Here is a 461,373-nt window from a genome sequence, read left to right as displayed (position 1 = left end):
CTTACATGGGCTGGCCTGTATCAACCACTCACTCAATCATTGGTGCGATCATCGGTTTCGCTTGTGTGTCTGTGGGTACTGAAGCGGTTGACTGGGGGTCAGTGAAAGGCATCGTAGGTAGCTGGGTTATCACGCCAGTGATTTCAGGCTTCTTCGCTTACGTAATCTTCGTCAGCGCACAGCGCCTGATTTTCGATACCGAGAAGCCACTGTTTAACGCTAAGCGCTTTGTTCCAGTCTACATGTTCATCACAACCATGGTGATCGCTCTAGTAACCATCAAGAAAGGCCTGAAACACGTAGGTCTGCACCTTGAAGGTATGGAAGCGTGGCTATGGGCAGCAGGCGTTTCGTCTCTGGTTATGATTGGCGGTTACATCTACATCCAACGTAAGTTTGCAGACCGTGAAGAAGACCATGGCTTTAGTGGCGTAGAAGGTATCTTCAGCGTACTCATGGTTATCACTGCCTGTGCGATGGCGTTTGCACACGGTTCAAACGACGTAGCGAACGCGATTGGTCCACTGTCTGCTGTTGTTTCAACGGTTGAGCACATGGGCGAAATCACCGCGAAGAGCACTATCGCATGGTGGATCTTGCCACTAGGTGGTATCGGTATCGTTGTCGGCCTTGCGACTATGGGTCACAAAGTAATGGCAACCGTGGGTACTGGTATTACTGAGCTAACACCTAGCCGCGGCTTCGCTGCGCAGTTAGCAACAGCTTGTACCGTTGTTCTAGCGTCGGGTACTGGCCTTCCTATCTCAACCACACAGACACTCGTTGGTGCGGTATTGGGGGTTGGTTTTGCTCGTGGTATCGCAGCACTTAACCTAGGTGTTGTCCGTAATATCGTCGCTTCTTGGGTAGTCACTCTACCTGCTGGTGCACTCCTTGCAGTCGTATTCTACTACATGATGCAAGCGGTATTTGGTGCATAAGCGAAGGCTTAGATAAAGTCAGGGAGATGTGAAGCTCACGTCATATTTGGCTCAAATTCAAATAAAGGGAGGCTTTGCCTCCCTTCTTTGTTGCACCCGATTAAGAAACTTCATACTATTTGCCCATTCTTAAAAGTTTACAATTTGAGAGTACGCATCAGCCCTAGCTGTAAGAGCGACTTTCTCCATCATTCCCCATTGATACACTTAAGGGACTTACTGTGAAAAAACTGATCTGCATGATCATGGTGTCGTTACTCGCTGCTCCTGCAGCGCTGGCTCAAGATCGATATATTGCTGACAAGCTATTTACCTACTTGCACTCAGGGCCAAGCGCTCAGTATCGCATCATCGGCAGCATTAACGCTGGTGACAAAGTGCAACTCCTATCCTCTAACCGTGAAACGGGCTACTCGCAAGTTCAAGACAGCCGCGGCCGTAAAGGCTGGGTAGAGTCGAAGTTCGTTACCACACAGGAAAGCATGGCGGTACGCCTACCTCGCCTTGAGAAAGAACTGACGCAAGTTAAAGCTCAGCTATCGACTGCACGCGAAACAGCGGACAGCGAAAAAGGCGGCCTAGTCAGCTCACTAGAAGCACGTAACAAGCAAATTGCTGAACTGGAGCAAAACTACTCTGATATCAGCACACAGCTAACGTCTTCTCAAACTGAAATCCGTGAGCTTCGCGCCAAGCTGGATACGCAAAAAGAAGACCTACTACTTCGCTACTTTATGTACGGTGGTGGTGTTGCGGGTATCGGCCTTATCTTTGGCTTGATCCTTCCGCATGTTATCCCACGTCGTAAGAAGAGCCCTAACGGCTGGGCGTAATACTGCCAAGTATGACTCGAATATAAAAAAACCGCCTTTCGGCGGTTTTTTTGCAATTTGAAAGGCGATTTAGTCGTCATCAAAGTTAAACAGAGATTCCATGTTCAACCCTTGCTTCACTAAAATATCGCGTAATCTACGAAGCCCTTCTACCTGGATTTGACGAACACGCTCACGAGTCAGATTAATTTCTCGACCCACCTCTTCCAATGTTGAAGGCTCATAGCCGAGCAAGCCAAAGCGGCGTGCCAATACTTCTTTCTGTTTCGGATTCAGTTCATCAAGCCAGTGGATAAGTGATGATTTAATATCGTCATCTTGGGTTGAGACCTCTGGGTCTGAGTGTGTGGAGTCTGGAATGATATCCAGTAGTGCCTTCTCACCGTCGCCACCAATAGGCGTATCGACTGAGCTAATACGCTCGTTAAGGCGCAGCATCTTAGACACGTCACTCACCGGTTTATCCAGCTTCTGTGCGATCTCTTCTGCTGTTGGCTCATGGTCGAGCTTCTGAGACAGCTCACGTGCGGTGCGCAGGTAAATATTAAGCTCTTTTACTACGTGAATCGGCAGACGGATCGTGCGCGTTTGGTTCATCAGTGCACGCTCAATGGTTTGACGGATCCACCACGTCGCGTAAGTAGAGAAGCGGAAACCACGCTCAGGGTCAAATTTCTCTACGGCGCGGATCAGACCAAGGTTACCTTCTTCGATCAAATCTAGAAGCGCCAGGCCACGATTACTGTAGCGTCGAGAGATCTTAACCACTAATCGCAAGTTACTTTCAATCATGCGCTTGCGAGCAGCTTCGTCGCCCTTGAGCGCGCGTCGTGCGTACAGTACTTCTTCTTCTGCGGTCAAAAGTGGAGAGAAACCGATTTCGCCAAGATAGAGCTGAGTGGCATCTAAACTTTTCGCGGAAGCGTCATACAAGTCCTTGTCTTCAGCTTCTGCTCTGGCGTCGTCGTTAGTCAGTGTGGGTTCAACAACATCAACGGTTTGACTATTGACGTCGAAGTTTTCGTTCTTGGTTACTGCATTGCTGATACTCATAGCGCCTCCCCCTGGCGAGCTAGCAAGACATGACAACTCAACTATGTCGCTAACTTTCTCTGATTAAGTCAATCAAATTGCAAGTAGCTTTTCGTATGTTGTATTCGTTATACGGCAGTTACGGCAAGTAGCGTTTTGGGTTTACTGATTTTCCTTGGTATCGGATTTCAAAGTGCAGTCTTACGCTGTTGGTTCCGGAGCTTCCCATCGTAGCGATTTTTTGTCCGGCTTTAACACTTTGTCCTTCTGAAACCAATAGTCTGTCGTTGTGAGCGTAAGCACTTAGGTAATTGTCGTTATGTTTAACAATAACGAGGTTTCCATAACCACGCAGTGCGTTGCCCGAGTAAACCACAGTTCCTTTTGCAGTGGCGACGATATCTTGGCCTCGACGGCCAGCAATATCGATTCCTTTATTCCCTTGGTCCCCTGCAGAAAAGTTCTTTATTACACGACCCTTGGTCGGCCAGACCCAACTCGATACTTTTGCCGCTGTGCTTGGCGCTGGTTTCGGTGCTGGTTTCGCCTTCGCGACGGGTTGCTTCGCTGGCGGCTGGGTAGTCTGTTTTACCGTCTGGGGTTTAGTGTTGTTAACATTTTGTTTACCTTTAGCCCCACCATACTCCTTTGTTTGAGTTTGATCAACCTTCTTTGCGGCGGTTTTTTGACTATTTTGCGTTGATGAGCTACTCAGTTTTGAAGGCGGTTTTGTCGCTGCTTTTGCGGTGCTGGTACTCGCTGCAGCCGTTGCCACAGAAGCGGTTGCCACCTCACCAGAACCTGAGCCAGCAAATGCCGGAGGGGAATAGACCGGACGCCACAAGTTCAAACGTTGGCCTGGGTGAATCGTGTAGGGTTTCTTGAGATTATTGAGTCTTATCAGATCTTTAACATCTTTGTCAGTGACGTATGAGATGAAATATAAGGTGTCACCTTTCTGCACCTCATAGTAACTGCCACGATAACTGCCACGGGAAACACTATCGTACTTGCCTCCCAGATTTGAGACAGGCGCAGGCGAATGCCCAGCACACCCAACCAGTGCACTGGACAAAAAAACAACGGAAACCACTGCTTTTAGCCGCTTTTGCATTTACGCTAATTCACCTGCTACGAGAGGAACAAACCTCACTAATTCAACAACTTCGGTAGTAAAACTATCACCTTTGCGGGTGATTTTTAATAGTTGTTGCTCATTATCACCGACAGGGATCACTAAACGTCCACCATCATTGAGCTGGGTCAACAGTGCTTGAGGGACTTCGGAAGCCGCAGCTGTCACGATGATGGCATCAAATGGTCCTTTAGCTTGCCAGCCTTGCCAACCATCACCGTGCTTAGTGGAGATGTTGTAAATATCAAGACGCTTGAGCCTGCGCTTGGCTTCCCATTGCAGTGCCTTTATTCGTTCGACCGAGTAGACATGCTCCACCAGTTGCGACAACACAGCGGTTTGATAGCCAGAGCCTGTGCCAATTTCCAATACGCGTGTATCGTGAGTTAGCTCAAGCAGCTCAGTCATTCTCGCCACAATGTAAGGTTGAGAGATGGTCTGCCCTGCACCAATCGGCAACGCATTGTTGTCGTAGGCTTGGTGAATCATCGCTTGTGAGACGAATTGCTCACGCGGTACCGAAAAAATAGCATCCAACACACGGGGATCAGTCACACCGTGCGCTCGAATAAACTCCACTAATTTCGCTGCTTGTGGGTTCATTAATTACTCTCTCCCTGATACCCAACGTTCCATCGCACCGATAGACTCATGCGCGGTCAGATCCACTTGTAGTGGGGTAATGGAAATACGCCCATGTTCAACCGCGTAAAAATCAGTGCCCTCTCCGGCGTCCTGCTCTTTCCCTGGAGGCCCTAACCAATAGATATCGTGTCCTCTTGGATCTTGCTGCTTAATCATCGCCTCTGCATGGTGACGCGCACCCAATCGAGTCACTGCAACATCGCCAAGCTCAGCCAGCGGCTTGTCTGGTATATTAATATTCAACAGTCGATTGGTCGGCACACGAGTGGCTAAATGACGTTCTACAAATTGACGAGCAATGATCGCTGCTGCAGCAAAGTGCTGTTTACCGACCAAACTAAAGGCGATGGACTGAACCCCTAAAAAGTGTCCCTCCATGGCCGCAGCCACCGTACCGGAATACAGCACGTCATCACCTAAGTTTGCCCCATGGTTAATACCCGACAAAACCAGATCCGGAAGATCGTCTTTCATCAATTCATTGAGAGCAAAGTGCACACAATCTGTTGGTGTTCCTTGCACCGAGAAAACGCCAGGCTCGATTTCATTAACACGTAGCGGCTGCTCAAGCGTCAATGAGTTCGATGCGCCGGAGCGATTTCGATCCGGTGCAACGATAGTGACATCGGCAATATTTGCCAGCTCAGCTGCCAATGTGCGAATTCCTTCGGCGTGCACCCCATCATCATTGCTGATGAGAACTTTGATTCTCTGTTTGTTTATTTCCATGAATCCTAGAATTGCCTTTCTACTTCTTCTACGTTTGCCAGCTCTCTGAGAATCGAGGTCGCAAAGCTCCCTGAATCCAAGAAAAAGCTCAGTGTTACAGAATCGTCATCCCACTGAGCGTTCAATGACTCAGGCTTTAACACGATACCGCGTCTGTCATGACGCATACGATTACCACGGATCAGTGCCATCAAGTCTGGCTCTTGATCTAAGATGCTCTGCTCAAGTAACTGAGCATCATCCGTGGTTGGCAGTGCATTATCACCTGCCAGTGCCGCAGTGATCATCCCAGTTTTGTCAACAATGTCACCATTAAGCTGAGTGCTAAAACAGTCTTGCTGCAGACGTAGCGACACGATTTGATTGAAAATCCATGAGCGCGCTGCCGATAAATACAAACTGCGTTTGTTCTGATTGCGCGTTCGTACATTGTCACGGCCCCAGCGTCGAGCTTCCGTCACGTTATTGCCTTCGTGGCCAAAACGCTGCTGACCAAAATAATTCGGCACACCAGATTCAGTGATTAGCGCAACCCGCGCTTGCAACGCTTCGGTGTCAGACACGTCCGTCAAGCGAATCGCAAACTCGTTGCCAGCCAAGTCACCGGGACGCAGTTTCTTGTTGTGCCAGTCAGTCGCCACTATTTCTATACTAGGATACTGCGCCAAGAAAGCGCTAAAGTCAGGAACGTTCTTCTTAGGCAAGTGTACACTCAACCACTGCTCCGTCACGGCATGACGATCTTTTAGACCCGCCCAGCCGATATCTTTCGATTTTACGCCACATACTTTAGCCAATTCGTTGGCAACAAAACTGGTGTTTTCACCATTTTTTCGTATGCGGAGCATCAAATGCTCCCCTTCTCCTGCAAACTCAAACCCTAGGACTTCATTCACAACGAAGTCTTGGTTGCTGGCTTTAAACTTTGCGCTAACCGCCGGTTTGCCGTGAAGATAATTCAGGTTGTCTAACACATCAGTCATGATATCTGCCTTTTAGGACGTTACTTTGTTGATCAGTACCACAGCTTCTGTGGCGATGCCTTCTTTACGTCCTGTAAAACCGAGTCTTTCCGTCGTGGTTGCTTTTACGTTGATGTTGCCAATGTCTGTTTCCAGATCCGCAGCGATGGTTTGGCACATGGCTTCAATGTGCGGAGCCATCTTTGGAGCCTGTGCCATGATGGTCACATCCGCATTGACCAGCTCATAGCCTTGCGATTTAACCTTACTATAAACATCACGAAGTAACGCACGGCTATCCGCCCCTTTCCACTCATCGTCAGTGTCTGGGAAATGTCGGCCAATGTCGCCCGCCGCAATAGCACCTAACAATGCATCACATAACGCGTGCAACGCCACGTCACCGTCAGAATGGGCAATCAACCCTTGCTCATAAGGAATGGCAACACCACCAATGATGACAGGCCCTTCACCGCCAAATTTATGTACATCAAAGCCATGACCTATTCTCATTGTTCTAATTCCTTATTTTTGAGATAAAACTCTGCCAGAGCGAGATCCTCTGGGCGAGTAATTTTAATGTTGTCGCTACGCCCTTCTACCAATAATGGTGACAAGCCCGCCCACTCGACGGCTGATGCTTCATCAGTGATAGTGACCCCTTCAGATAAGGCGTCGCTGAGTGCGCTGTGCAGCAATTCCACTTTAAACATCTGTGGAGTAAGCGCATGCCAAAGGCCGGCTCTGTCTACGGTATGATCGATACCCTGTGCATCGTTGGCGCGCTTCATCGTATCTTTAACCGGAGCCGCCAGTATCCCACCAACAGGGTGAGTGCTCACTTCGTAAATCAGCTTGGTAATGTCGCTTTGCGTAATGCATGGCCGTGCTGCATCATGAACCAAACACCAAGCATTTGGGATGCGTTGTTTTACGTATTCAACCGCCGATAGAACAGAGTCTGCTCGCTCCCCACCACCGGATACGCGCACCACTGGTTTATCAGATAGAAAAGATAACCCTTCAAAATAAGGGTCACCGTCACTGATCGCGACGATAACACTATCAATACTTTGATGTGCTAATAGCCGCTCGATGGTGTGCTCAAGAATGGTTTGTTCATGGATTTTCAGATATTGCTTGGGAATATCTGCTTGCATGCGGCTACCCACACCTGCTGCAGGCACGATAGCAATAATGGGATGATGCTCAGGGATCATTGGTTGTCCTCACCTATGATTCGGTAGAAAGTTTCTCCTTGCTGGATCATGCCGAGCTCATGTCGTGCTCGCTCTTCGATGGCATCCAATCCTTGTCTAAGGTCATCAATCTCGGCAAACATTTCGTCGTTGCGAGTTTGTAAGTTACCATTCACTTGTTGCTGTACTTGGATTTCTGCATCGACTTGTTGGAAATCAACAATGCCATTTTTTCCAAACCAAAGGGTGTATTGCAGCCAAGAAAATACCATTAGCAGCACAAGTGTGAAGATACGCATAAGTCGGAACATTCCATTGAGAAATTCTGCTCTTTATATAGCACAGTTTACACCTTGAAATAAGCGAAGAAAAAGCATTGTTGTATCGTAGGCACAAAAGTGAGCACCCACTAGCTTAATCATAGACAGTGCAAACCTGTCACCCTAAGCGTTGCGATTATTTCTGTATGACATCTTTACTTGCTGAGGTTCGAGCTGGGTTAAGAAGGTGCAAGTGATAACTCTGCCAAAGTCATTTTTAACCGATTGGACATTAGCACTTGTTGGTTAAATTGAATGCCAAGCAAACTGCCTCGACCTTGTTTTCTTACGGTAACCAAGGCGTATACCATCCCCGCTGGTAGAAATTGATTCAGTGCAGACTCCACTTTCACTTCTAGCCCCTTACAAAAATCATGCTCTTCCTCAAGGTAGATACCACACCCCGCCAGCGAGAAGTCGACCATTTTTCCTTCGACACAAGTTTGACCAAATGAAATCGTACAAGGCAAAGAGAGCTTATAGCGAGAATGCTCACGAATTGGCTTCGACACGAACTCGCTAGGTGGCGATAAATAGAGCTGACTACAGGGGGTATCGACGCGAGATAGGTAGTCGGAACGAAATGCAATGACATGTCCAAAGCTGGAATCGGAGAGTCCGCGCACTACAAATTCGCCCTCATTGAGCTGCTTTTGTGCTGTGGTGTCGAGCCCTGAGGTGTCCACAATGAGAAATGCATCGACCTTGTAGCCAATTAAGGTGACCGTCATCCCTTTGAATTGTGAATTATCAACCGAGGATAGAGTCAACTTCATACCAGGCTTTAAGAAACTGTAACCTTGCCTTTGTTGTTCTCGTACCCATTCCATTGATAAACCTCCTTTAGTGACAACAAGATAATTACACAATATTTACGTGGACTATGCAATCAATCCCTTGTACCTACAAAAGATACAAATGCTTACAATTATATTAATTGCAAATAATAATAAATCGCATTAGCATTCATTCCGCAGTTCAATCGTAGACCTATCTCAGGTTCACTCTGCTAATAACAAAAACAATTGTCTCGGATAATCGAGCTAGGAAAGCCCCAATGAATTTCAAAGTGACCACACTTTGCAGTGCAGTGGTACTTGCACTCAATACTTCTCCAGTATTTGCCCAATCAGAACCAACACAAACTGACGAAACCTTGGTAATACACGCCCAAAGCTTCGACGACTATAAAGTTGATAGTGCAAGCGGTGCCATGCGTACCGACACCACCATGTTAGAAACCCCACAGTCGGTAAACGTTATTCCTGAGATTGTGCTCGATGAGCAGCTGGCCACCACATTAGGTGAAGCACTGCAAAACGATGCTAGCGTGAATGCTGGCTCTCAAAAGTGGAATCGCGAAGTATTTTATCTGCGCGGCTTTGAGCTTTCGTCGACCAATGGCTACCTAAGGAACGGTCACTCACTCTTTACCCACTATATGTTGCCAATTGAGACCTTAGATCGCATCGAGGTCATTAAAGGACCATCGAGCCTTCTTTATGGAAACTCGGCGCCTGGTGGCATGATCAACATGGTGTCTAAAAAGCCAACCGCGACACCACAAGTCAATGTTGGTACCGATATCGACCACCTTGGCAGCACTCGCTATCACATTGATGCTTCAGGTGCGCTTAATGAATCTGGCACATTGAGAGGTCGCACTGTGCTGGTTAAACAAGACTCCGTGGAGTCTCGTCGCTACGCTAATGGAGCACAGCGCGAGCGTGATCGCTTCCTAGGTTATGGTGTGATTGAAGCGGATCTGTCTGACTGGGGCCTGTTGTCTGTTAACTATGAAAAGACCAACGACAACGCGCCGCTGGATACGGGTTCTTGGCTAGATATGCAAGGCAACCGAATTGGTGATCGCGATATGATCCGCGATGCCTCTTGGTCATTCATCAACAACGATGTGGAAAACTGGGGTGCTGATCTTGATGTTTACATCAACTCACAGTGGCGCGCAAACTTCAGCTATAACTCACAGCACATGAAGCGTCACCGCTATGACTCTAGTCCAAAGCCGACGGATCAAACCCTCGTTGATGGCAGCTACACAATGAGTCCGTTTGACCGTCATGACACATGGAAAACCCAAGCATTCCATGCTGACTTACATGGTGATTTCACTGCACTAAGTGCTGATCACCAAGTACTGTTTGGCGTTAACGGTCAGTTCTATGACTACACTCAGCTGCGAGTTAAAGGTAACCCTATCAATGTCAAACCAGGCGAATCTCCTAAGAATCCAGGTCTAGACTATCACAATGACGATACTGCCTACGAAAGTAGCAACCACTTCTACGGCATCTATGCGCAAGATCTGATTACTTTCAACGATCAGTGGCAGGCGCTTGTGGGTGGCCGCTACGATCAGTACTTCAAAGATGGCACTAATAGTAACGGTGAAACTGTAAAAGGCGCGAACGACAGCCAAGCTTTCTCACCGAAATTTGGTGTGATTTATCACCCAAACTATTCAGGCAGCATCTATGCTAACTACTCGGAAAGCTTCAACCCAGTCGACAATGTTGTTAATGATGATGGTTCAATCACTGAGCGTACGCCAGAAAAGAGCCGCCAGTACGAACTGGGGACAAAGTGGGAGCTATTGGATAACCGATTGCTGCTAACCGGTGCGCTATTTGATATCGAAAAACGTAACATCAGTATCGAAGAGAATGGCATCACTACCCAAAATGGTAACCAACACCATCGCGGCGCTGAAGCTGGCGCTCAAGGTCAGCTATCCGATAGCTGGTTTGTGATGACATCTGCCATGTACCTAGATGCCAAGTACGATAAGCACAACTTGTATCAAGATAAGACACCAGCAAACGTACCTGAATGGTCTGGCTCAGTTTGGACACGCTACGCATTTACTGAGGCAACCGCATTCAATATCGGCTTGTTCTATCAAGGTGAGCGCTGGGCAGATAACGCCAACACCGTCACTCTTGATGGTTACACCCGCGTGGATACCGGTGCATCGCACAAAATCAGCAGCGACTATGTGACTTGGGATTTCCGTTTCAACATCGAAAACCTGTTTGATACCGAATACGTATCAGGTACCGGTGGCAGCACCAGCCACGGTGTGGTTACGGACGTGCACTATGGCAATGAGCGCCGCTTCAAACTGTCGGTCAACGCCTCATTCTAATTGTCCCTCCCCCTATTGTAAAAAGAGCGCTGCGGCGCTCTTTTTCATTGCCTATTGTTCAGCTTGTCACCGGTTTGACATCAATACGTCATCCATCTTCCATCTAGACTACGCAATTCTGACATATAGACGTCATACCCTCTTAACGACATTCAATGGAATTTGTTTAGAGGTTGCTATGGACACCACCAGCCCGTTTCGCTTACCGAGAAAGACCCCATTAGGCATTGCGGAAAACGTTGCCGAATGGGCCACTGGTTTGTCGGTATTGGATAACTTATATGCCCAGCGTCCGGCAGGCTGTGATACCGAGAGCTTTCTTCGCTTTGCCTTAGAGATATTAGGCATTGATTATCACGTCATCTCCGGTAGCCGGGACACAATTCCTCAGGCTGGTGCCACACTGATCGTTGCCAATCACCCATTGGGCTGCGTAGAAGGTGTGATCCTCGCAGAACTGCTGCTGCAACGCCGTAAAGATGTAAAAATCCTTGCCAACGAGTTTCTAAAATTAGTTCCTGAGCTCGAGCCGCTGTTCATCGGCGTCGATGTCTTTGATGGGGTGAACGCACATAAGTCCAATACTCGAGCGCTGCGTGCGGCCAATCACCACCTCGAACGAGGCGGCGCGCTGCTGGTCTTCCCTGCCGGTGAAGTGTCGCAACTGGTCGATAGCAAAGCTCTGCGCTTAGAAGATAAGGAGTGGAGCCGCTCGGTCAGTACGCTTATTAAGAGAAACAAAGCATTGACCGTACCGGTTCATATTGGTGGCCTCAACTCAAAACGCTTTTACCTCGCTGGCAAAGTACACCCTATGCTACGAACTGTGATGCTCGGTCGTGAACTACTGAATAAGAAGGACCGACCGATTGGTATCTCGATCGGACAAGCCATCAAGTTCAAAGAGGTCAACACCCTCGACAGCCGTCAGTTAGTCAATTATCTGCGCCTCAACACTTACTTGTTAGCAAAGCAACAAAGCCAGCCTCCCGTCGCGACGAAAGAGAATACGCCTGCTCAAACAAGCAATGACGCGCTCTTTGACCAGTACGAAGCGATTGCTCCAGCCATACCGTTAAGTGATCTACTGGCCGATATCGAGCAGCTACCAATGGAGCACCATCTACTCTCTAGTGGTGAATTTGATGTCTATTGCACGACCATGGACCATATCCCCGCCATCATGCATGAAATCGGCCGTATGCGAGAGCACAACTTTCGTTTAGTAGGAGAAGGAACTGGCCAGGCGTTAGATATCGATCACTTCGATAAGGACTACCACCACCTGTTTGTTTGGGATAGAGCAAATGAAAAATTGGTAGGCGCGTATCGACTCGGCTTGGTTGATCAGCTAATGGCGAAGCATGGCATACAAGGGCTATATTCGCGTACCTTGTTTAACTATGACCAGCCTTTTTTGGCAGCCATGGGTAAATCGATTGAAATGGGACGCAGTGTCATCGCCGAAGAATATCAAAAAAGCATGAGCGCCTTATTGCTGCTTTGGAAAGGCATCTCTGAGTTTGTCTATCAGAACCCTGACTATACTCATTTGTTTGGCCCGGTAAGCATCAGCAACGACTACAGCGATGTTGCTCGACAACTGCTGACCGACACGATGACTTTGCATCACTACGACCAAAACTGCGCTCAACATGTAATTGCCCCCAATCCACCCAAGCTTGCCAGCCAACCCAATTGGAACCCGCAGCTGTTATCCGCTCTGGCTGATATGCAGCTGTTATCGAGAGTCATAGCACGCCTAGAGCAAGGTAAAGGAGTGCCTGTTTTACTTAGGCAGTATTTAAGCCTCAACGGCAAACTCGTCAGCTTCAATGTCGACCCTGATTTTAATAATGCCCTTGATGGACTGATTGTGGTTGACCTGAGACAGGTTCCTCATCGCTCACTCGCTCGCTATATGGGCAGTGAAAATGCAGCTCTCTACCTTAAGCGTCACGCAAACACCTGACGTTAGCTCCCTGCGCTTCAATCGAAAAGAAAAGCAGCAAAAGCTGCTCAGATTGCTGACGAACCCCGCTTTTTCAAGCGGGGTTCTTTTTTCGGAGCGGCCGTAGGCCGCGATCGCGATATTTTTTGTTAGATAGCGTTCTGAAGTGAGTAAGGCTTAAATCGGCATACAGAGACTAGTATTTGACTTATTTCTGCCTTATTTAGGCCCATTTTTCGCAGATAGCTCACCACCAACGCTATCTTCTTGATGTTTTGAGCGGCAGCGGCTAACCAACATTGCATTTGCACTTTTGCGAGACCGCGGTAGCGCGCGTAACGGTGGCCATGGTGTTGTTTTGCATCGGCGAAGCTTCGTTCTACTGTTTCACTTCGCCTCCGATACGTCTTCTTTCCGTAGCTAGAGAGTCGCATTTGATTGGCTCGCTCCACCGTCTCACTATAAAGGTGACGCGTTATGACCTTCTGCATATTTTCACTCTTAGTACAGTCGTCCCGAACGGGGCAAAACGCACATTGTTTCGGGTCTGAAGCGTATGAGCGATAGCCTGCGCGTGTTGTGGTTTTATAGATAAGTTCTTGCCCTTCTGGACAGCGATAGGTATCGGTCTCTTTTTGGTATTTGAAGTCTTTCTTCTTAAATTTGTTCTTAGTTCTTGATGGGCGGCGATACCCGAACACACCTAATATACTGCGGCGCTCGAGTGATTCAGCAACAGGCGCAGTGAAGTAACCTGCATCGATACCAACTGCGATAGGATTGAGGTTGAACTGCTCTAGTGTGTGATCGAGACGACGGATATAGGGCTGTGAGTCATTCACATTCCCCGGTGTTGCGTATGTGTCTACGATGATACCGTGCTTACCATCCACGGTTCGGTGGTCAAGATAGAAGAAGCCTTGAGGCTTATTGTCTCGTGTCATAAAGCCACTTTCAGGGTCGGTGGTGCTGACTTTAGTGTTTTTGACGTCTGTCTTTGGTGGCGTCTCTTTGAATGGATTTTTACCTTCAGATTCTCGGTCTGCAGCCACATCTTCATTCAGCATATCAAGATAAGCGCCTGCACTAACTGGACGCAGACGATTCATGTGCTTGTTCTTGTTAGCATTGGCTTTAAGGTGTGTACTGTCAGTGAAGAGCTCCTGTCCTGCGACTAAGCCTTTCTCCATCGCTTGAAGCACTATGTTGTTGAAGATGCGCTCAAAGACGTCAGTACCATTGAAGCGTCGAATTCGGTTCTGGCTTAACGTCGAAGCATGGATAACTTTTTCGGTCAGTGACATTCGTAAGAACCAACGATAAGCGACGTTCACTTCAATTTCTTTGACCAGTTGGCGCTCACTTTTGATGCCGAATAGGTAGCCAAGCAGAATGATTTTGAATAAACGCACAGGGTCTACGGGTGGGCGGCCATTATCTTTGCAGTATAGATGTGCCACTTCGTCTCTGATGAACTCGAAGTCGATGGCATTATCAATTTTACGAACGAGATGATTCTGTGGAACGAGCTGTTCCATGGTTACCATTTCGAGTTCGTATTGCTGAGGAGAAGGTTTTTGAAGCATATCGGAGTATCCATATTTCGATACTCCTATTAGATCAAAGGTCTAGCTTGAAAGCTAGACCTTTGTCAGCAGTCTGAGCAGCAAAAGCTGCTTCAGATTGCTGACGAACCCCGCTTTTTCAAGCGGGGTTCTTTTTTCGGAGCGGCCGTAGGCCGCGATCGCGATATTTTTTGTTAGATAGCGTTCTGAAGTGAGTAAGGCTTAAATCGGCATACAGAGGCTAGTATTTGACTTATTTCTGCCTTATTTAGGCCCATTTTTCGCAGATAGCTCACCACCAACGCTATCTTCTTGATGTTTTGAGCGGCAGCGGCTAACCAACATTGCATTTGCACTTTTGCGAGACCGCGGTAGCGCGCGTAACGGTGGCCATGGTGTTGTTTTGCATCGGCGAAGCTTCGTTCTACTGTTTCACTTCGCCTCCGATACGTCTTCTTTCCGTAGCTAGAGAGTCGCATTTGATTGGCTCGCTCCACCGTCTCACTATAAAGGTGACGCGTTATGACCTTCTGCATATTTTCACTCTTAGTACAGTCGTCCCGAACGGGGCAAAACGCACATTGTTTCGGGTCTGAAGCGTATGAGCGATAGCCTGCGCGTGTTGTGGTTTTATAGATAAGTTCTTGCCCTTCTGGACAGCGATAGGTATCGGTCTCTTTTTGGTATTTGAAGTCTTTCTTCTTAAATTTGTTCTTAGTTCTTGATGGGCGGCGATACCCGAACACACCTAATATACTGCGGCGCTCGAGTGATTCAGCAACAGGCGCAGTGAAGTAACCTGCATCGATACCAACTGCGATAGGATTGAGGTTGAACTGCTCTAGTGTGTGATCGAGACGACGGATATAGGGCTGTGAGTCATTCACATTCCCCGGTGTTGCGTATGTGTCTACGATGATACCGTGCTTACCATCCACGGTTCGGTGGTCAAGATAGAAGAAGCCTTGAGGCTTATTGTCTCGTGTCATAAAGCCACTTTCAGGGTCGGTGGTGCTGACTTTAGTGTTTTTGACGTCTGTCTTTGGTGGCGTCTCTTTGAATGGATTTTTACCTTCAGATTCTCGGTCTGCAGCCACATCTTCATTCAGCATATCAAGATAAGCGCCTGCACTAACTGGACGCAGACGATTCATGTGCTTGTTCTTGTTAGCATTGGCTTTAAGGTGTGTACTGTCAGTGAAGAGCTCCTGTCCTGCGACTAAGCCTTTCTCCATCGCTTGAAGCACTATGTTGTTGAAGATGCGCTCAAAGACGTCAGTACCATTGAAGCGTCGAATTCGGTTCTGGCTTAACGTCGAAGCATGGATAACTTTTTCGGTCAGTGACATTCGTAAGAACCAACGATAAGCGACGTTCACTTCAATTTCTTTGACCAGTTGGCGCTCACTTTTGATGCCGAATAGGTAGCCAAGCAGAATGATTTTGAATAAACGCACAGGGTCTACGGGTGGGCGGCCATTATCTTTGCAGTATAGATGTGCCACTTCGTCTCTGATGAACTCGAAGTCGATGGCATTATCAATTTTACGAACGAGATGATTCTGTGGAACGAGCTGTTCCATGGTTACCATTTCGAGTTCGTATTGCTGAGGAGAAGGTTTTTGAAGCATATCGGAGTATCCATATTTCGATACTCCTATTAGATCAAAGGTCTAGCTTGAAAGCTAGACCTTTGTCAGCAGTCTGAAGCAGCAAAAGCTGCTTTTTTCATACTCATCTCGTCTCATAAATGAGAATGACCATGATCTTTGTCAGCAACTGGTGACAAGGTGATAAGCATCACAGTTCCTATGAAAAGGCCGTGCTAGAAAGCAAACAAAAAACAATAACTATCTCAATCACTTCCGTTAGCTAAGCGCTTATCTGATGTTGAGAGAAACAATGAGACTTTGCAGTGACAGATTTGACGTACCAACAGGCTCTGGCGCTATTTCGCCATTTCCCTGGCTTTCTTTCGATTCGCAATGCGCAGCACCAATACGTTTATCTAAACGATCGCTTCACTGCGTGGCTTCGGCAATATTCGGATGCAGATCCCATTGGTCTTACTGCCAGCCAAGTCGCTGACATCGTACCTAGCAATGTTGGCGATATGCTCAATGAATGCCATGATGCAAGCTTGGAATATCTCGATGCTGGACAGTGTGCCCCAAAGATCCTCAAGTTTCATGGTTTAGACTCCACCTCTTATTTTAATGTACTGAAGTTTAAGGTTTATATTGATGGTGAACCTTATATCTATACCACCAGCTTCGATGTTTCTGACCTACATCATGAGGTGAAGTTTTTTGAAAAGAAGGCTTATACGGACCCACTCACCAAGCTACATAATCTGGCGTACCTAAGTTCCGTAAATTGGCAGGCTGGTTTTTGTGTGGTCATTGACCTTGATAACTTCAAACACGTCAATGACAGTGCGGGCCACAGTGAAGGGGATATTGTATTGATGCGCTTCGCTCGCTGTTTACGCCAAGCCTTTTCAGGGCAAGATGTCTTGGTTCGCTACGGCGGGGATGAGTTTGTGGTTTTAACTCACGACCAAGATGAACAACGGCTGCACCAAGCGTTAGAGAAGCTTGCGGTGCTGTTTCGTGACAATTTTGTACAGTACCCGATGCTCTGTCATAGCATCGGCTATGCCCCATACCAAACGAGCTTGCGCGTCACCTTAAAAAAAGCCGATCTCGCCATGTATCGCACCAAACATCACAAACGAACAATAAGCTGACTAAAAGCAAAAAAATGGAGCGCATATCGCGCTCCATTTTAGTCATCAAAAGGTTTTGATTATACGGTGTAGCGAGACTTCATCTTTAAAGTGAAGTTCACCAACGCAATCAGTACAGGGACTTCAATTAGCGGTCCAATAACACCCGCGAACGCTTCTGGTGAGTTCAATCCGAAGACTGCAATCGCCACCGCGATAGCCAACTCAAAGTTATTACCTGTTGCGGTATAAGCGATAGACGCATTCTTATCAAAAGGAACGCCCATTTTTTTCGCGATAAAGAAGCTCACAAAGAACATCAAGAAGAAGTAGATGGTCAATGGAATGGCAACACGAACCACTTGCATTGGCAGCTCAACAATCATCTCCCCCTTGAGGCTGAACATCAGCACGATAGTGGCTAGCAATGCGATAAGCGTAATTGGTGAAATCGCAGGGATAAAGGTGTCGTTGTACCACTGCTCGCCTTTTTTAGCGACTAAGAGCTTGCGACTTAAAAAGCCAGCTAGAAACGGGATACCAAGATAAATCATCACGCTCTCGGCAATCTCACCCATCGAGATGTCGACCACTTGACCTTGGAAACCAAATTTAGGTGGCAGCACAGTAATGAATAGCCACGCCAAGAAGCTATAGGTGATAATTTGGAATACGCTGTTAAGGGCCACTAATGCCGCGCCATATTCTTTATTGCCGCCACCAATATCATTCCACACCAACACCATGGCGATGCAGCGCGCTAGACCAATTAAGATAACTCCCGTCATCAGACTCGGCTCATCACCAAGGAAGATCAGTGCTAACACAAACATCAAAATCGGGCCGACCAACCAGTTCATCACCAATGAGAGAGTAACAGCCTGCTTATCTTGCAGCACCTTGCCCATCAAGCCATAGTTCACTTTGGCAAGCGGTGGGTACATCATCAAAATAAGACCAATAGCAAGCGGCAGGTTAGTGCTGCCAACGGTCATTGATTCATTCAAGCTCTCAATTTGGCTTGGAAAAGCGACACCCAATAGCACGCCGAACCCCATAGCTAAAAAGATCCACAAAGTTAGGAATCTATCCAGAAACCCCAATTGTTTTGGCTGCTCAATGGCTAGCTGAGACATGTTAACTCTCCAACATCGTTAATCGTCGAATAACGATAGATTAGTAGTAATAAAAGTCGGCAATGCCGACTCACTGATATTCTTGATGCGAATTGGCCTAATCAAATGTTGATAAGGTCAACGCAGAAAACTCGTTCAACGCATCACGCTGAATGCGATAGCACACTTTCGGTGGTGTCGATTCTGCACTAATAAACCCCGCTACTTTGAGTATCCGTAAATGTTCAGAAACCGTTGATTGGGCAAGCCCCAACTGCGATACGAGGTCACTATTCAAGCAGCCACCAGCACGCTCTAAATCAGATAAAATACGGATAATTCGGATACGCGCCGGGTGTGACAACGCCTTCGCTTGGGCCGCTAGCTTCTTTTCTGTCGCTAACTGCTGCTCGCTGGCGATAAACATGTCTGGGTTCTCAACGCTACAACTGGTCAAAGTGCATCCTCTATCGTCTTTTAACGATAAACATACGCCTGAAACCAAAAAGAGTCAATCGTCTTTTAACGATTGACTCTTTTATTTATTCAATTCCGTTATCCGGCAACCGCTTTTGGCGCACCGGGCAAGCGAATGGAGATAATCGTGGTCAGCACCAAGAAAGCAAACGACACCCACATGCAAGCCGCGAGACCCGCAATTTGGAATACCCAACCGGACAACACGGTACCGATTAAGCGTCCCATCGCGTTGGCCATGTAGTAAAAGCCAACGTCCATCGACACGCCATCGCCTTTTGCATAGCTCACAATCAGATAACTATGAAGCGATGAGTTGATCGCAAAGATGGCACCAAAGATCAAAAGCCCCACAACAATGACCATTTGTGGATACCACTGCATCTGAACACAATACGCAATAACACCTGTGACCACGGCTAATGCCAGCGCCCACCACATGGCAGCACTGCCATCTGGCACTCTACCCTGCGCTTTGCCGGTAATTTTAGGTGCTACGCCTTGCACAAAACCATAAGCGATGACCCATAGCGCTAGAAATCCACCGACTAGGGTATGATCCCAACCAAAGATAGAACCAAGATAAATTGGTAAAGCGACAACAAACCAAACATCACGAGCGCCAAACAAGAACATACGCGCAGCCGATAAGATATTAATGCTCTCTGATTTCGAGAAGATCTGTTTAAATTTTGGCTTCGCTTTTGCCTTACCCATATCGCTTTCTAAGCTGATAACGCTGCCAATAAACACCAGTGTCAGCACTGCCGCCATTGCTGCAACCGCATACTGGAAACCAAGGACAGACAACAATAAACCACCGATAAAGAAGCCTGCACCTTTCAGTGCATTCTTAGAACCGGTCAAGATGGCCACCCATTTATAAAGCGCGCCTTGCTGCTCATCCGGAACCAAGGTCTTGATAGCACTTTTGGCACTCATCTTATTCAAGTCCTTAGCAATACCTGAAAGCGCTTGAGCCGCCATCACCCATGGAATGGTTAACCAAGCACTCGGAACAGCCAGCATTAACAAAGCAAAGATCTGCATCCCAAGCCCAATATTCATGGTGCGATTAAGGCCTAAACGTGCCCCTAACCAGCCACCAATAAGATTGGTGACCACACCAAAGAACTCATAGAAGAGAAACAGTGAAGCAATGGCGAGTGAACTGTAGCCAAGATCGTGGAAGTAGAGCACCACCAGCATTCGCAAAGCACCATCGGTAATGGTGAAATTCCAGTAGTTGAAGGTCACCAGCATATACTGGCGAACGCTTTTGCTAAGGTTAGACAACATAATTCTTCTGCCTAGTAACAGGGATAAGGGTTCAGAAATAAAAGCCCTCATCAGAGGGCTTTTATTTGCTGAGTTTTCTAACTGAATTGACTCTCTAAAGAGATTCCGATTAGAAAGTCGCAGCCAGCTTCTCTACGTAGTCAATTTGAGGCTGCTTTGTGAAAGCGCCAGGGCGTAATGCCTGAACCTCACGGCGAATCGTCTCAAGCTCCCACCCTTTCTCAAGCAGCAGGTTTGCCGCAAGAAGACCGGTACGACCTGAACCCCCCATGCAGTGCATCGCAATTTTCTCGCCCGCTTCCACCGCTTGATGCAGTTCTGGAGAGATCGCTTTCCAACCATCAGCGAAGTCGCTGCCTGGTGCGCGGTCATCTTCAATCGGCGTTTGGAACCACTTAATGCCTAGCGCCTGTGCTTTTTCTCCAAGCTCAGCCACGCCAGCTTCCGCCATCTCGCGATTATCCAAAGCAGTGACGATAACCGTGACACCTTGCTCTTTAAGTTGAGCTAGTGAGTCATCTAATGACGCCTCTTTGGTACCTGGACAAGGCGTTAATACCAAGGCTGCGTTATCTACGTTTAGTTCCCATGTTGGATGCATCATCATTACCCCGCTAGACCGACTTTACGAACCAATTCTGCTGTGCGTGTTGCGTAGCCCATTTCATTGTCGTACCACGCGTAGATTTTCACCATACGAGAGCCAACCACCATAGTCGATTGCGCATCAACGATGGTTGAACGTTGGTCGCCGCGGTAATCGATAGAAACAAGCGGACGCTCTTCAAAACCAAGGATACCTTTTAGCTCGCCTTGTGATGCTTCTTTCAGTAGTGCGTTAACTTCTTCAGCCGTGGTATCGCGTTTCACGTCAAAGATGATGTCAGTGAGTGATGCATTCGCTAGTGGTACACGTACTGCATGGCCATTAATCTTGCCTTTTAGCTCAGGGAAGATTTCAACGATCGCCGTTGCGCTGCCTGTTGTGGTTGGGATAAGGCTCATGCCGCATGCGCGAGCACGACGCAAATCTTTGTGCGGCGCATCAAGGATAGTTTGCGTGTTGGTTAGGTCGTGAATCGTTGTAAACGATGATTGCTCGATACCCAGTTTCTCGTGAATCACTTTCACTACAGGCGCAATGCAGTTCGTGGTACAAGATGCTGCTGTCACGATGCGGTGAGCCTCTGCATCAAAGATTTCGTCATTCACACCGACAACGATGTTGGCAATGCCTTCTTCTTTCACTGGCGCAGACACCACGACACGCTTAACACCTTGGTCTAGGTATTTGTTTAGGAATTCAGTTTTACGGTGCACACCGGTTGCTTCAATCACAACATCACAGCCAGACCAATCAATCGCATCGATATCGCGCTCTTGAGTCGTTTTAATACGCTGGCCGTTCACCACTAGCTCGTCACCTTCAACCGCTACGCCGTGATGCCAAGTACCTTGTACTGAATCAAACTCCAATAGGTGACCGAGTGTGGTGGCATCACCTGCAACGTCATTAATCAACACGAACTCTAGCTCGTCCCAATCAAATGCTGCGCGAAGCGCCAAACGGCCAATTCGACCAAATCCGTTAATACCTACTTTAATTGCCATAACTTAATCTCTTAATTACGTAAAATATTCGGTTGTACCGTCAAGCTCTAAGCATCGTTTGATGATGACGCAAGCTCGTTAAAGTTTAGTTGATAGGCACTTTGCAAGCAGTTCGATTGCTCAAGCCCTTTCAATGTTCGATAGAGCCAACCTGGCAATCCTTCAGCTAAGCTGTAAAAGACATGCTGCCCTTGCCTGGTGTCCTTGAGCACGCCTGCTTGTCGTAGCATAGCAAGGTGCCTCGATACCTTAGGTTGACTCTCTCCCAACGCCTCCACCAGATCGTTGACACAGACTGAGCCGTTGGCCGATACCCAAAGTAGGGTTCGAATACGGGTTTCATCGGACATCAATTTGAAGAACTCATGTGGAAGCATCTTTAAATACTCATATATGGATATGCGTATATATTAAAACCTCATCAAAAGCAGTCAAGGATCTTTTTTAATTGTCACAAAACTTTCATCTACGACATAAAGTCATTGGCGCTTTCTTTGATACGCGATCCCCATCATAATATTTACAGCTAACATTCATCTTTCCTACCACTTAGAGGAAACCATGACCAAAAGAATTCTCTTTGTTTGCCGTGGAAATTCTGCGCGCTCGCAACTGGCAGAAGCCATTGTTAACAGAGATTATGCGCCGCTCTATCAAGCGTCTAGCGCTGGCAGTAGCCCAAGTCAGGTCGACAATCGAACCATCGAAACTTTACAACAAGCCGAATTTGCTATCGATGGTCTGCGCTCTAAATCTATTGAAGAGTTCCAAGGCGAGCATTTTGATTATGTCATTACCTTATGCTCATCAGCACAGCGTGAGTGTGGGGTATTTGAAAATAGTAACGAGAGTCTATTTTGGGACCTCCCTAGCCCAACGTCGATATCTGAGACCTCCTTCGAAGCCTCTTTATTTGATCTGAAAAAGCGCATTGACCTGTTTATGGCAGTTCACAGCGACACACACGATCTCGACTTTGATCCTTTGGTGGTACATAAATGCTTGAGCGATCCAACTCGCCTTTTGATCACGCTAATGATCTTTACCGAAGTCGAACTGAGCGTGGGCGAGTTGTGCGAGGCGCTTCAAGAGTCTCAGCCGAAGGTATCGCGCGCGCTTGCAGTGTTGAGAAACTGCGGCATCGTCACTGACAGACGAAAAGGCCAATGGGCTTTTTATTCTATTTCAAACAAACTGCCGCTTTGGGGTATCGATATTCTTGATGCCTCGGTCAAAAGTATGTCTCGTCAGATTTTGGCTGCAAACCAACTGCTTAACCAGTCCAGTAACCGGCCAGAGCGCCACCGTTAACGCCACTTCATGACAAGCCGCTTACCAGCACCACCTTGAGGTAAGCGGCCATCTCCTTAGACTCGCAACCTTGTTCAAATTGCTGACTCCTATCGCAATGTGATGGCAAATCACACCCAATGCGCAGAGATTATCGACAAAAGATAAACGCAATCGTTTTACACCTTGTTTTACCGCACATCTGTCAGTTTTGAAAAAAAGTTACCAAATGGTGGTGATTCATCCGGTTTATTTATTTTGATCCAAAAATTAAATCTTAAGGGCCGAAACCTTGCTCTAAAACAACTTCTGCACGGTGAAATCCGATCAATTCGGTGGTAGAATTCGTGCCCGAAAAGAAAAAAAATTACAGAATTAGCGGTTATTTTTTTGCAATCTTACTGAATTAACCTAGTAAGCGCCCAAAAAAGTGGCCTAGAAAGTGCCTCATTTAGTCATAAAATGACTAAACTTGATGAAAGACTTTCACTCCTAGAAGAAGCGAAACTAGAGAAAGACATTGATAGCTCACGTGAATTATTTGTGGGCATCCCTAGCCTTCTAGAGAGACTAATACTAACTTTCAAATTGTAATAATATTTACCGGAGAGTATCTTCCATGAAAAAGACCAAAATCGTTTGTACGATTGGCCCTAAAACTGAATCAGTAGAGAAGCTAACTGAGCTTGTAAACGCAGGCATGAACGTTATGCGTCTAAACTTCTCTCACGGTGACTACGAAGAGCACGGCACTCGTATTGCTAACTTCCGTGAAGTAATGGCAAACGTAGGTAAGCAACTTGCAATTCTTCTAGACACTAAAGGTCCAGAAATTCGTACTATCAAGCTAGAAGGCGGCAACGACGTTGATCTAGTAGCTGGTCAAGAATTCACTTTCACAACTGACATCGCTGTTGTAGGTAACAAAGACACTGTTGCTGTTACTTACGCAGGTTTCGCAAAAGATCTTTCTGCTGGTAACACTATCCTAGTAGACGACGGTCTAATCGAAATGGAAGTTATCTCTACAACTGACACTGAAGTTAAGTGTAAAGTTCTGAACAACGGCGCACTTGGCGAAAACAAAGGTGTTAACCTTCCAGGCGTTTCTGTTCAACTTCCAGCTCTATCTGAAAAAGATAAGAACGACCTTAAGTTTGGTTGTGAGCAAGGCGTTGATTTCGTAGCGGCATCTTTCATCCGTAAAGCAGCAGACGTTAAAGAAATCCGTGAAGTGCTAAACGCAAACGGCGGCGAGAACATCCACATCATCTCTAAGATTGAGAACCAAGAAGGTGTAGATAACTTCGACGAGATCCTTGAGCTGTCTGACGGCATCATGGTTGCACGTGGTGACCTAGGTGTTGAAATCCCAGCTGAAGAAGTAATCTTCGCTCAGAAGATGATGATCGAGAAGTGTAACCGTGCTCGCAAGACTGTTATCACTGCAACTCAAATGCTTGATTCTATGATCAACAACCCACGTCCAACTCGTGCAGAAGCGGGTGACGTTGCGAACGCAATCATGGACGGTACAGATGCAGTAATGCTTTCTGGTGAAACAGCGAAAGGTAAGTACCCTGTTGAAGCGGTAACTATCATGGCTCAAATCGCTAACCGTACTGACGGCGCACTAAAAGCTGAACTAGGTTCTCGCCTAGACAGCCCACGCCTACGTATCACAGAAGCAGTATGTAAAGGTGCAGTAGACACAGCTGAGAAGCTAGCTGCTCCTCTAATCATCGTTGCTACTGAAGGTGGTAAGTCTGCACGTTCTGTACGTAAGTACTTCCCAACGGCAAGCATCGTTGCTCTAACGACTAACGCTAAAACAGCTGCACAGCTAGTTCTTACTAAAGGTGTTCGTCCAGTTCTTGTTGATTCAATCGACAGCACTGACGAGTTCTACAAAAACGGTAAAGAGTACGCTCTAGAATCTGGTTTTGGTAAGAAAGGCGACATCGTAGTTATGGTTTCTGGTGCACTAGTAGCATCTGGTACTACGAACACAGCGTCTGTTCACGTACTATAATTCCGAAGATATATACAAAATATCTATAAAAAGAGGGCTTAGGCCCTCTTTTTTTTATAATTTTCTTGCCCAAAATTTCAACACGCTGTACTATCAGACATGCTTTACAACACGGCATACCGCCGTGCGTTTCCAGATTTTATTTTCTGAGTTAAGAGGTGTAACGTGTCAAGCCCAACATTGACAGACAAAGTCGCTAAAATGATCTGTCAGGATATTCTTTCGGGGGAGCTCAAGCCTAACCAAAAACTGGTGGTTGCTGAGCTTAAGGAAAAGTACAACGTAGGAGCCTCTCCTATTCGAGAAGCGCTGATTCAACTTTCGTGGATTAAATACGTCAAACTTGAACCACAAAAAGGCTGCTGGGTAGCGCCAATTTCAAAGTTAGAACTGTATGATTTGTATGAAAGCCTGAAGGTTGTTTCTTCAGTCTTACTAGAAAAGTCCATCCAGCAAGGCAGTGAAAGTTGGGAACTCGAAATCCTAACGGAATTTCATAAACTGTCTCGCTTTAAGTTCCAGGGAGACAATTTTAACTGGCAGGAATGGGAAGATCGCCAAGAGGCTTTCTATAGCTCATTACTCAGTGGCTGCTTCTCAAAGAACATGCTCGACTTCTTTAATGACATCATCAGGCAAGTCAAACGCTATCGACGCGTATCACTCAGCCACTCTCCTAAAGCATTCGCAGAGCTGTTTAATCTCGAAGAGCACGAGAAAATGATGAAACTGACCCTCGACAAGGATATTGACGGTGCTCGTGTGCAGCTAGCCCAATACCTCAACGATATGATGAAAGATATCGAACCCACGGTCAGCGAAATTGAAATGAACTAAACAAAAATCGGGGCTAGCCCCGATTTTTACCATCCAAAGAATTCTTTGTGATGTGTGTTGAGCAGAAGCACCATAGGCAAAAAGTATAATGCGCTCAACTTAATGCCCAATACGACCAATGTACCGATCGTGAGCCTTACCAAAAAGTGATTGTACATAACGAACCTCTATCACCTAACTCATTGACATCCAAGTGAATACTGTCCAATCAATAGCAAATTCCGTTCTTGAGAAAGGAGAAAATGTAAACTTAAAAGTGTGACCTTACTCCAAGAGCGCCTAGTTTACTGACTCCACTTAACAGGTCAAGTTTTAATCAGCCTTAGACTAAAGTCTAATATAGTGGCACGTATTTTACACGTCTCAAAAGCAAGAAGAGGCCGTCTGTTGGTGCAGCGTTAGGGGAAAAGTAACCTGATAGAGGAACAAAAAAGCCGCATAGTAATGCGGCTTCAGATTGCTGACGAACCCCGCTTTTTCAAGCGGGGTTCTTTTTTCGGAGCGGCCGTAGGCCGCGATCGCGATATTTTTTGTTAGATAGCGTTCTGAAGTGAGTAAGGCTTAAATCGGCATACAGAGGCTAGTATTTGACTTATTTCTGCCTTATTTAGGCCCATTTTTCGCAGATAGCTCACCACCAACGCTATCTTCTTGATGTTTTGAGCGGCAGCGGCTAACCAACATTGCATTTGCACTTTTGCGAGACCGCGGTAGCGCGCGTAACGGTGGCCATGGTGTTGTTTTGCATCGGCGAAGCTTCGTTCTACTGTTTCACTTCGCCTCCGATACGTCTTCTTTCCGTAGCTAGAGAGTCGCATTTGATTGGCTCGCTCCACCGTCTCACTATAAAGGTGACGCGTTATGACCTTCTGCATATTTTCACTCTTAGTACAGTCGTCCCGAACGGGGCAAAACGCACATTGTTTCGGGTCTGAAGCGTATGAGCGATAGCCTGCGCGTGTTGTGGTTTTATAGATAAGTTCTTGCCCTTCTGGACAGCGATAGGTATCGGTCTCTTTTTGGTATTTGAAGTCTTTCTTCTTAAATTTGTTCTTAGTTCTTGATGGGCGGCGATACCCGAACACACCTAATATACTGCGGCGCTCGAGTGATTCAGCAACAGGCGCAGTGAAGTAACCTGCATCGATACCAACTGCGATAGGATTGAGGTTGAACTGCTCTAGTGTGTGATCGAGACGACGGATATAGGGCTGTGAGTCATTCACATTCCCCGGTGTTGCGTATGTGTCTACGATGATACCGTGCTTACCATCCACGGTTCGGTGGTCAAGATAGAAGAAGCCTTGAGGCTTATTGTCTCGTGTCATAAAGCCACTTTCAGGGTCGGTGGTGCTGACTTTAGTGTTTTTGACGTCTGTCTTTGGTGGCGTCTCTTTGAATGGATTTTTACCTTCAGATTCTCGGTCTGCAGCCACATCTTCATTCAGCATATCAAGATAAGCGCCTGCACTAACTGGACGCAGACGATTCATGTGCTTGTTCTTGTTAGCATTGGCTTTAAGGTGTGTACTGTCAGTGAAGAGCTCCTGTCCTGCGACTAAGCCTTTCTCCATCGCTTGAAGCACTATGTTGTTGAAGATGCGCTCAAAGACGTCAGTACCATTGAAGCGTCGAATTCGGTTCTGGCTTAACGTCGAAGCATGGATAACTTTTTCGGTCAGTGACATTCGTAAGAACCAACGATAAGCGACGTTCACTTCAATTTCTTTGACCAGTTGGCGCTCACTTTTGATGCCGAATAGGTAGCCAAGCAGAATGATTTTGAATAAACGCACAGGGTCTACGGGTGGGCGGCCATTATCTTTGCAGTATAGATGTGCCACTTCGTCTCTGATGAACTCGAAGTCGATGGCATTATCAATTTTACGAACGAGATGATTCTGTGGAACGAGCTGTTCCATGGTTACCATTTCGAGTTCGTATTGCTGAGGAGAAGGTTTTTGAAGCATATCGGAGTATCCATATTTCGATACTCCTATTAGATCAAAGGTCTAGCTTGAAAGCTAGACCTTTGTCAGCAGTCTGAAGCCGCATAGTAATGCGGCTTTTTGTTATTTGACTACGCGAAGACTCGGTCGCCCTTTTGGCTTAGGCGGCTCATCATCTCCGTTAGGCGCGTCATTGCTTTGCTCTGGCTGCTCAGTTTCTGCTGCCACCGACAAACCGGTCACCACTTCTGGCTCTGAGATGTCTTCTTCTTCAATAGAAAGATAGGCATCTTCAGGTTCGAACATAGTGCCTGCACCGTTTTCACGAGCATAAATAGCTTGTACAGAGTAAAGTGGAGCTATCACCGAGTGAGGCTTACCACCGAATCGAGCATGAAACGTAATTGCTTCATTACCCAACTCAAGCTGGCCAACCGCCCTTGGAGCAATGTTAAGAATGATCTGACCGTCTTGCACGAACTCCAAAGGCACTCGCACACCCGGCATGTTTGCATCAACAACAATATGCGGGGTTAAATCATTCTCAACTAGCCAATCATAAAATGCACGTAGCATATATGGTCGGCGAGGTGTCATTTTTTCAATATCCATTGTCTCGAGAGAAACCTTTAAGGACTAGCGAACCAAACGCATCTCACGCTCAGCTTCTGTTAGAGAAGCTAGGAACGAATCACGTTCAAATACACGGTTCATGTACACTTTGATTTCTTTTGAGCCAGGACCAACAAGTTCGATACCCATCTCAGGTAGACGCCACAATAGCGGAGCTAGGTAGCAATCAATCAAGCTGAACTCTTCGCTCATGAAATACTCGTACTCAGCAAAGATAGGCGCTAGAGTCAGTAGGTCGTTACGAAGTTTGTTACGTGCCGCTTCTGATTCTTCAGCAGAACCTTTCATTACTTTCTCAGCTAGCGAGTACCAGTTACGCTCAATGCGATAGATCATTAGGCGGCTGTTACCACGAGCAACAGGGTATACTGGCATTAGCGGTGGATGAGGGAAACGCTCATCAAGGTATTCCATGATGATCTTTGAGTCGTATAGGGCTAGCTCACGATCGACCAAAGTTGGAACAGTCTTGTATGGGTTTAGTTCAGCAAGCTCAGCTGGGATGTTTACATCATCCACTAACTCGACTTCAACACTAACCCCTTTTTCCGCTAGAACGATTCGAACCTGGTGGCTATATAAATCAGTAGCACTGGAAAAAAGAGTCATCACAGAACGTTTATTGGCAGCTACAGCCATGGAGCCCTCCGGGATACTTACAAAAAACAATGGAGGCTGTGCCTCCATTGTGAACAAATTGGAATTAACGCGCTATGATAGCACAATTAGTGAACATCGCGCCAATACTCTTTCTTAAGCAGCACAACGACGATAGTGAAGATGACTAGGAACGCCATCACCCACCAACCTAGTGCGTGACGCTCGAGTTTCACAGGGTCACCTGAGTACTCAAGGAAATTAACTAGGTCACGTACCGCGTCGTCATACTCACTAGAGCTCAACTCACCACGGCCGTCGGTTTCAGTGCCAACAATCACCTGAACTTCTTCACCATCAACCACTTTAGTTTCGAAGATCGGCATTGGAATACCTTGCAGCTCTTCAAGAACGTGCGGCATACCAACATTCGGGAATGTGGTGTTGTTAACGCCAAATGGACGGCTTGGATCAACGTAGAACGTACGCAGATACGTATACAGCCAGTCCACACCGCGAACACGAGCCACCAAGGTTAGATCCGGTGGCGCAGCACCAAACCAAGCTGCTGCTTGTTTCTGCGGCATCGCGTTGACCATCAGGTCACCAATCTTTGCCTCAGGGTCGAAAACTAGGTTTTCTTTCGCAAGATCAACAGGGATACCTAAATCAGTCGCGACACGCTCATAGCGCTGATACTGCGTCGAGTGACAAGCAAAGCAGTAGTTCATAAACAGTTTGGCACCGTTTTGAAGTGACGCTTTGTCCGTCAAGTCGTTATTTGCTTTATCTAGATGTACATTACCACCAGCCGCTAGTGCTAGAGATGGCAGCAATGCGAAAAGTACTACAATCCACTTTTTCATTTGAATGTCACCCTCTCTGGCAATGGCTTGGTGTTTTCATTCTTACTGTAGAAGAACAGCAGAACGAAGAACATGAAGTAACCTAAACTGAAGATCTGAGCCAGTAGCGTATATGTTGGTGTCGCTGGTAGCGCACCAAGAATACCCAAAGCAATAAAGCTAATGGTGAACTGGATGATGTTGATTAGGTGAATCTTACTTCTATAGCGATAAGAGCGAACTTTACAACGGTCGAACCAAGGAAGTAGGAATAGGAATACAATTGACAGTCCCATCGCTACTACACCCAGAAGCTTATCTGGTACCGCACGCAAAATCGCGTAGAACGGAGTGAAGTACCATACTGGCGCAATGTGCTCAGGTGTCTTCAGCGGGTTCGCAGCTTCAAAGTTAGGTGGCTCAAGGAAGTAACCGCCCATCTCTGGGTTGAAGAACAACACATAACAGAACAGGAAGAAGAAGCCTGCTACACCAACCAAATCTTTTACCGTACCGTAAGGGTGGAAAGGAATCGAATCGATGATGTCGTATTTCTTGCTGTAGTAATCGTGGAACTTGAACTGCGTTTTGTAATCGTCGCCCATGCTGCCTTTTGGAAGCTTAGTCTCGATACCGTCAGGGTTGTTTGAACCCACTTCGTGTAGCGCGAGTACGTGCAGGACAACCAACAGCAGCAGTACGATTGGCAGAGCAATCACGTGCAGTGCGAAGAAGCGGTTTAGCGTTGCACCAGAGATGATGTAGTCACCACGGATCCAAAGCGTTAGGTCATCACCAATAACAGGGATAGCACCAAACAACGAGATAATTACCTGAGCGCCCCAGTAAGACATTTGTCCCCAAGGTAGTAGGTAACCCATAAACGCTTCTGCCATCAACACAAGGAAGATAAGCATGCCGAATACCCAAAGCAGCTCACGCGGCTTTTGATATGAGCCGTAGATAAGACCACGGAACATATGCAGGTAAACAACAACAAAGAAAGCTGAAGCACCGGTGGAGTGCATATAGCGGAGTAGCCAACCGTATTCCACATCACGCATGATGTATTCAACAGAGGCAAACGCACCTTCGCCAGAAGGAACATAGTTCATCGTCAACCAAATACCCGTTAGGATTTGGTTAACCAATACCAACATTGCCAATGAACCAAACAGATACCAAAAGTTGAAGTTTTTTGGCATTGGGTATTCAGATAAATGCTTTTTATAAGCATTCATCGCAGGTAGACGTTTTTCTACCCAATCAAGTAACGCTTGCATTATGCATCCCCCTCATCAACACCAATTAGGATCTTGGTATCGCTCAAGTACATGTGCTTAGGAATGACTAGGTTGAGTGGTGCTGGGACGTTTTGGAAAACGCGACCAGCCATATCAAACTTAGAGCCATGACATGGGCAGAAGAAGCCCGATTTCACACCCTGAACTTGTTCACTAAAGGAATCAGCAAGATAGGTAGGTGAACACCCTAGGTGAGTACAGAATCCAACCGCAACGAAATACTCAGGCTTAATTGAGCGATACACATTCTGTGCATACTCAGGCTGCTGTTCTTCCGCTGAGTCAGGATCACGTAACTGAGCAGCAAGGTTGCTTAAGTTATCCAATACAGACTGTGCACGACGCACAACCCAAACTGGCTTACCTTGCCATTCGACACGAACCATTTGACCTTCTTCAAGCTTACTGACGTCCACTTCAACAGGGGCACCAGCGGCTTTCGCTTTGGCACTTGGGTTCCAAGATTTTATAAAAGGAACGGCGACTGCAGCTGCTCCCAAACCACCGACAACCGCAGTTGTCGCAGTAAGGAAACGCCTGCGACCGTTATTTAAAGGCGCATTGCTCATCCAACATTTCTCCCATTTGCTCCTTTGGGTCAACACCGAGCGAATCCAAGTTGCTCTTTCACGTTAAATAACCTGACGGGGAACCATTCCTTGGGCTATTTTCCTTGAAATTGAACGAGCCAAGAATACTGAATTATTTGGCTACTTGAGTCTGCTCAGACATCGATTCCGACCAGTAGAGCATGGCTAACAAAATACGAGTTTTAGTTCTATTTATTTGATAGCAAATGATAAAGAAAACCCTACTTTTTGACAAGATAAAGCTACCTTTTCGTAACATCTATAGCAGGAAATCGCTTGCTAGTTCACAAAAGGAGGGAAAAGCGCACAATGCAGATCAGAGTTTCTGAATTAATGGGGATTATAAAGCGTATAAAAACAAAAAAGCCCAGCAGAAGCTGAGCTTTTTGATACCACATTCCAACACAAAGTTGGAAAGCATAATCTTCTCGGTAAGGAGAAAATTAACGCTTAGAGAACTGTGGACGACGACGTGCTTTACGTAGACCAACTTTCTTACGTTCAACGCAACGAGCGTCGCGAGTAACGTAGCCAGCTGCACGTAGAGCAGGACGTAGAGATTCATCGTATTCCATTAGCGCGCGAGTGATACCGTGACGGATAGCACCTGCTTGACCAGAAATACCGCCACCTTTTACAGTAACGAATAGGTCTAGCTTCTCAGTTAGTTCAGTTAGCTCTAGAGGCTGACGAACTACCATGCAAGAAGTTTCGCGACCGAAGTAAGTTTCTAGTTCACGCTTGTTAACTACGATGTTGCCAGTGCCTGGTTTGATGAAAACACGAGCAGCTGAGCTTTTGCGACGGCCAGTGCCGTAGTATTGATTCTCTGCCATTTTCGAAATCCCCGATTAGATGTCTAGTACTTGTGGTTGTTGAGCAACATGGTTGTGCTCAGCGCCAGCGTAAACTTTAAGCTTACGGTACATAGCACGGCCTAGAGGACCACGTGGTAGCATACCTTTAACCGCTAGCTCAAGAGCCATTTCAGGCTTACGATCAATCAGCTTTTCAAAAGTGATTGATTTTAGGCCGCCTGGGAACTCAGAGTGACGGTAGTAAACTTTGTTCTTAGCCTTGTTACCAGTTACAGTAACTTTCTCAGCGTTAACAACGATGATGTAATCACCAGTGTCAGTGTGAGGAGTGTATTCAGCTTTGTGTTTGCCACGTAGGCGAGATGCAATTTCACTTGCTAGACGGCCAAGAGTTTTACCTTCAGCGTCTACAACGTACCAGTCGCGTTTTACAGTTTCTGGTTTAGCAACGAAAGTTTTCATGCTAATAATAACCCGTTAATTAAATTTACACTTAAGGAGCTTTCGCTCCCACTGTCTAAGAGCCCATACATCACCCCTTCGAGTGTTGAAACTCTCGGCATCGTTCCTCAAAAAGTTTGAAGAAACTCGCCTGCAGTAACGGTGGGTCGCAGGATTATAGAGAAGCTCGAGGAAAAAATCATCTATTTTTTGGACAAAATTGCCAAAAACATCAAGGTAAATGCTCTGAAGCCAAGTAGTCGTGACTTTGCATCTCCGTTAAACGCGAAATACAGCGCTTAAACTCAAACTCTAACTGACCTTGCGTGTACAGTTCCTCTAACGGCACTTCGGCTGAAATAATCAACTTTACTCGTCTTTCATAGAATTCATCAACCAAAGCGATAAACCGCCTTGCCGCGTCGTCCAACTTGGCGTCCATCTGCTTCACATCGGCGAGCAGCACGGTATGGTAGATACGAGACATCTCTATATAGTCGTTTTGACTGCGCATGGTTTGGCAAAGCTGCGCAAAACTTGCAAATAGCACATCATCAGCGGCGGCAAACACGTCAATATCACGATGATTAATATCTATCGTCGCCTCATGAACGCGATCATCCATCACCAGTTGTTCAAAGTAACGCTCAAGGTTTTGATTTGCGGCTTCATCTAGAGGGAAATGGTAGATTTCAGCTTGTTCAAGCGTGCGCAGTCGATAATCAATGCCACTGTCGACATTCAGTACCACACACTGACTCTGAATCAAGGTGATAGCAGGCATAAAACGGGCGCGCTGCAAACCATTACGATATAAGTCTTCAGGCGGAATATTAGAGGTCGCAACAAGTACCACACCACGTTTAAACAGAGCTTGTAATAACGTAGCCAAAATCATGGCGTCGGTAATGTCGGAGACAAAAAACTCATCGAAGCAGATGATCTTAGCTTCGGATTCGAAAATATCCGCCACTCTCTCCAGCGGGTTCTCAACATCCCCTAATCGCTTGAGTTCATCGTGCACTCGGTACATAAAGCGGTGGAAATGCACACGCATTTTCTTCGATGTCGGTAAACTATCAAAAAACGCATCCATCAAGTAGGTTTTACCACGCCCTACTCCACCCCAAAAATAGAGGCCTTGCGGCGGCACCGCTTGTTCGGGTTGTTTCCCTAGCAGCTTTTGCATCATTGAAAGCGGAGGTGCTTCAAATCTCAGATAATCGTTAAACTGATGGTGTAATTTGTCTAATGCTTCCACTGCAGTACGTTGGGCTGGGTCTACCTGGAAACCATTTGTTTTTATATCGTGTTCGTATCTTTCTATTGGCGTCATGGATTACTCGCAACACTCATCCAAGGGCTAAAGAGCGCGTATTTTTGCTTTATTGGCTCGAAGTCTCATAGTAACATGGCTATACGACGTGTGTAACCACTTGGTAACGCACATGTTAATAATCATTATAAAGGAGCTGTTATGCCTTGGATATATGCCATTGTCGGCTTGCTAGTTGGTGCTATTCTAGGAATTGTGATTTCCCGACTGACTACTCCGCAATACAAGAAACAAAAGACGCTACAAAAAGATCTCGAATCCGCTAAGTTCGCGCTTGAACAACAAAGGCAAGAGCTGTCGGATCACTTTGCACAAACAGCTGAAATGCTCGACACGCTGGGCAAAGATTACACCAAGCTCTATCAGCATATGGCAAAAACCTCCACGGAGCTGATGCCAAACCTTCCAGAACAAGATAATCCTTTTGTGAAGAAAATTGCTGAACACAACGTAGAAGTCATAGACGCTAGCGATTCTGTAGAGCATCCACCAAAAGATTACGTTAATGGTGCGACGGGTCTCTTAAGAGAAGAGAAAAAAGAAGTGGTTGAATCCCCCGCTGCAGTCGGCCAAGAGCCCGTAACGACAGCCAAAGCTTCTTAATACAGAACCCCCAAACCGGCCAGCGATTGAATCAATTGCTGGCCGTTTTTATATTAAGGATGAACTTTACAACAATCGTTGAGTCATAAACCTTACTGATCCTATGAGGAGTTTTATGATGAAAAAACCAGTACTTGCGTTAACTGTTCTTTCGTTAAGCCTAAGTGCAATCATCGCCCCACTACCTGCTACGGCCGCTCTGCCTTTATCTGTCAATGGAGAGCAACTGCCAAGCCTTGCGCCAATGTTAGAAAAAGTCACACCTGCGGTGGTCAGTATTGCCGTAGAGGGGACACAAGTTTCTCGACAGCAACTGCCTGAGCAGTTCCGCTTTTTCTTTGGTCCTGACTTCCCTACTGAACAGCTTCAAGAGCGCCCATTCCGCGGGCTAGGTTCCGGTGTCGTTATTGACGCCAAGAAAGGCTATATCGTGACTAACTATCACGTCATCAATGGCGCTGAGGAAATTCGCATCAAGCTCGGTGACGGACGCGAGTTTGATGCCGAGCTGGTTGGCGGCGATCAAATGTCTGATGTAGCCTTATTGAAAGTTGACGGTGCCAAGAACCTCACGGAAATCAAGGTTGCCGATTCAGACGAGCTGCGCGTGGGTGATTTCACCGTCGCGATTGGTAACCCATTTGGTCTAGGGCAAACCGTGACCTCTGGTATCGTATCCGCACTGGGTCGAAGTGGCCTCAACATCGAGAACTTTGAAAACTTCATTCAAACCGATGCGGCCATCAACAGCGGTAACTCTGGTGGTGCCTTAGTGAACCTCAATGGTGAGCTGATCGGTATCAACACCGCTATCTTAGGGCCTAATGGTGGCAATGTCGGTATTGGCTTTGCCATTCCATCCAACATGATGACCAACCTTACCGAACAAATCATCGAGTTTGGTGAAGTTAAACGCGGCATGCTGGGCGTTCAGGGTGGTGAAGTCACCTCAGAGCTTGCCGAAGCACTTGGCTATGATTCCAGCAAGGGCGCGTTTGTCAGCCAAGTCGTGCCAGATAGTGCGGCCGACAAAGCGGGCCTGGAAGCCGGTGACATCATCATTTCAGTGAACGGTAAGAAGATTTCTACCTTCAGTGAATTACGCGCTAAGGTCGCTACATTAGGCGCTGGTAAAACCGTCACCCTAGGGGTAGTTCGAGACGGTAAAGAAAAATCGTTCAAAGCAACACTTACCGAGTCAACACAATCTTCGACAAAAGCGGATAAGCTGCATGAAGGTCTAACGGGGGCTGAGTTTGCTAATACCACCAGCAGCGATGCGATTGAAGGCGTCAAAGTCACGTCGGTGGAAGAAGGTTCACCTGCGGCTCAATACGAGCTACAAAAAGATGACATCATCATCGGAGTGAACCGCACTCGAGTGAAAAACGTGGCCCAGCTTCGTAAACTGCTTGAGAAAAAACCGGGCGTATTGGCACTGAACATCCAGCGCGGTGATAGAACCATCTACCTGGTCGTACGATAATCACGACTCAACTTGGTTAATTTTGTGTCATAGAGCAGCCCTAAAGAGGCTGCTCTTTTATTATCAGCGGCAGAAATGATATCCTCTGTTTCTCTGCTGTGCGTCTTTTGGTTTTTCGGTTAATTTCAGAAATTTGTCTCGTTTTGCGAGTTAGATAATACTAACTTAACAAAGTAACCGTTTGCGAAGTCTGACATTGCGGCTATATTTTTGACTCTACTTGAGGGAACAATGCTGAACTTTCTAATCCGCTCTGTATCAATGGGTCTAATCACAGCGCTCCTTGTGCTACTAGCGGTGCCTTCCCTTCGACAAAACGTCATACCGAATAATATCGTCTCTCAACCCGAATACGACAATACACAACAGGTTTCTTTCAATCAGGCTGTACGTAAAGCGGCACCAGCGGTCGTCAATATCTATAGTCGCCAATACAAAGAGAGCGATCGCACCACTCTCTCGACTCAGGGTCTAGGCTCTGGCGTCATCGTTAGTGATAAAGGCTACATCATTACCAACTATCACGTGGTGGCGAATGCGGATCAAATCATTGTTGCACTGCAAGATGGTCGCGTAGCAGCCGCTCAGCTGGTAGGTAAAGACCAGCGCACCGACATTGCGGTACTGCGTATTGAAGGCGGCAATCTACCTGTTATTCCACTCAATCCAGATTATGCTCCAAAAGTTGGCGATGTTGTGCTGGCAATTGGTAACCCGTATAACCTTGGACAAACCACTACCTTTGGTATTATCTCGGCAACCGGACGTTCATCAATTAGTGCCGGCGGCATTCAAGCGTTCATCCAAACCGATGCTGCAATCAACCAAGGTAACTCGGGCGGCGCACTAGTTAACACGCTTGGAGAGTTAGTTGGGATCAATACCGCATCCTTCCAGCAAGCTACCGATCTTGAAACTTATGGTATCTCGTTTGCTATTCCTTATCCTCTGGCAAGCAAGATCATGGAAAAAATCATTGCCGATGGACGAGTGATACGCGGCTACATAGGCATTGATGGTCAAGACATTAACTCCGTCACTTCTCGCCTCTTAGGCAACGAGCACATTGGCGGTATCATCGTGCTTGGATTGGATCCAGAGGGACCAGCGGCCAAAGCGGGAATCGAAGTGCAAGACATCATCTTGATGATCGATGGCAATAAACTGAATGGTCGACAGGGTGTGCTTGACTTAGTTACAGACTTAAGGCCTGGCACCACCGTCGATGTGAAATTACTTCGTGATGGCAAAGAGCTTACCTTGCCTGTGACCGTTGGCGAAGATAGCCGAGAGTAGTACAACTCCCCTATCTCCTCAGCCAGTAACTATCAGCCTGATAATAAAAAACCTCCGACGAGTCGGAGGTTTTTTTGTTTGGTTAACTTACTCTTCGATCACACTGTCAGGCGTGTTGCCAGAGTCAATCTCAATACGAGTCACGCGCTGCAGGCCTCGCGGTAGCAGCCCGCCTCGACGCCCTCGCTCACCGCGGAAGTTATCCAAATCGCTCGCTTTCAGCCCAAGCTTACGCTTACCCGCATACAGGGTGATGGATACACCTTGAGGCAACGCCATCAAGTGAGAGACAAACTCCTCACGCGCCTTCGCCTTAGCCGATGGAATGTTGATGATCTTATTCCCTTTACCTTTGCCTAGCTGTGGCAAGTCTTTAATCGGGAACAACAACATACGGCCTTGGTTGGTGATCGCTAAGATTTCGTCTGACTCAAGATCGCCAACCGTTGCTGGCGTCATCACTTCAGAAGCTTGTGGCAGAGTCACCAACGCTTTACCGCTGCGGTTCTTCGATAGCAGATCACTACCTTTACACACAAAGCCATAACCTGCATCAGAGCCAATCAACCATAGCTGATCTTCTTCACCCATCACCACTTGGCGCACTGTCGAGCCAGCACTAATGTTGAGTCGACCAGTAATCGGCTCACCTTGGCTACGAGCCGATGGCAACGAGTGCGACTCTAACGAGTAACTGCGTCCATCACTGCCAAGGAACACCGCCGGCTGATTGCTCTTACCTCTGGCGGAGGCTAGGAATTTATCACCGGCTTTGTAATTGAGTCCGCTCGCATCGACATCGTGGCCTTTCGCATGACGGATCCAACCTTTCTCTGACAGCACAACCGTGATTGGTTCGCTTGGTACCAAGTCACGCTCAGTCATTGCTTTCGCTTCTGCGCGTTCAACGATTGGTGAGCGGCGATCGTCACCGTACTTCTCTGCGTCAGCTTGGATCTCTTTCTTCAGTAGCGTGTTCATACGACGCTCAGAGCCAAGTAGCTTTTCAAGCTTCTCGCGCTCTTTCTCAAGCTCGTCTTGCTCGCCGCGGATCTTCATTTCTTCCAGCTTCGCAAGGTGGCGAAGTTTGGTGTCTAAGATCGCATCTGCTTGAATGTCCGTGATACCAAAGCGCGCCATCAGCACCGCTTTTGGGTCGTCTTCAGTACGGATGATCTCAATCACTTCATCAAGGTTGAGGTAAGCCACCAACAAACCTTCAAGGATGTGTAAACGAGCAAGGATCTTATCTAGGCGATACTGAAGACGCTTACGTACGGTCTCACGGCGATACTCGATCCACTCCGTTAAGATCTGAACCAGACCTTTTACTTGCGGACGGTTATCGAGACCGATCATGTTGAGGTTGACACGGAAGTTCTTCTCAAGATCGGTCGATGCGAACAAGTGATTCATCAGCTGGTCGCAATCAATGCGGTTTGAGCGCGGTACAACAACGATACGCGTTGGGTTTTCGTGATCCGACTCATCGCGCAAGTCATCTACCATTGGCAGTTTTTTGGCGCGCATTTGGTTCGCAATTTGCTCAAGCAGCTTAGCACCAGACACCTGGTGCGGCAGCGCGGTGATGACAATCTCCGAGCCTTCTTTGTGCCATACTGCACGCATCTTCACACTACCACGGCCGGTACGATAGATTTTCTCTAAGTCAGCTTGCGGTGAGATGATTTCAGCTTCGGTCGGGTAATCTGGGCCTTTAACAAACTCCATTACCTCAGCAAGCTCAGATTTTGGCTTATCGATAAGGTGAATCGTTGCGTCAGCAATCTCACGCACGTTGTGCGGCGGAATGTCCGTTGCCATACCAACTGCGATACCCGTGATGCCGTTAAGCAAAATGTGCGGCAATCTCGCAGGGAGGATCTTCGGCTCTTTCATGGTGCCGTCGAAGTTTGGCTGCCACTCAACGGTGCCTTGACCGAGCTCACCAAGCAGCACTTCAGCAAACTTAGACAGTTTGGCTTCGGTGTAACGCATCGCAGCGAACGATTTAGGATCGTCTGGGGCACCCCAGTTACCTTGACCGTCCACCAATGGATAGCGATAAGAGAATGGCTGCGCCATCAATACCATGGCTTCATAACACGCTGAGTCGCCGTGTGGGTGATATTTACCCAACACGTCACCAACAGTACGTGCCGATTTTTTGTATTTCGCCGATGCGGACAGGCCCAGCTCAGACATCGCATAGATAATGCGGCGCTGTACGGGTTTCAATCCGTCACCAATGTAAGGCAATGCACGATCCATGATGACGTACATTGAGTAGTTCAGATAGGCGTCTTCAGTGAACTTTCGCAGAGGCAGTTGTTCTACGCCATCAAAAGACATTTCAGTCGACATTGTTATACCTCAGCCATGTCACCGTTGTTTTGTAGCCAGCTACGACGATCATCAGCACGCTTCTTACCGAGTAACATATCCATCATCTCATTGGTGGCTTCGTCATCATCAATGGTCAACTGCACCAAGCGACGGGTATTAGGATCCATCGTAGTTTCACGCAGCTGCAGTGGGTTCATTTCACCCAGACCTTTGAATCGCTGGACGTTGATCTTCGCTTTCTTCTTGCTCAGACGCTCAAGTACGCCATCTTTTTCATCGTCATCAAGGGCGTAGAACACCTCTTTACCACAGTCGATACGATACAGTGGCGGCATGGCAACATAAACGTGTCCGGCAGCAACTAATGAGCGGAAGTGTTTGGTAAATAGCGCACATAGAAGTGTCGCAATGTGCAGACCATCCGAGTCCGCATCGGCAAGGATACACACCTTACCGTAACGAAGACCATCAAGGTTCTCGGTATCTGGGTCGATACCCAAAGCCACGGAAATGTCGTGCACTTCTTGTGACGCCAGAACTTGGTCTGCAGACACTTCCCAAGTGTTGAGGATTTTACCGCGCAGCGGCATCACGGCTTGGAACTCACGATCGCGAGCCTGTTTGGCACTACCACCCGCCGAGTCACCCTCCACGAAGAAGATTTCGGTGCGGTTTAAGTCTTGTTGCGAACAGTCTGTGAGCTTGCCTGGTAGCGCAGGGCCAGAAGCCACTTTCTTACGCACCACTTTTTTGCTTGCGCGCATACGGCGGTGAGCATTGGCAATACACACTTCCGCTAACTGCTCAGCAAGCTGCGGCTTCTCATTCAGCCACAAGCTAAAGGCATCTTTAACCACACCTGAGACAAACGCTGCACACTGACGAGAAGAGAGGCGTTCTTTGGTTTGTCCAGCAAACTGCGGGTCTTGCATCTTAATGGACAGTACGTATGAGCAGCGCTCAAACACATCATCACCGGTTAGCTTAACGCCGCGAGGTAGCAAGTTACGGAATTCACAGAACTCACGCATCGCATCCAGCAAGCCTTGGCGCAGGCCATTAACATGCGTACCGCCTTGAGCGGTTGGGATCAAGTTCACGTAGCTTTCGGTGATCATCTCACCGCCTTCTGGCTGCCAAATCACAGCCCAGGTTGCCGCTTCGGTTTCTGCAGTAAATTCGCCAGTAAATGGTGCTTCAGGTAGGACTGCGTAGCCTTTTACCCCTTCTGCGAGATAGTCTTTTAGACCATCTTCGTAATACCATTTGTAATCTTTGCCGTTCACCTTATCGGTGAAGGTAATTTCCAGACCCGGACACAACACCGCCTTCGCTCGTAGGTTGTTCACCAAACGAGTTACTGAGAAGTTCGCCGAATCAAAATAGCTCGCATCAGGCCAGAAGTGTACACTGGTGCCGCGATTGCGGCGGCCACAAGTGCCAGTTACCGTCAGTTCTTGAACTTTATTGCCATGCTCAAAGGCCATTTCATACACTTGACCATCGCGACGCACTGCAACTTCGACGCGTTTCGAAAGCGCGTTAACCACAGAGATACCAACCCCGTGCAAACCGCCGGAGAATTGATAGTTTTTGTTCGAGAACTTACCACCCGCGTGGAGCTTACAGAAAATAAGCTCAACACCTGAAATTTTCTCTTCAGGGTGGATATCGACTGGCATACCACGACCATCATCAATCACTTCTAGTGATTGGTCGGCATGCAGAATGACTTGTACCTTAGAGGCATGTCCGGCTAGCGCTTCATCGACACTGTTATCGATAACTTCTTGACCCAAGTGGTTTGGACGCGCTGTATCCGTATACATCCCTGGTCGGCGACGTACTGGCTCAAGACCATTGAGAACCTCAATGGCTCCAGCATTATATTGTTCTGTCATAATACGGAAATTTTACTCAAATAATGATTGATACTTAGCAGCAAAAATAGAGATTGCGACCAAAGGTCGCTTGCCCGCAGTTGAGCCGTGCATCATTGAATTGTGCATCGCTCAGGGCTTACGCGTAAGTACAGACACATCATAGTCTGGCTCTACGCAAGTGTTGTCAAGTTTCACGCAGAAGTTGGAGGGAAAATTATGACTGTCTCCTCAAGGGGAGACGAAAAAAGCGACGATTATAGGTCTAAGAAGCGGATAATCTGTTCAGGGAATCGTTCAAAACCGACAAAGCTATGATCGCCATTTTCCTCGACGGTTTGCTTGCATTGACGATACTTGTCGACCGCCTGGCGATAATCTAGAACTTCATCGCCCTCTTGCTGCAACAGCCAAAAATCGTCAGGTGAGTGAATGGTTTCCACATCAAGCGCTTTTAGCTCATCAATGTGTTTTGCTTCAAGCACATAACGTTCGTGAGTATACGGGTTTTGCTGTTCACCTAAAAAGTCGAGCAGTAGCTCGTAAGGTTTAACCGCTGGGTTTATCAATACCGCTTTAAAGCCATAATGATGGTTAAGCCAGGTTGATAGGTAACCGCCCAATGAGCTTCCCACGAGCGCAATCTGATAGTCCGCTTGATATTGCGCGACAATTTGCTGTAGATACAACGCTGCCTGCTCAGGAAAACACGGCATTTGCGGCACGACGACCTTGATATCTGGCCTCGCCTGTTGACAGTACGCCACCATCGCTTGCGCTTTAAACGACTCTGGCGAACTGTTGAAGCCATGAATATAAAGCAGTAGTGGACGCTTAGCGCTCATTAGTAACCTTCCGCGTTAAAATCAGGTCGAAATGCACCGTGTGGCAACCTATTGACGGTCGTTTTCACCTCTCCATCGGCACAAAGCTCTAGCTCACGCCAACCCGGTGAGCGGGTATCAAGCGCAAACTCATTGGAGTTTGGTTTAAACTGCACACAAGTCGATGGCGTTGCAAGCACTCGAACATCATGACGAAGGTGGTCCAGCTCTTGGTGGATATGACCACACAGTACCGCGCGAACATTACTATGCTTCTCAACCACCTGCCAGAACTCGTGAGCATCCTTTAAACAATGTTGATCTAGCCAAGCGCTGTTCACCAGCATCGGGTGATGATGCAGCAACACCAATGTATGCCTATCACTGTGCTCAGCCAACTTGCGATCTAAAAAGTCCAATTGACTGTCACTCAGGCGTCCATGAGGTACTCCTACGACTTGAGAATCAAGCAACAGCACTTGCCAATGCTCACCAAGCAATGCGTGAGTCACATCTTGGATAAGTGGCGCGCTTACCACGCTGTTCATGCACGGTTTATAGTCATGATTGCCTGGTAGCCAATAACACGGCAGTCCTAACGGCTCGATACCATCGACAAATTTTTGATACGACGCTTCGGTATGATCCTGAGAAATATCGCCGGTCGCGAGCAAAGCATCAAATTGTGTGCCTTGCTGCATGACTTCCGCTACCACGGCGTGAAAGCTATCTTGGGTATTAACACTCAGTAAGCAACCATCATCAGGCGCAAACAGATGCGTGTCCGTTAATTGCAGCAACCTAACGCTACTTAACTGAGATTCATCACTGGGTGTTGTGTTCAAAATAATAAAAACCTGAAATTATAATTCTTGTTAGCTGCGATACATGATCGGAGCTCGACTAATGCCATTTTTTAAACAGAACGTCAGCCAATCACTTAAAAACTGATTGAACTGAAACTTTTCGTCCTTTTGATGCATCTTTGCATTGGGGTAATCGTACCTTGCTTGGACGCGAGACGCGTTTTCGCAATCACTTACCTCTGCCACTTTTGCATCGTGATAGAGCCTAACGGTCATTTTAGGCAATGGGAAAACAGGAAGCTCATCATCTTGGAAAATTTCAACCAATGTTGTGTACTTCGTCACTTCTCTCACTTCTAACTGGTAAGTCAGTGAACCCGCTTGATAACAACGTACATCCCCAACTTCTGGCTGTGTTGGGATCAAGCGATTGAGCTTAGCGTAGTTAGTTTCATAAACACGCATTAACTCTGCAAGATCAACATGATACGTATTAGTATCGACAACACGAGCCATAATTAATTCCCTCTACCATTGCTGTTTAAGCTTATGGTGATTCAGTTGCAGCCACTGCAGAGCAATAATGGAGGCGCCGTTTTCTATCTCGCCACTTTCCACCATTTGATATGCGCGCTCACGAGAAACCACGCTTACACGTATGTCCTCGCCTTCACTTTCCAGACCATGTACACCGGACGCTTGCGCCGCATCAACATGACCAACAAAAACAGATATGCGCTCATTGCAGCCGCCAGAAGACGGATAGTAGCGCGTGATCGGCACTAACTGTTTCACATCGACACCCGCTTCTTCCACGGCTTCACGGCATACCAGCTGTTCGATACTCTCTTCTTTATCCACGATGCCGGCGACAATTTCGATCTGCCATGGGTGCTGATGCTCTAGCGCACCAACGCGGATTTGCTCAATGAGTACCACTTGGTCACGAACCGGATCATAAGGCAGCATGGCGGCAGCATCACCGCGAACAAACATTTCTCGGTCGATAATGGCACTCCATCCCCCTTCAAACCGTTTATGTTTGAAGCGAAACTGTACCATCTCAAAAAAACCTTTAAATACGGTTTGTTTTGACACAAGCTCTACGTCCTGCGGAGTATAATGCTCGTTTGGCTGTAACCCGTCTTTCATCATCGACCTCTGGCTTCCGTGAACCTTATAGTTTACTCAAGGAATAGAGTGACTACCAAGGACGCGGTTCAATTTTTCACGTAAAAATTCAAAATTAATTTGATTCTGGTTAATTAATTGTCTCAATTTTTGATGAGCCAACGTAAAAAAGTGCAAAGTTTCGAGTGAATTACAGCCAATTTAAGTTAAACTGTGAATCATACCTTTATTAGTATTACTAGGCAGGATTAGGACAAATGAAAAAACTGCTTCCACTCTTTATTACAGCTGCATTAGGAAGCGTAAGTGCAGCGACATGGGCCGACTCCCTAACTGAGATCTACGATCAAGCAAAACAAAACGATCCTCAGTTGCTACGTGCAGCTGCACAACGCGATCGTGCTTTTGAAGCGATCAATTCTGCTCGTGCGACACTTCTACCACAGATTAATCTGACTGCAGGCTTAGACTTTACCTCTTCAGACTTTGATCCTCAGGACAGTACAAATCTAACGGCAGGTGTTGGCTTCTCCCAAGAGCTATACAACCGTGCAAGTTGGATCACGCTAGACACCGCTGAGAAAACGGCGCGTCAAGCAGACTCTCAATATGCAGCGGCGCAACAATCCCTAATCCTTCGTACCGCGCAAGCATACTTCGAAGTGCTACGTTCTAAAGATAACCTAGAATCTGTTCGTGCCAACAAAGCCGCGGTTGCTCGTCAGCTAGAGCAGACGAAACAACGTTTTGAAGTGGGTCTATCAGCGATTACCGACGTACACGATGCGCAAGCGCAGTATGACCGCGTACTGGCTGACGAAGTGGTTGCAGAAAACAATCTTCTAAACCAATACGAAGCACTACGTGAGATCACAGGTCAAGAGCACAATAATATCGACGTCCTTGATACAGATCGTTTCGCTGCGGCTCGCCCAGAGCAAAACGTTAACTTCTTCCTAGAAGAAGCACAGTCGAAGAACTTAGACCTACTGTCTGCACGTATCGGTCAAGATATCGCGAAAGACAAAATCACATTGGCAAGCTCTGGTCACCTACCTAAGCTTACCCTTGATGGTGGCTACGGCTACGACAACGAAAGAAACAGCAGCAACAGTCGCTATGGTACGCCTTCTGAAACAGTAAATGCGTTTAACGCTGGCATCAACCTATCTGTACCACTATACACAGGTGGTAACATTACCTCGCAAACCCGCCAAGCAGAGTTTGCATACGTTGAAGCGAGCGAGCAGCTAGAGCAAACTTACCGTTCAGTAGTTCGTAACGTTCGTGCTAATAACAACAACATCAACTCTTCTATTGGTGCTATCCGTGCATTTGAGCAGACGGTAATTTCTGCTGAATCGGCACTAGAAGCGACCAAAGCAGGTTTCGATGTGGGTACGCGTACTATCGTTGACGTTCTTGAAGCTACTCAGGCGCTATACGATGCAGAGAGCAACCTATCTGATGCTCGTTACGACTACATTGTGAGCGTGCTGAACCTACGTCAATCTGTAGGTACGTTGAGTGAGCAAGATATCATTGATATCAACGCTGGCCTTAAGAAAGCGAAATAACTCATAATGAGTAAACACTAAAAAGGGACGCCTCGGCGTCCCTTTTGTTTATCTTGGTATCAAAAAGCTTGTTAGCCTCTGCCACCTTTGATCGCTTCAATAATTTCTGTCGTTGAGCAGCCATCTTCGAAGTTAAGCACTTTCACTTCACCGCCCGCAGCAATCACCTCTTTACCACCCGCAATCTCTTCTGGTTTGTAATCGCCGCCTTTAACCAGCAGTGATGGCAATACTTCAGAAATCAAACGACGAGGGGTTTCTTCCGAAAACGGCACCACCCAATCCACAGCGCCCAAACCTGCAAGTACCGCCATACGGCGATCCGTTGGGTTCACTGGACGACCAGGGCCTTTGAGCTCACGTACCGACTCATCCGTATTAACCGCGACAATAAGGCGATCACCGAGTTCAGCGGCATGGTTTAGATAAGACACATGACCGGCATGTAAGATATCAAAGCAGCCATTAGTCATGACAACCTTCTCGCCTTTCGCGCGCGCTTTCGCAACCGCTTCGATCAATGCTTGTTCACTGATCACGCCAAAGTCGGTATCTTGGCTGCCGTGAACGGCTTCAGCAAGTTCGATGGTCGATAGCGTTGACGTTCCCAGTTTACCAACAACCACACCCGCCGCGGCATTCGCTAGCGCACATGCTTCATCAAGCGGTTTCCCCGCCGCAACGGATGCCGCCAATACTGAGATCACCGTATCGCCCGCACCTGTCACATCAAACACTTCTTTCGCTTGCGTTGGCAGGTGGAAAGGTTCTTTGCCACTGCGCAACAAGGTCATACCGTGCTCGCTTCGCGTGACCAACAGTGCATCAAAGTCGAACTGTTCGATAAGTGCATTGCCTTTCTCAATCAGCTCTTGTTCATTCTTTACTTTGCCCACAACATGCTCAAACTCTGCCATGTTTGGTGTCAGCAAGGTTGCGCCACGATAGCGTTCAAAATCCGCGCCTTTCGGGTCAATAAATACTGGAACGCCAGCTGCTTTGGCTTTTTGAATATAGCGCTGAACGTGCTCTAATGCGCCTTTAGCATAATCCGATAAGATCACCGCACGAACGTTTGGTAGCGCTTGTTCCATTTTTGCCAATACTAGCTCTGGATCGGTGTCTTCGAATTTATCTTCAAAGTCTAAACGGATCAGTTGCTGACCGCGGCTTAGTACACGCAGTTTAGTAATCGTCGGGTAATCGGGTAACGCAACAAAGTCACATTTTACTTTTAACGACGTAAGAGTTTCAGTCAGTACTTTTGCTGGCTCATCCATACCCACCAGTCCAATGGTGTGTGCGTGGCCACCAAGAGACGCGATGTTCATTGCCACGTTCGCAGCACCGCCTGGACGCTCTTCGTTGTTTTCTACTTTCACTACAGGCACTGGCGCTTCTGGAGAGATGCGACCTGTTGGACCGTACCAATAGCGATCAAGCATGACATCGCCAACAATTAATACGCCAGAATCGCTGTAATTCGGTAGGATGGGTTTCATTTCTGTACTCCACATAGTGACAAAGAAGATGCCATAGCACCTTCTTATCATAATTTATTTTGGCTATATCTCAGTAAGCCTTTGATGGGATAGTAGCACAACTCTCTGCTGCACTACTAAAACAAGCCACGCTTTTCGCTAGCGGGTTCCAAGCCAGGCATTCCATGCTTCAACCACAATGGCTTTTTCCGTTCCAAACTTATCGTCGGCCACATCTGCGTCTAAATTGAGCAGGTTTCGATGATGAATTTCATCACGCAATGTGGTGTAAGCATGGGTCAATGCCATCGCCTGCTCCTCTTCCATGACACCTTGTGCCATCATCGACTCAAAGATGCGAACATTGTCAGACCAGCGGGTGAGTTTTGGCTTCTCGTGGCTGTATTGCAGCACCAAGTACTGAGCTAAAAACTCGATATCAGTAATACCGCCTGGATCTTGTTTCAGCATGAAGCGGCCCGCTTTTTTGCCGCCAAGATGATCACGCATTTTTTCGCGCATCCCAACCACCTGTTCAGTCAGCTTGGCTTGGTCGCGAGATTTACACAAGATAGTATGACGGGTATGACTAAACGCTTGCTCCAACGGCACATCACCAAAGATAATTCTCGCTCTGACCAATGCTTGATGCTCCCAAGTCCAGGCATCATTGTGTTGGTACTCATCAAACGCATCGGTTGGACTGACTAAAAGTCCAGAAGCGCCTGATGGACGCAGGCGGGTATCCACTTCATACAAGATGCCCGACGCAGTACGTGTAGAAAATATATGAATAATCCGCTGCGCTAAACGTAGGTAGAACTGGCGGCCATCAATCTCTTTTTTCCCATCGGTATACACGTTTACTGGGCAATCGTGCATAAACACAATATCCAAATCAGAATTATAGCCCAGCTCCCAACCGCCGACTTTGCCATAACCAATGACGGCAAACCCTTTACTACCGCGATCTTTTAAGTGCGTTGGCTCGCCATATTTAGCCGCCATTTGCTGCCAAGCCTGATTGATACCGGCTTCAACAATTGCCTCAGCCAAATAGGTCAAGTGATCGCTCACCTTCATGACTGGCAACACACCCGCAATATCGGCGGCGGCTATACGCAGAATGCACGTCTGCTTAAACTGCCTCAACGCCTCCATTTGCTGCTCCATATCCTCTTCAGGAATTCGAGCCAAATAGTCGCGAAGCTCCGTTTTATAGGACTCTAACGGCACCGGATTATAGAGGTGCGCAGGATCCAATAGCTCATCAAGCAAGATCGGGTAGCGCCCCAACTGCTCAGAAATCATCGGGCTGGCAGTACACAAGCGTACCAACTGAGTCAGCGCCGCAGGGTGCTCATCAAGCAGTTCCAAATACGTCGTACGTGTTACGATGCGGTGCAAGACATGCAGCACGCGCGGCAATCCAAACTCAGCATCTTTATGGCTGTATATCGCACTAAAGATCTTCGGCATCAGCCTATTGAGCACCTCACGGCCACGAGGCCCTAAAGTCTTCTTGGCAAGATCGGTTTTAAACTGCTGAATCACCGCCCGCTTATCTTGCGCGTTTTCAACGTTCAGGTCGTGCTCCAAAATATGCTGAATCACCTCACCACGGCCCGCCATGTCCCAAAGCTCATGGAAGTGCTTGGCGATTGGGTTAGCCTCTTCGTCCTCTTCCTCTTCACCGATTAAGTTGGCGAACACATTATGGACATTAAGCATGTGCTGCTCAGTGGCCTTCAACATGCTCTGCCAGTTATCAAAGCCCATCGCAAAAGCAAGCTTACTCTGCTCTGCTGTGCTGTCTGGTAGGGTTTGGGTTTGCTTGTCAGCCATCGCTTGTAGCAAGTTTTCCTGACGACGTAAGAATCGATAGCCGTCTCTTAGCTGATTGACCTCATCTACTTCAAGCAGTTTTAACGTCTCAATCGCTTCTAATGTTTCTAATAAGCCTCGACCACGCAAACTTGGCTCGCGTCCACCACGAATCAACTGGAATACTTGAGCAATAAATTCCACTTCACGGATGCCGCCTGCGCCAAGCTTGATGTTGTTGCCCAAACCGCGACGCCTAACTTCACTGCTGATCATCGACTTCATTCGGCGTAACGATTGAATTGCACTAAAGTCAATGTAGCGACGAAACACAAATGGGCGCAGCATCTGTCTTAGCTCTTGGTATTCTGGGTACATTTCTCGTCCCATCACCCTTGCTTTGACCATGGCATAGCGCTCCCAATCACGCCCTTGCTCTTGGTAGTAGTCTTCCAGCGCAGCGTAACTCATGACCAATGGGCCACTTTCACCAAAGGGTCTTAAGCGCATATCAACGCGATAACAAAAGCCATCAAAGGTTTGCTGATCGAGCGCTTTAATGATGCGCTGACCAAGGCGCGTAAAGAACTGAGCGTTTGCAATCGAACGTCGCGCCCCTTGCGTTTCACCATTCTCTGGATAGGTAAAAATCAAATCGATATCGGACGAGAAGTTCAGCTCACCACCGCCAAGCTTACCCATCCCAATAATAAGCATCGGTTGCGCTTCACCCTCCGCATTGCATGGCGTACCCCACTCTTTGCAACACGCTTGATATTGCCACTGATAAGTCTCAAAGATCATCGCTTCGGCGAGCATAGACAAATGGCTAAGGCTCTCTTCAAGACTCCAGTCGTTAATGAAGTCTCGCCAAGCGATGTAGACCATTTCACGATTCCGGAATCGACGCAGCACACGGTGGCCGTCGGCTTCTTGATCGCATGACGCCAATTGCGCCGCCAAGCGCTCTCGATAGTGATCCTCACGGCTGGATTCACTGAGCATGTCTGGCAACTGCTCAAACAGCGCATCATCTTTTTGCAGCGCTTCGGTAACAAATTGGCTCATCGCCGTCACGTGCTGCAACTGAGTCAATCGCTCGGCAGGCCAATGAGAAAAATCAGAATAAGTGTCTTTGAGTTGCGTCAGCGCCTTGTCGGCATCATGTTGTAATTCGGGAGGCAGTTGCATTTGTCGTCCTTGTCTCGACTCATAACAAAAGTGGTGACCGAGGCCACCACTTATTTCATTCGCTTGTCGCTGTGATTATTTGGAGTTCACTCAAAAAGCCTTAGCTTCTTAAGCCAATTCCCTTGGTCACTAAATGATGGGCTACACCATAAAGTACCACGATAAACGCCAAGAGTACGCCAAAAGATGTCACAATCCCTACATCGGACACGCCTAAAAAACCATAGCGGAAAGCATTAACCATATAGACGATTGGATTGATTTTTGACACTCCCTGCCAAAACTCAGGCAGCAAGCTGATCGAATAGAACACCCCGCCAAGGTAAGTCAGTGGCGTGAGCACAAACGTTGGGATGATGGAGATATCATCAAACGTCTTAGCAAACACGGCGTTGATGAGACCGCCCAGGGAAAAGACCACCGAGGTTAAAAACACCGTTGCAATAATAATGCCCCAATGCTCTACGCGCAGATCGACAAACAGCAGCGATACAATCGTCACTATGGTCCCTACGAGTAATCCGCGCACCACACCGCCCATCACAAAGCCTGCAATAATGATGTAGTTTGGCACTGGCGCAACGAGCAACTCTTCAATATTGCGCTGAAACTTAGCGCTAAAGAATGACGATGCCACGTTAGAGTATGAGTTAGTAATTACCGACATCATGATAAGACCCGGCACAATGTACTCCATGTAACTAAAGCCGTTCATCTCGCCGATGCGCGAACCAATTAAACTACCAAAGATGATGAAATACAGCGTCATCGTGATCGCGGGCGGTACTAGAGTTTGCACCCAAATACGCGTGAAGCGATTGATCTCTTTAGTCAGCAGGCTTTTAAATGCTGTCCAATACAAGCCATACATATTCATTATTTTGCCTCCGTCTGTTCGCGAACAATGGAGACAAACAGCTCTTCAAGACGGTTCGCTTTGTTTCGCATTGATAGTACTTTAATCCCTGCCGCTGATAGTTGAGTGAAGATGTGATTAAGCCCCTGGGTTTTCTCAATCTCAATTTCCAACGAACCGTTGACCAGATGCTGGGCATTCACACCCTCAAGCTCAGGAACTTCAACCTCACCTTCAATATCTAGAATAAAGGTCTCGACATGCAGCTTATTGAGCAGCGCCTTCATCGAGGTGTTCTCAATCAATTCGCCACGCTGAATAATGCCGATGTTACGGCACAGCAGTTCGGCTTCTTCAAGGTAGTGCGTGGTCAGAATGATAGTGATACCTTGGCGATTGATCTCCTTAAGGAAATCCCACATTGAGCGGCGCAGTTCAATATCAACGCCCGCCGTCGGCTCATCCAAGATCAATAACTTTGGCTCATGCATCAGGGCGCGAGCAATCATCAATCGGCGCTTCATCCCTCCCGACAAGTTACGAGCACGTTCACCACGTTTTTCCCACAGGTCGAGCTGAGACAAGTACTTCTGTGCTCGTTGTTTCGCGACCTCTTTCGGTACTCCGTAGTAACCCGCTTGCTGAAGTACAATTTGCTCCACCGTTTCAAACTGGTTGAAATTGAATTCTTGCGGCACCAACCCCAACTGCTGCTTAGCCAGTTCGAGCTCTTTATCAATGTCATGGCCAAAGACACGTACCTTGCCAGAGCTTTTGTTCACCAACGAAGTGATGATGCCGATGGTGGTCGACTTTCCTGCTCCGTTGGGGCCAAGCAAGGCGTAGAAGTCGCCCTGCTCAACGGTCAGGCTCACGCCTTTAAGAGCTTCAAAACCACCTGTATATGTTTTTCTAAGCTGTTCTATTTCTAATGCGACCATAGCTTGCTTCCAAAATCTGCGTTGATGGACGGTTTAATATTTCCACCAATATCGAAAAGTTGTCTGATGGTACTACACATGATGATCGATCCACCAATTTTCAAGTCAATTAGCAAAAATGAATATAACAAAAAGCGAGTGTGACCACTCACACTCGCTTTCTGTTTGAATTCGCAGAGATTAAGCCGTCGCGATATGCGCAGCTTCCAGCGCAGCTTCACGCTCAATGAAGATATTGTCATCCGGCACCAAATCAATGACGTGGAATTTATCCAATTGCGCGCGGATCTTCTCATGTGGACAAAGTAGATACACATAGCAGTTGGCATCTTGCGCATCTTTAATGGCATTTTCCAATGCCAAGCCAACCGTCACATCGATCATTGGAACATCGGTTAAGTCGAGGATCATCGCTTGGTAATCAGAAATACTTGAGTGCTGTCTCGAAATAGCCTTCGAGACACTGAAGATCATCGGCCCTGACAGGTAGAAGAACAACACCTTGCCTTGAGAGTTATCAAGCAATGCTCTTTCTGTTTCGGTTAATGGTACATCGTCATCATCGGCATCACTGATGGCCTTTACTTGTCTCGCCTGCTCGCGGCTCAATCGCTCGATAATAATGATGTTGGAGATGAACACTCCAAGGCCAACCGCCACAATCAAGTCTACAAATACAGTCAGCAGCATCACACCATACATGATGGCCATACCTGGAATGCTCACCTTGTGAGCACGCTGAATAAAACTCCAGTCGAGAATGTTAAAACCCACATACACGGCAATACCCGCCAGTACCGCCATCGGGATAGGCTCCGTTAAACCACTGGCCACCAGTACGACCAACATCAGTACTAATGCACGCACCACACCAGATAGCGGCGAACGAGCGCCCACTTGAATGTTCGTCACGGTACCCATAGTCGCACCAGCACCAGGAAGAGCACCAAACAAACCCGCTAGTAAGTTTGCTAGCCCTTGGCCTCGTAGCTCTTTATCCGAGTCGTGCTCTTTACGCGTGAGTGAGTCACCGATAACTGCGGTCAGCAAGGTATCAATACAACCCAATGTGCCAAGTACTAGGGCATCAATCACCATTTCAGTGAACATCTCGGCATTGAAATGCGGCATGACAAGTGACGGCAGTCCCGCTGGGATTTCGCCAATACGACGGATCGATTCACTATCAAATATCAAAACAGAGAGTAACGTCACCACGACCAACGCCACCAACTGAGGCGGCACATGTTGGCGATACTTTTTCGGTAGTAGGAACAAAATCGCCAGAGTTAACGCCCCTAAAAATAGTTCCGCAAGGTCAATGTTGGCGATCATTTCAGGGAGGGCCGTCAAGGTGCCAATGACACCACCCGATGGCGCAGCTTGCCCCAATAACGGCGCAAGCTGGAGTATAATAAGAATAACGCCAATGCCTGACATGAAACCAGAAACAACGCTATAAGGCATTAAGGTGACGTATTTACCAAGCTTGAGTGTCCCAAGTAATATCTGAAACACACCTGCCATCATGACCACGGTAAAGGTCATGGCTAATCCGGTTTCAGGGTACTTAGCCATCATGCTGGTGAGTACCGCGGTCATAATGACCGTCATCGGGCCCGTCGGCTCAGAGATTAAGGTAGAGGAACCACCAAATAGCGCTGCAAATAGGCCGACCATGATCGCGCCCCACAAACCAGCTTCAGCACCCGCTCCTGAGGCTACACCAAACGCCAGCGCGAGTGGCAAAGAGATGATCGCCGTGGTGACACCACCAAACACATCTCCTTTTAGGTTAATATCTTCAAATCGACGTCCTAACTTCATTACTATCCCTGAAAAATAACCAAAAAATTGATTCAGGTTAACAAATGTGACGGTGAGTTAATATTTATTAAATACAGCTCATTCGACATAAGTTATGACAATTTATCACGCAATCGCTAAATGACTGATTTTACGTGCAAGAACACGTCAGATGAGTGAATTTGAGACACTTTTTAACGAGATTCAATTTGTAACATTGTGTATAGTGTGGCGAATAATTGAAGGGAAGTACCATGCCGGAAATCAAACAACTTTTTGACAACAACTCAAAATGGTCGCAAGAGATCACCTCCCAGCGTCCAGAGTATTTCGCCAAGCTTGAAGAAGGCCAAAGCCCTGGCTTTCTATGGATCGGTTGTTCCGATAGCCGAGTACCTGCCGAGCGACTAACCGGGCTGTATTCAGGTGAGCTTTTCGTTCACCGAAACGTTGCCAACCAAGTCATTCATACCGACTTAAACTGCTTGTCTGTGGTTCAGTACGCAGTAGATGTACTTAAAGTGAAGCACATCATCGTTTGCGGTCACTACGGATGTGGTGGTGTTAATGCCGCAATCGACAACCCTCAACTGGGCCTAATCAATAATTGGCTTTTACATATTCGCGATCTTTACCTTAAGCACCGTAATTTCTTAAATGAACTGCCACGTGAAGCATGGGGAGATAAGCTGTGTGAGATCAACGTCGCCGAGCAGGTGTACAACCTGGGCAACTCAACGATCTTACAAAATGCTTGGGAACGCGGCCAGGATGTTGAAGTACATGGTGTGGTTTATGGTATCGGCGATGGCAAACTGGAAGATTTAGGTGTTCGCTGCTCAAGCCGTGAGACCCTGGAAGCTAACTATCAAAGTGCGATGAAGCAAATTCTGAACGCTGAGTAAAACCACTCAGCTGTCATTAAAAAAAAGCCCACTTGTGGGCTTTTTTTGTGCGTTAGTGATTACTCCTGAGGTACCACTTTGCCGATGTATGGCAAGTGACGGTACTTCTGAGCGTAATCAATACCCACGCCAACAACAAACTCGTCAGGGATCTCAAAACCAATCCACTTCACGTCTACGTTAACTTCACGGCGAGACGGCTTATCCAATAGCGTACAGATCTCAATGGATTTTGGCTCACGCAGCGACAAGATCTCTTTCACTTTGTTAAGGGTATTACCTGTATCGATAATATCTTCAACAAGCAGTACGTCTTTGCCTTTGATGTCGTCATCTAGGTCTTTAAGAATGCGCACATCGCGAGAGCTTTCCATAGTGTTGCCGTAGCTAGAAGCGGTCATAAAATCAACGCAGTGAGTCAAATCAATCGCGCGTGCCAAATCCGCCATAAACACAAAAGAGCCACGAAGCAAACCAACCATCACTAGGTCTTCGCTGCCTTTATAATGTTCGGTGATGGCTTTGCCTAACACTTGTACGCGCTCATGAACTTCTTGCTCAGAAATCATGACTTCTACAGTATGTTTCATATCTATCTCGATGTTGGTATGTGGGTAGAACTAACACGGCCGAAACCGCACGCCTTCATACAGTATAAAACATCAATATGAAGCCGTTCGCTCTGGCGTGTCTGCCAATTTTGCGCGCAATAGTATCACTTTATATCGTTCGATAAAAACCCGCCTGATACCGATAAGGTAAATGTAGTAAGCCGATACGGCTTCGACTGTTAACGACTTCTGTTGAAATAGTTGGCCAATTTCACAACAAAATGTGATACGCAGATAAATTACTCTTAATTATCATAATTATCAGTGTATGACTATTGACCATTAACATATGCACCATTACACTTATTTAGAATTAGAAAAATAGGAGCAGTTAATTTCCATTTTGGAAATAACCCTACAAAGATTGGTATAACGTCACCTATCGAAGGGTTAATGTGGTTTTCCGTCATGTGAAATAGCTGACTCATAATAAAACGAGGAATAAGGCGACTAATAAAAAGTCACCACCTCGACAATCGTTGGCAAGGAAAACAATATGGACTCTATAGTAAAAAGACCTAGGACGCGTTTGTCTCCACAAAAGCGCAAATTGCAGCTTATGGAGATAGCGCTAGAAGTATTTGCAAAGCGCGGGATCGGACGCGGGGGACATGCCGATATTGCAGATATCGCACAAGTCTCTGTGGCAACTGTATTCAACTATTTCCCAACACGCGAAGACCTAGTGGATGAAGTACTTAACCACGTCGTGTGTCAGTACTCTAACTTTCTTTCGAATACCATCGATCTTGATGTCAACATCAAAGAGAACCTGGTTCACATTCTAGATGGTGTCGTGGATATGGTGGTCGAAGATTGTCACTGGAACAAAGTTTGGTTTGAGTGGAGTACTTCTACCCGTGATGAAGTTTGGCCACTCTTCGTAAGCTCAAACAAAACCAGTCAGGCCTTGATTGAAAACATGTTCATTAAAGCCATTGAACGCGGTGAAGTTTGTCCACACCACAACCCTAAGCACCTCACTAGCCTCTTCCACGGCTTGTGCTACTCACTGTTTGTCGAAGCGATGCGCACAAACGACAGTGATACGGTGAAGTCGCTCACTGATTGCTACTTGGATATGGTGTGCATCTACAACAATGAAGAAGCGCACTAATCGCGATTCAATAAACAAAAAAAACGGCCAGTAGTCATACTGGCCGTTTTTCTTTATTCAGAACTTACTTCTTTTTCTTCGCTTTTGCATTTGGAAGGTCAGTGATCGTACCTTCAAATACTTCTGCTGCAAGACCAACAGATTCGTGAAGCGTTGGGTGAGCATGGATAGTCAGAGCGATATCTTCTGCATCACAACCCATTTCGATCGCCAGACCGATTTCACCAAGCAGTTCACCACCGTTAGTACCAACGATAGCACCACCAATAACACGGTGAGTATCTTTGTCGAAGATAAGCTTCGTCATACCATCAGCACAGTCAGATGCGATTGCACGACCTGATGCAGCCCATGGGAATGTTGCTGTCTCGTAATTGATACCTTCTGCTTTCGCTTCTTTCTCAGTCTTACCAACCCAAGCAACTTCTGGCTCAGTGTAGGCAATAGAAGGAATCACTTTCGGGTCAAAGTAGTGTTTCTTACCAGAGATAACCTCTGCCGCTACGTGACCTTCATGCACACCTTTGTGAGCAAGCATTGGCTGACCAACGATGTCACCGATAGCGTGGATATGCGGAACGTTAGTACGCATTTGCTTATCAACGTTGATAAAGCCGCGCTCGTCCACTTCAATACCTGCTTTTTCTGCATCAATAAGTTGACCATTTGGTACTCGACCAATCGCAACAAGAACTGCATCGTAACGCTCAGCTTCAGCAGGGGCTTTCTTGCCTTCCATTGAAACGTAGATACCGTCTTCTTTCGCTTCAACTGCCGTTACTTTGGTCTCTAGCATCAAGTTAAACTTGTTCTTAATGCGCTTGGTGTAGACTTTAACCATGTCTTTATCCGCTGCTGGGATAAGTTGGTCAAACATCTCTACAACATCAATCTGAGAACCTAGAGAGTGGTATACCGTTGCCATTTCTAGACCGATGATACCACCGCCCATGATAAGCAGTTTTCCTGGTACTTCTTTTAGCTCAAGTGCATCCGTTGAATCCCAGATACGTGGGTCTTCATGAGGAATGAACGGCAGTTTAATTGGGCGAGAACCTGCTGCAACAATAGCGTTATCGAAGTTAACAACAGTTTTACCGTCTTCACCTTCAACTTCAATTGAGTTAGGGCCAGTGAACTTACCAAAGCCGTTAACCACTGTCACTTTACGCATCTTAGCCATTCCGCCAAGACCGCCTGTTAGTTGGTTAATTACTTTTTCTTTCCATAGACGAATCTTGTCGATATCAGTCTGAGGCTCACCGAATACAATGCCGTGATCTGCAAGCGCTTTGGCTTCTTCGATAACTTTAGCTACGTGAAGCAGTGCTTTAGATGGGATACAACCCACGTTTAGACAAACACCACCAAGCGTGCTGTAGCGCTCGATAAGAACAGTTTCTAGGCCTAAATCGGCACAACGGAATGCAGCGGAGTAACCAGCAGGACCGGCACCAAGTACTACCACCTGGGCTTTAATTTCTTTGCTCATTTTGACCTCTTGTAGTCATTATCCCTAACAGGCTGAGTGGGTATTGATTTTCTTTTTTGTAAACTTCACTTAAACGTCTTAATGCCACGTTTTTAAAGCAATGAGTTTAAACATTTATGATTTCAGACCGCCAACATTTTACAGAGATGTTAATGGTGTGAAAAGTAAATCAATTTAGCCTGTGAGCTAGACGACAATTCACGGGGAATTGTTGTATGAATTTGGTTTTTTTACCCCCTTCTAGCCTCCCCTTATGAAGGGGAGGAACTCAGGCTCGCTGCACATCGCTTGTTTGAAAAGGCGATACAACTCAAGGAGCGAGCCGTCTGTTCTCCCCCTAACTAACGCGACGCGCAGCTGGGGGGAAGCTAGAGGGAGTCAGTCTTTAAAGTACCAAGCGACGAATATCGCTCAAGCAGCTATTTAGATAAGTAATGAAACGTGCACCTTCCGCACCGTCAATCACACGGTGATCGTACGATAGTGAAAGTGGCAGCTGTAGGCGCGGTTCAAATTCTTTACCGTTCCATACTGGCTTCATTTCAGACTTAGACACACCAAGGATACCAACTTCAGGAGCATTTACGATAGGAGTAAATGCAGTACCACCGATGCCGCCTAGGCTTGAGATAGTGAAACAGCCACCTTGCATATCTGCAGCAGTTAGCTTGCCGGCACGTGCTTTCTTAGAGATAACCATTAGCTCTTCAGATAGCTCGTAGATGCCTTTCTTGTTTACGTCCTTGAATACAGGAACAACCAGGCCGTTTGGCGTATCAACTGCAATACCAACGTTCACGTACTTCTTAAGAATGATGCTCTCGCCGTCTTCTGATAGAGAAGAGTTAAATGCAGGGAAGGCTTCAAGTGCTTTCGCAACAGCTTTCATGATGAACACAAGTGGCGTGATCTTCATGCCTGAATCTTTCTTCGCTTCGATAGCGTTTTGCTCTTTACGGAACGCTTCTAGAGCAGTGATATCCGCGTTATCCCACTGTGTAACATGAGGGATCATTACCCAGTTACGGTGTAGGTTAGCACCAGAGATCTTCTTGATCTTAGAAAGCTTCTGAACTTCAGTCTCACCAAACTTGCTGAAGTCAACCTTCGGCCAAGGTAGTAGACCAAGAGCAGAGCCATCGCCGCCTTTACCAGCTGCCGCAGCACCAGACTCAAGACGCTTAAGTGCATCTTTAACGTATGCTTGAACGTCTTCTTTCAATACGCGGCTCTTACGACCCGTACCTTTTACTTTCGCTAGGTTAACGCCAAACTCGCGAGCAAGACGACGAACCACTGGAGACGCGTGTGCGTACTCGTTGTTCTCTTGGAAATCGTTAGCTTGCGGTGCTGCATCCGCTTTCGCTGTAGGAGCAGCTGGAGCCGTTGCAGGTGCCGGAGCCGCTGTTGCAGCTGGAGCTGCAGGAGCTGCAGGAGCTGAACCAGCCACCGGAGTGCCGGCCACCTCAAATACCATGATTAGAGAGCCAGTTGTTACTGAATCACCTTCAGCAATTTTGATCTCTTTCACTGTACCTGCGAATGGTGCTGGTACTTCCATAGAAGCTTTGTCGCCTTCTACAGTAATTAGAGATTGCTCTTCTTCTACTGTATCGCCAACTTTAACCATGATCTCAGTAACTTCTACTTCGTCACCGCCGATATCTGGAACGTTAACTTCTTTTTCAGCAGACGCCGCAGGAGCTGCTGGAGCCGCTTCAACTGCAGGAGCAGCTGCTGGCGCACCAGAACCTGCTACCGGAGCTCCGGACAGTTCGAATACCATCACAAGAGAACCAGTCGTTACTGAATCACCTTCAGCAATCTTGATCTCTTTAACCGTACCTGCAAATGGAGCTGGTACTTCCATAGAAGCTTTGTCGCCTTCTACAGTTAGAAGAGATTGCTCTTCTTCTACTGAATCGCCAACTTTAACCATGATTTCAGTAACTTCTACTTCGTCGCCACCGATATCTGGAACGTGAACTTCTTTAAGTTCAGCCGCTGCTGCTGGAGCTGGAGCCGCTGCTGGAGCCGCTTCAGCCGCAGGAGCAGGTGCAGCGTCAGCTGCACCCGGAGCGCCGGCCGCATCTGCAGGGGAGCCTGCCTCTTCGAAAATCATAATTAGAGAACCAGTAGTAACAGAATCGCCTTCCGCTACTTTGATTTCTTTAACGATACCTGCTTGAGACGCTGGAACTTCCATAGAAGCTTTGTCGCCTTCAACAGTGATTAGAGACTGCTCTTCTTCCACCTTGTCGCCAACGCTTACAAGAATCTCAGTAACTTCAACCTCATCCGCCCCGATGTCAGGTACATTAATTTCGATTGCCATTGCTTATTTACCTTCTAATTAAGCGCTGTATTAAGCGTAAAGTGGGTTAGTTTTTTCAGTGTCGATGTTGAACTTAGCAATTGCTTCAGTCACAACAGACTTCTCAACATCACCGCGCTTCGCTAGTTCAGTTAGCGCAGCAACTACCACGTAGCCTGCGTTAACTTCGAAGTGACGACGTAGGTTTTCACGGCTGTCTGAACGGCCGTAACCATCGGTACCAAGTACTTTGTAAGACTCAGTAGGCATGAATGCACGTACTTGCTCAGCGTAGTTCTTCATGTAGTCAGTCGCAGCGATTGCTGGCTCGTTACCTAGAACTGTTGTGATGTAAGGTACTTTCGCCTCTGCTTCTGGGTGAAGCATGTTGTAACGCTCTACGTTTTGACCATCACGAGTTAGCTCGTTGAACGATGTTACAGAGAACACGTCAGAGGCCACACCGTATTCTTCGCTTAGGATAGTCGCGGCTTTACGTACTTCGTTCATGATAGTACCAGAGCTCATTAGCTGAACTTTACCCTTAGCACCTTCGTGAGACTCAAGCTTGTAGATACCTTTACGGATACCTTCTTCAGCGCCTTCTGGCATTGCTGGCATCGCGTAGTTTTCATTCATTACTGTTAGGTAGTAGTAAATGTTTTCTTGCTCAGGACCGTACATACGACGAATACCGTCTTGCATGATTACTGCTAGCTCGTAAGCAAATGTTGGGTCGTAAGAGATACAGTTAGGGATAGTGTTCGCTTGGATGTGCGAGTGACCATCTTCGTGCTGTAGACCTTCACCGTTCAGTGTTGTACGACCAGCTGTAGCACCTAGTAGGAAGCCACGAGCTTGTTGGTCACCTGCTAGCCATGCCATGTCACCAATACGTTGGAAACCGAACATTGAGTAGTAGATGTAGAACGGAATCATTGGCAGATCGTTTGTGCTGTATGAAGTAGCAGCAGCAACCCAAGATGCCATTGAACCTAGTTCGTTGATACCTTCTTGAAGAACTTGGCCTGATGTTGCCTCTTTGTAGTAAGAAACGATGCCTTTATCTTCAGGTGTATATTCTTGACCGTCTGGGTTGTAGATACCAACCTGACGGAATAGACCTTCCATACCGAACGTACGCGCTTCATCACAGATGATAGGAACGATGTTCTTACCGATGTTCTTGTCTTTAAGGAGAATGTTCAACGTACGTACATAAGCCATAGTCGTTGAAATTTCACGCTTCTGAGCACCTAGTAGAGGAGCAAACTCTTCTAGCTCTGGCACTTTGAACTCTTGTGTGAATTTAGGCAGACGCTGTGGCGTGTAACCTTTCAGTGCTTTACGACGAGCATGCAGGTATTCGTACTCTGCGCTGCCTTCTTCCAGTTTTAGGTAAGGCAGTTCAGCGACTTTCTCATCAGAAAGAAGGTCTTGCAGGCCTAGACGATCACGCAGGTATTGTACGTGCGTCATATCCATCTTCTTAACACCGTGAGCAATGTTCTTACCTTCAGCCGCTTCACCCATGCCGTAACCTTTAACAGTCTTAGCTAGGATTACCGTTGGCTTGCCATTGGTTTCTTTTGCATTGTTGAACGCAGCAAACAGTTTAGAAGAATCGTGACCACCACGCTTCAATTCGAAGATTTGGTCGTCAGTCATATCTGCTACAAGTGCAGCAGTCTCAGGGTACTTACCAAAGAAGTGCTCACGTACGTATGCGCCATCTTTAGATTTGAATGTTTGGTAGTCGCCATCGATCGTTTCGTTCATAAGCTGTAGAAGCTTACCCGTCGTATCTTTAGCCAGTAGTGCGTCCCAGTTGTTACCCCAGATAACTTTCACTACGTTCCAGCCAGCACCTTTGAATAGACCTTCAAGCTCTTGAATGATCTTACCGTTACCCATTACAGGGCCGTCTAGACGCTGTAGGTTACAGTTGATTAGGAAACATAAGTTGTCTAGCTTCTCACGCGCAGCGAAAGAAATTGCACCACGTGATTCTGGCTCATCCATCTCACCATCACCTAGGAAGGCGTATACACGTTGAGCAGATGTATCTTTAAGGCCACGACCATTTAGGTACTTAAGGAAGCGCGCTTGATAGATAGCAGAAATTGGACCAAGACCCATAGATACTGTTGGGAATTGCCAGAATTCAGGCATCAGTTTAGGGTGTGGGTATGAAGGAACACCTTTACCGTCGACTTCTTGACGGAAGTTGTCTAGCTGCTCTTCAGTTAGACGGCCTTCAACGAACGCACGAGAGTAGATACCTGGAGAGATGTGACCTTGGTAGTAAACCAGATCGCCGCCGTCTGTTTCGTTTGGAGCACGGAAGAAGTGGTTGAAACACACTTCGTAGAATGCTGCTGCAGACTGGTAAGAAGCCATGTGACCACCAAGGTCTAGGTCTTTCTTAGAAGCACGCAATACGATCATGATTGCGTTCCAGCGAATAATCGAACGAATACGACGCTCAAGTGTAGTGTCACCAGGGTATGCTGGTTCTTGAGCTGCTGGAATGGTGTTGATGTAGTTAGTGTTGATGCCTGTTGGCATATCAACGCCATCTAAACGAGCTTTCTCTAGAACAGTTTCTAGTAGAAATTGTGCACGTTCTACACCTTCTTCACGAACAACGGATTCAAGTGCTTGAAGCCAATCTTGAGTTTCCAGTGCATCTACGTCATGCTTCATGTCAGACATGGCGATCTATCCTTCTGTTGGTTGGATCTACTTAATTAAAGTAAGCGTTTCTAGTTTTTAAGAATCACTATCTTGATGAATTCGTCTTAAAGAGCGCTCGCGACGCGACGCTTCTCTGGTCAAATCCAACAATGTTTCTTCGATATAAGCTAAGTGCGAATGCGACATCTCACGCGCCTTTTCTGGCTGACCAGCGACGATCGCTTCAACGATATTAGCTCGGTGTTTACTGACTTTCTCCACCACCTCAGAGCGGCGGTGTAATAGCTCTAAATTCTGTAAAACATTTTGCTCTAGCAGCGGTGCTAAACTTCTCACGATATGCAGCAACACAACGTTGTGTGCCGCTTCCGTCAATGCCACCAAAAATGCCATAACGGCAGAGGCTTCAGCTTCGATATCCCCCTCTTCCTGAGCGATACGAATGTTGCTTAGACAAGTTTCGATTTGAGCAAAATCTTCATCAGTGCCACGCAAAGCGGCAAAGTAAGCAGAAATACCTTCCATAGCATGACGAGCCTCAAGCAAATCTAGCTGAGTCTCGTTATGAGAAGATAGGAGGTCTAACAAAGGATCAGAGAAGCTTTTCCAGATGTTCTCGCTAACGAACGTGCCCCCGCCCTGACGTCGAGTCAGAAGCTTCTTGGCTTCAAGACGTTGAATCGCTTCTCGAATAGAAGGACGAGAAACATCAAACTGCTTTGCCAGCTCGCGCTCAGGTGGAAGCTGCTGCCCTGCTGAAAGTGTCCCCTCAACAATCAAGCGCTCCAATTCTTGCTCGATAACATCCGAAAGTTTCGGCTGACGGATCCTTTGATAAGCCATAACTATTATTCTTTTTTTCTTTTACTTTCTTGAGCTGTTAATTGGTATTACCAATTTATAAGTTAGGGTAAAAATTAACACATTTAAAACACCAATGTCTAGTTAAAAATTGATTCACATCATAGAACCGGCCTTGCGTTAACCGTTATGAAACATTTATAGATTAAAACATCAACACCCATGGTCAGACCAATTACATACAAGAAACTTATCGGGTGTTTTACGTGCTATAAAAATCCTTATAAATCAACAACAAAAACCAGAAAAATGAGTCCGTGGAAAATTGACCAATATCAATAAAGAAAGGCATAACAACCACAATGGTTATTAATAATTTGAATAACCAAATCTTTCGTGGCGCGGTGGATTGGCCACGAAATCAGCAACACGAGAAAGGAGTGAATCTTTTATGACAGAGAAGTTTTGAAACGGCGCCAATCAAAAACGAGACCAGGGTCACTTTTTCTCAGTGGCGCAATATATTGATGCCCAGTGATCCGTTCACGAGTCATTTCAGGATAGCGCGCTAGCAGCGCTAACGTTAAATGCTGCAGACTCTGATATTGCTCCTCGGTATAAGCCACATAATCAGTACCCTCAAGCTCAATGCCAACGGAATAATCATTGCACCTTGCTCGGCCAGCAAAACTCGACATCCCCGCATGCCACGCTCTGGATCCAAAAGGCACAAACTGCACCACTTCACCATCCCGCCTTATTAAACAGTGCGCCGAAACACGCATATCTTTGATGACATTAAAAAAAGGATGGATTGAAGCATCAAGCTTACCAAGGAAAAAGTCTTCAATATAAGCCCCGCCAAACTGCCCTGGTGGAAGGCTAATATTATGCACCACCAGCAGCGACACATCTTCTTCAAAGGGTCTATCATCAAAATGTGGAGACGGCACTCGCCTTGCCAGCGGATACCAACCTTTTTCATCAATTGTCGGGGTGGACATGTCCATGTTTACAGCTTGGCCAATAATAGGTCTATCTGGGTTTTGCATATATTTTGAGCTCATCTACATCGCTATCGCTTTGATTTTATCCGACGGCCAATAAAATGCGAGATTTGATGCTGAAATTCCGCACAAGCAGGAGTATCATGCCCACTTCGTTCCCCCACTAAACACGTTAAGCGATGAAAAACACACATAACAGCCAAGAACGTCTTGAATATCTAAAGCAGCAACTTCCTTCAGAAATCACACGTGCCGTGGCCGACACGCTTCGTGAAGATCTGGGTGGAACACTGGATGTCAACGCAGATATCACGGCAAGTCTTATCCCTGCAGACACTCAAAACGTAGCCACGATCATTACTCGTGAACACGGCGTATTCTGCGGACAAATGTGGGCGGATGAAGTGTTCAAACAGCTTGGCGGCGAAGTGACTATTGATTGGCACGTACAAGATGGCGATAAAGTCGAGCCAAACCAAGTACTATGTACGCTAACAGGCCCTGCGCGCATCCTACTCACTGGTGAGCGCAATGCGATGAACTTCATCCAAACCTTATCGGGCTGCGCAACGCTAACAGCTGTCTATGCTGAGAAAATCGCTCATACCGAATGTCGCCTACTAGACACACGCAAAACCATTCCAGGTCTTCGCAGTGCGCTTAAATACGCGGTTGCTTGTGGCGGCGGCTTCAACCACCGTATTGGCGTGTTTGATGCTTACCTAATTAAAGAAAACCACATCATCGCGTGTGGCGGCATCACGAAAGCCATCGAAACCGCTAAGCAGCTAAACCCAGGTAAGCCTGTAGAAGTGGAAACCGAATCACTGGAAGAGCTGCAACAAGCGATCGATGCGGGTGCCGACATCATCATGCTCGACAACTTCACCACTGACATGATGCGCGAAGCGGTTAAAATCAACGCTGGCCGCGCGGCGCTTGAAAACTCTGGCAACGTTACCCTAGATACCATCGCTGAGTTTGCTGAAACAGGCGTCGATTATATTTCTGTTGGTGCTCTGACTAAGCATCTTAAAGCGATGGATTTGTCGATGAGGTTTAAGGACTAAAGAGATCGGTCCTAGGTTCCCCTAGGAATCAAGAACCAAAAGACCTTAACAAAAGCGAAGCAAACAGCTTCGCTTTTTTGATCTCATTACTCTGTGAGCCACTGTTTTGCTGACTATTTATCAACCAGTGCTAGTCCTTCCCTTTCAATATCACTCGCAATCAAACTGCAATCCACTGCAACGCGACCACATTTTTTAGAACCGTCTCTAGTGCGCTAAGTCATTAACTTTATTGGGTTAAACCTCGAGAGTATGTTCATTTTGTGCAACTAATTTATTAAGGATAAAAAATGAAAAAAGCAACAAAGCAGCAAGGTTTTACCTTGATTGAGTTGATGATTGTCGTGGCTGTGATTGGGGTGTTGGCGGCAGTGGCGTTGCCGCAGTATCAAAACTATGTAGCAAAGAGTGAACTGTCTTCAGCTCTTGCTACTTTATCAGGACTCAAGACCAACACCGAGACTTTAACACTCGAAAACGGCACTTTTCCTCCGCAATCCCAATCTGCTGCAGTAGGGATACCTAAAACAACAATGGGTGATATAGAGCTAGAACCTGACGCTGGTGTCTCAGGTGCCGGTGCCATTACCTTTACGTTCGCAGCTGGAAAAGTAAGCCCAGATCTAGCAAACAAAGCTATCCAACTATCGAGGGATCAAAATGGTAACTGGGAGTGTAAGACAACCTCATCAATACCGGACGGCTTGAAGTCGAAAGGTTGCAAAAACAATATTTAGATCACCAATATGGGTTCTAACCTTGCGTTTATTCTGAGAAATGCTGGAGTATTAACAACAGCGCAATCGGAACAACTTTGCAATAGAGCACATCTCTCTGTGTGCTCTATTGCGGAGGAAATAATAAAAAATAGGTGGCTTGAATCTACGAGCTTAGCGCAGCATATTGGAAGAGTTTTTGGTCTAGAAATTAGGAACATCCAAAACAGCGACTACAAAAGTATTTGTAAGCGTCTTGGTTTGAGAGAATCCATGCTCAAATATCATGCTCTACCTATTGATATTGATGAACGCACACTAGTTGTTGCTGTAATGGATCCGAGCATCCTAGAAATTGAGAATGATTTTCGGTTTGCAACTGGACTACAAATTGAACTTGTAGTTGCCAACTGTCTTGATATTCGAGCGGCATTAAATAGGCTCTATGGCGAGAACAACAACGAATGGCAATCAGACACCAAACAACTCACCTCCGACGATCTCGCCAACCTAGTCCAAGTCAGTGACGCTGAGATCGACAACATCGAAGATCTCTCCCAAGATGACTCCCCAGTCAGTCGCTTTATCCATCAAGTTCTCATGGATGCGGTACGCAAAAAGGCTTCTGATATCCATTTTGAGCCCTATGAGCATCTATACCGAATACGCCTGCGCTGTGATGGGATCTTGATTGAAACCCACCAGCCTGCCACGCAGCTGAGTCGGCGCTTGGCGGCGAGGATCAAAATCCTTGCCAAGCTGGACATCGCCGAGCGCCGATTACCACAAGATGGCCGTTTAAAACTGAGACTATCAGAAAACGCTTCCATTGATATGCGGGTATCAACACTACCCACTATGTGGGGCGAGAAGATCGTATTGCGATTATTGGATGGCGACTCTGCTAATCTCGATATTGATCAGCTTGGTTATAACGAACTGCAAAAGTCTCTGTACCTTTCGGCGTTAAAGAAGCCTCAGGGTATGATATTAATGACGGGGCCAACGGGAAGCGGCAAAACCGTTTCTTTGTATACCGGACTCAATATCCTTAATACCGCTGAACGCAATATCTCTACGGCCGAAGATCCGGTAGAGATCCACCTTGATGGGATCAATCAGGTGCAGATCAACCCAAAGATCGGCTTTGATTTTTCGACTGCGCTGCGATCGTTTCTACGTCAAGATCCGGACGTGGTAATGCTTGGGGAGATCCGTGATATTGAAACGGCGGAGATTGCGGTTAAAGCGGCACAAACTGGTCACCTAGTGCTTTCCACCTTGCACACTAACTCTGCCGCAGAGACCGTAATACGACTTAAAAACATGGGCGTTGAGAGCGTCAACCTCGCGTCCTCACTGTCACTGATCATTGCCCAGCGGTTAGCTCGTAAGCTTTGTCAGCATTGTAAGGTTGTCGATCCCATGTCCCCGGCGTTGCGTCAGTCTCTCGCTATTAAAGATTGCGAGCTCATCTACCAAGCTAGTGAGCAAGGCTGTAATCACTGCAACTATGGCTATTTAGGGCGTACTGGCATTTATGAAGTGATGGAGTGTACCCACGAACTCGCCAATGCTTTGCTTACCGGCCCGAGCATGCAAGAGATTGAAGCATTGGCACAATCTCAAGGGATGACCACTCTCAAACAATCGGGCATTGAAAAGCTTCGAGGTGGCGTGACCAGCTATCAAGAGTTGCAGCGCGTGCTCTATTTCTAATCATGGGTTAGTAGTATGGTTAAAAAGCTCGAACCAACGCTCAAAGCGTTTCACTGGAAAGGTGTGAACAGCCAGGGTAAGAAAGTCTCAGGTCAAACCTTAGCGCTGACCGAACCTGAGGCGCGCGAAACCCTCAAACAGCAACATATCCAAGTTCGTAAGCTTAAAAAACGCAGTATCTCAACTTGGACTAAGCTGACTCAACGTATCAAAAGCAAAGACATCACCATCCTGACCCGTCAACTCGCCACCATGCTTAGTACCGGTATTCCCATTGTTCATGCAATCAAGCTGATTGCCGACAATCAGGCCAAAGCGGAAATGAAATCGATATTGTCGCAAATTAGCAAAGGGCTGGAAGCGGGTACGCCGATTTCACGGGTGATGCAGGTAGCCAGTCGTCATTTTGATAGCTTTTATGTCGATATGGTCGCCACTGGAGAAAACTCTGGTAACTTAGCGGGTGTGTTTGAGCGCTTAGCGGACTATCGCGAGAAGCAAGAGATGCTGCGCTCTAAAGTGGTCAAAGCGCTGATTTATCCCGTGATGATCTTACTCGTCTCACTTGGGGTCACCTACCTCATGCTCACTACTGTTGTCCCAGAATTTGAGTCAATGTTTCGCGGCTTTAATGCCGACCTCCCTTGGTTTACTCAGCAAGTGCTCAGTCTTTCAGCGTGGTTTCAACAAAATGGCTTTTTGAGTATTAACCTGTTTATTCTTGCCACTTTTGGCCTAAAGGTTGCTCGCCAGCGCAGCTACAGCGTGCGACTTTACACCAGCCGCCTAGTGTTGCGGATACCTATCATAGGGCAAGTGATCACTAAGGCCTCCATTGCCAAATTCAGTCGTACCCTATCCACCAGCTTTAGCGCTGGAATACCGATATTGTCGAGCATACAAGCCAGCGCAAAAACCGCCGACAATCTCTATTACCAACAAGTAATTCAATCCATCCACTCCGATATTGTCGCCGGAACGCCAATCCATCTAGCCATGCGTCAAGCAGATGCCTTCCCTGAAATGGTGCTGCAAATGGTGATGATTGGTGAAGAGTCCGGCACCCTTGATGATATGCTTAATCGGGTGGCGGCTATTTATGAAGCGGAAGTCGATAATACCGTGGATAACCTAGGCAAGATCCTCGAGCCATTTATCATTGTTTTCCTCGGCACTCTCGTCGGTGGGCTTGTGGTCGCAATGTACCTTCCTATCTTTAACTTAATGACCGTAATAGGCTAACATAGACATTAACTTATTGATTTATTTCCTGTGTAGCCGCAAATGGACGTGTTGATTTATTACCCTTGGTTGTTTGTTGTATTCGCAGCCATTCTTGGCTTAATTGTCGGAAGCTTTCTCAATGTGGTGATCCACCGATTGCCAATTATGATGGAGCGAAGCTGGCGTGAAGAGTGCGCCGAGGCCTTCCCAGAATACAAGATCACGCCACCAGAGGGGCGCTTTGATCTCAGCATGCCCAGTAGCCGCTGCCCGTCATGCCACACACCAATCCGCATCATTGACAATATCCCACTGCTCAGTTGGCTGATACTCAGGGGTCGCTGTCGCCAGTGCGACAGTAAAGTCAGCATCCGCTACCCACTGGTTGAACTACTCACTGCACTGCTTAGCGCCACTGTCGCTTGGCAACTTGGCTTTAGCTTTTATAGCGTAGCGGTGATCGCCCTGACCTTTGCGCTTATCGCAGCGACCTTTATCGACCTTGATACTATGCTGCTCCCCGATCAAATCACCTTACCTTTACTTTGGGCTGGTATTGCTCTCGCCTTAGTGGGCATTTCTCCGATTACACTGCAAGAGTCGGTGATTGGCGCTATGGTTGGTTACCTCTGTTTATGGTCCGTCTATTGGCTGTTTAAATTACTGACAGGCAAGGAAGGCATGGGTTACGGTGATTTTAAGCTGTTGGCTGCCTTAGGAGCTTGGCTTGGTTGGACACAACTACCGCTGATTGTCTTACTTTCCTCCGTTGTTGGCGTTGTGTTTGGTTTGATTCAGCTTAGAATGCAAAAAAAAGGTTTGGATGTAGCGTTCCCGTTTGGCCCTTACTTAGCGATTGCTGGTTGGGTCAGTGTGTTATGGGGCGATAAAATCACTCACCTCTACTTAACGACAGTCATGGGAGTATATTAGTGGGATTTGTAGTCGGCTTAACGGGTGGCATTGCGAGCGGGAAAACTACCGTCGCCGATCTGTTTCATCATCAATTTGGTATTGAGCTCGTCGATGCAGACGTCGTAGCGCGTGAGGTGGTGGAAATCGGCTCAGAGGGCTTAAACGCATTGGCACAGCACTTTGGTCGCGAGATACTGCAAGCGGATGGCGCGCTGGATCGCGCTGCACTGAGAGCGCGTATTTTTGCCAATGATGAGGAAAAGCAGTGGGTGAACAACTTACTGCACCCGATGATCCGCAAACAAATGCAGCAGCGCTTAGACGCTTCAACCAGTCCTTATACGCTCCTCGTAGTACCACTACTCATCGAAAATGGTTTGCAGAGTATGGCAGACCGCGTACTGGTGGTCGATGTGACCGCTGAAACACAAATTTACCGAACAATGACACGTGACGGGGTGCCCGAGCAACAGGTGCGTTCTATACTCAAAGCACAAGTCGATAGAGATAGCCGACTAATGCATGCAGATGATGTGATTGATAATAATACTGACAACGCTCAACTTTTGCCCCAAGTCACACAATTGCACCAAAAGTACCTAGCATTATGCGGTAAAAATCGGTGAAAATAGCAAGGAAGCGTCTAAAGGCTAGCACATGATCACAAATAGATTCGAACACCCTCTTAACGAAAAAACCAGAATATACCTAAGAGTTGAATCTCTACTGAGACAGCTACAGCATTCCTCGTCTTTTTCAGATAACTACCAGCACCAGATCTTCTTTAAATCTCTGTTTGATTTACTAGAGATTTTTGAGCAGATCCAGCTTAAGAGCGAGCTGGCTAAAGATCTTGAAAAGCAGCGACAAACCTATCGAGCTTGGCTCAACATCGACGATGTCGATCAAGAGATGCTTGGGTCGATCCTAGGCGATCTCGACAGCGTGCACCGTGAACTGATGGGCGCAGAGCGTTTCGGTCAGTCCTTCAAAGAAGATCGATTCTTAAGCGCGATCCGCCAGCGTTTTGGTCTGCCAGGTGGCGCCTGCTGTTTTGATTTACCAACACTGCACCATTGGCTGCACTTGCCGATTGATAAGCGTATGCATGATGCTGAAATGTGGCTGACGTCACTCAAGCCTCTGATGAACGCGCTGCACTTATGGTTAAAACTCACCCGTGAAACTGGCCGCTTTAAACCGCAAATTGCGCGTTCAGGCCTGCTTCAAAGTGAGGCTGAAGAGGCGAATATCATCAGACTCAATATTCCAATGCATTACGGCGTCTACCCTATGGTATCAGGCCATAAGAGCCGCTTTACGGTGAAGTTTATTGCTTTTGAGTCAGGGCAAGCCTACCCTAACGATGTTGAATTTGAATTAGCGATTTGCAGTTAACTTCCAACTTAGTTAACTGCAAACTCAGTGAACTGTCACACTCAGGAATTATTATGAGTAAACCAACTGTTGTCCCGTGCCCACAATGTCAAAAAGACGTGGTGTGGGGTGAAGAGAGCCCATTTCGTCCATTCTGCTCTAAGCAGTGCCAAATGATTGATTTTGGTGAGTGGGCGGATGAAGAGAACACCATTCCGGGCGCACCAGATATGTCGGACAGCGATGGCTGGTCGGAAGATAATTACTAACACGTAGAGCCTCCGTTGGAGGCTCTTTTTTTATCTACAATTCGCAGACATAAAAAAAGCGGAGTCCGAGGACTCCGCTTAATCTTTGAGAACGCTAGTAAAATAGCATTACTTCTTAGCAAGTTTCTCTTTGATACGAGCAGACTTACCAGAACGCTCACGTAGGTAGTACAACTTGGCACGACGTACTGCACCACGGCGTTTAACTTCGATGCTATCAACCATTGGAGAGTGAGTTTGGAACGTACGCTCAACACCTTCGCCGTTCGAGATCTTACGAACAGTGAAAGCAGAGTGAAGACCACGGTTACGGATAGCGATTACAACGCCTTCGTAAGCCTGTAGACGCTCACGGTCACCTTCTTTTACTTTAACCTGAACTACAACAGTGTCACCTGGTGCAAATTTAGGTAGGCCTGATTTCATTTGCTCTTCTTCAAGAGCCTTGATGATGTTACTCATGTTCTTAAATTCCTAGAATAAACTGATACTAAATTAAATAGGTTACTTGCTGTTATTTCGAGTCTCTTTAATGAACTCGGCAAGTAATTGTTCCTGTTCGTCAGTCAGAGCTAGGTTTTCCAGGAGCTCCGGTCTTCTTAGCCAAGTACGGCCTAACGACTGTTTTAGTCGCCAGCGACGAATATCCTTATGGTTACCAGACTTGAGGACACTCGGTACCTCTAAATCTTCTAACACCTCAGGGCGCGTATAGTGCGGGCAATCGAGTAAGCCATTTGCAAAAGAATCTTCTTCTGCTGAAGCAAAATCGCCTAGTACTCCCGGAACAAACCGTGAGACTGAGTCGATTAGCGTCATGGCTGGGATTTCCCCACCTGTCATCACAAAATCTCCGATTGACCATTCTTCGTCAACCTCAGTTTGGATGATGCGCTCATCTACCCCTTCGTAGCGTCCACAAATCAACACAAGGTTGTCGTTTTTCGCTAGTTCTTCTACCCCAGTTTGGTCGAGCTTACGACCTTGAGGAGAAAGGTAAATGACTTTCGTCTTACCCGGTGATGCCTGTTTGGCTGCGTGAATGGCATCGCGCAATGGCTGAACCATCATCAACATGCCAGGACCACCACCGTAAGGTCTATCATCGACAGTGCGATGTTTGTCGTGAGTGAAATCACGAGGATTCCATGTCTCAATCGACAGTAGACCTTTTTTAACCGCTTGACCTGTTACTCCATAATCAGTAACGCTGCGGAACATGTCTGGAAAAAGGCTAATTACGCCAACCCACATCTGTTCTCTCGCTCTATTGAGTTACTAAAAATGAATTAGAATCCAGGATCCCAGTCAACTTCGATCCGTTGAGCTTCGCGATCAACATTCTTGATCACTTGCTCTTCAAGGTACGGTACCAACCGTTCCTTTTGCCCAAAAGCATCTTTCAGATTTGCCTTCACAACCAAAACATCGTTCGAGCCGGTTTCCATGATGTCAGTTACTTCACCAAGGTCGTAACCTTTCGTGGTCACCACTTTCATACCGAACAATTCGCGCCAGTAGAATTCATCTTCTGACAGCTCTGGTAGCACAGCTGGGTCGATTGCAATTTCAAAGTTGGTTAGCAGGTGAGCTTCTTCACGAACCTCAAGACCTTCTAATTTACACACCATACCTTTGTTATGGCGCTTCCAACTTTCAACTTTGTACTCTACCCACTCGCCCTTTTGGTTAATGTACCAAGGGCTGTAATCAAAAATACTTTCAGGATTGTCTGTGTAGGTAAACACCTTAAGCCATCCGCGAATGCCGTAAGTAGAACCAAATTTACCTACAACAATTCTTTCGTCTTGATTGCTCATTGTGTCTTTACCTTTCATCGACGACATACTGCTTACTTAACTAGAATTAAGCCGCTTTTTGAGCGTCTTTAACTAGCTTAGCAACGCGGTCAGAAACTGTTGCGCCTTGACCAACCCAGTGGTTAACGCGCTCAAGGTCTAGACGTAGACCTTCTTCTTGACCTTTAGCAGTTGGGTTAAAGAAACCCACTTTCTCGATGAAACGGCCAGTTGCTGCATTGCGGCTGTCCGCTACTACGATTTGATAGAATGGACGCTTCTTAGCGCCGTGACGTGCCAAACGAATGGTAACCATATCGTCCTCTTTGCTTTCTCAATAATAAAAATGACCTCAGAAATGTTTCTCTAATGAGCAACCTGAGGTCTCGTGCCAAAATAAAGCCTCGGAATTTTACTCTTATTCCGAGGCATTGCAAGGGGTTTAGCTATTTTTTCACCAGTTTTTGAACAGTGGTGAAGATGTGAGCTGGGTAACAGTTTGAAAGATCAATGAGTTGCTTTCAGCTGCTTCATTACCCTGTGCTCATCGTATGATTAACGACCAAACGGATTGAAACCGCCGCCACCGCCGCCCATACCACCCATCATGCCTTGCATGTTACGCATCATGCCGCGCATGCCACCTTTCTGCATCTTCTTCATCATCTTCTGCATTTGGGTGAACTGCTTAAGCAGACGGTTCACATCTTGTACCTGAGTACCAGAACCTGCCGCGATACGTTTTTTGCGAGAGCCTTTGATAAGCTCAGGACGCTGACGCTCTTTCATGGTCATTGAGTTGATGATGGCTTCCATCTGCTTGAACATCTTGTCGTCTACTTTGTCTTTGACGTTGTCTGGCAGGTTTGACATGCCTGGAAGCTTATCCATCATGCCCATCATACCGCCCATGTTCTGCATTTGACCAAGCTGCTCACGGAAGTCCTCAAGGTCGAAACCTTTCTTCTCCTTGAACTTCTTCGCCATTTTCTCGGCTTTCTCAGTATCGACATTACGCTGAAGGTCTTCGATAAGAGAAAGAACGTCACCCATACCAAGGATACGTGAAGCCACGCGATCTGGGTGGAACGGTTCTAGTGCGTCGGTCTTCTCACCCACACCCAAGAACTTAATTGGTTTGCCTGTGATATGACGAACGGATAGCGCCGCACCACCACGTGCATCACCATCCACCTTAGTCAGGATCACACCAGTTAGTGGCAGTGCATCACCGAAGGCTTTTGCCGTGTTCGCCGCATCTTGACCTGTCATGGCATCAACCACGAACAAGGTTTCAACTGGGTTAATAGCAGTATGAAGCTGTTGGATTTCATCCATCATTTCATGGTCAACCGCTAAGCGACCCGCAGTATCGACAATCAGTACGTCGTAGAATTTCTTCTTAGCATGATCGATTGCAGCATTAGCAATATCGATAGGCTTTTGATCAGCTGTCGATGGGAAGAAGTCCACACCCACGTCACCGGCCAATGTTTCAAGCTGCTTGATTGCCGCTGGACGATATACGTCGGCAGACACAACCAATACTTTCTTTTTCTCACGCTCGTTTAGAAGCTTAGAGAGCTTACCCACACTAGTGGTTTTACCGGCACCTTGTAGACCTGCCATAAGAATGACGGCTGGCGGCTGCGCTGCAAGGTCAAGCGCTTCATTCGATTCACCCATGACGTGTTCAAGTTCAGTTTGAACAATCTTGATGAACTCTTGGCCCGGTGTGAGTGATTTAGACACCTCAACACCAACAGCGCGCTCTTTAACGCCTTTAATAAATTCTCGAACAACTGGCAGCGCAACGTCCGCCTCAAGCAACGCCATACGAACTTCGCGTAGCGTGTCTTTGATGTTGTCTTCGGTCAGACGACCTTTACCGCTGATGTTCTTCAGCGTTTTGGATAGACGATCCGTTAAATTCTCAAACATTTCTTTCTCTTCGCTTCAAACTGGCGATCAATTGCAGTGAGTATACCTTAGCCAGCAGTGAGAGTCATATCTAACAAGATCAAATACGAGTCAATAGTTTTTACATCTGACGTAGCCCAACAGGACGATGCAGGGTATAATTCGAGCTCTAAGCAATCGATTTTTTAGGAAAAATGGACAGTTTAATCGCAATTGCGGCCGCCATACTTTATGGGCTGGCCATCGCAACTATCATCCCAGGCTTGGTTCAACAGGTCGGGATCCGTACGAAAACTGTTCTGGTTAGTGCTGTTCTCGCGCTGACGTTTCATGCAGTGCTGCTCAGTGACTTAATCTTCAGCGGCAATGGTCAGAACTTAAGTATTCTCAATGTCGCCTCTTTGATCAGCTTCATTATTTCGCTGTTCATGAGCGTTGCGATGGTGAAGACCCGAATTTGGTTCTTACTTCCTGTCGTCTACAGCTTCGCAGCCATCAACCTTACTGCAGCCACATTTGTGCCAACCGCCTTTATTACTCATCTCGAGCACAACCCGAAACTGTTGATTCATATTTCACTGGCGCTGTTTTCTTACTCGACGCTGTCGATTGGCGCACTGTATGCGCTGCAACTGGCGTGGCTCGATCACAAACTAAAAAACAAAAAAGCGCTAACGATTAACCCTAACCTTCCTCCATTAATGATGGTGGAAAGGCAGCTTTTCAATATCATTCTCATCGGTACAGGCTTATTAACCGCTACCTTGATCACAGGTTTTGTATTTGTCCAAGACATGTTTGCTCAAGGGAAAGCGCACAAAGGTATTTTGTCCTTCTTCGCATGGATCATTTATTCAGTGCTGCTGTGGGGCCATTATCAAAAAGGCTGGCGCGGCAAAAAAGTGACTTGGTTTGCCGTGGCAGGAGCCACTCTTCTCACTCTCGCTTATTTTGGCAGCCGCTTCGTAAGAGAGATCATTTTGAACTAAGCGACCCTCAACGCACTACGACCAAAGGCGCGTTGACAATAGGGATTAAGTAGTTCATAAATTAACCAGCTATTAACTAAAGGAATTCTAGGGCATTGGACGACATTTCGACCGGTATTTTATTTGCAATCCTTGCAGGTCTAATTGTAATTTCCGGCTATTTCTCGGGTTCAGAGACAGGGATGATGTCTTTGAACCGATACAGACTTAAGCATTTATCTAAAACAGGCCACAAAGGTGCAAAGCGCGTTGAGAAACTGCTTAGCCGCCCTGACCGACTCATCGGCCTGATCCTAATCGGCAACAACCTAGTTAATATACTGGCATCTGCAATCGCTACGGTACTTGGCCTGCGTTTATTCGGTGACTTAGGTGTCGCTATCGCAACCGGTGCACTGACGATGATTATCTTGGTGTTTGCGGAAGTAACACCAAAAACGCTTGCCGCTCTCTACCCTGAGCGAGTGTCGTTTATGAGTAGTATCGTACTCACGATCCTAATGAAGCTGCTCTCGCCTCTGGTTATCCTGGTTAACTTCATTACTAACGGCTTTATCCGCCTACTTGGACTTCGAGTCGCTCATAACGATGAAGACCATTTGAGCTCGGAAGAGCTGCGCACCGTGGTCAATGAGGCGGGATCGCTTATCCCGCGTCGTCACCAAGACATGCTGATTTCGATCCTCGACCTTGAACACGTGACCGTGAATGACATCATGATCCCACGTAACGAGATCACTGGCATCAACATTAATGATGACTGGAAATCGATTGTTCGCCAGTTAACCCACTCTCCTCATGGCCGAGTGGTGCTGTATCGCGATCAAATTGATGAAGTGGTAGGAATGATCAGGCTGCGTGAGTCGTATCGTTTGATGTTAGAGAAAAACGAGTTCACGAAAGAGACCCTACTTCGCAGCGCTGATGAGGTGTACTTCATTCCTGAAGGTACGCCATTGAATGTGCAAATGCTCAAGTTCCAACGCAACAAAGAGCGTATCGGCCTCATTGTGGATGAGTATGGCGATATCAATGGACTGGTTACACTTGAAGATATTCTGGAAGAGATTGTCGGTGAGTTCACTACGTCCATGGCACCCACGCTCTCAGATGAAATCACCCCGCAGGGCGATGGCAGTTTCCTTATTGAAGGCAGTGCCAATATCCGGGATATCAACAAAGGGTTGAAGTGGACCCTGCCTACCGATGGCCCTCGCACATTGAACGGCCTTATCCTCGAGTACTTAGAAGATATTCCAGAAAGTCATTTAAGTGTTCAAGTCGCCGGCCATCAGATGGAAATTGTTGAATTGGAAGAAAACCGCATCAAGATGGTGAAAGTATTTCCAAAAGCCAAACACTAAGTGGTTAAGTACAAATACTGCTTGTACTAATCGAACCATAAACAAAAAACGGCACCTTTCGGTGCCGTTTTGCTTTATAAGCTCTCAACGCTAGTTGATGTTAGGACCAAGCCACTTCTCAGCTTCTTCTAAGCTCCAACCCTTACGGTCAGCGTAGCTATCTACTTGGTCTTGCTGAATTTGCGCAATCGCAAAGTAGCGAGAATCAGGGTGTGAGAAGTACCAACCGGAGACTGAAGCACCTGGCCACATCGCATAGCTTGTGGTGAGTGACATGCCAATAGTTTCCTCTACATTCAGCATTTCCCAAAGCGACCCCTTCTCTGTGTGCTCTGGACACGCAGGGTAACCTGGTGCCGGACGAATACCTTGGTATTTCTCGCGAATAAGGTCGTCATTCGACAACGCTTCATCCGCAGAGTAGCCCCAGATCTCTTTACGCACTTTCTCGTGCAGGTACTCAGCAAAAGCTTCCGCCAATCGATCAGCTACCGCTTGGATCATGATGGCATTGTAGTCATCACCTTGCGCCTTGTATTCATCGGCAAGTTCACGCTCGCCAATGCCGCCGGTTACCGCAAAGGCGCCAATCCAATCTTGCTTGCCACTCTCTTTTGGCGCAATGTAATCCGATAGACAGTAGTTGAAACCTTTTGGCTTCTCAGTCTGCTGACGAAGGTTATGAAGCACAGTGCGAACTTCACTGCGTGTTTCATCGGTATAAACTTCGATGTCGTCACCCACAGACGCTGCAGGGAACAGTGCGCACATGCCCGCTGCTTTTAACAACCCTTCACGCTCAACACGATCGAGTAGGTCGTTAGCGTCTTTGTACAAACGCTTCGCCTCTTCACCCACTTCTTCATGTTCTAGAATGGCTGGGTACTTGCCCACCAGCGACCAAGTCATGAAGAATGGTGTCCAGTCGATGTAATTACGCAGTATCGCCACATCAAAGTTTTCAAACACGTGCACGCCCGGTTTAGCCGGTTTTGGCGGTGTGTAGTTCTGCCAATCGATGTCGACCTTGTTTGCACGCGCTTTTTCCAACGTCACTGGCTTAGTACGTGGCTTCTTGCGGTTATGCTGGTCACGAACGCGTTCATAATCGAGATCTAGCTTCTCAACAAACGCAGGTTTTAGTTCGTTAGAAAGTAGCGAAGTACATACGCCAACTGCTCGTGATGCGTTATTCACGTATACCACTGGCTCACTGTAGTTCTGCTCAATCTTAACCGCAGTATGCGCTTTGGATGTCGTCGCGCCGCCAATCAAGAGTGGCAAGTCGAAGCCTTGACGCTCCATCTCTTTAGCAACGTGAACCATTTCATCAAGCGATGGTGTGATGAGACCAGACAGACCAATGATGTCGACGTTTTCTTCTTTGGCGACTTTAAGGATCTTCTCACAAGGCACCATGACACCAAGATCGATGATCTCGTAGTTGTTACACTGCAAAACCACGCCAACGATGTTCTTACCGATATCGTGAACATCACCCTTAACGGTCGCCAGAAGGATCTTACCGTTACTCGAACCCGCTTGTTTGGAGGCGTTAATAAATGGCTCAAGGTGCGCTACGGCCTGCTTCATAACACGAGCCGATTTTACTACCTGAGGAAGGAACATCTTACCTTCACCAAATAGGTCACCGACCACGTTCATACCATCCATTAGTGGGCCTTCAATTACCTCGAGAGGTTTTGAGGCATTGACGCGCGCTTCTTCGGTATCTTCGACGATGAACTCAGTGATGCCTTTAACCAGAGCATGCTCTAGGCGCTTTTCTACTGGCCATGTGCGCCACTCTAGTGCACTGGCATCATCTTCTTTACCAACGCCTTTATTGGCGTATTCAGCAGCAATATCAAGCAGGCGCTCAGTACCATCATCACGACGGTTGAGTACGACATCTTCTACCGCTTCACGCAGTTTGTCAGGAACGTTATCGTAGATCTCGAGCTGACCGGCATTAACGATACCCATATCCATACCGTTCTTGAAACAGTGGTACAGGAACACGGCATGGATCGCTTCACGTACATAGTTGTTACCACGGAATGAGAAGGAAACGTTGGAGACACCACCGGAGATCATTGCGTGTGGCAGGTCACGTTTGATGTCTGCTACCGCTTCGATAAAGTCGACTGCGTAGTTATTGTGCTCTTCAATACCTGTCGCCACCGCGAAGATATTCGGGTCAAAGATGATGTCTTCTGGTGGGAAGCCGACTTCATCTACAAGAATACGATAGGCATTGGTACAGATTTCTAGCTTGCGCTCGCGAGTTTCCGCCTGACCCACTTCGTCAAACGCCATCACGATAACCGCCGCGCCATAACGGCGGATCAGCTTCGCTTGCTCAACAAACTTCTCTTTGCCTTCTTTTAGCGAGATGGAGTTAACAATGCCTTTACCTTGGATACACTTAAGACCCGCCTCGATGACTTCCCACTTAGAAGAATCAACCATGATAGGCACTTTGGAGATCTCTGGCTCAGAAGCACAAAGATTGAGGAATCGAACCATACAGGCTTCGGCATCAAGCATGCCTTCATCCATGTTGATATCGATGATCTGCGCGCCATTCTCAACTTGCTGACGAGCCACTTCTAACGCTTCATCATACAGCTCTTCTTTGATAAGACGCTTAAAGCGAGCAGAACCTGTCACGTTGGTACGTTCACCAACGTTGATGAATAGGGATTCTTTTTCAATGGTTAGCGGCTCTAGACCGGATAGTCGACAAGCGACAGGCAGTTCAGGTAGTGGACGTGGCGTCACTCCCTCAACGGCCTTTGCCATCTGACGAATATGCTCAGGCGTGGTACCACAACAGCCACCCACTAGGTTTAGGAAGCCACTTCGTGCCCATTCGCCGATATGCTCTGCCATGTCTTCAGGGGACAGGTCGTATTCACCAAAGGCATTCGGTAGACCAGCATTCGGGTGCGCAGAGACGAAACCTTCAGAGATGCGTGACATCTCTTCAACATACTGTCTTAGCTCATCAGGGCCAAGTGCACAGTTAAGACCGAAAGAGAGTGGCTGCACGTGGCGCAGTGCGTTGTAGAAAGCCTCAGTGGTTTGCCCTGAAAGCGTACGACCAGACGCATCGGTGATGGTACCTGAGATCATCACTGGAAGCTCAATGCCTAGCTCTTCAAATACCGATTCAACCGCAAACGAACAGGCTTTTGCATTTAGGGTATCGAAGATGGTTTCAATAAGAATTAAGTCACTGCCACCGCGAATCAGCGCGCGAGTGGATTCAGAATACGCTTCCACCAGCTCATCAAAACTAACATTACGGTAGCCTGGATCATTTACATCAGGAGAGATTGAACAGGTACGGTTGGTTGGGCCAAGTACACCGGCGACATAACGAGGGCGTTCTGGCGTTTTGGCTGTCCACTCATCGGCAGCGATTCTGGCAAGTCTGGCCGCTTCGTAGTTGATTTCCTCACTCAGCGATTCCATCTCATAATCGGCCATAGCGATTGTAGTGGCGTTGAAAGTGTTGGTTTCAAGAATATCCGCACCCGCTTCTAGGTAACCGCTATGGATCTCTTTAATAAGATCTGGCTGAGTTAAAACTAAAAGATCATTGTTACCTTTAAGATCACACTGCCACTCTGCAAAACGCTCACCGCGATAGTCCTCTTCTTCAAGCTTGTATCCTTGGATCATGGTGCCCATACCACCATCGATCAAAAGAATTCGCTGCTTGAGCTGATTTTCTATCTGCGATTTCTTACCTTGAGCATGACTGCTTTCAACGTACTTACTACTTCCCACGATACTGCCTCATTCCTTGCTAATGCTGTCATCGTATCACAGATTTTTTAGAAATCTAGACGTCTAAAAAATCTTTACTGACTTGTTATCCCTTCAAACTATCGGACTCTCGAAGCAGAAACAAGTCGTTCGTCGTCGAGTTAGTCAACGGAACGAATAAAAAGCAACGACCCCGCTCAAGCCACATCAAAATATAGATTTGACAAATAAATTAGCAAATAGAGATTGATATTCATGAGTGAGAAGAACAAAATCCCATTAACATTTATTTACATATCTAGGTGAAGTGATGTCCGTCTATCAGACTTTGTGCTTTTTATCCGCGGCAGCCATGCTAATTGCTCTAATAAACAGCAAGATAGGTAAAATGCAAACCACCATCGCAATAACTGCTGGGGCAATGATGCTATCACTGCTCATCTTAGTCGCAGGTCAAAATGATTGGTTTCATTTAACCGAGCTCGCGACAGAAACCGTCGCTGACATCGATTTTGAAGACTTTCTACTGCAGGGCATTCTTGGCTTTCTATTGTTTGCCGGTGGTTTAGGTATCAAACTTCCTTACCTGAAAGATCAGAAATGGGAAATCACAGTTCTTGCGTTGGCTGCGACTTTATTCTCTACGTTCTTCATCGGTTTTGTTCTGTATGGGTTCTGCTTACTGATCGGGATTGATTTTGGTCTTATCTACTGTCTGTTGTTTGGTGCACTGATTTCACCTACCGACCCCATTGCCGTGCTCGCTATCGTTAAGAAGCTGGATGCGCCTCAGCGCATTTCTACCCAAGTAGAGGGTGAGTCTCTGTTCAATGACGGCTTTGGGTTGGTGATCTTTGTTACCCTATTTACCATTGCTTTCGGCACGGAAGCACCAACTGTAGGCAGCGTTACTGCATTATTCTTACAAGAAGCCATTGGTGGCATTGTTTATGGCTTTGCGCTCGGTCTGGTGTTCCATTACCTCATAAGCTCAACCGACGATCACTCGATGGAGTTGCTACTCACCATAGGTATCCCAACTGCAGGGTATGCTTTTGCCGAGTTCCTTCACGTATCCGGCCCTCTCTCCATGGTGGTGTCTGGCATCATGATTGGCAACTGGACCCGCTACATTGGATTCTCGAAAGAATCAGAGGAGCACCTTGACCACTTTTGGGAGCTTGTTGATGAGTTCTTAAATGGCGTGCTATTTCTGCTTATTGGTATGTCGATGCTGCTGTTCCAATTCCACCAAGAAGACTGGATCATGATGGCCATCTCTGTACCTCTTGTGCTTTGCGCGCGCTATTTAAGCGTCGCGTTAGCCTACGTTGGTTTTAAGCGCTATCGTCGCTACAACCCTTGGTCAGTGCGAATTCTCACTTGGGGAGGCTTACGCGGAGGTCTGGCACTGGCGATGGCACTGTCTATCCCATCAGGAATCTGGGTGATCGAAGATAAGCTTATCGATGTGAAAGAAATCATCATGGTCATGACCTACTCCGTGGTGGTGTTCTCTATCTTGATTCAAGGCTCAACCATCACACCTATGATTGAGAAGGCCAAATTAGCTGAGAAAGAGATGCAGAAAGAAACGCAACCTGAGGGCGAGATAAAAACTCAGCAGGATTAGCAACCAGTTGACTCAAATTGGCCTCGCAGAATTTGCGGGGCTTTTTTATTGCTTTACGGAATGGACAAAAAAGTTTGGGAATTAAAAATGCAAAAAAGCCGCATCTTTCGATACGGCCTTCTTTAAAGTGGCTCCCCCTACAGGACTCGTACGGGGCCGCCTAGGTCTGCGACATCAAGCTTGCAAAGCTTGGGAGCATCAAATGCAAAAAAGCCGTATCTTTCGATACGGCCCAGATTGCTGACGAACCCCGCTTTTTCAAGCGGGGTTCTTTTTTCGGAGCGGCCGTAGGCCGCGATCGCGATATCTTTTGTTAGATAGCGTTCTGAAGTGAGTAAGGCTTAAATCGGCATACAGAGGCTAGTATTTGACTTATTTCTGCCTTATTTAGGCCCATTTTTCGCAGATAGCTCACCACCAACGCTATCTTCTTGATGTTTTGAGCGGCAGCGGCTAACCAACATTGCATTTGCACTTTTGCGAGACCGCGGTAGCGCGCGTAACGGTGGCCATGGTGTTGTTTTGCATCGGCGAAGCTTCGTTCTACTGTTTCACTTCGCCTCCGATACGTCTTCTTTCCGTAGCTAGAGAGTCGCATTTGATTGGCTCGCTCCACCGTCTCACTATAAAGGTGACGCGTTATGACCTTCTGCATATTTTCACTCTTAGTACAGTCGTCCCGAACGGGGCAAAACGCACATTGTTTCGGGTCTGAAGCGTATGAGCGATAGCCTGCGCGTGTTGTGGTTTTATAGATAAGTTCTTGCCCTTCTGGACAGCGATAGGTATCGGTCTCTTTTTGGTATTTGAAGTCTTTCTTCTTAAATTTGTTCTTAGTTCTTGATGGGCGGCGATACCCGAACACACCTAATATACTGCGGCGCTCGAGTGATTCAGCAACAGGCGCAGTGAAGTAACCTGCATCGATACCAACTGCGATAGGATTGAGGTTGAACTGCTCTAGTGTGTGATCGAGACGACGGATATAGGGCTGTGAGTCATTCACATTCCCCGGTGTTGCGTATGTGTCTACGATGATACCGTGCTTACCATCCACGGTTCGGTGGTCAAGATAGAAGAAGCCTTGAGGCTTATTGTCTCGTGTCATAAAGCCACTTTCAGGGTCGGTGGTGCTGACTTTAGTGTTTTTGACGTCTGTCTTTGGTGGCGTCTCTTTGAATGGATTTTTACCTTCAGATTCTCGGTCTGCAGCCACATCTTCATTCAGCATATCAAGATAAGCGCCTGCACTAACTGGACGCAGACGATTCATGTGCTTGTTCTTGTTAGCATTGGCTTTAAGGTGTGTACTGTCAGTGAAGAGCTCCTGTCCTGCGACTAAGCCTTTCTCCATCGCTTGAAGCACTATGTTGTTGAAGATGCGCTCAAAGACGTCAGTACCATTGAAGCGTCGAATTCGGTTCTGGCTTAACGTCGAAGCATGGATAACTTTTTCGGTCAGTGACATTCGTAAGAACCAACGATAAGCGACGTTCACTTCAATTTCTTTGACCAGTTGGCGCTCACTTTTGATGCCGAATAGGTAGCCAAGCAGAATGATTTTGAATAAACGCACAGGGTCTACGGGTGGGCGGCCATTATCTTTGCAGTATAGATGTGCCACTTCGTCTCTGATGAACTCGAAGTCGATGGCATTATCAATTTTACGAACGAGATGATTCTGTGGAACGAGCTGTTCCATGGTTACCATTTCGAGTTCGTATTGCTGAGGAGAAGGTTTTTGAAGCATATCGGAGTATCCATATTTCGATACTCCTATTAGATCAAAGGTCTAGCTTGAAAGCTAGACCTTTGTCAGCAGTCTGAGCCGTATCTTTCGATACGGCCTTTTTTAAAGTGGCTCCCCCTGCGGGACTCGTACGGGGCCGCCCAGGTCTGCGACATCAAGCTTGCAAAGCTTGGGAGCATCAAATGCAAAAAGGCCGTATCTTTCGATACGGCCTTTTTTAAAGTGGCTCCCCCTGCGGGACTCGTACGGGGCCGCCTAGGTCTGCGACATCAAGCTTGCAAAGCTTGGGAGCATCAAATGCAAAAAAGCCGCATCTTTCGATGCGGCTTTCTTTAAGGTGGCTCCCCCTGCGGGACTCGAACCTGCGACATACGGATTAACAGTCCGCCGTTCTACCAACTGAACTAAGGGGGAATTATTTGTGCAAGCTAGGTCGTAAGACCATTATCAGCTTAACACCAAATAATGGTGCCTCGAGGCGGAGTCGAACCACCGACACGCGGATTTTCAATCCGCTGCTCTACCAACTGAGCTATCGAGGCAAATAAATGGTGCCGACTACCGGAATCGAACTGGTGACCTACTGATTACAAGTCAGTTGCTCTACCTACTGAGCTAAGTCGGCGACACTTTATTTGTTATTGCTCGTGCTTCTGTTAACAGCACCAACAATCTAAATTGTGGTGCCCGGAGGCGGAATCGAACCACCGACACGAGGATTTTCAATCCTCTGCTCTACCGACTGAGCTATCCGGGCAACGGGGCGCTATTAAACGGATTTTCGGTCCTCCCGTCAACGCTTTTTTGAAAAAAACTTTAAAAAAGCGTTCAAGCGCTGCATTTTTCAGCGAATCGTATTTGTTTTAGGCAAATTTGGCAAAATTAGCCTTTTCCAGCATTAAAATCTTTTTTGAATTTAGTTACTTTCTCTAAATAACGACGTGCTTCTGCATTTGGGTGCTTTTTGGTCAGCGCCCAGTAAACCTGACTCGGCTGCAAAGAGTTCAGATCGTTCATCGCCCGCTTTCTGTCTGTTCGGTGGAAGGTGTTCAATACGCCACCCGTACCACCGTTGTATGCCGATATCATACTGTACTCCAGCGACAGAGGATGACGCACAGCACGAAGGTAGCGATTCTTCAGAATATAGAAATACGCAGTACCGGTATCAATGTTCTGCTCTGGATTGAACAGGTACTCCGGTGTGGGTTGTCCGGGCTTGTTCTTTACCAGCTTGAATACATCTCGCCCTGCGGTCTTCGGCACCACCTGCATCAAGCCATAGGCATTGGCCCAGCTCACCGCATAGGGATTAAAACTACTTTCGGTCTTGATGATGGCGTAAATCAAGTCTTCAGGAATGTCATAGCGTTGAGATGCACGACGAACAATATCCGAATACTGGTAACTACGCTGTTTGAAGTGATCCGCCACCATAGGGATCTCAACGTAGTACGCCTTCTTGTAATCTACATTCTTGGTTTTGAGCTTGTTGGCAATCAGGTAGTCAGCAAAACGATTCGCGCGCCAAGTCCATTGAATGGGCTTTTTCTCTTGATCCACGACCTGATTGTACAAAAACGGCTGACCTTCCAAGGTAATGCCTTTTGACGAGAACAAGTCAACGCTGGACGGATCGTCTGGGGTAAGCAGCGTGGTCACAATGGCCGTTTTAAGGTGCTTTTCAGGTTCCGTTGGGGAAACCGTCTCTATAGTGATCAAACCTTTGCTAAAGTTAACCTCAGCTCGGCTCAAATAGTTATCTATGTATTTAACGTAGTTGCTTTTACCCGCGACTTTAATTTCACTGCTACCCCATCGCTTCTCAATGTTGCCATTAAAGCTGCTGATGAGCGCATCAAGCGCGGCAACATCTTTGACATACTGGCCAGGCAGTTGAGCCAAGTTCTTAGCAAAACGGTTGGTTGGTTCGTAGTTCACATCGTAGATTTTTTCGATGAACTCACGACTGCAACCGAGCAATAGCAACGGCGTTAAAAAATAGATTAGCTTCTTCATAGATACCATTTAAAAACACCACCCGTGAGGTGGTGCTTGCTTCATTCCTTTGTCAATTACTCAGATGGCGGTGTATAGCCGTCGATAACGACATCTTTGCCTTCAAATAGAAAGCTTACCATCTCAGCTTCAAGCAGTTTACGATGCTCAGGATCCATCATATTCAGCTTCTTTTCATTGATCAGCATCGTCTGCTTAGATTGCCACTCCGCCCACGCTTGTTTAGAGATGTTATCGAAGATACGCTTCCCTAGTTCACCTGGGTACAGTTGAAAGTCTAGGCCTTCAGCATCTTTCTGTAGACGAGCACAAAAAACCATACGGCTCATAATGTTATCCTCAATTAATATCGTTGTAAGGTGTCAATAAGCTGCTTTACTGGCGCAGCTAGCCCCACCTTTTCTGGTTGGGTAATGTTATACCAAAGACCTTTAGTCGGTTCCATCATCATTGTCGGAAGCTGGTTCAGCGTCACGACGATGGGAGTGATATCAAGGTGGTAATGGCTAAAGGTATGTCTAAACGCTATCTCAACGTCCGTAGAGGCTATCATGGCCTCATGAATGCCTAACCCTTCAAGTACCGGCTCAATATCGGCTGTAGGACTTTCAGGGAAACAAAATAGCCCTCCCCATATGCCTGTTTGCGGACGCTGAGCAAGCCAGAGTTCTTGGTTGTGCTTAACAATCACAAACCAAGTTTCTTTCTCTGGCTTCTGTTTCTTAGGCTTTTTACCTGGATAATCAAGCGGATTACCCTGTTTATTCGACGCACAAAGAGACTCGATTGGGCACAGTGTGCATTTCGGCTTACTGCGCGTACACACCATGGCTCCCATATCCATCATGGCTTGGTTGTACTTATCGGTATCAATATCCGGCGTATGCTGCTCAGCAATGTCCCATAATTGATTTTCTACTTTCTTCTGCCCAGGCCACCCCTCGACAGCAAAACTGCGAGCCAGCGTTCGCTTTACGTTCCCATCGAGAATCGCATGCGGCAATTTATGAACCGAAGACAACACTGCAGCAGCGGTTGAGCGACCAACACCCGGCAATGCGTTCATTTCTTCTAGCGTTAACGGAAACTCGCCTCCGTGTTGCTCTACAACCACTTTGGCGGCTTTATGCAGGTTGCGAGCTCTGGCGTAGTAACCGAGCCCCGTCCAAAGGTGCAGCACTTCATCTTGCGGCGCATTGGCTAAAGACTCGACTGTTGGGAAGTGCTCTAGAAATCGCTCGTAGTATGGAATAACGGTCGCCACTTGGGTTTGCTGCAGCATGATCTCAGACAGCCACACTTTATAGGCGGTTTTGTCTTGCTGCCACGGCAACTGCTTACGACCAAATTTGTCGTACCAGTCTAATATTGAGCGTGCAAAAGGCGTCACAATGTTTCTCTTCTCTCTTATAATTTGCCGGAAATTGCACCACACTTAGTAACAGAAGTAAAACCGCGTGAATTTCTGATCCGATAATGCTTGCTTGATAGCAAATTCTTTGGATAATTCCCGCTCTGATTATTGAATGAACAGGCTAAACCAATGAGTGAAGTGACTACTAACGAATACACTGAAGATGGCAAACTGATTCGCAAAGTTCGCAGTTTTGTTCGTCGCGAAGGACGTCTAACAAAAGGCCAAGAAGCGGCGATGGAAGCGTGCTGGCCAACGATGGGTATTGATTATCAAGAGTCACTACTCGACTGGGAACAGGTATTTGGCAACAACAACCCTGTGGTTCTAGAGATTGGTTTCGGTATGGGCGCTTCGCTCGTTGAAATGGCAAAGAACGCACCAGAGAAGAACTTTATCGGTATTGAAGTACACAGCCCAGGCGTTGGTGCTTGCCTTTCTTCTGCGCGTGATGCTGGCGTGACTAACCTACGTGTAATGTGTCACGATGCGGTCGAAGTGTTTGCGAATATGATCCCAGAAGGCAGCCTGAGCACACTGCAACTGTTCTTCCCTGACCCATGGCACAAAAAGCGCCACCACAAGCGCCGCATTGTTCAGCTAGACTTTGCTGAAATGGTGAGAACTAAGCTTATCCCTGAATCTGGTATTTTCCACATGGCCACTGACTGGGAAAACTACGCTGAGCACATGGTAGAAGTGATGAACGAAGCACCAGGCTTTGAAAACATTGCTACTGATGGTGATTTCGTACCGCGTCCAGAAGAACGTCCACTGACGAAGTTTGAAGCTCGTGGTCACCGTCTAGGTCATGGTGTTTGGGATATCAAATATCGTCGCACTGCGTAAGCAAGCTGCGAAATTTAATTGACGAAAAGCCAACCTAACGTTGGCTTTTTTTAGCGCTCATGTTGGGAGAACAATAACCATGAAACCAACAAAACAGATCCTTTCAACCATTTTAAGCGAAGTTAAACCGCTAATTGGCCAAGGCAAAGTCGCCGATTACATTCCAGCGCTTGCTAATGTGCCGAATAACAAATTGGGGATCGCGGTCTACACCAATGAAGGTGAAGTGATCACGGCAGGTGATGCAGAAGAAAACTTCTCTATTCAGTCAATTTCGAAAGCTTTGAGTCTAACGCTCGCCATGATGCTCTATAAGCCAGAAGAAATCTGGCAGCGCGTTGGCAAAGAGCCATCGGGACAAGCTTTTAACTCGCTGATCCAGCTTGAAATGGAGCAAGGTATCCCTCGCAACCCATTTATCAACGCGGGTGCTATCGTGGTTGCTGACTTACTACAAAGTCGCTTATCAGCCCCGAGACAGCGCTTATTGGAGTTTGTGCGTGTATTGTCGGGGGACAGCCATATTGTCTACGATAAAGTTGTTGCCGCCTCGGAGATGATGCACAGCGACCGTAACGCGGCCATCGCCTATCTGATGCGCTCATTTGGCAACTTCAACAATGATGTGATCCCGGTACTCAATAACTATTTTCACGCGTGCGCGCTGAAGATGAACTGTGTCGATCTTGCGAAAACCTTCAGCTACCTTGCCAACCAAGGGCAGTCGGTCAACACCAAAAAGCAGATCATCACACCAACACAAACCAAGCAACTCAATGCGTTGCTGGCGACCTGTGGTCTGTATGATGGTGCTGGTGAGTTTGCCTACCGCGTAGGTATGCCTGGTAAGTCAGGGGTTGGCGGCGGCATTATCGCCATAGTACCGGGTGAGATGACCATTGCAGTATGGTCACCTGAACTTGATAAGTCTGGCAACTCTCTCGCTGGCACTCGCGCATTAGAAATGCTTTCTGAGCGAATCGGTCGCTCAATTTTCTGATTCCGTTTTCAACGGTTGAAAACAAAAGAAGCTGGTCTCCACCAGCTTCTTTTTTATCTATAGCAACCAAGCACTAGTAGCGTGCAGTACTGCCATCAAACAAGTGCTGCTGACTGTAGAGCAGGTAATTGAGACCACTTTCATACATGGCTTTGGTGCGTTTCGACTCACTACAATCAAATGATTTCAAACTGATGCTATCGCTACCTACACGATAACACGCCTCTTTTTGGCCGCTTTCGGCATTAATTCGGATCATTTTGTCATTGGCTAACCAGTAGAACTGGTTATTCACTGTAAAATCTGCACCCTCTTGGTAGTTTTTCGCCAAGAGACTTTGTCCAGAGAACCAACCGACTTGCCCTCCTAACAGTTCGACCACAGTTGGCGCGACATCTTTGTGAGATGCAGAGAACGGTAACGTACCTGTCGGGATGTCCATATTGATACCATGGATCAAAAACGGAATTGAAACGTGTCTAAGATCGTTTTTCGCCCCCACCATGGTGTGGTCAGCCACCAGCACTAAGAGCGTTGGTCGCTTAGTTTGCGCTTTCAAACGTTCAACAAAACGTCCCAGAGACTGATCCGCATGGTGCAATACACTGCGGCGTGTTTGATCTTCTGTTGCATCTCCAAACACATAATCGGATTCATTCGGGAGGTAGCTATCGTGTGTGGTACCTGTGTTAATCGCGACAAACTGAGGGGCGTCACCTGCTTGCGCTAATTTATCCAACGCGAAGTCGTAAATCCCATCATCCATATAGCCCCAATAGTTTTGATCTTGCCCTTTATCTGGGTAGTCAAACTTACCGTAAGAGTCGCTAAATCCTAGCGATTGGGCAAATGCGCCTACCATGCCCTGACCACTACCTTGAACAAAAGATGTTTCCCAGCCGCGCTCTTTCAGTAATTGCGGTAAACAGCGGTATGGCATGCTCTCTAGGCGAGTTCCTGCCACACTACCGCCAACCGGGTTGGGCTGCGAACACATGGTAGCAAACACACCTTCCACAGTTCGAAAACCATTGGAGTAAAACGCCTCTGTCGATAACGACTTATCTCGTAATGCGTCAAAGTTCGGGGTGGCATTGACATCAGAGCCATAGCTTTGCATGTCGTAGGCAGTCCAGCTTTCCAATAGGACTAGCACCACATCATGCTGCTTAAGTCGATTAACCCGAGTTTTCGGTTTAGGGTTCACTTTCGTTTTAAGCTCAGCCATTTGATTCGCGTTTTGCTCTGGCGTCCAGCGATGACCTGATTTATCTTCTCCCACCAGCGAGTAGTAGGTAATCGCATAAGGCGCACTCCAGGCAATACGAGCCTGGTTGATATCACCAATTTTATAGGCATACATAGGTGTTTGTGGTTTGTCACTAAAACCGCCGCGCACTGCTGCTACAACGGCAACAACAAACATCAGTGCAACAGAGGCTGATTGATACCAACGTGGGCTGAACGTTATCTTTTGAGGGAACTTACGTAGCAGCACAGCAAAAACAATTAACATCGTTAATGCGATGATGATGAGACCTGAAAACTGAGTAGCGACGGTTGATAGCAGCTCAAATTCCATTCCCTTACCGAGGTGCAAATCAACCGTAACATGACGGTTTGCTTGGCTAAGGTATATAGTATCGCCCATGGTTGAGAAAATGATCCATGCACCACAAACGAGTAGCCACGTGTGAAACAAACCTTGATACAATCGCTTAAAGTGGGCAAATGGAGTGAGCAGAAGTAAACTCAAGCCAGTCAGAAGGAGAGAGACCGTCAGGTCGAATCGTACGCCCCAAATAACGGCGTTCAGAAACTCTAACAATAATGTATCTGAATAGTTGATTTCATACCAACCAAGAAAAGTAACTTTAGAAACAACCGACAATAGTGCCAGCATCACGACAATTTTTGCTAAAGAAAGGATCATATTGTGCCCAGTAATTTCAACAGGTTACTGCTTCCTTACAGTAAAATATCGTCCTGGGCGCGAATTGTAGTCAAACTGCTACGTCAGCAGAAGTAAGTTACGGTAAGCGTTGGTCATCAGTCCAATTCAAATTGCTCTAATACATCGTTTAGAAACAGCTTACCTTTCTCGGTCACTATCCAGTCATCACCTAAATCATCAATATAGCCATTATCGATGCAGTGCGTCATCGGAGCCTCAATAGCGCTCAAACTCAATCCGGTACGCTCGGTAAACTCCGTCTTAGGACAAGCTTCCAACAGGCGTAGACGATTAATGAAGAACTCAAACGGCCTATCTTGAGCGTCGACTTCGGTCTCTGTATCCAAGTAAGGTTTAAGCATATTGAGGTAGCCTCTGGGGTGCTTAACCTTAGTGGTTCGCACAATACGACCATCTGAAAAACTCAACTTGCCATGTGCACCGCACCCAATTCCGAGGTAGTCACCAAATCGCCAGTAGTTCAGATTATGCTGACATTGATAACCTGGCTTACTGTAGCCGGAGACTTCATATTGCTGATAGCCTGCTTCTTCGAGCATCTTATGGCCTTGCTCATAGATATCCCAAAGATCGTCATCATCAGGCAAAGTCGGCGGTTTCGAATAGAACAAGGTGTTCGGTTCAATGGTTAGCTGATACCAAGAGAGATGCGGCGGAGCAAGGTCAATGGCTTGCTGCAAGTCGCTAAGCGCATCGGCTACCGATTGATCTGGCAGTCCGTGCATCAAATCTAGGTTAAAGCTGTTTAAACCTATGGTATGAGCCAGCTTGGCCGCATTGATCGCTTCACTCTCACCATGAATACGACCTAAGCGCTCAAGCTTTTGCTGCTGGAAGCTTTGAACGCCAATAGAGATGCGAGTCACGCCGCCAGTTTGATAGCGTTTGAACCTCGAGGCCTCAATCGTCCCTGGATTGGCTTCCATGGTGATTTCGATGTCATCACGAAATGGGATACGCTGTCTTACTCCATCCAACAGCTCCTTAATAAGCTCTGGGGCGATCAGGCTTGGCGTACCACCACCAATGAAGATCGAGTGCAGCGGACGCTCATCATCAGCAAGTTGATAACGAGTGATATCAGCATCGAGATCCTCAAGAAGTGCCGTAATATATGCCTGCTGTGGTATCTCTCCTTTCTGTGCATGAGAGTTAAAGTCACAGTACGGGCATTTTTGCACACACCATGGGATATGAATGTACAGGCTCAGTGGTGGCGGTGTAATGGCAGATAGAGTGGACATCGCTTATAGACCTTGAGCCTTGATCGTCGCGAAAAGCGCCTTCAACGCTTTTCCACGGTGAGAAAGCTGCTTCTTACGCACTGGTTCAAGCTCTGCCGATGCACACCCCTCTTCAGGAACAAAGAAGATAGGATCGTAGCCAAAGCCATTCTCTCCCGAAGCTTCAGTCAAAATACGGCCTTCCCATTTACCGTGACAAACCAATGGTGTCGGGTCATTCTCATGGCGCATCAATACTAGAACGCAATGAAAACGCGCCGTTCTTTGCTCTTCTGGCACACCTTGCATTTCACTGAGTACTTTTTCTAGATTGAGTTTATCTGTCGCCCCTTCACCGTAGTATCGCGCAGAGTAGATACCCGGAGCACCTTTTAGGTAATCAATTTCTAGACCAGAGTCATCAGCAATCGCAGCAAAACCCGTTTCTTTTGCCGCATGCCTTGCTTTGATGATGGCATTTTCAATGAACGTCGTACCGGTTTCGGCTACCTCAGACACATTAAACTCACTTTGAGCGTGAACCTCAAAGCCAAAATCAGACAGCAAGTCTGCCATCTCTTTAACTTTCCCTTGGTTACCTGTTGCTAGGACGATTTTTTTGTTCATGAGTGTGTCTCGAGGTTAAGGTTCTACATAAAGCTTTTGACTAAAGGAAACAGGCCCTCGGCCTTTGTTTCCCGCATCGATATCAATCGTGAATTTATACATTTCTTCATTCACGATCGGAAATTGAGCGAGGTAGTATATCGCATCTCCCTCTTTAATTTGCTTAAACTCTAGGGTTTTCGTTTGACCAATAAGGTTCTTAGCGACACCTTTAATGCTGACTTCCATCGCAGGTTTGCCGGCACTCGCTCGATCGAGCACGCTTACATTGACGGTAGCGATGTGCTCATTACGCTTTAACCCGTAACTGCGAGCAACCTTTGGCGTGACAAACGTAGAGTTAAACACCACGTAATGTACTTCCGCATCTTTGATCGTTTTGAACTGACCAGCAGCAGCGACGCTGCTCATGAGTATGGCAAAGATGAATAACAACGACTTTTTCATCCTCTATCTCCTTGTAAAAAGCCCTCATAAGAGGGCTTGGAATTCCTTAGGTATTTGTATCGGTGACACGATCCTAAGCTGTTTATGACGACCGAGCTCACCTTTCTCTATCAGCACTTGGCTTTTCGCAACTTTAAACTGTTTGGCCAAGTATTTACTAAGGTGAGCATTGGCTTTGCCATCAACGGGAGGCGCGGTTATTGCAACTTTAAATTCGTCACCGTGCTCTCCCACCAATTTATCGCGACTTGCCTTAGGTTGTACGTAAATACGCAGAACTAGGTCATCGCCCACCTGAGTAACAGCTGACATTACAATCGGAACCAAATTGGGCCGATAATATCGCCTATCAACATGTTGGCAAATTGCAACACGATAAACAAAACTAACACGCTAAGATCAAAACCGCCCATAGCAGGAATGATGCGGCGAATTGGTGCTAGCATTGGCTCTGTGAGTTGATGGAACACGTATTCAATCGGGCTGCGACCTTGGCTGACCCAGCTAAGAATAGCTCGGATAAGCAGTACCCAAAACAGTAGCCCACCAGCGGCCTTAAGTAACGACAACGCGCCCCAAATAAAGAAACCAGCGTCTAAACTGATACCACCACCAGAAGACACCATCACTAACGCAACGAATTTACCGACGCTTAGCACATAGGCAAATAACAAGGTCGCCATATCGATACTACCAATCGATGGAATAATACGGCGCAGCGGTGCAACAACAGGTTGAGTCGCTTTGACGATAAACTGGGAGAACGGGTTGTAGAAGTCCGCTCGCGCAGCTTGAAGCCAGATACGCAAAATAACGACCATGATGTAAAGATCAAACAAGGTCGAAACCAAAAAACTCATTGAATTCATATAAAGCCCTTACGAATAATCATTAGTGGGGTTAGAACAGTTTTTCCATTTCTTCTGCACGCGCCACTGCCGCCTGCATCGCTTTGGCTACAATGCCACGAATATCACTTTCTTCAAAGGTGCGTACAGCTTCTGCTGTGGTTCCACCTTTTGAAGTCACTTGCTGGCGCAGTGTCGCCAAATCAATATCTGGGTTCTCAGTCACCATAGTGGCTGCGCCTAGCGCCGTTTGCTGCACTAACAAACGAGCGCTGTCGCTGTCAAAGCCACTGGCGATTGCTTGTTGTTGAATTGCTTCCATAAACAAGAAGAAATAGGCGGGAGCGCTACCTGCTGCTGCAATCACATCGTTGATGCCCGACTCTTGTTCGACCCAGCACACCTTTCCTACCGCTTGCATCAACTGCCCTGCAAACTGTTTATCCGCATCTGGGGTAACAGGAGAGGCAAATAGGCCACTCATGCCTTTACCGACCAGTGAAGGCGTGTTTGGCATCACGCGGATCAAATTCAACTCACACGCGAACATTTGCTGCATTCGAGCGACATTGATTCCTGCCGCAATTGAAATCACGAGTTTATTGCTAAAGTCGACAGACTGAAGCGGTTTGGCTACCTCTTCCATCAACTGAGGCTTAACCGCCATAACAATAACGTCAGCTTGCTTCGCTGCTTCAACATTGTCTGTCGTAACCTGAACGCCATAGTCTTGTTGCAATGCCGTCAGTTTCGCCTCGCTTCGGTTCGTTGCAGTGATACAGTTTGGTTCGTATCCACTTGCCACTAAACCAGCAACAATCGAGCGCGTCATATTGCCCGCTCCAATAAAGGCGACTTTTCTTTGTTCCATGAAACTTATCCTAAAATGAAAGCTTAACAGTGACACTATCTAAGCTTTGTTACTGTAATCCCTTGCGCCGAAGATTGCGGTACCGATACGTACTATGGTGCTGCCCGCTTCAATCGCAGCCTCCATATCTCCGCTCATCCCCATCGATAGCGTATCGACTTGCGGGTATTGCTTAGCGAGCGAATTTTTTACCTCGGCAAGGGCTTTGAATGCCACCAGTTGAGATTGATAGTCACTGACGTTCTCGGGAATGGACATCACTCCTCTTAACGTGAGGTTAGGAAGCTCGGATATCAACTGGGCAAGCTCAAACACTTGCGTATCATCAACTCCAGACTTACTCGCTTCGCCACTAGTATTAATTTGAATTAGCACCTGAAGCGGCGGCATGTCCGCCGGTCTTTGGTCATTGAGACGCTGAGCAATCTTATCTCTATTGATGGTATGCACCCAATCAAAATGCTCTGCTACTGGTCGCGTTTTGTTGGACTGAATTGGGCCAATAAAGTGCCACTCAATATCCAGCTCAGGGTGCTGCTCTTTGAACAGCGTTACCTTGGTAACACCTTCTTGCACGTAGTTTTCACCAAACATACGATGCCCTGCGTTACAGGCTTCTAGAATCGCTTCCACAGGCTTGGTTTTACTCACCGCGAGCAGTTGCACCTCACCTTGCACTCTCCCGCACTTTTGCTCTGTTGCCGCAATTTGCGAGTTAATAAGTTGTATATTGTTCTGAATGCTAGTCATAGATTTAAAGTCAAAAGGAAAATGAATGGATATCACCGAGTTACTAGACTTCAGTGTAAAACATAATGCGTCAGATCTACACCTTTCTGCTGGGGTTTCACCTATGGTACGCATTGATGGTGAAGTAAGGAAACTGGGCATCCCCGCATTGGAACATTCAGATGTACACAAGCTCATCTTTGACATCATGAATGACAAGCAGCGCAACGAATACCAAGAGCACTTAGAAATCGACTTTTCCTTTGAGTTGCCTAACATTGGCCGCTTTCGTGCCAACGCGTTTAATCAGTCTCGCGGCTGTTCAGCCGTATTTCGAACCATCCCAACGGATATTCCAACCCTTGAGAGCATTGGGGCTCCGAGCAAATTTGCAGATCTTGCCAACCTAGAAAATGGACTCGTGTTAGTCACGGGTCCCACTGGCTCAGGAAAATCCACCACGCTTGCCGCTATGGTCAATCATATTAATGAGCATCAAAACAAACACATCTTAACCATCGAAGATCCCATCGAATTTATTCACAGCAATAAGAAGTGCCTCGTTAATCAGCGCGAAGTCCACAGAGATACCCATAGCTTTAAATCTGCACTCAGGTCCGCACTTAGGGAAGATCCCGATATCATCCTAGTCGGAGAGCTTCGTGACCAAGAGACAATTAGCCTTGCGTTAACGGCGGCTGAAACCGGTCACTTGGTTTTTGCGACCATGCACACCAACTCGGCTGCTAAATCAGTCGACAGGATTGTTGATGTATTTTCTGGGCAAGATAAAGACATGGTTCGTTCCATGCTCTCAGAATCACTACGCGCCGTCATTGCACAAACGCTGCTTAAACGCTTAGGCGGTGGGCGTATTGCTTGTCATGAGATCATGGTCGGCACCCCTGCTATTCGCAACTTAATTAGAGAAGATAAGGTGGCTCAAATGTTTTCGGTTATCCAAACCGGAGCGGCAAATGGGATGCAAACTATGGAGCAACATGCCAGGCAACTTCTTTCGCAAGGCTTAATCGATATCGAAGAAGTCAGCAAGAAAGTCGTTCAAAATGACACCTTATTTCAGTGAGGAATTAGCATGCCAATCATTGATGATGTTCTTAATCATATGCTGGAGCTTAAAGCCTCAGATCTCTATTTAACTGTCGGAGCACCTGTACTCTATCGTGTCGATGGTGACTTAAAGTCTAGAGGGGAAGTACTTACTGAGCAGGCCATTCATGAATTACTGCAAGCAGTGATGGATATCGAGCTGCAACGTGAATACCATTCGAGTAAAGAAGCCAACTTTGCCATTGTAAAACCCATTGGCCGTTTTCGTGTCAGTGCCTTTTTCCAGCGAGAGCTACCTGGCGCTGTCATTCGGCGTATTGAAACGAACATTCCTAGCTTTGAAGAGCTGTCACTCCCCGACGTACTGCAAGACTTAGCGATTGCAAAACGGGGGCTGGTACTCATTGTTGGTGCAACCGGATCTGGTAAATCAACCACCATGGCAGCAATGACTGGCTACCGTAACCACAACCGCTGTGGACATATCCTTACGGTTGAAGACCCTATTGAATTTGTTCATGAGCACCAGAAGTGCATTGTAACGCAAAGAGAAGTAGGCCTAGATACGGAAAGCTACGACGTGGCGTTAAAAAACTCCCTAAGGCAAGCACCCGATATGATCCTTATTGGTGAAATCCGTACTCGCTCAACAATGGAGTATGCTATGGCCTTTGCAGAAACTGGGCACCTTTGCATGGCAACCTTACACGCTAACAATGCAAACCAAGCGCTAGAAAGAATACTCCACTTAGTACCAAAGGAACGTAAAGAGCAATTTCTCTTCGATCTCTCCACCAACCTAAGAGGCATCATCGCCCAACAATTAATAAGGGACAAAAACGGCCGTGGTCGACACGGTGTATTTGAAGTGTTGCTGAATAGCCCAAGAATTGCCGAGTTAATACGTAAAGGCAGTCTTCATGAGATAAAAGCGGCAATGAGTAAAAGCAAAGAGGTAGGGATGCAGACCTTTGACCAAGCCCTCTATGACCTAGTCCTAGCGGACAAAATCAATCAAAGCGATGCATTGCACAGTGCCGATTCACCGAATGATCTAAGACTGATGCTCAAGCTTCAAAGTAATGACGCTAAACAGCAAGGTGGTTTGACTGGCATTAAAATAGACATGAGTTAAACGCAAAAAGGCCGTATCTTTCGATACGGCCTTCTTTAAAGTGGCTCCCCCTGCGGGACTCGAACCTGCGACATACGGATTAACAGTCCGCCGTTCTACCAACTGAACTAAGGGGGAATTGCTTTTCGCAATAAAGTGGTGCCGACTACCGGAATCGAACTGGTGACCTACTGATTACAAGTCAGTTGCTCTACCTACTGAGCTAAGTCGGCACTTAAAGCAAGCGTTCGCTTACTTTTGAAAGTGGCTCCCCCTGCGGGACTCGAACCTGCGACATACGGATTAACAGTCCGCCGTTCTACCAACTGAACTAAGGGGGAATTACTTTACGTAAATAAATGGTGCCGACTACCGGAATCGAACTGGTGACCTACTGATTACAAGTCAGTTGCTCTACCTACTGAGCTAAGTCGGCGACACTTTATTTGTTATTGCTCGTACTAATTGTCTTAGCACCAACAATCTAAATTGTGGTGCCCGGAGGCGGAATCGAACCACCGACACGAGGATTTTCAATCCTCTGCTCTACCGACTGAGCTATCCGGGCGACGAGGTGTATTAAACGGTTTTTCGGCCTTTAGGTCAACACTAAATTGCAAAAAAAATATCGTTTGTTGGTTTTATATACTTAGCGTTCTATTTTTATTCGTTTGGTGCTCAAAAACAAGCCCTAGCAGTGGGTCAGCCAATTGCAGACCACGTTATTGCTGGGCTTGAGATAGTTCCCAAGCACCAAAAAAGTATCAATTTTAACGCCTACAGCCAACTATAATTTTGCATTAAGCCACTTCAAAGCGGGCCACTTTAGAAGTTAGGTCTTCAGAAAGCTGATTTAGAGTTTGCGTAGCGCGCTTAGTTTCGTCTACAACACCTCTCAATTCGCTGCCGCTATGCTCGATCATGTTAATACGTTGAGAGATATCATCACTGACTTCCGTTTGCTCGGCAGCCGCTGTCGCGATCTGTTGGCTTTTTTCCGTGATAGCTTCAAGGCTGAGTACCACCTCTTGCAATGCCTGCGAAGCAGTTTGAGACTCAGATACTGTTGCTTGGCTCGTCTCTGCGCACAATAAGATACTTTGAATGGCATTCTGCGACCCCGACTGCAAGTTGCCAATCATTTCTTGGATCTCTTTCGTGCTCTGTTGAGTTCGACCTGCTAGATTACGAACCTCATCGGCCACAACAGCAAAACCTCTGCCCTGCTCTCCCGCTCGAGCAGCTTCAATTGCAGCATTCAACGCAAGCAGATTGGTTTGCTCAGCAATGTCACCGATTACGTCCAGGACACGAGCAATGTTGTTAACATCACTATCTAGATCGGATACTGCCGCACTTGCCCCTTCTAGTTGAGTCGCAAGCCCTTCAATATTCGAAACGGTTGCCAAAATAAGCCCGCTAACTTGCTGGCTCTGCTTGTCAGCTTCATCAGTACTTTGCGCAGCGTCCGTTGCCGATTGAGCGACGTGAGAGGCGGAAGAGGCCATTTCAGTCATTGCCGTTGCAATCATCTCAGTACTTTGTTGCTGAGTAGACGTCAGAGTGGCAATCACGGAAGAGCGAGAGTCCGCATCTGACAGTTGAGAAGTAATAGATGCAGTCACCTTTTCAATGCTAGACAGCAATGATGCAAGTGATAGGTTCATTGCTTGGACTGAGTGGTAAATACTTCCATCAATCGCTTTGTGTTCAAAGCTTGTCTTTAATTTACCGTCTGCTACGTCCTTAACCGCCTTAAGCACGTCAGAAGGCTCTCCACCAAGAATAGACGTCATTCTATTGAGAGAGGTTAACAGCAAGCCCACAATGACAACTATAATGGCAAGGCAGAAGGTGAGCTGCCATTTTGCCGTTGACCAAAAACGCTCATTGACTTCATTAAAGCCAATACCGGTACCAACAACCCAATTCCAGTGTGGAGTACGTTCAGCGATAGAAAGTTTGTCTTCGACGGAACCATCTGGGAGGGCTTGTGACCAATGATATTCAATCAGGGACCCCGTGGTGTTACCTAGCTTGCTGAGAATGATATCGCCCACACTACGACCATTACTATCTTTAAAGTCATGGAAACTCGTGCCGTGCAATTGAGGATCTAACGGTGCAGCAACAAAGATCATCTCTTCATCTGCGACATACACATACTCATTGTCTTTATAGACATTGTTCCTAAGTATACGGGTTGCAATGGCTTTAGCTTCGGACTCAGATAGTACCCCTTCGATAGATAGCTTTTCCAACTCAACAATCGTTGAGTAGGTACTAGTAAAGATCTCCGTTACTCGAGATTTGTTGTCACTATCGCTCGCGACGCGAAGCGACCAAAGGCCTGACATAGAGACAGCAACAACGGCAACAAGAATAATTAGCGATAATAAATATGTCTGATTTTTTAACTTCATTTTTTTGCTCAGATACTGATAACGTACGAAATATGGCATTTTAATGAAGAATACATGACACCGTTATCATTAAAAGAGGGGATATTGAAAATTATGATAGCGATTAAATTTGCGAAATAAATTAAGTTTTAGACTTAAAGAATCGTGGTAAATGGTCGAGGACTAGAGTTTATTGACTAGGTCAAGATTAGTTATTGGATGTCTCTTGCTAAGTAACATAGCTCCAGTTTTTCGACAGGAAGGCCTAATACAGAACTGAATGTACATGGTGAGTTGGACAGGCAGATCTTCAGTCAAGACTCATCCGAAAGCAACACGAAGAGTTCTGATGAACTTAAGAAGCCCTACTCCTTGGACGGGAACACCTAGCCAAAGACTTAGTATATTGCAGATAGCAAAAAGCCTCGTCTTTCGACGCAATGTAGATCAGATAAGGATCGGTTGACCGATCCTTCTGATGAGAGACAATCGGAAACCTGTTTATAGGTTTCCGATTTTTTTATGTCTATTCAAAACTTCTTTGCCGACTTCCTCGAAGAAAACCCTGTCGATGTAGCTCAGCTCACCACATTCTCTGAACATATTCCTGATGAGTGGGTCGCTAAAGCAGCCTCTCTGTCTGATAAAGCGACAATCCGTCGACGCCGACTACCGAGTGATATGGTTTTGTGGTTAATTGTTGGTATGGCTTTTTTCCGTAATGAACCCATTGCCGAAGTCGCACGGAGAATGAACGTCTGTGCTGATGGCCTTGCTGATGAAGAACTGTTGGCAAAGAGCGCTTTAACCCAAGCAAGACAGCGCTTAGGTAAAGCAGCACCAGAATGGCTGTTTAAGCAATGCGGAAAAACATGGGGGCTTGAGCGATACCCTGATGATACTTGGCAAGGCCTACAGGTTTTTGCTGTAGATGGTGCTCTTTTTAGAACAGCTGACACACCCGAATTAAGAGAACATTTTGGCTCTGGTAATACGTCTAGCAACAGGCAAACACCTCATCCAGTATTGAGGGTTGTGACAATGATGAATGTTCGCTCTCATGTCATCGTTGATGCAGCGATAAGCCCGTATCGCCGAGGTGAAATCCCTCTAGCGATGCCCTTCATCAACGCTTTACCAGACAACTCTGTGACATTACTGGATAAAGGGTTTTATGGAGCAGATTTACTACTTTCTCTTCACAACAGTGGAATAAATAGACATTGGCTTCTCCCTGCAAAGAAAGGAGTCAAATATACCCTACTGGACGATAAAGAAAGCAGTGACATGCTAGTAGAGATGAAGACCTCTCCACAGGCTCGTAAGAAGAACCCTAATCTTCCTGAGAAATGGACAGTCAGGGCGGTCACTTACGAGGTCCAAGGTAAATCCAAGACGGTGTTTACCTCTCTTCCTAGAGACAAGTATGACGCTCAATCCGTGGCAGAGCTTTATCATGAAAGGTGGGAGATAGAATTAGGTTATCGTGATATCAAGAGTTCGATGCAACATAACGCTTTAGTGTTGAGAAGCAAAACAGTCGATCTCGTCTATCAAGAGCTATGGGGACTGCTACTTGGTTATAACTTGGTGAGACGAGAAGCTAGTCAAGCCGCAGTTGAACACGGGCGCTTACCTAATGAAATAAGTTTTAAGTATGCTTGCCAATTTATAGCCAGCCAGCTCAAAGTGATGAGTAAAGCGGTATCCTTAGGTAACACGCCGAAACGCTTAAAGAGCCTTCGAGGCGACCTATCCATCCTCTTTATAGACAAACGCCCTAAGCCAAACCGGCCTAGGGCGGTAAAAATATCAAAAACCCGATACCCTGTTAATCGCAACGCTGCTCCTCTTAAATGAACTACGTTGCGTCTTTCGACGAGGCTTCATAATAAGTGGCGGAATGGCGGGGGCGCCTAGCCTTGGGTTGCATCCAACCGGGACTCGACTCCCTTGAAAAGGGAGCTACCAAATTTTAGATAATAAAAAACCCGACGCTTTCGCATCGGGTTCTCTAATAAGTGGCGGAGTGGACGGGACTCGAACCCGCGACCCCCGGCGTGACAGGCCGGTATTCTAACCAACTGAACTACCACTCCGCAGTGGTCTATTTAAAGTCTTATCTCAATCGTGCTTTAAACAGATTATGTTCAAAGCCTGGCGATGTCCTACTCTCACATGGGGAAGCCCCACACTACCATCGGCGCTATTGCGTTTCACTTCTGAGTTCGGCATGGAATCAGGTGGGTCCACAACGCTATGGTCGCCAAGCAAATTCTTAATTCGGAAAACTGATTTAAAAGTCTAAATACACATTCAAAGTTCTTGCTTTGAGTCCATCAAAACCCTTTGGGTGTTGTATGGTTAAGCCTCACGGGCAATTAGTACAGGTTAGCTCAACGCCTCACAACGCTTACACACCCTGCCTATCAACGTTCTAGTCTCGAACAACCCTTTAGGACGCTTAAAGCGCCAGGGAAGACTCATCTCAGGGCTCGCTTCCCGCTTAGATGCTTTCAGCGGTTATCGATTCCGAACTTAGCTACCGGGCAATGCGTCTGGCGACACAACCCGAACACCAGAGGTTCGTCCACTCCGGTCCTCTCGTACTAGGAGCAGCCCCCTTCAATCTTCCAACGCCCACGGCAGATAGGGACCGAACTGTCTCACGACGTTCTAAACCCAGCTCGCGTACCACTTTAAATGGCGAACAGCCATACCCTTGGGACCGACTTCAGCCCCAGGATGTGATGAGCCGACATCGAGGTGCCAAACACCGCCGTCGATATGAACTCTTGGGCGGTATCAGCCTGTTATCCCCGGAGTACCTTTTATCCGTTGAGCGATGGCCCTTCCATTCAGAACCACCGGATCACTATGACCTGCTTTCGCACCTGCTCGAATTGTCATTCTCGCAGTCAAGCGGGCTTATGCCATTGCACTAACCTCACGATGTCCAACCGTGATTAGCCCACCTTCGTGCTCCTCCGTTACTCTTTGGGAGGAGACCGCCCCAGTCAAACTACCCACCAGGCACTGTCCTCATCCCCGATTAGGGGACCAAGTTAGAACATCAACACTACAAGGGTGGTATTTCAAGGACGGCTCCACTAATACTGGCGTACTAGTTTCAAAGCCTCCCACCTATCCTACACATGTAGGGTCAATGTTCAGTGCCAAGCTGTAGTAAAGGTTCACGGGGTCTTTCCGTCTAGCCGCGGGTACACTGCATCTTCACAGCGATTTCAATTTCACTGAGTCTCGGGTGGAGACAGCGTGGCCATCATTACGCCATTCGTGCAGGTCGGAACTTACCCGACAAGGAATTTCGCTACCTTAGGACCGTTATAGTTACGGCCGCCGTTTACCGGGGCTTCGATCAAGAGCTTCGACCTAAGTCTAACCCCATCAATTAACCTTCCGGCACCGGGCAGGCGTCACACCGTATACGTCATCTTACGATTTTGCACAGTGCTGTGTTTTTAATAAACAGTTGCAGCCACCTGGTATCTGCGACTCCCCATAGCTCCATCCGCAAGGGACTTCACCGCGAGGAGCGTACCTTCTCCCGAAGTTACGGTACCATTTTGCCTAGTTCCTTCACCCGAGTTCTCTCAAGCGCCTTGGTATTCTCTACCCGACCACCTGTGTCGGTTTGGGGTACGATTCCTTACAATCTGAAGCTTAGAGGCTTTTCCTGGAAGCATGGCATCAATGACTTCACTACCGTAGTAGCTCGACATCGTGTCTCAGCCTTAAAAAGAGCCGGATTTACCTAACTCTTAAGCCTACGCACTTGAACCTGGACAACCGTCGCCAGGCCCACCTAGCCTTCTCCGTCCCCCCATCGCAATTGTAAGAAGTACGGGAATATTAACCCGTTTCCCATCGACTACGCCTTTCGGCCTCGCCTTAGGGGTCGACTCACCCTGCCCCGATTAACGTTGGACAGGAACCCTTGGTCTTCCGGCGAGGAGGTTTTTCACCCCCTTTATCGTTACTCATGTCAGCATTCGCACTTCTGATACCTCCAGCAGACCTTACAGTCCACCTTCAACGGCTTACAGAACGCTCCCCTACCCAATATACAAAGTATATTGCCGCAGCTTCGGTGTATAGCTTAGCCCCGTTACATCTTCCGCGCAGGCCGACTCGACTAGTGAGCTATTACGCTTTCTTTAAATGATGGCTGCTTCTAAGCCAACATCCTAGCTGTCTAAGCCTTCCCACATCGTTTCCCACTTAGCTATACTTTGGGACCTTAGCTGGCGGTCTGGGTTGTTTCCCTCTCCACGACGGACGTTAGCACCCGCCGTGTGTCTCCCGGATAGTACTTACTGGTATTCGGAGTTTGCAAAGGGTTGGTAAGTCGGGATGACCCCCTAGCCTTAACAGTGCTCTACCCCCAGTAGTATTCGTCCGAGGCTCTACCTAAATAGATTTCGGGGAGAACCAGCTATCTCCAGGTTTGATTGGCCTTTCACCCCTAGCCACAAGTCATCCGCTAATTTTTCAACATTAGTCGGTTCGGTCCTCCAGTTGATGTTACTCAACCTTCAACCTGCCCATGGCTAGATCACCTGGTTTCGGGTCTATATCCAGAGACTGAACGCCCAGTTAAGACTCGGTTTCCCTACGGCTCCCCTAAACGGTTAACCTTGCCACTGAATATAAGTCGCTGACCCATTATACAAAAGGTACGCAGTCACACCACGAAGGTGCTCCTACTGCTTGTACGTACACGGTTTCAGGTTCTATTTCACTCCCCTCACAGGGGTTCTTTTCGCCTTTCCCTCACGGTACTGGTTCACTATCGGTCAGTCAGTAGTATTTAGCCTTGGAGGATGGTCCCCCCATATTCAGACAGGATATCACGTGTCCCGCCCTACTCGATTTCACTGATGATGAGATGTCGGTTACGGGGCTATCACCCTGTATCGCGGCACTTTCCAGAGCCTTCACCTGTCTCATTAAAAGCTTAAGGGCTAATCCAATTTCGCTCGCCGCTACTTTCGGAATCTCGGTTGATTTCTCTTCCTCGGGGTACTTAGATGTTTCAGTTCCCCCGGTTCGCCTCGCTGAGCTATGTATTCACTCAGCGATACCTACTTATGTAGGTGGGTTTCCCCATTCAGGAATCTCAGACTCAAAGGTTATTACTACCTAATCTGAGCTTATCGCAAGTTATTACGCCTTTCATCGCCTCTGACTGCCAAGGCATCCACCGTGTACGCTTAGTCACTTAACCATACAACCCCAAAGAGTTTCAGATGAAATCTTGAGATTGTGCATTTGCTTTCACTTTTGAAAAGTGAAGACAAACTGGTAAACAACCAAAGTTGTCTGCAATTTTTATACATGATGCAGACTCGATTTTGCCGGACTCAAATATGAATCACTTTCGTGATTCCCAAGAACACTTGAATGTGTGTTGGTACCTACATCTTTAGATATAGGATTTGAGAACTTTTAATTGAATAACATTAATCAAATGTTATTCGTCAGCTTTCCAAATTTTTAAAGAGCTAATCACTTCAAATGAAGTAACCATTTCTAAATATTCTCGAGTGAAAACACTTAAAGATGGTGGAGCTATGCGGGATCGAACCGCAGACCTCTTCGCTGCCAGCGAAGCGCTCTCCCAGCTGAGCTATAGCCCCATCTGGAAAAGGTTTCCTTACTCTTAACTTACAAACCTAATCAATCTGTGTGAACACTCATCGCAATAATCTATTCGTATAAGGAGGTGATCCAGCCCCAGGTTCCCCTAGGGCTACCTTGTTACGACTTCACCCCAGTCATGAACCACAAAGTGGTGAGCGTCCTCCCGAAGGTTAAACTACCCACTTCTTTTGCAGCCCACTCCCATGGTGTGACGGGCGGTGTGTACAAGGCCCGGGAACGTATTCACCGTGGCATTCTGATCCACGATTACTAGCGATTCCGACTTCATGGAGTCGAGTTGCAGACTCCAATCCGGACTACGACGCACTTTTTGGGATTCGCTCACTTTCGCAAGTTGGCCGCCCTCTGTATGCGCCATTGTAGCACGTGTGTAGCCCTACTCGTAAGGGCCATGATGACTTGACGTCGTCCCCACCTTCCTCCGGTTTATCACCGGCAGTCTCCCTGGAGTTCCCGACATTACTCGCTGGCAAACAAGGATAAGGGTTGCGCTCGTTGCGGGACTTAACCCAACATTTCACAACACGAGCTGACGACAGCCATGCAGCACCTGTCTCAGAGTTCCCGAAGGCACCAAAGCATCTCTGCTAAGTTCTCTGGATGTCAAGAGTAGGTAAGGTTCTTCGCGTTGCATCGAATTAAACCACATGCTCCACCGCTTGTGCGGGCCCCCGTCAATTCATTTGAGTTTTAATCTTGCGACCGTACTCCCCAGGCGGTCTACTTAACGCGTTAGCTCCGAAAGCCACGGCTCAAGGCCACAACCTCCAAGTAGACATCGTTTACGGCGTGGACTACCAGGGTATCTAATCCTGTTTGCTCCCCACGCTTTCGCATCTGAGTGTCAGTATCTGTCCAGGGGGCCGCCTTCGCCACCGGTATTCCTTCAGATCTCTACGCATTTCACCGCTACACCTGAAATTCTACCCCCCTCTACAGTACTCTAGTCAGCCAGTTTCAAATGCAGTTCCGAGGTTGAGCCCCGGGCTTTCACATCTGACTTAACTAACCACCTGCATGCGCTTTACGCCCAGTAATTCCGATTAACGCTCGCACCCTCCGTATTACCGCGGCTGCTGGCACGGAGTTAGCCGGTGCTTCTTCTGCAGCTAACGTCAAATGATGCCGCTATTAACGACACCACCTTCCTCACTGCTGAAAGTGCTTTACAACCCGAAGGCCTTCTTCACACACGCGGCATGGCTGCATCAGGCTTGCGCCCATTGTGCAATATTCCCCACTGCTGCCTCCCGTAGGAGTCTGGACCGTGTCTCAGTTCCAGTGTGGCTGATCATCCTCTCAGACCAGCTAGGGATCGTCGCCTTGGTGAGCCATTACCTCACCAACTAGCTAATCCCACCTGGGCATATCCTGACGCGAGAGGCCCGAAGGTCCCCCTCTTTGGCCCGAAGGCATTATGCGGTATTAGCCATCGTTTCCAATGGTTATCCCCCACATCAGGGCAATTTCCCAGGCATTACTCACCCGTCCGCCGCTCGACGCCGTTAACGTCACCCGAAGGTTCAGTTAACTCGTTTCCGCTCGACTTGCATGTGTTAGGCCTGCCGCCAGCGTTCAATCTGAGCCATGATCAAACTCTTCAATTTAAGATTTTGTTCGGCTCAATGAATACTGAACATTACATAAAGTAATGTTTGAATTGACTGTGCTGAATCTTTCGATTCAATGGTCACTTCGTTTCATTGAAACCTAATTTGAAGCCGAAGCTTCTAATTGGATTATCATCAACGAGTGCCCACACAGATTGATAGGTTTATATTGTTAAAGAGCAATTCTCTAAAAAGAGAGAGCTTTCAGCACCTTAAGTGCCTCAGCGAGGTGCGTATAATACGCTTCCCACTTTGAAAGTCAACATAAAACTCTAAGAAAACTTAAAGATTTATGGTGACTTGCTTAGAGACTAAGCAAGTGCGAACTTTTTGTCTTCACTTTTCAAAAAAGTGAAAATAAATAGGAGCCTGGCGATGTCCTACTCTCACATGGGGAAGCCCCACACTACCATCGGCGCTATTGCGTTTCACTTCTGAGTTCGGCATGGAGTCAGGTGGGTCCACAACGCTATGGTCGCCAAGCAAATTCTTAATTCGGAAAACTGATTTAAAAGTCTAAATACACATTCAAAGTTCTTGCTTTGAGTCCATCAAAACCCTTTGGGTGTTGTATGGTTAAGCCTCACGGGCAATTAGTACAGGTTAGCTCAACGCCTCACAACGCTTACACACCCTGCCTATCAACGTTCTAGTCTCGAACAACCCTTTAGGACGCTTAAAGCGCCAGGGAAGACTCATCTCAGGGCTCGCTTCCCGCTTAGATGCTTTCAGCGGTTATCGATTCCGAACTTAGCTACCGGGCAATGCGTCTGGCGACACAACCCGAACACCAGAGGTTCGTCCACTCCGGTCCTCTCGTACTAGGAGCAGCCCCCTTCAATCTTCCAACGCCCACGGCAGATAGGGACCGAACTGTCTCACGACGTTCTAAACCCAGCTCGCGTACCACTTTAAATGGCGAACAGCCATACCCTTGGGACCGACTTCAGCCCCAGGATGTGATGAGCCGACATCGAGGTGCCAAACACCGCCGTCGATATGAACTCTTGGGCGGTATCAGCCTGTTATCCCCGGAGTACCTTTTATCCGTTGAGCGATGGCCCTTCCATTCAGAACCACCGGATCACTATGACCTGCTTTCGCACCTGCTCGAATTGTCATTCTCGCAGTCAAGCGGGCTTATGCCATTGCACTAACCTCACGATGTCCAACCGTGATTAGCCCACCTTCGTGCTCCTCCGTTACTCTTTGGGAGGAGACCGCCCCAGTCAAACTACCCACCAGGCACTGTCCTCATCCCCGATTAGGGGACCAAGTTAGAACATCAACACTACAAGGGTGGTATTTCAAGGACGGCTCCACTAATACTGGCGTACTAGTTTCAAAGCCTCCCACCTATCCTACACATGTAGGGTCAATGTTCAGTGCCAAGCTGTAGTAAAGGTTCACGGGGTCTTTCCGTCTAGCCGCGGGTACACTGCATCTTCACAGCGATTTCAATTTCACTGAGTCTCGGGTGGAGACAGCGTGGCCATCATTACGCCATTCGTGCAGGTCGGAACTTACCCGACAAGGAATTTCGCTACCTTAGGACCGTTATAGTTACGGCCGCCGTTTACCGGGGCTTCGATCAAGAGCTTCGACCTAAGTCTAACCCCATCAATTAACCTTCCGGCACCGGGCAGGCGTCACACCGTATACGTCATCTTACGATTTTGCACAGTGCTGTGTTTTTAATAAACAGTTGCAGCCACCTGGTATCTGCGACTCCCCATAGCTCCATCCGCAAGGGACTTCACCGCGAGGAGCGTACCTTCTCCCGAAGTTACGGTACCATTTTGCCTAGTTCCTTCACCCGAGTTCTCTCAAGCGCCTTGGTATTCTCTACCCGACCACCTGTGTCGGTTTGGGGTACGATTCCTTACAATCTGAAGCTTAGAGGCTTTTCCTGGAAGCATGGCATCAATGACTTCACTACCGTAGTAGCTCGACATCGTGTCTCAGCCTTAAAAAGAGCCGGATTTACCTAACTCTTAAGCCTACGCACTTGAACCTGGACAACCGTCGCCAGGCCCACCTAGCCTTCTCCGTCCCCCCATCGCAATTGTAAGAAGTACGGGAATATTAACCCGTTTCCCATCGACTACGCCTTTCGGCCTCGCCTTAGGGGTCGACTCACCCTGCCCCGATTAACGTTGGACAGGAACCCTTGGTCTTCCGGCGAGGAGGTTTTTCACCCCCTTTATCGTTACTCATGTCAGCATTCGCACTTCTGATACCTCCAGCAGACCTTACAATCCACCTTCAACGGCTTACAGAACGCTCCCCTACCCAATACATAAATGCATTGCCGCAGCTTCGGTGTATAGCTTAGCCCCGTTACATCTTCCGCGCAGGCCGACTCGACTAGTGAGCTATTACGCTTTCTTTAAATGATGGCTGCTTCTAAGCCAACATCCTAGCTGTCTAAGCCTTCCCACATCGTTTCCCACTTAGCTATACTTTGGGACCTTAGCTGGCGGTCTGGGTTGTTTCCCTCTCCACGACGGACGTTAGCACCCGCCGTGTGTCTCCCGGATAGTACTTACTGGTATTCGGAGTTTGCAAAGGGTTGGTAAGTCGGGATGACCCCCTAGCCTTAACAGTGCTCTACCCCCAGTAGTATTCGTCCGAGGCTCTACCTAAATAGATTTCGGGGAGAACCAGCTATCTCCAGGTTTGATTGGCCTTTCACCCCTAGCCACAAGTCATCCGCTAATTTTTCAACATTAGTCGGTTCGGTCCTCCAGTTGATGTTACTCAACCTTCAACCTGCCCATGGCTAGATCACCTGGTTTCGGGTCTATATCCAGAGACTGAACGCCCAGTTAAGACTCGGTTTCCCTACGGCTCCCCTAAACGGTTAACCTTGCCACTGAATATAAGTCGCTGACCCATTATACAAAAGGTACGCAGTCACACCACGAAGGTGCTCCTACTGCTTGTACGTACACGGTTTCAGGTTCTATTTCACTCCCCTCACAGGGGTTCTTTTCGCCTTTCCCTCACGGTACTGGTTCACTATCGGTCAGTCAGTAGTATTTAGCCTTGGAGGATGGTCCCCCCATATTCAGACAGGATATCACGTGTCCCGCCCTACTCGATTTCACTGATGATGAGATGTCGGTTACGGGGCTATCACCCTGTATCGCGGCACTTTCCAGAGCCTTCACCTGTCTCATTAAAAGCTTAAGGGCTAATCCAATTTCGCTCGCCGCTACTTTCGGAATCTCGGTTGATTTCTCTTCCTCGGGGTACTTAGATGTTTCAGTTCCCCCGGTTCGCCTCGCTGAGCTATGTATTCACTCAGCGATACCTACTTATGTAGGTGGGTTTCCCCATTCAGGAATCTCAGACTCAAAGGTTATTACTACCTAATCTGAGCTTATCGCAAGTTATTACGCCTTTCATCGCCTCTGACTGCCAAGGCATCCACCGTGTACGCTTAGTCACTTAACCATACAACCCCAAAGGGTCTTTCTATTTGTCTTCACTTTTGAAAAGTGAAGGCAAACGGTCAAACAACCAAAGTTGTCTGCAATTTTTATACATGATGCAGACTCGATTTTGCCGGACTCAAATATGAATCACTTTCGTGATTCCCAAGAACACTTGAATGTGTGTTGGTACCTAAATGATTAAATCATCTAGGATTTGAGAACTTTTAATTGAATAACATTAATCAAATGTTATTCGTCAGCTTTCCAAATTGTTAAAGAACGAGATTTGCTTTCTATTTAAAGAAAGAAACCATTTTTAAATATTCTCAAAGAGAAAACACTTAAAGATGGTGGAGCTATGCGGGATCGAACCGCAGACCTCCTGCGTGCAAGGCAGGCGCTCTCCCAGCTGAGCTATAGCCCCATCAGTGTGATGCTTATCACCAATCATCTGGGAGGAAGATTGGTGGGTCTGAGTGGACTTGAACCACCGACCTCTCGCTTATCAGGCGAACGCTCTAACCACCTGAGCTACAGACCCAAGCATCGTCTTTAATTCATAAACCGTATCAATCTGTGTGAACACTCATCGCAATAATCTTTCGTATAAGGAGGTGATCCAGCCCCAGGTTCCCCTAGGGCTACCTTGTTACGACTTCACCCCAGTCATGAACCACAAAGTGGTGAGCGTCCTCCCGAAGGTTAAACTACCCACTTCTTTTGCAGCCCACTCCCATGGTGTGACGGGCGGTGTGTACAAGGCCCGGGAACGTATTCACCGTGGCATTCTGATCCACGATTACTAGCGATTCCGACTTCATGGAGTCGAGTTGCAGACTCCAATCCGGACTACGACGCACTTTTTGGGATTCGCTCACTTTCGCAAGTTGGCCGCCCTCTGTATGCGCCATTGTAGCACGTGTGTAGCCCTACTCGTAAGGGCCATGATGACTTGACGTCGTCCCCACCTTCCTCCGGTTTATCACCGGCAGTCTCCCTGGAGTTCCCGACATTACTCGCTGGCAAACAAGGATAAGGGTTGCGCTCGTTGCGGGACTTAACCCAACATTTCACAACACGAGCTGACGACAGCCATGCAGCACCTGTCTCAGAGTTCCCGAAGGCACCAAAGCATCTCTGCTAAGTTCTCTGGATGTCAAGAGTAGGTAAGGTTCTTCGCGTTGCATCGAATTAAACCACATGCTCCACCGCTTGTGCGGGCCCCCGTCAATTCATTTGAGTTTTAATCTTGCGACCGTACTCCCCAGGCGGTCTACTTAACGCGTTAGCTCCGAAAGCCACGGCTCAAGGCCACAACCTCCAAGTAGACATCGTTTACGGCGTGGACTACCAGGGTATCTAATCCTGTTTGCTCCCCACGCTTTCGCATCTGAGTGTCAGTATCTGTCCAGGGGGCCGCCTTCGCCACCGGTATTCCTTCAGATCTCTACGCATTTCACCGCTACACCTGAAATTCTACCCCCCTCTACAGTACTCTAGTCAGCCAGTTTCAAATGCAGTTCCGAGGTTGAGCCCCGGGCTTTCACATCTGACTTAACTAACCACCTGCATGCGCTTTACGCCCAGTAATTCCGATTAACGCTCGCACCCTCCGTATTACCGCGGCTGCTGGCACGGAGTTAGCCGGTGCTTCTTCTGCAGCTAACGTCAAATGATGCCGCTATTAACGACACCACCTTCCTCACTGCTGAAAGTGCTTTACAACCCGAAGGCCTTCTTCACACACGCGGCATGGCTGCATCAGGCTTGCGCCCATTGTGCAATATTCCCCACTGCTGCCTCCCGTAGGAGTCTGGACCGTGTCTCAGTTCCAGTGTGGCTGATCATCCTCTCAGACCAGCTAGGGATCGTCGCCTTGGTGAGCCATTACCTCACCAACTAGCTAATCCCACCTGGGCATATCCTGACGCGAGAGGCCCGAAGGTCCCCCTCTTTGAGCCGAAGCTATTATGCGGTATTAGCCATCGTTTCCAATGGTTATCCCCCACATCAGGGCAATTTCCCAGGCATTACTCACCCGTCCGCCGCTCGACGCCGTTAACGTCCCCCGAAGGTTCAGTTAACTCGTTTCCGCTCGACTTGCATGTGTTAGGCCTGCCGCCAGCGTTCAATCTGAGCCATGATCAAACTCTTCAATTTAAGATTTTTGATGTTCCGAAGAACGGGCTCAATGAATACTGACTTCAAAACTACTTATGTAATTTTAAAGCTATTATCGTTCCAACAGAACGATAATGAATTGACTGTGCCAAGTCTTTCGACTTGATTGGTCACTCAGTTCATTGAAAACCTAATTTGATACCGAAGTATCTAATTTGATTATCATCAACGAGTGCCCACACAGATTGATAGGTTTATATTGTTAAAGAGCTTTGCTTTCAGCACCTTAAGTGCCTCAGCGAGGTGCGTATGATACGCTTCCCACTTTGAAAGTCAACATAAAACTCTAAGAAAACTTAAAGATTTATGGTGACTTGCTTAGATACTAAGCAAGTGCGAAATTAAAGCCTGGCGATGTCCTACTCTCACATGGGGAAGCCCCACACTACCATCGGCGCTATTGCGTTTCACTTCTGAGTTCGGCATGGGATCAGGTGGGTCCACAACGCTATGGTCGCCAAGCAAATTCTGCTTTGGTTTTCAGCTTTTCAAAAAAGCTAAAAGCCAAAATATCTGGAAAACTGATTTTAAAGTTCTGAACTCACATTCAATGTTCTTACTTTGAGTCCATCAAAACCCTTTGGGTGTTGTATGGTTAAGCCTCACGGGCAATTAGTACAGGTTAGCTCAACGCCTCACAACGCTTACACACCCTGCCTATCAACGTTCTAGTCTCGAACAACCCTTTAGGACGCTTAAAGCGCCAGGGAAGACTCATCTCAGGGCTCGCTTCCCGCTTAGATGCTTTCAGCGGTTATCGATTCCGAACTTAGCTACCGGGCAATGCGTCTGGCGACACAACCCGAACACCAGAGGTTCGTCCACTCCGGTCCTCTCGTACTAGGAGCAGCCCCCTTCAATCTTCCAACGCCCACGGCAGATAGGGACCGAACTGTCTCACGACGTTCTAAACCCAGCTCGCGTACCACTTTAAATGGCGAACAGCCATACCCTTGGGACCGACTTCAGCCCCAGGATGTGATGAGCCGACATCGAGGTGCCAAACACCGCCGTCGATATGAACTCTTGGGCGGTATCAGCCTGTTATCCCCGGAGTACCTTTTATCCGTTGAGCGATGGCCCTTCCATTCAGAACCACCGGATCACTATGACCTGCTTTCGCACCTGCTCGAATTGTCATTCTCGCAGTCAAGCGGGCTTATGCCATTGCACTAACCTCACGATGTCCAACCGTGATTAGCCCACCTTCGTGCTCCTCCGTTACTCTTTGGGAGGAGACCGCCCCAGTCAAACTACCCACCAGGCACTGTCCTCATCCCCGATTAGGGGACCAAGTTAGAACATCAACACTACAAGGGTGGTATTTCAAGGACGGCTCCACTAATACTGGCGTACTAGTTTCAAAGCCTCCCACCTATCCTACACATGTAGGGTCAATGTTCAGTGCCAAGCTGTAGTAAAGGTTCACGGGGTCTTTCCGTCTAGCCGCGGGTACACTGCATCTTCACAGCGATTTCAATTTCACTGAGTCTCGGGTGGAGACAGCGTGGCCATCATTACGCCATTCGTGCAGGTCGGAACTTACCCGACAAGGAATTTCGCTACCTTAGGACCGTTATAGTTACGGCCGCCGTTTACCGGGGCTTCGATCAAGAGCTTCGACCTAAGTCTAACCCCATCAATTAACCTTCCGGCACCGGGCAGGCGTCACACCGTATACGTCATCTTACGATTTTGCACAGTGCTGTGTTTTTAATAAACAGTTGCAGCCACCTGGTATCTGCGACTCCCCATAGCTCCATCCGCAAGGGACTTCACCGCGAGGAGCGTACCTTCTCCCGAAGTTACGGTACCATTTTGCCTAGTTCCTTCACCCGAGTTCTCTCAAGCGCCTTGGTATTCTCTACCCGACCACCTGTGTCGGTTTGGGGTACGATTCCTTACAATCTGAAGCTTAGAGGCTTTTCCTGGAAGCATGGCATCAATGACTTCACTACCGTAGTAGCTCGACATCGTGTCTCAGCCTTAAAAAGAGCCGGATTTACCTAACTCTTAAGCCTACGCACTTGAACCTGGACAACCGTCGCCAGGCCCACCTAGCCTTCTCCGTCCCCCCATCGCAATTGTAAGAAGTACGGGAATATTAACCCGTTTCCCATCGACTACGCCTTTCGGCCTCGCCTTAGGGGTCGACTCACCCTGCCCCGATTAACGTTGGACAGGAACCCTTGGTCTTCCGGCGAGGAGGTTTTTCACCCCCTTTATCGTTACTCATGTCAGCATTCGCACTTCTGATACCTCCAGCAAACCTTACAGTTCACCTTCAACGGCTTACAGAACGCTCCCCTACCCAATACAGTAAACTGTATTGCCGCAGCTTCGGTGTATAGCTTAGCCCCGTTACATCTTCCGCGCAGGCCGACTCGACTAGTGAGCTATTACGCTTTCTTTAAATGATGGCTGCTTCTAAGCCAACATCCTAGCTGTCTAAGCCTTCCCACATCGTTTCCCACTTAGCTATACTTTGGGACCTTAGCTGGCGGTCTGGGTTGTTTCCCTCTCCACGACGGACGTTAGCACCCGCCGTGTGTCTCCCGGATAGTACTTACTGGTATTCGGAGTTTGCAAAGGGTTGGTAAGTCGGGATGACCCCCTAGCCTTAACAGTGCTCTACCCCCAGTAGTATTCGTCCGAGGCTCTACCTAAATAGATTTCGGGGAGAACCAGCTATCTCCAGGTTTGATTGGCCTTTCACCCCTAGCCACAAGTCATCCGCTAATTTTTCAACATTAGTCGGTTCGGTCCTCCAGTTGATGTTACTCAACCTTCAACCTGCCCATGGCTAGATCACCTGGTTTCGGGTCTATATCCAGAGACTGAACGCCCAGTTAAGACTCGGTTTCCCTACGGCTCCCCTAAACGGTTAACCTTGCCACTGAATATAAGTCGCTGACCCATTATACAAAAGGTACGCAGTCACACCACGAAGGTGCTCCTACTGCTTGTACGTACACGGTTTCAGGTTCTATTTCACTCCCCTCACAGGGGTTCTTTTCGCCTTTCCCTCACGGTACTGGTTCACTATCGGTCAGTCAGTAGTATTTAGCCTTGGAGGATGGTCCCCCCATATTCAGACAGGATATCACGTGTCCCGCCCTACTCGATTTCACTGATGATGAGATGTCGGTTACGGGGCTATCACCCTGTATCGCGGCACTTTCCAGAGCCTTCACCTGTCTCATTAAAAGCTTAAGGGCTAATCCAATTTCGCTCGCCGCTACTTTCGGAATCTCGGTTGATTTCTCTTCCTCGGGGTACTTAGATGTTTCAGTTCCCCCGGTTCGCCTCGCTGAGCTATGTATTCACTCAGCGATACCTGCTTATGCAGGTGGGTTTCCCCATTCAGGAATCCCAGACTCACAGGTTATTACTACCTAATCTGGGCTTATCGCAAGTTATTACGCCTTTCATCGCCTCTGACTGCCAAGGCATCCACCGTGTACGCTTAGTCACTTAACCATACAACCCCAAAGAGTTTCAAAGAAACCTCGAGATTGTCGTTAAACAACCAAAGTTGTCTGCATTTTTATACATGTGCAGACTCGATTTTACCGGACTCAAATATGAATCACTTTCGTGATTCCCAAGAACACTTGAATGTGTGTTGGTACCTAAATGATTAAATCATCTAGGATTTGAGAACTTTTAATTGAATAACATTAATCAAATGTTATTCGTCAGCTTTCCAAATTTTTAAAGAGCAATAATAGCTAGAGGCTTATGCCTCAAAACCATCAATCTGTGTGAACACTCATCGCAATAATCTTTCGTATAAGGAGGTGATCCAGCCCCAGGTTCCCCTAGGGCTACCTTGTTACGACTTCACCCCAGTCATGAACCACAAAGTGGTGAGCGTCCTCCCGAAGGTTAAACTACCCACTTCTTTTGCAGCCCACTCCCATGGTGTGACGGGCGGTGTGTACAAGGCCCGGGAACGTATTCACCGTGGCATTCTGATCCACGATTACTAGCGATTCCGACTTCATGGAGTCGAGTTGCAGACTCCAATCCGGACTACGACGCACTTTTTGGGATTCGCTCACTTTCGCAAGTTGGCCGCCCTCTGTATGCGCCATTGTAGCACGTGTGTAGCCCTACTCGTAAGGGCCATGATGACTTGACGTCGTCCCCACCTTCCTCCGGTTTATCACCGGCAGTCTCCCTGGAGTTCCCGACATTACTCGCTGGCAAACAAGGATAAGGGTTGCGCTCGTTGCGGGACTTAACCCAACATTTCACAACACGAGCTGACGACAGCCATGCAGCACCTGTCTCAGAGTTCCCGAAGGCACCAAAGCATCTCTGCTAAGTTCTCTGGATGTCAAGAGTAGGTAAGGTTCTTCGCGTTGCATCGAATTAAACCACATGCTCCACCGCTTGTGCGGGCCCCCGTCAATTCATTTGAGTTTTAATCTTGCGACCGTACTCCCCAGGCGGTCTACTTAACGCGTTAGCTCCGAAAGCCACGGCTCAAGGCCACAACCTCCAAGTAGACATCGTTTACGGCGTGGACTACCAGGGTATCTAATCCTGTTTGCTCCCCACGCTTTCGCATCTGAGTGTCAGTATCTGTCCAGGGGGCCGCCTTCGCCACCGGTATTCCTTCAGATCTCTACGCATTTCACCGCTACACCTGAAATTCTACCCCCCTCTACAGTACTCTAGTCAGCCAGTTTCAAATGCAGTTCCGAGGTTGAGCCCCGGGCTTTCACATCTGACTTAACTAACCACCTGCATGCGCTTTACGCCCAGTAATTCCGATTAACGCTCGCACCCTCCGTATTACCGCGGCTGCTGGCACGGAGTTAGCCGGTGCTTCTTCTGCAGCTAACGTCAAATGATGCCGCTATTAACGACACCACCTTCCTCACTGCTGAAAGTGCTTTACAACCCGAAGGCCTTCTTCACACACGCGGCATGGCTGCATCAGGCTTGCGCCCATTGTGCAATATTCCCCACTGCTGCCTCCCGTAGGAGTCTGGACCGTGTCTCAGTTCCAGTGTGGCTGATCATCCTCTCAGACCAGCTAGGGATCGTCGCCTTGGTGAGCCATTACCTCACCAACTAGCTAATCCCACCTGGGCATATCCTGACGCGAGAGGCCCGAAGGTCCCCCTCTTTGGCCCGAAGGCATTATGCGGTATTAGCCATCGTTTCCAATGGTTATCCCCCACATCAGGGCAATTTCCCAGGCATTACTCACCCGTCCGCCGCTCGACGCCGTTAACGTCACCCGAAGGTTCAGTTAACTCGTTTCCGCTCGACTTGCATGTGTTAGGCCTGCCGCCAGCGTTCAATCTGAGCCATGATCAAACTCTTCAATTTAAGATTTTGTTCGGCTCAATGAATACTGAACATTACATAAAGTAATGTTTGAATTGACTGTGCTGAATCTTTCGATTCAATGGTCACTTCGTTCCATTGAAACCTAATTTGATACCGCTCTTTATTAAGAGAAATATCTAATTTGATTATCATCAACGAGTGCCCACACAGATTGATAGGTTTTAATTTTTAAAGAACATTCTCTTCAGAACTCTGCGCTTCGCTTTCCGTTTGAAGAGGCGGCTATTCTAGCGAGATAATTCTCAGTGTCAAACACTTTTTTCTAATTATTTTTGATTTTTTCAAATCTAATTAGAAGACCATCTTGTAAGCTGAATGCCTTACTGACTATCGCCTCGAACCCTTGTGGGCTCTGCCGTGTCAGTGGAAGCGCATTATAGAGATACCGATCACATTAGCAAGCCTTTTTTTAGAAAAAATACAAAAATAACGTCTATCCGCGTCTTTTTCATCCAAAGGCTTATTTATTCAACTTTATCCTAGTAATGACTACAAGTTATCCACAGAGTTATTAAAAAAAGGAGGGCTAAGCCCTCCTTTTTGTGATGATGTGAACAAAGGTTAAATACCAGAACCGTCTGTCTCACCATCGTCTTCATGCAAACCACACTCACGTTTTAAACCGTTAAAGCGAGTTTCTTCTTCTTTCATGCCTGGCTCCCACTTCACAGTAGAGTGAGTGTCACCTAAAGAAAGGTAGCCCGCGTCTTTAAGAGGGTGGTAACTCAAACCGTGCTCTTCTATATAGCTATCTACTTGTTCGTTACTCCAATCGATGAGTGGCAGAAACTTAAAGCGGCCATTTTGAATCGCGAGTACTGGCAAGTTGGCTCGACTCTCTGACTGTTCACGTCTTAGGCCGGAAAACCAAGTGTGAACGTCTAACTCTTCGAGTGCCCTTTTCATTGGCTCTACTTTATTAAGCTGGTTGTATTGCTTAAGGCCATCGAGCCCCTTTTCCCATAACTTACCGTAGCGAGCCTCTTGCCATGCTGGTGAGATGTTCGCTTTATAGATATGTAGATTCAGATCTAACTGCTTCTGAAGCTTATCTATGAACTGATACGTTTCTGGAAATAGATAACCGGTATCCGTGAGCACTACAGGAACGTCTGCTTTTACGCTTGTGACTAAATGGAGCATCACCGCCGCTTGAACTCCGAAGCTTGAGCTTAGGATATGTCCGCTAGGTAAATTCTCTAGTGCCCATTCCACTCTTTGTTTCGCAGTCAAAAGCTCCAACTGACCATTTAATTCTGCTAGCTTTAGAATCTGTTCAGTTTTAGTTAGTGACAACAGTTCTTGAAGCTCTACCGCTTTTGACTGACCTTGCACTACTTCACTAACTGAACCTTCTTTGGATAATGTGTCTCTAGGCATAGAAGTCCCTTTTCGATACTTTGACCTCTTCTATAATCCCAGCGCGGATAACGAAGTCACCAAATGCTTCACCTTCATTACGTTGCTCTGCCCATTGACCTACTAAAGCATCAATCTCTTCTAGGATTTGCGCATCCGTAATGTTCTCTTTGTACATCTTAGGTACACGAGTACCAGCTTTGTTGCCGCCTAAGTGCAGGTTGTATCGGCCTGGCGCTTTACCAACCAAACCAATTTCAGCCAACATTGCTCGACCACAACCATTTGGACAGCCAGTAATCCTTAAGATGATGCTCTCATCACTTGGGATCTGGTGTTTATCCAGAATGTTCTCTACATCAGTAACAAAGCTTGGTAGGAAACGTTCCGCTTCAGCCATTGCAAGAGGACAGGTTGGGAAAGCCACACACGCCATCGAGTTTTTACGCTGCTCAGATACCGCATCATCCATCAGACCATGTTCACGAGCGATCTTCTCAATCTTGGCCTTGTTTGACTTAGATACCTTAGCAACAATCAGGTTTTGGTTTGCCGTCATCCTAAAGTCGCCTTTGTGGATCTTAGCAATCTCAGCCACACCAGTTTTAAGAGGCTTACCTGGGAAGTCGAGAAGTCGACCATTCTCAATAAATAGCGCTAAGTGGTATTTACCATCGATACCTTCAACCCAACCAATTCTGTCGCCACGCTCGGTAAACTCGTATGGACGGCTTTGTTCGAAACTAATGCCCGCACGTTTTTCAACTTCTGCTTTAAATACATCAATACCAACGCGGTCTAGTGTGTACTTAGTCTTGGCATTCTTACGATTTGAACGGTTACCCCAGTCACGCTGAGTTGTCACAACCGCAGCTGCTACATCTAGTGTTTTCTCCAGAGGAACAAAACCAAAGTCATCGGCACGTCTTGGGTACGTCGACGTATCACCGTGAGTCATGGCAAGGCCACCGCCAACAAGAACATTGAAACCCACCAGCTTTCCGTTATCAGCAATCGCGACAAAGTTCAGATCATTGGCGTGCACGTCCACATCATTTTGCGGTGGGATCACGACTGTCGTTTTGAACTTACGTGGTAAGTAGTGTTTACCCAGAATAGGTTCGTCTTCTTCCGTACCTTCTGATGCAGTAGATTCTACTTTTTCACCATCAAGCCAAATCTCTGCATACGCTCTGGTTTTCGGAAGCAAATGCTCACTGATCTTTTTCGCCCACTCATAGGCTTCTTGATGTAGTTCTGATTCCACAGGGTTAGTCGTACATAGCACGTTACGGTTCACGTCACCGGCTGTCGCAATTGAATCAATACCGATAGAGTTCAGCGTTTGGTGCATTAGCTTGATGTTTGGCTTCAGAACACCATGAAACTGGAACGTTTGACGCGTCGTTAAACGAATACTTCCATACAACGAATGATCAGTCGCAAACTTGTCGATAGCTAACCATTGTTTAGGCGTGATAATACCGCCCGGCATACGTGCACGAAGCATCACGTTATGAAGAGGCTCAAGTTTCTGCTTAGCTCGCTCGTTACGGATATCACGGTCATCTTGCTGATACATACCGTGGAAACGAATGAGCTGGAAATTGTCCGCGGTAAACCCACCTGTGATGCGATCTTGCAGATCGTTCTCAATAGTTCCGCGCAGTAGGTTACTCTGCCCTTTTAGACGCTCGTTATCAGACAACGGCCCCAACTCTTCACCCAACACTTCTTGAATAGTGGCTGATTGCTTGCTCATTAGTACACATCCTTCTGATAACGTTTTGCTTTTCTTAGTTCGTTGACAAATTCTTCTGCCTGGTCAGCTTCTTTTCCACCATGCACCTTAACGATCTCGATCAGGGCATTGTGAACATCTTTGGCCATATGGTTAGCATCGCCACATACATAAACGTGGGCACCTTCCTGTAGCCATTGCCATACTTGCTCACCTTGTTCTAGCAATCGATGCTGAACATACACTTTCTCGTGTTGGTCACGGCTAAAGGCCACATCCAATCGGTTTAGCACACCTGACTTCAAATACTTTTGCCATTCCACTTGATATAGGAAATCTTGAGTAAACGTGCGGTCACCGAAGAACAACCAGTTCTTGCCAGTGTCGCCTTGGTTATCACGCTCTTGGATGAAGCTTCTAAATGGCGCAATACCCGTACCAGGACCGACCATAATCACTGGCGTGTCACCATTTTCTGGTAGCTTGAAGTTATTGTTGTGCTCAACGAATACTTTGACCTCGCCACCTTCTTCCAATCCACGAGATAGGAAGTAAGATGCACCGCCAAATCGGCTTTCCTCGCCCGCTTGATATTCAACAAGCCCAACCGTTAGATGAACTTCTTCATCTACTTCTTCTTGGCTAGATGCAATTGAATAGAGACGTGGGGTTAAACGGCGTAGTAGACCCAATAGTTGCTCAGCCTCTAGTTTTGCTTTCTTCTCTTTAAAGACGTCAATCACTTGGGTGTTCGAGGCATACTCGCGAAGTTTGTCTTTATCAGTCGCCAGCTTCTCAAGCTTCTTGCTGCCTGAAATTTCCGCGTATTGTGCTACTTGCTGTGGGTTTGCCGCGGTGATCTCATAGTGCTTAATCAGCGCAGAGCGCAATGATAGGCTCTCCCCATCGACATCCACACTTTCAATGCCCGATAAACCAACCTGCGCAAGTAGAGCATCCACCAGCTCACTGCTGTTTTCGAACCATACGCCCAAGGCGTCACCAGGCTGGTAAGTGATACCAGAGCCTTCAAGATCAATCTCGATATGGCGCACATCTTTACCAGAATCACGACCCGTGATCTTTTGGCTTGTAAGTAGTGTTGCGGTATATGGATTTTTCTTGGTGTAATTAACCGTGGCGGCTGCAGCAACAGGCAGTGTCACAACATCTGCTGGTTGAGAGGCAAGATCTTCTTTGATGACCTCTAGCGCTTTCGCTCGCCACTCACCCGCTGGCGCGTCGTAATCAACGTCACAGTCGATACGATCAATAAACGAGGTAGCACCTAACTTACCAAGATACTCATCAAAATCTTTACCGGTTTGGCAGAAAAACTCATAACTAGAATCACCTAAGCCAATAACACCATACTTAAGGTTTGGAAGTTTCGGCGCTTTCTTAGATTGCAGGAACTCATGCAGTTCAATCGCATTATCAGGCGCTTCGCCCTCACCATTTGTAGAGGCAACCACAATAACGTGGGTTTCTTTAGCGAGATTTTTACCTTTGTAATCACTCGCATCGAAAAGCTCAACATCAATACCCAGGGTTGATGCTTCATCTTTTAGCTCCTCAGCAACGCCTTTCGCGTTACCTGTTTGAGAAGCAAAGATGATGGTTAGCTTACCTGCTGGCACAGCCGCCGCTGCAGTATTGACTGCGCTAGCCACTGGTGTAAGAGCCGATGATGCACCCGCCTGACTTAGCCCCCAAAAATAACCGCTCACCCATGCAAGCTGGTTTGAAGATAAGTTAGTTGATGCTTGTTGTAGTTGTGATAGCTGCTGATCGTTAAGTGGAGCAGCTAGGCTTGGTAATTCGTTACCGTTCGGCGACTGTTTTACGTTTGAAGACATTGTCACGACATCCCTAATCATTGCGTGACGATAGATTAACCAACCACCTTAATAACAAGAAAGAATAGATATGAATGTTTTATAACTTTTTGGAAGAAGAGGTTCGTTTAGATAGCTTGGTTATTTGGCTTCAATACGAACCTCGGTAAAGCCGACAGCAAGGGCAGATTTAGATGCTTTATCCAGATCACTGTATTCGCACTCCGCGCCATGTATATCGGTTAACATGACAAAGCCGCCCTGTTTATGGCGAAACTCGACGATCCACCCCCCTTCCGATTCAGCGGGCTCGATGATCGCCTCTGCCAACAAATCCTGATGGAATAAATACTTCAATTCCGTAATTGTCATGGCTCCCTCCAGAAATACTATATTGACCGACGCCCATGGTCATATAGATAACTATAGCAATTGTGCTTATCCCTGCGGGGTTATTTGTAACCAGTTTGTTAATTTGCGGGCGCTACTACCTTTTTATAAATCCAAATCGCGATCAGAAACGCGATGATATAAGGCAATAGATTTAACACCACACCTACCATACCCAGTAGAAACATCACACCAAACGATACGACGATTGCCAAAGTCACCGTCACAAAGGTGACACCTGTCATCACTAGCGTTGCAAGAAATACCAAAACGAAAATTAGTTCAAACATAACCTCTCCCATTTCGTTGTTTGTTTAAATCTGCTGAATTGCTTAAATGGATTGCAGGAAGCGTTCCAACTTTCATAACCCTTAAAAATCAGTTAGATACACAAAAACAAAAACTCCGACTTGCTTACGCATAGTCGGAGTTGGTATTTATCGCCAAGTGTTTGGTAAATTACACATCCAGCTCGGACGGTATTTTAGCCAGTGCAGTCTCCAGCACTTCGATACCAGCCCCTTTCTTATGAGCATTCTCACTAATGTAACGGCGCCATTGTCTTGCACCTGGCATTGCTTGGAACAAACCAATCATATGACGTGAGATATGACCAAGGTAAGATCCATTAGCAAGCTGACGTTCGATGTATGGGTACATCTCTTCGACTACCTGCTTACGCTTTTTCACTGGTGCGTCTGAACCGAAGATAAGCTGGTCAACCTGAGCGAGGATGTATGGGTTCTGATAAGCCTCACGACCGATCATCACGCCATCAAGGTGCTGCAAGTGCTCCAGAGATTCCTCAAGTGTTTTTACGCCGCCGTTCACCGCTACATTAAGATGTGGGAAATCTTTCTTAATTTGGTAAGCGCGAGGGTAATCCAACGGTGGGATCTCTCGGTTCTCTTTCGGGCTCAGGCCACTTAGCCAAGCTTTACGCGCGTGAATGGTAAACTGATCCACACCGCCTTTCTCAGAAACCGTTGAAACAAACTTGGTCAAAAACTCATACGAGTCTTGATCGTCGATACCAATACGGGTTTTTACCGTCACCGGAATATCAACCACTTCACGCATCGCTGCCACACACTCAGCCACCAAATCTGGTTCAGCCATCAAGCAAGCACCGAAGCGGCCGTTCTGCACACGATCCGATGGGCAACCTACGTTTAGGTTTACTTCATCATAACCACGCTCAGCCGCGAGCTTTGCACAGGTTGCCAAATCAGCAGGGTTTGAACCACCTAACTGAAGCGCTACAGGGTGCTCTTCTTCGTTGTATGCTAGAAAATCACCTTTACCGTGAATGATCGCACCTGTTGTCACCATCTCGGTGTACAGCAAAGTTTGTGATGACAGCAGACGGTGGAAGTAGCGGCAGTGTCTGTCTGTCCAATCGAGCATCGGTGCCACGGATAAGCGGTTTGATTGGAAATTGCTTGTGTTATCTGGCTTGGTCATTGTTTTACCTAATAATTTTACCCATCAAATCCGCTTTGAATATCGTGGAATTTTCCCAAATTTCGTCCTATAGTACCCCTTATAGTACCCCTCAAAGAGTAGGACGACGGAATGGCTTCACTCTCAATCGAAAAGCGGCAACTTAAAAACGGTGAATTCCGCTATAAAGCAACAATCATCGTCAAGAAAAAGCAGGCAATCATACACAGAGAGTCAAAGACTTTCAAAAAGAAAGAACACGCTCGTACCTACGGCAAGAAACGCCTATCCGACATTGAATTGAACGGTGTAAATAGTACCAAAACAGTCCCCCTTTCGGTACTCCTCGATAAGTTCATGGCAGATAAGGATTTATGGAACAACACGGGGCGAACCAAGCGCTACGTGATAGAAATGCTCAGAGATTGCGATATAGCGCAAATAGACACCAATGAGCTAAAAACTAGCGATCTAATACAGCACTGCAAAAATCGCCGTGGTGCAGGTGCCAAACCCGCGACCATTTACCATGATATTGCCTATCTTCGCTCTGTGATGAAAAAAGCGAATCCCGTGTTCGACATAGAAGCCAACTATAAGATTTTTGATGAAGCAGTACCGGTACTAACAGACATGCAGCTTATCGGTAAAAGTGATAAGCGTACCCGCCGCCCTACAGGTGACGAACTCGAAGCGCTAAAGAAAGGATTAATTGAGCGCCAAAACGCCAGAGCCAATGGACAAGCTCGCATCCCGTTTGTTGATATCCTTGAGTTTAGTATTTTGACTTGCATGAGGATTGGTGAGGTTTGCTCTCTGCGTTGGGAGGATATCAACGAAGAACACAAAACTGTGGTTGTGCGTGACCGTAAAGACCCACGCAAAAAACAGGGGAATCACATGATTGTTCCTTTGTTGGCGGAGTCGTTTGATATTGCTATGCGCCAGCCAAAAGAGAGTGAGTTGATTTTTCCTTTTAACTCTCGAAGTGTGACTGCTGGATTTCAGCGTGTTAGGAACAAGCTAGGTATTGAGGATTTGCGCTATCATGACTTACGTCGTGAAGGGGCTAGCCGTTTATTTGAAAAAGGCTACTCCATTGAAGAAGTAGCCCAAGTAACAGGGCATAGGAACTTGAATATTCTTTGGCAAGTATACACCCAGCTTTTCCCTCATAAACTGCACTCTAGAGAAAATAAGACTATGTGACATTAAATTCATCATCTAACTTATGCCACTTCTTGCCAAGCTCGAAGGGTTTTCCAAAGCCTATTGCTATGCGCTCCTGTTCGAGGCGAGGTTGCAGCTGAACTGCTTGCCTTATTTCCTCTATAGCACTAGAAATATAACGTCTATTTAGATATGTGGAGTGCGAGATTTTAAGGTTTTTCAACAGCTGAACGTTACTAAAAAGCTCGACGAGTGCACGAGACATATCCTTTTCTGCCTCTATTAGTTCTTTCGCAAACCTATCTTCGTCGCTGTAGTATGTATCTAGATTGGCGTTTTCCCCATGCTCCTCTTGTAGAAGCCTCATAGTTGAGTCTATATACGCTAGGCGCGCCTGCAATCTGAACACAAGATAACAACTATCTCTAACATCTTGATAACTCAACATCAGTTGCTCATGATATTTCGACTTCCAGTGATTTCTCGCTTGATAATAACCACGTATTGCAAAGATAACGGCCACTACTGTCGCAATGTTAGCGAACGTACTGCTGTGGAAAAGTATTAGATGCAGAAAGTCTTCAAACGTCATACAACAACCTCATGTGTCTTCTCTTTAGGAGATCATAACAAACCCTAAAACAGAAGAAAAAATCCTGTTCTAGCCTCTCTGTTGACTCTCTAATTTGTTTACTTTCAAAACCAACTTATCGAGCAATACCCTTGTATTTCTGACATTTTGCCAAAGCATAGCAAGTATCAAAACTTCTGTAGGTTTAAAGCCAAGCTCTGAGAGTAAACTAACTATTGGGACTTCCAACATTAAGCCCCCTTAAACTCATCCCGCACTGCTTCCCACAACCCAACCAAAATCGGTGCAGCCACACCAATTAAGCCACCCACTTGCAAACCTTCAGGCGTCACGCTTGCCGTTAATAGTTCAGGATGCCCCGTTGCCAACGCTACACCCGCACCAATAAGCGCAAGCCCCTTCTTTGTCGATGCCTGTTTCAAATCTATTTTCATTGCTGTTACTCCTAGCCGTTGATGCGCTTCCAGATATAAGCGCTGATTAAAGCGGTCAAGATGCCAACCGCTAGACGTTGCATTACTTCGTTTTTGGTCATGCCAGTGCTACCCCTTGCGCTGCATCTTCTAATGAGTAGTAACGCCCGACTTCCATAATCGACATGGAATGCACTAGGCGAGTCATAAACTCATCATCAAAGAGGTTGAGCGGCGTAGTGGCGCCCACATTGAGGCGACCCGCCACGAACTGCACATAGTTATCCGTGTCGTTGCTGTCACTCTTAGGCGCAAAGCGGCTGATAATTCCTTGAAGGGTGTTGAGCCCATAAAGGTTTTGGTAGTTGCGAATGAGCTTGGTTGCCGCTCGAAAGCCGTATTTCGAGTGCGAGAAGGTTTCAAACGCTTTATCTTTGGAGGGCGTTACTTTGCCTGTCCAAGCATTGTTACTTATGCGAATGTTGAGCGGGTTGTTGTTACGAATCCCGCGATTGAGTTGTGATTTCACGATGTTTACCCCTTTGGGTGCGCCAATCATCAGCGCACCAACTATCAGAACAATGATGATTAGACGCATGGTGATTACTCTGGCATTGGTGGAGGCGCAATGACTTCAGAGCCGACGAGTCGCAACGTTCCCGCATCTTCAAATAAGATATTCGCTGCGTTGAATTTGGTATCTGCTCCATCCAAGTCACCGTGCATTTTGATGCCAATTTCAATGGGAAACCCTTCGAAATATCGGTCGAATATTTCCACGATGTCACTAACAAAAACCGTCACGACACACTCGCCTAGAAAGGAGAAAAAGCTTTGACCTGTTGAACCCTCACCAGTCCTAACTAGATGGATTTTTTCATCAAAGATATATATCTCTGACTCCATGATGTAAGAGCTCATCGAACCACGCACAAAACGACTGAGTGACACCTTTTCGGCATCGGTTAAATCGGTTCCACCGTTTGCCCAATCTATGCGAAATGGAATATTCAAACTGAACGTGAGTGCAACCATCGCAGCGGGGTCTTCATCTTTAAACTGCTCAACCAAGCCATTCACCATCACCTTTGTTTCTGGGTCATTCTGGTACTGGTAAAACGCTTTATCTCCCGCCGTATTGGTGCTCGGCATGAGTTGTTTTAACGCAAATTTCTTCTCGTTAAAGCCTGCGCTCATTGATGTGCTGGGGATTGGGGTAACCATAGTTTGTATTAACTCGCTGCTACCGCCGCCAAGTTCAAGACCGCTCAACAAATCATAAAGAAACTCAATTTTGTTGCGGCTGCTGCCCGTGGGTAACGCTGGAAAGTTAGACATGATTAATACTCCAATACCTGCGCTTTATCGGGCGCGGTTCCTGTTAATGTGAATGTGGCGGCAGTTTCAACCGTAAGCTTTTCGCCTGCCGTAAGCTCAAAGCCGTTAAGACTGATTAGCCCTGCGTTGGTACTGCTGGCTTTGATGATGACGCCTTTACGGGCGGGGTTAGCGGGCACCTCTAACGGCATTTCTCCGCTGTGTACTGAAAGCGCACTACCTGAGAGCACCTTGATTGTTTGCCCTGCTGCCAGTTCAACGCTTGGCATGGTGCCAACATTCACCGACTGACCGCTTTTGAGTTGAACGTCAGGCAGGGTTTTGATGTCAACTTGCTGACCATCTTCAATCTGCACTTTTGGCAGAGAGGACACGCCCACGCTTTGACCCGCTTCAATTTCTACTTTGGGTAATTCGGTTACCCCTACCGTTTGACCTGGCAAGAAACTGACTGACGGCATAGTTTGAATATCGAGTTTTTGCCCTTCCACTGGCGGGGTGAAATCACCCACGCCATGCTCAAGAGACAGCGCCCCTTCACCAGAGAGAAGGATTCGACCCAAGGGCTTGCCATAGCGAAACACCGAGCGATTGGGTAGCGAGAAGCTTTCCCCTGTCGCATCAATTTGCACCGATAACTTGCCCGAAATCGACTCAACAAAGAGCCATGTAGAATCAATGGTTAGGGGAATGGTTTGCCCCTTGGTGAGATTTAGGTTCATTTGCCTACCGCCTTAACCAGCACAAAGCCCAGTACCAACACAATCACTGCCATGAGTATCAATTGCTGTTTGTTGAGTGCGCTTTGCCCGTTGTCTTGTTTGAACTTCGCAAGCTCGGTGAGCTTGGCAAGGTTCTCGGTGTTTTGAGCCGCTTGGTTACCTGCAAGCCCTGCCATCATTTGCAGGTTTTCGCTGTTGGTCGAACTGAACTCGTTGAGGGCGCCCGCAGCGAACTGCAAGCTGTTTTCTGTGTTTCGGTCTACCAGCGCCAAGGATTCGCTCATTGCACCACTGGCAAATTCAAATGACTCATCAAGCGCGTCACCCGCAAAATCAAGCGAGTGCTGACCTAAATCAAATGCTTTTTCAACACTGCCGTGGTCGGTGACCGTGGCGTTAATCGTTGAGCCTTCAACCCCACTTAGTGCAATACCAAGGTTGTCGCCGCTAATGGCATTTTGACTACTGGTGTTTTTTGTACTGGTGCTATTGCTTGAACTGGAACTGCCGCCCATGCGCTACACCTCCCATCGTAAAAACTGGTGGTCGCCGTGCTCATTGGTTGTCACCTTTCCGAGCCGTTTTAGAAGCCGAGCCACCAACGGAAAATAAGTTTTTGTGGTAATCGCTTTTAATCCGCTGCCTTTCACGTAAGTCGCAAGTTCTCGCGTCGCTTGTACTGCGCCAGTACCCACCACTGCCCAAACGAAATAAGAGTCACCAACGACCTCACCCGCTACCGTCAGGTAATAATCTTCACCTTTAATCAAATAAAGACTTACCGTGTCGTTTGCGATGGCGCGTTGCATCAATTCAAAATCGTCAGGGCAAGCGCGAAATGCCTCACGCAATCGCTCTTGCACACTTTCAGAATGCGTTACCACTTGAATCATTTGAGAACCTTTAAGCCAATTACCGCCAGCACGATAACCGCGACGATGAGCCAAGGACTGACACCCCCGCCCATGTTGATACCGCCAATAGATTGCCCCGATTGGTTACTGCTGGTTGCGGTAGACGGGCCAGCACTGCCACCCGTTAAGCCACCGCCACCCGTTAAGCTGGTCATAGCTCCAAACATATCAACCCATCTTCATCCAGATAATCAGCGCTAAAATGACCACGATAAGCCACGCCGATTTGTTAATTTCCTTGGCGGTGAGGTAACCCAATGTCACCCCCGCCAAGCCTAAGTACGCTAACGGCATCATTTGCCCCCTTTGAGCGCAAAAGCGAAACCACCGATTAGCACTAGCGCAATGAGCACGATGATTGCCACGGTTTGCCACTGCATGCCGCCAGAGGTGGTATGTACGGGTTGCCCGTTGGGTTGCTGGTAGTCGTTATTGTTGGCGCGATTCTCGTCAGGGCTGGCAGATTTAGCGCGGTCTAGCTCGTTATCCATCTTGATACCAAGCCAATCCTCACCAAAGCCACCGACCACATCGACGGCACCACCCACAAGTTCACCCGCACCTTCTAAGATGCCATCGAACCAGCCGCCACCACTTGTGGCGGTTTGCGTCACACTAGGGTTTTCCATCGGTCACCCCCTTACTTTGGTTGTGCGATAACGCCCACTTGCTCAATCGCTTCAATCAGCACGGGCACACTGCCGTGTTGTGATTTATCAAGCTCGAATTGCAATTGCTTCATTGCATTAGTTGGCAAGCGACCCTCAACGCCGAAACCAGTACGAACAAAATCAAGGCTGAACCAACCTGCGTTTTGCTCTAGACCTGAAATCGCCAAGTCAAAAGCGTTATCCGCTTTGGTGACGTTGATTTCTTCCACGCTGTCACGCAGGACACGAACACGGTCAATAGACGAGTCTTTGAAGTGCACACGCTTGAGTGAAAACAGGGGTGAACGCTCGGCAAAGTCGAACGGGGTGCGACCTGTCGCGCTGGCGAACCAAGTCAGTGAATAGATACGTGGTAGGTAAACACGCTTTGATTGTGCGGCTGTCGTATGAGAGCGAGCACGGATACTTGGCGCAGGCGTACCACCCGCTTTTGAGGCAAGCTGGATGTACACAAACCAGATTTCGCCTTGCAGCGTGACCAGTTCACCAGTACGAACGCCGCCTTTAGTGCGAAGGGTTAAATCCGCAAATGGGATAACGTAGCGACCTTCTTGAGTAAATTGCTTACGATGTTCTTGAAGGTCAACCAAGTCTTGACCTGTCAGGTTATACACTTCCTTACCATTAAGCGTAATGCGTACACGCTCAACATCGGCAGGGTCAGTAATGTCAGTGACCAGTTCGATGGATTGGTAAGTTGGACCACTCACCAAGCGCAGAGTGGCTTGGTTGCCCCAATTCACACCCTCAACAGGGTCTAAATCGAGTGGGCGCGGGTTAAATGGCGTGTTTAGTAGTTCCATAGCTTAAAACCACCCTGAGTTACCATTGATTTGCTCTTTGATAGGCTTGAGCGCGCCTACATTGTTAATGACTGCCAATGCAATCAACATGACCACGATGGTCATTAGCATTGTTTTGTGCGTTGCTTTCATGTGTTTCCCCTGCTTCACAGCGTTGGAACGGTTAAAGGAGTCATTATCAAATCAGGTGGCGGGGAGTTCGTCACTAAGGTTCAACCTATAGGTATAACTTTTAACCTATAGGTTGAAATGAGAGGTTAGCGGTAGTTTCGTGAGAGCCTTTTGCCTGTTTCGCAGTTCAGCGCGCCGCGCTCTAGGTTGCCAATGCCGTCACGAATAATCAGGTATTCAGCAATCGCTTTGCCGATACACTGCTTATTGACCTTGGCACTTTTGAGATCGGCCACTTCGTTAGAATGCACCCCTTTTTGCTTGGCTACCCAATCAGCATCAACACCAGAGTTCACCGCACCGAGCCACCACACGCTTGATTGGTTGGTGACGGTTTTGGGTACCTCTTGCCCTCGCTGAAAGATGGTGTGAACCACATGACCGAACTGGCGACCACCACGAAGTAATTCACCTGTTTTGCCTTCGAGCTTGCCTGACGTTTCCGCGCAGCTTGCCAGCTCCTCAATCACCACATGCAGTTTGGGTTTATGACCATCGCCAAGCGCCCAAGCAATCGCACTGAAGGTTTCAAGCTCCGACATACACGCGCCCTTTGGGGGAATATAGGCAAGCTTGAACGAACACCCCGCACGGCGCCCTTGCACCGCCGCCTTGATAAACTTGGCGGGGTCAGTAAAGCCGTGGCACATTTGCCCGTGAAACTTTTGACCTGCGTAGTTGCGGTACGGGTCAAAGAACAGGGCTTGTGACTTCTTAGGTACGAGCCCCATGTATTTCACTGCACTGGTTTTGCCGCTACCCGTGCCGCCAAGGTACACGGTGTGCTCGGCGTCATGGGATGGGTTGGAGTTAATCGGGTTTACGATGAGAGTCACGCTCGGCCTCCTGCTGCTTTTTCAGTTCAAGGGCGATGATTTGCTTTTTCGATGCCCACCACAAACCAAGGATTGCCAAGGCAAGGGTCATGATATTCATGTAGTCGCCGCATTGGTCGAGCAGTGCCCCGCCGTATTGCTTGGCTACAGGGCGAGCCGCATTCACCACGCTTTGCTTAGCGCGCTCATCAAACTCAAAATCAATATCCTTGAGAATCGACACGGCTTGCTCAACCACCACAAGCCCCGTGGTGACCAGTGCATCAAACGCCTCACTGGTATCAACCTCTGGCTGACTTTCAGTTGAAGCTAACGCGCCTTCTTGTGCTGACGGCTCATTGTTGAGGTTGGCAATGTACGCATCCAACTCATCAAGGTTGTCAGCGCTTGTTTCAACGGTTGGGTTACTCATGGCTATCGCCCTCCTCACTCGGTTGTGGTTTGGCTAACATGCGTTTAATGGCAAACAGCAACACGACAATGACGCCAAGACAGGCGGCAACCTTGAAAATTTGCGGTTTAAAGCTTGTCTCTGGCGGCGTTGGCTCAGTGGTTTCAGTGGTACTTGGCTCGGTTGGTGGCAGCACTTCGGCGGGAGGGGTTACCGTAGGCGAAAAACTCTCAACGCTTTCAACACTCGGTTCAACCGTTGATTCAACCGACTCCGTAACCGTTGGCTCAACCTTGTCAGATAAGGCTTGGAGCGCATCGGCGGTTTCGGTCATGTTATCAGTGCAATAGCCGCTCACGGTTTTGCTCATTGAACTGTTGCCGCAGTTAGGGCACTTGTAATAGAGCAAACCAAGGTTGCGACCGTTCTTGACCGTTTCCCCGCTATCTATCAAGCGACCTTCCCCCACCATGTGAACGGTTGCAGAGCTGCTGCAAACAGGGCACGGCACATAGCCGCGCACTGGATTAGGCGTTTTACTCATCGGTGGTCGCCTCCTCAATCACTGCATTCAACTGCTTTTCAAGCGCTTGTTTGCGCTGCGCTCGAATAACTCGGTTTGATTTGGCGACAAGTTTTGCTTTTTCGATGAGCTTTGGGTCTAAGCCAAGCATGGAAAGCGGGTCAGCGCCGCCCATAAGGACTTTGGGCGCCAGTGATAAAAGCTCACTCGGTGACAGGTCTTTGACGGTATCAAACGCCGTTTCTAACTCCGCTTCCAGTGCGTCAATGGTGTTTAGGCGCGCAAGCTCGGCTTGGCACTCATCTTTGGTCATGGTTTTCATGGTGTTCCCCTGTCTCTCGACGTTGGTTAAATTGTTGGTAAGGTTGCCCCTGATTCACATCGTTGGCAGTAAGCTAGGTGCCACCTCTGGCGGCGAACTCCTCCCACTCTGGCGAGCCAAACCTATCTAGCTCGTTGAACAGGAAAAAGTTATCAATGATTTGTTGTTGTCTTGGTGGCGAAATTTTCTGCGTACAATTATTGCCACTAGACCAAGGCGCAAGCTCCCGCTTGCTTGAAGAAGCCTCCGACAAGTCGGAAGGCTTTTTGATAAGCTTCCACTCTATCTCATGGGTAAGCACTTCTAGACCGCTTCCACGTAGCCCGATAACACGCGCTGTCATTTCGCCGTATTTGTTCTCTTTGGCTTCTTTCTTGGTGGTAATTGGGCGCATGGATTGAGGCAGTCGGTGACCGCCCATGTAATCGAAAAAGGCAGAGAAAAAACCTGCATCAGCCGCACGGCGCGCCTTCTCAAAGGTGCAATATTCTTGCTCGTCGCTAATGCGTCTTAGCTCGCGCCAAACGGTGACAGACGGTGTTTTTTGAAATTGGAACTGACGAAAACAGAAGGTACGCGACCATGAAGTGACGTTTTTCACCGTGTCTTGCAGCTTGGCTTTCTTGTTGTCGAGATCCGATAAATCCTCAAGCCCAAAGCCGTCAACGTTTTTAGAAATGTACTTGGCAAGATAAGCCACGGCGCCGCCTTCGGTGCCATCCAGCATCTTAGCTTCAAAGCGCGCTTTCATAGCTCGGTGTTTTGGGTCGCCGTTCTTGAAATAAAGCTCATCGCTGTCACGCTGAAACTGGTATTCCTGAAGCATTCTGATAAACACGGGCATTTGCTCAAGCGGCATGAAAAACACGCCGTGCCAATGCGGTGTGCCGTCTTGGTGTGGCTCCACAACTCGCATTCCGTAATAGGTTAAGTCATGGCGCCCTGCCCATGCTCGAAAACGATTCCAAGACACTGACAACCATGCGTGAGCACCTTTCGGTGTGCCACCGTCCCAATGGGTGTTTTCAATCCAGTATTCACCGCGCTTGGTGAGTCGGTGAAAACGACTTGGTGCCGTCATGGTGATAAAAATGGCGGCGTGGTTGTTTGAGTCGGCATACTCCTGACAGCCAGCAATACGGGTCATGAGTTCATGACGACGATTAACAGGGTTGGACTGTGACGACTCATGCACCTGTGACATTTCAACCACATCACCCTCAACGGATTCAATTGCCATGAGTTCTAACCACTCACGCTGTCGCTCTTGGCGAATCTTGAGCCACTCACACGCCGAAATCGACGCATAAGGGGAAATGTGTGGCGATACCATCCCCGCCGCCCTGCGCGCATTCTCAAACGCTGCAATAGTCTGTTTGTCGATAGCTCGACGCCATACGCCCTCATCAAGCAAACGGGCAAGGATGGAATAAGCCTCATCTTCATCGTTGGCGACTTCAAATTGAGGCATCCAAAGGCAAGCCCCAACATATTCATGAATGCGTTTAATCGCATCAAACGCCGTGCCGCCTGTTTTGGCGACGAGTTCAAAGTGAAAACTTGCGCGCCCTGATAACTCAGTAGCAAGGCGAGCACGTTTTAACTCTGTGTTGATTGTCCAATATGGCTCTGGCAATACGCCAAGTGCAGACGATGCCGCCGCGCTGCGTGACTCAATGAATTGCAATGCGCGCTTAAAGCCGTACTTACGAAAACGAACTGCTGACGCTTTATCAAGGTAGTTGCGAATATCATTAGGTAGCTTGAACTTGTTAGCGACTTGGTGAGCGAACTCAAACACGCGCTCTTTGGGCGTAGCACCACATAGCGGTTGATGCTTTTCCGCTACCATCGCCAAGTGAGGCGCCGTGGCTTGGTTTTTCATGACATACGTTGCAAGCTCCTGACGCAAATTGGTCGGGAGCTTAGTCAACGGGTTATTGGTGGTCTTGCCGATTTTCTGCATTGATTAACGCTTAGTCCAAGTCAGAGGGTTAACGTTGAGTTTGCGAGCGCGTGGGCGGTTCAAGCCAAGTTCAGAGCGTAGCTTTTCAACCATACGCGCTGACTTTTCACTCTTGTCGGGGTCGAAGTTAGCGCACCCCGCCATATCGGGGCACGGCAGATGAATGGGGTCAGATACTTTCATGTTAAGCCTCGACGCTTTCCATGAGTTCAATTGCCTCCTCAAGCTGAATAAGCACACCCGTGAGATAATTATCTTGGTCAGTGCTGTTGCTAGGCTTCATTTGATTTTCAATAACCTTATACAAAAGCTTGGCTTCGCTTGAGTGAGTGAAATCTAGGTTGATGCCGTGTAATGGAGTGCTCATCGGACACCTCCGTTTACTGACTGCCAATCATTCATGGCTTCAGCGTGGCGTTGGTCGATGTACGCAGCGAGATCTTCAATTTTGATTAGTGATGGGCTGCGCTCAGAATCGCGCAACTTAAAGGTAGGAACAGGGAAATCACAAGCCTTAGCTCGCTGCTCGGCTGTCTTGGGAGTAATGCCGAAAAACTCTTGGCATACCTGCTTTAGTTCAACTGTAGGGCTTTCAAATCGCGCCAATAGTGCAAAATTTGTGTTCATATTTCCTCCATGTTGTACACTTGAGGTAACTAAAGTTAATTCGCAACTCCTCAAGTTTCCTCAAAAACGATTTGAGTTAATTATGAGGAATTATTTCTACATTTCAACCCACTTTTGAAGAATTGAGATAATTATGAGTGATTTTGAGTTAAGTTTGAGGAAACTTAAAGAAGTTACGAATACCTCTACAAACGCAGAGCTGGCAAAGGTTTTAGAGATATCACCCAAGACAATTTACACGTGGCGAGAGCGCCAAAACATACCTGAAAAAATCTTTCTGAAAGCTAGACAGTTATCACAGAAAGCAACCACATTGCCTATGGGTTACCTAGAACTTAAGTTCTTTGATATAGAGGTTAGTGCTGGGCATGGTGCGCTTGTTGAGAAAGAAGAAGAATCCACCGCAATGGTGTTTAGTGAAAAGTTCTTGAGGCAAGACTTGGGTTATAACCCTGCAAATGTGTTCTTGATGCCTGTCCGTGGTGACAGTATGAGCCCTACTTTGAAAAATCAAAGCATCGTCATGGTAAACCGCGTTGATGGTTTTTCTACAGATGGTATCTACGTCTTTAGATTTGACGGTCGATTGATGGTTAAGCGGCTCCAGTTCTTACCTAACGGTATTAAGGTAGTAAGTGATAATACCGCTTATGAACCTTGGGAGCTTGGAAAGGAAGATATCAAGAGTGCTGACTTTGAGATTATTGGAGAAGTAGTTTGGTCAGGGCAGAGAATGTAAAAAAGGAGCCATAGGCTCCCTTTTTTAACGTGCTGTGAGTAACAAATAAATTAGTGGTCTATCTATTGTACCCGACTTTTTGGCTACATAAGCATTGACACACTTTTCATTTAAAAGCTCTCTTAGTGAACTACACAACCAACGGTTTACATAACCAATTTTCTGACCTCCTGCACTTACTGCAAGTGCGTTACAATCATGTTGGTTATCATCCTCACACACCAATTCAACCTTCATTCCCAGAGGTAACTCACATACATCATCAAAATTAAGATGATAGCGAGTACCTGCCACTTCGGTTAAGTAATCGAAAGGAACTTCTGCTTCAGATAAATTTGGCACTAAGTCAAAACCATCGCTCGGGAGTTTTATTCCGGTATGGCTAATAAGCTGAAAGTCACTACCATAGAAATCTTCCGGCAAAAGGTACTGAGCAAGAAATTTTTTAAAGTCCCTGCGTGAGCTAGGAGGAAGCCTTTTCTTAAACGTCTCCAACACTTGATTCGTATAAGTCTCTGCAGAGATTTTAAAAGCAGGATAGCCTTTAAAGCCCTCACCCAAGGCTTCTTCAAAGTCATCAGAATCAGTTAAGTAAGTAAAGCTAACTACATCACCTGTTTTAGCTAAAGTACCGACGCGATATCTTTTATTGCGGTCGTTGCTAGACTGCCAAGTTAAAAACAACGTTTTGATATCTAATAAGTATTCTATGCTATTCATGTCGTAATCGCTTCTTTGATAAGTTTATATCTTGTTCTTACTATTCGCTCAATCCAATCAAACCTTTCCTTGCTGAGTGGTGTCACATTATCGACCTTTGTGAGTTGCTCTATCTCAGAGAGCATACATTCTAAGTCTAGACCATCTAATTTAAGGTTCATCCTTTGTTTTGAAGGCTCTCTACGAGCAACAATAGTGACCAGTTCAATCAGAGGTATTCTTTTTTTCGTATCATCTTTCGTAAAACGAAGATGATGCATGCCTTTATTGATGTATCGAAGCAGAGCTTCATCATTCCAACCAGCAATTTTATCTAGAAACCTCTCGTGCCCCAAGCTAGTTCCATTGTCGTACAATGGACTTAAGGTAACTTTGGATTCCTTTGTTTCAAAATCTAGTTCAAAAATAAGCCCCCAATTTTCTTGGTGGCGGTCAGTATTGCCAATAAGCGCATCAAACAACGCCATGTCTGCTAGCCAGTTGTGAATGTCGCTTACTAACTCTGTTCTGGCCGAAAATACTCTCAAAAGAAACAGCATATCTTTCAAGTTATGCTGTTTCCCAGAGTCAGTATCAAAATCAGGAATGGTTTGCTTTAAGAAGTCTCCAGCGTGAACCAAGCTACATACTTCAGGTTCATACATCCATTCTATAAGAGCCCCTCCAACAAGTTCACCATCAATTTCCTTAACACCGGGATACGCTGCGGGCACATCTACACCTAAGTGCTTCGATATGATGAACGCAATAATCTCAGTCCAAAACTGATCAGGATATGCTCTGATTGACTCTTTAAATAAGTATGGCCAGTGAGGTCTTAAAGGTGCAGGTACACCTTCTGGTGCCCAAAGCATTTGCTTATCTCTGGCACCAATAGGGAAAATACCACTACGCTCATCCTGATTCCATTCAGTAACGTCTATAGTTTTCATAACCCCAATATAATTCAGCTTTACAGTTGAAACTAGTCTTTTCGACTATGGTACCCCTATAGTACCCCTCAGCATCAGCAACTCAATATGTAGCAATGAAATCCATCCAATCGAGCATGGGCGCAACGGATAAGCGGTTCGCAGTGTATTTACTAGTTTCTTCAGGCTTCATATGGTGTTACTCGAAATCTTGATGCTGCATATATACATGAACTTGCTAGAATTGCCCCCAAATGCCCCCTTCATAATCATGTGGAAGAAGTAGGACAAATGACATCATTCAGCAGTGCAACGCATACCACAAAGCGCCAAAACGCTTCATTGTAGACGTCGTCTTCAAAAATAGGTCGGAGATTATACACAGAGATTCGAAAACATTCAGAAAAAAAGCACTGCACTCTATTGTTAACTGACGTATTGGACTCTAGTAGACATTCAATTGTTCAGCGACAACCAAAACACTGAAGACAGAAATCTGCTCGCTGATTAGCTCAATTTGTCGGTAGTCCAAATCTTCAATGTCGTTTTTATCGGGTTCATCAAGCCTAAGCGCTGAACCAAACATCTTTTCCAACTCTTGAATATCTTGTTTCGAGTATGTCTGCTTTATCCTACTTGCCTCCCCGAGCGTACATTGGTACATCTTGAGCTCAGACAAATACAAAACGACCCGCCTCTTATCATCTTTAGTCAAAGATTCAAACCAAGGTGTTATTGGAAACGTGTCAGCATTGTTGCTTCGGAGATCAAAGCACTCCGCGTGTCTATTGTTCCACTCGACCAATAAATCAAAGCGGTCTGAAGTTGTTTCAACAGCGCACGCCGAGAGTGGTAGAAGAAACAGAATCCTATTAAAGTGCAGCTTCACTTATGCACCTCCAAAACTTTTGTTCCGAACCACTTGTTGTCCATGTAAGAGGTTCTGCTATTTGTAAAACCCTGTCTTTTGAAATTTTGGAAACACTCGACATTGCCTCGCCAAAGATCTCCCAATCGTATTCGCGAATTGTAATCATGGTTTCAGCCGGCTTCCCTGTCACACTTGGACTAAAAAATATCTGATAGAGCGGTGTTGAAGCAATCGCAAAGCCCAACATTCCCCCCCGATTAATAATATCGTGAACTTGTGATACTGCTGTTCTGCTTGATGGACTAAGTTGCAGGTCGTTAACTTCACAATATCCCACTCTCAACATACCGCCTCCTTTCTACAATGCCATATTATTATGCTGGTCATCGCGCCGAAAAAAGACTGATTTAAGTTGACGCCGGTCGTAAAAATCTCACTCAATCCGCACTCTAGAATTGTGAACTGTGGCTGCTCTTATGTCGTCTACTCTGCTTTGCAAAATACAACTAGACACGCTGCCAACAATTCTATAATCGAGACTAACGACCTACCGAAGGAATTAGTATAAAATGAACAGAATTCGCAAACATAGGTGGACATGTGGATCAGAAGCTAATCAAACAACTAGAAAAAACGTGCTCAGCGAGAGGGGTTCGTTTAACGCCTCAGCGTAAGCGTGTATATGAGCTGATTTGTGACAGTAATAAGGCCTCGAGTGCCTATGAACTCCTTGACCAGCTTAAGGTCACCGAGCCGCAAGCTAAGCCGCCGACTGTATACCGAGCACTGGACTTTCTTTTAGAGCAAGGGTTTATCCATCGTGTTGAGTCTACTAACAGTTTTGTCTCTTGCTGTTCATTTGGTGAGCATAAACACTACTCGCATCTGCTGATTTGTGACAAGTGCGGTAATGTCGTTGAACTACAAGATGATATTCTGATAGCCTTGCTTAATAGCAACGTTGAAAAACATGGCTTCCAGTTTTCAAATCACGTCATAGAAACTCATGGCACATGTCAGACGTGTTCATCATTGGAAGAGTCGAATAAATAGAAGAAGTTATGCGCGCTGAATTTGTAAATCCGTTTTTAGCCTCATTAATGAATGTGCTAAAAACGATGGCTTCAATGGAGATCAAGCCACTTAAGCCAAGAATTAAAAAAGACGAAATCGCTCGTGGCGATGTGTCTGGCCTTATCGGCATGGTGGGGACTCAAACCCGCGGCTCGATGTCGATTACGTTTGAAGAAGGCCTTGCTCTTGAGATCATGCAAAACATGCTGGGTGAGAAACCGCATGGATTGAATGAAGAAGTCACCGATATGGTCGGCGAGATCACCAATATGGTGACGGGGGGTGCGAAACGTATCCTGGCAGAAAACGGCTTTGATTTTGATATGGCGACACCGGTTGTGGTATCAGGCAAAGGTCACACCATCCGACACAAATGCGATGGCGCAATCATCATCATGCCATTTACCTCCGACTGGGGTAATGCGTTTATTGAAATTTGTTTTGAATAAAAACCCAAAGGACACCGAACAATTTCGATGTCCTTTCATCATGTGATTGACGCAAATAAATAAATAAACCCCAGAATACCTAAAATTCCTACCCCTCTCTTAAACAAAGTCACAGCTCGTCCCCAAAAGAAAATCGGAAAATATAGCCACGCTAAAGGAACCGCCAGCCATATCAAAAGTAGCAGAGGTGAACTCGAAAGCTCGTTATCAGCGACAGCTGTTATAGAGCGTACATAAAACAATAACGTAATAAACTGAAGCGTCGTAACAAACGCATAAAGTCGTTTAACTGCCGATTGACATCGATATTCTGAAACACAAAAAGTAATCACACTAGGTAATAAACACCAACCACTGATGAACATCGCCACCCAAAGCCAATCATCGGATAGAAATGGATTCGATGCCTTGACGGAGAGAGCTCGAGCAATAAAAGTAGATGCAACTGCAAGAAACACAACGCACGTAGCGTGAAATGCCCGAAGAGCCGCCTCAAGAAATACTAACGGTAAGCTGGGTTTTGGACTTTGCAAGGCTGACACACTCTCGTGAAATACATACTATTGATACGAACATCATGGCCAGCATCCGCGCCAGCGAAATCACCGAATTTGCGTCCATCGCTATCGGGAAGGTGTGCAGGTATCACATCTAAAATCGAATTCGTCCAACTATTACTATTTTTACCAAGCCATGGTGGTGGATAGCTAATTGGCTGACTGCCTTCGTTAACCACAAAAAAGTCGATGGCTTTCAATAAAGCCTTAGCCAGCTCTTTTTCACTGCGTCCTTTTAAGGGGTAGACTCGCTTTCCTTGTGCAGATTTGTAGGCAAACTGTGTGGAAAGCGTCGAAGGTTTGCCAGTAAAGAACTCTCGTGCACACGATAGATCTGAAGCATCAAATGGGACGAACTGGAGTCGATTGAAAGAACTTTTTAATACTTTTTTATTTTGTGCTCCTAGCACAAGACCATACCGGTTACCTATCTTGCGGCTTGTTAAAGTAACTCCCGCTTGAGGCAATCGATATGTTTGAGGTGAGTGTCCGGACAACAATACGAAAAACTGATGGCGCCCCAAAGGGACTCCCTTTAAGTCTCGTACTAATAAATGCATTTCCAAAATCAGACGCTCCCTTTGTGTAAGTCGAAACGAAACGGTATCAAGCTCACACAAAGAAAACGCTACTGAAGTGCTTGATAACCGAACAACACTTCAATATTTCTTCACCTACTAACATATCAATTTCATTGAATTGATTACTCGCCTCGGTTGCACTTGGAGGAAAGCTTGCTCTTATTCCCCAGCCACCTTCATCGACTCTAACAAAATCGAACCGGTTTGGATTTGTGAACGAGTCTCCACGTCATTACCTACCGCAACGATTTGTTGGAACATTTGTGCCAAATTACCCGCAACCGTAATTTCAGACACAGGGAATTGGATTTCACCGTTCTCAACCCAAAAACCTGCCGCGCCGCGCGAGTAGTCGCCGGTTACGATATTCACGCCTTGTCCCATCACTTCAGTCACCAGCAAACCAGTACCGAGTTGCTTGAGCATGGCCTCAAAGTCTTGGCCTGTCGATTTCACGTACCAGTTGTGAATACCGCCAGCATGACCTGTTGGAGTCATGTTCATTTTACGAGCCGCGTAACTGGTTAGTAGGTAGGTGGCCAATTTACCGTCGGTAATGATGTCCATATCGCGAGTCGCGACACCTTCATTATCAAATGGGCTCGATGCCAGTCCGCGTAACACGTGTGGCTTTTCTTGTACCGAGAACCAATCTGGCAAGATTTGCTCGCCCAGCTTGTCCAATAAGAACGAAGACTTGCGATACAAGTTACCACCGCTGATACCCATCACAAGGTGACCAATCAATCCGGTCGCGACATCGTTAGCAAACAGCACTGGGTATTGGCCTGTTTGTATTTTTCTTGCGTCGAGGCGTTCAATCGTTTTCTTCGCCGCCTTCTCACCGACTGATTCTGGTGTCCAAAGGTCGTCGCGATGGCGAGCGAGTGTGTAGCTATAGTCTCGCTCCATATCTCCGTTTTGACCTTGGCCAATCACACTGCAGCTTATGCTGTGGCGGCTTGATGCGTAGCCCGCAAGCAGACCGTGTGAGTTACCATAAACCTTAACACCGTAGTGACTGTCGTAGCTCGCACCATCACTTTGTTTGATTTTGTCGCTGTACTCCAGTGCCGCTTGCTCCGCTGCAATGGCTTTTTGTGCCGCCATGTCTGGGTTTGGCTCATCAGGGTGGAAGAGATCAAGATCGGGAATATCAGTGACCATAAGCTCTTTTGGCGCAGGACCTGCGTATGGATCTTCTGAAGTGTATTGAGCAATATCCAGCGCAGCTGCTACCGTTTGAGCAATTGCTTTTTCGCTCAGGTCAGACGTTGAGGCGCTGCCTTTTTTCTGTCCTCGGTAAACCGTAATACCTAAAGCACCGTCGCTATTGAATTCAACGTTTTCCACCTCGCACATGCGAGTAGAGACACTAAGACCCGTGCTCTTGGTGATCGCAACCTCGGCCGCATCTGCACTTACCGAAGCCATGTCTAACGCTTTCGCAACTGCCGCTTCTAGCTCAGCTTTTTGCTGAGCAACTTGCTCTCTTACGTCCATATTTATCTAATTCTTTGCTAATAACTGAGTCTAGAATAACAAGGTTTTCGCATTCTCCCCAGATTTCTTGCTAAAATAGCGGATATTCGTAATGAGATAGTGATATAGGCAGACATCATGGCCCGCAAAAATCAGAAAGCGCCTTGGGAAGAGGAAGAAGAGATCATTTGGGTGAGCAGAACCGAAATGAAAAACGACATGGAAGAGTTGCAAAAACTCGGTGAAGAGCTCGTTGAGCTAAAACCTGCTGTGTTGGATAAATTCCCACTAAGCGAAGATCTGAGAGAAGCGATCGCAGACGCGCAGCGCTTTAAGAACGAAGCTAAGCGTCGTCAGCTGCAATACATTGGTAAGCTAATGCGCACCGAAGATCCTGAGCCAATTCAAGCCGCTCTTGATCGTGTACGTAACAAGCACTCACAATCTACCGCAGCTCTGCATAAGCTTGAGCAGTTGCGCGACCGTATCATTGCAGAAGGTGATGAAGCAATTGCAGCCGCAATGGCACTTTACCCTGAGCTTGATCGCCAGCGCTTACGTCAGCTTGCTCGCCAAGCAAACAAAGAGAAGAAAGCGGGGAAGCCAGCGAAAGCATTCCGTGAAATCTTCCAAATGCTTAAGCACGAAGAAGAGCAAGAGTTCTAATACTTGCTAGGCTAAAACCGCGAAAGGCAACTGAACATTCAGTTGCCTTTTTGTTTATGGGCGCTAGTGCGCCGCGTGCACAAACTCCGCCAATGCTGCGTTAGGGTGTGCATCCGTCAACTCATCAACCTCACCTTGCGCTTCAATGCAGCCGTTAGCTAAATAGGCAAAGCGATTCGCTATCGCGCGAGCATCACTTAAATGGTGCGTTACCATAATCACTGTCACTTGTTTTTCGCTCGCTAGCTGTTTCACCACACTGAGCATTTCTTTGCGAAGGATAGGATCAAGGGCAGAGAACGGCTCATCGAGTAGCCATATTGGATGTGGTTGCACAAAGCAGCGCGCAAGCGCCACCCGCTGTTTTTGACCACCGGAGAGCTCAGCAGGGAGTCGCGTTAACATCTCCCCTAGCCCAACTTTTTCCGCAGCATTACGCACAGTCTTTCGATCTGCTTCACTGAGCTTGAGGGCTGGATTTAGCCCCAAACCAATATTGTCAAACACTGATAGATGATCAAAAAGATTGTGCTCTTGAAATAGCATCGACAGCGGCCTTTGATGAGGCTCAAGCCTATCGATGCTAGACCCAGCTACTTGAATCGTCCCAGATTCGGGCTGACAAAAACCAGAGACCAGTGCCAGCAATGTCGATTTCCCTGCGCCACTTGGACCAATTAAGGAGACGATATCGCCTTGCCTGACCTCTAGTTCAAAATGGAACCAATCACTATGGTAGCGATAGGCGACGTTATTTAGGTGCAACATGACGAGAGCCTTCCTGAGAGTGAGCTTTAGATGAGCGAGCTTTTGATGAATGAGTGTTTGCCGGTGTCCGGTTGAGTGTATCGGTCAGTGAAAATATACCGATACTCAAGGCAAACAGCACCAGCGATACCACGGCAGCCGATTCGAGCTGATAACTGCCCATTAGCTGATAAAGATAGAGTGGCAGGGTATTAAAATCTTGGCTGCCAAATAAGGCAATCACGGTAAGGTCACCCATAGACAAAATGAAACTGATCGAGAAAGCATGAAGTATCGGTGCGCGAATCGCTCGCCATTCCATCAACCAAAATCGGCGCAGCCCGTGCATACCGAGACTTTGCCATAGTGGATAGTATTGAGTGGCAAGGCGCTGCATCGGCTGGTTTAAGGTCTTAATTACATAAGGCAGCGCCATTAGGGCATTCACCATCACCACAATGCCAAACGCTAGGCTAAACACATTGGCCATGCCTCGCAGCATCAAAAAGGTCGCTGTGCTAAGGACTAACGCTGGTGTCACCAGAATAACGGTACCGACAAGCTCAAGGCTGTCCGCTTGGCGTGCTTGGGACTTAAGTCTGAAAACCCGCGTTGTTGATAGCAATACAATCCCCACCAGTAGAGCAATACTCCCCGCCAATACAGCCACTTGCAGCGAAGTGCTCACAGCACTCCAAAAGCGTGAATCCGTAAACACGTCAAACAGTTTCGAGTTCAAACCACTCAGCAAAATGGCCAGTATCGGAGGTATAACGAGCATTAGGGTTGCCATGATCCAAATGCTATCCCAGCCTTTTTTAAGCATGGTATCTTTGGGTTGTAAGCTAGGCGCCCCGTGGAAGTTACTCTTGCCAGAGACCGGTTGACTAAACCGCCCGACAAACATCACCAGAGCAGCACAGATTGCCATTTGCCAAAGTGCTAGCACGGCACCCGTAGGCAAATCAAAGTCGAACTTAATCGCTTGATAGATAGCCAGCTCGATAGTGGTCGCTTGTGGCCCTCCCCCAAGCGCCATGACAGTCGCAAAGCTGGTAAAGCAAAGCATAAACACCAAACCTATCACGTGAGGAAGATGTGACTTAAGCCTTGGCCATTCGACTAACCGAAAACATTGCCAACTGTTCATGCCAAGGTGAAGCGCCAACTTACGCTGCTCGTCAGGCACGCCCTCTATGGTTACCAATAACAGTCGAGTGGCAAAAGGCAGATTGAAGAACACGTGAGCGAGCAAAATACCATTGAGCCCATAGATGGAAAAAAGCGCGGAGCCACCAGCGAACCAATGGGCAATCACCCCTTGATTGCCATAGATAGCTACAATGCCAAACACACCAACGAGCACAGGCATGACCAAGGTTGTGGCAAACAGTTTAAGTAACCACTCTCGCCCCCAGAAACGGCGACGTGAAAGGGCATGAGCGACCGGTACGGCCAATCCAACACTCAATAGCGTCGAAAGGCTTGCTTGCCAGAAACTGAACTTAGCTACGTGCTGGTAGTAAGGTTCGCTAAACAGCAGCCCAATATCATCAATGGAAGAATAGGAAAGCAGTGTCCACAATGACGCGGCGACATACAGGCCAATGAGCAGCGCAACAAGTACGCCAGCTTTGGGAATTCGAATCACAATGACCTCAAAGGAAAAAATCTCCTACGATGTGCCATTCTCAAGCAAGAGTGACACATCGTCGGGTATATAGCGTTACTTAATCAACGCAGATTGCCATTCACGAATCCAAGCTTTACGATTATTCGCCACTTCATCAGGAGTGAAGGACAACGCCTTGGCCGGAATGGTTAAGCTTTCAAACCCTGCTGGCAGTTTGCTATCCACCACTGGGTACATCCAGTTGCCGGTTGGGATGTTTGATTGAAAGCCGTCAGAAACAATAAACTGCATAAACTCATCAGCAAGCTTCTGGTTGTTACTGCCAGCAACCTTAGCAGCAACCTCTACTTGAGTGTAGTGACCTTCTGCAAAATCAGCCGCAGCGAAGCGCTCATCCTGCTCAGCAATAATGTGGTAAGCCGGAGACGTCGTGTAAGACAACACGAGATCCGACTCGCCTTCTAGAAACATAGAGTACGCTTCCGACCAGCCTTTGGTCACCGTGACAGTTTTGTTTGCAAGCTGCTGCCATGCAGCACTTGAGTCATCCCCATACACAGACTTCATCCACAACAGTAAACCCTGCCCCGGCGTCGACGTTCGTGGATCTTGGTAAATAACCTTCAAGTCATCGCGCAGCTCAACCAGCTCTTTAAGGCTTTTGGGTGGATTCTTTACCTTCTCTTTGTTGTATACAAAGGCAAAATAACCGTAATCAAACGGAACAAACACCTCGTCGCTCCAGCCATTTGGCAGAACAACAGATGACAAATCTGCGCTATGTTTAGCAAGCAAGCCCGATTTCTTCGCTTCGCTCATGAGATTGTTATCAAGACCAAGCACCACATCCGCTTGAGAGCTGCTGCCTTCTAAACGAAGGCGATTCAGGATAGAAACGCCATCATCCAAAGCCACGTAATTAAGATCACAACCACACTGCGCCTCAAACGCTTTTTCAATCGCAGGACCTGGTCCCCAATCAGAGGCAAATGAGCTGTATGTGTAGACGGTCAACGACTGTGCCGATGCCATAAGTGGAGAAGAAATAAATGCGGTCGCTAACGCGATTTTGCTGATTGAAAGGTTTTTCACTGGTTCTGTCCTTAGTTATCGTTTTAGGATCCAGAGAAAACGCGCGAGTTGGAAGGCGATCCAACAAATTGGAATAAGAGTGTCTACTAAGCTGAATAATAGCAAAGGAGCCTCATCCCTACGCCAGCATTATCTGGATCAGGGCTGTTACTTAACGTACGCGGGTATCAGGCTTGACCTTCTCTCAGCACCACTGCTAGTGCACCCCGTGAGTTACAACCTTTGAGGGCGAATTGTAACCTTTTCATCACAGATTCGCCAAATCTATCCTTAATATTCGTTTATTAATGCCAAACTATCGCTGGTCGTAACCCCAGCGTGGCACCAGGTTTTGCTCCAGCCCCATGTGGTCAAGCACGCGTGCCACAATAAAGTCGACGAGATCCTCTATCGATTGAGGCTGGTGATAAAAACCAGGTGCAGCAGGCATGATGGTGACCCCCATTTGGGAGAGCTTGTGCATGTTCTCGAGATGAATGGTTGAGAATGGCGTTTCACGCACCACTAACAGCAGTTGTCCTTTCTCTTTAATCACGACATCCGCAGCACGCTCAATGAGGTTGTCCGACATACCATGAGCAATCGCCGCAACACTGCCCGCTGAACATGGACAAACAATCATCTGCTTGGGTGCCGCTGAGCCAGAAGCCACTGGCGAGAACCAGTCTTCCTTGCCACACACCACCAACTTCTCTGGCTGACAGTTCAAGCGTTCAACCAAAGCTTTGTGAGCCGCATCCGGCCCACTTGGTAGCTTGATATCATGCTCGGTGGCAAGTACCACACGCGCGGCCGACGAGATCAAAAGGTAAACGGTGTAGTCTTGAGCCAGTAAACACTCTAGCAAACGCATACCATAAGGCGCACCAGAGGCTCCCGTAAATGCGAGGGTAATGGCTTTCTCTGCCGGTTTCATTAGGCTAGCGCCTCCAATAATTTTTGGTGAATACCACCAAAGCCGCCATTGCTCATCACCAAAATCTGATCGCCCGGCTTGGCTTGTGCTGCAATCGCAGCCACCAGCGCATCAATGTCGCTGGCCACTTGGGCTGACTGGTGGCAAGCGTCTGCAATGTCTTGTACTGACCATTCGATATTATCTGGCTGGAATAGAAACACTTGATCGGCTTTGGTTAACGATTGTGCGAGCGTTTCTTTATGCACACCACGTTTCATGGTTGCGCTGCGCGGTTCTAACACCGCAAGAATACGTTTATCGCCGACCTTGTTACGCAAACCATCTAATGTCAGTTCAATCGCTGTTGGATGATGAGCAAAATCATCATAAACCGTTACCTGATTCACCTCGCCCTTAAGCTCAAGGCGTCGTTTAGTATTGATAAACTTACCCAGCGCTTCACAGGCTAGATCGGGGGTCACGCCCACATGCCTTGCACCTGCAATCGCCATCAATGCGTTATCGACATTGTGGTCACCCACCAAGTCCCAATTGACTTCCCCTACTTTGGCGCCGTGCAATAGAACTTCAAAGTGCGAACCATCGGCAATCAGCTTATTGGCATGCCAATCTGCGCCTTCCCCCGTATGCTCCACCTCGCTCCAACACCCTCTACCGAGAACATCACTGAGCGCCTTGTCACTTTTCGGCGTCATAATGCGCCCATTACCTGGAACCGTTCGCACCAGATGATGGAACTGACGTTTTATCGCTTCAAGATCATCGAAGATGTCGGCATGATCAAACTCTAAGTTATTCATGATCAGTGTGCGTGGGTGGTAATGCACAAACTTAGAACGCTTATCGAAGAAAGCACTGTCATATTCGTCGGCTTCGACCACAAAGAACATCGACTCGCCAAGTCTTGCCGACTGACCGAAGTTGCCCAATACGCCCCCCACCAAAAAGCCAGGTTTATAACCGCATTCTTCCAAGATCCAACTGAGCATGCTAGAAGTCGTGGTTTTGCCATGAGTGCCCGAAACCGCCAGCACCCAACGATCGTGCAGCAAGAACTCTTGCAACCATTGAGGCCCTGAGGTGTATTTGAGATTGTGATTGAGTACATATTCGACACAAGGGTTACCGCGACTCATCGCATTTCCAATCACCACCAGATCAGGAGCAGGATTGAGCTGAGATGGGTCAAAACCTTCGATGATTTCTATCCCTTCTGATTCCAACAAGGTGCTCATTGGTGGGTAGACATTCGCGTCACTGCCCGTAACTCGGTGTCCAAGTTGCTGGGCTAATACAGCAGCGCCACCCATGAAGGTTCCGCAGATGCCAAGGATATGAATATGCATAACTTGCTCTCTTAAATTCCGTTGCGTCTTAGTTTACGCCATTGTCGCTATATATACCCAAAGCGTGTGTTAAAAGCGAGAAAGTTAGTGGTTAGACAGATAAATGTGACATTTATCACGTCAGGGCCACGCTAGCACGGTTACTTCATTACCATTAAAAAGTTCTGCCCCCTACAATATCCATGTGTGTTGATGAATACCCCCAAGTCGCGCAATCGTTTGAATTCGCGTAATTCCACACATATACCCCCAAGAAAATAAGTAAAAAAGTTAAGGATATAACATGTCTGATATGCGCACCCTTGGCGAATTCATTGTTGAGAAGCAACATGATTTCCCCCACGCTAGCGGTGATCTCTCCTCTCTTTTGTCCTCGATTCGACTTGCTGCAAAAATTGTAAACCGAGAAATCAACAAAGCCGGTCTTGTTGATATCACAGGTGCTGTTGGTACAGACAATGTTCAAGGTGAAGCTCAGCAAAAGCTCGACGTCTATGCGAACGATAAGTTCAAAGCTGCGCTAGAAGCACGTGACCAAGTTTGTGGTGTCGCGAGTGAAGAAGAAGATGAAGCAGTCGCGTTCAATAAAGAGCTCAATAAGAACGCCAAATATGTCGTGTTGATGGACCCATTGGATGGTTCGTCAAACATCGATGTTAACGTATCGGTTGGTACTATCTTCTCGATTTACCGCCGTATCTCGCCAGTAGGCACGCCTCCAACTCAAGAGGACTTCCTACAACCTGGTAATAAGCAAGTCGCTGCGGGTTATGTGGTCTACGGCTCGTCAACCATGTTGGTCTACACAACGGGTAAAGGCGTGAACGGCTTCACTTACGATCCTTCTATCGGTAGCTTCTGTCTTTCACACGAAAACATGATGATTCCTGATGATGGAACTATCTATTCCATCAACGAAGGTAACTACATCCGTTTCCCTATGGGTGTGAAGAAGTACATCAAGTACTGCCAAGAAAATGTGCCTGAAGAAAAGCGTCCATACACTTCACGCTACATCGGTTCATTAGTATCGGACTTCCACCGTAACCTGCTAAAAGGCGGTATTTATTTATACCCAAGCACGCAGAGTCACCCAAGCGGTAAACTGCGTCTTCTGTATGAATGCAACCCGATGGCGTTCATCATGGAGCAAGCTGGCGGGGTTGCCTCCGATGGCACACAGCGCATTATGGATATAAAACCAACGGAGCTGCATCAACGCGTGCCATTCTTTGTTGGTTCCAAGAACATGGTGAAAAAGGTCGAATCCTTCCTCGAAGAGTACCAAGACCAATAACTTCGAAGTGCCTCTCAACGAGGCACTTTTTGTTTTAAAAGTAACCAAGTATACTGACTGTAAACGATTCGTGTTTCAGCCCTGTGTTCCTTGCGCCTAAAGGAATATCGAACAAAGAAAAGGAAAGTCAAAAATGAGCTTAAACAATGTGCCTGCGGGTAAGTCACTCCCAGATGACATCTATGTCGTGATTGAAATCCCAGCAAACGCCGATCCCATCAAGTACGAAGTCGATAAAGACTCTGGCGCCGTATTCGTTGACCGTTTTATGTCAGCCCCAATGTTCTACCCATGTAACTATGGTTATGTAAATCACACCCTATCACTTGACGGGGATCCAGTGGATGTACTGGTTCCAACACCGTATCCATTGATGCCAGGCTCTGTGATCCGTTGCCGCCCAGTTGGCGTGCTAAAAATGACCGATGAATCTGGCGAAGATGCCAAGGTCTTCGCTGTTCCGCACAGCAAGCTGAGCAAAGAGTACGACCACATCCAAAACGTCGATGACATTCCTGAGCTTCTCAAAGCACAGATCACTCAATTCTTTGAGCGTTATAAAGAGTTAGAAGCGGGCAAATGGGTGAAAGTCGACGGCTGGGCAGACGCACAAGCCGCACGTGACGAGATCCAATCTTCGTATGAGCGAGCTCAAGGTAAGTAAGCCGTACAGCTATCAAAAAGGGCTCGCCAAACAAGTGTTGGCGAGCCCTTTTGTTTTCTCTCAAGACTGATGCAGAAGCCCCTAGCCGGGTTAGTAACTACTGCGTGACGCCTTGCCATTGTTGTACCACGTTCGAAAGGTTGGGCGGATGTCATCACAAATGCCACGATACATCTCCCCTTTCTTGCCCAAAATTCTCGGATCTTGTTGACAGTACTCACTGCGACCTTGTTGGTACCCTTCTGAATACGCTTGATAAAGCTCCGCGCTGACCGTAACTTGCGATGCCTGTTTGAGCTCAGTATCGCTTTGCTTCTCGTATCCGACGAGTGCTTGCTGCTCGCCGAATTGAAACCAGTCTTGTTGTGACTGATTGTTTGGCCCACTGTTTTGAGCGCACGCCACCAGTGTTACAGCAACCAATGAAACCCATACTATTTTCATTGTACCTCCTCACCGCTTACGTCCCCAACCACCCGCAGTTGAATTCGCTTTCACTAATTGCGATTGCGAGCATTCTTACCGCGCCAATACTCTTCATTAAAGCGGCGGTCGACATCATTACAAATCCCATAATAGATCTTGCGATCATAGCCAAGCACAAACGGCTCTTGCAGACAGTACTCTGATTTGCCTGTCGCATAGCCCACTTGATACTGAGCGAACTGATCAGCAGATAGCTTGGGGGATTTTTTGACTAAATCCGACTGGCTCTCAATAATGTAGCCTTTCATCGCCCATTGATAACCAAAATCTTGCCAACTTTGAGCACTCTCATCCGTTGGTGGAGTGAGTTGCACGCACCCCGACAATGCAACGAACGCGCTGGCTATAAGCACTCTTTTAAACATAGATTCTCCTTGTTATCTAGAGGTTGTACGAGCGACATACCTGACTGCATCACTATTTATCAGTCCACTTCAAACTGATACAGGAAGGTCACTGAGCTATAAAGACCAGAAACCGCTTCAACATAGAAATCCTCAATAATACGATAGCGCACGGTAAATTCGCCCAGTGAGTTAAAGATACCCACACCGTATTTAACTTGCAGACCAGGTAACACGTACCCACTCACCGTCACTTGTGAGTCATTTCCAGAGCCTGCTGTATCAAGCTGCAGATCTTGGACACCAAAGGCTTGACCAATATCGCCTACGACTTTACCGCTTCGGGCAAGACTCAATCCAATCAGAGTGGTCGTCAGTGCATTGCCACCGGTTTCACCATCAATATCTTGGCCTCGCAATAGGTAAGAAAGCGCATTTGCCTGAGGCATGGTCGGATCGGAGAAAATATCTATCTTAGGCTCTGTCGCAAGCCCGGAGACTTTCACCCCAGCCTTGACATCATCCGCTGTGGTATCAGGATTACGGATCGCGGTGATGTTGACATACGGCTGATCAACCGGCCCTGTCATCAAGATCTTACCTTCTTCAATCAACAAGTCCTGACCAAATGAGCTGTATGAGCCGTCAACGATATTAATTTCACCCTGAACAAATGGACCTTGGTCTTTTTGAGACACGTGCAGTTTACCGCGCAGCCCGCCTTTAAGGCCAAATGCCGAAATCGTAAAGTCGTTACCAATAGAGATCGACACATCAGTCTCAACGTTAAATGGCACAGCCGTCTCTTCGTCGACGGGCGTCATGTCTGGATTCAGCAGCACTTGATCGCTCGAGACCGCGACCGCACTTTGTGGCAATTCCTCAACTAATATCCGCCCCCAAGGCAAACCGATGGAGCCGGTGATCTTCGCCAATGTCGGGTTGGCTTCAATGGTCATATCCGGTACCACCTTGACTTTCACCATCGGTGGCACATCCACATTTAACTCATCGGCGAACACCCGTAGCTTCGTTCGCCATGCTTTGAGATCTTGCCAATTGCCGTCACCAGCCAGTTTGAGTTCGCCATCGTTAGTTTGGATGTTCGCATCAAGGATCGCATCGTAACCGTTAAACGAGATATCCACATCACCCGACTTAACCTGGATCGGTGAGATATCCCCTTGCAAGGACAGATCCGCCACTGAGAATTGGCCATAGAGCTCAGGATGCATTGCATCCCCTTTGATCTTGATACCGGCCTCTAAATTGGCTTTTAGCTGATTGAACTCCCCCACCAGCGGTTGCAAGAAGTCCAGATTAAACGTCGACAGATTAAGCTCTCCTTCAATCGTCTTTTGTTCAGCCAGCACATCCGGCAGCGTCACTTGACCAGAAAGATCACCATTGTCCGTCACATCCACCAACCAGCTGGCATCGAGCTTATCATCGGCAAGGTTTGCTTTGACACTCACTGATTCCCAGCCAACGACTAAAGGAGTTTCTAGGTTCTGAGTCACCGTCCCTTTTGGCAGTGCTACATCTAACCTCACTTGCGGCGACGTCTCAGGGGCCCATTTCGCCCAAGCCGTAATATTCGCACTGCCCTCTAGTACCATGCTCTCTGGGATATAAGCTTTAACCTGCTCAAAATTGAAGTTCTTCACCGTCACCAGCGCTTCGCCTGACTGTCCCGCTTCAATGTCCTTTTCTAAACACAATCGAGAATCTGCCTGCGCCCAACAGTGCGCAGCGACGTTGGCTACCTGCTTATCGATGTCCACTTTGATAGCCACTGGTTCAGTGAGATCCAACGGCCCTTGCTCAGTCTCAAGGTGCACCTTTTTCAGCTCACCATTCCAAATGAGATTCGGTTTATCGATAAGCTCACCACTAATCGCTAAATTTAGCGATGCGAGTTTGGACACCACATCCAAGGCCAAGGTATGCTCAGCTTGAGTGCCTGACAGGGTGACCGCTGCGGAATCAACCGTTTGATCTTGATACTGAATACCAAGCGCATTTAATCGCAGATCGGCCTGAGCACTTTCAATCGGTATCGGTTTCGCCGTACCGACTAAGGTTAGTGATTCAAGACTGGCTTCTTGTTTCCACTGTACCTTTTCAATGCGCAGATCGGTCGCAATATCAGGCTGCTGCATTGCGCCCTTCAGATCCAATTTCCCGCGCAAAGCGCCCGATAGATCCGGTACCGATTTCGCCAATTCTGGGAAATTGATATCCACCGTCATGTCCCAGTTTTGGTCAAGCTCACCTTTCGCATTAAGTTGGTTGGGACCATGGGCAACCGAAAGCCCTTGGGTATCGACCTTAAACTCGCCTTTACCGCTCACATCGGAAGCATCGAGCTGACCTTTAACATCAATCGGATAGTTTCTTAATATGCCGACAATATCCAATGTCGGCACTGAAACTTGCCAACCACCGGCATCCGTCAACGAACCCGAAGTCACAATCCGGCCACTGATATCCCCCTCTGCCTCTGGCCACTGCAAACCCGGCTGAATATGGGTGAGATTAATATCCCCTTGCCAGTTCACTGGCGCAGACCAATTTGCCATCACTTGACCAGCCACATTGCCGCCCAAGGTATCGATAGACAGCTTGCTCAGTGCGATTTGTTCGAGGTCTCCACTGCCCTCCAAATCCACGGCAACGTCTGGGATGTCCTTGCCGGACGCTGATGCCAACAGGTCGACTTGATACCCTTCCAACGACCCCTTCGCGCCCAACGTTTCTATCAATAACTGATAATCTGACTCACCACTAAGCGGCCAATTCGCTTTAGCATCACTGATGGTGGCATCAAATGGAATGTTAGGATCTAACGGCTGAACTTGTCCTTTAAGCAACCCGCTAATCAATCCCGAAAATTCACTATCTAGATCCAGTGATTGCACGCTCCCCGAAGCATGAAGCTTAAGCTTTTGTCCGGCAAAATCGGTTTGTTTTAAATGCGCCCCCAAATCAAGATCGAGCGGGTAGCCCCCTTGCAGCGTCACCTTACCGCTAAGGTTGGCATCCACCATCGGCATTTCCAACTCCAATGTCGACACATCGACGTCATGCTTACCTGCTTTGCCGACTAACTTTAGTCTATCGACAATCACAGGCTCCGCCTGGTCGAGTTTAAAGTCGAGGATCTCAATACCCGTAATATTGACAAATAACGGGATCAACACCTCCGGAAGCTCGATGGCTGTCGCAGGCTCATTGCTTTCTGGCGGTGCTGTTTCAATCTCAGGCTCGGCCGACTCCGTAGCCGATGGCAGCGCAACCAAAGGCGATGTCAACATCGTCTCGCCCACCGTCAGGTTAGAGCCTGTCATGGAAAGTGAGGTAGAAAATCGCTCCCAGCTTACCTTCGTCCCTAAAATATCAAGTTGGATATCGTCAAAGTTGACATGACCAATTGCCACTGGAATAGGCAGCGTTATTTTTGTCAGTGGCTCACTTGGCTCTGGAGAAGGCTCACTGGGCGCCACCTCCGGCATACGAAAGTCCAGTCCTTGAATCGCCAGCTCGTTTACGCACACTCTTGGGTCAGACAGGCAATTGAGATCGACTGCGAGCGTCAGTGACTGCGCCTTTAAATCAATAAACAAGCTTTCATCTTGAAAGCTCACATCGTTAATCGTGAACCTGGGAAACAGCGCCCCTTGCGTCTCACCCGACTCAAATTGAGGTAAGGCTTTATTCACTCCCCACAAAATGCTGTTAAGACCTGCATTGGTAAACAAAGCAAACGCCAGCGTGGAGAGGATCAATAAAATCAGAGTAATTAGGCCAATAGAGCACCATTTGGTGACTTGCCAAACTTTCGACATCATAGTTCAGGCCCTAAGCTAAAGTGAATGCGCCATTCGGCTTGCGGTTTAGTATCTAATCCTTTCGCATAATCGAATTTCACCGGTCCAACTGGAGAGACCCAGCGAATCCCAAAGCCGGCACCGCGTTTCCACTCAGGGTCGTCATCAAACGCGTCACCAACATCAAAAAAGGTCGCCGCCCACCAGTTTCCTGTGAGGCGATATTGATACTCAAGGGAGCTGGTCGCGAGGTATTGACCACCGGTTTTATTGTTCGCATCATCGACAGGAGAGATGCTTTCGTAGTCGTAACCACGGACGCTGTTATCACCACCCGCATAGAATCGTAGTGATGGTGATAGCTTAGATGGGTCACTCGCAATGTTGGCGCCCACATCGACTTTGAATAGACCACGATGATTCTCGCCGATACTGGAAATCCATGTTGAGGTGCCGCGCAGTCTAAATACTGACGTTTCGGACATGGCTCGTTCATCGCCCACTTCAAACATGATGGTTTGCTTATTGCCACTCATCGGCAGCACACCGCCTCGCGACACCACTCGTGAATACGAAATGCCTGGAAGCACAAACTGTCCGAGCTCCCCTTGAGCATTAAACTCGTAGTTCTCGACCAAATAACGCAGATAAGCGGTTCGATGCCAGCCACTCTCTAAGACCCAGTGACGCTCAAACGCCAGGTTCGATTCCAACGTCTTTTTATCGCTTCGATTAACGTTTTTCAGACCATACTGAATCACGTAATAATCTTTAAGTACGTCATCGAGGGGGATTTTATAACTCGCGGTAACCTGCTGCTCAGGCAGTGATAAATCCAAACTGGTTTTAAAACTGTGCCCATGTTCATTGAGCCAAGGTTTTTTCCAGCCAAATTTCACTTTTGCACCCACATCGGTGGAGTAGCCCAAACCCGTTTCAAACTGATTTCGTACCTGAGGCGCCAACGACACTTTCATTGGTAACTCACGCCCCTTGCCGACCTCGGATAAGTCCGGCTCAACAAACACTGAGGAGAACCATTCCGTATTCGACAGATTTTGGTTGTGCTCACCCACCTTCGCTACTCGATAGTCATCGCCTATCTTATAAGGCTGTAAAGATTGCACTTTCTGAATATCAATTTGGCTACCAGTGATCGTCGCCTTGCCAAACTGATAGCGAATACCACTGTCATAATGGAGCCGGACAATCGCTTCATTGCGTTCGGGAATAACTTCAAGGCGACTCATGGTGTAAGTGCCATCAAAGTAGCCCTTTTGCAGCGCTAGGTTACGGATGCCCGACTTCAAGCTGTCATATTGATTGTGGTTGAGCGTGTCACCTTCTTTGAGCGGTGAAATACGAATAAGGCGCATGAAATCCTCATCCTGTTTAGCTTCTCCACTCAGTTCGACATCAACCAACTTAATCCGCGTTGGCGGTCCTGGTGTTACCTGAACAATCAATTCATCACCTTGCTCATTGACCACAAAGTCGATGTCCGCGTTGTAATAACCGAGCGCGTTCAACGCTTCATTGATTTCTTTAGTGAGCCGAGATTGAAAGCGCAGTGAGGTTGAATATTCGTTCTCAGAAATCGCGGAAACGTAAGCATCAACGTTATCTTGAAGTGCACCACTTAACCCCTGAATATCCAAAGACACACTCTCCTCAGCAAAGACGAGTGCTGGCGATAAGGTCAAGAATAGCGGTGGTAAAAGTCTCTTTATCATGCTTTATTGTGAGGCTGTGAGCGTTTATTTTTGTTGTTACGTAGAATGATAACTCTGATTGATTAAGAAGTCTTCAGACAAGCGTTAAACAGATGAATGACCACGGAATATTTTATTTTTCAGACGCTGTGCATTTGAAATATTAGTCTAAAAAAGGAACTGATGATGCGTAAACAAGAAATGATTTCCCCCGACCAAGCGCTCCCCGGCCGAGATACGGCCATTGCGACGATGGAGCCACACTTTGTTAACCAGTCAGATCTTTACGCCGCTCCCGAGACGCATCAAGACAGTATTGTTTTGGGTTTAGGCTGTTTTTGGGGCGCTGAACGCCTGTTTTGGACATTGCCGGGGGTGATATCGACGTCGGTAGGATATTCTGGTGGTTTTACTCCCAATCCTACCTATGAAGAAGTTTGCAGCGGCCTAACCGGGCACACCGAAGTGGTGCGTGTGGTATTCGATACCACCCAGATATCACTGACGTCTGTTTTGCGAGCCTTCTGGGAAAAACATGACCCGACACAAGGGATGCGCCAAGGCAATGATATTGGCACACAATATCGCTCAGCCATTTATACCGCCAATGACCATCAAGCCGAGGTAGCCAAGCAAACGCAGCAGCAATACCAGCAAGCACTAGGCACGCCGGGGATCACCACCGAAATTGCACCGCTCGGTGAGTATTATTTTGCCGAGGTTTATCACCAGCAATACCTTGCTAAAAATCCAAATGGCTATTGCGGTATTGGCGGCACCGGCGTGTGCTTTCCACCAGAGTTAAACTAACGCTAACAAAAATGCCCTCGCAATTGCGAGGGCATTTCACATTCGTAATTTGGTATTCGTTACAGCGCTAATGCTGCAATCTCTCCGTTTATCTCTCTAAACGCCACCAGCTTTTGCTTATCCTCAACCTCTGGCAACAACACTTTGCCGTTGTCAAAACGAAACAACCCAATTCCTGCAATAAAGAACTGGCCTTTAAACAGCGTCTTTACAAACTTTGCAATTTGACGCGGACGATAAACCGTAAACTTACGCAGCATAACCTAACCTCAATATCCGTTTGAGTACATCTAATGGCGCCCACATTTCTGCGAGCCATTTCGCAATATAGTTTGCGTTCGAATGAAATTATACGCGAAATTTTTTGAGAGACAAACAAAAGTTAACAACTTTGCAACAAACTATAAATTGCTGTTATGCTTGAAATGATTTTATTGAGAGACAGACAATTCTTGGTCAAATCATCACTATTTACATTGTGGCTAACCTTGAGTTCGCCTAAGGTAGCCGCCCAAAACAAAGTAACGGAAACTATTACAATGAAACTAAAGCCTCTCCTAACTCTCGCGATGCTGCTTGTGCCAGCATTTGCTATGGCAACCAACCTACAAGTCGGTGGAAACGCTCGCTCTGTATCGGTCAGTGATCACGGTGAACTGATCCTAAACAACGACGCGATCGACTACCAAGCATGGAGCACTAATGACATGCTAGGTAAAGTGCGTGTCATCCAAGCTATCGCTGGCCGCAGCAGCTCAAAAGAAATGAATGCACCACTGATGGCGGCAATTACTGCTGCAGATTTTCCAAAAGAGAGCTATCAAACCACGACAGTGATCAACCAAGACGATGCGATGTGGGGCACCAGCTCTTTTGTTAAGTCTTCCGCTGAAGACAGTAAAAAAGAGTTCCCTTGGTCTTCAATGGTACTAGACAAACATGGCTTGGTGGCCAACGCTTGGCAACTAAAAGAAGACAGCTCAGCGATTATCGTTCAGGATAAACAAGGTAAGATCTTGTATGTAAAAGAAGGTGCACTTAGCGATGCTGACATTCAACAAGTACTCAGCCTAGTCACTGACAACATGTGATCCGTCACTCTATGTTCTGAAAAGGAGCCCTAGCGGCTCCTTTTTTGTTGTTTTCCGGTCAGAACGCTCAGGCTGAATGTTGTTTCCTCTGGAAAATATATTTGTTTGTTATAACATAACAAACAACAGTTAAACGAGAACAGATCGCATCGTTCTCACAGGAGACCTCTGCACTCGGCTATTTCAACCGCATCGTTACCCGCATTGGTACTCAGTACTTTTACTCGCTATTAAGGATTAATCATGAAACTGAAGATGACACTCTTAGCTGGTCTTGTTGTATCGCAGTTCGCTGTCGCTGAAGACCAATTTCGTCAACACGATGCCCATGTTCACGGCCACGTCGAATTTAACATTGCTCAAGACGGTCAAGATCTTTTAGTGGAAATCACAGCGCCAGGTGCTGATGTCGTTGGCTTTGAGCATGCTCCTAAAACCGATGCAGAAAAAACAGCCATCGCCAACGCCAAAACCAAGCTCAAAGATGTAAACAGTATTCTTACCATCCCAGCTGCAGCGAACTGTAAACTGGTTGAGGCTCATATCGAAAATACGCTAGAGTCCGGCGATCATGACGAACATGATCACCATGATGAGCATAAAGATCATGATGATCACAAAGGTCACGACCATCACGATGAGCATAAAGACCATGATGATCACAAAGGCCACGACCATCACGATGAACATAAAGACCATGATGATCACAAAGGTCACGACCATCATGATGAGCATAAAGACCATGATGATCACAAAGGTCACGACCATGACCATGACCATGACCATGACAAACATGGTGGCCATGGCGAATTCTCAGCGCAATACCAATTCTCATGCGAAGACGTGTCTAAAGTCTCTCAAATTGAAACACAGTGGTTTACACACTTCCCTGCAACTGAGAAAGTATCAGTTAACCTGCTAACGGATAGTGCACAATCAGCAACGGAACTGACTTCAGGTAACACAACCATTAAATTCTAAACGTCCAACCCTCAGGCCTCGCCAGAGGCTTGAGGGAGATATCCAGAGGACACTATGGCTAGCGTAATCCAACTCACAGACGTCACGTTCAAGTGGCAACCTGACCAATCTCCGACACTTGATATACCCTCTCTCACCATCGAACAAGGTGAACATCTCTTTCTCAAAGGGCCAAGCGGCTGCGGTAAATCCACGTTACTGGGTCTACTGACGGGCATAAATACTGCGACAAGCGGTGATATCGTCGCTCTCAACCAAAACTTAGCATCTCTGTCTGCTTCAAGACGCGATCGCTTCCGCGCAGATCACATTGGGTATATTTTCCAGCAATTTAACCTTATCCCCTATTTATCGGTTATCGATAATGTCACTCTGCCATGCCAGTTTTCCCAATTGCGTAAAGATAAGGTCGCAGGCTCTCTCTCAGACGAAGCAAAACGACTGCTTGACCATCTGCGTTTGCCATCAAACTTGCTGCAAAAGCCCGTGATAGAACTGAGTATCGGTCAGCAACAACGGGTGGCGGCCGCAAGAGCGCTCATCGGCCAGCCGGAATTTTTGATTGCAGATGAACCCACATCAGCCTTAGATCACGACAACCGCGAAGCCTTTATCGAGCTACTCATGGAGCAAGCGAACCGAGCACAGTCGACGCTCATTTTTGTCAGTCACGATCCCACACTTGAACCTTTATTCAAGCGAACCGAGAACCTTCAAGACATTAATCAAGTGAGGCCGCAATGAGCATCACATTAAAGCTGGCGTGGAAAAGCCTACTGAATCGTAAAACCACGGCACTACTCACCATTCTGACGGTGGCGATTTCCGTTATTTTGCTAATGGGCGTAGAGCGAATTCGAACTCAAGCCAAAAGCAGCTTTGCTAACACGATCTCTGGCACAGACTTAATTGTGGGTGGACGCTCCGGTCAAGTGAACTTATTGCTCTACTCAGTATTTCGTATTGGTAATGCAACCAACAACATCGACTGGAAGAGTTTTGAGGAATTTAGTAATCATCGTGCGGTGAAATGGGCGATCCCTATCTCTCTCGGCGATTCTCATCGCGGCTTTCGAGTGATGGGCACCAATCATAGCTACTTTGAGCACTATCAATATGGTCAAAAGCAGCATCTATCTCTAAGCAAAGGAGAAGAGTTCGATAGCTTATTTGAAGCGGTTATTGGCTCAGAAGTCGCTAAGAAGCTTGGCTATGACATCGGTACAGAGATCGTTATTGCTCATGGCATCAGTGACGTAGGTTTTAGTCGCCATGAAAATACACCATTTAAAGTGGTCGGTATCTTAGCACCTACGGGCACACCAGTAGATAAAACGGTTCACGTGTCACTCGAAGCCATCGAAGCGATTCACGTTGGCTGGGAGTCTGGCGCAAACCTTGGCAACAATCCAAGTAAAGAGCAACTGCTCGAAATGGATTTCCATCCCAAGCAAATTACGGCGATGATGATTGGACTGAAAAGTAAAATCCAAACCTTCGCCTTACAACGCCAAATAAACACCTATAAGCAAGAGCCACTCAGCGCAATCCTCCCTGGTGTTGCCTTGCATGAGCTTTGGGGAATGATGAGCGTAGCAGAGCAAGCGCTGTTGATTGTCTCGGTGTTTGTAGTTGTCGCCGGCCTTATGGGGATGTTGTCGAGTTTATTGACCAGCCTTCAAGAGCGTCGTCGAGAGATGGCGATACTCAGAGCCATGGGCGCAAGACCGCGCCATGTCTTTGTATTACTGATTAGTGAGGCCACGGTTCTAACCACCATAGGTATCATTTGCGGTGTGGGTGGCATGTATGCGATGCTTGCAGTCGCAGCACCAGTGATTACCGCAAACTATGGAATAAACATCGCCTTGTCTGGGATCAGTTCACACGAATGGATGTTACTTGGGTTTGTGCAGCTAGCCGGTATTATCATTGGCTTTTTCCCTGCGCTGCGTGCGTACAGACAATCATTAAGTGATGGCATGACCATCCGTATTTAGTGGGACTTCGATGAAAATCTTTAAAACGCTACTTTGTGGCTTATTGCTATCCCTAAGCGTACTGGTAGCGCCATTGGCACAGGCCGAAGCGGACTCAGACGTATTAACACTCGATTGGATTGACCTTATTCCAGAGAAAGAGCGCAATCAGTTTGATGCGATGGGGATGCCTTCCGTTGACCACTCAGGTGGCGTAATGGAGCAATCGAAAGTCGGCACCGTTCGCCAAGAGCTCAACGGCAGTCAGGTCAAAATCCCTGGCTTTGTGATCCCGCTCGAAGGCGATGAAAATGCCGTGACTGAGTTTTTGTTAGTGCCATACTTCGGTGCGTGTATCCATGTGCCACCACCGCCACCTAATCAAATCATCTATGTGAAGTTCAAAGAGGGTGCGCCTGTACACCGCTTGTGGGATGTCATCTATGTGGTGGGAACGATTAAAACCGAAACCATCGATTCTGAGCTGGCGCAAACCGGATACTTAATCGATGGCACTGAAATTGAAGATTATGATGATGGTTACGACGAAGCTGAATGGTAAGTAAGTACTAAATCACAAAAGCGTGCTAGGCGGCTAACCTATTAAGGTTGAAAGGTAGCCTAGTACGCCAATATAAACACACAGCAGCAAAGCAACCGATACCTGCTTTTTCATTTTTCCCTGTGACGTATGACTCTCAACTGAGTGGTTATTTCTTGAGTACCCCATAACGCCCTCCTCTATCCTGAAGCACAACGTTAACAAAATTTTAGCATTTATCCTAGAGATTTTACAACTGCTTCTCTCAGCCACCAATTTCGGACATTAGCTCACATAAATTACGCTGGTTTTTGCACGAAATTCCCGCTAAATTGAAGACTTATTGCACATTATTGCTTCGTTTTTGCTTCATATTGAGTCTGAGTAATGAGTCATCATCCCGTTGAGAGCAAGCCTGCTAAAGTAGAATCCAACTCATCCACCGAGTCCGGGCAAAAAAAAGCCCACCACATGAAAGACAGTGCCAGCCGTCTACGTGCCATTGCCGAATCTCACTACCTTGATGCGCTTATTCGAGAGGAGAGCCCAAGCCAATCTTTATTTGAACGTGCCATGCTGCGCGAAAAGCAAGGTAAAGAGCAACGTCAAAAAAACCTCGAGCAGATCGTCAAAGCAGCGATGGCAGCATGCAAAAACGAGGTAGCAGGTGAGCCTGATTTTGATTGGCTGGTACGCTATTTTGATATGGCAAAGGAGATCCACAACTCCTCTATGCAAAAGCTATGGGCACAGGTACTGAAAAGAGAGATCACCAATCCTGGTGCCACTTCTATGAAGGCATTAAAAACACTTCGTGATATGACCCCGAAAGAAGCACAAACCTTACAAAGGGCGGCCTCTTTGGCTTGCAGCTTCGGAACGGACAGCAGTCGTAAGTTGCTATTGGGCATTAAACATCACGCAGGGCTATTCAGTTTTTCTCGCCGAGAAAGTGTTGATGAACTCAGTTTGGGTGAATACCAATTACCTTACTCTAGTATTCTCCTCTTGGTTGAACTGGGAATACTGCTGGCAACGGAGCTTGAATCGGGAGAAATCAGTAAAGAAGCGCCATTGAAGCTTAGTTATCAAGGTCAGGATATGACGCTCATTGCCAAGAACAAAGGTCTGGCATTAACCTACTATCGCTTTACGCCAACAGGTAATGAGTTATGCCAGCTACTTGGCCATCGCAACAACGCTCAGTATCAAGAGCAGTTAGTGGCACTGCTCAATAGAAAATTTGTAGTGAAAGGCGAGCTGCCGACCTCTTTTCATCACAAGGTCTAGCAGCCACATACATTAACCAATCACCTGCTTGTCGGTCAATACTGCCAAGCATTGCTCCACCAGCTGTGCGACAGCGAAATCACCAGCTTTGAGGTGGATCTCGGGGTTAAGCGGTGCTTCATACTCAGAGTCGATGCCAGTAAAATTGGGGATCTCGCCTGCACGAGCTTTCTTATATAGACCCTTTGGATCTCGAGATTCACACACGGCCAAACTCGCATCGACAAACACTTCCATAAACTCGCCTTCCGGCAATAAGTCACGCACCAACGCACGTTCCTCACGGTGCGGTGAAATAAACGCAGATAGCACGATAAGACCTGCGTCAGCCATCAGTTTGGCCAACTCTCCCACTCGGCGGATATTTTCACGGCGATCCTGCTCAGAGAAACCTAGGTCTCGACATAACCCATGTCTCACATTATCACCATCCAACAAATACGTATGGTAACCACGACTGACCAATTCAGTTTCCAACGCGCCAGCGACCGTAGATTTTCCTGCACCAGATAAACCCGTAAACCACAGAACCACAGGCTGCTGCTTTTTCAGTTCAGCACGCTCAGACTTGGTCACCACGTGTTGATGCCAAATCACATTTTCGTCTTTTTCGATGGTGTCAGAGGCTTGTACAGTATTCGACATAACTCGTCCTTAGGTAACGCTGTTAAAACGGAAAAAAGTAAGGGATAAGTGCAAGCACCAACACCGAATAGACGATGGAGATGGGGATACCTATCCGCATGTAATCTTTAAGTTGATAGTTACCAACGCTGTAAACCAAGAGGTTAGTTTGGTAACCATAGGGAGAAACAAAGCTGGCACTCGCTCCAAACAGTACCGCCATAATGAACGGCATAGGATCGACGCCATAGGCCACCGACATGCTGTAACCAATCGGGAAGGCCAGCGCTGCAGCGGCATTATTCGTCACTAATTCGGTAAGCAATAGTGTCACGATGTAAGTGGCCACTAACGCACCAAACACGCCCCAACCGTTAAACATCTCAATGAACATCCCGCCCATACGCTCTGAAAGGCCTGTCGATATCATCAACTGAGCAATCGACAACGCCGAGCCCACGATCACCACGATATCTGTTGGGAAGCGGCGACGCAGTTCACCTAGATTAACAATACCGAATGCCAATACCGCAATCAGATACAACGCCAAACCTTTAATGATAGGGAGTATGTTAGTAAGCGCTAACGCAATTACAGCCACAAAACCAAAAAGAACATAGCTAGACTTAACCAAATCAAGCTTGGCACTCGAGTCCAAATCATTTACCAATACAAACTCTTTTCTATGCTGACGGCGCAGCGATTCAAAGCGTTTGCCCGGAGCAAGTACTAACGTATCACCCGCTTGCAAGGTAATGTTGCCAAGGCCCCCTTCCAATCGTTCATGACCACGACGGATAGCGACAACAACCGCATCGAAACGATCGCGAAACTGACTCGATTTGAGGGTTTTATTACAAAAAGTCGCCGAGGAGCTCACCACAACCTCCAGCAGATTTTGTCCGTTGAGGTGATGCTGACCAAAAAAGGTTAAGCCGGTAATTTCTTGCAGCGTCGCGACACTTTCTACGTCACCACAAAATAACAATCTGTCCTTTGCATTGAGTACAAAGTCAGGGCCAACCGAGGCCAAGGTTTCACCGTCTCGAACCACTTCGGCAAGGAACAATTTACGAAGTGCTCTTAGGTTATTCTCAGCAATGCTACGTCCGACTAGAGGCGAGCCCGATTCAACCCGCGCTTCCAAGAAATACGGCAAATCATCTTGGCTAGTATCATCGTAATTTGGCAACAGGTAACTGAGTGGGATCAACACTAACACGCCACCAAACAAGACACTCAAGCCAATCCAAGTCGGAGCAAAAAAGCCGAGACTTGGTAAACCCACATCTTCAACAAAACTGTTGATGATCAGGTTGGTTGACGTACCAATTAAAGTCAGCGTACCACCCAATATAGCGGCGTAAGAAAGTGGGATCAGCAGTTTAGAGGGAGCATGGCGTTGATTGCGTTTTATCGCCCCAATCAGTGAGACCACAACCGCGGTGTTGTTGGTAAACGAGGATAACAGTGCCGTTGAAATACCAAGTTTGGCAACCACCGCTCCTAAGCGCCCAGTCGCAATAGAACGACTGACCCAACTGATAAGACGCGTTTTCTCTAACGCGGCTGATGAGAGAATCAGTAGCACTAAGGTCAGCAGCGATGAGTTGGTAAAATTACTGGCAACGGCATTGATATCTATCATGCCAGCAATGAATGCCAAAAACGCGGCGCCAGCAAAGATAAGACTTGGCTTAATTTGGGTTGCTATCAAGCAAGTGATAATAGACATCAGCAAAGCTAGCACCACTCCTTGTTCCCACATAACCTTATTCCTTATCCGCTGCGTCGCTTTGCCATTACAGGTTCTGGCATTCACCAAAGCCTATTGTCGCAATTATATGTTTGCATCCCACTCAGGGAAGTGCTTCATGATCAGAGCCTTAAGCTCTTTTTCAAAGGCCCCCATACGCTCTTGCGGTGAACGCTGCTCTTCCGCCAACGCTTCTCGAACTAGGCCCGCACCTACCGTGACATTGGTTAAGCGATCAATCACAATGAATCCGCCCGTGTCTTGAACCGAATCGTAGCTATCTACCGCTACAGCTTCCGTTAGTGACCACTCACATAGGCCAATACCATTCAGCGGCAGAGAGTCTGACTCGAACGACTTCAGAGAATTGATGTCGTATTGATGACGAATCGCATCCAGTTGCCCTTGGGTTTTCTTACCTGCGATCTTAATGTCGTAGCTGCGACCCGCTGCTAACGGCTCATCGGTCATCCACACAACATCTGCGAGTAGACGATTCGACGATGCCACTCGAGCATCTTGCTTAACAATTAGGTCGCCACGGCTGATATCGATCTCATCGCTGAGCGTTAACGTCACTGCTTGACCTGCAAAAGCTTTTGGTAAGTCACCATCAAATGTCACAATGCGCTCAACTTTTGAGGTTTTACCCGATGGCAATGCTTTGATTTCATCACCAACGCGGATTTCACCAGAGCCGATCGTGCCTGCAAAACCGCGGAAATCGAGGTTCGGTCGGTTAACGTATTGTACTGGGAAACGGAATTCGCCTTGCTGCTTACCTTGGTCGATGTCTACTTTCTCGAGCAGATCAAGCAAAGGCTCTCCTTGGTACCAACTCATCTTGTCACTCAGATCCACCACGTTGTCGCCTTCAAGCGCTGAGATTGGGATCATTTGAATATCGATGTCTTTACCAAGATTCTCAGAAAACGCTAGGTACTCATCACGGATCGCTTCATAGCGCTCTTGTGAGTAGTCGACCAAGTCCATCTTGTTGACCGCCACGATAAAGTGCTTCAGACCAAGCAGGCTAGAAATGAATGAGTGACGGCGCGTTTGATCCAGAACCCCTTTACGTGCATCAATCAAGATCACAGCAAGATCACAGGTCGATGCGCCCGTTGCCATGTTTCGCGTGTACTGCTCATGCCCCGGAGTATCGGCAATGATGAACTTACGTTTTTGGGTCGAGAAGTAGCGGTATGCGACATCAATGGTGATTCCCTGCTCACGCTCAGCTTGTAATCCGTCGACAAGCAATGCCAAGTCCGGCTTTTCACCCGTTGTGCCAACACGCTGACTGTCTGAGTGAACTGCTGCTAGCTGATCTTCATAAATTTGCTTTGAGTCATGGAGCAAGCGACCAATTAAGGTACTTTTACCGTCATCGACTGAGCCACACGTTAGGAATCGAAGTAACGATTTGTACTGGTGCTGACTCAGGTAACCTTCAATACCGAGTTCGGCAAGTTGTGCTTCTACTGCGCTGTTCATAATCTGTTCCTTCGATCCTTAAAAGTATCCTTGACGTTTCTTAAGCTCCATCGATCCTGACTGATCGTGGTCGATCGCTCGTCCTTGTCTCTCACTAGACGTCGCAACAAGCATCTCTTCTATAATTCCAGTGAGCGTAGTCGCTTCTGACTCGATAGCACCGGTCAATGGGTAACAGCCGAGCGTTCTAAAACGCACGCTCTTGTGTTCAACCGTCTCATCGGGGCCTATCTCCATACGATCGTCATCCACCATAATCAACATGCCATCGCGTTCTACGACTGGGCGTGGTGCAGCAAGGTACAGTGGCACAATTTCAATGCCTTCTAGCAATATGTATTGCCAGATATCCAATTCCGTCCAGTTAGAAAGTGGGAACACACGGATACTCTCACCTTTGTTGATTTGGCCGTTGTAGGTTTTCCACAGCTCTGGACGCTGGTTCTTCGGATCCCACGTGTGATTCTTGTCGCGGAATGAATAGACTCGCTCTTTAGCACGAGATTTCTCTTCATCGCGGCGTGCTCCACCGAATGCCGCATCAAAACCGTACTTGTTCAACGCCTGTTTCAGACCTTGAGTTTTCATAATGTCGGTATGCTTCGATGAACCATGCACAAACGGGCTACAGCCCATGGCTAGACCTTCTGGGTTCTTGTGCACCAAAAGCTCGAACCCATAGTTCTTTGCTGTACGGTCGCGAAATTCAATCATCTCTTTGAATTTCCAATCGGTATCAACGTGCAGCAATGGGAACGGGATCTTTCCTGGGTAAAATGCCTTGCGCGCTAAGTGCAGCATCACCGACGAGTCTTTACCGATGGAGTACATCATGACGGGATTATCAAATTCCGCCGCGACTTCGCGGATAATGTGGATACTTTCCGCTTCCAACTGTTTAAGGTGTGTGAGTCTTTCTTGGTCCATGAGTTGTGCTTCCTTTGTTCATGTTGACGTGACTTGGCCAACACACGACTGATTTAGAATATGAGCGAGCTATCCTCTGAGGGCTAAGCTCTAATACTTTGTAGTGTTTCGACTTGGTTTGGCTGTGCACTGTCTTCACCAAACCAAGAGAGTTCATCGGCTAACGACACCACCTCACCGACAACAATCAGTGATGGCGACTGCGCTTGTTTAGCCATCTCAGGTAATGTGGCAAGCGTGCCACGTGAGACTTTTTGGGTTGCCTGTGTCCCGCGCTCAATGATGGCGACAGGCACGCTTGAGCTACGTCCATGTTCAATAAGTTGCGATTGAATATAGTCAGATTTCATGAGTCCCATGTAGATAACCAGAGTTTGATTACCACGTGCTAAGGTAGACCAATCCATATCATCGCTATCCGGTTTTAGATGCCCGGTGACAAACAGCGCCGATTGCGCATAGTCTCGATGAGTCAAAGGAATACCCGCGTAAGCAGTCGCACCTGCGGCTGCCGTAATACCCGGTACAACTTGGAATCGAATGCCTGCCGAGGCAAGAACTTGTAACTCTTCACCACCGCGACCAAATACAAACGGATCGCCACCTTTAATACGAACGACTTTATGACCGCTTTGGGCGAATTCAACCAACAGTTGATTGGTTTTTTCTTGAGGAACGCTGTGATGACCGGCTCTTTTGCCCACACAAACTAAAATAGTACTATCTGGTACCAGCGCCATAATTTCTTCAGAAACAAGGTAGTCATAGAGCACAACGTCAGCTTGTTGTAACAGGTTTAATGCTTTTATGGTCAGCAGTTCAGGATCACCAGGACCGGCACCGATCAAAGCCACCTCGCCTTTGTTGAGCTGTGATTTGGCTAGCCTTGGCTTATCTTGGCTGCTAACCAAAGTAGGTGTACTTCCTTTGCCCGGCTGGTTAGTAAAAGTTGGGTTCATACTGGCAATCCTTCGCATATCGAATGATGGCATTATGACCACTCGCCTATATTACTTGAAATTCTAAAATTTCATTTTTTATTCCAAAAGTCACTATAGGACCTATTCACAGCAAAAATATGGTCAAAATTCGAGCTATCTCGCCATTTAGAATACCAATCGGTTGTAGTCTTAATTTTTAAGGTGAGAGATTGCTATCAGAATCCCATCAATCAACACACTTAGATCACACTTTTATAGACATAGAAACATTTATTACATAACAAATTGATACACTAACCGAGTTTTTGAATCACCCTCGAATTAGAAGGATATGAAGATGAAAGTGGCAGTGACCCCTATTTCTATCGCTGTACTGGGCGGAATGCTTGCAATGGCAGGCTCGGCAATGGCGGATGAGATCAAGCTGAGAATTATCGAAACAACAGATATTCATACGAATGTGATGGATTATGACTACTACAAGGATAAACCGTCTCAAAAAATCGGCCTGACTCGCGCTGCTACTTTAGTGAAAGAAGCTCGTGGTGAAGTGACCAACAGCGTATTGGTGGACAACGGTGACCTACTTCAAGGTAGCCCAATGGGTGACTACATGGCATCGAAAGGCATTAAACCAGGTGAAATCCACCCGGTATATAAAGCCATGAACCAGCTTAACTACGATGTCGGTAACATTGGTAACCATGAGTTTAACTATGGTCTTGAGTTCCTTAAAACCTCATTGGAAGGTGCTAACTTCCCGTACATCAGTGCCAACGTATTTGACAAAAAAACTGGTGACCACTACTTCAAGCCTTACCTAATCAAAACCCATACCTTCAAAGACAGCGATGGCAATGCACACGACGTTAAGGTGGGTTATATCGGCTTTGTACCACCACAAATCATGGTGTGGGATAAGAAAAACCTTGAAGGCAAAGTATTTGCCGAAGACATAAAAGCTTCCGCTGAAAAGTTGGTACCACAGATGAAGCAAGAAGGTGCGGACATTATCGTTGCTATCCCGCATTCGGGCGTTTCAAGCGATCCATATAAAGCGGGCGCAGAAAACTCGACGTACTACCTTTCTGAGGTAGAGGGCATCGACGCGATTGCGTTTGGTCACTCTCACGCCGTCTTCCCAGGTAAAGGCTTTGACAATATCCAAGGCGTCGACAACGAGAAAGGCACCATTAATGGCGTTGCTGCCGTGATGCCAGGACGTTGGGGTAGCCACGTAGGTGTCATGGATCTTGTACTTGAGCAAGACGGTGATAGCTGGAAAGTGGCTGACGCGCAAACAGAAGCTCGTCCAATTTTCGATGCAGCCAACAAAAAGCCAATTGCAAAAGCCGACCAAGGTATTGTCGACGCAGTTAAAGGCGATCACAGCGCGACACGTGATTTCGTTAACCAACCGATTGGTAAAGCTAACGACGTGATGTACAGCTTCTTGGCATTGGTGCAAGACGATCCTACGGTACAGATCGTCAACCTAGCGCAGAAAGATTACGTTGAAACCATGATCCAAGGCGATCCAGACCTTGATGGCCTACCAGTGCTATCAGCGGCAGCACCATTTAAAGCTGGTGGCCGTAAAAATGATCCAGCTAACTTTACTGAAGTAGAATCAGGCCAGCTTACTTTCCGTAACGCGGCCGACCTATATTTATACCCAAATACTCTCGTTGCACTGAAAGTAACGGGTAAAGAAGTAAAAGAATGGTTAGAGTGCTCTGCCGGTCAGTTCAAGCAAATCGATGCGAACTCTAACAAGCCACAATCACTGATCGATTGGGACGGTTTCCGCACCTACAACTTTGATGTGATGGATGGTGTTGAATACCAAATCGATGTGACTAAACCAGCTCGTTACGATGGCAACTGTAAACTGCTGGATGAAAGCAGCGAGCGTATCGTTGGCCTGACTTATAACGGCAAGCCAATCGACATGAAGCAAACCTTCATCATTGCAACCAACAACTACCGTGCATACAGCAACAAGTTCCCTGGTACAGGTAGCGAGTTTATCGCATTTGATTCTCCAGATGAGAACCGCTCTATCGTTGCTAACTACATCTCAAAAGTAAGCAAAGCCAAAGGTGAAGTAACACCAAGCGCGGACAACAACTGGTCATTTGCACCGATTAGCAGCAGCGCGAAACTGGATGTACGTTTTGAAACCTCTCCATCAGAGAAGGCGGCGCAGTTTATCAGCGACAAAGGCCAGTACCCAATGAAGAAAGTGGCTACTGACGACGTTGGTTTCGCGGTCTACCAAATCGACTTGCAGAAATAAGGTGTCCTCACTTTAGGTACCGCTTTGATGATACGAGCCACGCATAATGCGTGGCTTTTTTTTTGAGCTCGGTTTAGTCTAGAGCTAGAAAAACGATCCGCTGTTGATAGTAAGAAAGAGAAGTAAATCATGATTATCTGGAAGACAAAAACGTTCCCTGAACTCAGTACCAATGAACTCTATGAGTTACTTAAACTGCGCGTCGATGTCTTTGTGGTTGAACAAACCTGCCCTTATCCCGAACTGGATAACAAAGATCGAGTCGAAGGTGTACACCATTTGCTGGGCTACAAAGGTGACGAGCTTGTCGCTTGTGCGCGGCTGTTACCGAAAGGGACAACGTACGAACAAGTGAGTATTGGACGTGTTGCGACCAAGCAGACACACAGAGGGGGCGGTTTGGGTCATGACTTACTGGTACAGGCAAAACTCGAATGCGAGCGTCTGTGGCCAAATGAAAGCATCCAAATCGGAGCGCAATCTCACTTACAAGGCTACTACGCGAAACATGGCTTTAGTGCTTGTTCCGATGAATACCTAGAAGACGATATCCCTCATATTGACATGAAGCTGCTCAAATAGCCGTTTACTGATATTCAGTAACTTGAACTAAAAAAGGGGCTTGTGAGCCCCTTTTCTTTCCATTTATTTACTGCGACCAAACCCGCCATCAGACAAACGGAAGAACATGATCGACTGATCGCCACGTTCAATCTGCAAGATATCCAAACTGCCTTCTTCATTGAACTTAAATCGTATGAGCTGCCCTTGCTTTATTCGGCTCAATGGTTTGTCACTGCCTTCAATCCGTGCCAGTGCATTCAAGTCTGCCATAGATAGTTGATTAGTGCGGAACACACGTGCGAGTGTGTCACCCTTTTTCACCGTGTACTCTCGCCAATCGGTCTCAACTCGCTCTTCCACACTAACCTGCGACGACTGCTCGCTCAATGGTGCGGTATTCACACTGACCGCGACTCGTTGATTAGTCGGCGTTACCTGAGGTGTCTCCGCCTTTTTACCTGGTAGTAGTAGCAATACAATAACAACAGGAATGAGAACACTCAAAATCCTTCTGTGTAAGCGAGGTAAGCGTTGCCACAACGCTGCAGCCTTATCGCGTATCCCAGACAAACGAGATAGGTCGATTTGCTTTAGACGCGATAGATCCAGCGCTTGCCACTTATCTTTCAGCACTTGAACGTGGTCAACTTTCTGCTTTTTACGGTGACGACGATTCATTCCCATTGTTCTCCTACTACACAACCGTCTCAGTTTAAGAAAACCTGCGTTCAGAGTATAGAAAAATCGCAGGTCTGCTAATTTATAACCGCCTAATGTCACAAGTTTAACAACCAAACCGAATTAATTGGTAAAAGTTGGTTAGAGCGTTTCGGTTTAAAGTCAGAACTGGTATGCTTTCGTCTTCATTCGAATAGCAAGAGAGACCGTCATGTCTGACGTGAAATTAGAAACTGTAGAACAGAAAGCAAGCTATGGTATTGGTCTACAAATGGGCCAACAACTAGCAGGTAGCGGCCTAGAAGGTCTAAACGTAGATGCAATCGCTAAAGGTATTGCAACTGCACTAACTGGTGACATGCCAGAAATCGAAATTGACGAGATCAACAACGCACTGCAAGAGCTACACACTCGCGCAGAAGCACTACGTCAAGAAGCAGCGAAAGCAGCTGCAGCTGACGGCGAAGCGTTCCTAAAAGACAACGCACTTCGTTCAGAAGTAACGGTTCTTGAGTCTGGTCTTCAATACGAAGTGATCACTGAAGGTACTGGCGAAATCCCATCTGCAGACAAAACTGTACGTGTTCACTACCACGGCGAGCTAACAGACGGTACTGTATTCGACAGCTCTGTATCTCGCGGTCAACCAGCTGAGTTCCCAGTAACTGGCGTAATCAAAGGCTGGGTTGAAGCACTTCAACTAATGCCTGTAGGTTCTAAGTGGAAACTGTACATTCCTCAAGACCTAGCATACGGTGAGCGCGGCGCAGGTGCAGCGATTCCTCCGTTTGCAGCACTAGTATTCGAAGTTGAGCTACTAGACATCATCGCTTAATTTCAGCTCTGATGCTCAATTTTTAAAAGCAGTGATTCGTCACTGCTTTTTTATTGTCTAATCTTAGTGGGGAGACAATAAAATGGACGGTATCATGAGAACACTTCTAGCCCTTTCTACGGCACTACTCATTTCAGCCCCAACTCACGCTTCGCTTGAGCTTTCTGGTGTATCCACTGACGATGCAAACAGTCTACTTTCTAGCGCTAGTTCAATGATGAACGTGAAAGAGTCACCGGTCGTTAATAACTTAGTGAACAACCTTTCTGTTTCCCCCGAGCAAGCGACGACAGGAGTGGGCGCGCTACTTTCTCTTGCACAAAGCTCGCTAGGCTCAGACCAGCAGAGTGAACTCGGTTCGCTCATTCCTGGAATGGACTCACTGACGAACAGCGGACTTCTTTCTTCAATACAAGATATGGACAGTGTTAAAAGTGCTTTCTCATCAGTAGGTCTTGACCCTGCTATGATTTCCCAGTTCGCACCAGTGGTATTGGATTACCTGAGTTCACAAGGGGCAAGCACAGGATTGATGGAATCGCTAACATCACTATGGCAGTGATTGGGGTAGGTAATGGTACTGACAATAGATTTCACAAATCGCAGATAGCAAAAAGCCGAGCATAAATGCTCGGCTTTTTTAGTTCTACGAACTTTACTGATTACTCAGCAGCAGCTTCTTCAGATGCTTCTGGGCGATCAACTAGCTCAATGTAAGCCATTGGAGCTTTATCGCCAGCACGGAAGCCAGCTTTTAGGATACGAGTGTAACCGCCCTGACGAGCAGCAAAACGTGGACCTAGTTCGTTGAATAGTTTCGCAACTACTTCGTTATCACGAGTACGTGCAAATGCTAGACGACGGTTAGCAACACTGTCAGTCTTAGCTAGTGTAATCAAAGGCTCAACTACGCGGCGTAGCTCTTTTGCTTTAGGCAATGTAGTCTTGATTACTTCATGACGTACAAGAGAGCTAGCCATATTGCTGAACATCGCTTTGCGATGGCTGCTGTTGCGGTTGAGTTGACGACCACTCTTACGATGGCGCATGACCTAATCCTTCTAACTAGTATCGATTAATCTTCAGCGATAGACGCTGGTGGCCAGTTTTCTAGGCGCATGCCCAGAGACAGACCACGTGATGCAAGTACGTCTTTAATCTCAGTAAGAGATTTTTTACCAAGGTTTGGCGTTTTAAGTAGCTCAACCTCAGTACGCTGTACAAGATCACCGATGTAGTGAATCGCTTCTGCTTTTAGACAGTTAGCAGAGCGAACTGTTAGTTCAAGATCGTCTACAGGACGCAGTAGAATAGGATCGAACTCCGGCTTCTCTTCCTTCTCCTCAGGAACACGTACATCACGAAGATCTACGAATGCATCCAACTGCTCAGCTAGGATAGTAGCTGCGCGACGGATAGCTTCCTCAGGTTCTAGAGTACCGTTCGTTTCCATATCGATAACGAGCTTGTCTAGGTCAGTACGTTGCTCAACACGTGCCGCTTCTACAGCGTAGGCAATTTTGTCTACTGGGCTGTAAGTCGCGTCAACAAGCAAACGACCGATTGGACGCTCATCTTCTTCAGTATGGATACGAGCTGAAGCTGGAACATAACCACGACCACGTTCAACTTTGATTCGCATAGAAATCTCAGCGTTGTCATCCGTTAGGTGACAAATAACGTGTTCTGGGTTAGCGATCTCTACATCACCATCATGGGTGATGTCACCTGCAACAACAGGGCCTGAGCCTGATTTGTTCAGTGTAATAAACACTTCATCTTTGCCTTCAGCAACGCGAACAGCTAGGCCTTTCAAGTTAAGAAGGATCTCTAGGATATCTTCTTGAACGCCCTCTTTAGTGCTGTACTCGTGCAGAACGCCTTCGATTTCAACTTCAGTCACTGCACAACCTGGCATTGACGAAAGCAAAATACGGCGAAGCGCATTACCTAGAGTGTGACCAAAGCCACGCTCTAATGGCTCAAGAGTTACTTTTGCGTGTGTCGTGCTAACTTGTTCGATGTCAACAAGACGTGGCTTAAGAAATTCTGTTACAGAACCCTGCATTGTGTCCTCTCTTTAGTTTAAACCTTACTTAGAGTAAAGCTCGACGATCAAGTGTTCGTTAATGTCAGCAGATAGATCTGAACGCTCAGGCATACGCTTGAATGTACCTTCCATCTTGCCAGCATCTACTTCAATCCAAGTTGGTTTTTCGCGTTGTTCAGCAACTTCTAGAGCCGCTTTAATACGAGCTTGCTGTTTAGCCTTCTCGCGGATAGAAACAACGTCGTTAGCCGTAATTTTGAATGAAGGAACGTTTACAACATTACCGTTAACTAGGATAGCTTTGTGGCTAACTAGCTGACGTGCTTCTGCGCGAGTTGCACCAAAGCCCATGCGGTAAACTACGTTATCTAGACGACCTTCAAGAAGCTGAAGTAGGTTTTCACCCGTGTTGCCTTTAAGGCGAGCTGCTTCTTTGTAGTAGTTACGGAATTGTTTTTCTAGAACGCCGTAGATACGACGAACTTTTTGCTTCTCACGAAGCTGAACGCCATACTCAGATAGACGACCGCGACGAGCGCCGTGTACACCTGGTGCGTTATCGATTTTACACTTGGTATCGATCGCGCGTACGCCTGACTTAAGGAATAAGTCTGTACCTTCGCGACGGCTAAGCTTCAGCTTAGGACCCAAATATCTTGCCATGATTCTTCTCCAATTATCCTAGAAACGTTATACGCGACGTTTCTTAGGTGGACGACAACCGTTATGAGGGATTGGTGTCGCGTCAACGATGTTCGTGATGCGGAAACCAGCAGCGTTCAGTGCACGAACAGTAGATTCGCGACCTGGACCTGGACCCTTAACCATAACTTCCAAGTTCTTTAGACCGTATTCTTTAGCCATTTCAGCACAACGCTCAGCAGCAACCTGTGCAGCGAACGGAGTAGACTTACGAGAACCACGGAAACCTGAACCACCTGCAGTTGCCCATGCAAGAGCGTTACCTTGACGGTCAGTAATGGTTACGATTGTGTTATTGAAAGAAGCATGGATGTGCGCAACGCCATCTGCAACTTGCTTGCGTACGCGCTTACGAGCGCGAGTTGGTTGTTTAGCCATTGTACTCTACCTTCCCGATTATTTCTTGATCGGCTTACGCGGACCCTTACGGGTGCGAGCGTTGGTTTTAGTACGCTGTCCACGTAGTGGTAGACTGCGACGATGACGAAGACCACGGTAACAGCCAAGGTCCATAAGACGCTTGATGTTCATTGATACTTCACGACGTAGATCACCTTCTACAGTGTACTTAGCTACACCATCACGCAGTTGATCGATCTGCTCTTCAGTTAGTTCACTGATCTTAACATCTTCAGCAATACCCACTTCAGCTAGGATAGCTTGAGAGCGAGTTTTACCGATGCCGTAGATCGCAGTTAGTGCGATTACAGCGTGTTTTTGATCAGGAATGTTAATGCCTGCTATACGGGCCATTATTCACTCCTAGTGTTTCTTAAAAAGAATAGCCGCAGCAAAGCCCGTTATGGATACGCTGCGGAGTGCTACTTCTTTTGCACGCAAAAGGTAGGCCGAGGAATATACTCGACCATACCTTATATTTCAAGTAAAAATTTCTGCTTAATTAGCCTTGGCGCTGTTTGTGCTTTGGCTCACTGCTACAGATAACACGCACAACACCGTTGCGCTTGATAACTTTACAGTTACGGCAGATTTTTTTAACGGAAGCACGAACTTTCATTGCTAAACTCCGTAGATGAAATCTGAGACAATCGCCGAATTAACGGCCAACGCCTTTCAGATTTGCTTTCTTCAACACAGAATCATACTGTTGTGACATCAGATGAGTCTGTACCTGTGCCATAAAGTCCATAATTACTACCACTACGATAAGTAGTGAAGTACCGCCGAAGTAGAAACGTACGTTCCACGCGACCATCATGAACTCGGGAATCAGACAGATAAAGGTAATATATAGAGCACCTGCAAGGGTAAGTCTAGTCATTACTTTATCAATATATTTCGCTGTCTGCTCACCTGGGCGGATGCCGGGTACGAATGCACCAGACTTCTTCAAGTTATCTGCTGTTTCACGCGGATTGAAAACAAGAGCCGTGTAGAAGAAACAGAAGAAAATAATCGCTGCTGCATAAAGCATTACATACAACGGTTGACCTGGGCTAAGAGCCAATGACACGTCAGTTAACCAACCGAACGCGCTGCTCTCACCATTCTGACCAAACCACTGAGCCAGTGTTCCTGGGAACAGGATAATGCTTGAAGCAAAGATTGCTGGAATAACACCTGCCATGTTGATTTTCAACGGTAGGTGTGTGCTTTGTGCAGCGAAAACCTTACGGCCTTGTTGACGTTTAGCGTAGTTAACAACGATGCGACGTTGACCACGTTCCATAAACACAACAAAGTAAATCACTGCGAAAGCAAGTACAGCAATCAACAACAGAAGAAGTACGTGCAGTTCACCTTGACGCGCTTGCTCGATTGTTTGACCGATTGCAGAAGGCAATCCAGCAACAATACCTGCAAAAATTAGAATGGAAATACCATTACCAATTCCACGCTCTGTAATTTGTTCACCTAACCACATTAGGAACATGGTACCAGTTACTAAACTTACGGTTGCAATTAGCGTAAACATGGTTTGGTTGATAACAACCAGATTATTGACCATGTTTGGAAGGCCAGTTGCGATACCTATTGCCTGGAATGTTGCAAGTACAAGCGTACCATAACGCGTATATTGGCTAATCTTACGACGCCCTGCCTCACCCTCTTTCTTGAGTTCGGCTAACGCTGGATGAACTACCGTTAGCAACTGGACAACAATCGACGCCGAAATATACGGCATGATGCCCAGTGCTAAAATAGATGCACGCTCTAATGCACCACCGGAGAACATGTTAAACATTTCTACGATGGTACCTTTTTGCTGTTCGAACAAATCGGCAAGTACAGCTGCGTCAATACCAGGGATCGGCACAAAAGAGCCGGCACGGAACACTAAAAGTGCGCCTATAACGAATAAAAGTCTAGACTTAAGTTCGTTTAAGCCATTCTTTGCACTACTAAAATCTTGTCCTGGTTTCTTAGCCATCTGTACCTCATCCCTCGAGATTATTCCTCGATTTTACCGCCTGCAGCTTCGATTGCAGCTTTAGCGCCTTTAGTCACGCGTAGACCTTTAACAGTCACAGCTTTGTCGATTTCACCTGAAAGAACAACTTTAACAAATTCGATGTTCTTAGTGATAACGTTAGCTGCTTTAAGGCTGTTTAGGTCAACAACGTCACCAGTTACTTTCGCTAGCTCAGCTAGACGAACTTCAGCAGACACTAGGCTCTTACGAGAAGTGAAACCGAATTTTGGTAGACGCTGTTTCAAAGGCATTTGACCGCCTTCAAAACCTGGACGAACACTGCCGCCAGAACGTGATTTTTGACCTTTGTGACCACGGCCACCAGTTTTACCTAGGCCAGAACCGATACCACGACCTACGCGCTTCTTAGAAGGCTTAGAACCCGCAGCCGGTGATAGAGTATTCAAACGCATTCTGATTACTCCTCAACTTTAACCATGTAGTAAACCTTGTTGATCATACCGCGAACGCACGGAGTATCTTCAAGTTCTACTGTGTGGTTGATTTTACGAAGGCCAAGACCTTTAAGACACGCTTTGTGCTTAGGTAGGCGACCAATTGAGCTCTTAGTTTGAGTTACTTTGATAGTTGCCATGGTGTTCTTACTCCGAAATAGATTCAACAGTTAGACCACGTTTAGCAGCAACCATTTCTGGTGACTTCATGCTACCTAGAGCGTCGATCGTTGCACGAACGATGTTGATAGGGTTCGTAGAACCGTATGCTTTAGATAGTACGTTGTGTACACCTGCAACTTCTAGTACTGCACGCATCGCACCACCTGCGATAACACCCGTACCTTCTGCTGCTGGCTGCATGTAAACTTTAGAGCCAGAGTGGCGACCTTTCACCGGGTGGTGAAGAGTGCCTTCGTTAAGCGCGATCGTAGTCATGTTACGACGTGCTTTTTCCATTGCTTTTTGAATCGCAGCAGGTACTTCACGAGCTTTGCCGTAACCGAAACCTACGCGACCATTACCGTCACCAACTACTGTTAGTGCAGTGAAGCTCATGATTCGACCACCTTTAACCGTCTTAGAAACACGGTTAACGGCGATTAGCTTTTCTTGCAAATCACTAGCTTGTTGTTGTTCTTTAGCCATCTTCCAACCCTACCTTAGAATTTCAGACCAGCTTCGCGAGCAGATTCTGCTAGCGCCGCTACTCGACCGTGGTATTGGAAACCAGAACGATCGAATGCAACAGCAGATACGCCTTTTTCAAGAGCGCGCTCAGCAACAGCTTTACCAACTGCTTTAGCTGCATCGATGTTACCAGTACTCTTAACTTCTTCACGAATCGCTTTTTCAACAGTTGAAGCGGCTGCGATAACTTCAGAGCCGTTCGCTGCGATTACTTGAGCGTAAACGTGACGAGGAGTACGGTGTACTACTAGGCGAGTTGCACCCAGTTCTGCAATCTTACGACGTGCACGTGTAGCACGACGGATGCGAGATGCTTTCTTATCCATAGTGTTACCTTACTTCTTCTTAGCTTCTTTAGTACGCACATTTTCATCTGCGTAACGAACACCTTTGCCTTTGTATGGCTCAGGCTCACGGTAAGAACGAATGTCAGCTGCAACTTGACCAACTAGTTGCTTATCACAACCAGTAATGATGATCTCAGTTTGGCTAGGACACTCAGCTTTAATACCCGCTGGCAACTCGTGCTCAACTGGGTGAGAGAAGCCAAGTGTTAGGCCTACAGCGTTGCCTTTGATAGCAGCACGGTAACCAACACCTTTAAGAGTTAGCTTCTTAGTAAAGCCTTCAGTAACACCAACAACCATGTTGTTAACTAGTGCACGTGCAGTACCTGCTTGTGCCCATGCGTTAGCAACACCGTCGCGAGGACCGAATGTAAGGTTGCTCTCTTCTTGAGCGATAACTACTGCGTTGTTTAGAACGCGAGTAAGTTCACCTTTAGCGCCTTTAACAGTAACTTCTTGGCCGTTTAGTTTCACCTCTACGCCAGCTGGAATAGCGACAGGTGCTTTAGCAACACGAGACATAATCTACTCCTATTAAGCTACGTAACAGATGATTTCACCGCCAAGACCTGCTTTACGTGCAGCGCGGTCTGACATCAGACCCTTGGAAGTAGAAACAACAGCAATACCCAAACCGCCCATCACAGTTGGTAGCGAGTCTTTGTTTTTGTAGACACGCAGACCAGGACGTGAAACACGTTTGATTTGCTCAATTACTGGTTTTGCTTGGAAGTACTTAAGTGTAACTTCTAGCACTGGTTTTGCTTCGCCTTCAACAGCGAAGTCAACGATGTAACCTTCAGCTTTCAGTAGTGCAGCGATTGCAACTTTAAGCTTTGAAGAAGGCATTTTTACAGCAACTTTGTTTGCTGCCTGACCGTTACGAACGCGGGTCAGCATATCCGAAATCGGATCTTGCATGCTCATAAGATTTACTCCAAATGATTAAGTGGCAATTACCAGCTAGCCTTACGAAGTCCAGGAATCTCGCCTTTCATGCAAGCTTCGCGAACTTTGATACGGCTTAGACCGAACTTACGTAGGTAACCGTGTGGGCGACCAGTTTGGTTGCAACGGTTGCGCTGACGTGAAGCACTTGAATCACGTGGAAGAGCTTGCAGTTTAAGTACTGCGTTCCAACGATCTTCTTCAGATGCGTTTACATCGCTGATGATAGCTTTTAGAGCTGAGCGCTTTTCAGCAAACTTAGCTACTAGCTTCGCGCGTTTAGTTTCGCGCGCTTTCATTGATTGTTTAGCCATAACAGTAACCCTTCACCTTACTTACGGAATGGGAAGTTAAAGGCAGCCAGCAGAGCTCGGCCTTCCTCATCGTTTGCAGCAGACGTCGTAATAGTGATGTCTAGGCCACGAACACGGTCTACTTTATCGTAGTCGATTTCCGGGAAGATGATTTGCTCGCGAACGCCCATGCTGTAGTTACCGCGTCCGTCAAAAGACTTAGCGCTAACGCCACGGAAGTCACGTACACGTGGAAGTGCGATAGAGATTAAACGCTCTAAAAATTCCCACATACGTTCGCCACGCAAGGTTACTTTACAACCAATTGGGTAGCCTTCACGAATTTTGAAACCTGCAACAGATTTACGCGCTTTAGTGATAAGAGGCTTTTGACCAGAGATCGTTGCCATATCAGCTGCTGCGTTTTCTAGCAGTTTCTTATCGTTGATTGCTTCACCAACGCCCATGTTTAGGGTGATTTTCTCAATCCTAGGGACTTGCATGACGCTTGAGTAGTTGAATTGTTTGGTCAATTCAGCAACTACAGACGACTTGTAGTAATCATGCAGTTTCGCCATAGTAGAACTCCAAATTACTTTCTATTAGTTAGAAACAGTTTCGCCGTTAGACTTGAAGAAACGAACTTTCTTGCCATCTTCGATACGGAAACCGATGCGGTCAGCTTTACCAGTAGCCGCGTTAAAGATTGCAACGTTAGAAGCGTCAATTGCTGCTTCTTGCTCAACGATGCCACCTTGTTGACCTAGAGCCGGTTGAGGCTTTTGGTGCTTCTTAACAAGGTTGATACCTTCAACGATAACTTTACCAGTTGCTAGAACCTTAGTTACTTTACCTTTCTTGCCTTTATCTTTACCAGCAAGAACGATTACTTCGTCATTACGACGGATTTTAGCTGCCATTTTATAGCTCCTTACAGTACTTCAGGTGCTAGTGAAACAATTTTCATGAATTTCGCGTTACGAAGTTCACGAGTCACTGGACCAAAGATACGTGTGCCGACTGGTTGCTCAGTAGTGTCGTTCAACAATACACAAGCATTACGGTCGAAGCGAATGACAGAACCGTCTGGACGACGTACGCCTTTACGGGTGCGAACTACTACCGCCTTCAGAACATCACCTTTTTTAACTTTACCGCGAGGAATTGCTTCTTTCACAGTAACTTTGATGATGTCGCCGATGTGTGCGTAACGACGGTGTGAGCCACCCAGAACCTTAATACACATTACCTTGCGCGCGCCAGAGTTATCTGCTGCGTCAAGTGTACTTTGCATTTGGATCATTGTTAGTGCTCCGCTAAATATTAAAAACTAGACCCTCTCGGGTCGGGCTGCCTCTTTAAAGGGACGCGAATTGTACCACCCTTTTTTGTGATTGGGTAGACAAAAAATAAGCGGCCCCAAAAATAATTTGGAGCCGCTTGATTTCGCTAGAGAAAAACGATTAAATTTTCGCTTTTTCTACGATGCTTACCAAAGTCCAAGACTTAGTCTTAGACAGTGGACGGCACTCACGAACTTCAACAGTGTCGCCAATGCCACACTCGTTGTTTTCGTCATGTGCGTGTAGTTTAGTCGTACGCTTTACGAATTTACCGTAAATTGGGTGTTTAACCATGCGTTCGATTGCAACAACAATAGACTTGTCGCCTTTGTTGCTAATTACACGACCTAGTTGAGTACGGATTTGTTCGCTCATTATGCGCCTGCCTTCTCAGTCAAAACAGTTTTCACACGTGCGATATCACGGCGTACAGCTTTTAGAGTATGAGTTTGCTGAAGCTGACCAGTTGCAGCTTGCATGCGCAAGTTGAACTGTTCACGTAGCAAATTCAAAAGCTCAGCGTTAAGCTCTTCAACGTTTTTTTCGCGTAGATCTTGTGCTTTCATCACATCACCTGCTTAGTTACAAATGTAGTTTTGAACGGCAGTTTGCGAGCCGCTAGGCGGAACGCTTCACGTGCCAACTCTTCAGGTACACCGTCCATTTCGTACATAACCTTACCAGGTTGGATTTGGGCTACCCAGTACTCAACGTTACCTTTACCCTTACCTTGACGAACTTCTAGTGGTTTTTCTGTGATAGGCTTGTCTGGGAATACACGAATCCAGATTTTACCTTGACGCTTAACGTGACGCGTCATTGCACGACGAGCCGCTTCGATCTGACGAGCAGTAAGACGACCACGACCAACAGCCTTAAGACCGAATGTGCCGAAGCTTACGTCTGTACCTTTAGCTAGACCACGGTTGCGACCAGTCTGAACCTTACGGAACTTAGTACGTTTAGGTTGTAGCATCTGTCGACTCCTTACTTACGGCCTTTGCGCTGCTTCTTAGGCTTGTCGCCTTTTGGCTCTACAGCGTTAGCTGCTGGCATACCGCCTAGAATCTCACCTTTGAAGATCCAAACTTTAATGCCGATCACACCGTATTGAGTGTGAGCCGAAGAAGTTGCGTAATCAATGTCAGCACGTAGAGTGTGTAGAGGCACACGGCCTTCACGGTACCACTCAGAACGTGCGATTTCAGCGCCGCCTAGACGACCACTTACTTCCACTTTGATACCTTTAGCGCCAAGACGCATAGCATTTTGTACCGCACGCTTCATAGCACGACGGAACATAACACGACGCTCAAGTTGAGACGCGATGCTATCAGCCACAAGTTGGCCGTCTAGCTCAGGCTTACGTACTTCAGCGATGTTAATTTGCGCTGGTACACCTGCGATTTTAGCTACAGCTGCGCGTAGCTTCTCAACGTCTTCGCCTTTCTTACCGATAACAACGCCAGGACGAGCAGTGTGAATAGTCACACGGATGCTCTTAGCTGGACGCTCGATAACGATACGTGAAAGAGACGCTTTTGCTAGTTCCTTAGTAAGGAACTGACGTACCTTGAAGTCGCCGTCTAGGTTGTCAGCGAAATCTTTGGTGTTAGCAAACCATGTAGCATTCCAAGGCTTAACGATGCCAAGACGAATACCATTAGGATGTACTTTCTGACCCATTGCTTATCTCCTAGTCTTAAGCGTCTGCAACAACAACAGTGATGTGGCAAGAACGCTTCAAGATACGGTCGGCACGGCCTTTAGCACGAGGCATAATACGCTTCATGATAGGGCCTTCATCTACGAAGATTTTTGCGACTGAAAGATCGTCGATATCTGCACCTTCGTTGTGTTCCGCATTCGCGATTGCTGATTCAAGAACTTTCTTAACTAGTTCAGCAGCTTTTTTGTTGCTGAAAGTTAGTAGTTCAAGAGCTTGATCCACGCTTTTACCGCGGATTTGGTCTGCAACTAAGCGAGCTTTCTGAGGAGAAATACGAGCAAAGTTATGTTTAGCGATAGCTTCCATCATCTACTCCTTATTTCTTCTTAGCTTTCTTATCCGCAGCGTGGCCGCGGTAAGTGCGAGTTGGTGCAAATTCACCCAGTTTGTGACCGATCATTTCTTCGGTAACGAAAACTGGTACGTGCTGACGACCATTATGGACAGCGATGGTCAAACCAATCATTGATGGGATGATCATTGAACGACGGGACCAAGTCTTAACAGGCTTTTTGTCTCCGCTTTCCACCGCTTTCTCTACCTTCTTCAGCAAGTGTAGGTCAATAAAAGGACCTTTCTTGAGAGAACGTGGCATGGCGATTCCTCTTTATAGATTACTTGTTACGACGACGTACGATGTACTTGTCAGTGCGCTTGTTCTTACGAGTCTTAAAGCCTTTAGTTGGCTGACCCCAAGGAGATACTGGGTGACGACCACCAGAAGTACGGCCTTCACCACCACCGTGTGGGTGGTCTACCGGGTTCATTACCACACCGCGAACGGTTGGACGAACACCGCGCCAGCGGCTAGCACCAGCTTTACCTAGTTCACGTAGCATGTGCTCAGCATTACCAACTTCACCGATTGTTGCACGGCCTTCTGATAGTACTTTGCGCATTTCGCCAGAACGTAGGCGTAGAGTTACATATGCACCATCGCGAGCGATGATTTGTGCGTATGCACCTGCAGAACGAGCAATTTGTGCACCTTTACCAGGCTTAAGTTCAACACAGTGTACTGTAGAACCTACTGGGATGTTGCGCATCGGCAGAGTGTTACCTGCTTTGATAGGCGCATCAACACCAGACTGGATAGAGTCACCCGCTTGGATGCCTTTTGGTGCAATGATGTAGCGGCGCTCACCGTCTGCGTACAGAACTAGAGCGATGTTTGCGCTACGGTTTGGATCGTATTCTAGGCGCTCAACTTTCGCTGGGATGCCATCTTTAGTACGTTTGAAGTCAACCAAACGGTAGTGATGTTTGTGACCACCACCAATGTGACGTACTGTGATACGACCGTTGTTGTTACGACCACCGTTCTTAGAGTTTTTCTCTAGAAGTGGAGCGTAAGGCTTACCTTTGTGAAGGTCAGCGTTAACAACTTTAACTACGTGACGACGACCAGGGGAAGTCGGCTTACATTTAACAATAGCCATTGTTTAACTCTCCTGTTATTCCGCACCGCCAACGAAGTCAAGATCTTGACCTTCCGCCAGAGTCACATACGCCTTCTTAACGTCGCTGCGGCGACCTTGACGTAGACCTTGACGTTTAGTCTTACCCTTAAGAACAAGAGTATTTACAGACTTAACTTCAACTTCAAATAGCTTTTCTACAGCTGCTTTGATCTCTTTCTTAGTTGCATCTTTAGCTACTTTGAAAACGATAGTGTTCGCTTTCTCAGCTGCCATAGTTGCTTTTTCAGAGATGTGCGGAGCACGTAGAACTTTTAGGATACGCTCTTCAGTGATCATGCTAGCATCTCCTCAACTTGTTTAACTGCAGCAGCAGTAATAACAACTTTGTCGAACGCGATTAGAGAAACTGGGTCAATACCAGCTACGTCACGTGCGTCAACTTTGTATAGGTTACGAGCAGCTAGGAATAGATTCTCATCTACTTCGCTAGTCACGATTAGCGCATCTGTTAGCTCAAGCTCTTTAAGCTTAGCTACAAGCTCTTTCGTTTTTGGAGCTTCTACAGAGAAGTTATCAACAACGATTAGACGCTCTTGACGAACTAGCTCAGAAAGAATGCTCTTCATAGCACCGCGGTACATTTTCTTGTTAACTTTTTGGCTGTGATCTTGTGGTTTCGCAGCAAAAGTAACACCACCTGTACGCCAGATTGGGCTACGAATTGTACCAGCACGTGCACGGCCAGTACCTTTTTGACGCCATGGCTTAGCGCCACCGCCAGATACTTCAGAACGAGTCTTTTGAGCGCGAGTACCTTGACGAGCACCTGCTGCATAAGCAACAACTACTTGGTGTACTAGAGCTTCGTTGAAGTCACGTCCGAAAGTAGTCTCGGAAACAGTTAGTGCATCAGCACCTTTAACCATCAATTCCATTACTTACTCCTAGACGTTAAGCTTTAATAGCTGGTTTAACGATCACGTTGCCGCCTGTTGAGCCTGGTACTGCACCTTTGATAAGAAGCAGATTGCGCTCAGCGTCAACACGTACGATCTCTAGGTTTTGAGTCGTTACACGCTCAGCACCCATGTGACCTGCCATTTTTTTGCCTTTAAATACGCGACCTGGAGTTTGGCACTGACCAATTGAACCCGGAGCACGGTGAGACAAAGAGTTACCGTGAGTAGCATCTTGAGTAGAGAAGTTCCAACGCTTAACTGCGCCTTGGAAACCTTTACCTTTAGAAGTACCAGTAACGTCTACTTTTTTAACGTCGTTGAATAGTTCTACGTTTAGCTCAGCGCCAACTTCGAACTCTTCGCCGTTTTCCAAACGGAATTCCCAAAGACCGCGACCTGCTTCAACACCTGCTTTCGCAAAGTGGCCAGCTTCTGGCTTAGAAACACGGCTAGCTTTCTTAGCACCTGCAGTTACCTGGATTGCTGCATAACCGTCAGTATCAAGTGTACGTACTTGAGTTACACGGTTCGCTTCAACCTCAACAACTGTTACAGGGATAGAAACGCCTTCTTCGGTAAAAATGCGGGTCATACCCACTTTACGTCCGACTAGACCAATCATTCTTCTAATCTCCCTTAACCTAGGCTGATTTGAACATCAACGCCAGCAGCAAGATCAAGACGCATTAGAGCGTCAACAGTTTTGTCTGTTGGCTCAACGATGTCGATCAAACGCTTGTGAGTACGGATTTCGTACTGGTCACGTGCATCTTTGTTGACGTGTGGAGAGATAAGAACAGTGAAACGCTCTTTACGAGTAGGTAGTGGAATTGGACCACGAACCTGTGCGCCGGTACGCTTAGCTGTTTCAACGATTTCCGCAGTCGACTGGTCGATTAGTTTATAATCGAAAGCCTTTAGGCGGATACGAATACGTTGGTTCTGCATGAGACAGAGCTCCAATAATTAATTATTACACAAACAATATCGCCACTCATACTCGCGAAGGCGAGAGAATGCCGATTGATTTATGTGAAACCGTAGCACTCTAATTGAGCGCATTGTCAGCTAATTTTCGATTAGCCTACTATCAAAGATAGCGGGTTAATTGTATTAACTGCGAACATAAGCTGAGTCTACGTTACTAAGTATTTTGCCGAGGCAAATTACTTACTCCTCTTTGCTCATTGGTTCACAACTGAACTAAGTCAGTGGGCGGTATTATACAGATCACAAAACGGGATGCAATAGGTGGGGGAAAAATATACGAATTTACTTTTAGGGTCTAGTTAAGGGTAACTAGACCCTCGATTATGGTGCCCTACTCTTCGTCGACAAACTGGGCTTGAAGATAGTTTTCTATCCCCACTTTCTCGATGAGTCCAAGCTGGGTTTCGAGCCAATCAACATGCTCTTCTTCATCTTCAAGAATATCTTGGAACAGATCTCGGGAGACGAAGTCACGACTGTCTTCCGCGTAAGCGATCGCATCTTTAAGATCAGGTATTGCCATCATTTCCAATTTCAAATCGCACTCTAGCATCTCTTTGGTGTCTTCACCCACCATGAGCTTACCTAAATCTTGCAAATTCGGGATGCCCTCAAGGAATAGAATCCGCTCAATCAAATGATCAGCGTGTTTCATTTCATCGATAGATTCGTGGTATTCCTTATCAGCTAGGTGCTTTAAGCCCCAGTCTTTGTACATTCTTGCGTGTAGGAAATATTGATTGATGGCAACCAGTTCGTTACCCAGAATTTTGTTGAGATGTTGAATGATGATTGGATCGCCTTTCATGACAAAGCCCTCCTCTTTGGCTCAGTATTAACTGTAGAACCAATTGGGGAGGTGTCAAAGTCACCTAGCGAAGGTTTAGGGTTAGCTTACTTTTGCAAACTGCATCGCCTGTGTTTCGCTTAAGATTTCTTTTGCTTGTTTAACGCACTTGCCACATTGAGAGCCAAGTGACGTGCACTTTCTGATGGTACGCATATCGGTGATGCCTTCTTCGATAGCGAGCTTACGCAATTTTTTATCAGAGATGCCATGGCATAAACAAACAAACATAATACAACCTTTCACAATTCACGCAGAAGAATATAAACGAGAATTGTTAGCGTTACCAGTGCTATTTATCTCTAAATTGACCTAACTAAGGTAAGTCCCTGAAGCGACATTAAATTTATTTTTCATATAAAAAAAGAGGAGCCTAAGCTCCTCTTTTCGCGTTTATTGCGATTATCAACTAAATATTAGTCGAAGATCTTAGCAACAACACCAGCACCTACTGTACGGCCACCTTCACGGATAGCGAAACGTAGACCTTCATCCATTGCGATTGGAGCGATTAGCTCAACTTTCATTTGGATGTTGTCGCCTGGCATTACCATTTCTACGCCTTCAGGTAGAGAGATGTCACCAGTTACGTCAGTTGTACGGAAGTAGAACTGTGGACGGTAGCCTTTGAAGAACGGAGTATGACGGCCGCCTTCGTCTTTAGAAAGTACGTATACTTCAGACTCGAACTTAGTGTGTGGGTTGATTGAGCCAGGAGCTGCAAGAACTTGACCACGTTCAACTTCGTCACGCTTAGTACCACGTAGAAGTGCACCAACGTTCTCACCAGCACGACCTTCGTCAAGAAGCTTACGGAACATCTCAACACCAGTACAAGTAGTAGTTGTAGTATCTTTGATACCAACGATTTCTACTTCGTCACCTACGCGTAGGATACCACGCTCGATACGACCAGTTACAACAGTACCACGACCTTGGATCGAGAATACGTCTTCGATTGGTAGTAGGAACGGTTGGTCTACTGCACGCTCTGGCTCTGGGATGTAAGAGTCTAGTGCTTCAGCAAGCTCAACGATTTTGTCTTCCCACTGCTTCTCGCCGTTTAGAGCGCCTAGTGCAGAACCTTGGATAACTGGTAGGTCATCACCTGGGAATTCGTACTCAGATAGAAGTTCACGAACTTCCATTTCTACTAGCTCTAGAAGCTCTTCATCGTCAACCATGTCACATTTGTTCATGAATACGATGATGTATGGGATACCAACCTGACGGCCTAGTAGGATGTGCTCACGAGTCTGAGGCATTGGGCCGTCAGTTGCAGCAACAACTAGGATACCACCGTCCATCTGTGCAGCACCAGTGATCATGTTCTTAACATAATCCGCGTGTCCTGGACAGTCTACGTGTGCGTAGTGACGAGTTGGAGTGTCGTACTCAACGTGAGAAGTTGCGATTGTGATACCGCGCTCACGCTCTTCTGGAGCGTTATCGATAGATGCGAAGTCTTTCGCTTCACCGCCGTACACTTTAGCTAGAGTAGTACAGATTGCAGCAGTTAGAGTTGTTTTACCGTGGTCAACGTGGCCGATAGTACCAACGTTAACGTGCGGTTTAGTACGTTCAAATTTTTCTTTAGACACGATCGTGTTCCTTCCTAGTTATGATTCGCCCCGAGAACGAATTTTGTCGGGGCGCGCCAGAATTTGCTATTTTATGCGTCAATTTTACTCAACGCAACAGATTCATTACTAAACAATAGCTGATTAGCTGCGCTGTGCAATAATCGCATCAGCCACATTCTTTGGAGTCTCAGCGTATTCGCTAAATTCCATCGAGTATGACGCACGACCTTGGGTCGCACTACGCAAGTCAGTTGCGTAACCAAACATCTCAGAGAGCGGTACTTGTGCACGGATGATCTTAAGGCCTGCGTGGCCGTCATCCATACCTTCGATCATGCCGCGGCGACGGTTAAGGTCACCAACAACATCACCCATCCAATCTTCTGGAGTCGTTACTTCAACTTTCATCATTGGCTCAAGCAGAACAGGTTGTGCTTCAAGCGCACCTTTTCTGAAGGCCATCGAGCCGGCGATCTTAAACGCCATCTCGCTAGAGTCGACATCATGGTAAGAGCCGTCATACAGTGTTGCTTTGACATCCAGTACAGGATAGCCAGCAAGCACACCGTTGTTCATCTGCTCTTCGATACCTTTCGATACCGAGCTGATGTATTCCTTAGGAACCACACCACCCACGATCTCGTCAACGAACACAAACCCTTCACCCGCTTCAGATGGCTCAAGCTTAAGCCATACGTGACCATATTGACCACGACCACCTGATTGGCGAACAAATTTGCCTTCAACTTCTGTGCTGCCGCGAATCGTTTCGCGGTAAGCAACCTGAGGTTTACCCACGTTACAATCAACACTGAATTCACGCTTCATACGGTCAACGATGATGTCTAGGTGAAGCTCACCCATACCTGAAATTAGCGTTTGGCCAGTTTCGTCATCGGTTTCCACACGGAACGACGGGTCTTCTGCAGCTAGTTTACCTAGCGCAATACCCATTTTCTCTTGGTCAGCTTGAGAGCGAGGCTCTACCGCGATCTGAATAACTGGTTCAGGGAATTCCATGCGTTCTAGAATCACTTTGTGGTTCTGGTCACACAGGGTATCACCTGTCGTTACGTCTTTCAGACCAATCGCTGCTGCGATGTCACCCGCACGAACTTCTTTTACTTCTTCGCGCTTGTTCGAGTGCATCTGAACGATACGGCCAAAGCGTTCACGCTTTTGCTTCACTGAGTTATAAACGGCATCACCCGAGTTTACGACACCTGAGTAAACGCGCATAAACGCAAGGGTGCCTACAAACGGGTCGGTTGCAATCTTAAATGCAAGTGCAGCGAACGGTTCGTTGTCGTCAGCATGACGCTCTACTTCGTTCTCATCGTCGTCGATACCTTTAATCGCAGGTACGTCTACTGGAGAAGGAAGATATTCGATAACCGCGTCTAGTACCGCTTGCACACCTTTGTTCTTAAATGCACTACCACATGTTGCGAGTACAATTTCGTTATTTAGTGTACGAGTACGCAGACCCGCCTTGATTTCAGCTTCCGTTAGTTCGCCTTCTTCAAGGTATTTATCCATCAACTCTTCGCTTGCTTCCGCAGCGGCTTCAACCATGTTGTTGCGCCACTCTTCAGCTTCATCTTGCAGTTCTGCTGGAATCTCTTCGTATGTGAAGGTCATGCCTTGATCGGCATCGTTCCAGTTGATTGCTTTCATCTTGATAAGGTCGATGACACCTTTGAACTCATCTTCTGCACCAATGTTCAATTGGATTGGAACTGGGTTCGCACCAAGACGATTTTTAATTTGGTCCACAACGCGTAGGAAGTCTGCGCCTGCACGGTCCATCTTGTTCACAAATACCATACGTGGAACGTGATATTTATCAGCTTGACGCCATACAGTTTCAGACTGAGGTTCAACACCTGATGAGCCACAGAATACAACCACTGCACCATCAAGCACACGCAAAGAACGCTCTACTTCGATAGTAAAGTCAACGTGTCCAGGGGTATCAATGATGTTTACGCGATGATCTTGGAATTGTGCTTCCATACCACGCCAGAAGGTAGTAGTCGCAGCAGATGTGATAGTGATACCACGCTCTTGCTCCTGCTCCATCCAGTCCATGGTTGCAGCACCATCGTGAACTTCGCCGATTTTGTGAGAAAGGCCAGTGTAGAACAGAATACGCTCACTTGTGGTTGTTTTACCTGCATCTACGTGAGCAACGATACCGATATTACGATAGCGCTCAATAGGAGTTTTACGAGCCACGATTGTATCCTCTTACTAAGGTTAACCTTAGAGTATAGAAAAGTGCTGCGAGAGAACCTCGCAGCACTGAAAAGGTATTACCAGCGGTAATGAGCAAACGCTTTGTTAGCGTCAGCCATGCGGTGAACGTCTTCACGTTTCTTAACCGCAGTACCTTTGTTCTCAGACGCGTCTAGCATTTCAGCAGCTAGGCGTTGAGCCATAGATTTTTCACCACGCTTACGCGCAGCTTCAACCAACCAACGCATAGCAAGTGCGTTACGGCGAACCGGACGAACTTCTACAGGTACTTGGTAAGTTGAACCACCTACACGGCGAGATTTAACCTCTACCGCTGGGCGAACATTTTCAAGAGCTTCTTCAAATACAGCTAAGTGGTCTTTGCCAGACTTCTCAGCCATAGTTTCTAGTGCACCGTAAACGATTTTTTCAGCAGTTGATTTCTTACCGTCAACCATTACGATGTTTACAAATTTTGCCAGCAGCTCAGATTTGAACTTTGGATCTGGAAGGATCTTACGCTGACCAATTACGCGACGACGTGGCATGGAATTTCTCCGTTGTCTTATTCTTCAGGTTATCCAAAACTTTACAGTTTCTTCAAAAATTAAAATTTTAATTTTAGTGTTTGGCCTTACTTAACGCTTCTCTTTATAAAAAGAAGGGCATTAAGACTTAGGACGCTTCACACCGTACTTAGAACGACCTTGTTTACGGTCATTTACGCCAGCACAGTCAAGTGCGCCGCGAACAGTGTGGTAACGTACACCCGGAAGGTCTTTAACACGACCGCCACGGATTAGAACAACACTGTGCTCTTGAAGGTTGTGACCTTCACCACCGATGTACGAAGTTACTTCGAAGCCGTTCGTTAGACGAACACGACATACTTTACGAAGTGCTGAGTTAGGTTTTTTTGGTGTAGTAGTGTAAACACGAGTACATACACCACGTTTTTGTGGGCACGCTTCTAGTGCAGGCACGTTGCTTTTAACAACTTGCTTTGCACGAGGCTTACGTACCAACTGGTTAATAGTTGCCATTAACTAGCTCCTGATTTACTTGAAAGTAAGCTTTGTGAAAAATCTAGCCCCAATCACCAATGGCAATTAGGGACGCAAAATTCTATGCAGCAGTGAGAGGTGTGTCAAGAAATATACAGATCTTTTTTGGAATATGCGTATCTCAGTATCGATGACTAAGACATAAGAAAGAGGATTAGTCCCAAGTTGTGCTGGCGATGTGATGTTCAGTTAGCTCTACAAAGCCTTTAAAATCGGTCACTTGCAAAGACTCCTTACCCTCTTTCACTAAGCCACGCGCGTCCATATCTTGTTCTAGAAAGTAGCACTGCCACTCTTGAGTCGTATCAACACTCATTGCCAGGTAACACGCACTCTCGACAAAAAGGACGTCATCCCCTTTTTTTAGGTATGCCTTGGCCTGTTGGAAGCCTACTTCGCTTTTAATAATGTGCAGCATGGTAATCCTAGAAGGTTAATACTTTATGACACTGGTTGAGTTCATCGGCAATAGCCGCCGCTGGAAGAGTTTGAGCAGAGATGAGCAGCTCTTCTTCCGTTAAGTGATAACGCTGCAGGCTTTGCTCACAGATAAACACTTGCTCTATGTCGTAAAGGTCCATCAGTTTGAATGCACTGATGTAGTCTCTCGATAGAATCGACTGAGTCTGTTGCCCTTTGCGCAGCTGATTTACACCATCGCCGACAAAGAACACTTTGATGTCCTCAGTGAACGCTGACGTGGCAAGCAGCGCATCGAGTCCTTCTCGACCTGCTGCACTCGCATGCGGTAGTGAGTTAAATACAAAGGCTAACGTTGTCAAAACTGCACCACCCTATCTTGTGTAAGCATCGCGCTCGCTAGGCTACCCAGACCGGCTTGCTCAAAGCCTGCACCAAGGTTGTCAGCATCGCGCTGATGTTGCGATGCCTCATCGCTTCCCAATACGCCACGGCGCAAAGAAGCCGCGACACACGTTTCAAGACGAACACTATGCTCAACCGCAAGAGATTGCCATGCAGCAACCAGATCAAATTCATCGTTGGCTGGCACGGTCAAACGAGAGGCGTTGTGGACGCCGTCTTGATAGAAGAACACGCTGACCAGTTTGTGTCCTTTTGCTATCAGCGCATTGGCAAACTGGTATGCATTGCGCGCGGACTGGCTACCATATACTGAGCCGTTGACGACTAGGCTATAGGTCAGTGCAGACAATTACTCGTCCTCAGTCTTACGCTGGCGAATATAGAGGTAGACCGTATGCTTAGAGATATTCAGTCTATCGGCTACGCGGTTGATCGCGTCTTTGATATCAAAGATACCTTTGTCGTAAAGCTCCATCACAATCTGACGGTTCTTGGTGTTGTTCGACACAGACTTGTCGGCATTGATGTCTTCGATTGTACGCTCAACGGTTTGGTCGACTAGCTCTTCCACATCACTTGCAAAGTTAACCGATGAAGCGGCATCTTTTGCCTCTTGCGTAGGCATGAAAGATTGTAAGATCTGAGAGAACGGTGCATCAAGGTTCACGTTGATACACAGCAGACCAATCACGCGATTGTCACCATTGCGAATAGCAATAGTGATCGACTTCATCAACACGCCACCTTTGGCACGGGTAAAGTAAGAGCGAGAGAAGTTACGCTCAGAGCCTTCGATGTCTTTCAACATTTTCAGCGCTAAATCCGTGATAGGTGAGCCTACCTGACGGCCGGTGTTTTCACCGTTAGCAATTTTCACTGCCGAGGTGTTTAGCGACTCTAGTGAGTGCAATACGATTTCACAAAACGGTCCGATCAAGCTCGCAAGCCCATCTACTACCGCTTCATAGGATTGTAAGATGATTTTATCGTGCTCACTGAATGGCGCCACATCGACGGACTCCATTTCGAGCAGCTCATCTGGGTTGGTAATTTCAGTCACAGTCATTGGACCCTAAAGAGAAAAAATACTTTAAAAAAATTAACGTAAGTTTATCAGAAAATTTGAGGGCTACCCTATGTATGTCACGAACTAGTGATTTAGGGCAAAAAAAGGGCGTTATTTTGTCATCCCAAACTCCTATCACCATAAAAAAAGCTCACCGAAGTGAGCTTTTTTCGTGACTAATCAAGCATTACTGAGTGGCTTGAGTGTCATCACCTTCAATTTTCAGTAGCTCAACTTCGAATACCAATGTTGAGTTTGCTGGAATGGTTGGAGTGTCTTGCTCACCGTATGCTAGCTCTGGCGGGATCACAAACTTGTACTTAGAACCCACTTTCATTAGCTGAACACCTTCAGTCCAACCTGGAATAACACGATTCAGTGGGAACGTCGCTGGTTCACCACGATCGTAAGAGCTGTCGAACTGAGTACCGTCGATTAACGTACCCTTGTAGTGAACTTGAACAGTGTCAGTGTCTTTTGGTTGTGCGCCAGTACCTTCAGTCTCAACTTGGTAAAGAAGACCAGATTCTGTTGCAGTGACACCTTCTTGCTTAGCAAACTCTGTACGGAACTCTTCACCCGCCTTCATAGCTGCCGCCGCTTTTTCAGCCGCTTGCTTTTGCATGGTTTCAGCAACGCGCTTGTCTAGACCCTCAAGCGCCGCACGGATCTCTTCTTCGCTTAGCTCTGCATTACCCGCAAACGCTTGTTCGATACCTTTTAGTACCAACTCTTTTTTAAGTTCGATACCGAACTCAGCTGGCTTCTCGATGCTTGTGCTTAGGTAGTTCGCGAAAGAGACACCAATCGCGTAAGCTGCTTTGTCATCTTCTGTTTTAAAGTGAACCGCTTTGCCTGTCTCAGCTTGAACTTGCTCTTGCGCTGCTGGCTCTACTTTTGGTTCTTCTTCTTTTTGACAACCGACTGCCAACATAACTGTCGCAGCAAGCAGCGACACTTTAAATAGTGATTTCATTTATTTCTCCAATGATGGACTTCTTGTAGACTTAATCGCTAGCCATGCTTTGAAGATCTGTTTTATCAGCATGTGTAACTAACTAAATCTAGTAACTATTTTCTACTAGCTCAAACTATAAATATACTAGCTTAAACTCAATACTCAACGTGGAATAACAGTAATGATGCGAATAATATCTCATTCTGGGCTGTGGCTAATTGTCATCGGCTTGTTAAATGGCTGCTTATTCTCCACCGAGTCTGAGCAGCGCTGGGAACTTGCTCTTGAGGGCACAACCGCCATAGCGCTTAGCCGTGACGCCCGATTTGCTTTGCTTTATTCCAAGCAGCAACACCTTCAGCTTTGGGATCTCGAGCAAAATAAAATCCTATCTCGCTTGGGTATTCAAGATCCCGACGAGAACATCATTTCCCTTATCCGCTTTAGCGATAATGGCCGCTTCGCCATCACCGCAACCCAAACCAACTTTGCGATTTGGGATTTGGCTTGGTCACAATCAACCGGTCTTTGGTCTGTCGCTGACGGGCTTATCCAAGATATTGCCCTAGGTAACAGCGGAGACGAAGTATTAATCGGCCTTAGCAACGGTAAAGCAATATTCATCGATTTAGTCACTGGAAGGCGGCTAGAGTTCCTTGCTCACGTTGAAAAAGTTAATTCTGTTGCTTTATCCCCAAATGGGAAATACGCCCTTTCAGGAGGAAATGATCATAATGGCTATTTTTGGAGTACCGAGTCTGGACAAATCTTGCAAAGGTTTGAGCATTTACAACGAGTCGGTACCGTTGAGCTGCAGCGCGATGGCCGCTATGCCCTAACTTCGGATACCGGCAATGATGCCATCATTTGGGATTTACAAACCGGCGATAAAGTCAGTGAGTTAAGTACCTGGACCCGTCAGCTTATTTTCTCTTCAGCACGATTTTCTGATGATGGTAAGCTACTCGTCACCGGCTCCCCTTCCTCTCGACTCATGGTGTGGAACACCGAAACGGGTAAGCGATTGGAAGGCTACGAAGTGGAACTACTAAAAGATGTTCGCCCACCACGGGGAGTAGTGTATGATGCCGCCTTTGAGAGCAACCAGCGCGTGCTTTCTGCCTCGTCAGCTGGCGTCATCCAAGCTTGGAAAATTAGTGAGTGACATTATGAGTAATAAAGAGATTCAAGCTCTCGAAGAGAGAATTAATGATATGGAGTGCAAAATGGCATTCCAAGAGCAGACCATCGAAGAGCTTAATGATGCGCTGACTCAACAACAGCTGCTTATCAGCAAGATGCAAGATCAGATGAAATATGTAGTTGGCAAAGTGAAAAACATGGATACCTCAAACTTGGCGGATCCATCGGAAGAGACACCGCCTCCCCACTATTAAGGCACTCTGCATCGAGCGATTTAATCGCTTAGCGAGTTACAGATAAAACAAAGCCCCAGTCTTATGCTGCAACGTAGTTCATTTAAGAGGAGCTGCGTTGCGATTAACAGGGTATCGGGTTTTTGATATTTTTACCGCCCTAGGCCGATTTGGCTTAGGGCGTTTGTCTATAAAGAGGATGGATAGGTCGCCTCGAAGGCTCTTTAAGCGTTTCGGCGTGTTACCTAAGGATACCGCTTTACTCATCACTTTGAGCTGGCTGGCTATAAATTGGCAAGCATACTTAAAACTTATTTCATTAGGTAAGCGCCCGTGTTCAACTGCGGCTTGACTAGCTTCTCGTCTCACCAAGTTATAACCAAGTAGCAGTCCCCATAGCTCTTGATAGACGAGATCGACTGTTTTGCTTCTCAACACTAAAGCGTTATGTTGCATCGAACTCTTGATATCACGATAACCTAATTCTATCTCCCACCTTTCATGATAAAGCTCTGCCACGGATTGAGCGTCATACTTGTCTCTAGGAAGAGAGGTAAACACCGTCTTGGATTTACCTTGGACCTCGTAAGTGACCGCCCTGACTGTCCATTTCTCAGGAAGATTAGGGTTCTTCTTACGAGCCTGTGGAGAGGTCTTCATCTCTACTAGCATGTCACTGCTTTCTTTATCGTCCAGTAGGGTATATTTGACTCCTTTCTTTGCAGGGAGAAGCCAATGTCTATTTATTCCACTGTTGTGAAGAGAAAGTAGTAAATCTGCTCCATAAAACCCTTTATCCAGTAATGTCACAGAGTTGTCTGGTAAAGCGTTGATGAAGGGCATCGCTAGAGGGATTTCACCTCGGCGATACGGGCTTATCGCTGCATCAACGATGACATGAGAGCGAACATTCATCATTGTCACAACCCTCAATACTGGATGAGGTGTTTGCCTGTTGCTAGACGTATTACCAGAGCCAAAATGTTCTCTTAATTCGGGTGTGTCAGCTGTTCTAAAAAGAGCACCATCTACAGCAAAAACCTGTAGGCCTTGCCAAGTATCATCAGGGTATCGCTCAAGCCCCCATGTTTTTCCGCATTGCTTAAACAGCCATTCTGGTGCTGCTTTACCTAAGCGCTGTCTTGCTTGGGTTAAAGCGCTCTTTGCCAACAGTTCTTCATCAGCAAGGCCATCAGCACAGACGTTCATTCTCCGTGCGACTTCGGCAATGGGTTCATTACGGAAAAAAGCCATACCAACAATTAACCACAAAACCATATCACTCGGTAGTCGGCGTCGACGGATTGTCGCTTTATCAGACAGAGAGGCTGCTTTAGCGACCCACTCATCAGGAATATGTTCAGAGAATGTGGTGAGCTGAGCTACATCGACAGGGTTTTCTTCGAGGAAGTCGGCAAAGAAGTTTTGAATAGACATAAAAAAATCGGAAACCTATAAACAGGTTTCCGATTGTCTCTCATCAGAAGGATCGGTCAACCGATCCTTATCTGATCTACATTGCAGTCTTATGCTGGGGCTTTGTCGTTATTAGAATGCGAATTAAAGCGCGCGTTGACGAACCGCTTCAAATAGGCAGATACCCGATGCCACTGACACATTCAGGCTCGATACCGCACCCGCCATTGGGATCTTGATTAGGTCATCACAGGTTTCACGCGTTAGACGACGCATACCGTCACCTTCTGCCCCCATGACTACCGCAAGAGAGCCAGACAGCTTCGCTTGATAGATATCGTGCGTCGCTTCACCTGCTGTACCTACAATCCAGATGCCCTTCTCTTGCAGCGCACGCATGGTACGCGCCAAGTTGGTCACACGGATAAGGGGCACTGTCTCTGCTGCTCCACACGCTACCTTACTTACCGTTGCAGTCATTGGTGCAGAGCGATCTTTAGGTACGATAACCGCCGCCACACCCGCCGCATCTGCATTACGCAAGCAAGCGCCAAGGTTATGCGGATCGGTAACACCATCAAGAATAAGCAGTAGCGGCTGTTCATGCTGCGCTAGTACATCATCAAGATCGTTTTCATTAAGCTGCTTGGCCGGTTTTACCTTAGCGATGATGCCTTGGTGGTTAGCGCCGCTGGCTTTGTCATCTAGTGTTTTGCGGTTCATCTGCTGAATCGACACACCAATTTGGTTAAGTTCGTTCAGCAGCGGCATCAAGCGATCGTCTTGACGCCCTTTTAGTACATAGGCTTCCACAAAGCGCACTGGGTCTTTTTCAAGAACGGCTTTAATCGCGTGGATACCGTAAATAAATTCATTACTCATGGAATAATCCTGAATTCGTTATTTCTTCTTCGCTTTGCCGCGAGCCTTGTTTTGGCGCGCTTTATTGCTGCGAGATTTGGTTGCTTTGGACTTCTTACGTTTATGAGGAAGTACATCCTCTTCTTGTCCATCTGGGCGTTTGGTGGCTTCGACCATTGGCTTCGCGGCTTTCGGGCTGCGCTTGCCTCTGACTTCTGCGACACGCTGTTTGGCTTTGGCTTTTTTCTTCTCAGCTTCTGCCATGCGTTTTTTCGCCGTTTTTCCTTTGCCGCGTAGCTTACGACTTGTTTCGACTAATTCAAAGTCTATTTGCTTATCATCGAGGTTAACCGACAGCACTTTGACTTTAACGGCGTCGCCTAAACGGTAAATCGCACCAAAGCTTTCACCGATAAGTCTCTGACCAATAGGGTCAAACTGATAGTAGTCGTTCGCCAGTGACGAAATATGCACTAGGCCATCGATGTGCAGTTCTGTTAAACGCACAAAGAAGCCAAAGCCAGTCACATTGGCAATCACGCCATCGAGTTCTTCACCTACGTGGTCTTGCATGTACTCACACTTGAGCCAGTCTGCCACATCACGAGTTGCGTCGTCGGCGCGGCGCTCGGTCATGGAACACTGCTCGCCGTAGTAATCCATATCGTCAAACGAGTAGTGGTAACCACCGGTTGGCGTCCAGCGGTCGGTATTACGACCTTCTTGTTTGGCAATGAGGTACTTGATTGCTCGGTGCAGCAGCAAATCTGGATAACGACGAATTGGCGAGGTAAAGTGCGCGTAGCGTTTTAGCGCCAAGCCAAAGTGCCCCGCGTTATCTGCGTTGTAAACTGCCTGTTTCATAGAGCGCAGCAGCATAGTTTGAATCAGCTCTTTATCCTGACGTTCACCAATCTTTTTGATCAGCTCAGCATAATCGGTCGGCGACGGCTCAAGACCGCCGGATAGATCTAGGCCTAGCTCACCAAGGAAGTCTCTAAAGCCTTGCAGTCTCTCTTCACCCGGAGTTTCGTGCACTCGGTAAAGTGATGGCTCTTTAGCTTTCTCAACCAAAGAAGCAGAAGCAATGTTCGCCAGGATCATACATTCTTCGATGATCTTGTGTGCATCATTGCGAACCACAGGTTCGATGCGGTCGATCTTACGGTCGGCATTGAAAATAAACTTAGTTTCAACCGTTTCAAACTCAATCGCACCACGATTATCACGTGCACGCTTGAGCACTTGATACATGTTGTGCAACTCATGAAGATGAGGAACCACAGCGCTGTAACGCTCACGTAGCTCTTCGCTGCCTTCTAGAATGTCGCTCACCTTGTTGTAAGTCAGGCGCGCGTGAGAGTTCATTACCGCTTCGTAGTGTTTATAGCCCGACAGCTTACCGGTCTCAGAGATGGTCATTTCACACACCATACACAAGCGATCCACTTGTGGGTTAAGTGAACAAAGACCATTAGACAGCACCTCTGGAAGCATAGGCACAACCTGAGATGGGAAATACACTGAGTTACCACGTACGATCGCTTCTTTGTCGAGTGGCGTGTTTGGACGAACATAGTAGCTAACATCTGCAATCGCTACCCACAAACGCCAGCCACCGCTTTTCTTGCGTTCACAGTAAACCGCATCATCAAAGTCTCGTGCGTCTTCGCCATCGATAGTGACTAGCGGGAGTTCACGTAGATCAACACGCCCTTCTTTAGCCTCTTCAGGCACGAACTCGCCGAACTGCTTCACTTGCTTTTCGACTTCTTCAGGCCACTCATGAGGAATTTGATGAGTGCGAATAGCAATTTGTGTTTCCATACCCGGCGCCATATTCTCACCCAGTACTTCAACCACTTGTCCCATCATGCCACGGGAGCGACTGCCGCGATCGGTCACTTCAACCACGACCACATTACCCATACGTGCACCGCCTCGGTGCTCATTAGGGATCAGGATATCTTGGCTAATGCGGGAATCATCCGCCACAACATAGGCATAACCGTATTCCATGAAGAAACGACCAACAACCTGCGTCTTACGTTCCTCAAGCACGCGAACTAATCGGCCTTCTTTGCGGCCTCGCTTATCGGTACCGGATGGCTGAACCAATACGAAGTCACCATGCAGCAAGGTACGCATTTGATGATGTGGCAATAGCACATCATTGTCTTTATTCATGCTCCCTTCAGGTCGAACCCAGCCATGGCCATCTTTATGACCAATGACGTAGCCTTTGATCATTTCGAGCTTGTCTGGCAAGGCGTAGCATTGACGTCGAGTAAACACCAACTGGCCGTCACGCTCCATCGCACGCAGTCGACGACGCAAGCCTTCATACTGCTCTTCACCAGACAGACCCAAGGCTTCAAACAGATCGTTTCTGTTCATTGGGACATTAACGCTTTCTAGGAAGTCAGAGATGAACTCTCGGCTTGGGATGGGGTTTTCGTAGTTCTCAGACTCTCTTGCAGCAAAAGGGTCGTCTACTTTTATATCGCTAGGCTTTTTCGACATCGTCAGACCTATATTTTAGGAGGGATAGGTCGATTATAACTGACGCAGCAGATAAGCTACAGAATTGCTTTAGCTTTCTGTATCTAATTCATCGGATAGATGATGGGCTCAGATTACCAAAATGCCGTGCGACGCTTGGCACGAGCAATAATATTTTCCGGCATACGCTGCTCAAGGCCGCGTCTTAACATGGAAATACGCTTGTGTTTGCGACCATCTGGTGTGACCGAATTGTACAGCCAACGATAGGCGTCTTCGTAGTCTAGTGGACTGCCGTAATCTCGCAGCAGAAGCTCGGCTAATTGGATGCGGGCGTCGATGTTGCCCATAGAGGCCGCTTCACGGAAATATGGGATCGCACGCTCTTTATCTTGCTGTACGAAGGTACCTTTTGAGTAGTATCGACCCAATTGCTCAAGCGCAACAGGTAGGCCTTGATGAGCGGCATTTTCCATGTAGTAGAGACCAAGATCCACATCTTGAGGGACACATACTCCCCAAGCCAACATGTCACCATAGAGGAATTCATAAGAAGGCAGACTGATGCGCGTGGCACGCGCCATGATATCTTCAACAAGCTGACAATTGTCCTCTTTGACGCGAGCAAGATGGCGGTTCTCTTCGATCAAACCAATCAGTTCGTCTTCTGAGTAGATCGGGATCGGGGCACCTAGCTCCTTACTCTGTACTGATTTCACAGAGCCAAGTAGCGCCATGCAAACAAGTGCTGCCAGTTTGTGTCGCTTAATCACTTTTTCCTGCTCCTCATACTTAACGTCTGCCCACTGTACAAAACTCATCAATGGTCTCATTTTTATCGGCAGCCGTCCGCCACGCTTTAGGAAAAACGGCAATATTTTGCCACTTTTCTTGTCTTCACAGACAAAGCCGTCAAATACTTGGCACAAGATCACAGTATGAAAAGTGAGAGGGTAAATTGCAGGCAAAAAAAAGCCAGCGAAGTATCGCTGGCTTGGAGTCTTTAGAGACCGATTAAGATTCGAATGGGTGAACCTTAATGATTGTCTCGTTACGGTCAGGACCGGTAGAAATGATGTCTACTGGTACACCCGTTAGATCTTCAATGCGCTTGATGTAGTCTAGTGCTGCTTGAGGAAGCTGCTCAATAGACGTTGCACCAAATGTAGTCTCAGACCAACCTGGCATTGTTTCGTAAATAGGTGTCGCTTGTTCAAATGACTCAGCAGCCATTGGCGATACTTCTAGGATAGAGCCGTCTTTCATCTTGTAACCAGTACAGATTTTTAGCTCTTCCAGACCGTCTAGTACGTCTAGCTTAGTTAGACAGAAACCAGAGATTGAGTTGATTTGGATTGCACGGCGCATTGCCACAGCATCGAACCAACCAGTACGACGTAGACGACCAGTTGTTGCGCCGAACTCGTGGCCAACAGTACCTAGGTGCTTACCAATTGGGTCTTGCTTGTCTACACCGTCGTAAAGTTCTGTCGGGAATGGACCTGAACCTACGCGAGTACAGTACGCCTTAGTGATACCAAGGATGTAACCAATGTGACGAGGACCAAAACCAGAACCTGCTGCAACACCACCTGCTGTTGTGTTAGAAGAGGTTACGTACGGGTAAGTACCGTGGTCGATATCAAGCAGTGTACCTTGAGCGCCTTCAAACATGATCTTGTCGCCACGCTTGCGTGCTGCGTCAAGTTCGTCAGTTACATCGATAACCATTGAAGTTAGTAGATCTGCATAACCCATGCATTGCTCTAGTACTTCTTCGTAGCTAACGGTGTCAGCTTTGTAGAAGTGCTCTAGTTGGAAGTTATGGAATTCCATTACTTCTTTTAGCTTCTCTGCAAAGACTTCTTTGTCAAATAGGTCACCAACGCGTAGACCGCGACGCGCTACTTTATCTTCGTACGCTGGACCGATGCCACGACCGGTTGTACCAATCGCTTTCTTGCCACGAGCGATTTCACGCGCTTGGTCGATAGCGATGTGGTAAGGAAGAATTAGAGGACAAGCTTCAGAAACGAAAAGACGTTCACGTACTGGAATGCCGCGCTCTTCTAGAGGCTTCATTTCTTTAATTAGAGCTTCAGGAGAAAGAACAACACCGTTACCGATAACGCACTTGATGTTGTCGCGAAGAATACCTGATGGAATCAAATGAAGAACGGTTTTTTCACCGTCAATGACTAGAGTGTGGCCTGCATTGTGACCGCCTTGGTAGCGAACCACGTATTTTGCATCTTCAGTTAAAAGGTCTACGATTTTACCTTTACCTTCGTCACCCCATTGGGTGCCCAGAACGACTACGTTATTTCCCATCTTTCCAATCTGATTGCTAGTTAAAAAAGGATTCTAGCACCGAAATCACAATTATGCAGTCATTTTTTAAGCATAAAACCGTCATACAGCGATAAGTAGCTGATGCTGATTAATAAAAAGTCAACGTTTGTGTCTAATTTAGCAGCATAATCGTGATCACAGCCCCGGCGACGACGAGACATCCACCCACTCGGCGAATTTGCTCATCGGGCTGTTGTGCCAATTGCAATACCATGCTTCTCCAGCCTTTAGGGGCAAGTAATGGACCCAACCCCTCCACTACTAACACTAAACCTAATGCAATCCAAATTGACTCAGACATTTTCTGTTCTCCAAAAAGATAGGGCTCCCGCAGGAGCCCTATTGTATCAACTAGTGATTGGTTATTTAGCCGTAGCGCCGTTCATGTCGTTCATGTAACGGAAGAACTCGCTGTTCGGGTCTAGAACCAAGATGTCACTCTTATCTGAGAAAGAGGTTTTGTATGCACTCAGCGAACGCAAGAAACTGAAGAATTCAGGATCTTTGTTGTACGCCGCCGAGTAAATAGCCGCCGCTTCTGCGTCCGCACCACCTCGTGTAACACGAGCTGTTTTGTCCGCTTCCGCTAATAGCGTCGCTACTTCTAGCTCGGCTTGTGCACGGATAACTTCTGCTTTCTCGCGACCTTGAGAACGGTGTCTACGCGCTACAGATTCACGCTCAGCACGCATACGACGATAAATCGACTCACTGATCTCATCCGGTAGGTTGATTTTCTTAATTCGGAAATCAACAACACGAACGCCCAAGTCAGTCATTGCACTCTCACGCGTATCGTTCAATACGTTGACCATGATCTTGTCACGCTCACCATCGATTTCTAGCGCTTGGCGTGCAGCTTCAGTAGTCACCTCTTCACTATCAGCGCTGTCTGGTAGTACATCGACGTTACGTGGACCTGAAACGATTTGCTTGATTTCACGCGCACCAATTTCAGAGCGAAGTACGTCAGTCACTTTACGTTCAAGTAGCGCTTCTGCCGTCAGCGCATTACCGCCCCCTGTTGCCAAGTAGTATTGACGGAAATCTTCAATCTTCCACTTAACGTAGGTGTTAATGATTACGTCTTTTTTCTCAGACGTTACGAAACGGTCACCACGGCCGTCCATAGTCTGAATACGCGCATCTAGCGTCTTCACACGGTCGAACAGTGGCATTTTGAAGTGCAAGCCTGGCTCGTAGATACGAGACACATTGTTGTCATCACTCAGTACACGACCGAATCGAATTACGATTCCTCGCTCACCTTCTGGGATAACGAACAAAGACATCAGCATCAATGCTAAGGCAACGACTAATACTGGTATCATCAATTTACGCATGATTAGTATCTCCCTTGACGAGTCGTGTTATTGCGCGAGTTGCTGCTATTAGACGAGTCGGTAGTCACTGGATCCAACTGGATCTCTTCATAAACTGAGGTTTCTTTCGGTTTACGTGACTTCGACGTACCCTCTTGACCAGCTAACTTGTCAATTGGAAGATATAGAAGATTACCGCTCGACTCAGAGTCGATAAGCACTTTCGAGGTGCTAGAGTACACTTCTTCCATCGTATCTAGGTACAAACGATTACGCGTTACTTCTGGTGCCGCTTGGTATTCAGGTAGCAGTTTTTCGAACTGAGCTACTTGACCAAGCGCTTCATTAGTAATGCGCTCAGAATAACCTTGAGCTTCTTTCTTCAAACGCTCAGAGCGACCTGTCGCTTTCGGAATAACTTCGTTCTTGTACGCCTCTGCTTCACGAATGAAACGCTCTTCATCCTCACGAGCCGCAATCGCATCATCGAATGCATCTTTAACTTGCTCAGGCGGACGTGCCGACTGGAAGTTGACGTCAACGATAAATAAACCCATATCGTAGTTATCGATAATTTCGTTTAGCGTTTCTTGAGTGCTTTGACGGATTTGCTGACGACCACTGGTCAAAATGCTATCCATCAATGAGTCACCAATTACAGCACGAAGAGCAGAGTCGGTTGCTTGACTCAAGCTGTCATCTGCGTTGGTCACCACGTATAGGTATTTGTATGGTTCAGAGACACGGTATTGAACGTCCATTGAGACAGAAACAACGTTCTCGTCTTTAGTCAACATCGTACCAGAGGCGCGCAAAGAGCGAATCGCCTGAACGTTTACCGGTTCATACTCATCAATAAAGCGAGGACGCCAGTTCAGACCCGGATCAACAATGCGGTCAAACTTGCCTAAGCGAAGCACGACGCCACGCTCACCTTCGCTAATGGTGTAGAAGCCGGAAAAGAACCAAATGACTACTGCGATCAACGCAATTACGCCGAAGCCAATTGCACTACCGCCGCCGCCAATGGATGGGCCACCGCCACCACGCTTGCCAAATTTACCACCGATTTTTTGACTCAGCTTATTAAAGACTTCATCTAAATCAGGCGGTCCTTGATCACGGCCACCGCTATTTCGGTCACCTTGATTACGGTCTCCGCGATTGTTGTTCCCCCAAGGGTCCTTATCGCGGCCGTTATTTCCATTATTATTACCAGGCTCATTCCACGCCATTAGGAAGCTCCATCATTTAGTATGACGTTATACTGTAGCAGTCCTTTAAGTAACTATAAAGCCACTCAAAACTGCCCCTTCTCTTTTTTCAAGTCTAGACCAATCTACTTGTTGCATCCGAATATCAATCAACAAGTTACCTTCAGAATCATACTCTTCTCGTTGAATACAATTCATCTGGAAAAATGTGCTGCGAAAACGCCCTTGGTGCATGGGTGGAATTCGTAGCTGATACTGAACCATTTGGCTTGCTAAACGCTCTGTGAGCGCGTCGAACAGCAGTTCGATGCCTTGCCCTTCCATGGCAGAGACCCAAACGGTTCTCGGAATACCTTCGTCGTCACGTTCTATACGTGGACGCTGGCCATCTAGATTATCTATCTTGTTCATTACGACGAGAGTTGGCACCTCATGGGCGTCAATTTCTTCTAGCACGTCATGAACAGCTTGAATATTCTCACGAAAACGCTCATCACTGGCATCGACAACATGTAACAAAATGTCAGCTTCCTGCGTTTCTTGCAAGGTTGCCTTAAATGCAGCGACAAGATCATGCGGAAGATGACGGATAAATCCGACCGTGTCCGCTAAAATTGCCGAACCTACGTCCGCCAATTCAATCTTTCTTAGTGTGGGATCTAGGGTTGCGAATAGCTGGTCAGCTGCGTACACCCCAGCTTCAGTAATGCGGTTAAACAGTGTAGATTTGCCCGCATTGGTGTAGCCCACCAGGGAAATCGTTGGGATTTCGGCTCTACTTCTTGCACGTCTGCCCTGCTCACGTTGCTTGGCAACTTTCTCCAAGCGACGCAAAATCGCTTTGATGCGATCACGCAGCAATCGACGGTCAGTCTCCAGCTGGGTTTCGCCAGGACCACGCAGGCCAATACCACCTTTCTGCCTTTCAAGGTGCGTCCAACCTCGGATCAGCCTTGTCGAAATATGACGTAGCTGTGCTAGCTCAACTTGCAACTTACCTTCGTGGGTACGGGCTCGTTGGGCAAAAATGTCGAGGATCAGACCGGTACGATCCAACACTCGACATTTACACAGACTTTCAAGGTTACGCTCTTGGGCAGGGGAAAGGGCGTGATTAAAAATCACAATATCAGCACCGGTCAATTGCACCGTTTGTGCGATTTCTTGGGCTTTTCCTTCCCCTACGTAGTACTTAGGGTGAGGAGATTGTCTGCTTCCCGTTACAGTCTGTAACGCGTTAACACCTGCAGATGACACCAGCATTTCAAATTCGCTGAGATCTTCCCACTCACCTTCTTGCGTGAAGTTGATATGAACAAGTACAGCCTGTTCACCCGATTCATAACGGTCAAACAAGCGACCAACTCCTATTTAAATATCTGTTTTTAAGAGATTTATTATTAATCGTCAGATTTCTCTTGTTGACGGTCATTGCCAGGACGCTCACCACTGTGGTGGCTAACTGCACGGGCAGGAACAACCGTTGAAATCGCATGCTTATAAACCATTTGGTTTACTGTGTTTTTTAGAAGGATCACAAACTGATCAAACGATTCAATCTGACCTTGTAGCTTAATGCCATTCACTAGGTAGATAGAAACTGGGATACGCTCGCGACGTAGTGCATTTAGGAATGGGTCTTGAAGAGATTGCCCCTTAGCCATTTTTATTTTCCTTATATTAATATTGTAGTTTTAATTATTTAGCTATTGGTGCACTGCAATTTGGTGCTGCCTTTGCATCTGAGCTAAACCAATGAAATACCCCTTAGTTTTATAATCATAGAACAACAATTGTCTTTGAAAACAAAACTCAGTTCCTTTTTGGGTATTTCTACGCAAAAGCGCCCACATTATACACAGTTAACACCATCAGATGCTATGGCGTCTGTGAGAGTTTTCATTGAATCCTCAATGTGTTCGCTATCAAGCCAAACCAAATCATCCCAACTCCTTAACCAGGTGATTTGTCGTTTGGCCAATTGTCGAGTCGCGCAGATGCCGCGGAAAACCGCATCATCTAGCGTGCTCTCGCCATCTAAGTACTCCCACATCTGTCTGTAGCCGACACAACGGATCGACGGCAGATCTGGGTGAAGATCTTCACGAGCATATAACGCTTTGACTTCATCTTCAAAGCCTGCTTGTATCATTTTCTCGAAGCGCAATTCAATCCGTTTATGTAACAAAGCGCGATCTTTGGGCGCTACCGCAAATTGTTTAACGCGAAACGGCAGTGGTTCACCCTTGGTCTCAGTCAATTCTGTCAATGACTTACCAGAGATTCTATACACCTCTAGCGCACGCGACAAACGTTGTGGATCATTTGGATGAATCCTCTCTGCTGAGACAGGATCTATCTGCTTAAGTTCATTATGAAGTGCTTGCCAGCCCTTCTCCTGTGACTCTTTTTCAATTTGCGCTCGGATCTCAGGATTCGCGGCAGGCAGTGGAGATAAACCTTGAAGCAAAGCTTTGAAATAGAGCATGGTGCCCCCCACAAGCAGCGGGATCTTGCCTTCTGCGTGGATTTTAGCGATTTCATTCAGTGCATCGCGGCGGAAATCAGCCGCAGAGTACGACTCCGCGGGATCGAGAATATCAATCAGTCTGTGCGGTGCCAGTGCGAGCTCTTCGGCATCAGGCTTAGCCGTACCAATATCCATGCCTTTATAGATAAGCGCAGAGTCTACGCTGATAATCTCAACTGGATATTGCTGACGAAGACGAATCGCTAACTCAGTCTTACCAGAAGCGGTAGGACCCATTAAAAACAGAACTAGGGGTAATTGTTGGCTCATGATGAAAACGCTGCAATTGTGGCCGTAAAATCGACAGGGCGGACAAATTTAGGATCGCTCAAAGGTAGCTTACCGTCGTATAGCTGCTCAAGATTACCGAGTAACTGAACAGATTCAGATAAAGTGTAGCTACTTTTCACTTGCAGCACTTTTTTCGTTAACCATAAGCTTAAACGGCTTGGGTTGAGGTCTTGCTGCTCAAGGGTCGCCAAGTATGACAGCATTTCATCAATTAACAATTGCAAATTTTGCTGTCGTAAAGGTGCTGGCACCCCCATTACCATTAGCGCCTGTTTGTGACGAACAGTCAGGTCAATGCCAAAGCTAAGCAATAGAGCTTGGTGGGCCTCAGCGACTTGCTGCTGCTCCGCGTTGACTTTGAGTGACAATGGTACCAATAGTGGCTGCATCTTCAGCGGCTCGGCTTTCGGATCAAGCTGCGCAAACAGCTTATAGAATTCAGCTCGGCGCAGGGAGACCAAGGCACAGCATGGCTCAGCTTTCACTAGTACATAGGCTGCATCGGCCATCGTCACCGCTTTTCCTATGCGCTCAATGACCACATTGAGCGTTGGCGTATCTTGCTTTAACTCGGGCTCTTGAATGGGCGCTTCTTCAGGTAACGTCACATCAGGCGTTTGCATTAACGCTTGATAGACTCTGACCTCTTCCGCACTCGGCGCTTTATCTTGCGAGCGCGGCTGAGGTTTGGATGTGCCACGACTGGAACTCCATTCATTTCGAACATAAGGTTCTTCAACACGATTGTCACGGCTACCCTCTCGAGCGCTGTCACTGCGATCACGCTGAGAAGGTTCACTGCGTGGCTGGTAATCCGCACGGCCTGGATAAGCAGGAATGCTCTCAACAGCTTGAATCAACGACTCGGACACAGGGGAGTCCGCGACTGAAGATTGAGGCACGCTTGCTGATGGCATCGAGCTTTGCTCTGGTTCTTCACACTGAGCATGCAGAACCTCTTCTGACTCCACCACAGGTTCGCTATGACTGAACGCCGAGTTTGATGCTATTGGCGCATCAATGGATTTCGCCTGCACCAGTGCATCACTTAATGCCTGATAGATAAAATCATGCACCAATCTTGCCTGATGAAAACGCACCTCATGTTTGGCGGGGTGCACATTCACATCCACTTGATGCGGGTCGATATCAATAAATAACAGATAAGCGGCATACTGCTCGGGCGCCAAACTGCTTTCGTAACTTTGACGAATCGCATGATTGATGAGTTTATCCTTCATCATACGGCCATTCACATAGCAATATTGCAGATCGCTTTGGGCACGCGCCCCTTCTGGGGTCGTGATCCAACCGTGCAGCTTGAGATCATTATGCTCCAGTTCAATTTTCAGCATGTGCCGAACAAACGCAGCACCGCAGACGGCCGCAATGCGCTTTTCTAATTGAGGTTCGGTTTTTGCTGCGCGGTATTGGCGAACAAGTTTTCCGTTATGTTTGAGGTTTATAGAGACGTCAAACCGACTCAAAGCAATTCGCTTAAGCAGTTCATCAATATGATTAAACTCGGTTTTTTCGGTTCTCAAGAACTTACGGCGTGCAGGAGTATTGAAAAATAGATCCAACACTTCGAGCGTTGTACCAATTGGGTGCGCAGCAGGCTTAAGCTTAACCGCCATATCACGCCCCTCAGCATAGGCACTCCAAGCTTGCTGCTGAGTCGCGGGACGAGATGTGAGAGTCAGCCTTGCCACCGAACTAATACTCGCTAGCGCTTCCCCTCGAAAGCCCAAACTCATGATAGCTTCGAGATCATCAAGGGTGTGAATTTTCGAGGTCGCATGCCGACTCAACGCCAACTGCAACTCCTCTTTAGGAATACCCTTACCATTATCTCGAACTCGGATAAGCTTAGCGCCACCTTTCTCGATATCAATATCGATACGAGTCGCGCCGGAGTCTAAGCTGTTTTCGACCAGCTCTTTGACGACTGACGCTGGTCGCTCAACGACTTCACCCGCCGCGATTTGGTTCGCCAGTCTTGCGGGTAAGGTCTTAATCGTCACAATGCTTCTCCGAATAAATAAGTTGGAACATCGATTACTTGTGGGGGATCAACAATACTTGACCTACAGCTAAAGAGTCTGAACGCAGCTTGTTCGCATCACGAATGCTGCTGACACTCACACCATATCGGGCAGCAATTTTGCCCAAGTACTCTCCACGCTGAACCTTATGTTTACGCAAAGGCAGATCTTTTAAGCTAACGGTAATTTTTAGCTTTTGACCTAATTTAAGGACATCTGACTTTAAGCGGTTCTCCCGTTTAATGTCAGCGACCGACACTTTGTACTTACTCGCAACTTTACCCAAGTAATCACCCTTGACCACCGTATGAGTCAGCGTCTTCGTTTCAACGGTGTTCACTTTCGAACTCACTTGAATCGGCGCGCTACTTCCAGGGATAAGCAAAGTTTGCCCTACCGCCAAAGACGTACTCTTAAGGCTGTTGGCACTCTTAATCGCTGACACCGAAGAGCCGTATTTCTGTGCAATAACCGATAGAGATTCACCACGTTTAACAGTATGTTTGCGCTGCTGGCCACGGTTAGCAAACAATGTGCCTTCTGGTGGATTGGCTTCAAAATATTGCACAATCGCTTTTGCTAGCGCACGCGCTAACTTGTCTTGATGGCTTCGTGTCGTCAGCAAACGCTCTTCAGTGGGGTTGGAAATAAACCCGGTCTCGACCAATACCGACGGAATATCTGGCGACTTTAACACCGCAAGACTGGCATTGACGGGCTCCTTCTTATGCAGGTGCGCCACCTTGCCCATTTCTTTTAAGATCTTGGTCGCGACCTTATAGCCTTCTTTTTGGGAGTGACTGAACTGCAAATCAAGAAGCGTCTGACTTACATTTCTGTCATTGGTGTTTTTGGCCAGTACCTCTCCGGCACCGCCCAGCAGTTCTGACTGCTGTTCATGGTTTTCTACCCATCGGGCGATTTCAGTATTTGCTCGGCGAGTGTTCAATACGAACACAGACCCGCCTCGTGGCTGCGGCGTTCTAAACGCATCGGCGTGAACAGACACCAAAAGATGTGCGCCATTCTTACGCGCAATATTAGAACGCTTGTTAAGATTGACGAAATAGTCACCGCGACGAGTGAGTACTGCCTTCATTCCTGGAATTGCGTTAATTTGTGCGGCAAGCTTTTTCGACACGCTCAACGTGACATGCTTTTCGTACTTCTTGGTCGGGCCAATGGAGCCTGGATCTTCACCACCGTGTCCGGCGTCAATCGCCACCACGATATCGGCATTACCGCGCAACTGAGACGCATCGCGACTAACTTCGGTTTTGCTGCTTGGCGCACTTGGTGTTGCTTGGCTCGCGGCTTTACCGTGCGGTAAATCAATCACTAGCCGGTGACCATACTGCCCACCTGGCGTAGGGTTGAGTTTAAAAATTTGTGGGGTTGCCGACTTCTTTAGCTCAAACACCAGACGATAGGTGCCTTTACTCGGCGGTGAGCTCTTACGGATCTTACTCAGCACAGGGCTATCAGAGACGCCTATTGGCAACTTAGTATTAAGCGACGTATTTTTAAGGTCGACAACAATCCTCGTCGGCCCGCTCAACGAGAAGTAGCTGTAATCCGCTTCAGATTTAAGATCGATAACCACTCGTGTCTCGTCCGGTGACGGCCAAACACGAATCCCCTCTAACGCATTCGCTAGAGTGACGCTAGGAAACAGTAAACACAAAGGCAGCACGACTTTCATCATGCTGCTAAGAAAACGACTGATCAATTTAACTCCAACTGACTAATTAACTCTTTTCCGTAATCGCTATTTGCCGTGAAGGTGATTTCTCTTGCGTCTCCGACATATCGAAGTTCAATATCCAAGTCAGCAGCGGGCAATATGCCTTGACCTTTTTCTGGCCACTCCACCAAACAGATAGCATCGTCTGAGAAGTAATCGCGAATGCCCATAAACTCAAGCTCTTCTGGATCCGCTAGACGATACAAATCAAAATGGTATACGTTCCAACCTTCTAGTTGGTATGGTTCAACCAAGGTATAGGTCGGGCTTTTCACATTGCCTTGGTGACCAAGACTTTGAATAAAACCACGACTGAAGGTGGTCTTCCCTGCCCCAAGGTCACCGTGCAAATAGATCGTTGTCTGTTTTGAACAGAGATTCGCTAATTTAGTTCCAATTAAAATGGTTGCTGATTCATCTGCTAAGGAAAATTTTTTAGTACTCATCACATTTTTCTCTGAGTGGTGCCTTTGAGAGCCGAAATAGTAAACTGTGTCGCTTTTCACAGACAAGTGATCTTCTGTAAGTAATCAGAAAATTTACCATTATTTTCAATTTATCCCTACTGTGAAAGTACAAAATAGTCGTCGAAAGTTTATACAAAGCGACTCAGTACAATTCGACAGAAATGGATCATTGCTTTTTTAGCGTTCATACTTGGGTCGCGTTGCATTTGAGTATAGAATACGCGTCCTTTTCTACTTGGGTAATCGTGATGGACTTAAACAAGCTTGCCAGCGACATTAAAGTTTGGGCGCAAGAACTCGGTTTCCAGAAGGCTGGTATCAGTGATATCGATCTTCTCGATCAAGAGGCGCAGCTTAAACAGTGGCTAGAAGCAGGTTATCACGGTGACATGGCTTGGATGGAAACCCATCAAGACCTGCGTATTCACCCAGAGAGACTGCACCCTAACACCTGTCGAATCATCAGCGTGAGAATGGACTATCTTCCTGAAGAGGCTGGATTTGCATCCAACTTAGAGAACCAACACGCTGGTTATATCAGTCGCTACGCCTTAGGGCGCGATTACCACAAGCTTATCCGTAACAAACTCAAGAAGCTGGGACAACGAATAGAAAAGGAAGTCGCTGAACTTGGCTATCGACCTTTTGTTGACTCTGCACCAGTACTTGAACGTCCCATTGCAGAAAAAGCTGGTTTAGGTTGGACAGGTAAACATTCACTACTCCTCGATAAAGACGCTGGCTCTTGGTTTTTCCTCGGTGAGCTGTTTATCGATCTACCGCTTCCTGTCGACTCCCCAGTTGAGAACCAATGTGGTAAATGCACCGCATGCATCACGTCATGTCCTACGGGCGCTATTCTTGAAAATGGCGTTATTGATGCAAGACGCTGTATCTCTTATCTCACCATCGAATATAAAGGGGTAATACCCGAATCTCTTCGTTCTGCAATAGGCAATCGCATTTATGGTTGTGATGACTGCCAATTGGTGTGCCCTTGGAACCGTTTTGCTGAGTTGGGTCAACAAGCTGACTTTCAAAGACGCCAAGCATTCAAAGATACTGATCTGTGTATTTTACTCGATTGGGATGAAGCAACGTTCCTAAAAAATATGGAAGGCTCAGCGATTCGCCGTATTGGCCATGAACAATGGCAACGCAACATCATTATCGCGATAGGTAATGCTCCGTTTGCTCAACGTTACCTCGAAGCCCTAGAGCGAGCTCAGAAGCAATCAGAGCTGCTTGATGAGCACATCCAGTGGGCGCTCGAACAACAAATGAAGCAAATGCCTAACTCAACGGGTAGCACATTAAGCACTAAAAACCAGCGCCTAATTCGCATTGTCCAAAAGGGTCTGCCCCGAGACGCCTAGTCGCCCATGGACTCAGAAAATCAAATTAATTTTCTTGACTAACATCCCAAAACTGAATTTGTGGAAAAACTACATTTTCATCGACAGTTAGTCGTTGAGAAATCAGGTTAAACACAGATTGAATATATGACCAGGATCAAATAAATGTCACTTGATGATCATTTACCTGTCAAGTGAAAAGTAAAAATAAAATAACATAATCAATATAAAACAATGACTTACGATATTTTTGCTAATGAATTGCAACGCTATATTGATGTAAAGATCTTTCAGGTTTCAGTCTTCACACTCGTTCAAAAACAATTTATCAACCAACTTATCCACAAAAAGATAATGTGGATAACTCTGTTAATTTAACTGTAACTGACCCTCAGCTAAGGCAATAGCCTGCTGCTTTGGCGGTGTGCAAAGAATAGAATACACAGCAAAAAATTCGACGATGTTACTTTGCAATATCGACGATGATTTGGCTTTAAATTTTAGGGAGTGATGCTTCTCAGCATTAGGAAAGAGCGTGCGGTGATGGGACTAAGTTTCTCAACTTTGCTATCTCTTCGAGATGACCGCGTCTTTATCCACTTCAGGGGAGAAATGGAGCGACACACGAGGTTCCCGATTTTCATGAGAAAGGCGTGACCTCAACCTTGTCAAGGTTGCGCTCTACCAACTGAGCTAGTGTCGCATTTTATCATTGTTAAGCACAATGAGAGCTATCAAATTGGAGCGACACACGAGGTTCGAACTCGTGACCTCAACCTTGGCAAGGTTGCGCTCTACCAACTGAGCTAGTGTCGCATTTTGTCACTGTTAAGCACAATGAGAGCTATAAAATTGGAGCGACGCGACCAGCTAGGGCACGAGGTTCCTCGTGTGCTGTTTCGTCTTTCCTAAATTTGGAGCGACACACGAGGTTCGAACTCGTGACCTCAACCTTGGCAAGGTTGCGCTCTACCAACTGAGCTAGTGTCGCATTTTGTCACCGTTAAGTACGATGAAGACTATTTATTTGGAGCGACACACGAGGTTCGAACTCGTGACCTCAACCTTGGCAAGGTTGCGCTCTACCAACTGAGCTAGTGTCGCATATCAACAGCAAACGCTATTGATTAAATTTGGTTGCGGGGGCCGGATTTGAACCGACGACCTTCGGGTTATGAGCCCGACGAGCTACCAAGCTGCTCCACCCCGCGTCCGTATTGTGTCACCGTTGAGTACGATGAAGACTATCTATTTGGAGCGACACACGAGGTTCGAACTCGTGACCTCAACCTTGGCAAGGTTGCGCTCTACCAACTGAGCTAGTGTCGCATATCAACAGCAAACGCTATTGATTAAATTTGGTTGCGGGGGCCGGATTTGAACCGACGACCTTCGGGTTATGAGCCCGACGAGCTACCAAGCTGCTCCACCCCGCGTCCGTATTGTATCACCGTTAAGTACCGTGAGAACTTTCAAACTGGAGCGACACACGAGGTTCGAACTCGTGACCTCAACCTTGGCAAGGTTGCGCTCTACCAACTGAGCTAGTGTCGCATATCAACAGCAAACGCTATTGATTAAATTTGGTTGCGGGGGCCGGATTTGAACCGACGACCTTCGGGTTATGAGCCCGACGAGCTACCAAGCTGCTCCACCCCGCGTCCGTATTGTGTCACCGTTGAGTACGATGAAGACTATCTATTTGGAGCGACACACGAGGTTCGAACTCGTGACCTCAACCTTGGCAAGGTTGCGCTCTACCAACTGAGCTAGTGTCGCATATCAACAGCAAACGCTATTGATTAAATTTGGTTGCGGGGGCCGGATTTGAACCGACGACCTTCGGGTTATGAGCCCGACGAGCTACCAAGCTGCTCCACCCCGCGTCCGTATTGTATCACCGTTAAGTACCGTGAGAACTTTCAAACTGGAGCGACACACGAGGTTCGAACTCGTGACCTCAACCTTGGCAAGGTTGCGCTCTACCAACTGAGCTAGTGTCGCTTTATGAACGTCTTTCGTTGTTCAGGGCTGCGAATTATAAGAGCATTTTTTTGTGATGCAAGTCCTTATCAGTAAAAAAATGATCTTTTTTTTCGTTTGATGAAAAAGCACACAATTTTTCGATACTTTTCCACCTATCGCAACCCAAAGTCCTTGTTTTTAACAAGTATTCAACGATCAAATCTTGAAAATAGTTTCACGATAGAACTTGAGTTCCGCAATCGACTCACGAATGTCATCCAAAGCTAGGTGCGTGCCCTGTTTAGAAAAACCATCCAAAACCTCCGGTTTCCAGCGACGAGTCAGTTCCTTAATCGTGCTCACATCGACATAGCGATAGTGGAAGTATTGCTCTAGCTCCGGCATATGCTTGTATAGGAAACGGCGATCTTGACCAATACTATTACCACAAATAGGCGACTTACCCTTAGGCACCCACTTCTCCAAAAACGCGATAGTCTCACGAATGGCACTTTCTTCATTGTGCTCACTCGCTTGAACACGTGCCACCAGCCCGCTTGCTGTATGGGTATTCGTGCACCAATCATCCATTTTCGCTAGTTCAGCTTCTGGTTGATGGATGGCAATTACCGGTCCTTCAGCCAAGATATTCAACTCGCTATCGGTCACAATGCTCGCGATCTCGATGATTTTGTGTGTCTCAGGATCCAGTCCAGTCATCTCTAGATCGACCCAGATCAAATTGTCATCGCTGAAAGACATAACGCCCTCGTCTATTTGTTTTCTGTCAAAAGAGGTACTATACCGAAATTAAATTCAGTAACCAAAATGGTTTGATGCGATTCGCATCAATGAAATATCGTGGCGAAAAAGAAAAAACTGACCAAAGGTCAAGTGCGTCGAGTACGCAGCAACCAAAAGAAGAAACTAGCGAAAGAAGAAACCATCCAATGGGATGAAACCATGCTTGGCAGCGTTAAGCAGGGGCTAGTGATCACTCGATTCGGCCAACACGCAGATATCGAAAACTTAGAGACAAAAGAAATCCACCGCTGTAACTTGCGCCGTGGTATTGAGTCTTTGGTGTCTGGTGATCGCGTAAAATGGCGCATTGGCCTGGAATCAATGCATGGTATCTCCGGCGTTGTCGAAGCAGTAGAGCCAAGAACATCCATGCTAACGCGCCCGGATTATTACGATGGTCTGAAGCCTGTCGCCGCTAACGTTGACCAAATGGTGATTGTGTCTGCGGTTGTACCTGAGCTTTCGTTGAATATCATCGATCGCTACCTCATCGCCTCAGAAACACTGCAAATTGCGCCACTGGTGGTGCTGAACAAAATCGACTTGATACCAGAACAAGAGCGTGAAGCGTTTTATCAGCTTCTCGATGTGTATAAGAACATCGGCTATAAGGTGCTTTTGGTCAGTAAGGAATCAGGTGAAGGTATTGCCGAGCTGGAAGCGCACCTCAAAGACAAGATCAACATCTTCGTTGGGCAATCTGGCGTAGGTAAATCCAGTTTGGTTAATGCACTGATGCCAGAGCTCGATGTAGAAGAAGGCGCGGTCTCCGAAAACTCAGGCTTAGGTCAGCACACAACAACAGCTGCAAGACTGTACCACTTCCCATCTGGCGGTGATTTAATTGATTCGCCAGGGGTACGTGAGTTTGGTCTTTGGCACTTGGAGCCTAGTGAAGTCACTGAAGCTTTTGTCGAATTCAAACCATATCTTGGTGGCTGTAAGTTCCGTGACTGTAAGCATCTAGACGACCCAGGCTGTCTGCTGCGTGAAGCCGTGGAAGAGGGGAAAATCGATCCGGTACGATTTGATAACTACCACCGCATCATCGATAGCATGGGTGAAGGTAAAGCCAACCGCCAGTACTCACGCAATAAGAAAGCCGATCTGTAATTTTTAGAGCGCTCTCTATTTCTTAGAGATAGTCGGACGGGTTTAACACTCTGTCCGTGTGCTTGTCACAATTTGCTGACATTTGAAGCGATTTCCATTAGTATCTCGCGCCCTGAAGTAATATCAATCAATTAACGTTGGAATTTTAGACAATGGATAAGATTAAAGTTGGACTGCAATACTGGATACCTCAACACGGCCTTACGCGCCTAGTAGGTAAACTGGCATCAGCAAAAGCTGGCGGTCTAACAACAGCGATCATTCGTTGGTTTATCAAGCAATATAACGTCAACATGGACGAAGCGCTGCATAGCGATCCAAAACACTTCAAAACGTTTAACGAGTTTTTCGTTCGTGAATTAAAGCCGGGCATGCGCCCTATCGCTGAGGGCGAGTCTGTCATAGCTCACCCAGCCGATGCCTGTGTAAGCCAATTTGGTCCAATTACCGAAGGCAAGCTGATTCAAGCGAAAAACCATGACTACACCGCACAAGAGCTATTAGGTGGCAGCGCTGAGCTTGCAGCCGAGTTCGCCGAAGGTGAATTTGCGACTCTGTACCTATCGCCACGTGACTACCACCGTGTTCACATGCCGTGTGATGGTACGCTACGCCAAATGATTTACGTGCCGGGTGACCTGTTTTCTGTAAACCCACTCACTGCTGAAAACGTGCCAAACCTATTTGCGCGTAACGAACGTGTAGTTTGCATCTTCGATACCGAGTTTGGTCCTATGGCGCAGGTACTTGTTGGTGCGACCATTGTCGGTGCCATCGAACTCGTTTGGGCTGGTACAGTGACCCCACCACGTGGCAACACGGTACACACTTGGGACTACCCTGCCGAAGGGGATAAAGCTGTCTCCTTCAAAAAAGGCGAAGAGATGGGCCGCTTTAAGCTTGGTTCTACAGTGATCAACCTGTTCGCTAAAGACAGCATTCGTTTCGATGACAGTATGGAAAATAATGCACCAACGGTGATGGGTACGCCATACGCTCACGCAGTAACCCCTGCAGAACACGCCGACTCTGAAGGCGAATCTAGCAGCGAAGCTTAACCCAACAAAACGGCGCTAAGGCGCCGTTTTTTATTACCACCGCTCCATCCACCAGCACCATCTCATCACCCGTTAGCGCATTGAATGTTGACGCAAAACAAAACACACTCCAAATCTTCCCTCGACTTTTCAAAACTTTAACACCTGTCCAAGACCCGGATGCGTTTATATTTTAACCTATGCGGCAACCTCACTTATAACCTTGGTGCCGCGCCCATGCCAAAGATGAATAACGGGACTCTAATCAGGCTACTGATCTGCTTTTTAGTGCCCTTTGGCGTCTTAATGATGCCAATCGATTGGATCCCTATCGATGACCTCACTCTCATCCAACACCGTTTGTTGGCCATTTTCCTACTAGCGGCACTGCTTTGGGTGCTTGAACCTGTTCCCGTTTTTGCCACTTCTATACTGATCATCGCGCTTGAGTTAGTGATGATTTCAGATAAAGGGCTGCACTTATTCCGAACGCCACCCGCAGGTCATGATATCGGTGAACTCTTGGTATACACCGACATCTTTAGCGCCTTCTCTTCCCCTATCATCATATTATTTATGGGTGGTTTTGCTCTGGCAATTGCCGCTTCCAAGTATGAACTCGACAACAATTTAGCTCGGGTGCTGCTACGCCCGTTTGGTAATCAGCCACGCTTTATTATGCTGGGCCTGATGCTGATTACCGCTGTATTCTCGATGTTTATGTCCAATACGGCTACCACTGTAATGATGTTGGCGTTACTTGGCCCCATCGTGGCATCGGCGCCCAAGGGTGACCTTGGTATAAAAGCCTTGGTGCTTTGTATTCCTATCGCTGCCAATACCGGGGGTATTGCGACCCCTATTGGTACCCCTCCCAATGCGATTGCCTTGCAATACCTAACAGGTGAGAACAGCATCGACTTCCTGCAATGGATGATGATGGGTCTGCCATTTGTGATCATTCAACTGACCATTGCTTGGTTTTTGCTGCAAAAACTGTTTCCCTCTTCAGAAAACAAAATGGTGCTTAAGCTCGAAGGCCAGTTCCAACGCAACTGGCGAGCCATAGTGGTGTATGCAACCTTTGCCGCGACCATATTACTGTGGATGACGACCAAACTGCATGGCATGAACACGTATGTGGTCTCTATTATTCCGCTCGCAGTCTTTACGCTCACTGGCATCATGGGCAAAGAAGAGCTGAAACTGATCAACTGGGATGTCTTGTGGCTGGTTGCCGGTGGTATAGCGATTGGTATTGGCCTAGACAAAACGGGCCTAGCCGAAGCGCTGGCCCACGCTATTGACTATGAATCGTTATCACCCGTGGCCGTGGTGATTACCTTGTCCATTGTCTGCTGGTTAATGGCAAACTTCATGTCTAACACCGCAACTGCCAACTTATTGATGCCGATTGCGGCTGCTATTGGCGCTTCTATGGAAAGCTTAGCGGCTATAGGAGGCCTACAAGGCCTATTGGTTGTTGTCGCGTTCTCAGCTTCACTCGGGATGATTCTACCCGTATCGACCCCACCTAACTCACTGGCCTATTCGACTGGACTGATTGAAAGTAAGGATATGGCGAAAACCGGGCTTATCATCGGTATTATTGGCCTAGTTATCGTCTACGTCGCCATGTTGATCTTTACCTAGCGATAAAAATGAAATCCTCTTGCTCGAGTAAGAGGATTTCAATTGCACTTTCCAAACTCGCATAGTAAAACCTAGTTAAATCATCAAATAATCACTGGTGCTCACAGCAGCGAGCACAGTACAAGGACTAGGGATAGCAATGGGATTTGAATGGCTGGCACTGATCGCCGCTTTTTTGTGGGCGGTTTCTAGTATTATCTCGGTCAAGCCTGCCAAACACCTTGGTTCGTTTTCCTACAGCCGCTGGAGAATGGGCTGCACCGCACTGATACTCTCTTCTATGGCCTTAGTCACTGGCGGCTGGGCGAGCGTGAAATATGTTCACGTCACCCCAATGATGCTCTCTGGACTCATAGGTATCTTCATCGGTGACACCGCACTGTTCGCATGTTTGAATCGTATGGGACCTAGACAAGCAGGCTTACTGTTTTCTTGCCACGCCGTGTTCTCCGCGGTGTTAGGTTATTTCCTGTTTTCAGAAACCATGTCACCACTGGAACTTATTGGCTCGGCATTGGTATTCTCTGGAGTTGTCACCGCCATCTTTTTTGGGCGCAAAGGTTTGAGCAACAGCAAAACAACCGAGCTTGAAACTATCAAAGGCAATGTTTGGTTTGGCGTCGGACTCGGCATCACTGCGGCACTGTGTCAGGCATTAGGTGGGATTATTGCAAAACCCGTCATGCAGACTCAGATAGATCCTGTAGCCGCATCAGCAATCCGTATGATCACTGCGTTTATCGCCCATAGCCTATTCCTATTCACCGGCGCTCGACACGCCAAGAGTTTGAATCCCATCAACTGGTCTATTTTTGGTATTACTGCACTCAATGGCTTCCTGGCGATGGCGGTGGGGATGACCTTAATCTTGTTTGCTTTGCAGACAGGAAACGTGGGTATGGTCGCTCTGCTTTCCTCCACCACCCCAATTATGGTTCTGCCCCTACTTTGGATTTATACCAAGCAGAGGCCGAACAAGTATGCCTGGCTGGGTGCCGCGCTTGCCGTCATCGGCACCAGCATCTTGGTAAGCTAATTTTGAACAGCAGACGTAAAACGTCGCTAGGTTATCACTAGGCTCTTGGTTCTCATTAGGCTCTAGGGAACGGAAAAGCGACAACCTCGTCAATGTGGGTCGCGCCAAGGGCAAGCATGATCAGTCTATCAATGCCCAACGCCACACCTGCGCAAGCAGGCAGCCCCGCTCTCAGAGCCTCAATTAAGTGATAATCAATCGGTTGAGGCGCTAGCCCCATCTGCTCTCGTTTATGGTTATCTTGTTCAAAACGCGCTAATTGTTCTTCTGGATTATCCAGCTCGTGGAAACCGTTCGCCAGTTCAATACCTTTAAAATAAACTTCAAAGCGGTCTGCCACGCGCTCGTCATTTGGATTGACCTTAGCGAGCGCAGCTTGTGAGGCAGGAAAATCGTACACAAAAGCTGGCGCATCGCTACCAATTTGAGTCTCAACACCCATGCTAAATAGTAGCTGCAGTAGCGTATCGCGATCTTGTTCTTGGTCCGCGATATCGCTAAGCCCTAGGGGGACGGCTACACTTCGCAGCGCAGGCATGTCAGCCGTCAAAGGACAAACGCCAAGATGAGTCAGAAACGCCTGCTGATAGGTCATACGCTCAGCCTGATGACAACCAAGCACCATCATCAGTAATTCATCCATCTCATCCATTAACTGATGATGATCAAACCCGACTCGATACCACTCTAGCATCGTGAACTCAGGATTGTGGTGACGACCACTCTCTTCATTACGAAATGCCTTGTTGATCTGATAGATAGAGCCACTGCCTGCCGCGAGTAGTCGCTTCATGTGAAACTCGGGACTGGTCATAAAGTACAACTGACGACCATCAGCGTATCCTGGGCCTACAAACTCGGTTTTAAAGGTGTGCAAATGCACATCAGTCACCGTGGCATGGCTCATCGCTGGAGTATCAACTTCCATTACCTCTCTTGACTGGAAAAAGCGACGAATGGATTGAATTAGCTCCGCTCGTTTTCTTAGTAACGCCATAGGTGCCGTGGGCTGCCACTGTTTGGAAATCATTATCATGCTCATTAGTTAATGTTATTAAACATTGTAAGGGCACTCTCAAAACTTCTCAATCACGCGTGATGTTAATCACACATCATAGAAATACTATGCCTCGCCATGCATTACCGAAGCAAAAACCTAACTCAATCAATTTTTTTGCTATGTCGGTTATCTACACTGGTTGCCCAAATAAATGCTTTTAAGCAATTAATTATAACTCGCGAGCAAAGCTCGCTCACACACACTGGAGGATAACTGTGAAAACAATTACCACAGATATCGCAGTCATCGGCGCAGGCGGCGCTGGTCTTCGTACTGCCATTGCAGCAGCAGAAGCTAACCCAGAAATGGAAGTAGCGCTGATCTCTAAAGTCTATCCTATGCGCTCACACACCGTGGCCGCAGAAGGTGGCTCTGCAGCTGTAATTAAGGATGAAGATAGCCTAGATAACCACTTCAACGATACCGTTGGCGGTGGTGACTGGCTTTGTGAACAGGATGTTGTTGAATATTTCGTTGAAAATGCCACACGTGAAATGATCCAAATGGAACAATGGGGTTGTCCATGGAGCCGTAAAGAAAACGGTGAAGTGAACGTCCGTCGTTTCGGTGGAATGAAAGTAGAACGCACATGGTTTGCGGCCGATAAGACCGGTTTCCATATGCTACACACGCTATTCCAAACGTCGATGAAGTACGAGCAAATCAAACGCTTTGATGAATACTTTGTCGTAGACCTTCTTGTGGTTGAAGGCGAAGTTCAAGGCCTGATTGCGATTCATATGTCTGAGGGCGAGCTTGTCACAATCAAAGCAAAATCCGTTGTCCTAGCCACGGGCGGCGCAGGTCGTGTGTATCACTGTAATACCAACGGCGGCATCGTGACCGGTGACGGCATGGCGATGGCATATCGCCACGGTGTACCACTGCGTGATATGGAGTTTGTTCAGTACCACCCAACCGGTCTTCCAGGCACAGGTATCCTGATGACTGAAGGTTGTCGTGGTGAAGGCGGTATCATCGTCAACAAGAACGGCTACCGTTACCTACAAGACTATGGCATGGGCCCGGAAACCCCCGTTGGCCAGCCGAAAAACAAATACATGGAACTGGGTCCTCGCGACAAAGTTTCTCAAGCATTCTGGCATGAGCAGCAAAAAGGCAACACCATTAAGCACCCACTGGGTGATGTGGTACACCTTGACCTTCGCCACCTTGGTGAAGAGTACTTACAAGAGCGTCTACCGTTTATCTGTGAACTAGCGAAAGCTTATGTCAACGTCGACCCTGCAAAAGAGCCAATCCCAATTCGTCCAACCGTGCACTACACCATGGGTGGTATCGAAACTAACGGCAGTTGCGAAACTCGTATTCAAGGTCTGTTCGCTGTTGGTGAATGTGCGTCCGTCGGTCTTCACGGTGCTAACCGTCTAGGTTCTAACTCACTGGCTGAGTTTGTGGTCTTCGGTCGTGTTGCTGGTGAGCATGCGGTTGAGCGTGCTAAAGCGTTCAAAGGCTGGGATGACAGCGCTATCGAAGAGCAAGTCAAAGCAGTGGAAGCACGCATTGCTGCCCTAATGAATCAAGAAGGCGATGAAAACTGGGCCGACATCCGTACTGAAATGGGTCACACCATGGAAGCGGGCTGTGGTATCTACCGCCAAGAAGATCTGATGCAAGCGACGCTTGAAAAGATCGCCGAGCTAAAACAGCGCTACAAGAAAATCAGCATCAAAGACAAAGGGAAAGTGTTCAACACAGACCTTCTGTACGCCATTGAAGTGGGTTACGGCCTAGAAGTCGCTGAAGCCATGGTTCACTCCGCTATCTTGCGTAAAGAGTCTCGCGGTGCCCACCAGCGTTTAGATGATGGTTGTACCGAACGTGATGATGTGAACTTCCTAAAGCACTCGCTTGCCTTCTTTAACGAAGACAGTGCACCAAGCATTGACTACGGCAACGTCACCATCACTAAGTCGCAGCCTAAAGCGCGTCTATACGGTGAAGCTGCTGAAAAAGCGGCAGCAGAAGAAGCAGCGAAACAAGCCAACAAAGATCAAAATGCGGAGGAGCAAGCATAATGTCAGCAAACCGTATTCAGAAAGTGGAAATCCTGCGCTACGATCCAGAGAAAGACGCAGAACCGTATTTCCAAACCTTCGAAGTACCGTTCGATGAGACCATGTCTGTGCTCGATGCGATTGGTTACATCAAAGACCACTTAGACAAAGACCTGTCTTACCGCTGGTCTTGCCGTATGGCGATTTGTGGCTCTTGCGGCATCATGGTGAACGGCGTGCCAAAACTGGCGTGTAAGAGCTTCCTTCGTGATCACCAAAATGGCCTGAAGATTGAGCCTCTTGCGAACTTCCCAATCGAGAAAGACTTGATTGTCGACATGACGCCGTTTATCGAGCGCCTAGAAGCCATCAAGCCATACATCATTGGTAACGACCGTAAGCCAGAAGATGGCACCAACATCCAAACACCTGAGCAGATGGCGAAGTACAAGCAGTTTGCTGGTTGTATCAACTGTGGCCTTTGCTACGCGGCATGTCCTCAGTTTGGTTTAAACCCTGAGTTCATCGGTCCTGCAGCACTGACACTGGCGCATCGTTATAACCTCGACAGCCGTGACAATGGTGCGGCTGAACGTATGAAAATGATCAACGGTGAGAACGGCGCATGGGGCTGTACGTTCGTCGGTTACTGCTCTGAAGTGTGTCCGAAGAACGTTGACCCTGCTGCTGCGGTAAACCAAGGCAAAGTGGCGTCTTCACAAGACTTCGTTATTGCAATGTTGAAACCACAGGAGGCATAGAATGAGTAACAGAAAACCTTATGTTCGTGAAATGAAGCGAACTTGGTGGAAAGATCACCCATTTTATCGCTTCTACATGCTACGCGAAGCAACCGTACTGCCGCTAATTCTATTCACCATCTTCCTGACCTTTGGTTTAGGTTCGCTAGTGAAAGGCCCTGAAGCTTGGCAAGGCTGGCTGGACTTTATGGCTAACCCAATTGTTATCGCGATCAACATCGTGGCGCTTGCGGGAAGCCTGCTCCACGCACAAACCTTCTTCAGCATGATGCCACAGGTAATGCCAATCAAACTGAAAGGCAAACCGGTTGAGAAGAAGACCATTGTTCTTGCTCAGTGGGCGGCGGTTGCCGCTATCTCACTAGTTGTTCTCATCATTGTATAAGGAGTGAATCGTGATTAATCAAAACCCAAAACGCTCTGACGAACCAGTATGGTGGGGATTGTTTGGTGCAGGCGGTACATGGTTTGCCATGATCACCCCTGTGACTGTACTTGTGCTGGGCATCCTAGTACCAATGGGCATTATCAGCCCAGAAGCGATGAGCTATGACCGTGTGGCTGATTTTGCGACCAGCATTATTGGTGCCCTGTTTATCATTGCGACGCTAGCACTGCCAATGTGGCATGCCATGCACCGCCTACACCACGGTATGCACGATCTTAAGATCCATGCGGGTGTGGTTGGTAAGATTGCTTGCTACTTCTTTGCTGCGCTAATCAGTGCACTGTCGATTATCTTCATCTTTATGATCTAATCGCCAAGTAAAGATAAGGCCGAGGAGCGCTCAGCTCATCGGCCTTTTTTATATTTGCTGTTTTCGTATTTACTGCTCAGGCACCAACTGCTTGGTCTGGTTCATCAGCCCTAAAGCGCCAAAACCGGTAATCACATCAAGGTTGGTTGTCAAACCCTGCTCTTGCCCACCACCGATGTAGTTTTGCGGCATTTGCACCTGAAAGTTAGTTAAGTTGTTATACAGCGAGTTCGCCACATCACGATTCAACTCAGCCAAGTACACCTCGTGATTGGCACCCAATGCGGCGTATTTCGCTTTCAGTACCTCAGCTTCTGCGCGACCTTTTTCCAAAATCGCCTTGGCTTCAAACTCTGCTGACAACGCATTGGCTTTTTGAATCGCTAGGTTAGCCTCTGCAATGGCTAGCTCTTTCTCTTTATCTACCTCAGCCAGACGCTTGGTTTTCTCAACTTCTACGATTTCCCGCTCGGCAATCTGTCTAGCAACTTCAACTTCTTTTTGCTGCGAAATGATCGCCAACTCTTTCTGACGCTGCGCATCTTGAACTTCACGCGTACGTTGGATCTCTTTACGCAGTTGCTCCGTCTCGGCTTGAGCCTTTGACGTTTCTTGCTCTTGGATAGCGCGAATACGATCGGCAACCAAACGTTTTTTGTCGGCAAGTAACTGATCAAGCTGTTTTTCCGGTTGCGGGTCGCCAATCGTCACTTGAGTCACCTGAATACCGTATTGCTGCAATGGGTTATCTTGACGTATCGGCTGACCCGTAGAGTCTGCAACAGGCACCGTTTTCCAGACTAACTGTTTAGTTCTCTGCAACTGATTAGCATTCGATTGATCGACCCCAACAGGAGCCAGATCCATTTCCTCCACTTCAACCTGTCTACGCTCTGTCAGGTAAATACCTTCACGTAACTGATCGCCAAGCTTAGACTTGAACTGGTTAAGGCCACCTTGGAAGAACTCTTCACCCGTGTATTGAGTTGCGGTAATGACCGTTACGTTGCGAGCATTTTTAACCAGAAGAGCATCAATTAAGTTACTGTTATTTCGAAACTCTCGATGCATTTTCTTCATCGCTTCAGGATCGTTACTGAGCTTGAATCGAAACGTAACGGGTATCTGCCCTATGTAGGTGTCAGCAAATCGAACTTGAACCGGATCTTGCGCTTGAAGCCGCTGGTACAAATTCTCTTCAATACTATTACCGAAAGACACCGTGATGACTTGGTCGTACTTAGTGATCTTCGATAGGAAAGGCATCCGAAAGTGAATTCCCGGCTCAGTGAAGACATCCAATTCACCTGTTAAGTTATTTTGATGGACATAACTGTAGCCAGCATCTGTCATTAACACCGAACTGTTCACTGTCAGTCCCACTGCCAGAATGGGCACGGTATAGACCATTGTTTTGAGCGCACTGTGCAACCACTTACGGCGCTCGGTTAGTTTCAGACTCTCTCCTATTCCACGACTTTCCATGTGTTTCTCCTGTTTGTTGTCGTTGCGAAAATTTGGCTTCAAGATTATGCAACTCATTGACAACTTGGTTAATGTATCAAAATGTTAATCACTACAAAAATCGAATAATTCGCTTATATAACAAGGAATAGCCGACGTAATTAACAAATGAGAAACTTGCGAGTCACTAGACACCAAAAGGACTGCTTTAAGGTCAGTGTGACTCAGTGAGCATCTGGACACACTCATACATTGTCAGCATCACGCTATCGATAAAATTATCAGCAATTAATAACAACAAGAGATGTAACAATGAAAAAGTCTATTTGCGCACTCCTGATTTCCAGTGCGCTGTTTGGGTGTGGATCTACCGTCACAATGGAAAAGTCACTGGCGGTATCAGAGCAGCCTGAATTACTGCTTAAAACCGATGGTACTTTTTGGGGCTTTGGTCCTGAAGGCACCTTCGATATCGCGGGTCGCTACCACGGTAAATACTCGCGCAGCGCTTCGACTAGCTCTTGGTTTAATACCATCAATACCAAAGAGGGAGAGATGGTTGCTGAGGTGACACGTAATGACAATGGCGACACTTGGACGCTGGTGTGCAGCGGCGGTGGCACCAGCGTCGATATTGGCAGTTTCTCATTTGGCGGTAATGACCCGTATATTTGCCAAATCAGTGAGGCTGGTAAGAGTGTTGGCGAATACAAGATGGAGCGTAAATCAGAAGCCATCAGCTTATCGAGCGCCAAAAAAGAACAAGGTTTTATCCGCTTGGATAGCACTCACTTTAACGTTGCTTCCGTGCACGATGGTGAGGGGCTCATGATGAGTGTTGATAATCCGCTGGGATACAGCTTTAGTCGCGGTAGTGTCGAAGTCGCGGCTGCGCAAACCAATGGCAGCATCACGCTACAAACTTTAGCGGGCCTGCCAGAAACTGAAATGGACACACTCGCGCTAGGCACGGTTGCCAGTGCGCTTAGCTGGCGTCCTGAAGAGTAGCTCCAGCTTCCAGATCAAATACAAAAAAGGTCGCCATTTGGCGACCTTTTAAATTCTTCATTTTAAGTTGATTACTTAACGCGACCTACGTATTCCGCAGTACGAGTATCAACTTTGATCACTTCACCAATCTGGATGAATAGTGGTACACGTACCACTGCACCAGTTGTTAGTGTCGCAGGCTTACCACCAGTACCTTGTGTGTCACCTTTCAGACCTGGATCCGTTTCTGTTACTTCTAGCTCAACAAAGTTAGGCGGAGTCACAGTAATTGGGTTACCATTCCAAAGAGTAATCATACAAGTGTTGTTTTCTACCAACCATTTCGCGTTATCGCCAACCGCTTTAACGTCTGCAGCGATTTGTTCGAATGTTTCGCTGTTCATAAAGTGGTAGAATTCACCGTCTGTGTATAGGTAGTCTAGGTCGATGTCCATCACGTCAGCAACTTCAACAGTTTCGCCAGACTTGAAGGTTTTCTCTAGAACTTTACCAGACAGTAGCTTACGAATTTTAACGCGGTTGAACGCTTGACCTTTACCTGGCTTCACGTATTCGTTTTCTAGAATTACGCAAGGCTCGTTGTCCAGCATTAGTTTAAGACCGCCTTTAAATTCATTGGTGCTAACAGTAGCCATTGTATCCTCTTAGTGTTCTTCGAGTTAAATTTAATGTCGCCTATCATAACCCGAAATCTTGTTTCTGTTGAGCAAAACTGGCTCAAACAGCTATCGAATGCGATCTCAGACCCTTACAAACTGCTTGAGCAGTTAGAAATTGAGGCGACCCCTTGGGAAAACGGACTTAAAGCAAGACGTTTGTTTCCCATGCGCGTTCCTCAAAGCTTTGTCGATCGCATGGAAAAAGGCAACCCGCACGATCCTTTGCTAAGACAGGTTCTGCCTCTAAGCCAGGAGTTTGAAGTCCATGATGGCTATTCAGAAGATCCTCTCGAAGAGCAAGACAACGCCGTACCGGGTTTACTACACAAATACCGCAATCGTGCTTTGATGATTGTAAAAGGTGGCTGTGCAGTGAACTGTCGCTACTGCTTCCGTCGCCATTTTCCGTACGACGAAAACAAAGGCGGTAAAACCAACTGGCAGCAAGCGCTCGATTACATCACGTCGAAACCAGAAATTGATGAGCTCATCTTATCTGGCGGCGATCCATTGATGGCCAAAGATGCGGAGCTTGCTTGGCTAATTGAACGAGCTGAACAAATCCCACACCTCAAAACGCTTCGCATTCATTCTCGCCTTCCAGTCGTGATACCCGCGCGCATTACCGCACAGCTTTGTGACATGCTAGCAAACGCTCGTCTCAACACTGTGCTGGTCACTCACATCAACCATGCTAACGAGATAGATAATGAGCTCAAGCTGGCGATGGCGCGTATTAAAGCCAGCGGTACGACACTTCTCAACCAAGGCGTGCTACTCAAAGGAGTCAACGATAGCGTTGAGGCTCAGGTCGATCTCAGCCACACGCTGTTTGATACTGGTATTCTGCCGTACTACCTTCACGTGCTCGATAAGGTACAAGGTGCAGCGCATTTCTACATCAGTGATGAACAAGCTAAAGCAATTATTCAAGGGTTGATCGCTCGAGTGTCTGGCTATCTTGTGCCTAAGCTCACTCGAGAAGAAGGCGGCAAGGCGAGTAAAACGCCACTAGATTTGCACCTCGAGTAATTTTTTCCGTCTCGATAAAATGATTTTGTTCGATCAGGCGGTCTTTTAGTCAGATACTGCGCTTTTTAGGAGGCAACGTGGAACTGACACAACTACTCGATATGGGGCCGTTCTCATGGCAAGCTTTGGGAGCTTGTGTCCTTAATGGCGCCCTTGTTGGCCTTGAACGCCAGACTCGCGGTAAGCCGGTAGGTATTCGCACCGCGATCTTAATCGTGTCGGGCACTTACCTATTTATGTCCATGGCGGTCTCGCTATCCCCCAACACGCTGGATCAAGCACGAGTACTCGGCCAAATCATTACTGGGGTTGGCTTTTTAGGCGCTGGGGTGATGATGACTCAAGATGGCAAGATCCACGGTGTGACGTCAGCGGCCGTGATCTGGGTACTGGCTGGTCTCGGTATGATGATAGGTCTAGGGCATCACAAAGAGTCGGTGATCCTGACTGTTTTAGCACTCACCGTGCTGCTTGGTGTCGATAAGATAGAAAGCAGTTTTAAGAGCCTGCGCCGCGGCGTACACCAAACCATGCAAAACCGCAGTCGAATGCGCAAATAAAAAGGTTCATCGCGGATTAGCGGGAGCTGAAAACAAAAACGGTAGTTAATGGTATGGTTACATCGCCAAACACAACCTGCCAAAAACTACCGTTTTCATGTCGAATAATACTTTCCTATCTTCCTTCTGGGAAGGCTTTGAAGTCATAAAGTCCCACAAAACTGACTCCTTAATTACAATCACCTTGAAGCCTGACTCTACCGCTCACTGCCAATGCGGTCGCTCATCCGACTCTATTCATGACTACCAATGGCGAGTGCTAAAAGAAACAATGATGTTCGATATTCCTGTTGAGCTTTTGGTACAAACTCGACGGATAAACTGTCCTGACTGTGGCGTAAAAACGGAAGCTATACCATGGGTTGCACCATATGCTCGAATCACAAATCGCTTGAAGGGCTATATTGAAAAGTTACTGCCCCTATTGCCTATCAAGCATATCTCCGAGCTGACCGGAGTGCATTGGCATACGATTAAAGAAATTGATAAACAACGTCTTAAGCGAGTTGTGCCAACGGTGCCTTGGAGTGATTTGCGTCAACTTGTTATGGACGAGTTCGCCATCTTCAAGGGGCACAGATATGCGACGGTCATTGCTGATGCTCAAACACACCAAGTGCTTTGGATTGGCATAGGCCGAAGCCGAAAGGACATTCGCCCATTCTTTGAAGAGCTCGGCGACAATGCCGTCAACATTGAAGTTGTGGCAATGGATATGAACACAGCTTTTGACCTTGAAGTGCAGGCGCATTGCCCAAATGCTCGTATTGTCTATGACATGTTTCATGTTGTAGCCAAGTTCGGTCGAGAGGTCATGGATAGGGTTCGTGTAGACCAAGCAAATCAATTAAAAACGGACAAGAAAGCACGTCGTTGGATAAAACGTTCCCGTTGGGTGCTTCTGAAAAACCGAGAGAACTTGAACGTAAAACAACAGAGTTATCTTGATGAAATACTCTCAATCAACCGAGACCTCATGATCACTCATCTGCTTGGAGCTCAACTCAAGGAACTTTGGCATTGTGACTCAGAGGAGCACGCTAAAGGTTTATGGGAAGTATGGTGGCAGCAGGTGAATGAAAGTGGCATACAACCTCTTATTAATTTTGCTAGAAAGCTCAAACCTTACCTTCACGGAATAGTGGCATCAGCTTCATACCATCTGAATACTTGCACCTTGGAAGGTATCAATAACAAGATAAAACTCATCAAGCGAATGGGTTATGGTTACCGAGACACGGACTACTTCTTTCTAAAGATTAAAGCGGCCTTCCCCGGAAAGCCGCGATGAACCAATAAAAAGCCCTGCTCAGCAGGGCTTTCTCGCATTCTAACGCTCTAAATAGCCGTCAAATTACTTCGCAAAGTTGATGATTGGGAAGCACTTGAAGAAGCCGTTGTCAGCACAGTTGATTAGACCAATTTGCACACCATCAATAGTGTTAGTCTTGTTAAATAGACCAAGCTGGAAGTTAGATTTGTTTGAGAAGCTCGCAATACCAATGTCTGCCATGGTGTAACCTTCAGAATAGTTCACCGCACTCCAGTTCAAACCTTTCACATCGTTGGTCACGTTCACTGCTGCAAGGTTCACACCCGTGGTTTTACCTGTGTTCCAGTTGAAGATACCTAGAGAAGCACCTTTCATTTCTTGAGTTACTTTAGAAGCACCAAAGAACAGACCAAAGTTCACACCTGTTGTGCGCTGAGTTTCCGACATACCGATAAGAGAAAAGTCGACACCCTTCACTTCTGCCACTTGACCGTGAAGGACCGCTAGACGAACACCGCCGACTGCGTTTGCATCAGGTGCATTGAAACCGTTTAGTGATGAGAACATCACTGGCGTGCTCTCTGCAAGCGCCAATGGTGATGCCATTGCTGCTGCCACTGCTAGTACTGCTACTGCCTTTTTCATAATAGTCTCCACTGACTTTTTTTGTTATCAACTGATAAGTGTAGATGATGCTATTAACGCTGACCATATGTTTTGTCAGGGATTTGTCATATTCTGCAACACTCTCACGGAATGTTGATTAATTATGAAGCAGGTATAAAAAAGCCGAAGGTTTCCCTTCGGCTTTGTCAGAATCCGCTGATGGATTACATCATACCTGGCATACCGCCCATGCCGCCCATATCAGGCATTGCTGGCGCGTCTTTCTGAGGTACGTCAGTCACCATCGCTTCTGTTGTGATCATAAGACCTGCAACTGATGCCGCAAACTGAAGTGCAGAGCGAGTTACTTTAGTTGGATCTAGGATACCCATTGCGATCATGTCGCCGTACTCACCTGTTGCTGCGTTGTAGCCGTAGCTGCCTTCGCCTGCTTTCACGTTGTTTGCAACCACAGACTCTTCATCACCTGCGTTCGCAGTGATTTGACGAATTGGTGCTTCCATTGCGCGAAGTGCAACGCGGATACCCACATTTTGCTCTTCGTTAGCACCTTCAAGACCTGCAACTTTTGACGCTGCGCGGATAAGTGCAACACCACCGCCTGCTACTACGCCTTCTTCAACTGCTGCGCGAGTTGCGTGTAGTGCATCTTCAACGCGGTCTTTCTTCTCTTTCATTTCAACTTCAGTTGCTGCGCCAACTTTGATTACCGCAACACCGCCAGCTAGCTTAGCTACGCGCTCTTGAAGTTTCTCTTTATCGTAGTCAGACGTCGCTTCTTCGATTTGTTGACGAATTTGAGCAACGCGGCCTTGAATCATCGCTTCTTCACCCACGCCATCGATGATAGTCGTGTTTTCTTTAGTGATAGAAACGCGCTTCGCTTGACCTAGGTCTTCTAGCGTTACTTTCTCAAGGTCTAGACCTACTTCTTCTGAAATCACAGTACCAGCAGTTAGGACAGCGATATCTTGAAGCATAGACTTACGACGGTCACCGAAACCAGGCGCTTTAACAGCAGCCACTTTCACGATGCCGCGCATGTTGTTCACAACTAGCGTTGCTAGAGCTTCACCTTCTACGTCTTCTGCAATGATAAGCAGTGGACGAGATGCTTTAGCAACCGCTTCTAGAGTAGGAAGTAGCTCACGGATGTTCGATACTTTCTTGTCGATAAGTAGGATGAATGGGCTTTCTAGATCAACAGAACCCGCTTCTTGGTTGTTGATGAAGTAAGGCGATAGGTAACCGCGGTCAAACTGCATACCTTCAACCACGTCTAGCTCGTCTTGTAGAGCCTGACCTTCTTCAACCGTGATAACTCCATCACGACCTACTTTTTCCATCGCTTCAGCAATGATGTTACCTACGCTCTCATCAGAGTTTGCAGAGATAGTACCAACCTGAGCAATCGCTTTGGTGTCTTCACAAGGAACAGACAGGGCTTTTAGCTCTTCAACTGCAGCGATGACAGCTTTGTCGATGCCGCGCTTAAGATCCATTGGGTTCATGCCAGCAGCAACGGCTTTTAGGCCTTCGTTTACGATAGCTTGCGCTAGAACTGTTGCGGTTGTTGTACCGTCACCTGCAGCATCGTTCGCTTGAGAGGCAACTTCTTTAACCATTTGTGCGCCCATGTTTTGGAACTTGTCTTCAAGTTCGATTTCGCGCGCTACAGATACACCATCTTTAGTGATAGTTGGTGCACCGAAAGATTTGTCTAGAACTACGTTACGGCCTTTAGGGCCTAGTGTTACTTTTACTGCATCAGCCAGAACGTTTACACCTTCTAGCATTTTAACTCGTGCGTCGTTACCAAACTTAACGTCTTTAGCAGCCATTGTTTATTTCCTTATCTAAATTCAGTGGATAGCTTGTTTAGAGTAAAAAATTACTCAACGTCTACTTAATTATTCAACGATAGCCATGATGTCATTTTCAGACATGATCAGAACTTCTTTACCGTCGATCTTTTCTGTCTTAGTGCCGTAGCCTTCAGCAAAGATCACCGTGTCACCCACTTTCACGTCTAGCGGCTGTACAGAACCGTTTTCTAGGATGCGGCCTTTGCCCACAGCCAGAACTGTACCACGTGTCGATTTTTCTGCCGCAGAACCAGTTAGAACGATGCCACCAGCAGATTTAGATTCAACTTCTTGGCGCTCAACGATAACTCGGTCGTGTAGAGGACGGATATTCATCGGTCGATTCTCCTGATTATTTTCCATTTAGCTTATTAGGTTGCCTTCAAGGCCTTGTGTTGAATATGTTGGGGGCGTTTTTGGCGATCCCAAGGGTTCGACGCCAAAAAATTGTGACAAAAATAACGAAATTTAAGATTGGTTTGCCAAACCTAGGCCGACACGAGTCCGTTGTCGCACCAACTGGTTAATTACTGTATTCTAGCCACCTGTTTACCAAGCTTAGAATGCCATGCAAGACAAACACGGCCTGCTGTCCGCGCCGATATCCACTGTGCTTCGAAATATGACCGTGCCTATGGTCTTTGGTATGGTCGCAATCCTGGCATTCAACCTTGTTGATACTTTCTTTATTTCTCTGCTCGGTACTGAGGCACTCGCGGCCATCAGTTTCACCTTTCCGGTGACCTTTGGTGTCAACTGCATCACCATGGGCATCGGTATGGGGCTCTCCACTAACATTGGCCGCTTGTTAGGGCAAGGTAGTACCCAACACGCGGCGCGTTTCTCTACGCATGGCTTGCTGCTTGCTGTCGTATTGGTGATATTGGCATCAACTTTGGGCTTATACACCATTGAGCCGCTATTTAAGCTACTGGGTGCCAGTGACGAGATCATTCTACTTATTCGTGAATACATGGTGATTTGGTACTTTACCGTGCCGCTACTGGTGATCCCTATGGCGGGAAACAGTGCTATCCGCGCCACCGGAGATACTAAAACACCGGCAAAGATCATGATGCTGTCTGGCTTCATTAATGGTTTGCTCGACCCGCTTCTGATCTTTGGTATTGGTCCGTTTCCAGAACTCGGCATTCAAGGTGCTGCGATTGCGAGTGGTATTGCTTGGTTAGGTGCGCTGACAGGCTCCTTGTACGTGCTTACCAAACGAGAAAAACTCCTGGGTCAGCTCAAACCATCTCAGCTTTGGCAAGACTGGATGGCCATCTTACGTATCGGAACGCCTTCAGGGCTCTCCACCGCTATGTCGCCGATATCGGGAGCAATCCTGATGAAAATGCTCTCGGTACACGGAACCGCTGCCGTGGCAGCCTATGGCGCAGCTCAGCGTGTTGAGTCGATTCTTATCTTAGTGCTGATTTCTTTGAGCTCTGCACTCACCCCATTCATGTCGCAAAATTTTGGTGCCAAGCAGCCAGAGCGCAGTTTTGCCGGCCTGTTCCTTAGCATGCGATTTTCGCTGGTATTTCAACTGCTGGTGTTTGTGATGATGGTGCCCCTCAGCATTCCTATTTCAGCGCTGTTCTCGCAAGAACAGGCGGTACGAGATATCCTTTGGCACTATCTGCTGGTCGTGCCATTTAGTTACGGCTTTCAAGGCATCATCATGATGCTGGGCAGTGGCATGAATGCCCTCCATGAGCCGAATAAGGCCTTCATGTGGAGCGCGATGAGGTTGTTTGTTTTTACCTTGCCAGCGGCGGCATTAGGTAGCCTGTTGTATGGCGTCGAAGGAATGTTTGTCGGCGTGGCTCTAGGTAATGTTATTGGCGGCGTCCTCGCTTATCTTTATGCCTTAACGGTAAGACGCAAACATCTACCATCAACGGAAGATACACATCGGTAAACACAAAAAAGCCAAGGCAATGCCTTGGCTTATTGAACTGTTATCAATCCAGTCTACTGACTTAGATGCCGTCACCACCCATAAAGGTCTGTGACTTGCCATTAAACTGCTGGTCCATGTCCAGAGATGGCATATCCGTTTTCGGCTTACCGACGATCTTCGCAGGAACGCCCGCTGCCGTGGTATGCGGAGGTACAGGCTGCAGTACCACAGAGCAAGAACCAATCTTGGCACCTTTACCCACCTCGATATTACCGAGGATCTTAGCTCCCGCGCCAATCATAACCCCTTCACGGATCTTCGGATGTCGGTCACCGCATTCTTTACCGGTACCGCCTAGTGTTACGTTCTGTAGGATGGAGACATCATTCTCCACCACGGCCGTTTCACCGATAACAATACCCGTCGCATGGTCGAGCATGATGCCTTTACCGATACGGGCAGCCGGGTGGATGTCCACCTGACACGCGACCGAAATCTGGTTTTGTAGATAAGTGGCTAACGCATTACGGCCTTGCGACCACAGCCAGTTGGCGACTCGATACCCTTGCAGAGCATGATAGCCCTTCAAGTACAGCAGTGGCATTGAATACAGAGACACCGCAGGATCTCGATTCACCGTAGCACAAATGTCACACGCCGCCGCATCGGTAATGGTAGGGTCAGCGTTAAACGCTTGCTCCACCACTTCACGCACTGCCATAGCAGGCATAGAGGCCGTCTTTAGCTTATTGGCAAGGATATAGCTCAGCGCTGCACCAAAGCTTTCGTGGTTAATAATGGTGGCATGATAGAAACTCGCCAGCATCGGCTCTTGCTCGGCCTGCTCTCGGGCTTCTCTGACAATGCACTCCCAGACATTTTGTTTTTCACAGTGTTTCATTTTCGATCCTACGATGGATAGTCATTTATCCGTCGAGCGATTATTGCTGCTCGGCTTTCTTGTCCCTTGCAAGGAGGTCTTGCGCGGCTAAACGCGCATCTTTCCCTTGATACAATACTTGATAGATTTGGTCAACAATTGGCATCTCCACACCCATCCGCTGCGACAGTAGCCACACCTCTTTGGTGTTGCGATAGCCCTCTACCACCTGACCGATTTCAGTTTGCGCGGTATCAACGTCTTTACCTTCACCCAAAGCAAGGCCAAAACGGCGGTTACGTGATTGGTTGTCAGTACAGGTCAGTACTAAATCACCCAGCCCTGCCATACCCATAAAGGTATCTTGCTTCGCACCTAGTGCAGCGCCAAGACGGGTCATTTCCGCAAGGCCACGAGTGATAAGAGCCGTACGGGCATTGGCACCAAAGCCGATGCCATCAGACATACCAGCACCAATGGCGATAACATTCTTCACCGCACCACCAAGCTGCATGCCAGTGAAGTCATCGTTGGCATATACGCGGAAGGTTTTGCTGCAGTGGATCTTCTCTTGTAGATCCGCCACAAATTGCGCATCTGGAGAGGCAACGGCGATCGCCGTTGGCAGACCAGCCGCCAGCTCTTTAGCAAACGTTGGACCGGACAATACCGCTAGCGGGTACTCTTCACCAATGATGTCGTGAGCGACATCTTTTAGCAGACGACCTGTTTCTGGCTCTAGTCCTTTGGTTGCCCAACAAATGCGGCTGTCATCTCTCAAGTGTGGTTTGACACTGTTCAAAACGATACCAAATACGTGGCTTGGTACCACGACCAGCAAATCACGGCTCGCTTGTACCGCTTTGTTGAGGTCGGATTCAACAATCAGAGACTCCGGAAAATCAATGCCCGGTAGGAACTCGTGGTTAGCACGATCCGCTTCTAGCTTCGCCATGTGCTGAGGATCGTGTCCCCAAATCACCACATTCGCGCCGTTTCTCGCAAGCGAAATCGCCAAAGACGTGCCGTACGAGCCTGCGCCCAATACAGTCATTGCGATTTCTTTTCCATATGCGTTATTCATAACACCACCCAATTTGTCGGTATGATTGCGTTTCGTTGTTATACCCAAGTGACCCTAACAGTGTAGCCACTCAAGACGACTTGGGTATAAGTCCCTGTATGCCAATAAAAAATGCACATCGCGGTGCGCTGTGCATTTTCAAAACATCAACTTATTCGCGCAGAATCACTCTGCGAGCGAGATTAAGCTTCCGCTTGACCTTCTTGCTGAGCTTGCTGCTGTAGGTAGTTCATGAACAGTGCGTCAAAGTTAACTGGCGCTAGGTTCAGTTGTGGGAACGTACCTTTCATCGTTAGGCTTGAGATAGTTTCACGAGCGTACGGGAATAGGATGTTCGGGCAGAATGCACCTAGGCAGTGTGCAAGTTGACCTGCTTCCATTTGCTCAGCAGTGAAGATACCACCTTGTTGTACTTCACAAAGGAATGCTGTCTCTTCTGCGTTTTTCACTGTCACTGTCAGGCGAAGAACGACTTCGTATACGCCTTGACCTAGTTCACGGCTTTGAGTGTCAAGATCTAGCTTAACATCTGGGTTCCAATCTTTTTGGAACATATCTGGCGAGTTTGGCGCCTCAAACGATACGTCTTTTAGAAAGATGCGTTGGATTGCGAAGTTTTGTTGTGCTTCTTGTGGAGCTGCTTCAGCCATGATGATTTCCTTAAATACGTCTAAATTTGTCAAAACGTTAATGAGTTTTCTTGCAGACTAGCCGAGCCAGTGTTTGATGACTAGGCGAGCCTTGAATTCCGTGGCATTTATCACATCCCTTAGTCATAACTGCCGCGAAATTACTCAAAATTCTGTGTTACTTCTTGCCTTTGATCAGCGGAAGGTTTGCTTCGCTCCAAGCCACTAGACCATTTTTCAGCAAGTAAACTTTTTCAAACCCTGCTTTTGCAAGCAAGTTCGCGCTCTCTTGCGCCGTTTGACCAGTCTTACATACCACAATGATTGGGTCTGATTTGTGGTTTTCAAGGCTACCGAAAGAACCCGCTTTGATATCAGATGGCAAAACGTGAAGTGCGTCAGTAATATGACCACGCTTGAATTCGTCTTTTGAACGAATGTCTACCACGATGCCGTTCTCGCGGTTCATCATGTGAGTCACTTGTGCTGCAGACACTTCTTTGTATGCGGCATTCGCTGATTTAAAGATGTTAGCGATCAGAGCAACAAATAGTGCAACCCACACTAGCGCCATGATCATGTTCTGTTGGAAAAATTCTAAATACTCTTGCATCACTTGTGCTCTTAGATAGTTGAACATTAAATCAGTCGAGGAGTATAGCGGCTTAGCCTCGCCGTGGCGAGAGGGGAAAATGTTTCGAGCAGAGAATTGGGATCCTTCTCCTCGCCTTGTTTCAAGCCAGGCAGCCCAGCGCTATCACAGAGATAGAAAAAACCGATTAGTCAAAGCGACTGAACAAGGCGTATTAATAGAGATAAAGCCGAGGTATCTAGCGAAAATAGCGTCTATGATTACCTCACAAAGAGCATGAACAGACGAATTAGCTAGGCAAAACTGTAACCCAGCAACGGTAATCACAAACATTATTTGATCTGCCACTACAGTTATGGGTAAAAAGTGTAGTAAAATTACGCTAATTTGTTTTCTGTAAAGTTACTATCGATTTGACGAGGTTATAACTATGTCAGCTAAGAAGCCAATGGCTCTAGTGATTCTTGACGGTTGGGGTTACCGTGAAGACAACGCAAGCAACGCAATCAACAACGCAAAAACTCCAGTAATGGATGGCTTGTGGGCAAACAACCCACGTACTCTTATTTCGGCTTCTGGTATGGACGTGGGTCTACCAGACGGTCAAATGGGTAACTCAGAAGTAGGTCACACCAACATCGGCGCAGGTCGTGTGGTATACCAAGACCTAACTCGCATCACTAAATCAATCGCTGACGGTGAGTTCGCTCAGAACGAAGCGCTTGTTGCTGCTATCGACAAAGCAGTTGCTGCAGGTAAAGCGGTTCACCTAATGGGTCTTATGTCTCCAGGTGGTGTTCACTCTCACGAAGACCACATCTACGCAGCTGTGAAAATGGCAGCAGAGCGTGGCGCTGAGAAAATCTACCTACACTGCTTCCTAGACGGCCGTGATACACCGCCCCGTAGCGCTGAAGGTTCACTAAAGCGTTTCGACGAGCTATTTGCTGAGCTTGGCAAAGGCCGCGTAGCGTCTCTAATCGGTCGTTACTACGCAATGGATCGTGATAACAACTGGGATCGCGTACAAGTTGCTTACGACCTACTGACTCAAGGCAAAGCAGAGTTCACTTACGACAATGCAGTAGCAGGCCTTGAAGCCGCTTACGCTCGTGAAGAGAACGACGAGTTCGTTAAAGCAACGGCTATCAAAGCAGAAGGTCAAGAAGACGCAGCGATCCAAGATGGCGATGCAGTTATCTTCATGAACTACCGTGCTGACCGTGCACGTCAAATCACTCGTACTTTCGTGCCTGAGTTTGATGGCTTCGAGCGCGCAGTATTCCCAGCGATCGACTTCGTCATGCTAACGCAATACGCAGCTGACATCCCGCTTTCTATCGCTTTCCCACCAGCGTCTCTAGAGAACACATACGGTGAGTGGCTATCTAAAGAAGGTAAAACTCAGCTACGTATCTCTGAAACAGAGAAATACGCACACGTGACTTTCTTCTTCAACGGTGGTGTTGAGAACGAATTTGACGGTGAAGAGCGTCAGCTCGTTGCTTCTCCAAAAGTTGCGACTTACGACCTACAACCAGAAATGAGCTCAGAAGAGCTAACAGAGAAGATGGTTGCGGCTATCAAGTCTGGTAAATACGACACTATCATCTGTAACTATCCAAACGCAGACATGGTTGGTCACACAGGTGTTTACGAAGCCGCTGAGCAAGCTATCGAAGCTCTTGATGCAAGCGTTGGCCAAGTAGTAGACGCTATCAAAGAAGTTGGCGGTCAAATGCTGATCACAGCTGACCACGGTAACGCAGAGATGATGGTAGACCCAGTGACTGGCGGTACGCATACTGCTCACACTAACCTACCAGTACCTCTAATCTACGTTGGTGACAAAACGGTTGAGTTCAAAGAAGGCGGTAAACTGTCTGACCTTGCACCAACTATGCTTGCCATGACTGACATGGAAATCCCAGCAGAAATGTCTGGTGAGGTTCTTGTTAAGTAATCACTATTACTGAGATGATTCAAACGCCGATGCTTTTGCATCGGCGTTTTTGTTTGCCGCTTTTTATTTTGCGCTTTTTTTGCGTGAAAGGTGCCATGTATGGATATAATGGCAACATCGCTTTGAAGACACACATTTTGGTCTGTCGTAGTGAACTATCAATCAGTTATGGTTACTATGTCCCAGGATATTGAGCAAACTCTGTCGCTGCGTTTAGTGGAATTAGGATGAAACCAAACAAATTTAGGCTTTTTACCTCTCGTACATCAGTATTGCCCCGTTTGTCGGCACTGGTGATATGTTTAGGGCTGGCGCTGCCAAGTGCGCATAGTTTTGCCAACCAAAACGAACTCACTGGCGTTAAAAGTGAAATAAGCCGACAGCAAAAGTCGCTCTCTGCGCAGCAAAAAGAACTCGATAACCTGCAAAAGTCGCTGCGTGAGCAAGAGATTGGCATTTCTAATGTCGAGAAAGAGATAAAAGCCACGACACAAGCGCTCGCTCAAGCCAACAAAAACCTCGATGGCTTCCATAAGCAAGTCGAAGCACTCACCAAGCAGAAAAAGCAGCAACAAGACGTTCTTGCTCAATTGGTACAGACCTATTACGTCACCAAGCAGAACAATTCCGCCTCTGGCGTGCTGAGCACCGACCCAGACCAAGATCGCATTAGTCAGTACTATCAGCATTTAGCGAAAGCACGGGCACAAACCCTAAAAGAGCTCGCGGACACTGAACTAAAACTGGCCGAAAGCGAGCGAGCCCTTGAGCTTGAGCGCAATCAGATCGCCCAGTTACTTGAGCAGCAGAAAGCGAAGCGCGATGCGCTGGCGAAAAATCGCAGCAGTCGACAAAGTACCGTTGCGAAGATCCGCCGCAGTATTTCCAGCGATAAGAACTATCTCGCCGAACTACAGCGCAATGAAACTCGCCTTAAATCTGAAATCGCCAAAGCAGCGAAGCGCAATCAAGTTCCGATGGATGGCCTTGGTCGTCAGAAAGGACGTTTGCCGTGGCCGGTTAAAGGCAAAGTGCTGCACAACTTCGGCACCAAGCAAACGGGACAGGTTAATTGGAAGGGAATGGTCATTGCGGCCAACTATGGCACATCGGTGAAATCCGTTTATTCTGGTACTGTGGTGTTTGCCGATTACCTGCGTGGCTACGGGCTAGTCGTGTTGCTTGACCATGGTAAAGGTGACATGACCCTATACGGCTACAACCAAACTCTACTGAAAAAAGAAGGCGATAAAGTCGCGGCTGGGGAAACCATCGCCCTGGCCGGAGATACTGGCGGCCAAGACACCTCGTCGCTCTACTTCGAAATCCGCCGCAACAGTAAAGTACAAAACCCGAAGAGCTGGTTAAAACGCTTATAGCATAATGCCGCTACTCATCATCATGAGTAGCGTGCTTCCGTGACTTCAATAAGTCTGGCGATCTCGCTCTCTGGCAGACCATTAATTCCACCCGCCGCTTCACGCCCGCCACCGGTCGCAAATTGACTGCAGATCTCCCCTGCCCCTTGCTTATTATTCAGTGGTGCTCTAACCGAGACGGTATAACAAGCTTCACCACTCGCATCCGTTCTAGGCACCAAAGAAACATGCGCTTGATTCGGGGATTCATTGGCAAGCCGATTGATCCAAGTTCCCGACATTCGCCTCGCAGCAGCACTATCTGGAAGTAATACCACTTTAAGTCGCGCGGATTCATGACGAGTTTGCGCCGCACTCAACGCTTTCTCATCTTGTTCAAATGCCGCTTTCAGCAAGTAATAAGGTGAGCTCGGATCACTTAAACAATCAAAAGGATCATGGTAGGCCAAAAGCTTCTGATACAGGTCAACCGGGTCAAAATGCAGGTCATCTAAGCTCTCACCATAGCCGTTATAATTGACTAAGGTGCCCAGCTCTTTAAGTGCCTCGCGCTGCTCACGGCTAAGTCCTAGGTCAGAAGCCAAGCTCTCGGCGCTCGCGAGCATATTGTCACCATAGGCGGCCGCGATTGCCCAAAGCCTAAACTTCCCTTGCAACTGCTGGTCAACAATTAAGGCGGTACAGGTGTTGGCATCGAGGTCGATATGGGCATCAAGATGAGGGCTATCAGGAATCGCGGAGGCTTTATGGTGATCGATATAGGTAACAGCAACATGATGATCCAAAAGCTCATTAAGCGCGGCTTGGTTCTTATCCATGGAGATATCCAGCACTGTCACTGAGCTTGCTTGATCAACGGGCACACGCTGAAGTAAGGCGATATCACGCTTGATACCGGAGATGAGTATCGCGGTTTTGGGCTGCGCTAAACGCAATTGCAGTAGGGCTAATATGCCATCGGCATCGCCGTTAAATACGTCATAATGCACAGTCACACTCATCCTTTTATCGTCCCTGAAACCACAAACCCTACTAATAAAGTAGGGTTTGTAACAATACGAATTTGCTATATATCATGCCGTTAGCGAGTTTAGCTCGTGGTCGAGCCCATCATGCGTACACCGTCTTCAAGAAGCGTCAACTGCTCTTTACCTCTAGAGGTTGCCAATGGTTTCACCACATGAATCATCTGTAGCATGCCTTGTTGAATCACTTCTTCCGTAATCTTTGTACGTGGTGACATCGCCGACTGATAGCTTAGCCAACCGACCGCCATCATGTGCAGTGTGGTCACTAAAGACTTCAGCTCTTTCTCATTAAGCGTCAGTAAGTCCAACTCAACAAAAGCACGTAAGATATTAATCAGATTACCTTGCAGGCGTTCTTGTACTTCAATGTACTCTTCGTGCAATTTGGGATCGCGCTGGAGAATTTCCGGCAAATTAGCGTAGAAGAAACGGTACTTCCACATCAGCGTAAAAATGGAGTCTAGGTAATGCTTTAGTAACGCTAAGCTCTCTTGCTGACCTTGTACCGGAGTGAAGCGCTCAATAAGCTCTTGCGAGTAGAGGGCAAAAATCTCACGAACGATCTCTTGTTTGTTTCGGAAATGATAGTAGAGATTGCCTGGGCTGATCTCAATGTGCGCCGCAATATGGTTGGTTGTCACGTTGCGCTCGCCATCTGAATTGAACAAGTCGAGGGCGGCGTAGACGATTTTGTCACGTGTTTTCATTCTAACTTTTCCTTTCCCTAGTTAGACTTAGTATACGTCTTGAACTAGTACACGAAAAGTTAATAGATTGTGAGATGCACTGGTTAGACCAACGGACACAAAAAAAGCACTCAATTTGAGTGCTTTTCGGTTATTCATATTGGCTAAGTAGACAATTACTCTACTTCGTCCATTTTACCTAGTAGGTTGCGAATGCGCTCTTGCCATTGGCTGTGCTCACGTTGCATCTGCTCAGACTTTTGCTCAAGTTCTTCACGGCTGCTGCGTAGTTCTTCAGCTTGCGATGCAAGTTGTGCTTTCTCTTCTTTCAATTCCTCAACTTCCATCTGAAGAAGAGCGATTGTGTCCACTGCAGTTTGAATTTTTGCTTCTAGTTGTTCCAGTACTTCAAAAGACATCTCGGCCTACCCTTGTTTAATCCTGTGAAATGAAAATACTTCATTCTATATACCCTATAATGCCTCATTCTACTCAGCCTAGAGAAGATAGACACGCTCTATATTGCAGATTTTTCACTATTCGGTCAAAAAACCGCCGCAAACTCACCCAAGCTTTACCTACCAAGCACAACAGAGCAGAGTTTTGTTTCTCACTATACTCAATCATTCAAGATTTTAGCGACAAGATCGCGCCCGAACCGAGAAAAAGGCAAACGTTTCCCTTCTGATATGCTAGAATTCGCGCCGTAAATCATTTGTCAATTTTCATTAGATTGGAGTCAGTATGAAGCGCGATTTAGCAATGGCTTTTTCACGAGTTACCGAAGGTGCCGCCCTAGCAGGCTATAAGTGGCTAGGCCGAGGCGACAAAAATGCTGCCGATGGTGCAGCGGTGGAGGTCATGCGCAGCCTACTGAACAAGACCGACATCGAAGGTGAAATCGTTATTGGTGAGGGTGAAATCGATGACGCACCTATGCTGTACATCGGTGAGCAAGTAGGTATTGGCGGTGATGCCGTCGACATCGCAGTTGATCCTATCGAAGGGACTCGCATGACGGCGATGGGTCAATCCAATGCCCTTGCTGTGCTTGCCGCTGGTGAAAAAGGCAGCTTCTTGAAAGCGCCAGACATGTACATGGAAAAGCTCGTGGTGGGACCTGGCGCGAAAGGCGTGATTGACCTTAATAAACCACTGACTGAAAACCTAAAAAACATCGCTGCGGCACTGGGTAAAACTCTAGATACGCTGGTAGTGACAACGCTTGCTAAGCCACGTCACGACACCGTTATTGCCGAGATGCAAGCAATGGGTGTTCGCGTTTTCGCGGTGCCAGATGGTGATGTGGCCGCTTCTATCCTAACGTGTATGCCAGATAGCGAAGTAGATGTGATGTACTGCATTGGCGGCGCTCCAGAAGGGGTGGTCTCTGCTGCGGTTATCCGCGCACTGGATGGCGACATGAATGGCCGACTGCTGCCACGCCACGTTGTTAAAGGTGATACCGAAGAAAACCGCACTGCTGGCCAAGATGAGCTAGCACGCTGCGCTGAAATGGGCGTTGAAGCAAACGTCGTATTACGCATGGAAGACATGGCTCGTAGCGACAATGTCGTATTCTCAGCGACCGGCATTACCAAAGGTGACCTTCTTGAAGGCATCACTCGTCAAGGTAATATTGCAACGACTGAGACCTTGCTGATTCGTGGACGCTGCCGCACGATTCGTCGCATCAAGTCTACGCACTATTTAGAGCGTAAAGATCCAGAAATCCGCGACATCATCCTATAAGTTAATAAAGCTTCGTCAAAGGCGCTGATGGTTATCAGCGCTTTTTTTATATCTATGCAAGTCGATACTGCTGGAATGCCAATCTCAAGATTGTAAATCATTTGCTTTATTAACCTTATCCGCCATAATACCCCGACTATCTTTACCTCAGGCTGAACAAACGAACGGATTCACTGATGAAAGCCACCGACCACATCATAGACATCATAAAACGCGAAGGCGCTGTCACTGCCAAACGTATTGCGGAACGTTTAGGCATTACCACCATGGGCGCGAGACAACACCTACAAAGCCTTGAAGAAGAAGGCTTCTTAAAGTTTGAGGATGTCAAAGTCAAAGTCGGCCGTCCAAACAGGCATTGGTCACTCACTGCCAAAGGGCATGCTCGTTTCTCCGATCGTCACAGCGATCTCACCATTCAGTTTATCGATGCCATTGAAACCGTATTCGGCTCCGAAGGATTGGACAAAGTGGCTAAAGAACGCGAACAAAACACACTTGCGACCTATCGCCAACACTTTGAAACGCTGACGGATTTGCACAGCAAGGTCACCAAGTTAGCTGAGCTAAGAGAAAAAGATGGCTACATGGCAGAGTGTGAGGAAGCCGGTGATGGCTACCGATTGATTGAGAATCACTGTCCCATCTGTATCGCCGCCACTCGATGTGAAGCGTTATGCCAGTCAGAACTCAATGTGTTTCAATCACTTGTTGGTGAAGATGTTGCGGTTAAGCGCGATGAACATATCGTCCAAGGTGAAAGACGCTGCGTCTACACCTTCCAACCAAAAGGCGAGTAAGCTGTCTCACTACTGAGACATTGAAAGCTTTTTATTTTGTCTTCTGTCATTAGCTCCTAGGCTAACTATACACACCAACTCAGGTTCGGGTTAGGCAGTACCGTTAGTTAGCAGAGGAATGCAGACATGGCAGAGTCGATCTCACTCCCTTCATTCGAAGAGCTGGCAGCAATGGCCAAAGACAACCCAGAGCAGTTAAGCCAGCTACGACACCAGCTGTGTGAACAATTCATTGCCAGCTGTTCCAGTGACATGCAACCAAGACTGCATGCCCAGCAATCACACATCGAGCGGGTACTAGAACGCGCCAAAAACCCGATACATGCCAATGTGCTTTTAAGAGAAGAGCTACACAAACAAATCGTCAAATTTGCCGATGCGCTGCAAGGAGACACGCATACCAGCCAACCAAGCGCAGATATCGTCCCTTTTGAACGTGGGAAAAATTGGCGATAAGGGTACCAGACGATTCTTGTCTTACGACGGATAGAAACAGAAAAGGGAAGCACTTGCTTCCCTTTTCGCTATTTTCATCGATGGATTATTGGGGCTCATCACCATATTGGTTTTGACCATCGGTTCCTTTAAGGAAACCACACTCCACCAAAATCCAAGCACCACACGCTAACGCCACCAATGAAATCACACTTTGAACTAAGGAAGGCTGCGCAGCCGTCGCCGGATCCAGCGTAGGCAAACTCATGCGTCCAAAAACTAGCGGTACATTTAATAGCAGCCACCAGCTGGATTTATTACGGTCGTGCCAACGCTTGGCGGTAATCGCCAAATCAGGGATAAGCAGTACCACTAAGAGCACCGGCAATAAAAAGTGCACCACGTTTGGGAACAGATAATTCAATCCCTGAGCACACACCATGATGGCCAAGTAATAACAGACATTCCACATCCAGAACGTCTTACGACCAATGCGGCCATTAAAAGAAAACAGTAACGACTTTAACGACATCAAATCACTCTCATATTAATTAGTAATCTTTTGAAAGCAGGCTTTGTCCATATCACGAATGTTCACAGTCAAACTCTTGATATGGCTCGCCTGCTCTCTAAGTACTTCCATCAGCTTACGCGACAACTCGCGTTTTTGCTCATCCGTTCGTCCGGACAACAACTCAAAGCTGATATGCAAAAAATCTTCACTGTCCCCGTACTCGCCAATCAACCAGTTATGGCTGCGCAGTGAGCGAGACTTTACCGAGTCAGCATCAAACAGCCCACAGTTGAGTGTCACATGGTGCAGATCTTCCAATAGCCCTTGTACATTCAACCTTTCATCGGCTGTATTTGAATATTCCAAAACCAGATTCGGCATACGACTTCCTTTTTTTCGCCAATAACCGACAAGGTATAACAAGCCGCGAGTAAAATGCCGAGAAGTATTCTATTATTCTGTTTACTGGATCACTTGGGCAAGCCATTCTGGACAATTGTTAGGATATGATACCAAAGCGATAAAGAAATGACCCCAATCATGATCTACGTGAATTAATCTGTTATATTCTTTCGTAATCACGTTTATTTTTTACATTCGTTTATTACAAACACTGATTTTGGAGAAAATCTCATGCGTCAACCTGTAGTTATGGGTAACTGGAAACTCAACGGCAGCAAAGCAATGGTAACTGAGCTGCTAACTGGTCTAAACGCTGAACTTGAAGGCGTAACTGGTGTAGACGTGGCGGTAGCTCCACCAGCACTTTACATCGACCTAGCTGAGCGTGTTATCGCAGAAGGCGGCAACAAGATCATCCTTGGTGCACAAAACACTGACCTAAACAACAGCGGTGCTTTCACTGGCGACATGTCTCCAGAGATGCTAAAAGACTTTGGTGCAACTCACATCATCATCGGTCACTCTGAGCGTCGTGAATACCACAACGAATCAGACGAGTTCATCGCTAAGAAATTCGCATTCCTAAAAGAGAACGGCCTGAAGCCAGTTTTCTGTATCGGTGAATCTGAAGCTCAAAACGAAGCTGGCGAAACTGAAGCAGTATGTGCACGTCAAATCAACGCAGTAATCGACGCTTACGGTGTTGAAGCGCTAAACGACGCTATCATCGCATACGAGCCAATCTGGGCTATCGGTACTGGTAAAGCAGCAACTGCAGAAGACGCACAGCGTATCCACGCTTCTATCCGTGCTCTAATCGCAGCAAAAGACGAAGCAGTAGCTGAACAAGTAATCATCCAATACGGTGGTTCTGTTAAGCCAGAGAACGCAGAAGCTTACTTCTCACAACCAGACATCGACGGTGCTCTAGTTGGTGGCGCATCTCTAGACGCTAAGAGCTTCGCAGCAATCGCTAAAGCAGCGGCAGCAGCAAAAGCTAAGTAATCGAACCGATTACCAAGAGCCGGCTCCATTGAGCCGGCTTTTTTGTGTCTGCGTGCCTGCCACTTTACTGCGGGCAAACAAAAACCGCTGCCAAGGCAGCGGTTTTTCTATTCTCGAGAGAAGGCCGAATTAGAACAGCTCTTCTGCAACCTTGAATAGGTCAGTGCGAACTGGACGCTTCATGTTCTCGATAGCATCGATGATGTCGTGGTGAACCAGTTGCTCTTTCTGAATGCCCACACAACGGCCGCCGTGACCTTCTAGTAGTAGGTGAACCGCGTAGTTACCCATGCGAGAAGCTAGAACACGGTCGAATGCTGTTGGACGACCACCACGTTGGATGTGACCTAGTACTGTCGCGCGAGTTTCACGACCAGTCGCATCTTCGATCTCTTTCGCTAGTTCGTTCGCATCCATCATTAGCTCAGTAAGCGCGATGATCGCGTGCTTCTTACCTTTCGCAATACCGTCTTGGATGTTGCTGATCAGCTGGTCTTTGTTCAGACCTGTCTCTGGTGTGATGATGTACTCACAGCCGCCTGCAATTGCTGACATTAGGGTTAGGTCACCACAGTGACGACCCATGATCTCAACGATAGAGATACGTTGGTGTGAAGATGACGTATCACGTAGACGGTCAATCGCATCGATAACGGTGTTTAGTGCCGTTAGGTAACCAATTGTGTAATCAGTGCCAGCGATATCGTTATCGATAGTGCCTGGAAGACCGATACATGGGTAACCCATTTCAGTTAGCTTCTTCGCGCCCATGTAAGAGCCGTCACCACCAACAACAACCAATGCGTCGATGCCGTGCTTTTTCAGGTTCTCAATGGCTTTCTCACGAACTTCCACTTCTTTGAATTCTGGGAAGCGCGCAGAACCTAGGAATGTACCACCACGGTTGATCACATCAGAAACGCTTGAACGGTCAAGAGGCTTGATGCGGTCTTCGTACAGACCAAGATAGCCGTCGTATACACCGTACACTTCCAAACCCTCTGACAGAGCAGTACGTACCACGCCGCGTACAGCAGCATTCATACCCGGTGCGTCACCACCACTTGTCAAAACACCAATTTTCTTAATCATGCTCACCCTCGATTTGGCAATCTAATTTTAAATTTTAAGTATGACGCCCTCGACGGCGGCATACGGAAATCTTGTTATCGTTACACTGGGCTCAGTGTGTTCCCCAAAACATCACTGACGTAACTTTATTACTTATGTAAGAGTATTACAGTTTATACTGGCTCGAACGTTGATTCACATCAGAATCGCACTTTTTTATCACGCGCATTGATAATAGACAATGGAATTTAACATTGCCATTACCACAAAGCCGCTTATGACTGCGTTTTATCACTCACGCCCTGAGGCTCAAAAGTCCTGCTGTTTCTGTTTCGCCTCTTCGTGAAGCACCACAGAATAAGGGTCTTGGTGAATGATCACATCTGCACCAGGAAACGCCTTGATGACCTCTTCTTCCGCCATATCAGCAATACGATGCGCCTCTATCAATGGTAAATGATCATCCAACTCTAAGTGTAACTGAATGAAACGAACCGGGCCTGACATGCGCGTTCTCAACTGATGAACACCGATCACACCCTCAACGTCGTTACACACCTGGCGTATCACCACCAATTCTTCCTCTGGCAGTTGGCGATCAAGCAGCGATTGCACTGACTCATAGGCCATTTTTATCGCACTCACCAAAATAAACACACCAATACCAACCGCAAACACCGAGTCGGCTTGACCAATGCCATACCAACTCAGTCCCAGAGCCACCATGATCGCCACGTTCATGTATAAGTCAGTTTGATAATGCAGTGAATCGGCTGCAATCGCCTGACTGCCGGTTTTTCTGACCACGTACTTTTGAAACGCAACCAAACCTGATGTCATTACCAATGCAAACAAACTGACATAAATGCCTAATTCTGGCGATTGAAGTTCATGAGGCCGGAAGAAACGATCGATGCCGTTAAGAATAAGAAAACATGCGGAGCCAGTAATGAACATCGACTGCGCTAATGCGGCCAGCGATTCGGCCTTGCCATGTCCAAATGTATGCTCTTTATCCGCCGGTTGCAGCGAGTAGCGGACCACAATCAAGTTGATCAATGAGGCGGCAATATCCAGCAGAGAGTCTATGAGAGAGGCCAGCAAACTGACCGAGCCTGTCACCCACCAGGTGACAACTTTAGCAATTAATAGAATGGTCGCAACCGTGGTCGCCGCCCAAGCAGCCGTGGTCACTAATTTCGCGTAATTGTCCTTCATGCGCTAAGTGATAGTTCCTTGAAGATATTTCTGAACACAAAGCAAGTATACCGATAAATGATGACAAAAATAGAAAAAGCGACCAAAAATGGTCGCTTAATATCCGCTTTCGTTTTCATGGAGTCAGGGAGGCTAAGCCCATGAACACTGCATGTGGTGCTTACTCAGACGCACGTTTTTCTGCACGCTTCTCCATCTTCGACCAGCATTTTTCCATGCGCTCTTGAGACAGCTCTTTAAACTTCGCTTTCTGCTCTGGCGTTAAGATGCTCATCATTTCATGCTGTTTCTCAAGCATCTTCACGCGGCGCTCCGCTTGCTTCTCAACCATTTGCGTTGCTAATGCGTTAGCGGCATCGGCATCAAACGTATCGGCCAATACTAGGTCTTGCATTTGCTGTTGGTGAGCTTGCATTTCTGCTTTCTTAGCCGAGAAATCGCCGTCAAACTTCTGTTTCATTTGCGCTTTGGTCGATTCACGTAGCTGCTTCATCTGCTCTTTTTGTGCATCCGTTAGGTCTAGCTCGCGGAACATGCGTTTGCCATCAAAGCCGCCACACATACCTTCGCCACCTTTACCGTGATGACCGCCTTTGCCGCCACCGTATGCTAATACACTTGCAGAGCCAAGCGCGAGTGGAAGAACGGTTGCAGCGATAACCCATTTTTTTGAAAATTTCATAATCTTTACCCTTATGTGATTCATGCCATGGCTGCCTCTGCAGCGCTTGAGTATAGAATAGAAGCTGAGGCGTAAAGCAACGTACAGAGAGCGTAAAGAATCGTAAAGATCGCTTTTTTGAGCCACGAACGCTTTATTATTACAGGGTATAACAACACTGAGGTAGATCATGGCACATATCCTTCTTATCGATGACGACACCGAGCTAACTAGCCTTCTCAAAGACATCTTGAGCTATGAAGGCTTTGAGGTTTCCGAAGCCAACGATGGGTTTGCAGGCCTAGAGGCAATGAGCGAGGCGATTGATTTAGTCTTGATGGATGTGATGATGCCGCGCCTCAATGGTATGGATACGCTTAAGAAGCTACGCGAAAATTGGGATACTCCAGTATTGATGCTTACAGCAAAAGGTGAAGAGATAGACCGTGTTATCGGTCTGGAGCTTGGCGCCGATGACTATCTACCTAAGCCTTTTAGCGACCGAGAGCTGCTTGCCCGTATCAAAGCCATACTAAGGCGCACTAACGGCAAATCAGAATCAAGCGCATCCGATGGAGTGCGCTTTGACGACATTCAGGTGTTCCCTGCAAAACAAGAAGCCACCTGCCAAAGCCAGACACTCGATCTCACCACCACCGAATTTGCACTGCTGCACTACTTCGTTCAGCACCCTGGGGAGACGCTGACCAAAGAAGCGCTGAGTCTTGAAGTACTCGGCAAGCGCCTGTCAGCATTCGACCGAGCAGTGGATATGCACGTCTCGAACTTACGTAAGAAGCTGCCAGAAAAGAGCGATGGTAAGCCAAGAATTAAAACCTTGCGCGGTCGTGGCTACTTGCTGGTGAAGGAGTAAGCATGAAATTGCCAAAAATCAGCAGCCTCTACGGCCGAATTTTTGCGATCTTTTGGTTTACCATGTTGTTGGTACTGATTGCGGTGCTGGCACTACCCCATCTCGATCCTCGCGTTGCTAGAGAGGTCTCCAGCGAGACGCTCGGCCAAATCAGTGTCGCTCGTGACCGAATTGAGCGCCAATTTGCCAATGAGCCGAATCTTGGCCGCATCATCTATAAGCTCGATCAATCCGAGCGCATGCACAATAAAGATCGCAAGTCGAAAGGACCAAGCTTCTTCATTGTCGACAAGGCTGGCAACATCTTAAGTACCCAGAAACACGTCGACTTTAAAGAACGCATGCTTAAAAACTTCATTACCTCAGTCGATACGTTTGATAAGCCGATGCAAAAGCTTTACGGCCGCTACATGCTGGTCGGCCCTATGCCAATAAACCTCGCGAAGCAAGAGTTTGATCTCTACATCGGTATGCGCTGGAATCAACCTCCGCCGTTTTTACTCAGAATGTTTGATAAGCCATTCCAGCTATTGCTAGTGGTGATGGCGGTCAGCACACCGCTTCTGCTTTGGCTAGCGTGGGCATTGAGCCAACCAGCTCGCCGTCTAGAGCGCGCCGCCAAGCGTGTGGCTAAGGGAGAGTTCAACCCAGATCCGACTCTAGAAACTGGCACAACAGAGTTTAAGCAAGCAGGACAAAGTTTTAACCAAATGGTACTGGCGGTCAATCAAATGATTTCCGGTCAGCAAAGGCTGCTGTCAGACATCTCCCACGAGCTGCGCTCACCTCTCACAAGGCTTCGTATGGCGACAGGCCTCGCGACCCGTAAACAAGGTGAGAGCGCAGAGCTGACCCGCATTGATACCGAAGCCCAGCGCCTTGAGCAAATGATTGCTGAGCTATTGGAGCTGTCCCGGATGACCACCGACAGTCATATCACCCGCGAAAGTCAGCCAGCAAGCAGTCTTTGGGAAGAGATCTTTAGTGATGCTCAATTTGAAGCCGAGCAAGTGGGCAAAACATTGCACTTCTCAGCCATTCCAGAGCTCTCAATCGTTGGTAACCCTAAACTGCTCATGAGTGCGATTGAAAATATCGTGCGTAATGCGATCCGCTATGGTGAGTCAGAGATCAATATCGCGCTGTATCAACACGATGACATGCTACACATTGTTGTCGAAGATGATGGTCCTGGGGTACCCGACGATGAGCTTGACGATATCTTTAGACCGTTTTATCGCGTCTCCACCGCTCGCGATCGCGACTCCGGAGGGACAGGATTAGGACTGGCAATCACGCAAAGCGCGATTCTTCAACATCGCGGTCAAATCATGGCGTCACGCAGTGAGTTAGGCGGTCTGAAAATGCACGTAGAGCTGCCACTATAAATCGGGCAACGAAGCGATATTGATTCTACACTCTTTGTGGTAGCCTTCCGGCTCATGCTCAACACAATAAGAGAATCAAGCAGATGAAGATCTTCAGCAATTTCGAAAGTGGCAACATTGAAGTTGTCAGCATTGAAAATAAAGACGATATCCAGCTAAAGATACAAAACGACCATCAGTCTGAGTTTTATCAGTGGTTTCATTTCCGCCTAGAAACTCAGGCTGAACAATCCCACACCATCAAGATCCTTGATTTGGCTAAGTCAGCCTACCCTGAAGGTTGGAAAGGCTATGATGTGGTCGCGTCTTACGACCGCGAAGAATGGTTCCGTATTCCATCTGAGTTCGATGGCGATACGCTGAGCTTCAACGTGCTGCCTGAGCGCGGCTCCATGTATTTCGCTTACTTCGCACCTTACTCCTATGACCGCCATCTCGATCTCTTGCACATGGCGCAAACTGAACATCACTGCACGCTCGAGACCCTAGGCCACACATTAGACAACAACGACATGTCACTGCTAACTTTTGGCGAGCCAGAAGAAGGTAAAAAGAACATTTGGGTGATTGCTCGTCAGCACCCAGGTGAGACCATGGCAGAGTGGTTTATGGAAGGTCTGATCCAGCGCCTTGTCGATGAGACTGACACCACAGCGCAAGCGCTGCTCGAAAAAGCCGTACTTTACGTGGTACCAAACATGAACCCGGATGGCGCAAACCGCGGCCACCTGCGCACTAACGCGGTGGGTGTAAACCTAAACCGTGAGTGGCAAACGCCTTCTATGGAGAAAAGCCCAGAGGTGTTCCTAGTACGCGAGAAAATGCTGCAAACCGGCGTCGACATGTTCTTGGACATTCATGGTGATGAAGCGATCCCGTACAACTTTGCCGCTGGCTCTGAAGGTATCCCTTCTTACGATGAAAGGCACGCTGGACTTGAGAATGCGTTCAAACAAGCGCTACTCACCATTACTCCAGAGTTCCAAGACGACTATGGCTACGACAAAGACGAGCCAGGTAAGGCAAATCTAACCGTCGGCTCAAACTGGGTTGCTGAGCAGTTCCGCTGCTTGTCATACACCATTGAGATGCCATTCAAAGACAACAACAACTATCCAGATCCTTTGTATGGTTGGTCGCCAGAGCGCAGTATTAAGTTTGGTCATGATATGGTGGCGGCGACGCTGGCTGTGACGGATAAACTTTAAAATCATTACAGCGTGCGCCCTTGCGTGCGCTGTAATCCTCTCCCCATCGCTTTACAGCCTACTTCAGGTATACTCATCCCATTGTTTAGTATGAGTCGACTGCCACTATGTTTGATATCGCCCTCTACGAGCCAGAAATTGCTCCAAACACCGGAAACATCATCCGTCTTTGTGCCAACTGCGGTGCAAACCTACACCTTATTGAACCGCTTGGTTTTGATTTAGAAGAGAAGAAAGTGCGACGTGCAGGTCTCGACTATCACGATCTTGCACGCGTAAAACGCCACAAAGACTACGCGGCGTTTCTTGCTTACTTAGAAGAAAACAATCCGAACTATCGCTTGTTTGCTTGCACCACAAAAACCACCGGCCACCATACCGATGCGAAGTACCAGCAAGGTGATGTGTTGTTGTTTGGTCCAGAAACTCGTGGCTTACCGGCAGAAGTGATTGAAAGCCTTCCAATGGAGCAACGCATTCGCATACCTATGATGCCAGATGCGCGCAGTCTAAACCTATCCAATGCGGTGGCGATTATTGCCTATGAAGCGTGGCGCCAGTTTGGTTTTGAAGGGGCGGTATAAGCCCTTTTTAGCGAAAGCGTTAACCCAAGCCTGAACGTCAGGCAATAAAAAACCCAGCCGAAGCTGGGTTTTCAATACTTACAAGCAGAAACTTATCAATTACTTGATTTTAGCTTCTTTGTACATAACGTGTTGGCGAACAACTGGATCAAACTTTTTGATCTCAAATTTGCCTGGCATGTTACGCTTGTTCTTGTCAGTTGTGTAGAAGTGACCAGTACCTGCAGAAGATACTAGACGAATTTTCTCACGAATGCCTTTAGCCATTGCTTAATTCCTCTTATACGTTCTCGCCACGAGCGCGAATATCAACAAGAACAGCATCGATGCCTTTCTTATCAATAATACGCATACCCTTAGCGGTTAGACGTAGTTTAACAAAGCGTTTTTCGCTTTCTACCCAGAAACGATGAGTTTGTAGGTTCGGCAGAAAACGACGCTTGGTAGCATTTCGTGCGTGTGAACGGTTGTTACCCGTTACAGGACGCTTACCAGTTACTTGGCATACTCGGGACATGAATGTCTTCTCCAAATCGTTTCAGCTCGATATCAACCTTGGTGGCCGAACCTCAATTATAAGAGGCCATAACCATTATGGAATACCCATACAAGGCTATCAAAGGTCGCGCATTATACTAACTTGACATGCATTGCTCAAGACCCGAACAGATCCTTTTTTAAGGATTTGCTGATCTTTTTCACTTTGAGCTGATGTTGGTTGATAATTTAGTGCGCGAATCATAGCAGAAAATCACCAAAACAAAAGCTCTGTATCACAGTTATTACAATAAAAAACGCTTTCTACTGTTTAAAAGGCTAAATCCAGCCTCTTTCGGCAAACGAGACCACTTCCCCATCGCCAATCACAAAATGGTCGAGCACGCGAATATCGACCAGTCCGAGTGCATCACTCAATCTTCTGGTGATCCTTCTGTCGGCCTGACTCGGCTCAGCAATCCCCGATGGATGGTTATGCGCCAGTATTAGCGCCGCCGAGTTATGCTCTAACGCCCGCTTAACGACTTCTCTTGGGTATACAGAGGCCGCGTCTATGGTGCCTTCAAACATCACTTCATCGGCAATCACCCGATTCTGGTTATCCAAAAACAATATATAGAAGGCTTCGCGCTGGCGATCGCGCAGTATCGACATTAAATAATGCTTGGTGTGCTCAGGGCTATTTAGGCTGTCACCTCGTTGCAAGGTCTCCGATAGATAGCGCTGGCTCATTTCCAGTACCGCTTGAAGCTGCACATACTTGGCGACACCAAGCCCTTTATGCCGACAAAACTCTTCATTCGAAGCCGAGAACAGCGCTCGCAATGAACCAAACTCGGCCAGCAGCCCATCAGCAAGCTGAATCACGTTCTTACCTTTTATCCCGGTCCGTAAAAATATTGCCAGTAGCTCAGCATCGGAAAGCGCGTGGCTGCCGCGGCTAAGTAACTTTTCTCTCGGCATCGAGTCTTTTGGGAGCTGATGTAATGTCATAGCTATATAGAGGGGAAATTAAACATTAGGGCAGTTATGACGCATAACATCATAAGCTGCAGTGCACGGATGACACGCTGCGAGCCTAGACGTGACTTTATGTAACTGTTCAGTTTATCAGTGAGGGGGCATTGTAAAGATGGGGAAAACTTGTGCCAGTGGTACGACAGTAGCGGCGGAGCAAGGCTTTTGCTATCTTAGCCGCAGAAAATTGTAAGGAGCAAGCTATGCAAACTTTAGCGGGTAAGAAAATACTGCTTGGTATCAGCGGTGGTATCGCTGCCTATAAATGTGCCGAACTCACTCGACGTTTAATCGAGCGCGGTGCCGAGGTGCAAGTAGTGATGACCAAAGCAGCGAAAGAGTTTATCACACCACTCACCATGCAGGCCGTATCAGGCCGACCCGTGTCTGATAGCTTACTCGACCCAGCAGCAGAAGCCTCAATGGGTCATATTGAACTCGCGAAGTGGGCGGATTTGGTGCTACTTGCTCCTGCTACTGCCGATCTCATTGGTCGTATGGCTGCCGGGATGGGCAATGATTTGTTGACCACTCTAGTGCTGGCAACTGACGCCCCGATTGCGGTGTCTCCTGCTATGAATCAGCAAATGTATCGTAATGTCGCCACTCAAGAGAACATCGCCACACTTTCACGTCGTGGCATGATGGTATGGGGCCCTGCAGCAGGCGAACAAGCTTGTGGCGATGTTGGTCCGGGTCGCATGCTAGAGCCGATGCAGCTGGTTGAGCGTTGTGAACAGTTCTTTGGTCCTAAACCTTTGGTCGGTAAATCAGTAGTGATTACCGCAGGTCCGACACGTGAGGCCATTGATCCGGTACGCTATATCTCGAACCACAGCTCGGGGAAAATGGGCTTTGCTCTTGCTGAGGCTGCCAGCCAGTTAGGCGCTGAGGTCACGCTAATTGCAGGTCCTGTTGCACTGGCAACACCGGCCAATGTTACACGCATTGATGTCATCAGTGCCGAGCAAATGCATCAAGCGTCTCTCAAAGCAGCCATCACAAACGATATCTTTATCGGTTGTGCCGCGGTGGCAGACTACCGCCCAGCGGATGTCGCCAGTCAAAAAATCAAGAAGACCGCCGACAATGATGACATGCAGATCGCTATGGTGAAGAACCCAGATATCATTGCCGATGTCGCCGCCCTCACCTCATCACGTCCATATACGGTCGGTTTCGCTGCAGAAACGCAAGATGTCGAAACGTACGCACTCGATAAGCTTTCTCGTAAGAATCTGGACATGATTTGTGCAAATGATGTGTCTGTCGATGGCCAAGGCTTTAACAGTGATTCAAATGCGATTACCGTGTACTGGCAAGATGGAAAGCAAGCGCTTGGTAGTGCAAAGAAAACCGAGTTAGGCCGTGCCATTCTCGAGAGTATCGCTGCTAAGTTAGTCAGCGCTTAGTCTTCACAGATCATGCGCGGTGTGAGCATCGCGCAATGTCTTACCCTCTGCTCGCCCACCTTGCGAGATAGATTGTTACACACTTCAACCATTTAGCACGTTGAACTGTGTGGATAAAACGCGCTTAGGTACACTAACAGATTCACTTATGGGCGTTATCGTGCTGATTTCGGCATGCAGTAATCAAAAGGAATAGGATTTATGTCCGCTACGAGAAAGTCGAACCGAAAAGAGGAGATCCTTCAGGCCCTTGCTCAGATGCTAGAGTCCAACGAAGGTACGTCTCGCATTACGACCGCGAAACTTGCTAAGCAAGTGGGTGTGTCTGAAGCGGCGCTCTATCGTCATTTTCCAAGCAAAGCGCGAATGTTTGAAGGACTGATTGAGTTCATCGAAGAGTCGCTCATGTCTCGCATCAACCGCATCTTAGATGAAGAGAAAGACACCCTGACCCGCATTCGCATGGTGTTGCAATTGATTCTGGCGTTTTCTGAGCGTAATCCAGGTTTGAGTCGCATTCTTTCTGGTCATGCTCTAATGTTTGAGAATGAACGATTACGTGACCGAATTAATCAGCTGTATGAAAGAATTGAGACATCTCTGCGTCAAATTCTGCGCGAGCGCAAAATTCGTGAAGGAAAAAGCTTTCCAGTCGATGAGAAGATCCTCGCCGCACAGCTACTCGGTCAAGTTGAAGGCAGCTTAAACCGCTTTGTTCGTTCTGATTTCAAATACACACCCACGTCCACCTTTGACGAGTACTGGGCGCTGCTAAAATTACAACTGCAATAACGCTAATGAAAACTGATAAAAAACCGGACTTCACGCTTTCGCTGCTGCATCCTAAGCACTGGGGCGTATGGATAGGCTTTGGCCTGTTGGCGCTGATCGTCAACCTATTGCCTTATGCTCTGCTGTTCAAATTGGGTCGTGGCCTGGGTAAATTTGCCATGCGATTTGGTGGCAAACGCGCCCAAATCGCTCGCCGTAATCTCGAGCTCGCGTTTCCAGAAAAAAGCTCGCAAGAGATCGACGCCTTTGTTGAAGAGAACTTCAAGAACTCAGGTATGGCACTGATCGAGACTGGCATTACTTGGTTCTGGCCAACCTGGCGCTTTAAGCGCATTCTAGTCGAGAAAGACATCAGCGCACTTAAGCAGCATGAAGCCAACAACAAAGGCGTACTTCTGTGCTGCGTGCACGCACTTAATCTTGAGATCACTGCACGCGCTTTTGCTGTACTGGGGCTCCCAGGATACGGCGCCTATCGTCCGCACAGTAATCCTGCTTACGAGTTCATCCAATACCGCGGTCGTACTCGCAACGGCAACAAACTGATTTATCGTACCGATTTAAAATCGATGATCCGCGTCATGCGCCAAGGTCACCGCTTGTTCTATCTTCCCGATCAAGATTATGGTCACAATAAGTCGGTATTTGTACCTTTCTTCGCCGTAGAAGAAGCCTGTACGACTACGGGCACAAGTATTTTGGCTTACACCAGTAAGTGTGCGATCGTACCTGGCTCCGGGTTTAGAAACGCCGAGGGTAAGTACGAGATCATGGCCGACATCTCTATCGAAGATGAGTACCCAAAGAAAGACGAAGTGGCCGCTGCGGCGTTAATGAATCAGTACGTTGAAAAGATCATTCTGCGTGCACCTGAACAATGGCTATGGATGCACAAGCGATTTAAGTCCGTCCCTGATGAAACCAAAACCAACTCTCGCTATCTATAACGAGCAGGCATTATGAGCAATCAACAACACATCGACAAAAACCTCTACGATCCTCGCTTTCAATGGGCGTTTTTGCACCCTAAGCATTGGGGGACATGGCTGGGCATCCTACTCGCGGTATTCTTAGCTTTTGTTCCACCTAAACCTCGTGATCGTTTTGCACGTTATATCTCTGGGCTCATTGTTGGCAAAAATGGCCGCGTCGTCAGACGTACCCGCTTAAACTTGGAAAAATGCTTTCCAGAGAAATCTGAGCAAGAGATCCAACATATCGTTGAAGAGACCTTTGCTAAAGCGGGCCAATACCTACTGGGTTACTCTGAGTTTTTGGTGCGCTCTACCAAGCACAATCAAAATCGCGGTGTGATGATTGGCGAAGAAAACCTAATGCCGCTATTGGATGCGGGTGAGAACGTGATCATTTTAGCGCCACACGCATGGGCCGTGGACTACCCTGCCGTGATGCTGGCTGCTCAAGGCCATAAAGTCGCGACCATCATGAAGCCACAAAACAATCCCATTGGTGACTGGCTAATGCACGTTCAGCGCATGCAATATGGCGGGCGTATTTTTGCCCGTAGTGCCGGGGTAAAACCATTTGTTCGCTCGATTAAAGACGGTTATATCGGTTACTGGCTACCAGATGAAGATCATGGTCCACAAAACTCAGTGTTTGTGCCTTTCTTTGCGGCTGAGAAAGCAACGCTAAAAGGGTTTGGTAAAATGTCTCGCTTGTCTCGCGCCAAAGTGGTGCCTGTACTGCCTGCGTACAACGATCAAACCAGTAAATACGAAGTGCACATTCTACCCGCGATCGAGAACTTCCCTACTGGCGATGAAGAGCAAGATGCACGCGCAATGAACGCCGCGATTGAAGAGCTGCTGCGTGACAAGCCTGAACAATACATGTGGAACTTGTATCTGCTTGAAACCCAGCGTGATGGTAAACGTATTTACGACAACATCTAGCGATGGCTTATGGTCAGCCTTCCAAAAAGATAAATGACAACCATGAAAAAAGCGCTTGCCTCGGCAAGCGCTTTTTTGTCCATTCAATATTAAGCGTCGCTACTTCTGGCAAACATCACAAAAGAAGGTGTTTCGCTGACCTATTTTCATCTCTTTGATCGGCTCACCACAGCTGTGACAAGGTTGTTTAGCTCGTCCATACACGTGTAGCTCTTGGGCGAAATAGCCGGGCTTACCATCCGTTTGCGAAAAGTCTTTTAGCGTGGTTCCACCTTGAGTGATCGCTTGTGCCAGCACCTGTTTGATTTCTGTCACCAGTATTTGCCACTGATTTTTCGTCAGTTTATGAGTCGGTGTCGTGGGTAGAATGCCTGCGCTAAATAGCGACTCACAGGCGTAGATGTTCCCCACCCCAACCACATTGGCGTTATTCATAATGAACGTCTTAACCGCAACCCGTTTATTCTTCGCACGTGAACGCATCCAATCGGCATTAAATTCGTCCGTAAGAGGTTCTGGGCCACAGTTGTCCAAAAGCTCATGAGACTCTCCCGGCGCACACCACAACCACGCTCCAAAGCGGCGCGGATCGTTGTAGCGCATAACCTTACCGTTGTTAAGCACCAGATCCACATGATCATGCTTTTCGGCAGGTGGTGGGTTTTCTAGTACGCGCAAACTCCCAGACATCCCCAAGTGCACAATCGCCGTTCCCTTCGGTGTTTCCAGTAATAGGTATTTGGCTCGCCTACGAATAGCTATGATCGGTTGACCGTGAAGATCGTGAATTTCTTCGGGGATCCACCAACGCAGTTGACGCTGACGCACCACGATTTTTTCAATGGTTTGCTCGAGTAGATGCGGACTGATGCCGAGGCGAGAGACTTCAACTTCTGGTAATTCTGGCATGATTTATACGCTTAACGGATCATTGGTTGAGTGAAACATAAAAGGGGGGACGCTTACCGTGTACCCTCTGGCATCAATTGGCTGTCATCAAAGCTAACCGCTACCCATTGTCCATCATAGGTACTGAGCAGCCAAAACTGCTCAAGGGGGTAGGCCGTAATACGTTGCGGCTCTTCGAGATCGTGATACCAGACTTCTATTGTCATCGGATGTTCAAAAGCGGGCTTTAGCTTTTGATAAGTATCGCTGTCTACTGGTGTGCCTTGCATTGTTTTCCAGCGCGCTACCACGCGGTCCGCATCTTGCTCCCACTTATCGGGAATCGCACGCCAGGTATCCCCTTGCTGATAAAACTGGATCCCTGCGTAATTGATTTCTATTGGCTCGGCACTAGGGTCAAGCACCAAGCCTTCACTCGCCTGCGCCGCTGGATCGAGCAAATACTGTTTTATCAGCGTTGGCGCAGCCATCATCAGCATGAAAAATGCAATGCCGATGATAAGCACATTGTTCCAGCTGCGCCGCGACAGCTTGATGCGGTTAAATATCATTAGTTGAGCTTGTTACGGTCGTCATCGTCTTTGCGTTCAAACTCACCTTCAAAAGTATTGCCATCGCGCTGATGATCTTGATGGGAATTAAACGGCCCTTGCTGGAAGTCCCCTTGATGAAAACCACCCTGATGGAAACCTCCAGACATGCTTTTCACCACCACTTTACTCATCAGATATTTGGCAATCGCCGCTCGCGGTGCTGGCAGCAGTACTAACATACCCATCGCATCGGTCATAAAGCCCGGCGTAAGTAGCAGCACGCCCGAGACCGCCAACATCACACCTTCAACAATTTGTTGCGCAGGCATTTCGCCTTGTTGCAGTTTCGACTGTACTGACATCAGTGTTTGCAGGCCCTGGCTACGAACCAGAGAAGCACCAACCACCGCCGTCAATAGCACTAAGCCTATCGTGGGCCATAAGCCTAAAAAGCCGCCTACTTGAATAAACAGTCCAATCTCGATGATGGGAACAAAAATAAATAGTAATAACAGTATCGGAAACACACGCTCCTCCTTGGTTTGCTGTCAGTTTACGCCTACCCTTATCTAAACCACAAATAAATTACTCAGATTCAAGCGCGAATCGCACAAAATGAGTTTTGCAAAACATAAATACACTCAGTAATACGAGCCATTTTTATGAGGCAAATCTCATCTCACGAGGACTTTGCCTACTTGTGCAATAATTAGGTGAAAAAGGTGATCTGGCTACTATTTTTATGTGCCACTTTGAGTAATATGTACCCCATAAGTCAGGACGTAATAACTAGCCAATTATTCTGGCGAATGGATTCTTAAAACAGATTTGGCAAATTAACTGTAATTTAAGCAGAATTATTATCTAAGGATCCAAAATATGGCGACATCTACCCTTGAGCAACCTGTTGCGACTCAAGCCACTCGTATTGAAGAAGATCTATTAGGCCAACGTCATGTCCCGGCCGATGCTTACTACGGCATCCACACGCTACGCGCTATCGAAAACTTTAATATCTCCAATGTAACCATTTCTGATGTACCCGATTTTGTTCGCGGTATGGTCATGACCAAGAAAGCCGCTGCGCTCGCCAACAAAGAGCTTGGCGTGATCCCAAAAGACATCGCACACTTTATTATCCAAGCTTGTGATGTGATCCTTGAAACAGGCAAGTGCATGGATCAGTTTCCATCGGATGTGTTCCAAGGCGGTGCTGGCACCTCTGTGAACATGAACACCAACGAAGTGATCGCCAACGTGGCACTTGAACTGATGGGCAAAGAGAAAGGCCAATATGAGTTCATCAACCCAAATGATCATGTGAACAAGAGCCAATCCACCAACTGTGCTTACCCAACGGGTTTCCGCATCGCGGTTTACAACAGCGTACAAAAGCTTATTGATGCCATTGAATACCTAAAAGGCGCATTCGAAGCGAAGAGCCAAGAGTTCTCTTCGATTTTGAAAATGGGTCGTACTCAGCTACAAGATGCGGTACCAATGACGGTTGGCCAAGAATTCCACGCGTGGGCGGTAACACTAAACGAAGAAATTCGTGCTCTAGAGTACACCTCAAAGCTGCTACTAGAAGTGAACATCGGCGCAACAGCCATCGGTACTGGTCTAAACGCAGCACAAGGCTACCAAGAGCTTGCCGTCAAACACCTATCTGAGGTAACGGGTCTAGAGTGTGTACCAGCAGAAGATCTTATCGAAGCGACGTCTGACTGCGGTGCGTATGTAATGACCCACGGTGCACTTAAGCGCCTGGCGGTGAAGCTGTCTAAGATTTGTAATGACCTGCGTCTGCTTTCTTCTGGCCCTCGCGCAGGCCTTAACGAGCTTAACCTGCCTGAGCTACAAGCGGGCTCTTCTATCATGCCTGCTAAAGTGAACCCAGTGGTTCCTGAAGTGGTCAACCAGGTGTGCTTTAAAGTGCTTGGTAACGACAACACAGTGTCATTCGCAGCAGAAGGCGGTCAGCTTCAGCTTAACGTGATGGAGCCAGTGATTGCTCAAAGTATGTTTGAATCTCTGGAGATTCTGAAGAATGCTTGTATCAACCTGCGCGACAAGTGCATCGATGGCATCACCGTTAACAAAGAAGTCTGTGAAAGCTACGTTTACAACTCAATTGGTATTGTCACTTACCTCAACCCTTACATCGGTCACCATGAAGGCGACATCGTCGGTAAGATCTGTGCCGAGACCGGTAAGAGCGTAAAAGAGGTGGTACTTGAGCGCGGGCTTCTATCTGAAGAAGAGCTAGATGACATTTTCTCAGTAGACAATCTGATGAAACCTCAGTATAAAGCCAAACGCTACGAGTAATGACGCCTAAAGGCTCCCCCAGTATGGGGGGGCCTTTTTCGTACCTATTTCTCGTTGGTAAAACTTATTCCCTAATATTATCTACAACGTCCGCTTGTCATCGTGATTGATAACGGACACTCGAAACAAGGATTAACTATGGTTGCTATAGAGCTTGCCGTCGTACTGCTGTTTATTTATTTAGGCGCACGTATTGGCGGTATCGGAATCGGTCTAGCTGGCGGCGCTGGTGTCATTGCCCTCTCACTGGTACTTGGCGTACCAACAAGCCAAGCTTACATCCCAGTGGATGTGATCTTAATTATTATGTCAGTAATCACTGCGATTGCTGCGATGCAAGTAGCTGGTGGTATGGACTGGCTGGTGCAAATTGCTGAAGACTTCCTTCGCAAACATCCAGAAAGAATCACCTTTTATGCTCCCATTGTAACTTTCTTGATGACGCTTATGGCGGGTACAGGTCACACTGCATTCTCAACGCTACCGGTTATTGCTGAAGTTGCAAAAGGCCAAGGGGTGCGTCCATCGCGTCCACTGTCGATTGCCGTTGTTGCTTCGCAAATCGCGATCACAGCTTCTCCTATCTCTGCAGCGGTTGTGGCTTTTGCGGCAATGCTCGCGCCAATGGGTGTCGATTATCTAACGCTACTCGCGGTGTGCATTCCAACCACCTTTATCGCTTGTATGGTCGGTGCCTTTGTTGCGAACTTCATGGGCAGCGAGCTTAAGGACGATCCTGTGTATCAAGAGCGTCTAACGCAAGGCCTTATTAAGCTGAGTGACGCTCAAGAGCGCAACATTTTGCCGACAGCAAAAACTGCGACCTACATTTTCTTGGGCGCGATTGCGTTTGTGGTCTGCTACGCAGCGGCAATCTCTGGCTCTATCGGCCTGATTGAAGATCCTGCACTTGGCCGTAACGAAGCCATCATGACAGTGATGCTGGCTGCAGCGGCGGCGATTACACTAGTGACCAAAATCGACGCGTCTAAAATTCCTTCTGCGGCAACGTTCCGCTCCGGTATGACGGCGTGTGTCTGCGTACTTGGTGTGGCATGGCTTGGTTCAACGTTTGTGAATGCACACGTTGACGGCATTAAAGAGCTAGCGGGCGCGCTACTGGAAGACTACCCGTGGATGCTGGCAATGGTACTGTTCTTTGCTTCTATGCTGCTTTACTCGCAAGGTGCGACGACGGTTGCCCTGATGCCTGCAGCGCTAGCAATTGGCGTAGCGCCACTGACCGCGGTTGCTTCATTTGCCGCAGTAAGTGCTCTGTTTGTACTGCCAACTTACCCAACACTGCTTGCTGCGGTTGAAATGGATGACACAGGCTCAACGCGCATCGGCAAGTATGTGTTCAACCACCCGTTCTTTATTCCGGGTGTGACTACCATAGCAACTGCGGTTGCGCTTGGCTTTGCATTTGGCGGTCTACTGATCGGCTAATCGCCAGCAAACTTGCTTAATGAACTGAGAGCTGCGTTGTATCGCAGCTCTTTTTTTATCTTCAATGAAACATTTCTCGCTATCTTCCTGTCTTAACATCATATAACCTCATCATATTGTTAAACCTTGGTTGCATAGCGTTCATGACTCGACTACTTTCTCAATTTTTGCTGCTTTCCCTGACCACATTGGCGTTGCCTAGCTGGGCTCTATTTGGAGATAACAACACCAGCAATGCCTTTACCCCTAGTGGCACGAATACCTTTGTTCCTGTTGATCAAGCGTTTCCAATGAACGCCTATCAGCAGGGTGATCGAGTCTATATCGACTGGCAAGTCAAACCTGACTACTACCTCTATCAAGACCGTCTAAGCTTTAGTGGTGAAAACGTCACCCTGGGTCATATTGAGCTGCAACAAGGTGAACCGTACACCGATGAGTTCTTCGGTGACGTGACAATTTACACCCAACCGCTGTTTGTTGAAGTGCCGCTGAGCCAATATCAAGCAGGCGCGAAACTGATTGTGCAATATCAAGGCTGCGCCAAAGCGGGGTTCTGCTACCCACCAGAGACTCGCGTTATCGACATTACGCCGTTTAGCTTTGATGCCGTTTCCGATACCACTACTGACACCCAACCAGCAGCGACACCACAGTCAGCAACGACTGGAACAGCTCCCTCTGGTAGCAATAACGACTTAACCGACAAACTCGCGCAAAACTGGTGGACGCCGGCGCTGTTTTTGCTGCTCGGTATTGGTCTCGCTTTCACGCCTTGTGTATTGCCAATGTATCCGATCCTCACCAGTATTGTGCTGGGTGGCGGCAAACGCAGTCATAAACAAGCGCTGCTGTTATCTATGGTCTATGTGCAAGGCATGGCGCTCACATACACCTTGCTTGGCCTTGTCGTGGCTTCAGCGGGGATGCAGTTTCAAGCCGCGATGCAGCACCCGTATGTGCTTATTGGCTTGAGTGTCCTGTTTGTGGCACTGGCGCTGTCGATGTTTGGCCTCTACACCTTGCAGCTGCCAAGCAGCGCGCAAACCTGGCTCAATAATCTCAGCAATCAACAAAAAGGTGGCAACTTATTAGGCGTTTTTGCCATGGGGGCGATATCCGGTCTGGTGTGCTCACCTTGCACAACCGCTCCATTGTCCGGTGCCCTGCTGTACGTCGCACAAAGTGGCGACTTACTCACCGGCGGTGTGGCGCTGTATGCGTTGGCGCTTGGCATGGGTATCCCATTGATTGCCGCCGCGGTCTTTGGCAACAAGCTTCTACCAAAAGCGGGAAACTGGATGGATCGCGTAAAAATCCTGTTTGGCTTTGTGCTACTCGCTGCACCCATTTTCTTACTCGAGCGTTTACTGCCAGAGTTTTGGAGCAGCGTATTATGGTCTGGTTTGGGTATCGCCGCCTTTAGCTGGCTGTATCATCAAAAGAATGCCTTGCCATTTGGTGGCTGGAAGCAAAGCTGCGTGGGGATTATTGCGATTTTAGGTCTGTTTGCGTCAGCGCAGCCACTACTCAATCACTGGCTCGGTGCGCCGACAAGTAGCGACTCCGAGATCAGCGTTAGCTTTACCCGAGTTAACAACCTTGCCGAACTCAACGCAGAGCTAGACAAAGCGAAACTTGCCGGTAAGCCTGTAATGCTCGATTTTTACGCTGATTGGTGTGTCGCTTGTAAGGAGTTCGAAAAGTACACCTTCCACGATGCGAATGTCGAGCCTGTCCTAGCTAACTTTGTTTTGCTGCAAGCGGATGTCACGCGTAACCAGGTGCAGGATATCGAAATGCTCAAAGCAATGGATGTGCTGGGATTGCCGACCATTGAGTTTTGGGATGCGAATGGCACTCAGCTTCCAAGTGCGCGTTTAACCGGCTTTGTTGGCGCCGAGGATTTTTTAGAGCATTTAGACCAATACGCCCTGCTCAATGAATAACCGATGAGGTTTTGCGTCCGCGTTCAGTAAAAAGTCGATTCTGCTCAGAGTTTTGTATTGATTCATTTGTCCAAACTCAGTGCAGAATCAATAATAACGTTAACACTTTTGCAAAATAACTGAGACGCTATGGAACCGAGCTATACCATCATTATTGCTGATGATCACCCACTGTTTAGGAATGCACTGTTTCAGTCTGTTCATATGGCAATCAGTGGGGCGAATCTGCTCGAAGCGGACTCGCTGGAATCTTTGCTCACTTTGCTTGAGAAAAGTGAAGAGCCCGATCTGATACTGCTCGATCTTAAAATGCCAGGCGCCAACGGCATGTCTGGCCTTATCCACCTTCGCGCTGACTATCCTGATATTCCCATTGTGGTGATTTCCGCCAGCGAAGAGCCAAGTATCGTCTCACAGGTCAAGATGCATGGTGCGTTTGGCTTTATTCCTAAATCCAGCGATATGCGCGCCCTTATCGGCGCCCTAAACAAAGTGCTCGAGGGCGAACCTTACTTCCCTGCAGAACTGCTCATCGATAACAGTGAAAGTACTGACCTAGCAGAAAAGATTTCAACGCTAACCCCGCAGCAGTACAAAGTACTCGGTATGCTCTCTGACGGCCTTCTAAATAAGCAAATTGCTTATGATCTCAATGTATCAGAAGCGACCATAAAGGCACACATGACCGCCATTTTTAGAAAGCTTGGCGTCAAAAATCGAACTCAAGCCGTCATCTTATTACAACAAATGGAATCAGAGGGTTAGCCCTAACTCTCGCTACGAATCATGCCCTGGCTGCTATTATGTAACTGGGCATGAATAGTGTTATTAAAACATTGATACCAGCCACAATACGTTAAATAATAGCGCCGCCAGTTGTTATCGCCTTAGCTTCAGATTTTAAAATTGCGATTATTCGTCACTGGCTCTGTTATCCCTCTGTTTCACCAAACTCTGGGAGGTTCGCTTTGCTCAGTATTCTCGTTACTCAATTCGTCGTGCTTTGGGCTGTCATTGACCCTATTGGCTCGGTACCCGTTTATCTTTCGCAAACCCAACATCTTGACGTCAAACATCGTCGCATCGTCGCACTAAAAGCGATCGCGATCGCCTTTGGTGTGTTGTTATTCTTCCTTATCGCTGGTCAGTTACTGCTTGAAGCGATGCAGATACCTCTACCAGCATTTCAAGCTGCGGGCGGATTAGTCCTCCTATTGTTCGCGCTGACAATGATATTTGGTGAGAGCAAACCAGAAGAAGAAACCAAACTGAGCCAAGAAGTAAGCCGAGATCAACTTGCCGATCTCGCCGTCTATCCACTGGCGATCCCATCTATTGCATCGCCAGGTGCGATGATGGCTATTGTGCTTCTGACTGACAATCATCGACATTCCATTATGGATCAGGGACTTACGGCGCTAGTGATGCTCGCCGTACTCCTCATCACTTTGCTACTGCTGTTAGGCGCCACTACGATTCAGAAGTGGATCGGCAATGTAGGTGCTGCCATCATCAGCCGAGTGATGGGATTGATCCTAGCTGCGGTTGCCGTGAGCAACTTATTGCAAGGGATTAAAGACTTTTATATCTAAATTTATCGATAGACGTTAGACCTTTGGCTAATTTAACATTAGATTAACATCACAGTTTTATTTCCCCTCAAACTCAAGCGCCTGTTTTTATGGCGCTTTTCTTATTTTTACAGTCGACTAAAGTTGCACTGAGTTCTTGTCACTAGCCTGCTACCTTATTAAACGTAACAATACGTTAACGCAACATGATAAAGGAGAAGGCCATGGCGTTCGAATCATCAGAACAAGCTCAAGCCTATTGGAAGGAAAATCTAGGAATCATGGGTTCCCTACTCGCAGTATGGTTTATTGTCTCATACGGCGCGGGAATTCTATTTGTTGACGCGCTTAATGCCATCCAATTTGGAGGGTTCAAATTGGGCTTCTGGTTTGCACAACAAGGGTCGATCTACACCTTCGTTGCGCTAATTTTCGTCTACGTCGCTCGCATGAACGCGCTCGACAAAAAGTACAATGTACAAGAAGACTAAGAGGCGCAAATAATGGATATTCAAACTTGGACGTTTATTCTGGTCGGTATCACCTTTGCGTTGTATATCGGTATCGCAATCTGGGCACGCGCAGGTTCTACTAGTGAGTTCTATGTCGCAGGTGGCGGTGTACACCCGGTAGCAAATGGTATGGCGACCGCAGCAGACTGGATGTCGGCAGCGTCGTTTATTTCGATGGCAGGTATCATCTCATTCATCGGTTACGATGGTGCAGTATACCTAATGGGTTGGACTGGCGGTTACGTACTCCTTGCACTTTGCTTAGCCCCTTATCTACGTAAGTTCGGTAAGTTCACCGTGCCAGATTTCATTGGCGATCGTTACTACTCTAAGACAGCACGTATGGTTGCAGTATTCTGTGCCATCTTCGTCTCGTTCACTTATGTGGCCGGTCAAATGCGTGGTGTAGGTGTGGTATTCTCACGCTTCCTAGAAGTCGATATTAACCTTGGTATCGTCATCGGTATGGCCATCGTATTCTTCTACGCGGTTATGGGTGGCATGAAAGGGATTACCTATACTCAGGTAGCACAGTACTGTGTTCTTATCTTTGCATTCCTAGTACCTGCAGTATTCACATCTCTGATGATGACAGGTTCAGTCTTCCCACAAGTTGGCTTTGGTTCTACCATCACCGGATCAGAAACTTACCTGCTTGATAAGCTTGATGGACTCACTGAGGAGTTAGGTTTCACCGCCTACACCGATGGGTCGAAGAGTATGGTTGACGTGTTCTTTATCTGTGCGGCACTGATGGTAGGTACAGCAGGTCTTCCACACGTAATCATTCGCTTCTTCACCGTTCCACGTGTAAAAGATGCACGCATCTCAGCAGGTTGGGCACTGGTCTTTATCTCTCTACTTTACACAACTGCTCCAGCAGTAGCGGCATTTGCTCGCGTTAACATGATCGACACCATCAATGGTCCAGACATGAAAGGTGTTCAAGCGACAGAAGCACCAAGCTGGTATAAGAACTGGGAAAGCACGGGCCTTGTTGGCTGGGAAGATAAGAACGGCGATGGTCGTATGTTCTACTCAGGTGACGAACGTAATGAGATGAAAATCAACCGCGATATCATCGTACTGGCTTCACCAGAGCTGGCTCAACTTCCAAACTGGGTAGTGGCACTACTTGCCGCGGGTGGTTTGGCAGCGGCACTATCAACGGCAGCGGGTCTACTCTTGGTTATCTCGACGGCGGTCTCCCATGACCTGCTCAAGAAAGGCTTTAAACCCGATATGACCGATAAGCAGGAGCTCATGTATGCTCGGATAGGCGCGGCAGCAGCGGTTATCGGTGCGGGTTACCTTGGTATTAACCCACCAGGCTTCGTGGCTCAGGTTGTTGCCTTTGCCTTCGGTCTGGCTGCTGCATCCTTCTTCCCAGCGATTATCTTGGGTATCTTCTACAAGAAGATGAATAAAGAAGGCGCGATCGCCGGTATGCTTTCAGGTATTTTGTTCACAGCGGCTTACATCATCTACTTCAAGTTTGTAAACCCTGCAGCAAATACACCAGACAACTGGCTATTTGGTATCAGCCCAGAGGGCATCGGTACACTAGGTATGTGTCTAAACTTCACAGTTTCTATTGTGGTCAACAAGTTTACGGCTGAAGTACCAAAAGACGTGCAAGATATGGTTGAGTCTATTCGCTACCCGAAAGGTGCTGGCGCGGCACACGACCACTAAGATTACCAATACCAAAATAGAAAAAGCCGCTGCAATTGCAGCGGCTTTGTTTCGTGCTAGCGAAAATTTAATTAGTCGTAACGTGCGAAACGATACTCAACATCGACGAAGCCTTGATACATTGGCGTACCGTCAGAGGATGCAACTTTACTCACTTTCACATCTGCATCATAAATTTCCACACTGTTATGTTTTAAGCTTTTGTGTGGAGTGCGCAAGATGTACACAAGATCGTGAGATGGTGTGCTCGACAACGTCTCCATGATTTGATTGCCCTCTGCAATCGCTTCTGCCTCAGTAGCATACATGGCAGTGTGCACGCCACCATTGCCGTAAATGTTGTCAAACTGCGCATACGACACAGCTGGAACCATCGCAAAGACTGCTGCAAGAGATAATAGTTTTTTCATAATGACACCTCGTAAAGTAGCACTTACCGTGCTCGACAATCAGGTGAACGTACCACAACCTAACGCTCAACCAACTCCTCCGTTGAAACGAAGACCTACCTAAAAAGTATTAAAAACAATAAAAATAGAATTACTTGTCATAACGATTTTCATTCCGTTTAAGGTCGCTTTTCGTTGCATTTATTACTTCGTTGATACTGAATACGACCCGACATAGGTCACATTTATTTCAAATAAAATGTCGCCTAAAGTTCTAGAACTCCAGAAGTCGTTGATTAACAACAGCCTAAAACGACAGATTAGTTGATTTAAGTCTCAATAATAATGCAACGATATGAAACTCGCTTTCCTTATGATTAAGAATAGTTGGAAATTCGTAAAGCGTCTGTCAACTAACGTAAAGATAGGGTGATATTACGTAAAGGTATCAGAAGCGCACCGATCATTAATAAAAGTAATAATGGTGCACCACTGTATAGAAGCGAGGTTATGGCTGGTTGAGAATGGCGCGCAATTTAAGCGGCTTCACAGGCTTAGCAATAAAGGCAAAGCCGTTGGACTTGATCCCTTCAAGCATTGACTCCGTGCGATCAGCACTGATGATCACCCCTTTAAATGAGTCTCCTACTCGCAATCGAAACTGCTGAAGCACTTCGAGCCCGGTGCGACCATTATCAAGTCGGTAATCTGAGAGAATAACATCTGGCTCCCAGTCTTGGTCTAAGTGTTTAAGACTGCCAACCAAATCAAGCGCAGTGCGCACATCGCAGCCCCAACGAGCGAGTAAGGTTTCCATACCCACTAAGATATCAGGCTCATTATCGACGCAAAGCACTTTCAGATGCTTGAGTCCGGCATCGCTGGTAGCAGCCGCTTTCACCGGCTCCGCTGCGACTTCGCTGGCCAGATCGAGCGTAATCGAGAATACACTGCCGCGATCTGGCCATGAGCGCATCGAGATTTGATGATTGAGCACACGAGCGATCCCTCGAGAGATCGCGAGGCCAAGCCCCAACCCTCGGTCTGCTCTCGCTTGGTCAACACGGGTGAACTCGTTAAAGATCTCTTTCTGCTTGTCCTCCGGAATACCAATGCCGTCATCCCATACATCGATCCGCACCCGACCATTGATACGCCTTGCACCAAGCAGCACTTTGCCCTCAGGGTTGTAGCGAAACGCATTAGTCAAAAAGTTCTGCAATACACGGCGCAGCAACTTAGGATCAGATTTAACGATAAGCGAGCTAGAGACCACGGAGAAATCTATCTGCTTACCTTTCGAGATAGCACCGAACTCAGCTTGTAGCGTCTCAAATACCTCAGAGAGATGGAAACCACGAACGTTGGTCTGCAGCTTACCTGATTCCAAACGTGAGATATCGAGTAGATCGCCAATGAGCTCTTCCGCGGCACCAAGGGCACTTTCAATATGTCCGGATAGTTTTCGTCCTTCCTCATCTTTACTGACTTCAGACAGAGAGGAAGCAAACAAACGTGCCGCGTTGAGTGGCTGCATCAAATCATGGCTCACCGCGGCCAAAAAGCGCATTTTCGATTGTGATTCCGACTCCGAACGACGCGTTGCCAATACCAAACGCTGGTTGAGCTGCTCAAGCTCATGTGTTCGCTCGACTACACGTTCTTCCAAGCGCTCATTGGCATCGCGCAGCGCCGTTTCCGCCTCTCTAAACACGGTAATGTCAGTAAAACTCATCACAAAACCGCCACCTGGCATCGGGTTGCCTTGCACTTCAATTACGCTGCCATCCGCTCGAACGCGCGATGAAGTATGCGGAGAGCCTTGCTCAAGGTGAAAGATACGCTTTCGTACGTGTTCATTAGGGTCACCCGGCCCACACAGACCTTGCTCAGCGTTGTGACGGATCACATCCGCGATAGGCCGTCCGACTTGGATAAGCCCAGAAGGAAAGCTAAACAGCTCCAAGTATCGACGGTTCCAAGCCACCAGTCGCAGCTGTTTATCCACTACGGCAATGCCTTGACCAATATGCTCAATCGCCCCCTGCAGCAGACCACGACTGAAATGGTAAAGTTCCGAGGCCTCATCAACGATGGTTGCCACCTCTTCGAGCTGCATATTGCGACCTTGCAGCGCTGAAGTCAGGACCAACTTTGCAGACGATGCACCAAATACCCCGGCGAGGACACGCTCGGTATGCCTGATAAGCTCAGCAGAGGCTTGCTGATTTGGTAGTGGTTGATTGTCTTGTTGTTTCCAGTAATGTCTAAATGCGCTGCGTACTCGCGTGCGACCGACAAAACGCGAGGCAAGCATTTCCAACTCTGCCACCGTGACTCGGCTTTGATATAGGCTGAGGTTTTCACTTTCCGGTAGTGGTGTGCCTACAAACGAAGCCGACTGCAAACGTTCAGTCAGACTTGAACGCGTCGCCAGCGAAATCACAACAAAGCAGAGCGCATTCAATACGACAGAAATCAGCATCCCCCAGTCGGAGCTGGCAATGCCCCAAGAGATCAACATTTCAGGCGGGGTGATAATACGCAGTAGTAAATTGGTACTGGCATCTCCAGCCAGGAGGCCGGTTTCACCCATCAAGGTGATCAGCCAAATCGCGAAACCAACAAACAGCCCAACATAAACGCCTTTACGATTACCCAGACGCCAGTACATACCACCAATCAGCGCCGGAGCAAATTGAGTGATGGCCGAGAAGGAAAGAAAGCCAATCGCAGACAGAGAATGGATGGTATCCAGTGCTTGATAAAACAACCAAGCACCAAATAGCAAAGCACAGATCAAGGCGCGGCGAATGATTAACAGTAGCCCCGACAGATGTCGATGAGAGCGATGCGCTAACTTTATACGACGCAGCAACAGTGGCATCACCAAGTCATTTGATACCATAATGGCCAGTGCAATCGTCGAGACTATCACCATACCACTCGCGGCCGAGGTGCCTCCTAAAAAGGCCAATAAGGCAATATGATTGGCTTCGGCAAACTTAGGAATACTGATAACAAATGTATCGGGTGACGTGCCCATCAATAGCCCCTGCCCTACCCAGGCAATCGGCAACACGAACAGCCCCATCAACACTAAGTAGACAGGGAATAACCAGCGCGCGGTATGTAAGTCCTGAGCGCGTTCATTTTCCACCACCATGGTATGAAACTGACGAGGTAGACAGACGATCGCCATCATGGTCAGGCCGGTGTGGATCAATAATGTCGGTATGTTGGGCGATTGGTAAGTACTGGAAGCCAGCTCCACAAGTTTGATATCCGGACGCTCCCAGGCGAGATACAAGATGAACACCCCTACCACCAAAAATGCCACCAGCTTTACAATGGACTCAAACGCCACGGCCATCATCATGCCGCGGTGATGCTCAGTATTATCGATATGGCGGGTACCAAATAGCATGGTGAAGATCGCTAGCGCACCCACCACAAACCAAGAGATGTGCTTATCTTGATAACCCAGCTCAGACGCTAAATCCGGGGCGACGACTTCAAGTCCCATGGTGATACCGCGCAACTGCAGTGCGATATAGGGTAAGATCCCTGCGACGGCAATTAAGGTCACGACAACCGCAAGACCTTGAGATTTACCATAGCGAGCCGCAATAAAGTCGGCGATTGAGGTGATGTGCTCGCGCTTGGCGATAAGAATAAGGCGAGCGATGACGCGCCAACCTAAAGTAAAAACGATGATTGGCGCGATATAAATCGGTAAGAACGCCCAAGGATTACTGCTGGCCTGACCGACGGTGCCGTAAAAGGTCCACGAGGTACAATAAACCGCAATGGATAGGCTATAAACCCAAGGCCGCCAGTTGGATAACCACTTTTTTTGCCTATCCCCGTACCACGCAATAAGAAATAAGATGCCCAAATAGGCCAAAGACACGGGGACGACGATCCATCCTTGCATAAGTGATATCCCTTTAAAATCGTTAACTATTATTTAAAGGGTTATCACAAACTTTCTCAAACTCCGTAACTCAATTCTGTGGCTCAGGCTGAGGTTTTTCCTGGATATCTTTCAGGGTATTTTTACGTGGTTCGACTTTGATAAACAGCGCCAATACTCCCATCGCCGCCATACCCCAGAACACATTCGCGCCCCAGTTCTCATAGCCCCAACCGCTCACAGCCATCATCAGAGCAATGAACGCGCCTAATGGGATGGCATTATACAGAGCCTGCAACGCCACCATTTTGTTGGCTTCCGACTTTTGGATGTATTGAATCGCCGCAATGTGGGCAATCGCAAACGTCACGCCGTGCAAAAGCTGAATCACCACCAGCGCACCGACTGCCGTGGTCGACGCTGTCAAACCCCAGCGTACTATGACGCCGAATGACGAAATCACAAACAAGGTGCGTAGCGACCAACCGGCAAACCACTTTTTACTAAAGGCAAATAGCATCACTTCAGATACCACACCCAAACTCCACAAATAGCCAATTAGACTTTCTGGGTGTCCTGCTTCCTTCCAGTAAATAGAGCTGAAGCTGTAGTAAGCGGCGTGGCTTCCTTGGATAAGCGCAATCAACACCAAAAAGCGGATCACAGAGGCATCTTTCAATAGAGACGTCAGTTTGGGTCTTGCCGCATCATCAACATGCTGCGACACCGGCATGGTAGAAGGGTTACGCATCACGAGTAGCATTGAAATCACAAAGCCTGCTAATGCGGTGTAAACAATCATGTTGGCACCAAACTGAGAGGCCAAATACCCCACCACCGATGAGCCAGCAATAAACGCCACTGAGCCCCAAAGGCGAGTACGGCCATAATCCAACATATTGAGATTCGCGTAATGATTCGCCGCGGCATCCGACAGAGGAACTACAGGACCAAAACTCAAATTAAACAGCACCGTAACCAACGCTAACATCGCGAAACTTGGACCGGTGGCCAAATGTGCAGCCACAAACAAGGTACACGCTAACGTCGCCCAGCGCAGTGCTGGCAACAAACTTTCCGCTTTATGAATACGCGGTGTGATAAGCAAGTTCGCCACGCATCGAGTCGCAAATCCCAACCCCATCAACAAGCCCACATCGGCCGCCGATACTCCTTGGTCCTCAAACCACAGCGCCCAAAACGGTAGGTAAACACCGTAGGCAAAAAAGAAACCAAACAAATATTGGGAAACCCAAGCAAAAGGGGAAGGCGTTAACATGTTTTATGATCCTAGCGACAACAGGAAATTCGGATTAAGAAAAGAGGCGCTATTATGCTACGAGACCCAGTCCATAAAAAGGGAATTAATACCTAATACAAATTTCCCCCTATCCTGCGTGAGTGCTGCCTTGAGCCCAATTCGACGCACTGTGTTCGACTAAAGTCGTCTGGAGCTTAGCGGCGAATTTGCCAGACTATAGCCATGATGAGGGAAAATGGAGCGCTCTGGTATGCCTGATAAATTCAATATGTCGTCACCCCCTTTCGATCGACTCAGTGACAGCCAACAAACCGAGCTTCGCTCCGCACTTGATGTCGCCTATTATCGAGACAAAGACGCCATCATCAAAGCGGGAGGCAGCGCGGATCACCTATATGTCATCATTAAAGGTTCGGTCGAAGAGCGCGATAGCGAGCAGCAGGAAGTCTACGCTCACTACACCTATGACGATATGTTCGATGTCAGGGCGCTGCTTAGCGACACCATTAAACACGACTACATCGCTCTAGAAGACACCCTGGTTTACCTGCTTCCTAAAGAAGTCTTTCTGTCGCTTTATCACAGCAACGGTCAGTTTGCAGCCTACTTTGATACTAGCCTAGCCACGCGCCAACAGTTGATTGAAGAAGCGCAAAAACAGCAGAATTTGGGCGAATTTATCCTCACGAAAGTCGATGAAGGCATCTATCATCCACCATTGATCCTGCCCGCAGACATGCCAATAGCAACAGTGACCGAAACCTTATTAAGCCAAGGTGTGGATGCCGCGCTGATTGAACTGGCCAGCGATGATCCCCGAGTTAACCAACATGATACGCCCTACGGCATTGTCACTCGTACCAATATGCTGCATGCCGTGGTGCTCGACAAACTCAGCAGCGAGAGCGCCATCGGCCATATTGCTACTTATCCTGTACACCAAGTAGAAAAGCATGAGTTTTTGTTTAATGCCATGGTGACCATGACACGACAAAGAGTGAAACGTCTGATGGTGTGTGAAGGCAACCGAGCCGTTGGCATGCTCGACATGACACAAATCCTCAGTGCGTTCTCCACCCACTCTCATGTCTTGTCGCTCAGTATTGCACGAGCCAACAGTGTCGAAGAGTTGGCTATGGCGTCCAACCGCCAGCAGCAGTTGGTCGATAGTCTCGTGACGAATGGCATTCGCACTCGATTTATGATGGAGCTCGTCTCTGCTGTGAATGAGCAGATCATTGAGCGCGCCTTTGAACTTGTGGTCCCCCCGGCAATGCACAATCACTGCTGCTTAGTGGTCATGGGTTCGGAAGGGCGCGGGGAGCAAATCCTTAAGACCGATCAAGACAATGCACTCATCATCGAGCCCGGGTTGGAATGGCCGAATCAACAGAAGGTGCTTGATGAACTCAACCACACCCTTGCTCGTCTTGGCTACCCTCTGTGCCCCGGTAAAGTCATGGTCAGCAACCCACATTGGGTACGCAGCACTGATGCGTGGCAGCGACGTATAGACGAGCTGGTCGCCAGTGCCAATAGCGACAGCGTAATGGAGGTTGCCATTCTTGCTGACGCCAGAGCGGTTGCCGGTAACGAGTCACTACTGACGCCAGTAAAGCAGCACCTACAGCAGAAAATGGAAGGGCAAGAGCTGATTTTAACTGAGTTTACTCGCCCTGCACTCAACTTTGCCGTTCCACTCACTTTATTCGGCAACGTCAAAAGCTCCAAGCAAGGTGTGGATCTCAAACAAGGCGGAATATTCCCCATTGTGCACGGCGTGAGAGCATTGAGTATGGAATACGCTATCGATGCAACGAACACCTTCGACCGCATCGACCAGCTAGTGGCGAAACGCGTATTGGAGCAGGCCACTGCAGAAAACTTATCCGAAGCACTCAAGCATCTGTTCAAACTCCGTCTTCAGCAGCAGCTTTCACATCATGACATGAGCAATGCCATACAGTTGGACGCACTGGAACGCCCAGAGCGCGATCTCCTTCGGCACGGCTTGCACGTGGTGAAAAAGTTTAAGCAGTGGTTGGGCTACCACTATCAAATTCGCCACTAAGTGTGTGAGGTGCAGCGATGAATATTGTCACCAGAACCTATTGGCGCTACCAAACCAAGGGAACCGAGTACCATGGCTTATTTACTAAGCCTGCACCGAATGAGTTCGTCTCTCTGGATTGTGAAACCACCAGTCTCGATCCGAATGTGGCCGATATTGTCACGATTGCAGCGACAAAGATCATCGACAACCGCATCATCACCAGTGCGCCGTTTGAAGTGCGTCTCTCGGCCCCCAAAACGCTCGATGAAGACTCAATCAAAATTCACCATATTCGCCATGATGATCTCAAACATGGCATCAGTGAAAAACAGGCCATCAAAGCGCTGATTCAATTTATTGGTAACCGGCCTCTTGTCGGTTACCACATTCGCTATGACAAAAAGATCCTCGACCGTGCATGCAAAAAGCACTTGGGTTTCCCGCTGCCTAACTCACTCGTTGAGGTCAGTCAGATCTACAACGACCAACTGCTCAAACTATTGCCAAATGGCTACTTTGACTTGAGTCTAGAGGCCATCTGTCGCCACTTACAGATCCCCAATTACCACAAGCACGACGCCCTAGAAGATGCCAAAGCCGCAGCCATGGTGTACCTCAAACTTACGCGTGGCACACTGCCCCCTTTTCGACCTCAGAACTAAAAACACCTGAACTGCGACCAAGATCTCATTGCAACTCAGATCTAACTCATTAATTTGGTTCGATTTTTATTCATTACGCCTAAAGTCTAATTGCTCATTGCGACGAACTAGCCGAGAGTTAATACATCATCTAGTTCAGCCCTAGCCCGCTAAGCTCAATTCAAAGGAGAGAAGCAATGAGTGAAGTTCATGTCTATCCGGTAAAAGAAAACATTAAAACCAACACCCACGCGGATAACGACACTTATCTATCCATGTATCAACAGTCCGTCTCGGACCCAGAAGGATTCTGGGGCGAACACGGTAAAATCGTTGATTGGATTAAGCCATTCACTAAGGTCAAGCAAACTTCTTTTGATACTGGCCACGTCGACATTCGCTGGTTTGAAGATGGTACCTTAAACGTCTCTGCCAACTGTATTGACCGCCACCTAGCGGAACGTGGCGACGATGTAGCGATCATTTGGGAAGGCGACGACCCAGCTGACGACAAAACACTGACCTTTAACGAACTGCACAAAGAAGTGTGTAAGTTCTCTAACGCGCTTAAGGCTCAAGGCGTCAACAAAGGCGATGTGGTTTGTCTATATATGCCGATGGTCCCAGAAGCAGCCGTGGCAATGCTCGCTTGTACTCGTATTGGTGCGGTACATACTGTGGTATTTGGCGGCTTCTCTCCAGAAGCACTGTCTGGTCGTATTATCGATTCAGACGCTAAGGTCGTCATCACTGCAGATGAAGGCGTCCGTGGTGGTCGTGCTGTCCCACTGAAAAAGAACGTGGATGAAGCACTAACCAACCCAGAAGTGAAAACCATCTCTAAAGTCATGGTACTCAAGCGTACGGGTGGTGATGTTGCTTGGCACGAACACCGTGATGTGTGGTGGCATGAAGCGACAGCCAATGCCTCAGAAGTCTGTCCTCCAGAAGAGATGAACGCTGAAGATCCACTATTCATCCTTTATACCTCTGGTTCAACAGGTAAACCAAAAGGGGTGATGCATACCACTGGTGGTTACCTCGTTTATGCGACCATGACCTTCAAATACGTGTTTGATTACCAACCAGGTGAAACATTCTGGTGTACCGCGGACGTGGGTTGGATCACTGGGCATACTTATCTTATCTATGGACCGCTAGCCAATGGTGCTAAAACCATCTTGTTTGAAGGCGTGCCAAACTACCCTAATACCAGCCGTATGAGCGAAGTGGTCGATAAGCACCAAGTAAATATCCTATATACGGCACCGACCGCTATCCGTGCCTTGATGGCAAAAGGTGACGAAGCCATCAAAGGAACCTCACGCGACAGCCTACGCATCATGGGTTCAGTTGGCGAACCCATCAACCCAGAAGCTTGGGAGTGGTATTACAAAACTATCGGTAACGAGCAATCTCCAATCGTCGACACCTGGTGGCAGACAGAGACAGGCGGTATCTTGATTACGCCACTTCCGGGCGCCACAGCACTCAAGCCAGGTTCGGCAACTCGCCCATTCTTCGGCGTACAACCTGCTCTTGTCGATAACATGGGTAATATTGTTGATGGCGCGACCGAAGGTAACCTCGTTATCCTCGATTCTTGGCCTGGACAAATGCGCACCGTTTATGGTGACCATGAGCGCTTTGAGCAAACCTACTTCTCTACCTTTAAAGGTATGTACTTTACTGGTGACGGCGCACGCCGCGATGAAGATGGTTACTACTGGATCACTGGCCGCGTCGATGATGTACTGAATGTCTCCGGTCACCGCATGGGTACCGCTGAGATCGAATCCGCTTTGGTTGCATTCGATAAGATTGCAGAAGCCGCTATCGTCGGCATCCCGCACGACATTAAAGGCCAAGCTATCTATGCCTACATCACCCTCAACGACGGTGAGTTCCCATCGGCAGAGCTGCATAAAGAAGTCAAAGATTGGGTTCGCAAAGAGATTGGCCCTATCGCCACCCCTGACGTACTACACTGGACTGATGCACTACCGAAGACACGCTCCGGTAAAATCATGCGCCGTATTCTGCGTAAAATCGCTACGGGGGACACCAGCAACCTCGGTGATACTTCGACACTCGCTGATCCAAGTGTGGTTGACAAGTTGATTGCTGAAAAAGCGGAACTTGCCTAGTAGGTGTTTGACAACTCGATAACAAGCCGCCCTCGATTGGGCGGCTTTTTTGTATCAGTTTTTTTCAGCAGCCTGTCAAAATGTGCTCTGTGCTGCAAATTTTCTGCCAGACTACAGGAGATTAGACCAGTAAATTGCTGCTAAATGTTGTGAATTAGCTATAATCTTGGTCAATTTTTAAAAATACGAGCCAAATGAGCTTCTCAGCCGCTCCTATTTTTATGTAAACTTGGGATAAACCCCGTTTATTTCACGTTAACCGAAGATGGCGACAATATGACAGCAAAGTCTCGAATTCTAGTTTTAAATGGCCCAAATCTTAACCTTTTAGGTGTAAGAGAGCCGGGACATTACGGCAGTGAAACACTCTCACAAATTGTTGATAACTTAGAAAAGCAAGCGGCGAACGCCGATATTGAGCTGTCCCACCTTCAGTCGAACCGTGAATATGAACTGATTGAGGCCATACACGCGGCATTTGGGAATACCGACTTTATCATCATTAACCCGGCGGCGTTTACTCATACCAGTGTGGCACTGCGTGATGCTCTACTGGGTGTCTCAATCCCGTTTATCGAAGTGCACTTATCAAACGTTCATGCCAGAGAAGCCTTCCGTCATCATTCCTATCTGTCCGATGTGGCACAAGGGGTGATTTGCGGATTAGGTCCACAAGGCTATGAATTTGCGCTTTCAGCGGCCATTAAGGCGCTAAAAGCATACTAACCAAATACTCTACGGCTTAATGCAAAGCCGTCTTACTCACAAGACGAAGAGAAAGAAACATGGATATTCGTAAAATTAAGAAGCTAATTGAACTGGTTGAAGAATCTGGCATCGCTGAGCTAGAAATTTCTGAAGGTGAAGAGTCAGTACGCATCAGCCGCAGCGGCCCAGCTGCAGCACCAGCACCGGTTCAATACGCAGCAGCGCCTGCTCCAGTAGCCGCGCCAGCAGCTCCAGCGGCGGCTCCAGTTGCAGCTGAAGAAGCAGCACCTGCGGTACCAGCGGGTCACCAAGTTCTTTCTCCAATGGTGGGTAGCTTCTACCGTGCGCCAAGCCCAGACGCAAAACCATTTGTTGAAGTTGGTCAATCTGTTAGCGCTGGCGACACTATCTGTATCGTTGAAGCGATGAAGATGATGAACCAGATTGAAGCAGACAAATCAGGCGTTATCACTGCAATCCTAGTTGAAGATGGTCAAGCTGTAGAATTCGATCAACCGCTAGTTATCATCGAATAAGCGGGGCTTTGACTATGTTAGATAAAGTCGTTATCGCAAACCGAGGTGAAATTGCACTTCGTATTTTGCGCGCTTGTAAAGAGCTAGGTATCAAGACGGTGGCTGTTCACTCAACAGCGGACCGCGACCTTAAGCACGTACTGCTTGCTGATGAAGCCATCTGTATTGGTCCAGCTCGTGGTATCGATAGCTACCTAAACATCCCACGTATCATTTCAGCTGCCGAAGTTACTGGCGCTGTGGCGATCCACCCGGGTTACGGTTTCCTATCTGAGAACGCAGACTTTGCTGAGCAAGTGGAGCGTTCTGGATTCATCTTCATCGGTCCAAAAGCGGACACCATTCGCATGATGGGCGACAAAGTATCGGCTATCACTGCAATGAAGAAAGCGGGCGTACCTTGTGTACCTGGCTCTGACGGTCCATTGGACGACGATGAAGCCAAGAACAAAGCGCACGCGAAGCGCATTGGCTACCCAGTTATCATCAAGGCCTCTGGTGGCGGCGGTGGTCGTGGTATGCGTGTGGTTCGCAGTGAAGCCGAGTTGGTCGAATCCATTGCCATGACTCGCGCAGAAGCGAAAGCAGCCTTCAACAACGACATCGTTTACATGGAGAAATTCCTAGAAAACCCTCGTCACGTTGAAGTTCAGGTTATCGCAGACGGTCAAGGCGGCGCTATCCACCTTGGTGAGCGTGACTGTTCAATGCAGCGTCGTCACCAAAAGGTTGTCGAGGAAGCACCAGCACCGGGCATCACTGAAGAGATGCGTAAGTACATTGGTGAGCGCTGTACTCGTGCATGTATCGAGATAGGTTACCGCGGTGCAGGTACATTCGAATTCCTATACGAAAACGGTGAGTTCTACTTCATTGAAATGAACACCCGTATTCAGGTAGAGCACCCAGTAACAGAGATGGTGACTGGCGTTGACCTAATCAAAGAGCAGCTACGCGTTGCAGCAGGTCAACCACTGTCGTTCACTCAGGATGACATCAAACTGCGTGGTCATGCGATTGAATGTCGTATTAACGCGGAAGATCCTGAGCGCTTCCTACCATGTCCAGGTACCATCACGCGCTTCCACGCGCCAGGCGGTATGGGCGTTCGTTGGGAATCGCACATCTACACAGGCTACACAGTACCACCACACTACGATTCAATGATCGGTAAGCTGATCACCTTCGGTGAGAACCGTGATGTAGCGATTGCTCGTATGAAGAATGCTCTAGGTGAGATGTTTATTGAAGGCATCAAGACCAACATTCCTCTACAAGAATCAATCATGAATGATGAGAACTTCCAACACGGCGGTGCTAACATTCATTACCTAGAGAAGAAGCTTGGCATGAGCTAATTGCTTCCCTCTTGATAAAAACCCGCCACGGCGGGTTTTTTTATGCCGAGTGTCAGTGAATCTGCTACACTCTGCGCAAAATTCACCTTGCTAGGACCCAACTTATGCCTTGGATTCAAATTAAACTCAACGCGACCAATGAAAATGCAGAGCAAATCGGCGATATGCTGATGGAAGAAACAGGCGCATTGTCTGTCACCTTCCTCGATGCGCATGATACGCCTGTATTTGAGCCGCTGCCTGGTGAGACGCGTTTGTGGGGCGATACTGATATCGTTGCACTATACGACGCCGAAGCAGACACTCAGTGGGTAGTTGAGACAATTAAAGGCAGCAATATGCTACCGGAAGGCTTTGCTCACAAAGTCGAGCAGCTAGAAGATAAGGATTGGGAACGTGAGTGGATGGAAAACTTCCACCCAATGAAATTTGGTGAGCGCCTATGGATCTGCCCAAGCTGGCGTGATGTTCCAGAGCCAGATGCGGTGAATGTCATGCTTGACCCTGGTCTTGCATTCGGTACCGGAACACACCCAACCACGGCTCTATGTCTTGAGTGGCTAGAATCATTAGACCTTGCTGGTAAGACAGTTATCGACTTTGGTTGTGGTTCAGGGATCCTAGCGATTGCGGCGATCAAACTTGGCGCAGCGAAAGTGATCGGGATCGACATTGATCCTCAAGCGCTTATTGCGTCAAAAGACAACGCGCAGCGTAATGGCGTTGCCGAGCAACTAGAACTTTTCCTACCTCAAGATCAACCGGAAGGTCTTATCGCTGATGTCGTCGTAGCTAACATCCTTGCTGGTCCACTTCGTGACCTTTCTGGCATCATCAAAGGTCTAGTTAAACCTGGTGGTGAACTCGCCATGTCCGGCGTTTTGGATACCCAAGCTGAGGATGTCGCTAACTACTATCGCGATGAGATGAGCATCGACCCTATCGTTGAGCTTAACGAGTGGTGTCGCATCTCGGGCAAAAAGTAACCATTCTCGTTTAAATCGCGGTGTTTTAGGAGCCTAAAACACCGCGATTTTTGCTCAAAAAAGAATAGTTTTAGCACTAAGCACCTGAAAATCAGGCATTTTGCAGAAACAAATTGTAAATGCTCAAATATTAGTCTTTTCACGCACCGAAAAAATGCGTAAAATGCGCGCCCTTGCTTGTGTAAACCTGTGGCGATGTTTTGAAAATCGGACAATACCAACTTAAGAACAACCTCATTGTTGCACCCATGGCGGGTGTTACCGATAGACCGTTTCGTGAGTTGTGCCTTCGTTATGGTGCGGGTATGGCCGTCAGTGAAATGATGTCGTCGAACCCAAAACTATGGAAAACAGCCAAGTCACAGCAGCGCATGGTGCACGAGGGCGAATCCGGTATTCGTTCCGTGCAAATAGCAGGTGCTGATCCGCAACTTATGGCGGAAGCAGCACAGTTCAGTGTTGAAAACGGTGCACAAATCATCGACATCAACATGGGCTGCCCTGCTAAAAAAGTGAATAAAAAACTGGCGGGTTCTGCTCTGCTTAAGTACCCAGATATCATCGAAGATATTCTGCGTACCGTCGTCGATGCAGTCGATGTCCCTGTGACATTAAAAACCCGTACAGGTTGGGATACAGACAATAAAAACTGTGTCCAAATTGCAAAACTAGCCGAAGACTGCGGCATACAGGCGCTCGCCCTTCATGGTCGAACTCGTACCTGCATGTACAAAGGCGAGGCAGAATACGACAGCATCAAAGCGGTAAAAGAAGCTGTCTCTATACCGGTTATCGCTAACGGTGATATCGATAGCCCAGAGAAAGCGAAATATGTGCTGGATTACACCGGTGCAGACGCTTTGATGATTGGACGTCCGGCCCAAGGACGGCCTTGGATTTTCGAGGAAATCCAACACTATTTGGAAAACGGCACACTGATGCCTGAGCGCCCGATTTCGGATGTGCAGGGTATCTTGCTTGGTCATGTTCAAGCGCTTCACCAATTCTATGGTGAGTTTTTAGGTCCACGCATCGCGCGTAAGCATGTGGGCTGGTATCTAAAGGAACATGAACAGGCGGGTGAGTTCCGCCGTACCTTCAACGCGATTGAGGCTGCAAATGAACAGCTCGACGCATTGCAAGGTTATTTTGACAACGTTGCATCATAATTACGAGAAGAGCTAAACCGATTATGTTCGAACAAAATTTGACTTCAGAACCATTGACAGTTACTACAGTAACATCTTCAGACCAAATCACACAGAAGCCACTACGTGACTCTGTTAAAGCGTCTTTAAAGAACTACCTTGCTCAATTAAATGGTCAAGACGTCACTGAATTGTATGAACTAGTTCTAGCGGAAGTTGAACAGCCGCTACTAGACACCATCATGCAGTACACTCGCGGTAACCAAACTCGCGCAGCAACTATGATGGGTATCAACCGCGGTACTCTTCGTAAGAAGCTTAAAAAATACGGCATGAACTAATTAGTTCGTAAACCGAATAGCAAGCCGCCTCCAATAGCTTAGAGGCGGCTTTCTTTTTTTAGTAGGGAGTCTTTCAAAAAAACTGGCTATGCAGTAGCCGTCGCAATCTGAGCAACACAAACTCGGCAGCTCGTTTCTTTACTCGCATAATCAGTTGTGACTTGAAGTAAAGTTGGTCTAGAGTCAATTTTCGTCTCGCACCATCTTTTCCAAAATTTTTCTGTATCATTACCCTGAAGCCCAAGGCAACCTTTTGTGCCAGGCAAATTACCATCGGGATGTATACCAAAACCAAATCTCGAAGTCGCAAAATTAGGAGTCAATGGTATAAACCACCCTCTACCGTTAAGAGGGTTCACAAAGCCAGAAAGCATATTCTCCTTGGTACCAACAGCAACCTGTCTTACTCTGATGGTAAACTCACCGTCAGGGATAGCACCTTTACCATAACCACCCGTTACTACTCGATACCGTTCTCCTTCCCAGTACAGAAAGCCTATCTCACGACTTCCTTTTGCTCTAGCCGTCTTAACAAAACTCAAAGTCGACATCACCATAACCTCCCTTTTACTTCTCAACACGTTGGAGCAACTCTTTAGGGAGATTCAAAGACTCCCCAAGACGCTGCACCCTCTTTTGCTGTCTAATGTTCATATCTTTTAAAGTGGTAGAGACAAGCTCCAATGAAGCACCATCGAAGCGATTGATATGTATGAGCAGAGCCGCCAATGCCAAATCATCGAAATACGCCAACTCGGCCAAATACTCCAGAAATGGATGATAAGGTAGAACCCAAGCCGTATCATTCTGAGTGATTTCTTCAATGTTAGCTGAAGCAATTTCTATAAAGCTCTGAACATGAATCGGGGCTTGCGTTCGCTTCGCTAACACATATAAGTAAGCCAACTTACTAGATCTACCCTCAACAAAGACAAAAGAACGTTCTATACGCTTCTCTTGCTGTGCGCTCAATGCAAAGTTCGACAAAGCAATAGCCGCATTTTTTTGTTCGATAGACTCGGCTTCTATTAGTTGGTTAACGAGCCAGTCAGTGGTCCGCCGAGGAGACTCTAGCTGAGCTGCTGACAAGCTTGGCAATACCAAAAAAGCAAAACATAGTGAAGTTAAGTATTTCATAAACTCGATTGCCCCTAAACTTATGGAGTACAAAAATTACCCAACCATCTATCTCATGACAAACAGCAACTCGATAAATGTATTAGCGCTCGCATTCAGCAAACCGTTTCTAAACATAATTTCTTCTAAGCTGTTGACCTCAACTTAACTTGAGGATTTATCGTTAACGTCATCTACCGTTTTATATCAAACCACAAACAAGGAGACGTTATGAAAAGCTATGTAGAACATGCCAACATTACTGTCATTGATGCTGAGCACAGCGTTGGATTGCTTCTGGCAGCCCTACCCGACTGGTCAATTCGAGGTAAAGGTCAAAGCGATGATTGGTTTGGCAAACCCATGCGCTGGTATCATGTAGGAAGCGAAGAAACCTACATCACGATTCAAGATGGCGGCGAAGGTGAAGCCGGGACTTGGCAGCAGCCTTGGGTTGGGGTCAAACACATCGGCATTGTAGTCGACAATTTAGCAGAGACCATTAAACGACTGGAGAACGCCGGTTACCCGCTGGATCATATGGGCGGCGAGCATCCTCATCGCCAGAGCGCGTATTTTCAAGACAAACATCATGTCCAGTTTGAGTTTGTCGAATACCACTCTGAGCTCACCAGTGAGCGTAATGATTACCAACTTTAACTCCCGTCGTGAATAAAGGTGGGCGGTAGCCCATCTTTGTGATCAGTCTAAAAATTAGACGATGGTGGAATAGAGCCAGCACAGAACATGGCATAGGGTATGGGTATAACTACAATGAGCATGCCCAAAATACCATAGGCCATGCACTCTCTTTGAGGAAAAGGAGTTCTTGCTATGACGACCTCGCTTCTGCGCCGCACTTCGATACAACACCGACTGTTTTTACTCATCGGCCTTGTCTCGGCTGCCCTATTCATTCCCCTTATCTTGGCTCTACTCGATTACCAGCAGTCATTGATGACCAGTAAACAGAACAAAACTCAGCACTTAGTACAAACGGCCTATAGCTTAGTTGAGCACTACCACCAGCAGCACCAAGCGGGCAAGATAACACTAGAACAAGCCAAATCCGCCGCCGCTAGCGCGGTGCAAGACCTGCGCTACGATGCGAATGACTACTTCTGGATCAACAACCTAGCACCAGCGATGGTAATGCACCCTATGAAACCGGCACTCAATGGCCAAGATCTTAGCCAAATTGCCGATCCCACTGGAAAGAAACTGTTTGTTGAAATGGTCACCGTCGCGAAACAGCAGCAATCCGGTTTGGTTCACTACATGTGGCCAAAGCCAGGCTCTGATGCTCCCGTCGAGAAAGTCTCTTACATTAAATTGTTTAAGCCTTGGGGCTGGGTCATTGGTTCGGGGGTCTACGTCGATGATGTCAACGCGCTGACATGGCAAGCTATCCAAAAAGTACTGTTCAGCGTCGCAGTGGCGTTGGGCATCATGCTCATCGTCGCCTTCTTGATTGGCCGCAGTATTGTGAAACCTTGCCGCGATACACTTGATGCACTCAACGACATTGCCAGTGGTGATGGCGATTTATCTCAAACTCTACCAGAAGGAGGGAATGATGAGTTGAGCCACATAGCCAAAGCGTTCAATCGTTTCACGCTTAAGCTAGACAACATCATTCGTGACATCAAGCCAGTGACCAATGACATCACCAAAGCCGCTATCGAACTCAACAGCGTAGCTCAACAAGGAGCGACACAGTCGATGCAACAACAGCAAGCCGTCGATACCGTTGCTTCAGCAATGAATGAGCTCCACGCTAGTAACCAAGAGGTCGCTAATTCAGCTCAACAAGCAGCGCAAGCCGCTCAAGAAGCAAATGAACAAGGTCAGCATGGTGGCGAAGTGATTGAACTTGCCACCTCACATATGCAGTCTCTATCTCAGCAGTTAACGGAAACTGAGCAGAATATCCAAATGCTAGCAACAGAGACACAAGAGGTCGGCTCCGTGCTGGAAGTGATTCGCGGTGTCGCAGAACAAACCAACCTTCTGGCACTCAACGCCGCCATTGAGGCAGCTCGAGCTGGAGAGCAAGGACGTGGATTTGCGGTGGTGGCTGATGAAGTGCGAACGCTCGCCACTCGTACCCAAAGTAGCACCGATGAAATAGAGCAGATCATTCAAAAGCTGCAAAGCCAAGCCGCCGAAGTCAGTCGTTCCATGACACTCACGCAACAGCAGTCCGCGGCCACTATAGAGCACACCGAAGGCGCAAGACAAGCACTGCAACAAATCGATCAGCGCGTCAGCGCCATCGTCTCGCTCAACGAGCTCATTGCCGCAGCAAGCTCACAACAAACCTTAGCCACGAATGAGATCAGTCAGAATCTCACCCAAATTGCCGACCATGGCAGTCAGTCCGCCAACGAAGCAAAAAGATTGGCCGAAGCCAGTGAGCAACTTATGGAAAATGGCAACACGTTAAGTGTCGGTATCAATGCATTCAAAGTGCAGTAATCAGTGGTTCTAGTGCAGACATAAGGGAGGCGATGCCTCCCTTACTTCTCTTCTGATGCCTCTAAAGCCGCTAAGATAGAGCAATGGCTAGCGTCATGCCCGTGACCACAACAGGCATCATTGATTTTTTTTAGCGCAGAGCGAATTCTGGTGAGTTCAGCGATTTTATCGTCAATCAGTTCAAGCTTACTCGTGGTAATGGCCTTTACTTCCGCACAACTGTGTTCGGTCGCCTCAAGCTTGATGCCGAGTAACTCTTTAATCTCATCTAGGCTCAAACCAACCTCTTTGGCCTTAAGAATAAAGCGAACCTGCCTTTGGCTCTCCTCGTTGTAAAGACGGTACCCTGCCTCACTGCGCCCAACCGGGGCAATCAACTGGTTCTTTTCATAAAAACGCAACGTATCTGACGTCACCTTGCAGCGTTTTGCTAACTCACCGATTTGAAACATAACCGTTTAAATTAACCTCTTTGTTACAAAAGTGTTCTTTAATAGGCTTTTTTGCACTTTTTTTGCCTATGCCAAACGATTGCGCGAGCTTTTTTGTAATAGATTGGTTAGAATACGCGCCATCGCCACCCCGGTGGTAAAAATCCAAGGGTATTTGCCCAACAGACGACTGGGTCGCCTCAATCATGAAAGACCTCGTCCTGTTTGGCAACTATCTTTAAATCCGCAGGCCAAACCAATCGTTTGCCCTGTACACAGCAACACAATCTGTGACTTTGAGGAAACAGAAGCATGAGTAACGCTCGTCCAATTCGCCGCGCTTTAATCAGCGTATCTGACAAAACTGGTATCGTTGAATTCGCACAAGCACTAGCACAACGCGGTGTTGATATCCTTTCTACTGGTGGTACTGCTCGCCTTCTTGCTGAGCAAGGCATCGCAGTAACTGAAGTATCTGACTACACTGGCTTCCCAGAGATGATGGATGGTCGTGTTAAGACGCTACACCCGAAAGTACACGGTGGTGTGCTAGGTCGTCGCGGTCAAGATGACGACGTGATGGCAACTCACGGCATCAACCCAATCGATATGGTTGTGGTTAACCTATACCCATTTGCTGCAACCGTAGCAAAAGAAGGCTGTACGCTAGAAGACGCAGTGGAAAACATCGATATCGGTGGTCCAACTATGGTTCGCTCTGCAGCGAAAAACCACAAAGACGTGACTATCGTTGTTAATGCACACGACTACGACCGCGTTATTGCAGAAATGGACGCAAACGACAAATCTCTGACTCTAGAGACACGTTTCGACCTAGCTATTGCAGCGTTTGAGCACACGGCATCTTACGACGGCATGATCGCTAACTACTTCGGCACTATGGTTCCATCTTACGGTGAGAACAAAGAGGGTGACGAGGAGTCTAAATTCCCACGCACGTTTAACCAGCAATTCGTGAAGAAGCAAGACATGCGCTACGGTGAGAACAGCCACCAAGACGCGGCATTTTACGTAGAAGCAAACCCAGAAGAAGCGTCGGTATCTACTGCTCGCCAAATTCAAGGTAAAGCGCTGTCTTACAACAACATCGCCGACACTGACGCAGCACTTGAGTGTGTGAAAGAGTTTGATGAACCAGCTTGCGTTATCGTTAAGCACGCTAACCCATGTGGTGTTGCGCTAGGTAAAGATATTCTTGAAGCGTATGACCGCGCATACAAAACGGACCCAACGTCAGCGTTTGGCGGCATCATCGCGTTCAACCAAGAACTAGATGCAGAAACCGCGAAAGCGATTGTTGAGCGTCAGTTTGTTGAAGTGATTATCGCACCTTCTGTTTCAGCTGAAGCAGTAGAAGTGGTTGCCGCTAAGAAAAACGTTCGCCTACTAGAGTGTGGTGAGTGGACAACTAAGACAACTGGTTTTGACGTTAAGCGCGTTAACGGTGGTCTTCTGGTTCAAGACCGCGACCAAGGCATGGTATCGCTAGATGATCTTAAAGTGGTTTCTAAACGTCAGCCTACCGAAGAAGAGCTGAAAGACGCCCTATTCTGCTGGAAAGTGGCTAAGTATGTTAAGTCTAACGCGATCGTTTACTCGAAAGGCGACATGACTATTGGTGTGGGCGCTGGCCAAATGAGCCGCGTGTACTCTGCAAAAATTGCGGGCATCAAAGCGGCTGACGAAGGTCTGCAGGTTGAAGGCTGCGTAATGGCATCAGATGCGTTCTTCCCTTTCCGTGATGGCATTGACGCGGCAGCAGAAGCTGGCATCAAGTGCGTTATCCAACCAGGTGGCTCTATGCGTGATGACGAAGTTATCGCAGCCGCTGACGAGCATGGCATGGCGATGATCTTTACAGGCATGCGCCACTTCCGTCACTAATTACTCGTCGCATTTGGTGCTGTAGCCGCATTAGTGCTGCAACACCAACTGCTTAGAGTAATCCAAACTTTAGAAAGGATTAATTATGAATATTCTAGTAATCGGTGCTGGTGGTCGTGAGCACGCTCTGGGTTGGAAAGTGGCTCAGAATCAAAATGTTGAAACGGTTTTCGTTGCACCAGGCAACGCAGGTACTGCGCTTGAGCCTAAGCTAGAAAATGTAGCGATTGACGTTGAAGACATTCAAGGTCTGGTGGCGTTTGCAAAAGAGAAAAACATCGAGCTAACGATTGTGGGTCCTGAAGCACCACTTGTGATTGGTGTAGTGGATGCATTCCAAGAAGCCGGTCTAGCGATCTTTGGCCCAACTCAAGCTGCTGCTCAGCTAGAAGGCTCAAAAGCATTCACTAAAGACTTCCTAGCTCGTCACGCTATCCCAACTGGCGCTTACGCGAACTTCACTGAAATCGAGCCTGCTCTGGCTTACGTTCGTGAGCAAGGCGCTCCGATCGTAGTTAAAGCTGACGGTCTTGCGGCTGGTAAAGGTGTGATCGTTGCTATGACACTAGAAGAAGCAGAAGACGCCATCAAAGACATGCTGGCTGGCAACGCATTTGGCGACGCGGGTAGCCGTGTGGTTATCGAAGAGTTCCTAGACGGCGAAGAAGCAAGCTTCATCGTGATGGTTGATGGCGAAAACGTTTTGCCAATGGCAACCAGCCAAGACCACAAACGTGTTGGTGATAAGGACACAGGTCCTAACACTGGCGGCATGGGCGCTTACTCTCCGGCTCCAGTTGTGACGCAAGAAATCCACAACCGCATCATGGAAGAAGTTATCTACCCAACGGTTCGCGGCATGGCTTCAGAAGGTAACCCATACACAGGCTTCCTATATGCAGGTCTGATGATCGACAAAGATGGCACGCCTAAAGTTATCGAATACAACTGCCGTTTCGGTGACCCAGAAACACAACCTATCATGATGCGCATGCAATCAGATATGGTTGAGCTTTGCCAAGCTGCCATCGACAAGAAGCTAGACCAAGTTGAATCTAAGTGGGATCCACGTGCTTCTATCGGTATCGTTCTAGCAGCAGGTGGCTACCCAGCGTCTTACAACAAGGGGGATGTTATCTCTGGCCTACCAACAACAGAAGTGGAAGGCGAGAAGGTATTCCACGCTGGTACAGCTGACAAAGACGGCAATGTTGTAACGAACGGCGGTCGCGTACTATGTGCAACGGCACTAGGCAACACAGTCTCTGAAGCTCAAGCGCGCGCTTATGAGCTGACTAAGAAGATCAGCTGGGACGGCATGTTCCACCGCAATGACATCGGTTACCGTGCGATTGCTCGCGAGCAAAAGTAATTAAGCTAAGCTCTAAAATGACGAAGGGTGCCGATTGGCACCCTTTTTTTTGTTCTACTGTCTGAGAAATGGACTCTAGATAAGCTCAGGTCTCGGAATACAATCTTTGGCACCATCGGCCAGCATCAGTAGCTGCTCTACCCTAGCGCCGGTGAGTCTTGTGCTGCCCAAGAACGCCACATAGCTTTCCACCTCAGCTAAACGGGTAACCACAAAGCTTGGCAAGCTCTGCTCAAACTTAATGTTATCGAATGCAATTCCGCTGCACGTTTCCAGTGTTTCGCCGTCCCAATGACCTTGAATAAGCTCCAGGCCATCACTGTCCTGCTCTTTTACCCTTTCGACGAGTAACGAGGCTTCGCGTTGGTAGTTTTCAAGCTGGGCCTTTTTCACCGGTAGTACTTTGCCATTGCGACGATACTGCTGATAAATGGCCTCGCCGTCTTTGTTAAAGCGAACATGGATACGATACGTCACCGAGCCGGTTTCTGCATCGTTTTGTACCCCTTCACGAACAAACTCTCTGAGCGTGTCACCATTCCAACGATAATTCGATTGATACCAACCGTAATCATTCATATTGACATAATCAGCGGCGCTGTAGGGACGAGTGAGTTTTTCGGTATACCAATAAAAACTGGTTGCATCACCCAGTGTCTGACCACCGGTATAGTCTGAAAATTGATTAATACTCGGGGAAGGAGAAGACGAGCAGCCAACTAAGGCAGCTGCGAGAAGCGAAACCAACAGTATTTTTTTCATAGTTGCTAGGCACCTCTATTGAACGCGCGATAGACGAATGACACCGAGTTACACAGTTATGACAGCAAATGGCGCATCGCGTTCAGTTAAATGAAGCTTAAAGTGCGGAGACAGATAGGTAATCGCGCTGATTCAAAACACGCTTAACAATCGATCCAGAGGAAGAATCAATAAGATGGAGAGAACAGCACCGATGAAACCATCGGTGCTGTAAAAATTATTTCACTGCGTCTTTCAGTGCTTTACCAGCTACGAATGCTGGAACGTTAGCAGCAGCGATTTGGATCTCTTCACCAGTCTTTGGATTACGACCAGTGCGAGCTGCACGGTGGTTTACTTTGAACGTACCAAAACCAATTAGTTGAACTTGGTCACCTTCAGTTAGCGCTTCAGACACGCCTGAAAGCGTCGCTTCTAGCGCTGCTTTAGCTTGTGCTTTAGATAGGTCAGCTTTTTCAGCGATAAAATCGATTAATTGGGTCTTGTTCATTAGGTTTCCCTTCTTCATGTTATCGAGTTAAAGCCCACTCTAAATCATAAAGCCCCCATCTGGCAAAGGTTTGTAGCGCTTCTTTATCGCTTATGACGTAGATTTAACCGTTTTATGAGCAATAACTCACAATTTGTTACCCAAAGATTGAGTTTGAAACCTTGTAATTTATTGCATAAAGTCCCATAAATGCACTGCGACTCAACTGATAAGCCTGATAAATCGGTCTGTCGCTACTGTTTATAAGCACTCACCAACAATGCACAGGCTCATTTTTGCAGCAAAGTTAGGTTGATGTGTGCACTTACCTAGGAAATGAATGTTTCTCTTAACGGTTTATATTACTGTCGCTATTGGTGTCTCTTTTATCTGTTCGGTATTAGAGGCGGTACTTTTAAGTATTACCCCAAGCTATCTTGCTCAGCTAAGACAAAAGGGTCACCCTGCGGCAGAGAAGCTAACCAAGCTTAAAGCCGAGCTAGATAGACCCCTGGCGTCTATTTTGACCCTAAACACCATCGCTCACACTATTGGTGCAGCGAGCGCGGGTGCGCAAGCTGCCAAAGTATTTGGTAGCCAATGGCTAGGCGTTTTCTCAGCAGTACTGACGCTGGGTATTCTGGTGTTGTCTGAAATCGTACCGAAAACCATTGGTGCGACCTACTGGCGTCAACTCGCTCCAGTTTCAGCCACTATCCTACGCTGGATGGTGTGGGCACTGACTCCATTTGTGTGGTTCTCAGAGCAAATCACTAAACGCCTAGCGCGCGGCCATGAAACGCCGAAAATGCGTGATGAGCTATCAGCAATGGCGATGCTAGCTAAAGAAAGTGGCGAATTCGCGGAAGGCGAATCGAACATCTTGAATAACATTTTGAACATTCAAGACATCCCAGTGACGCAAGTGATGACACCTCGCCCGGTGGTATTCCGCGTACCGGCTGAGATGACCATCAATGAGTTTTTGACTGAGCATAAAGAGACGCCGTTCTCACGCCCATTGGTGTACAGCCAGCAGAAGGACAACATTCTCGGCTTTGTTCACCGTTTGGAGCTGTTTAAGCTTCAACAACAAGGCAGCGGTGAGAAACAACTAGGATCGGTGATGCGTCCAATCCAGGTGTTGTTTAACACCATCATGTTACCAAAAGCGTTTGAGCAGATGATGGCAGCACGCCTACAAATCGCGATGATTGTCGACGAGTACGGCACCATCCAAGGCATCATCACTCTGGAAGACATCTTCGAGCACTTGTTAGGGCAAGAGATTGTCGATGAGGCGGATAAAACCACCGACATGCAAGAGCTGGCTTATCAGCGCTGGGAAAACTGGAAAGAGAAGCACAGCATCGTTGATAACTCAGACGATGATGACGAAGAAGCGCCAGTTGAAAAGTCTGAACTTCAGACCCAAACACCGCAAGACGTTGAAGAGACGAAAGGCGAATCCAACTCTCAGGATAAGAGAGAGTCTTAGGCGCTTTATCTCAGCAAGCACTCACAATAAAAAATGGCCGCGAAGTTCGCGGCCATTTTTTATATTCAGCTGTCTGTCGTTAGTGACTGCCTATCTCGTTACCTAGTAGGAAGTTCTCATCACTACTGACCACAACACCATACTTAAGGAAGTTCTTACCCAGAATCATGCTGTAGTGGAAGCGAGAGCGGTCTTGCAGGTTCACACGTACTGTTTTCTCAACCTCGCCAAGCTTCACGCGCATGTTGACTACGGGGCGAACATTCGCCTCTTCTCCCGCCTTAGCACGAATGCGCATCACATCCACCACTTCACGGGTAAACTCTTGTTTCATGCCCATGTCATTGCTGTAGGTGAAGGTCACCATTTTCTTGCCGTCTTTTTCAAACTGCTTGATGTTGGTCGCGTTCATCGAGCTTACGTCGGCACCCGTGTCTAGTTTGACAGGGAAAGAGAGCCCTTCCACCGTGGCATTTTCAATATGACCTGCCGTAAACACAGGGTAGGCATCGAGTAGGTTCTCACTGCGGGTGTTCACCAGTACGCCCGCCTTGGTGGCTTTCTTACCGATGATAAAGTATGGCTTATCCCCTTCATCGCTATCGAGGGCTTCAAGCGCAAACTCCACCGTCACGGTGCGATCACCAACGATGAACTCACCATCGACCACCGGCCTTACCGTATCGCCCACTTTGATGCGGCGTAAAATGGTTTTGCGGATCTTCTCTTCATTGCCTAAGTCACTCGACAAGTAGTACTCCACTTTGTCGCGCCCCTTAGCTTCAATGATTTCAAAACTGCTGACTTTGAGCAGCGGCGTGTTCACCGCAAACGACGGTTCGGCATCAAGCTGAACACCATCGAGGATCAAGCTTTCCGTTGGTGAGACCACCAGCGGCTTGTCTTTCATACGAGCTGAAAAACTTTGTTTTTTCTTATCCAGCTTGCCTTTCACACCAGTATCGACAATAAAATTCTTATTCAGTGTATTCAATCCAAGGCGCAACTGAGTGCTCTTTTTAGAACGATCCTTAAGGTACACCTCAATGATACCTTCGAAGTCCTTACCACCTTTAAATGGCACAAAAATCATTGGGTAATCATTACCAGACACGGAGAGCATTTTCACTAGCGGATAGGTCACACGTTTTTGTGCGCCTTCCTTGCCGACCAAATCGAAACTCACTGAATTGGCTTTTTTGTCCACTTCAATATTTTGCGCATTGAGAATGCTGTAGTTGTTCGACAAAGAGATACTTACGTCTACCGGCACATCTGCCACCGAGCCGGATTCACGGCGACCAATCACTTGTGCATCTTTCTGCTCTTGAAGGTAATCATACCCCGCCATCACCCATGCGTTATTGGCAAGAAAGGTTTTGCCAATCAGTATCGGTGCGCTAAAGCTGCTACGATCGGTCAGGTTGACTTCGGTGTCGACAGTTTTGCCCGCAATAGTCATTGGCAGAGTGACAACCGGACGGTAGATAGGCGTAGAGCTGGTACGGCTTCGAATGACGCTGGTACGCGTCAATGGGCGCTGCATTTCAATCTTTTCGCCAGTGTAAGGGTGGCGCAGAGTGAAGCTCACTACGCCTTGAAAGTTACGCTCGTCGTTATCGAACTCTTTTAGCCACCAATCACTCGCTGAGCCGCCGTACTCATCGACGATGGTTTGCATCAGATTCTCGTCACTGAGGCCTTGGTATTTAGGGTTGTTACTGATGACTTTGATGTCTTCAGCGTGCATGGATGTGGTATCGGCCCCGGTGTCGATTTTGCCGACAAATGGAATGCCTTCGAGCGCTTCAATATCTTGGTAGTAAACACTTTCAACGCGCCCTAGAACAATTTTATCTTCAATAGAAAGAACAGGTGCTTGTGTAGTAGAGAGATCTGGTGCAGCCATAGCCCACCCGCTTGTCATTGTGGCAAGAATTAACGCCAACTTAGTTGCTGTAGTTTTCATTTTAATACATCCATTCATCGACTGGCTCTAAATACGCATGAGTTCCTAAGACAACGGTCGACTCACTTTGTTTACCGACTCCTTTAAACTTTACAGAAAATCAACGGAATATCCACGCGATTATCAATAAATTAGCAATTCCTCGCTTGGTTTCTCCTTTCCCAAAGCAGAATTGTATGTTGGAAACATGCCGCAGAAACATAGCTCAGATACATAGCGCAGAAAAATGACCAAGGAATTGCAAATCACTGCTGATGCCCTTATATCCTATGGATATCTAGGAGTGCCCGCGCACTCCCCACACAACAAAAAAGAGAATACACGGATGAGCCAAGCTATCTGTCAACTGATTGCTAAAGAGCTGAACGTCAGTCACAAGCAAGTTGAAGCCGCCGTTACCCTTATTGATGACGGTAACACAGTTCCATTTATCGCTCGCTATCGAAAAGAAGTCACAGGGGGGCTGGATGATACTCAACTGCGCACCCTAGACTCGCGATTAAGCTACCTGCGTGAATTGGACGACCGACGTCAGACGATTCTGAAATCGATTGACGATCAGGGCAAGCTTACAGCAGAGCTGCGCTGTGAGATTGAGAATGCGGACAACAAAACTCGTCTTGAAGATCTGTACCTACCTTATAAACCTAAACGTCGCACCAAAGGTCAAATTGCTATTGAGGCCGGCCTTGAGCCTCTAGCCGACTTGCTGTGGACGGATCCAAGCAATGAACCGGAAAGTGCTGCGTCGAGTTACATCGACAGTGAAAAAGGCATTGCCGACAGCAAAGCTGCTCTGGATGGCGCGCGTGCCATCATTATGGAGCGCATCGCAGAAGATGCCGATCTACTCGAAAAAGTGCGTCAGTACCTAAATCGCCATGCGGAACTGCGCTCACGCGTCGTGACTGGCAAAGAGCAAGAAGGTGAAAAGTTCAAAGACTACTTTGAACACGATGAGGCGTTGAGCAAAGTGCCTTCTCACCGCGCACTGGCGATGCTTCGCGGCCGCAATGAAGGCTTCTTACAGCTATCGGTTAACGCCGACCCGGCTAATGAAGAAAACGCTCGTGAGTCTTACTGCGAAACCCTGATTGCTGAGCACTATGGGATTCATCTTAGCCAAGCATCTGCAGATGCTTGGCGCAAACAAGTGATCAGTTGGGCATGGCGAATTAAGGTCTCCATGCACATGGAAACGGAATTGATGGGTGCACTCAAAGAGCGCTCTGAAGTCGACGCGATTACGGTATTTGCCACCAATTTGAAAGATCTGTTGATGGCCGCGCCCGCCGGTCCAAAAGCCACGCTTGGCCTCGACCCAGGTCTACGCACCGGTTGTAAAGTCGCGGTTGTCGATGCGACGGGTAAAGTGCTTGCGACCGACACCATTTATCCGCATGCTCCGCAAAAACAGTACGACAAAGCCACCCATGTGGTGGATAAGTTGGTTCGCCAATTTAACGTTGATTTGATTGCCATCGGTAACGGCACCGCATCACGCGAGACGGATAGCTTTGCGGCCGATGTCATCAAACGCGGCAACTTGAAAGTGCAGAAGATCATCGTCAGTGAAGCAGGCGCATCTGTGTACTCAGCATCTGAGCTAGCAGCAAAAGAGTTCCCAAATATGGACGTATCGCTGCGCGGTGCGGTTTCTATTGCAAGACGTTTGCAAGACCCACTGGCAGAGCTGGTGAAGATCGACCCTAAATCCATCGGTGTGGGTCAGTATCAGCACGATGTCAGCCAGACCATGCTGGCGAAGCGTTTGGATGCAGTGGTAGAAGACTGTGTAAACGCGGTCGGCGTTGACGTAAACACCGCTTCTGCTGCGCTACTCACCCGTGTCGCGGGTTTATCTTCTACGCTGGCACAAAACATTGTCGACTACCGTGATGAAAACGGTCGCTTTGAAGCTCGTACCACACTTAAAAAAGTGGCGCGTCTTGGCCCTAAAGCGTTTGAGCAATGTGCTGGCTTCCTGCGCATCATGGACGGTAAAAACCCACTCGATGCATCCGCCGTGCACCCAGAAGCGTACCCTGTGGTCAAAACTATTGCGGAAAAAACCGGTCGCGCAATGAAATCTATCATCGGTGACAGCAGCTTCCTTCGCACCGTCAATGCGGTTGATTACACGGACGAGACCTTTGGTCTACCAACGGTCACCGACATCATCCGAGAGCTAGATAAACCAGGTCGAGATCCTCGCCCAGAGTTTAAAACTGCGACCTTTGCTGAAGGCGTCAACACCATCAACGATTTGGAACCAGGTATGGTTCTTGAAGGTGTAGTGTCTAATGTGGCTAACTTCGGTGCGTTCGTCGATATCGGTGTTCACCAAGATGGCTTAGTACACATCTCTGCGCTGACCGATAAGTTTGTTGCTGATCCACGTGAAGTGGTGAAAGCGGGCGACATCGTAAAAGTGAAAGTCATGGAAGTGGATGCCGGTCGTAAACGTATTGGTTTATCAATGCGCCTCAATGATGAACCTGGCGCAGATAACCGTCCTGCTCGCACAAGCAAACCTGCTCGAGATAATCAGCGTGGCGGTCAACGCCAACGCTCTAATCGCCAAGAAGCGGGCAACAGTGCGATGGGCGGCGCCTTCGCGGCTGCTTTCGCGAAAGCGAAAAAATAGTCTTCCCCAAAAACAAAAAGAGCACTTTGAGTGCTCTTTTTGCTTTCCAATAGTAAGCGTTATCCAACCGCAATAATGTCCGAGGGCGTATTCGGCGCCACCGAGTGTCCATAGTGATAGCGAATCACCGTGCGTCGCTTGGCCATTTTCCCTGCCATCAACGCCTCTTGAAGCACTTTAGCCGGCAGACGAAAACGCATCGCATAACCCTTACCTTGCGACTGGCTGTAGCTGTTCAGTGACAACAAATAAAACAGGCGCTCAATCGGGTCTTCACGTTCAGGGGACACTTCTTCCGCATCATAGTCTGGATGCTCAGCAGGATCCCATGCCGAACGTTTACGGCGTTTTTCTTCCTCATTAATTCGGCGCTCAGCGTTGGTTCGTGCCAATTCAACGGTAGGCACTATCGGTTCACGCACTTTGTTGTCACGCGCTGCCTGCTCGGTCTGGGGATTGACCGATGGCGCAATAACTGGGGCACTGACACTGTTGGGCGACACTATCATAGGTCACGCTCCTCTGCTGTGAGTGATGTTCGCCAAACCTCAACAACTAACCTAGACCGACGAGCAATCTATCTACTAGATTATCGGAAAAACAGTGCCAACCTTTACCTTTTTGTGCAAAAAAACCGCAAAAATTAGCGACCTAACTCACGAACCCGCGCGATAAACTCAGCCGTTTCAGTAATAAAGGGAGCGTGGGAAGAAGCGGTAAACACATGACTTTGATGAGCGTCCATCTCTTTATCTAATAAACTGGCGACGCGCACCGGCACCAAACCATCTAAGCGCCCATACCAGCGATGTACAGGCATAGTAAGCGCAGCAAGCTCACTGCGATAGTCGAGCTTATCTAACCAGTTCAAACCTAACATCAATGCATTAGGGCAAGGCATAGGTCTAGAAAGTACCGCTTGTTTGAGCTGCTTAATATCTTGGCGTGCACTTGGACTACCCATGGCTTGCAGCGCCATAAAGCGTTCAATCGTCACCGTAAAATTATCACTTAGCTGCGCCATAAACGCCGCGAGTACATCTTGTTTAATCCCACGCCACCCCTCTCCTTGGGAAAATTTTGGTGAGCTCGCCAGAGTCACTAATTGGCTCACTCGCGCTGGATATTCATGGGCAATGTGCGTTGCAATCAAGCCCCCTAAAGACCAACCAAGCCAAATAGCGTGCTCTGGAGCTTCTGCTAGTAAAGCATCCACCAGCTCAGCCAGAGAATCATAGCCAATCTGGTGACTGTAGCCATAGCCCGGCAAGTCAACCGTGTGCACAGTAAAGTGCTCAGCCAGTTCACTAACGCACGCAGACCATACTGCGCCGTTCATGCCCCAACCGTGCACTAGCACCAAATCAGGTCCTTGCCCTTCCACCTGCCAATGTACTTTTGCCGAACTGCTCACACGCTCTCCTACTGATTTGGTTCTTTTTCCAATTCGAATTGCCCCATGCTAATAGGATTCCTTGATACGTCAACTCAGACCAATGCGATTTTTATCCCGGCTACCAAAACAATGTCATGTCTGCGGCTTTACGATTGTCCGCTCCCTTGGCCACAACCTTTGGTGTGAGCACTGCCAGCCATTATTTAACTTTGAGCGCCATCGATGCGTGCGCTGTGGCCTGACTATGGACAATACCGCCGATATCTGCGGCACATGCCTCACTACGCCACCGCCATGGCAAACACTGACCTGCCTTGGCGACTATCGGCCACCATTGTCGTCTTTTATCCAGCGTATAAAGCAACACCGAGAGCCTTGGTTATTGCCACCGCTGAGTAAACTGCTCGCCGAGCGTATCAGTGAGCCCGCACCACTGCTGATTTGTGTTCCGACGCTGCTTCATGTCGAACTAAAGCGCGGCTTTAACCTCAGTGAACTCATGATGCTGCAACTCGCGCAGCACCTGCCCGAAGTGAAAACCGCACACAGCATTTTTCACAAGCGCCGCTACACCTTGACTCAAAAGAGTCTCAATCGGCAACAAAGACTGGAGAATGTGCGCCAAGCGTTCTCCCTCCAACAAAGACCAACATCAAAACACGTCGCCATTATTGATGATGTGGTCACAACCGGCGCAACCGTTCGACATCTGAGTGAATTATTACTTGAAGTGAACGTAGAAAAAATCGATATTTATTGTTTATGCCGTACCCCAAAGTAAGCCCACTGCTGGGTTGTCAGCCAGATTGCGCAGAGGATGTGCAAAATTTTTTGGCATCTACTCGTGACAGGAGTAGAATGGGGGTAATAACCTACAAACTTACTCAGGTATTCGTCGTGTCAAATCCAATTACTATTACAGAAAGTGCTCAAAGCCACTTCGCTAAACTGCTGGCTCAACAGCCAGAGGGAACGAACATCCGTGTTTTTGTCGTTAACCCAGGCACTCAAAACGCTGAGTGTGGTGTCTCTTACTGCCCGCCAGAAGCGGTTGAGTCTAACGACACCGAATTCAAGTACGAAGCACTATCCGCCTACGTTGATGAGCTATCTCTACCTTTCCTAGAAGATGCAGAGATCGACTTCGTTACCGACAAAATGGGTTCACAGCTAACCCTAAAAGCGCCAAACGCAAAAATGCGTAAAGTTTCCGATGATGCGCCACTGATGGAGCGTGTTGAGTACGCAATTCAAACGCAAGTTAACCCACAACTTGCCGGTCATGGCGGTCACGTAAGTTTGATGGAAATCACTGACGAAGGTATCGCTATCGTCCAATTCGGCGGTGGCTGTAACGGCTGCTCAATGGTTGATGTGACGCTAAAAGAAGGCATCGAAAAGCAACTGCTTCAAGAGTTCTCTGGCGAACTGACCGCTGTAAGAGACATGACAGAGCACGACCGCGGCGAACACTCTTACTACTAACGGCAAGAGTGGCTATTGCCAGACTTGTTTTCGAATCAGAGCGCCGAGGTAAACCTTTGCGCTCTTTTTTTTAACACTACCATTTGGCGCAGCTCCAAATCCTATATATATTAATCACTAACTACTATTCGAGTGCCAAGCGCTCAGTGTTTCAAACAACTTAGTGTTTCAGATAACATTGGTATCCAGCGGAGGAGAACGCCCATGCCATCCAAAAAAGGACCTGAGATCTTAGCCCAAAAGACAGTAGCCGAATCTAGGCTATTCAAAATTGAGGCTTTAGACTTAGAGTTTTCGAACGGCACCAAGCGCACCTATGAGCGTATGAAACCGAGTGGTCGCAATGCGGTCATGATGGTGCCAATCACTGAGCATGGGGATATCTTACTGGTACGCGAATATGCTGCAGGCACAGAGCGTTATGAGCTGGGTTTTCCTAAAGGGTTGATCGACCTGGGTGAAAGCGCACAGCAAGCTGCAGTGCGTGAATTAAAAGAAGAAATTGGTTTTGGAGCCAATACGTTAACGCCACTGAAAGAAGTCATTCTGGCCCCTTCGTATTTCTCCAGCCGTATGACCTTGTTTGTCGCTCAAGATCTCTATTCTGAGCAACTAGAAGGGGACGAACCTGAACCTTTAGAAGTCGTAAAGTGGCCTTTGGCGCAAGCCGATGAACTGCTCACACACCTCGATTTTTCAGAGGCTCGCAGTATCACCGCATTATTACTAATGCTAAGAATGAAGTCAGAGTTGGGGTTGTAACGTGGCAACAAGACATTTAGATTTATCGCATCATCTACCCGGTGTCATCGACATCGCTCGTCAGGCAGGGCAGCTTATTCTCGACATCTACGAGAACAAGGATTATGAAGCCTTCACTAAAGACGATGAAACCCCAGTCACTAGCGCCGATTTAGCCGCGCATAAATTGATTGTAGAAAAGCTCTCTGAGCTGACCCCAGATATTCCTGTGCTTTCCGAAGAAGCAGCCGACATTAGCTTAGAACAGCGCTCTAAATGGAATACCTATTGGTTGGTGGATCCTCTCGATGGTACTCAAGAGTTCATTGCACGCAGCGGTGATTTTGCCACTATCATTGCGCTGGTAAGCAACAACAAACCGATTATGGGCGTGGTATACGCACCAGTATCCGGTGTTACTTATCATGCGTATGAAGGCAAAGGAGCATGGAAAATCCCTAGTCTTGGGGAAAGTTTGCGTATCAAGGTGCTTAAACATGAGACGCCACAACAATCCATCGCGATCGCCATCAGTCGCCGCCAAAATATCAATCGCATCACACAGCGAATGAGCTCTGCTTGGAACTATGACTTAGTACCACTCGGCTCTGCGGCACTCAAAGCGTGCTTAGTGGCTGAAGGTGCTGTGGATTGTTACCTACGCCTCGGGCCAACCGGAGAGTGGGATACCGCCGCGACGCAATGCATCGTTGAAGAAGCCGGTGGGACGATAGTCGATACCGCACTTCAACCGCTCTCTTATAACGAACGTGAAACGCTTGAGAACCCTAACTTTATTGTTATCGGCGATCGTGACCTGCCGTGGGATCAAATCCTAGTACAAAGCTAACGCCCGACTAGAGACATTGAAAGGCAAAAAAGGAGGCTTAGCCTCCTTTTTATGTACTGGTAAAGCGAAAATCAGCCTAAAAACGCCCTTGATAATTGAACGAATAACGCCCTTCTCTATCTGGGTTGCCGAGCCAGCTCAACTGCTTACGCATATTGGTCGGAAACTCCGCCTCAGGCTTAAACCACGCCTGCGATTGATATTGACGATTGGGCGTCACACTGGCAGAAAACTCACTCGACACCTGATTGCTTGCTTGGTTTCCTTTTGCCGCTAGCACGCTATCTTCACAGGACAAATCAACCAGGGTCGGCCCCAAGCCTAAGCTGCCTATCGGCGACTCAATGTAGCCCGCATTCCAAGACAAGCTTCCCTCACCACTGCCACACCAAGGCGACGCATAGTTGAGTGACTTAATCGCTAGCTCCAACTGCCCCCCCGCTTTAATCGGTACGGGGATGGGTGCGTACTGCACCACGGTATCGGCTGGAATGGAAGCGAGTACGTTTTCTAGATAGGCACCAGACATGCTCACACCAAGGTTACCTCGCCCCGACAACCCCAAAGTGCTGCCTCGACCAAAGCGAAGTGCATATTCAGGAGAGAGTGTCATAAGACTAGACCAACTAAACTGCCACGACACATCACCAATAGAGTAGTGCTGGAATCGGACATTCTGAGCACTGCCTTGCCAAATCGTGCCCGTGGTACCATCTAGAGCAAGCTCTCTTGGCATCGGTGCATAACTCATTACAACACTAGCAGGAAGGTGGTAAATGGCACTGGCAGCAAAGACTGTGCTGCACAGTAAACCGTATTTGATGACTTTTTTCACCACTTAGCCACCCCTTTTAAATTGCAATCGGTTGATCTCAATTACGCCGCTTTGATCCGTTTTGTCGATATCTAGGATCTCAACCGTCACCCCATGGTTGTCTTGTAAGTAAAATAACCAATTCACGAAAAACTCAAACGGAATTGGCTTGATCCATACTTGCAACTGGTCATTGCGCGGTTGCATACGGATCAACTCAACGCTAAATCGATTTGTCGATGAGGTAATAACGCGGTTTAATGGTTGTTTCGACACGACCACACCGCCCGCTTGTCTTTGCAGGGAGATATCATCGGCCTTTTGCTTCACCCAGGTCAGTAGCTGTCGCTCAGATTGAATTCTCGATTGAGCAAGCTCCGTTCTTTGAGCAAAGGGAGCCAAAATTCCCCAATAAATAATGCCCACCAAGATCACCAACGAGCAAGCGATGACCAACCGCTGCTCACGCTGACTGATACTGAGCCACCAGCTTTGAAGATTCAGTAATAATCCTTTCATTACGCTCTACTTCTTCTTAAGTACAAAGTTGCCCATGACCACATCACCATTGCGATTGAGTGGTCCTTGTGACACTTCAAATTGCGTTTCCAACTTCACTCGAGCCGCCTCAAAACTATCAAAATCTCGGCTGGTGACATTCATACGTACTTCATTGCGATTACCATCGAAGGTAAAGCTCTGTACTTGCATACCATTAACTTGGCCTACCGTATCAGGCAGTTTCGATAACCACTCCAATACCGATGCACTCGATAACTCACTGCCCCCCAATCGTTTGAGCTCATCATCCAGCTGACGTTTGAGGTAGCTCACCGTTGGAATTCGCTTCTTATCCGGTAAAACCGCACGGAAAATTCGTTCGCTTTCTGCACGGTATGCCGCGGCCTGAGCCTCATATTGATTCACGAGCACCACCTGCTGCGCCACCAAAGCAACAATCAACACAGATGCTGCTATGGCGACTTTCTGCCAGATTTTCCAGTGTTTTAAGAAGGAGGCTCTTGGTTTAAACTCGCCGGTCATTAGGTTAGAGCCTGACTCTACCGTGCCTTTAGAAAGCAACGCCATCGCTGGCTCAGGCGGCACGCTATGCCACTCAATGTGCAAAGAGCGCTCGGCCAGAGGTTTTGGCACCGGAGAGTAACTTTCTATCACAACCTTGGCGTCATCTTCGTTCGTTGATTGAACAAGATAATCGGAGTCGATAACCGCATCCATCCACTCCTCATCAACAACAAGACCACGCTGACTTGAAGTTCGAAACAACCACTGACCGTCTAGATGGATCGCACTGACTTGCTCTGTTTGTGGCAATGCCAGTACATCCGGGATCACTTTTTTTATTTCAATACCTTGCTCAGCAAAACAATCAATCAAGTGACTGAGATATTGGCGATCGACCGCTGCAATTGAGGCGCGGCCGCCTTGTTTACTGAAGATAGTAAAATGCAGCTCATCGACGTCTTGAGCAATGTCATCTTCAACAAGAAATGGCAACATCGACTCAAACTGACGCGCACCGCCGGGCGGGATCTCGACATCCGCAAAGTGAACATCTTGACCACTGAGCATCAGCAATGTCACTCGCTGCTGTGCGTACTCTTTTATCTCAGCGAGCTGATCGAGGTTATTAAGCTCGCCGCTGGCTATCACTTCCTGCTGACTAGTTGACCAAACTGCCCAATGTATCTGACTGTCTGGCTGACTATTCAGGCGAACGGTTAAGAACTCGCTCACTAAATCCTCCAAATCGACGGCGAACGACCGTCACTTCCTGCCTATCTTGGCTATAAAACAGGCTGCGAAGGCGCATCCGCGACTCTCCAACCACAACCTGCGTGTCCATTTCAAAATAGGCGCTGTCTACAGCAAGATACTGTTGTGCTTGCTGTTTAGTATTATCATCCACGCTAGCCATTTGCGACTCAGCGAGAAATTTATCAATCCCTGACCAGCCATCGAATGGGCGGTTCTCGATCAGTTGCCTGGCATTTTCTACCGACAGGTTAGGCGCAAACAGCGCTGACAATAATTCGGCTTGCTCTACAACTATAGTATTGATATTCAATCGCCAGTCGGCCGTCGGCAGCGCGCACACCAGAGGGCTAATGTTCAACATCGCCTCCCCACTCATCTGATTTATAGCTCTAAGCTCAGAGCTGTCCGCAATCAGGCCATTGGCGGCCACATACGCTGGGGACAAGGATTCATAGTAACTGTCCCCCACGCCAGAGACCGAACGCACGCTGGTTTCTTTATTTACAAACTCCCACGTTGAGTCTGCCACTTGCTCGGCTTGGTAATTTTCAATCCCACTTTCCTCCAGAAGTTTCTGGAAAAATCGCACCAAAAATGGCTTGGTTGCGCTGTTTTGATTCGGCTGTACCGTCGATAAAGCATTAACATTGAAGCAGGCCTGCATATCGCGAATGTAGCCCGTCGCTTCACCATAATCGAGCGGGTAAGTTCGCTCCTCTACTGCCCAAGGCTGATTGAGGTTCACACTGTCTTTATTGTCTTTGTAGCTCTCTTTTATCGCCACCGAAGCCAACGCTTCGACACCAATCGCATACCAATAAGCTTGCTGATAATTCACCTGATTCGACGCGCGAGTAAACTGACTAAACAGACGCTCGGACATTGTGGCTGCAATAGAGACCATAATGGCAAGTAACAGCAGAATCACAATCAAGGCGACCCCTTTTTGGGATTTAACCGTCACTCTTGTCATGAGTTACCGCCTTGGTTATTGCCTTGGGTATTACCACCGCCTGAACCATTGTTGTTACCGCCGGATGTCGCATTGAGCGCTCCCGCTGGTGTCAGATAAATACGGTTAATTTCATCAAAATCCTCGAAACGGATTTTCACTTCCACGGCAAGCGGCAGCGTCATGTCGGCTTGCCACTCATTACTCCAAGATTCGCCATTGTAAAAACGCATATCAAACGCTTCCACCCTGGTAAATATAGGCAGCACCACGGGAGGTTCACCCACGCTGGTATCCGGATAACGCCACCATAAACGCTCAAGCTTCCCTTCTTGGAGGCGGTAACCAATCTTAGCCACTTCACCACGGGGGAATTGGTTTTGCGGGTTCAGCCACCCTAAACGAGCAAACAGTAAACCTCGCCCTTCTGACTCCAATAACCCTTCTTGCCATAGCATCAGGCGAGATAGAGGCTCTTCCCCTTCATGACGAAACTGACGCAGCGCCAACTGCTTAAAGTCACTATCTAGGTAAACGAAACCACGCTGAATTTCTTGTAATCGAGTGCTGCGCTCTAAAGAAAGCTCATTGCTACGCTGCACCTGATTCACCACTTGATAGGCCGCCACACTCAAACTGGCAAAAATCGCAATCGCCACCAGCACTTCGATGAGGGTAAAGCCTTTAACGCGATTACTTGTCGACATAACTTCTCACCGTCACAATCGGGCTCGCTTTCGGTTCAATAGCAACGCTAACATCCACCGCCGAGAGTAAGTTATCTGCCGTTTCAACGGGCTGGATACTCCAATACCACTCGCGCCCTGCTAGTTTCTCCTTGCCTTTCTTGGCTTTTGGCTTTGCAGTATCGAGCATCAGCTTAGCCATCTGATTATCGACCACCATGCTGGCAAACGCCTTCTCTTCCAAATAGCTTAAGGTGTTAATATGTTGACTGACCGCTCGGATGATGGAGATGGCCGCGGTAGCAAATATCGCCAACGCTATCAGTACCTCAAGCAGGGTCATGCCTCTAACGGTCTTTTTCATTCCAGTCTTTCACATCCATAAGCGCCAACTGCCCATTTTCTTTGACTTCGACGTACCAGGTTTGGTCTTGCAGTGCTCGATTCACCGGCGAAACCACAAATGCGCCTTCGGTGATCTCACCGCTAGAGAGAATAAAGACTTGTGGCGGTTTTTCCGGCTTCTTCTCTTTTTCCACGTCGGCAAACATGTCTTCATCGAACAAAGAGCCGGGCTCAAACAACCTGTCGTCCTCCCCCCAAATACCCGTGCTTAAATCGAGCTTGATCGACAAGGTCTCTGGCAGGGTCGTTTCTTCTGGGATCTTACTGAGTGACACGCGCTGCCACCCCTCAGAAGTCAACTCGAGAAACACGTATTGCTTTTTGGCTTCATCAACACGTATACCAAAATCTTTGCCTGCCAACATCGCTTCTTCGTTGAACAGTTGTAGTCTTTGGTATAAACGCTGCGCTTGCTGTTTAGTATCGTCACTCTGACGTTGAGGCAGGGTAGAAATCACCGCTACCGCACTGATAGAAAGCAGCACCAGTACCAGCATGATTTCCAGTAAGGTAAAGCCTAATTGATGACGTTTTAACTGCAAAAACATGGGGATTCACTTTGAACTAAGGAGAGGCTAAACGCCTCTCCTTCAGTAATTACTGGAAGTCTTGAATATTCCAGTTGCCGATATCAGCCGCAGGGCCTTCACCACCCTCTTGACCGTCAGCACCTAGCGTAAAGATGTCGATTGTGCCTTTGTCACCAGGGCTTAGGTATTGATATTCGTTACCCCATGGATCAGCCGGTAGACGACGAATGTAACCGCCATCGCGGTAGTTACGTGGCTCTGGGTTGCTTGGTTTGGTCACCAAGGCTTCTAAACCTTGGTCGGTCGTTGGGTAAACACTGTTGTCCAACTTGTACATATCAAGCGCATTTTCCAGAGCGACGATATCCGTCACTGCTTTCTGTTGGTCCGCTTTCTCTTTGTTACCCAGCAAGTTAGGCACGACAAAGCTTGCCAAAATACCTAAAATAACAACCACTACCATTACCTCTAGCAAGGTAAAGCCGGATTGTTTTTTCATTGTTTTTTTCATCTCTAACTCCAAATAAACGCCCTCAAGTTGAGGGCAATACTAACCATCTGACTGATTGGATTAACCAGACATCAAATTGTTCATTTCCAAGATCGGCATTAAGGTCGCCATCACAATAAACAGCACCAAGCCCGCCATTAGGGCGATCAATGCCGGAGTGAAGATACCTAGAGCAATGTTCACCGTCGATTCAAAGCTTTGGTCTTGGTTGTCTGCCGCACGCGTCAGCATACTCTCTAGCTCACCACTTTGCTCACCACTGGCAATCATATGCAGCATCATAGGTGGGAATAGTTTGGTTTGCTCCAGCGCTTTACGAAGACTCGCCCCCTCCCGCACATTGTCTGCCGCGGTGGAGACCTGTTTCTTGGCAAAGTGATTGGTCATGACGTCAACAGAAACTTTCATCCCTTCAAGAATGGGAATGGCACTTGAAGTACAAATCGCTAAAGTGCGCGCAAAACGCGAGGTATTTAGGCCACGAGCAATTTTACCAATTAAGGGCAGTCCCAATACCTTCGTGTCCCAGCTCATGCGAATAGACGGTTTACGCAGCGCCACTTTGATGAGGTACAACGTCAAGGTAAAGCCACCAAGAAGCAGCAATCCCCACTCTTGAATAAACTCACTCGAAGAGAGAAGAAACTGCGTCGACGCGGGTAATTCCTGCCCCATCTGCACAAACTGGCCAACTATCTTAGGGACGACAGCGGCAAGCAAAAACGCAACGATCGACACCGCAAACACCACCAGCACCACGGGATAAATCATGGCTTGTTGCAGCTTAGAGCGCAGTTTTTGCCGGTTCTCCGCGTAATCCGCTAGGCGCTCTAAAATGGAGTCTAAGTGACCCGATTTTTCTCCAGCTGCGACCATAGAGCGAAACAACTCATCAAACACATGTGGGTAATCAGCAAGACTGTCGGAAAGCGTATAGCCTTCGGTGACCTTAGAGCGGATCGCCGCCAGCATTGTACGAATACGTGGTTTCTCCGATTGCTCTGACACCGCTCGCAAACACTCTTCTAACGGCATACCGGATTGAACCAAGGTCGACAGCTGTCTGGTGATCAACGCTAAGTCCGGTGTACTTAGACCACGCTTAAACATCGGTTTTGCGTTGCCAGAACTGGCTGAATTCGTCGACGCTTTTCCTCTAGCTTCGACAATATCAACCGGGATCAGACCTTGCTCTTTGAGACGTTGACGCGCCTGCCTGGCGTTGTCACCCTCAATCAATCCTTTGACTTGCTTACCCTTAGCATTAAGGGCCTTATATTCAAACGCCGCCACTTACGCTTCCTTAGTCACGCGCATAACCTCTTCTAAAGAGGTCACGCCGAGTCTGACTTTTTGGAAACCGTCATCACGGATACTTGGGGTATAAGAACGCACAGCCTTTTCAATCGCTTGTTCGCCGGCTTCATCGTGAATCAAGGACTGAACCTTGTCATCAACCATGAGCAGCTCATGGATACCAGTTCGACCACGGTAGCCTTTCTGGTTACAACTTTCACAACCAACAGCCTTATAAAGAGTCAATGGTTCCGACTCCGACAGACCAAACAACTGTTTGGTGGCTGCGTCGGCTTCGTAAGGCTGCTTGCAATCGTTACACAAGGTTCGCACCAAGCGCTGCGCCAATACACCAAGTAAGGATGAAGAAATCAAAAACGGCTCAATGCCCATATCACGCATTCGCGTAATCGCACCAACCGCGGTATTCGTGTGAAGTGTCGACATCACCAAGTGCCCCGTCAACGAGGCTTGCACCGCAATTTGTGCTGTTTCTAAGTCACGGATCTCACCGACCATCACGACATCGGGATCTTGACGCAAAATAGCACGTAATCCACGCGCAAAGGTCATATCAACTTTAGGATTCACCTGAGTCTGACCAATACCATCGATATCAAATTCAATAGGATCTTCAACGGTGAGGATATTGCGCTCGTTACTGTTAATCTCTTGCAAGCCCGCATACAAGGTGGTCGATTTACCCGAACCTGTAGGACCTGTTACCAAGATAATGCCGTGAGGACGACCGATGAGATGTCTGAAGTTGGCATGATTGTCCGCCGTCATCCCTAAACTGTGCAGATCCAGGCGAGTCGCATTCTTATCCAAAAGACGCATAACTACACGCTCACCATGCGATGACGGCATGGTAGACACTCGCACATCCACCGCTCGGCCACCAATACGCAGCGAAATGCGGCCATCTTGTGGCACGCGTTTTTCAGCAATATCCAACTTGGCCATTACTTTTACGCGTGACACCAAAAGCGGCGCTAACTTGCGACTTGGTGCCAATACATCACGCAGCACACCGTCGATGCGAAAACGTATCGACAGTACCTTCTCAAACGTCTCAATATGAATATCCGACGCACCTTCTTTGATCGCCTCGCCAAGCATGGCGTTGATCAATTTGATAATTGGCGCGTCATCATCCGACTCTAGCAAGTCTTCATCTTGAGGCAGTTCCTCCGCCAACGAGAAGAAATCGTCGCTATCCGCACCGATGTCTTCCATCAACTGCCTAGCTTCAGAAGAATCTCTTTGATACGCCTCAGTCAACTTAGCATCGAACTCACTCGACGGCAGAGCGTGCAAAGTGAATGGCTTTCGAAATACTCGCTTTACCTCTTGCAAAGCGTTTAACGCCAACGGCTCAACATAGTAAAGAACCGACTGTGCTTCCTGAGCTTCAAACACCACTTTAAAGCGATTAGCAAAGCTAAATGGCAAGCGGTTGGCTAGAGGGCGATGCTCTGGGCTTTCCATAATTACTTCGCTTCTACTTGATCAATAAATGCTTGGATCTCAGATGGATAACGTGTTGTTTCATTAAACTCAGGCAGCACTGGGATGAAGCCATCATCCATCAACTTAAGACCTTTGTCCGCTTTGAACAGCTGCTCTGCACGGATGTAGTTGTACTTACGCTGCGTGATACCATCCGATGTCATGCCATCGCGAATAATGGTTGGCTTAATGAATACCATCAGGTTCTTCTTCTCAACCGTGGTTGAGGTAGAGGTAAACAAGCGGCCAAGATAAGGAATATCCCCCAAGAACGGTACTTTCGATTCGCTCTCTGCTGCACGCTCATCAATCAAACCACCCAGCACCAGCATTTGACCATCTTGGATCATCACCGAGGTGTTGAGCTGACGCTTAGCAAAACGCACATCAACCGCCCCATTAGCGCCTAGTACGTTTGACACTTCCTGCTCAATGTTAAGCTGAACCGAGTTACCTTCGTTGATCTGAGGTACCACTTTGAGTTTGATACCCACTTCCTTACGATCAACCGTTTGGAATGGGTTGCTGTTGTTCGAGCCGGCTGTTGAGCCCGTCAATACCGGGACTTCTTCACCCACGATAAACGAAGCTTCACCGTTATCCATTACGGTAATACTTGGAGAAGATAGAATGTTGGAATTGGATTGACTAGACACTGCTGTGATCAACGCGGTCCAATCACCTAGAGCGATGCCGACGGCTGCACCTTGCACGCCGCTCAGTGCGCTTGCTAGTTTAGAGAAATCACCGGTTGTCGTGGTTTCGACGTTGTATGGGTTACCATCGGCATCGACACGAGTTTCCGTAGTCTTTTTGTCTTTGGCTTCTTCCATGCCAACCATCACACTGCCGATGGACGCGCCAGTGTTACTAAATTGCACCACACTGCCGCCGTTTACCGAGCCCCACTGAACACCAAGGTTGGCACCATCTACGTCAGCCAGCTCAACAATCAGCGCTTCAATCAATACCTGCGCGCGGCGAATATCAAGCTGAGAAATCACTTCAAGCAGCGCCTTCATAATATCTGGCGGCGCAGTCAGCACCAGCGCGTTGGTATCTGGGTGCGCGGCAATCATAACTTCGGTACGATTGGCCGTAGAGCCTGACTTCGAGCCCGCTTGCTTCTCTTTTTGCAGGTTGTCCGACACACCTTTAAGTACATCCACCAAATCTTCAGCTTTGGCGTATTTTAGGTACTGAACACGGTTATTGCCTTTAGTGGCCATTTCGATATCCAATTGACCAATCAAACGGCGCAAGCGTTGGCGCACTTTAGGATCACCAGAAATCAAAATCGAGTTGGTACGCTCATCTGCCACCAGCTTAGGTTGCAAGAACGCTGGGGTATTTTTAGCATCCGTGGTTTTATTCAGTGCATCAACGATACGCACCATTTCCGCCGCAGAGGCGTTCTGCAACTCCACCACTTCTACTTCTTTGTCACCCGCCTGGTCAACACGCTTGATGATCTCCGCCAAACGGTTAACCACCGCTGCGCGACCTGTGATCAAAATGATATTGGCTGGGTCGTAGTGCACAACGTTACCCGCACCGGCGTTGTCATTGAGCTGTCTGAGTAGCGGTGACAATTCACGCACCGAGACATTTTTCACTGCCACAACACGGGTCACCACGGTATCACCTACAGCGATATCCGCATCGCCCACCACAGGGATCGCCGATGTTTTTGCGTCTTTGGCTTTGATGACTTTTAATATGCCGTTGTCCATCTCAACCACCGCGAAGCCATACACTTCAAGAACGTTGAGAAAGAAGCTGTAATACTGCTCTTCATTCAACACGTCATAGCTGCGCACATCGACTTTACCGCGTACGGAAGGGTCTACGATGATGGTTTTGTCGAGGTTACGCCCAACAATATTGATAAATTCATGAAGGTCAGTGCCTTTAAAACTGGCGCTAAATTCATTGGCTGATACCGCGGGTGCGGCCATAAGGCTCCCCATCAATAACCAGGTACTTGTTTTAAGCCAACTTTTCACTTAATGCTCCCTTGTAATGCTGTCGACATGACTAAAACTGAATGAAGATGTCATGCTGCTGTCCATCGCGTTCAACGGTGAGGTTTAACTCAGTTAGGTCGGTGATGGATTGATAAATCTGCCCCATCGCAGCAGGGTCGGTCAGGTCAGCACCGTTGAGTGCGATGGCAATATCGCCATTTTGCAAACCCACCGAATTGAATAGCTCAGGATCGCGTCCTGGACTCACTCGATAACCTGCTACCTTGCCGTCACGCTTTACTTGAGAAAGCCTGACGTATTGGAATATTTGCTGTGGATCTTGAGTAATAGTATTGCGTATCGCTGCCAACTTCTCTTCTGAGTCAATTGGATTATTACCGGCGATGTTAGACGCTGCCGCTTTCGGGCGCTGGTTTAGCTCTAGCTTTTTATACTCCAAGCCTTCCAGCATAACGGTTTCATCACGGCCAGAGTTTGAAATAATGATCCGGTCAATGAACACCGCACTCACAGTCGCACGCGTGCCATCAATCTGCTCACCGATACCATAAGTCCCCTGCTTACCACGATGAGCGACAACCGCTAAACTGCGTTCAGGATTAGAGCTCACCACTGAGCCAACGAGTACCACATTCAGGCGAGTTTTAGGCGCATCGGTCACAACCGGTGCTTGCACCACTTTTTGCTCTTTAGTGTAGCGACCAAAAATATTGGCGTTATTGATGTCAGACGATTGCAGTTTGGTGGTTTGCACATTGTTCGAGGTGTTCACTGCTGCAGGTGCAACCCAACGAGTGACAGAATGTGATTGAGGAAATAACTGCCACAATAAGGCGCCCGCAATCCAACATGAAATAGCGAGTAACACTAGGGTAACGATAAGGCTGATTTGAGGCTGGTACTGCGTACAACGTCGTAAAAATGAAGTCAAAGAGGCAACGTTAACACCATTCGCCGATATAGATATTCCTTTCACCCTTTTAACTTCCTGCTAGATAATGAACTTTCCGATATTTCACTATGTTATAAGTCCCAATAATATAAGCAACTTTTTGCTCTTTGCTAACCGACAAACTATAGCATAACTGTAGTGACAGTGATGCTATTGAGAGCTTGGGGTTGAATTTTTTAGACCTAAGCACCATTTAGTACACCAATAGCGAGATAAATCTATCACTAGTTCAGTTTGGCTCATCCACACTGACTTAGAAAGTAGGATTGACAATGAGTTCCGAGAATAATTCTGTTCGTTTGGACAAATGGCTGTGGGCCGCGCGCTTCTATAAAACCAGAAGTATCGCACGAAATATGGTCGACGGCGGCAAAGTCCACTACAATGGACAGCGCTCGAAGCCGAGTAAAATAGTGGAATTGGGAGCGGTTATCGCCCTGCGCCAAGGTAATGAAGAGAAAACCGTGGTCATAGAGCGAATCTCCGATCAACGTCGAGGTGCACCGGAAGCCCAGACTCTCTATAGCGAGACCGCAGAGAGTATCGCCAAGCGAGAAGACAACGCGTTGAAGAGAAAGCTACACGCACATAACCCAAGTCCAGAACGCAGACCTGACAAGAAACAGCGTCGCGACATCATTAAATTTAAACACCAATAAGCTGGAGCTTCCTCAATGGCTAACAACATACTTAACCGCTACCTTTTTGAAGAACTGTCGGTGCGCGGCGAACTCGTGCAACTGGATACAGCTTATCAAGAAATTCTATCTAGCAAGGACTACCCAGCTCCGCTGCAAAAGCTGCTAGGTGACCTATTGGTTTCCACCAGCCTTTTGACAGCAACGTTGAAGTTTGAAGGCTCAATTACGATGCAACTTCAAGGTGACGGTCCGGTATCTTTGGCAGTGATCAACGGTGACCACAACCAAAAACTTCGTGGCGTTGCGCGCTGGGAAGGTGACATTGCTGATAATGCCAGCATTCACGACATGATGGGTAAAGGCTATCTAGTCATCACCATTACTCCTGATAAGGGCGAACGCTACCAAGGCGTGGTGGGTCTTGAAGGTGATAACCTTGCCGAGGTTCTAGAAGGCTACTTTGAGCGTTCGGAGCAGCTAAAAACTCGCCTTTGGATTCGCACCGGTGAATTTGAAGGTAAGCAGCACGCAGCTGGCATGATGCTACAAGTCATGCCAGACGGCACTGGCTCACCAGAAGACTTCGAACATTTAGAGCAGCTGACCGATACGGTAAAAGATGAAGAGCTATTTGGCCTAGAAGCTAACACGCTGCTTTATCGCCTGTACAACCAAGATAAAGTACAAGTGTTTGAACCAAAGCAAGTCGAGTTTTTCTGTGGTTGTTCACGCGAACGCAGCGCTGGCGCTATTGCAACCGTCGCACAGGAAGAGATCATGGATATCCTTGCGCAAGATGGCGAAGTGGCGCTTCACTGCGATTACTGTGGTAGCACCTACTCTTTTGATGAGCCAGAAATCAAAGCGATTTTCGCTGATGCACAATCGGCCGCTGGTGATAACACCGTTCACTAATTTCTAAGCTCTTTACACGCTAAAAGCCAGTTCGTTAACGTTCTGGCTTTTTTTGTTCGTTTTTTTTAACAGCATTGCAAAAAACATGAACAGAACACCTAACTAGAGGCGGTTTTAATGTGTTACATTTGATCTAGCGCAAAGGTTTGCTTCGAGGAGAAATTGCCCAAAATCAATATGTGACAAAACACTTAAAACCATCAATAACTGATGACTATTTTTTGAACTACCTCCCTGTTTTCTCGGATATCCGTTGCTAGCATGGAGTTCAAAATAAAAAACAAAATAACAAATAAACAATTATTACTACAATTTTAAAATCCCTACAAAAATCCAATAAGGAGCACCTATGACCGTTATGGACATTAACAAGGCTGCACAAATCGATCTAACAAAGTACGGAATCACTGGCGTAACTGACATCGTTCGCAACCCAAGCTACGAACAGTTATTTGAAGAGGAAACTCGCGAAGGTCTGGAAGGCTACGAGAAAGGCGTAGTTACTGAGCTTGGCGCCGTTGCTGTAGATACGGGAATCTTTACTGGACGTTCTCCGAAAGACAAGTTTATCGTTAAAGATGCGACCACAGAAGAAAACATGTGGTGGACCAATGATAAAGTTAAAAACGACAATAAACCAATGTCCCAAGAGGCGTGGAACGATCTTAAAACGCTGGTTACCGGTCAACTATCTAATAAACGCTTGTTTGTAATTGACGGATACTGTGGCACTAACCCTGACACTCGTCTATGCATTCGTATTATCACTGAAGTAGCGTGGCAAGCGCACTTCGTTAAAAACATGTTCATTCGCCCTACAGAAGAAGAGCTCGCGACATTCGAACCTGACTTTGTGGTTATGAATGGCGCTAAGTGTACTAACCAAAACTGGAAAGAACACGGTCTCAATTCAGAAAACTTCACCGTGTTTAACCTTACTGAAAGAATGCAACTCATCGGCGGTACATGGTACGGCGGCGAAATGAAGAAAGGCATGTTCGCAATGATGAACTACTTCTTACCGCTACGTGATATCGCGTCTATGCACTGTTCAGCGAACATGGGTGAAGACGGTGATGTTGCTGTGTTCTTCGGCCTATCTGGCACAGGTAAAACAACACTATCAACAGACCCTAAACGCGCTCTAATCGGTGATGATGAGCACGGTTGGGATGATGACGGTATCTTTAACTACGAAGGCGGCTGCTACGCAAAAACCATCAATCTATCTAAAGAAGCTGAGCCAGACATCTACAATGCGATTCGCAGAGATGCACTACTAGAGAACGTTACCGTTCGTAATGATGGCTCCATCGACTTTGATGACGGTTCGAAAACAGAAAACACCCGCGTCTCGTACCCACTGCATCACATCGAGAACATAGTGAAGCCAGTATCGAAAGGCGGCCATGCCAACAAGGTGATCTTCCTATCGGCAGACGCGTTTGGCGTACTTCCTCCAGTGTCAAAACTCACGCCAGAGCAAACTAAGTACCACTTCTTGTCAGGCTTCACTGCGAAACTGGCCGGTACTGAGCGTGGCATTACAGAGCCAACACCAACGTTCTCTGCGTGCTTCGGCGCTGCATTCCTAACGCTGCACCCAACTAAATACGCAGAAGTACTGGTTAAACGTATGGAAGCAGCTGGCGCTGAAGCTTATTTGGTTAACACTGGTTGGAACGGCACTGGTAAACGTATCTCTATCCAAGATACCCGTGGCATCATCGATGCGATCCTAGATGGCTCTATCGAGAAAGCTGAAACCACCAACATTCCAGTGTTCAACCTAGAAGTACCAACTTCACTTCCTGGTGTGGATCCTTCAATCTTAGATCCTCGTGAAACCTACGTAGACCCTCTACAATGGGAAAGCAAAGCAGAAGATCTGGCTAAACGTTTCATCGCGAACTTCGATAAGTATACCGATAACGCAGAAGGTCAAGCACTGGTTGCCGCAGGTCCACAACTAGACTAATAAGTTAGATAGAAATCCAACTTTTTAATACTAGCCCCTCATTTTGAGGGGCTTTTTTCATCTATACACGCTAAATTACTGTTTATGTTGAATGATTAGGCTTTGAATCCGTGATAAGAAAGATTGTCGCACTGTTAGTGGCGCTCATGGCACTGGGCCTGCTTTCCCTTTTGCTGGTGTTTGCAGCATTACATACTCAATATGCAAAGCCCTTGGTGAGCTACACATTAGAGAAAGTGTTCAATATAGGTGTGACGAGTGAGAGCATTCACTACCGCTATCCTAATCAATTGAGCTTTGAAAATGCGCGCTTTGAGATCGCTGACCACACGCCAATCGAAGTGGCCAAACTCTCAGTTTGGTTGTCTGGCGCCCTATCCACTGACCAACCTATAACTGTCCACGAATTGCTGATCGATGGCACGACCATTACAGGTAAAGGCACACTTCTCATTGCACTTATTCAGCGCTGGCAGATCCAAAACCTCGCTCTGGATCATGTGGATTACAGTGACAACGAGCTGATCATCAACGATCTGCGCTTGCAGTTAAAAGACCTTAAGCTTGGCGACTCTTTTATGGCCTCACGAGGCGAGATTCAGCTGCAAGCCTCTCAACTCAATTATCAGGGTTCTGCGCTGCACGACGTGTTACTGGATGGTATTTTAGCTGGCGAGCAAAGCAAAATTTACGGTGCCTCATTAACATGGAATGGGGCAAATCTCTCAACTCAAGCGCAAGCACACAACGGCGCTTGGTCATTAGTGAATACCACCATCAATCGCTTAACCATAGAGACAGCCCACATTGAGGATCCTTGGTTTACGTTATTTCGTGACAATATTAGTCACATCAACAGTCTCGATATTCTCAACTCCTCTTTACAGTACAAAGGGAGCAGAATAGACAACATTAGCGCGTCGCTGGAAAGCATTGAACTTGATAAGCCATTCTGGTCTCAACAACAGGCTTACCTGTCAATCGATGCCGATCAAGTCACCTGGCAAGGATTTGAATTTATCGAACCAACCATCGAAGTTTATGCCACTCCAAATAAGCTCCACATTGCTGATCTCGATGCGCAACTTGAACAAGGGCGTGTGCAGATCTCCGGGGAGTTTTCCCCACAAGAGATAAAACTTGATAGCGTGAATATTGATGGTCTTAAATTTATTCAAGAACAAGGCGATGCATCATTGCTGACTCTGTTTCGCGGAATCAATATCGACGATATCAAGTCGGTATCTATTAAGAATGTCACATTCAATCGCTCCCAATGGATACAACTGGCAAGCAAACCATTTTGGCAAGTCACCGGATTCAATATGGAAGCGAGTGACCTTATCCTGAAGAAAGACTATCAATGGGGATTGTGGCAAGGGAAAGCGACCGCCTCGGCGAATAGCGCGAGTATCGACAATGTGCTTGCCAACCAAATCATTATGGAAACGGAAAGCAAGCAAGGTAAATGGCAATTAAGTCGCCTGTTCGTCCCATTTGAGCAAGGCTATCTGTCGGCCAAGGCCGAACTCGACTTTACTGCGCCGAGTCAGCCTTTTACGCTAAGCGCCAACGCCTTTTCACTACCATTGCAACTCAGCCAATATCTGAATTATCCCGCCCCGTTACTCTTTACAGGTGCGGCAGACGTCAACCTAGAGATAAACGCACTGATTGCCGATAAACGCGCTTTGTCTCAAACCCTGTCCGGCGCGTTAACAGCAAGCTTTTACAATGCAGCAGTAACGACCGCTCAGTCTCAGCCGCCCTTAGCGGTCGATATCACACCACTCAAGATGAGCGGAGATAGGGGAAGAATTGAATTGATGCCATTTAGCATCACAGCAGAGCATTTAAACGGAGAGGCGCAGCAAACTATCGATTTAAGCTCACAGCCCGTTGAGACGCTCAGCATAGAGCTCACTGAACCGTGCAAGCATAGCTACAATCTGCAGTTGCTAACGGGAAAAATCACGTCTACACCTATTGCGAGCTGCCCATAAAAATCGCCCCTGCCAAAAAGCAAGGGGCGATTTCATTAACTCGACAGTAACTTGTCTTGGTAATTGGGCAACAGCATGTAAGTACCCACAAACTCAACAGCAGGCACGTCACCACTGTAGATAGTCACATTAATCACGATACGCGCCTTCTTACCCGCTGCTAACCTGTCTAAATCTCCGCTAATACCATCTAGCGAGGTGACCGAAACTGGGCTCGATTCAACCGGATGACGATAGCGAATTCGACTGTCTGCTAGCACGATATCCGCCACCAAACCTCGCTCACGCATCAGCAGCCAAGTCATCCCCCACCCCGTTAATGTAGCCAGAGTAAATGCCGAACCAGCAAACATGGTGTTGTGAGGGTTTAGATTAGGATTTAACTGGGCGCTACACTCAAAACGATAACCGGTGTACTGATTGATTTTAATGCCCATCTTGTCACTGATAGGGATCTGCTGCTCCCAGCGATCTTGCAGCTCTGCACACCACTCTGGGCGGCGCAATACCTTAGCTAAAGGGTCAAGCTGCTTAACCATCTGTTGGTGGCGTACCGGGCCTTTTTGGTCATTAAGCTCGCCTTGGCTACTAAAACCATTCTTCTCATAAAAAGAGATAGCATCTTCACGAGCGTTACACACTAAGCGCTTCACACCCTCTTGACGCGCGAACGACTCGAGCGCAACCAATACTAGCGATCCCATCCCTTTATCACGACGACTGCTCTTCACCGCCATATAGCGGATTTGACCTTCATTATCCGGGGTAATATACAGTCGCCCAATAGCCATAGGTCTTCCACGACCGTCGACAATCATGCGATGATGACTCATCTCGTCATATTCATCACGCTCCGATCCTACTGGCAATCGCCATGGTTCGCGTAACATCTGCCAACGAAAGTGGTAGTACTTACTAAGCTGATTCTCTGTCTTAGGAGTAATGAGTTTAAACATAGATATCCTTTCGCATGTAAACTGGACGCCTTACTCGTTTATACCTGCAACCAAAATGTCACAGGACCATCGTTAATGAGCGATACTTTCATATCAGCAGCAAATTGACCACGTTCTGTTGGCAATACTTGCTGACAGTGATCGGCAAAGTATTCATATAAACGCTCGGCCTCGGCTGGATGAGCCCCTTTGGAGAACCCCGCACGAGTGCCCTTCTTCGTATCCGCTGGCAACGTAAATTGCGACACAACGAGAACACTACCACCAACATCTTTAACGCTGAGGTTCATCTTACCAGCATCATCTTCAAAGACTCGGTATGTCGTGACTCGCTCAACCAATCGCTTCGCTTTGGCTTCGTCATCGTCCTTTTCAACACCTAACAGGACCAGCAACCCTTTACCGATCTCACCAACCGTCTTTCCGTCAACGTTGACAGAGGACTCACTTACTCTCTGTATCAGTGCTATCACTCAGTGGTTCCTTCTTTGCGAACTGCTTATTTCCGGCTGTCGATTGTATCACGGGGCCATGTGCTCGCCAGTGTTCTTTCTCGCCTAACGCTGCAGTAAACTCAGCACCAATCAGTACGATAAACCAACACAAATAAATCCAAAGAAACAGTATTGGAATAGCAGCGATCGCACCATAAATAAGCTGATAAGAGGGGAACTGAGTAATGTAATAAGCAAACCCCTTCTTACTGACTTCAAACAGCAAGGTCGCAACCGCAGCGCCAATGAGGGCGTGACTTAAATAGACTTTCTTATTAGGAACAAGGACATAAAGCCCTGTGAACGCGAGTAACGCAAGAAAAGCAGGCAACCAATTAAGGAAGAAACTAAATGCACCACTCAGTACATCGTGCTCCAGTATCTTAAGCGAGGTAACGTATGAAGTCCCGACGATACTTGCGCCAACCAAGATGGGCCCAAGGGTTAATATCATCCAGTATATGGAAAATGAAAACACGGGGCGTCGTTTCACTTTTACACGCCATATGTAGTTAAGGTTATTATCGATATTGGAAATCAACATCAAAGCAGCGACAAACAAAAAACCACTGCCTATCGCCGTCATTCGCCCGGTATTGGCTACAAATTCTGTGAGAGCCGAATATACCGCGTCGCCCGCAGCTGGAACAAAGTGCTGAATAATGAAGTTTTGCAGCACCTCCCCCACATTCTCAAATATCGGAAACGAAGACAACACTGACAGTAATACGGTCAACATGGGAACGATAGACAGCAAAGTGATGTAAGTTAAGTAACCAGCATTCACATTTACTCTGTCGTGAGACATACGTTGAAATAGATAGCGGACAAAACACAATAATTTAGAGACAAACTCTGTGAATTGACGAGATATTTTCTCACGCATTTTTCCTCAGCTCTCCTTGCTAACAACATTTGCGGTATGAGTTTGACACAGTTGAAGAACAAACTCGACTCGCTGCTCCACAGACATTAACGGGATCTCAATAACTTGAAACCCAAGGCTTTGATACTGCAGATATAGTGCTTGATGGATCGATAGCGCTTCTTCAAAGGGATAAGGTCTCACTTCATCTTGCACATAGGTCTCTGGCGTTGGCTTACAAAACAAGGCAATGGGCTGATAACCTTTGTTGGCTTCGCTATAGATATAATCGGGCACTGGAAGCTTTCCGAATCCCAGGTAAGCACAAACATCGGGAATCGCTCTATCAACAAAGATAAGCTGTGTCGACTGGGTAGCTGAATCTCTTTGCTTGATCATTTCCTGAAAACACATGTCCGCAAACCGACCAAGTTGCGTCCACGGTAATACGCCATCATCAAGCTGAGACTGTTGTTCAATGAGCAACCTTGGTATCTCTGGGAAGGTTTTGTGTCCCAATTCACCGAGTGCTTCTAGTAGTGTAGTTTTCCCAGAACCAGGACCGCCTGAGATAATAAATGGCAACTGTAAACTCATAATAGATAACTAATTCAGTAACATAATTAGAGTGTAACTGAATCATTAGCAAAATCATGCCAAGAATCAAAAATAACAAAGCCCGATGATGGACTAAAAGCCCGAGTTAAGCAGCCACCTAGCGATGACGACAAAACGCCCCAGCTTATTCTGAGGCGTGGAAATAAAGCCTGGCGATGTCCTACTCTCACATGGGCGGTGCGGCGATACGCAAGACACACTCTACCTTTCTAATGCAAGTATCAAATCTACAATACGCCAGATACGAAAACGCCCCAGCTTATGCTGAGGCGTAAAATTAAAGTCTGGCGATGTCCTACTCTCACATGGGCGGTGCGGCGATCCGCAAACACACTCTACCTTTCCCATTAAGATGTCAAAACAGCAAACTGCAGATGCGAAAACGCCCCAGCTTATGCTGAGGCGTGAAATTAAAGTCTGGCGATGTCCTACTCTCACATGGGCGGTGCGGCGATCCGCAAACACACTCTAACTTTCCCATTAAGATGTCAAAACAGCAAACTGCAGATGCGAAAACGCCCCAGCTTATGCTGAGGCGTGAAATTAAAGTCTGGCGATGTCCTACTCTCACATGGGGAAGCCCCACACTACCATCGGCGCTATTGCGTTTCACTTCTGAGTTCGGCATGGAATCAGGTGGGTCCACAATGCTATGGTCGCCAAACAAAATCTTGCTTGGGTGCATCTTGCTCTGCAAGATGACTCTAAATACTGGTGCTGATACCCAGACTCGAACTGGGGACCTCATCCTTACCAAGGATGCGCTCTACCACCTGAGCTATATCAGCATCGTGGTTTGTCCTTAGGGACTAAAAAAGCCCGTTCTTTCAAACGGGCTCTTTCTAAAATTAAAGCCTGGCGATGTCCTACTCTCACATGGGGAAGCCCCACACTACCATCGGCGCTATTGCGTTTCACTTCTGAGTTCGGCATGGAATCAGGTGGGTCCACAACGCTATGGTCGCCAAGCAAATTCTGCTTTGGTTTTCAGCTTTTCAAAAAAGCTAAAAGCCAAAATATCTGGAAAACTGATTTTAAAGTTCTGAACTCACATTCAATGTTCTTGCTTTGAGTCCATCAAAACCCTTTGGGTGTTGTATGGTTAAGCCTCACGGGCAATTAGTACAGGTTAGCTCAACGCCTCACAACGCTTACACACCCTGCCTATCAACGTTCTAGTCTCGAACAACCCTTTAGGACACTTAAAGTGCCAGGGAAGACTCATCTCAGGGCTCGCTTCCCGCTTAGATGCTTTCAGCGGTTATCGATTCCGAACTTAGCTACCGGGCAATGCGTCTGGCGACACAACCCGAACACCAGAGGTTCGTCCACTCCGGTCCTCTCGTACTAGGAGCAGCCCCCTTCAATCTTCCAACGCCCACGGCAGATAGGGACCGAACTGTCTCACGACGTTCTAAACCCAGCTCGCGTACCACTTTAAATGGCGAACAGCCATACCCTTGGGACCGACTTCAGCCCCAGGATGTGATGAGCCGACATCGAGGTGCCAAACACCGCCGTCGATATGAACTCTTGGGCGGTATCAGCCTGTTATCCCCGGAGTACCTTTTATCCGTTGAGCGATGGCCCTTCCATTCAGAACCACCGGATCACTATGACCTGCTTTCGCACCTGCTCGAATTGTCATTCTCGCAGTCAAGCGGGCTTATGCCATTGCACTAACCTCACGATGTCCAACCGTGATTAGCCCACCTTCGTGCTCCTCCGTTACTCTTTGGGAGGAGACCGCCCCAGTCAAACTACCCACCAGGCACTGTCCTCATCCCCGATTAGGGGACCAAGTTAGAACATCAACACTACAAGGGTGGTATTTCAAGGACGGCTCCACTAATACTGGCGTACTAGTTTCAAAGCCTCCCACCTATCCTACACATGTAGGGTCAATGTTCAGTGCCAAGCTGTAGTAAAGGTTCACGGGGTCTTTCCGTCTAGCCGCGGGTACACTGCATCTTCACAGCGATTTCAATTTCACTGAGTCTCGGGTGGAGACAGCGTGGCCATCATTACGCCATTCGTGCAGGTCGGAACTTACCCGACAAGGAATTTCGCTACCTTAGGACCGTTATAGTTACGGCCGCCGTTTACCGGGGCTTCGATCAAGAGCTTCGACCTAAGTCTAACCCCATCAATTAACCTTCCGGCACCGGGCAGGCGTCACACCGTATACGTCATCTTACGATTTTGCACAGTGCTGTGTTTTTAATAAACAGTTGCAGCCACCTGGTATCTGCGACTCCCCATAGCTCCATCCGCAAGGGACTTCACCGCGAGGAGCGTACCTTCTCCCGAAGTTACGGTACCATTTTGCCTAGTTCCTTCACCCGAGTTCTCTCAAGCGCCTTGGTATTCTCTACCCGACCACCTGTGTCGGTTTGGGGTACGATTCCTTACAATCTGAAGCTTAGAGGCTTTTCCTGGAAGCATGGCATCAATGACTTCACTACCGTAGTAGCTCGACATCGTGTCTCAGCCTTAAAAAGAGCCGGATTTACCTAACTCTTAAGCCTACGCACTTGAACCTGGACAACCGTCGCCAGGCCCACCTAGCCTTCTCCGTCCCCCCATCGCAATTGTAAGAAGTACGGGAATATTAACCCGTTTCCCATCGACTACGCCTTTCGGCCTCGCCTTAGGGGTCGACTCACCCTGCCCCGATTAACGTTGGACAGGAACCCTTGGTCTTCCGGCGAGGAGGTTTTTCACCCCCTTTATCGTTACTCATGTCAGCATTCGCACTTCTGATACCTCCAGCAAACCTTACAGTTCACCTTCAACGGCTTACAGAACGCTCCCCTACCCAATACATAAATGCATTGCCGCAGCTTCGGTGTATAGCTTAGCCCCGTTACATCTTCCGCGCAGGCCGACTCGACTAGTGAGCTATTACGCTTTCTTTAAATGATGGCTGCTTCTAAGCCAACATCCTAGCTGTCTAAGCCTTCCCACATCGTTTCCCACTTAGCTATACTTTGGGACCTTAGCTGGCGGTCTGGGTTGTTTCCCTCTCCACGACGGACGTTAGCACCCGCCGTGTGTCTCCCGGATAGTACTTACTGGTATTCGGAGTTTGCAAAGGGTTGGTAAGTCGGGATGACCCCCTAGCCTTAACAGTGCTCTACCCCCAGTAGTATTCGTCCGAGGCTCTACCTAAATAGATTTCGGGGAGAACCAGCTATCTCCAGGTTTGATTGGCCTTTCACCCCTAGCCACAAGTCATCCGCTAATTTTTCAACATTAGTCGGTTCGGTCCTCCAGTTGATGTTACTCAACCTTCAACCTGCCCATGGCTAGATCACCTGGTTTCGGGTCTATATCCAGAGACTGAACGCCCAGTTAAGACTCGGTTTCCCTACGGCTCCCCTAAACGGTTAACCTTGCCACTGAATATAAGTCGCTGACCCATTATACAAAAGGTACGCAGTCACACCACGAAGGTGCTCCTACTGCTTGTACGTACACGGTTTCAGGTTCTATTTCACTCCCCTCACAGGGGTTCTTTTCGCCTTTCCCTCACGGTACTGGTTCACTATCGGTCAGTCAGTAGTATTTAGCCTTGGAGGATGGTCCCCCCATATTCAGACAGGATATCACGTGTCCCGCCCTACTCGATTTCACTGATGATGAGATGTCGGTTACGGGGCTATCACCCTGTATCGCGGCACTTTCCAGAGCCTTCACCTGTCTCATTAAAAGCTTAAGGGCTAATCCAATTTCGCTCGCCGCTACTTTCGGAATCTCGGTTGATTTCTCTTCCTCGGGGTACTTAGATGTTTCAGTTCCCCCGGTTCGCCTCGCTGAGCTATGTATTCACTCAGCGATACCTGCTTATGCAGGTGGGTTTCCCCATTCAGGAATCCCAGACTCACAGGTTATTACTACCTAATCTGGGCTTATCGCAAGTTATTACGCCTTTCATCGCCTCTGACTGCCAAGGCATCCACCGTGTACGCTTAGTCACTTAACCATACAACCCCAAAGGGTCTTTCTATTTGTCTTCACTTTTTAAAAGTGAAAGCAAACGGTCAAACAACCAAAGTTGTCTGCAATTTTTATACATGATGCAGACTCGATTTTGCCGGACTCAAATATGAATCACTTTCGTGATTCCCAAGAACACTTGAATGTGTGTTGGTACCTACATCTTTCGATATAGGATTTGAGAACTTTTAATTGAATAACATTAATCAAATGTTATTCGTCAGCTTTCCAAATTTTTAAAGAACGAGATTTACTTTCTATTTAAAGAAAGAAACCATTTTTAAGAACACTTAAGCAAATGCGCTTAAAGATGGTGGAGCTAAGCAGGATCGAACTGCTGACCTCCTGCGTGCAAGGCAGGCGCTCTCCCAGCTGAGCTATAGCCCCATCAGTGTTGATGCTTACCGCCAATCATCTGGGAGGAAGATTGGTGGGTCTGAGTGGACTTGAACCACCGACCTCTCGCTTATCAGGCGAACGCTCTAACCACCTGAGCTACAGACCCAAGCATCGTCTTTAATTCATAAACCGTATCAATCTGTGTGAACACTCATCGCAATAATCTATTCGTATAAGGAGGTGATCCAGCCCCAGGTTCCCCTAGGGCTACCTTGTTACGACTTCACCCCAGTCATGAACCACAAAGTGGTGAGCGTCCTCCCGAAGGTTAAACTACCCACTTCTTTTGCAGCCCACTCCCATGGTGTGACGGGCGGTGTGTACAAGGCCCGGGAACGTATTCACCGTGGCATTCTGATCCACGATTACTAGCGATTCCGACTTCATGGAGTCGAGTTGCAGACTCCAATCCGGACTACGACGCACTTTTTGGGATTCGCTCACTTTCGCAAGTTGGCCGCCCTCTGTATGCGCCATTGTAGCACGTGTGTAGCCCTACTCGTAAGGGCCATGATGACTTGACGTCGTCCCCACCTTCCTCCGGTTTATCACCGGCAGTCTCCCTGGAGTTCCCGACATTACTCGCTGGCAAACAAGGATAAGGGTTGCGCTCGTTGCGGGACTTAACCCAACATTTCACAACACGAGCTGACGACAGCCATGCAGCACCTGTCTCAGAGTTCCCGAAGGCACCAAAGCATCTCTGCTAAGTTCTCTGGATGTCAAGAGTAGGTAAGGTTCTTCGCGTTGCATCGAATTAAACCACATGCTCCACCGCTTGTGCGGGCCCCCGTCAATTCATTTGAGTTTTAATCTTGCGACCGTACTCCCCAGGCGGTCTACTTAACGCGTTAGCTCCGAAAGCCACGGCTCAAGGCCACAACCTCCAAGTAGACATCGTTTACGGCGTGGACTACCAGGGTATCTAATCCTGTTTGCTCCCCACGCTTTCGCATCTGAGTGTCAGTATCTGTCCAGGGGGCCGCCTTCGCCACCGGTATTCCTTCAGATCTCTACGCATTTCACCGCTACACCTGAAATTCTACCCCCCTCTACAGTACTCTAGTCAGCCAGTTTCAAATGCAGTTCCGAGGTTGAGCCCCGGGCTTTCACATCTGACTTAACTAACCACCTGCATGCGCTTTACGCCCAGTAATTCCGATTAACGCTCGCACCCTCCGTATTACCGCGGCTGCTGGCACGGAGTTAGCCGGTGCTTCTTCTGCAGCTAACGTCAAATGATGCCGCTATTAACGACACCACCTTCCTCACTGCTGAAAGTGCTTTACAACCCGAAGGCCTTCTTCACACACGCGGCATGGCTGCATCAGGCTTGCGCCCATTGTGCAATATTCCCCACTGCTGCCTCCCGTAGGAGTCTGGACCGTGTCTCAGTTCCAGTGTGGCTGATCATCCTCTCAGACCAGCTAGGGATCGTCGCCTTGGTGAGCCATTACCTCACCAACTAGCTAATCCCACCTGGGCATATCCTGACGCGAGAGGCCCGAAGGTCCCCCTCTTTGAGCCGAAGCTATTATGCGGTATTAGCCATCGTTTCCAATGGTTATCCCCCACATCAGGGCAATTTCCCAGGCATTACTCACCCGTCCGCCGCTCGACGCCGTTAACGTTCCCCGAAGGTTCAGTTAACTCGTTTCCGCTCGACTTGCATGTGTTAGGCCTGCCGCCAGCGTTCAATCTGAGCCATGATCAAACTCTTCAATTTAAGATTTTGTCGGCTCAATGAATACTGACTTCAAAACTACTTATGTAATTTTAAAGCTATTATCGTTCCAACAGAACGATAATGAATTGACTGTGCCAAGTCTTTCGACTTGATTGGTCACTCAGTTCATTGAAAACCTAATTTGATACCCCTCTTTATTAAGAGAAGAATCTAATTTGATTATCATCAACGAGTGCCCACACAGATTGATAGGTTTATATTGTTAAAGAGCTTTGCTTTCAGTGCCTTAGCACTTAAGCAGGACGCGTATAATACGCTTTCTACTTTGAAAGTCAACATAAAATTCTAAGTTTATTTAGAACTCTATGGTGACTTGCTTATAAAATAAGCAAAGTCGAACTTTTTGTCTTCACTTTTCAAAAAAGTGAAAATAAATAGGAGCCTGGCGATGTCCTACTCTCACATGGGGAAGCCCCACACTACCATCGGCGCTATTGCGTTTCACTTCTGAGTTCGGCATGGAATCAGGTGGGTCCACAACGCTATGGTCGCCAAGCAAATTCTTAATTCGGAAAACTGATTTAAAAGTCTAAATACACATTCAAAGTTCTTGCTTTGAGTCCATCAAAACCCTTTGGGTGTTGTATGGTTAAGCCTCACGGGCAATTAGTACAGGTTAGCTCAACGCCTCACAACGCTTACACACCCTGCCTATCAACGTTCTAGTCTCGAACAACCCTTTAGGACGCTTAAAGCGCCAGGGAAGACTCATCTCAGGGCTCGCTTCCCGCTTAGATGCTTTCAGCGGTTATCGATTCCGAACTTAGCTACCGGGCAATGCGTCTGGCGACACAACCCGAACACCAGAGGTTCGTCCACTCCGGTCCTCTCGTACTAGGAGCAGCCCCCTTCAATCTTCCAACGCCCACGGCAGATAGGGACCGAACTGTCTCACGACGTTCTAAACCCAGCTCGCGTACCACTTTAAATGGCGAACAGCCATACCCTTGGGACCGACTTCAGCCCCAGGATGTGATGAGCCGACATCGAGGTGCCAAACACCGCCGTCGATATGAACTCTTGGGCGGTATCAGCCTGTTATCCCCGGAGTACCTTTTATCCGTTGAGCGATGGCCCTTCCATTCAGAACCACCGGATCACTATGACCTGCTTTCGCACCTGCTCGAATTGTCATTCTCGCAGTCAAGCGGGCTTATGCCATTGCACTAACCTCACGATGTCCAACCGTGATTAGCCCACCTTCGTGCTCCTCCGTTACTCTTTGGGAGGAGACCGCCCCAGTCAAACTACCCACCAGGCACTGTCCTCATCCCCGATTAGGGGACCAAGTTAGAACATCAACACTACAAGGGTGGTATTTCAAGGACGGCTCCACTAATACTGGCGTACTAGTTTCAAAGCCTCCCACCTATCCTACACATGTAGGGTCAATGTTCAGTGCCAAGCTGTAGTAAAGGTTCACGGGGTCTTTCCGTCTAGCCGCGGGTACACTGCATCTTCACAGCGATTTCAATTTCACTGAGTCTCGGGTGGAGACAGCGTGGCCATCATTACGCCATTCGTGCAGGTCGGAACTTACCCGACAAGGAATTTCGCTACCTTAGGACCGTTATAGTTACGGCCGCCGTTTACCGGGGCTTCGATCAAGAGCTTCGACCTAAGTCTAACCCCATCAATTAACCTTCCGGCACCGGGCAGGCGTCACACCGTATACGTCATCTTACGATTTTGCACAGTGCTGTGTTTTTAATAAACAGTTGCAGCCACCTGGTATCTGCGACTCCCCATAGCTCCATCCGCAAGGGACTTCACCGCGAGGAGCGTACCTTCTCCCGAAGTTACGGTACCATTTTGCCTAGTTCCTTCACCCGAGTTCTCTCAAGCGCCTTGGTATTCTCTACCCGACCACCTGTGTCGGTTTGGGGTACGATTCCTTACAATCTGAAGCTTAGAGGCTTTTCCTGGAAGCATGGCATCAATGACTTCACTACCGTAGTAGCTCGACATCGTGTCTCAGCCTTAAAAAGAGCCGGATTTACCTAACTCTTAAGCCTACGCACTTGAACCTGGACAACCGTCGCCAGGCCCACCTAGCCTTCTCCGTCCCCCCATCGCAATTGTAAGAAGTACGGGAATATTAACCCGTTTCCCATCGACTACGCCTTTCGGCCTCGCCTTAGGGGTCGACTCACCCTGCCCCGATTAACGTTGGACAGGAACCCTTGGTCTTCCGGCGAGGAGGTTTTTCACCCCCTTTATCGTTACTCATGTCAGCATTCGCACTTCTGATACCTCCAGCAAACCTTACAGTTCACCTTCAACGGCTTACAGAACGCTCCCCTACCCAATACAGTAAACTGTATTGCCGCAGCTTCGGTGTATAGCTTAGCCCCGTTACATCTTCCGCGCAGGCCGACTCGACTAGTGAGCTATTACGCTTTCTTTAAATGATGGCTGCTTCTAAGCCAACATCCTAGCTGTCTAAGCCTTCCCACATCGTTTCCCACTTAGCTATACTTTGGGACCTTAGCTGGCGGTCTGGGTTGTTTCCCTCTCCACGACGGACGTTAGCACCCGCCGTGTGTCTCCCGGATAGTACTTACTGGTATTCGGAGTTTGCAAAGGGTTGGTAAGTCGGGATGACCCCCTAGCCTTAACAGTGCTCTACCCCCAGTAGTATTCGTCCGAGGCTCTACCTAAATAGATTTCGGGGAGAACCAGCTATCTCCAGGTTTGATTGGCCTTTCACCCCTAGCCACAAGTCATCCGCTAATTTTTCAACATTAGTCGGTTCGGTCCTCCAGTTGATGTTACTCAACCTTCAACCTGCCCATGGCTAGATCACCTGGTTTCGGGTCTATATCCAGAGACTGAACGCCCAGTTAAGACTCGGTTTCCCTACGGCTCCCCTAAACGGTTAACCTTGCCACTGAATATAAGTCGCTGACCCATTATACAAAAGGTACGCAGTCACACCACGAAGGTGCTCCTACTGCTTGTACGTACACGGTTTCAGGTTCTATTTCACTCCCCTCACAGGGGTTCTTTTCGCCTTTCCCTCACGGTACTGGTTCACTATCGGTCAGTCAGTAGTATTTAGCCTTGGAGGATGGTCCCCCCATATTCAGACAGGATATCACGTGTCCCGCCCTACTCGATTTCACTGATGATGAGATGTCGGTTACGGGGCTATCACCCTGTATCGCGGCACTTTCCAGAGCCTTCACCTGTCTCATTAAAAGCTTAAGGGCTAATCCAATTTCGCTCGCCGCTACTTTCGGAATCTCGGTTGATTTCTCTTCCTCGGGGTACTTAGATGTTTCAGTTCCCCCGGTTCGCCTCGCTGAGCTATGTATTCACTCAGCGATAACTGCTTATGCAGTTGGGTTTCCCCATTCAGGAATCTCAGACTCACAGGTTATTACTACCTAATCTGAGCTTATCGCAAGTTATTACGCCTTTCATCGCCTCTGACTGCCAAGGCATCCACCGTGTACGCTTAGTCACTTAACCATACAACCCCAAAGAGTTTCAGATGAAACCATGAGATTGTTTAATCAAACAACCAAAGTTGTCTGCAATTTTTATACATGATGCAGACTCGATTTTGCCGGACTCAAATATGAATCACTTTCGTGATTCCCAAGAACACTTGAATGTGTGTTGGTACCTAATCAAAAGATTAGGATTTGAGAACTTTTAATTGAATAACATTAATCAAATGTTATTCGTCAGCTTTCCAAATTGTTAAAGAGCAATGCAAACTTAATGCATTTTCTAAAGAATCTCGGCGGCAAAAATTCCAACCACGTACGTTTTAATGAAGTGGTTTGGAAAATCTTAATCCAAAATTACTTAGAGAATGGTGGGCGATACCGGGCTCGAACCAGTGACCCCCTCCTTGTAAGGGAGGTGCTCTCCCAACTGAGCTAATCGCCCACATTTAGTTTTTTACATTTCCCGTGGAAGGAAATGGTGGGTCGTGCAGGATTCGAACCTGCGACCAATTGATTAAAAGTCAACTGCTCTACCAACTGAGCTAACGACCCAATGGTATCCCGTAGGGGAGTCGAACCCCTGTTACCGCCGTGAAAGGGCGGTGTCCTAGGCCTCTAGACGAACGGGACACTAAGCAGCAAGTGTTGGGCACTTACTATTTTCTGCTTTCGCTTTTCAGCAAAAACAAAATCTCTTTATCTTTACAAACCTAATCAATCTGTGTGAACACTCATCGCAATAATCTATTCGTATAAGGAGGTGATCCAGCCCCAGGTTCCCCTAGGGCTACCTTGTTACGACTTCACCCCAGTCATGAACCACAAAGTGGTGAGCGTCCTCCCGAAGGTTAAACTACCCACTTCTTTTGCAGCCCACTCCCATGGTGTGACGGGCGGTGTGTACAAGGCCCGGGAACGTATTCACCGTGGCATTCTGATCCACGATTACTAGCGATTCCGACTTCATGGAGTCGAGTTGCAGACTCCAATCCGGACTACGACGCACTTTTTGGGATTCGCTCACTTTCGCAAGTTGGCCGCCCTCTGTATGCGCCATTGTAGCACGTGTGTAGCCCTACTCGTAAGGGCCATGATGACTTGACGTCGTCCCCACCTTCCTCCGGTTTATCACCGGCAGTCTCCCTGGAGTTCCCGACATTACTCGCTGGCAAACAAGGATAAGGGTTGCGCTCGTTGCGGGACTTAACCCAACATTTCACAACACGAGCTGACGACAGCCATGCAGCACCTGTCTCAGAGTTCCCGAAGGCACCAAAGCATCTCTGCTAAGTTCTCTGGATGTCAAGAGTAGGTAAGGTTCTTCGCGTTGCATCGAATTAAACCACATGCTCCACCGCTTGTGCGGGCCCCCGTCAATTCATTTGAGTTTTAATCTTGCGACCGTACTCCCCAGGCGGTCTACTTAACGCGTTAGCTCCGAAAGCCACGGCTCAAGGCCACAACCTCCAAGTAGACATCGTTTACGGCGTGGACTACCAGGGTATCTAATCCTGTTTGCTCCCCACGCTTTCGCATCTGAGTGTCAGTATCTGTCCAGGGGGCCGCCTTCGCCACCGGTATTCCTTCAGATCTCTACGCATTTCACCGCTACACCTGAAATTCTACCCCCCTCTACAGTACTCTAGTCAGCCAGTTTCAAATGCAGTTCCGAGGTTGAGCCCCGGGCTTTCACATCTGACTTAACTAACCACCTGCATGCGCTTTACGCCCAGTAATTCCGATTAACGCTCGCACCCTCCGTATTACCGCGGCTGCTGGCACGGAGTTAGCCGGTGCTTCTTCTGCAGCTAACGTCAAATGATGCCGCTATTAACGACACCACCTTCCTCACTGCTGAAAGTGCTTTACAACCCGAAGGCCTTCTTCACACACGCGGCATGGCTGCATCAGGCTTGCGCCCATTGTGCAATATTCCCCACTGCTGCCTCCCGTAGGAGTCTGGACCGTGTCTCAGTTCCAGTGTGGCTGATCATCCTCTCAGACCAGCTAGGGATCGTCGCCTTGGTGAGCCATTACCTCACCAACTAGCTAATCCCACCTGGGCATATCCTGACGCGAGAGGCCCGAAGGTCCCCCTCTTTGAGCCGAAGCTATTATGCGGTATTAGCCATCGTTTCCAATGGTTATCCCCCACATCAGGGCAATTTCCCAGGCATTACTCACCCGTCCGCCGCTCGACGCCGTTAACGTCCCCCGAAGGTTCAGTTAACTCGTTTCCGCTCGACTTGCATGTGTTAGGCCTGCCGCCAGCGTTCAATCTGAGCCATGATCAAACTCTTCAATTTAAGATTTTGTCGGCTCAATGAATACTGACTTCAAAACTACTTATGTAATTTTAAAGCTATTATCGTTCCAACAGAACGATAATGAATTGACTGTGCCAAGTCTTTCGACTTGATTGGTCACTCAGTTCATTGAAAACCTAATTTGATACCGAAGTATCTAATTTGATTATCATCAACGAGTGCCCACACAGATTGATAGGTTTATATTGTTAAAGAGCTTTGCTTTCAGCACCTTAAGTGCCTCAGCGAGGTGCGTATGATACGCTTCCCACTTTGAAAGTCAACATAAAACTCTAAGAAAACTTAAAGATTTATGGTGACTTGCTTAGATACTAAGCAAGTGCGAAATTAAAGCCTGGCGATGTCCTACTCTCACATGAGGAAGCCCCACACTACCATCGGCGCTATTGCGTTTCACTTCTGAGTTCGGCATGGAATCAGGTGGGTCCACAACGCTATGGTCGCCAAGCAAATTCTGCTTTGGTTTTCAGCTTTTCAAAAAAGCTAAAAGCCAAAATATCTGGAAAGCTGTTAATGTGTTCTCTTACACATTCAATTTGTTCTTGCTTTGAGTCCATCAAAACCCTTTGGGTGTTGTATGGTTAAGCCTCACGGGCAATTAGTACAGGTTAGCTCAACGCCTCACAACGCTTACACACCCTGCCTATCAACGTTCTAGTCTCGAACAACCCTTTAGGACACTTAAAGTGCCAGGGAAGACTCATCTCAGGGCTCGCTTCCCGCTTAGATGCTTTCAGCGGTTATCGATTCCGAACTTAGCTACCGGGCAATGCGTCTGGCGACACAACCCGAACACCAGAGGTTCGTCCACTCCGGTCCTCTCGTACTAGGAGCAGCCCCCTTCAATCTTCCAACGCCCACGGCAGATAGGGACCGAACTGTCTCACGACGTTCTAAACCCAGCTCGCGTACCACTTTAAATGGCGAACAGCCATACCCTTGGGACCGACTTCAGCCCCAGGATGTGATGAGCCGACATCGAGGTGCCAAACACCGCCGTCGATATGAACTCTTGGGCGGTATCAGCCTGTTATCCCCGGAGTACCTTTTATCCGTTGAGCGATGGCCCTTCCATTCAGAACCACCGGATCACTATGACCTGCTTTCGCACCTGCTCGAATTGTCATTCTCGCAGTCAAGCGGGCTTATGCCATTGCACTAACCTCACGATGTCCAACCGTGATTAGCCCACCTTCGTGCTCCTCCGTTACTCTTTGGGAGGAGACCGCCCCAGTCAAACTACCCACCAGGCACTGTCCTCATCCCCGATTAGGGGACCAAGTTAGAACATCAACACTACAAGGGTGGTATTTCAAGGACGGCTCCACTAATACTGGCGTACTAGTTTCAAAGCCTCCCACCTATCCTACACATGTAGGGTCAATGTTCAGTGCCAAGCTGTAGTAAAGGTTCACGGGGTCTTTCCGTCTAGCCGCGGGTACACTGCATCTTCACAGCGATTTCAATTTCACTGAGTCTCGGGTGGAGACAGCGTGGCCATCATTACGCCATTCGTGCAGGTCGGAACTTACCCGACAAGGAATTTCGCTACCTTAGGACCGTTATAGTTACGGCCGCCGTTTACCGGGGCTTCGATCAAGAGCTTCGACCTAAGTCTAACCCCATCAATTAACCTTCCGGCACCGGGCAGGCGTCACACCGTATACGTCATCTTACGATTTTGCACAGTGCTGTGTTTTTAATAAACAGTTGCAGCCACCTGGTATCTGCGACTCCCCATAGCTCCATCCGCAAGGGACTTCACCGCGAGGAGCGTACCTTCTCCCGAAGTTACGGTACCATTTTGCCTAGTTCCTTCACCCGAGTTCTCTCAAGCGCCTTGGTATTCTCTACCCGACCACCTGTGTCGGTTTGGGGTACGATTCCTTACAATCTGAAGCTTAGAGGCTTTTCCTGGAAGCATGGCATCAATGACTTCACTACCGTAGTAGCTCGACATCGTGTCTCAGCCTTAAAAAGAGCCGGATTTACCTAACTCTTAAGCCTACGCACTTGAACCTGGACAACCGTCGCCAGGCCCACCTAGCCTTCTCCGTCCCCCCATCGCAATTGTAAGAAGTACGGGAATATTAACCCGTTTCCCATCGACTACGCCTTTCGGCCTCGCCTTAGGGGTCGACTCACCCTGCCCCGATTAACGTTGGACAGGAACCCTTGGTCTTCCGGCGAGGAGGTTTTTCACCCCCTTTATCGTTACTCATGTCAGCATTCGCACTTCTGATACCTCCAGCAAACCTTACAGTTCACCTTCAACGGCTTACAGAACGCTCCCCTACCCAATACAGTAAACTGTATTGCCGCAGCTTCGGTGTATAGCTTAGCCCCGTTACATCTTCCGCGCAGGCCGACTCGACTAGTGAGCTATTACGCTTTCTTTAAATGATGGCTGCTTCTAAGCCAACATCCTAGCTGTCTAAGCCTTCCCACATCGTTTCCCACTTAGCTATACTTTGGGACCTTAGCTGGCGGTCTGGGTTGTTTCCCTCTCCACGACGGACGTTAGCACCCGCCGTGTGTCTCCCGGATAGTACTTACTGGTATTCGGAGTTTGCAAAGGGTTGGTAAGTCGGGATGACCCCCTAGCCTTAACAGTGCTCTACCCCCAGTAGTATTCGTCCGAGGCTCTACCTAAATAGATTTCGGGGAGAACCAGCTATCTCCAGGTTTGATTGGCCTTTCACCCCTAGCCACAAGTCATCCGCTAATTTTTCAACATTAGTCGGTTCGGTCCTCCAGTTGATGTTACTCAACCTTCAACCTGCCCATGGCTAGATCACCTGGTTTCGGGTCTATATCCAGAGACTGAACGCCCAGTTAAGACTCGGTTTCCCTACGGCTCCCCTAAACGGTTAACCTTGCCACTGAATATAAGTCGCTGACCCATTATACAAAAGGTACGCAGTCACACCACGAAGGTGCTCCTACTGCTTGTACGTACACGGTTTCAGGTTCTATTTCACTCCCCTCACAGGGGTTCTTTTCGCCTTTCCCTCACGGTACTGGTTCACTATCGGTCAGTCAGTAGTATTTAGCCTTGGAGGATGGTCCCCCCATATTCAGACAGGATATCACGTGTCCCGCCCTACTCGATTTCACTGATGATGAGATGTCGGTTACGGGGCTATCACCCTGTATCGCGGCACTTTCCAGAGCCTTCACCTGTCTCATTAAAAGCTTAAGGGCTAATCCAATTTCGCTCGCCGCTACTTTCGGAATCTCGGTTGATTTCTCTTCCTCGGGGTACTTAGATGTTTCAGTTCCCCCGGTTCGCCTCGCTGAGCTATGTATTCACTCAGCGATACCTGCTTATGCAGGTGGGTTTCCCCATTCAGGAATCCCAGACTCAAAGGTTATTACTACCTAATCTGGGCTTATCGCAAGTTATTACGCCTTTCATCGCCTCTGACTGCCAAGGCATCCACCGTGTACGCTTAGTCACTTAACCATACAACCCCAAAGAGTTTCAGATGAAACCATGAGATTGTTTAATCAAACAACCAAAGTTGTCTGCATTTTTATACATGTGCAGACTCGATTTTGCCGGACTCAAATATGAATCACTTTCGTGATTCCCAAGAACACTTGAATGTGTGTTGGTACCTAAATGATTAAATCATCTAGGATTTGAGAACTTTTAATTGAATAACATTAATCAAATGTTATTCGTCAGCTTTCCAAATTTTTAAAGAGCTAATCACTTCGTAATGAAGTAACCATTTTTAAGAATTCTCGATAGAGAAAACGCTTAAAGATGGTATCCCGTAGGGGAGTCGAACCCCTGTTACCGCCGTGAAAGGGCGGTGTCCTAGGCCTCTAGACGAACGGGACACGGTGTCTTAAATCTATAAACCAATCAATCTGTGTGAACACTCATCGCAATAATCTATTCGTATAAGGAGGTGATCCAGCCCCAGGTTCCCCTAGGGCTACCTTGTTACGACTTCACCCCAGTCATGAACCACAAAGTGGTGAGCGTCCTCCCGAAGGTTAAACTACCCACTTCTTTTGCAGCCCACTCCCATGGTGTGACGGGCGGTGTGTACAAGGCCCGGGAACGTATTCACCGTGGCATTCTGATCCACGATTACTAGCGATTCCGACTTCATGGAGTCGAGTTGCAGACTCCAATCCGGACTACGACGCACTTTTTGGGATTCGCTCACTTTCGCAAGTTGGCCGCCCTCTGTATGCGCCATTGTAGCACGTGTGTAGCCCTACTCGTAAGGGCCATGATGACTTGACGTCGTCCCCACCTTCCTCCGGTTTATCACCGGCAGTCTCCCTGGAGTTCCCGACATTACTCGCTGGCAAACAAGGATAAGGGTTGCGCTCGTTGCGGGACTTAACCCAACATTTCACAACACGAGCTGACGACAGCCATGCAGCACCTGTCTCAGAGTTCCCGAAGGCACCAAAGCATCTCTGCTAAGTTCTCTGGATGTCAAGAGTAGGTAAGGTTCTTCGCGTTGCATCGAATTAAACCACATGCTCCACCGCTTGTGCGGGCCCCCGTCAATTCATTTGAGTTTTAATCTTGCGACCGTACTCCCCAGGCGGTCTACTTAACGCGTTAGCTCCGAAAGCCACGGCTCAAGGCCACAACCTCCAAGTAGACATCGTTTACGGCGTGGACTACCAGGGTATCTAATCCTGTTTGCTCCCCACGCTTTCGCATCTGAGTGTCAGTATCTGTCCAGGGGGCCGCCTTCGCCACCGGTATTCCTTCAGATCTCTACGCATTTCACCGCTACACCTGAAATTCTACCCCCCTCTACAGTACTCTAGTCAGCCAGTTTCAAATGCAGTTCCGAGGTTGAGCCCCGGGCTTTCACATCTGACTTAACTAACCACCTGCATGCGCTTTACGCCCAGTAATTCCGATTAACGCTCGCACCCTCCGTATTACCGCGGCTGCTGGCACGGAGTTAGCCGGTGCTTCTTCTGCAGCTAACGTCAAATGATGCCGCTATTAACGACACCACCTTCCTCACTGCTGAAAGTGCTTTACAACCCGAAGGCCTTCTTCACACACGCGGCATGGCTGCATCAGGCTTGCGCCCATTGTGCAATATTCCCCACTGCTGCCTCCCGTAGGAGTCTGGACCGTGTCTCAGTTCCAGTGTGGCTGATCATCCTCTCAGACCAGCTAGGGATCGTCGCCTTGGTGAGCCATTACCTCACCAACTAGCTAATCCCACCTGGGCATATCCTGACGCGAGAGGCCTAAAAGGTCCCCCTCTTTGAGACCAATTCCGAAGAACCGGGCTATTATGCGGTATTAGCCATCGTTTCCAATGGTTATCCCCCACATCAGGGCAATTTCCCAGGCATTACTCACCCGTCCGCCGCTCGACGCCGTTAACGTCCCCCGAAGGTTCAGTTAACTCGTTTCCGCTCGACTTGCATGTGTTAGGCCTGCCGCCAGCGTTCAATCTGAGCCATGATCAAACTCTTCAATTTAAGATTTTTGATGTTCCGAAGAACGGGCTCAATGAATACTGACTTCAAAACTACTTATGTAATTTTAAAGCTATTATCGTTCCAACAGAACGATAATGAATTGACTGTGCCAAGTCCTCTGATGTTTCCAAAAGAAGTCTTGATTGGTCACTCAGTTCATTGAAAACCTAATTTGATACCGCTCTTTATTAAGAGAAATATCTAATTTGATTATCATCAACGAGTGCCCACACAGATTGATAGGTCTATATTTTTAAAGAACATTTTCTAACTTTCGAACCGCTTCGCGTCTCGTCGTTAGGGGTGCGTATCTTACGCTTCCCATTTTGAGAGTCAAGCGTTTTTTCAAACTTTCTTTTCTCTCTCAACCGACTCCGCATTGTGACTTGCGTCTCACTCCGTGTCGGTGAGGCGGCATTATAGAGATCGCTGTATCGATGACAACCCTTTTTTCCAATTTATTTTCCGTTCGCTCAAAAACCCATCAGAACTCGCGTTTTTCGATAAAAATTCAACATTTGAAATACATCACACCAAATAATTGGAAAAATAACCCTCAACTACGTAATATTCTTGTATCTATTTGTTAACGATAGATGCCATTATTCGTCAATAAGAAAAGTAGTACTTTAATATGGACTCCAATAAATCTCTTTTTCTAGTAATAGCGATTGCTATTTTGGGCGGTATTGTTTTTTCTCAGTTCGCCGACATTTCACCGGCTGTTGCTTTTGTGCTTGGTGTAGTAGCTACATTTTTCGTTGTTAAGTTCTCTTCTGCTGCTCCAACCATTTCGAAAGACAGTTCTCAATCAACAAAAACACTGTACGTAGGTAATCTACCTTATAAGGCCAACGAATCTCACGTCAAAGATCTGTTCGCTGAGTATGGGGAGGTATTTGCAGTAAGACTAATGAAGGATAAACGCACCGGAAAGCGCCGCGGGTTTGGTTTCGTCGTAATGGCGAGCTCCGATGCCGAGGGTGCTATCGAAGCGCTTAATGAAAAGGACTATATGCAGCGAACTCTAAAGGTCCGCATTGCCAATGATCCTAAGCATCCTGAATCTTCATCAATTGAACAGGACTAAAGCCGAGATCTTCTAAGGCTATATTTAGTGCTTCTTCTTGGTTAGGAGAAGCACTACTAAACACTTCTTTGATTCCTAAACCGTCTTCATAGTCACTTTCAGTTAATAAACTCATGACCCTGCGAGCAATCGCAGTACCCGAGTCAATCAGTTCGACGTCTTTGCCAAGCACTTGAGATATCTCTTCTCGAATCAAAGGAAAATGAGTACACCCCAATACCGCCACGTCAATCACGTCTACGAGTGGCTCTAGGATCTGATGTAATTGCATCATGTCAATGGATTGGCCTCTCAGCTTTTGCTCGGCCATATCCACCAGCTTACTACTACCAAGAAGCTTTACGTCTTTGTCATCAGCAAAGTCACGGATCAAATCGTGAGTATATTGTCGAGTAATGGTGGCTGGCGTTGCGATTAAACCGACAGCCTTTTTAGATAGTAGAGAAGCGGGTTTTATTGCAGGGACAACACCGACAACCGGGATAGATAACGCTTCTCTTAATTGAGGAAGTACGATGGTACTCGCGGTATTGCAAGCGATAACGACGATATCAATACGCTGACGCTGCATCATCTGTTGAATAAGACGACAGGTACGATCAACCAATGTATCGGGTGCTAGCTCACCATAGGGATAGGCTTCGTTGTCGAACAAGTAGAAGTAGTTTGCACGTGGCAGCAAGCTGGCTATCTCTTTATATACCGAGAGGCCACCTACTCCAGAGTCAAAGATCAAAATGTTATGTCTATTCATCGCGTGCTACACCGACAGTTGTCGTTATCTACCCGCCGACATGATACTCACTACTGGTTTAGCGGTAAACCTATCTGCTCTGGACTCCTACTTTACTTTATACCTTAGATGACTGAATCGCTCAGCGGTTTCTATCGATAAGGACTCAATCTCTATAGGGTGACTAAAGTACTTTGAATTACACACTAAGGTGTGGAACTCACCATCTTCGCCACATGGGTCAACATTGTCTGGTAACTCCGTGACGAGGTGCTCATTATAACGCTCACCGCATAAAAACTCCGGCAATACTTGCCTGTCTATTGTCACCAATACGGTATCAATGCCTCTTTCTATTATCTCTTGAGCAAGCGCTTGACTACTTTCACCAACAAGGGGAAAAACCGCTTCCAGTCCAGCGGGCTCTACATAACTTTTTCGATACTCAACAATACCATTACAGAACATATCCCCGAAGGCGATTCCGTCGACATTAAGCCCTGATGACTTTACGCCATCGATAACTAACGACTGATAGATGTCATTTGGGGGGAACACCTCTGGAAGCTCAATAGACACTAACGGCATTCCTAGTCTATCGGCTTGCATCTTAACCACTTCGAGAGGTGTCACTTGGAAAGGAACCTCACCGCTGACGTGAGTGGTGTAGAGACCTACAACATTGTATTCGGAAGACTCCATAAGACGCTCAAAGGTTAATGTGGAATCTTTGCCTGATGACCAGCTAATAATGATGTTTTTCATGCGAAAACCCTGAATGTGAGAATAAACAAAGCCACTCTCGAGAGTGGCTTAGATATAGAGGCGTTACTAGCTGTTAGAAGTTTACTGTTGCCAGCGCGAAGAAAGTACGGCCCGGCGAGCGATACCCCTTAGCCGTTTCATATTCCTCATCAAGCAAATTATCAACCCTTGCTCTTAAGGCAACATTGTCAGCTACCCAGTAAGAGACTGCCGCATCCCACAAACTCGTCGCAGGTAGATAGTCGTCAGCAGTCGGATTAGCGGTCGGTAAGTCGAGACGCTTACCAGTGTAGATATAGGTGAGTGACAGATCAAAGTCACCTAAAGTTGCTTCACCAATCCATTTGTAGTTATCTTTCGCTCGTCGAGCCAGTTGAATACCATTGTCATCTTTATGATCTTTGTATTCAGCAATCACTGTATGATGGACTGGTCCAGTACTAAAGCGCCCTTCTAGCTCTACACCCTTAATATCCGCATCTATGTTGTAAGTTTTACCCCATGGGTCTCCTGGTACCGAATACCAAATATTTAGATTGTCGACCTTATTGTGATAGGCCGATAGTTTCCAATCTAAAAAGCCACTCAAACCGGCAAGCCCAACTTCAAGGTTGCGCGAGTCTTCAGGCTGAAGATCTGGATTGGTGGTCAAACTGTTATAACTTGGCGCTTTAAAAGCGGTGCCTGCCATCACGTAAGCACGGTAGTTTGGAATGAAGCGATATTGACCACCCAATGACCAGGTTGTGTAATTATCATATTTATCGTGTCTATCATGCCTTGCGTTCGCTTCGGCAGAAAACTTGTCATAATCCGCTCTACCAGATACATAAGCGCCAATATTCTCGCGGCTTTCTCCCGCTAGTTTATGCGCACTCCCCCAGCTCTTGGCATCATCGGCAAGTTCCTCTTTACGGTAATCCAGACCACCACCGACCGAATACTGTGAGTTAATTTGAATAAGGTTCGACCATTGCGCATTTAACGCATTAGTATCTACAACCGTATCGGCATTGCTCTCGCCAACAGATTGCAGGAAGTCCTTTTTCTCAACTTGAGCATAGCTTAACGTCACAAATGATTTATACGCTTGGCTTTGATAGTCGATACGACCCGCCAGATTCTGATTATCAACCGCCCCGTTCTTCTTCGCACCTCCAGAGTTGTACTCGGTCAGGCTATCGAACCAACGATAATCTAACAGTGCGCTCCAATTGCTGTTGAAGTCATGTTTGTAACCAAGGTGCAAGTTTCGATTTTCATAGCCATAGTTGGTGCCATCTTGCACGGCTTTAAAATCATAGCCATCCGTCTTCTCATAGCCACCCGCTACTTGAATATGGCCATTTTCATTAAGCTTTGTCTTCGCAGTAAAGTTGGCTTCACGACCGTCGTGACTCGACGCACCTACATTGATTTGTTTGCGCTCTTGGCCATTATTGGTACGAGTAATGATATTGATTACTCCACCAATGGCGTCTGAGCCATAAATTGATGCGCTCGGTCCACGAATCACTTCCACCTGTTCAACTAGTCCAATTGGAAAATGATTGATGGATAATCCAGTGGTATCGCTGCTATAGCGAACACCATCAACCAACACTAAGGTTTGATTACTATTGGTACCACGCAGAAATATAGACGTTGATTGACCTCGCCCACCGTTTTGCACCACTTCGACACCAGGAAGCCGGCGCAGTACGTCCGACAAGCTCTTTGCCTGAGATACCTCAATTTCTTGACGAGTCACTACGCTCATTGGGGCGATGACTTTATCTTCCGGTTGTTCGAAACGATTGGCGGTGATCACCATTGTGTCTTTGGTCTGCGCTGTCGCTGAGCTTTCTTGAGCCAGTGAAAAAGAAGCATAAGAAGAGAGCGATGCAGCCACTGCTATCGCCAAACATGACTTGTTCATTTGTTATATTGTCCTAAATCGCGTAAGTCCTACCTACTCGAGCAATCCTTTTTTCGCATCGAGTTGGCTGCTGGCAGGTATTCGGACTTAAGAGCACGAAACCATATTGGTTCCACCTACTGCCTCGACTTCCCGCTTATATCAAACAGTGTCTTTTGAGGGGTTGTTCTCTCTTACCGCTGCGCGTCAGTTCTGGATTTGCACCAGATTCCCTTTTCAGTGAGATATCCATTTGATTCTCACACCAGCTAGGGGGCATGGTATTAACTGATTGATTATTTGTCCATAACGGATTGAACTAAGCTATAAGAGTGCAGTAATAATGCGAGACAATTCTGGGAAAAACTGGACAACGACGGGAGATTGAATAAAATCTGCCCTCCTTAATACAACTCATTACCGACGATAGGCAATCACAATGGCAAATCTCGACTTCACACCAGAAGGCTATCAAATCCAGCTTGAAGAAAAATCTCAACGTCTGATCGATATGATGGCGCCGTATTCTGCTCCTGAGCTCGAAGTATTTACTTCCCCAGAAAAGCACTATCGTATGCGTGCCGAATTCCGCGTGTGGCACGAAGGCGACGACATGTACTACATCATGTTCAACCAAGAAACGCGTGAAAAGTACCGTGTTGATCAATTCCCTGCGGCAAGCCGTCTTATCAACGACCTAATGCCACTGCTGATGGACGCGATGAAAGGCAATGAGCTATTAAGAAAGAAACTGTTCCAAGTCGATTTCCTATCGACGATGAGCGGCGAAATCTTGGTATCTCTGCTGTATCACCGTCAACTGGATGATGCGTGGAAAGCACAAGCACAAGCACTGAAACAGCAGCTCAATGACGAAGGTTTCAAACTGAACCTGATTGGTCGTGCGCGCAAGATGAAAATCGTCATGGATCAAGACTATGTGGTAGAGACTCTACATGTTAACGGTCAGCCATACCACTACCAGCAAGTGGAAAACAGCTTCACACAACCAAATGGCCCTGTGGCTCAAAAGATGTTGGAGTGGGCAGTCGATTGTACCCAAGAGAGCAAAGGTGATCTGCTAGAGCTGTACTGTGGTAACGGCAACTTCTCGTTGGCATTGGCACAAAACTTTGAGCGCGTACTTGCGACTGAGTTAGCGAAGCCCTCTGTAGAATCGGCGCAATACAACATTGCAGCCAACAAGATTGATAACGTACAAATCATTCGCATGTCAGCGGAAGAGTTTACTGAAGCGATGGAAGGCAAACGTGAGTTCCGACGTTTGCAGCAGCAAAATGTCGACCTTAAGAGCTACAACTGCAATACGATTTTTGTTGACCCACCACGTGCAGGTATGGATATCGATACCTGCAAAATGGTTCAAGGCTACGAGCGCATTCTGTATATCTCGTGCAACCCTGAAACCTTGAAAGACAACCTGGATGTACTGGGTGAAACACACCACATCACACGATTTGCACTGTTCGATCAGTTCCCGTTCACCCATCACATTGAAGCGGGTGTCCTCTTAGAACGCAAAGCCTAAGTTCAGATCCAATAGATATAAAAAAACGAGCCGATAAAGGCTCGTTTTTTTTATACTCACGCGAGGTGATCAATCATTCTCTGGATTAAGCTTCCTTGAGGATATAACCCATCTTTTTACCAATCCAGAATAGCAGCACCAAGACCACCATGATGGCGATAAAGTTAGAGCCTGCTTCTGGGTACTGCGCCTTAGTAAACGCTGAGTGACCGAACGCACCCACAAAGAATGCAGCCAGGCCAACCATTGGAAAATCTTCTGGGATTGGGTTTCTTAAATACTCTTGATATAGAGCTTGCACTGACAGCACGAGTGCAATCAATGGGAAAATCGAAAATGTCACTTCGCTGATGGTGAGCCAAGACAACATTGCATTACCACACATACCTGCAATCAGAGCAAGTACGAGCGTTTTTTTACCGCTTTCGCGGTTTTCGGAGGACACTTCATTGGACATTATTTGGACCCTTCTTTTTGACGGTTTCTTTCACGTTCTTTGCGATACCAGTGTGCACCCTTGGCCACTATCCTTAATTGGACAATCAGCCTCTCGGCCAGTTCATATCTTTCTTTCTTGCTAAGGTCTAACGCCTCAGCACCTGAACTGAACACGAGAATGACAGAAGCTTCCGCTTGGGCAAATGCTTCGTCACGGTCCATACCTGTGCTAACCAGATATTCAGTTAGCTCAGCGGAAAAGTGTTGGATCTCACGAGCCACCGCAGCTCGAAAGTCAAAAGAGGTACCAGAACGCTCCCTTAATAATAGGCGGAACACGTTGGGACTGCTTTCAATGAACTCCATAAACGTTTCAACTGAAGTACGGATCACACTGCCTTCTTTGACAATACGTTGGCGCGCTTGTCGCATTAACTGCCTTAACAGCAAGCCTCCTTCATCTACCATGGTCAGCCCCAGCTCATCCATATCTTTAAAATGGCGATAGAAAGAAGTTGGAGCTATACCGGCTTCGCGCGCGACTTCGCGCAGGCTCAAGTTCGAAAAGCTGCGGTCGGCACTAAGCTGACTGAAAGCAGCATCGATCAATGAACGACGCGTTTTTTCTTTTTGTTGTGCACGAATACCCATTGATTTCATGTTTAACCTAGGTGCTCTTGTTGGTTACCATCGATGACGGTAATTGAGGGAGTGGAGGTAATATAGCGCGAATAGTCACTTTGTATAAGTGTATGGCTGGCGATTTTGCCAAAAAACCTGTACGCATCTCACTTCATTTACTCTGCATTATACTTGAACAAGTTTCATTATTTTGCATACATCAAACGTTTATCCGGTGCTAACTCTCGATAAAACTGCGTGATCTTTCACACTCTATTCACGCAGCCATATTTACCAACGTTAATAATCCGTTAAAATCTCGCCATTGCCAGTCTATGAATTGCACTCATCACTCCTAGCCTACTGTTGCTATTAAAGCTAAACGTTTTGCAGGGAGTGTGAGGAACTACGAGGATACTATATGAGTCGCGCTAAACATTTTGATGCTATCGTAATCGGCAGTGGCCCAGGTGGTGAAGGGGCTGCGATGGGGCTAACAAAAGCTGGCCTCAACGTTGCGATCATCGAAAAAGAGAGCAGTGTCGGGGGTGGATGTACTCACTGGGGTACCATTCCTTCAAAAGCACTGCGTCATGCGGTCAGCCGTATCATTGAGTTCAACAGTAACCCACTGTTTTGTGGTAACAACACCAGTTTGCACTCCACGTTTTCTAACATTTTGGGGCATGCAAAAACAGTGATCGACAAACAGACACGACTACGCCAAGGCTTCTACGATCGAAACGAATGCACATTGCTGTTCGGTACTGCACGTTTTATCGACACCCACAGTCTGGAAGTGACCAAATCCGATGGCACCGTCGATACCTACACCGCAAATAAATTTGTTATTGCAACCGGCTCTAGACCTTACCGTCCAGCCGACGTCGACTTTAATCATCCGCGTATTTACGATAGCGACTCCATTCTTTCCCTAGAACACGACCCTAGACACATCATTATTTACGGCGCAGGCGTCATAGGCTGTGAGTACGCGTCTATCTTCCGTGGTTTGGATGTAAAAACCGACCTCATTAATACTCGTGAGCGACTTTTGGCATTTTTGGATAATGAAATGTCCGATTCCTTGTCTTACCATTTCTGGAACAGCGGTATGATGATCCGCAACGACGAAACGTATGCCAAGATTGAAGGCACTGAAGACGGCGTGATCATCCACCTCAACTCGGGCAAGAAAATGCGCGCGGATTGCCTACTGTATGCCAATGGCCGAACAGGTAATACCGATGCACTCAACCTTGATGCCGTTGGTCTAGTCGCAGACTCCCGCGGACAACTAAAAGTGGATACCAACTACCAAACCGACATTGAGCATGTTTATGCTGTTGGCGATGTGATTGGCTACCCAAGCTTGGCGAGTGCAGCGTACGATCAAGGTCGATTTGTCGCTCAAGCCATCACTCGAGGTGAAGCTGAAGGTAAGCTGATTGAGGATATTCCGACCGGTATCTATACCATCCCTGAAATCAGTTCCGTCGGTAAAACAGAGCAAGAGCTCACCGAAGCCAAAATCCCTTACGAAGTGGGGCGCTCGTCATTCAAACACCTTGCGCGTGCCCAGATCGCTGGTAAAGATGTGGGAAGTTTGAAAATCTTGTTCCATCGCGAAACCAAAGAAATTTTGGGTATTCACTGCTTTGGTGAGCGCGCTGCCGAAATCATTCATATCGGCCAAGCGATTATGGAGCAAAAGGGGGAAGCCAATACCATCGAGTACTTCATCAACACGACCTTCAACTACCCAACGATGGCGGAAGCTTATCGTGTTGCAGCGCTCAACGGTTTGAATCGCCTGTTCTGATAGCACGGCTTTCTATACAACAAAGGCGACATAATGTCGCCTTTGTTATTAGTAAACCTGACCAAGCCAGTCATTGAAACTAAGCCGTCAAGAACTGCCCGCGCCGCCACTGATGGACAAAGATCACCGCCAGCCCCAAGCCTCTCACGGCCATAAAGCTGAGCATCGCCAGCCATAACGCATGGTTTCCCCAGCTACTCATCAAAAAGAACAGAGCAAAAAAGCTGCACGTCGCGACAAACATACTATTACGCATATCTTGACCTTTCGTCGCGCCAATAAAAATGCCATCAAACAGAAAACACCACATGGAGACCAATGGCATGGCAATCAGCCATGGCAAGAATCGCTCCGCCTCTGTTTGTACCGCCGCGATGGAAGTGATCATGGCAATTAAATAACCGCCCAAGCCAGCAAATACCAATGTCAGTAACACGCAAATGACCGCACTCCAAAAAAAGGTCACCACAAGTGAATCAATGAGCTGACTGCGACTTTTCGCCCCAATGGCCTTACCCACCATCGCTTCCATTGCGTAAGCAAAACCATCCATGCCATAGGAGATAAGCATCAAAAAACTCATTAATACGGCATTCGCTGCTACAATGTCATCGCCAAACGCCGCACCTTGAAACGTCATAAAGCTAAACGTCGCTTGCAGACATAATGAACGCAGAAAAATGTCACGATTGAGCTTCACAAAGCGACCAATATCACGACGCACCTCCGACACCAGTTGTAGCGCATTGGGTAATGCACGTTGACGCCAAGTGCGCGCGGCACACCATAGGCCAAATGCACAACCAGAGTAGTCAGCAATGACCGACGCCAACGCGGCCCCTTCCACTTTCCACCCTAACCCAATCACAAACAGTACATCTAGAGCGATATTCACTAGGTTAGTGATGATCACCATCCACATGGGTGCCTTAGCATTTTGGGTGCCCAACAGCCAACCTAACAGGACAAAGTTCATCAATGCTGCTGGCGCACTCCAAGCACGCACCGCAAAATACTGATAACCGTAATGCTTCACTTCAGTACTGGCAGAGCTCAGCGAAAAGATAAGGTCGGCGAGCGAGGTGTGCAGCAGCAAAAACAGCGCCGCAAATACCAGTGCCATTAAGCTCCCTTGCAAAAACACCAGCGCTAGTTGACGAGTATCATTAGCGCCAAAGCTTTGTGCAGCAAGGCCTGTCGTGGACATTCGTAAAAATCCCAGCAGCCAAAATGTAACACTGATCATCGTACTGCCAAGCGCGACCCCACCTAAATACCACGCGTGCTCGAGGTGGCCAATCACAGCAGCATCAACCAGCCCTAATAGCGGTACGGTAATATTGGATAACACCATTGGGATGGCCAACAGCAATACTCGGCGGTGCAAAGGCAAATCAGAAAGAATGGCAATTGATTGTTGAAACACGAACACTCCAGCACGTCGACGCTCCACCAAAGGTGCTTTAGTGGATGGGATGATTGAAGCGCTATAGTAACGTTATTTTATGATGGGCACCGCAACTACCATTCAATATTAATAATATTGGGTGTGAGACGATGTCGGTAGATGGGCAGTTTCGCCACGACACGTTGCCAACGAGACCAACGCTGGCAATGTCTCTCGATAGGAGACTGTAGAGAGGCTTTGTATGTCCATGGTAACCATTGAAACAGTTTCTCAATCGGCTTTCTCATGCCATGTTGATAGTGCTCACAGCCCATCTTTTGTCCCAAGTGGCTGGTCGTCATATCCCCCGCCAACACCACACAAGCCTTAGCATGCTGAAAATGACAACCAATAGCTTGCACAAAATGAGCAATGCGATGTTCTGTGCAATCAAGTAATGCTTGTTCACAAACAATCAATATAGGCTTATCTGCCGGGATGAGCAGAGACGACAACCAACTCATATCATCAGTCGAGCCACACGTTAGTGTGTAGCGCTCACTTTTATGAAACAGCCTCTGACGCCACACTAAGTGCTCATTCGTATCGACTTCAAGCCAGTGACAGCGACCATTGTCCAGACGATAGAAACGAGTATCGAGTCCGGCACCGACATTGATGACCCAACCATCAGGGTTCGTTTCTAAAAAACGTTTTACTTGCAGATCACAGAGCTGAGTTAAGGTGGCATGAAGTAGCTGACTTTGGTCTACATTTCCGGAGAGGCACTCCGGTGCTAATTGGCAACGGCGGCAAGCATGCGCCGCGATTGGATCGTAGATAATGCCGTCATCAAGCAAACTTTCACGGCTGCGCAACCATAAAGGTCGAAGTAATTTGCTAGGCACATCTAACGGGTCGGTGTGGCGGTTGCTGCGATTATCCATATTGCCTCCATGCATAGAGTCAAAGATGATAATCGCTCTCAACAAATAACTCAAGGAAAACGCGAGTAATTATCATTTAGCCTTGTGTTTTGGACGTAAAAAAAGCGACAGGCGTACCTGTCGCTTTCCATCACCATAGGGGGTGAAATTGATGACACTCTTTGAATGCCTCACAAATATCCGTTTGTTATTTGTGCTTCCACTGCTAATTCTTGTTTGTCATCGTCCTGATGCGTTCTTACGATCCCTAGCAAAACCTTTTGCTCGAGTTCTTCCTAAACCCTGTCCATTTGTTTTCTCATCCTGAGAATAATCGACCATCCTTATCTGCCCATACTCCGAGTATGAACGACGTCCTTATTATTACTTTGGCAATCCTCGCCAAACATCCATGAAGACCTTCTTGGTCTGAAATCCTTGTGTCAGCATCCTGTCGACAAGAAACAATTTACCTGACTATCGAGGGAACACAACCAAGCTCGACATTTTTTCTGACTCGCTACAACGCAGAAACAACTAAAATGATATAAATCAGATATTTATTTTGTACTGTGGGTGCTTTTGCGCTAACAAGTATGGCAAATATCGCACAACGGGCTTGGATAACTCGCCAATCGCCTTCAAACCGCTATGAGATCGAAGTGAGATCTGTGTCACCCAATACACTGTGCTAATACGCTGCGCAAAAGCCAAAAACAACAATGCCCCTTCATTAGAAGAGGCATTGCAAGCTCGGTTTGGCGTTAAAAAAACTATTTTGGGCTGCTAGTTTTGTAACGCGGTTCGAATTAGTGAAGACCGCCCACGTATTTAGAAAGAACGTCGATATCATCGTCGTTCAGCTTTTTGGCGATATCACGCATCATCGCGTTCATATCGTTGGCACGATCACCGCTGCGGAATTTCTCCAGTTGTGACTTCACATACTCAGCATGCTGACCAGAAATTTTTGGGAATCCTGATAGCTCAGTGCCGTTACCACGAGGACCGTGACAGGCGATACACGCGGTAATTCCACGCTCAGCATCACCCGCGGTATACAGTACTTTACCAACTTCAACCACATTCTCAGGGGTGCTGTTGGCGGCGATAGGCATAGATGCGTAGTACGCCGCGAGATCCGCCATATCTTGCTCAGATAGCGGCATTGCCATACCACTCATCACAGGATCATAGCGACCTTGCTTACCGTTGCTTGTCATACCAAGCTTTAGGTCTTTCAGTTGTTTTTCAATATATTTTGCGTGCTGTCCTGCGATGCTTGGGTACATCGTTAGCAGACTGTTACCGTCCGCTCCATGACACGCTACACACGTTTGGGATTTTGCTTTACCAGCTTCAATATCGCCTTGGGCCCATACTGAGCAGCTGACTACAAGACTCAAGATTAGCGCTAATTTTTTCATGACATTCCATTATAATTATCAAGCTTCCAGTACCACTATACGCCTCGCAAAACCCTACAGATTGGTGTCAAAGGGACAAAATAAGGTAACGCGGGCAATTAATACCGATCATGGTACAATGTGTGGCCATATGCCGAGCACGGTTATTTTACACAATTTCACAAAAAAGTAATCAATCGACTACACAAAGTCGAGATGGAGTTAACAGTGAGCGTAAAAATTCATTATCAAAACACGCATTTCATTACAAGTGCACCCGATATTCGTCACTTGCCAGAAGATGAAGGGATCGAAATTGCGTTTGCAGGACGCTCCAATGCAGGTAAATCCAGTTCACTGAACCGTCTTACCAACCAAAGAGCCCTGGCGAAAACCAGTAAAACGCCAGGCCGTACTCAGCTAATTAACCTATTCAAGGTAGACGAAGGGTGTCACATCGTTGACTTGCCTGGATACGGCTTTGCTCAAGTTCCACTTGAGATGAAAAAGAAATGGCAAAAATCGCTAGGCGAATATTTGCAGAAACGTCGTTGCCTGAAAGGCCTAGTGGTGCTGATGGATATTCGTCACCCGATGAAAGACCTTGACCAGCAATTAATTGAATGGGCTGTTGAGTCTGGTATTCCCGTTCAGGTTCTTCTGACAAAAGCAGACAAGCTGAAAAGTGGTGCTCGCAAAGCACAAGTGTTGAAGATCCGTGAAGCAGCACTGGCATTTGGCGGTGATGTGCAAGTCGACCCGTTTTCGTCACTAAAAGGCATTGGTGTTGATCAATTACGAAATAAACTCGACACTTGGTTTGCGCCAGCATTTGCACACCTTGAACAATCTGACGAATTAGAAGATGGTGAGCAAGACGCTTAACGGTCTTTGGTTATAAAAACACAGCTTTACAGAAACAAAACGCCCCGCCTTCCTGGCAGGGCAATGGGAGAGAGAAGATTTAGTATTATTGTTTGTTCCAAGCATCTATGAAGCGTTCGAACAATGCAATCATCAGCCATACAAAGTGTGAGCTAGTCTTCTCTTATCTTCCCACTTCCCCTTTGCTTGCAACCCTAAAAAATACTTTATATTTCAGACAGTAAACACCTTACTTTCTGGCGTTTTTCTACGCTTGATTCTAGGTAAGAATTATACAAAGTGTGAAGGTCGTTTAATTACAGAATTTAGTAATGAAATGCCGTGAAGAAGAGAAGTGAAAAGCAGAATTTCAAACGCTAAAGAATTTTCTTTGCCACAAGAAAAAACGCCCCAGTCAAATACTGACTGGGGCGGCTGAATCAGCCTAATCCAATAACGTGAAACAAAAGGTCTGAAAGATAGAACATCTTACCTCTGTACCCTACGCGTTCTAATGTACAACAAGTGATCAGGAAATGAAACTATTTTTGTAGTTTTTTTTCATGAAGTTTTTGTTAATAGACATAAGTCGCTTAGATGCATGAACTTTTTTAACATCGAAAAAAAGCCAGCGACTGTGCGCTGGCTCATGTTAATTTAATAATTTAGCTCAAAATATGACTAATGAGCCTGATCCCAGTTGTCTCCGTGACCAGCTTCAGCAACAAGTGGAACAGCCAATTCTGCTGCCGACTCCATCAATTTCTGTACTTTACTTTCAATTTCGCCTAAAGATGACGATTCCACTTCAAAGACCAGTTCATCGTGCACTTGCATCAAAAGTTTCACCTTGCCGTCACCTTCAGCCTGGATCCACTCATCAACCAACAACATCGCCTTTTTGATGATGTCTGCGGCTGTCCCTTGCATAGGCGCGTTGATCGCTGCACGCTCCGCCGCCTTACGACGCATACCGTTACGAGATTTAATTTCTGGTAGGTGCAATCGACGACCAAAGATGGTTTCAACATAGCCTTTCTCGGTCGCTAACGAGCGTGTGTCTTCCATGTATTGCATCACACCTGGGTAACGCTCAAAATAAGTATCCATGTATTGCTGAGCTTCACCACGGGGGATGCCTAGCTGCTTAGACAGACCAAAAGCACTCATGCCATAGATAAGACCAAAGTTAACGGCTTTGGCACGGCGGCGCTGTTCACTGGTCACTTGTTCAATATCAACACCAATGATCTCCGCCGCGGTTGCAGCGTGGATATCCTTACCTTGTTGAAACGCATCCAATAATGCTTTATCACCCGATAGATGCGCCATAATACGCAGTTCGATTTGAGAGTAATCCACCGCTAGAATTTTCCAGCCGTGAGGCGCTACGAACGCCTGACGAATACGACGGCCTTCTTCATTACGGATAGGGATGTTCTGTAGGTTCGGATCCGTCGATGACAAACGGCCCGTTGCTGTTACCGCTTGATGATAAGACGTGTGCACACGACCCGTTTCAGGGTTAATCATCTTCGGCAATTTATCGGTGTAGGTGGATTTGAGTTTTGCTAGGCCGCGATACTCCAAGATCAATTTAGGCAGAGGGTAATCCAAAGCCAGCTCTTGCAATACCTCTTCGTTGGTGGACGGTGCGCCTGACGGTGTTTTCTTAAGCACCGGCAGTCCCATCTTCTCAAAGAAAATCGCCTGTAGTTGCTTAGGCGAGCTCAAATTGAACTCTTCCCCTGCAATCTCAAATGCTTTTTGTTCTAATTCATCGAGGCGTGCAGCAATCTCTTGTGATTGAGCACCCAACAACATGTCATCAATCAACACACCGGTACGCTCGATACGCGAAAGCACAGGAACCAACGGCACTTCGATGTCTTGGTAAACACGATTCAACGCTTCATTTTTCTCAAGTTCTGCATTGATACGCTGATGAAGACGCAATGTCACATCCGCGTCTTCTGCCGCATATGGTGCCGCTTGATCCATCTCGATTTGGTTAAAGGTCAACTGTGACTTGCCTTTACCTGCAATCTGCTCGAATGAAATGCAGCTATGCTGCAAAAAGCGCAGTGCCAAGCTGTCCATGTCGTGCTTACCGCCGACACTGTTGTAGACATAAGAAGCGAGCATGGTGTCGTATTTGATGCCCTTAAGCTCAATACCATAGCGCGCAATCACGCTGGCATCGTACTTGAGGTTTTGACCGACTTTCACCACGTTGTCATCTTCAAGCAGCGGCTTCAACTGCTCGAGAACCCAATCACGGTCGAGCTGCTCTGGTGCGCCCATGTAGTCGTGCGCGACAGGGAGATAAGCGGCCACGCCTTCTTCGGTCGCAAATGACAGACCGATAAGGTTGGCGACCATGTAATCTAAGCTGTCCGTTTCAGTATCGAAAGCAATCACAGAAGCCGCTTTTAGCTTCTCTAACCACTGAGCAAATTGCTCTTCGGTCAGGATGGTTTCGTAGTGGCTACGGTCAATTGTGACTGCAGAGGTGTCCATCGCTGGTGCATCATCATCGCCAGAAACGCGTTTTGCTGCGCTCTCTACAGCTTGCACTTCGCCCGTACCGCCTTCAAGAAGCTCATTGAGCCAAGATTTAAAGGTCAGTTGGCCAAACAGCTTGGTGAGCTCATCAACGTTTGGCGTCTCTTTCAGCAGAGACTCAGGGGTACAATCGAGCTCCACATCCAGTTTAATGGTCGCAAGATCATAAGAAAGCAGTGCATTCTCTTTGTGCTCAGTCAGCTTTTTCGCCATGGTTTTTGAACCACGGAAGCCAAGAGGGGCGATATCATCGAGCTTTTCATACAAGTCTTTGATGCCGCCGATACCTTGTAGCAAGGCTGTCGCTGTTTTGTCACCCACACCAGGAACGCCTGGGATGTTATCTACTTTATCGCCCATCAGTGCTAGGTAATCGATAATAAGCTCAGGTGGAATACCAAACTTGTCCACCACGCCCGCTCTGTCCATCACCACATTAGTCATGGTGTTGATAAGCGTCACGTTGTCATCCACCAGCTGGGCCATATCTTTATCACCTGTACTGATCAGCACTGGCATATCCGCTTGAGATGCTTGATGCGCCAGAGTACCTATCACATCATCGGCTTCCACGCCTGGCACACAGATAAGCGGTAAACCCATCGCACGAATCACGTTATGCAAAGGTTCAATTTGGCAGCGAAGATCGTCCGGCATAGGTGGACGGTTTGCCTTGTACTCTGGGTACATATCATCGCGGAATGTTTTGCCCTTGGCATCAAATACCACCGCTATACGATCTGAGGCAAATTGACGCATCATGCTTCGCAGCATGTTAACAACACCGTAAACCGCATTAGTTGGAATTTCGCCATTGCTCATCGTTTCTGGATAAGCATGAAATGCTCGATAAAGATAAGAAGAACCATCGATAAGGATCAATGGGTTGTCTGGTATTTGCGCCATGTTTAGTTGTCCAAAATTTTTGGTAGTGATCTATAAGGATGCCATGACTCGCAGCGCGATGCTACGCTCTTTCACTGTCTATATACACAGTTACCAAATTAAACTGCGCTCTCGCATCCCCCAGCCTGTGGATAAATCTGTTTATAGAGTTGTTTTAACAAATGATAAAGTTATTCAAGGTTATCAAAAAACAAATATAAGGCACTGTAATTAAAGCATTAAATATCAGATCCCCCACCCCTTCCATGATCCTTCTTGGATCATGCCATGTGGAAAACCCAATTTTGCGTTTAATGACAGCGATAGGATTATATTCTAGTCAGAGTGTGCAATTAATCTGCAAAGAGTAGATAGAAAAAAAGCGACACCAAAGGTGTCGCCTAGCAATAATAGGAGGAGGCTATCTCGTCAAACGAGTACGGCTAACCAACCAAAAGCTATAAATACACTGGAAGCAATGTGAGCAATGTCGTGTCAAAAAAGAACCGGTCGAGCCAGCAACCTCAGCCATACAGCGGGTAATTGCTTAACCTTTCCCCTCAAGACGAGTTAATAGTAATCATTCTCATTTAATGCGTCAACCACTAATTGAGAATATTTATCATTTAATTTTTACGATCAAAAAAGCCGGCATGACGCCGGCTTTCGCTCAAACATTGTCTATCAATCTTGCTGACTATCTTGAGCCAACCACTCTGCAACATCTTTAGCAAAGTAGGTCAGAATGCCATCCGCGCCTGCACGCTTAAAGCACAGCAATGATTCAAGTACCGTTTCACGCTCTTTGAGCCAACCATTTTGAATCGCCGCTTTGTGCATCGCATACTCACCCGACACTTGATAGGCAAAGGTCGGCACCTGAAGTTCGCTCTTCACACGACGCACTACATCTAGGTATGGCATACCAGGCTTAACCATCACCATGTCCGCACCTTCATTGATGTCCATCGCAACTTCGTGCAAGGCTTCATCGCTGTTAGCAGGATCCATCTGGTAATTTTTCTTATCGCCACCCTTAAGGTTGGATGCCGAACCGACCGCATCTCGGAATGGGCCGTAGTAGTTTGACGCGTATTTCGCCGAGTAAGCCATGATCTGTGTGTGCACATGACCCGCTTCTTCTAGCGCTTCACGAATACGGCCAATACGACCATCCATCATATCCGATGGTGCCACCACATCTGCACCGGCTTCAGCATGGGACAGCGCTTGTTTGATCAACACTTCCGTGGTTTCATCATTCTGAACATAACCATCTTCGTCGATAATGCCGTCTTGCCCATGAGTCGTGAACGGGTCTAACGCTACGTCAGTGATCACGCCCATTTGTGGCACATTTTCCTTCAGCGAGCGCACTGCGCGCTGCACCAAGCCTTCTGGGTTGTATGCTTCTGCGGCACAGAGACTTTTTGCATCCTGATTAACTACAGGGAATAGCGCAATGGCAGGTACGCCCAGTTTTGCTAGGTATTCGGCTTCTTCTAGCATCAAATCAATAGAAAGACGCTCAACCCCAGGCATAGACTCCACTGTTTCGCGGCGGTTTTTGCCCATTAGAATGAACATTGGGTAGATCAAGTCATCCACCGACACCTTATTCTCTGCCATTAAACGTCGGCTAAAGTCATGTTTGCGCATACGGCGCATACGGCGTGCTGGAAATTGACCTTGAATCGATACAGACACCTTTCTCTCCTTGTCTGGAAAAATGCGAAAATCAAGCATATCACTCTTGCATGTTCATGCTAGTAGTAAAATTGGAAAATGCTAAACCACAAGCGATATACTGGGTTTATTACTCACCAGATTTAGTTTGTCATGATAGATACACACGCCCATATTTACGCCGCCGAATTCGACCAAGACCGCGATGAAGTGGTACAGCGCGCCCTCGATGCAGGTATTGAGCACATTTTGCTACCGAACATCGATCTTGATTCAATTGAACCTATGCTCGCCACTGAAGCCGCCTACCCACAGGTCTGTCGCTCGATGATGGGCCTGCATCCATGTTATGTGGATGCCGATGTCGATCAGACGCTCAGCACCATTCACTCCTGGTTCGACAAGCACAACTTCATCGCCGTGGGTGAGATTGGTATCGATTTATACTGGGATAAAACCTACCGCAAAGAACAAGAACGAGCCTTCATCACTCAGCTTAACTGGGCCAAAGAGATGAACTTACCGGTAGTGATCCACACTAGAGATTCGATTGAAGAAACATTAACGTTACTGAAATTAGAACAAAATGGTGAGCTGCGCGGCGTATTCCACTGCTTTGGCGGCACGGTTGAAGAAGCCAAAGCGATCAACGACCTTGGCTTTCATCTCGGCCTTGGTGGCGTCTCGACCTTTAAGAACTCAGGCATGGACAAAGTGATCCCTGAATTGGATTTGAGCAAAGTGATTCTAGAAACTGACTGCCCGTATCTAGCACCAGTGCCTCATCGCGGTAAACGCAATGAACCAGCCTACACCGAGCTCGTGCTAAAGCGCATAGCAGACCTCAGACAGCTAAGTACTAAAGAAGTGGCACAAGTAACAACAAACAATGCAAAATCACTGTTTTCATTGTGATTTTGTATTGTTTATCGCTCATTTCGTGATCAAGATCGAGTTTAGTGTACACCCGATAACCTCAAGTTAACGTAGAATATGCGGCATGTTTATATGCCACTGCAGACAAAGGAAGTGTGGCAGGGGTCACGCACATTTATCTCGGAGGTCGGTATGTGCCAACATGGAAATCTACTGCAGCGTCAACACCGCACGTTTTGGCAAAAAGTCATGGGCATCAAAGAAGTGTATGTATGTTCACATTGCGGTTACGTACTGAAAATCCGCTAACTCACCACTTGGCTCTTAACCAACAAATACAAAAATAGCGGCCTAGACCGCTATTTTTATCATCATGTTGATGTCATCAAAAGCTTGCAAACTTACTCTTGTTCTGTCTCTTCAACATCATCCTTACGCGTATAGAAACGCGCAAAGAACAAGCCAACCTCAAACAGCAAACACATAGGAATAGCCAGTAAGGTTTGTGAAATCATGTCTGGCGGTGTGAGTAGCATACCCACGATAAATGCGCCGACCACAATGTAAGGACGCTTTTGTTTTAAACTTTCTACATCGGTTGCCCCGGTCCAGCACAGCAAAATAATCGCGACCGGCACTTCAAATGCAATACCAAACGCTAGAAACAGCGCTAGCACGAAATCGAGATAACTCGCGATATCAGTCGCGAACTCCACCCCACCCAACGATATGGCGGTGAAAAAGCCAAATACCAACGGGAATACCACAAAGTAAGCGAACGCCACGCCACAATAAAACAGCAATGAGCTCGAGAACATCAGCGGCATGATCAGTTTTTTCTCATGCTTGTACAAGCCGGGGGCTACAAACGCCCAAACCTGATAAAGAATGTAAGGCACTGCAACGAAAACCGACGAAATTAGAGTCAGTTTAAGCGGGGTAAAGAATGGTGATGCGACATCGGTGGCGATCATTGTCGCGCCCTCTGGCAGCCTCTCTACCAAAGGTTTAGAAACAAAGTCGTAAATGTTGCCAGAGAAATACACCAACGCTAAGAACACCACCAACACCGCGACAATGGCACGCAGCAGTCGGTTACGCAGCTCTAGCAAATGGCTAATCAAAGGCTGTGTCTGTTCGACGGAAGACATGAAAACCTCGAATAAAATACCGTGACGGTCGGCAAGTTAACCACCGACCCACGTTCGACATACATACAAACAAGGGCTGATAATCAGCCCTTGTTCAGATCTTTTTCTGGAGACTCATTCTCAGCAGGCTTGGCAGATTCTGAATGGCTCGTCTCTTGCGGACGAGATTCAGGGTCTGCCTCTTTCGCTTTATCGCTTGCGTACGGACGCGTAACGTCTCTAGCAGCCTGCTTCAATTCTTCCACCGAACTTTTCAGCTCAGGCGAGAGGTCTTCCATGCCCATTTTCTCAGCTTTTCGCAGGTTCTCTTGAAGCTCTTGAACTTTAAGCTCATGCGACAGCTCGTCTTTGACGTTGTTCGCCATCGCTTTTGCTGAGCTGATAAAACGAGAAACACTTCGGATAGCCGTTGGTAGGCGCTCTGGTCCCAGAACTACCAAACCAACTACAGAGATGAGTACCAGTTCCCAAAAACCGATATCAAACACGAATTATGCCTGCTCTTTATCTTTCTTTGTTTCAGTCGAAGCGTCTGTTTTTTGTTGCTCAATGTTCTTTGGTTCAAAATCTGCATCTTTGTCGTCAGATTTTTTTGCCGTTGGCTCATCTTCGCTCATGGCTTTCTTAAAGCCTTTTACAGCACCACCTAGGTCGCCGCCAATACCACGCAGTTTCTTGGTTCCAAATAGCAGAATCACAATCACTGCAATGATAAGAAGTTGCCAAATACTAATACCGCCCATTCTTTCTACCTCGGGTCTTGATTAACAAACAAATGATTTAATACGAGTTTATCGCTTAACGCCTGTAAGTACGCCAACTGAACAACCAAAATGTGATACCAGCAACGCCAGAAATCACTGACAGCTGCTCATAAGGTCCTTCAAGTAATATGGCGGAGCATACGATTAAAGTTGCGCCAACGCCAAACAAAAATTTACCGGTTCCATGTTGCCGTTTTGTTTCACGGTATCCTTGGTACAAGGTATCCATGCGTTGATTCATAGCTTTACCTTGTTTCAGGCTATCGTACAGCAACTCAGGAAGTTCCGGCAATTTTTCTGCCCAAAACGGTGCGCGATCTTTGATACCGTTAATCACCGCCTGTGGCCCAACTTGATTCATCATCCAGTTTTCGAGAAACGGCTTCGCTGTCTCCCATAAGTCTAGCTGTGGATAAAGCTGTCTGCCTAGTCCCTCAACATAGAGCAAAGTCTTCTGCAGCAATACCAGCTGCGGCTGCACTTCCATATTGAAACGGCGCGCGGTATTGAAAAGGTTCAGTAGCACATGACCAAAGGAAATTTCACACAGTGGCTTAGCAAAAATCGGCTCACACACCATACGAATCGCAAACTCAAACTCGTCGACATTGGTATCGCGTGGCACCCAACCAGAATCCACATGAAGCTCAGCGACTTTACGATAGTCACGATTGAAGAATGCCAGGAAGTTCTCCGCTAGGTAGCGTTTATCTTCGCTGTTAAGCGTGCCCACAATGCCACAATCGAGACCAATCCAAAGTGGATTCTCTGGGTGATCATAGCTAACAAATACGTTGCCCGGATGCATGTCTGCATGGAAGAAGCTATCGCGAAATACCTGGGTAAAGAACACGCTCACACCGCGTTCAGCCAGTAGCTTCATGTTGGTGCCATTGGCTTCTAGTGTCGGGATATCGGAAACCTGAATACCATAGATGCGCTCAGAAACCATCAAGCTTTCGCTGCTAAAATCTGGAAGCACTTCTGGCACATACAGCTCTTCGCTGCCTTCGAAATTACGGCGCAGCTGAATTGCGTTGGCCGCCTCTCGGCGCAGATCGAGCTCATCAAGCAAGGTCTTTTCATACTCGCGAACCACCTCGACCGGTTTCAATCTACGAGCGTCTGGCAGCGCTTTTGACACAATACGTGCCATGCGATACATGAGTTTTAGGTCGGCATCGATCACCGGACGAATATCCGGGCGGATGACCTTAAGTACCACCTCTTGACCGGTGGATTTCAGTTTGGCGGTATGCACCTGTGCAATCGATGCAGACGCCAATGGCTTGATATCAAAATCGTCGAACCAGTTTTCAATCGGGCCACCGAGTGCCAGCTCCATTTGCGACTTCGCCAGCTCACCGTCAAACGGAGAGACTTGGTCTTGCAGTAGCGCCAGCTGGTCAGCGATGTGTGGTGGGAAAAGATCGCGACGCGTCGACATCATCTGACCAAACTTGATCCACACCGGACCGAGCTCTTGCAGCGCCAAACGCAGGCGCTCACCCAACGGCTTCTCTGGATGCTTGTTCTTCATCCAAAACAGCGAACGTCGGGCCAGCAGTGGCGCCTTGGTCAATTGATGCGTTGGCATCAGTTCGTCAAGGCCATACTCCAGCTGTACCTTGATGATATGGTAAAGACGTTTTATTTCACTCGGAGTCATACACGCTCCGAGTCGGCATTGTCATTGCTCGCGGCTTCTAGCAGCGCATCGAGACGAGCATTCAGTCGCTCAGCTTGGCTGCGCACCTCGTCAACATCGTCACAGAATGCAGCAATCGCCAATGGTGGCGGGGCAATCTTCCACTCTTCGGTCAGCACCTGACCAAAGTGATCTTGATGTTTTGCCGCCTGTGACGCGATAAAACCAAACAGGTTTTTCGCCCCTTGAACGGCAGTATGCGCAACCACATCACCGGTCACACGCGATAACCACTCTTCGATATCCGGCTTACAATCTGTCAGCAGCGCGGAGAACTTCTGCGCCAACTGGATATCACCCTCCAGCTCTAGCTTATCTTGCTTAATCAGCTTAGTGATGTTGGCTTGATCTTTGAGCTCTGGGAGCACAGAAAGATTGAGTGATAGGTAACAGTTTGGCTCACCCTCATAATTGGCAAGCACGTCCAATTGATGGCTGAACACAAACGTCAGTGACTTATTGAACTCACGCAGGTGAACTTGGATCACCTGACCTTTTAGGCGAGTGACACGACTGACCAATGCATCATCGTCGTTGATCAGCGTATTAAGCGTGGTTTCCACTACCGCGGTCACTAATGGGTCAAATGGCATGACTCAATCCTTAGAATTTGTATCCACGGTGCAGGGCAACAATGCCACCGGTCAGGTTGTAGTATTTGGTTTGCTCAAAGCCTGCGTCTTGCATCATGCCTTCCAGAGTATCTTGGTCTGGGTGCATGCGAATTGACTCAGCAAGGTAGCGGTAGCTTTCCGCATCGTTCGCCACCAGTTCACCCATTTTAGGCAGCAAGTGGAACGAGTATGCGTCATACACTTTTGACAGTGGCTCGAGAATAGGTTTGGAGAACTCCAACACCAACAGACGACCGCCCGGTTTCAATACACGGAACATAGAGCGCAGAGCTTTGTCTTTGTCCGTGACATTGCGTAGGCAAAAGCTGATAGTAATACAGTCGAAGTAATTGTCTGGGAATGGTAGCTCTTCAGCATTCGCTTGCACGTAATGTACATTACCAACAATGCCAGTATCACGCAGCTTGTCGCGACCCACATTAAGCATTGAGTTGTTGATATCAGCGAGTACCACATGGCCTTTGTCGCCAACGATACGAGAGAACTTTGCCGTCAAATCACCCGTACCACCACCTAGGTCAAGAATGCGCTGACCCGGTCTTGCACCACTGCAATCAATAGTGAAGCGTTTCCATAAACGGTGAACACCGCCCGACATTAGGTCGTTCATGATGTCGTATTTCGCCGCTACCGAGTGGAACACTTCCGCAACGCGCGTCACTTTTTCTTGTTTCGCGACTGTTTCAAAGCCGAAGTGCGTGGTGTCGTCTTGTTGATTTAGCTGATTCGATTGCACAGTACTTTCCGTCATTATTCTTCCTCTTGGGCAGCGTTACGTCTCTGTCGCCGCAAGCGGTCAGTTTACTTTATCCATGTCTGGTTGTCTTTCCACCAGTGCATCATTTTGTGCGATTTCTGTGAGCGAAGGAGAAATCGAGCGTTTTACCTCAACGCCAAGCTGTTTAAAGCTTTCTGCCTGACGAATCGCATTGCCGCGTCCCGTGGCTAACTTATTCATCGCACCTTGGTAGCTTTGGTTAGCTTTATCAAGCGCGCCGCCAAGCCCTTCCATGTCATCCACAAACAATCTTAATTTGTCGTAAAGCTTGCTGGCCTTGTCAGCGATAACCTGAGCATTTTGGTTTTGTCGGTCATTGCGCCATAGATTATCAATGGTGCGCAGCGCCACCAACAGTGTGGTTGGGCTGACGAGAATGATGTTGCTTTCCATCGCTTCTTTCACCAAGTTTGGGTCAGCCTGAATCGCCACTTGGAACGCTGGCTCGACCGGGATAAACATCAGTACGTAATCCAGCGAGCGAATACCTTTAAGCTGATGGTAATCTTTTTGCGACAAACCACGAATGTGATTACGCAGCGCCAGTAAGTGGTCACTTAGGGCGCGATCACGCTCGGCATCAGTTTCAGCGTTGAAATAGCGTTCATACGCCACCAGCACCATTTTCGAGTCAATCACCACCTGCTTTTCTTGAGGTAAGTGAACAATCACATCAGGCTGATAACGCTTGCCCGCTTCATTTTGCAGACTCACTTGAGTTTGATACTCATGGCCTTCACGCAATCCCGATTCCGCAAGTACGCGAGCAAGTACCACCTCACCCCAGTTGCCTTGCTGCTTGTTGTCCCCTTTCAATGCCTGAGTCAGGTTCATCGCCTCTTTGGTCATCTGATCGTTCAGGCGCTGCAAGTTCTTAAGTTCATGCACTAGGGTATGGCGCTCTTTGGCTTCTTGGCTAAAGCTGTCGTTCACTTGCTTTTTAAAGCCTTCAAGCTGCTCTTTGAGAGGGGTTAAAATACCTTCCAAGCTTTGGCGGTTTTGCACGTCGACTTTGGCGGTTTTGGCTTCAAATACCTGATTAGCGAGACGTTCAAACTGCTCCTTTAAGCGCAGCTCCGACTGTTGTAATAGCTCCAGCTTTTCACTGTCTGAGCGTTGCTGCTGCTGATAGGTAGCAAGCTGCTCACGTAACTGAGCTTCCGATTGCGCACGCTGCTGCTTCACTTGCTCAAGCTCGCTGGCGTATTGCTGACGCTCTTGCTTCACCGCATCGAAATAGCGCAGCTTCTCCATCGCCGCCATCACCTTACCGTGCGCTTGCTTGAGTTCAAACGCCGATTTATCTCGCTCATCATCGAGCTCATCAAGCTCTTGTTTCGCTTCTTGTAATTCGGTTTTCAGACGCTCGATCTGCTGCTCTAGTGCAGAGGCTTCTAACTCCGCTTTGTGCTCTGCCAAAGCTTGCAACTGACGAGATTTAAAATGCAGTACTGCGGCGGCAGAAAAACCGACCACAGAGCCTAGTGATGTGATTGAAAGTAGGAGGGTTTGATTATCAATAATCCATTGCATGGTGTGCTTGCCATCAGCCGAAACTCTTACGCTAATGGTAATTTATACTGGATAAATGTCCAGATATTTACAGGTCACGGCGCTTGAAACGGGCGTTGATAATGTCTTCGATAAGCTTTTGCTCACGCTTGGCTTTTTCGTAGTTCTGTTTTTTGTTCCAGCGCTCTAGCACCTGCTCTAAGCCTTGCACTCGCGCCGCTTTTTGTTGCAACTGCTTTTGTACCGACTGACACTGCGCTTCCATCACCGCCTGCTCATGTTGGTGATGCACGAGCATTTTTTGCAGCATTTGATCCGCTAAGTTGAGATTCATCAACCCGACACTGCAGGTTTTGATCGCCCCATGAAAGTTACGCGCTTTGAGCTCCGACAATGCCACCAATTGCTGACTTAAGTGCTCACTTTGATGACGCATCGACTCTAGCTGAGCGCCAATTTGATCACGCCTAAGCTCTTCAAATTGAGTCATCTTACCGACGGCACGAATCTTACTTTCCATGGCATACGTTCCTTGTCACCTGAGTTAAGGTACTTAATTAAGCGCTGGGTTGAGCTTGAAACAGCGTCGCCAGCTCGGTCAAACTACTCGTGAGGTTCACCGCTTGGTTGGCATCTTGCAAAAGGTAGCCTTTCAGTTGCGGGTGCATGGCCACGGCACGGTCGAGTTCGGGATCTTGGCCTGGTTGATAACCCCCCAGAGGCAGCAGCTCTTTCACCTGCAAGTAGCTCGAGTACAACTGTCTGAATTGGTTGGCGATCGTCGAGTGAGCTTGTGGGGTACAGCCCGACATACAGCGGCTAATCGAGGCATTAATATCAATCGCAGGGTAATGACCTTGCTCTGCCAGTTGGCGAGAAAGCACCACGTGCCCATCTAAGATGGCTCGCGCCGAATCGACCACCGGATCTTGCTGGTCGTCACCTTCTGCCAGCACCGTATAAATAGCCGTTAAGCTGCCATCGGGGTGTTCACTGTTCCCTGCGCGCTCTAATAGCTGCGGCAACACGCTAAATACCGAGGGTGGATACCCTCTCGAGGCGGGCGGCTCGCCAAGCGCTAAGGCAATTTCACGCTGTGCCATGGCATAGCGGGTTAGCGAGTCCATCATAAGCAAAACATCGTTGCCTTTGTCGCGAAAATACTCGGCCACGCGATGACAAAGCTGCGTGGCTCGCAATCTCATTAACGGTGACTCATCGGCTGGGGCAGCAATGATGATCGCTTTACGGCGCATCTCTTCCGTTAAGTTACGCTCGATAAATTCGCGTACCTCACGACCACGCTCACCTATCAAGCCAACGACGATCACATCCGCTTCTGTGTTCTGGGTAATCATCCCCATCAACACACTTTTACCGACGCCACTGCCCGCCATCAAACCAATGCGCTGGCCTTTACCAACCGTTAATAGACCATTAATGGCGCGCACGCCCACATCCAATGGCGTATCCACCGGACGTCTTTTTAAAGGGTTGATCGGGTTGGGTTCTAGAGAAACTCGCTCGCCGCCTTTGAGTTTATTGCCATCATCGAGCGCTTCACCCAGCCCGTTGACGACGCGTCCCAACCAGTGGTTACCTAGGTTGACCGAACTGTCACCATCGAGCGGCACCACTTTGGCACCTGCAAACAGGCCACCCAGTCGACGTATAGGCATCAGATAGGCAATGTTATGGTCAAATCCCACCACCTGCGCCTCAATCATGTCACCTTCGTCGGTTTCCACTAAGCAACGCTGTTCAAGCTTAAATCGGCAACCTACCGCTTGCAGCATCAGGCCATTCACTTTTACCAAACGTCCCGTCACTCGCGCGACTGGGATCGTGCTCAACGATGCAATTGCATCATGCAGGCGATCATTGAGAAGTGGCGAAAAGTTAGACATCGCGTTCCTCAGCGTCATTGGCAATGACTTCATCCAATAGGTGCTCTTTAACCGCATCCATGCAGGTTTCTAGGCGAGAATCACAGCTGGCATCTGCTTCGGCTTCATCGGTAACCAAATGACAACCACCCACAGGAAGCTCTGCTTTCGCAACCAACTTCCAGCCAGCCGCCAGCTCAGGGTTAATATCAGTAATACGTTCCAGATCTTGCGGGTTTAGGTACACAGTGACCTTTTCCGATTTACCCGGCATCGCTTCCAGTGTTTCATCCACCAAGGCAAGTATTTGCTGCGGCATCAGAGTCAGTTCAGCGCGGATCACTTGCTGGGCAACCTTTTGCACCAACTCACAAATCACATGTCTTTGCTGCTGCTCTTTCTCCTCTTGCCAGCGCGAAAGCGCCACATAAATATCGTTCACCGGTTTGACGGCGTCTAAATAGGTCTGCTTACCGGCTTGCTCACCAGAGACAAAGCCTTGCTGAAAGCCCTCTTTTTGGCCTTCTGTCATCCCTTGCTGCTTGCCTTGCTCAACACCTTGGTTAAATCCTTCACGATGACCACGTTCAAGGCCTTGCTGAAAACCTTCTTCCAATCGCTGTTGAATATCCATCTGCGTTGGAGCGTCATCCCAGTTAAGGTCCGCCGCCAGCTCCTCACTGGCTGAAGGTTGTGCAACCGGAGGAAAGCGGTGCTGACGATAACCTGTTGCTGGCAATTTGAATGCTTTGCTGCGCGTCATGATTACTCCACCGTCTGCTCTTGATACAGAGTGAGTTCAATCTCACCGGCTTCCGACATTTCTTTAATGATCTGCATAATTTCGTTGCGTGCACGCTCTACCGCACTCAATGGCACGGCACCACGCAATTGCATGTCATCCTCAAGTGCTTTCACCATACGCTGAGGCATCGAGGCTTTAATGGCTTGCTGTAAGGTAATCTCTGCTCCTTTCAGCGCCACAGACCAAAGCTCAACTGGCACTTGCTGTACCAAGGCATCCATGGTGTCTTCGCGCTGTCTGCCAAGCACCATGAAGTCGAACATGTTTTCTTCGATTTCGCTCACGACCTGTTCGTCATGCAGCTTGAGCATTTCCATCAACATGGCGCGATCACCGGAGAAGCGGTTGATGATGTCAGCCACCTGTTTAACCCCCGACATCGGCGCACTTTGACTCACCGAGACTTGCTCGATGCAGCGTTCAATCAGTTCATTAAGATCGCCCACTACCTGATGGTCGATATCTTGCAAAGTTGCGATTCGGTACAGCAACTCATCGTGATAGTCCGATGGCAAGTGATTCAGCACTTGCGAAGACGTTTCTGGCGGCAAGTACGCTAGGAAAATGGCTTGCATCTGCGGGTGCTCATTCGCCACAAAGCGTGCTAACACTTCAGCCTCAACCCATTGCAGTCGCTGCATGTTATTGCGAATTTCATCACCGTAGAGGTTATTAAGCAGACCTTTCGCCAGATCGTTACCCAATGCTTTACGCAACGTATTCGACAAATACTCTTTGGACGCACCACGAATACCACTGTGCTGTCTAAAATCGTCAAAGAAGTGTTGAATGACACGCTTAGCACTGTCGCTTTTAATGCCACTGAGCTTTGCCATGGCTTTAGTGACGCGCTGCGTCTCATCACGAGAGAAATGACGTAATACCTGTGCGGCGGCATCTTCGCCCATACCGAGCAGCACCAATGCCGTGCGTTCGACGTGACTAAGCGTTGCTGGCGTTGACTGTGCTGTTTTCATTGACGTTTACCCATTGTTTAAGGACTTCGGCCACGCGCTCCGGCTCTTCGGTCGCGATAAGTTGTAGATGTTTCAATTGCAGTTCCAGCGGTGATCCCGGTGGTGGTAGCATGTCGCTGCTTGCATCCAATCCAGAAGAAGTGGATTCAATACCGCGCTCACTAAGTTTGCGGTTGAGGCGCTCTTCGCGCTCACGCTCTTCACGGGTTTGAATGTTTTCTTGGTACTCTTCTTCCTGTGGTTCAGCAAATTCCAGTTCATGACCACGCTTGTCCGCGCCCGTTAAATGCATGATCAGTGGACGCAACACAAAGAAAATCATCGCCATACCGAGCATACCGCCAATCACGTAACGCAATGGCTGTTGAACCGTAGGATCTTGCCACCACGGCATTGCTGGCGGCGCTTCAATTTCAATCGGCGTAAAGTTAAAGCTCATCAAACTCAAACTATCGCCACGCTCGGTAGAGATGCCCACTGCATCGGTGATCATGGTAGAGATTTGTGCACGCTCAGCCGGTGTCCACGCCGTACCATTTGGTGCCGCGGTTTCGTTAAGTAGCACAGAAACACTTAACTTATCGATTTGACCTTGCTGATACTGAGTGCGACGAATGGAGCTGCCGACCGCGTACTGACGATTCAGCTCACTACGTGCGTTGGTATTTTGACTGTCGTTGGTTGGCACCTCACCCGTGACTGGCGGTTGATTACTCAAAGAGCCCGGAATACCAAGGGCAATCTTATCGACCGTGTTGTTGTGAATGCTGTGCTCGTTACGCACCACAGGGTTGGAATCGAGAATTTCTTTGGTCTCTTCAACTTGGCTAAAGTCCATATCCGCCGCCACTTGCACACGGAAATTACTCGGGCCCACAATCGGCGTCAGCATGTCTGCTGCACGCTGAATGATCTGTTTCTCAACGTTCTTTTGATATTCCAGATATTTTGCATTGACCTTACCCGTTGCCGCTGAGGCAACGTCAGCACTGAGCAGACGACCATATTGGTCGATGACAGAGACCGACTCTGACTTCATGCCCGTCACACTGCCGACCACCAAGTTGATGATCGCTTCCACTTGATCCGGCTTGAGATCTTCACCCGGTTTTAGCTCGATCATCACCGACGCCGAAGGATCTTCACCTTGTTGGCGCACAAACAGGGTTTGTCTTGGGATAGCTAGGTGCACGCGAGCATTGGAAATGGCATTAAGAGAAATGATGGTGCGAACCAACTCCCCTTCCAAACCATGACGATAGCGTGCGTTTTCCATGAATTGACTGGTACCGAGCGAGCTGTCTTCTTTGAGTGAGTCTAGGCCAGTAGGCAGCTGCGCTTTAACGCCTTTTGCTGCCAGTAGCATACGAATTTTCGCGACTTGGCCTTCTGCAACCAGTACTTGACCGTTCTGTTCTTGCAGACGATAAGCAATGCCTTCTGACTCCAAGACTGAAACGATTTCACCAATATCAAAACGCTCTTGCTGACTGTACAGTGGACGATAACTCTGAGACGAACTCCATAATGCGACCACAATAATGGCAGCAACAATCGCCGCTAAGACAGCAGAAAGTACGAGGTTACGCTGCGAACTCGACCACAGCTTCTTCAATTTGACTTGAACGTCATCCGTTTTGGATGTCGACTTCGGCGCGACATCAATAGGGCCTGGCATTGCTGCCGTTTGAGGTGCTAATTCTGACATGGGTTACACCGGCATCTTCATCACATCTTCGAACGACGCAACCACTTTATTGCGCACCTGCATTAATGCCGAAAACGACAAACTGGCTTTTTGGCTGGCGATCATCGCCCCCACCAAATCATCGCTCTGACCGGTTTCTACCGCGGTCATTTTTTTCGATGCCAGCGATTGATGTTCATTGACCATATCGAGGACATTCTTCATTGCCCCAGAAAACGCCAATGGTGGATTAACCTTTTGGGTATCCATTGGGTTATTGGTCACCATAAAATCAGGCTGCACATGTTGCTGCATCGCCTGCATCTTCGTCAGCATCAACTGCTCTGCAGATACGGCATTATTGATTGGTTGCATCGCCATCTAAGTTCTCCTTTATGCAGCCGAGCCGATGGCTGACTGTAAATCAATTCCTTGCTCACGCATTGCTGCGAGCTTATAACGCAGTGCGCGTGTGGTTACCCCAAGAGCGTCCGCCGTTTTAGTTCTGTTACCGCCAAATTGGCGCAACTTTTCGAGAATAAACTGAAACTCGGCTTGTTTTTTCACTTCCACGTGCCCCTTGCCACTGTCTCCCATGGCGTAGGCGCGCTGCATCGCTGAGCTCGCCGTTGGCAACTCAACTGGCAACATGAGATCGTGCGCGGTGATATAGTCGCCATGGCGCATCACCAAAGCACGCTGAATGACATTTTCTAGCTCACGGATGTTTCCTGGCCAGTGGTAGTGACACAGCGCCTGCTCGGCGTCAGCCGATAAATGACAATTACTGTGCTCTTTGTATTTGTTGATGAAGAACTGGCTGATCGGCAAAATGTCTTCCTTGCGATCGCGCAATGGTGGCCAGTGCAGCGGTAACACATCTAGACGGTAATAGAGATCTTCTCTGAATTGGCCTTTGCGCACTTCTTCACGCAGATCTTTGTTGGTCGCGGCAATCACGCGAATGTCCAAAGCAATCGCTTTATGACTGCCAACACGCTCAACCTCTCGCTCTTGCAGCACACGCAATAGCTTTGCTTGCACCGCTGGCGACATTTCACCAATTTCATCGAGCAAGATCGTGCCACCATTGGCCTCTTCAAACTTACCTGATTGCGATCCCGTCGCGCCGGTAAACGCACCTTTAACGTGACCAAATAGCACGGCTTCCAGCATGGATTCAGGAATAGCAGCACAGTTCACTGCGACAAATGGCTGATTGCCGCGCGGCGACTGATCGTGAACATAACGTGCTAAGACTTCTTTGCCAGTACCAGATTCGCCAGTGATCAAAACACTGGCACTGGTGCACGCAGCACGATGAGCCAATTGCAATACTTGCTTACTGCGCCATGATTCGGCCACGATGTTAGCCATTGGTTTTTCCAGCGCTTCAACACGCTGAATCAAGCTCAGTAACTGAGTGCCTTCAAAGGGGCGTAGCAGGTAATCCGTCGCCCCCGCTTTCATTGCTTCCGCAGCCAAGATACCTTGGTCTTGTTCAACAATGGCAATCGCTACACCCGGATTGGCTTTACGTTGATGACAAGCGATCCATTCACGGGCGCTCATATCTGGCAGGGCTGAGCTGATCAAACTGATGGTCGCTTTATCTTGAAGCAGTGCCGCACGTCCTGTTTTCACATGCGTGACGGTAAAGCCCTGCTCTGTCAGCAAGTCGATGATTGGCGCGGCATTAATATCGCAAGGCTCAACGAAGAGAATATCCTTATGCATTTGCTGAGTTGGCATTTATTGCACCTCCGTCTTCTTATCCATTGAAGACGCTGATTGTGAAGAATCGTGTCTGACTACGCGCACGGTAACGCGGCGGTTTTTCGCTTGACCAAATTCGGTCGCGTTGGTGCTTACTGGGTAACGAGCACCATGGGCACGCACTTCAATAAGTGACTTAGGAGCCCCAAGCTCCATCAACGTACTCGCCACATCATCGGCTCGTACTCGAGACATCTGTAAGTTGCTGGTCGTGCTGCCGACATTGTCGGTATGTCCATCGACCAACACTCGAGACACGCTTTGGTCGGCATTAAGGTAGCTCACCAATGACGCCAATGTGCGGCGTTGCTCACTCGATACCACACGCTGGCCAAATTCAAAATTCAGTACCATATCGCGTGCTTGCTGATAGCTCATTTCTGGCAACGCCACGCGGCAGGCATTAAAGTCGACAAACGCAGATTCAATACTCGTCGATGGCAATACATAGGCGTCGCTGTGCGTTTGTACGTCCGACATCGCACTGACTCTTAGCCAAGCGCCCTTGCTGACGGCTGCAAGCAGAGGTTCAATTCCGACATCAAAAATAGCAAAGCCTTTGGTCGTTTTTGCCGCTCTGTCGACCATGCTGTGCTGGGCTGGAGAATGCCAAGGAGCCGTTAATTGAAACAGCTCAGCTTGTTGAATCGGTTTATTGGGTAAATTAAGTACTGCCGCAAGCGGACTATTAGGTTCCGCGTGGAAGTAAAACTTCCCCATATTATTTGGCAACTGGTGTTCAAGCCGACACTCAAATTCACCATCTTTGGCCTGCCAATTAACCAAATCCATAGGTATATTGACTTCAGCGCTAAATGAGAGGTTAGTCCCAAAAATAAAGCCATTAATAACCAATAACGAGAACAATTTATTAACAAGCTTGCCATGGGAATGTATTTTACAAGCCTTTGACTTAGTCAACTTTGTCAATAATAAGGAGATTGTATTTTTTCCTGCCGGAGAATTCATATTGCCATCCACTTAACGATTATGTTACTGACATATACAAACCTAGTATCATATAAGCAAAGCCAATCAAAAACAGGTTATCAAATGCTTATAAAACATAAATTTAGGTAAATTACTCATTCTGACACTGATAGCCACTGCGGTATGCAGGCTATTTAGCTGGCGAATTAAACGCCTAGATATAATTATTATTGAAGTAAGCTACCTGCATTTATTTTATATTTAAAGATGGTTTATTAAGTGATAACAAACATATGAACCAAGTTCACAGATTTACATTCGAGGGCTAAAAACAACTAAAAAAACCAGAGTAGACTGACGAAAAATGACATTGTAAACACCAATTAGCGAGTCATTTACAACAGGTAAATCAGTCAAGAGATTTAAGATGAATATGGATGAACAAATTGTAACCACACCGGATTCTGTTCAAGCACTAAATGTTGAATTATTAGGCAAGCCTATTCATATCGTCAAAAATAAGCTTGAATCGATTATTAATAGTTCACAGCAATATTTAACTAATGAGCTTCAAGCTTGGTTAAAAATACCAACGGTTCATGTCGAGTTGACGGACATTCAACTGAGCACGCTGGGCCCCAATCTACTTGATAGCCGCAATTGCGCGGCGCAAAAACACGCAGAGAAAGGCGCGCTGTATGTGGCCGTTGAGCCAATGATGTTAATGCGACTCTCTGATGAGTTTTATGGTGCAGGGATAGAGCGCAGCCAAGCCGAGCTCACCAATAGTGACGTTCGTCTGTTGCAGCGTGTAAGTAAACATGTAGCCAGTTGGATTGCACCCAACGACTCTTGGCAAGCACAAGAGTTAGAAGCCTTAGCGGGCATTGGCATCATCGCTACCTTGACCATTTACATGCAGGACAAGCAGGCGCCACTCACTATGGTGCTGGATGGCGATTTGATTCAAACCTTAGTCAGTGAACTCGAACTGACGGCCAACCCAGAACTGGCCAGTGAATTTTGTCAGGCACTGCACACCACGCCAGTCAAACTGAATGTGCAACTCAGCAAGAATGTCATGCCACTAACCCAAGTCCTTGAACTTAAACCAGATGACATTCTACCGATTGAATTACTCAACCACGCCCCGGTTAACATCGGCAAACAAACGCTATTTACGGGTCGTGTCGCCGAACAAGACGGCCAACTGGTACTGATTTTAAACGAAGATAAGGAAACCCACCGATGAGCGAATCGCTAGATCAGACGGCTTTCGATAGCAACGACTTACAGTTTGATGATTTTGAGCTGGAAGATTTCGATACCGATACGCCTGTTGCTGCCGCGCCGAACACCGCGACACGCAATCTGGATTTTTTCAAAAACATTCCCGTTACCGTAACGCTGGAAGTCGCCAGTAAAGAGATTGCCCTTGGCGATCTGATGACTGCGGGAGAAGGCAGCATTATTGAGTTGGATAAGCTCAACGGTGAACCACTGGACGTGAAAGTGAATGGCTCCCTGATGGGACACGCTGAAGTCGTGGTCGTCAATGATAAATATGGCCTACGCCTTATCGACGTGGTGGAATCCGCTCTCACCTCTATGGGTAAGTAGCCGCGCATGTTGAGTTTAAGCGCTCAGACAATTCCTACATCGAGATGGCGCACACTCACCTCGTTCCTTGTGGTTGGCGTACTACTGTTACTCAGTAGCCAGCCTGCTTGGGCTGAGAATGGACTGACTTTTTTGACTGTCAACGATGGTCAGTCTGAGCAAGAGTACAGCGTTAAGCTGCAAATCTTGCTGCTGATGACGGCGCTGAGCTTTTTGCCTGCATTCATACTCATGGCCACCAGCTTCACGCGCATCATTGTGGTATTGGCCATTTTGCGTCAAGCCCTCGGCTTGCAGCAAAGTCCGCCGAATCGAGTGTTGATTGGTATTGCTTTGTGTTTAAGCATTCTCATCATGCGCCCAGTGTGGAGTGATATTTATGAGAACGCCTTTTTGCCGTACGACCAAGGTGAAATCACCTTGATGCAAGCGTTCTCAACCGCCGAGAAGCCGGTTCGTCACTTTATGCTGGCACAGACTCAGCGCAATTCTCTGGAACAAATGCTGCGTATTGCCAATGAGCCTGTTGACTCCAATGTCGACGACATCTCGTTTGCAATTGTACTTCCAGCATTTGTCATCAGTGAGCTAAAAACCGCATTTCAGATTGGTTTTATGCTGTTTATTCCGTTTTTGATCATCGACTTAGTGGTCGCCAGTGTCTTGATGGCTATGGGTATGATGATGCTATCACCGCTGATTGTGTCACTGCCGTTTAAACTGGTGGTGTTCGTATTGGTAGACGGCTGGGCGATGACGGTAGGCACACTTTCTGCCAGCTTCAGCACTGGTTAAGGACACGCTATGACTCCTGAAATGACCGTCGCGCTGTTCTCCAATGCTGTTTGGCTCATCATCACTATGGTGATGGTGCTCGTGGTACCAGGTCTTTTGGTTGGTTTAGTGATTGCGGTATTTCAGGCCGCGACACAAATCCAAGAGCAGACGCTAAGCTTCTTGCCTAAACTACTGGCTACCTTGCTAATGGTGATCTTCGCAGGTCACTGGATGCTAAGAAAACTGATGGAATTATTCGACTACTTGTTCCACAACATTCCTGGGATGATTGGTTGATGCAGATTACGTTCGCCGAAATTTCACAATGGCTCGGCCAATTATGGTGGCCCTTTTTCAGGATTGGGGCTGCTTTTTTGGCCATGCCATTTTTCGGCGATGCGTTAATTCCGGTATGGGTGCGAGCGCTGCTCGCCCTATCCATTGTGGTGATCACTGCGCCACTGATGCCAGCGATGCCCGCTGTAGACTTATTCTCGATGACGTCGCTGTTTCTCGCCTTTGAGCAAGCCATGTGGGGCGTGTTCTTTGGCCTTATCCTGCACCTTTTTTTCAATATCTTCACTATGCTAGGCCAGATTGTGTCACTGCAAATGGGTCTGGGCATGGCCATCATGAACGATCCGGTCAATGGCTTGTCGGTGGCGATCCTCGGTCGCATCTTTCTGCTGTTATGTACCTTGCTGTTTCTGGCGCTCGAAGGCCATCTTTTGGTGATCGATATTCTGGTGCAAAGTTTTATCGTATGGCCAGTGGGCTCTGGGCTATCGATATTATCACTCGATAATCTGGTGTCCCTGTTTGGTTGGATGTTTGCCTCAGCACTGGCACTGGCGCTACCCGCGATTGTCTCTATGCTGCTTGCCAACATCAGTTTTGGTGTGATGAACCGCGCGGCGCCAAGTTTAAATGTTTATGCGCTTGGTTTTCCTATGACCATGTTACTGGGTCTGTTTAGTATTTTGATCACGGTAAGCGGTATCCCAAGTCGCTACACCGCCCTAGTGCACGAGACACTTTCGCATCTGAATCAATTTATGGTGGGCGGCGCATGAGTGAGCAGTCGAGTCAGGACAAAACCGAAAAAGCCTCGCCCCAGAAGGTCAAAAAGGCGAGGCAAGAGGGTCAGATCCCCCGTGCCAAGGAATTCACCACTGCGGTACTCTTTCTCATCGTGGCGATGTTTTTTTACAGCCAGCTACCTTGGATTTGGGAGCACATCTCTGGCGTATTTCACTTCAATATGTCGCTGACACGACACGATCTCGAAAACCCACAGCAAATGCTGGAGCAGCTTGGACAAAGCTTGGCGATCATCATAGAACTGTTGCTGCCTCTGTTTTTGGTCATCATCATTGCCTCTATTGGCAGCAGTTTGATTTTGGGTGGTTGGATGTTCCGCCCGGCCAATATTCAGCCCAAACTCAGCAAACTCAACCCACTCTCTGGCATTAAGCGCATGTTCTCCACACGTTCTGTGGTTGAGCTTGTGAAATCTTCACTCAAAGTCGCGGTGATTTTTGCTCTGCTTTATACCTATCTTGACGGCAACTTCTCTCAATTGCTGGGAATGCAACAACTGACGTTAAACCAAGGCATTACCATGGTCATGACCATCCTGTTTGAAGGTCTGTTGCTGATGGGTTTTGCGCTGTTAATTTTCGGGGTGATTGATATCCCCTATCAGCGCTACGAGCACCTAAAGCAGCTCAAAATGACCAAACAAGAATTAAAAGAAGAATACAAGAACAACGAAGGTCGTCCCGAGGTCAAACAGCGTATTCGCCAGATCCAGCAGCAATTCGCCCGTCGAAAAATCGACCAAGCGGTGCCCAAAGCCGATGTGGTGATCACCAACCCGACCCACTATGCGGTCGCCCTAAAATACGACACCGATTTATCGGAAGCGCCGTTTGTGGTCGCTAAAGGCATCGATGAAACCGCGATGCATATTCAGCGCATCGCCAGAGAAAATAACGTGGAGGTACTTAACTCACCACCACTGACCCGTGCCATTTACCATACCACTGCGTTAGAGCAAGCTATTCCCAGTCAGCTCTATATCGCTGTGGCGCACATACTGACTTACGTCATGCAACTCAAAGCATTTCGTCGCGGCAGCGGAAAAAAACCGATGCCGCTACCGTCGTTTACTATCCCTAAGCACTTGCAGCATTAACCTGCTTAGCGCGCTCGAAACAACAAAGGAACACATATGTTGAATCGTCTTCATCAACTTAGACGCTCAGGAAAAGGATACATCGGCATTCCCATTGTTCTGCTGATGATTTTGGCCATGGTGATTTTGCCATTGCCACCTTTGCTGCTGGATGCGTTGTTTACCTTCAACATCGTGTTGGCGATTTTGGTACTGCTTGTCAGTACCACAGCGAAACGTCCGCTGGATTTCTCCATATTCCCTACCATCTTGCTGATCGCCACCTTAATGCGTTTGACGCTCAATGTGGCCTCAACCCGTATTGTCTTGCTTGAAGGTCACAACGGTGGTGACGCTGCGGGTAAGGTGATTCAAGCGTTTGGTGAAGTGGTGATCGGCGGCAACTATGTGGTCGGTATGGTAATTTTCGTCATCTTGATGATCATTAACTTTGTAGTGATCACCAAAGGTGGTGAGCGTATTTCTGAAGTATCGGCGCGTTTTACCCTTGATGCCCTACCAGGCAAACAGATGGCGATCGATGCAGACTTGAACGCGGGTCTTATCGACCAAGAAGCGGCACGCACCCGACGCAAAGAAGTGGCTAACGAAGCCGATTTCCACGGTTCGATGGATGGTGCGTCCAAGTTTGTGCGCGGCGATGCGGTAGCGGGTCTGATGATCCTGTTCATCAACATCATCGGTGGTATCAGTATCGGTGTGTTTGAGCATGGACTGCCTGCATCAGAAGCATTTAAAACCTACGCCCTGCTGACCATCGGTGATGGCTTGGTAGCACAAATCCCATCGCTACTGCTCGCAACCGCAGCTGCCATTATTGTGACGCGCATTAATGACAGTGACAGCGACATGGCTGACACCATGCAAAAGCAGCTGTTAGCAACGCCAGCCACGCTGTACACCGTTTCGGCGATCATGCTGATTATTGGCCTTGTTCCTGGCATGCCTCACCTGGCCTTTTTTACCTTCGCCGCCGTTTTAGCCTTTGCGGGCTGGAAGCAATCCAAAGCACCTAGTGATGATCCGCAGCTAGACGAAGTCGAAGCCATCAGCCATGCGATGCAAAACGACAACGAACTGCCGCTCTCTTGGGATGATATTCCCCATGTGCAAAGTTTGTCGCTCGCGCTCGGTTATCGTCTGGTACACCTGGTGAACAAAGAGCAAGGCGCGCCAGTGCTGCAGCGTATTCGCGGGGTAAGAAAAAACCTTTCAGAGCAAGTGGGTTTTTTGCTGCCAGAAGTCCGCATTCGCGACAATCTAAGCTTAAAACCCAACCAGTACACCGTTGCTCTCAATGGTGAGATCATCGAAGAAGGCTTTATCGAGCCAGACCGCCTCATGGCGATTGCTGTGGGAGAAACCTATGGCGAAGTCGACGGTATCTTGGGTAGTGACCCTGCTTATCATCTACCTGCCGTTTGGATTGAACACAACGACAAAGCCAAAGCGCTCAACATGGGCTATCAAGTGGTGGACGACGCCACCGTGATTGCGACCCATATCAGTAAAGTGATGAAGTCTCATCTAGCGGAGCTATTTACTCACGACGATGTCGACGCGATGAATCTGCGTTTAACCCAACAAGCGCCCAAGCTTGCCGAAGCACTCGGTGCAGCTTTAAACCCAGCACAGCAGTTAAAGGTGTACAGGCAACTGCTGCTCGATCAAGTGCCGTTAAAAGACATTCGCACCATTGCCAACACCATGTTGGAGTCGGCAGAAAACACCAAAGAGCCGATCCTGCTAGCCTCGGACGTGCGTTGTGCATTGCGCCGCACTCTGGTTAACCTCGTCGCAGGTCAGCGCAAAGAGCTCAATGTTTACGCCCTTTCCGATGAATTAGAACAAATGCTTATGCAATCACTGCATCAAGCGCAAGCGAATGGTAACGTGATTCTGGATAGCTTCCCGATTGAACCGAATATTTTGAGTCAGTTCCAACAGAATCTGCCTCTAATACAACAGCAGCTAAAGCAGCAAGGATTGGCACCAATACTCTTGGTGATGCCGCAGCTAAGGCCGCTGATTGCGCGCTATGCCCGCACCTTCTCACAGGGATTGGCCGTGTTGTCATACAACGAAATCCCTGAAAGCAAACAAATCAACGTGGTAGGAAACCTTGGATAATTTAAGTAGCTATAGGGCCCAGTTCCTCTTTGTGCTGCGCATGATAGAGGACAATGCGGTCACCGACGACGATCATAAACTCGCCGAACTGATGGCGGCCGACGAAGTGTGCCATGCGTGCCAGCCTATTCGGCACTGCAGCAGTGACGAGATTGAGTATCAATACATCACCTTGCGTTATGGGGACAAAAAAGATCTCAGCGTTTTCGCGCTCGATATGTCAGATACCGTGCGTGCAGCGCTCGACTTATTCGCCCTGTATCTGGCGGTTAGGCAAACCCAATTTGAGCTCGAGACCTTTCATCCAGACCTACTCAACAATCTGGTATTTTCCATGAACGCTTGCACCATGCTGCGCCCAGAGGGAAAGCATTTTATCGACCAGCTTGGTCAGCACTTCAAGCAGCCCATGTCGATGCTAATCCCTAGCCTATATCTCACGCCGTGTGAGGCTAGCAATCCCGCCACTAAGGCGATGCTGGAACGACTTGAAGATCGCTTCCATAAGGTTTGTTTTGATGTGCATTTACCCATCAATGACTTAGAGTATCTGACACCCTTTGACCCACAGACGATAAAGATCTCTAACTCACTCGATAACCAAGATGAGAAGCGAGCGCTACTACCAGTTATCCGCTACATCAAACGTCGCAAAGCGACCTTAGTCGCTGGGCGCGTCACCAGTCAAAATACCTTGTCGCAATATAAAATGCTCGGTGCTAAGTACTACTTTGGCTATGTGTCTGATGTACCCATTCCCGTGCACTTCAAAGGTTTTGAAGACCCAAAAGCAGAAATACGCAAAAAGCAGCGCGAGCGCGCCAAAGCCGAACAACTGGCCGATCAACAAATCGAAGCCCAAAGCCAACTCGAACAAGAACAAGCCGAACGCGACAAACAGCAAGCGCTGCTTGATGCCAGCATCGACAACATGTATCAGTCGGCGAAGACCGAGTTTGTCGATGAAGAGATTGAAGCGATTGTTAGGCAGGTAGAAGAATAGATAAAAGAAAGGGTAAGAGCGGCCCTAGGTCCTTGGTGGTAAGAGCCCCGAGGACCACAGGACCACAGGACCACAGGACCACAGGACCATTTTACCCATCAACCTTGAACCAACATCACAACTTTCCCACTACTTTTCAATTTCTTAGCTTTTTTTCTTATTTCCAATTAATTTTCAAAATCAACCAACCGCCTCTAGTTAGTGAGCGGGGCGATAGTCCCACATTGAGACAAATCTAGGAGAATTCACAATGGCTCTATCAATGCACACTAACTACGCTTCGCTAGTTACTCAAAACAACCTAAACAGCACAAACAACCTACTAAACACTGCGATGGAGCGCCTAAGTACTGGTCTTCGCATCAACTCAGCAGCAGACGACGCAGCAGGTCTTCAAATCTCTAGCCGTCTAGAAGCGCAAACTCGCGGCATGTCAGTAGCAATGCGTAACGCACAAGATGGCATCTCGATGCTACAAACTGCTGAAGGTGCACTAGACGAAGCAACGAACATCATGTACCGCATGAACGACCTTGCACTTCAAGCATCGAACGGCACTAACACTCAAGAAGACCGTGACGCGCTTAACGCTGAATATGGTCAGCTAAACGACCAGCTAGCTGAAATCATGACTGACTCAAACTTTGGTGGCCAAAAGCTACTTGACCCAGCTCAAGATGGTTCACTAGGCAAAGCGGCAGTAACGCTGCAAGTTGGTGAAGGTTCAACAGATACACTCGCAATCGACGTAACAACTGAACTTGGTGATCTAAACACAGCTATCGGTGCTGTTGGTGACAACAAGCTAGGTGACATTTCATCAGCAGCTGGTGCTACAGCAGCGATCACTGCACTTAGCGAAGCGGATGGCACACTAGAACTTATCGGTACTGCACGTTCATCTATGGGTGCGAGCATCAACCGTCTTGAACACACTATCACTAACCTAAGCAACATGGTTGAGAATACAACAGCATCGAAAGGTCGTATCACAGACGCAGACTTCGCAGTTGAGTCAGCGAACATGACTAAGAACCAAATGCTAATGCAAGCGGGTACGACTATCTTGTCACAAACTAACCAGCTTCCTGGTATGGCGATGTCTCTACTTCGCTAATTTACAGAGTTTAGCAATGATAATAAGCCTTCGTTTTTCGAAGGCTTTTTTATTACTGCCAAACACTATGTTCCCTGTCCAACAGGCGTGTAATTGAACATACAACAAAAACGCGATCTTGGTGCCGAAATTGTTTCACTTGCCAACATCATTAGCAAACCGCGTCGCCTTTACTCAGTAATAGCCACAAGTTTTGACGTCGGAATTGGCGGAAACCTGAGAGGAAAACGCTTTTCCGCAACAAACAAAAATTCATACCAACCAATTGAATTTAAACAACAAAAACACTGGCACAGGCCTTGCTTTATTTGCTTAAACCACTTTAGGAGCACCTATGAGTTCATTCGATCCAATTTCGATGGCCACAAACTTAGCCACGTTTGATGTGCAGCCATTCCAAACTCGTTATCAAATGCAGTCTGATAACTATCAAAACAAAATCAATGCATTTGGAAAAATTGAATCGGCGCTGCGAGAGTTTCGCACTGCGATCACTGAAATGAACAGCTCAACCTCTAGCATTGTCAAAAACAGCGCCTCGCTGTCACAAGAGGGATTCATGAGCGCCAGCGCCAATGCCAATGCCCTGGCAGGTAGCTACCAAATTTTTGTGGAACAATTAGCGACCAGTCATCAAATAAATACTGGCATGCAAGCAAACTTAGACAGCACAACCGAAATTCCTACCACGGGTACACTGGACTTAACCATTGATGGCAATACATTAAGTCTCGACCTATCAACCGTCGATACCGATGGTGATGGCGTAGCCACCATGGCTGACTTAACCAAAGCAATCAATAACCACGCAGACAATCCTGGTGTTAACGCCACTCTTGTGCGTTCAGGTGGACAAACACACTTCATGCTATCAAGTAACGAGACGGGAGCAGCAAATGCTATCAGCGTATCGGCTTCTGGTACTGGGCAAGCCTGGTTTGAAGATGCATTTAGTAACGTCACTGAAATTAGTGCAGCTAAGGACGCAACCATTTGGCTTGGTGCAGAAGGCAGCGGCCTTCAACTGACCAACAGCTCCAATACCTTTAGTAATGTGATTGAAGGTGTCGATCTCACCGTCAGCAAAGCACAGACCTCTGGAGATGCGCCGATCACTCTAACCGTCGGCAATGACGAAGAAGCCAGCAAAGAACAAATGAATAAGCTGGTTGATGCATACAACTCATTGCTATCGACTATCGATGAGTACACCAAACCAGGGGGAGAAGACTCATCAAGAGGTATTTTAGCTGGTGACCCGACAATTCGTTCTTTGGAAAGTCAAATCAACAACATAATGCGTGGCGAGCACAACGGAATGCGCTTGAGCCAGGTAGGTCTGAGTTTCAACACCTCCGGTGAATTAGAGCTCGACAGTGAAAAGTTTGCTGAAGCTCAGCGAAATAACAGCGCAGCATTAGAAGAGATGTTTAACGGTACCGACATGCTACTTGACTCGTTAGACGCTGTCGCCGAACCATTCCTCAAGTCCACAACAGGCCTATTTAAAACTCGAAAAGACTCTCTTGAGAAGAACATAGATCGCATTGACGACAAGCTTGCAGGTCTCGATCGAAAATACGACATGGCCTACAACCGCTACCTCGCACAATTTACTCAAATGAACACCATAATGACGCAAATGAACCAAACCATGAGCATGTTTGGTTAATGTAAGGAGAACACTGATGTTAATGGATTCTGGTTACGACTCATACCAACAAGTCGATCTTGACGCGCAAGCGGCGGCGGCTAACCCACACCAATTGGTGGTCATGCTTATTGATGGTCTTTTGAATGAAATCGAACGTGTACGCGGCCACATAACTGCCGGACGCTTAGAGCAAAAAGGTCAAGGCATCACCAAGTGCATGAATATTCTGGTGGGCCTGGATAGTGCTCTTGATGACGAGAATGGCGGTGAAATCGCGGCTAACTTGCACCAACTCTATGACTTTTGCCAGGCAGAGCTGTATCAAGCGAGTATTAATAATGATGTCGACAAATTGGAAAATGTCGAAACCGTCATGACCAACATAAAAGAAGGATGGGAGAACTTTGGTAAACACGCATAAGGTATCACCCGAGCGGTTTCGCCACCTCAGCCAATGCATGACGGTGGCGGCCAAAACCGAGGATTGGCAGTCACTCAAACGCTACGATGGTCAGCTTCGTGAGCTTTTGGACACCCATAGACCTTTCCTTAAAGACCCACGTTTAGCGCCGGAAATTGAGCGTGCTCGACAGGCGCATTTGAGCGCCTACGAGGCACTGTCGGTGGCGACCAGTAAGCTGAAGCGGAAGCTAGATAGCTGTGAGGCGGAGAAAGAGCGCGCCTTGGCCTATCAGCTGGCGATGAGTTTGGAGTAACCATATGCTAGTGACTAATCACATTGGCAGCGCGTCTGCCACAAAACAGGGACAAGTTGGTGGGCAAGCTTCTGTTAGCCAAGCACTAGACAGTAAGGATAGTGGTCTGCCTATTGTTCGCGGCTTTGGCTCGCTGCTCTCGCCTAAATCAACCTCGGACAAAGAGGCCACACCCGCATCTTTATTGGGTGAGGCTTTAGCAGAAAATGTTCTCACCGATGATGCGCTATTAACGCAGTATGTCACCCCACCAGCGCAGTCGTTCGGCTCTGCTGGAGCAAGTAATATTGCGTTAGATGGCGGAGAACTCTCAAAGTTCACTAGCCCTATGTTGGCGCAACTTACCGGTTCACTGCGCAGCGCAGGTGAAGTCAATCCTCACCTTGCCAATAACGCGACTCAGAACACAGCAAAAGAAGCCGCTCTGCAGGCAGGCTTGTTACAGACATCGGCAACTCAAACCGAGCTCGGCGGGAAATCACTGGCCACCGATATCGCCAGTCTGCTCAGTGCTAATCAAACACAAAACGGCGCAGCTGCTTTGCCTACTGGCTCACAAGCGGGAGCGCCTTCTGTTAACCCAACGACCACAGTAAACACAGCCACTGCAACGACGGAATGGGCGCCGGTTCGCATCGACCCGCAAGCAGGAAAGTGGGGCGAACAGATGCTACAAGTACTCAATGATCGAGTCACGCTGCAAGCGCAGCAAAATCTTCAAGAAGCACGGATCAGATTGGATCCGCCCGATCTTGGCAAACTGGATCTTATGGTGCGTGTCGAAGGCGACAAACTCAGCGTTCAGCTCAATGCCAACGTTGCCGCCACACGAGAAGCCTTGGTTCAAGTGTCAGAACGCCTGCGCGCCGAGCTACAAAACCAAAGTTTGATGCACGTTGATGTGCAAATTGGTGGCGGCGACAAACAAGAGTCCAACGGCCAACCAAACCGCGAGCAAGGCTCAACCATTTTTGCCAATGAGCGCCATGAGTCTGGCAGCAATAACGCCACGGCCTTCTCCACGGATGAACACTGGCTTAGTACCCAAGTGTGATCGCTTTAGGAATACAGCATGAATAAAAAACAGTTTCTTTCACTCTTTGCCACTTGCGTTGTGACCAGTGCTCTCGTCTCTGGTGGCACGGTTGCGGGGGCAATGTGGTACCTCAACTCATCTACAACGGTCAGTGATGGTCAGTTTTCATTTTTAGAGTCTCAGCCTGACGCAAGCACTGAGCCGAAGTTTCACGCTCTCGACAATGTGATTGTTAGCGTGCGCGGCAAAAAGCAAACCCACTTTGTGATGCTAGAGCTGGCGCTGGAAACGCGTCATATCGAACGCTTTGAGTTTGCCAACGACTACATGCCAAAGGTCAGACACGCGATGCTCAATCTGTTCAGCCAAAAACGTTATGAAGATCTGCATGGCGCAGACGCCTTAGAGCAGCTTCAGCGGGAGGTGAAAGCCTCGGTGATGACGGCCTACGCCGATACCCACTTAAACCGAGATATTGACGATGTTCTGCTGACGAAATTTGTTATTCAGTAGGAGCGACTATGCTGGATATGAATCACTCAGACAGCTACGGCGTCGCCGAAGATGTCACATCAAGCGCTACGCGCATCGATGAGAATCGCCTGCTTAGCCAACATCAAATATTGGTCAAGCGGGTGGTTAATCAGTTGCGCAACCATGCCACAACCCATTGCAGCATCGAAGACATGCAGCAAATCGGCCTGATTGGCCTACTTGAGGCTGGTCGCCGCTATGGCAACATCGATGACCCTAACTTTCCGGCGTTTGCCGTATGCCGCATTCGCGGCTCTATTTTGGATGAGCTGCGCCGACTTGACTGGCGTTCACGCAAAACTCGTCAAGAGGCCCATGAGCTCAATGATGTGACGCGTGATTTAACCAAGCGCCTGCGCCGCACGCCCACCGAACAAGAGATCATCAAAGCCCTCGGCACCACACAGCAGGATTATCATACCCGGCTTAATGCGACCATGGCCGCAGAAATGCAAAGCCTAGATCAGTTGATTGAAAGCGGCCTTGAGGGTGCTGTCGAGTCTGGTTGCGATGGCATGAACCACGAACATATCCGCCGCAGTCTTGAGAAGGCACTTAGCCAACTCCCCAAACGCGAACAGCTACTGCTGACGCTGTTCTACCAACACGATTTGAACTTACACGAGATTGCTCTGGTGCTAGAGCTGACCCCACCACGGATTTGTCAGCTGCACAAGCAAGCACTCAAGCAACTCAACCAATTACTGTCTTCTTAGGAGTCCACTATGCAAAAGTTTACTGGCGCAATCATCATTTTGATGTGTGTCTTCGGCGGTTACGTCTGGGCCGGGGGCAGTCTGATGGCCATTTGGCAGCCGGCGGAAATGCTGATCATCATCGGTGCCACCATCGGTTCCCTTATTATAGGTAACCCACCTCAAGTGCTTAAAGAGATGCGCAGTCAGCTGCGAGGCATCATCTCCCCTCCTAAAGATGAGCGCGAGTTCTACATGGAACTGATGGCGCTGCTACAAGTCTTGCTAGAAACCGTGCGCAGTGGTGGCTTTAAGGCGCTGGATAAGCACATCGAAAACCCAGAGCAGAGCGATATTTTTGCGCGTTATCCGCGTGTAAGTCGTGATTATCGCTTAGTTTCTTTCATTACCGACAATTTACGTTTAATGGCAATGGGACAAATGTCGCCTCATGAGTTAGAGGGACTACTAGAGCAAGAGATTGAAGCGATTGAGGCTGACTATATGCAGCCTGCTCGCTCCATGCAGCGCACCGCAGAAGCCATGCCTGGCTTTGGTATTTTAGCGGCCGTAGGCGGCATCATCATCACCATGTCCGCTATTGATGGTTCGATTGCCATGATTGGCTATCACGTTGCCGCTGCTCTAGTAGGCACATTTATCGGTATTTTCGGCTGTTACTGCTGCCTAGACCCAGCAAGTAACGCCATGGCACAACGCGTTAAACGCAATATGTCCGCTTTCGATTGTACTCGCGCCACCTTAGTGGCCTACGTCGCGAAGAAGCCGACACTATTGGCGATTGACGCTGGCCGCAAGCACATTCAGCTAGACATTAAACCGACCTTTAACCAAATGGAGGTGTGGCTCGCTGAACAGGAGGGATAATGCAAAAACATGAGCAAGTAGTCTTCAAACGCGCCAGTCGCAGTCATCATCATGTGTCTCATGGCGGTGCATGGAAGGTAGCGTTTGCTGACTTTATGATTGCCTTGATGGCGTTATTCCTCGTCCTTTGGGTCATGCAGGTGGTCGACAAAGAAGAGCGCAAAGCGATTGTCGCCCATTTGCAAATGGCCAGTGTCTTTGACCAAGGCAGCGGCAACTTGTTCGACACTGCAAAAAGCATTTCTCCCATCGACCTGACCACGGACTCATCTGTGGTCAGTCGCCACGATTCTGTGCACTCAGTGAGCTCGTTTTTCCAAGGCGATCGTGAAGGACCGGAATCGGATTCACTTATCGACGGTACCTTCGACACCCAAGAGCGCCTAGCCGCTCTCGCTGAAGTCATCAATGACATGGTGCGCCAAATCAACGCTCAAGGAAATGTCGATGTTACCGTTACCCCTCAAGGGCTGCGCATCGTGCTGCAAGATGACTACAAACAGAACATGTTTGGTCGCGGTGGCTCAACCTTAACACCGTTCTTTGAAGACTTGCTGCTGGCTTTAGCACCTGTCTTTGAGCGGGTAGAAAACCCGATGATCATCAGTGGTCATACCGATGCGACTCAGTATCGTAAAACCTTCTCCAGCAAATCTAACTGGGAACTTTCTTCATCTCGTGCCAATGTCGCCAGACAAACTCTCGCTGCAGGCGGTATGCCGGAGCAGCGTGTATTGCAAGTTACCGGTATGTCCGATCGCGCTTTACTGAATCACAGCGACCCTTCGTCGAGCGAAAACCGCCGCATCGAACTGTTTATCCTCACCACACCTGCGGCTGAGGTCATCAATACCTTGTTTGGTCAATCGCCCAACAATGAATCGAAAAATGAGCTAGAGAAGGCGCGCGACAAGGCCAAATTCAATCAGCCAGTGTTTCGAACCGATACCATTCGATTTGACTCGGACAGCGCTTCAAACGCCACCACCAAGGTGCAAGCACTGTAACTTGCACCTTTGTTAGGGTGTCCTATATTTTGATAGTACACCCTTGTTCTCGTTACCCTTTTTGTTGAGTACCTAGTCAGTAGGGCATGTTATGCGACAATCTATCCCGCACATATCGCCAAAACCAAACCGAACGCCAGACGGACTACAAAAGGCGTTCTTATGGCTAATCATCATCGATTACGCCCTACTCGCTCTGTTTCTAAGCCAGCTCACCACCCTCTCTTTAAAGAGCGGCACGTTAATCAGCCTATTACTGGTGGTGTACAACAGCTTACTCACCTTTATGTGCTTTAGACGCACCGATCGACAAGACGCCTATATCATCTATCCGACAATATCGGCTACTTTGTTGGCGTTTGTGTGTTTTTTGTATTTTTTCTTTTTGGTTTGAAGGCGCAATGCAAGAACACGCTCACTCGAACACCGTCATCCAAGACACTACCATTCAAAATACTGTCATGCACAACACCGTCATTCTCGTGAAAACGAGAATCTTCTGAAGCGTGTACCTCGGGTAATTGGAGGACAATAAGTGAGTCACGTGTTGTGGGAGATCCTCACTTCCGTGAGGATGACGCAGAGGGCGTCAACTAAAGTACGTCACTCGAACACCTTCATCCAAGACACTACCATTCACAATATTGTCATGAACAACACCGTCATTCTCGTGAAAACGAGAATCTTCTAAAGCATGTAACTTGGGTTATTGGGACACAATAGGTGAATCACACGCGGTAGGAGATCCTCACTTTCGTGAGGATGACGCAGAGGGCGTCAACTAAAGTACGTCACTCGAACACCTTCATTCAAGACACTACCATTCAAAATATTGTCATGAATAACACCGTCATTCTCGTGAAAACGAGAATCTTCTAAAGCATGTAACTTGGGTTATTGGGACATAATAGGTGAATCACGCGCGGTAGGAGATCCTCACTTGCGTGAGGATGACGAGTGCTGTTTGGATTTAGCTAAATTATTTCAGCAACGCCACAACCGTATGGCGCCTAACATTCGCTTGCGCATTGAGCGCCTGAAATGTCGTCGTGAAATCTTGTGAAAGTTGGCTAAAGCCAGAGAGTGTTTCGTTGACTTGCTGCTCGGAAGGGAGCTTGGATTGGTTCTGAATACGCGTCATTTGCGTATCGAGTTGGGATTGGAATTGCCTTGCTTCGCTTAGGCTGGTTTGTGCCTGTTTTAGGTGTTGGTTCACCTTGGCGATGGATTGTTTGATGCCATCGCGAGAGCCTAGGTCAAATTTAAGTTCCGCCATGCCATCTGGCTCAGCTTGAATCGAGAAGGTGTTGGCTTGTCCTGCTGGGAAGCGATGGCCTTCGCCAGTGACTCGAACTTGCTGCTGCATCGCAGCGTAGGCTGACTCGTGCACTTCAAATACAATGCTGCCATCGTTGGCGAGTGACGCGCGCATACCCATAGGAATCACACTGCGGTCGAGCTGTTTAACCGTGCGCTGGCCGTCGGACTGACCATCAAATTGCAGCATCACCGAACCGCCGCTCGGAAAATCCAAACGAACTTGCTCTGCACGCTCGCTCATGCGGTGCACATTAAGACCAGGAATCGAAAAACGTCGCACATCTGCCGTATCGAGCTTTAGATGCAGTTCATTATCGACCACACGTTTACCATCAAAACGCGCCTGATTTAGGGTTGCTTCAATCACTTGTTTTGAGCGCGACAGTTTCTCGGTCATTTGTGGGGTAGAGCCGTGCGATAGCGCTTGAGTAAGCTGCTTTTTCACTTGTGTCAGCTCTTTACCCACGCCTTGCAGCGCTTTCGTGGCAATTTGCACCGATGTGGCGTGTTGCTGCCCTTGTGTCAGCAACACACCAGATAACGAATAAGCGGAAGAGATTTCCGCTTGTGGCTTGAGAAGGTGTTTGGAGAGCGAAGTTGTCGTGGTATCAGAGGCTTGCGAGGGAGCAATACTCGTTGTTCCCTGCCCTGTGAGCTTAATACTATGCGGTCTAACTTCAACCGTACTTACTGCCATATCACCGTTCCTTGAGCCTTACTGCCGAGTGGCAAAAACGACCGCTAAATGCGGTCGAATAGAGATAAATCATTAATTTTCATATAGCTGGCTTGCGTTGCTTGCAGCGCTGCCATGTAATTGCTGAGCCGCACCGACGCTTCGCCGTAATCGAGCGCAGAGACATCGCTGGTCACCTTGTCGACAAACAGCTTGTTCTCACTGTGTGCACCATCCATCAAATCTAAATTGTTGTGGCGGCCACCCATTTCCGTCATCGCACCGAGCACATTGCCCAAGGTATTATCAATGGCATCCAGGCTAGCACCAACTTCGGTTTGAAAATTTGGACTCGGGTTCTTAAATTCCACGATCAATCGGTCGATTTGATTCAATACATTATCGCCGCCACCTAAGTCTAAGATGTCTTGCGCCGTGGTATTGGACTCCATGGTTACGCCTTTAGCGACGGTCACAACACGCTTATCGCTATTGCCATCCAACGAATATACACCGCCTCCCGCATCTGAAATCGCTGGGGTATCGGTTTTAGTCCCGGAGAAAAGGTAATGACCCTCTTCATCTTGAGAGTTGAATGATGACTGAACCGAGTCGCGCAAGCTCTCTAACTCAGAAATCATGCCTAAACGGTCTTCATCGGTAAGCGTACCGTTCGCCCCCCAAAGCACCAGCTCACGCATACTTTTTAGACTCTCATTGACCGAGTCTAGGTGAACTTCTTGGCTCGATAGTGTGGTTTTGACGTTGGCGATGTTACGTTGATACTGATTAATTGCCGCCCCTTCTCTATCAAGGTTAAGCAACTGAATCGATGCCATCGGATCGTCTGACAGCTTAGTGAGCCGATCGCCCGTTGCCATTTGCTGCATCACTTTGCCCAAACCTGCATTATTGATTTGCAGGCTTTGCAGCATCATTTGGCTAAATTGAGTATCACTGATCCTCATAGTCTCTCCTTAAAATAGCTGCAATACCGAATCAAACAGTTGATTCGCTGTACTGATCACTTTCATATTGGCATTGTGTGCATTGGCAAACGTCATAAGATTCGCCGCCTCTTCGTCGCTGTTGACCGCACTGACATTATCGCGCGCAGCGATCGCTTGCTCAGACATCGCCTGCTTGGCCTGATAATCAGACTCAGCCTGTCTGGCTTTAATGGCGGTATCACCCACCATAGCGGTAAACGCATCATTGAGCGTTACTGACCCATAACCACTGATAGTCACAGGCTTATTGCTGATATCAATCAGGTCCTTGAGATTGTCGCTGTTGCCTGGGTTACCATCACTAGAAAAGGCCAGCTCATCGGCCTTAATGGCCGTGATATCCAAACTCGCCGCAGGATTTGCTGGGTCATAGGTAAACAGTGGTGTGCCCGGGTTACCATTGAGGTCGATACCAGTAGCTAATACCGCGTTAAACTCATCGGCCACACTACGTGCCATATCATCAATCGCTTGTTGATTTGGCTTCAACACATCCACTTGATAGTCGTGCAGCGCACCTATCTTGCCGCCGATGCCACCTTTTGCAGAGAAAGTTTGATTACCAAATTCAATGTGTAAGTCCGCAAGGTAGGGGTCACTTGGATCAGGAATCGCTTTGATCACACTGGCATCAGAGCCCATCACCAGAGGTTGCCCTGACGCTAAAGAAATTTGTACGCTGCCATCCGGTTGATCGGTGGTTTTCACCGCCATCACAGTAGACAGCTCACCAATCAAAGCATCACGCGTATCCATCAACTGTGAAGTGTTGCCGCCGGTGCCTTGCATTTCAACGATCTGTTTATTCACTTGCGCGATATTGGCCATCACGCTATTCGCGTGGGAGATGGCGGCATTACGCTGGTCGTGTACATCTTTATGTTGATTATGCAGCGATTCGGTGAGCGTATTGAAGCGTCGAGCAAGGGCTTCCGATTCATTAATCACTTGTTGGCGCAGTGGCGTTGACTCTGGTTTCGTGGTCGCATCGTTGAGCGAGGCAAACAGGCTATCAAGCCCAGATGACAAACTAAAACCATCGGCACCCAGCATGTTTTCTAACTGGCTCATGGCCGACATATAACCAGACGCGTAATTGGCTTCACTGGCGGTTGACCAAGTTTGTTTGACTAAAAACTGATCGGTCACGCGGCGAATACTGGTGACTTCCACCCCCATGCCAGGTGACGTGTAATCGAATTTCCCCCCAGCTACCGATGCCGTAAGAGCTTGTTGGCGGCTGTATCCTGGGGTGTTCACGTTGGCCACGTTTTGCGCGGTGACATTTAACGCCACTCGATTGGCGTTCATCCCGGTCAGGGCGATATTAATAAGACTCATGACGATTAACGCTCCGTGATTTTCATAAGAGGCTGAGAAAAGGCCATGGTCATGGCTGCCTCACTAGGCGACTGATGATTAAAGGCGGCAGCGTCATTCGCTTCATTAACCGTTGAAACGCCATTTGTGACAGACGCCGTATGAGTTTGTGATTTGGCTTCCAAATCGTTCGCCGCTGATAAGGTTTGCACGCGCGCGGCATCAAACTGCACTTCGCGATTCGACTGATTAGGTTGTGCCGGACCGAGCTGTTTCACCAACATGTCAGCGATCCCAGAGTTCTGCTTCTTGGCCAGTTCAATCGACAGCTGTCCGTCGTGCATATCACGGAATACACCGTGCTGCTGCGAGGCAAATGGACTGTCTTCATCAGCCAATGCGTCGCTACTGCTGCGCATTTGTCTGAGCACCATTTGCAAGAACATCGCTTCAAACTGCCCTGCGACTTCTTTTAATGCCTCTGGGCTGTCGTTACTGTGTTTGATGTTAGTCAGCGCCGCATTGTCATGATAAAGCATGCTGTTGACGCGAGTCGTATCGTTCATGGCATCGATTTTCATGGTGCGCCTCCTATATCACAACCAGCTCAGCATTGAGCGCGCCCGCTTCGTGCAGCGCTTGCAGAATTGACATCAAGTCTGTCGGTGTCGCACCTAAGCTGTTCACCGCGTTGACGATGGTATTCAGCTCAGTGCCTTCCGGCCAAATCACCATTTGTGCCTGATCTTCATTGATATCGATTTTCGTTTGGTCTACCACTACGGTATCACCATCGGCAAAAGCATTAGGCTGACTGACGCGCTGCGACTCGCTGATCGCGACCGTCAAATTGCCGTGACTGACCGCAGCCTCGGTGACTTTGACATTTTTTCCCACCACTACAGTGCCGGTACGCGAGTTGAACACAATGCGCGCTGGCTTGCGGCCTTCGACCACGCTCATCTCTTCTAGCATCGACATCATAGTCACGCGCTGCTGAGTATCTTTCGGTGCGCGCATATCAACACGCACCTTGTTGACCGCAATCGCCACATCGGGACCAAAAGTGCTGTTGATTTCACGAGCGATGTTCTTGGCGGTTGTAAAACTTGCTTTGCGCAGGTTTAACGTGATTTGCGGACGAGTATTAAAGTCGGATGGAATTTCGCGCTCCAGCGTTGCGCCATTTGGCACGCGGCCAGCGGTTGGGGTATTCACGGCAATCTTAGAGCCGCTGCGACCTTCCGCAGACACACCGCCAACAACCACATTACCTTGAGCCACGGCGTACACTTCACCATCGACACCGCGCAGTGGCGTTAACAATAACGTGCCGCCACGCAGACTTTTCGCATCACCAATCGACGAGACCACAATGTCCAGCATTTGGCCGGGACCGGCCATCGGGTCGACCGACGCCGTCACACTGACCGAGGCAACGTTACGCAGTTTTGGGTTGGCATCGTCGCCGATCTGTACCCCAAATTGACGCAACATGTTGGTAATCGATTGAGCGGTAAATTTCACTTGGTTACGGTCACCTTGACCATCGAGGCCAACTACCAAACCATAACCGACAAGTTGGTTGCTACGCACACCCTGTACGTCAACCAAATCCATAATTGGAATTTCCACTTCCGCCTGTGCTGCTGGCATAACACCAAGGGCAACCACAGCCGTAAGGGCGTTAAAAAAATGACGAAGTTTCAACATTAGAATGGCATCCATGGGCTAGTGAAGAATTGCGTTAGCCAACCCGCTGAGTTGCTATCTGCTAAAGCGCCACGCCCTGAGTAAGTAATGCGGGCATCACCGATACGGTGAGAAAAGACTTGGTTATAACGGTCAACATCGTCAACGCGGACGATACCGGTGACGCGGATAAACTCATCCCCTTGATTGAGGCGGATCCACTTTTCACCGCTGACTTTGAGTACGCCGTTTGGCATCACTTCATGAACCGTGACCGTAATAGCACCTTCCAGCCTGTTACCTTGAGAGCTCGCTGCACTGCCATCAAACGCACGACTGCCACTGATGCCAACGGCCGTCTCATTGATAGTGGTTCCCCCTAAGTTGGACGCCCCGAAATCCACATTCGATGACTTACCAAACTTGGTATCGGCTTTTTTGCTCGATTGGGTTTCTTCCACCAGCAAAATGGTCAGCACGTCGCCGACACGATAGGCTCGGCGATCTTGAAATAACGTGAGGTTGTATTGATGACGGTACAAACTGCCATTGGTTGCCTCTGGCAGCGCGTAGTTTAGCTCTGGCGGCGCGTACTTCTGCTCATCTGGCTCGGGCGGCACAAACTCAGGTCTGGCTGCACATCCAGCGAGCAGCAGCACCGTCAGTGCCACTATGCCTTTTTCTATTAGGCGTCGCGAAAACCATTTCATATTACTACTTCCTTTCACGTTATCTCCCGCTTACTCAACTCGCTCGGTTATCGAAAACCCGTTACACCGCTTGCGCGACAAACTTAAGCATGTCATCGGCTGCCGACACGACTTTGGCGTTCATTTCATAAGCGCGCTGTGTGGTGATCATGTCGACCATCTCTTCCACAACTTGCACGTTAGAGCCTTCCAGTGCGCCCTGCTTGATGCTACCTGCACCTTCTTCTCCGGCGATCAGCTCTTGTGCCTGACCACTCGCTTCAGTCTCTTTAAACAAGTTGCCACCAACCGCTTCAAGGCCGGCTGGGTTAATGAACTTGGCTAGGGTAATTTGACCCAGTTCCTGTGGCGCAGGGCCGTCGGCGGTCGTTGCCGTCACCGTGCCATCGACACCGACTGAGACCGTGAGCGCGTTGTCTGGGATTTGCACTTGCGGCTCAAGCGGCAGACCTTGGCTGTTGACCATTAGACCCTCTGAATTGACATGAAACTGGCCGTTACGGGTGTACATGATTTGGCCATCAGAGTTTTCGATTTGGAAAAAACCCTGTCCCATGACAGCCAAATCCAGCTCTTGTCCTGTGTTTTGTGAGCTGCCCTGTGTGAACACTTTTTGCGTACCCACCACGCGAACACCACTACCCAACTGAACACCCGTTGGCAGCTCGTTCACTTGGTCTACCTGCGCACCTGGTTGGCGCTGAATGCTGTAGAACAGGTCTTCAAATACGACTCGGTCGCGCTTAAAACCAACGGTGTTGACGTTAGCAAGGTTGTTGGAAATCGCCGTCATTTTCGTGTCTTGGGCGGCCATCCCTGTTTTACTGACCCACAATGCTGAATGCATGGTTTACTCCTGTTGGCGAGCCTTCTAGCTCGCACTCATTAATTTGTTTCCAGACTGCGCTAAGGTTTCCGCCGTTTTCATCATGCGGATCTGCATCTCGAAGTTACGAGTAAGCGACATGACGCTCAGCAGCTCATCAATGGCTGAAACGTTACTGCTTTCGATATGCTCAGGCGCTAGATTGACCGTCGCATCCGCCGCAAACGGCTGACCATCAAGGCTGTGCAGTAGGCTGTCGCTCTCTTTTTGCAGCTGAGTGATATCCGGCTTCACCAGTTTTAGTGTGCCGACTTCCACTTCTGCGCCGCCACCCGGAGGGATCACCGACACACGGCCGCGTTCACTGATTTCCACTTTTTGAAATTCAGGCAGCACCATAGGGCCGTTATCACCAACAACCGCAAAGCCGTTGATGGTCATGGCGCCCAAATCGTCCACTTTGATGTTACCGGCGCGGGTGTAGGCTTCGTTACCTGCTGGGGTTTGAACACTGATGTAGCCTTCGCCCATGATGGCAATGTCGAGCGGACGACCAGTTTTCACCACATCGCCAGAATCAAATCGCGTCGCCGCAGAGTTGGTGACCACCATGGTGCGGCCATCAAAGCCTGAGCCCTGCAATGGAACGCTATTCACGCGCTCCATATCCGCACGAAAGCCCGCGGTATCAGCATTCGATAAGTTGTTAGAACGAACATGCTGCGCTTTAAGGACGCGACTTGCGCCCGTGGTCGCAGTAAATAGCAAGCTATCCATGGCCTACCTCTATACCGCGTTAAACAGCGCTTGAGTCAATTTGTCAGACGTAGAAATCGTCTTCGCGTTCGCTTGGTAGTTGCGCTGCGCCGTCATCAGGTTCACAAGCTCTGAAGTCAAATCAACGTTTGAACCTTCCAGTGCGCCCGGAGTCAGATCGCCCAACACGCCAGTACCCGGTGTCCCCACCACAGGAGCACCCGAGCTAAAGCTTTGTGTCCAAGCAGTACCATTGGTTTTTGCCAAGCCTTGTGGGTTCGCAAAGTTTGCCAGCACCACCTGACCTTGCAACTGCGACTGACCGTTAGTGTAAGTTGCGAATACCATGCCGTTGTTCTCAACACGCACACCCGCAAGCTCACCTGAGGTGTAACCATTTGGGCTGTTGGTGCTCACGCCAAATGCCGCACCAAACTGGGTGCTGCCCGCTAGGCTGATGTCGATGCTCATGTCACTCGCACCCGCCGCAGGGAAAGAGACATTATACGTACCCGTTGGAGAGGCCAGTTTGCCGTCGGTATCAAAGGTGACTGGAACGGTTTGCACTGGCGATGCACTGCCATCAACTTGCACACTCACTTGCCAAGTATTGTCTGCTGTTTTGGTGAAATACTGAGTAACGGTGTGCGGGTTGCCTTGCGAGTCATACACCTTTGAAGTGTAAGATGAGTTAAATGAGTCAGGGTTCGCAGGATCAAACGCAACCGCAGTAGAGTCGTAATCGGCATGGTTTGGGTCGAGTTTATTGTCGCCTGCTGCCACTAGGTTAACGGCACTGGCGCTGGCATCGAAGTTGGCCACAAAATCAAGAGCATTGGTCGCTTTGGCCGCAAGCGATGAGGTGCTGATCTTGATGTCGCCGACAGAGCCTTCAAGCAGGTTGTTATTGCTATCGACACTGTAGCCTTGCAGCTTAGCGCCTGTATTGCCGACTACGTAGTTGTCTTTATCCGTGCCAAACACACCAGAGCGGGTGTAAAGGGTTTGCCCCATACCATCTTTAGTGACAAAAAAGCCGTTACCGTTGATGGCTAAGTCCATCGCACGACCCGTGCCGGATACCGAACCATTCTTATCGAAGTTTTGCGAGATGGACGCCACTTCCACACCACCTGCCTGCATGCCGTTGTACACAGCAGAAAACTCGGTACGTGCCTGCTTAAAACCGTACGTTGATGCGTTAGCAATGTTATGACTGATGGTGTTTAGCTGAGTATTAGTAGCATCCAAGCCACTTAAAGCGATATTAAAACTCATAATGTCCTCTTAATTCTGATAATTATTGGTTTTACACTCGGCGCTAAGCACCAAACTGACTGATTTGATAGAAAGGCACATTACCTACGCCCGCGATATTGACCATCGCTGCGCCGCCTGTGCTTGGAATACGAACTTGCTGCACTTCGCCCGCGAGCAACAAATTAGGCTGCGCTTGGCCGTCTTGTACCTCTACCGAGATAGAGTACTTGCCCGGTTTTAGACCAAGCTCTTCTGGGTCGATGGTGAAGTCCACATCACCAGCAGGATGTGCGCCGAGCGGCACTTTGGTTTTCTGACCGAACTCATCTTCCACCACCACGTTGACTTGGCTCGATGAGTGCGCGAGCTCAATGCGACCTTTTTGCGCGCCATCCGCTAGCTCAACTTCGTTGCTGCTGACATACACGGTTTGCCCCACTAGGCTCGCTGTCGATAACACCTGCATGTTGTCGAGAAGCACCATGCTGTTTTGCATCAGCGTCGACATGTTCTCGGTACTTTGCACCTGAGAGAACTGCGCCAGCTGGCTAACATATTCGGTGCCATCAAGTGGGTTGAGCGGATCTTGGTTTTGAATTTGCGCCACCATTAAGGTGATAAATTCGTTTTCCAGTGAGCTGGCGCTATTGGCGTCTTGCGGATTCGCAGACACGTTGGCGTTAGTTTGCTGAGCGACCGGAGAATCCGTATCCAGCGCAGTGAACTGTGCAATACTCATTAGCTGCCCTGCCCTAGACGAAGTAACCCTTGCTGCATGCTTTTCACATTCGACAGCACTTCCACATTGGTTTCGAAGCTGCGTGAAGCTGACATCATGTCTGCCATCTCCGCCACCACATCGACACCTGGGTAATACACATACCCCTCTTCATTGGCGAGTGGGTTATTCGGTTCAAAACGCTGCTCGGCCTTAGCGCCACTTTTCACCACATCGACAATGCGGACTTCCGCATTGGGATATACCCCTTGCTCACTGGCCAGTTGAGTTTGGCTGTATACCGTGGCAAATACCGGCTTGAGTGGCTTGTAGGCATCATCTGGGTTAGCAGATACGGCATCGGCGTTGGCAAGGTTACTGGCGACGGTGTTAAGTCGCACCGTTTGCGCCGTCATGGCTGAACCCGCGATAGAATAAATATCGGTAAATGACATGATTAACGTCCCTCAATCGCTTTCGCTAGCCCGCTAAACTTCATGTTCATGAAGGTCAGGCTAGTTTGAAAATCCATGTTGTTCTGAGTGAATTTGGCCTGCTCAACGCCCAGCTCCACCGTGTTACCATCTTTGCTGTTCTGGTAAGGCACGGAGTATTGAGTGGCAATGTCCAATTTTGGTGTGGTGCTATGTACACCATTGGCGCTGGCTTGCTTCATCACGGTGGTAAAGCTCAGGTCCTTTGCTAGGTACCCAGGCGTATCGACATTTGCTAAGTTACTGGCTAGCACTTTGGTTCTCTGAACTCGAAAATTCAGTGCTTCGGGATGCACGCCTAACGCACTGTCAAAACTGATTGCCATCTCTTTGTCCTTAAATGGGCGGTCGTCCCTAACTAACAACAAGATGCGTGCCAATTTTTTATTTCAATAAAAACAATGAATTACACAAAACAAAGGAAGAGGAACTTCCGATTTACGGAAGCGAGGTATGACATGGGGAAATGGGTCATTGGGCTATTATTGGGGGCAATATCACTGTCTGCTTTTGCGGTAGGCCAGGCAAAAATGACGCGTCTAGATATCGAGCATGAAGTTCGTCATGCACTCAATTTGGAGATAGAACAGCTTGCCGAGGGTCATCGCTGGGGTCAGCATGACGCCAAACTGGTGATATTGGTTCCAGAGTCTGCAAAACATCTCAACCAGTGTCTATCACCGCTCATCATCAGTAGCCGTGATCATCAAGCACTGCCAGTGGGCAACTTAAAACGCAGCGTTAGCTGTGAGGATGGCATCAACGATTGGCGTATCAACGCCAGCATCAAGGCTACCTTATCTTTGCCCGTCGCGGTCGCGGTCACCACGCTCAATCGTCATACCGTGATCGATGCCAAATCGGTTCGACTGGAAACACGCACCTTAACGCGCGCAACGGCCTTTGTGACCGACCTGTCGACATTGCGCGGTAAACAGGTCACGCGACGGATGCGTGCCGGACAAATCATTGATGCTAAGTTTGTCAGTAACCCACCTTTGGTCGAAAAAGGCAATGAAGTAGTGATCGTCGCCGCCAAAGGCGGTTTTAATGCCAGTACTAAGGGCATCGCCTTACAAACGGGTGGAGAAGGTGAACAAATTAAAGTGCAAAATAGCCAGTCGAAGAAAGTGATTCGTGCCGTCGTCACTGGCTTGAACCAAGTTCACACTCAATTTTAATTTTCTGACTCAAGGTAACAGTTTTCACTCAGCACGCTCGAAATCGATGCGGAGATTAAGATAGAAAAAAAGGGCAACAATTTAGGTGGGCAGATTTAATACTGTCGCTCGCTTTGTCGCCCTATACTGTTATCGACATCTTGATAGGACAGCAACACCATGAAAATCGACAAAGTGGCTGGCGGACATGTTCCACAAACCAACTTCAACCAGTCTAAAACTCAAACCGCAGAAACGCCGCAGCGTAAAACCGTGTCTGAAGCCGCATTCAATGCCAACACAGCCGCACTAGACAAGGCACAAGCCGAACTCGCTGCTATGCCAAATGTGGATATGGCCAAAGTCGAAGCAGTGCGTAATGCGCTGGCGAATGGTGAATTGGGTCTGGATGTTAAAGCCCTGTCGCAAGCGGTGATGCGTTTTCATACTGGTCACGAATCCTAAGCAAGCGACCCAATGAGTGGAGTAACCAACCATGGCCGCATCGAAAACTGAACTAGTACAAACCTTTGTGATGAGCATTTCTGAAGACATTAAGCTATACCAGAAATTGCTCGCACTGCTGCAACATCAAAAAGCCTTGTACCTCAAGTTTGATGGGGAGTCCCTCAGTCAGAATATCCAAAACCAATTACCGGTATTGAGTAAACTTGGCCGCAATGCCAGTGAGCGTAGTCAAACGCTGAAGCAATTAAGGCTGCCTTGCTCTCAAATCGGTGTCGACCGCTTAATCAAAGCACTGCCAGCGAAACTCTCTGACAATGTCAGCAAACAATGGCACATCCTTGAGTCCTTGATTGAACAATGCCAAAAGTACAATCAAAACAATGGACAAAGCTCTGCCGCTTTCCAAGAGTTGCTGGGTGAGCTCACCGGCCAGAAGCAGCACAGCTATGAGGAACATGCTCACGCGGTCTGACCGCCATCAACGCATACCTCACTGGCTCGCCGTGCTAGTGATCGGCCTGCTGTGCGTTGGGCACAGTGTTTGTTACGCCAAGCCGACGCAGGCCGACGTCGCACCACATATCGCCAAACTCAAACCTTACCAAGCGCATATCACCAAAAAGTTTGAAGAGTTCAGCCCGTTAGTGAACGAGATCTTCAAACAGCTCAACAAACAGTCCCTACCGGAAAGCTTAGTGTTAGTGCCTATGTTGGAGTCTTCCTATAACCCCAAAGCGGTGTCACCAGCAAAAGCCGCAGGACTTTGGCAACTGATGCCTGCTACCGCGAAACGCTTTGGGTTAACCGTAGACCAAAACCTCGACCAGCGATTTGACATTGAGCCTAGCACACACGCCGCGATGCAATATCTGTCGTTTCTGCATCGAAAGTTTGAGGGGGACATTAACCTTACTTTGGCCGCGTATAATGCAGGGGAAGGGCGAGTCCAGCGTGCGATCAACAAAGCGGGCAGTCGCGAGTTTTCCAAACTGACGTTGCCCAATGAAACCGTTCATTATGTGCGGCGCTTTTATGCGCTGATGAGTCTGGTGGACATCGCATCACTCAAACGCAATCATGTTGAAACCTTATGGCTGTTTGCCAGTGATACCTCATGGCAACAAGCGCCACTGATTGACCTGACCCCGCTCCCACCGCTGATCTCGCTCTAGTCTTGTGTGACCCGCCATCATAAACTGGTATTTATCGGTTTTCAGAACGCCATTCACTGGTAAGATGCAGTCATTGTTCACTCCACCTTCACACTAACTTCTCAATGCAAAACGAACGCAAAGCCCTGTTGTTTGGGTTGTCTGCTGTCCTGCTGTGGTCCACGGTCGCAACAGCATTTAAACTCACATTGGCTGAATTTACGCCCGCGCAAATGGTCGCCGCCGCATCCGTTGCCTCAACCATCGCTCTACTAGTGGTATGTGCGATAAAAGGGACGCTCTCCCAACTGCGAACCACATTCTTCTCTAATCCTTGGTATTACTTATTACTTGGGCTAATCAACCCATTCGCCTACTACCTCATTCTGTTTAAGGCCTATGATTTACTGCCCGCCTCACAAGCCCAGCCCATCAACTACAGCTGGGCCATTACACTAACCTTAATGGCCGCCGTGTTCCTGAAACAAAAAATCCGCCCGCAAGATTGGTTTGCCTGTGCGTTGGGATATTTAGGTGTCGTGGTGATCGCCACTAAAGGGGATGTGCTGGGGCTACAATTTGACAGTCCAGCAGGCGTGGCACTGGCGCTGCTTTCCACCTTACTGTGGGCCGGCTATTGGATCCTGAACACCAAAAACACCGCTGATCCGGTTGTCGGTGTACTGCTCGGCTTTTTGGTGGCGTTGCCGTTTGCTTTCGGTGTCGCGATATATGAGGGTGCTACTTGGTCTAACATCACCCTAAAAGGCTGGCTGGCGGTAAGCTACGTCGGTCTATTTGAAATGGGGATCACCTTTGTGCTCTGGCTGAGCGCACTAAAACTGACGCAAAATACCGCCCGTATCAGCAACCTAATTTTCGCCTCGCCGTTTATCTCATTAATGTTACTCGCCACCATAATCGGCGAAGAGATCCATCCTTCTACTTTGATTGGCCTGGTGCTCATTGTCATTGGATTGGTTGTACAGCAAATAAAGAGAAAGCCACAACCGCAATAACCCAACCTTAACAATCACTTCTTATCGTCGCGAGATGGCATGCTCGCGACATTTTTCCTACTCTTTTTTGCCCCGCTATAACGATGATGCGTTATTTACTCCTGCATTGTCAGCATGAAAATCCACCTCCCCAACCAAAACCAGTAGCACCGACCATAGAAGGTATTATTTCCCGTCAACTCGCATTGCATCCTGCTGAAATTCCTGTAGAAATGGAAGGGTTTGGAAATAATTTTTTATCGTTTCGTAAAGTATTTTTTACAGCGATTGTGTTACGGATAATAATCATAAAAGGACTCATGTCATGGATACTTCTATCCCTTCAGAGCCAGCATCACGCCCAGGCTTATCTCACTTAGTACGTTCTCTTGGTCCAGGCATTATGATGGCAGCGGCCGCCGTTGGTGGTTCTCACCTTGTCGCTTCTACTAAAGCAGGTGCCATCTATGGCTGGCAACTGGCAGCACTGATCTTGCTCGTTAATCTGTTTAAATACCCATTTTTTAGAGCTGGGGTTCAGTACACCGTCGGTACAGGTAATAGTCTGATTCAAGGCTATGAAGGATTAGGCCGTGGATACCTCTGGGTATTTACGCTACTGACGGTCATTTCCGCGGTGGTCAATACGGCAGCACTACTCTTGTTTAGCGCCAGTTTGCTCGGTTACTTCTTACCCTTCGAATTGTCCTCACTTGCCCTTTGCGGTGTTGTGCTGGTGACCTGTATTGGGATTTTATTCGCCGGTCACTACAAAGCGCTCGACGGACTGTCCAAAGCGATTATGGCCACATTGACAGTGGCAACCGTAACGGCAGTGATTATCGCAGCGTCTAACGGCAGCGTCGCACCCGCTGATTATCAAGCCCCATCTCCATGGACCATTGCCGCCATCGGCTTTATCGTGGTGACCATGGGCTGGATGCCAGCACCTATCGAGATCTCCAGCATCACATCCATGTGGCTTAAGAGTCAGTGTAAAAAGCAAACCGTCACCGCACAGTCGGCACTGTTTGACTTTAATGTTGGCTACATCGGTACGGCACTATTGGCGCTGGTCTTCGTTGCCTTAGGGGCTTTGGTTATCCATGGCTCTGGAACTGAACTGTCCGCATCAGGGGTTGGATTTTCACATCAATTAGTGGGCATGTACGCATCAACCATTGGTGAATGGTCACGCTACCTGATTGCTGTGATTGCTTTCTTCTGTATCTTTGGCAGCACCATTACCGTTATTGATGGCTATTCGCGCGCGATTGCCGAGTCACAGCGACTATTGCAAAACCAATCAGAAGAGAATCCAAAGAGCTATCAAGCTTGGGTTATCCTGGTCTCTGTTGCGGCTATATCGATTATTGCTTTCTTCGCTAAAGCACTGATGCCAATGCTCAACTTTGCGATGATCATGGCGTTTGTCACCACTCCAGTGTTTGCGCTTCTCAACTACATTTTGGTATCCAAAACCGACCTGCCAAAAGCGCTGCAAATGGGCAGTAAACTCAAGGCGCTATCCATTATCGGTCTTATTTACCTATTTGGTTTCCTTGCCGTCTTTATTTGGTGGAAATGGTTGATGTAGTCACCGTTAATACTAAAGTCACTGATTCACTATCTAAAGCACAAAACGAATCACTCTGTTTTGTGCTTCTCTTTATTATTCCACCCACCATTTTTCCGGTTAATTTTGCGAGCCACTTAAAATATTCAATTGGTTGAATATTTGTAATAGTGAAGTGACACGCAGCCCGTCCTGAGTAATGTTTAACCACTTTGCTAGTGAGAATATTATTTATTCAAAATAATGAAGATATAAACCTCCCCCTACTCAGACTAAGGAAAGCACATGTCTAGCATGAACAACCTTATGGGACTCATTGAAAGAACCGTTGGTCCCTTAGCAGCAAAAATTTCCGGACAGAGACACATTAATGCCATTAAAGACGGCTTTGTTGCCACCATGCCATTTTTGATCGCTGGCTCACTACTACTGGTACTTGCCTTCCCCCCTTCTACTGGTAACTGGTTTTTAGATGGTTGGACAGCAATTGTCGAATTTATAGGTCGAGACAACATTCTGGCACCATTCCAGATCAGTATGGGCATATTCGCCCTCTACGCTGCCTTTGGCATTGCTTACAACCTTGCTGAATCTTACAAACTTCCTCCGGTGAACGTTGGGCTGCTCTCTATGTTCACGTTTTTACTCGCCGTATCACCGGTGCAATTTCTCGATGAGGTGGGAGGCATTATGCCTATCGCCTACTTAGGCGGTTCAGGCGCGTTTACCGCTATTTTATGTGGTTTGCTCGTACCAGAGTTACAACGCTTACTAATCAAATACAATGTGCACATTAAACTGCCAGAGGCCGTGCCACCGAAAATTTCTGCCTCGTTTGATGTACTGATCACCGTACTCATCTTGGCAACCATTGTCATGGTGTTTAACGGTGTACTAGGAGGCTTTGAGCTCAACATTCCATCAGCAATCATGTCGCTGTTCCAACCTCTAGTACTCGCGTCTGATTCATTCTTTGCATGTTTGATCGCGGTCATCATGATTCAGTTACTGTGGTTTGCAGGTATTCATGGCTCGCAAGTGGTAGTGACCGGGATCTTATATCCAATCCTGATTGTTAACCTGGGTCTGAACCAAGAAGCGCTTGCGGCGGGTGAGGCATTACCAAAGATTTTTGTTAACCCTGTTCTCGACTTCTTCATTTTTGTTGGTGGTGCTGGTGGTACTTGGGGATTTGTTGTGCTGATGATGCGCTCTCGTTCAAGTCATTTGAAAACCATTGGCAAAATGTCGATTGTTCCTGGCACCTTTAATATCAATGAACCAGTGATTTTCGGTACACCAATTGTCATGAACCCGACCTACTTCATTCCTTGGTTGCTGTCACCCATCGTCAATACCTGCATCGTATGGATGGCATTCAAAACCGAACTGGTCAGTAAAATCATCGCTCTGCCACCATGGACAATGCCAGCGCCAATTGGTGCGGTTATCGCCACAAACTCCACCATTGCAGCAGCTGTCGTCATGGTTTGTGTCGTCGTGAGCGTCATTATCTATTACCCATTCTTTAAGATGCATGAACGCCAGTTACTGGTTGAAGAAGGCTTTGTGGATGCAGAAAGTTCGACTAAAGAATCTAACTTAAAGCCTAAGAAAGCTTAATTAACTCAGTCATTACAGAGCCTTATGCCAATCCCGCTAAGGCTCTACACAACGAGGTTTACCATGAAGAAACGCGTATTTGATCTCACTCGAGAAGATATTCTGACCGCCTCTCGCCAAGATATTTTAGCGGCTATCCAACTGGCTGAAGGTCGCACCATTATGGCGGAATGTGTCACTACCATGCAGCCCACTATAGATCTGGTATCGAACCCTGAGATTGCTGCGGCATTTGGTGCAGACATGATCACGCTCAACTGCCTTGATGTGTTCGATGCCAAAGTCGAAGTGTTAGGTGGAGAGGCTCACGGCACAGCAACAAGCTTAGACATCAACACCGTAAAAGCTTTTACCGGTCGATTAGTTGGATGCAATCTCGAGCCAGTTCCGGCTGATGTTACTCACATCCCTGCCGGTCGCGCAGTATCTGAGGCTTCCGTTACTCAAGCCATTGAGCTTGGTATGGACTACATCATGTTAACAGGTAACCCCGGCATGAAAGTCTCCCAAGAAACGATCTTAGATGCGATTGCTTTAGTTCGTAGATTATCGGAAGACATCATCATCATAGCGGGAAAAATGCACGGCGGTGGTGTTGGCAATGACTACAGCTTGTCGTTTGTTCAACAGTTCGCAGAAGCGGGAGCAGACATCATGATGTTCCCTGCCCCTTATACCACTCCAGGTATCACAACAAATATGGCTTGCGAAATAATGAGTGAGGTTCATAAACAAAACATGCTCGGATTGCTAGCCATTGGTACCTCACAAGAAGGTGGTACGGAAAGCTACATTGAGAAAGTGGCTATGGAGGCGAAAGCCGCTGGTGCAGACATCATCCACATTGGGGATGGCGGATATAGCGGCTTAGCAGTACCTGAGAATATTCTTCGTCTCGGGTTAACCGTTCGTGGCAGACGCCATCAGTTCAAGCGAATGGCCAACCGTCGTTAGCCCATAGAAAACGCACCCTAAGTCAGAGTTCATCAAGAGTAAACACCTATGAAATACATTAGCCGTGAAGGCTCAGCCATCATCAACATCTCAAAATACTTGCTGACCACTCACGTCGGAGATCGACTGGTCACCATTGATCAACTCTCCGAGCGCTATGAAATTTCTGTTGGTTTTGCTCAGAAAGCCTTAACGACGATTGAAGAAGCCAAGGGTGCGAGTTTTCAACGGCAGGGACGCAATGGCACCTGTATTCAGTCTCTTGATGAGCAGGTTCTAACTAAGCTGGCTGGTATCAGCCACCTCGTTTGCGCCATGCCTTTACCATACACCAAGCACTATGAGGGACTGGCGAGCGCTCTTAAGATACAAATGAATGAAGTGCCGTTCTACTTTGCTCACATGCGAGGCGCACATACACGAGCAGAGTGCCTAGAAGCGGGAACGTATGATATTGCAATCATGTCTAAAGCTGCTGCTAAGACTCATGACAAGGAGTTGATGATCGCTTTGGAACTGGGGCAACACTCTTATACCAATGAACACAAGCTCATTTTCCGTCAAGGAGAATACGAAAAAATCCGTCGCGTGGGTGTAGATTCTGACTCACCCGATCAGACTCTCCTCACTGAACAGTTCTTTTCTGACCGAGAAATCGAACTCGTTGAAATTGGCTACGGCGATGGCATTAATCGTCTCAACAATAAACAAATCGACGCTGTAATTTGGCTTCCAGAGGCGGTAGAGATGAGCGCTCTTGGACTAGAGCAACGCTCCCTATTAGACGCCCCATTGTCTCGAGAGGCCAGCGAAGCCGTACTTTTGGTTCGCAAAGACAGTGATTACCTGCGCAGTCTGCTCACCAAAGTGCTCGATATAGACGCCCTTAAAAGTCATCAGCAGCAAGTCATCAATGGTGACATTTTCCCAAGTTATTAGGATTTATCATGGATAGTAAACTCAATTTACTTGCGAAAGCGGGAGTAATCAGTGACGCCGCTTATAACGGTGGCCTACATGCCCATAGTTTGTTGGCGCAACGCTGGCCGCAAATGATAGGAAGCGAACAACTGGACATGTTGCTTATTCATCTGTGCCGCGCAGTTGATCGTGTTATCAGCCATCAACCGATGACCAAACCGATAGATGAAGATATTTGGAATGAAATCAGGGAAGCGCCTGACTATCAAGCGCTGTCAGAGTTAAACAATGAGATTCTACTTGGCTTTGGCATTCATAGTGTTCCAGAAGCAGAGCTCTCTTATCTGATGGCAAATTTGGTCGGGTTGAACATGGCGAAAGAAGGAAGCTTGTCATGAGCATAGTAGCCCCCGGTTATACCTACTGTCATGAGCACTTATATATCGATCTCTCTATTCAAAAGGGTGATTTGGATTGTCGGCTTGACCAATATGACAATATCCGTCAGGAGCTCCTAGATTTGAAGGCGCTAGGCGTCTCTAACATTGTCGAAGTAACCAATGCTCATATGGGGCGCAATGCTCCATTTTTAGAGCAACTCATGATAGACACCGGTATCAACATCTTAGTGTCTACAGGCCACTATATTGAAGGTTTCTTTCCCCCAGAAGTCACCGATTATACTGCACAGCAACTTGCTGATGTGATGATCAATGAGATTTGCTCAGGAATAGAAGGCAGCAGATTAAAAGCCAGCGTCATTGGCGAAATTGGTACCAGTTACAACGCTTTCACACCATTAGAGCGAAAGGTTTTTGAAGCCGCTGCCATTGCGCATTTAGAGACAGGGAGACCAATTTCAACACACCAGTCACTCAGTACGATGGGACGTCAGCAAGTGATGTTTTTAACCTCTCTTGGGGTGAACCCCGAGCGCATCACCATTGGTCATTGTGACTTAAAAACCAATCTAGATGATATCTGCTGGCTTATCGAACAAGGCTGCTACGTCCAATTCGATACCATTGGAAAGCACAGTTACTACCCTGACGACAAAAGAATCGAGATGTTGTTAGAACTAAAGAAGCGCAACTACTTAAGCAAAGTTATGTTGTCGATGGATGTGACAAGGCGTTCACACCTCAAGGCAAATGGAGGCTTGGGCTTTAGTTACTTACTTACAGGCTTTGTCCCCAAGCTACTCGATAATGGCTTCAGCAGAAACGATATCGACACGATGTTAATTACCAACCCCTACACATTATTCAAATAACAATTCATCCAAAAACGAATGGAAACAATTAGGTACCACCATGAAAAAAATTGCTATTGCAGGCCTACAAAGAGAACAGATTAGGCAACAAATTTTACCCTTCTCCGACCAATTTGAAGTTCATATTCTCAATGATATGGAAGCAGCCAGTCGCGTTAAGTCTGGTGACCTCGACTTCTATATTGGATGCTGCAACACAGGTGCAGGTGCCGCTCTTTCAATCGCTATGGCCATTATTGGATTCGATAAATGCTGCACCATCGCCAAACCTTCCGTGCAGGCCAAACCCGATGAGGTTGCAGGGTTTGTGAGTGATGGCAAGGTGGCCTTCGGACTCTCTGTGGAGCATGTCGAGCACGCGATTCCAATATTGATGAGCGCATTGAGCCGCTAAATCTAGGAGCAAAAAATGGATCTTATATCTATGGTCACAGTCATTGTACTGTGCGCCACGACCGCGCTCGTCGCAAATATTAGCGTAGCCGTATTTCATGATGGTATTCGCCCAATACTACCTCAGCTCTACGAAGGCAGTATGTCGAGGCGTGATGCTGGCTCTGTTGCTTTTGGACTGTCTATAGGTTTCGTTGCTTCCGTAGGCATATCTTTCACTCTCTCGACGGGTTTACTTAACCCTTGGCTATTATTTCTGCCTACCGATATTTTGGGTGTGATGATTGGAAGTCGACTGTTGGCAGCACTGGCAGGTGCAGCTTGGGGCCTTCTAGTCATTACATCTTTAGCGGCTGTCAATTCGGCATTAACAAGCCTACCGATCGATGCGCTAGGTGCATTAGCTGAACTTGGCACCCCTGTCATGTCTGCGTTCGCCTTGTTTCCTCTAGTCGCAGTGTTTTACCAATTTGGGTGGAAATCTGGAGTCATCACTGCACTGGTGATGCTCACCACTCGCCTATTAGTCATACAGCACACCGGCATATACCCTGAATCGATCCAAATCTTTGTTGGTATGTTGTTTCTAGTTGGTTTAGCGATCAGAAAAGATCTCGCAGATCGAGCTGCTGGACAAACTCCACCTGATATGTCCGGTATGCACAGTTTATTTGAACAGCGTAGCAAACGAATCGTTCGTTATCTCCCAATTTTGGCGTTTGTTGGTGCCCTCATTGCCGCCGTCGCTCAGCAAGGAATTTTTGCAGGCTCTGAGGTCTCTATTTACGCCCTTGCCGACGCCTATCGAATCGAAGATGCCCAAGCGCAACAAGCTGCGATTAATCAAGTCGCGCTGTCAGAGCTTATGCGGGGATTAGGGTTTATTCCATTGATCGCGACCACCGCTTTGACAACGGGTGTGTACGGCGTGGTTGGTTTCACTTTTGTTTTTGTTGTCGGCTATTTATCACCAAATGTCCCAGTCGCCATGCTACTCGGGGCGGCCACCATTTGTTTGGAAATTTGGCTCCTGCGAACAGTAGGACACGGGTTAGAACGATTTCCTTCAATTCGTAACGCCTCAGACAATATCCGTGACGCGATGAATACCTTGATGGAGTTTGCACTACTCATAGGAGGGGTACTGGCTGTCATGAAAATGGGTCAAACCACAGGCTTTACTATCTTTGCCATGCTGTATTACCTCAACGAGGTATTGGGACGCCCAGTTCTTAAAATAGCCGCCCCCGCAGTCGCTGCGATTCTAACAGGCGTAATACTAAACCTATTTTACTTCATAGGCCTGTTTAACCTTTAACCAATTTAGTCGATTAACCGATATGGCTGACTCACACCTCTCCCCCTTGGTTGGGTCAGCCTTCTTTGGAGCAAGATGATGTTTTTACATGCCCTAAAAAAACGCAATCCGCAGCTCATTGATAAGGCTGTTCAACTATTTCGTTCTGGCCATATTCAACCGGATAGCTACGTGATTGATGTGGATGCGGTTTTAAACAATGCCCAACAATTAAAACGCACCGCTGACCAATATGGCATTCAACTGTACGCAATGACAAAACAGATAGGTCGCAACCCTTACCTGGCGAAGCGCTTGATCGACGAGATAGGTTTTTCAGGAACTGTCTGTGTTGACTATCGCGAAGCGCTTCTATTTCAGCAATTAGATATTAAAGTCAGTCACATAGGTCATTTAGTACAACCTCCTAAGCACCTCCTGCATAAAATCATGCAGGCATCGCGCCCTGAAATCATCACAGTGACGAGCATTGAGAAAGCAAAACAGATTTCCAACATTGCGGAAGAGTTAGGTATCAAGCAGTCCATCATGTTGAAGTTTATCTCACCAAATGATCTGTTTTATGCCAATCAAGAGTCGGGGTTTCCTATTGAGGAAATAGCGCAAGTGTATGATCAAGTTGCTGGCCTCCCCAGCATCGAAGTGAGTGGCCTGACACACTTTCCCTGTTTTCTTGCCAATAAAGATGGTTCCGTAAGCGCAACAGAAAATCTCGAGACGTTAGAGCTCGCCCGCCAAAAGTGGCAACAGCTTGGCGGCCAAATCTCTCACTTAAATCTCCCATCGCTAAACTGCTGCGCAACCTTGCCGATGCTGGCTCAATTTGGAGCAACACACGCTGAGCCCGGCCACGCCCTAACAGGTACAACTCCCATCAATCGAGATGGAGAGCAGGAAGAGACGATCGCCATGCTTTACCTCAGTGAGGTCTCTCACCACTACCTTCACGATAGCTACTGTTTTGGTGGGGGCTACTACCGACGCGGTCAGTTAAGTTCAGTGTTGGTGTTTCCCGATGAGACAAACCAATCATGCCAAGAAGTCTCTGTTTTCAATGATGACGATACCAGTATCGACTATCACCTTCGACTCAAGAACAGGTGGCCTATTGGGAGTGCTGTCGTTGCAGCATTTCGATCTCAAGTTTTCGTAACCCGCAGTGAAGTGGTGCTCATTGAAGGCCTTCAAACAGGTAACCCAAGGGTCATTGGAACTTGGGATGCACAAGGCAGGCTAGTGAGGAATGCAACATGATAAATAAACGCTGTATTGTCATTGTGTTAGATGGTTTTGGTGTTGGGGAAATGCCCGACGTGCCCGAGGTTCGCCCTCAAGATAAGGGCGCAAATACCGCAGGAAAACTGCTGTCTCATTTTTCCAAACAACGTCTACCCACACTAGAGCAATTAGGACTCAATAACGTCGTTGAATGTTCAAATAGCATCATGAACTTCAGTCCCAAGGCAAACGTGGGAAGAATGCACTTGGCTCATGAAGGTGGTGATACTTTTATGGGGCACCAAGAAATAATGGGAACTCACCCCGAACCTCCGCATCGCGCACCATTTAGCGACGTTATCTCTGACGTTGAACAACAACTCTTGAACAACAGCTACGATGTTAATCGCGTGTATCGTGATGGCCTAGCTATGTTGTGTGTCAACGAAGCAGTCTTGATTGGAGATAACTTAGAGGCCGACCTCGGACAGGTCTATAACCTGTGTGCCAACTTAGACCAAATTAGCTTCAGCCAACTTCGCGATATTGCGGCTCACGTTCGCGGTTGCAACAAAGCCAGTCGCAATATCGCTTTTGGAGGGCACGTTTCCAATCTGAAACCACTGCTCGATGCGATTCAAACTCGGCAGGGTAAGTATATCGGCCTCAACGTACCCAAAACCGGTGTGTATGATCATGGCTTTGAAGTCATCCACTTGGGGTATGGCGTAAATATCAAGACTCAGGTTCCTCACCAACTAAACGACGTCAATACCACAAGCTACTTATATGGAAAAGTCGCTGACATTGTTGGCAATCCACATGGCGTATCTTATCCATCAATCGTCGATACAACGCTTGTTTTTGACTTACTACTAAACGATCTCGATAACGTTGCTCACGGTTTCTTTTGCCTCAATGTACAAGAGACTGATTTAAGCGGTCATCAGCAAGATCCCGATCAATATTGGCGTATTCTGGCTCTCGCTGACCAAGGGATTGATGCGGTGCTAGAAAAACTAACCGAACATGACTTGCTAGTAGTCACTGCCGATCATGGTAACGACCCGTTCATTGGCCACAGCAACCATACTCGCGAACAAGTTCCACTGCTTATCCACCATCATAACGTCCAATCCAAGTCATTGAGCACACGCACCACTCTGGCTGACCTAGGCGCAACCGTGTGTGATTTCTTCGATGCGTCAGCACCTGAAAGTGGTCGCTCATTCTTATCTGAAATAACGATTTCCTCGACGAACTTGGATGCTAAATCCGAGCTTTAGATACCTACAACCAAACAAGGCAATACAACCATGACTAAAATTCTACTCTGTTGCAGTGCAGGCATGTCCACCAGCATGTTGGTGAAAAAAATGCAGCAAGCCGCTGAATCACAAAACTTAAAGACTCAAATAGAAGCCCATTCAGTCTCTTCATTTGCTGAAAAGATAGAAGAGTTTGATGTTTGTTTGCTCGGCCCACAAGTACGATTTCAACTCGAAGCGCTTCGCCCTTTGGCAGAACAACTAGGCAAAGGTATCGATGTCATTTCACCTCTGGATTATGGAATGATGAAAGGCGACAAAGTACTTGAGCAAGCACTAACGCTGGCAACAAACTAAGGGGAGGCACCATGGATCAAGAAATGGTTGTCATGAACATCATTTGTAATGCAGGTGAAGCTAGAAGCTTGTGTTTTGAAGCGATGTCCTTAAGCCGCAAAGGGGATCATAAGCAAGCTCAAGCTAAGTTGGCTAAAGCTAAGCAATGTCTCAATGAGGCACATCTCACTCAAACTCAGTTAATTGAAGCAGACCAAGGAGAAGGTAAAGTACCGATGACACTGATCATGGTGCATGCACAAGATCACTTAATGACGACAATACTAGCACATGAAATGGCGAGCGAAATCGTACATTTACATTCACAGCGCTAACCGCAGTCGTACAGATCGAACATGCCTAGGAATAAGCAGCTAGGCATTTTCCTCTCCTTCCCTCAGCCCAACTCTTTCTCAACCCATTTTTGAACAAAATCACACATAAAGGTATTTGATTTGTTATAAATATAAACCTTGATAAAACATGACAAATCAATAACAAGATAAAATCAGCTGGGACGAGATAGTCCCCGTCTCAGTACTTAAATCCGCCTGCACAAGAGAAAGGGCACAAGCGATGAAACACAAAACAATCAAAGATCTTAATGCCTCTGCGGTCGGTTTTGGTTGCTGGGCAATCGGCGGGACGTGGAATAACGTCTCTGACCAAGAGTCCATTGAAGCGATCAAAGCGGCGGTCGATGCTGGCATCAACTTTTTCGATGTCGCGCCAGTTTATGGCAAGGGCCATGCAGAAACCGTTCTTGGCCAAGCGCTGAAGACGGAATCTCGCGAACAGATCATTATCGCCACTAAGTGTGGTTTGCCTTGGTCACAGGATGCGCGTAAAAAAACCCGTAAAGATCTGACTAAAGCGAGTATTTTCAAAGAGATTGAAGACTCTCTTACGCGCCTGAAAACCGACTACATCGATCTGTACCAAGTGCACTGGCCAGATCCAAACACGCCGATTTCAGAAACCGCTGACGCATTGGCTGAGCTAAAAAGGCAAGGTAAGATTCGCCACGTTGGCGTGTCGAACTATTCGCTAGATATGACGTGTGAAATGATGGCGGGTGTCGAAGTGGCCACCTTCCAGGGTCTCTACAACCTGCTAGAGCAAAATCCAGAGCACTACCACAACATTCCGCTGCAGTACCGAGCACGTGAAGAAGCGCTGCCGTTCTGTCAACAGCACGACATGAAGTACCTACCGTACTCCCCACTGATGCAGGGTCTGCTTACCGGTACATTAAAGCGCTCTGGTAACTGGGATGACAGCGACGACCGTTACAACAACCCAAAACTCAACGGTGAGACGTTTGAACCTTACTTCAACTGTGTGGAAGAGTTAAAAGCACTGGCCAAAGAAGCCAATATTCCACTTTCACATCTGGCTATTCACTGGCTTGTGGCGCAAGAAGAAGTGGGGCCTGTGATTGCTGGCGCACATACCGTAGAGCAAGTGATTGATAACGCGGCGTTTATGCAATCGACATCAAGCACTGAGCTACTGGCTCGCGCCGAAGCGATTGTGGCGAAGTGGGAACTAAAGTAATTCACTCGCTACGTCACTAAATTTAGTTTTTTGGCTTAGTTTTTTAGGCTTAGAAAGATAAAAGCGGCACCCTAGGGTGCCGCTTTTACTTGAACCTCAGACTATTAAACGTGCTGCCCAGCCACAAAACCAGATGACCAACACCACTGGAAGTTATAACCACCCAGCCAGCCCGTCACGTCCATCACCTCACCGATAAAGTACAAGCCTTGGATAGACTTACACTCCATGGTTTTAGATGAAAGATGGTCGGTGTTGACGCCACCAAGCGTCACCTCTGCAGTGCGGTAACCTTCGGTGCCATTGGGTGCAATGGTCCAGTTTTCTAGAGATTCGCGAATCGCCACCAGCTCTTTGGGGTTGTATTGCTTCAGCGGTTTGTCAGCAAACACCTTGCGTTCAATCAGCACTTCAACCAAACGTTTTGGCAGCACACGCGCCAAGGTGTTTTTCAGGCTTTGGTTTGGGTGCTTCTCTAGCGAGCGCGTCAATAGCTCTTCAATATCCGCTTCTGGCACCAAGTTTACTGACACGTTTTGACCCGGCTTCCAGAAAGAAGAAATCTGCAGTACCGATGGGCCTGACAATCCGCGATGAGTGAATAGCAGCGCTTCTTTGAAAAGCGTGCCATCGTTCGCGGTGATCTCCGCTGGAATTGCGATCCCAGAGAGCTCCGCAAAGTCTTCTTTGTCTTCTTTGTGCAGTGTAAATGGCACTAGGCCAGCGGTTGTCGGTACCACTTCAAGGCCAAATTGCTCAGCAATCTTATAACCAAATGGGGTTGCCCCCAGCTTTGGCATCGAAAGGCCGCCCGTTGCCACCACTAAAGAATCACATTCAATGGTATCGGTATCGGCGTGTAATGAGAAACCTTGTTCGGTTTTCTCAATGCTGTGCACATCGGTTTGGTAACGGAACTGAATGTTTGGGGATTCACACTCAGACAGCATCATTTTGACGATGTCTTTCGCCGACTCTAAGCAGAACAGCTGACCATGATCGCGTTCTTCAAACTCAATACCGTATTTGCTCACCAAAGAGATAAAGTCCCAGTTGGTGTATTGCGACAGAGCCGATTTCACAAAGTGCGGGTTTTGGCACAAATAGTTATTTGCCGTCACATCGTAATTGGTGAAGTTACACTTACCACCACCAGAAATCAGAATTTTTCGACCCGGTTTTTTAGCATGATCCAGCACCAGCACGCGACGACCTCGCTTGCCCGCTTCTGCTGCGCACATCAACCCCGCAGCGCCTGCACCAATAATTACCACATCAACTTTCTGATTCATCACGGTTTTCCGACAAAATTTAAATAAAAAAAGGATGTGCTTATTGCACATCCCTTCAACAATCTGGCGCTATTCTAGCGGCTTAATCGACTAAAGCCAACTCCTCCAGCGTTGCATCACAAGCCGGAAACTGACACCAGGTTCATTGCCACGCTTGCGCCTGCAACGTGCCCTATCTAATGCTCTTCACCGTCTGCTAAAGCATGAAACCTGCGAGCAAGGTTACCCCAATCAACGCGACGCAGAGCACAAACAGCTCACGCACGCGATCGCACTTTTCGGTAAACACCGGATCATGGTGGTGATGGTATTCTTTGCTTTTGAGATAGTGAAACAGCCTCACTTGCTTCGACATGTTGCCGTGCGTAGTAAAAAACCCGCGTCCATCGACTTGCTGGTACAAGAGCGGATGCGCCTCACGCATGATAAAAATAAGTGAGCGTAGTGCTGTGAGATACCTCGCCATATTGACTGAGGTAATGAGCATCAATGCTAATAGAATAGTGTCTCCACTGATCATCTTTTCCTCCCTACGTCTTCCTAGACACCCAAGAGAAAAAGACAATCAATGGTCTTTTAAACGCTGATGTTACTCAGCTGGGGCGTCCATAATGGAAGAAGAACCCTCTTTTGCTAACGTTGCTAAATCCTTGTCGATGAAGAATAGCGCTTGTCCATTCTCACCTACGAGTTCTAGCTTATCTAAGATCCCTTTAAACAATTTTTCTTCTTCATGCTGCTCCGCAACATACCACTGAAGAAAGTTGAACGTTGAGTAGTCTTGAGCCGAGAAGGCAACGTGCGCCAGCTTGTTGATTTTCTCCGTAATCATCTGCTCATGTTTGTACGTTTCACGAAACACGTCACCAAGGCTTTCAAAATCGTGACGAGGTGCTTCAATACTGCCCAAAATTGGCAATGCACCGGTTTCGCTTACGTAGGTAAACAATCTTTGCATGTGCTGCATTTCTTCGTCCGCATGCTTACGAAGAAATTCTGCCGCGCCTTCAAATCCTTTGTCTTCACACCAAGCACTCATTTGTAAGTATAGGTTGGATGAAAAGAATTCGAGGTTAATTTGCTCGTTCAGGTGTTGAACCATAGATGGAGAAAGCATTTACGACTCCTAATTTCGTAACTGGAATTAACGCCACTATAACATAACTAATTGAGGAGTCTTCTGATCTCATGCCCAAACCTGGCAACAACTGTGTACTCAGCGCTTACTTTGATTCTAGAAAACTTTGGCGACTTTGCTCACATTTTGTCGTCTTGTAGTTGAGAAAATTATTGAGAGAAACTCGTTGTATTTAGTCACGACAAGGCAGAGTTTTATAGCTATGACGACCGATTTGGGATCACATCAGCATAATTTTCAGGCGCTAAATGCTATGTTTTTAGTAGGAAGAACGTCAGGAGGAGTGCGTTATGAGTTACAAACATATTATGGTCGCATTAGATCTCTCAGAAGAAAGCAAAATGCTCATAGACAAAGCGGTCTCACTCGCGAAACCACTGGGTGCAGAGGTGTCATTTATCCATATCGACGTCAACTATGCCGAGCTTTACACCGGCTTGATTGACCTCAATATGGCAGAGACACAGCATCAGGCCATGGAGGCCTCGATGACGCAGCTAAGAGATTTTGCCGAATACGCGAATTACCCGATCAAGCATTCGTTGGTTGGCAGCGGTGATTTAAGCAATGAGCTGCGCGATACCATCGGTGAATACAATGTCGATTTAGTGGTGTGTGGTCACCATCAGGACTTTTGGAGCAAAATCCTGTCGTCTACCAGGCAGCTTATCAACACTTCCCCTGTCGACATGTTGGTCGTGCCGATCAAAGATTAAAAATAGCAAAAGGCTTCTTCGGAAGCCTTTTTTGATCGGATCTCTCATCGTAACGAAAAGTGTTACACTGACTGCATTTGTTATTAAATGATAATTGTTAACTATGGGTTATCTCTATTCTGTTACCCTGCTTTGGGCTTTTTCTTTCAGCCTAATTGGGGTTTATCTCGCGGGTCAGGTTGACTCGTGGTTTTCAGTACTGATGCGTGTTGTCCTGGCGGCACTGGTCTTTTTGCCGTTCACTAAGTTCAAGCAAGTTCCTAACAAGCTGAAAGCCAAATTGATGGCGATTGGTGGCATCCAACTTGGATTGATGTACTGCTTCTACTATCAATCATTCTTGCTGCTTTCGGTGCCGGAAGTGCTGCTGTTTACCGTTTTCACACCGATCTACGTAACGCTATTTTACGACCTACTTAAAGGTCGCTTCTCGCCATGGTATTTGGTGACAGCGGCAATTGCGGTCGCTGGCGCGGCGTTCATCAAGTTTGCTGGCATTAACGAAAACTTCTTGATGGGCTTCTTGGTCGTGCAAGGCGCGAACCTTTGTTTTGCTATCGGTCAGGTGGGTTACAAATACGTGATGGAGCAAGAGCAGGTTGAGCTGCCACAGCACAGCGTGTTTGGTTATTTCTACCTTGGCGCGACTGTGGTTGCGACCATCGCCTTCTCGATTTTTGGTAGCTTCGATAAGATGCCGACGACCGGCGTACAGTGGGGCGTGCTTATTTACCTAGGCACCATTGCTTCTGGGTTGGGTTACTTTATCTGGAACAAAGGCGCGACAATGGTTAACGCTGGCGCACTGGCAGTGATGAACAACTTGCTTGTGCCGGCAGGTCTTATCGTCAACATTGTGATTTGGAATCGTGATGTCGATTTGCTGAAGCTGTCGATTGGCGGCGGGATTATCTTGCTATCACTCGTGGTGAACGAGCTTTGGGTCAAACCAAAAGCAGAAGCCCAACTGGCAAACAGCTAGGCTTCACTCAAAATAAAGACCTTATTAGTGCAGCTGTTCTGGCTGCACTTTCATTACCTGCTTTTCAACCGTTGCTGCCGCTAACTGGTACTTGTGCTCAAGCTTGCTCTGTTTGCGCAGTAGCTTCTGACTTTTCTTCAGTACTTTACGCAATTTCTTCTGTGCCTTTTTCTGCGCTTTGAGTGCTTTTTTCGCACGCTTCAGCGACTTCTTATCGACTGTTTCTAGGCTTAACTCTTCGGCCATTTGAACATCGGTCGCTGATTTAGGCTCGGCTTTGTTGGCAGTCTTGGTGAGTTTCGGCGTGGTTTTGGTTGGCAATGCTTCAGCCAACACGCCACATTGCTGCTGCTCACTCAATGGTTTGCTCTGGCAAGATGCTGGCGGGATAGCAGCCGGTTTGCAAAGTGTGGATTTATCGGCAGATGAACGTGAGCAAGAGCGGCACAGGAATTTAGGTTCTGCGACCAAACGATGGATGTCACCAAGGTTGTCACTGATGTCGCGACGATTTAACTTGCACAGTCGTTTAGTCATACCACTTTATCTCCAACTAACCACAACGAAAACAGGAATGATTCTTAGTTAGATATAACGTCAATTGGCAGCGGTTGCAAGTAACTTGCTCCAGTTACACCAGAGCAATTTACTCAAAAAACGTATAGGAAAGAATTAACTCATTGATGCATTAACATAAACGTCGAAGCGATTTTTTTTGGTCTCAATCGCCATGGTCGGCTTTTTCTCATCCAGCCATTCAGCGTAGTCTGGACGTTTCACTACAACGCGTTTTGCCGCAAGCTTAAGAGCCGGCTCCAATAGTCCATCTGCATCGGTGTCTGCGCCAACCAAAGATTGGAACACACGCATCTCTTTTTTCACCAGCGCTGATTTCTTTTTGTTCTCAGGGTGTGGATACATTGGGTCTAGGTAGACAACATCGGGCTTGGTAAACGCATTGTCGTCGGCAAGTTCACCCAAAGCATCTAAGCTCGACGCATGCAGCAGTGACATACGCTCACTCACCCACTCGCCAATTTCTGGATCATGCTTGGCGCGCTCAAGGCCATCATCCAGCAATGCGGCAACCACAGGATGGCGCTCTACCATCTGCACCTTGCAGCCAAGTGATGCGAGAACAAAGGCATCGCGACCTAGACCTGCAGTACCATCGAGTACCGTTGGTGTCGCCCCTTTGTTCAAACCCGCCGCTTTAGCGATAGCTTGACCTTTACCACCACCAAACTTGCGTCTGTGCGCCACCGCGCCACCAGCAAGGTCGACGAAAATTGCGCCCAATTTCGGCTCATCGAGTTTACGAAGCTCGAGTCTTTGCTCGGTCAGCACCAACGCAAATTCGGAATCTTCAGACGCCACTAACCCCCAACGCTCAGCAAGTTGCTCCAGCTCTGGTTGACGTGGTTGATGTTCGCAAATAAGTTGAATGTGCAAGTGACGCTCCGACAAAAGACAATGGGCGCCAGTGTACCTCAAGTCGATAGCGCGACCAATAAGCGTGATCGACACAAAGACGGCTGCGCAAAAATAGTGATAAGCTTGTGCACCAATAAAGCGACGCGTGGTCAGCGATGTCGTCCACTCACTCAAACAAAGGATTCGATATGCACGGCACCAACAATCTCGACGATCTGGATAAAGCGATCCTAAAAACCTTGATGGAAGACGCTCGTCGCCCGTATGCCGAGATGGCCAAACAGTTTGATGTGAGCCCAGCGACGATTCATGTGCGTATCGAAAAGATGAAAGCGGCAGGGATCATCGAAGGTACTGAAGTCGTGGTAAATACCAAGAAGCTCGGTTATGACGTGTGCTGCTTTATCGGTATTAACTTATACGCTGCGCGTGACTATCACTCGGCGCTTGAAAAGCTCAATGCCCTAGATGAAGTGGTCGAAGCCTACTACACCACGGGGGCGTATAACATCTTCGTGAAGTTGATGTGTCGCTCGATTGAAGAGCTGCAGCACGTACTGATCGATAAGCTACAAGCGATTGAAGAGGTGCAATCGACGGAGACGCTGATTTCGTTGCAGAATCCGATTAGTCGCAATGTGAACCCTTAGGTCGCAGATCGCTGTGAGAAAATTGCACCAAACCCAAAAAAGGCGCTCATCAGAGCGCCTTTTTACTATCTCAAGTGAGAGATTAAACCCACTTAGTTTTGGTTGCCTCTTTCACTGCAGACATAACCAGTGTCGGTAGTGATGCTGCCATGATGACACCGAATAGGTGACCGGCTGCCAGTGCTTCTGTGTTGAAGATTAGCTGACCTAGACCTGTGTAGATAACCCCTAGCGATAGAATCGCTGACACCGCTACTGCACCGAGTAGGTACGGGTTGGTGAATGGGTTTCTGCGGTATAGCGACGTAAATGTACGAGAGTCAAATAGGTGCCATAGCTGAGCAAAGACTAACATCGCAAATGCCATTGTCTGTGCGTAGTTTGCAGAGAAGCCATTCGTTAGTGCCCAGTTGAACGCCATGTAGCTCATGCCACCCAGTGCTAGACCACGAGTTAGGATACGAGTACCTAGGTGGTCACTAAAGAAGCTCTCGTTGCGTTTACGAGGCTTACGCTCCATCAAATCTTTCTCTTCTGGCTCAACACCTAGCGCCAGCGCTGGTAGACCGTCCGATACCAAGTTGATCCATAGAATCATTAGCGGTGTTAGCGGCAAGATCGCCTCTGGGCCCATCATTAGGAACGCAAACAGGATAACCGATACTTCACCCACATTCGCCGTCAGAGCCTGACGGATGAACTTACGCAGGTTGTCGAAGATCTGACGCCCTTGGCGTACCGCTTTCACGATGGTGCTGAAGTTGTCATCCAACAGGATAAGGTCACCTGAGTCTTTCGCAACCGACGTACCAGTAATCCCCATAGCAACACCGATATCAGCACGGCGCAGTGCGGGTGCATCGTTCACACCGTCACCTGTCATCGCTGCTACTTCGTTGTTGAACTGCTGAGCCTGAACAATGCGTAGCTTGTGCTCTGGCGTTACACGGGCAAATACTGCAACTTCCGGACAGATTTGACGAAGCTTGTCATCGTCCATCTCATCAAGCTCTGCACCCGTCACAACCAGATCTTTCTCGCTGCGGATGATACCGATATCACGTGCAATCGCTGCCGCTGTTAGCGCGTGGTCACCCGTGATCATTACCGTTCTTACCCCTGCTTGGTAGCAGCTTTCAATCGCATCGCGTACTTCTGGACGCGGTGGATCCATGATGCCGTAGAGACCCAGCACGGTAATGTCTTTTTCAAGCTCTGTGTGGTCACGTTCTAGGTCAGCTTCGGATAGCGCTTTAAAGCCTACCGCGAGCGTGCGCAGCGCATCTTGTGCAAAATTCTCAATTGCGGCTTCGTAGTTAGCCAAAATCTCTTCACTTGGGCTCGCCGCTAGCGCTAGATTGCCATCGGTCGCCGTTGGCGCATGGTCTACTGACAATCCGTCAACCATAAAGCCTGAAGCGTTACCCAGAATCACATCGGGTGCCCCTTTGATCGCTAGGAAGTGATTACCTTCAGGATCTTTAACAATCACTGAGGCCATCTTACGAGAAGAGTCGAACGGGAATTTCTCAACAATAGAGTAGCCACCTGACGTTAACATCTCAGACTGGTTCAGACCCGCCTTCGCTGCTGCCACAATCAGTGCACCCTCAGTTGGGTTACCACGTACGGTCGACTTGTCGCCGTCCATGATGTACTCAGAGTCGTTACATAGCGTTGCCACAACAAGACCCTTCATCATCTCTGGGCTGTGCTTGGCATCTGTGCTGTGCGATAGCGGCTTGAATTGACCTTCAGGGCTAAAGCCCTTACCGCTGACTTCCCAATAGCGACCACTTGCATCGTACGCCTTCATGACCTGCATTTGGTTCTGAGTGAGCGTACCTGTCTTATCTGAACAGATAACCGTGGTCGAACCTAACGTCTCAATCGCCGCTAGCTGCTTCGCCAGCGCATTGTTCTTCACCATGCGAGTAGAGCCCATGGTTAGAACGATAGTGATGACCGTCGGAAGACCTTCAGGGATCGCCGCAACAGACAGAGAAATACCTATGTTGAGGATCTCTAGCCAAGGCATGCCGTAGTAAAGACCTATCGCACACACGACCGCAACTACGCCCAGTGCGACTAGCATTAGCGTCTTCGCGATGGTGTCCATGCGCTCTTGCATTGGTGTCTTGGTTTCTTCCGTATTCGCCATGAGATCGGCAATGTGACCCACTTCGGTCTGCATACCCGTTGCGACGACTAAGCCAAGACCGGTGCCCGAGGTCACCATGGTCGTCATAAAGCCCATATTGAGCTGGTCACCAAGACCCACACTGTCGTCTTCGATCACCTTAGACGTTTTATCTACTGGCTCAGATTCGCCGGTCAGGGCTGCTTCATCGATAGAAAGACGGTTCGCTTCTAAAATGCGAACGTCAGCAGCAAGAATATCACCAGTACTGATTTTTAAGATATCGCCAGGAACAATCTCACTGGCAGGAATGTCCATCCATTCACCATCACGCTTTACTTGCGCCGATGGTGCTGCCATTTGGCGCAGTGCTTCCATGCCCTTCTGCGCTTTAAATTCTTGCCAGAAAGCAATCAGCGCGTTGATAAAGATGATCGCCGTAATCGCGATCGCATCCACTAGGTGCCCGGTAAAATAGGAAACAATGGCACCAACACCAAGGATGAAAATCAATGGGTTTTTAAACTGATGCAGGAACAGCTCAAGGGCAGATTTGCCTGCTTTTTCTTGTAGCTCGTTTTTGCCATATTGTGATTGGCGCTCAGCCACTTCCTGTGAGGTCAAACCTTGCTCCGCCGACACACCCATCATCTGCTGGGTATTATCAACGGTTTCAGTGAACCACTTTTTTGTCATGGGTAACTCTCCAAGTAAATTCAGTCGACATCGGTAGAAGGACAAACCGATAAAAAGCAATCGCTGAATACAATGATGAAATGCTGCGCTATTTTGCATTTTTATTAACAATTAATGCGTAAGCGAAAAGCCAAATTAAGTTACCTGAAACTGAATATCGCTGTAATTAACTTTCGAAGTGCTTGCATGCACTCTAGGACGCTTCTTTGACTCAAAACAAACTTAGATTTTATTCCAACCTCAAACGTAGAAAGGCTTTGTAAGCAAAGTTTAATAACACCTAATTTTGGCTGAAAGGATACTTCTGTTTTTTCGAAGTGTGAAAGTGGGTGACGTTGTTGGGAGGATGGTTGCAGGGTACATTTTGCAAACAAAATGGAATTTGCTGGGATTTATTCAATAATTATTCATTTTAAAATATATCATTTGAAGCAAAAAAAAGGTTCATCGCGGATTAGCGGGAGCTGAAAACAAAAACGGTAGTTAATGGTATGGTTACATCGCCAAACACAACCTGCCAAAAACTACCGTTTTCATGTCGAATAATACTTTCCTATTTTCCTTCTGGGAAGGCTTTGAAGTCATAAAGTCCCACAAAACTGACTCCTTAATTACAATCACCTTGAAGCCTGACTCTACCGCTCACTGCCAATGCGGTCGCTCATCCGACTCTATTCATGACTACCAATGGCGAGTGCTAAAAGAAACAATGATGTTCGATATTCCTGTTGAGCTTTTGGTACAAACTCGACGGATAAACTGTCCTGACTGTGGCGTAAAAACGGAAGCTATACCATGGGTTGCACCATATGCTCGAATCACAAATCGCTTGAAGGGCTATATTGAAAAGTTACTGCCCCTATTGCCTATCAAGCATATCTCCGAGCTGACCGGAGTGCATTGGCATACGATTAAAGAAATTGATAAACAACGTCTTAAGCGAGTTGTGCCAACGGTGCCTTGGAGTGATTTGCGTCAACTTGTTATGGACGAGTTCGCCATCTTCAAGGGGCACAGATATGCGACGGTCATTGCTGATGCTCAAACACACCAAGTGCTTTGGATTGGCATAGGCCGAAGCCGAAAGGACATTCGCCCATTCTTTGAAGAGCTCGGCGACAATGCCGTCAACATTGAAGTTGTGGCAATGGATATGAACACAGCTTTTGACCTTGAAGTGCAGGCGCATTGCCCAAATGCTCGTATTGTCTATGACATGTTTCATGTTGTAGCCAAGTTCGGTCGAGAGGTCATGGATAGGGTTCGTGTAGACCAAGCAAATCAATTAAAAACGGACAAGAAAGCACGTCGTTGGATAAAACGTTCCCGTTGGGTGCTTCTGAAAAACCGAGAGAACTTGAACGTAAAACAACAGAGTTATCTTGATGAAATACTCTCAATCAACCGAGATCTCATGATCACTCATCTGCTTGGAGCTCAACTCAAGGAACTTTGGTATTGTGACTCAGAGGAGCACGCTAAAGGTTTATGGGAAGTATGGTGGCAGCAGGTGAATGAAAGTGGCATACAACCTCTTATTAATTTTGCTAGAAAGCTCAAACCTTACCTTCACGGAATAGTGGCATCAGCTTCATACCATCTGAATACTTGCACCTTGGAAGGTATCAATAACAAGATAAAACTCATCAAGCGAATGGGTTATGGTTACCGAGACACGGACTACTTCTTTCTAAAGATTAAAGCGGCCTTCCCCGGAAAGCCGCGATGAACCAAAAAAAAGCCCCCAACCAAAGGTCAGAGGCTCTCATCGACATCAAGCTTACTAACTAAGCACTGATCCCAGAATGACGCAGCAAGGCATCAATCTGCGGCTCACGGCCGCGGAAGCGCTTAAACAGCTCCATCGGCTCTTCACTGCCACCCATTTCTAGGATGTGGTTTAGGAAGCTTTGACCGGTCTCTTTATTAAAGATGCCTTCTTCTTCAAAACGAGAATACGCGTCTGAAGACAGTACTTCTGCCCAAAGATAGCTGTAGTAACCCGCGCTATAACCACCCGCAAAGATGTGGCTGAAGCTGTGTGAGAAGCGGTTCCACTCTAAGCTTGGCAATACTGCGACTTTGGACTTCACATCCGCTAGCGTCTCTAGGACGCGTGCGCCAATGTCTGGATCGTATTCTGTGTGTAGCGTGAAGTCGAACAGACCGAACTCAAGCTGGCGCAAGATAAACATCGCCGATTGGAAGTTCTTCGCTGCCAGCATTTTGTCGAGCATCGCTTTTGGCAATGGCTCACCGGTTTCATAATGACCAGAAATAAACGCCAGCGCCTCTTCTTCCCAGCACCAGTTTTCTAAGAACTGACTTGGTAGCTCAACCGCATCCCAAGGCACGCCGTTGATGCCCGACACGGCACCGGTATCGATCTTGGTTAGCATGTGGTGAATACCGTGGCCAGTTTCGTGGAATAGTGTCACCACTTCATCGTGTGTGAACATGGCAGGCTTGTCACCGACTGGCTTGTTGAAGTTACACGTTAGGTACGCCACTGGAGTTTGCAGTTCGCCGTCAGCTTTGGTGCGACGCACTCGACATTCGTCCATCCATGCGCCGCCACGTTTGTGCTCGCGCGCATACAAGTCTAGATAGAAGCTGCCGCGCAGCGTGCCTTCACTATCGAAGATATCGAAGAAACGTACCGACTCATGCCAGCTATCCACGCCTTCACGCTCCGTAATTTGCATGCCGAAGACGCGATTAAGCACCTCGAACAGGCCGCTAACCACTTTTGATTCTGGGAAGTATGGACGCAGTTCTTCGTCTGAGAACTGGAATAGGTGCTGCTTTTGCTTCTCACTGTAGTAAGCGATATCCCAAAGGTTTAGCTCAGTGACGCCGAACTCTTTTTCGGCAAATTGGCGTAGCTCTTCAACTTCACGCTCACCTTGAGGCTTAGCTTTCGTCGCAAGATCGTTCAAGAAGCCAAGCACTTGTGCTGGGCTCTCAGCCATTTTGGTCGCCAGTGATTTCTCACTGAAGGTACCAAAGCCAAGCAAGCGTGCAATTTCATGACGCAGTTTCAGCTGCTCTGAAATGATATCCGTGTTGTCCCACTGACCCGCAGTCGGACCACGATCAGAGGCACGAGTGACGTACGCTTCGTACAACTCTCTGCGCAGCGCTTGGTTATCACAGTAAGTCAGAACCGGAAGATAAGATGGGATATCGAGTGTTAATAGGTAGCCTTCAAGCTCTTTCGCTTCAGCCGCCGCTTTCGCTGCTGCCAGTGCCGATTCAGGCATGCCTGCCAGCTCTTTCTCATCGGTGATGTGCTTAGTCCAGCCCATAGTGGCATCGAGCACGTTGTTCGAAAACTGTGAGCCTAGCTCTGACATGCGTTTGCTGATTTCGCCGTAGCGATGCTGCTCGTCTGCTGGCAAACCAATGCCTGAAAGCTCAAAGTCACGTAGGGAATCTTTGATGGTTTTTTGCTGAGCTTGGCTGAGCGCAGCAAACTCATCGCTGGTTTTGATCGCTTTGTAGGCTTCATATAAACCTTTGTGCTGACCCACCCAAGTGCCGTATTCAGACAAGATAGGCAAGCAGCTCTCATACGCTTCGCGCAGTTCGTCGCTGTTGACCACAGAATTCATATGGCTCACTGGTGACCAAAGGCGACTTAGCTTGTCATCAATCTCTTCGATTGGCGCAACAACATTGTCCCAGGTCGGGTTGGTATTGCCTTCAAGCACCGCATCAATCTTCGCGCGGCAGGCATCAATCGCTTGCTCGACTGCTGGTTTCACATGTTCTGGTTTAATTTGTGAAAAAGGAGGTAAGTCGGTAAACGTCAGTAATGGGTTTGACATGCAGCGTCCCTTTTTAGTTATTGGGTTCCCTCACTCATTTGGTAGCAAGTGAGCGTAATTATTAAATAAATGTAGTCATTGGACTCGAATTTCAATCCTTACGACATGACGAAGTTGTAAGATCTCTGCCGCTTCGGGAAAGAAGAGGTTATACTTCGTGCATTATTGTCTAACCGAGTCATTATTTTGCTGAGCTATCGTCACAGTTTTCACGCGGGCAACCATGCCGATGTCGTGAAGCACATAGTACAAAGTCTTATCCTTAATTCTCTAAAAAACAAGGAAAAGCCATTCGTTTATCACGACACCCACTCTGGCGTTGGTCGCTACGATCTGACCCATGAATGGTCAGAGAAAACGGGCGAATATAAGCAAGGTATCGGCAAGCTTTGGGGTAATTCAGACATCCCAGAAGACATCGCCAGCTACATCGAGTCGATTGATACGCTAAATAACGGCGATGCACTGCGTTACTACCCTGGTTCACCGCGTGTGGCACGCGCACATCTGCGCCCGCAAGACCGTATGGTGCTGACCGAGCTGCACCCAAGTGACTTCCCGCTACTGGAGCAAGAGTTTCATCGCGACCGTCAGGTGAAAATCTTTAAAGAGGATGGTTTTAAACGCCTTAAAGCGAGCCTGCCACCAACAGAGCGTCGCGGCTTAGTACTGATTGACCCACCCTACGAGCTCGCCAGAGAGTATCGCGATGTGGTGACCGCGATTGCACAGAGCCATAAGCGTTGGGCAACGGGTATTTACGCAATTTGGTACCCAGTGGTGAATCGTTACGACATCGACGATATGATTGATGGTCTAGAAGGGCTCGGCATTCGCAAAATCCTTCAAATAGAGCTTGGGGTTTCTCCTGACACCAATGAACGCGGCATGACAGCTTCGGGCATGATTGTTATCAATCCTCCATGGATGCTTGAGCAGCAGATGAAAGAGATTCTGCCATACCTTAAAGAGAAAATTGCCCCAGCAACAGGTCACTTTAAAGTCGAATGGATTGTGCCGGAGTAATCCCGCTCAGCCCCACTTCCAACGCAGCAGACTGATCGCTGCTGCGTTTACCTTCCATCACCCCACAACCTCATCGATCACCCTTTCTTAATATCAATCGCTATTAGTCATAATCAACTCCGCTTTTTCCCATTGGAGAAAGTTGCTAGACTCGATTTATCATACGGACAGAGATTGTTGCTCGCATTTTGGGTTGTTGAGTTCTCACGACCGCGCCCCAATATGCTTTAGTACTAGCAATCAAAATATTTATAAGCTCTTGGAGAACGTAATGGCAACGCATTTTGACTATATCTGTATTGGTGGCGGCAGCGGCGGTATCGCATCTGCAAACCGTGCGGCAATGTATGGCGCGAAGGTTGCGCTTATCGAAGCGAAAGACCTAGGCGGTACTTGTGTAAACGTTGGCTGTGTCCCTAAGAAGGTGATGTGGCACGGCGCGCAAATTGCTGAAGCGATGAACCTATACGCGGAAGACTATGGTTTTGACGTTGACGTTAAAGGCTTCGACTGGAACAAGCTGGTTGAGAGCCGCCAAGCGTACATTGGTCGTATCCACCAATCTTACGATCGCGTACTCGGCAACAACAAAGTAAACGTTATCAAGGGCTTTGCTAGATTCGTTGACGCAAAAACCGTTGAGGTTGATGGCGAGCTATATACAGCAGACCACATCCTTATCGCTGTCGGTGGTCGTCCAACGATTCCAAACATCCCAGGTGCGGAATACGGCATCGACTCAAACGGCTTCTTCGACCTAGATGCACAACCTAAACGTGTTGCTGTAGTCGGTGCAGGTTACATTGCTGTTGAGATCGCAGGCGTGCTAAGCGCACTGGGTACAGAGACACATCTGTTCGTTCGTAAGGAGTCACCGCTACGCAGCTTCGATCCAATGATCATCGACACTCTCGTCGAAGTAATGGATGCAGAAGGTCCGACACTGCACACTCAATCTGTGCCAAAAGAAGTGGTTAAAGAAGCAGACGGCAGCCTGACTCTTCACCTAGAGAACGGTGAGAGCCAAAACGTTGACCAGCTTATCTGGGCAATTGGTCGCCACCCAGCAACAGACGCTATCAACCTAAGCGTAACGGGCGTTGAAACTAACGATCGCGGCTACATCAAGGTTGATGAGTACCAAACAACCAACGTTGAAGGCATCTACTGCGTGGGCGATATCATGGAAGGTGGTATCGAGCTAACACCAGTGGCAGTTAAAGCGGGCCGCCAGCTTTCTGAGCGCCTATTTAACAACAAGCCAAACGCGAAAATGGACTACGACCTCGTTCCAACCGTAGTATTCAGCCACCCACCAATCGGCACTATCGGTCTAACTGAGCCAGAAGCAGTTGCGCAATACGGCGAAGACAACGTGAAAGTGTACACATCTGGCTTCACAGCGATGTACACCGCAGTCACTAAGCACCGTCAGCCTTGTAAGATGAAACTAGTATGTGCGGGCGAGGATGAGAAAGTCGTGGGTCTACACGGTATCGGCTTTACGGTTGATGAGATGATTCAAGGCTTTGCGGTAGCGATGAAGATGGGCGCAACCAAAGCAGACTTTGATTCTGTTGTTGCTATCCACCCAACGGGCTCAGAAGAGTTCGTTACCATGAGGGGTTAGTGTAGGAAAAGCATCTTACACACGTAAATAATTCTGGAAAATAATCAATCACTGTCTATACTGTATGTATGGACAGTGATGTTTTCAGGATGATTTATGACATACCTTGTGCACTCCAGCGATGTCTTCAAAGAGACTAAGCTAAAAAAACTGGATGATGGTACATTCTATTGCCAACCTTCCAATGACAATATCGGTTCACTACCAACACTCTTTTCGCAAGATGGCATCTTCAATCACGAAGCCAACAGCTATCTATTTTATCTCAAGGCCGTAAAGGAGGCGGAAGACCTATCTCCCTGCGCACAAGCATTGCGTGCCTACTATCAATTCCTTGAAGACAAGGGGTTAAATTGGGATAAATTCCCACCAGTCAAACGGCTCAAGCCAACTTATCTGTTCCGCTCCCACCTACTCAAGAAAATAAAGCAAGGCGAGCTTGCCCATAGCACAGCCAGTGTTCGTATGAATCAGGTCGTCAACTACTATAAATGGTTGATGCACGATGGCTATCTACGCATAAAAAACGAGAAGGAAGCCCCATTTAAAATGGAGTTTGTCTCTGTCCGGAACAATGGAATGCTTGCCCATATATCCCCAACCTTCATTGTGGAAACCAGTGATTTACGCATAAAAGTACCAAGGGATTCGGATAGCAAAAACATCAGACCGCTATCCCCTTTAAGCCTTGATGCCCTGAGCATTTTGACTAAACACCTTCTACAAACATCTGAAGAGCTGCGCTTACAAGCCTTACTTGCGATTGATACTGGAATGCGAGTTGCAGAAGTGGCAACCCTAACGCTAGATGCACTAGACACAGCAACCCCGTTTGCTGAGAGTGAGCATCGCCTAGAGATTCTATTATGCCCCAGCTCCACGGGGGTTCAGACCAAGTTCCTGAAAACTCGGACTGTAGAGATTTCATCAGATTTACTTCAATCATTGAATAAGTATCGAACTTCAGAGCGCCGCCTGAAACGTGTCGCCAAGATGGCTGAGAAAATTGAGCTGTTGGATAGCGACGCCCCTCCTTTCAACCAGAAGACCACTGAAATACTAGAGCACTGTAAACGCCACGAACCGCTTTTTGTCAGCCAGCAAGGTAACCCTGCAACAGGGAAATCCATTGAAGCTCGATGGGTTGAGTTCAGGGCTGACATAAAACAGACAAAACCATCATTTACCCATCGCTTCCATGATTTACGTGCCACTTATGGCACTTATCGTCTCAGTGACTTGCTAGAAGCCAAATTACCCGTAGTCGAATGCATGGAGCTTCTGATGGGCTGGATGGGACATAAAGATGAGAGCACGACTTGGAAATATTTACGCTATCTAGAACGTAAAGAGGCATTTAAAGTCAAATTTGGCATCCTCGATAGCATCATGCACGAAGCGCTAGGGGGTGATGATGAGTAACGTAGCCTATATAAGTGGCTGGAAGCATGAGCTGTGTATTGAGTTAGATACAGAGTTCAATTATAGGGCAGACTTTAATCGCTTCTTGGTCAAAGGAGTTCCTTCTACAGAGCTGTTGCAACAAGGAGAGGGATTTGAAGATGCCTGCCGAGATGGGGTTATTCTTCAACTCAAATCTCGATTTGACGACATGATCGAGGAAGGAGCAAGTCATAACACACTCTATGATATTTTTAATAAATGCTCTATCTATCTTCGATGGTGCGATAAATATAATGAGAATGCCTTTACTCAAGCTTCTCTAGAAGGCTATATGCAACATGAGCAAACCCAAGCCATGCTTGGTGAGATGAAAAAATCTTACTACAAACAAAAGCGCTCTCGAATGTCCACATTATTTACAAGTTGTTTGGATTTCCCACATTCCTACTTTGATAATGTGGCGATATTGGATGACAGTGATACAAAGTCATTTGAAGCTTATTCTCGCAGCGACTTAAACCAACTTCTTCCGTTTTTAAGGAGCCTTTTTAAACAATGCTACTTACAGTTTGTTCAAGCTCCTGAAATGCATATCAATGCACACAAGAACATATCTACTATGACATTTCATTGGAAAGGAAGTGACTACGAGTTATGTGGTGGAATTAGCAAAATGATGTGTGCAGGAACTTTTCTCTTATCGTATTACACCTACGCAAATACTTCCGATTTATTCCGTCTAAAACAACCTGTCAATGCCTCCACAACATTGGGTGAGGTTTGGTACACCATGCCAGCATTTAAGCGCAGAGCATTCAAAACCATTCTTGTCGAAATGGGAAATCATGAGCTTGAAATTCCCAAGTACGCTATGAACTTTTTTGATAGTTTACTCAACGCTTCAAAACTGATTTCCACTGACGAAAACGCAACCCTACTCCAAACCGTTGCCAAAGGAAAGGTTACCGCAATGAAAACCAACATATTGCAAGCTTTCCTGCATAGATGGGTTGAAAAGCACTTTACTTTTATCGATCAAAAAGAACGTAGATTGCGCCCTGTAGTCAGTCGTTTTCGTGAAACAGGGGCTCAGATAACCGCTTACCATCAAGGTGCAATGGTCAATGACGTTATGCTGAACAACAAACCCAATACCCGAAAGAAAAGCTACAGCGAAGGCAATCGAATTTCTAACAACGGTATGATGCAAGACGCCATGTCGATAAAAGAAGAGCAAGTAAAAAATGGGACGACCGTCAAAGAAGCTCAGTCGAATTTAGGTATCAAAGTCTTGGTTATAGAGGAAGAAAACAAGATAAGTTTGCCTAATTTAAGCCGCACTCCCAATGGAGGAAGCTGTGCTTCACCATTTGGTGACAAGTCTAAAAAATACACTAAAAAAGCCATTAAACAAGGGCTTGCAAGCGAAGGCGAACGGTTAGCATGCGCAGACCTATTAGCTTGTTTTGGCTGCGTCCATCAAGTCATCGTTCAATCCCTTGGTGATCTCTGGTGCCTGCTGAGTTTTAAGGCTTGCATTGAGGAATCTCTTTATATTCATTTGGATGCCAGCCATTACCGTAAAAATTTTGAAGATATTGTCAAATTCATCGAGATAAAAATCCTACCAAATATAAATAGCCGCTTGTTAAGGCTAGCGGAAAAAAAGCTTGGAGATGAGGGGTATCACCCAATCTGGGGTGATGCTGACTCTGTGCTTGCCCTTATTCCGCAAAGTCCCAACGAGGTGAAACAATGAACACCACACACCTTTATGAGCATGACTTTCCCGAAGAACACAAAGTCACAGACGTCGATGTTGTCACTTTGTATCATGAAGGTCGACTTGAAGAGTTGGATGCTGTTGTTATCTGCAAAGATACAAATGGGAAAGTAACCGCAACCTTTGGTCAAAGTAATTGGGACTGTTTACCTTTTTCTAGGAAAATAAGCAAAAACAGCCTTAATTATCATGAGTTTACAGTAAACCCTCAACTGCAAAGAGAACTAAAGTTACTAACTTTTGGGTGGTTATTTAACAAAAGCCCCAAACAGAAAAAGGCATTGTCTTTTACAGGTACTCAATCTCGACAAACGGATATAAAAAGAGCTTATCGTTTTCTTGCGTCGCTAGGGTTACCTTCCATCAAGGCATTATCCTCCCCTTCAATCTGGACAAAGTTTGAAAGCTACCTTAAGGAGCAAAACTACGCAAAAGGTACACTTTCAAGACTATTTACTTCGATAAACGGTGCGATACATGATGCCTCTTGGCACAAACTTGAGTTATGTATTAGTCCAATTAGGTGTAACGAGTTAGCCAGCCTACTTAGCAATAAAGATGTGCAGCAAACTTTAGTTATTCCAGAGCGTTTGTGTAATGCCATTTATAGCGAAGCAATTGACCTTATTGAAACAGCGCAACCTCATGCTCAGTTAATTGCTGACACCGAAAATGCCCTTCAACATAACTACCTTATGGGTAAACAATCTCTTGATAAAAAGGTGGCGCAGGGTCACACCTATTCGTTTATGGATAGTAATGGTTTTGATAGCCGCAAATATGCATCCAGTATTCCAGATCATCAACCCAAAGACCCCAAGTCCATTATTGCACCACTATCTTTGAAACTACCAAACGTAACTCTTAATAATGCAAATGCGTTTAGGCAGTATTTAGGACAGCTTATCACTGCAAGCTACATTGTTTGTGGTGGATTTAGCGGAATGCGAGATTCAGAGTTAGATAAACTCACATCCAATAGTTACTACAAAGACACCTTTAATGAGCGTGACTACCACATGTTGCAATCGCACACCTTTAAATTAGGTGAAAAGCGAGAAACTTGGGTAACAGCAGCAGTCTCAAAAACGGCTATCGATTTAATGACTATATTAACGAAGCGCTGGCGGCAAGATACTTCTTATCCTGACCCTAAGTACATAGGCTCTCTGTGGGTAAACCAAGGCACTCGCTCTCAAGCTCCCAAGCCTATCGCGGATTGGAATAATAGATTGCAGCGTTTTTGTGAGCAATTAAACCTTGTGGTTACAACGGATGATTACAAAGAGTGCTTAAAGTCAAATCCTCGCTCAAGAGGACGTGTGAAAAAGTATGTTGTTGTCGGTAAGCCTTGGCATTTCACTACTCACCAATTTAGGCGCACACTAGCATTTTACTGTGTGAATAACCGCTTAGGGACATTAGTAGCGCTTAAGCAACAGTTTAAGCACCTATACCTCTCAATGACAGAGTGGTACACCAACGGAGGTAAACTGGCTAGTCTGCGAAACCTAAAGGTAGATACAAAAATACAGCAGGCGCTCAAAGAAATTAATGCCGAAACCACTGCCAATAAAATCTTCAAGCAATGGCATTCAGATGAAACCCTCTCAGGCACTCATGGTAAAGCGATCATGAAAATGCGGGGGGATGTTCCGACAATCTATAGCTCTTGGGACGTTATATACAAGGCAGTCAAAGATGGAAAGTTAACGCTTCATGGTTCAATGCACAGTTATTGTAAGTCAGGTTATCAATGCGATATGGATGGTGTTGTAGCCCCTCAGTTCTGTGTGGATTGCGGCTCTGGTAGTAGCATCATTGACAAGCAACAGGCTAAATGGTGGCAGAAAAAACACCGTAGCTTGGTGGCATATATGGAGTCTGGAGAAAAAATTTCGGTGAGTGAGCATTCTCACTATGTCACGCAAGTAAGAGCCGCTGAGAAGGTTATGGTTGACTTTGATATGCCCTTTACCCCTTTTGAGCCTGATTTGAAGGTGACTAGCTTATGAGCAAGAGCAAGAGCGAGAACACACTCCTAAAATTAGAGGCAGCCCTAGAACGCATTAGGCAAGGAAAGCCCAAACGTATCCCTATCCACCGCAAACTGAGTGTACGCGCTGTTGAGGAAGAGGCTAACTTGGGTAATGGAAGCGGCTATTACTATCCTGAGTTTGTAGACAAGGTTAAACAAACCAAAGCTGATATTGCAGAAGGCAAAGGTGAAACCGTCCAACCAGAGATACAGACGGTACGCACCAAACTCAATGAGCAAAAGCGGATTAAGCAAAACTTCAAGGCAAAGTACGAGTCTGAAAAAGAGAAGTTAGCTTTGTTTGTAGCAGCCCAACACCACCTTAATGACAAGCTGGTTCATGCATTAGCTCGTATTGATGAGTTAGAGTATGAAAATGCTAGTCTGAAAACAGAACTAACAGAATTAAAGCGAAACAAAATAGTTTCCATCAAGTAAGCTGACTTATACCCACTTGTTAAGGTTAAAGTGGGTATGCTTTTATTTCTTCAATGGATTAATCCCCCATAACCTCCGCTTTCACTATGGCTTTGACAGCACCTCCTGCATGACCTCTATCAAAGCATATACCTGTTTTTTTTTAAGATGTTCGTAATCCCAATACCAAATGATGTCAATCGTGGCACTATGCACTTGAAATGTAAAGATTTTTTGATCAAAAAACTAGTTATTTATATTGACAATGATCAGGGTGGTGACTACGTTGACTAATTCAATTGAGGGAAGAGCATTATAAGCGTAGGCAGGAGGGGGTCAAAGGGGTTATTGAGGGTGTTAAGATTACTCATAACGCTATACCTTCCAAGAATGAGGTAAGGAAACGACATCCTGTATCGGAAGATTATGCCCTACGTGTGTGGGAGTATATAAAAACTCAGAAAGGTAAAGATAAACGCCGACGGGACATGGCTTTATATACAGCTATGGAGCAATTAGGTGCTCGTGTGACAGAGCTTCATTTGATTAAAGTCACCGATTATGAAAATGCAAGACGCACAGGTATGCTCACTCTTACCACTTTGAAGCGTAAGGACGATAAAACAACGCGAGTGATTCCCGTACCGCATGTATTACTATCAATGATTGCGGACTACATTAAAGTCCGTAAGAAAGTGATGAAGAGAAAAAAAACTCAGCATAACTACCTTTTTGTCTCTTTAACCACTGGTGAACCCTTGTCCGCCAGCTCATGGACAACGTATATGAATCTATGGAAAAAAAAGCTTGGCATCAGAGGGGAAGTGCATCCACACCTGTGGAGACACGCATTCATTACCGACAAGCTAAAAGAACTTATATCTACCACCCAAGAAGTAAACGACAAAGATGATTTTCGTAAGCATTTACTGCATACACAGACGTTTAAGATGCAGCTTCAGCAGTGGACAGGCCACACAATGCTTAGTTCTTTGGATACCTACATTGATTTAGCTTTTGCAGATATTCACGGGTATACAGAGGTTTACAATGCAGTTTCACTCAGGTCGAGTGTTGTACTTGCTAAACGTAAGGTAGATTTTTTACAAGAGCAGATAGCTAGAAAAGAGTTAACACCTACCGTAGCGTTGCGAGAGGTTAGGCTCTTACTGGAAGCCTTCCAATCTGATATTGAAAAAGCATCGTGAGATTAGCTGCAACCGACCTATCATCATCGTGAAGCCTCTGAGTGTATTGCTAATCCCTCTGCATCATTTAGTTGATAACACAGCCTATTTTTCGAAAATTGAACTTTAAAATTGAACAGAAAGTGTTCAATCAGTTTGTTTTTTTGAAAAAATACCTTTATTTCTAGTTGTTAACAATATGTTATGTCAACTGTTTTTTATTTACTGTTTCGTAATGCTAAATATTTGAAATAAAAAGCTAATAAAAGAATTAATTTTAGCGTTTCTACTTTTTATTAATACCATGTTTGTAATTAATGTCAAGATAATCAGAAACTTATTTTATATTGGTCTTTTTTTTGAATGGGGATAGTATTCTTCCGAACCAGAAAGTGAGGATAATTTTAGTGATTAAGTTTAGACCTAATCTACCAATTCCAATAATGGTATCTAAAGATATTATTGAGCTCTGCATGACATGTAATGTTCAGAGAGATACGGAAAAACGTTCGAAAAAACTCTATTCTTTTATAAAGAAGAATAATTTTGTTCCTTCTTGGAATGTATTTTTAGTGGTTTTGAAAAATCATTCTGGTGTCTCAAAAGACGAAATTACAGAAGAGTTGCTATTTGAGATGGCACAACTAGATATGCTTGAGTTAATAGACGGACATACAAGAGAATATCTAGACATAATGAAAAAGATACAGCTGCCAGAAAAGATAATGTTAATGGTTATTCTTGAGGAAGATATAGTAAAAATTAGTGATCTATATGATTCAGCGGATTCTAGTGGAGCGCATAAAACTTGTTCTGATATTGTTTGCGGAATGATGAGAAAATACTTAGGGCACCTACCAAAACAGAGCATTTTGAAGAATTCAAACCTAAAAACCGCATTTGAGATAGCCTTCAATAGTGGGGTTAACATTGATGTTTCAGAGTTGTATGGCCTCATGGATAAGCACCCGTTGGCTTTTAATGCACTAAAGAAAATCGAACGACATCCTACAAAGTTTTTAGAGGCAAAATTCCCTACAGTTATATTAGCTGGTATGCTCTTGTCGGTATTGCGTGATGGTGACAGGGCTCTCAGTTTTTGGTCTGACTACAACAACGATTTAGGATCGACAACAAAAGGTTATATGGATGCTATACAGATGATGAGCCAGTATCGGATTGACCTACTGCACTATGCTAGTACCAAGAATAAAAATCCGACTAAACCAGCGGAGTTCCATACGCCTCTAGTTGGTCGTGATGGACATGAACATTATTTACCTAAGGTTCTATCTTATTATAATGGTTGGACAAAAGGGAAACCCTACAAAACAAAGATGGTAGGTGGTTGGTACGTAAGAGCGAAAGTTTCAATGACCGTGAAGGACTTTCTAGGAGGGAAAAGTTACTTAGAATATACTATTTTAAATTAGTGCTTACTGGTTATGAGATAGTATCTGTTTTTGGGTGGTATTTATATCCATTCTAGAGTGTGAATTTATTCCGAACTAGTTGTATACTTTTAAGTTGTTAATTTTCTAATGATTATTTTGCTGGTGAGAGTGTGCTATTTGTACTGTGTGCTAGATAGAAATAATTATTAGATACATGGTCTCTTTCTATGTTGAAAATCTATAAAATAACACTGCTAGGAATTTTGCTTTAATTAACGGGTGTGGTGGACTTGCCATATGGTTCAACATGCTCATAGATATATAATAGAGGTTGCCGGTATGAAAGTTCCACTCCCAGATTTGGTGCCATTTGAATTACAAGGCTCGCCATTTCCGGTTGTCGACCCGAGTGAATTACCTCTCAATATCAATAGAGCACTGGATAGATTTATGATAGGTAAAACTATTAGTCATCCTATCTATATTTATAGTCAGGATTGGTTGGAGTTCTGTAGTGCGGTTGAGCAAGGTTATATCAAGATAGATTCGTGACTAAGATTTGCTTATATAGCTAGATATTCAATGGTTGTTTTTTTATGTCTCACAACCTATATCGGAAGCGTGGCTACCGAAATCTAGCGAATCGGTGGGTTTTCTAGAATCTCAAACTCTGGTTGGGTTGTGCAACACTCAATCTACTGTGCTGGGTGGGACTGCACCCAGCTTACCTTGTTTCTCGTTGCCATTGCTTTCAAATGGTGTAAACCAGACTTCGAATAAACAGTTCTCTTCAAAACAGGAATCTGCTAGCTCTGTATATTCTTTATAGAGGTAACGGTGAGGATACATCATGGCGAAAGCAGTTAGTCTGAGAGAGCGTGTGGAATCAGATATGTTAGATCTATTGGCAGCGGACATCGATGCACACCCAGAGAAATTGTATTACCCGACACAGGCTGAGATTGATGAGGTAAGAGCTCTTGTAGAGGGTGTAGTTGTCGATATCGACACCCTAGAGGCGATCGAAGACGGAATGAGCAACCAATGCTTACAGTAGCATATCAGAGGCTAGGTGGGGAAGAAAGTAGTGCTGATACAGTGTATCAGGTAGTTGAGGTAATTAGAGATGGTCTCCCTGTTATTTTTTTTGAAAGGGGTACGGAGCTATTGGGCGTTACTCGTCAGGATTACGCCAGTCTTATTGGCCTGCGTCTGAGTGAGGTTCAGTTAGCGAAAAAGCGCAACATCAGACTTAGTTCATCATCTAGCGAGCGTATTCTGATGATCTCCAATCTGGTAATTCTATGCGACGATTATTTTGGCGATATTGAGAAACGTAATCGTTGGTTAAATCGCCCAAACCTGACCCTAGGAAATATGCCACCGCTAGCCATATGCGATACAGCTATGGGTATAAGTCTGGTTAACGATATTATCACGAGGATGAAACTCGGTTTTGCTGCGTAGGGTAATCTGCTAAACATAAAATCGACATTATGCAGATTCTACGTCTAGTAATTAAGTAGTGGAGAGGCACAATGAGGGATGACTTTGACGCAATCTTGAGGCAAAAGCGTGAATCGCAGAAGAGGCATTATAAGCGTTTGTTCGAGACTCGCGAAAACGGGACTTACGAGGTGGACAGGCGCTGTCTTCGTTCTAGGTTGATCAAAAAAGAAAATCTACCTAGACTGTCGGTAAAAAATTTACCGGACTTTGATTAGTCTCGACTGTAACGCACCTACGTTACAGTTGATTTTTGAGCTGAATTTTGTCTGCAAGGCACTGACAATTGAGGATGTTGAAACATAAGCAATAGTTGCTAACGGACAGTACTTTACTTAGCTTTCCTGTTTCTTTGATGCAGTTCACACATTCTAACTATCAGAATTTGTTACCTAATAGTTCATGCTAATGCTACTATTTGCATTCAATCGAATTAATGATGTGATTACGTGAGTCTATTGAACTAAACGTAAGGGAGTATATGGGTTTAGCTGAAGCTTTGGTTAGTATTCCGCAATCTGAAAGAGGCGGTGAGATTGCTCAACGTGGGTTTGACTATCAAACTTGTTGGGCATTGTCTCAAATGCTCGAATATGAACTGGATGAAAAGAACTATGTGTTTATTTTCGAATATCATGATGATGTTCTTATTCTTGATGACGAAGTTTCCCCAACAGACCTTACATTTGCTCAAGTGAAAACAAGAGAGAAACACTGGACCGTGTCCACTCTGAGTAGCGGCACTAAGAAGAAACCCGTATCGATTATCGGTAAGCTATTTATTCATCATAAGAGCTTCGCCGAATATTCACCCAAGCTACTGTTTGTAACTAATGCCTCTTTCAATCTGTGTGAAGAAAATGGTGGTAAGTCTTGTTTTGGTGCAAATGAAGTTAAAGAAGAGCATCAGATAAGCTTTAAGAAAGCAATCAAAGAGCAAGTTGAGCTTGATGACTCCAGTATCGATCTTTCGGTTATGCGATTTGTTCAATCCTCATTAAGCTTAGATGACCACATTACACACCTAAAAGGTAAGCTATGCGATTTCCTTAGCAAGAAGTTTGGCGATAGCACTAACTTGAGTGTCAATGCATTAGCGTCCTTGCTAGAACAGGCATGTCGAGACAAATCCAAGGTAAAATCCGCAGATATTATTGATTTTTCCGATCTTATCTCTCGAAAAGGTTTCTCATCAGAAGCGCTGAACAATGTGCTTGATTCATTGAATGTAAGTAATAGTTTAAAGCCTGATTGGGACAAAGCGAGCCCCCTGTTCAATGATCTTGGCAAAACATCGCTCCAACTCATTATACTGCAAGCCACATTCTCACAAGTTTGCATCGAGCTTAACCAAAACACAAAAAATCCATCGACCGTGTATCTAGAATATGCAGTAAGCCTTTATGATGAGGTGAGTGTCCACTCGGATTTGAAATTATACGTAACTGAAACTATGCACAAAATTGATGCGCTTTGTCCAGATTATGCATTGACTCTAAAGTCAGGGAAGAAAGAATGTATCGTTGTTTACTCAGTGATCCAGAAGCTTTTTGAGGGAGGTGAATAATGAAAAGCATCTACTTCAAAAGTGCCCATATACTATCTCTTCGCGATAAGAAAGGATTCTCTTTCAAGTTCTCTCCTGACATAAATATTATTACTGGTGAGAACGATACAGGTAAATCTAGCTTTATTAAGAGTCTATATCATACATTAGGTGCTGATGTTCGACTGGACAAAAAGTGGAAAGAAGATGACTTTGTTTCGAAAGTTGTTATTTGTGTCAATAACCGTGATTACGCTTTCCTTCGCCACGAAAAACGGATTTCCATTTTCGATATAACAGAAGGCCAAGAGCATCACTTAGTGACCTCTAGTTCTCGCACAGATATAGCATTAACTGTACGTGATATCTTTGGATTCAATTTGGAGCTTGTGACAAAAAGCAACTTGGTTCAGGGGCAAGCACAACCAGCAAGTCTCTATCTCCCTTACTATATTGATCAAGATAACGGTTGGGGAAAAGTTCTAGATTCATTCACCAGCTTGGCAATGTATAAGGACTGGCAAAATAACATCTTGAATTTTCATGCTGGTGTAAAGCCCAAGGAATATTACACTTTGCAAGGAAAGATCAATTTAATTGATATCGATCTTGTTGAAATTCGCGCGACTTTAAAAGCTCTAGAGGCAGCTAAAAAGCGATTCGAAGAGTCATTTGGGAGAGTGCTTTTTGATGTTGACGTGCAATATTATGAAGAGCTGCTGGAGCGTTTTCTTCACAAGTGCCAAGATCTACATAAAGAAGAGACAGAATACAGAATTAAGCTCATAGAAGTATTGTCTCTGCGGGATGAATTAGTAGCAGAAATCGAGGAGTCAAAAAGACAGCTCGACGAAAATGATATCGATTCTTTGCCGCCATCAACAGACATTGAAGCGAGATATTTGGTTCTAGAGAACAGAGACAAGTTATTGCAAATCATACCAGAGTTGTATGAGCAAAAATGTGCATATGATGAGCAAGTTACGAAAATAAAAGAAGATTTAAAGAATGCCAAAAGGCTAAGCTCTGAACTCAAAGACATGCTTCAGGAAGTCAAAGAACAGTTGTCTCTTCAGGATGTTATTAAGTCTCAGGCAAGTAAGCAGGTTGAGGTAACGTTCGATGAGCAGATTAATGAACTGCTGAAAAAAATAGGTGAATTGGATGTTGCTAGAACTCAGCTTTCAGAAGACTTAGCAAAGTTCGAAGACAAGAAACGAGCAAAAGAAATCAATGATAGGTTTAAAGAGTCATTGAAGTTTGCGCAAACTGAGTTAGGTATCAAAGATCCCAAAGTTGGGACTATTCTTCAATATGGTCCGATTTCCAAGAGCGAAACAGGCAGCCGTGCTCCAAGAGCAATATTGGCATATCACTATGCTCTTCTCAAAACAATCGAGGACAAATCGACTAGTCCTATGCTTCCAGTGGTAATTGACTCACCTAAACAACAAGATCCTGATCCGCGCACAACGAAAAAGCTATTCGATTTATGTATTGATGGCCTATCAACTAATAGCCAGCTAATAATCGGCTCTGTTTCATTAGAAAGGGAGACAAATGAGTTTAAAACGCTCACGATGACTGAAAAATACAGCCTGTTAAAGACTGAGCTTTATGAGCAGGTTTATCACGAGATAATGCCTCTTTATCAACAAGCAGTGCTATCATAATCTGAAGACACCCCCTTTGCTAATGGGAGTGTCTTCAGATAGTCATACTAACCTATTCAATTCAGTTGGACACGCAGGAACTTAATCCCAAAGGTTTCGCACGTTTGGGACCAGTGTCTCTTGAGTTACCATTGTTGCCTTAATCAACAAAGTTCTAACCTAGATACATATCTATTCAGTAAAATGGATAGACAGACTTCATCATTCCATGGCTTTAGTGATTCTTGGTAGGATTAGTGAAGGTCGGTTGAATCGATGTAACTTTATCGAGTATGAGTACCTGAGTACAAAAAAACACATAATCTAAGTAACCTACATAAGAGCACTTTGATTAAATCTGGTTCTAAAAATCGATATTAGGAAAATGTTGATACTCGTCATGTGAATTAAATTGAATAAGTTAATTCCGCAAGGATAATGGAGTTATCCTTCATTTAGACGAACAAAGCTATGAACAACATTGTTGGTTCCAGATGGTGGAAGTTTGACTTTCACTCCCATACCCCTGCATCACTAGACTACAAAGTGCGAAACATTTCCCCGAGAGATTGGCTGCTAGGTCACATCGAACACGGCATCGAGTGTATTGCTGTTACTGACCATAACACTGCTGGCTGGATAGATTGCCTAAAGAATGAAGCGCAACAACTAAGGGAAGAAGGACATTCAATACACGTATTTCCCGGCGTTGAATTAAGCACACAGGGCAACGTTCATGTATTAGCTATCTTTGACCCTTCAGTAGATGCGCAACATGTCGCCATGTCGATGGGAGCCGCAGGATACACAGGAACTCTTGGTGACAGCGATACTGATGGCACCCAAAGTCCCGAACAGGTTGTAAAGGCCATTATTGAAAACCTTAATGGCGTAGCTATCCCTGCTCACATAGAACTTGATGGTTCTGGGGTATGTAAATTGGGGAGCAAGTCCGTATTGCGTGTATGTAAAGAGGCTGATGCTGTAGAGGTTGTCTTCCCCGAAAAAGAACAAATGTCGATTTACAGATCAACAGGCTTATCTTTACCGCAGATCATTGGTTCAGATTCTCATGCTCCAAATGAGAATGGGAGAGCATTTACATGGGTCAAAATGTCTTCTCCTACCATCGATGGACTTAAACTGGCGTTGTTAGATGGTAATACATGTATAAGACGCTCTGATGAAGACTTTACCCCAAATACTTTACCTTCATCATACCTAAAAGAGTTAACTGTAAGTAACACCAAATACTGTGGCAGAGGGAGACCATTCAGTGTCAAATTTAACCCTTGGCTAAACTCAATTGTCGGCTCACGAGGTAGTGGCAAATCAACCTTAGCAGAGTTCATCCGTATCGCACTTAACAAGGCCGACGAAATTCTTCAGCTTGATGAAGCAAATGAGATCAGACGTAACTTCGAAAGATTCTTTAAAGTAGCGCGAGACCGAAATGATTATGGTGTTCTATTGAACAATAGCCAAGTTGAGTGTGTCGTCACAAAAAATAATATCGATTACAGAATCTCTTGGAGTCAGGATCAAAAACAGGCTGCTATATTCCGAGAGGACAATGGGCAATGGGTTCCAGAGTTAGGTGATATTCAAACCCGATTCCCAGTAAGCATCTATAGTCAAAAGCAAATTTTTGATATGGCTAAAGATCCTAACACATTGCTAGCCATCATAGATAACTCATCAGAAGTCGATATTCGAGCATGGCAAGAACATTGGGATGAGTTGAAAAACCAATTCATTCAACTTCGCACATCTGAACTAGGTTTTGTAAGTAAAGTTGACAACCTGAACACATTGAAAGGCCAACTCGCAGACGTTAATGCAAAGATTGCACACATAGAAGCATCTGGCCACGCTCAAATACTACAAAATTACAACGACCTATATCATCAAAAGAACTACGTGTCGGGCGCTATCGACCTTATGAGAAATGAGGTTCAGGCGATAACAAACAGTATCCAAAACTCTACAGGCTTAACGAGCACAAATGTCATTGATGAAGTTAAATCAGACCCAGCCTTAGCTCAAAACCTCCGACAAGCTGCACAGAAAATTGAGGAATGGAAACTCAAAGCTACTCAAGAGATTGGGCAAATTACATCTGAATTAATGTCGCTAGGCCAAACTGTAGAGAAATCAAACCTTTCGCAACTGTGTGGTAATGCCTATAGCAAATACAGTCAATTAGTTGCTTCGATGCAGCAACAAGGTATAAAAGAACCCTCTGAGTACAACACCTTAGTCAAAGAACGTATTGCACTAAACGCGAAAGTAGCGGATATAGCCGCTGCCGAACAACAACTAACTGTAACAAGAGAAGAAATCGGGAAATCTTATCAAAGCCTAATAGCATGGAGAAAGGATCTTACAAAACGCCGAGAAACTTTCGTTAACAAATACATTTCGCCACATCGAGATCTCAAGATTAAAATTGGTCAGTTACAACATTCGGAACACCTAGAGCAGTCTTTCCGTGAGCTGATTAATCGTGTAGATGGTGCATTTGCAAGTGATTTGATGGATGAGGATAGAAAGCAAGGTATCCTGTATACATTAAAAAACCAAATATCCCAAGCAGATGTGTCTCAAGCAAACTCTTCTTACGATCTGTTGCATCAGTTTAAGCTAGATGTATTTAACCACCATACATCGAAAACAAACATACTTGGTTGTACAATTGGCAAGCGGTTGTCATCTGTTATGGAGCAACTAGATAACTCCAGCTTAGATAAACTTTGGACTTGGTTTCCTGAAGATAACTTATCTGTAGAGTTTCACGATGGACGTCGATTCAAACCCCTTAGCCAAGGTTCCGCAGGACAGAAAGCAGCAGCCGTTCTATCATTCTTGCTATCGTATGGCGACGAGCCTCTCATCGTAGATCAGCCTGAAGATGACTTAGATAATGCCCTAATCTCTAAGCTAGTAATAACTAAGCTGCACGATATAAAGCCTAAACGCCAGTTTTTGATTATCACTCATAATCCAAATATCGTTGTAAATGGTGATAGTGAGTTAGTGATTGTGCTAGAAGACAAAGGAAACATTACGTTATCGGCAACAGGTGGCTTGCAGGAGCTACCAGTAAGACAAGAAGTATGCGAAATCATGGAAGGTGGTAAAGAGGCACTAGAAAAACGCTATAAACGAATGAAGTACAATAGCTAAACATCTGGAAAATAGTATACTTATACATATAGCTTTTAGGAAAAATGATCACAAATAACCATTTTTCTGGAAAATGCCCTGTAGCCTTTTCCTTTGTACCTTTCCAGATTTATTTCAGAAGCCACCTGTGTTGGTAGTTCGTTACTATGCGCTAAAAGCCGCGCAGCACAAATACTATGATTTCAGCCCAGTTTCGACTGGGCTGTTCTACATCTAAAGTTTCGAACCAACACACACCTTTGCGTAATCAAGCAAAGACTCATTCCTATCTAGCTTGAAACGCCTCGCATCGCTTGAATATCAAGCACAGGATTAATGGTTTTCACAGTAACTAGCACATAGCCTTTGTTTTAGTTTTTTCTGCTGGCCAACAGATCTCATCCAGCATGAGTCTCTGCAAACTAGCCAAATTAAATAAAAGGAACGTGAAATGAAACCTTCTCATTTGTTGGCGGCTGCGACACTCGTCAGTACCAGCTTGTCCGCTCTTGCAGTCAACCCGCAACCCGATCCGACCAACCCCACGGGTTACGTGTTACTGCGCAGCGAAGTGCAAGCCAGCGCAGCCGCCCAAACCAGTGACCCTATGTATGCGGTATGGGCAAATGCCCTCTCCACGGCACCAAATACTGTCGTCAATGCGATTGACGCAGGATTGGCGACCAATCCCGGCAACGTAAAACGTGCCGAGCGCGTCTTCCCACGTTCAGAATGGGACTTTCTCACACAAATGGCCGCCCCTGAGTACACCTATCAGCGATTTTTACAGGCCATCGGTAAGTTTCCCGCGTTTTGTGGCGACTACACCGATGGACGCAATGCCGATGCCATCTGTAAGCGCTCTATCATCACTGCCTTTGCGCATTTCGCCCAAGAAACTGGCGGACATATCGCGCTTGATAACACTTGGGATAACCCACTTGCTTTGGAAGAGTGGCAGCAAGCTTTAGTGCATGTTCGTGAAATGGGTTGGTCTGAAGGACAAGAAGGCTATACCACCGGCTGCGGCCAAAATGATTGGCAAAACAAGCGCTGGCCATGTTCACCTAACCAAGGATATTTCGGTCGCGGCGCCAAGCAGCTTTCCTACCATTTTAACTACGGTCCTTTCTCGGAGGTGATGTTTGATGGTGATGCGACTGTACTACTTAATAATCCCGCGTTGGTTGCCGATTCTTGGTTAAACCTAGCGTCTGCGATTTGGTTCTTCCTGACTCCGCAAGCACCAAAACCTGCGATGTTGCATGTCATTGATCGTACATGGACGCCTTCACAGCGTGAGATTGATGCTGGTATTGGCTATGGCTTTGGTACCACGATTAATATCATCAACGGCGGCATCGAATGCGGTGAGCAAAACAAAACCAAAGGCCAACCGGTTAATCGCATTCGCTATTGGGAAGGGCTAGCGGCACACTACCAGATCCCTATTGAAGCCGATGAAGCCAACACCTGCTGGCAACAAACACCTTATGGCAGCCTCAACCTCAATGGTGCGACCGATGTACTTTATACCAACTGGGAAGCAAGCTGGAAGTACCATGCCGATCGTCCTGGTGGCGTTTCATTTGAATGTAACCTAGTCGGATATCAAACCGCCTACTCAGCGCTGGTTCCAGGCGATTATGAAAAGTGTGTCACTA

Annotated in this window: 426 protein-coding genes, 32 tRNA genes, 19 rRNA genes, 2 pseudogenes and 1 riboswitch (2 of these 480 running past the window's edge); of the genes and pseudogenes, 168 read left to right on the top strand and 311 right to left on the bottom strand. The window is 47.4% G+C overall.

What is annotated here, in order from left to right:
- Together AAA946_RS02655 and AAA946_RS02650 are read left to right on the top strand one after the other, a co-directional pair.
- A protein-coding gene (locus AAA946_RS02655) for an inorganic phosphate transporter (RefSeq protein WP_338163504.1) crosses the window boundary here: on the top strand, window positions 1–941 show its 3' portion. It extends 322 nt beyond the left edge of the window; 941 of the gene's 1,263 nt are visible here — the last part of the coding sequence; its start codon lies off the left edge, out of view; it ends in the stop codon at window positions 939–941.
- Between the two features lie 221 nt (window positions 942–1,162).
- Window positions 1,163–1,774: a TIGR04211 family SH3 domain-containing protein gene (locus tag AAA946_RS02650; protein WP_338163503.1), complete on the top strand. Its 612-nt coding sequence runs from the start codon at window positions 1,163–1,165 to the stop codon at window positions 1,772–1,774.
- 69 nt (window positions 1,775–1,843) lie between these two features.
- Here AAA946_RS02650 and rpoS read toward each other — a convergent pair whose 3' ends face one another.
- The 9 genes from rpoS to AAA946_RS02605 form a co-directional block, all read right to left on the bottom strand.
- Window positions 1,844–2,827, bottom strand: a complete 984-nt coding sequence (rpoS, locus tag AAA946_RS02645) for an RNA polymerase sigma factor RpoS (RefSeq protein ID WP_338163502.1) — start codon at window positions 2,825–2,827, stop codon at window positions 1,844–1,846.
- Between the two features lie 118 nt (window positions 2,828–2,945).
- Window positions 2,946–3,920 carry a murein hydrolase activator NlpD gene (gene nlpD / locus AAA946_RS02640; RefSeq protein ID WP_338163501.1) on the bottom strand — a complete coding sequence of 325 codons (975 nt, stop codon included), beginning with the start codon at window positions 3,918–3,920 and terminating at the stop codon, window positions 2,946–2,948.
- Window positions 3,921–4,544, bottom strand: coding sequence for a protein-L-isoaspartate(D-aspartate) O-methyltransferase (locus AAA946_RS02635; protein ID WP_338163500.1), 624 nt, complete (start codon window positions 4,542–4,544; stop codon window positions 3,921–3,923). It lies immediately after the preceding gene.
- Window positions 4,545–4,547: 3 nt separating this feature from the next.
- Complete coding sequence (gene surE / locus AAA946_RS02630) at window positions 4,548–5,315, bottom strand: 5'/3'-nucleotidase SurE (protein ID WP_338163499.1); 768 nt, start codon at window positions 5,313–5,315, stop codon at window positions 4,548–4,550.
- A 5-nt stretch (window positions 5,316–5,320) separates the two neighbouring features.
- On the bottom strand, window positions 5,321–6,298 hold the full coding sequence (gene truD, locus AAA946_RS02625) for a tRNA pseudouridine(13) synthase TruD (protein ID WP_338163498.1): 978 nt from the start codon (window positions 6,296–6,298) through the stop codon (window positions 5,321–5,323).
- 12 nt (window positions 6,299–6,310) lie between these two features.
- Window positions 6,311–6,790: a 2-C-methyl-D-erythritol 2,4-cyclodiphosphate synthase gene (gene ispF, locus AAA946_RS02620; protein WP_338163497.1), complete on the bottom strand. Its 480-nt coding sequence runs from the start codon at window positions 6,788–6,790 to the stop codon at window positions 6,311–6,313.
- Complete coding sequence (ispD, locus tag AAA946_RS02615; protein ID WP_338163496.1) at window positions 6,787–7,497, bottom strand: 2-C-methyl-D-erythritol 4-phosphate cytidylyltransferase; 711 nt, start codon at window positions 7,495–7,497, stop codon at window positions 6,787–6,789. Before ispD ends, ispF begins: the two co-directional genes overlap by 4 nt.
- On the bottom strand, window positions 7,494–7,775 hold the full coding sequence (gene ftsB, locus AAA946_RS02610) for a cell division protein FtsB (protein ID WP_112479006.1): 282 nt from the start codon (window positions 7,773–7,775) through the stop codon (window positions 7,494–7,496). Before ftsB ends, ispD begins: the two co-directional genes overlap by 4 nt.
- Window positions 7,776–7,975: 200 nt before the next feature.
- Window positions 7,976–8,626, bottom strand: a complete 651-nt coding sequence (locus tag AAA946_RS02605) for a PilZ domain-containing protein (protein ID WP_338163495.1) — start codon at window positions 8,624–8,626, stop codon at window positions 7,976–7,978.
- A 227-nt stretch (window positions 8,627–8,853) separates the two neighbouring features.
- Here AAA946_RS02605 and AAA946_RS02600 point away from each other — a divergent pair, with 227 nt between their 5' ends.
- Window positions 8,854–10,962, top strand: a complete 2,109-nt coding sequence (locus tag AAA946_RS02600) for a TonB-dependent siderophore receptor (RefSeq protein ID WP_338163494.1) — start codon at window positions 8,854–8,856, stop codon at window positions 10,960–10,962.
- Window positions 10,963–11,140: 178 nt separating this feature from the next.
- Window positions 11,141–12,934 carry a lysophospholipid acyltransferase family protein gene (locus tag AAA946_RS02595; protein ID WP_338163493.1) on the top strand — a complete coding sequence of 598 codons (1,794 nt, stop codon included), beginning with the start codon at window positions 11,141–11,143 and terminating at the stop codon, window positions 12,932–12,934.
- 128 nt (window positions 12,935–13,062) lie between these two features.
- Here AAA946_RS02595 and AAA946_RS02590 read toward each other — a convergent pair whose 3' ends face one another.
- Complete coding sequence (locus tag AAA946_RS02590; RefSeq protein WP_338163492.1) at window positions 13,063–14,499, bottom strand: IS1182 family transposase; 1,437 nt, start codon at window positions 14,497–14,499, stop codon at window positions 13,063–13,065.
- Window positions 14,500–14,672: 173 nt separating this feature from the next.
- Window positions 14,673–16,109: an IS1182 family transposase gene (locus AAA946_RS02585; RefSeq protein WP_338163447.1), complete on the bottom strand. Its 1,437-nt coding sequence runs from the start codon at window positions 16,107–16,109 to the stop codon at window positions 14,673–14,675.
- A gap of 284 nt (window positions 16,110–16,393) precedes the next feature.
- Here AAA946_RS02585 and AAA946_RS02580 point away from each other — a divergent pair, with 284 nt between their 5' ends.
- Window positions 16,394–17,227, top strand: a complete 834-nt coding sequence (locus tag AAA946_RS02580; RefSeq protein WP_338163491.1) for a GGDEF domain-containing protein — start codon at window positions 16,394–16,396, stop codon at window positions 17,225–17,227.
- Window positions 17,228–17,286: 59 nt separating this feature from the next.
- Here the strand turns inward: AAA946_RS02580 and arsB are convergent, their stop codons facing one another.
- The 6 genes from arsB to AAA946_RS02550 form a co-directional block, all read right to left on the bottom strand.
- A complete protein-coding gene (arsB, locus tag AAA946_RS02575) occupies window positions 17,287–18,342 on the bottom strand; it encodes an ACR3 family arsenite efflux transporter (protein WP_338163490.1) in 1,056 nt (351 codons plus the stop codon).
- A 97-nt stretch (window positions 18,343–18,439) separates the two neighbouring features.
- Complete coding sequence (locus tag AAA946_RS02570; protein ID WP_338165756.1) at window positions 18,440–18,748, bottom strand: ArsR/SmtB family transcription factor; 309 nt, start codon at window positions 18,746–18,748, stop codon at window positions 18,440–18,442.
- Window positions 18,749–18,876: 128 nt separating this feature from the next.
- Window positions 18,877–20,097 (bottom strand): organoarsenical effux MFS transporter ArsJ, encoded by a 1,221-nt coding sequence (gene arsJ / locus AAA946_RS02565; RefSeq protein WP_338163489.1) that lies wholly within the window; start codon window positions 20,095–20,097, stop codon window positions 18,877–18,879.
- Window positions 20,098–20,206: 109 nt separating this feature from the next.
- The gene (locus AAA946_RS02560) at window positions 20,207–20,701 is read right to left on the bottom strand and encodes a cyclin-dependent kinase inhibitor 3 family protein (RefSeq protein ID WP_338163488.1); all 495 of its coding nucleotides are present in this window, start codon (window positions 20,699–20,701) and stop codon (window positions 20,207–20,209) included.
- Window positions 20,702–20,703: 2 nt separating this feature from the next.
- Window positions 20,704–21,708 (bottom strand): ArsJ-associated glyceraldehyde-3-phosphate dehydrogenase, encoded by a 1,005-nt coding sequence (locus tag AAA946_RS02555; protein WP_338163487.1) that lies wholly within the window; start codon window positions 21,706–21,708, stop codon window positions 20,704–20,706.
- Window positions 21,709–21,755: 47 nt separating this feature from the next.
- Window positions 21,756–22,085, bottom strand: coding sequence for a metalloregulator ArsR/SmtB family transcription factor (locus tag AAA946_RS02550; protein WP_112459474.1), 330 nt, complete (start codon window positions 22,083–22,085; stop codon window positions 21,756–21,758).
- A gap of 184 nt (window positions 22,086–22,269) precedes the next feature.
- On the opposite strand from AAA946_RS02550, the gene AAA946_RS02545 reads away from it, so the two are divergent.
- The 3 genes from AAA946_RS02545 to AAA946_RS02535 all read left to right on the top strand — a co-directional run bounded on the left by AAA946_RS02545 (window position 22,270) and on the right by AAA946_RS02535 (window position 25,867).
- Entirely contained in the window at window positions 22,270–23,019 is a 750-nt protein-coding gene (locus tag AAA946_RS02545; protein ID WP_338163486.1) for a metalloregulator ArsR/SmtB family transcription factor, read from the top strand.
- Window positions 23,020–23,617: 598 nt separating this feature from the next.
- Window positions 23,618–25,030: a pyruvate kinase PykF gene (pykF, locus tag AAA946_RS02540; RefSeq protein ID WP_338163485.1), complete on the top strand. Its 1,413-nt coding sequence runs from the start codon at window positions 23,618–23,620 to the stop codon at window positions 25,028–25,030.
- Between the two features lie 165 nt (window positions 25,031–25,195).
- A complete protein-coding gene (locus AAA946_RS02535; RefSeq protein ID WP_338163484.1) occupies window positions 25,196–25,867 on the top strand; it encodes a GntR family transcriptional regulator in 672 nt (223 codons plus the stop codon).
- A gap of 533 nt (window positions 25,868–26,400) precedes the next feature.
- On the opposite strand, the gene AAA946_RS02530 is transcribed toward AAA946_RS02535, so the two are convergent.
- From AAA946_RS02530 to zapE, 9 genes are all read right to left on the bottom strand, one after another.
- The gene (locus AAA946_RS02530; RefSeq protein WP_338163447.1) at window positions 26,401–27,837 is read right to left on the bottom strand and encodes an IS1182 family transposase; all 1,437 of its coding nucleotides are present in this window, start codon (window positions 27,835–27,837) and stop codon (window positions 26,401–26,403) included.
- Between the two features lie 102 nt (window positions 27,838–27,939).
- The gene (sspB, locus tag AAA946_RS02525) at window positions 27,940–28,428 is read right to left on the bottom strand and encodes a ClpXP protease specificity-enhancing factor (protein ID WP_338163483.1); all 489 of its coding nucleotides are present in this window, start codon (window positions 28,426–28,428) and stop codon (window positions 27,940–27,942) included.
- A gap of 24 nt (window positions 28,429–28,452) precedes the next feature.
- Window positions 28,453–29,088, bottom strand: a complete 636-nt coding sequence (sspA, locus tag AAA946_RS02520; protein WP_338163482.1) for a stringent starvation protein SspA — start codon at window positions 29,086–29,088, stop codon at window positions 28,453–28,455.
- Between the two features lie 86 nt (window positions 29,089–29,174).
- Window positions 29,175–29,912, bottom strand: a complete 738-nt coding sequence (locus AAA946_RS02515; RefSeq protein ID WP_338163481.1) for a cytochrome c1 — start codon at window positions 29,910–29,912, stop codon at window positions 29,175–29,177.
- Window positions 29,909–31,174, bottom strand: a complete 1,266-nt coding sequence (locus tag AAA946_RS02510; protein ID WP_042501117.1) for a cytochrome b — start codon at window positions 31,172–31,174, stop codon at window positions 29,909–29,911. Before AAA946_RS02510 ends, AAA946_RS02515 begins: the two co-directional genes overlap by 4 nt.
- Window positions 31,174–31,764: a ubiquinol-cytochrome c reductase iron-sulfur subunit gene (gene petA / locus AAA946_RS02505; protein ID WP_338163480.1), complete on the bottom strand. Its 591-nt coding sequence runs from the start codon at window positions 31,762–31,764 to the stop codon at window positions 31,174–31,176. Before petA ends, AAA946_RS02510 begins: the two co-directional genes overlap by 1 nt.
- 464 nt (window positions 31,765–32,228) lie before the next feature.
- Window positions 32,229–32,621, bottom strand: a complete 393-nt coding sequence (gene rpsI, locus AAA946_RS02500; RefSeq protein WP_103880020.1) for a 30S ribosomal protein S9 — start codon at window positions 32,619–32,621, stop codon at window positions 32,229–32,231.
- 15 nt (window positions 32,622–32,636) lie between these two features.
- The gene (gene rplM, locus AAA946_RS02495) at window positions 32,637–33,065 is read right to left on the bottom strand and encodes a 50S ribosomal protein L13 (RefSeq protein ID WP_234494550.1); all 429 of its coding nucleotides are present in this window, start codon (window positions 33,063–33,065) and stop codon (window positions 32,637–32,639) included.
- Between the two features lie 211 nt (window positions 33,066–33,276).
- On the bottom strand, window positions 33,277–34,380 hold the full coding sequence (zapE, locus tag AAA946_RS02490) for a cell division protein ZapE (RefSeq protein ID WP_338163479.1): 1,104 nt from the start codon (window positions 34,378–34,380) through the stop codon (window positions 33,277–33,279).
- A 141-nt stretch (window positions 34,381–34,521) separates the two neighbouring features.
- Between zapE and zapG the strand changes: the two genes are divergently transcribed.
- The 3 genes from zapG to degS all read left to right on the top strand — a co-directional run bounded on the left by zapG (window position 34,522) and on the right by degS (window position 37,765).
- Window positions 34,522–34,983: a Z-ring associated protein ZapG gene (gene zapG, locus AAA946_RS02485; protein WP_338163478.1), complete on the top strand. Its 462-nt coding sequence runs from the start codon at window positions 34,522–34,524 to the stop codon at window positions 34,981–34,983.
- A 118-nt stretch (window positions 34,984–35,101) separates the two neighbouring features.
- Window positions 35,102–36,469, top strand: a complete 1,368-nt coding sequence (locus AAA946_RS02480) for a Do family serine endopeptidase (RefSeq protein ID WP_338165755.1) — start codon at window positions 35,102–35,104, stop codon at window positions 36,467–36,469.
- Between the two features lie 231 nt (window positions 36,470–36,700).
- Complete coding sequence (gene degS, locus AAA946_RS02475) at window positions 36,701–37,765, top strand: outer membrane-stress sensor serine endopeptidase DegS (protein ID WP_338163477.1); 1,065 nt, start codon at window positions 36,701–36,703, stop codon at window positions 37,763–37,765.
- Between the two features lie 87 nt (window positions 37,766–37,852).
- On the opposite strand, the gene parC is transcribed toward degS, so the two are convergent.
- The 6 genes from parC to nudF form a co-directional block, all read right to left on the bottom strand.
- Window positions 37,853–40,129: a DNA topoisomerase IV subunit A gene (parC, locus tag AAA946_RS02470; protein ID WP_338163476.1), complete on the bottom strand. Its 2,277-nt coding sequence runs from the start codon at window positions 40,127–40,129 to the stop codon at window positions 37,853–37,855.
- A 2-nt stretch (window positions 40,130–40,131) separates the two neighbouring features.
- Window positions 40,132–42,012: a DNA topoisomerase IV subunit B gene (gene parE, locus AAA946_RS02465; protein WP_338163475.1), complete on the bottom strand. Its 1,881-nt coding sequence runs from the start codon at window positions 42,010–42,012 to the stop codon at window positions 40,132–40,134.
- Window positions 42,013–42,248: 236 nt separating this feature from the next.
- Entirely contained in the window at window positions 42,249–42,836 is a 588-nt protein-coding gene (gene yqiA, locus AAA946_RS02460) for an esterase YqiA (protein WP_338163474.1), read from the bottom strand.
- The gene (gene cpdA, locus AAA946_RS02455) at window positions 42,836–43,660 is read right to left on the bottom strand and encodes a 3',5'-cyclic-AMP phosphodiesterase (RefSeq protein ID WP_338163473.1); all 825 of its coding nucleotides are present in this window, start codon (window positions 43,658–43,660) and stop codon (window positions 42,836–42,838) included. The genes yqiA and cpdA overlap by 1 nt, the downstream gene beginning before the upstream one ends.
- Window positions 43,661–43,690: 30 nt before the next feature.
- On the bottom strand, window positions 43,691–44,137 hold the full coding sequence (locus tag AAA946_RS02450; protein ID WP_112459463.1) for a DUF1249 family protein: 447 nt from the start codon (window positions 44,135–44,137) through the stop codon (window positions 43,691–43,693).
- Between the two features lie 12 nt (window positions 44,138–44,149).
- The gene (gene nudF, locus AAA946_RS02445; protein ID WP_338163472.1) at window positions 44,150–44,773 is read right to left on the bottom strand and encodes an ADP-ribose diphosphatase; all 624 of its coding nucleotides are present in this window, start codon (window positions 44,771–44,773) and stop codon (window positions 44,150–44,152) included.
- Between the two features lie 236 nt (window positions 44,774–45,009).
- Here nudF and tolC point away from each other — a divergent pair, with 236 nt between their 5' ends.
- Entirely contained in the window at window positions 45,010–46,329 is a 1,320-nt protein-coding gene (gene tolC / locus AAA946_RS02440) for an outer membrane channel protein TolC (RefSeq protein WP_338163471.1), read from the top strand.
- A 71-nt stretch (window positions 46,330–46,400) separates the two neighbouring features.
- Here the strand turns inward: tolC and hldE are convergent, their stop codons facing one another.
- The 5 genes from hldE to AAA946_RS02415 all read right to left on the bottom strand — a co-directional run bounded on the left by hldE (window position 46,401) and on the right by AAA946_RS02415 (window position 54,449).
- On the bottom strand, window positions 46,401–47,831 hold the full coding sequence (hldE, locus tag AAA946_RS02435; RefSeq protein WP_338163470.1) for a bifunctional D-glycero-beta-D-manno-heptose-7-phosphate kinase/D-glycero-beta-D-manno-heptose 1-phosphate adenylyltransferase HldE: 1,431 nt from the start codon (window positions 47,829–47,831) through the stop codon (window positions 46,401–46,403).
- Between the two features lie 138 nt (window positions 47,832–47,969).
- A complete protein-coding gene (glnE, locus tag AAA946_RS02430; protein ID WP_338163469.1) occupies window positions 47,970–50,825 on the bottom strand; it encodes a bifunctional [glutamate--ammonia ligase]-adenylyl-L-tyrosine phosphorylase/[glutamate--ammonia-ligase] adenylyltransferase in 2,856 nt (951 codons plus the stop codon).
- Between the two features lie 100 nt (window positions 50,826–50,925).
- On the bottom strand, window positions 50,926–51,696 hold the full coding sequence (locus AAA946_RS02425) for an ABC transporter permease (RefSeq protein WP_042501295.1): 771 nt from the start codon (window positions 51,694–51,696) through the stop codon (window positions 50,926–50,928).
- Window positions 51,697–51,701: 5 nt separating this feature from the next.
- Entirely contained in the window at window positions 51,702–52,622 is a 921-nt protein-coding gene (locus tag AAA946_RS02420; RefSeq protein WP_338163468.1) for an ABC transporter ATP-binding protein, read from the bottom strand.
- 180 nt (window positions 52,623–52,802) lie between these two features.
- Window positions 52,803–54,449, bottom strand: a complete 1,647-nt coding sequence (locus AAA946_RS02415) for a SulP family inorganic anion transporter (protein ID WP_338163467.1) — start codon at window positions 54,447–54,449, stop codon at window positions 52,803–52,805.
- A 233-nt stretch (window positions 54,450–54,682) separates the two neighbouring features.
- Between AAA946_RS02415 and can the strand changes: the two genes are divergently transcribed.
- Window positions 54,683–55,333: a carbonate dehydratase gene (gene can, locus AAA946_RS02410; protein WP_338163466.1), complete on the top strand. Its 651-nt coding sequence runs from the start codon at window positions 54,683–54,685 to the stop codon at window positions 55,331–55,333.
- A 59-nt stretch (window positions 55,334–55,392) separates the two neighbouring features.
- Here the strand turns inward: can and hpt are convergent, their stop codons facing one another.
- On the bottom strand, window positions 55,393–55,923 hold the full coding sequence (gene hpt, locus AAA946_RS02405) for a hypoxanthine phosphoribosyltransferase (RefSeq protein ID WP_338163465.1): 531 nt from the start codon (window positions 55,921–55,923) through the stop codon (window positions 55,393–55,395).
- A gap of 517 nt (window positions 55,924–56,440) precedes the next feature.
- Here hpt and AAA946_RS02400 point away from each other — a divergent pair.
- Complete coding sequence (locus AAA946_RS02400) at window positions 56,441–57,061, top strand: LuxR/HapR/OpaR family quorum-sensing transcriptional regulator (RefSeq protein WP_338163464.1); 621 nt, start codon at window positions 56,441–56,443, stop codon at window positions 57,059–57,061.
- A 64-nt stretch (window positions 57,062–57,125) separates the two neighbouring features.
- Here the strand turns inward: AAA946_RS02400 and lpdA are convergent, their stop codons facing one another.
- The 5 genes from lpdA to ampD all read right to left on the bottom strand — a co-directional run bounded on the left by lpdA (window position 57,126) and on the right by ampD (window position 65,369).
- Complete coding sequence (gene lpdA, locus AAA946_RS02395; protein ID WP_338163463.1) at window positions 57,126–58,553, bottom strand: dihydrolipoyl dehydrogenase; 1,428 nt, start codon at window positions 58,551–58,553, stop codon at window positions 57,126–57,128.
- Between the two features lie 385 nt (window positions 58,554–58,938).
- Entirely contained in the window at window positions 58,939–60,888 is a 1,950-nt protein-coding gene (gene aceF, locus AAA946_RS02390; RefSeq protein ID WP_338163462.1) for a pyruvate dehydrogenase complex dihydrolipoyllysine-residue acetyltransferase, read from the bottom strand.
- A gap of 30 nt (window positions 60,889–60,918) precedes the next feature.
- Window positions 60,919–63,582, bottom strand: a complete 2,664-nt coding sequence (gene aceE, locus AAA946_RS02385; protein WP_338163461.1) for a pyruvate dehydrogenase (acetyl-transferring), homodimeric type — start codon at window positions 63,580–63,582, stop codon at window positions 60,919–60,921.
- A 57-nt stretch (window positions 63,583–63,639) separates the two neighbouring features.
- Window positions 63,640–64,407, bottom strand: a complete 768-nt coding sequence (gene pdhR, locus AAA946_RS02380; protein ID WP_338163460.1) for a pyruvate dehydrogenase complex transcriptional repressor PdhR — start codon at window positions 64,405–64,407, stop codon at window positions 63,640–63,642.
- A 407-nt stretch (window positions 64,408–64,814) separates the two neighbouring features.
- A complete protein-coding gene (gene ampD, locus AAA946_RS02375) occupies window positions 64,815–65,369 on the bottom strand; it encodes a 1,6-anhydro-N-acetylmuramyl-L-alanine amidase AmpD (protein ID WP_338165754.1) in 555 nt (184 codons plus the stop codon).
- A gap of 182 nt (window positions 65,370–65,551) precedes the next feature.
- Between ampD and nadC the strand changes: the two genes are divergently transcribed.
- The 8 genes from nadC (at window position 65,552) to yacG (ending at window position 72,662) form a co-directional block, all read left to right on the top strand.
- On the top strand, window positions 65,552–66,442 hold the full coding sequence (nadC, locus tag AAA946_RS02370) for a carboxylating nicotinate-nucleotide diphosphorylase (protein WP_338163459.1): 891 nt from the start codon (window positions 65,552–65,554) through the stop codon (window positions 66,440–66,442).
- Between the two features lie 290 nt (window positions 66,443–66,732).
- The gene (locus AAA946_RS02365) at window positions 66,733–67,179 is read left to right on the top strand and encodes a pilin (RefSeq protein ID WP_338163458.1); all 447 of its coding nucleotides are present in this window, start codon (window positions 66,733–66,735) and stop codon (window positions 67,177–67,179) included.
- Between the two features lie 9 nt (window positions 67,180–67,188).
- A complete protein-coding gene (gene pilB, locus AAA946_RS02360; RefSeq protein WP_338163457.1) occupies window positions 67,189–68,877 on the top strand; it encodes a type IV-A pilus assembly ATPase PilB in 1,689 nt (562 codons plus the stop codon).
- A 15-nt stretch (window positions 68,878–68,892) separates the two neighbouring features.
- Window positions 68,893–70,119 carry a type II secretion system F family protein gene (locus AAA946_RS02355; RefSeq protein WP_338163456.1) on the top strand — a complete coding sequence of 409 codons (1,227 nt, stop codon included), beginning with the start codon at window positions 68,893–68,895 and terminating at the stop codon, window positions 70,117–70,119.
- Between the two features lie 42 nt (window positions 70,120–70,161).
- A complete protein-coding gene (locus tag AAA946_RS02350) occupies window positions 70,162–71,034 on the top strand; it encodes a prepilin peptidase (RefSeq protein ID WP_338163455.1) in 873 nt (290 codons plus the stop codon).
- The gene (gene coaE / locus AAA946_RS02345; protein ID WP_338163454.1) at window positions 71,034–71,642 is read left to right on the top strand and encodes a dephospho-CoA kinase; all 609 of its coding nucleotides are present in this window, start codon (window positions 71,034–71,036) and stop codon (window positions 71,640–71,642) included. Before AAA946_RS02350 ends, coaE begins: the two co-directional genes overlap by 1 nt.
- A gap of 31 nt (window positions 71,643–71,673) precedes the next feature.
- Entirely contained in the window at window positions 71,674–72,414 is a 741-nt protein-coding gene (gene zapD, locus AAA946_RS02340; protein ID WP_338163453.1) for a cell division protein ZapD, read from the top strand.
- Between the two features lie 53 nt (window positions 72,415–72,467).
- Window positions 72,468–72,662: a DNA gyrase inhibitor YacG gene (yacG, locus tag AAA946_RS02335; protein WP_042475855.1), complete on the top strand. Its 195-nt coding sequence runs from the start codon at window positions 72,468–72,470 to the stop codon at window positions 72,660–72,662.
- A gap of 108 nt (window positions 72,663–72,770) precedes the next feature.
- On the opposite strand, the gene rplS is transcribed toward yacG, so the two are convergent.
- The 5 genes from rplS to ffh all read right to left on the bottom strand — a co-directional run bounded on the left by rplS (window position 72,771) and on the right by ffh (window position 76,402).
- A complete protein-coding gene (gene rplS, locus AAA946_RS02330; protein WP_006074418.1) occupies window positions 72,771–73,124 on the bottom strand; it encodes a 50S ribosomal protein L19 in 354 nt (117 codons plus the stop codon).
- Window positions 73,125–73,166: 42 nt separating this feature from the next.
- Window positions 73,167–73,916, bottom strand: coding sequence for a tRNA (guanosine(37)-N1)-methyltransferase TrmD (gene trmD / locus AAA946_RS02325; RefSeq protein ID WP_112459447.1), 750 nt, complete (start codon window positions 73,914–73,916; stop codon window positions 73,167–73,169).
- Window positions 73,917–73,951: 35 nt separating this feature from the next.
- Window positions 73,952–74,482, bottom strand: coding sequence for a ribosome maturation factor RimM (rimM, locus tag AAA946_RS02320; protein ID WP_162631219.1), 531 nt, complete (start codon window positions 74,480–74,482; stop codon window positions 73,952–73,954).
- A 46-nt stretch (window positions 74,483–74,528) separates the two neighbouring features.
- Complete coding sequence (gene rpsP / locus AAA946_RS02315) at window positions 74,529–74,777, bottom strand: 30S ribosomal protein S16 (RefSeq protein WP_042475851.1); 249 nt, start codon at window positions 74,775–74,777, stop codon at window positions 74,529–74,531.
- Between the two features lie 239 nt (window positions 74,778–75,016).
- A complete protein-coding gene (ffh, locus tag AAA946_RS02310; RefSeq protein ID WP_338163452.1) occupies window positions 75,017–76,402 on the bottom strand; it encodes a signal recognition particle protein in 1,386 nt (461 codons plus the stop codon).
- A gap of 173 nt (window positions 76,403–76,575) precedes the next feature.
- Here ffh and AAA946_RS02305 point away from each other — a divergent pair, with 173 nt between their 5' ends.
- Both AAA946_RS02305 and AAA946_RS02300 read left to right on the top strand, forming a co-directional pair.
- Window positions 76,576–77,370 carry a cytochrome C assembly family protein gene (locus AAA946_RS02305; protein ID WP_338163451.1) on the top strand — a complete coding sequence of 265 codons (795 nt, stop codon included), beginning with the start codon at window positions 76,576–76,578 and terminating at the stop codon, window positions 77,368–77,370.
- Window positions 77,371–77,465: 95 nt separating this feature from the next.
- A complete protein-coding gene (locus tag AAA946_RS02300; protein WP_338163450.1) occupies window positions 77,466–78,734 on the top strand; it encodes an HlyC/CorC family transporter in 1,269 nt (422 codons plus the stop codon).
- A 90-nt stretch (window positions 78,735–78,824) separates the two neighbouring features.
- On the opposite strand, the gene metH is transcribed toward AAA946_RS02300, so the two are convergent.
- The gene (gene metH, locus AAA946_RS02295; RefSeq protein WP_338163449.1) at window positions 78,825–82,532 is read right to left on the bottom strand and encodes a methionine synthase; all 3,708 of its coding nucleotides are present in this window, start codon (window positions 82,530–82,532) and stop codon (window positions 78,825–78,827) included.
- A gap of 289 nt (window positions 82,533–82,821) precedes the next feature.
- Here metH and AAA946_RS02290 point away from each other — a divergent pair, with 289 nt between their 5' ends.
- Window positions 82,822–84,144: a cation:proton antiporter gene (locus tag AAA946_RS02290; protein ID WP_338163448.1), complete on the top strand. Its 1,323-nt coding sequence runs from the start codon at window positions 82,822–82,824 to the stop codon at window positions 84,142–84,144.
- A gap of 313 nt (window positions 84,145–84,457) precedes the next feature.
- On the opposite strand, the gene AAA946_RS02285 is transcribed toward AAA946_RS02290, so the two are convergent.
- The 8 genes from AAA946_RS02285 to mutY form a co-directional block, all read right to left on the bottom strand.
- Complete coding sequence (locus AAA946_RS02285) at window positions 84,458–85,894, bottom strand: IS1182 family transposase (RefSeq protein WP_338163447.1); 1,437 nt, start codon at window positions 85,892–85,894, stop codon at window positions 84,458–84,460.
- 338 nt (window positions 85,895–86,232) lie between these two features.
- Window positions 86,233–86,308: transfer RNA gene (locus AAA946_RS02280), tRNA-Asn, on the bottom strand.
- Between the two features lie 52 nt (window positions 86,309–86,360).
- Window positions 86,361–86,436 (bottom strand) — tRNA-Phe (locus tag AAA946_RS02275).
- A 7-nt stretch (window positions 86,437–86,443) separates the two neighbouring features.
- Window positions 86,444–86,519, bottom strand: a tRNA-Thr gene (locus AAA946_RS02270).
- A gap of 56 nt (window positions 86,520–86,575) precedes the next feature.
- A tRNA-Phe gene (locus AAA946_RS02265) sits at window positions 86,576–86,651 on the bottom strand.
- A gap of 125 nt (window positions 86,652–86,776) precedes the next feature.
- Window positions 86,777–87,913, bottom strand: a complete 1,137-nt coding sequence (gene mltC, locus AAA946_RS02260) for a membrane-bound lytic murein transglycosylase MltC (protein ID WP_338163446.1) — start codon at window positions 87,911–87,913, stop codon at window positions 86,777–86,779.
- Window positions 87,914–87,969: 56 nt separating this feature from the next.
- Window positions 87,970–88,242 (bottom strand): oxidative damage protection protein, encoded by a 273-nt coding sequence (locus tag AAA946_RS02255; RefSeq protein WP_112459442.1) that lies wholly within the window; start codon window positions 88,240–88,242, stop codon window positions 87,970–87,972.
- Window positions 88,243–88,256: 14 nt separating this feature from the next.
- On the bottom strand, window positions 88,257–89,303 hold the full coding sequence (gene mutY, locus AAA946_RS02250) for an A/G-specific adenine glycosylase (RefSeq protein ID WP_338163445.1): 1,047 nt from the start codon (window positions 89,301–89,303) through the stop codon (window positions 88,257–88,259).
- A gap of 153 nt (window positions 89,304–89,456) precedes the next feature.
- On the opposite strand from mutY, the gene trmB reads away from it, so the two are divergent.
- Together trmB and glsB are read left to right on the top strand one after the other, a co-directional pair.
- A complete protein-coding gene (gene trmB / locus AAA946_RS02245; RefSeq protein ID WP_042475833.1) occupies window positions 89,457–90,176 on the top strand; it encodes a tRNA (guanosine(46)-N7)-methyltransferase TrmB in 720 nt (239 codons plus the stop codon).
- A gap of 79 nt (window positions 90,177–90,255) precedes the next feature.
- Window positions 90,256–91,176 carry a glutaminase B gene (gene glsB, locus AAA946_RS02240; protein WP_338163444.1) on the top strand — a complete coding sequence of 307 codons (921 nt, stop codon included), beginning with the start codon at window positions 90,256–90,258 and terminating at the stop codon, window positions 91,174–91,176.
- Window positions 91,177–91,249: 73 nt separating this feature from the next.
- On the opposite strand, the gene AAA946_RS02235 is transcribed toward glsB, so the two are convergent.
- The 8 genes from AAA946_RS02235 to AAA946_RS02200 all read right to left on the bottom strand — a co-directional run bounded on the left by AAA946_RS02235 (window position 91,250) and on the right by AAA946_RS02200 (window position 97,917).
- Window positions 91,250–93,109: an LTA synthase family protein gene (locus AAA946_RS02235; protein ID WP_338163443.1), complete on the bottom strand. Its 1,860-nt coding sequence runs from the start codon at window positions 93,107–93,109 to the stop codon at window positions 91,250–91,252.
- Between the two features lie 116 nt (window positions 93,110–93,225).
- A complete protein-coding gene (hemW, locus tag AAA946_RS02230; RefSeq protein ID WP_338163442.1) occupies window positions 93,226–94,395 on the bottom strand; it encodes a radical SAM family heme chaperone HemW in 1,170 nt (389 codons plus the stop codon).
- A gap of 3 nt (window positions 94,396–94,398) precedes the next feature.
- On the bottom strand, window positions 94,399–95,001 hold the full coding sequence (locus AAA946_RS02225) for an XTP/dITP diphosphatase (protein WP_338163441.1): 603 nt from the start codon (window positions 94,999–95,001) through the stop codon (window positions 94,399–94,401).
- 15 nt (window positions 95,002–95,016) lie between these two features.
- The gene (locus AAA946_RS02220) at window positions 95,017–95,448 is read right to left on the bottom strand and encodes a DUF4426 domain-containing protein (protein WP_338163440.1); all 432 of its coding nucleotides are present in this window, start codon (window positions 95,446–95,448) and stop codon (window positions 95,017–95,019) included.
- A 24-nt stretch (window positions 95,449–95,472) separates the two neighbouring features.
- Entirely contained in the window at window positions 95,473–95,760 is a 288-nt protein-coding gene (yggU, locus tag AAA946_RS02215; RefSeq protein WP_338163439.1) for a DUF167 family protein YggU, read from the bottom strand.
- Entirely contained in the window at window positions 95,760–96,317 is a 558-nt protein-coding gene (locus AAA946_RS02210) for a YggT family protein (protein WP_338163438.1), read from the bottom strand. The genes yggU and AAA946_RS02210 overlap by 1 nt, the downstream gene beginning before the upstream one ends.
- 31 nt (window positions 96,318–96,348) lie before the next feature.
- The gene (gene proC, locus AAA946_RS02205; RefSeq protein WP_338163437.1) at window positions 96,349–97,167 is read right to left on the bottom strand and encodes a pyrroline-5-carboxylate reductase; all 819 of its coding nucleotides are present in this window, start codon (window positions 97,165–97,167) and stop codon (window positions 96,349–96,351) included.
- A 39-nt stretch (window positions 97,168–97,206) separates the two neighbouring features.
- Window positions 97,207–97,917 (bottom strand): YggS family pyridoxal phosphate-dependent enzyme, encoded by a 711-nt coding sequence (locus AAA946_RS02200; RefSeq protein WP_338163436.1) that lies wholly within the window; start codon window positions 97,915–97,917, stop codon window positions 97,207–97,209.
- Between the two features lie 25 nt (window positions 97,918–97,942).
- On the opposite strand from AAA946_RS02200, the gene AAA946_RS02195 reads away from it, so the two are divergent.
- Both AAA946_RS02195 and AAA946_RS02190 read left to right on the top strand, forming a co-directional pair.
- Window positions 97,943–98,983, top strand: a complete 1,041-nt coding sequence (locus AAA946_RS02195) for a type IV pilus twitching motility protein PilT (protein ID WP_338163435.1) — start codon at window positions 97,943–97,945, stop codon at window positions 98,981–98,983.
- Between the two features lie 9 nt (window positions 98,984–98,992).
- Window positions 98,993–100,102, top strand: coding sequence for a PilT/PilU family type 4a pilus ATPase (locus AAA946_RS02190; RefSeq protein WP_338163434.1), 1,110 nt, complete (start codon window positions 98,993–98,995; stop codon window positions 100,100–100,102).
- Between the two features lie 41 nt (window positions 100,103–100,143).
- On the opposite strand, the gene AAA946_RS02185 is transcribed toward AAA946_RS02190, so the two are convergent.
- The 6 genes from AAA946_RS02185 to AAA946_RS02160 all read right to left on the bottom strand — a co-directional run bounded on the left by AAA946_RS02185 (window position 100,144) and on the right by AAA946_RS02160 (window position 102,504).
- Window positions 100,144–100,219 (bottom strand) — tRNA-Asn (locus tag AAA946_RS02185).
- Between the two features lie 19 nt (window positions 100,220–100,238).
- Window positions 100,239–100,314, bottom strand: a tRNA-Thr gene (locus AAA946_RS02180).
- A 32-nt stretch (window positions 100,315–100,346) separates the two neighbouring features.
- A tRNA-Asn gene (locus AAA946_RS02175) sits at window positions 100,347–100,422 on the bottom strand.
- A gap of 19 nt (window positions 100,423–100,441) precedes the next feature.
- Window positions 100,442–100,517, bottom strand: a tRNA-Thr gene (locus tag AAA946_RS02170).
- Between the two features lie 56 nt (window positions 100,518–100,573).
- Window positions 100,574–100,649 (bottom strand) — tRNA-Phe (locus AAA946_RS02165).
- A gap of 232 nt (window positions 100,650–100,881) precedes the next feature.
- Window positions 100,882–102,504 carry a methyl-accepting chemotaxis protein gene (locus AAA946_RS02160; protein WP_338163433.1) on the bottom strand — a complete coding sequence of 541 codons (1,623 nt, stop codon included), beginning with the start codon at window positions 102,502–102,504 and terminating at the stop codon, window positions 100,882–100,884.
- Between the two features lie 501 nt (window positions 102,505–103,005).
- On the opposite strand from AAA946_RS02160, the gene AAA946_RS02155 reads away from it, so the two are divergent.
- Complete coding sequence (locus AAA946_RS02155) at window positions 103,006–104,343, top strand: IS4 family transposase (protein WP_338163367.1); 1,338 nt, start codon at window positions 103,006–103,008, stop codon at window positions 104,341–104,343.
- A 162-nt stretch (window positions 104,344–104,505) separates the two neighbouring features.
- Here AAA946_RS02155 and AAA946_RS02150 read toward each other — a convergent pair.
- From AAA946_RS02150 to dusA, 19 genes are all read right to left on the bottom strand, one after another.
- A tRNA-Asp gene (locus AAA946_RS02150) sits at window positions 104,506–104,582 on the bottom strand.
- Between the two features lie 56 nt (window positions 104,583–104,638).
- Window positions 104,639–104,754, bottom strand: a 5S ribosomal RNA gene (rrf, locus tag AAA946_RS02145).
- Window positions 104,755–104,843: 89 nt separating this feature from the next.
- Window positions 104,844–107,731, bottom strand: a 23S ribosomal RNA gene (locus AAA946_RS02140).
- A 336-nt stretch (window positions 107,732–108,067) separates the two neighbouring features.
- Window positions 108,068–108,143: transfer RNA gene (locus AAA946_RS02135), tRNA-Ala, on the bottom strand.
- A 79-nt stretch (window positions 108,144–108,222) separates the two neighbouring features.
- A 16S ribosomal RNA gene (locus tag AAA946_RS02130) occupies window positions 108,223–109,775 on the bottom strand.
- Window positions 109,776–110,145: 370 nt separating this feature from the next.
- Window positions 110,146–110,261, bottom strand: a 5S ribosomal RNA gene (gene rrf / locus AAA946_RS02125).
- Window positions 110,262–110,350: 89 nt separating this feature from the next.
- Window positions 110,351–113,237 (bottom strand): 23S ribosomal RNA (locus AAA946_RS02120).
- A gap of 329 nt (window positions 113,238–113,566) precedes the next feature.
- Window positions 113,567–113,642: transfer RNA gene (locus AAA946_RS02115), tRNA-Ala, on the bottom strand.
- A gap of 40 nt (window positions 113,643–113,682) precedes the next feature.
- Window positions 113,683–113,759: transfer RNA gene (locus tag AAA946_RS02110), tRNA-Ile, on the bottom strand.
- A gap of 66 nt (window positions 113,760–113,825) precedes the next feature.
- Window positions 113,826–115,378, bottom strand: a 16S ribosomal RNA gene (locus AAA946_RS02105).
- A gap of 367 nt (window positions 115,379–115,745) precedes the next feature.
- Window positions 115,746–115,861, bottom strand: a 5S ribosomal RNA gene (rrf, locus tag AAA946_RS02100).
- Window positions 115,862–115,990: 129 nt separating this feature from the next.
- Window positions 115,991–118,879 (bottom strand): 23S ribosomal RNA (locus AAA946_RS02095).
- 313 nt (window positions 118,880–119,192) lie between these two features.
- Window positions 119,193–120,745, bottom strand: a 16S ribosomal RNA gene (locus AAA946_RS02090).
- The 16S, 23S and 5S rRNA genes sit together here with 4 tRNA genes alongside, the layout of an rRNA operon.
- Before the next feature lie 582 nt (window positions 120,746–121,327).
- On the bottom strand, window positions 121,328–122,146 hold the full coding sequence (locus AAA946_RS02085; protein WP_338163432.1) for a phosphoadenylyl-sulfate reductase: 819 nt from the start codon (window positions 122,144–122,146) through the stop codon (window positions 121,328–121,330).
- Window positions 122,139–123,887 (bottom strand): assimilatory sulfite reductase (NADPH) hemoprotein subunit, encoded by a 1,749-nt coding sequence (gene cysI, locus AAA946_RS02080; RefSeq protein ID WP_338163431.1) that lies wholly within the window; start codon window positions 123,885–123,887, stop codon window positions 122,139–122,141. Before cysI ends, AAA946_RS02085 begins: the two co-directional genes overlap by 8 nt.
- A complete protein-coding gene (locus tag AAA946_RS02075; RefSeq protein ID WP_338163430.1) occupies window positions 123,887–125,746 on the bottom strand; it encodes an assimilatory sulfite reductase (NADPH) flavoprotein subunit in 1,860 nt (619 codons plus the stop codon). The genes cysI and AAA946_RS02075 overlap by 1 nt, the downstream gene beginning before the upstream one ends.
- A gap of 99 nt (window positions 125,747–125,845) precedes the next feature.
- A complete protein-coding gene (locus AAA946_RS02070; RefSeq protein WP_338163429.1) occupies window positions 125,846–126,076 on the bottom strand; it encodes a thymidylate kinase in 231 nt (76 codons plus the stop codon).
- A gap of 98 nt (window positions 126,077–126,174) precedes the next feature.
- Window positions 126,175–126,384, bottom strand: coding sequence for an envelope stress response protein PspG (locus tag AAA946_RS02065; RefSeq protein ID WP_338163428.1), 210 nt, complete (start codon window positions 126,382–126,384; stop codon window positions 126,175–126,177).
- A gap of 169 nt (window positions 126,385–126,553) precedes the next feature.
- Window positions 126,554–127,558: a tRNA dihydrouridine(20/20a) synthase DusA gene (dusA, locus tag AAA946_RS02060; protein ID WP_338163427.1), complete on the bottom strand. Its 1,005-nt coding sequence runs from the start codon at window positions 127,556–127,558 to the stop codon at window positions 126,554–126,556.
- Between the two features lie 111 nt (window positions 127,559–127,669).
- Here dusA and AAA946_RS02055 point away from each other — a divergent pair, with 111 nt between their 5' ends.
- A complete protein-coding gene (locus AAA946_RS02055; protein ID WP_338163426.1) occupies window positions 127,670–128,746 on the top strand; it encodes a site-specific integrase in 1,077 nt (358 codons plus the stop codon).
- On the opposite strand, the gene AAA946_RS02050 is transcribed toward AAA946_RS02055, so the two are convergent.
- From AAA946_RS02050 to AAA946_RS01955, 20 genes are all read right to left on the bottom strand, one after another.
- The gene (locus tag AAA946_RS02050; protein WP_338163425.1) at window positions 128,739–129,299 is read right to left on the bottom strand and encodes a hypothetical protein; all 561 of its coding nucleotides are present in this window, start codon (window positions 129,297–129,299) and stop codon (window positions 128,739–128,741) included. The genes AAA946_RS02055 and AAA946_RS02050 overlap by 8 nt on opposite strands.
- A gap of 230 nt (window positions 129,300–129,529) precedes the next feature.
- The gene (locus AAA946_RS02045; protein ID WP_338163424.1) at window positions 129,530–129,733 is read right to left on the bottom strand and encodes a hypothetical protein; all 204 of its coding nucleotides are present in this window, start codon (window positions 129,731–129,733) and stop codon (window positions 129,530–129,532) included.
- 97 nt (window positions 129,734–129,830) lie between these two features.
- Window positions 129,831–130,310, bottom strand: coding sequence for a structural protein (locus AAA946_RS02040; RefSeq protein ID WP_445206048.1), 480 nt, complete (start codon window positions 130,308–130,310; stop codon window positions 129,831–129,833).
- Between the two features lie 5 nt (window positions 130,311–130,315).
- The gene (locus tag AAA946_RS02035) at window positions 130,316–131,050 is read right to left on the bottom strand and encodes a hypothetical protein (protein ID WP_338163423.1); all 735 of its coding nucleotides are present in this window, start codon (window positions 131,048–131,050) and stop codon (window positions 130,316–130,318) included.
- A 2-nt stretch (window positions 131,051–131,052) separates the two neighbouring features.
- Entirely contained in the window at window positions 131,053–131,772 is a 720-nt protein-coding gene (locus AAA946_RS02030) for a hypothetical protein (RefSeq protein ID WP_338163422.1), read from the bottom strand.
- Window positions 131,769–132,287, bottom strand: coding sequence for a chemotaxis protein (locus AAA946_RS02025; protein WP_338163421.1), 519 nt, complete (start codon window positions 132,285–132,287; stop codon window positions 131,769–131,771). The genes AAA946_RS02030 and AAA946_RS02025 overlap by 4 nt, the downstream gene beginning before the upstream one ends.
- 3 nt (window positions 132,288–132,290) lie before the next feature.
- A complete protein-coding gene (locus AAA946_RS02020) occupies window positions 132,291–132,665 on the bottom strand; it encodes a DNAase (protein WP_338163420.1) in 375 nt (124 codons plus the stop codon).
- The gene (locus AAA946_RS02015) at window positions 132,662–132,853 is read right to left on the bottom strand and encodes a hypothetical protein (RefSeq protein ID WP_338163419.1); all 192 of its coding nucleotides are present in this window, start codon (window positions 132,851–132,853) and stop codon (window positions 132,662–132,664) included. The genes AAA946_RS02020 and AAA946_RS02015 overlap by 4 nt, the downstream gene beginning before the upstream one ends.
- Before the next feature lies 1 nt (window position 132,854).
- Window positions 132,855–132,983, bottom strand: a complete 129-nt coding sequence (locus AAA946_RS02010) for a hypothetical protein (protein WP_338163418.1) — start codon at window positions 132,981–132,983, stop codon at window positions 132,855–132,857.
- On the bottom strand, window positions 132,980–133,315 hold the full coding sequence (locus tag AAA946_RS02005) for a hypothetical protein (protein ID WP_338163417.1): 336 nt from the start codon (window positions 133,313–133,315) through the stop codon (window positions 132,980–132,982). Before AAA946_RS02005 ends, AAA946_RS02010 begins: the two co-directional genes overlap by 4 nt.
- Window positions 133,316–133,326: 11 nt before the next feature.
- A complete protein-coding gene (locus tag AAA946_RS02000) occupies window positions 133,327–134,160 on the bottom strand; it encodes a major capsid protein P2 (protein ID WP_338163416.1) in 834 nt (277 codons plus the stop codon).
- Window positions 134,161–134,163: 3 nt separating this feature from the next.
- Window positions 134,164–134,292 carry a hypothetical protein gene (locus AAA946_RS01995; protein WP_275426429.1) on the bottom strand — a complete coding sequence of 43 codons (129 nt, stop codon included), beginning with the start codon at window positions 134,290–134,292 and terminating at the stop codon, window positions 134,164–134,166.
- Window positions 134,293–134,417: 125 nt separating this feature from the next.
- Window positions 134,418–135,167, bottom strand: a complete 750-nt coding sequence (locus AAA946_RS01990) for a hypothetical protein (RefSeq protein WP_338163415.1) — start codon at window positions 135,165–135,167, stop codon at window positions 134,418–134,420.
- Complete coding sequence (locus tag AAA946_RS01985; RefSeq protein WP_338163414.1) at window positions 135,142–135,579, bottom strand: hypothetical protein; 438 nt, start codon at window positions 135,577–135,579, stop codon at window positions 135,142–135,144. Before AAA946_RS01985 ends, AAA946_RS01990 begins: the two co-directional genes overlap by 26 nt.
- The gene (locus tag AAA946_RS01980) at window positions 135,572–136,102 is read right to left on the bottom strand and encodes a hypothetical protein (protein ID WP_338163413.1); all 531 of its coding nucleotides are present in this window, start codon (window positions 136,100–136,102) and stop codon (window positions 135,572–135,574) included. The genes AAA946_RS01985 and AAA946_RS01980 overlap by 8 nt, the downstream gene beginning before the upstream one ends.
- Window positions 136,095–136,403, bottom strand: a complete 309-nt coding sequence (locus tag AAA946_RS01975) for a hypothetical protein (RefSeq protein ID WP_338163412.1) — start codon at window positions 136,401–136,403, stop codon at window positions 136,095–136,097. Before AAA946_RS01975 ends, AAA946_RS01980 begins: the two co-directional genes overlap by 8 nt.
- A gap of 73 nt (window positions 136,404–136,476) precedes the next feature.
- Window positions 136,477–138,369 (bottom strand): replication endonuclease, encoded by a 1,893-nt coding sequence (locus AAA946_RS01970; RefSeq protein ID WP_338163411.1) that lies wholly within the window; start codon window positions 138,367–138,369, stop codon window positions 136,477–136,479.
- 3 nt (window positions 138,370–138,372) lie between these two features.
- Window positions 138,373–138,552: a hypothetical protein gene (locus AAA946_RS01965; protein WP_338163410.1), complete on the bottom strand. Its 180-nt coding sequence runs from the start codon at window positions 138,550–138,552 to the stop codon at window positions 138,373–138,375.
- Window position 138,553: 1 nt separating this feature from the next.
- Window positions 138,554–138,736 (bottom strand): hypothetical protein, encoded by a 183-nt coding sequence (locus AAA946_RS01960; protein WP_338163409.1) that lies wholly within the window; start codon window positions 138,734–138,736, stop codon window positions 138,554–138,556.
- Window positions 138,733–138,996 (bottom strand): pyocin activator PrtN family protein, encoded by a 264-nt coding sequence (locus AAA946_RS01955; protein WP_338163408.1) that lies wholly within the window; start codon window positions 138,994–138,996, stop codon window positions 138,733–138,735. The genes AAA946_RS01960 and AAA946_RS01955 overlap by 4 nt, the downstream gene beginning before the upstream one ends.
- A gap of 133 nt (window positions 138,997–139,129) precedes the next feature.
- On the opposite strand from AAA946_RS01955, the gene AAA946_RS01950 reads away from it, so the two are divergent.
- Window positions 139,130–139,735: a S24 family peptidase gene (locus AAA946_RS01950; RefSeq protein ID WP_338163407.1), complete on the top strand. Its 606-nt coding sequence runs from the start codon at window positions 139,130–139,132 to the stop codon at window positions 139,733–139,735.
- Between the two features lie 24 nt (window positions 139,736–139,759).
- Here AAA946_RS01950 and AAA946_RS01945 read toward each other — a convergent pair whose 3' ends face one another.
- The 4 genes from AAA946_RS01945 to AAA946_RS01930 form a co-directional block, all read right to left on the bottom strand.
- Window positions 139,760–140,455 (bottom strand): HIRAN domain-containing protein, encoded by a 696-nt coding sequence (locus AAA946_RS01945; protein WP_338163406.1) that lies wholly within the window; start codon window positions 140,453–140,455, stop codon window positions 139,760–139,762.
- Window positions 140,452–141,387 (bottom strand): HipA domain-containing protein, encoded by a 936-nt coding sequence (locus AAA946_RS01940; protein ID WP_338163405.1) that lies wholly within the window; start codon window positions 141,385–141,387, stop codon window positions 140,452–140,454. The genes AAA946_RS01945 and AAA946_RS01940 overlap by 4 nt, the downstream gene beginning before the upstream one ends.
- A gap of 424 nt (window positions 141,388–141,811) precedes the next feature.
- Window positions 141,812–142,030: a hypothetical protein gene (locus AAA946_RS01935; protein WP_338163404.1), complete on the bottom strand. Its 219-nt coding sequence runs from the start codon at window positions 142,028–142,030 to the stop codon at window positions 141,812–141,814.
- Between the two features lie 208 nt (window positions 142,031–142,238).
- Window positions 142,239–142,583: a hypothetical protein gene (locus tag AAA946_RS01930; RefSeq protein WP_338163403.1), complete on the bottom strand. Its 345-nt coding sequence runs from the start codon at window positions 142,581–142,583 to the stop codon at window positions 142,239–142,241.
- A 254-nt stretch (window positions 142,584–142,837) separates the two neighbouring features.
- Between AAA946_RS01930 and zur the strand changes: the two genes are divergently transcribed.
- Both zur and AAA946_RS01920 read left to right on the top strand, forming a co-directional pair.
- Window positions 142,838–143,290 carry a zinc uptake transcriptional repressor Zur gene (zur, locus tag AAA946_RS01925; RefSeq protein WP_445206047.1) on the top strand — a complete coding sequence of 151 codons (453 nt, stop codon included), beginning with the start codon at window positions 142,838–142,840 and terminating at the stop codon, window positions 143,288–143,290.
- Window positions 143,291–143,298: 8 nt separating this feature from the next.
- Window positions 143,299–143,760 carry a chemotaxis protein CheX gene (locus tag AAA946_RS01920; protein ID WP_112481216.1) on the top strand — a complete coding sequence of 154 codons (462 nt, stop codon included), beginning with the start codon at window positions 143,299–143,301 and terminating at the stop codon, window positions 143,758–143,760.
- A 502-nt stretch (window positions 143,761–144,262) separates the two neighbouring features.
- On the opposite strand, the gene AAA946_RS01915 is transcribed toward AAA946_RS01920, so the two are convergent.
- On the bottom strand, window positions 144,263–144,883 hold the full coding sequence (locus tag AAA946_RS01915; protein ID WP_338163402.1) for a hypothetical protein: 621 nt from the start codon (window positions 144,881–144,883) through the stop codon (window positions 144,263–144,265).
- A 174-nt stretch (window positions 144,884–145,057) separates the two neighbouring features.
- Complete coding sequence (gene pmbA / locus AAA946_RS01910) at window positions 145,058–146,401, bottom strand: metalloprotease PmbA (protein WP_338163401.1); 1,344 nt, start codon at window positions 146,399–146,401, stop codon at window positions 145,058–145,060.
- A 117-nt stretch (window positions 146,402–146,518) separates the two neighbouring features.
- Here pmbA and yjgA point away from each other — a divergent pair, with 117 nt between their 5' ends.
- Window positions 146,519–147,046: a ribosome biogenesis factor YjgA gene (yjgA, locus tag AAA946_RS01905; protein WP_338163400.1), complete on the top strand. Its 528-nt coding sequence runs from the start codon at window positions 146,519–146,521 to the stop codon at window positions 147,044–147,046.
- A gap of 63 nt (window positions 147,047–147,109) precedes the next feature.
- On the opposite strand, the gene thiQ is transcribed toward yjgA, so the two are convergent.
- The 5 genes from thiQ to mpl all read right to left on the bottom strand — a co-directional run bounded on the left by thiQ (window position 147,110) and on the right by mpl (window position 152,783).
- A complete protein-coding gene (gene thiQ / locus AAA946_RS01900) occupies window positions 147,110–147,814 on the bottom strand; it encodes a thiamine ABC transporter ATP-binding protein (RefSeq protein ID WP_338163399.1) in 705 nt (234 codons plus the stop codon).
- Window positions 147,798–149,444, bottom strand: a complete 1,647-nt coding sequence (gene thiP / locus AAA946_RS01895; protein WP_338163398.1) for a thiamine/thiamine pyrophosphate ABC transporter permease — start codon at window positions 149,442–149,444, stop codon at window positions 147,798–147,800. Before thiP ends, thiQ begins: the two co-directional genes overlap by 17 nt.
- A gap of 75 nt (window positions 149,445–149,519) precedes the next feature.
- The gene (gene thiB, locus AAA946_RS01890; protein ID WP_445206086.1) at window positions 149,520–150,503 is read right to left on the bottom strand and encodes a thiamine ABC transporter substrate binding subunit; all 984 of its coding nucleotides are present in this window, start codon (window positions 150,501–150,503) and stop codon (window positions 149,520–149,522) included.
- 310 nt (window positions 150,504–150,813) lie between these two features.
- Complete coding sequence (locus tag AAA946_RS01885) at window positions 150,814–151,434, bottom strand: flavin prenyltransferase UbiX (RefSeq protein WP_338163396.1); 621 nt, start codon at window positions 151,432–151,434, stop codon at window positions 150,814–150,816.
- Entirely contained in the window at window positions 151,434–152,783 is a 1,350-nt protein-coding gene (gene mpl / locus AAA946_RS01880) for a UDP-N-acetylmuramate:L-alanyl-gamma-D-glutamyl-meso-diaminopimelate ligase (protein WP_338163395.1), read from the bottom strand. The genes AAA946_RS01885 and mpl overlap by 1 nt, the downstream gene beginning before the upstream one ends.
- Window positions 152,784–153,066: 283 nt before the next feature.
- On the opposite strand from mpl, the gene fbp reads away from it, so the two are divergent.
- Both fbp and ppa read left to right on the top strand, forming a co-directional pair.
- Window positions 153,067–154,080 carry a class 1 fructose-bisphosphatase gene (gene fbp / locus AAA946_RS01875; RefSeq protein WP_338163394.1) on the top strand — a complete coding sequence of 338 codons (1,014 nt, stop codon included), beginning with the start codon at window positions 153,067–153,069 and terminating at the stop codon, window positions 154,078–154,080.
- 133 nt (window positions 154,081–154,213) lie between these two features.
- Window positions 154,214–154,744: an inorganic diphosphatase gene (ppa, locus tag AAA946_RS01870; protein WP_338163393.1), complete on the top strand. Its 531-nt coding sequence runs from the start codon at window positions 154,214–154,216 to the stop codon at window positions 154,742–154,744.
- A 90-nt stretch (window positions 154,745–154,834) separates the two neighbouring features.
- Here ppa and AAA946_RS01865 read toward each other — a convergent pair whose 3' ends face one another.
- From AAA946_RS01865 to tamA, 4 genes are read right to left on the bottom strand one after another with little or no spacing between them, the layout of a single operon-like run.
- Entirely contained in the window at window positions 154,835–155,188 is a 354-nt protein-coding gene (locus AAA946_RS01865) for a DUF2799 domain-containing protein (RefSeq protein ID WP_338163392.1), read from the bottom strand.
- Window positions 155,189–155,241: 53 nt separating this feature from the next.
- A complete protein-coding gene (locus AAA946_RS01860) occupies window positions 155,242–155,595 on the bottom strand; it encodes a DUF2799 domain-containing protein (protein ID WP_338163391.1) in 354 nt (117 codons plus the stop codon).
- Window positions 155,596–155,654: 59 nt separating this feature from the next.
- Window positions 155,655–159,425 carry an autotransporter assembly complex protein TamB gene (gene tamB / locus AAA946_RS01855; RefSeq protein WP_338163390.1) on the bottom strand — a complete coding sequence of 1,257 codons (3,771 nt, stop codon included), beginning with the start codon at window positions 159,423–159,425 and terminating at the stop codon, window positions 155,655–155,657.
- Window positions 159,422–161,137: an autotransporter assembly complex protein TamA gene (tamA, locus tag AAA946_RS01850; protein ID WP_338163389.1), complete on the bottom strand. Its 1,716-nt coding sequence runs from the start codon at window positions 161,135–161,137 to the stop codon at window positions 159,422–159,424. Before tamA ends, tamB begins: the two co-directional genes overlap by 4 nt.
- A gap of 162 nt (window positions 161,138–161,299) precedes the next feature.
- On the opposite strand from tamA, the gene msrA reads away from it, so the two are divergent.
- A complete protein-coding gene (gene msrA / locus AAA946_RS01845) occupies window positions 161,300–161,926 on the top strand; it encodes a peptide-methionine (S)-S-oxide reductase MsrA (protein ID WP_338163388.1) in 627 nt (208 codons plus the stop codon).
- 59 nt (window positions 161,927–161,985) lie between these two features.
- Here msrA and AAA946_RS01840 read toward each other — a convergent pair whose 3' ends face one another.
- Complete coding sequence (locus AAA946_RS01840; protein ID WP_112481230.1) at window positions 161,986–162,186, bottom strand: DUF1107 domain-containing protein; 201 nt, start codon at window positions 162,184–162,186, stop codon at window positions 161,986–161,988.
- 279 nt (window positions 162,187–162,465) lie between these two features.
- Between AAA946_RS01840 and AAA946_RS01835 the strand changes: the two genes are divergently transcribed.
- The 6 genes from AAA946_RS01835 (at window position 162,466) to AAA946_RS01810 (ending at window position 167,808) form a co-directional block, all read left to right on the top strand.
- On the top strand, window positions 162,466–163,017 hold the full coding sequence (locus AAA946_RS01835) for a YtfJ family protein (protein ID WP_338163387.1): 552 nt from the start codon (window positions 162,466–162,468) through the stop codon (window positions 163,015–163,017).
- 243 nt (window positions 163,018–163,260) lie between these two features.
- Window positions 163,261–163,998 (top strand): zinc uptake protein ZrgA, encoded by a 738-nt coding sequence (gene zrgA, locus AAA946_RS01830; RefSeq protein WP_338163386.1) that lies wholly within the window; start codon window positions 163,261–163,263, stop codon window positions 163,996–163,998.
- Window positions 163,999–164,052: 54 nt separating this feature from the next.
- A complete protein-coding gene (locus AAA946_RS01825; RefSeq protein WP_338163385.1) occupies window positions 164,053–164,742 on the top strand; it encodes an ABC transporter ATP-binding protein in 690 nt (229 codons plus the stop codon).
- Window positions 164,739–165,998: an ABC transporter permease gene (locus tag AAA946_RS01820; protein WP_338163384.1), complete on the top strand. Its 1,260-nt coding sequence runs from the start codon at window positions 164,739–164,741 to the stop codon at window positions 165,996–165,998. Before AAA946_RS01825 ends, AAA946_RS01820 begins: the two co-directional genes overlap by 4 nt.
- 10 nt (window positions 165,999–166,008) lie before the next feature.
- Entirely contained in the window at window positions 166,009–166,539 is a 531-nt protein-coding gene (locus AAA946_RS01815) for a DUF3299 domain-containing protein (protein ID WP_338163383.1), read from the top strand.
- 366 nt (window positions 166,540–166,905) lie between these two features.
- A complete protein-coding gene (locus AAA946_RS01810) occupies window positions 166,906–167,808 on the top strand; it encodes a TIGR03899 family protein (RefSeq protein WP_338163382.1) in 903 nt (300 codons plus the stop codon).
- A 12-nt stretch (window positions 167,809–167,820) separates the two neighbouring features.
- Here AAA946_RS01810 and cysC read toward each other — a convergent pair whose 3' ends face one another.
- From cysC to cobA, 5 genes are all read right to left on the bottom strand, one after another.
- Window positions 167,821–168,453: an adenylyl-sulfate kinase gene (gene cysC, locus AAA946_RS01805; RefSeq protein ID WP_338163381.1), complete on the bottom strand. Its 633-nt coding sequence runs from the start codon at window positions 168,451–168,453 to the stop codon at window positions 167,821–167,823.
- A gap of 22 nt (window positions 168,454–168,475) precedes the next feature.
- Window positions 168,476–170,200: an SLC13 family permease gene (locus AAA946_RS01800; protein ID WP_338163380.1), complete on the bottom strand. Its 1,725-nt coding sequence runs from the start codon at window positions 170,198–170,200 to the stop codon at window positions 168,476–168,478.
- A 72-nt stretch (window positions 170,201–170,272) separates the two neighbouring features.
- Complete coding sequence (gene cysN / locus AAA946_RS01795; protein WP_338163379.1) at window positions 170,273–171,685, bottom strand: sulfate adenylyltransferase subunit CysN; 1,413 nt, start codon at window positions 171,683–171,685, stop codon at window positions 170,273–170,275.
- A gap of 18 nt (window positions 171,686–171,703) precedes the next feature.
- Window positions 171,704–172,612, bottom strand: a complete 909-nt coding sequence (gene cysD, locus AAA946_RS01790; RefSeq protein WP_042502781.1) for a sulfate adenylyltransferase subunit CysD — start codon at window positions 172,610–172,612, stop codon at window positions 171,704–171,706.
- An 83-nt stretch (window positions 172,613–172,695) separates the two neighbouring features.
- Window positions 172,696–173,571, bottom strand: coding sequence for a uroporphyrinogen-III C-methyltransferase (gene cobA / locus AAA946_RS01785; RefSeq protein ID WP_338163378.1), 876 nt, complete (start codon window positions 173,569–173,571; stop codon window positions 172,696–172,698).
- A gap of 319 nt (window positions 173,572–173,890) precedes the next feature.
- On the opposite strand from cobA, the gene cpdB reads away from it, so the two are divergent.
- Both cpdB and AAA946_RS01775 read left to right on the top strand, forming a co-directional pair.
- Entirely contained in the window at window positions 173,891–175,852 is a 1,962-nt protein-coding gene (gene cpdB, locus AAA946_RS01780) for a 2',3'-cyclic-nucleotide 2'-phosphodiesterase (RefSeq protein WP_338163377.1), read from the top strand.
- 129 nt (window positions 175,853–175,981) lie between these two features.
- Entirely contained in the window at window positions 175,982–176,434 is a 453-nt protein-coding gene (locus AAA946_RS01775) for a GNAT family N-acetyltransferase (protein WP_338163376.1), read from the top strand.
- Between the two features lie 63 nt (window positions 176,435–176,497).
- Here the strand turns inward: AAA946_RS01775 and AAA946_RS01770 are convergent, their stop codons facing one another.
- On the bottom strand, window positions 176,498–177,094 hold the full coding sequence (locus AAA946_RS01770; protein ID WP_338165751.1) for a LysM-like peptidoglycan-binding domain-containing protein: 597 nt from the start codon (window positions 177,092–177,094) through the stop codon (window positions 176,498–176,500).
- 211 nt (window positions 177,095–177,305) lie between these two features.
- Between AAA946_RS01770 and AAA946_RS01765 the strand changes: the two genes are divergently transcribed.
- Both AAA946_RS01765 and AAA946_RS01760 read left to right on the top strand, forming a co-directional pair.
- Window positions 177,306–177,929 carry an FKBP-type peptidyl-prolyl cis-trans isomerase gene (locus tag AAA946_RS01765; protein ID WP_042502775.1) on the top strand — a complete coding sequence of 208 codons (624 nt, stop codon included), beginning with the start codon at window positions 177,306–177,308 and terminating at the stop codon, window positions 177,927–177,929.
- 94 nt (window positions 177,930–178,023) lie between these two features.
- Complete coding sequence (locus tag AAA946_RS01760) at window positions 178,024–178,491, top strand: DUF2780 domain-containing protein (RefSeq protein WP_338163375.1); 468 nt, start codon at window positions 178,024–178,026, stop codon at window positions 178,489–178,491.
- Between the two features lie 100 nt (window positions 178,492–178,591).
- Here AAA946_RS01760 and rplQ read toward each other — a convergent pair whose 3' ends face one another.
- The 39 genes from rplQ to fkpA all read right to left on the bottom strand — a co-directional run bounded on the left by rplQ (window position 178,592) and on the right by fkpA (window position 200,889).
- On the bottom strand, window positions 178,592–178,978 hold the full coding sequence (rplQ, locus tag AAA946_RS01755; protein WP_031493230.1) for a 50S ribosomal protein L17: 387 nt from the start codon (window positions 178,976–178,978) through the stop codon (window positions 178,592–178,594).
- Between the two features lie 26 nt (window positions 178,979–179,004).
- On the bottom strand, window positions 179,005–179,997 hold the full coding sequence (locus AAA946_RS01750; protein ID WP_042478691.1) for a DNA-directed RNA polymerase subunit alpha: 993 nt from the start codon (window positions 179,995–179,997) through the stop codon (window positions 179,005–179,007).
- Between the two features lie 24 nt (window positions 179,998–180,021).
- Window positions 180,022–180,642 (bottom strand): 30S ribosomal protein S4, encoded by a 621-nt coding sequence (gene rpsD / locus AAA946_RS01745; RefSeq protein ID WP_042478689.1) that lies wholly within the window; start codon window positions 180,640–180,642, stop codon window positions 180,022–180,024.
- A 27-nt stretch (window positions 180,643–180,669) separates the two neighbouring features.
- Window positions 180,670–181,059, bottom strand: coding sequence for a 30S ribosomal protein S11 (gene rpsK / locus AAA946_RS01740; RefSeq protein ID WP_001118870.1), 390 nt, complete (start codon window positions 181,057–181,059; stop codon window positions 180,670–180,672).
- An 18-nt stretch (window positions 181,060–181,077) separates the two neighbouring features.
- A complete protein-coding gene (gene rpsM, locus AAA946_RS01735) occupies window positions 181,078–181,434 on the bottom strand; it encodes a 30S ribosomal protein S13 (protein WP_005450559.1) in 357 nt (118 codons plus the stop codon).
- A gap of 148 nt (window positions 181,435–181,582) precedes the next feature.
- Entirely contained in the window at window positions 181,583–181,699 is a 117-nt protein-coding gene (gene rpmJ / locus AAA946_RS01730) for a 50S ribosomal protein L36 (RefSeq protein WP_042478686.1), read from the bottom strand.
- A gap of 39 nt (window positions 181,700–181,738) precedes the next feature.
- A complete protein-coding gene (gene secY, locus AAA946_RS01725) occupies window positions 181,739–183,073 on the bottom strand; it encodes a preprotein translocase subunit SecY (RefSeq protein WP_338163374.1) in 1,335 nt (444 codons plus the stop codon).
- A 20-nt stretch (window positions 183,074–183,093) separates the two neighbouring features.
- Complete coding sequence (rplO, locus tag AAA946_RS01720) at window positions 183,094–183,528, bottom strand: 50S ribosomal protein L15 (protein ID WP_112460405.1); 435 nt, start codon at window positions 183,526–183,528, stop codon at window positions 183,094–183,096.
- A 5-nt stretch (window positions 183,529–183,533) separates the two neighbouring features.
- Window positions 183,534–183,710 carry a 50S ribosomal protein L30 gene (gene rpmD / locus AAA946_RS01715; protein WP_004410429.1) on the bottom strand — a complete coding sequence of 59 codons (177 nt, stop codon included), beginning with the start codon at window positions 183,708–183,710 and terminating at the stop codon, window positions 183,534–183,536.
- 7 nt (window positions 183,711–183,717) lie between these two features.
- Window positions 183,718–184,218, bottom strand: a complete 501-nt coding sequence (gene rpsE, locus AAA946_RS01710; RefSeq protein ID WP_042478682.1) for a 30S ribosomal protein S5 — start codon at window positions 184,216–184,218, stop codon at window positions 183,718–183,720.
- Between the two features lie 14 nt (window positions 184,219–184,232).
- Window positions 184,233–184,586 (bottom strand): 50S ribosomal protein L18, encoded by a 354-nt coding sequence (rplR, locus tag AAA946_RS01705; protein ID WP_038228845.1) that lies wholly within the window; start codon window positions 184,584–184,586, stop codon window positions 184,233–184,235.
- A 9-nt stretch (window positions 184,587–184,595) separates the two neighbouring features.
- On the bottom strand, window positions 184,596–185,129 hold the full coding sequence (gene rplF, locus AAA946_RS01700; RefSeq protein ID WP_042502759.1) for a 50S ribosomal protein L6: 534 nt from the start codon (window positions 185,127–185,129) through the stop codon (window positions 184,596–184,598).
- Between the two features lie 12 nt (window positions 185,130–185,141).
- On the bottom strand, window positions 185,142–185,534 hold the full coding sequence (gene rpsH / locus AAA946_RS01695) for a 30S ribosomal protein S8 (protein WP_042502757.1): 393 nt from the start codon (window positions 185,532–185,534) through the stop codon (window positions 185,142–185,144).
- 29 nt (window positions 185,535–185,563) lie between these two features.
- Complete coding sequence (rpsN, locus tag AAA946_RS01690; RefSeq protein ID WP_042502755.1) at window positions 185,564–185,869, bottom strand: 30S ribosomal protein S14; 306 nt, start codon at window positions 185,867–185,869, stop codon at window positions 185,564–185,566.
- A gap of 17 nt (window positions 185,870–185,886) precedes the next feature.
- Window positions 185,887–186,426 (bottom strand): 50S ribosomal protein L5, encoded by a 540-nt coding sequence (gene rplE / locus AAA946_RS01685; protein ID WP_006075572.1) that lies wholly within the window; start codon window positions 186,424–186,426, stop codon window positions 185,887–185,889.
- A 24-nt stretch (window positions 186,427–186,450) separates the two neighbouring features.
- Window positions 186,451–186,768, bottom strand: coding sequence for a 50S ribosomal protein L24 (rplX, locus tag AAA946_RS01680; protein WP_042478676.1), 318 nt, complete (start codon window positions 186,766–186,768; stop codon window positions 186,451–186,453).
- A gap of 11 nt (window positions 186,769–186,779) precedes the next feature.
- Window positions 186,780–187,151 carry a 50S ribosomal protein L14 gene (gene rplN, locus AAA946_RS01675; RefSeq protein WP_006075569.1) on the bottom strand — a complete coding sequence of 124 codons (372 nt, stop codon included), beginning with the start codon at window positions 187,149–187,151 and terminating at the stop codon, window positions 186,780–186,782.
- Window positions 187,152–187,311: 160 nt separating this feature from the next.
- Window positions 187,312–187,566, bottom strand: coding sequence for a 30S ribosomal protein S17 (gene rpsQ, locus AAA946_RS01670; RefSeq protein WP_042478674.1), 255 nt, complete (start codon window positions 187,564–187,566; stop codon window positions 187,312–187,314).
- Window positions 187,566–187,757, bottom strand: coding sequence for a 50S ribosomal protein L29 (rpmC, locus tag AAA946_RS01665; protein ID WP_004736737.1), 192 nt, complete (start codon window positions 187,755–187,757; stop codon window positions 187,566–187,568). The genes rpsQ and rpmC overlap by 1 nt, the downstream gene beginning before the upstream one ends.
- Window positions 187,757–188,167 (bottom strand): 50S ribosomal protein L16, encoded by a 411-nt coding sequence (gene rplP / locus AAA946_RS01660; RefSeq protein ID WP_006075723.1) that lies wholly within the window; start codon window positions 188,165–188,167, stop codon window positions 187,757–187,759. The genes rpmC and rplP overlap by 1 nt, the downstream gene beginning before the upstream one ends.
- A gap of 11 nt (window positions 188,168–188,178) precedes the next feature.
- On the bottom strand, window positions 188,179–188,877 hold the full coding sequence (gene rpsC / locus AAA946_RS01655) for a 30S ribosomal protein S3 (RefSeq protein WP_112481252.1): 699 nt from the start codon (window positions 188,875–188,877) through the stop codon (window positions 188,179–188,181).
- Window positions 188,878–188,893: 16 nt separating this feature from the next.
- Window positions 188,894–189,226: a 50S ribosomal protein L22 gene (gene rplV / locus AAA946_RS01650; protein ID WP_042478670.1), complete on the bottom strand. Its 333-nt coding sequence runs from the start codon at window positions 189,224–189,226 to the stop codon at window positions 188,894–188,896.
- A 10-nt stretch (window positions 189,227–189,236) separates the two neighbouring features.
- Window positions 189,237–189,515: a 30S ribosomal protein S19 gene (gene rpsS, locus AAA946_RS01645; protein ID WP_031495622.1), complete on the bottom strand. Its 279-nt coding sequence runs from the start codon at window positions 189,513–189,515 to the stop codon at window positions 189,237–189,239.
- A gap of 19 nt (window positions 189,516–189,534) precedes the next feature.
- Window positions 189,535–190,359 carry a 50S ribosomal protein L2 gene (gene rplB / locus AAA946_RS01640; RefSeq protein ID WP_042478666.1) on the bottom strand — a complete coding sequence of 275 codons (825 nt, stop codon included), beginning with the start codon at window positions 190,357–190,359 and terminating at the stop codon, window positions 189,535–189,537.
- A gap of 15 nt (window positions 190,360–190,374) precedes the next feature.
- Entirely contained in the window at window positions 190,375–190,677 is a 303-nt protein-coding gene (gene rplW, locus AAA946_RS01635) for a 50S ribosomal protein L23 (protein WP_042502749.1), read from the bottom strand.
- Entirely contained in the window at window positions 190,674–191,276 is a 603-nt protein-coding gene (gene rplD / locus AAA946_RS01630; RefSeq protein ID WP_042478663.1) for a 50S ribosomal protein L4, read from the bottom strand. The genes rplW and rplD overlap by 4 nt, the downstream gene beginning before the upstream one ends.
- 16 nt (window positions 191,277–191,292) lie before the next feature.
- The gene (gene rplC, locus AAA946_RS01625) at window positions 191,293–191,922 is read right to left on the bottom strand and encodes a 50S ribosomal protein L3 (protein ID WP_338163373.1); all 630 of its coding nucleotides are present in this window, start codon (window positions 191,920–191,922) and stop codon (window positions 191,293–191,295) included.
- 14 nt (window positions 191,923–191,936) lie between these two features.
- Window positions 191,937–192,248 (bottom strand): 30S ribosomal protein S10, encoded by a 312-nt coding sequence (rpsJ, locus tag AAA946_RS01620; protein WP_031495630.1) that lies wholly within the window; start codon window positions 192,246–192,248, stop codon window positions 191,937–191,939.
- A gap of 373 nt (window positions 192,249–192,621) precedes the next feature.
- Window positions 192,622–193,098: a bacterioferritin gene (bfr, locus tag AAA946_RS01615; protein WP_112460407.1), complete on the bottom strand. Its 477-nt coding sequence runs from the start codon at window positions 193,096–193,098 to the stop codon at window positions 192,622–192,624.
- A gap of 81 nt (window positions 193,099–193,179) precedes the next feature.
- Complete coding sequence (locus AAA946_RS01610) at window positions 193,180–193,368, bottom strand: (2Fe-2S)-binding protein (RefSeq protein WP_042502742.1); 189 nt, start codon at window positions 193,366–193,368, stop codon at window positions 193,180–193,182.
- Between the two features lie 185 nt (window positions 193,369–193,553).
- Window positions 193,554–194,738, bottom strand: coding sequence for an elongation factor Tu (gene tuf / locus AAA946_RS01605; RefSeq protein ID WP_338163372.1), 1,185 nt, complete (start codon window positions 194,736–194,738; stop codon window positions 193,554–193,556).
- Between the two features lie 123 nt (window positions 194,739–194,861).
- Entirely contained in the window at window positions 194,862–196,958 is a 2,097-nt protein-coding gene (gene fusA / locus AAA946_RS01600) for an elongation factor G (RefSeq protein WP_038224544.1), read from the bottom strand.
- A gap of 77 nt (window positions 196,959–197,035) precedes the next feature.
- Window positions 197,036–197,506: a 30S ribosomal protein S7 gene (gene rpsG, locus AAA946_RS01595; RefSeq protein WP_042478937.1), complete on the bottom strand. Its 471-nt coding sequence runs from the start codon at window positions 197,504–197,506 to the stop codon at window positions 197,036–197,038.
- Between the two features lie 120 nt (window positions 197,507–197,626).
- Window positions 197,627–198,001: a 30S ribosomal protein S12 gene (gene rpsL / locus AAA946_RS01590; RefSeq protein WP_004399892.1), complete on the bottom strand. Its 375-nt coding sequence runs from the start codon at window positions 197,999–198,001 to the stop codon at window positions 197,627–197,629.
- 175 nt (window positions 198,002–198,176) lie between these two features.
- Entirely contained in the window at window positions 198,177–198,440 is a 264-nt protein-coding gene (gene tusB / locus AAA946_RS01585; protein WP_338163371.1) for a sulfurtransferase complex subunit TusB, read from the bottom strand.
- Between the two features lie 7 nt (window positions 198,441–198,447).
- A complete protein-coding gene (gene tusC / locus AAA946_RS01580) occupies window positions 198,448–198,804 on the bottom strand; it encodes a sulfurtransferase complex subunit TusC (protein ID WP_338163370.1) in 357 nt (118 codons plus the stop codon).
- Entirely contained in the window at window positions 198,801–199,196 is a 396-nt protein-coding gene (gene tusD / locus AAA946_RS01575) for a sulfurtransferase complex subunit TusD (protein WP_338163369.1), read from the bottom strand. Before tusD ends, tusC begins: the two co-directional genes overlap by 4 nt.
- Window positions 199,197–199,913 carry a helix-turn-helix transcriptional regulator gene (locus AAA946_RS01570; protein ID WP_042503248.1) on the bottom strand — a complete coding sequence of 239 codons (717 nt, stop codon included), beginning with the start codon at window positions 199,911–199,913 and terminating at the stop codon, window positions 199,197–199,199.
- A gap of 187 nt (window positions 199,914–200,100) precedes the next feature.
- Window positions 200,101–200,889, bottom strand: a complete 789-nt coding sequence (gene fkpA / locus AAA946_RS01565) for an FKBP-type peptidyl-prolyl cis-trans isomerase (RefSeq protein WP_338163368.1) — start codon at window positions 200,887–200,889, stop codon at window positions 200,101–200,103.
- Between the two features lie 166 nt (window positions 200,890–201,055).
- Between fkpA and AAA946_RS01560 the strand changes: the two genes are divergently transcribed.
- Window positions 201,056–202,036 carry a WD40 repeat domain-containing protein gene (locus tag AAA946_RS01560; RefSeq protein ID WP_338165750.1) on the top strand — a complete coding sequence of 327 codons (981 nt, stop codon included), beginning with the start codon at window positions 201,056–201,058 and terminating at the stop codon, window positions 202,034–202,036.
- A 4-nt stretch (window positions 202,037–202,040) separates the two neighbouring features.
- Window positions 202,041–202,268, top strand: coding sequence for a SlyX family protein (locus tag AAA946_RS01555; protein ID WP_042478959.1), 228 nt, complete (start codon window positions 202,041–202,043; stop codon window positions 202,266–202,268).
- A 78-nt stretch (window positions 202,269–202,346) separates the two neighbouring features.
- On the opposite strand, the gene AAA946_RS01550 is transcribed toward AAA946_RS01555, so the two are convergent.
- The 14 genes from AAA946_RS01550 to tsaE all read right to left on the bottom strand — a co-directional run bounded on the left by AAA946_RS01550 (window position 202,347) and on the right by tsaE (window position 218,970).
- On the bottom strand, window positions 202,347–203,684 hold the full coding sequence (locus tag AAA946_RS01550; RefSeq protein ID WP_338163367.1) for an IS4 family transposase: 1,338 nt from the start codon (window positions 203,682–203,684) through the stop codon (window positions 202,347–202,349).
- A gap of 123 nt (window positions 203,685–203,807) precedes the next feature.
- Complete coding sequence (rlmB, locus tag AAA946_RS01545; protein WP_042478943.1) at window positions 203,808–204,545, bottom strand: 23S rRNA (guanosine(2251)-2'-O)-methyltransferase RlmB; 738 nt, start codon at window positions 204,543–204,545, stop codon at window positions 203,808–203,810.
- A gap of 18 nt (window positions 204,546–204,563) precedes the next feature.
- Window positions 204,564–207,047, bottom strand: coding sequence for a ribonuclease R (gene rnr, locus AAA946_RS01540; protein WP_338163366.1), 2,484 nt, complete (start codon window positions 207,045–207,047; stop codon window positions 204,564–204,566).
- A gap of 113 nt (window positions 207,048–207,160) precedes the next feature.
- Entirely contained in the window at window positions 207,161–207,847 is a 687-nt protein-coding gene (motX, locus tag AAA946_RS01535; protein WP_445206046.1) for a flagellar protein MotX, read from the bottom strand.
- Between the two features lie 193 nt (window positions 207,848–208,040).
- Window positions 208,041–209,357 (bottom strand): adenylosuccinate synthase, encoded by a 1,317-nt coding sequence (locus AAA946_RS01530; RefSeq protein ID WP_338163365.1) that lies wholly within the window; start codon window positions 209,355–209,357, stop codon window positions 208,041–208,043.
- A gap of 133 nt (window positions 209,358–209,490) precedes the next feature.
- Complete coding sequence (locus AAA946_RS01525) at window positions 209,491–209,679, bottom strand: DUF2065 domain-containing protein (protein ID WP_338163364.1); 189 nt, start codon at window positions 209,677–209,679, stop codon at window positions 209,491–209,493.
- Between the two features lie 61 nt (window positions 209,680–209,740).
- Complete coding sequence (gene hflC, locus AAA946_RS01520) at window positions 209,741–210,721, bottom strand: protease modulator HflC (RefSeq protein ID WP_338163363.1); 981 nt, start codon at window positions 210,719–210,721, stop codon at window positions 209,741–209,743.
- Between the two features lie 2 nt (window positions 210,722–210,723).
- Window positions 210,724–211,935 (bottom strand): FtsH protease activity modulator HflK, encoded by a 1,212-nt coding sequence (hflK, locus tag AAA946_RS01515; RefSeq protein ID WP_338163362.1) that lies wholly within the window; start codon window positions 211,933–211,935, stop codon window positions 210,724–210,726.
- Between the two features lie 45 nt (window positions 211,936–211,980).
- The gene (hflX, locus tag AAA946_RS01510; protein WP_338163361.1) at window positions 211,981–213,270 is read right to left on the bottom strand and encodes a ribosome rescue GTPase HflX; all 1,290 of its coding nucleotides are present in this window, start codon (window positions 213,268–213,270) and stop codon (window positions 211,981–211,983) included.
- A gap of 44 nt (window positions 213,271–213,314) precedes the next feature.
- Window positions 213,315–213,578, bottom strand: a complete 264-nt coding sequence (hfq, locus tag AAA946_RS01505) for an RNA chaperone Hfq (RefSeq protein WP_338163360.1) — start codon at window positions 213,576–213,578, stop codon at window positions 213,315–213,317.
- 188 nt (window positions 213,579–213,766) lie between these two features.
- A complete protein-coding gene (miaA, locus tag AAA946_RS01500; RefSeq protein ID WP_338163359.1) occupies window positions 213,767–214,714 on the bottom strand; it encodes a tRNA (adenosine(37)-N6)-dimethylallyltransferase MiaA in 948 nt (315 codons plus the stop codon).
- Entirely contained in the window at window positions 214,711–216,759 is a 2,049-nt protein-coding gene (mutL, locus tag AAA946_RS01495; RefSeq protein ID WP_338163358.1) for a DNA mismatch repair endonuclease MutL, read from the bottom strand. Before mutL ends, miaA begins: the two co-directional genes overlap by 4 nt.
- Window positions 216,760–216,793: 34 nt before the next feature.
- Window positions 216,794–218,485 (bottom strand): N-acetylmuramoyl-L-alanine amidase, encoded by a 1,692-nt coding sequence (locus AAA946_RS01490; RefSeq protein ID WP_338165748.1) that lies wholly within the window; start codon window positions 218,483–218,485, stop codon window positions 216,794–216,796.
- A 20-nt stretch (window positions 218,486–218,505) separates the two neighbouring features.
- Entirely contained in the window at window positions 218,506–218,970 is a 465-nt protein-coding gene (gene tsaE / locus AAA946_RS01485) for a tRNA (adenosine(37)-N6)-threonylcarbamoyltransferase complex ATPase subunit type 1 TsaE (RefSeq protein WP_338163357.1), read from the bottom strand.
- A gap of 269 nt (window positions 218,971–219,239) precedes the next feature.
- On the opposite strand from tsaE, the gene queG reads away from it, so the two are divergent.
- On the top strand, window positions 219,240–220,367 hold the full coding sequence (gene queG, locus AAA946_RS01480) for a tRNA epoxyqueuosine(34) reductase QueG (RefSeq protein ID WP_338163356.1): 1,128 nt from the start codon (window positions 219,240–219,242) through the stop codon (window positions 220,365–220,367).
- 592 nt (window positions 220,368–220,959) lie between these two features.
- Here the strand turns inward: queG and AAA946_RS01475 are convergent.
- From AAA946_RS01475 to orn, 13 genes are all read right to left on the bottom strand, one after another.
- Window positions 220,960–221,049 (bottom strand) — tRNA-Val (locus tag AAA946_RS01475).
- Window positions 221,050–221,086: 37 nt separating this feature from the next.
- A tRNA-Gly gene (locus AAA946_RS01470) sits at window positions 221,087–221,162 on the bottom strand.
- A gap of 99 nt (window positions 221,163–221,261) precedes the next feature.
- Window positions 221,262–221,337, bottom strand: a tRNA-Gly gene (locus tag AAA946_RS01465).
- A gap of 37 nt (window positions 221,338–221,374) precedes the next feature.
- Window positions 221,375–221,450, bottom strand: a tRNA-Gly gene (locus tag AAA946_RS01460).
- Between the two features lie 30 nt (window positions 221,451–221,480).
- Window positions 221,481–221,557, bottom strand: a tRNA-Met gene (locus tag AAA946_RS01455).
- A gap of 42 nt (window positions 221,558–221,599) precedes the next feature.
- Window positions 221,600–221,675: transfer RNA gene (locus AAA946_RS01450), tRNA-Gly, on the bottom strand.
- Between the two features lie 30 nt (window positions 221,676–221,705).
- Window positions 221,706–221,782 (bottom strand) — tRNA-Met (locus AAA946_RS01445).
- Between the two features lie 42 nt (window positions 221,783–221,824).
- Window positions 221,825–221,900: transfer RNA gene (locus tag AAA946_RS01440), tRNA-Gly, on the bottom strand.
- 30 nt (window positions 221,901–221,930) lie between these two features.
- Window positions 221,931–222,007: transfer RNA gene (locus AAA946_RS01435), tRNA-Met, on the bottom strand.
- 42 nt (window positions 222,008–222,049) lie between these two features.
- Window positions 222,050–222,125: transfer RNA gene (locus AAA946_RS01430), tRNA-Gly, on the bottom strand.
- 30 nt (window positions 222,126–222,155) lie between these two features.
- Window positions 222,156–222,232: transfer RNA gene (locus AAA946_RS01425), tRNA-Met, on the bottom strand.
- A 42-nt stretch (window positions 222,233–222,274) separates the two neighbouring features.
- Window positions 222,275–222,350 (bottom strand) — tRNA-Gly (locus AAA946_RS01420).
- 177 nt (window positions 222,351–222,527) lie between these two features.
- Entirely contained in the window at window positions 222,528–223,073 is a 546-nt protein-coding gene (gene orn / locus AAA946_RS01415) for an oligoribonuclease (RefSeq protein ID WP_338163355.1), read from the bottom strand.
- A 99-nt stretch (window positions 223,074–223,172) separates the two neighbouring features.
- Between orn and rsgA the strand changes: the two genes are divergently transcribed.
- The 4 genes from rsgA to AAA946_RS01395 all read left to right on the top strand — a co-directional run bounded on the left by rsgA (window position 223,173) and on the right by AAA946_RS01395 (window position 227,954).
- Window positions 223,173–224,228, top strand: a complete 1,056-nt coding sequence (gene rsgA, locus AAA946_RS01410) for a small ribosomal subunit biogenesis GTPase RsgA (RefSeq protein WP_338163354.1) — start codon at window positions 223,173–223,175, stop codon at window positions 224,226–224,228.
- A 152-nt stretch (window positions 224,229–224,380) separates the two neighbouring features.
- Entirely contained in the window at window positions 224,381–225,286 is a 906-nt protein-coding gene (gene asd, locus AAA946_RS01405) for an archaetidylserine decarboxylase (RefSeq protein ID WP_338163353.1), read from the top strand.
- A 216-nt stretch (window positions 225,287–225,502) separates the two neighbouring features.
- On the top strand, window positions 225,503–226,918 hold the full coding sequence (locus AAA946_RS01400) for an SLC13 family permease (RefSeq protein WP_338163352.1): 1,416 nt from the start codon (window positions 225,503–225,505) through the stop codon (window positions 226,916–226,918).
- A 139-nt stretch (window positions 226,919–227,057) separates the two neighbouring features.
- Entirely contained in the window at window positions 227,058–227,954 is an 897-nt protein-coding gene (locus AAA946_RS01395) for a DMT family transporter (RefSeq protein ID WP_338163351.1), read from the top strand.
- A 55-nt stretch (window positions 227,955–228,009) separates the two neighbouring features.
- Here AAA946_RS01395 and epmA read toward each other — a convergent pair whose 3' ends face one another.
- The gene (epmA, locus tag AAA946_RS01390; protein WP_445206045.1) at window positions 228,010–228,984 is read right to left on the bottom strand and encodes an elongation factor P--(R)-beta-lysine ligase; all 975 of its coding nucleotides are present in this window, start codon (window positions 228,982–228,984) and stop codon (window positions 228,010–228,012) included.
- 245 nt (window positions 228,985–229,229) lie between these two features.
- On the opposite strand from epmA, the gene frdA reads away from it, so the two are divergent.
- From frdA to frdD, 4 genes are read left to right on the top strand one after another with little or no spacing between them, the layout of a single operon-like run.
- Window positions 229,230–231,053 carry a fumarate reductase (quinol) flavoprotein subunit gene (frdA, locus tag AAA946_RS01385; protein ID WP_338163350.1) on the top strand — a complete coding sequence of 608 codons (1,824 nt, stop codon included), beginning with the start codon at window positions 229,230–229,232 and terminating at the stop codon, window positions 231,051–231,053.
- A complete protein-coding gene (locus tag AAA946_RS01380; RefSeq protein WP_042478869.1) occupies window positions 231,053–231,793 on the top strand; it encodes a succinate dehydrogenase/fumarate reductase iron-sulfur subunit in 741 nt (246 codons plus the stop codon). The genes frdA and AAA946_RS01380 overlap by 1 nt, the downstream gene beginning before the upstream one ends.
- Window position 231,794: 1 nt before the next feature.
- A complete protein-coding gene (gene frdC, locus AAA946_RS01375; RefSeq protein ID WP_338163349.1) occupies window positions 231,795–232,178 on the top strand; it encodes a fumarate reductase subunit FrdC in 384 nt (127 codons plus the stop codon).
- Between the two features lie 10 nt (window positions 232,179–232,188).
- Complete coding sequence (frdD, locus tag AAA946_RS01370; protein ID WP_445206044.1) at window positions 232,189–232,551, top strand: fumarate reductase subunit FrdD; 363 nt, start codon at window positions 232,189–232,191, stop codon at window positions 232,549–232,551.
- 69 nt (window positions 232,552–232,620) lie between these two features.
- Here the strand turns inward: frdD and AAA946_RS01365 are convergent, their stop codons facing one another.
- A complete protein-coding gene (locus AAA946_RS01365; protein ID WP_338163348.1) occupies window positions 232,621–234,036 on the bottom strand; it encodes an SPFH domain-containing protein in 1,416 nt (471 codons plus the stop codon).
- 291 nt (window positions 234,037–234,327) lie between these two features.
- On the opposite strand from AAA946_RS01365, the gene AAA946_RS01360 reads away from it, so the two are divergent.
- Window positions 234,328–235,023: a hypothetical protein gene (locus AAA946_RS01360; RefSeq protein WP_338163347.1), complete on the top strand. Its 696-nt coding sequence runs from the start codon at window positions 234,328–234,330 to the stop codon at window positions 235,021–235,023.
- Window positions 235,024–235,094: 71 nt separating this feature from the next.
- Here the strand turns inward: AAA946_RS01360 and efp are convergent, their stop codons facing one another.
- Window positions 235,095–235,661: an elongation factor P gene (gene efp, locus AAA946_RS01355; RefSeq protein ID WP_042478865.1), complete on the bottom strand. Its 567-nt coding sequence runs from the start codon at window positions 235,659–235,661 to the stop codon at window positions 235,095–235,097.
- Between the two features lie 33 nt (window positions 235,662–235,694).
- On the opposite strand from efp, the gene epmB reads away from it, so the two are divergent.
- From epmB to AAA946_RS01340, 3 genes are all read left to right on the top strand, one after another.
- Window positions 235,695–236,717 (top strand): EF-P beta-lysylation protein EpmB, encoded by a 1,023-nt coding sequence (gene epmB / locus AAA946_RS01350; protein ID WP_338163346.1) that lies wholly within the window; start codon window positions 235,695–235,697, stop codon window positions 236,715–236,717.
- A gap of 101 nt (window positions 236,718–236,818) precedes the next feature.
- Window positions 236,819–237,277 carry an MgtC/SapB family protein gene (locus tag AAA946_RS01345; protein ID WP_338165745.1) on the top strand — a complete coding sequence of 153 codons (459 nt, stop codon included), beginning with the start codon at window positions 236,819–236,821 and terminating at the stop codon, window positions 237,275–237,277.
- 97 nt (window positions 237,278–237,374) lie between these two features.
- Window positions 237,375–238,568, top strand: coding sequence for an ISL3 family transposase (locus AAA946_RS01340; protein ID WP_338163345.1), 1,194 nt, complete (start codon window positions 237,375–237,377; stop codon window positions 238,566–238,568).
- Window positions 238,569–238,631: 63 nt separating this feature from the next.
- On the opposite strand, the gene AAA946_RS01335 is transcribed toward AAA946_RS01340, so the two are convergent.
- The 3 genes from AAA946_RS01335 to AAA946_RS01325 all read right to left on the bottom strand — a co-directional run bounded on the left by AAA946_RS01335 (window position 238,632) and on the right by AAA946_RS01325 (window position 241,378).
- Window positions 238,632–239,195, bottom strand: a complete 564-nt coding sequence (locus AAA946_RS01335; RefSeq protein WP_338163344.1) for a VC2662 family protein — start codon at window positions 239,193–239,195, stop codon at window positions 238,632–238,634.
- A 185-nt stretch (window positions 239,196–239,380) separates the two neighbouring features.
- Window positions 239,381–241,018 (bottom strand): chaperonin GroEL, encoded by a 1,638-nt coding sequence (gene groL / locus AAA946_RS01330; protein WP_338163343.1) that lies wholly within the window; start codon window positions 241,016–241,018, stop codon window positions 239,381–239,383.
- A gap of 69 nt (window positions 241,019–241,087) precedes the next feature.
- Window positions 241,088–241,378: a co-chaperone GroES gene (locus AAA946_RS01325; RefSeq protein ID WP_007462982.1), complete on the bottom strand. Its 291-nt coding sequence runs from the start codon at window positions 241,376–241,378 to the stop codon at window positions 241,088–241,090.
- 232 nt (window positions 241,379–241,610) lie between these two features.
- Here AAA946_RS01325 and AAA946_RS01320 point away from each other — a divergent pair, with 232 nt between their 5' ends.
- Complete coding sequence (locus AAA946_RS01320; RefSeq protein WP_338163342.1) at window positions 241,611–242,966, top strand: MATE family efflux transporter; 1,356 nt, start codon at window positions 241,611–241,613, stop codon at window positions 242,964–242,966.
- A 61-nt stretch (window positions 242,967–243,027) separates the two neighbouring features.
- Here the strand turns inward: AAA946_RS01320 and cysE are convergent, their stop codons facing one another.
- The 4 genes from cysE to AAA946_RS01300 form a co-directional block, all read right to left on the bottom strand.
- The gene (gene cysE, locus AAA946_RS01315) at window positions 243,028–243,849 is read right to left on the bottom strand and encodes a serine O-acetyltransferase (protein ID WP_112462392.1); all 822 of its coding nucleotides are present in this window, start codon (window positions 243,847–243,849) and stop codon (window positions 243,028–243,030) included.
- A gap of 40 nt (window positions 243,850–243,889) precedes the next feature.
- Window positions 243,890–244,912, bottom strand: coding sequence for an NAD(P)H-dependent glycerol-3-phosphate dehydrogenase (gpsA, locus tag AAA946_RS01310; protein WP_338163341.1), 1,023 nt, complete (start codon window positions 244,910–244,912; stop codon window positions 243,890–243,892).
- 182 nt (window positions 244,913–245,094) lie between these two features.
- A complete protein-coding gene (gene secB / locus AAA946_RS01305; protein ID WP_112478699.1) occupies window positions 245,095–245,562 on the bottom strand; it encodes a protein-export chaperone SecB in 468 nt (155 codons plus the stop codon).
- A 157-nt stretch (window positions 245,563–245,719) separates the two neighbouring features.
- Window positions 245,720–246,154, bottom strand: a complete 435-nt coding sequence (locus tag AAA946_RS01300) for a rhodanese-like domain-containing protein (RefSeq protein WP_042502229.1) — start codon at window positions 246,152–246,154, stop codon at window positions 245,720–245,722.
- Window positions 246,155–246,563: 409 nt separating this feature from the next.
- On the opposite strand from AAA946_RS01300, the gene gpmM reads away from it, so the two are divergent.
- Window positions 246,564–248,096: a 2,3-bisphosphoglycerate-independent phosphoglycerate mutase gene (gene gpmM / locus AAA946_RS01295; RefSeq protein WP_338163340.1), complete on the top strand. Its 1,533-nt coding sequence runs from the start codon at window positions 246,564–246,566 to the stop codon at window positions 248,094–248,096.
- Between the two features lie 227 nt (window positions 248,097–248,323).
- Complete coding sequence (locus tag AAA946_RS01290; protein WP_338163339.1) at window positions 248,324–249,475, top strand: murein hydrolase activator EnvC family protein; 1,152 nt, start codon at window positions 248,324–248,326, stop codon at window positions 249,473–249,475.
- Window positions 249,476–249,495: 20 nt separating this feature from the next.
- Here the strand turns inward: AAA946_RS01290 and AAA946_RS01285 are convergent, their stop codons facing one another.
- The 3 genes from AAA946_RS01285 to zapB all read right to left on the bottom strand — a co-directional run bounded on the left by AAA946_RS01285 (window position 249,496) and on the right by zapB (window position 251,608).
- Entirely contained in the window at window positions 249,496–250,464 is a 969-nt protein-coding gene (locus AAA946_RS01285) for a DHH family phosphoesterase (RefSeq protein ID WP_338165744.1), read from the bottom strand.
- Window positions 250,465–250,565: 101 nt separating this feature from the next.
- Complete coding sequence (locus AAA946_RS01280; RefSeq protein ID WP_338163338.1) at window positions 250,566–251,210, bottom strand: TetR/AcrR family transcriptional regulator; 645 nt, start codon at window positions 251,208–251,210, stop codon at window positions 250,566–250,568.
- Window positions 251,211–251,365: 155 nt separating this feature from the next.
- On the bottom strand, window positions 251,366–251,608 hold the full coding sequence (gene zapB / locus AAA946_RS01275) for a cell division protein ZapB (protein WP_042502227.1): 243 nt from the start codon (window positions 251,606–251,608) through the stop codon (window positions 251,366–251,368).
- Window positions 251,609–251,933: 325 nt separating this feature from the next.
- Between zapB and glpX the strand changes: the two genes are divergently transcribed.
- The 3 genes from glpX to AAA946_RS01260 all read left to right on the top strand — a co-directional run bounded on the left by glpX (window position 251,934) and on the right by AAA946_RS01260 (window position 254,197).
- On the top strand, window positions 251,934–252,941 hold the full coding sequence (glpX, locus tag AAA946_RS01270) for a class II fructose-bisphosphatase (RefSeq protein ID WP_338163337.1): 1,008 nt from the start codon (window positions 251,934–251,936) through the stop codon (window positions 252,939–252,941).
- A gap of 176 nt (window positions 252,942–253,117) precedes the next feature.
- A complete protein-coding gene (locus AAA946_RS01265; RefSeq protein ID WP_338163336.1) occupies window positions 253,118–253,741 on the top strand; it encodes a helix-turn-helix transcriptional regulator in 624 nt (207 codons plus the stop codon).
- A gap of 126 nt (window positions 253,742–253,867) precedes the next feature.
- Complete coding sequence (locus tag AAA946_RS01260; RefSeq protein WP_338163335.1) at window positions 253,868–254,197, top strand: DUF3135 domain-containing protein; 330 nt, start codon at window positions 253,868–253,870, stop codon at window positions 254,195–254,197.
- 85 nt (window positions 254,198–254,282) lie between these two features.
- Here AAA946_RS01260 and AAA946_RS01255 read toward each other — a convergent pair whose 3' ends face one another.
- Entirely contained in the window at window positions 254,283–254,708 is a 426-nt protein-coding gene (locus AAA946_RS01255; RefSeq protein WP_338163334.1) for a DUF805 domain-containing protein, read from the bottom strand.
- A gap of 15 nt (window positions 254,709–254,723) precedes the next feature.
- Window positions 254,724–255,071 carry a 5-carboxymethyl-2-hydroxymuconate Delta-isomerase gene (locus tag AAA946_RS01250; protein ID WP_338163333.1) on the bottom strand — a complete coding sequence of 116 codons (348 nt, stop codon included), beginning with the start codon at window positions 255,069–255,071 and terminating at the stop codon, window positions 254,724–254,726.
- A gap of 252 nt (window positions 255,072–255,323) precedes the next feature.
- Between AAA946_RS01250 and tpiA the strand changes: the two genes are divergently transcribed.
- Complete coding sequence (gene tpiA, locus AAA946_RS01245) at window positions 255,324–256,097, top strand: triose-phosphate isomerase (protein WP_042502217.1); 774 nt, start codon at window positions 255,324–255,326, stop codon at window positions 256,095–256,097.
- 129 nt (window positions 256,098–256,226) lie between these two features.
- Here the strand turns inward: tpiA and pfkA are convergent, their stop codons facing one another.
- From pfkA to AAA946_RS01230, 3 genes are all read right to left on the bottom strand, one after another.
- The gene (gene pfkA / locus AAA946_RS01240; RefSeq protein WP_338163332.1) at window positions 256,227–257,189 is read right to left on the bottom strand and encodes a 6-phosphofructokinase; all 963 of its coding nucleotides are present in this window, start codon (window positions 257,187–257,189) and stop codon (window positions 256,227–256,229) included.
- 288 nt (window positions 257,190–257,477) lie between these two features.
- Complete coding sequence (gene fieF / locus AAA946_RS01235; protein ID WP_338163331.1) at window positions 257,478–258,386, bottom strand: CDF family cation-efflux transporter FieF; 909 nt, start codon at window positions 258,384–258,386, stop codon at window positions 257,478–257,480.
- Between the two features lie 160 nt (window positions 258,387–258,546).
- Window positions 258,547–259,068 (bottom strand): CpxP family protein, encoded by a 522-nt coding sequence (locus AAA946_RS01230; RefSeq protein WP_338163330.1) that lies wholly within the window; start codon window positions 259,066–259,068, stop codon window positions 258,547–258,549.
- Between the two features lie 169 nt (window positions 259,069–259,237).
- Between AAA946_RS01230 and AAA946_RS01225 the strand changes: the two genes are divergently transcribed.
- From AAA946_RS01225 to trmL, 4 genes are all read left to right on the top strand, one after another.
- Window positions 259,238–259,921, top strand: a complete 684-nt coding sequence (locus AAA946_RS01225) for a response regulator (RefSeq protein ID WP_338163329.1) — start codon at window positions 259,238–259,240, stop codon at window positions 259,919–259,921.
- Window positions 259,922–259,923: 2 nt separating this feature from the next.
- Window positions 259,924–261,309 carry an envelope stress sensor histidine kinase CpxA gene (gene cpxA / locus AAA946_RS01220; protein ID WP_338163328.1) on the top strand — a complete coding sequence of 462 codons (1,386 nt, stop codon included), beginning with the start codon at window positions 259,924–259,926 and terminating at the stop codon, window positions 261,307–261,309.
- A gap of 83 nt (window positions 261,310–261,392) precedes the next feature.
- Window positions 261,393–262,517, top strand: coding sequence for a M14 family metallopeptidase (locus AAA946_RS01215; RefSeq protein ID WP_338163327.1), 1,125 nt, complete (start codon window positions 261,393–261,395; stop codon window positions 262,515–262,517).
- A gap of 107 nt (window positions 262,518–262,624) precedes the next feature.
- Complete coding sequence (trmL, locus tag AAA946_RS01210; RefSeq protein ID WP_042502212.1) at window positions 262,625–263,101, top strand: tRNA (uridine(34)/cytosine(34)/5-carboxymethylaminomethyluridine(34)-2'-O)-methyltransferase TrmL; 477 nt, start codon at window positions 262,625–262,627, stop codon at window positions 263,099–263,101.
- Window positions 263,102–263,200: 99 nt separating this feature from the next.
- On the opposite strand, the gene rpmG is transcribed toward trmL, so the two are convergent.
- The 3 genes from rpmG to radC form a co-directional block, all read right to left on the bottom strand.
- Window positions 263,201–263,368 carry a 50S ribosomal protein L33 gene (gene rpmG / locus AAA946_RS01205; RefSeq protein WP_002535344.1) on the bottom strand — a complete coding sequence of 56 codons (168 nt, stop codon included), beginning with the start codon at window positions 263,366–263,368 and terminating at the stop codon, window positions 263,201–263,203.
- Window positions 263,369–263,381: 13 nt separating this feature from the next.
- Window positions 263,382–263,618, bottom strand: coding sequence for a 50S ribosomal protein L28 (gene rpmB, locus AAA946_RS01200; protein WP_004728407.1), 237 nt, complete (start codon window positions 263,616–263,618; stop codon window positions 263,382–263,384).
- A 299-nt stretch (window positions 263,619–263,917) separates the two neighbouring features.
- Window positions 263,918–264,592 (bottom strand): RadC family protein, encoded by a 675-nt coding sequence (radC, locus tag AAA946_RS01195; protein ID WP_338163326.1) that lies wholly within the window; start codon window positions 264,590–264,592, stop codon window positions 263,918–263,920.
- A 227-nt stretch (window positions 264,593–264,819) separates the two neighbouring features.
- On the opposite strand from radC, the gene coaBC reads away from it, so the two are divergent.
- From coaBC to lpxM, 4 genes are all read left to right on the top strand, one after another.
- Window positions 264,820–266,028 carry a bifunctional phosphopantothenoylcysteine decarboxylase/phosphopantothenate--cysteine ligase CoaBC gene (gene coaBC / locus AAA946_RS01190; protein ID WP_338163325.1) on the top strand — a complete coding sequence of 403 codons (1,209 nt, stop codon included), beginning with the start codon at window positions 264,820–264,822 and terminating at the stop codon, window positions 266,026–266,028.
- A 201-nt stretch (window positions 266,029–266,229) separates the two neighbouring features.
- Window positions 266,230–266,820: a nucleoid occlusion factor SlmA gene (gene slmA, locus AAA946_RS01185; RefSeq protein WP_338163324.1), complete on the top strand. Its 591-nt coding sequence runs from the start codon at window positions 266,230–266,232 to the stop codon at window positions 266,818–266,820.
- A gap of 5 nt (window positions 266,821–266,825) precedes the next feature.
- On the top strand, window positions 266,826–267,767 hold the full coding sequence (locus AAA946_RS01180; protein WP_338163323.1) for a Kdo(2)-lipid IV(A) acyltransferase: 942 nt from the start codon (window positions 266,826–266,828) through the stop codon (window positions 267,765–267,767).
- Window positions 267,768–267,779: 12 nt separating this feature from the next.
- The gene (lpxM, locus tag AAA946_RS01175; RefSeq protein ID WP_338163322.1) at window positions 267,780–268,736 is read left to right on the top strand and encodes a lauroyl-Kdo(2)-lipid IV(A) myristoyltransferase; all 957 of its coding nucleotides are present in this window, start codon (window positions 267,780–267,782) and stop codon (window positions 268,734–268,736) included.
- Between the two features lie 99 nt (window positions 268,737–268,835).
- Here the strand turns inward: lpxM and mutM are convergent, their stop codons facing one another.
- The 3 genes from mutM to AAA946_RS01160 are packed head-to-tail and all read right to left on the bottom strand — an operon-like array spanning window position 268,836 to window position 270,705.
- A complete protein-coding gene (gene mutM / locus AAA946_RS01170) occupies window positions 268,836–269,645 on the bottom strand; it encodes a bifunctional DNA-formamidopyrimidine glycosylase/DNA-(apurinic or apyrimidinic site) lyase (RefSeq protein ID WP_338163321.1) in 810 nt (269 codons plus the stop codon).
- A gap of 53 nt (window positions 269,646–269,698) precedes the next feature.
- Window positions 269,699–270,196 carry a hypothetical protein gene (locus tag AAA946_RS01165; protein ID WP_338163320.1) on the bottom strand — a complete coding sequence of 166 codons (498 nt, stop codon included), beginning with the start codon at window positions 270,194–270,196 and terminating at the stop codon, window positions 269,699–269,701.
- Window positions 270,196–270,705, bottom strand: a complete 510-nt coding sequence (locus AAA946_RS01160) for an FxsA family protein (protein WP_338163319.1) — start codon at window positions 270,703–270,705, stop codon at window positions 270,196–270,198. The genes AAA946_RS01165 and AAA946_RS01160 overlap by 1 nt, the downstream gene beginning before the upstream one ends.
- 352 nt (window positions 270,706–271,057) lie before the next feature.
- On the opposite strand from AAA946_RS01160, the gene aspA reads away from it, so the two are divergent.
- The 7 genes from aspA to AAA946_RS01125 all read left to right on the top strand — a co-directional run bounded on the left by aspA (window position 271,058) and on the right by AAA946_RS01125 (window position 279,685).
- On the top strand, window positions 271,058–272,509 hold the full coding sequence (gene aspA, locus AAA946_RS01155) for an aspartate ammonia-lyase (RefSeq protein ID WP_338163318.1): 1,452 nt from the start codon (window positions 271,058–271,060) through the stop codon (window positions 272,507–272,509).
- Between the two features lie 138 nt (window positions 272,510–272,647).
- The gene (locus AAA946_RS01150) at window positions 272,648–273,958 is read left to right on the top strand and encodes an anaerobic C4-dicarboxylate transporter (protein ID WP_338163317.1); all 1,311 of its coding nucleotides are present in this window, start codon (window positions 272,648–272,650) and stop codon (window positions 273,956–273,958) included.
- Between the two features lie 143 nt (window positions 273,959–274,101).
- Window positions 274,102–275,907, top strand: coding sequence for a protein-disulfide reductase DsbD (locus AAA946_RS01145; protein ID WP_338163316.1), 1,806 nt, complete (start codon window positions 274,102–274,104; stop codon window positions 275,905–275,907).
- A gap of 129 nt (window positions 275,908–276,036) precedes the next feature.
- Entirely contained in the window at window positions 276,037–276,672 is a 636-nt protein-coding gene (locus tag AAA946_RS01140) for a response regulator transcription factor (RefSeq protein ID WP_338163315.1), read from the top strand.
- Between the two features lie 203 nt (window positions 276,673–276,875).
- Window positions 276,876–277,499 carry a MarC family protein gene (locus AAA946_RS01135; protein ID WP_338163314.1) on the top strand — a complete coding sequence of 208 codons (624 nt, stop codon included), beginning with the start codon at window positions 276,876–276,878 and terminating at the stop codon, window positions 277,497–277,499.
- A 203-nt stretch (window positions 277,500–277,702) separates the two neighbouring features.
- Window positions 277,703–277,969, top strand: coding sequence for a DUF4212 domain-containing protein (locus AAA946_RS01130; RefSeq protein WP_006075415.1), 267 nt, complete (start codon window positions 277,703–277,705; stop codon window positions 277,967–277,969).
- A 12-nt stretch (window positions 277,970–277,981) separates the two neighbouring features.
- Entirely contained in the window at window positions 277,982–279,685 is a 1,704-nt protein-coding gene (locus tag AAA946_RS01125) for a sodium:solute symporter family protein (protein WP_338163313.1), read from the top strand.
- A gap of 71 nt (window positions 279,686–279,756) precedes the next feature.
- On the opposite strand, the gene AAA946_RS01120 is transcribed toward AAA946_RS01125, so the two are convergent.
- The 3 genes from AAA946_RS01120 to AAA946_RS01110 all read right to left on the bottom strand — a co-directional run bounded on the left by AAA946_RS01120 (window position 279,757) and on the right by AAA946_RS01110 (window position 285,269).
- Window positions 279,757–280,095, bottom strand: coding sequence for a DUF3316 domain-containing protein (locus AAA946_RS01120; protein ID WP_338163312.1), 339 nt, complete (start codon window positions 280,093–280,095; stop codon window positions 279,757–279,759).
- A gap of 487 nt (window positions 280,096–280,582) precedes the next feature.
- Window positions 280,583–284,011, bottom strand: a complete 3,429-nt coding sequence (locus tag AAA946_RS01115; RefSeq protein ID WP_338163311.1) for a PAS domain-containing hybrid sensor histidine kinase/response regulator — start codon at window positions 284,009–284,011, stop codon at window positions 280,583–280,585.
- A gap of 70 nt (window positions 284,012–284,081) precedes the next feature.
- On the bottom strand, window positions 284,082–285,269 hold the full coding sequence (locus tag AAA946_RS01110) for a 3-phenylpropionate MFS transporter (RefSeq protein ID WP_338163310.1): 1,188 nt from the start codon (window positions 285,267–285,269) through the stop codon (window positions 284,082–284,084).
- A 232-nt stretch (window positions 285,270–285,501) separates the two neighbouring features.
- Between AAA946_RS01110 and AAA946_RS01105 the strand changes: the two genes are divergently transcribed.
- The 9 genes from AAA946_RS01105 to fis all read left to right on the top strand — a co-directional run bounded on the left by AAA946_RS01105 (window position 285,502) and on the right by fis (window position 295,169).
- Window positions 285,502–287,322 (top strand): DUF294 nucleotidyltransferase-like domain-containing protein, encoded by a 1,821-nt coding sequence (locus tag AAA946_RS01105; RefSeq protein WP_338163309.1) that lies wholly within the window; start codon window positions 285,502–285,504, stop codon window positions 287,320–287,322.
- 17 nt (window positions 287,323–287,339) lie between these two features.
- A complete protein-coding gene (locus AAA946_RS01100; RefSeq protein ID WP_338163308.1) occupies window positions 287,340–287,966 on the top strand; it encodes a 3'-5' exonuclease in 627 nt (208 codons plus the stop codon).
- A 176-nt stretch (window positions 287,967–288,142) separates the two neighbouring features.
- A complete protein-coding gene (gene acs, locus AAA946_RS01095; RefSeq protein ID WP_338163307.1) occupies window positions 288,143–290,092 on the top strand; it encodes an acetate--CoA ligase in 1,950 nt (649 codons plus the stop codon).
- 276 nt (window positions 290,093–290,368) lie between these two features.
- Window positions 290,369–290,818: a type II 3-dehydroquinate dehydratase gene (gene aroQ / locus AAA946_RS01090; protein ID WP_338163306.1), complete on the top strand. Its 450-nt coding sequence runs from the start codon at window positions 290,369–290,371 to the stop codon at window positions 290,816–290,818.
- Between the two features lie 59 nt (window positions 290,819–290,877).
- Window positions 290,878–291,336, top strand: coding sequence for an acetyl-CoA carboxylase biotin carboxyl carrier protein (accB, locus tag AAA946_RS01085; protein WP_338163305.1), 459 nt, complete (start codon window positions 290,878–290,880; stop codon window positions 291,334–291,336).
- Window positions 291,337–291,350: 14 nt separating this feature from the next.
- Window positions 291,351–292,694, top strand: a complete 1,344-nt coding sequence (gene accC / locus AAA946_RS01080; protein WP_338163304.1) for an acetyl-CoA carboxylase biotin carboxylase subunit — start codon at window positions 291,351–291,353, stop codon at window positions 292,692–292,694.
- A gap of 104 nt (window positions 292,695–292,798) precedes the next feature.
- Window positions 292,799–293,680 carry a 50S ribosomal protein L11 methyltransferase gene (gene prmA / locus AAA946_RS01075; RefSeq protein WP_338163303.1) on the top strand — a complete coding sequence of 294 codons (882 nt, stop codon included), beginning with the start codon at window positions 292,799–292,801 and terminating at the stop codon, window positions 293,678–293,680.
- Window positions 293,681–293,880: 200 nt separating this feature from the next.
- A complete protein-coding gene (dusB, locus tag AAA946_RS01070) occupies window positions 293,881–294,849 on the top strand; it encodes a tRNA dihydrouridine synthase DusB (RefSeq protein ID WP_338163302.1) in 969 nt (322 codons plus the stop codon).
- A 23-nt stretch (window positions 294,850–294,872) separates the two neighbouring features.
- On the top strand, window positions 294,873–295,169 hold the full coding sequence (gene fis, locus AAA946_RS01065; RefSeq protein WP_042478607.1) for a DNA-binding transcriptional regulator Fis: 297 nt from the start codon (window positions 294,873–294,875) through the stop codon (window positions 295,167–295,169).
- Between the two features lie 86 nt (window positions 295,170–295,255).
- Here fis and AAA946_RS01060 read toward each other — a convergent pair whose 3' ends face one another.
- Entirely contained in the window at window positions 295,256–295,720 is a 465-nt protein-coding gene (locus tag AAA946_RS01060) for a hypothetical protein (RefSeq protein ID WP_338163301.1), read from the bottom strand.
- A 16-nt stretch (window positions 295,721–295,736) separates the two neighbouring features.
- Entirely contained in the window at window positions 295,737–296,306 is a 570-nt protein-coding gene (locus AAA946_RS01055) for a hypothetical protein (RefSeq protein WP_338163300.1), read from the bottom strand.
- A 210-nt stretch (window positions 296,307–296,516) separates the two neighbouring features.
- On the opposite strand from AAA946_RS01055, the gene AAA946_RS01050 reads away from it, so the two are divergent.
- Window positions 296,517–296,945, top strand: coding sequence for a VOC family protein (locus AAA946_RS01050; protein ID WP_338163299.1), 429 nt, complete (start codon window positions 296,517–296,519; stop codon window positions 296,943–296,945).
- A gap of 174 nt (window positions 296,946–297,119) precedes the next feature.
- Complete coding sequence (locus AAA946_RS01045) at window positions 297,120–298,763, top strand: methyl-accepting chemotaxis protein (RefSeq protein ID WP_338163298.1); 1,644 nt, start codon at window positions 297,120–297,122, stop codon at window positions 298,761–298,763.
- A 41-nt stretch (window positions 298,764–298,804) separates the two neighbouring features.
- Here the strand turns inward: AAA946_RS01045 and zntR are convergent, their stop codons facing one another.
- Window positions 298,805–299,215: a Zn(2+)-responsive transcriptional regulator gene (zntR, locus tag AAA946_RS01040; RefSeq protein WP_338163297.1), complete on the bottom strand. Its 411-nt coding sequence runs from the start codon at window positions 299,213–299,215 to the stop codon at window positions 298,805–298,807.
- A 291-nt stretch (window positions 299,216–299,506) separates the two neighbouring features.
- Between zntR and purH the strand changes: the two genes are divergently transcribed.
- Both purH and purD read left to right on the top strand, forming a co-directional pair.
- A complete protein-coding gene (gene purH, locus AAA946_RS01035; RefSeq protein WP_338163296.1) occupies window positions 299,507–301,099 on the top strand; it encodes a bifunctional phosphoribosylaminoimidazolecarboxamide formyltransferase/IMP cyclohydrolase in 1,593 nt (530 codons plus the stop codon).
- An 85-nt stretch (window positions 301,100–301,184) separates the two neighbouring features.
- A complete protein-coding gene (gene purD / locus AAA946_RS01030) occupies window positions 301,185–302,471 on the top strand; it encodes a phosphoribosylamine--glycine ligase (RefSeq protein WP_338163295.1) in 1,287 nt (428 codons plus the stop codon).
- 75 nt (window positions 302,472–302,546) lie between these two features.
- On the opposite strand, the gene AAA946_RS01025 is transcribed toward purD, so the two are convergent.
- Both AAA946_RS01025 and hupA read right to left on the bottom strand, forming a co-directional pair.
- Window positions 302,547–303,233, bottom strand: coding sequence for a DUF1481 domain-containing protein (locus tag AAA946_RS01025; RefSeq protein ID WP_338163294.1), 687 nt, complete (start codon window positions 303,231–303,233; stop codon window positions 302,547–302,549).
- Between the two features lie 217 nt (window positions 303,234–303,450).
- Window positions 303,451–303,723, bottom strand: a complete 273-nt coding sequence (hupA, locus tag AAA946_RS01020; protein ID WP_006073404.1) for a nucleoid-associated protein HU-alpha — start codon at window positions 303,721–303,723, stop codon at window positions 303,451–303,453.
- A 319-nt stretch (window positions 303,724–304,042) separates the two neighbouring features.
- On the opposite strand from hupA, the gene AAA946_RS01015 reads away from it, so the two are divergent.
- Window positions 304,043–305,200: a hemolysin family protein gene (locus AAA946_RS01015; RefSeq protein WP_338163293.1), complete on the top strand. Its 1,158-nt coding sequence runs from the start codon at window positions 304,043–304,045 to the stop codon at window positions 305,198–305,200.
- 79 nt (window positions 305,201–305,279) lie between these two features.
- Here the strand turns inward: AAA946_RS01015 and AAA946_RS01010 are convergent, their stop codons facing one another.
- Window positions 305,280–307,169: a putative ATP-dependent zinc protease gene (locus AAA946_RS01010; protein ID WP_338163292.1), complete on the bottom strand. Its 1,890-nt coding sequence runs from the start codon at window positions 307,167–307,169 to the stop codon at window positions 305,280–305,282.
- A 325-nt stretch (window positions 307,170–307,494) separates the two neighbouring features.
- On the opposite strand from AAA946_RS01010, the gene AAA946_RS01005 reads away from it, so the two are divergent.
- Window positions 307,495–309,816 (top strand): Tex family protein, encoded by a 2,322-nt coding sequence (locus AAA946_RS01005; RefSeq protein WP_338163291.1) that lies wholly within the window; start codon window positions 307,495–307,497, stop codon window positions 309,814–309,816.
- A gap of 59 nt (window positions 309,817–309,875) precedes the next feature.
- Here AAA946_RS01005 and AAA946_RS01000 read toward each other — a convergent pair whose 3' ends face one another.
- On the bottom strand, window positions 309,876–310,325 hold the full coding sequence (locus AAA946_RS01000) for an ATP-dependent Lon protease (protein WP_338163290.1): 450 nt from the start codon (window positions 310,323–310,325) through the stop codon (window positions 309,876–309,878).
- Between the two features lie 134 nt (window positions 310,326–310,459).
- Entirely contained in the window at window positions 310,460–311,230 is a 771-nt protein-coding gene (gene bioH / locus AAA946_RS00995; protein WP_338163289.1) for a pimeloyl-ACP methyl ester esterase BioH, read from the bottom strand.
- Between the two features lie 226 nt (window positions 311,231–311,456).
- Between bioH and AAA946_RS00990 the strand changes: the two genes are divergently transcribed.
- The 4 genes from AAA946_RS00990 to cysQ all read left to right on the top strand — a co-directional run bounded on the left by AAA946_RS00990 (window position 311,457) and on the right by cysQ (window position 314,288).
- Window positions 311,457–311,993: a ComF family protein gene (locus AAA946_RS00990; protein WP_338163288.1), complete on the top strand. Its 537-nt coding sequence runs from the start codon at window positions 311,457–311,459 to the stop codon at window positions 311,991–311,993.
- Between the two features lie 77 nt (window positions 311,994–312,070).
- A complete protein-coding gene (gene nfuA / locus AAA946_RS00985; RefSeq protein ID WP_156111134.1) occupies window positions 312,071–312,697 on the top strand; it encodes a Fe-S biogenesis protein NfuA in 627 nt (208 codons plus the stop codon).
- Between the two features lie 204 nt (window positions 312,698–312,901).
- Entirely contained in the window at window positions 312,902–313,459 is a 558-nt protein-coding gene (nudE, locus tag AAA946_RS00980; protein WP_338163287.1) for an ADP compounds hydrolase NudE, read from the top strand.
- Window position 313,460: 1 nt separating this feature from the next.
- Window positions 313,461–314,288 (top strand): 3'(2'),5'-bisphosphate nucleotidase CysQ, encoded by an 828-nt coding sequence (gene cysQ / locus AAA946_RS00975; protein ID WP_338163286.1) that lies wholly within the window; start codon window positions 313,461–313,463, stop codon window positions 314,286–314,288.
- Between the two features lie 76 nt (window positions 314,289–314,364).
- Here cysQ and AAA946_RS00970 read toward each other — a convergent pair whose 3' ends face one another.
- The 12 genes from AAA946_RS00970 to gspC are packed head-to-tail and all read right to left on the bottom strand — an operon-like array spanning window position 314,365 to window position 325,737.
- Window positions 314,365–315,123 (bottom strand): type II secretion system protein N, encoded by a 759-nt coding sequence (locus tag AAA946_RS00970; RefSeq protein ID WP_338163285.1) that lies wholly within the window; start codon window positions 315,121–315,123, stop codon window positions 314,365–314,367.
- A 3-nt stretch (window positions 315,124–315,126) separates the two neighbouring features.
- A complete protein-coding gene (locus AAA946_RS00965; RefSeq protein ID WP_338163284.1) occupies window positions 315,127–315,621 on the bottom strand; it encodes a type II secretion system protein M in 495 nt (164 codons plus the stop codon).
- A gap of 6 nt (window positions 315,622–315,627) precedes the next feature.
- A complete protein-coding gene (gspL, locus tag AAA946_RS00960; RefSeq protein WP_338163283.1) occupies window positions 315,628–316,860 on the bottom strand; it encodes a type II secretion system protein GspL in 1,233 nt (410 codons plus the stop codon).
- Complete coding sequence (gene gspK, locus AAA946_RS00955; RefSeq protein ID WP_338163282.1) at window positions 316,829–317,854, bottom strand: type II secretion system minor pseudopilin GspK; 1,026 nt, start codon at window positions 317,852–317,854, stop codon at window positions 316,829–316,831. The genes gspL and gspK overlap by 32 nt, the downstream gene beginning before the upstream one ends.
- Window positions 317,851–318,540, bottom strand: a complete 690-nt coding sequence (gene gspJ, locus AAA946_RS00950) for a type II secretion system minor pseudopilin GspJ (RefSeq protein ID WP_338163281.1) — start codon at window positions 318,538–318,540, stop codon at window positions 317,851–317,853. Before gspJ ends, gspK begins: the two co-directional genes overlap by 4 nt.
- Window positions 318,527–318,883, bottom strand: a complete 357-nt coding sequence (gene gspI, locus AAA946_RS00945) for a type II secretion system minor pseudopilin GspI (protein WP_338163280.1) — start codon at window positions 318,881–318,883, stop codon at window positions 318,527–318,529. The genes gspJ and gspI overlap by 14 nt, the downstream gene beginning before the upstream one ends.
- Entirely contained in the window at window positions 318,867–319,466 is a 600-nt protein-coding gene (gene gspH / locus AAA946_RS00940) for a type II secretion system minor pseudopilin GspH (RefSeq protein WP_338165743.1), read from the bottom strand. Before gspH ends, gspI begins: the two co-directional genes overlap by 17 nt.
- A gap of 55 nt (window positions 319,467–319,521) precedes the next feature.
- A complete protein-coding gene (gene gspG, locus AAA946_RS00935) occupies window positions 319,522–319,965 on the bottom strand; it encodes a type II secretion system major pseudopilin GspG (protein WP_338163279.1) in 444 nt (147 codons plus the stop codon).
- 60 nt (window positions 319,966–320,025) lie between these two features.
- Window positions 320,026–321,258, bottom strand: a complete 1,233-nt coding sequence (gene gspF, locus AAA946_RS00930; RefSeq protein WP_338163278.1) for a type II secretion system inner membrane protein GspF — start codon at window positions 321,256–321,258, stop codon at window positions 320,026–320,028.
- Window positions 321,259–322,752, bottom strand: coding sequence for a type II secretion system ATPase GspE (gene gspE, locus AAA946_RS00925; protein ID WP_338163277.1), 1,494 nt, complete (start codon window positions 322,750–322,752; stop codon window positions 321,259–321,261).
- A 2-nt stretch (window positions 322,753–322,754) separates the two neighbouring features.
- A complete protein-coding gene (gene gspD, locus AAA946_RS00920; protein WP_338163276.1) occupies window positions 322,755–324,779 on the bottom strand; it encodes a type II secretion system secretin GspD in 2,025 nt (674 codons plus the stop codon).
- A 31-nt stretch (window positions 324,780–324,810) separates the two neighbouring features.
- Window positions 324,811–325,737: a type II secretion system protein GspC gene (gene gspC, locus AAA946_RS00915; protein WP_445206043.1), complete on the bottom strand. Its 927-nt coding sequence runs from the start codon at window positions 325,735–325,737 to the stop codon at window positions 324,811–324,813.
- 248 nt (window positions 325,738–325,985) lie between these two features.
- Between gspC and hslR the strand changes: the two genes are divergently transcribed.
- From hslR to AAA946_RS00895, 4 genes are all read left to right on the top strand, one after another.
- A complete protein-coding gene (hslR, locus tag AAA946_RS00910) occupies window positions 325,986–326,372 on the top strand; it encodes a ribosome-associated heat shock protein Hsp15 (RefSeq protein ID WP_338163275.1) in 387 nt (128 codons plus the stop codon).
- A 15-nt stretch (window positions 326,373–326,387) separates the two neighbouring features.
- Entirely contained in the window at window positions 326,388–327,269 is an 882-nt protein-coding gene (gene hslO / locus AAA946_RS00905) for an Hsp33 family molecular chaperone HslO (protein WP_338163274.1), read from the top strand.
- A gap of 349 nt (window positions 327,270–327,618) precedes the next feature.
- Complete coding sequence (pckA, locus tag AAA946_RS00900) at window positions 327,619–329,247, top strand: phosphoenolpyruvate carboxykinase (ATP) (RefSeq protein ID WP_338163273.1); 1,629 nt, start codon at window positions 327,619–327,621, stop codon at window positions 329,245–329,247.
- 110 nt (window positions 329,248–329,357) lie between these two features.
- The gene (locus AAA946_RS00895) at window positions 329,358–331,250 is read left to right on the top strand and encodes an AsmA family protein (protein WP_338163272.1); all 1,893 of its coding nucleotides are present in this window, start codon (window positions 329,358–329,360) and stop codon (window positions 331,248–331,250) included.
- A 35-nt stretch (window positions 331,251–331,285) separates the two neighbouring features.
- Here the strand turns inward: AAA946_RS00895 and AAA946_RS00890 are convergent, their stop codons facing one another.
- From AAA946_RS00890 to AAA946_RS00790, 21 genes are all read right to left on the bottom strand, one after another.
- The gene (locus AAA946_RS00890) at window positions 331,286–332,206 is read right to left on the bottom strand and encodes a bifunctional GNAT family N-acetyltransferase/hotdog fold thioesterase (protein WP_338163271.1); all 921 of its coding nucleotides are present in this window, start codon (window positions 332,204–332,206) and stop codon (window positions 331,286–331,288) included.
- Window positions 332,207–332,244: 38 nt separating this feature from the next.
- On the bottom strand, window positions 332,245–332,679 hold the full coding sequence (dtd, locus tag AAA946_RS00885; protein ID WP_338163270.1) for a D-aminoacyl-tRNA deacylase: 435 nt from the start codon (window positions 332,677–332,679) through the stop codon (window positions 332,245–332,247).
- Complete coding sequence (locus tag AAA946_RS00880; RefSeq protein ID WP_338163269.1) at window positions 332,651–333,586, bottom strand: virulence factor BrkB family protein; 936 nt, start codon at window positions 333,584–333,586, stop codon at window positions 332,651–332,653. Before AAA946_RS00880 ends, dtd begins: the two co-directional genes overlap by 29 nt.
- A gap of 6 nt (window positions 333,587–333,592) precedes the next feature.
- A complete protein-coding gene (locus AAA946_RS00875) occupies window positions 333,593–334,162 on the bottom strand; it encodes an AAA family ATPase (protein ID WP_338163268.1) in 570 nt (189 codons plus the stop codon).
- 569 nt (window positions 334,163–334,731) lie between these two features.
- Window positions 334,732–334,847 (bottom strand): 5S ribosomal RNA (gene rrf, locus AAA946_RS00870).
- Window positions 334,848–334,895: 48 nt separating this feature from the next.
- A tRNA-Thr gene (locus tag AAA946_RS00865) sits at window positions 334,896–334,971 on the bottom strand.
- A 65-nt stretch (window positions 334,972–335,036) separates the two neighbouring features.
- Window positions 335,037–335,152, bottom strand: a 5S ribosomal RNA gene (rrf, locus tag AAA946_RS00860).
- A gap of 129 nt (window positions 335,153–335,281) precedes the next feature.
- Window positions 335,282–338,168 (bottom strand): 23S ribosomal RNA (locus tag AAA946_RS00855).
- Window positions 338,169–338,493: 325 nt separating this feature from the next.
- Window positions 338,494–338,569: transfer RNA gene (locus AAA946_RS00850), tRNA-Ala, on the bottom strand.
- A 41-nt stretch (window positions 338,570–338,610) separates the two neighbouring features.
- Window positions 338,611–338,687: transfer RNA gene (locus tag AAA946_RS00845), tRNA-Ile, on the bottom strand.
- A 67-nt stretch (window positions 338,688–338,754) separates the two neighbouring features.
- A 16S ribosomal RNA gene (locus tag AAA946_RS00840) occupies window positions 338,755–340,307 on the bottom strand.
- Window positions 340,308–340,708: 401 nt separating this feature from the next.
- Window positions 340,709–340,824: ribosomal RNA gene (gene rrf, locus AAA946_RS00835) — 5S ribosomal RNA — on the bottom strand.
- A gap of 89 nt (window positions 340,825–340,913) precedes the next feature.
- Window positions 340,914–343,802: ribosomal RNA gene (locus AAA946_RS00830) — 23S ribosomal RNA — on the bottom strand.
- 350 nt (window positions 343,803–344,152) lie between these two features.
- Window positions 344,153–344,228, bottom strand: a tRNA-Val gene (locus AAA946_RS00825).
- Window positions 344,229–344,262: 34 nt separating this feature from the next.
- Window positions 344,263–344,338: transfer RNA gene (locus tag AAA946_RS00820), tRNA-Lys, on the bottom strand.
- Between the two features lie 2 nt (window positions 344,339–344,340).
- Window positions 344,341–344,416, bottom strand: a tRNA-Glu gene (locus AAA946_RS00815).
- Between the two features lie 123 nt (window positions 344,417–344,539).
- A 16S ribosomal RNA gene (locus AAA946_RS00810) occupies window positions 344,540–346,092 on the bottom strand.
- Window positions 346,093–346,445: 353 nt separating this feature from the next.
- A 5S ribosomal RNA gene (rrf, locus tag AAA946_RS00805) occupies window positions 346,446–346,561 on the bottom strand.
- Window positions 346,562–346,690: 129 nt separating this feature from the next.
- Window positions 346,691–349,579, bottom strand: a 23S ribosomal RNA gene (locus AAA946_RS00800).
- 307 nt (window positions 349,580–349,886) lie between these two features.
- Window positions 349,887–349,962 (bottom strand) — tRNA-Glu (locus AAA946_RS00795).
- A 64-nt stretch (window positions 349,963–350,026) separates the two neighbouring features.
- Window positions 350,027–351,594 (bottom strand): 16S ribosomal RNA (locus tag AAA946_RS00790).
- Window positions 351,595–352,228: 634 nt separating this feature from the next.
- On the opposite strand from AAA946_RS00790, the gene AAA946_RS00785 reads away from it, so the two are divergent.
- Window positions 352,229–352,684, top strand: coding sequence for an RNA-binding protein (locus AAA946_RS00785; RefSeq protein ID WP_338163267.1), 456 nt, complete (start codon window positions 352,229–352,231; stop codon window positions 352,682–352,684).
- Here the strand turns inward: AAA946_RS00785 and murI are convergent.
- The 3 genes from murI to AAA946_RS00770 all read right to left on the bottom strand — a co-directional run bounded on the left by murI (window position 352,647) and on the right by AAA946_RS00770 (window position 356,100).
- Entirely contained in the window at window positions 352,647–353,438 is a 792-nt protein-coding gene (gene murI / locus AAA946_RS00780) for a glutamate racemase (protein ID WP_338163266.1), read from the bottom strand. The genes AAA946_RS00785 and murI overlap by 38 nt on opposite strands.
- An 87-nt stretch (window positions 353,439–353,525) precedes the next feature.
- Window positions 353,526–354,182 (bottom strand): ATPase, encoded by a 657-nt coding sequence (locus AAA946_RS00775; protein WP_338163265.1) that lies wholly within the window; start codon window positions 354,180–354,182, stop codon window positions 353,526–353,528.
- Window positions 354,183–354,255: 73 nt separating this feature from the next.
- Window positions 354,256–356,100, bottom strand: coding sequence for a TonB-dependent receptor domain-containing protein (locus tag AAA946_RS00770; RefSeq protein WP_338163264.1), 1,845 nt, complete (start codon window positions 356,098–356,100; stop codon window positions 354,256–354,258).
- Window positions 356,101–356,155: 55 nt separating this feature from the next.
- A riboswitch (cobalamin riboswitch) is annotated at window positions 356,156–356,364 on the bottom strand.
- A gap of 154 nt (window positions 356,365–356,518) precedes the next feature.
- Between AAA946_RS00770 and trmA the strand changes: the two genes are divergently transcribed.
- Window positions 356,519–357,628: a tRNA (uridine(54)-C5)-methyltransferase TrmA gene (gene trmA, locus AAA946_RS00765; RefSeq protein ID WP_338163263.1), complete on the top strand. Its 1,110-nt coding sequence runs from the start codon at window positions 356,519–356,521 to the stop codon at window positions 357,626–357,628.
- 85 nt (window positions 357,629–357,713) lie between these two features.
- On the opposite strand, the gene AAA946_RS00760 is transcribed toward trmA, so the two are convergent.
- Both AAA946_RS00760 and fabR read right to left on the bottom strand, forming a co-directional pair.
- Window positions 357,714–358,085: a YijD family membrane protein gene (locus AAA946_RS00760; RefSeq protein ID WP_338163262.1), complete on the bottom strand. Its 372-nt coding sequence runs from the start codon at window positions 358,083–358,085 to the stop codon at window positions 357,714–357,716.
- Window positions 358,085–358,726 (bottom strand): HTH-type transcriptional repressor FabR, encoded by a 642-nt coding sequence (fabR, locus tag AAA946_RS00755; RefSeq protein WP_338163261.1) that lies wholly within the window; start codon window positions 358,724–358,726, stop codon window positions 358,085–358,087. The genes AAA946_RS00760 and fabR overlap by 1 nt, the downstream gene beginning before the upstream one ends.
- 382 nt (window positions 358,727–359,108) lie before the next feature.
- Here fabR and sthA point away from each other — a divergent pair, with 382 nt between their 5' ends.
- On the top strand, window positions 359,109–360,509 hold the full coding sequence (sthA, locus tag AAA946_RS00750; protein WP_338163260.1) for a Si-specific NAD(P)(+) transhydrogenase: 1,401 nt from the start codon (window positions 359,109–359,111) through the stop codon (window positions 360,507–360,509).
- Between the two features lie 79 nt (window positions 360,510–360,588).
- On the opposite strand, the gene dinF is transcribed toward sthA, so the two are convergent.
- From dinF to AAA946_RS00735, 3 genes are all read right to left on the bottom strand, one after another.
- On the bottom strand, window positions 360,589–361,935 hold the full coding sequence (gene dinF / locus AAA946_RS00745; protein WP_338163259.1) for an MATE family efflux transporter DinF: 1,347 nt from the start codon (window positions 361,933–361,935) through the stop codon (window positions 360,589–360,591).
- A 95-nt stretch (window positions 361,936–362,030) separates the two neighbouring features.
- Window positions 362,031–362,843 (bottom strand): class I SAM-dependent methyltransferase, encoded by an 813-nt coding sequence (locus AAA946_RS00740; protein ID WP_338163258.1) that lies wholly within the window; start codon window positions 362,841–362,843, stop codon window positions 362,031–362,033.
- A 788-nt stretch (window positions 362,844–363,631) separates the two neighbouring features.
- Window positions 363,632–364,249 (bottom strand): c-type cytochrome, encoded by a 618-nt coding sequence (locus AAA946_RS00735; protein ID WP_338163257.1) that lies wholly within the window; start codon window positions 364,247–364,249, stop codon window positions 363,632–363,634.
- A gap of 195 nt (window positions 364,250–364,444) precedes the next feature.
- On the opposite strand from AAA946_RS00735, the gene yihA reads away from it, so the two are divergent.
- Entirely contained in the window at window positions 364,445–365,113 is a 669-nt protein-coding gene (gene yihA, locus AAA946_RS00730; protein ID WP_338163256.1) for a ribosome biogenesis GTP-binding protein YihA/YsxC, read from the top strand.
- Window positions 365,114–365,532: 419 nt separating this feature from the next.
- On the opposite strand, the gene AAA946_RS24125 is transcribed toward yihA, so the two are convergent.
- The 3 genes from AAA946_RS24125 to hemB form a co-directional block, all read right to left on the bottom strand.
- Complete coding sequence (locus tag AAA946_RS24125; RefSeq protein ID WP_438356636.1) at window positions 365,533–365,580, bottom strand: hypothetical protein; 48 nt, start codon at window positions 365,578–365,580, stop codon at window positions 365,533–365,535.
- A gap of 193 nt (window positions 365,581–365,773) precedes the next feature.
- Entirely contained in the window at window positions 365,774–368,563 is a 2,790-nt protein-coding gene (polA, locus tag AAA946_RS00725; protein WP_338163255.1) for a DNA polymerase I, read from the bottom strand.
- 663 nt (window positions 368,564–369,226) lie between these two features.
- Window positions 369,227–370,249, bottom strand: a complete 1,023-nt coding sequence (hemB, locus tag AAA946_RS00720) for a porphobilinogen synthase (RefSeq protein WP_338163254.1) — start codon at window positions 370,247–370,249, stop codon at window positions 369,227–369,229.
- A 132-nt stretch (window positions 370,250–370,381) separates the two neighbouring features.
- On the opposite strand from hemB, the gene AAA946_RS00715 reads away from it, so the two are divergent.
- Window positions 370,382–371,143, top strand: a complete 762-nt coding sequence (locus AAA946_RS00715; protein WP_338163253.1) for a TatD family hydrolase — start codon at window positions 370,382–370,384, stop codon at window positions 371,141–371,143.
- A 362-nt stretch (window positions 371,144–371,505) separates the two neighbouring features.
- Here the strand turns inward: AAA946_RS00715 and tatC are convergent, their stop codons facing one another.
- From tatC to AAA946_RS00640, 15 genes and pseudogenes are all read right to left on the bottom strand, one after another.
- Complete coding sequence (gene tatC / locus AAA946_RS00710; protein WP_338163252.1) at window positions 371,506–372,255, bottom strand: twin-arginine translocase subunit TatC; 750 nt, start codon at window positions 372,253–372,255, stop codon at window positions 371,506–371,508.
- A 193-nt stretch (window positions 372,256–372,448) separates the two neighbouring features.
- Window positions 372,449–372,743, bottom strand: a pseudogene (tatB, locus tag AAA946_RS00705) (Sec-independent protein translocase protein TatB); the annotation flags it as partial.
- Between the two features lie 3 nt (window positions 372,744–372,746).
- A complete protein-coding gene (gene tatA / locus AAA946_RS00700) occupies window positions 372,747–372,998 on the bottom strand; it encodes a Sec-independent protein translocase subunit TatA (RefSeq protein WP_042502091.1) in 252 nt (83 codons plus the stop codon).
- Window positions 372,999–373,053: 55 nt separating this feature from the next.
- Window positions 373,054–374,688 (bottom strand): ubiquinone biosynthesis regulatory protein kinase UbiB, encoded by a 1,635-nt coding sequence (ubiB, locus tag AAA946_RS00695; protein WP_338163250.1) that lies wholly within the window; start codon window positions 374,686–374,688, stop codon window positions 373,054–373,056.
- Window positions 374,685–375,320, bottom strand: coding sequence for a ubiquinone biosynthesis accessory factor UbiJ (locus AAA946_RS00690; RefSeq protein WP_338163249.1), 636 nt, complete (start codon window positions 375,318–375,320; stop codon window positions 374,685–374,687). The genes ubiB and AAA946_RS00690 overlap by 4 nt, the downstream gene beginning before the upstream one ends.
- Window positions 375,321–375,330: 10 nt before the next feature.
- Window positions 375,331–376,113: a bifunctional demethylmenaquinone methyltransferase/2-methoxy-6-polyprenyl-1,4-benzoquinol methylase UbiE gene (gene ubiE, locus AAA946_RS00685; protein ID WP_338163248.1), complete on the bottom strand. Its 783-nt coding sequence runs from the start codon at window positions 376,111–376,113 to the stop codon at window positions 375,331–375,333.
- A 45-nt stretch (window positions 376,114–376,158) separates the two neighbouring features.
- Window positions 376,159–377,673 carry a DNA recombination protein RmuC gene (gene rmuC, locus AAA946_RS00680; protein WP_338163247.1) on the bottom strand — a complete coding sequence of 505 codons (1,515 nt, stop codon included), beginning with the start codon at window positions 377,671–377,673 and terminating at the stop codon, window positions 376,159–376,161.
- A gap of 67 nt (window positions 377,674–377,740) precedes the next feature.
- On the bottom strand, window positions 377,741–378,172 hold the full coding sequence (gene fliJ / locus AAA946_RS00675; RefSeq protein WP_338163246.1) for a flagellar export protein FliJ: 432 nt from the start codon (window positions 378,170–378,172) through the stop codon (window positions 377,741–377,743).
- A gap of 37 nt (window positions 378,173–378,209) precedes the next feature.
- Window positions 378,210–379,559 (bottom strand): flagellar protein export ATPase FliI, encoded by a 1,350-nt coding sequence (gene fliI, locus AAA946_RS00670; protein ID WP_445206042.1) that lies wholly within the window; start codon window positions 379,557–379,559, stop codon window positions 378,210–378,212.
- Window positions 379,552–380,301 (bottom strand): flagellar assembly protein FliH, encoded by a 750-nt coding sequence (gene fliH, locus AAA946_RS00665; protein ID WP_338163245.1) that lies wholly within the window; start codon window positions 380,299–380,301, stop codon window positions 379,552–379,554. The genes fliI and fliH overlap by 8 nt, the downstream gene beginning before the upstream one ends.
- Window positions 380,302–380,303: 2 nt before the next feature.
- On the bottom strand, window positions 380,304–381,320 hold the full coding sequence (locus tag AAA946_RS00660) for a flagellar motor switch protein FliG (protein WP_338163244.1): 1,017 nt from the start codon (window positions 381,318–381,320) through the stop codon (window positions 380,304–380,306).
- Window positions 381,286–383,028, bottom strand: a complete 1,743-nt coding sequence (gene fliF / locus AAA946_RS00655) for a flagellar basal-body MS-ring/collar protein FliF (RefSeq protein WP_445206041.1) — start codon at window positions 383,026–383,028, stop codon at window positions 381,286–381,288. The genes AAA946_RS00660 and fliF overlap by 35 nt, the downstream gene beginning before the upstream one ends.
- 3 nt (window positions 383,029–383,031) lie before the next feature.
- Window positions 383,032–383,388, bottom strand: a complete 357-nt coding sequence (fliE, locus tag AAA946_RS00650; protein ID WP_338163243.1) for a flagellar hook-basal body complex protein FliE — start codon at window positions 383,386–383,388, stop codon at window positions 383,032–383,034.
- Between the two features lie 12 nt (window positions 383,389–383,400).
- Window positions 383,401–384,744 carry a sigma-54 dependent transcriptional regulator gene (locus tag AAA946_RS00645; RefSeq protein ID WP_338165739.1) on the bottom strand — a complete coding sequence of 448 codons (1,344 nt, stop codon included), beginning with the start codon at window positions 384,742–384,744 and terminating at the stop codon, window positions 383,401–383,403.
- 15 nt (window positions 384,745–384,759) lie between these two features.
- Entirely contained in the window at window positions 384,760–385,575 is an 816-nt protein-coding gene (locus tag AAA946_RS00640; protein ID WP_338163242.1) for a MotY family protein, read from the bottom strand.
- 571 nt (window positions 385,576–386,146) lie between these two features.
- Here AAA946_RS00640 and AAA946_RS00635 point away from each other — a divergent pair.
- The 18 genes from AAA946_RS00635 to AAA946_RS00550 all read left to right on the top strand — a co-directional run bounded on the left by AAA946_RS00635 (window position 386,147) and on the right by AAA946_RS00550 (window position 401,481).
- On the top strand, window positions 386,147–386,965 hold the full coding sequence (locus AAA946_RS00635; protein ID WP_338163241.1) for a FliM/FliN family flagellar motor switch protein: 819 nt from the start codon (window positions 386,147–386,149) through the stop codon (window positions 386,963–386,965).
- A complete protein-coding gene (gene fliN / locus AAA946_RS00630) occupies window positions 386,962–387,333 on the top strand; it encodes a flagellar motor switch protein FliN (RefSeq protein ID WP_112461404.1) in 372 nt (123 codons plus the stop codon). Before AAA946_RS00635 ends, fliN begins: the two co-directional genes overlap by 4 nt.
- 6 nt (window positions 387,334–387,339) lie before the next feature.
- Complete coding sequence (fliP, locus tag AAA946_RS00625) at window positions 387,340–388,128, top strand: flagellar type III secretion system pore protein FliP (protein ID WP_338163240.1); 789 nt, start codon at window positions 387,340–387,342, stop codon at window positions 388,126–388,128.
- A gap of 9 nt (window positions 388,129–388,137) precedes the next feature.
- Window positions 388,138–388,407 carry a flagellar biosynthesis protein FliQ gene (gene fliQ / locus AAA946_RS00620; RefSeq protein WP_112461405.1) on the top strand — a complete coding sequence of 90 codons (270 nt, stop codon included), beginning with the start codon at window positions 388,138–388,140 and terminating at the stop codon, window positions 388,405–388,407.
- Complete coding sequence (gene fliR, locus AAA946_RS00615) at window positions 388,407–389,183, top strand: flagellar biosynthetic protein FliR (RefSeq protein WP_338163239.1); 777 nt, start codon at window positions 388,407–388,409, stop codon at window positions 389,181–389,183. The genes fliQ and fliR overlap by 1 nt, the downstream gene beginning before the upstream one ends.
- Window positions 389,180–390,307 (top strand): flagellar biosynthesis protein FlhB, encoded by a 1,128-nt coding sequence (flhB, locus tag AAA946_RS00610; protein ID WP_338163238.1) that lies wholly within the window; start codon window positions 389,180–389,182, stop codon window positions 390,305–390,307. The genes fliR and flhB overlap by 4 nt, the downstream gene beginning before the upstream one ends.
- Window positions 390,308–390,343: 36 nt before the next feature.
- Window positions 390,344–392,437, top strand: a complete 2,094-nt coding sequence (flhA, locus tag AAA946_RS00605; protein ID WP_338163237.1) for a flagellar biosynthesis protein FlhA — start codon at window positions 390,344–390,346, stop codon at window positions 392,435–392,437.
- A gap of 40 nt (window positions 392,438–392,477) precedes the next feature.
- On the top strand, window positions 392,478–393,440 hold the full coding sequence (locus AAA946_RS00600) for a diguanylate phosphodiesterase (RefSeq protein WP_338163236.1): 963 nt from the start codon (window positions 392,478–392,480) through the stop codon (window positions 393,438–393,440).
- A 250-nt stretch (window positions 393,441–393,690) separates the two neighbouring features.
- Window positions 393,691–394,557: a lateral flagellin LafA gene (gene lafA, locus AAA946_RS00595; protein ID WP_338163235.1), complete on the top strand. Its 867-nt coding sequence runs from the start codon at window positions 393,691–393,693 to the stop codon at window positions 394,555–394,557.
- A gap of 334 nt (window positions 394,558–394,891) precedes the next feature.
- The gene (gene fliD, locus AAA946_RS00590) at window positions 394,892–396,229 is read left to right on the top strand and encodes a flagellar filament capping protein FliD (protein WP_338163234.1); all 1,338 of its coding nucleotides are present in this window, start codon (window positions 394,892–394,894) and stop codon (window positions 396,227–396,229) included.
- 16 nt (window positions 396,230–396,245) lie between these two features.
- Window positions 396,246–396,632: a flagellar export chaperone FliS gene (fliS, locus tag AAA946_RS00585; protein WP_338163233.1), complete on the top strand. Its 387-nt coding sequence runs from the start codon at window positions 396,246–396,248 to the stop codon at window positions 396,630–396,632.
- Window positions 396,616–396,927 (top strand): LafD, encoded by a 312-nt coding sequence (locus AAA946_RS00580; RefSeq protein WP_338163232.1) that lies wholly within the window; start codon window positions 396,616–396,618, stop codon window positions 396,925–396,927. The genes fliS and AAA946_RS00580 overlap by 17 nt, the downstream gene beginning before the upstream one ends.
- Window positions 396,928–396,931: 4 nt before the next feature.
- On the top strand, window positions 396,932–397,981 hold the full coding sequence (locus tag AAA946_RS00575) for a flagellar hook-length control protein FliK (protein WP_338163231.1): 1,050 nt from the start codon (window positions 396,932–396,934) through the stop codon (window positions 397,979–397,981).
- Window positions 397,982–397,999: 18 nt separating this feature from the next.
- Window positions 398,000–398,476, top strand: a complete 477-nt coding sequence (locus AAA946_RS00570) for a flagellar basal body-associated FliL family protein (protein ID WP_338163230.1) — start codon at window positions 398,000–398,002, stop codon at window positions 398,474–398,476.
- A gap of 8 nt (window positions 398,477–398,484) precedes the next feature.
- On the top strand, window positions 398,485–399,213 hold the full coding sequence (locus AAA946_RS00565; RefSeq protein ID WP_338163229.1) for a FliA/WhiG family RNA polymerase sigma factor: 729 nt from the start codon (window positions 398,485–398,487) through the stop codon (window positions 399,211–399,213).
- Between the two features lie 9 nt (window positions 399,214–399,222).
- A complete protein-coding gene (gene motA, locus AAA946_RS00560) occupies window positions 399,223–400,080 on the top strand; it encodes a flagellar motor stator protein MotA (protein WP_112461415.1) in 858 nt (285 codons plus the stop codon).
- Window positions 400,080–401,087, top strand: coding sequence for a flagellar motor protein MotB (locus AAA946_RS00555; protein WP_338163228.1), 1,008 nt, complete (start codon window positions 400,080–400,082; stop codon window positions 401,085–401,087). Before motA ends, AAA946_RS00555 begins: the two co-directional genes overlap by 1 nt.
- A 91-nt stretch (window positions 401,088–401,178) precedes the next feature.
- Entirely contained in the window at window positions 401,179–401,481 is a 303-nt protein-coding gene (locus AAA946_RS00550) for a hypothetical protein (protein WP_338163227.1), read from the top strand.
- A gap of 585 nt (window positions 401,482–402,066) precedes the next feature.
- On the opposite strand, the gene AAA946_RS00545 is transcribed toward AAA946_RS00550, so the two are convergent.
- From AAA946_RS00545 to flgB, 12 genes are all read right to left on the bottom strand, one after another.
- A complete protein-coding gene (locus AAA946_RS00545) occupies window positions 402,067–403,104 on the bottom strand; it encodes a flagellin (RefSeq protein WP_338163226.1) in 1,038 nt (345 codons plus the stop codon).
- 44 nt (window positions 403,105–403,148) lie between these two features.
- Window positions 403,149–404,051 (bottom strand): flagellar hook-associated protein FlgL, encoded by a 903-nt coding sequence (flgL, locus tag AAA946_RS00540; RefSeq protein ID WP_338163225.1) that lies wholly within the window; start codon window positions 404,049–404,051, stop codon window positions 403,149–403,151.
- A gap of 9 nt (window positions 404,052–404,060) precedes the next feature.
- Complete coding sequence (gene flgK, locus AAA946_RS00535) at window positions 404,061–405,434, bottom strand: flagellar hook-associated protein FlgK (protein WP_338163224.1); 1,374 nt, start codon at window positions 405,432–405,434, stop codon at window positions 404,061–404,063.
- 5 nt (window positions 405,435–405,439) lie between these two features.
- Window positions 405,440–405,994, bottom strand: coding sequence for a rod-binding protein (locus tag AAA946_RS00530; RefSeq protein WP_338163223.1), 555 nt, complete (start codon window positions 405,992–405,994; stop codon window positions 405,440–405,442).
- Between the two features lie 10 nt (window positions 405,995–406,004).
- The gene (locus AAA946_RS00525; protein ID WP_338165738.1) at window positions 406,005–407,069 is read right to left on the bottom strand and encodes a flagellar basal body P-ring protein FlgI; all 1,065 of its coding nucleotides are present in this window, start codon (window positions 407,067–407,069) and stop codon (window positions 406,005–406,007) included.
- 56 nt (window positions 407,070–407,125) lie between these two features.
- Window positions 407,126–407,815 (bottom strand): flagellar basal body L-ring protein FlgH, encoded by a 690-nt coding sequence (gene flgH, locus AAA946_RS00520; protein ID WP_338163222.1) that lies wholly within the window; start codon window positions 407,813–407,815, stop codon window positions 407,126–407,128.
- Window positions 407,816–407,876: 61 nt separating this feature from the next.
- Window positions 407,877–408,662 carry a flagellar basal-body rod protein FlgG gene (gene flgG, locus AAA946_RS00515; RefSeq protein ID WP_338163221.1) on the bottom strand — a complete coding sequence of 262 codons (786 nt, stop codon included), beginning with the start codon at window positions 408,660–408,662 and terminating at the stop codon, window positions 407,877–407,879.
- Between the two features lie 24 nt (window positions 408,663–408,686).
- Window positions 408,687–409,418, bottom strand: coding sequence for a flagellar basal body rod protein FlgF (locus AAA946_RS00510; protein ID WP_042477831.1), 732 nt, complete (start codon window positions 409,416–409,418; stop codon window positions 408,687–408,689).
- 9 nt (window positions 409,419–409,427) lie between these two features.
- Complete coding sequence (gene flgE / locus AAA946_RS00505) at window positions 409,428–410,675, bottom strand: flagellar hook protein FlgE (RefSeq protein ID WP_338163220.1); 1,248 nt, start codon at window positions 410,673–410,675, stop codon at window positions 409,428–409,430.
- Between the two features lie 43 nt (window positions 410,676–410,718).
- Window positions 410,719–411,396 carry a flagellar hook assembly protein FlgD gene (gene flgD, locus AAA946_RS00500; RefSeq protein WP_338163219.1) on the bottom strand — a complete coding sequence of 226 codons (678 nt, stop codon included), beginning with the start codon at window positions 411,394–411,396 and terminating at the stop codon, window positions 410,719–410,721.
- Window positions 411,396–411,830, bottom strand: a complete 435-nt coding sequence (gene flgC / locus AAA946_RS00495; protein WP_112461423.1) for a flagellar basal body rod protein FlgC — start codon at window positions 411,828–411,830, stop codon at window positions 411,396–411,398. Before flgC ends, flgD begins: the two co-directional genes overlap by 1 nt.
- A 2-nt stretch (window positions 411,831–411,832) precedes the next feature.
- Window positions 411,833–412,195, bottom strand: a complete 363-nt coding sequence (gene flgB, locus AAA946_RS00490) for a flagellar basal body rod protein FlgB (protein WP_042502033.1) — start codon at window positions 412,193–412,195, stop codon at window positions 411,833–411,835.
- Between the two features lie 132 nt (window positions 412,196–412,327).
- On the opposite strand from flgB, the gene flgA reads away from it, so the two are divergent.
- The 18 genes from flgA to AAA946_RS00400 all read left to right on the top strand — a co-directional run bounded on the left by flgA (window position 412,328) and on the right by AAA946_RS00400 (window position 428,083).
- Complete coding sequence (gene flgA / locus AAA946_RS00485; RefSeq protein WP_338163218.1) at window positions 412,328–413,050, top strand: flagellar basal body P-ring formation chaperone FlgA; 723 nt, start codon at window positions 412,328–412,330, stop codon at window positions 413,048–413,050.
- Window positions 413,051–413,209: 159 nt separating this feature from the next.
- A complete protein-coding gene (gene flgM, locus AAA946_RS00480; RefSeq protein WP_042502029.1) occupies window positions 413,210–413,494 on the top strand; it encodes a flagellar biosynthesis anti-sigma factor FlgM in 285 nt (94 codons plus the stop codon).
- A gap of 31 nt (window positions 413,495–413,525) precedes the next feature.
- Window positions 413,526–413,969, top strand: a complete 444-nt coding sequence (locus AAA946_RS00475) for a flagellar protein FlgN (protein ID WP_338163217.1) — start codon at window positions 413,526–413,528, stop codon at window positions 413,967–413,969.
- Complete coding sequence (locus AAA946_RS00470; RefSeq protein WP_338163216.1) at window positions 413,953–414,669, top strand: lytic transglycosylase domain-containing protein; 717 nt, start codon at window positions 413,953–413,955, stop codon at window positions 414,667–414,669. The genes AAA946_RS00475 and AAA946_RS00470 overlap by 17 nt, the downstream gene beginning before the upstream one ends.
- A 104-nt stretch (window positions 414,670–414,773) precedes the next feature.
- Window positions 414,774–415,667 (top strand): DMT family transporter, encoded by an 894-nt coding sequence (locus tag AAA946_RS00465; protein ID WP_338163215.1) that lies wholly within the window; start codon window positions 414,774–414,776, stop codon window positions 415,665–415,667.
- A 304-nt stretch (window positions 415,668–415,971) separates the two neighbouring features.
- Window positions 415,972–417,243 (top strand): NRAMP family divalent metal transporter, encoded by a 1,272-nt coding sequence (locus AAA946_RS00460; RefSeq protein ID WP_338163214.1) that lies wholly within the window; start codon window positions 415,972–415,974, stop codon window positions 417,241–417,243.
- A gap of 264 nt (window positions 417,244–417,507) precedes the next feature.
- Window positions 417,508–418,845, top strand: coding sequence for a PTS sugar transporter subunit IIC (locus AAA946_RS00455; RefSeq protein WP_338163213.1), 1,338 nt, complete (start codon window positions 417,508–417,510; stop codon window positions 418,843–418,845).
- Window positions 418,846–418,908: 63 nt separating this feature from the next.
- On the top strand, window positions 418,909–419,799 hold the full coding sequence (locus AAA946_RS00450; protein WP_338163212.1) for a DUF7916 family protein: 891 nt from the start codon (window positions 418,909–418,911) through the stop codon (window positions 419,797–419,799).
- 48 nt (window positions 419,800–419,847) lie between these two features.
- Entirely contained in the window at window positions 419,848–420,738 is an 891-nt protein-coding gene (gene yhfZ, locus AAA946_RS00445) for a GntR family transcriptional regulator YhfZ (protein WP_338163211.1), read from the top strand.
- A gap of 8 nt (window positions 420,739–420,746) precedes the next feature.
- Window positions 420,747–421,118, top strand: a complete 372-nt coding sequence (locus AAA946_RS00440) for a hypothetical protein (RefSeq protein ID WP_338163210.1) — start codon at window positions 420,747–420,749, stop codon at window positions 421,116–421,118.
- On the top strand, window positions 421,115–421,993 hold the full coding sequence (locus AAA946_RS00435) for a phosphotriesterase-related protein (RefSeq protein WP_338163209.1): 879 nt from the start codon (window positions 421,115–421,117) through the stop codon (window positions 421,991–421,993). Before AAA946_RS00440 ends, AAA946_RS00435 begins: the two co-directional genes overlap by 4 nt.
- Window positions 421,994–422,033: 40 nt before the next feature.
- Window positions 422,034–422,387, top strand: coding sequence for a DUF2620 family protein (locus AAA946_RS00430; RefSeq protein ID WP_112461437.1), 354 nt, complete (start codon window positions 422,034–422,036; stop codon window positions 422,385–422,387).
- Between the two features lie 15 nt (window positions 422,388–422,402).
- Window positions 422,403–423,704: a YhfT family protein gene (locus tag AAA946_RS00425; RefSeq protein WP_338163208.1), complete on the top strand. Its 1,302-nt coding sequence runs from the start codon at window positions 422,403–422,405 to the stop codon at window positions 423,702–423,704.
- A 75-nt stretch (window positions 423,705–423,779) separates the two neighbouring features.
- A complete protein-coding gene (locus AAA946_RS00420; RefSeq protein WP_338163207.1) occupies window positions 423,780–424,958 on the top strand; it encodes an alanine racemase in 1,179 nt (392 codons plus the stop codon).
- Window positions 424,955–426,208, top strand: a complete 1,254-nt coding sequence (locus AAA946_RS00415; RefSeq protein WP_338163206.1) for a phosphopentomutase — start codon at window positions 424,955–424,957, stop codon at window positions 426,206–426,208. Before AAA946_RS00420 ends, AAA946_RS00415 begins: the two co-directional genes overlap by 4 nt.
- A 30-nt stretch (window positions 426,209–426,238) precedes the next feature.
- Window positions 426,239–426,547 carry a PTS sugar transporter subunit IIB gene (locus AAA946_RS00410; RefSeq protein WP_338163205.1) on the top strand — a complete coding sequence of 103 codons (309 nt, stop codon included), beginning with the start codon at window positions 426,239–426,241 and terminating at the stop codon, window positions 426,545–426,547.
- Window positions 426,548–426,558: 11 nt separating this feature from the next.
- Window positions 426,559–426,861 (top strand): PTS lactose/cellobiose transporter subunit IIA, encoded by a 303-nt coding sequence (locus AAA946_RS00405; RefSeq protein WP_338163204.1) that lies wholly within the window; start codon window positions 426,559–426,561, stop codon window positions 426,859–426,861.
- Window positions 426,862–427,102: 241 nt separating this feature from the next.
- Window positions 427,103–428,083 carry an aldo/keto reductase gene (locus tag AAA946_RS00400; protein WP_338163203.1) on the top strand — a complete coding sequence of 327 codons (981 nt, stop codon included), beginning with the start codon at window positions 427,103–427,105 and terminating at the stop codon, window positions 428,081–428,083.
- A 104-nt stretch (window positions 428,084–428,187) separates the two neighbouring features.
- Here AAA946_RS00400 and AAA946_RS00395 read toward each other — a convergent pair whose 3' ends face one another.
- From AAA946_RS00395 to ftnA, 3 genes are all read right to left on the bottom strand, one after another.
- Complete coding sequence (locus AAA946_RS00395) at window positions 428,188–429,375, bottom strand: NAD(P)/FAD-dependent oxidoreductase (protein ID WP_338163202.1); 1,188 nt, start codon at window positions 429,373–429,375, stop codon at window positions 428,188–428,190.
- Window positions 429,376–429,571: 196 nt separating this feature from the next.
- Window positions 429,572–429,895 (bottom strand): universal stress protein UspB, encoded by a 324-nt coding sequence (uspB, locus tag AAA946_RS00390; protein WP_112478727.1) that lies wholly within the window; start codon window positions 429,893–429,895, stop codon window positions 429,572–429,574.
- A 69-nt stretch (window positions 429,896–429,964) separates the two neighbouring features.
- Window positions 429,965–430,492 carry a non-heme ferritin gene (gene ftnA / locus AAA946_RS00385; RefSeq protein ID WP_042502012.1) on the bottom strand — a complete coding sequence of 176 codons (528 nt, stop codon included), beginning with the start codon at window positions 430,490–430,492 and terminating at the stop codon, window positions 429,965–429,967.
- A 311-nt stretch (window positions 430,493–430,803) separates the two neighbouring features.
- On the opposite strand from ftnA, the gene AAA946_RS00380 reads away from it, so the two are divergent.
- Together AAA946_RS00380 and AAA946_RS00375 are read left to right on the top strand one after the other, a co-directional pair.
- Window positions 430,804–431,229: a universal stress protein gene (locus AAA946_RS00380; protein WP_338163201.1), complete on the top strand. Its 426-nt coding sequence runs from the start codon at window positions 430,804–430,806 to the stop codon at window positions 431,227–431,229.
- Between the two features lie 103 nt (window positions 431,230–431,332).
- Complete coding sequence (locus AAA946_RS00375) at window positions 431,333–432,211, top strand: carboxylate/amino acid/amine transporter (RefSeq protein ID WP_338163200.1); 879 nt, start codon at window positions 431,333–431,335, stop codon at window positions 432,209–432,211.
- Window positions 432,212–432,235: 24 nt separating this feature from the next.
- Here the strand turns inward: AAA946_RS00375 and AAA946_RS00370 are convergent, their stop codons facing one another.
- Together AAA946_RS00370 and AAA946_RS00365 are read right to left on the bottom strand one after the other, a co-directional pair.
- Entirely contained in the window at window positions 432,236–432,748 is a 513-nt protein-coding gene (locus AAA946_RS00370) for a hypothetical protein (RefSeq protein ID WP_338163199.1), read from the bottom strand.
- Window positions 432,749–432,883: 135 nt separating this feature from the next.
- Window positions 432,884–433,663, bottom strand: coding sequence for a class I SAM-dependent methyltransferase (locus AAA946_RS00365; protein WP_338165737.1), 780 nt, complete (start codon window positions 433,661–433,663; stop codon window positions 432,884–432,886).
- Between the two features lie 170 nt (window positions 433,664–433,833).
- Here AAA946_RS00365 and asnC point away from each other — a divergent pair, with 170 nt between their 5' ends.
- Entirely contained in the window at window positions 433,834–434,295 is a 462-nt protein-coding gene (gene asnC / locus AAA946_RS00360) for a transcriptional regulator AsnC (protein ID WP_042502002.1), read from the top strand.
- A gap of 82 nt (window positions 434,296–434,377) precedes the next feature.
- Here asnC and AAA946_RS00355 read toward each other — a convergent pair whose 3' ends face one another.
- Window positions 434,378–437,131 (bottom strand): cation-translocating P-type ATPase, encoded by a 2,754-nt coding sequence (locus tag AAA946_RS00355; RefSeq protein ID WP_338163198.1) that lies wholly within the window; start codon window positions 437,129–437,131, stop codon window positions 434,378–434,380.
- Window positions 437,132–437,666: 535 nt separating this feature from the next.
- On the opposite strand from AAA946_RS00355, the gene AAA946_RS00350 reads away from it, so the two are divergent.
- Entirely contained in the window at window positions 437,667–438,860 is a 1,194-nt protein-coding gene (locus AAA946_RS00350) for an ISL3 family transposase (RefSeq protein WP_338163197.1), read from the top strand.
- Window positions 438,861–438,918: 58 nt separating this feature from the next.
- Here the strand turns inward: AAA946_RS00350 and prlC are convergent, their stop codons facing one another.
- Window positions 438,919–440,961: an oligopeptidase A gene (gene prlC / locus AAA946_RS00345; protein ID WP_338163196.1), complete on the bottom strand. Its 2,043-nt coding sequence runs from the start codon at window positions 440,959–440,961 to the stop codon at window positions 438,919–438,921.
- A 186-nt stretch (window positions 440,962–441,147) separates the two neighbouring features.
- On the opposite strand from prlC, the gene AAA946_RS00340 reads away from it, so the two are divergent.
- The 15 genes and pseudogenes from AAA946_RS00340 to AAA946_RS00270 all read left to right on the top strand — a co-directional run.
- The gene (locus AAA946_RS00340; protein ID WP_338165736.1) at window positions 441,148–441,987 is read left to right on the top strand and encodes a 23S rRNA (adenine(2030)-N(6))-methyltransferase RlmJ; all 840 of its coding nucleotides are present in this window, start codon (window positions 441,148–441,150) and stop codon (window positions 441,985–441,987) included.
- A gap of 271 nt (window positions 441,988–442,258) precedes the next feature.
- Complete coding sequence (gene gorA / locus AAA946_RS00335) at window positions 442,259–443,617, top strand: glutathione-disulfide reductase (RefSeq protein WP_338163195.1); 1,359 nt, start codon at window positions 442,259–442,261, stop codon at window positions 443,615–443,617.
- Window positions 443,618–443,713: 96 nt separating this feature from the next.
- Window positions 443,714–445,039 (top strand): tyrosine-type recombinase/integrase, encoded by a 1,326-nt coding sequence (locus AAA946_RS00330; protein ID WP_338163194.1) that lies wholly within the window; start codon window positions 443,714–443,716, stop codon window positions 445,037–445,039.
- A complete protein-coding gene (locus AAA946_RS00325) occupies window positions 445,032–446,780 on the top strand; it encodes a hypothetical protein (protein WP_338163193.1) in 1,749 nt (582 codons plus the stop codon). The genes AAA946_RS00330 and AAA946_RS00325 overlap by 8 nt, the downstream gene beginning before the upstream one ends.
- Window positions 446,777–448,819: a hypothetical protein gene (locus tag AAA946_RS00320; RefSeq protein WP_338163192.1), complete on the top strand. Its 2,043-nt coding sequence runs from the start codon at window positions 446,777–446,779 to the stop codon at window positions 448,817–448,819. The genes AAA946_RS00325 and AAA946_RS00320 overlap by 4 nt, the downstream gene beginning before the upstream one ends.
- Entirely contained in the window at window positions 448,816–449,280 is a 465-nt protein-coding gene (locus tag AAA946_RS00315; protein ID WP_338163191.1) for a hypothetical protein, read from the top strand. The genes AAA946_RS00320 and AAA946_RS00315 overlap by 4 nt, the downstream gene beginning before the upstream one ends.
- A gap of 272 nt (window positions 449,281–449,552) precedes the next feature.
- Window positions 449,553–450,467 (top strand): annotated as a pseudogene (locus AAA946_RS00310) (tyrosine-type recombinase/integrase); the annotation flags it as partial.
- 386 nt (window positions 450,468–450,853) lie between these two features.
- Complete coding sequence (locus AAA946_RS00305) at window positions 450,854–451,879, top strand: hypothetical protein (protein WP_338163190.1); 1,026 nt, start codon at window positions 450,854–450,856, stop codon at window positions 451,877–451,879.
- Between the two features lie 300 nt (window positions 451,880–452,179).
- Window positions 452,180–452,392, top strand: coding sequence for a hypothetical protein (locus AAA946_RS00300; protein ID WP_338163189.1), 213 nt, complete (start codon window positions 452,180–452,182; stop codon window positions 452,390–452,392).
- Window positions 452,393–452,690: 298 nt separating this feature from the next.
- Entirely contained in the window at window positions 452,691–452,897 is a 207-nt protein-coding gene (locus tag AAA946_RS00295; protein WP_338163188.1) for a hypothetical protein, read from the top strand.
- Entirely contained in the window at window positions 452,885–453,307 is a 423-nt protein-coding gene (locus tag AAA946_RS00290; protein ID WP_338163187.1) for an antitoxin Xre/MbcA/ParS toxin-binding domain-containing protein, read from the top strand. The genes AAA946_RS00295 and AAA946_RS00290 overlap by 13 nt, the downstream gene beginning before the upstream one ends.
- A 520-nt stretch (window positions 453,308–453,827) precedes the next feature.
- Window positions 453,828–454,913 carry a DUF4297 domain-containing protein gene (locus AAA946_RS00285; protein WP_338163186.1) on the top strand — a complete coding sequence of 362 codons (1,086 nt, stop codon included), beginning with the start codon at window positions 453,828–453,830 and terminating at the stop codon, window positions 454,911–454,913.
- On the top strand, window positions 454,913–456,565 hold the full coding sequence (locus AAA946_RS00280) for an AAA family ATPase (protein ID WP_338163185.1): 1,653 nt from the start codon (window positions 454,913–454,915) through the stop codon (window positions 456,563–456,565). Before AAA946_RS00285 ends, AAA946_RS00280 begins: the two co-directional genes overlap by 1 nt.
- A 450-nt stretch (window positions 456,566–457,015) precedes the next feature.
- Window positions 457,016–459,730 carry a TrlF family AAA-like ATPase gene (locus AAA946_RS00275; protein WP_338163184.1) on the top strand — a complete coding sequence of 905 codons (2,715 nt, stop codon included), beginning with the start codon at window positions 457,016–457,018 and terminating at the stop codon, window positions 459,728–459,730.
- A gap of 430 nt (window positions 459,731–460,160) precedes the next feature.
- A protein-coding gene (locus tag AAA946_RS00270) for a chitinase (protein ID WP_338163183.1) crosses the window boundary here: on the top strand, window positions 460,161–461,373 show its 5' portion. It continues 287 nt past the right edge of the window; the window shows 1,213 of its 1,500 coding nt (coding positions 1–1,213); its start codon is at window positions 460,161–460,163; the stop codon falls past the right edge of the window.

Origin of the sequence: Vibrio sp. 10N, assembly GCF_036245475.1 — a bacterium.
GTDB lineage: Bacteria > Pseudomonadota > Gammaproteobacteria > Enterobacterales > Vibrionaceae > Vibrio.
This window is presented reverse-complemented; position numbering and strand designations above follow the sequence as displayed.

What these genes read in the sequence shown, in the direction of transcription:
- gpmM (WP_338163340.1), top strand. Translation starts at nt 246,564, where the DNA reads ATGTCAGCTAAGAAGCCAATGGCTCTAGTGATTCTTGACGGTTGGGGT.
- AAA946_RS01255 (WP_338163334.1), bottom strand. Translation starts at nt 254,708, where the DNA reads ATGTCGTTAAAGTCGTTACTGTTTTCTTTTAATGGCCGCATTGGTCGT.
- lpxM (WP_338163322.1), top strand. Translation starts at nt 267,780, where the DNA reads ATGAGCAATCAACAACACATCGACAAAAACCTCTACGATCCTCGCTTT.
- AAA946_RS00460 (WP_338163214.1), top strand. Translation starts at nt 415,972, where the DNA reads ATGGATACTTCTATCCCTTCAGAGCCAGCATCACGCCCAGGCTTATCT.
- rpsD (WP_042478689.1), bottom strand. Translation starts at nt 180,642, where the DNA reads ATGGCAAGATATTTGGGTCCTAAGCTGAAGCTTAGCCGTCGCGAAGGT.
- ftnA (WP_042502012.1), bottom strand. Translation starts at nt 430,492, where the DNA reads ATGCTTTCTCCATCTATGGTTCAACACCTGAACGAGCAAATTAACCTC.
- AAA946_RS02355 (WP_338163456.1), top strand. Translation starts at nt 68,893, where the DNA reads ATGGTTAAAAAGCTCGAACCAACGCTCAAAGCGTTTCACTGGAAAGGT.
- AAA946_RS00530 (WP_338163223.1), bottom strand. Translation starts at nt 405,994, where the DNA reads ATGAAAATCGATGCCATGAACGATACGACTCGCGTCAACAGCATGCTT.
- AAA946_RS01970 (WP_338163411.1), bottom strand. Translation starts at nt 138,369, where the DNA reads ATGCAGAAAATCGGCAAGACCACCAATAACCCGTTGACTAAGCTCCCG.
- cysD (WP_042502781.1), bottom strand. Translation starts at nt 172,612, where the DNA reads ATGGACCAAGAAAGACTCACACACCTTAAACAGTTGGAAGCGGAAAGT.
- AAA946_RS01000 (WP_338163290.1), bottom strand. Translation starts at nt 310,325, where the DNA reads ATGATAGTGTCGCCCAACAGTGTCAGTGCCCCAGTTATTGCGCCATCG.
- AAA946_RS01365 (WP_338163348.1), bottom strand. Translation starts at nt 234,036, where the DNA reads ATGGAAAGTCGTGGAATAGGAGAGAGTCTGAAACTAACCGAGCGCCGT.
- groL (WP_338163343.1), bottom strand. Translation starts at nt 241,018, where the DNA reads ATGGCTGCTAAAGACGTTAAGTTTGGTAACGACGCACGAGTTAAAATG.
- sspA (WP_338163482.1), bottom strand. Translation starts at nt 29,088, where the DNA reads ATGGCTGTAGCTGCCAATAAACGTTCTGTGATGACTCTTTTTTCCAGT.
- AAA946_RS02235 (WP_338163443.1), bottom strand. Translation starts at nt 93,109, where the DNA reads ATGATCCTTTCTTTAGCAAAAATTGTCGTGATGCTGGCACTATTGTCG.
- AAA946_RS00465 (WP_338163215.1), top strand. Translation starts at nt 414,774, where the DNA reads ATGCAAAACGAACGCAAAGCCCTGTTGTTTGGGTTGTCTGCTGTCCTG.
- trmD (WP_112459447.1), bottom strand. Translation starts at nt 73,916, where the DNA reads ATGTGGGTTGGCGTAATTAGCCTTTTTCCAGACATGTTCCGCAGCGTT.
- glpX (WP_338163337.1), top strand. Translation starts at nt 251,934, where the DNA reads ATGAAGCGCGATTTAGCAATGGCTTTTTCACGAGTTACCGAAGGTGCC.
- trmL (WP_042502212.1), top strand. Translation starts at nt 262,625, where the DNA reads ATGTTTGATATCGCCCTCTACGAGCCAGAAATTGCTCCAAACACCGGA.
- AAA946_RS02085 (WP_338163432.1), bottom strand. Translation starts at nt 122,146, where the DNA reads ATGCCTAGAGACACATTATCCAAAGAAGGTTCAGTTAGTGAAGTAGTG.
- AAA946_RS01995 (WP_275426429.1), bottom strand. Translation starts at nt 134,292, where the DNA reads ATGAAAGCAACGCACAAAACAATGCTAATGACCATCGTGGTCATGTTG.
- rplO (WP_112460405.1), bottom strand. Translation starts at nt 183,528, where the DNA reads ATGCGTTTGAATACTCTATCACCGGCTGCGGGTTCTAAGCCTTCTAAG.
- lafA (WP_338163235.1), top strand. Translation starts at nt 393,691, where the DNA reads ATGGCTCTATCAATGCACACTAACTACGCTTCGCTAGTTACTCAAAAC.
- AAA946_RS00320 (WP_338163192.1), top strand. Translation starts at nt 446,777, where the DNA reads ATGAACACCACACACCTTTATGAGCATGACTTTCCCGAAGAACACAAA.
- rplF (WP_042502759.1), bottom strand. Translation starts at nt 185,129, where the DNA reads ATGTCTCGTGTTGCTAAAGCACCTGTCGCTATTCCAGCTGGCGTAGAG.
- mpl (WP_338163395.1), bottom strand. Translation starts at nt 152,783, where the DNA reads ATGCATATTCATATCCTTGGCATCTGCGGAACCTTCATGGGTGGCGCT.
- ubiB (WP_338163250.1), bottom strand. Translation starts at nt 374,688, where the DNA reads ATGACTCCGAGTGAAATAAAACGTCTTTACCATATCATCAAGGTACAG.
- lpdA (WP_338163463.1), bottom strand. Translation starts at nt 58,553, where the DNA reads ATGAGCAAAGAAATTAAAGCCCAGGTGGTAGTACTTGGTGCCGGTCCT.
- AAA946_RS00690 (WP_338163249.1), bottom strand. Translation starts at nt 375,320, where the DNA reads ATGCCATTTGACCCATTAGTGACCGCGGTAGTGGAAACCACGCTTAAT.
- cysI (WP_338163431.1), bottom strand. Translation starts at nt 123,887, where the DNA reads ATGAGCAAGCAATCAGCCACTATTCAAGAAGTGTTGGGTGAAGAGTTG.
- accB (WP_338163305.1), top strand. Translation starts at nt 290,878, where the DNA reads ATGGATATTCGTAAAATTAAGAAGCTAATTGAACTGGTTGAAGAATCT.
- AAA946_RS01865 (WP_338163392.1), bottom strand. Translation starts at nt 155,188, where the DNA reads ATGAAAATAGTATGGGTTTCATTGGTTGCTGTAACACTGGTGGCGTGC.
- flgG (WP_338163221.1), bottom strand. Translation starts at nt 408,662, where the DNA reads ATGCATTCAGCATTGTGGGTCAGTAAAACAGGGATGGCCGCCCAAGAC.
- arsJ (WP_338163489.1), bottom strand. Translation starts at nt 20,097, where the DNA reads ATGTTGTCTAACCTTAGCAAAAGCGTTCGCCAGTATATGCTGGTGACC.
- AAA946_RS01265 (WP_338163336.1), top strand. Translation starts at nt 253,118, where the DNA reads ATGAAAGCCACCGACCACATCATAGACATCATAAAACGCGAAGGCGCT.
- fliI (WP_445206042.1), bottom strand. Translation starts at nt 379,559, where the DNA reads ATGTCTAACTTTTCGCCACTTCTCAATGATCGCCTGCATGATGCAATT.
- tatA (WP_042502091.1), bottom strand. Translation starts at nt 372,998, where the DNA reads ATGGGCGGTATTAGTATTTGGCAACTTCTTATCATTGCAGTGATTGTG.
- AAA946_RS00430 (WP_112461437.1), top strand. Translation starts at nt 422,034, where the DNA reads ATGAAAAAAATTGCTATTGCAGGCCTACAAAGAGAACAGATTAGGCAA.
- tusB (WP_338163371.1), bottom strand. Translation starts at nt 198,440, where the DNA reads ATGCTGCACATTATTAAAAGCGAAGTAGGCTTCCAACAGGCCAAGGCA.
- parE (WP_338163475.1), bottom strand. Translation starts at nt 42,012, where the DNA reads ATGACAGAACAATATAATGCTGGAGCCATTGAGGTTCTCAATGGTCTT.
- aspA (WP_338163318.1), top strand. Translation starts at nt 271,058, where the DNA reads ATGGCGACATCTACCCTTGAGCAACCTGTTGCGACTCAAGCCACTCGT.
- AAA946_RS02225 (WP_338163441.1), bottom strand. Translation starts at nt 95,001, where the DNA reads ATGAACAAAAAAATCGTCCTAGCAACAGGTAACCAAGGGAAAGTTAAA.
- AAA946_RS00420 (WP_338163207.1), top strand. Translation starts at nt 423,780, where the DNA reads ATGATGTTTTTACATGCCCTAAAAAAACGCAATCCGCAGCTCATTGAT.
- AAA946_RS01165 (WP_338163320.1), bottom strand. Translation starts at nt 270,196, where the DNA reads ATGATATTTAACCGCATCAAGCTGTCGCGGCGCAGCTGGAACAATGTG.
- trmB (WP_042475833.1), top strand. Translation starts at nt 89,457, where the DNA reads ATGAGTGAAGTGACTACTAACGAATACACTGAAGATGGCAAACTGATT.
- efp (WP_042478865.1), bottom strand. Translation starts at nt 235,661, where the DNA reads ATGGCTACTGTTAGCACCAATGAATTTAAAGGCGGTCTTAAACTAATG.
- AAA946_RS00770 (WP_338163264.1), bottom strand. Translation starts at nt 356,100, where the DNA reads ATGAACAAGTCATGTTTGGCGATAGCAGTGGCTGCATCGCTCTCTTCT.
- AAA946_RS00410 (WP_338163205.1), top strand. Translation starts at nt 426,239, where the DNA reads ATGACTAAAATTCTACTCTGTTGCAGTGCAGGCATGTCCACCAGCATG.
- AAA946_RS00525 (WP_338165738.1), bottom strand. Translation starts at nt 407,069, where the DNA reads ATGCCAGCAGCACAGGCGGAAGTGGAAATTCCAATTATGGATTTGGTT.
- AAA946_RS00290 (WP_338163187.1), top strand. Translation starts at nt 452,885, where the DNA reads ATGCTTACAGTAGCATATCAGAGGCTAGGTGGGGAAGAAAGTAGTGCT.
- AAA946_RS02510 (WP_042501117.1), bottom strand. Translation starts at nt 31,174, where the DNA reads ATGCAAGCGTTACTTGATTGGGTAGAAAAACGTCTACCTGCGATGAAT.
- cysN (WP_338163379.1), bottom strand. Translation starts at nt 171,685, where the DNA reads ATGAACAGCGCAGTAGAAGCACAACTTGCCGAACTCGGTATTGAAGGT.
- AAA946_RS01835 (WP_338163387.1), top strand. Translation starts at nt 162,466, where the DNA reads ATGAAACTAAAGCCTCTCCTAACTCTCGCGATGCTGCTTGTGCCAGCA.
- nfuA (WP_156111134.1), top strand. Translation starts at nt 312,071, where the DNA reads ATGGGGGTAATAACCTACAAACTTACTCAGGTATTCGTCGTGTCAAAT.
- AAA946_RS01950 (WP_338163407.1), top strand. Translation starts at nt 139,130, where the DNA reads ATGAGTGATTTTGAGTTAAGTTTGAGGAAACTTAAAGAAGTTACGAAT.
- AAA946_RS02420 (WP_338163468.1), bottom strand. Translation starts at nt 52,622, where the DNA reads ATGGTCGCATTAGAAATAGAACAGCTTAGAAAAACATATACAGGTGGT.
- coaBC (WP_338163325.1), top strand. Translation starts at nt 264,820, where the DNA reads ATGCAAACTTTAGCGGGTAAGAAAATACTGCTTGGTATCAGCGGTGGT.
- AAA946_RS02555 (WP_338163487.1), bottom strand. Translation starts at nt 21,708, where the DNA reads ATGGCAATTAAAGTAGGTATTAACGGATTTGGTCGAATTGGCCGTTTG.
- AAA946_RS01005 (WP_338163291.1), top strand. Translation starts at nt 307,495, where the DNA reads ATGAGCCAAGCTATCTGTCAACTGATTGCTAAAGAGCTGAACGTCAGT.
- AAA946_RS01810 (WP_338163382.1), top strand. Translation starts at nt 166,906, where the DNA reads ATGAGTCATCATCCCGTTGAGAGCAAGCCTGCTAAAGTAGAATCCAAC.
- radC (WP_338163326.1), bottom strand. Translation starts at nt 264,592, where the DNA reads ATGACATTACATCAGCTCCCAAAAGACTCGATGCCGAGAGAAAAGTTA.
- AAA946_RS01610 (WP_042502742.1), bottom strand. Translation starts at nt 193,368, where the DNA reads ATGTTTGTTTGTTTATGCCATGGCATCTCTGATAAAAAATTGCGTAAG.
- AAA946_RS02040 (WP_445206048.1), bottom strand. Translation starts at nt 130,310, where the DNA reads ATGCGTCTAATCATCATTGTTCTGATAGTTGGTGCGCTGATGATTGGC.
- msrA (WP_338163388.1), top strand. Translation starts at nt 161,300, where the DNA reads ATGATGCGTAAACAAGAAATGATTTCCCCCGACCAAGCGCTCCCCGGC.
- nadC (WP_338163459.1), top strand. Translation starts at nt 65,552, where the DNA reads ATGAAAAACACACATAACAGCCAAGAACGTCTTGAATATCTAAAGCAG.
- AAA946_RS00550 (WP_338163227.1), top strand. Translation starts at nt 401,179, where the DNA reads ATGCGACAATCTATCCCGCACATATCGCCAAAACCAAACCGAACGCCA.
- AAA946_RS02480 (WP_338165755.1), top strand. Translation starts at nt 35,102, where the DNA reads ATGAAAAAACCAGTACTTGCGTTAACTGTTCTTTCGTTAAGCCTAAGT.
- AAA946_RS01320 (WP_338163342.1), top strand. Translation starts at nt 241,611, where the DNA reads ATGCAAGACAAACACGGCCTGCTGTCCGCGCCGATATCCACTGTGCTT.
- AAA946_RS00635 (WP_338163241.1), top strand. Translation starts at nt 386,147, where the DNA reads ATGGATGAACAAATTGTAACCACACCGGATTCTGTTCAAGCACTAAAT.
- secB (WP_112478699.1), bottom strand. Translation starts at nt 245,562, where the DNA reads ATGGCTGAAGCAGCTCCACAAGAAGCACAACAAAACTTCGCAATCCAA.
- AAA946_RS00295 (WP_338163188.1), top strand. Translation starts at nt 452,691, where the DNA reads ATGGCGAAAGCAGTTAGTCTGAGAGAGCGTGTGGAATCAGATATGTTA.
- AAA946_RS01120 (WP_338163312.1), bottom strand. Translation starts at nt 280,095, where the DNA reads ATGAAAAAACTATTATCTCTTGCAGCAGTCTTTGCGATGGTTCCAGCT.
- AAA946_RS02290 (WP_338163448.1), top strand. Translation starts at nt 82,822, where the DNA reads ATGTCCGTCTATCAGACTTTGTGCTTTTTATCCGCGGCAGCCATGCTA.
- AAA946_RS01105 (WP_338163309.1), top strand. Translation starts at nt 285,502, where the DNA reads ATGCCTGATAAATTCAATATGTCGTCACCCCCTTTCGATCGACTCAGT.
- AAA946_RS01325 (WP_007462982.1), bottom strand. Translation starts at nt 241,378, where the DNA reads ATGAATATCCGTCCTCTACACGACCGAGTTATCGTTGAGCGCCAAGAA.
- AAA946_RS01940 (WP_338163405.1), bottom strand. Translation starts at nt 141,387, where the DNA reads ATGAAAACTATAGACGTTACTGAATGGAATCAGGATGAGCGTAGTGGT.
- asnC (WP_042502002.1), top strand. Translation starts at nt 433,834, where the DNA reads ATGCACGGCACCAACAATCTCGACGATCTGGATAAAGCGATCCTAAAA.
- AAA946_RS01140 (WP_338163315.1), top strand. Translation starts at nt 276,037, where the DNA reads ATGGAACCGAGCTATACCATCATTATTGCTGATGATCACCCACTGTTT.
- AAA946_RS00315 (WP_338163191.1), top strand. Translation starts at nt 448,816, where the DNA reads ATGAGCAAGAGCAAGAGCGAGAACACACTCCTAAAATTAGAGGCAGCC.
- ppa (WP_338163393.1), top strand. Translation starts at nt 154,214, where the DNA reads ATGAGCTTAAACAATGTGCCTGCGGGTAAGTCACTCCCAGATGACATC.
- tolC (WP_338163471.1), top strand. Translation starts at nt 45,010, where the DNA reads ATGAAAAAACTGCTTCCACTCTTTATTACAGCTGCATTAGGAAGCGTA.
- hfq (WP_338163360.1), bottom strand. Translation starts at nt 213,578, where the DNA reads ATGGCTAAGGGGCAATCTCTTCAAGACCCATTCCTAAATGCACTACGT.
- AAA946_RS00660 (WP_338163244.1), bottom strand. Translation starts at nt 381,320, where the DNA reads ATGAAAACAGCACAGTCAACGCCAGCAACGCTTAGTCACGTCGAACGC.
- murI (WP_338163266.1), bottom strand. Translation starts at nt 353,438, where the DNA reads ATGAATAGACATAACATTTTGATCTTTGACTCTGGAGTAGGTGGCCTC.
- rpmD (WP_004410429.1), bottom strand. Translation starts at nt 183,710, where the DNA reads ATGGCAACTATCAAAGTAACTCAAACTAAGAGCTCAATTGGTCGCCTA.
- tsaE (WP_338163357.1), bottom strand. Translation starts at nt 218,970, where the DNA reads ATGAGTACTAAAAAATTTTCCTTAGCAGATGAATCAGCAACCATTTTA.
- AAA946_RS00435 (WP_338163209.1), top strand. Translation starts at nt 421,115, where the DNA reads ATGAGCATAGTAGCCCCCGGTTATACCTACTGTCATGAGCACTTATAT.
- AAA946_RS02450 (WP_112459463.1), bottom strand. Translation starts at nt 44,137, where the DNA reads ATGGCTCGTGTTGTCGATACTAATACGTATCATGTTGATCTTGCAGAG.
- fabR (WP_338163261.1), bottom strand. Translation starts at nt 358,726, where the DNA reads ATGAAATCAATGGGTATTCGTGCACAACAAAAAGAAAAAACGCGTCGT.
- AAA946_RS01935 (WP_338163404.1), bottom strand. Translation starts at nt 142,030, where the DNA reads ATGTACCAATGTACGCTCGGGGAGGCAAGTAGGATAAAGCAGACATAC.
- AAA946_RS01570 (WP_042503248.1), bottom strand. Translation starts at nt 199,913, where the DNA reads ATGACTGTGACTGAAATTACCAACCCAGATGAGCTGCTCGAAATGGAG.
- AAA946_RS01345 (WP_338165745.1), top strand. Translation starts at nt 236,819, where the DNA reads ATGGGGCCGTTCTCATGGCAAGCTTTGGGAGCTTGTGTCCTTAATGGC.
- AAA946_RS02195 (WP_338163435.1), top strand. Translation starts at nt 97,943, where the DNA reads ATGGATATCACCGAGTTACTAGACTTCAGTGTAAAACATAATGCGTCA.
- gspG (WP_338163279.1), bottom strand. Translation starts at nt 319,965, where the DNA reads ATGAAAAAAACAATGAAAAAACAATCCGGCTTTACCTTGCTAGAGGTA.
- AAA946_RS00400 (WP_338163203.1), top strand. Translation starts at nt 427,103, where the DNA reads ATGAAACACAAAACAATCAAAGATCTTAATGCCTCTGCGGTCGGTTTT.
- tpiA (WP_042502217.1), top strand. Translation starts at nt 255,324, where the DNA reads ATGCGTCAACCTGTAGTTATGGGTAACTGGAAACTCAACGGCAGCAAA.
- AAA946_RS00425 (WP_338163208.1), top strand. Translation starts at nt 422,403, where the DNA reads ATGGATCTTATATCTATGGTCACAGTCATTGTACTGTGCGCCACGACC.
- fliP (WP_338163240.1), top strand. Translation starts at nt 387,340, where the DNA reads ATGTTGAGTTTAAGCGCTCAGACAATTCCTACATCGAGATGGCGCACA.
- AAA946_RS00570 (WP_338163230.1), top strand. Translation starts at nt 398,000, where the DNA reads ATGAATAAAAAACAGTTTCTTTCACTCTTTGCCACTTGCGTTGTGACC.
- AAA946_RS01395 (WP_338163351.1), top strand. Translation starts at nt 227,058, where the DNA reads ATGGGATTTGAATGGCTGGCACTGATCGCCGCTTTTTTGTGGGCGGTT.
- AAA946_RS01335 (WP_338163344.1), bottom strand. Translation starts at nt 239,195, where the DNA reads ATGAAAAAGGCAGTAGCAGTACTAGCAGTGGCAGCAGCAATGGCATCA.
- AAA946_RS00715 (WP_338163253.1), top strand. Translation starts at nt 370,382, where the DNA reads ATGATAGATACACACGCCCATATTTACGCCGCCGAATTCGACCAAGAC.
- glnE (WP_338163469.1), bottom strand. Translation starts at nt 50,825, where the DNA reads ATGCAACTGCCTCCCGAATTACAACATGATGCCGACAAGGCGCTGACG.
- zntR (WP_338163297.1), bottom strand. Translation starts at nt 299,215, where the DNA reads ATGTTTCAAATCGGTGAGTTAGCAAAACGCTGCAAGGTGACGTCAGAT.
- AAA946_RS01920 (WP_112481216.1), top strand. Translation starts at nt 143,299, where the DNA reads ATGCGCGCTGAATTTGTAAATCCGTTTTTAGCCTCATTAATGAATGTG.
- gspJ (WP_338163281.1), bottom strand. Translation starts at nt 318,540, where the DNA reads ATGTCGACAAGTAATCGCGTTAAAGGCTTTACCCTCATCGAAGTGCTG.
- gspI (WP_338163280.1), bottom strand. Translation starts at nt 318,883, where the DNA reads ATGAAAAAGACCGTTAGAGGCATGACCCTGCTTGAGGTACTGATAGCG.
- AAA946_RS01985 (WP_338163414.1), bottom strand. Translation starts at nt 135,579, where the DNA reads ATGAGTAACCCAACCGTTGAAACAAGCGCTGACAACCTTGATGAGTTG.
- rpsN (WP_042502755.1), bottom strand. Translation starts at nt 185,869, where the DNA reads ATGGCTAAACAATCAATGAAAGCGCGCGAAACTAAACGCGCGAAGCTA.
- arsB (WP_338163490.1), bottom strand. Translation starts at nt 18,342, where the DNA reads ATGTCTCAGCTAGCCATTGAGCAGCCAAAACAATTGGGGTTTCTGGAT.
- rplS (WP_006074418.1), bottom strand. Translation starts at nt 73,124, where the DNA reads ATGAGTAACATCATCAAGGCTCTTGAAGAAGAGCAAATGAAATCAGGC.
- rpmC (WP_004736737.1), bottom strand. Translation starts at nt 187,757, where the DNA reads ATGAAAGCACAAGATCTACGCGAAAAAAACGTTGAAGAGCTTAACGCT.
- gpsA (WP_338163341.1), bottom strand. Translation starts at nt 244,912, where the DNA reads ATGAATAACGCATATGGAAAAGAAATCGCAATGACTGTATTGGGCGCA.
- AAA946_RS01180 (WP_338163323.1), top strand. Translation starts at nt 266,826, where the DNA reads ATGAAAACTGATAAAAAACCGGACTTCACGCTTTCGCTGCTGCATCCT.
- AAA946_RS01980 (WP_338163413.1), bottom strand. Translation starts at nt 136,102, where the DNA reads ATGAGTAAAACGCCTAATCCAGTGCGCGGCTATGTGCCGTGCCCTGTT.
- pckA (WP_338163273.1), top strand. Translation starts at nt 327,619, where the DNA reads ATGACCGTTATGGACATTAACAAGGCTGCACAAATCGATCTAACAAAG.
- AAA946_RS00880 (WP_338163269.1), bottom strand. Translation starts at nt 333,586, where the DNA reads ATGCGTGAGAAAATATCTCGTCAATTCACAGAGTTTGTCTCTAAATTA.
- flgM (WP_042502029.1), top strand. Translation starts at nt 413,210, where the DNA reads ATGAAAATCGACAAAGTGGCTGGCGGACATGTTCCACAAACCAACTTC.
- AAA946_RS01045 (WP_338163298.1), top strand. Translation starts at nt 297,120, where the DNA reads ATGACGACCTCGCTTCTGCGCCGCACTTCGATACAACACCGACTGTTT.
- epmA (WP_445206045.1), bottom strand. Translation starts at nt 228,984, where the DNA reads ATGATTTCCAAACAGTGGCAGCCCACGGCACCTATGGCGTTACTAAGA.
- rpsS (WP_031495622.1), bottom strand. Translation starts at nt 189,515, where the DNA reads ATGCCACGTTCTCTCAAGAAAGGTCCTTTTATTGACCTACACTTGCTG.
- fliN (WP_112461404.1), top strand. Translation starts at nt 386,962, where the DNA reads ATGAGCGAATCGCTAGATCAGACGGCTTTCGATAGCAACGACTTACAG.
- hflC (WP_338163363.1), bottom strand. Translation starts at nt 210,721, where the DNA reads ATGCGTAAATTGATGATACCAGTATTAGTCGTTGCCTTAGCATTGATG.
- AAA946_RS01055 (WP_338163300.1), bottom strand. Translation starts at nt 296,306, where the DNA reads ATGAAATACTTAACTTCACTATGTTTTGCTTTTTTGGTATTGCCAAGC.
- purD (WP_338163295.1), top strand. Translation starts at nt 301,185, where the DNA reads ATGAATATTCTAGTAATCGGTGCTGGTGGTCGTGAGCACGCTCTGGGT.
- rpsI (WP_103880020.1), bottom strand. Translation starts at nt 32,621, where the DNA reads ATGGCAGAGAATCAATACTACGGCACTGGCCGTCGCAAAAGCTCAGCT.
- flgB (WP_042502033.1), bottom strand. Translation starts at nt 412,195, where the DNA reads ATGGCAATCAGTTTTGACAGTGCGTTAGGCGTGCATCCCGAAGCACTG.
- cobA (WP_338163378.1), bottom strand. Translation starts at nt 173,571, where the DNA reads ATGAACCCAACTTTTACTAACCAGCCGGGCAAAGGAAGTACACCTACT.
- AAA946_RS00395 (WP_338163202.1), bottom strand. Translation starts at nt 429,375, where the DNA reads ATGAATCAGAAAGTTGATGTGGTAATTATTGGTGCAGGCGCTGCGGGG.
- aceE (WP_338163461.1), bottom strand. Translation starts at nt 63,582, where the DNA reads ATGTCTGACATGAAGCATGACGTAGATGCACTGGAAACTCAAGATTGG.
- rpsL (WP_004399892.1), bottom strand. Translation starts at nt 198,001, where the DNA reads ATGGCAACTATTAACCAGTTGGTACGTAAGCCTCGTGCAAAGCAAGTT.
- AAA946_RS02285 (WP_338163447.1), bottom strand. Translation starts at nt 85,894, where the DNA reads ATGCTTCAAAAACCTTCTCCTCAGCAATACGAACTCGAAATGGTAACC.
- fbp (WP_338163394.1), top strand. Translation starts at nt 153,067, where the DNA reads ATGTCTGATATGCGCACCCTTGGCGAATTCATTGTTGAGAAGCAACAT.
- AAA946_RS00760 (WP_338163262.1), bottom strand. Translation starts at nt 358,085, where the DNA reads ATGTCCAATGAAGTGTCCTCCGAAAACCGCGAAAGCGGTAAAAAAACG.
- rpmJ (WP_042478686.1), bottom strand. Translation starts at nt 181,699, where the DNA reads ATGAAAGTTCGTGCTTCCGTTAAAAAAATCTGCCGTAACTGTAAAGTT.
- AAA946_RS01860 (WP_338163391.1), bottom strand. Translation starts at nt 155,595, where the DNA reads ATGTTTAAAAGAGTGCTTATAGCCAGCGCGTTCGTTGCATTGTCGGGG.
- AAA946_RS00450 (WP_338163212.1), top strand. Translation starts at nt 418,909, where the DNA reads ATGAAGAAACGCGTATTTGATCTCACTCGAGAAGATATTCTGACCGCC.
- AAA946_RS00415 (WP_338163206.1), top strand. Translation starts at nt 424,955, where the DNA reads ATGATAAATAAACGCTGTATTGTCATTGTGTTAGATGGTTTTGGTGTT.
- rplC (WP_338163373.1), bottom strand. Translation starts at nt 191,922, where the DNA reads ATGATTGGTCTAGTCGGACGTAAAGTGGGTATGACCCGCATTTTTACC.
- AAA946_RS02585 (WP_338163447.1), bottom strand. Translation starts at nt 16,109, where the DNA reads ATGCTTCAAAAACCTTCTCCTCAGCAATACGAACTCGAAATGGTAACC.
- AAA946_RS00640 (WP_338163242.1), bottom strand. Translation starts at nt 385,575, where the DNA reads ATGGATTTGGTTAATTGGCAGGCCAAAGATGGTGAATTTGAGTGTCGG.
- AAA946_RS00775 (WP_338163265.1), bottom strand. Translation starts at nt 354,182, where the DNA reads ATGAAAAACATCATTATTAGCTGGTCATCAGGCAAAGATTCCACATTA.
- AAA946_RS01130 (WP_006075415.1), top strand. Translation starts at nt 277,703, where the DNA reads ATGGCGTTCGAATCATCAGAACAAGCTCAAGCCTATTGGAAGGAAAAT.
- AAA946_RS01840 (WP_112481230.1), bottom strand. Translation starts at nt 162,186, where the DNA reads ATGCTGCGTAAGTTTACGGTTTATCGTCCGCGTCAAATTGCAAAGTTT.
- AAA946_RS00600 (WP_338163236.1), top strand. Translation starts at nt 392,478, where the DNA reads ATGATAGAGGACAATGCGGTCACCGACGACGATCATAAACTCGCCGAA.
- AAA946_RS02015 (WP_338163419.1), bottom strand. Translation starts at nt 132,853, where the DNA reads ATGTTTGGAGCTATGACCAGCTTAACGGGTGGCGGTGGCTTAACGGGT.
- fliR (WP_338163239.1), top strand. Translation starts at nt 388,407, where the DNA reads ATGCAGATTACGTTCGCCGAAATTTCACAATGGCTCGGCCAATTATGG.
- AAA946_RS00440 (WP_338163210.1), top strand. Translation starts at nt 420,747, where the DNA reads ATGGATAGTAAACTCAATTTACTTGCGAAAGCGGGAGTAATCAGTGAC.
- AAA946_RS01290 (WP_338163339.1), top strand. Translation starts at nt 248,324, where the DNA reads ATGAAACCAAACAAATTTAGGCTTTTTACCTCTCGTACATCAGTATTG.
- gspK (WP_338163282.1), bottom strand. Translation starts at nt 317,854, where the DNA reads ATGACAAGAGTGACGGTTAAATCCCAAAAAGGGGTCGCCTTGATTGTG.
- pmbA (WP_338163401.1), bottom strand. Translation starts at nt 146,401, where the DNA reads ATGGACGTAAGAGAGCAAGTTGCTCAGCAAAAAGCTGAGCTAGAAGCG.
- AAA946_RS02050 (WP_338163425.1), bottom strand. Translation starts at nt 129,299, where the DNA reads ATGACGTTTGAAGACTTTCTGCATCTAATACTTTTCCACAGCAGTACG.
- AAA946_RS01225 (WP_338163329.1), top strand. Translation starts at nt 259,238, where the DNA reads ATGGCACATATCCTTCTTATCGATGACGACACCGAGCTAACTAGCCTT.
- AAA946_RS00380 (WP_338163201.1), top strand. Translation starts at nt 430,804, where the DNA reads ATGAGTTACAAACATATTATGGTCGCATTAGATCTCTCAGAAGAAAGC.
- queG (WP_338163356.1), top strand. Translation starts at nt 219,240, where the DNA reads ATGGACTTAAACAAGCTTGCCAGCGACATTAAAGTTTGGGCGCAAGAA.
- AAA946_RS01400 (WP_338163352.1), top strand. Translation starts at nt 225,503, where the DNA reads ATGCCAAAGATGAATAACGGGACTCTAATCAGGCTACTGATCTGCTTT.
- AAA946_RS01770 (WP_338165751.1), bottom strand. Translation starts at nt 177,094, where the DNA reads ATGAATCGTCGTCACCGTAAAAAGCAGAAAGTTGACCACGTTCAAGTG.
- fliE (WP_338163243.1), bottom strand. Translation starts at nt 383,388, where the DNA reads ATGGCGATGCAACCAATCAATAATGCCGTATCTGCAGAGCAGTTGATG.
- AAA946_RS01025 (WP_338163294.1), bottom strand. Translation starts at nt 303,233, where the DNA reads ATGAAAAAAATACTGTTGGTTTCGCTTCTCGCAGCTGCCTTAGTTGGC.
- AAA946_RS01555 (WP_042478959.1), top strand. Translation starts at nt 202,041, where the DNA reads ATGAGTAATAAAGAGATTCAAGCTCTCGAAGAGAGAATTAATGATATG.
- fliF (WP_445206041.1), bottom strand. Translation starts at nt 383,028, where the DNA reads ATGTCAGAATTAGCACCTCAAACGGCAGCAATGCCAGGCCCTATTGAT.
- rpmB (WP_004728407.1), bottom strand. Translation starts at nt 263,618, where the DNA reads ATGTCCCGAGTATGCCAAGTAACTGGTAAGCGTCCTGTAACGGGTAAC.
- yacG (WP_042475855.1), top strand. Translation starts at nt 72,468, where the DNA reads ATGAGTAAACCAACTGTTGTCCCGTGCCCACAATGTCAAAAAGACGTG.
- zapE (WP_338163479.1), bottom strand. Translation starts at nt 34,380, where the DNA reads ATGACGCCAATAGAAAGATACGAACACGATATAAAAACAAATGGTTTC.
- rpsC (WP_112481252.1), bottom strand. Translation starts at nt 188,877, where the DNA reads ATGGGTCAGAAAGTACATCCTAATGGTATTCGTCTTGGCATCGTTAAG.
- AAA946_RS01050 (WP_338163299.1), top strand. Translation starts at nt 296,517, where the DNA reads ATGAAAAGCTATGTAGAACATGCCAACATTACTGTCATTGATGCTGAG.
- zapD (WP_338163453.1), top strand. Translation starts at nt 71,674, where the DNA reads ATGATCACAAATAGATTCGAACACCCTCTTAACGAAAAAACCAGAATA.
- AAA946_RS00330 (WP_338163194.1), top strand. Translation starts at nt 443,714, where the DNA reads ATGACATACCTTGTGCACTCCAGCGATGTCTTCAAAGAGACTAAGCTA.
- yjgA (WP_338163400.1), top strand. Translation starts at nt 146,519, where the DNA reads ATGGCCCGCAAAAATCAGAAAGCGCCTTGGGAAGAGGAAGAAGAGATC.
- AAA946_RS01145 (WP_338163316.1), top strand. Translation starts at nt 274,102, where the DNA reads ATGACTCGACTACTTTCTCAATTTTTGCTGCTTTCCCTGACCACATTG.
- AAA946_RS02190 (WP_338163434.1), top strand. Translation starts at nt 98,993, where the DNA reads ATGCCAATCATTGATGATGTTCTTAATCATATGCTGGAGCTTAAAGCC.
- mltC (WP_338163446.1), bottom strand. Translation starts at nt 87,913, where the DNA reads ATGAAGAAGCTAATCTATTTTTTAACGCCGTTGCTATTGCTCGGTTGC.
- AAA946_RS00455 (WP_338163213.1), top strand. Translation starts at nt 417,508, where the DNA reads ATGTCTAGCATGAACAACCTTATGGGACTCATTGAAAGAACCGTTGGT.
- flhA (WP_338163237.1), top strand. Translation starts at nt 390,344, where the DNA reads ATGTTGAATCGTCTTCATCAACTTAGACGCTCAGGAAAAGGATACATC.
- hslO (WP_338163274.1), top strand. Translation starts at nt 326,388, where the DNA reads ATGGCTAACAACATACTTAACCGCTACCTTTTTGAAGAACTGTCGGTG.
- AAA946_RS02605 (WP_338163495.1), bottom strand. Translation starts at nt 8,626, where the DNA reads ATGGAATGGGTACGAGAACAACAAAGGCAAGGTTACAGTTTCTTAAAG.
- AAA946_RS02155 (WP_338163367.1), top strand. Translation starts at nt 103,006, where the DNA reads ATGTCTATTCAAAACTTCTTTGCCGACTTCCTCGAAGAAAACCCTGTC.
- rplX (WP_042478676.1), bottom strand. Translation starts at nt 186,768, where the DNA reads ATGGCAGCTAAAATCCGTCGTAATGACGAAGTAATCGTTCTTGCTGGT.
- AAA946_RS02025 (WP_338163421.1), bottom strand. Translation starts at nt 132,287, where the DNA reads ATGGGCGGCAGTTCCAGTTCAAGCAATAGCACCAGTACAAAAAACACC.
- gorA (WP_338163195.1), top strand. Translation starts at nt 442,259, where the DNA reads ATGGCAACGCATTTTGACTATATCTGTATTGGTGGCGGCAGCGGCGGT.
- AAA946_RS00565 (WP_338163229.1), top strand. Translation starts at nt 398,485, where the DNA reads ATGCTGGATATGAATCACTCAGACAGCTACGGCGTCGCCGAAGATGTC.
- AAA946_RS01975 (WP_338163412.1), bottom strand. Translation starts at nt 136,403, where the DNA reads ATGAAAACCATGACCAAAGATGAGTGCCAAGCCGAGCTTGCGCGCCTA.
- AAA946_RS00555 (WP_338163228.1), top strand. Translation starts at nt 400,080, where the DNA reads ATGCAAAAACATGAGCAAGTAGTCTTCAAACGCGCCAGTCGCAGTCAT.
- ftsB (WP_112479006.1), bottom strand. Translation starts at nt 7,775, where the DNA reads ATGCGTATCTTCACACTTGTGCTGCTAATGGTATTTTCTTGGCTGCAA.
- fliS (WP_338163233.1), top strand. Translation starts at nt 396,246, where the DNA reads ATGTTAATGGATTCTGGTTACGACTCATACCAACAAGTCGATCTTGAC.
- AAA946_RS00475 (WP_338163217.1), top strand. Translation starts at nt 413,526, where the DNA reads ATGGCCGCATCGAAAACTGAACTAGTACAAACCTTTGTGATGAGCATT.
- aceF (WP_338163462.1), bottom strand. Translation starts at nt 60,888, where the DNA reads ATGGCAATCGAAATTAATGTACCTGACATCGGGGCGGATGAGGTTGAA.
- AAA946_RS01360 (WP_338163347.1), top strand. Translation starts at nt 234,328, where the DNA reads ATGAAAAAGTCTATTTGCGCACTCCTGATTTCCAGTGCGCTGTTTGGG.
- AAA946_RS01815 (WP_338163383.1), top strand. Translation starts at nt 166,009, where the DNA reads ATGAAAATCTTTAAAACGCTACTTTGTGGCTTATTGCTATCCCTAAGC.
- flgC (WP_112461423.1), bottom strand. Translation starts at nt 411,830, where the DNA reads ATGTCATTTACCGATATTTATTCTATCGCGGGTTCAGCCATGACGGCG.
- rplE (WP_006075572.1), bottom strand. Translation starts at nt 186,426, where the DNA reads ATGGCGAAACTGCATGATTACTACAAGTCGTCTGTAGTTGCTGAATTG.
- AAA946_RS00575 (WP_338163231.1), top strand. Translation starts at nt 396,932, where the DNA reads ATGCTAGTGACTAATCACATTGGCAGCGCGTCTGCCACAAAACAGGGA.
- AAA946_RS01115 (WP_338163311.1), bottom strand. Translation starts at nt 284,011, where the DNA reads ATGCAAGGATGGATCGTCGTCCCCGTGTCTTTGGCCTATTTGGGCATC.
- AAA946_RS01775 (WP_338163376.1), top strand. Translation starts at nt 175,982, where the DNA reads ATGATTATCTGGAAGACAAAAACGTTCCCTGAACTCAGTACCAATGAA.
- AAA946_RS00510 (WP_042477831.1), bottom strand. Translation starts at nt 409,418, where the DNA reads ATGGATAGCTTGCTATTTACTGCGACCACGGGCGCAAGTCGCGTCCTT.
- AAA946_RS01280 (WP_338163338.1), bottom strand. Translation starts at nt 251,210, where the DNA reads ATGAAAACACGTGACAAAATCGTCTACGCCGCCCTCGACTTGTTCAAT.
- bfr (WP_112460407.1), bottom strand. Translation starts at nt 193,098, where the DNA reads ATGAAAGGCGATCCAATCATCATTCAACATCTCAACAAAATTCTGGGT.
- pdhR (WP_338163460.1), bottom strand. Translation starts at nt 64,407, where the DNA reads ATGGCTTATCAAAGGATCCGTCAGCCGAAACTTTCGGATGTTATCGAG.
- AAA946_RS01960 (WP_338163409.1), bottom strand. Translation starts at nt 138,736, where the DNA reads ATGAGCACTCCATTACACGGCATCAACCTAGATTTCACTCACTCAAGC.
- AAA946_RS00965 (WP_338163284.1), bottom strand. Translation starts at nt 315,621, where the DNA reads ATGAAAGGATTATTACTGAATCTTCAAAGCTGGTGGCTCAGTATCAGT.
- proC (WP_338163437.1), bottom strand. Translation starts at nt 97,167, where the DNA reads ATGGAACAAAGAAAAGTCGCCTTTATTGGAGCGGGCAATATGACGCGC.
- yhfZ (WP_338163211.1), top strand. Translation starts at nt 419,848, where the DNA reads ATGAAATACATTAGCCGTGAAGGCTCAGCCATCATCAACATCTCAAAA.
- pykF (WP_338163485.1), top strand. Translation starts at nt 23,618, where the DNA reads ATGAAAAAGACCAAAATCGTTTGTACGATTGGCCCTAAAACTGAATCA.
- parC (WP_338163476.1), bottom strand. Translation starts at nt 40,129, where the DNA reads ATGTCGACTGAAATGTCTTTTGATGGCGTAGAACAACTGCCTCTGCGA.
- AAA946_RS00325 (WP_338163193.1), top strand. Translation starts at nt 445,032, where the DNA reads ATGAGTAACGTAGCCTATATAAGTGGCTGGAAGCATGAGCTGTGTATT.
- AAA946_RS01300 (WP_042502229.1), bottom strand. Translation starts at nt 246,154, where the DNA reads ATGCAAGAGTATTTAGAATTTTTCCAACAGAACATGATCATGGCGCTA.
- AAA946_RS01250 (WP_338163333.1), bottom strand. Translation starts at nt 255,071, where the DNA reads ATGCCGAATCTGGTTTTGGAATATTCAAATACAGCCGATGAAAGGTTG.
- rpsJ (WP_031495630.1), bottom strand. Translation starts at nt 192,248, where the DNA reads ATGCAGAACCAACGTATTCGTATCCGCCTAAAGGCTTTCGATTATAAA.
- AAA946_RS01010 (WP_338163292.1), bottom strand. Translation starts at nt 307,169, where the DNA reads ATGAAAACTACAGCAACTAAGTTGGCGTTAATTCTTGCCACAATGACA.
- rpsQ (WP_042478674.1), bottom strand. Translation starts at nt 187,566, where the DNA reads ATGAGCGAACAAATCCGTACTCAACTAGGTCGTGTAATTAGCAACAAA.
- nudE (WP_338163287.1), top strand. Translation starts at nt 312,902, where the DNA reads ATGCCATCCAAAAAAGGACCTGAGATCTTAGCCCAAAAGACAGTAGCC.
- rlmB (WP_042478943.1), bottom strand. Translation starts at nt 204,545, where the DNA reads ATGAGTAATGAATTTATTTACGGTATCCACGCGATTAAAGCCGTTCTT.
- AAA946_RS00990 (WP_338163288.1), top strand. Translation starts at nt 311,457, where the DNA reads ATGGACAATACCGCCGATATCTGCGGCACATGCCTCACTACGCCACCG.
- slmA (WP_338163324.1), top strand. Translation starts at nt 266,230, where the DNA reads ATGTCCGCTACGAGAAAGTCGAACCGAAAAGAGGAGATCCTTCAGGCC.
- fkpA (WP_338163368.1), bottom strand. Translation starts at nt 200,889, where the DNA reads ATGAAATCACTATTTAAAGTGTCGCTGCTTGCTGCGACAGTTATGTTG.
- AAA946_RS01945 (WP_338163406.1), bottom strand. Translation starts at nt 140,455, where the DNA reads ATGAATAGCATAGAATACTTATTAGATATCAAAACGTTGTTTTTAACT.
- rpsM (WP_005450559.1), bottom strand. Translation starts at nt 181,434, where the DNA reads ATGGCCCGTATAGCAGGCATTAACATTCCTGATCAAAAACACGCTGTA.
- rplQ (WP_031493230.1), bottom strand. Translation starts at nt 178,978, where the DNA reads ATGCGCCATCGTAAGAGTGGTCGTCAACTCAACCGCAACAGCAGCCAT.
- truD (WP_338163498.1), bottom strand. Translation starts at nt 6,298, where the DNA reads ATGACTGATGTGTTAGACAACCTGAATTATCTTCACGGCAAACCGGCG.
- AAA946_RS02415 (WP_338163467.1), bottom strand. Translation starts at nt 54,449, where the DNA reads ATGAAGTTAGGACGTCGATTTGAAGATATTAACCTAAAAGGAGATGTG.
- rpsE (WP_042478682.1), bottom strand. Translation starts at nt 184,218, where the DNA reads ATGGCTAAAGAACAACAACAAGCTAGTGATTTGCAAGAAAAGCTAATC.
- AAA946_RS02570 (WP_338165756.1), bottom strand. Translation starts at nt 18,748, where the DNA reads ATGTTTATCGCCAGCGAGCAGCAGTTAGCGACAGAAAAGAAGCTAGCG.
- AAA946_RS02010 (WP_338163418.1), bottom strand. Translation starts at nt 132,983, where the DNA reads ATGATGCCGTTAGCGTACTTAGGCTTGGCGGGGGTGACATTGGGTTAC.
- flgK (WP_338163224.1), bottom strand. Translation starts at nt 405,434, where the DNA reads ATGAGTCTTATTAATATCGCCCTGACCGGGATGAACGCCAATCGAGTG.
- zapG (WP_338163478.1), top strand. Translation starts at nt 34,522, where the DNA reads ATGCCTTGGATATATGCCATTGTCGGCTTGCTAGTTGGTGCTATTCTA.
- hldE (WP_338163470.1), bottom strand. Translation starts at nt 47,831, where the DNA reads ATGAAACCCATCCTACCGAATTACAGCGATTCTGGCGTATTAATTGTT.
- AAA946_RS01800 (WP_338163380.1), bottom strand. Translation starts at nt 170,200, where the DNA reads ATGTGGGAACAAGGAGTGGTGCTAGCTTTGCTGATGTCTATTATCACT.
- AAA946_RS02425 (WP_042501295.1), bottom strand. Translation starts at nt 51,696, where the DNA reads ATGTATGGCTTGTATTGGACAGCATTTAAAAGCCTGCTGACTAAAGAG.
- AAA946_RS02020 (WP_338163420.1), bottom strand. Translation starts at nt 132,665, where the DNA reads ATGATTCAAGTGGTAACGCATTCTGAAAGTGTGCAAGAGCGATTGCGT.
- nudF (WP_338163472.1), bottom strand. Translation starts at nt 44,773, where the DNA reads ATGAAAGACGGGTTACAGCCAAACGAGCATTATACTCCGCAGGACGTA.
- aroQ (WP_338163306.1), top strand. Translation starts at nt 290,369, where the DNA reads ATGACAGCAAAGTCTCGAATTCTAGTTTTAAATGGCCCAAATCTTAAC.
- frdC (WP_338163349.1), top strand. Translation starts at nt 231,795, where the DNA reads ATGAGTAACAGAAAACCTTATGTTCGTGAAATGAAGCGAACTTGGTGG.
- hflK (WP_338163362.1), bottom strand. Translation starts at nt 211,935, where the DNA reads ATGGCGTGGAATGAGCCTGGTAATAATAATGGAAATAACGGCCGCGAT.
- sspB (WP_338163483.1), bottom strand. Translation starts at nt 28,428, where the DNA reads ATGGATATTGAAAAAATGACACCTCGCCGACCATATATGCTACGTGCA.
- AAA946_RS00285 (WP_338163186.1), top strand. Translation starts at nt 453,828, where the DNA reads ATGGGTTTAGCTGAAGCTTTGGTTAGTATTCCGCAATCTGAAAGAGGC.
- AAA946_RS02400 (WP_338163464.1), top strand. Translation starts at nt 56,441, where the DNA reads ATGGACTCTATAGTAAAAAGACCTAGGACGCGTTTGTCTCCACAAAAG.
- rmuC (WP_338163247.1), bottom strand. Translation starts at nt 377,673, where the DNA reads ATGCAATGGATTATTGATAATCAAACCCTCCTACTTTCAATCACATCA.
- hslR (WP_338163275.1), top strand. Translation starts at nt 325,986, where the DNA reads ATGAGTTCCGAGAATAATTCTGTTCGTTTGGACAAATGGCTGTGGGCC.
- flgA (WP_338163218.1), top strand. Translation starts at nt 412,328, where the DNA reads ATGGGGAAATGGGTCATTGGGCTATTATTGGGGGCAATATCACTGTCT.
- AAA946_RS02030 (WP_338163422.1), bottom strand. Translation starts at nt 131,772, where the DNA reads ATGAACCTAAATCTCACCAAGGGGCAAACCATTCCCCTAACCATTGAT.
- AAA946_RS02075 (WP_338163430.1), bottom strand. Translation starts at nt 125,746, where the DNA reads ATGATTAGGGATGTCGTGACAATGTCTTCAAACGTAAAACAGTCGCCG.
- epmB (WP_338163346.1), top strand. Translation starts at nt 235,695, where the DNA reads ATGTCGCCTATCATAACCCGAAATCTTGTTTCTGTTGAGCAAAACTGG.
- AAA946_RS02220 (WP_338163440.1), bottom strand. Translation starts at nt 95,448, where the DNA reads ATGAAAAAGTCGTTGTTATTCATCTTTGCCATACTCATGAGCAGCGTC.
- AAA946_RS02005 (WP_338163417.1), bottom strand. Translation starts at nt 133,315, where the DNA reads ATGGAAAACCCTAGTGTGACGCAAACCGCCACAAGTGGTGGCGGCTGG.
- AAA946_RS02350 (WP_338163455.1), top strand. Translation starts at nt 70,162, where the DNA reads ATGGACGTGTTGATTTATTACCCTTGGTTGTTTGTTGTATTCGCAGCC.
- rpmG (WP_002535344.1), bottom strand. Translation starts at nt 263,368, where the DNA reads ATGGCTAAAGGCATTCGTGAGAAAATTCGTCTAGTATCTTCTGCAGGT.
- AAA946_RS02635 (WP_338163500.1), bottom strand. Translation starts at nt 4,544, where the DNA reads ATGAACCCACAAGCAGCGAAATTAGTGGAGTTTATTCGAGCGCACGGT.
- acs (WP_338163307.1), top strand. Translation starts at nt 288,143, where the DNA reads ATGAGTGAAGTTCATGTCTATCCGGTAAAAGAAAACATTAAAACCAAC.
- flgE (WP_338163220.1), bottom strand. Translation starts at nt 410,675, where the DNA reads ATGAGTTTTAATATCGCTTTAAGTGGCTTGGATGCTACTAATACTCAG.
- secY (WP_338163374.1), bottom strand. Translation starts at nt 183,073, where the DNA reads ATGGCTAAGAAACCAGGACAAGATTTTAGTAGTGCAAAGAATGGCTTA.
- AAA946_RS01820 (WP_338163384.1), top strand. Translation starts at nt 164,739, where the DNA reads ATGAGCATCACATTAAAGCTGGCGTGGAAAAGCCTACTGAATCGTAAA.
- mutM (WP_338163321.1), bottom strand. Translation starts at nt 269,645, where the DNA reads ATGCCAGAATTACCAGAAGTTGAAGTCTCTCGCCTCGGCATCAGTCCG.
- fis (WP_042478607.1), top strand. Translation starts at nt 294,873, where the DNA reads ATGTTCGAACAAAATTTGACTTCAGAACCATTGACAGTTACTACAGTA.
- AAA946_RS01760 (WP_338163375.1), top strand. Translation starts at nt 178,024, where the DNA reads ATGAGAACACTTCTAGCCCTTTCTACGGCACTACTCATTTCAGCCCCA.
- accC (WP_338163304.1), top strand. Translation starts at nt 291,351, where the DNA reads ATGTTAGATAAAGTCGTTATCGCAAACCGAGGTGAAATTGCACTTCGT.
- can (WP_338163466.1), top strand. Translation starts at nt 54,683, where the DNA reads ATGCCGGAAATCAAACAACTTTTTGACAACAACTCAAAATGGTCGCAA.
- sthA (WP_338163260.1), top strand. Translation starts at nt 359,109, where the DNA reads ATGAGTCGCGCTAAACATTTTGATGCTATCGTAATCGGCAGTGGCCCA.
- tamB (WP_338163390.1), bottom strand. Translation starts at nt 159,425, where the DNA reads ATGATGTCGAAAGTTTGGCAAGTCACCAAATGGTGCTCTATTGGCCTA.
- AAA946_RS01885 (WP_338163396.1), bottom strand. Translation starts at nt 151,434, where the DNA reads ATGAAACCGGCAGAGAAAGCCATTACCCTCGCATTTACGGGAGCCTCT.
- thiQ (WP_338163399.1), bottom strand. Translation starts at nt 147,814, where the DNA reads ATGTTGCACCTAAATAACGTCGCCTATCGCTACCATAGTGATTGGTTC.
- AAA946_RS01260 (WP_338163335.1), top strand. Translation starts at nt 253,868, where the DNA reads ATGGCAGAGTCGATCTCACTCCCTTCATTCGAAGAGCTGGCAGCAATG.
- AAA946_RS02595 (WP_338163493.1), top strand. Translation starts at nt 11,141, where the DNA reads ATGGACACCACCAGCCCGTTTCGCTTACCGAGAAAGACCCCATTAGGC.
- rpoS (WP_338163502.1), bottom strand. Translation starts at nt 2,827, where the DNA reads ATGAGTATCAGCAATGCAGTAACCAAGAACGAAAACTTCGACGTCAAT.
- AAA946_RS00890 (WP_338163271.1), bottom strand. Translation starts at nt 332,206, where the DNA reads ATGTTTAAACTCATTACTCCTAAGACAGAGAATCAGCTTAGTAAGTAC.
- AAA946_RS02000 (WP_338163416.1), bottom strand. Translation starts at nt 134,160, where the DNA reads ATGGAACTACTAAACACGCCATTTAACCCGCGCCCACTCGATTTAGAC.
- AAA946_RS01765 (WP_042502775.1), top strand. Translation starts at nt 177,306, where the DNA reads ATGTCTGACGTGAAATTAGAAACTGTAGAACAGAAAGCAAGCTATGGT.
- rplN (WP_006075569.1), bottom strand. Translation starts at nt 187,151, where the DNA reads ATGATCCAAATGCAAAGTACACTTGACGCAGCAGATAACTCTGGCGCG.
- surE (WP_338163499.1), bottom strand. Translation starts at nt 5,315, where the DNA reads ATGGAAATAAACAAACAGAGAATCAAAGTTCTCATCAGCAATGATGAT.
- yqiA (WP_338163474.1), bottom strand. Translation starts at nt 42,836, where the DNA reads ATGAGCGCTAAGCGTCCACTACTGCTTTATATTCATGGCTTCAACAGT.
- dusA (WP_338163427.1), bottom strand. Translation starts at nt 127,558, where the DNA reads ATGACCAAGCCAGATAACACAAGCAATTTCCAATCAAACCGCTTATCC.
- trmA (WP_338163263.1), top strand. Translation starts at nt 356,519, where the DNA reads ATGGCAAATCTCGACTTCACACCAGAAGGCTATCAAATCCAGCTTGAA.
- AAA946_RS02055 (WP_338163426.1), top strand. Translation starts at nt 127,670, where the DNA reads ATGGCTTCACTCTCAATCGAAAAGCGGCAACTTAAAAACGGTGAATTC.
- polA (WP_338163255.1), bottom strand. Translation starts at nt 368,563, where the DNA reads ATGGCGCAAATACCAGACAACCCATTGATCCTTATCGATGGTTCTTCT.
- AAA946_RS00275 (WP_338163184.1), top strand. Translation starts at nt 457,016, where the DNA reads ATGAACAACATTGTTGGTTCCAGATGGTGGAAGTTTGACTTTCACTCC.
- rplP (WP_006075723.1), bottom strand. Translation starts at nt 188,167, where the DNA reads ATGCTACAACCTAAACGTACTAAGTTCCGTAAGGTTCAGACTGGTCGC.
- AAA946_RS02530 (WP_338163447.1), bottom strand. Translation starts at nt 27,837, where the DNA reads ATGCTTCAAAAACCTTCTCCTCAGCAATACGAACTCGAAATGGTAACC.
- AAA946_RS00645 (WP_338165739.1), bottom strand. Translation starts at nt 384,744, where the DNA reads ATGCATAAGGATATTCTCTTCGTTGAGCCTTGCGATATTAATGCCGCG.
- rplW (WP_042502749.1), bottom strand. Translation starts at nt 190,677, where the DNA reads ATGATCACTGAAGAGCGTATCCTAAAAGTTCTACGTGCTCCGCACATC.
- AAA946_RS01015 (WP_338163293.1), top strand. Translation starts at nt 304,043, where the DNA reads ATGTTTCTCTTAACGGTTTATATTACTGTCGCTATTGGTGTCTCTTTT.
- AAA946_RS02210 (WP_338163438.1), bottom strand. Translation starts at nt 96,317, where the DNA reads ATGAATTCAATGAGTTTTTTGGTTTCGACCTTGTTTGATCTTTACATC.
- rpsP (WP_042475851.1), bottom strand. Translation starts at nt 74,777, where the DNA reads ATGGTTACCATTCGTTTGGCACGTCACGGCGCTAAGAAGCGTCCATTC.
- fieF (WP_338163331.1), bottom strand. Translation starts at nt 258,386, where the DNA reads ATGAAGGACAATTACGCGAAATTAGTGACCACGGCTGCTTGGGCGGCG.
- AAA946_RS01930 (WP_338163403.1), bottom strand. Translation starts at nt 142,583, where the DNA reads ATGTTGAGAGTGGGATATTGTGAAGTTAACGACCTGCAACTTAGTCCA.
- petA (WP_338163480.1), bottom strand. Translation starts at nt 31,764, where the DNA reads ATGAGCAATGCGCCTTTAAATAACGGTCGCAGGCGTTTCCTTACTGCG.
- pilB (WP_338163457.1), top strand. Translation starts at nt 67,189, where the DNA reads ATGGGTTCTAACCTTGCGTTTATTCTGAGAAATGCTGGAGTATTAACA.
- AAA946_RS01125 (WP_338163313.1), top strand. Translation starts at nt 277,982, where the DNA reads ATGGATATTCAAACTTGGACGTTTATTCTGGTCGGTATCACCTTTGCG.
- prmA (WP_338163303.1), top strand. Translation starts at nt 292,799, where the DNA reads ATGCCTTGGATTCAAATTAAACTCAACGCGACCAATGAAAATGCAGAG.
- tatC (WP_338163252.1), bottom strand. Translation starts at nt 372,255, where the DNA reads ATGTCTTCCGTCGAACAGACACAGCCTTTGATTAGCCATTTGCTAGAG.
- fliQ (WP_112461405.1), top strand. Translation starts at nt 388,138, where the DNA reads ATGACTCCTGAAATGACCGTCGCGCTGTTCTCCAATGCTGTTTGGCTC.
- glsB (WP_338163444.1), top strand. Translation starts at nt 90,256, where the DNA reads ATGAAACCAACAAAACAGATCCTTTCAACCATTTTAAGCGAAGTTAAA.
- purH (WP_338163296.1), top strand. Translation starts at nt 299,507, where the DNA reads ATGAGTAACGCTCGTCCAATTCGCCGCGCTTTAATCAGCGTATCTGAC.
- motX (WP_445206046.1), bottom strand. Translation starts at nt 207,847, where the DNA reads ATGAGTTTTGTACAGTGGGCAGACGTTAAGTATGAGGAGCAGGAAAAA.
- AAA946_RS00740 (WP_338163258.1), bottom strand. Translation starts at nt 362,843, where the DNA reads ATGGATAATCGCAGCAACCGCCACACCGACCCGTTAGATGTGCCTAGC.
- rpsK (WP_001118870.1), bottom strand. Translation starts at nt 181,059, where the DNA reads ATGGCTAAACAACCAACTCGCGCTCGTAAGCGCGTACGCAAGCAAGTT.
- AAA946_RS01060 (WP_338163301.1), bottom strand. Translation starts at nt 295,720, where the DNA reads ATGTCGACTTTGAGTTTTGTTAAGACGGCTAGAGCAAAAGGAAGTCGT.
- AAA946_RS01525 (WP_338163364.1), bottom strand. Translation starts at nt 209,679, where the DNA reads ATGTCTGAGTCAATTTGGATTGCATTAGGTTTAGTGTTAGTAGTGGAG.
- AAA946_RS00405 (WP_338163204.1), top strand. Translation starts at nt 426,559, where the DNA reads ATGGATCAAGAAATGGTTGTCATGAACATCATTTGTAATGCAGGTGAA.
- AAA946_RS01955 (WP_338163408.1), bottom strand. Translation starts at nt 138,996, where the DNA reads ATGAACACAAATTTTGCACTATTGGCGCGATTTGAAAGCCCTACAGTT.
- nlpD (WP_338163501.1), bottom strand. Translation starts at nt 3,920, where the DNA reads ATGCAAAAGCGGCTAAAAGCAGTGGTTTCCGTTGTTTTTTTGTCCAGT.
- flgL (WP_338163225.1), bottom strand. Translation starts at nt 404,051, where the DNA reads ATGAGGATCAGTGATACTCAATTTAGCCAAATGATGCTGCAAAGCCTG.
- yggU (WP_338163439.1), bottom strand. Translation starts at nt 95,760, where the DNA reads ATGTCAGCTGTTACTCAGGTGGGCGATGACCTAGTTCTGCGTATTTAC.
- AAA946_RS02200 (WP_338163436.1), bottom strand. Translation starts at nt 97,917, where the DNA reads ATGACTAGCATTCAGAACAATATACAACTTATTAACTCGCAAATTGCG.
- cysE (WP_112462392.1), bottom strand. Translation starts at nt 243,849, where the DNA reads ATGAAACACTGTGAAAAACAAAATGTCTGGGAGTGCATTGTCAGAGAA.
- ampD (WP_338165754.1), bottom strand. Translation starts at nt 65,369, where the DNA reads ATGTCCACCCCGACAATTGATGAAAAAGGTTGGTATCCGCTGGCAAGG.
- rplB (WP_042478666.1), bottom strand. Translation starts at nt 190,359, where the DNA reads ATGGCTATTGTTAAATGTAAGCCGACTTCCCCTGGTCGTCGTCACGTA.
- cysC (WP_338163381.1), bottom strand. Translation starts at nt 168,453, where the DNA reads ATGTCGAATACTGTACAAGCCTCTGACACCATCGAAAAAGACGAAAAT.
- AAA946_RS00300 (WP_338163189.1), top strand. Translation starts at nt 452,180, where the DNA reads ATGAAAGTTCCACTCCCAGATTTGGTGCCATTTGAATTACAAGGCTCG.
- uspB (WP_112478727.1), bottom strand. Translation starts at nt 429,895, where the DNA reads ATGATCAGTGGAGACACTATTCTATTAGCATTGATGCTCATTACCTCA.
- zrgA (WP_338163386.1), top strand. Translation starts at nt 163,261, where the DNA reads ATGAAACTGAAGATGACACTCTTAGCTGGTCTTGTTGTATCGCAGTTC.
- AAA946_RS01825 (WP_338163385.1), top strand. Translation starts at nt 164,053, where the DNA reads ATGGCTAGCGTAATCCAACTCACAGACGTCACGTTCAAGTGGCAACCT.
- AAA946_RS00545 (WP_338163226.1), bottom strand. Translation starts at nt 403,104, where the DNA reads ATGGCAGTAAGTACGGTTGAAGTTAGACCGCATAGTATTAAGCTCACA.
- AAA946_RS02550 (WP_112459474.1), bottom strand. Translation starts at nt 22,085, where the DNA reads ATGCTTCCACATGAGTTCTTCAAATTGATGTCCGATGAAACCCGTATT.
- fliH (WP_338163245.1), bottom strand. Translation starts at nt 380,301, where the DNA reads ATGACGCGCAGCAAAGCATTCAAATTGCCAGCAACAGGTTATCGTCAG.
- cpxA (WP_338163328.1), top strand. Translation starts at nt 259,924, where the DNA reads ATGAAATTGCCAAAAATCAGCAGCCTCTACGGCCGAATTTTTGCGATC.
- AAA946_RS00375 (WP_338163200.1), top strand. Translation starts at nt 431,333, where the DNA reads ATGGGTTATCTCTATTCTGTTACCCTGCTTTGGGCTTTTTCTTTCAGC.
- AAA946_RS02070 (WP_338163429.1), bottom strand. Translation starts at nt 126,076, where the DNA reads ATGACAATTACGGAATTGAAGTATTTATTCCATCAGGATTTGTTGGCA.
- rplD (WP_042478663.1), bottom strand. Translation starts at nt 191,276, where the DNA reads ATGGAATTGATGGTTAAAGGTGCTGATGCACTAACTGTTTCCGAGACT.
- AAA946_RS00350 (WP_338163197.1), top strand. Translation starts at nt 437,667, where the DNA reads ATGTCGAATAATACTTTCCTATTTTCCTTCTGGGAAGGCTTTGAAGTC.
- AAA946_RS02560 (WP_338163488.1), bottom strand. Translation starts at nt 20,701, where the DNA reads ATGATGCATCCAACATGGGAACTAAACGTAGATAACGCAGCCTTGGTA.
- rplM (WP_234494550.1), bottom strand. Translation starts at nt 33,065, where the DNA reads ATGAAAACTTTCGTTGCTAAACCAGAAACTGTAAAACGCGACTGGTAC.
- zapB (WP_042502227.1), bottom strand. Translation starts at nt 251,608, where the DNA reads ATGTCTTTTGAAGTACTGGAACAACTAGAAGCAAAAATTCAAACTGCA.
- AAA946_RS01530 (WP_338163365.1), bottom strand. Translation starts at nt 209,357, where the DNA reads ATGGGAAATAACGTAGTCGTTCTGGGCACCCAATGGGGTGACGAAGGT.
- AAA946_RS00355 (WP_338163198.1), bottom strand. Translation starts at nt 437,131, where the DNA reads ATGACAAAAAAGTGGTTCACTGAAACCGTTGATAATACCCAGCAGATG.
- flgD (WP_338163219.1), bottom strand. Translation starts at nt 411,396, where the DNA reads ATGAGTATTGCACAGTTCACTGCGCTGGATACGGATTCTCCGGTCGCT.
- fliD (WP_338163234.1), top strand. Translation starts at nt 394,892, where the DNA reads ATGAGTTCATTCGATCCAATTTCGATGGCCACAAACTTAGCCACGTTT.
- miaA (WP_338163359.1), bottom strand. Translation starts at nt 214,714, where the DNA reads ATGAGCCAACAATTACCCCTAGTTCTGTTTTTAATGGGTCCTACCGCT.
- asd (WP_338163353.1), top strand. Translation starts at nt 224,381, where the DNA reads ATGGATAAGATTAAAGTTGGACTGCAATACTGGATACCTCAACACGGC.
- AAA946_RS02545 (WP_338163486.1), top strand. Translation starts at nt 22,270, where the DNA reads ATGACCAAAAGAATTCTCTTTGTTTGCCGTGGAAATTCTGCGCGCTCG.
- AAA946_RS01965 (WP_338163410.1), bottom strand. Translation starts at nt 138,552, where the DNA reads ATGAAAGTATCTGACCCCATTCATCTGCCGTGCCCCGATATGGCGGGG.
- AAA946_RS02065 (WP_338163428.1), bottom strand. Translation starts at nt 126,384, where the DNA reads ATGTTTGAACTAATTTTCGTTTTGGTATTTCTTGCAACGCTAGTGATG.
- AAA946_RS02255 (WP_112459442.1), bottom strand. Translation starts at nt 88,242, where the DNA reads ATGAGCCGTATGGTTTTTTGTGCTCGTCTACAGAAAGATGCTGAAGGC.
- rpsG (WP_042478937.1), bottom strand. Translation starts at nt 197,506, where the DNA reads ATGCCACGTCGTCGCGTAATTGGTCAGCGTAAGATCCTTCCAGATCCA.
- AAA946_RS01110 (WP_338163310.1), bottom strand. Translation starts at nt 285,269, where the DNA reads ATGTTAACGCCTTCCCCTTTTGCTTGGGTTTCCCAATATTTGTTTGGT.
- flgH (WP_338163222.1), bottom strand. Translation starts at nt 407,815, where the DNA reads ATGAAATGGTTTTCGCGACGCCTAATAGAAAAAGGCATAGTGGCACTG.
- hemW (WP_338163442.1), bottom strand. Translation starts at nt 94,395, where the DNA reads ATGTCCACTCTATCTGCCATTACACCGCCACCACTGAGCCTGTACATT.
- prlC (WP_338163196.1), bottom strand. Translation starts at nt 440,961, where the DNA reads ATGTCAAACCCATTACTGACGTTTACCGACTTACCTCCTTTTTCACAA.
- motA (WP_112461415.1), top strand. Translation starts at nt 399,223, where the DNA reads ATGCAAAAGTTTACTGGCGCAATCATCATTTTGATGTGTGTCTTCGGC.
- tamA (WP_338163389.1), bottom strand. Translation starts at nt 161,137, where the DNA reads ATGATAAAGAGACTTTTACCACCGCTATTCTTGACCTTATCGCCAGCA.
- ispD (WP_338163496.1), bottom strand. Translation starts at nt 7,497, where the DNA reads ATGATCCCTGAGCATCATCCCATTATTGCTATCGTGCCTGCAGCAGGT.
- fliJ (WP_338163246.1), bottom strand. Translation starts at nt 378,172, where the DNA reads ATGGAAAGTAAGATTCGTGCCGTCGGTAAGATGACTCAATTTGAAGAG.
- rplV (WP_042478670.1), bottom strand. Translation starts at nt 189,226, where the DNA reads ATGGAAGCTATCGCTAAACATAACTTTGCTCGTATTTCTCCTCAGAAA.
- ubiE (WP_338163248.1), bottom strand. Translation starts at nt 376,113, where the DNA reads ATGACGGAAAGTACTGTGCAATCGAATCAGCTAAATCAACAAGACGAC.
- AAA946_RS01550 (WP_338163367.1), bottom strand. Translation starts at nt 203,684, where the DNA reads ATGTCTATTCAAAACTTCTTTGCCGACTTCCTCGAAGAAAACCCTGTC.
- flhB (WP_338163238.1), top strand. Translation starts at nt 389,180, where the DNA reads ATGAGTGAGCAGTCGAGTCAGGACAAAACCGAAAAAGCCTCGCCCCAG.
- pfkA (WP_338163332.1), bottom strand. Translation starts at nt 257,189, where the DNA reads ATGATTAAGAAAATTGGTGTTTTGACAAGTGGTGGTGACGCACCGGGT.
- AAA946_RS00280 (WP_338163185.1), top strand. Translation starts at nt 454,913, where the DNA reads ATGAAAAGCATCTACTTCAAAAGTGCCCATATACTATCTCTTCGCGAT.
- orn (WP_338163355.1), bottom strand. Translation starts at nt 223,073, where the DNA reads ATGTCTTTCAGCGATGACAATTTGATCTGGGTCGATCTAGAGATGACT.
- AAA946_RS02160 (WP_338163433.1), bottom strand. Translation starts at nt 102,504, where the DNA reads ATGAAGTTAAAAAATCAGACATATTTATTATCGCTAATTATTCTTGTT.
- AAA946_RS00370 (WP_338163199.1), bottom strand. Translation starts at nt 432,748, where the DNA reads ATGACTAAACGACTGTGCAAGTTAAATCGTCGCGACATCAGTGACAAC.
- AAA946_RS02590 (WP_338163492.1), bottom strand. Translation starts at nt 14,499, where the DNA reads ATGCTTCAAAAACCTTCTCCTCAGCAATACGAACTCGAAATGGTAACC.
- AAA946_RS00785 (WP_338163267.1), top strand. Translation starts at nt 352,229, where the DNA reads ATGGACTCCAATAAATCTCTTTTTCTAGTAATAGCGATTGCTATTTTG.
- AAA946_RS01750 (WP_042478691.1), bottom strand. Translation starts at nt 179,997, where the DNA reads ATGCAGGGTTCTGTAACAGAATTTCTTAAGCCACGTCTTGTTGACATC.
- ispF (WP_338163497.1), bottom strand. Translation starts at nt 6,790, where the DNA reads ATGAGAATAGGTCATGGCTTTGATGTACATAAATTTGGCGGTGAAGGG.
- hpt (WP_338163465.1), bottom strand. Translation starts at nt 55,923, where the DNA reads ATGAAACATACTGTAGAAGTCATGATTTCTGAGCAAGAAGTTCATGAG.
- AAA946_RS01230 (WP_338163330.1), bottom strand. Translation starts at nt 259,068, where the DNA reads ATGAAATTTTCAAAAAAATGGGTTATCGCTGCAACCGTTCTTCCACTC.
- degS (WP_338163477.1), top strand. Translation starts at nt 36,701, where the DNA reads ATGCTGAACTTTCTAATCCGCTCTGTATCAATGGGTCTAATCACAGCG.
- gspE (WP_338163277.1), bottom strand. Translation starts at nt 322,752, where the DNA reads ATGGAAAGCCCAGAGCATCGCCCTCTAGCCAACCGCTTGCCATTTAGC.
- AAA946_RS01560 (WP_338165750.1), top strand. Translation starts at nt 201,056, where the DNA reads ATGCGAATAATATCTCATTCTGGGCTGTGGCTAATTGTCATCGGCTTG.
- hupA (WP_006073404.1), bottom strand. Translation starts at nt 303,723, where the DNA reads ATGAACAAGACCCAATTAATCGATTTTATCGCTGAAAAAGCTGACCTA.
- cpdB (WP_338163377.1), top strand. Translation starts at nt 173,891, where the DNA reads ATGAAAGTGGCAGTGACCCCTATTTCTATCGCTGTACTGGGCGGAATG.
- AAA946_RS01490 (WP_338165748.1), bottom strand. Translation starts at nt 218,485, where the DNA reads ATGATGAAAGTCGTGCTGCCTTTGTGTTTACTGTTTCCTAGCGTCACT.
- AAA946_RS01100 (WP_338163308.1), top strand. Translation starts at nt 287,340, where the DNA reads ATGAATATTGTCACCAGAACCTATTGGCGCTACCAAACCAAGGGAACC.
- AAA946_RS01340 (WP_338163345.1), top strand. Translation starts at nt 237,375, where the DNA reads ATGTCGAATAATACTTTCCTATCTTCCTTCTGGGAAGGCTTTGAAGTC.
- AAA946_RS00735 (WP_338163257.1), bottom strand. Translation starts at nt 364,249, where the DNA reads ATGAAAAAATTAGCGCTAATCTTGAGTCTTGTAGTCAGCTGCTCAGTA.
- rplR (WP_038228845.1), bottom strand. Translation starts at nt 184,586, where the DNA reads ATGGATAAGAAAGCATCTCGCATCCGTCGTGCTACACGTGCACGTCGT.
- AAA946_RS02515 (WP_338163481.1), bottom strand. Translation starts at nt 29,912, where the DNA reads ATGAAAAAGTGGATTGTAGTACTTTTCGCATTGCTGCCATCTCTAGCA.
- AAA946_RS00470 (WP_338163216.1), top strand. Translation starts at nt 413,953, where the DNA reads ATGCTCACGCGGTCTGACCGCCATCAACGCATACCTCACTGGCTCGCC.
- AAA946_RS01215 (WP_338163327.1), top strand. Translation starts at nt 261,393, where the DNA reads ATGAAGATCTTCAGCAATTTCGAAAGTGGCAACATTGAAGTTGTCAGC.
- yihA (WP_338163256.1), top strand. Translation starts at nt 364,445, where the DNA reads ATGGAGTTAACAGTGAGCGTAAAAATTCATTATCAAAACACGCATTTC.
- AAA946_RS02045 (WP_338163424.1), bottom strand. Translation starts at nt 129,733, where the DNA reads ATGAAAATAGATTTGAAACAGGCATCGACAAAGAAGGGGCTTGCGCTT.
- AAA946_RS02305 (WP_338163451.1), top strand. Translation starts at nt 76,576, where the DNA reads ATGGACAGTTTAATCGCAATTGCGGCCGCCATACTTTATGGGCTGGCC.
- AAA946_RS00875 (WP_338163268.1), bottom strand. Translation starts at nt 334,162, where the DNA reads ATGAGTTTACAGTTGCCATTTATTATCTCAGGCGGTCCTGGTTCTGGG.
- AAA946_RS02035 (WP_338163423.1), bottom strand. Translation starts at nt 131,050, where the DNA reads ATGTCTAACTTTCCAGCGTTACCCACGGGCAGCAGCCGCAACAAAATT.
- AAA946_RS01380 (WP_042478869.1), top strand. Translation starts at nt 231,053, where the DNA reads ATGTCAGCAAACCGTATTCAGAAAGTGGAAATCCTGCGCTACGATCCA.
- rpsH (WP_042502757.1), bottom strand. Translation starts at nt 185,534, where the DNA reads ATGAGCATGCAAGATCCGATTTCGGATATGCTGACCCGCGTTCGTAAC.
- AAA946_RS02365 (WP_338163458.1), top strand. Translation starts at nt 66,733, where the DNA reads ATGAAAAAAGCAACAAAGCAGCAAGGTTTTACCTTGATTGAGTTGATG.
- AAA946_RS02600 (WP_338163494.1), top strand. Translation starts at nt 8,854, where the DNA reads ATGAATTTCAAAGTGACCACACTTTGCAGTGCAGTGGTACTTGCACTC.
- rnr (WP_338163366.1), bottom strand. Translation starts at nt 207,047, where the DNA reads ATGTCGAAAAAGCCTAGCGATATAAAAGTAGACGACCCTTTTGCTGCA.
- ffh (WP_338163452.1), bottom strand. Translation starts at nt 76,402, where the DNA reads ATGTTTGAGAATTTAACGGATCGTCTATCCAAAACGCTGAAGAACATC.
- rimM (WP_162631219.1), bottom strand. Translation starts at nt 74,482, where the DNA reads ATGAGCAATCAAGACGAAAGAATTGTTGTAGGTAAATTTGGTTCTACT.
- AAA946_RS01150 (WP_338163317.1), top strand. Translation starts at nt 272,648, where the DNA reads ATGGTTGCTATAGAGCTTGCCGTCGTACTGCTGTTTATTTATTTAGGC.